The organism is Psychroserpens sp. XS_ASV72, assembly GCF_041224425.1.
GTDB lineage: Bacteria > Bacteroidota > Bacteroidia > Flavobacteriales > Flavobacteriaceae > Psychroserpens.
This window is the reverse complement of record NZ_JBGFGL010000085.1, coordinates 1-396,042: the sequence shown is the minus strand read 5'-3', so window position 1 is coordinate 396,042 and position 396,042 is coordinate 1. Positions and strand designations below refer to the sequence as shown.

Below are 396,042 nucleotides of genomic sequence, written 5' to 3'. Positions count from 1 at the left end.
CTTGCCAGCTTCTGTTGAGGTATATCTCGAGGACACTGTTGCAAATACTTTGACACTGTTGAACGATTCAGATTACGTGATCACGCCGAGCACAGACCTGTCCGGAACAGGGCGTTTCTACTTGAGATACTCTGACGATGCCCTCTCGACCATCGAGAACAGCATCGACAAGCTGGACATCTTTGCACTGAATAGCTCAGACCAGATCGTGGTCAGCGGACAGCTGTTCGAGAACACCAAACTGGAACTTTATGACATCCAGGGTAGAAAAGTGCTCAGCACTAGACTTGATGAGTCGTTGCTACAGAATCGTATCGATGTCTCTGGTATTAATGCTGGTGTCTACATTGTTACTGTTCAAAGTAATAATCAAGAAAAAACCAAGAAAGTGATCTTAGATTAATGAATTTGAACTAAAAAAATTCAATTATTCTATGTCATTAATTAAATTTTATTATTTTTGAACTTTATATGAATAGCAAAATGAAGAATACAAACAAGCAAGACCAAATTACCCGAAAGGAAGCCCTAAAGAAAATGGGGAAGTATGCTGCTTTAACAGCTATCGGGACGTTCATTGTATTGAACCCTAAGAAAGCTCAAGCAACGTCACCACCAGATCCAGGAGGAAATCCTTTCGATTAATTTCGATATATTATTTTGATGACGAAGGTTTCACCTAAGTTTATTCAGAATATAAATGATGATAACGTAATACTTTGGTTTAATGAATCAAATAAATACGTTGTAACATCAGATATAAATAGTAAATTAATTCAATTATATACGAATCCCGACTATGGTCGGGATTCGTTTGTTTCTTATTTAAAAGAACATTTTCAAATAGATAGTGAGAACGGTAATGCTATCTATGAAAATATTGCTGACTTTATTGAAGAAACTACCTATGCGAGCTCTGAGAGTCATACGACGACTACTTTTCCAAAAGTAGAAACTCCTTCGCATTACCCAATTTTAAACTATTATAGCTTTTATGATAAAAAAATCCGTATTCGCTACGAGTCTGATATCATAAAAAGTTTGTTCCATCCTCAAATTGCTCACCACTCTATTGATGGTGATCAAAAATTTGACACCTCATTTGATATTTTTAAAAAGTCTGATGATTTGTATCTTCTGAGAGATGGTGATTGTGTTGGGAAATTCAAAACAGAATCCTTTCATTTTCTACAAGGGAAATTTGCTTTAGAACTCACCAATAGTATTCATAACAAAAACATAGATCAGTGGATAGCTACATTTCATGCGTCTACCATTTCCAACGGAAAGGAATCTATTATGATCATTGGAGATTCAGGTAATGGAAAAAGCACTTTATCGGCTTTATTAATGGCTAAAGGTTATGACATTCTTTGTGATGATTTTACACCATTGTATGAAAATGACATGCTATTGTATCGTTATCCTGCCGCTACCTCAATTAAAAAGGGAGCCTTTGATATGCTCCAATCACATTTAGATATTGAAGATTTAATAACCCATACAAATGGGCCTAAAAAGGTAAATATTAAATATGTGCCTCCAGTCTTAAAATACAATAGCTTGAAATCGGCATTCCCTTGTCATCATATTGTATATGTAAAATATGATAAAGATAATGGCAATGCTTTAAATAAAATGCCAAAGGATAAAATTCTAGAAACTTTGATCCCAGATTCATGGATTTCTCCTAATGAGAGACACGCTTTGAAATTTATCAATTGGTTTAAAGAAACCAATTGTCACAAACTCACCTATTCAAACAATGATTTTGCCCTGTCTAAGTTCGAAGAGCTCTTTAATGGTTAAAAAGATTTACTTACTTTTAAATCTCTAAACTAATATCTTGGCATTACAATCCGCTACATATAAAAAAACCCATCATCTCATAGCTGATATTTTAAGCTTTGAAAATCCAATTGAAGATTTAAAAACTACTTTAAAATCAGATGCTATTGATTGGGATCAATTTGTGATTGTAGCAAGTGATTATCTTGTTTTGACTACATGTTATTGCAGACTCAAGCAAAAAGAATTGTTACAATATCTTCCAGAGGATCTTAAAGAATATCTTGAGAATATAACGGACATCAATAGAAATAGAAATCATAGCCTAACCCGAGAAATTACAGCTATTTCAAAGCTGTTAAATCAAAATAACATCAATTATATTTTCTTAAAAGGTAGCGCTATTTTGGTTCGAAACTATTTGGAAGATTTAGGTGAACGAATGATTGGAGATATAGACATCCTGGTTCAGGAAGACCAAGTTGAAAAGGCCTATGATTTGCTGATAGATTTTGGATATAAAGGGACACCTGCTGGAATTAGTTCGACATACTTTGACTATAAACATCTACCTCGATTACAATCTGAGAACCATTTAGCAGCTGTTGAAGTCCATAAAAAATTGACACAAAAAAGTTTTGATGACATACTAGATCCTAATGGATTATTAAGCAGACAAGAACAGATTAATGGTGTCAATGTGGTTTCTGATGAAGACTTAATACTACATATGGTTCTAAACTTCCAAGCTAATGATTCTGGCTATGCATTTAGTAGAATCAGTTTCAAATCCATTTATGATATTCTCATATTGAAAAGAATCATAGACTATGATTTTAAAAATGTAAAAGACCTGCCCTATTTCAAACACTATTTTTCAATAGCTAAATTGTTCTTTAGTGATTTTAAAAATTTCGACTCACATAAAGCCATCAACAGCTTATTCCTTTTGAAATTGAAAAATTCGTTTGCCAACAAGTCTATAAATTTTATCATTAGAAGATTTATTTTCCTGAAAGCAATTCTCACGACTAGAATTGGAATGTTTTTAAGAAATAAAGCCTATAGAAAAGCGGTAATCAAAGATTATAAAAGAATTATTGGCATACGACAACTAAATAAAGCCTAGAGAAAACTTTTAATGTTCGTTTTTTTTGTAAATCTGAGCTTATAGAGTATATTTGAACTAACTATTTTTTAATCCGCATGAAGAAGCTAGTTTTATTTTTAACATTGACAACACTATTTACTTTTGTTGGTCAATCGCAAATGACGTCAAATACCAACTATGACACCGTAGAGGAAGACACTTTTGGAGATGCTCCTTGGAAACTTAGTGTAGGTGTTAATGCTGTAGGTAGTTTGGGGACTAGGCAACCGTTTGCGCGTTTGGGTGATTATCAATTTAAATACCCTTTAGCTCTTGCAGTTGAGCATAAATGGTCTAGATTTTTCTCAATTGAGCAGGATTTTACACTTAATGCATATGATGTAAATAATGAAATTGATGGTGGTATCTTAAAAGAAGAATACACGTATATTTCTACAAACACGTATTTAAAATATTATTTTTCAGATTTACTTTTTAAATCTAAATGGGTTGATCTCTATGCTGGAGCTGGTTTCGGTATCTTTTCAGTGAATGAATTGAACAGTTCAGGAAATCTTGCATTAGGAGGAACAGTTTGGATTAGCGAAAAAATTGGCGTACGTCTTCAAGGTATTGGTAAGTTTGCTGTGAACGCAAAAGACAGACAATTCGACAACAATCACTTTCAGTACGTATTACAAGCCGTTTTCAAACTTTAATTTAGTATCCTGCAAAATTAAAGCTTAGCATCGTTTTTACTTTTCCGTATAGTTTAGGGAATTGCGCTTTAAACTCCTTTGGCGTTTCAATGAAGGTTTCTATGATTACCGCTAAAAATTCAAATTGATTAGTATAGGCATACTCTCTTAAATAACGAGACGCTACAAGTTTTTGTTTAAGCTGTTCATCATTATCAAGTTCTTGAGTCAATTCTTGGAAGGAATCGATAAAAATTGCTGAACTGGTACTCACTTTTCTTTTGCTCATATAATAAAAATGAATTGCATGAATAAATTCGTGTACTGCCAAATTTAAATTGTCATTGCTTATTTTATAGCCATGCAATACATGTTTCCAAGAAAACACCAAGGCACGATAACCTAAGTTAAATTCTCCTTTATGATAGGTTTTGTTGGTGGTGGAGTAAAACTCCTCAGGATAGAAAATAATGCGCTCAACAGTATCTATTTTATAGTCCCTGAAACCAAATGTAAGCTTCACCAGTGTTCCAGCAATTATGGTTTTCATCTTTTCAGTAACCACTATTTCCTTACCAATGAATTCTGTGCTCTTGATGATTTGAAATACGCGATGTTCAAATGCAGACTTATGTCTAAGTGACAAAGCATTATAAAAGTTGATATGTTGTTTTAAAATCAACTTTTGAGCATTACTTAATTGACGTTTCTTAATATACTTATGATTGAAAAAAAGTCTTTTATTAATATACTCAACATAGGCCATTTCAAAAAAATTGAAGACTTTATATACGACCAAAGCTACAAGACATAATATAAGAAAATACTTAATGATTGCCACGGCAATCACAAACGCTTGAGGCACTTCTTCTTGAAGATATAGTATAATGGTATTAAACAGCAATAATTACAGTTATTAAAAGCTTTATCCTCTCTTTATTGAAAACAAAACAGCTCTGTAAACTAATTTAATATACTTAATTATTACAGAGCTGAAAATATACTTAGTGACCACGGTAGGATTCAAACCTACGACCGCTGGAGCCGAAATCCAGTGCTCTATTCAGCTGAGCTACGTGGCCTTTATTTTATTGTAATTTGGCCTTTACAATGGTCGATATGGTTTTACCATCTGCTTGACCAGCTAGTTGCTTGCTTACTATTCCCATAACCTTTCCCATATCTTTCATGCCTTCAGCACCTGTTTCCTCAATGGTCATGACCACAACCTTTTCAATTTCTTCATCACTTAATGCTTCAGGTAAAAACTGACTGATAACTTCTGCTTGATCAATCTCTGGAAGTGCCAGATCCTTGCGATCTTGTTCTAAATAAATTGCGGCACTATCCTTACGTTGTTTAACCAACTTTTGAAGTATTTTAATCTCTTCCTCTTCCGTTAGTTCTTCATTGCCTGCTGAAGAAGTTTGCGCCAAAAGTATAGCCGATTTAACAGCTCTCAATGCTTCTAGAGCCACTTGGTCTTTTTCTTTCATTGCAGTTTTCATAGCTGCCATAACATCATTTTGTAAACTCATGTCTTCTAATTTATTTAAGAGCACTAAGATAAAAAAACTATAGGTTTTAACGGTTTCCATGACATAAAAAAACCCGAAAGGTATTCTCGACCTTTCGGGTTTAACAAAGTGTGTAACACTAAACTAAATTTGCTATTAATCTACGTTGTCGTGTAAAAATGAATTATTGCTTCTCAATTGAATATCATCGTTGTCATCAGTTCCAACAGAAGTTCTTGAAGCATTGGTTTCCGAAGAATGCTGAGATTCTTCCAAATTCACACCTTGTCTTTTATAAGCGGGTTCTTTTTCAATATCGTCAATTTTAGCCGTATTGAATTTATAATTGAAATCTTTCATCTTACGTCGTCTCTCATCAGCTCGTTCCTTTAACAATTCTGAAATTGGACTGTTCATAGGATCGATTTCCTCTTCGATAGTTTCCTCTTGAGCCTCAGATTCGACGGTTTTTCTTTCAAAAACAATCTCCTCTTCAACTTCAGGTTGCGTTTTAAGTTTTGTTTTTGACTCGTTCATTGAAGATTCATAAGACATGAAATCATCATCAAGTGCATAGCGCTTTTCACCATTTTCATTAGCTTCTGTCACAGGAACAATTTCCACGTGCTCATTAACTTCCAAATCCTTAACCTCATCATCTAATGAAAATATCGTTTTATCATCAAATTCAGAAACCGTTTCTTCAGTATCAGAAGTCAGAGGCAAATCAAACGTTAAGGTAATTTGCTCTTCTTCAACAATTTCCTCTTCCTTAATTTGTTGCATTGGTGTTATCACGAAATCCTCTTCTTGGATTTTATGATCTAGCACTTCTTCGTAAACCACACTGATGTTCTTGATAATATCGGTAGTTGCAATTAGGTTAGTTTCTGAATTAACCGACAACTCGCTTTCAGTTTCAAGCTCATGATCTGTTAAAGTATGCACGACAACATTTTCAGAATTGTCCTCATCTTCATTTTCCAAAACAATATCAGGTGTAATGATAGCAGGATCGTTTTCCTTTACATTAAGATCATCTTGTCTGTCATCTTCTAAAGCATGTACTACTTTCTTCTGTTCGGTATTGGAAATTTCATGCTGTTGATCGATATCAAAACCAGTAGCGATGATCGTTACTGAAATCGATTCTTCAAGTGATTCGTCTTCACCAACACCCATGATAATATTAGCACCATGACCTGCTTCATCTTGAATATGGTCATTGATTTCACCGATTTCATCAATAGTAATTTCCTGTGAACCAGAAACGATAAGCAACAAGACGTTTTTAGCTCCAGTAATCTTATTATCATTCAACAATGGTGAATCTAAGGCCTTCATGATGGCTTCTTGAGCTCTAGTTTTACCTGAAGCTGTAGCCGATCCCATAATCGCTGTTCCACTATTGCTCAAAACGGTTTTAGCATCACGTAAATCGATGTTTTGCGTATAGTGATGTGTAATCACTTCAGCAATTCCTTTTGAAGCGGTTGAAAGCACCTCATCAGCTTTAGAGAAACCAGCCTTAAATCCTAAATTACCATAAACCTCACGCAGTTTGTTATTATTGATAACAATGAGTGAATCTACATGACCTCTAAGGGTTTCAATTCCTTTTTGTGCTTGTTCAATTCTGGTTTTTCCTTCAAATTGAAATGGCATTGTAACAATTCCAACTGTTAGGATATCCATTTCCTTAGCCAATTTAGCAATGATTGGAGCTGCACCTGTTCCGGTTCCTCCTCCCATTCCTGCTGTGATAAAAACCATTTTAGTATTGGAATCAAGCATGCGTCTCAAGTCCTCATAACTTTCAACAGCTGCTTTCTCTCCTACTTCCGGATTGGCTCCAGCGCCTAATCCTTCGGTTAAGTTCACTCCTAATTGGATTTTGTTTGGGACACCACTATTTTGCAGTGCTTGTGCATCGGTATTGCAAATCACGAAATCAACGCCTTTAATCCCTTGTTGGAACATGTGATTAATGGCATTGCTTCCTCCACCACCAACTCCAATCACTTTGATCACATTAGATTGGTGCTTAGGTAAATCAAATGCAATATCGCCTAATTCAATGTCGTTGCTCATAAAATAGTATTTTTACTGGTTGTACTTTGTACTTGTTTTTTTATTCTTTGGATTAATATTTTTTTATTCAGCATTATCAAGAAAATCCTTAACACGTTCGGTGAGCTTGTCTAAAAAGGAACGTCGTTCTTTCTTAGGCTCATGAACCATCTCTTCTTGAGGTGCTTGTTCTTCTGTTTCAATTTCTAAGGCATTGCTTTCAATGGCTTCAACTTCTTTTTCTACACGTTTGCGCTCTTGACGCTTTAGTCCATCCATAACCAAGCCTACAGCTGTGGCAAATAAAGGACTTGCGACGTCGTCATCACTATCACCAGCCAAATGCTCATTTGGATACCCAATTCTGGTATCCATTCCTGTAATGTATTCAACCAACTGCTTTAAATGCTTCAATTGGCTTCCTCCTCCTGTTAGAACAATTCCAGCGATAAGCTTTTTCTTCTGCTCTTCGTGGCCATAGTTCTTTATTTCAACATACACTTGTTCAATGATCTCTACAACACGCGCATGAATGATTTTAGATAAATTCTTGAGTGTTATCTCCTTAGGCTCACGTCCGCGCAATCCTGGTATGGATACAATCTCGTTATCTTTATTTTCACCTGGCCAAGCCGAACCAAATTTGATTTTCAATAATTCAGCTTGTTTTTCGATGATGGAACAACCTTCCTTGATATCTTCAGTAACTACATTTCCTCCAAAAGGAATCACCGCTGTATGCCTGATAATACCATCTTTAAACACAGCCAAATCGGTGGTTCCACCTCCAATATCGATGAGTGCGACTCCTGCTTCTTTTTCCTCTTGGCTCAATACGGCATTTGCAGACGCCAGAGGTTCAAGAGTGATACCTTCAAGTTCCAATCCAGAGCTTTTAACACAACGTCCAATGTTTCGAATAGAAGACACCTGACCAACCACCACATGGAAATTAGCTTCCAAACGGCCTCCATACATTCCAATTGGTTCCTTGATTTCTGCCTGACCATCCACCTTATATTCCTGCGGTAACACATGAATAATCTCTTCACCTGGCAACATGACGAGTTTATGAACCTGATTGATCAAACGATCGATATCTTCTTCATCGATAACCAATTCAGAATTTGCACGCGTGATATAATCGCTATGTTGTAAACTTCTTATGTGCTGACCAGCGATTCCAACCGTTACTTCTTCTATTTTCAAACCTGCTTCAGCTTCAGCTTCTTGTACAGCCTGTTGGATAGATTGAATGGTTTGTGTGATATTATTTACCACACCTCTATGCACTCCTAAGCTCTTGGATCTTCCAATACCTAAAATCTCTACCTTGCCATACTCATTTTTACGACCAATCATCGCCACAATTTTTGTGGTTCCAATATCTAATCCTACTGAAATTTTTTGCTCTTCCATCACTTATTTTTTGGTGCAAATCACTTGCTTGTCAAACTTTAAATTAACCACACTATAACTGTCTAATGTTTTATCTTTCATAGCTTTCAGATAAAATGCTTTAAGGTTGTTGATTTTTTTATCCAGCATCTTTAACTGTCCTAAATGAATTTTAAAATCATACTCTCTAAGCCATAAATCGATGGACTCATCTTCATTTTGATGGATCTCAACAACATGCTTTCTTAAAAACTCGTCCGCTTTAACTTTTTGGGCCATTGCGAACACATTTGACAGATTGTTTTTCTCAATTGCTCCAGTCACCAAAGGTACTCTTGCAGAGTAATTTGTTGATAAAGGCATAAAGCCACCTTGTTCATCAATATAATAGGACGCATTTGTACTTACTCTAGCTATAGGTTTTTTCTGCTCAACTTTAGCAGTAATCAAACCGTCAACACTCATAAATACTTGGGCTTGCTTAATCATTGGATTTGTATTTAGGGCAGCCTCCAACGCGTTCAAATCTATAATATCTTTAGGCTTATTCGTAACACTATCTTGATTTTGTATTAACAATTTACTAACAGTCTCTTGGGTAATAAACAAGTTCTCATCTCCTACAAACTGAATCAATGGCGTGCTAACTTTTCTAGTTGCATTTCGATACGATGAAAACACAAAAAGAAATACTACCAACGCCAGTAGACACACAATCTTTATATAGTTGATATTAACTCGCAACACTTAATGCTTCTTTAATATATTTTACTTCCTCTCCAATATCACCAGCTCCAATAGTTAAAACAACTTGAGCTGAAGATGTTTTTATTTGTTTTACCAAATCCTTTTTTTGAACCAATTGCTTTTGGTTATTTGCAATCTTGCTCAACAACCATTCTGAAGTTATGCCAGGAATAGGTAATTCTCTTGCTGGATAAATTTCCATTAAAAAAACCTCATCAAATTGTGATAGACTTTGAGCAAATTCATCTGCAAAATCCTTAGTTCTGCTGTATAAATGAGGCTGAAAAATGGCCAAGGTCTTTTTATCAGGGTACATCTCACGAACCGCTTGATGAACCGCATTAATTTCTTCTGGATGATGTGCATAATCATCAATGAAGACTAAATCAGTTGTCTTAATTTGGTAGGTAAATCTGCGTTTGACACCCTTGTAAGATGCTAAAGCTTTGGCGAGCTGCGGTTTAGGGAGACCATGTTCTACAGTCATCGCCAAGGCTATTAATGCATTCGACAGATTATGTCTACCAGGTAGGTCAAATTTAAAATCTTTCAGTAGTGCATTTGGTGTTTTCACATCAAACACATAACTACCGTTAACTATCTTTATATTTTGAACGGAATAATCTGAATCGTCTTCTATTCCGTATGTAATTCCTTGAATTGGCAACCCATTTCTCACAAACAGTTTTCCGTTGGGTTTTACTTTCTTAGCAAACTCCTTAAACGTGTTCTGAAGCTCTGAAGCATTTCCATAGATGTCTAAATGATCGGCATCCATAGAAGTGATACACGCAAAATCTGGTGACAATGTTAAAAATGAACGATCAAATTCATCGGCTTCTACAACTGTAACCTCAGAACCTTCAAGAATAAGGTTTGAATTATAGTTTTCACTGATGCCTCCCAAAAATGCTGTCACTTTCACATCACAAGCTTTGAGTAAATGCGCCAAGATACTTGTTGTTGTAGTTTTGCCGTGGGTACCAGCAACTGCGAAACAAAAGCTATTGGCTGTGATTTCACCCAAAACAGCTGAGCGCTTCATGACTTTAAATCCGTTGGATTGAAAATAAGTCAATTCACTATGTGTTTTTGGAATGGCAGGTGTATAAACTATAAGAGTATCATGAGAATTTAGATACAAATCTTCTATAACATTAACATCGTCGTTAAAATGTACTGAAATGCCTAAATCTTCAAGCGCATTGGTAATTTCAGTTTTTGTTTTATCATATCCAGCGACCTCCTTACCCATAGCCTTAAAATAACGTGCTAAGGCACTCATCCCTATGCCTCCAATACCAATAAAATACACGTTATTTATCTGCTTAAAATTCATTAGTTTTTTAATAGTTTTTCAACTTCATCAGCAATATCACTTGTAGCATTAACCAATGCCAATTTTTTTATATTCTCTGAGAGTTGTTGTTGGTTTTCCTTAGAATTCAAAACATCTAAGAAATGCATATCAAAGTCAGCATCTAACTCATTTTCTTTTATTAAAATTGCTGCATTTTTATCTACAATAGCTTGCGCATTTTTTGTTTGATGATCTTCCGCCACATTAGGTGATGGAATGAAAATAACTGGCTTCCCAACCACACACAATTCAGAAACCGAGCTAGCTCCTGCTCTAGAAATGATAATATCTGCAGCTCCATAAGCCATATCCATTTCATTCAAAAAGGCATGAACCTGAACATTGTCCAGTTTGTTATACTGCTTGAATTGCTGATAATATAATTTTCCACACTGCCATATCAATTGCACATTATGCGACTCAAAAAAATCCAACTTATCTTCGATAAGTTCATTAATTCTTCTAGCTCCTAGACTTCCTCCCAATACCAACAAAGTATGTTTACTATGTATCAATCTGAAGGCGTCTTTACCTTTAATCTGTTTTTGTGACACATCTAAAAGTCCTTTACGAATCGGGTTTCCTGTAAGCACAATTTTTTCCTTAGGGAAAAAACGCTCTAAATTTTCATAAGCCACGCAAATGGTATTCACTTTTTTCGACAACCATTTATTGGTTATACCTGGATATGAGTTTTGTTCTTGTATTAAACTTGGAATTCCTTTAGATGTAGCCACCTTAAGCAATGGTCCACTAGCAAATCCTCCTGTACCTATGGCCACATCAGGCTGAAAGGTGTTGATGATCTTTTTTGAGCGTAATAAACTCGAAAGCAACTTCAATGGAAACATCAAATTCTTTAAGGTCAAACGTCTTTGAATACCAGAAATCCATAATCCTTCAATGTCATAACCAGCTTGTGGTACTTTTTCCATCTCCATACGATCTGAAGCACCAACAAACAAAAACTCTGCATCTGGAAATCTAGATTTCAATTCATCAGCAATGGCAATAGCAGGATAAATATGACCTCCTGTTCCACCTCCTGACACTATGATTTTATAGTTTTCCATTATATGGTTTCACTTAATATTTCTAGAGGATTTTCCTCTTGGTATTCCGATTCCTTTATTTCTTGTCGTTTAGCACTCACACTCAAAATGATTCCAATGGCCAAACAAGTCATCCAAATTGAGGTTCCTCCACTACTTATTAATGGCAAGGTTTGTCCTGTTACAGGAAATAATTCCACAGCAACAGCCATGTTAATCAATGCTTGAAAAACAATTGGCAAACCAACACCCAAAACCAAAAGTTTTCCAAAAACCGTATCTGCCTTTTGCGATACAATCACAATACGAAACAGCAGCCAAGAATACATGACCAACAAAAACAGACCGCCAACCAATCCGTATTCCTCAATAATGATAGCGAATATGAAATCTGATGAGGATTGCGGCAAAAGGTTTTTCTGCTTGCTTTTCCCAGGCCCAACTCCAAATATATTTCCTGAAGCAATCGCTATTTTTGCTTTTTCAATTTGATAATCTGAGTCTGAAGCCTCTTCATTTGTAAAGTTTTCTATTCTGCTCATCCAAGTGTCTACCCTATTTGGCATAGCACCAGGAAATGCTTTTGCAGTCAATATGAATAACGAAAGAACTACAACTCCAGACCCAATAATTATGGCAAGATATTTTATTGGATAGCCTCCTATAAAAGAAAGCATCATAACCATTAGAAAAATGATGGCTGTTGTTGAAAAATTCGCTGGTAATATAAGAATGAGCACAAAAAACACTGGTGTCCAAAGTGGCAATAAGGTTTCTTTAAAAGTGATGTTTTTGTCGTGAACTTTCGACAAATACCTTGCAACATAAACCATCAACACGACAGCTGCCAAAGTTGAGGTCTGGAAAGACATCCCTACAAATGGTATTTGAATCCAACGACTGGCATTAGCACCTTCAATTGTTGTGCCTTGCAGCATGGTTACAATCAACAACACCAATACAATTGGAATCATAATCATTGAAAGTCCCCTAAAAAAACGATAGGGTATTTTATGAACGCCATACATAATGGCAAAACCTAAAAACAAGTGCATAAAGTGCTTTACGAAATAACTAAAAGTATTTCCTGTACCACCAACGTAAGCTAGGTTACTTGCCGCACTGTATACTGGCAAAAAAGAAAAAATTGCCAATAGCGCTGCAATAGCCCAAATTAATTTATCACCTTTTATGTTGTTAAGTAGCTGCAAACTGTATTCTTATAAATTTCTAACGGCTTCTTTGAATTGACGTCCTCTATCTTCATAGTTTTCGAATAGATCAAAACTAGCACAGGCTGGCGACAGGAGCACATTATCTCCCGCTTCAGCTATTTTGTAGGCTATTTTAACCGCTTCACTCATAAATTGTGTTTCTACGATTACATCTACCATGCCTCCAAAGTTTTCCAGTAGCTTTTGATTATCTACTCCTAAGCAAATAATTGCCTTTACCTTTTCATTTACAAACTGGAAAAGCTCTTGGTAATCGTTACCCTTGTCTTGACCACCAACAATCCAAACGGTTGGCGCATCCATACTTTCCAACGCATAGTAAGTGGCATTTACGTTAGTAGCTTTTGAATCGTTGATATATTGCACTTTATTAATTTTTAGCACATGCTCCAAACGGTGTTCCACTCCTTGGAAATTCTCAAGGCTTTCCCTGATGGTTTGTTTTCTAATCTTTAGTAAATGTGCTACTGTTGAAGCAGCCATGGCATTTTTAATGTTGTGCTTTCCCTCTAATGCTAAGTTTCCTGTCGGCATAATAATTTGGTTGTTATCTATTGTTATTTTAATCTCTTGTTTGTCTAAATACGCTCCATTTTCAATCTTTTTTTTAAGTGAAAAAGGCAATAATGTGGATTGAATGGGATGCTTCTCCAACCAAGATGTGATCACTTGGTCATCAGCATCATAGATGAAATAATCATCTTTTGTTTGATTCTCTGCTATTCTGAATTTTGATGCGATATAGTTTTCAAAGACATAGTCATAGCGATCTAAATGATCTGGTGTGATATTTAGCAATACTGCTATCTTAGGCTTGAATTGAATAATATCATCCAATTGAAAGCTACTGATCTCTAGCACGTAGTTTTTATAGTCATGCTCAAGAATCTGTTTTGCAAAACTATCTCCTATATTTCCAGAAAGACCAACATCCAACTCTTGTTTAAGGAGATGATATATTAAACTCGATGTTGTCGTTTTTCCATTACTTCCAGTAATAGCGACCAAGGTTGCATTAGTAAAACCAGATGCAAATTCAATTTCTGAAACTATTGGAATACCCTTGGCTCTTATCTTTTTTATCAAAGACACTTTGTTAGGTATGCCAGGACTTTTCATCACTAAATCGGCATTCAGTATTTGGTTTTCAGAATGTGATCCATCCTCAAATTCAATCTCATTATGTGTAAGAACGTCTTTATATTTTTTCTTTATTTGTCCGCTATCGGAAACAAATACATTGTATCCTTTAGCTTTTCCTAGCAGCGCTGTTCCTAAACCGCTTTCTCCTCCACCAAGAATTACTAGCCGTTTCATCTATCGTATTTTCAGCGTCACGATGGACAGAATCGCTAATAAAATCCCAACAATCCAAAATCGGGTCACTATTTTACTTTCGTGATAACCTGATTTCTGATAGTGGTGATGTAAAGGCGACATTTTAAAAATGCGACGGCCTTCACCAAATTTCTTCTTCGTATACTTGAAATAGCTTACTTGCATCACCACAGAAAGATTTTCCGCTAAGAAAATCCCACACAGTAATGGAATTAGCCATTCCTTTCTAACTGCTATGGCAATCACTGCGATAATTCCTCCAATAGTTAAGCTACCTGTGTCTCCCATGAACACCTGTGCTGGATAGGCATTATACCACAAGAACCCAACCAAGGCTCCTACAAATGCAGCGATATAAATTGTAATCTCTTCTACCTTTGGGATATACATGATATTGAGATATTCAGAAAATATGATGTTACCAGATACCCAAGCAAATATGCCTAAGGTCAATGCGATAATTGCTGATGAGCCTGCTGCCAGTCCATCAATGCCATCTGTAAGATTTGCGCCATTTGACACAGCTGTGACAATGAAAATGGCAACTATTATAAAAATCAGCCACGCATATTTTTCAAGATTTGGATTAATCCAAGTAATCAAATCGGCATAATCAAATTCATTCCCCTTTACAAATGGAATGGTTGTTTTGGTTGATTTCTTTTCAGCTTCAAAAAGATTGGAGGCTGAGGTTTCTGGATTTTCTGCCAATAGTTCTTGTTGTTGGGCTACAGGTAACTTTTCCCTGATTGTCACATCTTTATGAAAGAACAAAGTCGCACCAATGATAATCCCAAGTCCTACTTGACCAAGAACCTTAAACCGACCCTTAAGGCCTTCTTTGTTATTTTTGAACTTTTTGATATAGTCATCTATAAATCCAATCGTTCCCATCCAAACAGTTGTTACGATCAATAAGACGATGTAAACATTTTCAAGTTTGGCTAACAAGAGAACTGGAATTAGCGTTGCTAGGATAATTATAATGCCTCCCATGGTTGGCGTTCCTGCTTTTTCAACCTGTCCTTCAAGACCTAAATCCCTTATGGTTTCACCAACTTGTTGTCTTTGTAAAAAACGGATGATACGTTTTCCAAAAATTGTTGATATCAGTAGCGAAAGAATTACAGCAACAGCAGCCCTAAAGGTGATAAACCCAAAGAGTGATGCTCCTGGAAATTGGAATTGTTGTTCTAAATAATCAAATAGGTAATACAACATCTTACTTTTGCAACTGTTTTAAAAATTCTCCAACGATTTTAAAATCATCAAAATCAAATCGTTCACCATTAACCTCTTGATAGGTTTCATGACCTTTTCCTGCAATCAGGATGATATCATCTGGTCCAGCCATTTGGCAAGCTGTTTTAATAGCTTGTTTTCTATCGGTGATTGAAAGTGTTTTTTTGAAATTTTGTGGCTCAACACCTTTTTCAATATCTTCAATGATAGTCTCAGGTGTTTCTGTTCTCGGATTATCACTCGTAAAAATGACTTTATCACTAAGAGCAGAAGCTATATGTCCCATTTTAGGTCGTTTAGTTTTATCGCGATCTCCACCGCATCCTACGACCGTAATAAGGGTTTCATTTTTGGTTCGGATACTATTAATAGTTTCCAATACATTTTTTAGGGCATCAGGTGTATGGGCATAATCAATAATCGCAGTGATTTTATCGTCAGAAATCATATATTGAAAGCGACCACTAACACTTTCCAACTCACTGATCAGTCTAAGAATCTCAACTTTTTCGAGTCCGAGAAGATCTGCAACTGCATATATGGCCAAAACATTATAGGCGTTAAAACTTCCTATGAGGCGCGTCCATAATTCACTCTCATTAAGTTTCAGAAGCAAACCACTAAACTCATTTTCGAGTATTTGGGCTTTATAATCAGCATACGTTTTTAAAGCGTAGGTATATTTTTTGGCAGCTGTATTTTGTAGCATTACCAAACCATTCTTATCATCTATATTAACCAATGCAAACGCTTGTTTTGGCAAGTCATCGAAATAGGATTTTTTAACATCCCTGTATTCAGCAAATGAATTATGATAATCTAAATGATCATGTGATAAATTCGTAAAGACACCACCTTCAAAATGAAGCCCTAAAGTGCGTTTTTGATGGATTCCATGAGAACTCACTTCCATAAAGCAAAACTCAACACCTTCATCGTTCATTAGCTTTAAGTACTTATTAATCGCTAGTGAATCTGGAGTTGTATGCGTTGCCTTATATTCGGTATTGTCTACCATAATTCTTACAGTTGACAATAGGCCTACTTTATAACCAGCCTTTTTAAATAACTGATAAAGCAATGTTGTTACAGTGGTTTTCCCATTTGTTCCTGTCACACCAACCAATCGTAAATTAGAAGATGGGTTGTCATAAAAATTACAAGCCATAAATGCTAAGGCTGTAGAAGTGTCTGCCACTTCAACGTATGTAATCTCAGCTCTTAAGTTACTTGGCAACACCTCACAAACGACAGCTGTAGCACCAGCATCAATAGCTTTATCAATAAAATCATGACCATCAATAGTTACCCCTTTTATAGCAACAAAAACAGTATTATCACTAACATTTCTAGAATCAAACTCAATAGAATCAACAGAAACACTAGTGCTACCAACAACAGCATTTATATTTACCTTATACAATATGTCTTTTAGCTGCGCCATTAAATTGTTAACTCCACTATTTGATTTGGTTTTACCTTTACGCCTTTATCTATAGATTGTGCTTTAACCACACCTGCACCATTGAGTTTGACCTTAAGTCCCATATTTTCAAGAAGCGCTAAGGCATCCATTGCAGGCAAACCTCTCACATCTGGCATGATCGTTTTATATGTATTGGCTATATCGTAATAGGATTCATAACCCTCATCTATTTTTTGGTTCACTATTTCTAGTGTTTCAACTTCATCAATTAAAGGTGTTTCAGTGTATATTTTCTGTGCGATACGTTTAAAAACAGGTCCAGATACATCAGCACCATAATAACCAACTTTAGTACTAGGCTTATGTATCACTACAATGCAAGAGTATTTTGGGTTTTCAGCAGGAAAGTAACCAGCGAATGATGAAATATAGCGACGGTCTTCAGACCAGTTATCCATCCAGTATTCTGTTCGAGCTGTACCAGTTTTTCCAGCCATTGAAAAATTTTCAGAATACATTCTACTCCCAGTTCCTCTCAGGACTACATTTTTCAATATTTCCCTAATTTCATTTAAGGTCTTGTCTGAACAAATTTTCTGGTGAATCACTTTCTTATCGAAAGTTTCGATTTCACGATCGAATTCTTTAACCGCTTTAATAAATCGCGGCTTGATCATTTCACCATTATTAGCGATAGCATTGTAAAATGTCAACACTTGCAACGGCGTCATTTTTAAATTATAACCATAAGCCATAGAGGGTAATGCATTTCTACTCCAAATCTTATCTCCTGGTTCTGGAATTACAGGCTTTCCTTCACCCTGTATTGAAATACCAATGGTTTTATTTAGGTGCCAATTTTTTAATCGGTTGATAAATTTCTTAGGCTGATCTGAGTAGTGCTCATCAATAATTGAAGCCAAACCAATATTAGAGGACACTTCCAAAGCTTTAGCTGCTGAAATTTTTCCATGTCCTTTTGAATCTCTAATAGTTCGGCCATAAAAACGCTTTGAGCCCAACTTAGTATCAACTATAGTCGACGTATCAATGACCTTGTCTTCCAAAGCCGCCATTAAAGCCATTACTTTAAATGTGGAACCTGGCTCATGGGATTCCCAAACGGCATAATTTCGTTTCTCATAATAGGTACCTTCTTTGGTTTTAGCCAGATTGGTAATGGCTTTTATTTCTCCTGTCTTGACATCCATAACGACTGCACAACCATGCTCTGCTTCATACTTTTCCAACTGCCCTAACAAGGAATGATGTGCGATATCTTGTATATTGACATCAATTGTGGTATATACATCATAACCATCTTTAGGCTCTACCTGATTGTAATCTACAATTGGTTTCCATTGGCCATTTCCAATCTTTTGCTTCAAACGTTTTCCACTTTCACCACGTAAATATTTTTCCCCAAAAGCACCATCAATACCAGCTCTACTTACGTTACCATCTTCATCAAAACGTTCATAACCTATTGATCTTTCCGCTATTCCACCCATAGGATGTTCACGTCTGGTTGTTTGTTCAACTATCAAACCTCCTTTAATAGCTCCTAACTCCAGTAAAGGAAAATTCCTCAATCTGATATAATCCGAATAACTAATGTTTCTGGCTAGAAGAAAGTAGCGGTTCTTATTGTTTCTCGCTTTTGTAATCGTATTTTGATGATAGCTTGAAGGTTTTCCAGTGTACTTAGCCAATGAATCTGACAAAGGTTTAATATATTCATTAAAAGTGGACTGCTTGGCTTGGATGGCATCTAGCCTGATATCATATTTTGGTACTGAAGTAGCCAACAAACTCCCATCTGCAGAATACAGATTTCCTCTATTGGCTGGAATCTCATGGTTTTTAATCAAGCTTTCTTCAGCTAAATCCCTATAATCTTCCCCTTGAATAAACTGTATCGTACACAACTTAAACACAACAGCAAGAGCGAAGACGAACATACATCCAGCCACGAAATACAATCTGTTCAATATGTTGGTCTCGGTTGTTGCCACGTATTTTTCAATATTGTGCTTTAACTTTTATCTTTTTTGGTGGAATCTCTGAAATCTTGATTCCTTTATCTGCTACTTTTTTTGTAATGGTCGATTCCATTTTGAGCCTCATCAGCTTTGATCTTCCATCAACGAATGCCGATCTTAGTTCTTTAACTTCATTTTTCAATCGTGCGATTTCATATACTTTTTGATCAGCACTATGGGAACTTGCAATCATAATAATGGCCAGTACTGAAATAAAAATGATGAGTCTCCAATTTTTGAAAGCATCATCACTAACAAGGAATGTTCCTCTTAATATGCTATACAAGCTTTTCTTCATAGTTTTTCAGCAATTCGAAGTTTTGCACTTCGTGCTCTATTATTAATCGCTATCTCTTCAGCAGTAGGCACAATTAGACTTCCTACTTTTCTGAATGGCACTTCAAAGTTTCCAAACATGTCGCGTTCAGGTTCCCCTTCAAACAATCCATTTCTTATAAAGCGCTTAACCAGTCTATCTTCTAAAGAGTGGTATGAAATCAAACTCAACCTTCCACCCTTGACCAAAACTTCTTCGGTTTGCAATAAAAACTCCTTTAAAGCCTCTATTTCCTGATTAACCTCAATCCGAATGGCTTGATAAATCTGAGCTAAGATTTTGTTTTCTTTCTTGTGATTTAAAAACTGTTTCAAAGCGGTTTTTAATTGCTCACTTGTTTTAATTTCTCCATTTTTTCTTTCAGACACAATTACTCTTGCCATAGCTGGAGCTTGCCTTAGTTCTCCATACTGAAACAAAACCTGTCGCAACTGCTCTTCCTCATATTGGTTAACTACATGAAATGCAGAGAGCTTATCATCTTGATTCATTCGCATATCCAAATCTGCTTCAAAACGTGTTGAAAAACCACGTTCGGCTACATCGAATTGATGCGATGACACTCCAAAATCCCCCAAAATACCATCAACTTCCTTGACACCATAAAACCTTAGAAATCGTTTCAAATACCTAAAATTTTGATGTATCAACTGAAATCGATCATCGTCAATAACATTTAAAAGAGCGTCTTTATCTTGATCAAATGCAAATAATCTTCCTTTTGGACCTAAACGTTTTAGTATCTCCTTGCTATGGCCACCACCACCAAAAGTGACATCAACATAGGTTCCATCAGGCTTGATATTTAACCCATCAACAGTTTCAATTAACAACACTGGATTATGATACATCATCGCTATCATCTTGTCCCATAACTTCTTCAGCTAAATCGGCAAAATCTCCAGTAGCATCATCAATAGCTTTTTCATATTTATCCTTATCCCAAATCTCAATAATATTGATTGCAGATGCCACAACAATCTCTTTTGTGATACCCGAAAACGCCATTAAATCTTTTGGAATCAGCAGCCTTCCAGCAGCATCAACTTCAACCACTTTTAGACCTGCCGTAAAGCGACGTATGAAATCATTATTCTTCTTTTTAAATCGATTGAGCTTATTTACTTTCTGCATCAGCACTTCCCATTCGCTCATTGGATACAGTTCCAAACACGGTTGAAAAACAGCTCGCTTTAAAACAAAGCCGTTTTGCAACATTGGATGCAATTGCTTTTTCATTGCAGAAGGAAGCATTAACCTTCCTTTGGCATCTACTTTGCATTCGTATGTTCCTATTAACGGATTCAAACTCACTGTTTTGCTACAACTAACGATTAAGATTCAAATATATTGAAAAAAATCCCACTTCTTACCACTTTAACCCACTTTTGTTGATAAATTTTCCGTTGAGGCCATTTTTATGAGATTCAAAGCACTAAAAAAAAAGTCGTAATAATTTAAAAATCAGATTAATAAACAAATCAGATTATTGTCCCAAAACCACTGTTAATATCTCATTTGCTACACATAAGTTTCGATGAATTATGTTGAGATTGTTTTAATTGAAATACCTATATTTGTTTTTGACCTAAATGACCTTAATTAATGACGCATCGCTTAAAGAAGGAAAAAGAATTCAGTTATATCGAAGTTGGAGAAGGCACACCTATCATCGTGCTTCATGGTCTCATGGGCGGACTTAGTAATTTTGATGCAGTTACCTCCTATTTCAGTCAGAAAGGCTACAAGGTTTTAATTCCCGAGTTGCCAATTTACACCATGTCCTTACTGAAAACCAACGTTAAGAGCTTTGCGAACTACCTCCATGATTTTATCAATTTTAAAGGTTTCGATGAAGTTATTTTATTAGGAAATTCACTCGGAGGACATATTGGACTGTATCACACAAAATTATTTCCATCAAAAGTAAAAGCGCTTATTATTACTGGTAGTTCGGGACTTTACGAAAGCGCTATGGGTGGCGGTTACACCAAGCGAGGTGATTATGAGGTTATCAAGAAAAAAGCTCAAGAGGTTTTTTACGATCCTGAAGTTGCTACAAAAGAGATAGTTGATGAAGTATACGAAACAGTTAATGATCGAAACAAACTCATAAAAACCTTAGCTATTGCTAAAAGTGCCATACGTCATAATATGTCTAAAGACTTACCAAAAATGAAGCTACCCGTTTGCATTATTTGGGGTAAAAATGACACGGTCACACCACCTGATGTTGCAGAGGAATTCCATTCTCTTTTACCTGATTCTGATTTATTCTGGATAGACAAATGTGGGCATGCTGCGATGATGGAACATCCTGATGAATTTAACGAAATTCTATATACTTGGCTTAAAACACGTCATCTCTAAGTAGTCCTTTTTAAGGAATAATCTTATGCTTATAAAAACAGCTGAATTTGTAATGAGTAATTCTGACGTTGAAAAATGTCCGAAAAACACCTTGCCTGAATATGCATTTATCGGCAGAAGTAATGTTGGCAAATCCTCTTTGATCAACATGCTAACCAATCACAAAAATTTAGCAAAGACCTCTGGAAAACCAGGAAAAACACAATTGATCAATCATTTTTTGATCAACAAGAATTGGTATTTGGTCGATTTACCTGGCTATGGTTACGCCAAAGTTTCAAAAAGCTCAAAAAAGCGCTTCCAAAAATTCATTACTAATTATTTTGAGAAAAGAGCTCAACTTGTTTCTGCTTTTGTTTTAGTAGACATTCGTCACGAGCCTCAAAAAATAGATTTAGAATTCATGGAATACCTAGGGATTTCAGAAATCCCATTTTCAATTATATTCACCAAAGCTGATAAACTCAAACCAAATGCCATTATACGGCATGTCGATTTATATTGCCAAGAGTTTTTGAAAAGTTGGGAGGCTCTTCCTCCTTATTTTGTGACCTCCTCTTCAAAAGATATTGGTAGAGAAGAGGTATTGGAATTTATTGACAGTACTAATTCTGAAATTAACGCCATGCGAAAATCCCTCGGAACGTGAAGGTAGACTTTTTACTTATTGGAGCCGCAAAATCTGCTACCACAAGTCTAAGTTCTTGTATTTCGCAACATCCTGATATTTGTTTCAGCAATCCTAAAGAACCTCAATTTTTTGACAAGACCGATTGGAGAAATCATTTGGACTCTTACCATTCCTTATTTAATGAAGAGTCAAAGCTTTATGGAGAAGGCTCTACAAATTATTCAAAATATCCACATTGCAATCTCAACATATACAGTGATATTTATGAATATAATCCTGAGATGAAAATCATATATATCATGCGCCATCCTATTGAACGCATCGTTTCCCAATACACACATGCTTACAATAGAGGCTATGATACCAATGATGACATCAATAAAGCCTTAATGACAGATGATCACTATATCAATACAGGAAAATATGCCATGCAAATTGAGCCTTATATTGAAACGTTTGGACTTTCTAATATTTTACTCTTGTTCTTTGGCGATTTCATTTCAAATCCCAACAAAGTGACCAATAAGGTTTTTCGCTTTTTAGAGCTTCAACCATTTGAAGTAGATTTGTCTGTATTGAATATCAATAAGAGTAACGATAAAAAACTGTTACATTACAAGTATGACAATCCGAAAACAGTTCTGGAAAGGTTAAAAAAAGCAGCCTTAATTCTCAAAAACTACATCAATCCAAATTTCATTCACAAAAAACCACAATTGTTGGAAAGCACTAGAGAATACATCCTAAATAATTGCAAAAACGATATTGAAAAAATCGAGAAATTAACTCAAAGGGACTTATCGCATTGGTTACGTTAAGCCTTTACATCTAAAGCATCTCTAAGAGCGTTACCAACCAGCATAAAAGCCATAACCAAAATCATAATACAAAGACCAGGAATTAAAGCCAAGTAAGGTTTCCCAAGTATGATATAATTGTAATGGTCTTTTATCATTGCTCCCCAACTTGCCATAGGAGGTTGAGCACCAATACCTAAAAAGCTCAATCCGCTTTCAATTAAGATTGCCGCTGCAAAGTTAGCCGCAGAAATAACGATGATTGGCGCCATTATATTTGGTAGAATATGCTTTGTGATAATTCTAAAATCATTGAATCCTAAAGCTCTAGCTGCCGTAACGTATTGCATTTGTTTTACACTTATTATTTGCCCTCTTACCACTCTAGCAACTTCAACCCACATGGTAAGTCCGACAGCAATAAACACTTGCCAAAATCCTTTTCCCAACGCCAAGGTAATGGCAATCACTAAAAGCAATGTAGGTATGGACCATGTTACATTTATGATCCACATGATAATAGCATCCACTTTGCCACCATAGTAACCTGCCAAGCTTCCCATAGCGATTCCAATGATTAATGAAATAAAAACCGCTACAAAACCAATGAAAAAAGAAATTCGAGATCCAACTAGAATTCTGCTCAATAAATCTCTTCCATATTTATCCGTTCCAAAAACAAATGTTTTTTCATATAGAAAAGGCTTCGGATCACTATTTGGAAAATGATTTAGTGGCAGTGATTTTGTTTCGCCAATTAAACCATCTGATGCATACTCTGTGTAGTAAATCTCACTTTCGCTAATTTCGTGATTACTAATAGGTATCTCAGATTCCAGATTTGAAGTCCCAAAAAACAGTTTTGACATCATACTTTGCTGCGAAACCTCTTCTGAAGGCACTCTTAACAACATGACTTTAAAACCAGGTGATTTGGAGTGTATAGACAAATGCATTTGGTTAGCATTTTTAGAGTTGTCTGGCGATAAGGTATAGGCAAAAATTGAAATTAATCCAATGAGAACTATAAGCCAAAAACTAAAAACGCCCCAAAAGTTTTTCTTAAACTTTTGGAGCGCCAATTGAGTTAATGAGTCACTTTGGTTACTCATATTAATTTTTTACAGAAGTAGCTACTTTATTCTTTATTCCGTAGGTCATCTTTAAATCGTTAAGCACATTCAATGCTTCTTCGATATATACATCTTTACTGAGGCTACTATGCCAACGTTCTCTTTTTTCTTTCAATACTGAATCCTCTTCCATAAGACCCAACTCATAAGGTAATGACTGGAACGTTAAACTAGTAGAGTAATCATCTAGTTGGTCAAAACGTTTCGCTTCATTTTCATTGGCATCCAACTGCGCTTTGTAGGCTTCATAATTTAATGAGAACATTTCTCTATCTCTCATTTTTTTAAGCCATTGCGCATTAGCATCAATTAGTTTTAACTGTTCGTTGTTAGCCATACGAGCCTTGCTTTTTGCAATTGTGGTTTCATAGTCAAAGTAGCTATCCCATTCTTGATAATCTGCCGATTCAATCTTACTCCATGGCAACGGATTATCTTCATTTTTTTCGCCTATATCAATGTAGCTATAACGGTTAGGAATGACCACATCACTTTTAACCCCTTCCAATTGATTCGAACCACCATTAATTCTATAAAACTTTTGAATGGTAAATTTGAGTGCTCCCATATCACCATTGGTATTGTTTCGAACCATTCTATTCAAATCGAATACCGTTTGAACCGTTCCTTTTCCAAAAGTTTGCTTACTTCCTATAATGATTCCTCTTTTGTAATCTTGCATAGCTGCAGCTAAAATCTCTGAAGCTGAAGCTGAAAATTCATTCACCAAAATTACAAGAGGACCATCCCAAACAATAGAACGATCTCTATCTTTCAGAACTTCTTTAGGCTCTCTCGATGTCTTTACTTGAACTACAGGACCTTCCTTGATAAAAAAGCCAGCTATATCAATAACGGTTTGCAAAGAACCTCCTCCATTATTTCTAAGATCGATAACCAACCCTTCCATTCCGTCGGCCTTCAAACGTTCTATTTCCTTTTTGACATCTGAAGCAGCGTTTCTATTGTTTACATCGTCAAAATCGACATAAAATCTAGGCAGATCAATAATACCGAATTTTTTTCCATCTTTAATGACAGTAGATGATTTAGCATACGTTTCTCCCATTTCAACAACATCTCTGGTGATGGTAATATCTTCAATCGTACCATCTACCTTTTTGACAGTCAATGTTACGTTAGTGCCTTTAGGCCCTTTAATGAATTTAACAGCATCACTGGTACGCATTCCAACAACATTAAGCGCTTCTTCTTCGTCTTCTTGTTTCACCTTTAAAATCTTATCGCCAACTTCTAATTTATTTTGTCGCCATGCTGGTCCGCCAGTAATGATTTCCATAATGGTAATCACATCCATTTTCTTTTGGAGTCGCGCTCCAATGCCTTCAAAATTTCCAGAAATATCTGTATCAAATCTTTCTTTATCCTCAGGTGCAAAATAAGACGTATGTGGATCGTACTCACCAACAATGGCGTTGACATAAACAGACAACATATCTTGTCTTTGTCTATCATCAATATACTCATAAAGCTCATTCAAGGATTTAAGTGTAGATTCACGAGCCTCTTTCTCAAGTTCGACAAGCGATTTCTTAACAGGAACTTCATTATTGCTTTGGATATCTCCATCTTTAGATGCTGCTAATTCCAAATCGCGTTCTTGTTCATTAATCAAGTCATCGTAATTGGCAATGGTAGAAAATTTCAATTGTTTTCTCCAGCGTTCCTTAAGCTCTTTCTTATTTTTAACATACTCTAATTGATCATACTGTGTGGAGTATTCTTCATCTATTGTAAAATCAAAAGGTTGTGACAACACCTCTTTGTAGATTACTTTAGATTCTTCAATTCTTTGAACCAATCGGTTATAGGTCAAATCAAAAAATGACACATCATAGTCTTTAATTTGATCATCTAAATCATTTTTATACTTTTCAAATTCTTTAATGTCGGAAGCATAAAAATAACGTTTGAATGGATCTAATTGCTCTAGATAATCATCAAAAACCTCTTTTGAAAAATCATCATTTAACTCTTGCGGATTAAAGTGTCCTTCTTCAAGCATGTAAGACACTAATTGTATTAATAATTTATCCTTACTTGGGTCATCGAACTTTTTTGAGGTAAAACTGCAAGAAGCAAAAGCCAAAAGCAGGACCAAAAGCAATAGTTTATAATTCCTTTGCATAATATTCTTCATAGTAATGGGTTTATGTAAACATTGACTTTTCATTAGTGTTAGCTAATAAAAGCCATTACATAGTTTTTTATTTCTACTAAAGTAACAGAAAAAACCATGCCATTAAAATTGAGCGCTACTAATTTTTTGTTAAACCTCTATTTATAGGAATTTCAAGCATGTTTCAGTACTTTTGTATGAGTCAAAAATTGGAATGAATGTCAAAAAAGCCACTGATTTTAGTTACAAACGATGATGGTATCACAGCACCTGGTATTAGGACCTTAATTGAGGTTATGAATACGATTGGTGATGTGGTAGTAGTAGCACCTGATAGTCCTCAAAGTGGTATGGGTCATGCCATAACCGTTAATTCAACTTTACATGTTGAAAAAGTCGTGATTGATAATGGCCCACAAGAGGAATACAGTTGCTCTGGAACACCAGCTGACTGTGTGAAATTGGCTGTTAGGCAAATTTTAGGGCGAGAACCAGATATTTGTGTCTCTGGTATAAATCACGGCTCTAATTCTTCAATCAATGTTATTTATTCTGGTACCATGAGCGCTGCCATTGAAGCTGGAGTTGAAGGTATTCCAGCTATTGGTTTTTCTCTATGTGATTATAATTGGAGCGCCAATTTTGAATCTTGTAAAACCTATATCAAGAGCGTTACTGAAAATGTACTTAAGCAAGGCCTTGACAGCGGTACTGTTCTCAATGTTAATTTTCCAAAGCTTGATAAAAAAGATATTAAAGGCATTAAAATCTGTAGACAAGCCAAAGCAAATTGGGTTGAAGAGTTCGATAAACGTACCAATCCACAAGGAAGGGAATATTATTGGCTCACCGGAAAATTTGTCAATTTAGATCATGGTGAGGATACCGATGAATGGGCTCTTGAAAATGGCTATGTTTCTGTAGTACCAATTCAATTCGATTTAACAGCGCATCACAGCATTCAATATTTAAATACTTGGGATTTTGAAGACTAACAAAGACTTATATATCGGACTTATTATTGGGTTTGTTGCCAGCATCATTGGGTTACTGCTTTCATTACTGATTTTTGGCACTGGAAGCTCCATTGGAGACTCCTTAAATATCGCTTTGGCTCAAGGGGTTTTTACCAAACTGGTAAGCATTGGTGCATTATTGAACTTAGCAGCATTTTTCTTTTTCATTAACACCAATAAAGAGCAACGTGCAAAAGGTGTATTGATAGCAACCATTATTGTAGCTATCATTACATTAATCATTAGATTTACATAAATGAAGTATTACATTATAGCTGGCGAGGCCTCTGGCGATCTACATGGTTCCAATTTGATGAAAGCATTACTGAAACAAGATGTAAATGCTGAATTCAGATTTTGGGGAGGTGACTTGATGCAAGCTGTAGGTGGTACTTTGGTCACCCATTACAAAGACCGTTCATTTATGGGTTTTGCCGAAGTGATTTTTAACCTAAAAAAAATTCTCGGACTTATTTCCTTTTGCAAAAAAGACATAGAAGAATACCAACCTGATGTTATCATTTTTATTGACAATTCCGGATTTAATCTGCGAATAGCCAAATGGGCTAAAGAGAAAAAGTTTAAAACACATTACTACATCTCTCCTCAAGTATGGGCTTCTAGAGCAAATCGTGTTAAAAAAATCAAACGTGATATTGATGCCATGTATGTCATCTTACCTTTTGAAAAATCATTCTACAAAGACTTGAATTACGATGTCCACTTTGTTGGTCACCCTTTAATTGATGCCATATCAGACAGAACTCAAGTAGATGAACATCAGTTTAGAAAAGCTCACGAGCTTGGACAAAAACCTATTATTGCACTTTTACCAGGAAGTAGAAAACAGGAAATCTCAAAAATGCTTGGTGTCATGTTGAGTGTTGTAAATGATTTTAAAGAGTATCAATTTGTGATTGCTGGTGCTCCAAATCAAGATTTTAGTTTTTACAAGTCGTTCATGAAGAATGAAAACGTTGCTTTTGTAAGCAACAAGACCTATGACCTCTTAAGTGTTTCTCATGCAGCATTAGTGACATCTGGCACAGCAACACTTGAAACTGCCTTATTCAAAGTACCACAAGTCGTCTGCTATAAAGCCAATGCCATTTCTTACCAAATAGCGAAACGTATCATAACCCTTAAATATATTTCATTGGTAAACCTTATCATGGATCGTGAAGTGGTAACAGAATTGATTCAAAGCGAACTCAATTACAAACGCCTCAAAAAAGAATTACAGCTTATTTTAAGTGATGACAAGCGCATCCAATTATTCATTGATTATTATGACCTGGAGAAAAAACTTGGAGGTAAAGGTGCAAGTGACAAGGCTGCAAAGCTAATATTTGAAAGTTGTAAATAATCTTGTTGAAAACCCAATGACACTTCCAATTATAAAAGTTTTCATTTTTATATTTTAGCAGATATTTGATGAAATGAAAAAAATAGTCCTACTTCTAATATTATCTATAAGCCTCGGTAGTTGTAATTCTTCCAAAGGCATCAAAACGAAAAAAGAAAGAACTTCTAAAGTAAGTAAATCAAAAACTGAGTCTCATCATCCGGTTACTTCGAAAACCATTCAGAATATTATTAAATATGCCCAAACTTTTGAAGGCACCAAATATAAATATGGTGGTACTACAAAACGAGGTATGGACTGCTCAGGATTAGTAGTTACTGCTTTTCAAAAAGAGAATATAAGCCTTCCCAGAACTACAGCTGATTTAAAAAGTACTGGAAAGTGGATTGATGTAAAACAGGTAAAAGAAGGCGATCTTTTGTTTTTTGCAACCCGTAAAAACAGTCGTAATGTCAACCATGTTGGGATCGTAACAAAAGCCAGACCTGGTTTTGTAGAATTCATCCACTCTACAACAAGTCGTGGTGTTATCACCTCCAATCTATCAGAGCGCTATTGGTACTTGGCCTATGTACAAGCACGACGTGTAATCTAGATTATTTTCTACATATAGAATATTTACTATATTTAAGGTGTGAGAACCTTAAATTTTTCAATTATCAAGCTTACCCTATGTATCATAATAGGCATAAGCGCTTCGCATTATATTTCCTTTACTCGAAAAGAGTTAACCATTGCCACCATAGGTTGTTTTACGGCATCTATAGTTTTGAACATTATTGCCAATCGGCAATTTAAACGCAGTCTTGGATTTGGTATTTCTGTATTAGCAACCAGCATATGCGTTGGTGCCTTAACCTACAACTTGCATGATCAAAAACAATTTTCAAATCATTATTCCAAGCACATTACGATCAATACTGAACCCAAACTATTTCATCTTAAGATTAGAGAACGCCTAAAACCTTCAATTTACAATGAAAAATATATAGCTGAACTGATTTCCATTAACCATAAAACCTGCAGCGGAAAAATCTTACTTCAAGTAAAAAAAGAAGACTTAAAAACTCCATTTTATGTTGATGATATCCTTTTACTACAAAGTAAACTTTCGATTATCAATAATCCATTAAATCCAAATCAGTTTAATTATAAAGCCTATTTGAAAAAACAATATATCTATCATCAACTTTATTCTGAGATCAAATTAATTAAACAAATCCCTTCCAAAAGGTATACGTTATTGGGTTATGCAGATATAATTCGCAGGACGATAAACAAAAGATTAAATGCTTTTGGGTTTCATCCCGATGAATTGGGCATCATCAATGCTCTTCTTTTGGGACAAAGACAAGATATGAATGCTAAAACTTATAATAGGTATGCTGAAGCTGGAGCAATTCATATTCTAGCTGTGTCAGGCCTGCATGTTGGCATTATCTTATTCATATTAAATCAAATTCTAAAACCTTTGGAGCGTTTAAGGAAAGGAAAAACCATTAAAATTTGTTCTATCTTAATACTCTTATGGAGTTTCGCTGTTATTGCAGGATTATCAGCTTCTGTCACGCGAGCTGTAACAATGTTTAGTTTGGTTGCTATTGCCATGAACTTAAAACGACCAACAAACATATACAACACTTTGTTCATTTCTTTATTTATTCTCCTTTTGGTAAAACCTATGTTTCTTTTTGATGTGGGTTTTCAAATGAGTTATGCTGCTGTATTCTCAATAGTAAGTATGCAACCTTTATTACAAAAAATTTGGTCACCAAAATTTAAAGTCGTTAATTATTTTTGGCAAATCTTAACGGTTACCATAGCTGCACAAGTTGGAGTAGCACCTATAAGCTTATACTATTTCCATCAATTTCCCGCACTGTTTTTCATATCTAATTTGGCAATTATTCCATTTTTGGGGTTGATTTTAGGGTTTGGACTATTAGTTATTGCCCTATCGTTATTAAACATCCTTCCGGAAATTATTGGAGCTATTTTTGGAAGTCTCATTCGATACATGAATGCTGTAGTTTCTTGGGTATCACAACAAGAACAATTCATTATTCGTGATATTTCATTTAATCTTATTCATCTTTGTTGTTTTTATCTCCTTTTGGCAAGTACCTATCACATGTTCAATACATTCCAAATAAAAACGATCAAAGCCTTTCTGATATGCGTGATTTTGGTTCAATCGGCTTATATATTCACTAAGCACCATAATAACTTTGAAGGGTATGTCATATTTCATAAAAGTAGGCATACCGTTCTTGGGCATAAAAAAGAAAGTCATTTAAGTCTCTCACACGATGAAGGTGAAATAGATGATATTTCTATAGTATATAAGCCATTTAACTTAAAACATTTTATAGATTCTGTATCTTTCAATAGTCTCAAAAATGTGTACAAAACACCAAAAGGAAATTTATTGATAATTGATAGTTTAGGTGTTTATAATTTAAATTCATTTGAACCCAAGTTTCTTCTTTTAAGACAATCACCAAAAATCAACCTCAAACGCATTATAGACTCACTCCGTCCACAATTAATTATCGCAGATGGCAGTAATTACAAATCTTATGTTGATCGCTGGAGACAGACCTGCTTAAAAGAAAAACTCCCTTTCCATTATACAGGTGAAAAGGGAGCCTTAATCTTAAAAGATTAGTAATTCTTATTGTCTAAACTGAGGTTTAAATGCATTGTAATAGGCATTAAAATCCTCTTGCGTGGTCATTGACTTGTAATCATCACCATTAAATAGTTTGAGATACAATTCTATTTGTTGTGGTTTTTGGTATCCACGAATAGGAGAAATGACCTTGGCATTTTCATCAAAAAACACAATTGTTGGATACGCACTTACTCTTAAATAACGCGTTAATTCATGTACACCATTTCTTCTATTAGCTAATTCTGGTTTATAGTTTGGATTGCTGAAGGATTTACCATCATAGCTAACAGTCGTATCACCTTCTGCATCAAACTTAACCGCATAGTAGTTTTTGTTAACATAGGCTACTACATCTTCATTTTTGAACGTATTCTTATCGAGCATTTTACAAGGCCCACACCATTTGGTATAGACGTCCATCATAATTTTCTTAGGATTCTTTTTTTGTAGTTCAATGGCTTCTTCTAAAGTCATCCAATTGATTTCCTGTAGTTGAGCAAAACTATTGACCGAAAGCAATAGTGCAAAAACGAGTAAATAAGTTATTTTTTTCATTTGTGATTTGTTGCAATTTCTGTTTCTAACTTACAAAAAATGAGCCAAAAGCATTAGTTTTTGGGATATTTTAACGATTTATTCGTTATTTGACACCATGCATCAGACGTTTCAATATTGGATTCAATAACATCGAAATTACACCTACTGCAGCTGGAACCAAAGTAAAAATCAGGAAAAATGTACTTAATGAATATTCTTCAGTAATCTTGTCAATCATACCTCCCATAGTTCCTGCAGCTTTTTGACCAATGGCAATAGCCAAATACCAGATTCCAAACATAAAGCCAATCATTCTACCAGGCACCAATTTACTTAAGTACGATAATCCAACAGGAGAAATACACAACTCACCCATGGTATGAAATAAATAGGCTAATATCAGAAATATCATGCTTACCGAAGCCGTTTTGGCTCCTTGTGGAATGTTCATAGTTCCAAATACTAAGATTCCAAAACCTAAGCCAAGTAAAATAAGTCCGATACCATACTTCATGGCGACACTCGGATTGTATTTACTTTCCCACCATTTAGAGAATAACGGTGCCAAGGTGATGATAAAGAAAGAGTTTAATATCCCAAACCAAGAAGCACCAACTTCAGTAGCATCTTTACTAAATTCATTAAACAGCTTATATCCTACTACAAACCATAAGAATACAAAAGTTAACGCCAAGACAATATTAGATGAAGGAATCTTTGAAAATGTCTTCTTAAACAACAAGTACAATACCCATGTAATAATGGCTAATGGAACAACCGTTAAAATAGCATCGATAACCTTGAAAATAGTGGCCGAAGAGCCTTCCAAAAGTCGATCTGTGTAATCTCTAGCAAACAAGGTCATTGATCCCAGAGACTGCTCGAATGCAGCAAAGAAAAACACTGTGAATATTCCAAAAATAGAGACGGCAATAATACGATCTCTAATGATTCTTGAATAACGCGAAATACGCGATATAATTAAAATTAAGAATAATGCTAAAGCAGTTAACACTACAACATTTGATCCATCAAGACCTCCTAAATTAAAAGGTAAAACATTCATATTTCCTATCTTGGATAGTGGATCATTAAACAAATACAACAAACCTCCAATTGACGATAATGCAATCAAGACCTTATCCAAAGTTGTAAACGGATTGGCTTTTTCATCAGAACCATCAACTATGTGCTCTTTTGGACTTTCCTCATTGATATTTTGAGGCAACTCAACTTCATGTACTTTTGAAGGTTTTTCACCTATCTGACCAAATAAATCCTTAGCCAACCAAAACTGAATCAATCCACCAAGCATAAAAATTCCTGCCAATCCAAATCCGTAACTCCACCCAATATTTTCAGCTAAATATCCACATAACATCATTCCAAAAAACGCACCAGCATTAACACCCATGTAATAAATTGTATAGGCACCATCCTTTTTAGACTCCTTTCCTTTATACATTTCAGAAATCATGGAAGTCATATTTGGCTTAAAGAAACCTGTTCCGATAACCAATAAGGCCAAACCTAAATATAAAGACCAAGTCGTTTCAAATACCATCGCAGCATGCCCTAGCATCATAATAAAACAACCTACGATAACTGCCCATTTGTAACCCATAAACTTATCGGCTAACCAACCACCTACAATAGGAGTTAGGTATAGTAGCGATGAATATGTTCCAATAAGAGCCAAGGCATTTTCACGAGACCATTCCCAACCAGGATTATCACTAAGAAAAGGTGCTGTTAAGAACAATACCAAGAGTATTTTCATTCCGTAAAAGGAAAAGCGTTCCCACATTTCAGTAAAGAAGATCACAAATAGACCTGCTGGATGCCCAATGACTTTATCTTTAAATAGATTTTCGATATCAGTATTCATAAAAGAGACGTTTAGTTAGAATAAAGTAAACCCTTGAAAAAATAATTTTAACAAGGGTTTTAATATATAATTTTAGTTATTTAAATCTGCATCAGCCAGTTCAAAACCTTCGGTTTCATTAATATGCATTTCACGTTCGTTATCTTCAGCACCATGCGTTAAACGTTTTAGTGGTTTTAACAACATGATAAACAAGGTACCAATTATGACTGTAAATATTAAAATTCCTAAGAAGATGGTATATTCTCCAAAGTCTGAAGCCGCTTCACCTACAATTCCTGCAACTTTACTTCCAAGACCTGTTGCAGCGAAATACACACCCATCATTAAAGAGGCATATTTAACAGGAGTTAATTTTGTTATAAAGGATAGTGCTACTGGAGATAAACACAGTTCACCAATGGTATGGAATAAATAGGCCAACACCAACCATATCATGCTTGACGTTCCAGATCTTTCAAATTCCATTGCTGCAAATACCATAAACAGGAATCCGAAGCCCATAATGATAATACCAACTGCCATTTTAAAAATGGAAGATCCTTCTTTTCCTTTAAGTTTACGCTTAGCCCATACAGAAGCTACAAGAGTTGCAAATATGATAATGAATCCAGCGTTTAAACTCTGGAACATCACTGTAGGTATTTCCCAACCAAAAAGGACTCTATCTACTTTTGATTCTGTGTACAAATTCATCAGTCCGCCAGCTTGTTCAAAAGCACCCCAAAATACAATTACCATTATAAATGAAAGAAGCAATACCATAAATCGATCTTTGTAAACTTGGGTATTCAATTCTTTATAAATCATCATCAATAATGCGATCACTGCTGTAAGGAACACAAATAAAAGTCCGTAACCCCAACCTAATTTGTACCATCCAAAGGCTGACACTAACAATAACAATCCTGTAATTACTAATTGTGTCGAGGAGGTAAATAGTTTACCATAAAGTTTTCCATATGAGATTTCGTTTACGTCATCTGCTTTAGGTGGTTCAAAGTTACCGACTTGAGTTAAATACTTTTGACCTGCTAAATAATTGACCAATCCAAGTAACATTACAACACCTGCTAATCCGAAACCAGCATGCCAACCCCATTCTGCAACAACCAATCCAACAATAATAGTAGCCAAGAGCGAACCAAGATTAATTCCAATATAAAAAATACTAAAGCCTTTATCCCGTCTGATATCACCTTCTCTATAAAGACCACCAACCATCGTTGAAATGTTCGGTTTTAATAGTCCGACACCTAAAATCACTAATCCCAAACCAGTATAAAATGCCCAAATATCAGTGAGCACTAAAACACCATGTCCCAGACATAAAACTATGGCACCTAATAACACTGCTTTCTTCTGACCAATAAGTTTATCGGCTATCATTCCTCCTGGAATGGACATGACATAAACCAACATGGTATACCAACCATAAAGCGCCAACGCTTCCTGATTAGTCCAACCCAAACCAGCACCTCTGTCATCGGTTCCCAATGTAGATGCTGTCATGTAAAGCACCAATAAAGCTCGCATTCCGTAGTAGGAAAAACGTTCCCACATTTCGGTTAAAAACAAAATATAAAGCCCTATTGGCTGTCCCCAAAGTTCTCTTTGGTGAGGTTTAAGAGTAGTTGACATAGAAATAAATATTAGTTAGTATTTTTTTATCCTCGAGAAAGCATTAGTTATGCTGTCTTTTTTTAAATAAAATATTGCCAAGTTTACTAAAAATTAACCAAAAAACCCTAACTATTAACAGTTAAATATGCAATAATAACAAGCCTATCGGATAATTACAGACAAGAATAGTATCTTTGTTACCTTAAATTCAAGTTGATGCATAATACTATTACTGGCTTTTCAAAATTGTCGAAATCTGAAAAAATCGATTGGATTGTCAACACTCATTTTTCTAATACTGAACATGCTAAAAACATTATAAAACAGTACTGGAATTCAGATTCAAAGCTTCAGCAATTACACGACGAATTTATAGAAAATACGATTACAAACTATTACCTTCCATTTGGTGTGGCACCAAACTTCCTAATCAACGGCAAAACCTTTACCATACCAATGGCAATTGAAGAAAGTTCTGTAGTTGCAGCAGCTAGTAAAGCCGCAAAATTCTGGTTTAATCGCGGCGGATTTAAAGCTGAAGTTGTCTCTACAAAAAAGGTCGGACAAGTTCACTTCAATTATTCTGGTAAGCCAGAAACCCTAAGACAGTTTTTTGAAACGGTTAAACCCAAACTCATTTCAGAAACCGAATCCATTACTAAAAGCATGGAAAAACGTGGTGGTGGCATATTAGATATTGAACTTAGGGATAAAACAAAAGACTTAGAGCGGTATTATCAATTACATGTGCATTTTGAAACCAAGGATGCCATGGGTGCTAATTTTATCAATAGCTGTCTCGAGCAGTTTGCAATAACTCTAAAGCGTGAAGCTGAAAATTCCTTAGAAGGTGATTTAAATATTATAATGAGCATTCTCTCCAATTATGTTCCAGAGTGTGTAGTTAGAGCTGAAGTGAGTTGTAGTGTTGAAAAATTAACTGGAAACAAAGGCATTTCACCCAAAGAATTTGCTGAAAAATTCATTCAAGCTGTTAGAATTGCAGAAGTTGAACCCTACAGAGCCGTAACGCATAATAAGGGCATCATGAATGGTATTGATGCTGTTGTTTTAGCTACCGGAAATGATTTTAGAGCCGTAGAAGCCGGTGTTCATGCTTACGCTTCAAGACAAGGTAGTTACAGTAGCCTCACGCACGCTGAAGTTGACAATGGCATCTTTAAATTTTGGATGGAAATCCCATTAGCACTTGGAACTGTAGGTGGATTGACAAGTTTACATCCATTGGTGAAATTAGCTTTACAACTTTTAGGAAATCCATCTGCTAAAGAGTTAATGGAAATTGTTGCGGTTGCTGGTCTGGCTCAAAATTTCGCCGCCTTGCGTTCTTTAACGACAACTGGTATTCAAGAAGGGCATATGAAAATGCACTTGATGAATATCCTTAATCAATTGGAAGCCACTCCTCATGAAAAGGAGGTTATAACTACACATTTTAAAACCCACACGGTTAGCCATAGTGCAGTTGTTGAAGCTATAAAAGAGCTAAGAGCCAAAGCTTAAACTTATAATGATCGAGCCAAAACACCATATATTCGAAAGTCGAGGAAAACTACTTCTTACAGGCGAATACGTGGTTTTAGATGGCGCTATGGCATTGGCTATACCTACAAAATTTGGTCAGAACTTAACTATAGAAACCATTGAAAACCCTAAAATCTATTGGACCAGTTTTGATGACCATAATGAATTATGGTTTGAGGCCGAGTTTCAAATTGGAACAGGAACCATTTCAACATTAACAACAAGCAATCTGAAATTCTCTGAAAGATTACAGCAAATATTTCAAGCTATACACGTTTTGAATCCTGACCTTTTCGGTCGAGAAAGAGGTTATAAAATATCTACACAATTAGATTTCCCCAGAAATTGGGGATTAGGTAGTTCCTCAACCTTAATTAACAATCTCGCCAATTGGGCAGACATTGACCCTTTTTTATTATTAGATAAAACATTTGGAGGCAGTGGTTATGATATTGCATGTGCGAGTGCTTCTAAACCAATATTGTATCAGATTACAAAAGATGATCAAAGGAAAGTACAAACGGCTGATTTCAATCCTACTTTTAAAGATTATCTTTATTTTGTTCATCTAAACAGGAAGCAAAACAGCAGAGAAGGCATAAATCACTATAGGCAAAACCGTTCAAATCTTTCAAAGGTCATTGTGGAAATCAACAAAATTTCAAAAGAAATCTTGACATGTGATACGCTTGTGGATTTTCAAAAATTGATAGAAGCTCATGAAAGTATTATTTCCAGAGTTATAGAGCTACCAACAGTAAAGGATAGTTTATTCAAAGATTTTGAAGGTAGTATCAAGAGTTTAGGTGCTTGGGGAGGCGACTTCATCTTAGTAGCAAGCAAACAAAATCCTATTGCTTATTTTAGTTCAAAAGGATATACAACAATTCTCGATTACCAAACTATGGTATACAACTAAAAAGCCTCACAATCTTGCGAGGCTTTTTCAAAATATCATTATACAATTCTAGAAAAATCTAGCTCTATTATCTTCAATATCAGCAGTCTCTTTCAATGCATTGTAAACTTTAGTTTGCGCAGCATTGGCACGAGCTGTACTCAATCTATTGGCAATTGCTTGGAAATTATCTAAAGGCGTTACTTCGTTTACTTTGGTAACTTCAACCAAATACACACCTTTATTACCAATGATAGGTTTAGACGTTTCGCCTTCTTGAAGTCCGAAAGCCACACCAACAACCTTAGGTTCAGCACCAGCACCTGACAGTGTTGGGTTTTTCATATTTACTGCAGAAGCTTTATTGGTCGCTTTATTTTGATTTTTAGCAACTTCAGCAACGGTAGTTCCTGTAATTTTATCTAAAATCATTTGCGCTTTCTTTTCTTTGCGGATTTCTGTAAGAACTGTTGCAGAAGCACTTTCAGCATCCATTAAGCCTTTTTTGGTAGACTTAACAACTTGAACTACAGCATATCCTCCACTTGGAATTGAAAAACGCTTGTAATCTCCTACTTTAGTATCTTTATCAAAAGCCCAACGCACAATAGGTCGTTGGCTTCCTAAACCAGGAATATTTTCATCTAAAACTTTAATACCATTAACAGGTTTAACTTCTAAATCTCTTGATTCTGCAGCCTCATTGAAGTCTTCTTTCTGTAAAGCCAATTCAAATTTAGAAGCCTCTGTAAAAGTGGCATCGATTGTTTCTTCAGAAGGCTCGATTTCTCTAGCAATAGTTGCAATTTTTATGGCTCTAGAGCGGTTCTTTTGATCTAGGATTTCTATGATATGATATCCAAAAACTGTTTGAACCACACCAATATCACCAATATCATTCTGGAATTCGAAATCACTAAAAGGCTTTACCATCTGTGTAATAGGGTGAAAATCATATTCACCACCATTATTAACACTTCCTTGGTCTGAAGAAAACTCAGTCACCAATTCAGGGAACTTAGATGGATTAGCTGTCACGACAGTTTTAATGCTATCTGCTAATTCCTTAGCCTCAACCATAGACCTCGTTACATCAGGCTGTGCACTTTGCGCTCCCATATGAGGAATCAAAATATGTCTTACTTTAACTGAGTCTGGTAATTGAGACTCCTCAACAACCTTAGTCAATTTATAAAAACCATTGTCTTTATATGGACCATAAATACCTCCAACAGGAGTGTTGTAAATCGTGTCTGCTACAGCAGTTGGTAATTGGGATTTTGTTAAAAATCTATCCGTGTAAGCAATGTCAGAATTAGAGTTAACAAACTCTTGAACATTTCTAGTCTGTCTAAAACCAAGTATTGTATCAGTATTTTTTGTTGTTTCATTGAAAACCAATTGATTATCAAGTAAGGACACTAAATCTGATTGTAAATTTTCTTCATCGGTTTTGCTGGCCACTTCCTTGAACTCAACATAGCTGATATCTCTCATGGCTTCAACTTCATACTTATCCTTGTGTTTGTTTATATAAGCATTGATATCACTTTTAGTCACCTCAACCAAACTATCGGCAATTGAAGTAAAAGGAACCTGCACAAAATTCAAATCTCTCGTAGCATTCTCTAAGTTATAATCTACTTCAGCTTCACCTAAAGTTGCATTAACTCCAGCTTTCACCATGTTGTAATACGTTCTTTCCTTGGCTCCTAAAGCGATGTTTTCCTCAGTACTCAACCATTGGCTATAATTGATTTGGAATGTTCCAAGTGGAGCACTTTGACCATTTAAGGATTTTAAGTTATTGACAAATTCTGTTAGTTTGTTTTCATCAAACACACCATCTTCATTTTGAAACTCAGGATACGTTGAAAAACTTTCCTTAAGCAAAGCCTTCATTTGATCTTGTTCTACTGTAATACCAAGATCATCAAATTGAGATTTCATTATTGCTCTTCTCAATTCTTGGTCATACACCCGATTCATTGCTTGAGTAGAGGTTGAATTTGGACCCAATTGGTTTTGCATCTGCTCAACACGATTCATGAATTGCTCTCTGTTGATATCTGTCCCATTTACAGTTGCCACTACATCTTGTGACCCACCAAAAAGGGCATCACTGTTTCTAAACAAATCTGTAAGCACGAAAGAGAACAATGCCAATGCAATGATTAGAATCAAAAACAATGATCGTTGTCTAATTTTATTTAATACTGCCATAGTATAAAGTTATTTATCGAATAATAAGTGGGCGAAAATACCATTTTCTATTAAATAATAAAAGTAGAATTATGATTTTATTACTGATTTTTATAGGTTTTATCGAATGTTTTTAATTAAAATCCTATTTCAAGAAAGCGAGGGTTAAGTGGGTAATAAAATGGAGAAAGAAAGTTAATCCTCTTGTAAAATCTGAAGTTCTACAACATCAATCTTTGTAGACGAAACTTCCAATATCTTAAACTTAAAAACGCCAATAGTAACCTCGTCGTCAATTTGTGGAATTTCTTCTGCTTCATCCACAATAAGACCTCCAAGAGTTTCATAATTTTCTCCTTCTGGAAGATCTAATTTATAGGCTTCATTAATGTAATCTACTTCCAAGCGAGCTGAAAAACGATAGGTAGCCTCATTTATTTGTTCTTCTATAAGTTCAACACTATCGTGTTCGTCTTCAATTTCCCCGAAAAGTTCTTCTACGATATCCTCAACAGTCATAATACCTGCCGTTCCTCCATACTCATCAATAACCACTGCAATACTCTTTCGCTTTTTGGTGAGAATGTTCAAAACATCCTTTACCAACATGGTTGCAGGCACAAAAACCACAGGCATGGTAATAGATTTGATTGATCTTGGTTTCTTGAACAAGTCAAAAGAGTGTACATAGCCAAGCGTATCATCAATAGAGTCTTTATATACCAATATTTTAGACAAGCCTGTTTCGATGAATTTATTTCTAATATTCTTCACTGAATCCTTCACATCCACTCCAATGATTTCGGTTCTGGGCACCATCACTTCTCGTGCTTTGACTTCCGAAAATTCCAAAGCATTTTGAAAGATTTGAATTTCGCTATCCAACTCATCATGCTCTTCAACAGATTCCATCTGTTCGCTGATATAATTACCCAATTCTACTTTGGTCATGGCCAATTGCACATTGTCGCCATCTGTTTTGAAGAATGTTTTTAAAACCTGATCTGAAATCCATATCACAAAAGCAGAGACAAACCAAAATAATAAGTAGAATAGATACGCCGGAAAAGCGAATATCTTTAAAAATGAATTAGCATAAATTTGAAAAAACACTTTAGGAAGAAATTCTGCCGTAATTAAAATAATTACCGTAGAAATTATCGTTTGTGACAATAAGTTCAAATCGGTTAGCAAGTAGTTTACAATAGCATAATTTGATGGTACTAATGACTGAAACCAAGCCATAAGCACATCTCCCATAACCATCCCATAAATAACCAAAGCAATGTTATTACCAATAAGCATTGTTGCAATAAACTTTGAGGGTTTAGCGGTTAATCTGGTTAGTATTTTAGCTAGAAAATCATCTTGTTTCTTCTCAAGTTCGATGTGAATCTTATTTGAAGACACATAAGCGATCTCCATTCCGGAGAAGAATGCTGACAATAACAGCATCACAATAATGATAAGGATGTTTAAATCCATACTTATTTGTTGTTTCTATCTTGCATTTTTTTTCTGAAACGCTTTCTGAAAAAAAACATAAAAATAGATAATGCCGCAAAAAAGAAAGAAATGTAAGATCTGTTGCTACCATCATTCCAACTTACAAAACCATCATAAATAAAAAGGATGGCAAAAAACAGATATACATACTGAAAAAACTGAAGTAACTTCATTATAAGTAATCACTAAGATGAAACAAAGATAGCGATGTTTTGCAAATTATTCCTCTTTAAGCAACATATCTCCACTACCATCTAAAATAGTATAATTTTTGAACTTCGAATCTGAATCAAAAATATTGCCTGTAGCAGTATTGGCAGAAAACGATTTGAACCTTACTTCTTGATTACTAAATAACCATTCACGTTTTTGGTCATAGTACATTTGATCGGCAAACAAGCTGTCTTTTTGAGGTGTGATGAGTATGACATTGCCCTGAAGATCAATGAGGTCTGTTTCATTATACACTTTGGCATAATCTGCTAAGACTGTATTCTTATTACCATCTTCGTCATAGAGATACAAGAGAATACCATCTGGAAACTCAGAAAACGAAAAAGACCTGTTAGAAAAATCAAGCATTTTAGGACTTTTAAGATTCGCAACGACTTTGGCAGTTTCATCTTCCGTTTCCGTATATTTTAAATCAATATTAACGGCTTCGCCAATAGGTTGATTCTGTAAAACACCAATTTGCTGAACATCCTTAAAGTTGTCTTTACATGAAAAAAACATAGTCACAGTAAAAACTGTGACTATGATAAATTTTATATGTAAATCCTGAAATTTCATTTACAGTTTTGGTACTTTAACGCTACCTCCAATCCAGCATCCGATGGTAATAGTGGTACCTTCGTTTCCAGCTTCAAAAATCTCAGCTCTAGTAGGCGCATTTGCGTTGTAAGAGTTAGCTGCTTGTTGTGCTGCTGACTTCATTGATGGATCAACTCTACCTGCTTTTAAAGCTTCCTCAGCAGCATACCAAAACACTGCTCTTTTGTTAAAGTTAGAATCACCACAACTATTGGCACTCTTAGCGTACATAGATGCAATCTGTAAGTGAGGTGTTCCATCTGAAGGGTTTAACTGTAGTGCTTCTCTATAATAACGTCTAGCAGCTCCATAGCTTCCGCGTTTTTTATAACCATTGGCAATTTTCTTAGCTAAACGTCCTTTCTTGAAAACATCTGTTTCCAATTCATAGGCTTGCTTGATGTAATCATCGCCTTCACCATCTTTACCTTGCTTATATAGTATTGTTGCCACAAAATACTTTGTATCAGCTGAAGGAGCAGTTGCATCGTAAGCTTTAACCAATTCAACATACAATGGATCATCTGTACACTCTTTATTGTACATTCTACTTACAGCTCTTTTTAACCATACAGCATCCGTTTTATTTTCTGGAAAGCCTTTTTTGTAAAGAGGAATTAGGTTTTCACAATTAGCCAATTGACCAAGGTATGTGTCTAAACTTCCTGAGATTTTATCATTAGCTTCAAGTGACTTTTGATAGAAGTCTTTATACTTTCCATCTTTTTTAGAAAGCGTTTGACCAGCCTCTTCTTTCTCTATAAGCTTGTTTAAGCTACCTGTGTATTTTTCATTAATGTTCTCTAACTGTTCGCTAACATCATCGTATTTATTAAATACATCTTGCAACTCAGCATTACCAGATTTATGCAAATCTACCACCTTAGTAAAATAAACATATAACCCCTTAGCGCTTGTAAAGTTTTTTATGTCTTGCTTATAAGCTTTGTCAAAGGCATTGTAAACATCTTGATCTGAAAGCCCAAGTTCTTTCTGGTAATCATACATCAACAGTCCTTTATCTGAAAGTACTTCTCCTAAATCGTACTTACTTGGAAAGTTTTCCATTCCATCGTCCCAAACAAGCATCAAATCTTTGATAAAATTTAATTGCTCTTGTCCTGATGCGTTTTTGATTTTATGCTTTAGAATTTTTTCACCATAAGCATAAATGGCATAACTAAACTTCTTTGGGCAGTCTTTTCTAAGTTTCACCCAAGGCTCATACGCTTCATCATATTTTTTTACTTTAACGTAATCACTCATTAGTGTTAAGTTAATCATGCAGTCTTGATCTTGTTGTGCAAAGCTGAAATTTGCTGTCAAGAACAGTGCTGCAAGTACTAAAATAATTCTCGTTTTCATTGTTTAAATTTTACGTTAGTTATATTTTCTTTTTTCAAACCACCTGTCGTTTAAAGACAAGCTGAGTTGGAAATTTACAAAATTCTCTTGTATCAAATTTTGGTTGGTTGTTCCTCTTTTACCTACTTCAAAACCTAGGTTTGCGTTAGAAAACCATTTCCCAACTGGCAATCCAACTCCAAAAGATATGCCAAACTCATTTATAGTTTCATTATTGATCTCTAAACCCGTATTTTCAAAGCGCATCCCAGCCCTGTATGTTAAACGTTTCCAATAACTTGAAAACGAATCGTAATTTGGAACAATAAATCCGCCTAGTGAAAAACTAGATGCATTAACAAAAGCAGTATTGTCTATAGTGATAATTGGATTTGAAAAAGCACTTGTATTTTCAAAAGTATATTCTGCTCCTAAAAACCACTTTCTTGGTTCTCCAATACCAGCTCCAAAAGAAAACCTAGAAGGTAAGGTCAAATCTGTTTTTTCAAGTCCGGCAGCAACCAAGTCAGCATCAATAGTATTAACGACTATTTCTTGTCCTGTTTGCTCATTAATAATAATTGAAGCAAATGTTCTACTATTGTTTGAGGCAACTTTGCTCTCTGGAGTAAAAGTTACTCCTGATTGCAATTCAAGTTTTTCATTGATCATTGTTCGATAAGTAAGCCCTAGATTAATATTCAATCCGCTTAAATCTGATCTATTTTCTTCTCTTGATTGGTATTGTACTAAATTTCCGTCTCCATCGTATAAGAATTTTATCGATGAGTTTTGAATATTTCCAAAATTATAATTGATATCGATACCAGCACTTAATTTATTCGTGATTTTGTAACCTAAACCTACAAATACCTTATTCAAGCCACCTTCACCTCTATACCGATTACTAATTTTGTTATTATCATTAACATTTTCTAGCTTATATCCAACAGAAGTATACGGCATAATCCCTAAGCCAAGTCCGAACTTACCTATAGGCATATTCAATGCTAAATAATCTACTGTAGTAGAACTTGTTTTATCACTTCCAGAATCAGCCTTTAGATTAATGCTTGTGTGACTACCAGCAACTGTAAATTTGACCAATCGACTTTCATTATTCAGAATTTTAAGATTTGGCCCAACATAGGAAGCTGGATTTCTTAAATTCATATGAATACTATCATTATAGATACTTATGCCTCCCATACTTCTATTTTCAACAGTTCCTTTAAATTTTAAAGAACCTATTCCATAGAAAGAATATGGTGAAGCTGTACCTTCCTGAGCATGTGTCAACAACGCAGTAAAAGCAATAAAAACTAAAACGAGCTTTTTAATCATTAGTGTGTATTAAAATCTAAGATGAAATTCAAACCCTCCAAAAGAAAATTTGAGTTGGCAAATATGCCATTTTTTAATTGTTTTGACAAAAAATTGGCATCTCCACCTGTTAAAATAACTGTTAAATCAGGATTTTTTTCTTTATAACTAGCAATTACGCCTTCTATTTCTTTCAAAATTCCAAAAACAACGCCAGAATGAATTGCCTCATTTGTTGTAGAACCAATAATAGATTTTGGAACTTCAGTGTCTAATAACGGAAGGTTAGCTGTTAAATTATGTAAACTTTGATACCGCAACCGGATTCCTGGAGAAATAGCACCTCCTAAGTAATGATTTTTATTATTAATAAAATCATAGGTTATACAAGTACCAGCATCAATAACCAGCACATTGTCATTAGGATAATGTTTTACAGAAGCACAAACAAGTGCCAAACGATCTACACCTAATGTTTCAGGAGTTTTATATAAATTTTCAAAAGGGAGTTTTGTTTTAGAACTTAATAGTAAAAGATCAACTTGTTTTTGAACAGTTGCCACATCTTCAGGATTCAGTTTACCAACCGAAGACATAATTCCTTCTGAAATTATGGGATACTTTTTTAGAACTTGTTTGGTTGTTTTCAAAAATAAATCGTGGTGAACACTTATTTTTTCAAAGACACTTCCATTATGAAACACAGCAATTTTGACAAATGTGTTCCCAACATCGATTACTAAATTCATCCTCTCATGTTAAAAAAAGTAAACTTACAAAATGCAAAAAACTCTTTATGAGTGTTTAACCAAAAAATAACATATAACTGATTTAGAGCTGAGAACACGATTATTTAATTTTTTAGATTTTCTTTTTGCGAATAATAAAATTGCATATATATTTGCACTCTCGTTAAAAGCGACTGGTGCCTTAGCTCAGTTGGTAGAGCAAAGGACTGAAAATCCTTGTGTCCCTGGTTCGATTCCTGGAGGCACCACCACTAAAAACCCGATTCAATTGAATCGGGTTTTTTGGTTCTAAATCTTAAATTAACTCCTGTAATCTATTAACCGCTTGTTCAGCTGTAATATCTCTTTGTGGCGAGCCGAACATTTCATAACCAACCATAAATTTTTTCACTGTTGCGCTTCGCAATAAAGGCGGATAAAAACTCATGTGCCAATGCCAGTGACCATTAGAATCTTCATTTGTTGGCGATTGGTGAATGCCACTTGAATATGGGAAGGAGCATTCAAACAACTTATCATAGGCTTTGGTAATCTTTGAAATAGCATCAGCAAAGGCCAAACTTTCATTTTGGTTCATTTCGCCTATATTCTTTTGATGCGTTTTGGGCACTATCATGGTTTCAAAAGGCCATATCGCCCAAAAAGGCGTCAGGACTACAAAATCATCATTTTGATATATGATGCGTTCGTCAAGCTCGAGCTCTTGCTTTAAATAGGTTTCTAGAAGACTTTTTTGATGCTCATCAAAATATTTTTTTTGTTGCTTATCTTTTTTTGAAACTTCATTTGGCAATGTAGATTGACTCCAAATTTGTCCGTGAGGATGCGGATTACTACAACCCATGACAGCACCTTTATTTTCAAAAATCTGAACATAGTTTATGTCTTTCATGGCACCTAATTCCACATATTCTCGTTTCCATAACTCAACAACCTTTGCTATATCCTCACTTTTCATATCGGCCAAACTCATAGAATGGTCTGGACTAAAACACACGACGCGACATATTCCTTTTTCACTTTCAGCAATTAACAATCCGTCATGAATTGAAAAGTCTGGTGAATCCTTCTGTAAAGCAGAAAAATCATTGGTAAACACATAAACATCTTCATACTTTGGATTTTGCTCTCCGTTGATTCTCTTGTTTCCAGAACACAAATAACAATCAGGATCATATGTAGGACGCAAATCACTAACTATCTTTTCATTTTGACCTTGCCATGGTCGCTTGGCTCTATGTGGTGATACCAAAACCCATTCACCTGTTAAAATGTTATAGCGCTTGTGTGAATAATCTTGAAGATTTGTTTCCATTACAATTGTATCAAAATGTGTTATTAATAAGTCGTGTTCCTTCTGAAAGCACAACACGATGAATTTTACAGTCTTTATGAAAAGCTTCTTTATACCGCTTTTTTACGTCTTCAATAAACTTATTGACATAGTCCTTCTTAACCAAATTAATGGTACATCCACCAAAGCCTCCTCCCATCATTCTAGATCCAATTACATTTGGGTTGTTTTTAGCAAAATCGACCAAAAAATCTATTTCATCACAACTCACTTTATACTGGTTACTAAGTCCATCATGAGCTTCAAACAGCAGTCTTCCTAGTTGATGAATGTCATTGTTTTGTAAAGCTTCTGAAAACTCTATTACACGTTGATTTTCTTGAATCACATATAAAGCTTTTTGGTAGTCCTCAAAGGAAGTTTCATGTTTGATTGTTTCCAAACGTTCAACTGAAACATCTCGAAGTGCCTTAACACCAAGTTGTTTTGATATAGTTTCACAAACTTGACGTCTATCGTTATAAGCACTTTCATTTAAGCTATGCTTTACTTGACTGTTGACCAAAACAATTTCATAGCCTTTTAAATTGACTTTAAATTTTTCTGAATTCAAGGTTCTGCAATCTAGTAAAAGTGCGTGATCTTTAACTCCAAACATACTTGCATATTGATCCATTATACCACATTTGACACCTACATAATTGTGTTCTGCCTTTTGTGAGATTAGGATCATTTCCGTTTTAGACAAACCTAAACCAAATAAGGCATTAAGCGCAAAAACCAAGCTGTTTTCCAATGCCGCTGAAGATGATAATCCTGCACCACTTGGAATGTTTCCTGAAAAGATGACATCAAAACCTTTAAGCTGATGTCCCGCCTTTAGTATTTCAGCAACAACGCCAATAATGTAGTTTTTCCAGCCTCCATTAATCAACGGACTTAAATTTTTGAGTTGAAACTCATAGTTTTCATCAATATCAAAAGCATGAGCTCGACAAAGATTAGCGTCATTATGTTTAATTGCCAAAGCAATACCTTTATCAATAGCTGCTGGAAATACAAATCCGTCATTATAATCGGTATGCTCTCCTATAAGATTAATTCGACCAGGTGAAAATACGAGTATCGGATCCTTATCATACAGAAGTTGAAAGTGGCTATAGACCTTATTAAGTAATGTTTCACTCATAAATTAGGCGAAGTAAACATAAACACCAATCACTACAAGACAAATAACAACACTAACTAAAGTAGTATGTTTCCATGGCATAATATCGACTTGTTTGGTATATTTTTGAACGAAAGGCTCTGTTCGTGGTTTCAGTTTCCCAATAATCAACATAATGACAACATTAAGCACAAACAAAATTGCCATCACATCTAAAAAATGCGGATAGGCTTCAGCTTTGACAAGAGCCAATGCATTTTCTTCAGTAATTCCAGAAGCTTTGGCATTAGACAAGGCCTTCTCTATAAAATAAGGTTGCAATACAAATTGACTTACAATATAAAGCAAACAACCTGATAGCAATCCAATTTTTGCTGCAATTGCTGGAACCCGTTTTGTGGTATAGCCAACAATTATGATGGTAAGAATTGGTATGCTGTAAATCCCATTGATTTCCTGTAAATAGGCAAACAGACTTCCGGCTTTGGCAATCATTGGTGCTATAAACATTGAAGCAATTGCCAATACGACTCCAAAAGTTTTTCCATACTTAACAACTGTTTTTTCATCGGCTTCCTTATTGATATGCTGCTTATAGATATCAACTCCAAACAAAGTCACTGAACTATTCAAAACACTATTAAATGAACTTAGTATTGCACCGAACAAAACTGCTGCGAAAAAACCAACCCAAGCAGTAGGCAGGACTTTTTTCACCAACATAGGATAGGCACTATCGGCTGTTTCTAGATTACCCTGAAATACATGAAATGCTATCAATCCTGGTAAAACCACTATTATTGGACCTAATATTTTTATAAAAGCAGCCAAAAGCAATCCCTTCTGACCTTCCTTTAGATTTTTTGCGCCTAAGGCTCTTTGAATGATCTGTTGGTTTGTTCCCCAATAAAATAACTGCACCAACATCATTCCTGTGAAAATGGTATAAAAAGGAACTGGATCTGTTGGTCCTCCCATAGACTTAAACTTTTCGGGATGCTCTGAGGTTAATTTGGACAATCCATCTAAAATGTTGCCATCATCACCTATTAACATCAATCCAAAAATCGGAATCAAGATTCCTCCAATCAATAAACCAATAGCATTAATAGTATCTGAAACAGCCACTGCTTTTAATCCGCCAAAAACAGCATAAATGGAGCCAATGATACCGATTCCCCAAACACAAATCCAAATCGATTGCGTATGCGATACTCCCAAAATTTCAGGAAGGTCAAACATACCACTTATCGCCAAAGAACCAGAATACAAAATAATCGGTAAGAGTACAACCACATAGCCTGTCAAGAACAAAGCGGATGTCAATGTTTTTGTGGTGACATCAAAACGTCTAGCCAAAAACCCAGGAACTGTAGTCAATCCGCCTTTAAGATATCTTGGCAGTAAAAACATTGCGGTCACTACCATCGCAATGGCAGCCAATGTTTCCCAAACCATAACCGATAATCCACTTTGGTAAGCAGAACCGTTCAATCCTACGATTTGCTCTGTAGATAAATTGGTTAACAATAAAGATCCAGCAATCACACCTGCTGTCAAACTTCTACCTCCTAAAAAATAGCCGTCAGAGGAGGATTCATTGGTGCGCCTGGTTTTGTAATAAGATATCACAGCTACTAAAGCTGTAAATCCGATAAAGGTTAAAAATTGCATGATGGTATTATTAGTTTGTTAGTGGGATTCAAATGTATTGATAATTATTTTTTGACACTACTTAAATGTAATTCAGCCGACTTTAAATTTTCTCCGGAAACCTTCAAAGTTATGTCGCCTTCATTTTTTGAAGATTGAACCAATACCACCAATTTACCACTAAATAATTTCATTGTTGGTTCATGAAATAATTCTAAGGATGTTGCGTCACCATTACAAGCTGCTCTATAAGTTCCTGCTCCTGAGACTTCAAATTGTAATTGATTATTGGCTGTCGGACAAGGAATTCCATTTTGATCTGTAACGGAAACTTCAACAAATGACATATCCTTACCGTCGGCTGAAAGATTTTTCCTGTCAGGTTTTAATTGAATTTGATAAGGTTGACCAGAGGTTTGGATTTCTTTCTCAGCAGCTTTTTTTCCATCAGCATCAAATGCCACAACCTTTAATTTTCCCGCCTCATACTTAATGTCCTTCCACATCAACCTGTATCGATGCTGTGGTGTAGAATCATTTTTTGTTCTTATGCCTTGACTCTTTCCATTCAGAAAAAGTTCAGCACTATTGTAATTGGTATATACAAAAACAGGAGTGGTTTCCCCTTCTCTACCTTCCCAATTCCAATGCGGTAATACGTGTAAGGTTTCATCTTTGGTATTCCATCGACTTCTATATAAGTAAAACCTATCTTTCGGCAATCCAGCCAAATCTGAAATCCCAAAATAAGAACTTCGGGATGGCCAAAAATTATCATAAGGTGTTGGTTCTCCCAAATAGTCAAAACCTGTCCAAACGAACTCACCAATAACCCAAGGCTTATCATCTTGAAGTACAAAATCTTCATCTGGCACATTAGACCAATAACAAGCTTCCAAATCATATGAAGAACACTGTAAGTCCTCATATTGCTTCATGTTTTCCTGAACCACTGGAAACTTATACACACCTCGAGAGCTCACTGTTGAAGCGGTTTCAGAACCTAAAATAAATCCTTGAGGGAACGTTTCGTAAGCCTCTTCATAAAGATGTACTCTGTAATTGAGACCTGGCACATCCAAAATTGCTCCGAATCCAGATTCCATAGTAGCTTTAACTTGGTCCATTCCAACCGTCACAGGTCGCGTTGGATCTTCCCTGTGAAATAGATCTTGTAACCATTGCGCTCTTTCCACACCTTTTTCTCCCCATTGATCTGGCACTTCATTTCCTGAGCTCCACATCACAATACAAGGATGGTTTCTAGTGGCTTGCACTAAATTAACAACATCTTTTTCTGCGTAATCATCAAAAAAACGATTGTATCCATTTTCAACTTTTGGTTTTGCCCATTCATCAAAACTTTCAGCTAAAAACATAAAACCCATTTCGTCGCATAGCTCCAATTGTTCAAAAGACGGCATATTATGGGCACTTCTAATGGCATCACAACCCATATCCTTTAATATCTCAAGTTGTCGTCGCAATGCTGCTTTGTTCACTGCAGTCCCTAAAGGACCTAAGTCATGATGCAGACAAACCCCTTTAAACTTCCTGTTCTTTCCATTTAAACTGAAACCCTTATGAGGTTCGTACTTGATGGTTCTAATGCCAAATTTTTGAATTAATGTATCTTTTAAAATATCGTTTTCATAGAGTTCCAATACAGCTTTATAAAGGTTAGGTGATTCAGGACTCCATAGTTTGGGATTTGGAACATCTAGATTAAAATCAAAGACTCCTGTGGAATCTGACACAGCTTTAGATGTAGCAACTTCAGCTTGATTCTGATCTAATATTTTGGTTTTCACAGATAAGTTCTTACCTGTTGCACTGGTTTTAATATTTACAGTAGATCTATTTTCTGAAACTTCAGGCGTTGTGATAAATGTCTGCCAATGATCAAAACGTGTATCGTTGGTTATTACCAAACTTACATTCCGGTATAATCCAGCACCTGGATACCAACGCGAGGCAAATTCCTTATTGGATAATTTAACAGATAATAGATTTTCTTTATCAATTAAAATTTTATCAGAAATATCAAAGTAAAAGTAGCTATAACCATAAGCCCATTCACCAACTTTTTGTCCGTTTAAATAAACTTGTGGCTCACTCATAGCACCTTCAAAAAGTAACAAGGCTTTTTTATTATTATCAAATTCAGGAACAGTAAATGAATTTCTATACCAACCTTCGCCTATATGAGGCAATGAACCGGTTCGTCCAGTTTTTTCAGTAGCTACTTCTTCTCCATTCTGAACAATAGCCACATTCTGTTTATCTATCTCTTTATCAAATGGCCCATAAATAGCCCAATCATGCGGAACAGAAACACTTTCCCAATTGGAATCATCAAAATCTATTTGAAAGGCCTCCTCATTGGCTTCTTTACTGAATTTCCAGTTATCTTCTAAGACTATGGTCTTTCTTAGGAATGTGTCATTTTCATTCGGATTGCAAGCAAACACTAATAGCATCAGTAAAAAGCTGAATGATAACTTTAATGTTTGAAAACTAATTTCATTGAAAAATTTCATAGGGATAGAATTAATGAAGTTTAAAGATAGGTATTCTTTAAACATTCAGAAATAAATCTAATTTAATATCACTGAAACCTTAAATCATTTGTATTTTTCCTAAAAAATAAAATATGTGCAAGGAACAATTTATGCAAGAAGCGGTAAAAGCTGCTATAGAAGGTATGAACAATAATGAAGGTGGACCTTTTGGCTGTGTTATTGTTAAAGACGGAAAAATTATTGGTCGTGGTAATAATCGCGTTACATCTACCAATGACCCAACAGCACACGCTGAAGTGAATGCCATAAGAGATGCCTGTAAAAATCTAGAATCTTTTCAATTGGAAGGTTGTGAAATTTATACTTCATGCGAACCTTGCCCTATGTGTTTAGGTGCCATTTATTGGGCTCGTCCTGATAAAGTATATTACGGAAGCAATCAGGTTGATGCAGCTAATATTGGTTTTGACGATCAATTTATTTACGATGAAATTCCTTTGCCTTACGCAGAACGCAAAATTCCATTTGAACAGTTGGGAAGACAAATCGCATTAGAGCCTTTCAAAGCTTGGCAAGAAAAGGAAGACAAAACCCATTACTAAAATTATTCGTATACATTTTGTAATCCTTTGTAAGACGTTTCGACGAAAGTTACTATAATTCATATCCTATAAAACTATTAATTCAACTTATGCAAAAAACATATTACAATCCATCAGACCTTAAAAAATTTGGAAAGATTACTGAATGGAGTGAAGAATTAGGAAATAAATTTTTTGAATACTACGGAAAAGTATTCGAGGAAGGCGCATTAACCGCTAGAGAAAAATCATTAATTGCTTTAGCCGTTGCTCATACAGAGCAATGTCCTTACTGTATTGATGCCTATTCACAAGATGGCCTGCAACGCGGTATTACTAAGGAAGAAATGATGGAAGCCATTCATGTTGGCGCAGCCATAAAAAGTGGCGCAACATTGGTACATGGCGTACAAATGATGAATAAGGTGAATAAGCTCGACGGTTAGATTAACTTATAAAACCAACAGCTACTAGTATTCGTAAATTTCAGTAAAAGACACTACAATTAATGGCTACCAAATCACTAAAAAAACAACAAAACGATTTAGCAAACAGCAAAAGGCAACTTGAAATTTTGTCGAATGGCATATTTCAAAGTGGAGAATTACCCAAATTCAAGGATAAAATTTCAGAGAGCAATCAGTTTCCATTAAAGGCCAAAACCCTTGAAATTTTGCAAATCAATGTTGGCTATATGTGCAACCAGGTTTGTGATCATTGCCATGTTGATGCTGGTCCAGATCGAACCGAAATCATGACGCGTGAGACCATGCAGCAATGCTTGGATGTTATCCAAACTTCAGGAGCACATACTTTGGATCTCACAGGTGGCGCACCGGAAATGAATCCGAATTTTAGATGGTTTGTTGAGGAAGCAGCAAAAGTAGGTATTGAAGATTTTATTGTACGTTCTAACCTGACCATCATTAGAGCTAACAAAAAATTTCATGACCTTCCCGAATTTTTCAAAAAACACAATGTTCATGTGGTGAGCTCTATGCCACATTGGACTAAAGGCAAAACTGACAAACAACGCGGTGATGGTGTTTTTGATAAGTCGATTAAAGCGCTTCAGGAACTCAATACTGTAGGTTATGGGATGCCAGATAGTGCACTTCGATTGGATTTGGTCTATAACCCTTCGGGAGCATTTTTACCTGGAGACCAATCTGCTATGGAAAAGGATTTTAAAAAGGCATTACTGGATGATTTTGGTATTCATTTTCACAATCTATTTGCCATAACCAACCTTCCTATTTCTCGTTTTTTGGATTATTTGATTGCTTCCGAAAATTACGAAGATTACATGTACGAATTGGTTGAAGCCTTTAATCCTTCCGCAGTAAAAAATGTGATGTGCACAAACACCTTATCGGTAAGTTGGGATGGCTATTTATACGACTGTGATTTTAATCAAATGCTTGAATTACCAGTGAACAGTAAGGTAAAGCATATTTCAGAATTTAATCAGGACCTTTTGGAAGGTCGCAATATTGTGATTTCGCAACACTGCTATGGTTGTACTGCTGGAGCTGGTAGTAGTTGTCAAGGATCTGTAGCTTAACATGAAATCCATCTTATTTTACATATCATTTTTTTTAGCTTTTACCGCCTATTCTCAAGACAGTCTGTCAGAATTGCTTCAAAGACACAATCAAAAACATGTGCCATATATTTCAGTTCAAGAATTGGCAATGCCTAAAACCAATCCCATCTTATTAGATGCTAGAGAATCTTCAGAATATGAGGTTAGCCATATCAAAGGTGCCATTTTTGTTGGTTATAATGATTTCAACATAGAGCTAGTAAAAAGTCAATTTCCTGACAAAACCCAAGCTATAGTGGTTTATTGTTCCTTAGGGATTCGCTCGGAAACTATTGCTAAAAAGCTTTCGGATGAAGGCTATACCAATGTGACCAATCTTTATGGTGGTATTTTCGAATGGAAAAACAAGGGTTTTTCAGTATATAATTCAGAAGACAAAGAAACAGATAGTATTCATGCCTTTTCAAAATATTGGAGCAAATGGCTGAATAGAGGCATTAAAGTTATACCCAAACCACAATGAACACAAATGCTTTAATGATCTTTACTAGAAATCCTGAGTTGGGACAATGCAAAACACGCTTGGCAAAAACCATAGGTGATCAGGCTGCATTAGATATTTACAAGCATCTTTTGAAACATACTGCTGAAGTTGCAAAACATGTAGATGCTGACAAACATATATTCTATTCTGAGATGATTATTGAAAATGACTTATGGACAAAACCTCACTTTTTCAAGCAATTACAAGAAGGTTCAGATTTAGGTCAACGTATGCAGAATGCTTTTGATAAACTTTTTGATTCTGGTTATAAAAACATCATTATCATTGGCAGTGATTTAATGGATCTCAAAGCAAATATTATTGCTTTGGCTTTTGAAAACTTACAAACCAATGATGTGGTGATCGGACCAGCTGAAGATGGAGGTTATTATCTTTTAGGCATGAAAAAGAGAATCCCTTCAATTTTCAAAAACAAACTATGGGGAACTGATAGCGTTCTAAAAGACACCCTAAAAGATTTACAAAACCTTAAGATTTTTCAATTGAAAGAATTAAACGATATTGATACATTTGAAGATTTGAAACCTTACCATCAACTAAAACCATTTTACAACAGTCATGATTAAATTTATAACTGAAACTGCGAACTACCTAAAGTCGAAAGGCTTCGAAAACTCAGAAATTGGTATTATTTTAGGCACAGGATTGGGACAACTCACCAATGAAATTGATATCATAAAGGAAGTGAGTTATAACCATATCCCAAACTTTCCAACAGCTACTGTTGAGTTCCACAAAGGGAAACTTATGTATGGCACTTTGGAAGGCAAAAAAGTGGTCGTTATGCAAGGTCGCTTTCATGTATATGAAGGCTACTCGCTTCAAGATGTGAGTTATCCTGTTCGTGTTATGGAAAAATTGGGCATAAAAACCTTATTGGTCTCCAATGCTGCTGGAGCGGTTAACCTGAATTTCAAAAAAGGCGAATTGATGCTTATTGATGATCACATTAATTTACAAGGTAGTTCTCCGCTAGCATTCAAAGGTGTTTCCGCTCTAGGAGAACGCTTTACGGATATGAGCCAGCCTTATGATGCGGAAATCAATTCTAAATTCAAAGCCTTAGCTAAGGATAAAGGCATCACTTTACATGAAGGTGTTTATGCGAGTGTTGTTGGTCCACAATTGGAAACCAGAGCCGAATACCGTATGCTGAAGATTATTGGCGCAGATGCTGTTGGCATGAGTACGGTTCCAGAAATTATTGTTGCAAACCATCTCAACATGAGAGCTGCTGCGATTTCTGTATTGACTGACGAATGTGATCCAGACAATCTAAAACCAGTTAATATTGATGAAATTATTGCGATGGCCTCAAAAGCCGAACCTGAAATGATCGCTTTGTTTAAAGCACTGATTAAAGAATTATAAATTATGGATAACTATTTAAATGCTACGAATACGCTTTATAAGGAAGCTGCTCTAACACCAGATGTTGGATTATGCTGTACGACCAATCCTATTTGGGAATTGCCTGGTCTTAAAATCCCAAAAATCATGCAAGAGATGAATTATGGTTGTGGAAGTACTGTACATGCAAGAGATTTGACCAACAACCCGAAAATGTTATATGTTGGTGTTGGTGGCGGGATGGAACTGCTTCAGTTTTCTTATTTCAATAGGCAAAAAGGTGGTGTTATTGGAGTTGATGTTGTAGATGAAATGTTGGAAGCATCACGTCGAAACTTTGAGGAAGCCGAAAAGATGAATGACTGGTTTAAATCAGATTTTGTAGAACTGAAAAAAGGAGACGCTTTAAATCTACCGGTTGAGGATAATAGTATTGATGTGGCAGCTCAAAATTGCTTGTTCAATATTTTTAAAACCGATGATCTTAAAAAGGCACTTGCTGAAATGTATCGCGTCCTAAAACCTCATGGTCGATTGGTAATGAGTGATCCTACTTGTGAGCAGCCTATGAATGATGCCTTAAGAAATGATGATCGTTTAAGAGCGTTGTGCTTGAGTGGTAGCTTACCTATTTCAGAGTATGTGAAAGCCTTAACAGATACAGGCTTTGGAACCATCGAAATTAGAGCGAGAAAACCGTATCGTATTCTTGATCCAAAACATTATCCAACCGATGAATTAATCTACATCGAATCTATTGAAGTAGCTGCTATTAAAGATCCAATGCCAGCTGACGGACCATGTATTTTTACAGGAAAGGCTGCCATTTATTATGGTGAAGCTGATTATTTTGATGATAAGGCAGGTCACGTACTACTCAAAAATCAACCATTGGCCATTTGTGATAAAACTGCAAATGCCTTGAAAAATTTAGGAAGAGATGATATCTTTATAAGTGAATCTACCTATCATTATGATGGTGGTGGTTGCTGTTAATTGATTTAAAATTTAGTTATGGAAAAGTACATTGACATCATTCAGGAATCTTATGTTGGGTATTGGAATTACCTCAAACGAGAACTCTTATTCCAAAATAATTGGGATAACTATTTTTATGGTTTGATTTTAATTTCGGTTATTGTTTGGATACTTGAAATTGCATTCCCTTGGCGTAAGGACCAACCCTTGTTTAGAAAAGACTTTTGGCTGGATACTTTTTACATGTTTTTCAATTTTTTCCTTCTGAATTTAATCGTTCTGATTGCCCTTTCCAATACTGTCGCTGAATTATTTAACGATGTTTTGGGTTTGATCGGACTGCAACTTTCGGATTTCCAATTATTTGATTCAACAGATTTACCAAAATGGTTGGGACTACTCATTTTCTTTTTGGTGAACGACTTTGTACAATGGAATACCCATCGCTTGTTACATCGCGTGCCATGGTTATGGAATTTTCACAAAGTGCATCACAGTGTGAAGCAAATGGGATTTGCAGCACATTTACGTTATCACTGGATGGAACCAGTTGTTTATAATTCCATTAGGTATATTCCCTTAGCTATTATAGCCAATTACAGCGCTCAAGATGTTGCTATTGTTTATTTCTTTGCCATTGCTATTGGTCATCTCAACCATGCAAATTTGGGTTGGGACTATGGCATTTTGAAGTATATTTTCAACAATCCTAAAATGCACATTTGGCATCACGCCAAAGAATTACCTCAACATGCAAGATATGGCGTGAATTTTGGACTAACCTTAAGTATTTGGGATTATCTTTTTAAAACCGATTACATTCCTCGTGATGGAAAAGATATTGAACTTGGTTTTGAAGGTGATGAGCAATTCCCAAAAGGATTTGTTGAACAGGAATTATATCCATTAAATCAAAAGTAATGCATCTAAAATCGTTTTTCTTACTGTTTTTCACTTTTGCACTTTTCAATTGTGGCACTTCAGCGCAAGTCAAAACAAACACTGAAAAAACATCCAACACCATTGATCATGAGATTTGGAATGACGTTCTTCAGAAATTTGTGTCAAATACTGGACAAGTGAATTATAAGGGTTTGAAATCTGATAGCTCTGGATTATATAATTATATCTTCCTTCTGAAAAACAATCCGCCACAAAACGATTGGAGTCGTCAAGAAAAATTAGCTTATTGGATCAACGCTTATAATGCACTAACCATAGATTTAATCCTGAGAAATCATCCCTTGAAAAGTATCAAGGACATCGATAACCCTTGGAATCAAGAGCTTTGGAAAATAGGAAACGATGTTTACAGTCTTAATGATATTGAACACCAAATCTTACGTAAAATGGACGAGCCTAGGATTCATTTTGCAATCGTTTGTGCTTCAATCTCTTGTCCGAAATTACAAAACACAGCTTTCACTGCTAGAGATTTGGAATCCCAACTGACCAATGCCACAAAGGAATTTCTTTTAGACCCTTCCAAAAACAAGATTACCAAAAGCCAATTAGAGATATCGAAAATTTTCAAGTGGTTTACAAAGGATTTTAAGTCTTCAGAATCCACTGTTATTGATTTCATTAATCGCTATACTGATGTCACTATTTCTGAAGATGCTGAAATTAGCTACATGGAATACAATTGGAATCTGAATGATTAAGATTTCCGTCATAATTCCAGTTCTTAACGAAGCTGAAACCATTGGCAAACTCATTTTATATCTTACTGAAAATGCTTTTAATCCGAATACGCTAGAATTTATCATTGTTGATGGTGGCAGTACAGATGACACTAGTAAAATTGTCAATGATTTTGACGCTGCACGATTATTACATTCAGAAAAAGGCAGAGCCAAACAGATGAATTTTGGAGCCCAAAAAGCTTCAGGAACCATACTTTACTTTTTACATGCCGACTCCTTTCCACCAAAATATTTTGATCGTTACATTTTAGAAGAAGTTGAAAAAGAAAATTTAGCAGGCTGTTTCCGAATGCAATTTGACAGTAACCATTGGTGGTTGCGATTGGCTAGTTGGTTTACACAATTCTCTTGGAAAGTCTGTAGAGGTGGTGATCAAAGCTTGTTTGTCTCCAAAAACTTATTTGAAGACATTGGTGGTTATGATGAAAATTATATTATTTATGAAGATAACGTCTTAATCGACGAGCTTTATAAACAGAGCAAATTTGTTGTTATAAACAAAAAGATTAAAAGCTCAGCAAGACGTTATGAAAAGCAAGGTATCTGGAAATTGCAGTTTCATTTTTGGGTCATCCATCTCAAAAAATCGCTTGGTGCTTCAGCAGATGATTTGTATGCTTACTATAAAAAGCACCTTCTAAACTAATCCTTATTTCGACCCATTTCATCAGGATATAAATTTTGTAATCGTCTACTCTGAAAAACTTCTTTGGTGTTAATATCTATAGCTGATAATTTTCCTGTAAATGCTGCACCAGTATCGACATTCCAAACATTGGCTACATGAATCGGCTTTTTCTTGTTATAATTAATTGTTGGTGTGTGTCCGATATAAATTTCAGAATAATGCTTTAGTCTTTTAGGGTAAAACTCAGATTTCGTTTTTAACTTTTTATCCATAGCCAAAGCCATTTCCCATAGGGTTCTATCATAATAAAAGTTCGTACTATCGGTTTCGTTATTAACTCCATGCATTGAGGTGAAACCAGCATGAATAAACAAACGTTGGTTTTCATCAATATGATATAAAGGCATACTACTGAAAAAATCCAGGTGCTGTTGCTTTTCAGCTTCGGAAAATTTAGCATAACTCTCCACAGTTTCTTGTCCGCCATGAGATAACCAAACTAACGGACTTCTATTATTGCGAAGCCATTCTTCACACCAGACATCATGATTGCCTTTAATGAAGATGCAATCATTGGTTTTTGACAATTCAATGAGATATTGTATCACTTGAGCCGATTCACTCCATCCATCCACATAATCGCCAAGAAAAATAAGATGATCTGTCGGCTTTACCTTAGCACGTTCCATCAATTGGATGAGTCCTTTTAATCCACCATGAATATCACCAATAACCAATGTTCTCATATCAGTCTTTTAAATAGTAAGATTTGATAACCATTTCAACAGGTTTGTTTTGGGGCGTAAATTGATTGTCTTCCTTTCCACCACTTTTTTCATGGTTATGAAACCATTTCCAAACAAATCCGCCAGCAAACCATTCTTCATTCCAAAAGGTTTCAAATAAGGCTTGTGTAGCATTGGCTTGACCTTCAAAATTTAGTGAGGTGATTTTATAGTCACTTTCCCATGGTTCCTTTCCGGTAAAATCCATACTTCGGTATCCATATTCAGTAAACAGAATTGGCTTGTTATACGTTTTTGACAGATTTTCAATTTCAGTTTTGTGGGATTTCCAACCTTTTATACAATCTTCAACCGTTGGAGTTTTTTGATCACTCACAGGAAAATAAGCATCAACACCTATATAATCTAAATCGTTCCAAAAAGGCGTGCGTTTAAATTCATCCCAATTTGAAGCATAGGTCAGCTTTCCTTTGTAAATACTTTTGATATCCTTAATCAATTGGTTCCAATAGTCTGGACGATACTTTACGAAAGCCTCTAATTCTGTACCAATACAAAACAACTCACTTTGGGTTTCTTCAGCAAGATGAGCATATTCCATAATGAAATCTTTATAGGATGTTTCAAAAGTTTTCCAAAGTTCTTCTGAATTCATCTCAATATGACCAGTATACAGACCTCGCCAAACCCAAATTTGTGGTTTTATCATGATCTTGACATCTTTCTTACGAAGCGTTTCAATATACTGTTTAGCCCCTTCTCGAATTTCACCAAACCATTGTCGTTCGGTATTATGTACAATTTCAGGATATTCTAAATCCCTAATAAACCCGAAAGGCATAATCGCTACAAAATTAGCTCCCACTTCGGCTACTGGATTGGCATGAGAGTCATCAATAGCCTCTCTTGAAGCCACAAAACTTAATCCGTTGATCTTTGGTTGTTGGACGGCACACGAATTAAAGACAAGTATTAAAAACAATAGTCTTATAAAAGTCATACTAAAATATTTTCAACTCTAAATTACAGCTTAACTTATATAATTCGCATTAAGAATGCGTTAAATCTCACTTATTTTCAATTGTCTTTTGAATACGTCCCAATATCATTTGTTAAGTTCTTATCTTTAAGACGACTTATCATCAGAACAAAATTCTATGGAACACCTCGTTATTATCGGAAATGGAATTTCAGGCATTACACTTGCTAGACATGTTAGAAAACGTTCCGATAAAAAGATAACCATTATTTCTGCTGAAACCGAGTATTTCTTTTCCCGAACAGCACTTATGTATGTGTATATGGGACACATGAAGTTTGAACACACACAACCCTACGAGAATTGGTTTTGGGAAAAGAACCATATCAATCTCGTTAAGGCTTATGTCGAGCATGTCGATACAGATCAAAAGCAACTCAAGCTTTCCGATGGAAATCGCATTAGCTATGACAAACTAGTTATCGCTACTGGAAGCAAACCCAATAAGTTTGGTTGGCCTGGACAAGATTTGGAAGGTGTTATGGGACTATATCATAAACAGGATTTAGAAAATCTTGAGACCTTTGCACCAAATAACAAAATTTGTAAACGTGCGGTTATTGTTGGTGGCGGATTAATAGGTATTGAATTGGCTGAAATGTTAAGTTCCAGAAGTATTCCCGTGACCTTTTTAGTTCGAGAATCGAGCTTTTGGAACAGTGTGTTACCTGAAGGTGAAAGTGAAATGATCAATCGGCATATCAAAAGCCATCATATCGATTTGAGATTATCTTCCAATCTTCAAGAAATAAAAGCCGATGAAAACGGCAAGGTAAAATCGGTCATCATCAAAGAAACTGGAGAGGAGATCACCTGCGATGTTGTTGGTCTAACAGCTGGTGTGTCTCCAAATATTGATTTTTTAAAACCATCAAACATTGAGATCGAAAAGGGGGTTTTAGTAAATCGTTATTTGGAAACCAACATACAAAATGTCTACGCCATTGGTGATTGTGCCGAACAACGTGAAGCCATAGGAAACCGAAGACCAATAGAAGCGGTTTGGTACACTGGACGCATGATGGGCGAAACATTAGCACAAACGCTTTGTGGAAATCGAATGCAGTACAATCCTGGTCATTGGTTCAATTCGGCTAAGTTTTTTGATATTGAATACCAAACCTATGGTTGGGTTTTTGGAAAAAAAGGGCGACCAGACTATGAAACACATTTTCATTGGAAACATCAAGACGATGCGAAATGCATAACTATAGCGTATCATAAAGACACCAAACAGTTTCTTGGCATCAATACCTTTGGCATTCGAATGCGTCATGACAAATTTGATCAATGGCTGAATGAAAAACGAGATGTTGACTTCGTCGTGGAGCATCTTTCAGAAGCGAACTTTGATCCAGAGTTTTATAAACGATACGAATCAGAAATCCTTTCTGCTTACAAAAACCAATTACAAACCCAAACAGTATGAGCAATAAACTAGATCATAGTATGTCGTTGGCAAAACCTGATGCCTTAGCTATTTCAAATTCGCAACGAATAGCTTTAGCATTAGGTGTTATGGGTTTGTTTATTATGGCATTAGCTGTATTCAATACCACTTTACCAAACAATGGCTTATGGCTCACTCTCGCTTTAGGCCTCATTGCAACTGGGACGATTTGGTTTTCTAGGGAAGCTTATATATCAAAATCTGAAGGCATTAAAAATGATGGTGTTTGGTTTAAATCGATTTCCTCGCGTGGTATTTGGGGTTGGTTGGTTGGCGTAATTCTAACCGTATTTTACATCGTACTTTATTTCTACCCAAAATATCTTGGATTGGGAACAGATGGCAATCCGAACTCAGGTTTAATTGCCATGTTCGATCCTTTGAGCAACTTATTGAGCGAAAGAAATGCAAGTCAGTGGTTTGTTTACGGGACCTTGTACACCTTGGCTATTTTGGCATTCGGATATAAATTCTTGTTGAAATACAGACATAATCGCTACCAACAATTGCGCACCTTTTCAGTCATGTTTTTTCAATTGGGATTCGCGTTCCTGATTCCAGAATTCATGTATGTCATGAACAATGACTTGCCTTATTACGATTTAAAAAACATCTGGCCTCTTAATTACTACTTGTTCGATGAGTGGTCTGTAAATGCATTTTTATCTAATGGAACAATCGGTTTAGCGCTTCTGCTTTTTGGTATAGTTTCCATTTTTGTCATCACACCAATTCTGACCTATAAATTTGGGAAACGTTGGTACTGCTCTTGGGTTTGTGGTTGTGGCGGATTAGCTGAAACGGCAGGAGATTCGTTCAGACAATTATCCTCAAAAAAATTATATGCTTGGAAGATTGAACGTTGGTTGGTTCATGTGGTTTTGGTGTTTTCTGTGGTGATGACTACAGCCATGGTGTACACCTATTTAGGCTATGATAAAAATGATTTTTGGCTGACAAGATCTGTGTTTATTTGTCTTGTCATCGGATTTTTATCATTGGTTTTTGGAAGTATCATGTTGTTTAAAAGAAAAGAACTAGAAAAAGATGCCAAGTATGGCGCTATCGGATTCTTTTCGGTAATCATCCTATTGATTTTTATGCATCTTACAGGAACTACTGAACACGTGTTTTTTATTGAAGGGTATCAGTTGCGTTCGGCTTACGGACTTTACATTGGCTCTATCTTTTCAGGAGTCATCGGCACAGGTTTTTATCCTATTTTAGGAAATCGGGTTTGGTGCCGTTTTGGTTGTCCGATGGCTGCTATTCTCGGATTTCAACAGCGTTTGTTTTCAAAATTTAGAATCACTACCAATGGCGGACAATGTATTTCCTGCGGAAATTGTTCAACCTACTGCGAGATGGGAATTGATGTGCGTGCATACGCACAGAAAGGTGAAAATATTGTGCGTTCCAGTTGTGTAGGTTGCGGCATTTGTGCTGCGGTTTGCCCGAGAGGTGTTCTGAAATTAGAAAATGATAGTATGAAAGGACGCATCAATTCAAACGACATACTTCTAGGAAATGATGTTGACCTGATGACATTGGTTAACGAGAAATAAGATGTGTACTTTTACTGTTTCAAATTAACCTAATGCCACTAATTAAAGTTATCATTCCTGCTTACAATGAAGCAGATTCCATCGGACTTGTCATTAAAGATATTCCAAATGTGGTTGATGAAATTATTGTCGTCAGCAATAACTCAACAGACCAAACAGAACAAAACGCTACTGAAGCTGGCGCAACAGTTCTTACAGAATCGAGAAAAGGATATGGCTATGCTTGTTTGAAAGGGATGGATTATCTCGCCAATCAAGAATTAGAACCTGATATCGTTGTATTTTTAGATGGTGATTATAGTGATTATCCTGAAGAACTCTCCAAGTTGATCGCTCCAATTCTTGATGATGATATTGATTTTGTGGTTGGTGCAAGAGCAAAACAGTTAAGGGAAAATGGCTCGATGACCATGCCTCAAATATTTGGAAATTGGTTAGCCACAACATTGATGCGCTGGATGTTCCGTTCAAGATTTACTGATTTAGGTCCGTTTAGAGCCATTAAATACAAAAAGCTACTCGCTTTAAAAATGGAAGACAAAACCTACGGATGGACCGTAGAAATGCAACTTAAGGTTTTAAAACAAAACATGACCTACACTGAAATTCCAGTAAATTATAGAAACAGAATAGGTGTTTCTAAAGTTTCAGGAACGGTAAAAGGTGCTATTTTTGCAGGTGTGAAAATCTTGGGTTGGATTTTCAAATACAGTTTTAAATCATGATTCTCGAATCTATTATAATTGTTATTTACACCATTGCCATCGTCCTTATTTTTTTGTACGCTTTGGCTCAACTGAATCTATTATACAATTATTTATCATCTAAAAAACACAATGAGAATTGTGAAACCTTTGATTTGTCAATTCCTGAAGAAGTTCCTTTTGTCACCATCCAATTGCCTGTGTACAACGAAATGTACGTTATGGAACGCTTGCTCGATAATATTGCCGAAATTGATTATCCAAAAGATAAACTCGAAATACAAGTTCTTGATGATTCAACTGATGATACTGTAAAATCGACCAAGCAACATATTGACAGATTAAAATCCACTGGCTTAGATATCCAACATATTACAAGGGCTGACAGAAAAGGTTTTAAAGCTGGTGCACTTAAGGAAGGTCTGAAAATAGCCAAAGGAGAATTTATTGCCATTTTTGATGCTGATTTTCTTCCAAAGCGCAATTGGTTAAAACGCACCATACCATACTTCAAAGATGGTAAGATTGGAGTGGTTCAAACCCGTTGGAGTCATATCAATCGAAACTACTCCTTATTAACCAAAATTCAAGCGTTTGCCTTGGATGCACATTTTACCTTGGAGCAAGTTGGCCGAAATAGCAAAGGGCATTTCATCAACTTCAATGGAACAGCTGGTGTTTGGAGAAAAGACTGCATTATTGATGCAGGCAACTGGGAAGGTGACACACTCACTGAAGATTTGGATTTAAGTTACAGGGCGCAACTCAAAAACTGGAAATTCAAATATTTGGAAGATGTAGAAACACCTGCAGAGCTACCAGTAGTCATCAGTGCAGCGCGTTCACAACAATTTAGGTGGAACAAAGGTGGCGCAGAAAATTTCCGAAAAATGCTTTGGCGGATTCTAAAATCAAAGAGCATCAGTCCAAAAACCAAAGTGCATGGTTTGCTTCATTTATTGAACAGCACTATGTTTTTAAACATTTTTATCGTTGCCGTTTTGAGCATCCCAATGTTGTACATTAAAAATGAATACGAGCATTTACGAATGTATTTTTATGTCTTAAGCTTCTTTGTGATAAGCACCATCATTTTCTTTATCTGTTATTGGTATATGTACAAGCAGATTTATGGTGGTGGCTTTAAACGGTTTTTCAAATACATTGGTATGTTCTTTACATTTTTTTCTATAGCTATGGGATTCTCGCTACATAATTCTATAGCCGTTTTGGAAGGTCATTTCGGGAAACGCAGTGAGTTTGTTCGAACGCCAAAATTCAACATCAGTTCTATTAAGGATTCTTGGAAAGGAAACATTTACTTAAGGAAAAAATTGTCGCCTCACATTATTATCGAAGGAATATTGATGCTTTATTTCGGGTTCGGGTTATACAGTGCATTTATTGTTGGAGATCAAGGTGGCGATTTCGGATTGTTCCCGTTTCATCTTATGCTTTGTATAGGTTTTGGCTATGTCTTTTTTAAATCTATTACTTCTAAAACCTGATGGTATCTTTGAAATTTCATAAGATTCCTTTGGTGTTGACTATTGTAAGTCTGCTCCTCTACTTTGTGTTTGCTTACGATTTAGTGAGAACCGAATACACTAAGCTACTTTTAATTTATGGGTTGCTTTGGGCTGTTTTTATCACCTTAATAAGAACGGTTGATAACCTAAAATACTTAAGTATTATAAGTTTTTTAAGTCGAGCGGTTTTTATCTTGGCAATCCCAAATCTATCTCAGGATTTTTACCGTTTCATTTGGGATGGACGATTGCTTCTTGAAGGTTTTAATCCGTATCTCTATACACCAGAATCATTTATACAATTTGGAAATTTTCCAATAGCACAAGCTAATGAATTATATGCTGGCATGGGCAATTTAAATGCCAGCCATTTTACCAATTATCCACCCATACATCAACTTGGCTTTGTCATTGCCGGACTGTTTTCTGGACACAGTATTTTAGGTTCAGTGATGGTTTTGAGAGTACTTATTATAGCTGCTGATTTTGGAATCTTAATCTTTGGAAAACGATTATTGAAACAATTCAACCTTTCTGAGAAACATATATTTTGGTATATCCTTAATCCGTTTATCATCATTGAACTCACCGGAAATTTACATTTTGAAGGTGTTATGGTGTTCTTTTTAATTTGGAGCTTGTATCTCTTACATCAAAACCGTTGGCAATGGGCTGCTATTGTTTTTGGTTTATCTATTTCAGTGAAATTAATGCCATTATTGTTCCTTCCTTTATTCTTGAAATACTTCAAAAAAGACTCCAATTCAAAAATTGATTTCAAGCGATTGGTGTCATTTTATCTTGTTGTTGGCTTGACCATCATCATTCTTTTTATTCCTTTTTTCAATTTTGAATTTATTCAGAATTATACCCAAACCGTAGCCCTTTGGTTCAATAATTTTGAGTTTAATGCGAGCATCTACTATGTAGTACGTGAAATAGGCTACTTATTTAGAGGCTACAACGAAATTGCAATCATTGGAAAAATTCTATCTGCAATAATCCTATTGATTGTCTTGGTTTTATCACTACGAAAGAACAATAGTGACATCAAGATCTTAATAAGAAACATGCTTATCGCCTTCACCATCTATTTGTTTTTGAGTACAACTGTTCATCCTTGGTATGTAACAACTTTATTGGCACTTAGTATTTTTACAAACTATAAATATCCTATTGTATGGTCCGCGGTCATCATTCTGAGTTACCTTGCCTACTTAGGAACCAATAAAGCGGATAAATCTGAAAACTTATGGCTTATTGCCATGGAATATGTAATCGTTTACGGCTTTTTTATTTGGGAACTATTTTTTAAAACACCTACTAGTACAAATAAAAAAAGCCAACTGTAATGGTTGGCTTCTTAGTATCGTAAAATCTGTTTAGATTAAATTTAAGACTTAAACATGTTTTTAGGGTTTTTAAAGCATTTAAATTCCAACATATAATCATTCGGATCTTTAACAAAAAAAGATTTGTGTTCACCAGATTTTTCTTTTAAGAAAATTGTTTTATCAACAAGACCTATCTTTTCTTTTTTTAAAGAATTGTACACGTCTTTCCATACCTCTTCATTAACAATGACTCCAAAATGGAAGGATGGTAGAATTTTTCCTTCAAAAACGTAATTAGGATTGATGAAATTGAATTTTTTAGCTCTTATAAACGTTATTTGATTTCCAAACAAATTTACATCAACCCAACCATCTGCCGCTCTACCTAAAGGCGCTCCAATAATTTCATGATAAAAATTCTTGGTTTCTTTTACACTTATGCAAGGTAACGATATGTGAAATGCTGCTTCCATAATTTTTAAGATTATTGAGTGTTGATATAATTAAATTTACAACAATTTTAAGATAAACATATCAACTACCTCAACTAAAATTAAGATAATGATAATCCATTCCAATTTACTGCTTTCCTTATGATCCATAATATCTTTAAAAAGCTCTAGATTCTCCTTAATAATATCAACACGATCATGAATTAAGCGGTAACGATCTTTTAAATCGAAAGTTTGCTTAAGTTCTGAATTGAGCTTGTTTAAAGTTTCATCTTCCCACACAATATCTGGTGAATCAAAAATGTATAGGTTTTCCGAAATTTTATTTTTAATGTTAAGGGTTTTGCCAATAAATCGCTTTAATTTTTGTCCGGAAATATCCAATCGACCCTTGTTTTCTAAGTATTTAGTGTGTTCATTGGTTTCAATAAGTAGCGCTTCGGTAATTTCAGAATATCTCGTTAAAGCAACCGATTGTGAAGCATTGAGCATCACCAATCGTATCATTTCTGCATTGATTTCTGGAAGAACCACCTTGTCGAACTCTACTTTAGCGTCTTTTTCAATACTGATGTCTACAACTTCAGAAATTTTTTCTGTTAGATTTTGCTTGCTGAACTTATATATTTCAGTAACAGCAGACTCGATTTCCTCAGCACTTAAGTTGAAGAAACTTATCATTCCATATTGAAAAATGTAAATGTATTTGTGAGATGAATATTCATAAAACAACTCGTCACTATCCTGAAACAGGAGTGACCAATTGAGTTCCTGCCTTGCTTCGTTAACCTGAATAGCATTGGCAACCTGATATGCCAAAACCTTGTACATCACTCGTCTTCAGAATCTTCCTCGTCAGTAAGTTCTGGTTCTTGAACTGCATCTGGATCGTCACTATCGAAGTCTTCATAATCATCTTCATCATAATTCTCCATGGTTACAGACAATTTGGTACTCACTTTTACGAGGTACTTGGTGTCTTCTGTGGTTACTTCAACAGCTTCAACGATTTCATTATTGGCATTCCGAAATGAAATGATGTGATCATCATCGTAACCATCAGGATACTTTTCGACCAATAAGGCCAAGATTTCTGGTGTTAGTTTTTTAAAGTCAACAATGACACGTTTAAGATTATCTCTTTTGTTCATAATTAATAGTCTAATAGGTAGGCAAAAATGAGAGGCGCAACAATTGTGGCATCACTTTCTATTATAAATTTTGGTGTATTAATATCTAATTTCCCCCAAGTAATTTTTTCGTTTGGAACAGCTCCAGAGTACGAACCATAACTTGTAGTTGAATCGCTTATCTGACAAAAATAACTCCAAAATGGCGTATCTGTTCGTTCCATATCTTGATATAACATAGGTACAACACAAATTGGGAAATCACCAGCAATTCCTCCTCCAATTTGAAAAAACCCAATGCCTTTTTGTGAATTATCAGTATACCAGTCAGCTAAAAAGGTCATATACTCAATTCCAGACTTCATAGTGCTTGCTTTCAACTCACCCTTAAGCACATAACTGGCAAAAATATTACCCATCGTACTGTCTTCCCAACCAGGACAAACAATAGGAAGGTTTTTTTCTGCTGCGGCATACATCCAGGAATCTTTCAAATCGATTTCATAGTATTCTTCCAAAACACCAGACAACAACAATTTATACATGTACTCATGAGGCAAATAACGCTCTCCCTTTGCTTCAGCATCTTTCCAAATTTTAACGATATGCTCTTGTATTCTTCGGAAGGCCTCTTCTTCTGGAATACAGGTATCGGTAACACGGTTGAGCCCTTTTTCCAATAAATCCCATTCCTCTTGAGGCGTCAAATCACGATAATTTGGTACACGCTTATAATGTGAATGCGCTACCAAATTCATAATATCTTCTTCAAGATTTGCACCTGTACAAGATACAATATGAACTTTATCTTTTCGAATCATCTCAGCGAAAATCTTTCCCAACTCTGCTGTACTCATAGCTCCTGCAAGAGAAACCAGCATCTTAGCTCCTGAATTCAACTGATCTTCATACGCTTTAGCTGCATCTACCAATGCAGCAGCATTGAAGTGTAGATAGTATTTTTCAATAAACTGTGATATGTGTCCTTTAGATGTCATCGTCTTCACTAAATTTAGAAAATTTATTGTTACTTGAAGTCATGTCTTCAAAATTGTTCACATAATCATCATCTGCCTCTTCATTTAAAAACTTATACGTCAGGAGTTTATAATATAATTTAGCCGCTAAAAAATCTGATGATTTTTCATTAGGATTCGGACATAGTTCTACGATATCAAATCCAACGACGTTTTTTTCCTCAAAAACCTGCTTCAAGAAATCCAAGGTTTCATACCAAAGTAGTCCTCCTGGCTCTGGAGTTCCTGTAGATGGTAGAATTGATGGATCAAAAACATCTAAATCAATAGTAATGAAAACATTATTGGTCATTTGATCTAGTGCAGAATCCATCCAGTTATCATCAACAGCCATTTCATGTGCAAAATAAGTCTTATCATTATCCATCACTGTTGTCTCTATAACATCCATACTGCGTATGCCAACTTGAATTAAATTGGTGTTCTGGCTTGCCTCATAAAGTGCACATGCGTGATTGCATTTGCTGCCTTCATAAGTTTGCCTCAAATCGGCATGTGCATCAAGTTGTAAAACCGTAAGGTTGTTGAAACTCTCATTAAACGCTCTAATCGTTCCGATGGAAATAGAATGCTCTCCTCCGAAAATAGTTACGAACTTATTTTTTTTGATGTATGACTTCACAACTTTATGAACCGCATCAACCATAGCTTCAGGAGAAGCATTTTCAGTAACAGGTTCAGAAAGGTAAACACCATGCTTATAAACTTCTGTTTCTGTTTCAATATCGTAAAGCTCCATATTCTCTGAAGCGTGCAAAAAGGCTTGCGGACCTTTATCTGCTCCTTTTTGCCATGTGCTGGTGCCATCATATGGTACAGGGATCAATACAATTTTTGAAGATTCCAATTTTGAATATTCATCTTCAATTCCAGCGTAATTTTTATGTTTCATTATTTTAATTCTTATTTTTTTTAATCAACTATTTATTTAGTTGTTTTTTAATTTGTGTTGTTATATCCTAAAATTTTAAGTAAGTCTTCACTCTTTTGTTGTTCGCTAAAAACTTCGGTGGTCAAATTCCCATCGTTATCTCTATTGATTAAAATATGTTTTGGTGATGGAATCAAGCAGTGTTGCAAACCTCCAAAGCCACCAATGGTTTCTTGATAGGCTCCAGTATTAAAGAAGCCAATGTACAATGGTTTTTCTTTGTTGTACTTCGGAAGATAAATCGCGTTCATGTGCTGCTCACTATTGTAATAATCATCACTATCACAAGTTAGTCCACCTAAAAGTACGCGCTCATAAGAATCGTACCATCTATTGATTGGCAGCATGATAAAGCGCTTATTGATGGCCCAAGTATCAGGCAAGGTTGTGATAAAAGATGAATTAATCATGTTCCATTTTTCACGATCGTTTTGTTGCTTTTGATACAATACCTCATAGATTGCACCTCCACTTTCCCCAACTGTAAAACTTCCAAATTCGGTAAAAATATGTGGTACGTCAACCTCTTCTTCCTTACAAACCAAGTTGATTTGATTCACAATTTCATCTACCATATATTCGTAGTCAAAATCAAAAGCCAATGAATTTTTAATAGGAAATCCACCACCAATATTCAAGCTATCCAAAGTAGGACATACCTTCTTCAAACTGGTATATACTTTAAGACACTTCGTTAATTCGTTCCAATAATAAGCATTGTCTCTAATCCCTGTATTGATAAAAAAGTGAAGCATTTTAAGGTTCACTTTGTCATTGCCTTGAATTTGATTTTTGTAGAATGGAACAATATTCTTATAACCTATTCCCAACCTGGAGGTGTAGAATTCAAATTTCGGTTCTTCTTCAGAAGCAATACGAATACCTACATTAAAATTGGTGTTGATTTCAGCCGACAACAAATCCAATTCCTCATAATTATCAATAATAGGAATGGCGTTTTTGTGCCCATTATTAATCAGTCTAGCGATATTGGTAACATATTGTGCACGCTTAAAGCCATTACTTATTACAAAGGTTTCATCTGTGATTTTTCCATCGGCTTTCAAACGCTCTACGATGTCAATATCAAAAGCCGAAGAGGTCTCAATATGAATATTGTTTTTTAAAGCTTCATCCAATACGTGCTTAAAATGTGAGCTTTTAGTACAATAGCAATAATGATATCGCCCTTTATAATCATACTTTTCAATAGCATTTGAAAACCATTGTTTGGCACGAATGATATTGTTGGAGATTTGTGGTAAATAGGTGAATTTCAATGGTGCTCCATATTCCTCAACCAATTGCATAAGGTCGACATCATGAAATTCTAAGGTTTTGTTTTCAAGTTTAAATTCTGATTGTGGAAAATCAAATGTTTGATTAACCAAATCGATGTATTTTGTCTTCATTAATGTTTTTTAAAAAGTTAAATATAGTTGGCTAAAATTAAATGGATGTTAAGCCAACATAATTAATATACTTGTTTCAGCATAATTAAAGTGAAAAGGTATAAATTACAAAAAACATGAGACATCAAATTTGCATTTGAGGTTCTGTGGTAGGAATGAAACCAAACAAATGTTGGCTCATCAGAAGAAAATAAGCGGAAGTTAGCTCTAAAATTCGGTTACTTACCTTGTAAGCTGCTTTTGAATTTGACTTCCTAACTTTCAAAAGCCCGAACATAAAAACACGTTTCAATTTGTTCAGCTAAATAAATTGCTCTTAAATATATGAAAAAGCGGCGCAAATGTAATTTATTTTTTGACACACAAAGCTTTTTTGTATTATTTTTAAAAAAAATTGATCTCATTTTCAATTCCATTAAAATAGATGACTCATTGAAAATGAGCTTTCACTAAACGTCCTATAAGATTAACTAAAGTTATATTTAAAGTTTTTAAACGGAATCGTAGTTTTGGTGAAAACAAAATCAAATCGTTATGAAAGCACAAACAACAATACTTCAGAAAAAATCAAGAATTTCAGGATTCACTGTTTTAATGTTTTTATTTGCACTTGTAATGGGGCTCAACCCCTTACAGGCTCAGAATACCTCATCAAGCAATACCATTACTGTTAAGGGAATGGTGAGTGATGAAGATGGTCCGTTAACTGGTGTCAACATTGCTTTGGAAGGCAGTAAGGCTGGTGCCATAACTGATATGGATGGGACTTTTATTTTTCCTACACCGCTAAAAGTAGGTGATGTATTGGTCTTCAGTTATCTAGGTTATAAAACGCAACGTATTGAAATCAACGAAAATAGCACATTTATAGATCTAAAGCTGACCTCTGAACACATCGATATCGTTGGTGCACCTTCAGTTGATACACCTTATAAATCAAAACGGTCTCGATAAATGAAATCGTTTAGGTGCTTAGTCATCCTACTATTGGTTGTTCATTTTGGATATAGCCAAGTATCCGACTTTGATCATATTGATTTTTCCAAAGCCGATAATATCGCTAAAATACATGAAGGTGAAAACTTAAAAAATCTTCCTGATTTAGTTCATAAACTAACCTCAAATCTAGATACAGATGTAGAGCGCTTTAGGGCTATTTATATATGGGTTTGCCAAAATGTTTCGAATGATTACAGACTCTATCTAAAAAACAAAAGGAAAAGAGAAAAATATAAAGACGACAGCCTTGAGCTGAAAGATTGGAATGATAAATTTAAAGGACGTCTTTTTAACAAGCTCAGAAAGCGTAAACGAACCATTTGCTCTGGATATTCTTATATCATCAGCGAACTTTCCAAACTTGCCAATATCGATTGTAGAATGATTAATGGCTTCGGAAGAACCAGTACAACAGCAATTGACGATTACTCATCAACCAACCATTCTTGGAATGCTGTGAAGCTAAACGGTAAGTGGTATTTGTGTGATGCCACTTGGGCAAGCGGCATTATCCATCCTAAAAATTACGGATTCAAATTTGATTACAATAATGGACTTTTCTTTACAGAACCAGAGTTTTTTGCTGTAACCCATTTCCCAGTTGATACGAAATGGATGCTTTTGGAAGCTGATAAAAAGCCTTCTTTTCCTGACTTTATCAATAATCCTATTTTGTATGGATCGGCTTTTAAAACACTTGAATCGCTCATTACTCCAAAACAAATGCATCACGAAATATCGAGGAATGGCATTCTTAACTTTAAATATAAATTAAAGCAAGCTATTGATCCTAAAACCTTACAACTGAAAATTTATAACGGATTCAACACAGAAACCGTTAAGCCATCTCAAGTTAACTTAGACAACAGCATTTTAAGTTTTCAATATAAATTTGAAAGTAAGGGGTTTTTTGATGTTCATGTAAGTATTAACGATAAGTTTATCGCTACCTATACAGTAAAAGTAAGCAAATAGCTTACAACATCTTCAAAGTATTGACCTCTTGTTGAGTAAGATGTTTCCAGTGTCCTCTTGGCAAATCTTTTTTGGTCAAATGTCCTATCGCAACACAATCAATACGAACGATATCGTAATTTAGATGCTCAAAGATAGTATGGATCAATGAATTTCCTGTGTTTTTAATTTTTAAACCAATAAGTGTTTTAGGTGCACCATCAACATAGCTAATAGCTTCGACAGCTACTAATTTACCATCAATTTTCAACCCTTTTTGAATCTTTTCAAAATCTTCAAACTTCAGATTCTTATCCAATTCAATTTCAAACAATCGTTCAACACCACGTTTAGAATTCGTGAACTTTTTGACTACATCTTCATCATTCGTAAAAAGCAACAAGCCTAGCGAATTTCTCCCCAATCGACCAATTGGCTTTACTCTAGCGTTAGTAGCATTTGCCACTAAATCCATAACAGTTCTGCCTTTACTATTGCTGGTTGTTGTAGCAAATCCTTTGGGTTTATTAAGGAGAATATAGGTTTTCTTTTCAGGAACAATACGAGCACCATCAAAACGCACTTCATCTTCAAGTTTCACCTTATAACCCATTTCAGTAACGACTTTACCATTTACGGTTACATTCCCTATAGAGATATGCATATCAGCATCACGACGTGAACAAATACCAGAATTGGCAATGTACTTGTTTAGTCGAATATCGTCTGAATTTTTTGGTTTTGAAACTTGAGGTGCTTTCTTCACAGGAGCATTTCCTCGAGCATAACTCTTAGATTTGCCCTGAGCACCACCACGTCCTGTTCCTTTATTGACAGATTTCCCATGTCCTCTACCCGAAGACCTTCCTTTTCCCTTTGCTCCTTGATGTCTGCTCATGATTTAATTTTTTGCAAATGTAGTACAATACAACTTACAAATCGTATTAATATACTGAGATTCTATTACTTGTTCGATACAATTTAATGTATTCTATTCAAAACCACATTGACATTCAGTAAAACAATACTAAATACACCAGCTAGAATGATAAATTTCAAAATATTATGAAGTATGAGGTAATGGGTTTTTGTCTTAGCTCTCCATAATATAATCAAGAAAAGCAATAACAATACAATAGATAAATAAAAGAATAGGTCCATATGCCCAATGTTAAAATGGAACAATAGCAAGTACATTGGCACAGCCGTTAAGGCTATTAAAACTGTTAACATAATTTTGGAAGTCTTATCGCCATAAACCACTGGTATTGTTTGGTAACCTAAAAGCAAGTCGCCTTTCATATTCTCTAAATCCTTTGTGAGCTCACGCATAGAAATCATTAAAAACAAGAAGATAGCATGAACAAAAATAACCGTTTCGAAATTCTTATAGTATAGAAATATGGCAAAGAATGGGGTGATGGTCAATATAGCTGACGTTAAATTTCCAATAAAGGGAAGTTTCTTGAGTTTGTGGGAATAAAACCATATTCCGAAGATATAAATGGAAAAAAACACCACAGCTTTAAACGACACATAACTTGCCATGATGACCGCTGAAAAATTCAAAACAAAGTAAAAGGACAGTTTCGTGTTTTGACTCACCAACCGATCTATTTTAGATTTATATGGACGATTGATCAAGTCTTTTTCAGAATCGTAAAAATTATTGATGATGTAACCTGCGGCTATGGTGGCTGCTGAAGCCAAAACCAACATGAACAAATTTAGATCGAACAAAACCGCTTTTAAGGCTTTGTCGTGAGCTAAAATATATACTGATGTTAAATATTGGGCAATGACAATGACCAATATGTTATAACCACGCACAACTGAAAACATACTGAAAAATTTCAGCATGATAAGTTTTTGTCTGCGAGAAAGCATAAACGAAATTTTAGAAGTTATAAACCACCTCTAATTTATAATCCTTCAAAGATTTTTGTGCAGTTTCAAAATCTTCGGTAAACCCTAGTATGTAACCTCCACCTCCAGAACCACATAGTTTCAGATAATACTGATTGGTTTCGATACCATTTTTCCACAATTCATGGAGTTGCTTCGGAATCATAGGCTTGAAATTATTCAACACCACTTTAGACAGTTGCTTGGTATTTTTAAAAAGCGACTTGATATCTCCTTTAAGGAAATCATCAACACAGGCATCGGTGTGTTTGATAAACTGATCCTTCAACATGTTTCTAAAGCCTTCCTGCTTCATGTTTTCCATGAAAATACGAACCATAGGAGCCGTTTCACCTATCATTCCAGAATCTAATAAAAACACAGCACCTTTTCCATCGGTTTGTTGGGCAGGAATACCTGTAGCTTCAATGTTGTCTTTTGAATTAATCAGGATTGGAATACTTAAATAGCTATTTAACGGATCTAATCCAGAAGATTTTCCGTGGAAAAAAGATTCCATTTCAGAAAAAATCATCTTAAGTTTCAACAGCTTTTCTCTTGTTAAGTTTTCAAGAACCGTAATTTTATCTTTGGCATATTTATCATAAATAGCTGCAACTAAGGCTCCACTACTTCCAACACCATAGCCTTGTGGGATGGAAGAATCGAAATACATTCCAGAGTCCACATCATTTGATAATGATTCAAAGTCAAATTCCACTAAAGAGGCATCTAGAGATTTTAAATGCTGTGCAAAACCTTTTAAGGCTTCGTTGGATTTTTTTGCTTTTTCCGATGGATTTTCATCCATTTTCAAAGCTCCATTATAAAAATTGTATGGAATTGATAACCCTTTTGAGTCTTTGATGATACCATACTCACCAAAGAGTAAGATTTTAGAGTAAAACAGAGGTCCTTTCATGAAATAATCGCCATTAGCTTTAACAAATATACGTATTATTCTAGTATTTGGTTTATTTTGAACTGCCAATAATTTTATAAAATATTGGCTAACAATCTATAAGGGTTGAGCACCAAAACCTATTTCGTCGCTAATATAATGTCCGTTTTGACAATACACAACTAAATTTTCTTTTATAAACCTCAATACATTTTCTTTTTCTTTTTCAGGATAAAGCACATGAACATTGGCGCCAGCATCAAGTGTAAAGCAAACTTTAGAGTTTGTGTTTTCCCTGAATTTCCAAATAGCATTGATAATTTCTAAGGTATTCGGTTTCATCAATATAAAATATGGCATACTGGTCATCATCATAGCATGCAGCGTGAGTGCTTCACTTTCAACAATACTTATAAAAGCATCAAAATCTCCCGATTCAAAAACCGCTTTGAGTTTGGACATGTTTTCATGAGCTTGTTCAAAACGACGTTCAGAAAAAGGATGACCATGCATTAAATTGTGGCCAACAGTACTGCTCACTTGCTTCTCTCCTTTATCGACCAACAAAATGGTATCTTGATAATTTTTAAAATTCCCATGCACAGGATATGGATACTTAACACCAAACAAATCAGAGCTGCCTTCAATATCCTGATGTTTTCCCCAAACAATCAAATCTCCTTCAATACTTCGACTGGCACTACCAGAGCCCAATCGCGCCAAAAAGGATGCTTTTTTAATCAAATAGTCTTCGTCTAAAGTTTTTCCATCTTTGCTAGAATGGACAATTATATCTCTTTCAAGACTCATTAGGCACATTGCCAAAGCACTCATTCCAGAAGCTGAAGAGGCTATTCCAGAACTGTGAGGAAATGTATTTGAGGTTTCTATTTTGAAATAGTACGCCTTTAAAAACGGAAGATACACTTCAATACGCTCAAAAAACGTTTCGATTTTTGGCTTGAAATCCTCTTTTTGTTCGCCATCCAAAAACACATCAAAAGAAAACCCTTCACTGCTTTTCTTTTTTGAATAGCTTATAGATGTGATGGTTTTACAATGCTTAAGTGTAAAACTAACAGATGGATTTTCAGGGATTTGATCCTTCTTTTTTCCCCAATATTTTACTAGAGCAATGTTACTAGGTGCAGCCCATTTATGCTGACCTGATTCTGGGAGGTTCAAATACGATTTTGGAATGAAATCTTGTGCTATCATAGAATCAATTCTAGGGCAAAAATAAGGAATATCTACGGTCTGTTCTCAAGTTCTTTTGATAAGCTTAATAATTTAACCATCGTTTTATAATTTCTAGTGGTTGCGCTCATATTTAATTTCTTCTCGAAAGTATTCATGTTAAATTTCGAGTTTCCATATCCAACCGAAGAATAAAAGTAGAGACAATCCTCAATAATTTGATAGGTTTCGTTTTCATAGCTAATGTCTTTAACTTTTTCCAAATTTTCACTTTTTGGGACATCACTTAACAAGACAAAATAACTATTTTCTTTTTGTTCTTGCTTAAACGGACAATTATTAAAATTATTCAAAAAATGATTTCTAGTTCTGACCAATACAGTCACTTCAAAGCCGAAATGCTCTAAAATAGACTTCTGAATTTTGTCTTCTATCATTTTTATATCTGACAGTGAGGAATTCAAAATCACGTTGCCACTTTGAATGTAAGTGCTTACATTTTCAAATCCTGAATTTGTCAATAATTTACGTAATTCAGCCATTGGCACTTTTTTGTGTCCGCCAACATTAATTCCTCTTAAAAGCGCAATGTATGTGTTCATGATTCTGAAATACTTTTAGCTGCAATATAAGCACCTGTCCATGCATTTTGAAAATTGAATCCACCAGTAATGGCATCAATATTTAAAATCTCACCTGCAAAATACAAGTTTTTATGGCGTTTACTTTCAAAGGTTTTAAAGTTTATTTCGGTTAAATCTACACCTCCAGCCGTAACAAATTCTTCTTTAAAGGTACTTTTCCCTGTGACCTTAAAGATGGCTTTTGTCAATTGTCCTGCCAATGTTTCCAATTGTGATTTATTGATATCAGCCCAACGTAAGTCTTTGGAGATATTAGAGGCCAAAACCAAGTTTTGCCATAAACGTTTTGGCAAGTCAAAATGAGTGAATTTAGACACGGTTTTCTTAGACCATTCTTGCTTTAATGCTTTCAATTGGTTTAAACAATCCTCAAAACTGTGTTTGACAAAATTGATTTCAATGTCAAATTGATAATTGCGTTTTGCCAATTCCAAAGCACCAAAAGCCGATAATTTCAATATAGCTGGCGCACTCATGCCAACATGCGTTATTAAAAGCGGACCTTCGCTAGACAAGTCTGAATTTAATACTTTGACATCTACATTTTTAACCACCACTCCAGGAATGGTTGCTATGCGATCATCTTTGATATCAAAAGTAAAAAGCGATGGTACTGGTTCTGAAATTGTATGTCCAAGTTGCTGTAACAGTTTCCATATTTTGGTATTGCTACCCGTTGTCAACATCATCTTATCACACAAAAAATCATCTTGATTGGTTTGAAGTATCCATTGTCCGTTTTCAGAAGCTATTTGCAACAAATTATGCTTATAAAAGACCTCTATTTGATGGTTTTTAACCTGTTCCAGAAAACAATCTATTATAGTTTGAGATGAATCAGATATAGGAAACATTCTACCATCTTCCTCTGTTTTCAATTCGACACCATGATCTTCAAACCATGCAATGGTATCGCCAGTCATGAATTGGTGGAATGGTCCCAAAAGTTCCTTTTCACCTCTTGGATAATTTTGAACCAATTCTGAAGGCATAAATTCAGCATGTGTAACATTACAGCGACCTCCTCCAGACACCTTTACTTTCTGAAGCCCTTCCTTTCCGCGTTCTATAATGGCAATACTTAAATTTTGATTTCGCTCAGCTATGTTTATGGCTGCAAAAAAACCTGCAGCACCACCACCAACAATTATGACATCGTAAGTTTTCAAATGAGATCTGGATTATCTGAAATGATGCCATCAACACCATATCGTTTCATTCGTTCAATAGCTTCTTTATCATTAACAGTCCAAACATTCACTTTAAAGCCTTTATCTTGAGCTGTTTTTACATTGTCTTTGGTTAAAAGTGCCAGGTTAGGATGAATGGCATAAGCATTTATTGTTTGTGCGAATTCAATAGCTTCTGAAACACTGGCTTTAGTTAAAACTGCTAATCGAAGTTTAGGGTTTTCATCATATACTGCCTCCAACTCATGATGCTGAAAACTCGAGATTAAGAAGTGTTCATTTGACCAATTGTGATTCGATATATACTCTTGAATCATTTGCATGGTTGTATTAGCCGTTCCCTTTCCTTTAAGTTCGATGTTAATCAGGCATCGTTTATCAATTTTGTTTAGAACCTCTTGCAATGTTGGGATGCTATACTTCCCATTTACTTTCAACTGTTTCAATTCTTGAAGTGTTAATTTTGAAACCTCTCCAGAACCATTGGTCATACGGTCAAGCGTAAAATCATGAAATACCACCAATTCACCAGAAGCACAACAATGCACGTCAATTTCAATACCGTCAACGTGCAATTCCAATGCCTTATTGATTGAAGCTATGGTATTTTCTGCAACATAAGCTTTGGCTCCTCTGTGACCTATTTTAAGCATATTGTTCTGTTTATTTGGGACGCATCAAACCTTCTTGCGCCACTGAGGCAATCAAGACACCATCTCTCGTGAATAAATTCCCTTTTGCAAAACCTCTAGCACCTACGGTATTTGGTGATTCTAAAGAATATAGCAACCAATCATCATAATCAAAATCTCTAAAAAACCACATAGAGTGGTCTAAACTCGCTGTTTGGGTGTTATTCCAATTGGCTTTACTCGCATGACGATTCATTGCTGCGGTTAAAATATTATAATCTGAAATATACGTCAGAATCTGCTGCTTTTCTGATCGATTTAATTGTGACACGTTGCCTTTCAACTTTACCCAAACATCTGTGTAAGGCGGTAAATCTTTGGTATTTAAAGGATTGACGATTTGCGTAGGTTTGAATTCAACAGGACGATCAATTTCTAAAAACCCTTTGGTTTTACTTGGCAAGTGATCACCAAAACGCCCTAACATTTCTGTCCAACTCATCAAATCCTCTGGCTGTTTTATATCACTTTTAATTTGAATTTGGTGCTCATGTCCTATTTCCTCTTTATGATATGATGCCGAAAGTATAAATATGATCTTTCCTTCCTGTTGTGCTGTAACTCGTCGTACCGAAAAACTACCACCATTTCTAACTACCTCAACATTGTAAACAATTGGAATGCTGAGATTCCCTGGCTCTAAAAAATAAGAATGTAAGGAATGTAAAACCCTATCGTTATGAACTGTTCTACTGGCAGCATTTACAGCTTGTGACAACACTTGACCACCAAACACGTTAGGACTTCCAACTGTTTTACTCATTCCTTGAAACCGATTTTCATCCTGTTGTTCTAAATGAATGAGTTGTAAAAGGTCTTGGGCTGAATTCATAGTCTATTTGTTTTTCCAAAGCTATAAATGATACATTTATAAACCAAAAAAGAAATTTTATAATTAGTTTAAGATTTAAAATTTGAGAACACACATTAGCTTTTTTACATTGTGCATTATGAGTTTTAATTTGAAATATTTTATTGTTTGTTTGTTATTGATGTCTTGTAATACAGGACATTTAAAAGTAGTTGCCAGTTTACCACTAAACCTTAAGGAAACCTCAGCGGTTGAAATCGTCAATGGTTCAGACTTATTTTGGGTTATTCAAGATGCTGGAAACGACAACTACATTTATGGGCTTAACTCCAAAGGCGACATCGTCAAAAGAATAGAGCTTAAAGGTGTGCCAAATGAAGATTATGAGGATTTAACTTCAGATTCTGAAGGGAATATTTATGTTGGTGACTTTGGAAACAACAATGAAAAGGAAAAAACGTTTCACATTTACAAAGTTCGAAATCCCGTATCTGCAAACAATTCTGTCACGCCTGTAAGTATTAGTTTTACTTTACCTGATGATATTGACTACGAAGATTTTGAATCGTTCTTTATATATAATAATGCGTTTTACATCTTCAGTAAAAGCCCGAAAAAAACCAAACTCATCAAAGTACCAAATCAGGAAGGGAAACATGAAGCTCAATTGATTTCAACTTATAAGCTAGATGGAAAAGACACTAAGGTAACCTCAGCAGATATTAGTGATGACGGCAAAATTGTAGTGCTATTAAATCACGATAAACTTTGGAAACTCGATGATTTCAAAAACGATGATTTTTTTAGCGGCAAAGTTGAAGCAATCGATTTTGAACATGATACGCAAAAAGAAGGAATCACATTTTTAAACGATACAACTGTCATGATCACCGACGAACAAAATGGTTCGTCAGGTGGTAATATTTACACCTTTGACTTTTCTAAAAATTAAGTCCGAAACCGAAAGAAAATCGCAACCCTTCAGGACTATTGAAAAGATTGAATGTTCCTGAAAGGCTTTCAGCAGCAGTGACCCAAAATCCGCCACCATAATCATTGTGCCATTGTTCAGAAAAATCACCTTTCAACCACACTCTTCCTACATCGAATCCGGTAAAAATTCCGATCTGAAGCGGTAGAATACTTGTTTTGAAAGAATCGAATGCATAGCGTAAATCAGCACTTCCAACAAAGGAATTTCTACCAGTGAAGCGTTCCGTTCTATAGCCACGCAATCCGTTTCTACCTCCAATATTAGAAGCTTGATAAAACTGGATACTGTTTAAGTTTCCGATTCTAAATTGACTTCTCACATCGGTTTTCAACACTAATTTTCTGTTTTTTGAAATAGCGTTGTAAAACCCTAAGTTAGAATTAATATAAGCGTGTGTCTGATTGGTATCATCCAGATTTGATTTACCACCAACATTAAGCAAAAATGTCATGCCTCTCGTAGGTGTTAAAACATCATCGAAACTTTGATATTTATATTCTGCTTCTACACCTCCAAACAATTGTCTGTCATAAAACTCATCAGACTCCAAAGGGATGATATCTTGAATAAACCGGTTGGGTGTGTAATCTATTTCAATAGCTTCAAAAACAGCTCTAAACCCATAATCACTTCCAAAGTTTCCTTTCTTGAGAATGCCAACTTTTGCTGCATAAATACTTGTTTTAACCCTGTTGTAATCAAAATCTAATTCATCATCAAAGTTTTCGGTTTCGTTTCCATAGCCGAAGAAATTGTACGTGAAATTTTCAGACGTAAAGCGACCTCCAACATGAAGATTCCAATCTTGAGAGAAATTAGCGAACTCGCCGTTATACTCAAGAGAAAAACCACTAGTAGCAAAAAAGTAACCACCTCTAAATCGGTGTTGTTGGGAAAAGGGATTTCGTTGGAAGCCATTTTTGGTTTTTGAGTAGGAAATTCCAAGAGAAATACCATCATCTGGATTAAAACCAATCGCAGGCGTAATCAAACTATTAACAGTTATCTTCTTTTGAAAATCAAAAAGGTTCAATTTATAGACATCAGTAAAACGTAGTGAGGCTCCTTTATTTTCTTCTACAGTATTCGGTTTACTTTTATGGTCGTAGACTTTAATGCGTCGTCCTGACGTAATCTTATAGGTGTCGTTTTCCTGACCACCAATAAGTCTTATAAAAATCAAGTTATTGGCTTTCCCTGTGACTTCAAAAACATCCTTGTCATCCAATCCGTAAACCCATATTTCCTTCGTAACATCTCTATCAAAAATGCGATCAACAAGGACTTCTCCCTTCTCACCATCGATAATTCTTGAAATGATAATTTGTGTCTTTTTATCTCCAATACGTTTTATTTCAATATAGTCGTCCTTATCGGTTCCACATAGGATGACTAATTCATTTAGGATGTTATAATAACGTTCCGCTATATCCAAAAGATTGGAACGACGTCCCTTAAGTTTTTCCTTTATGTCTTCAAGCGTTTCATCTTGGACCTCTTTTGGTACTTTTGAAAAAGCTACATCAATAACTTCATCAGTCACATGCTCTTGTAAGAATTTTGCTTGTTTCAACCATGTGTCCTTTTCCGATTCTTGAATCAATATACGGTCAAGCTTAATTCCAGCAGCATTCATCCACTCGAGATTCTTCAACTCTTCATCATAAACCTGCAGTTGATTTGCAGATCCTGACAATTGTCGCATCAACCCTAAAAGAGCACCATCAAAATTTGAAAAAACTTGATCACGATCTCTAGGGATAGGTTTGTAATAATTGTCGCCATTTTCATGATCAAACTGAGCCCAACGCCACTGATCTTGATGACGATCCCAATCACCCACAAGCATGTCAAACAATCGTGCTCTTACAAAAGCATTTTCATCAATTTTATGCTTTTCATCCTCTCGTATTTTTTCAATAATATCATGGGTGCTTTCTAAGTCATCGGCATAGCCAAAATTACGTTCATCAGTATAGTTTTCTTCTGGACGTTCTTCAATCATGTAAAGCTCATTACCATAGTTCTCATTATATTTACCAAGGTGTTTGTGCTTAGGTATGTAGAATATTTTAGGATTTGTATGGTATACTTGAGCAGCATTTGACAAATCAGGAATGGCCATAAAAGCATAAGGGTGCGCTGCTGTATAAAAATCGTAAATCAAGCTTTCAATAGCTGTTTTCTCAAACTCTTCTTGAACATAATCTTCTTTAAACAGTACAGTTTGGAGGTATTGCGTAGCACTTTTGCGAAGTGCTCTCATATTGAGTTCACGACCATCTTTTGTTTTTAACCTAATTGATCGTGTTTGATGTCCACCACCTGGTCTCACGACCTCCAATCCACCATAAAGTGTATCTAAAGTTGCAACCTTAGCAGTGATTTTTCTAGAATAGACATCGCGATACCGTTCTCCCCAAATGGTTTCAAAGAAACCTGTTCTATCGGTTTCTTCTTCATCATAAACAGACACTTCGACTTCATTTGGAAAGCTATCTGGAAGTGATGAAAGATCATATTCTTCAATTTTCTTGAGGACTTGATGTGTAAAAAGCGGAATTGGTTGTCCGTTTTCTTCACCATAAAATTGCACCCAAGTACTACCATCTTTGTAGATTTTCAATTCAGCAAAACCTTGCTTTCCATAAGAAAACAACCCATTATTTTTTAAAGCCGCATAAGATTCCTTGGCACCAGAACCGGAAACAATTTGTTTGGTATTTTCATTTTCAATGTACTGCAAAGTGTGCTCATGACCTGAAACGAAAACAATGCGATCGGTATCATATGTTAAAGTCTCGATACGTTTCATTAGTTCATTATAACGTTCATTATAACGATCTTGAATCGACACACCTCCTTGGGTTCTAATTTGAGTAATTAATGAGGCAAGTATTGGAACAGGAATATCTTCTTGTGTTGGAAAAATATGCTTTGACCAACTGTATTGTCCGCCATGAATCCCATTGGTGTACATTGGGTGATGCATAGCAAGTACAATCGTTCTGTTTTGTGCCTTTTTTATTTCTCCTTCAAGCTCTTGAAAGAAGCGTTCTCTGGTTTTTATCTCACACTCATCATTAATCGTAGGGTTCCTATCCCAATTCTCTAGATACCATTGTGTATCTATGACAATTAGTTTAATGTTATCTCCAATATCGATATCCTCTAGCGGACAACCATTTTCGGGCTGAAATGTATTTTTGCCTAAAGCATCTTCTATATATTTTTCTTGTCGCTTGAGTCCTTTAAGACCATCTGTATACCAATCATGATTTCCTGGAATAAACAAGACTTCCCCTTCAAACCCTTTAACAGATTTTATTTGTCCATCTAGTGCATTTTCCGCTTCTTTTCTGTGTTTATTATCTTTATCGGGCAGTCCAGCTGGATAAATATTATCTCCTAAAAAAATGACATAATCATCTTTAGTGTTTTTATCTTTTATATGGTTATTGAAAGCGGTTAGTGCTTTTGACATGCTTCCTTCAGGAGATTTTCCAGCATCACCAACAAGATAAAATACTTGATCTATTTCTTTATCAGGTAAAGGCTGGACCTTAAGATCTTCATTTTTGTATTGTGCTTTATGTGTAGCACAAGCATTGAGCAACACAAAAAAGCAACTGATAATAGTAAGCTTAATGATGTGCTTACTAAGATGTATGTTAAATTGATTTGTTTCTATTGGTTGGGTTTTGATTTTCATTAACACGTTTTAATTTTTTAAATATTTTTTTGGAATAGGTTTGCCATCCACCTCTGTGGTCCAGATCAAATTACTGATCCACCATCGCTGGTCCGAATAGATAAGCTGATAACTGTTTAAACCCATAATTTCAGTACCATCAGGTTCAATATGCTTCACAACTTCCCACACTTGGGAAATCCCATTATATTGATCAACTTTTCTATGAACGGATATTTCTTTATAACCGTTATCATAATAGTCATCTTTCATGAATTCAATCATTTCCTCTAAATTGGCCGATTCAAAAGATTTTTCTGAGCCATCGTGAACAACCGTAAAGCGAACTGAAGGTAAAAATAACTTTCTGAAAGCTGCCCAATTTCTTAACTTATTTGGTTCGCCATTAACAATTTTAAGCATTTGATCTATCGTTCCATTAATAGTACGAGTGGCAGTTGTATCTACTGTCATTACTTCTTGTGAAATGATAAGAATTGGACAAAAAAGCAGTACTAATAATATAAGCTTTTTCATTTGATTCATATTATGAGCTACAAGATAACATTGAACATCCTACTTTATGACGAGCCCAATCTGGCCGTTTAGCATACCATTTTTCATGGTTTTTTTGTTCTGCATAAGGCTTTTTAAGAATTTGATAGAGTTCATCGATTAACTTATAATTTCCTTTATCTGCCTCATCAATGGCCATTTGAGCCATATAATTTCTGAGTACATATTTTGGATTTACAGCATTCATACCAAGCCTACGTTCTTTGTCTGAAATCGTTTCCTTCTCTAATCTGAAATCATAGCGTTCAAACCAATCTCTCCATTGTTGTGCTATGCTGTCTGAAATTTCTTGTGGACTGTAAAATGCGTCTTTAACAAAATCCAATCCCTTGGAAGCACTACCCTTTTTAAAATTACCTAGTTGCCGAAAAAATATAGTCATGTCTGTTTCAGATAACAGCAAGCAATCTTCAAGGCTTTTTATAAGTAATTCATCTTTTGCATCATACATATTAAGGCCTATCTTTGATTTCATCATTTCAAGTGATCTCCTTTCAAAATCAGATTTAAAAGTTTCGAGACTATTTTCAAAAGGCTCTGCAGACTCAACTAAGGGATATAAAGCATTGGCTAATTGATACAAATTCCAAAGCACCATATTAGGCTGATTTCCAAATCGGTATCTTTTATTCTGAAGGTCTGTAGTATTAGGCGTCCAACCAAAATCAAAGCCTTCAAGCCATCCATAAGGGCCATAGTCAATTGTTAGGCCGAGAATAGACATATTATCTGTGTTCATCACACCATGAACAAATCCAACACGTTGCCAGTGAATAATCATTTCTAGAGTTCGCTGCACAACCTCTTCAAAAAACTGCGTATAGGTTGTTTTTGATGGTTTCCCTAAATGGGAATAATGATGCCTTATCGTATAGTCGACCAAGATTTTTAAAGTCTTGAAGTCTTGCCGTGCGGCAAAAATCTCATAGCTACCAAAACGCAAAAATGATGGAGCAACCCTTGTCACAATAGCCCCTTTTTCATAGGCAGCATTACCATCATATAACATATCTCTCAAAACCTCATCTCCTGTGAGTGCCAATGATAATGCTCGAGAGGTTGGCACACCTAAATGGTACATGGCTTCACTACACAAATATTCTCTTATGGAAGAACGCAAAACTGCTAGTCCGTCCCCTTGTCTCGAGTAAGGTGTTTCACCTGCGCCTTTAAGTTGCAGTGTCCATTGTTGGGTTTTATTTTCTATATCAAAAAGGTTAATTGCTCGTCCGTCACCTAGTTGACCTGCCCAATGCCCAAACTGGTGCCCACCATAACACATGGCATACGGTTTTGTGTTTGGAAATACTTTGTTTCCAGTAAAAACATCAAGAAACAACTGGCTTTTGATATCTGCTTCAGAAAACCCTAAAGCCGAAGCCATTTTATCAGAAACATGTATTAATTTAGGATCTTTTGTAGGTTTGGGTTGCACATACGAAAAACAAGCTTCCTTTACCTGGCGCCTTGTATTTTGCGTATTAGAGTCGGCTGGAAGTTCCTCAATAAATGTATGCTTTAGGTTTATTTTCATATAAACGTTTATAAAACCTCAAAAAATGAAGTCTATAAGTTACGTAAATCTTCAGCTTATTTAAGCTTATCAGCATGAAGTTTTCTCAAGGTCATCAATTTTGGTGTTATTACGTAATTACAATAGCCTTGATTTGGATTGTTTCTATAAAAATCTTGATGTGACTGATCGGCTTCATAAAAAGCTTTGAAGGCAGTAAGCTCAGTCACTATTGGATGTTCATAATAGGGCTTAAGATTAATAATGACGTTTTCTGCAATCTCTTTTTGAGAATCATCATGATAAAATATTACTGAACGGTAATGAGTCCCTCGATCTGCTCCTTGCTGATTTAAAGACGTAGGATCATGAGTGGTCATAAAAATGACCAATATATCTTCATAGGAAATCACATTTGCATCAAATGAAACTTGTACTACTTCAGCATGACCTGTAAGTCCGGAACATACCTCACGATAGGTTGGATGTCCTGGAACTGTTCCACCTGAAAAACCTGAAATTACGGTTTCAACACCTTTAACTTGCTGAAATACCGCTTCCGTACACCAAAAACAACCACCACCAAGCGTCGCGACTTCTAGTTTAGTGTCCATCAACAACCTCCTTTACCAACTTCATAGATTCTGAATTGATGCAATACCGCAAACCACTTGGCTCTGGACCATCTGGAAAGACATGACCTAAGTGGGCATCACATGTATTGCACATCACTTCAACGCGAACCATTCCGAAGGAATTATCTTTTTTGTATTGTATCGCATTTACAGTAATAGGTTGTGTAAAACTTGGCCAACCAGTACCAGAACTGAATTTAATGGTCGAATCAAACAAAGGCGCGTCGCAACAGATACAGTTATATTGGCCTTCATCATACGTTTTACAAAGAGCTCCACTATGAGGAGCTTCGGTTCCTTTTCGTCTAGTAATTCGATATTGCTCAGGTGTTAATTGTGCTTTCCATTCTGTTTCCGTTTTTTCAACACGTCTATTTGGTGCTAGATTTCCATTGACCGAAAAATTGATGACATCTTTCCAAGTAAGCATAAATTGATTTATTGTTTAAAATTTTATGTTATTTAGTCTGAATTAAACTCAAAAACTAACTTTTCCCTCAAGCTTAACATAAATTTACGATAAAATCAAAAGGCTTATTTTACATTAACTAAAGTTTAGTATTTTTACTTAAAATCACCCAGTAAATATGGACAAACTCATTTCTAAAGCGGAGACGTATGTGTTCGACTTGTTTAAGAACAAATTAGATCCAAAATATCTATATCATAATTACAAGCATACCGAACGCGTATTAAAAAGTTTAAGAGAAATTATTGAAAACTCTGAAATTTCAAAAAACGATGCTAAGATACTTGAGTTAGCTGTATTATTTCACGATACAGGATATATTGAAGGTGCTGACCATCATGAAGAGAAAAGTGTGGTTATTGCTACAAAATTTTTGGAAGAAAACAGTGTTGATAAATCTACCATTGAAGCTGTTGGCAAGTGTATTATGGAGACCAAGTTCAAAGACCAGCCTTCTACCGAATTGGGTAGAATCATTCGAGATGCCGACGCCTCTCATTTTGGCAAGAAATACTTTGAGGAAGCTAGTGAATTTTTAAGAAAAGAGCTTGAGCTTCGGGATGAAAAAGTATTCTCTCCTTCAGAATGGCGTGATGAAAATATCAATGTACTTTCAAAAAAACATCAGTTTTATACCGATTATGCCTTGCGTGAATGGCAGCCTAGAAAGGACAAAAATCTCTCGAAGCTTCTAAAAGCAAAGAAAAAACAAAAAAAACGATTAAAGCGCGAGCGATTAAAAGCTCAATATAAAGCCCAATACAAGAATGAAAGTCCGGAAAGAGGTATTCAAACCTTTTATCGGGTGGCATTGAGAAACCATATTAAGCTAAGTGATATTGCAGATACAAAAGCAAATATCTTACTTTCTGTGAATGCCATTATTATTTCTTTAGTTTTGGCAAACCTCATTTCAAAGTTAGACACCAATCCTTATTTGGTGTATCCAACAGCTATTTTTACCTTGTCTTGTGTGATATCAATGATTCTTTCAATTATTGCCACAAGACCGAATGTGACCAGTGGAGAGTTTACCAAGGAGGATGTAAGGGATAAAAAAGTGAATTTAACCTTTTTTGGTAATTTCCATAAAATGAAATTGGAAGAATACCAATGGGCTATTGATGAACTTCTAAAAGACAAAAAATATGTTTATAGTTCTTTAACTAAGGACTTGTATTTTTTGGGTAAAGTATTAGAGCGCAAATACAGAATCCTAAGAATTACCTACACCATTTTTATGATTGGCATGGTTATCTCTGTGATTTCCTTCGGAATAGCCTTAAAAACCAATGGTGCAGAAATTGAGGATGTACTACCTGATGATCCCGTACCTACAACTTTAAATTCAAGGTCTGATTTTGAGGATTTAGCAAGTGATCCTATACTTGGAATTTATGATTCGAGTTCTTTTATTAAATCTTCGTAAGTATAGAAATTTTTATCGTTGCTTTTCTTGTGATACAATACACTTACACGAATAGCTTTCAGTCCTGTAACTGCTTGTAAGTCTTCCAATTCTAAGATTTCAACATCATCATGAAGTTGTTTTTTTGCTTGAAGGAAGCTAACATACCTAAGGTATTCTGTTTCATCATTTTTATTTGAATACACAATGGTGATTTTCCCTTTTTGGGTAATGCGCTCGTTAGTTCCCTTAATGAACGCTTTATCTACTCGTTTCTTGACTATTTCATATCTGGCATTGTACGTTCCATCAACGTCAAATTGTTTTTCATCCATTCTAAAGCTAATCGACAACGGTTGATTAAAAACCAAAATCATTGATGCCACGTCTAGTTTCATTGGAAATTGGGACTGCATCAAGTAGAATGCATTTTCCATATCGCACATCACCTGTAATTGCCAAAGTCTAAGATTATAAAGATAAACCGGATTAAAACTTTCTTCCTTAGTAATGGATTCTCCAATGTACATATTGTGCTCAACACCATCAGTCTTAAAACGCTCAAAATAGTGAGGATACATCGCTTGCGCTTCAATTTGTTTTTTATCTAAAAGCGAAGCCATTTCCTTATTGATCAATGCAATTGTCTCATCATATTGCTTTCTATGATCATATAATAATTCTGATTTTTGATCAATCATATCAACATACGATTGCACTTGATCGGTGAGCTTGTTGGTCTTAGTCAAGTGATCAAGTAACGGATCAATCTCTTCTTTAATAAAAGAGGATATCACCTGCTCACTATCTACTTGGAAATTGGATTCCAAGTCTTTAATATAAGTATTTATTTGATAAAGATATTGTTCATAAACGGGCAAGTTTTCTATTTTCAAAGCCTCCTCAACAATAGATTTTATACTATTAAGCTGAATATTCAAATCTTTTTGAGTCGCTAAATTTCTAGCTTGGGAAGATTTTTTGATATCGATTTGTCCATACAACGGATACACATCTTCAAAAGCTATCTTGTTAAAGTTTGGCTCTTTACCATTAAGTTGATCTTTTATGAACTTTCTTGCTTCCTTTTCAAAGCGCCAATGAACGCTTGGATGTATAGAGGTACATTCCTGTTGTATGATCGCTTCAATACGATTTGCCTCATCATTTTTAGAGCGTTCCACCGCAGAGATTATAAATGGCATTACATCATTGAGCTTATTGGCAACAATACTATTTAATGCTTTTGGAATCTCAGAAACCAATTCTAGAACACCCATCAAACCATCTTCGTTGGCTATAGGTGCTAAAATGGCACTTTTAATATTTTGATCCTTGAATTTTTTTATTTGGGGCATCTCTCCTTTAGACTGCTCATAAAATTTGTCTACATCAGAAATAGAGTAAAACGTTTTTTCTTTCAATAGTCTTTTATAGGATGCTTTACAAAGTGCTGTACAGCAGTTTTCCGATTCCTCATGATCAAGAAGAAAGCTATTCATATCAACACCATAAACACGTTCAAAACGATCTTCACGAGCATTGTAAATTGAGAACCCTACCTTAACATCGTTTAAGCCTAATAATGAAGTGAAAATATCTTGAAAATCACTCATAAACCCTTTACTCTGCCTTTTATCTTCAGCAATTAAGGCCGCTTTAATGTTGGAAATCGCTTGGTCATCAGTGACATTAAAAATATTGGAAATCACAAAGCCTTTGAAGATGTAACTATTTCTTGGAAATTTTTCCTTCCACAACTCAATATTATCAAAATTATCCAGTAATAAATCTACATCGTCTTGGGTGATCTTAGGAGCATTTTCGGTTGGAATAATTTCAGTAAAATCAGCATTATACAAAATCTTATAGTATTGCATAATACCATTTTTATCAGGTATTTCGTAATAAAATGGTCGTCTGAAATTTAAGCTGAAGCCATAGCAGAATTTGAGAATAATAGTACAAGCTATAATATACCTATGTTCATCAGGCATGTTTTTGATTGTCAATTCAAAATCTTTACCAGCTTCGTTAATGATATTTTTGAAACGTTCTGAAGAGTTGAAAATAAGATTGTGAAACGGAACCGAAGCCGTTTTAATTTCATTATTAGTTAAGACAGGACTAAAGGAATCTTGGAGGATGATCTCAATTTCCTTCTCGCGTTCTTTCAATGTAGAGACGTTACTGAATCCTTCTCTTAAAACCGGGTAGGCCTCAGCTGTTTTAAGAATTCGTTTTGCTTTGGCAGCCAAAAACTCATTATCACTTTTAATAAGTTTTTCATAATGGTCCAGAAGCTTACTAAAGCTAACCAATAGCTTCAGTGGTGACTCTAAGTTGTCATTTAAGTCATTCATGCTTTCTCCTATGAACATATAAATTTACGAATTAAAAGTTAAGTCGGTAATACTTAGACTTACTTACGTAAAAAATGTTACAAAGGTTGAATAGGAATGAGTAAAATTGAAGACAACTAAAACCCTAAAATACCATAGGTCCAATTAGAGCCATCACTTATAAAAATAAGGGTTTTTGTTCGGTTTCCTCCACCAATGGCAGTATCCATATCAACGGGTCCAGCATAACCTGTGCTACTATCTCCAGCAAAAAATAAAACACCAGCGGCAAGTGCTGTGGGATCAATTGTTACATCGGCATTAATGGTATCTTGGACATTTCTAATAATATACACTCTACCAGGATAAGATCTCGGGTCAGGTAGTTGAAACTCTTGATCATTTGCAGTTGGAATCAACGAAATATATACACCATCATCAATAAGTGTTGGCGCTGCAGCACCAGTAAGTGCAACATGTTTAACCGATAAGTTTCCATTCAAGTCCAACGTACTCAAAGGTGTATTTGTGCCAATACCTACTTGAGCGTATAGCATTGTTGTACACATAAAAGCAACAACATAAAAAAACTGTTTCATAATCCTACATTTTAATTAAACTTATCGCAGCACCTCCTCCTTCGGCAAGTTCAAGTGTTAGTTTGGAGCTTTTATTAATTGTCATCTTTTCGATTTTAATATCCAACGGGTTTTTATCCCAATGAGCTTCATCACCATCTTTATAGATTGTAGCCTCATATTCTTGATTATCATCTAAAAAGTCAAAATCTATGGTAATGTTTCTCGCATTCTCATCGGTAATTGTTCCTAAAAACCAATTATCTGTTTGACGCTCTTTTCGTGCAATAGTCACATAATCACCAACTTCCCCATTTAGAACTTTAGTAGTTTGCCAATCTACACCTACTTCTTTTATGAATTGAAGTGGCTCTGGATTAGCCTCGTAATGTTCTACTAAATCTGCTGCCATTTGAATCGGACTATAAATTACGACGTAAAGTGCCAGTTGTTGTGCCAATGTCGTATTGACCTGATTATTCTTTTTGTACTCGTCAAATTTTATATTAAAAATTCCTGGTGTAAAGTCAATTGGTCCAGCCAGCATTCTTGTAAAAGCTACAATAGGAAGATGTTCAGGAGGATTTCCTCCATCACTTGCCCATGCATTAAATTCTTGTCCACGTAATCCCTCTCTTGAAATTGTATTTGGATAAGTTCGTCTTAATCCCGTAGCCTTGATTGGTTCATGAGCGTTTATGGCTACTTCATACGTTGCTGCCTTTTCAACAGTGCTATTGTAGTGGTTCACCATATACTGACCATGATGGAATTCGCCTTTAGGTAAGATTTTCCCAACATATCCTGTTTTGACTGAATGGATACCTAAACTCTTCATAAGAGCAAAGGCGGTATCTTGTTGCTTCGTATAGGTTTCAGTTGCTGCAGAAGTTTCATGATGCATAATAATTTGCACCCCTTTTTCCTTTCCATAGCGAACGACCTCATTTAAATCATAATCTGGATAAGGTGTCACAAAATCAAAAACACCTTCACGATCTTCAAAACCGATCCAATGTTCCCAACCTATATTCCAGCCTTCGACCAGTACACCTCCAATACTATTTTTTGAAGAAAAATCAATAAATCGTTTCACATTTTCAGTAGTGGCACCATGTTTACCATGTGCTCCTCCAGTATCGGTCCATGTATTCATGTTTTGTGTCATCCCATAATCCCATGAGGATTTTCCTAAATGCATTTCCCACCAAACACCTGTGTATTTCATAGGTGTAAACCATGATACGTCTCCCAATTTGTTTGGCTCATTAAGATTCACAATCAAATTAGATTCAATTAAATCAGGCGCATTATCCGTAATTTGAATGGTTCTCCAAGGCGTATGAAACGGCACTGTATTTTTGACTTTATAATCTGTATTTCTAGATCCAACCAAATTACTTTTTAAGTCTAGATTATCGGTATCAACCATTAAAGTCATTCCTGAATAATCTACCAAAGCTGCTTCATGAAAACTTAAGTGCAAACCATTACTGCCGACCATAGTCACAGGCGTATTGACAGCATTTTCAGGAATATCGGTTTGTGCTAAGTCTTTATGGTTTTCATATTTTTTAGCATCAATTTTAGATAGTTTCGTGGTGTTATAAAGGTGTTCATATATATCCCAATCGCCAGGAATCCAAAAAGTTTTGTAATCTTCATTAAGATTGAATTCTGTATGTTCATCATTGATAAAAACTTCTCCTTTAAAGTGGTCTTGTTCAGGGAATTCATATCTGAAACCTATTCCATCGTCATACACTTTAAAAACGAGATTCATTAAACGTGGAGAGTCTTTATTTTCCTCAAGTTCTATCTTTAGTTCATTATAATTATTGACAACATCCAGCTGTTCTCCCCAAGGCATTTGCCACGTTTCATTAAAACTTCTTGTAGAGGTGTTTTTTATGTTGAAGTTTTCACTAAAATCCTCAACATCCTTGAAATCAAATCCTAAATAGGAGGTATCAACTACTACTTTATTTTTGAAATTAACCGTATAAAATGGTTTCCCGCTTCTACTCACATTGAAGTTTATAACAACTTCAGAGTTTGGTGACGTCACCTGAAGAATTTGAGCTTCTTCTTTTGAGCAAGAACAGATTGCTATACTTAAGAGCAGTAATATGTATTTAAATTTCATACTTATCTTTTTTCTAATAATAACATATTAAACTCAGTATCAAATGACACCTTGCCATTCTCTACAACTGCTGATTTTCCAGAATAGGCATCATGCAATAGTGTTTCGTTTTTAAATACTTTTGACACATCAAGGGTTTTAGTTCCCTTGTTTACATCTAAACCAATAACGACTTGGTCTACAAAATCTCCTTTACTATAGGTTCTAGAAAAATAATATGGTTTTGCTGATAACAATGTGTGCACACCTGCACCTATCGCAGGATGCTGTTCTCTAAAGTTACCCAATTTTTGCCAATGCTCTAAAACAGACTTCGTCTTAGCATCATTTTTGATGGCGCTCCAATTCATAAACGAACGTAAGGTAGCATCTCCATTTGTGCCTTCAACAACCAAAGACCGAGCCGATTCATCCCCATAATACACTTGAGATGTTCCAGGAGACAATAGGAGTTTATTAGCGGATTCATAAGGTTTGACTCGTTTGGCGTCAAAAGGACTTCCATCATCATGGGAACTCAAATAGTTTAGCACTCCAAAATCTTTCAATTCATTGTTTAAAATTCCAGAATACCTACTAAATAAGTTTTGATAATTGTTGTCTTTCGCATTCCATTTAAATTCGAAGTTGATTTGTGCCGTAAACATGTTATCATAATAATTCACTTTTTTATCACCATAATCAAACATTTTTCCACCACTTATCCCGTAATTATAAACTTCACCAACAAGATAAAAATCGTTGTCGTCTAAAATTTTATCAGCATTGTCTTTTTTGTAAGATTCAAAAGCATAATTACATTCTTTCTTAAACTCCTCCCAAACGTAAGGTTCAGTATGTTTTACAGTATCACATCTGTAACCGTCAACTCCAAATTCAGTAATATAGTCGGTTAGCCATTTCATGATGTAAAAACGCGGTGCTCTTGGATGACCCGTACGTTCAAAAAATGCATCCAATTCTGCAACTTCTTGCTCATATCTACCTTCTGCTTTCCATTTTTCAACCAATTGTGGTGGCAAATCTACATCCTCATTGCTTTCAGTTCTAATATCTGGTAAATTAGCAACCAATGTACAACTTACTGTATTTTCATAATTGTCATAGCTACACTGTTTATCGGTTCGAACCCATTCTTCAGGCCACACAGGATCTTTATCGGTTACAGGTCCAGTATGATTAATAACTGCGTCCAAAAGAATACGAATACCTCTTTTATGAGCCTCTTGTACAAGTTCATGTAAATCCTCTTTTGTTCCATAGTTGGGATCAATACGTGTCCAATCTTTTGTCCAATAGCCATGAAATCCATAGGTAACACCTGTACCTTCATCTGTTCCACCATGAATTTGTTCTACAACTGGTGTCATCCAAATGGCATTGATTCCTAAATCGGTAAAATAACCTTCTTTGACCTTTTGAGTAACTCCTTTTAAATCACCACCTTCAAAGCCACGTAATTTTCCTGTTTCCTTAGTTCTATCAAAATTGACATCATTAGATGTATCTCCATTATTGAAACGGTCGGTCAACAGAAAATAAACGTTAGCACCTTCCCAAACAAAAGGAGTATCTTGTTTTGTATTTTGAGTATTGTCCTTTGATTTACAATTCAACATCATAGTTGCCAGTAAAATCACAAATAGGTGTCGATACATATTATTGCTGTATTAAAATTTTGTATTCCCAAGGCTCAATTTTGAAAGCATCTCCGTTGAGCTCTATTTTTTCTTCCGACATAAAATCTTTAAAGGTACCTTCAGGCATTGAAATATTATCGGCATCATCTGAAAAATTTCCAACGAAATAAACGGTATTTCCATTTTTACTTCGACTAAACATTAAAATGTGCTCTTTAGATTCTATGAGTTTAAATGATGCTGCATTTTTTCCACCATTTAAAGCATCATTTGTATTTTTAAGCTCGCCCAATCTCCTTAATAAATCAAAATAATTGCCTTTTGATTTTGGAATGGAGTCCTTTTCGAAAAACTTCAGCCTGTGGTCTAGATCATATTCTTGTCCGCTATAAATAAGAGGCATTCCAGGCATGGTATAATACAATGCTGTAAAGAGGTCTTTTTTATCAGACATTCGTTCCTTAATGGTTCCATTCCAGGAGTTTTCATCATGGTTGGTTATAAAGTTCATTAGGATGTCATCACTGGCATAATCTTTAGACACTTTTTGAATGTAGGTATCAAAATCCTTTATGTTCTTTTCGCCTTTTGCCATATCGTTCATTAGGTGGTGACCTTCCCAACCATAAGCCATATCGAATAAATTTTCTTTGAGAAGTTCTGGCTCCCATGCTTCTGCTAACATGAAGATATCTTTCTTATTTCTTAACGTTGGAATCGCCTTCTCCCAAAAATTCATAGGTACCGAACCTGCAACATCGCATCTAAAACCATCAACATCTTCTTGAGTAATCCAATACAGCATATCGTCAATCATTTCTTTCCTCATATGTTGATTGTCATAATTAAGATCGGCAACATCTGTCCAATCTGTTCCTTCAGGATGAATAATTTCACCAGCTTCATTTTGGGTGTAATACTCTGGATGGTTTTTAATCCATTCATGATCCCAACCTGTATGATTTGGCACCCAATCTAGAATAACATAGATACCATTATCATGAGCTGTTCGTACCAAAGCCCTAAAGTCTTCAATGGTTCCAAACTCTGGATTTATCTTTGTGAAATCGGACACGGCATAATAACTTCCTAAATATTTTGCTTGTTCTTCTTCGGGGAAATCAGAAGCAAACTTACTATCTGTTCCACCTGTTGCTTTTCGTTTTGTTTCTGAAATAGGAAAAACAGGCATCAACCAAATTATTTTAACACCCAATGTTTTTAATTGAGGTATGTCTTTAGTGAATTCCTGAAAAGTTCCTTCTGGTGAATATTGACGAATATTAGCTTCATAAATGATAGCGTTTTCCATATCACTAGTTGAAATAGGTGAAAAGACCATGGCTTCTTCAGGAATCTCTTTAATTTCATCTTTATTTTTATTGTCTTTACAACTAAAAAATGCCGTTATGATAAAAATGGTGAGGATACTTTTTTTCATGATTACTTTATTTTAAGTATGAATGATTCTAATGGTTTTATATCGATACGCATTTGAGCTTTTCCATCCGCAACTTTTAGTTTTGAGGAATAATTATGATACAATTGGTCTTCAACATCATAACTGCCATCTTTCAATTGTAGCTTAGAAACCACCTCTTCTGGCAACTGTAGTTCAAATCCGAAAGTGCCTTCAGTATCAAAATTTGAAACTATAATCAATTGCTCTTCTTCCGACCAACGCACAAAAGACAACACTTTGTCATTGTACCATTCTGTGTGTTGTTGATTAAAAAGGTGAATATCTTGGTACTCACCCATTAAAGCAGAACTGTTAATAGTAAAGTTCAACAAACGTTTGTAGAAATCGCGAAGTTCCAATTCTGCTTTAGTTGATTGTCCGCCATCAAACTTTTTGTCATTGACCCAGCGAACTAGACTCGGTACCGAACCATAATCAAAAATAGAGGTGCGTGTTGGATCACCATAGCCTAGATCTTCAGCTCCTGGCTCACCAAATTCCTGTCCGAAATATACCATCGTCGGACTCGTAGTAGCTGTTGCAGAAACCACCATGGCTGGTTTACCTTTAAGAGCATCACCAGCAAAATCTGGACTGGCAATACGTTGTTCGTCATGATTTTCCAAAAAGTGGAGCATGTGATGTTCAATATCTGAAAGCTCTTCAAAAATTGGAGGTAGATTATCGGTCTTTCCGTGACCTTGCATCACATGTTTTAGGGTATCATAGAGTTGTACTTTGTCATAGAGGTAATCCATTTTACCTTTCTTGATGTAATCGCGATATAAACTGGGATTGTAAACCTCAGCCAAGAGAAAAGCCTCAGGATTTTTCATTTTGATATGGGAATTCATATAACTCCAAAACTCGACAGGAACCATTTCAGCCATATCATAACGGAATCCATCCACACCCTTTTCAAGCCAATACAAAGCAATATCCTTAAACTTTATCCATGAGCTCGGAACGGTTTTATCTTTCCAAAACTCATAGTGGGAAGTGCAGGATTCATTTTCATATGTATCAGGTAATTTAGCAAAATCCTTTTTTCCGTCAGGAGAAATCCCATAATTGACTTTAACCGTTTCGTACCAATCGTTCATATCAGGCTGTGAAGCACGAGAACCGTTGCCTGTCCATTTCGCTGGATTTTCATCAAATTCACCATCAGCCATAGGATGGTTTTCTCCTCCTAAAGGCTGGTAACCATGTCGCCATTCTGGCACCTTAAATGCTTCTCCTGGATTGTAATAAAAGTTATTGTTGACAGCATAAGTAAGCGACGTGTCATCTTCAGCACCAAAATCGGTAGTTCCTTCAGGATTGGTTAAACTCTTGTAATTTCGGGCGACATGATTAGGCACAATATCGATTATGACTTTTAAACCTGCACTATGCGAACGTTCGATTAAAGCTTCAAATTCCTCCAATCGTTTATCGACATTCACTGCTAAATCTGGATTGACATTATAATAATCCTTGACCGCATAAGGTGAACCTGCTCGTCCTTTGACCACATCGGGATCATCATTTGAGATTCCATATTGCGTATAATCTGTAATGACATCGTGATGTGGAACACCAGTATACCAAATATGAGTCACACCTAAATTTTTGATTTCAGATAAGGCCTTATCGGTAAAATCATTAAACTTTCCTATACCATTTTCTTCAATAGTTCCCCAAGGTTTATTGGTTGTATTGGTGTTACCAAACAAACGTGTAAAGACTTGATATACTACTGCTTTTTTCTTCATTTCTGCATTTCGTTTAATAGGTTCTTGAACGTTTTGCACTTCATCTTTACATCCAAAGAAACAGATGAACATAAGTATTGATATGGCAATTCTAAGCTGTTTCATTTAGACTATTTATTGAGTTTTATTTTGATCTCTTTCTCTTCTGAAGTATCCCAAATAAAGTTCAAGCTCAAAGTTTTTTTGTTAGAATCGTAAGTTCCATTGATTTTGTCTTTTCCAACTTTGATTCGTTTAGGTTGGCTCTCAATGTTGTGTATGACCAGATCAACAGATTTAGATGATTTTGAATAGTCATATCCTATTTCTGCTTCCAGTTCAATTTCTAGATGACGTTTTTCAAGTTCGGCTTCAAACTCTAAGATTTCAAAACGACCTTTCTCATGAGCCTCAACCGTTAGGCCATCATCATTGTAAAATTTGCGTGAACTTTCAAGAACAGTGTCATCAAAATAATAATGAATCTCGAGGATATCTCCATCATAATCTTTCGTACTTTGCATTGGTTTTGCCATCGGAATAAAAGCACCAGCTCTTACATAGGTAGGAATAGAATTCTCATGAAGTTGAACGGTTTTAGTTTGTCCACCATCAACAGTTTCATCCGTATAAAAATCAAACCATTTCTGTCCTTTAGGAAAATACATCTTTTGGTTTGTTTTACCAGCTTCCAAAACAGGCGAGACCAAAATATCCTTTCCCCATAAATATGTTGTGGAATAACCTACTAAACTCTTGTTATCTGCTTCTTCGAAAAACAATGGTCGCATCAAAGGCATTCCTAACTGATTGTTCAGGAACATAAGATTGTAATTATATGGCAATAATCGATAACGTAACTCTATAGCTTGCTTCGCCAACATTTTGGCATAGTCACTTCTAAAAACAGGCTCACTCGCAACATCTTCTTGTGCATGCGGACGATAAATAGGTTGAAACACTCCATATTGAAGCCATCTAACATACAGTTCATCATCGAGATTTGCTCCAGCAAAACCTCCTAGGTCGCTATGCATATAAGACAAGCCTTGCATGCCCATTTGAAGGGCAATTTCTGGTTGCGACTGCAATCCGCCCCAAGTTCGATTGACATCACCAGACCAAGGCACCATTCCGTAACGTTGAGAACCTGAATAACCTGCACGCATCAAAATAAATGGTCGTTGGTTTGGCTTCGAATCCAAACTTGCTTCCTTAACTAATTTTGCCCAATCATGCCCATAGATGTTATGTACTTCAGGTGCAGATCCCGTTGCATGTTGTACCCAATTAGGATGTACTTCTGGTTCACCTAAATCACCCCAAAATCCTGTAACACCTAGTTGTGATAAATCTTTATAGATATTTTTAAACCAAGAATTTCCCTTATCACTATAAATATCTATGATTCCTGTATTACCGAAATAAAAATCATATCTCGCAGGATTTCCGATGGTGTCCTTAGCTAGGATATCTGCTTCAACGGCTTCATTCCATCTATTGGAAGTTGATAAAATAAATGGCTCTGTAATTAAAATGGTTTCCACATTCTGAGTGCGTAAATCCTTTACCATTTGTTTCGGATTAGGGAAAGAATCTTTTAAAAATTCCAAATTACCCATTGTCCCTTTTATATCGTTTCCGAACCAATACAAATCTAAGATAATTGCATCAACAGGAATTTCTTCTTCCTTAAATTTTTCAATGGTCTCAAGGGTTTCTTTTTGTGAATGATATCCAAATCGACTAGAGAAGTTCCCAAGTGCCCAACGAGGTAGCATAGGTTGTTTCCCCGTTAAATCTGTATAACTATCAACAATATCGTACCAAGATTCAGCAGCAATGATTTGGTAAGTAGATCTACCTGAAATCGTCTCATAAGTTAAGGTATTATCTTTTTTACTATCCAAATCTAAGTATCCAATTGGTGCATTATCAAAATGGATCAGATATTTATTAGAAGAAAGTACAATGGGTAGAGTGTAATTCATTAACTCACTATGTGTTTCATAGCCATAATGTGCTCTATTGAACAACGGTAAGCGATAGCCTCTACGATTCATTCCTAAAGCTCGAGCACCACCTCCATATAAAACTTCATTTTTTGTAAGATTGAACTCCATTTTCATGGTACTATCGGCTACAATGTTTCCTCTAACCATATCCATAGGTTGGTGCGCACTCTTGAAGTAGCCTCTTTTTTCTGATATCAATGGTTTTCCTCGATAGGAATAGCTAATCTGAAAAGGTTCTGTTTTAATTTGAACCGAAATCCCAGAAGAACCATAAGTAATAACATCTGCTTTATAAGAATAATCGGTTTTTACATTTTTTGGCTGAAGTACTACAGCATGAGATTGTTGTTGATCAGTTTCCCCATTAGGTATGAAAGAAGTTTCTAGAATTTCTGGTGAATAGAATTCAAATACGTATTTTCCATCATTTGTAATGACCTGAAATAGTCCGTTTTCCTCAATATGTGATTGATAAATACGCTTGGTGTTTTGTGCCACTATATTTTGAAGCAGCAAAAACCCAATTACTATGAATCCTATTTTTTTCATTGATTATTTATCTAGTAAGAATACAAGAGGTTTATTCAATCTTTGATTCCATGAGTTTTCAGAATGGTCTTTACCTTCAAAAAACAAGTTCACAGCATCGGCTTTTGTATACCCTTTTGCTTCAAGAATAGCATCGACTCTTGGTGCATATTGTGGATAATATTGATCTAAGGTTTGATTCCCATAATCGAAATACAGTTTGTGCTGACCAGCTTTAGGTAAATGATCTTCCATATATTTAAAAATAGCTTCTGGAAGTGGATTTATATCTCCAGGCTTAGCACCAACCCAGTGTGTTGAAATACAAGCAGCTCCACCAAAAACGTCTGGATATTCAGAAACAGCATACATCGACATCAGTCCGCCCATACTAGAACCCATTACAAATGTGTTAGATTTATCGGTAGACACAGAAAAGGTTTTATCTATTAGTGGTTTCAATTCCTTAACCAGGAAATTCAAATAGTTGTTTCCCTGTAATTCGTAATCGGACTTTCCGTTGTAATCTGCTAAACTTTCCTGTTCCTCTTTAGATAAATAATTAATTGCATTTTCTGGAAATAGATCAAACCATCTTATGTCAGAAATGTTATGAATCCCAACTACAATAAAATCCTTTACAAGATCTTCACCTACTAACTTAGTAGCCCATTCATCGACTTCCCACTCTTGCTTATTCCATGTTTGTGATGCATCAAACAACATTTGACCGTCATGCATATAAACGACTGCATAGTTATAATCTTCAGAATAATTTTTAGGCAACCAGACATCCACAGGTCTTGATTTTATAAATTTAGAAGGATAACTTTCGAGGCGATATAATGATCCGCCATATAATTGAATATCCTTAACCTCTTTAAACCCAGCAAGTGATTTTAAATCCTGTTTTGGTTCTTCAACACTCTTTTTTGCCTCTTCCTTACATGAAAAAAAAGTGCAAATCAGCAATACATAAATCCATTTGTTCATAGCTATAGTTTTGTAGTGAATAGGTAGCTTCCCTTTCCGTCAAGTTCCATTTGGTCAGTCCATGTCATGGTATCTTCTGAAAATACATTTTTAATTGTTTTTCCTTCCAACCCGAGTTCATTGAAGCGTTTTAAATCTAATATATATGGTGTGTCATTTTTATTTAATATATGAATAACGGTTTCTTCATCGTTCGCTCTAGCCAATAGATAGACACTATTTTGGGGTGCGAAATGAATGGTTTTACCGTTGTGAATCGCTTTACTTTTCTTTCTGAAGTTTATAAGTGACTTTACAAAATTCTGCATCTCCTTTTTTTCTTGAGCTAAATTGTCTCCAGAAAAAGCATTCACTTTATCTCCTTCCCAACCACCCGGAAAATCGGTTCTAATCAAACCATGGTCACCTCGCTTTTCAAAATCGTCCATAAGAATTTCCGTTCCGTAATACATTTGAAAAATTCTTGGCAAAACGGCATAATAACTCAATGCCATTTTTGTATTGGTAATGTCACCATCCATTTGTGTAAAAATGCGACTCATATCATGATTATCAGGAAACACCATAATATCTTCAGGGCGCGTATAATTGAAATCATTTGCCAAACCGACATAAAGTTCTTTCAATCCAGTTCCCCATGTTTCTTGGTTTTTGATTCCAGAAACCACTATCTCCTGCATGGCGAAGTCCATTGTAGATCTCAAATTGGAATCATAGCCATCAGCATTGTTATGACCATCTTGCCAATAAGCAATGAGTAACGGATTGCTAGACCACTCTTCTCCTACAATATTGAAATTTGGGTATTCGGTCATAATGGCTCCAGCCCAATCACTCATAAATTCCTTATCTGGATATGGATACGTATCTTGTCGAATACCTCCAAGCTGTAAGGTTTCAATCCACCAAATACTATTCTGAATGATGTAATGTGCCATAAACGGATTGCGTTGATTAAGGTCTGGCATCCCTTGAACAAACCAACCATCGTTCATTTCCTTTTGATCCAATTCAGAAGCATACATATCTTGATTCGCTGTTCTTCTGTGTGATGAGCGAATGACGACTTCGTTGTTCCAGTTGTCTTTATTAGCTTCATAATGGGCTTGATAATTCACCCAATCTTCAAACGGTAAATCCTTCATCCACCAATGCTCCAAACCACAGTGATTAGCAACTTGATCCATGATGAGTTTCATGCCTCTTTCATTAATATTTGAAGCTAGGTTTTTATAATCTTCCAAAGTTCCAAACCGAGGATCTACTTGATAGTAATCGGTTATAGCATAGCCATGATAAGACCCTTGATACATATCGTTGGTCAATACTGGACAAGGCCAAACAGAAGTAAAACCTAGGTTTTCGATATAATCCAAATGATTGATAATTCCTTGTAAATCGCCACCATGTCGTTTATAACCATGGGTTCTATCGATACCTTGTTCATTTAAACCTGCAACAGAATCATTTGAAGGATTGGCATTTGCAAAACGATCTGGTGTAATAAGGTAAATCGCATCCGAACTATTAAACCCAATATATTCTTCAGCTGGCTTTTGGCGTTCTTTCAATTCGTATACATCAATTAACTTGTCACCATTTTCATTTTCGAAAACAATATTGAATTTTCCAGCAGATGCATTTTCTGAAATGACCAAATCAATAAACACATAGTTTTGACTTTGTGTAGCTTTACTAACATTTTCAATAGACACACCTCTGTAATCAATTGAAGGCTTAAACGCAGCTATATTTGGATGATGCACCAACAATTGAAGGTTATCATTCTTAAAACCCGTCCACCAATTTGGTGGTTCTATACGATCGATGTCTGTTTGATCAATCAGTTCATTTGAACTATAATTTTCTGATGGCTTGTCTTGATTGGCTTGCTTGCAGGTAAACACAAGGCATAACAGCACCATAATTCCGAAACTATTGAATTTGGTATTACTCATGCTTAAATTATTTTTACAACCTGCAAACTAAAAGCCTACAAGTTCATTTATTAAACTGACACTAAACTGTTTGGGCTGATGGTTACGTGTTTACCATTAACCAAGATTTTTAAATCCTTATCACCTTCCAATTCAAAATGCGTATGTCCTTTACACGCATTCACCTTTAGAATTTGGTTTCTAAAGTTGATTTTAAATGAATAGCCCTCCCATTGTTCAGGAATCTTAGGTTCAAAAGAGAGCATATCATCTACGACGCGCATTCCTCCAAAGCCCTCAACAATACTCATCCAAGTTCCTGCCATTGAGGTAATATGAAGTCCTTCCTCAACCTCATGATTATAATCATCAAGATCTAATCTTGAAGTTCGCAAGTAAAAAGCGTAGGCTTGTTCCATTCGGTTTAACTTAGCTGCCTGAATACTATGTACACAAGGCGACAATGAACTTTCATGAACCGTAAATGGTTCGTAAAAATCAAAATGGCGCTCTAATTCTTCCGTAGAAAAATGGTCTTCAAAAAAGTAAAACCCTTGTAAGGTATCGGCTTGCTTAATGTATGGCGAACGTAAGATGCGATCCCATGACCAGTTCTGATTGATTGGACGTTCACTTTTTGGCAAATCAGAAACAGTAATAAGTTCCTTATCTAGGAAGCCATCTTGTTGCAAATACACTTGATGCTCTTCACTGTAAGGAAAAAACATTTGGTCTGCAACGGTTTTCCATTCTGCCATCTCTGCTTTAGAAAGCTTGACCTTATTCATGATTCTTGTATAATCTGAACTATAATCGCTTTCGATTTTTGAGATATTTTCTAAGGTATAGTCAATACACCATTTCGCGATGTAATTTGTATACCAGTTATTATTGACATTGTTTTCATATTCATTCGGACCAGTAACACCGAGAATGACATACTTATTAAGGTGAGAAGAAAAATTAGCGCGTTGGTGCCAGAATCTAGCGATGCCTATTAAAACTTCCAAGCCCTTTTGAGGAATGTAACTATAATCACCTGTGAAGCGATGGTAATTATAAATTGCAAAAGCTATGGCACCATTTCTATGGATTTCCTCAAAGGTAATTTCCCATTCGTTATGGCATTCCTCGCCATTCATAGTTACCATTGGATATAGAGCAGCACCATTTTTAAATCCGAGTTTTTCGGCATTTTCAATCGCCTTTTCCAAATGATTGTATCGGTATTCCAACAAACTCTTTGCAACATTTTGATCTTTAGTTGCCATGTAGAAAGGCAAGCAATAAGCTTCTGTATCCCAATAGGTACTTCCACCATACTTTTCACCAGTGAATCCTTTCGGACCGATATTTAAGCGTGCATCTTTACCAAGATAGGTTTGATTGAGCTGAAAAATATTGAAGCGTATTCCTTGTTGTGCAGCTACATCTCCATCGATGGTAATATCTGCCATGTCCCAAATTTTGGCCCAAGCTTGCTTTTGATTATTCAACAACACTTCAAATCCTAATTCGGAAACCTTTTCTAAAGTGTTTTTGGAAACTTCAACTAGTGTGTTCTTATCGTGGTTGCGATCGGACGTATAACCTCCAAATTTCGTTAATGTTAAAGTATTGCCTTTACCAACTTCTTTGTTGTAAACAAACTCTATTTTATCGGTTGTGGCATTAACTGTTTTGTCTAAATGCAGTGTTTGTCCGTTTAAAGACACTTGGGTCTGCATGGCTGTACACACATGAAAATGGGTTTTCATAGTTTTAGAGACGATGTAAGCTTGATCATGCTGATGATCAACACTTAAAATATCCCAAAACTTATCATCCCAATTGGAATCTTCGTTAGTGATACCATTATCTAGATATGGCGTAAAACGAATATTGACATCTTGGTTGATTGGAGTCACATTATATTGAATAGCTCCGACTTCATCTTCGTCCAAACTTAAAAAGCGTTTGGTTTCGACCTTCACTTCAATGAAATTTGGAAGCGTCGCAACAAAACGTCTTGATAGCCAACCTTCTTTCATATTTAGCTCTCTTCTAAATTCCTTGACCTCTCTACATTTAGCTAAATCTAATGGTTCGTCATTGATATAGACATCAATTCCAATCCAATTGGCAGCATTTAATACTTTGGCGAAATATTCTGGGTAACCATTTTTCCACCAACCTACTCTGGTTTTGTCTGGGTAATACACGCCAGCCACATAACTGCCCTGAAATGTTTCTCCCGAATATTGTTCTTCAAAATTAGCACGTTGTCCCATTGCACCATTCCCCAAGCTCATTAAACTTTCGGAAGACTTTACATGCTTTGGGTCAAATCCTTCTTCGATGATTGACCAATTATCTTTTATGATATAGTTCTTGTTCATTAGTTCTTTAAATCAATTTTGATTGATACAATAGGTTATTATTGTTTTTTTTGGATCGTTCCTGAAATAATTCCTTTTAAAAAGGTGTTATCCATTTCAGTAAAGTTTTTAAAATTATAATCTGCTTCATGCAGAATATCGTGATCACCAATACCAATGGAGATCATATTGGCAACATTAGCCGCTTGTATTCCAGCCACTGAATCTTCAAAAACGATACAGTCTTCTGGTTTCACATTTAAAAGTTTTGCTCCTATTAGAAAGACTTCTGGATCAGGTTTTGCCTTAGACACATCATTACCATCTACAATAGCATCAAAAGCAGATAATAAATCTACCTTTTCAAGTATTGGTTTTGCATTTTTACTCGCGGAGCCTAAAGCTATAGGTTGTTGTTGCTCGATTAAGTAATCCAATACCTTGGAGACATTTGGAAGAATTTCAGAAGCATCCATTTTATTGATATAACTTAGATAGTCTTCATTCTTTTTAGCCATGAGTTGAGAAAACTCCTCTTCTGTTAAGGTCTTGTTTCCCCAATCCAATATTTTCTCCAAGGAACGAACACGACTCACGCCTTTTAATTGTTCATTTTGAGTTTCGGTGAAGTCAACACCAATACTATTGGCAAGTTTTTTCCAAGCTAAAAAATGATATTTAGCAGTGTCAACGATTACACCATCAAGATCAAATATGAATCCTTTTTTACCCATTTTTTGTTGTTTCTTTATCACTGACTGTTAGTGCTATTAAACCTGCCAAAATCATGGAAGCACCTCCTATAAGAAGTGCATAGACAGGTTGATTTCCGAAAAATTTTGAAACTAAAAACCCTAAGATTGAAGCCGCAACAAGTTGTGGTATAACAATAAAGAAGTTAAAAACGCCCATGTAATATCCCATTTTATTGGCAGGCAAAGCTCCAGATAACATCGCATAAGGAATACTAAGAATACTCGCCCAAGCTATACCAACTCCAATCATAGGAAGCCATTCAATCATGAATGTACTAGGTTCGGAAATAAAATAAATTGAAATCAATCCAAATCCACCAGCTACAAGTGCAAGAAAGTGTGTGAATTTTCTACTGGTTTTCTTGGCTACCAATGGCAATAAAAAAGCAACAATAGCGGCAATCAAATTATAATTTGCGAACATGGCACCTACTTGATTCGCTCCAGTATTGTAAGCCTCTGTTGTGGTATCGGTTGTTCCATAAATATGTTCAGTGATTGCACCTGTGGTATAAATCCACATTGAAAACAAGGCAAACCATGAAAAAAACTGAACCCAAGCCAATTGCTTCATAACTTTAGGCATCGACTGAAAATCATTCATAATGGTTACAAAGCCATTATTGACGTTGTTTCTTTGTTGAAAAAGACCCGAAACGACCAATGCCAATCCACCGAGGGTCACAAGACCTAATGACAATACAAACAAATCTTTCTTTAGCTCAAAATAGTAGATGCAATATGTTGCTGCCAATCCTATTAAAGTTGTTATAGCTCCAATAGTTAAGTGCGATTTTCCATTATTCTTATACCATTCTAATGTTTTTTCTTCTTGCTGAAACTCTGTATCGCCAGATTCAGATTCAAAAGCTGCTATTTCTTCTGGAGAGTATTCCTTTGACTTGAAAACCGTCCACAACACCGCAATTAAAAACGCAACACCTCCAATGTAAAAGGAATACTTTACGGTATCTGGAATGACACCTTCAGGTGCAGTGTTTGAAATTCCAATAGCTGTCATAAACTCAGGCAATTTAGAAGCGACATAAGCACCAACTCCAATAAAAAAGCTCTGCATAGCAAACCCTTTTGTCAATTGTTCATTTGGCAGATTGTCTCCCACAAAGGCTCTAAAAGGCTCCATGGAAACATTAATAGATGCATCCATAATCCACAACATTCCTGCTGCAAACCAGAGCATTGGAGAATTCGGCATTATAAATAAGGCTAATGAAGCTAAAATCGCCCCAACCAAAAAATATGGTCTACGACGTCCTAACTTAGGATGCCATGTTTTGTCACTGAAATACCCAATGATTGGCTGAACAATAAGACCTGTTAAAGGTGCAGCAACCCAAAGTATAGGAATATCTTCAATATGAGCTCCTAAAGTTTGGAATATACGGCTAACATTAGCATTTTGAAGGGCAAATCCCATTTGAATCCCTAGAAACCCGAAACTCATATTCCAGATTTCCCAGAAACCAAGTGTGCGCTTTTTCATAATAGTATGTATTGATTAATACTATTGACAAGCGTTAAAACTTATCAAAACTTAAGGTAAGAAGTGAAAATATAAGTTTTGATTAAGGTGTAAAGATAGTAAAGTTTTTGATTATTGGATGTTAAATTTAGGATTTGGTGGATTCGCGCTCAATAAGTTCTGTTTCAATAATCACAGTTTCGTAGTGCTCCTCTTCATTGACATCGTCTTCGTCCATTTCCAACCGATCGATAAGCAAATGGGCCGCCTTTTCACCTATCTCCTGACCATGTTGACTTACTGTTGTCAAGCTTGGCGAAGAGTGTTTTGAAAGCACACCATCACTAAAACTGACAATTTGTAAATCTTCAGGAATACTAATCCCAAGCTTCCGAGCCACTTTCATAGCCGTTACGGCATACAATTCGTTAACAGCAAATATGCCATCTATCTTTTTATTTGACTTAAAGAGATTTAGGATTTCCTTTTCGAGAGCATCAAGGTGCTCATCTGACATTAGTTTATCCTCTACTTTTAGAATCAATGTAGCTTCAGGATTCATTTTATGATCTTCTAAAGCCAATAAGTAGCCTTGTGTTCGCAAACGACCAACGCTTACGTAGTCCATCGTTGTAATCAAGCCAATATGCTTACAGCCATTATCAATAAGCTTTTCAACTGCCTTTTGAGCACCCTTCATGTCATCAACAATGACCTTATCACAAGGAATATCTTGCACAACACGATCGAACATAACAATTGGCATTCCTTGATTAATCGTTTCTTGAAAATGATGGTAATCTTGTTGTTGTAGGGTTTCTTTAGATATGGACAATATGAATCCGTCAATACTGCCATTTGCCAGCATTTGCATATTGATCACTTCCTTATCAAATGATTCGTTAGAAAGCCCTACAATAACGTTATAACCTCGATTATTGGCAACGAGCTCAATACCAGTAATAACCTTGGAGAAGAAATGGTGAACAATTTCAGGAATTATAATTCCTATGGTTTTTGTCTTCCTGTTTTTCAGACTTAGAGCAATGTTGTTGGGTCTGTAGTTGTAAAGTTTTGCAAACGCCTGAACCTTTTGACGTGTATCTTCACTGATTTCGATACTGTTTCTAAGCGCCTTGGACACTGTCGAAATAGACACATCGAGCTCCTTTGCTATTTGTTTTAGCGTTACCTTCCGTTTCATTTGTATAATTATGTAAGAATGGGATTAAAACGAAATCAAATATTTCACAATGATTTTGTTTATTTTTTCGTATTTTGTAAAAAAGGTTGCTTTCTAAATTTCCTTATATGGCAATAAAGATATTACTTTATTATAAAATTGGTAAAGTGAGACTGTGTTTTATTGATTTCTGTTAAAATAGAAAAAGTTTTTAACACGAAAACGTTTTCGTCTTTCGAATAGAATCTACCTAATACAGATTTTACGCAAAATTTACATAATTTTAACCCAAGAAGTGAAAATATAACTAACATTTTAACTAGAAATTAACTTAATAATAGTGTATGAAAACATTTTTAAATAGTTTGATTTTTGTTATGATTTTGGTACCTGCTACTTTGCTTGCGCAAAGAACAGTTACTGGAACAGTAACAGATCAAGCTGACGCATCACCTTTACCAGGAGTAAACATTCTTGTAAAGGGTACTACTACAGGAGCATCGACCGATTTTGATGGAAATTATTCCATTACTGTTAACGAAGGAGATGTCCTTGTATTTTCTTATTTAGGCTACATAACACAAGAGATTACTTATAGCGATCAATCTACTATAGACGTAGCCCTTGTAGAAGACGCGGCACAATTGGATGAAATCGTAATTATTGGTTATGGTACAACAACCAAGAAAGATGCCACAGGCTCTGTTGAATCTGTAACAGCTGAAGATTTCACGAAAGGTAATATTGTAACTCCAGAGAACCTTTTACAAGGTAGAGTCGCTGGTATTTCTGTTAATACAAGTGGTGCTCCAGGTTCTGGTTCTGAAATTAGAATTAGAGGTGGATCATCAATTAATGCTTCTAACAACCCTTTGATCGTAATCGATGGATTACCTATCACTAATGACAACGTTGGTGGTTCAAGAAGTATTTTAGCAAACATAAACCCTAACGATATTGAATCCTTCACGGTTCTTAAAGATGCCTCCGCAACCGCTATTTACGGTTCACGTGCATCTAATGGTGTCATCATCATCGTGACTAAAAAAGGTAAATCTACATTTAGTGCAGACTATGATGTTCAGTTTACTTTTGGGGAGCTAAATGACAGAATTGACGTTTTTTCAGCAGATGAGTACAGAGATTTAATCAACTCAAGCGACTTGCCAAGTTCTTTTGTATCACAATTAGGCAATAGTGATACAAACTGGCAAGACGAAGTGTTTAGAAAAACAGTTTCGGCCATCCATAATGTGACCTTAAGAGGTTCTTTGTTTAAGGCTATTCCTGCACGTTTTTCGTTCGGTGTTACCGATCAAGAAGGAGCGCTTTTAACATCTCAATTTGACAGACGAAACCTTTCATTAGCATTAAACCCAACTTTTTTTGATGACCATTTAAAAGTTAACGTTAATGCTAATTTGGCTTTTGAGGACAATAGATTTGCTAGTGAAGGAGCCATAGCTTCTGCTTTACAATATGACCCTACGCAACCTGTTTACGATCCATCTTCTCCATTTGGTGGTTTTTACCAACATCTTGGTGATAGCGGTGAGCTTTTATTAGGGACTACTAACCCTGTAGCTCAATTATTACAAACAGATAATCGTGGTGATGCAGAACGCTTCTTTGGAAACATTAATTTAGATTACAAATTCCATTTTTTACCTGAATTGAGATTCGTTCTTAATCTTGGGTTCGATCAAACACAAGGTTATCAAGATAACAATGCAGTTTTTGCAACTAATGACCCTGTTGATTCCAATAAATATTTGGAATATCAAATCAGAAAAAACCAGTCTTTAGATGGGTATTTTAACTACAAAAAAGATTTTGGTGATATTGAAGCTGATGTAACAGCTGGTTATTCATATCAAAGGTTTACCTATAACGGATTTACTACTGGTAACCAAGCAGACCCATTGAGTGTTTATGATAGTTTTGCAGATCCTGATGTTGTAAATCTTGGATATATTGGAAGAGTCAACTTAACATTTTTAGATAAGTACTTACTTACTGCAACTTACAGAAGAGATGGTACCTCACGTTTTAGTGAAGAAAATCAATTCGGAAACTTTTTCTCAGGTGCACTTGCATGGCGAATTAGTGATGAGGATTTTCTTAAAAACTCTAAAACAATTTCAAATTTAAAACTTAGAGCAAGTTATGGTCTTACTGGTCAGCAAGACATAGCTGAAAGATCTATTTATTTAAGTCAATATCGTAGAGGTAATGAAAATTCGCGTTACTTCTTTGGAAACCAATTAATAGCTTCATTAATACCTTCACCTCAAAACCCAGATATTAAATGGGAAGAGACTAAAACTCTAGAGTTTGGTATTGATTATGGTTTATTTAATAATAGGGTATCCGGTAGTATCAACGTGTTCGAAAAGAATTCTGAAGACCTGCTACTTGTAGCTCCAGTTGGTGATGCAAGTAACTTTACCAACAGCATCATTCAAAACGTTGCTGAATTGAGAATTCAAGGTCTTGAATTTACAGTTGATTACAATGCAATAAACAACGACAATTTTAACTGGGACTTAAATTTTAACGCAACACTTTTAGATAGAGAGGTCACAGGTCTTGGTAGTGGAACAAACATCACCCAAGGTGGGATTAGCGGAGGAACTGGTAATTTCATTCAGTTACTTCAAGAAGGACAAGCTCCAAACTCTTTTTATGTATTTAAACAACTTTACGATCCTCAAGGAAATCCAATTGAAGGAGCTTATGCTGACTTAAACGGTGATAATATTATCAATGATGAGGATCGTTACTTAAAAGAGGATCCAAATGCAAACGTTATTTTAGGTTTCCAAAGTAATTTAAATTACAAGAATTTTGATTTCTCTTTCAATTTAAGAGCCAACATTGGAAACTATGTTTACAACAACGTGAATTCATCAAGAGCACAATATGATTTGCTTCAAGATAATTCAGTTTTAGGTAACATTCCAACATCTGTTTTAGAAACTAATTTCCAATCTACTTCAAATGTCATTACATCTGATATTTATTTAGAAAATGCTTCTTTTCTTAAAATGGATAACATAACATTGGGATATACATTTAAAGACATCTCTGACATCCTAAAATCTGTGAGGATTTGGGCAGGTATGCAAAATGTATTTGTGATAACAGAATATAGTGGTTTAGATCCTGAAGTATTTAACGGTATCGACAACGTTATTTACCCAAGATCTCGTAATATATTACTTGGTGCTAATATCAAATTTTAAAAGACTATGAAAAAAAGAATTAAACAAATTGGTATCATTTCATTTTTATTAGTATTTACAATTTTCTCTTGTGAAGAAGATTTAAATATTACTCCAAATGATGATGATTCCATATTAGGAGAAGAGCTTTATCAAAATGAAGCAGCTTACAGACAAGTTATTGCTGGTGTTTACGCAAACCTAGCATTAACAGGAACAGAAGGTGCCGGTTCATCTAATATTTCGGGTATTGATGCAGGTACAAGTCAATTCGGAAGGGTGTTGTTATATATGCAAACTCTTGCAGCAGATCAAATGATCTGGTCGTATGAAAATGACCCAGGAACTAGAGAAATCCAAAGAAATATTTGGACAGCTCAAAACCCTTTAATATTAGGAATGTATAGTAGAACTCACCTAACTATTGCTTTAGCAAATAATTTCTTGAGAGAAACTACTCCAGAAAAATTGGATAGTAGAGGTGTTTCTAGTGCTACTAGACAACAAATTGTAGCTTACAGAGCTGAAGCAAGATTATTGAGAGCTTTATCGTACTACTACATGATGGATTTATTTGGAAAAGCTAATTTTGCAACAGAAGCTGATCCACTAAATGCCGTTTTACCAGTATATAATAGAGCTCAATTATTTAATTTTGTTGAAAGTGAATTATTAGCGATTGAAGATGATTTACTTCCTGCTGGTCAAAATGAATATGGTAGAGCTGATCGAGGAGTTGCTTATATGATTTTAGCGAAGATTTATCTAAACGCTGAAGTTTACGTTGGTGAAAACAGATATACTGATTGTATGAACTATTGTCAGCAATTGTTGAACTCAGGATATCAATTGGCTACAAATTACAGTCATAACTTCATGGCAGACAACAATACCAACTCTGCTAAAAATGAAATTATATTCCCTATTATTTCTGATGGTTTTTCAACTCAAAATTATGGCCCAACTACTGTCATGATCAATGGATCTGTAGGTAGTCTTGAGGTTAACGGTGCTGAAGTTGGAGTTGCCGAAGGTGGCTGGGGAGGCGCTCTTCGCGTTCGTAGAGAATTTGCAGAATTATGGCAAGGTGGTGATTTTATCGATGATGATAGAAACACAATCATCTCAGATGACAGACCAATTGGAATAGTAGATATTTCTGATAGAGATACAGGATACATCATCCAAAAGTACTCTAATGTGACTTCAACAGGTCAAGCAGGAATTGATCAAACCTTTGTGGATACCGATTTTCCATTATTTAGATTAGCAGACGTTCACTTAATGTACGCTGAAGCTCATCTTAGAGGTGGTGGTGGAACTATTGATACTGCCGTAGACTTAATAAATGATCTTAGAATGCGTGCTAACAACCCTAATATGATTTCTAATTCTGAATTGACTTTAGGTTTTATTCTTGACGAACGTTCTAGAGAGTTACACTGGGAAGCACACAGAAGACAAGACTTAATTCGTTTTGGTCTGTACACAGGTGGTAATTACAATTGGGCTTGGAAAGGAAATGGTAGTAATGGTATTGCTATTCCAAATCATTTCGATCTTTATCCAATTCCAAACTTAAGTATGTCAACCAATCCAAACCTGACTCAAAATCCTGGATACTAATAAAATTGAACACAATGAAAAACATAAAATATATAACATTTTTTATTGCTGCAATGACGCTTGGGCTCTTCACTATTTCTTGTGAAGATGATTCAGATTTATTTACAGCAACTCCAACAACGCCTATTACGTTAGCAGAATTACCAGTCACGACGATTGTTTTAGATGCTACTAATCCAGGTAATCCAGCTGTTACTTTTAGCTGGAATGAAGCAAATTATGGACAACCTGCAGCTGAGAACTACTTAGTACAATTGTCTTCTGATCAGGCATTTACAAACCCTGTAGATGCAACTTCTGTTTCAGGAACAACAACAGCTACTTTGTCTGTAAATGAATTGAACTCATCAGCAGGTTCTGCTGGTTTACCTCCTTTTACACTCAGCACTTTATATGCAAGGGTAGTGTCTTCAATTGGAGCGCAAAACGGTCTACCTGTTAGCTCTAATGTCATTAGTTTCGAAGTACAACCTTACTTTAATTACGCTTTTGAAGACTACTATTTAGTAGGAAATGGAACGTCAGCAGATTGGAATAACAATAGTAACAATCCTCCTTTGTTTAGAGATGCAGAAAATGGCAATCTATACAATTACACTGGCTTTTTTACAAAAGGTGCAGGAGGAGAAGGTGATGGTCGATTCAAAATCTTAGAGATTAGAGGACAATGGCAACCACAATGGGGAACTGCTTACCCTGATGGAAGCGACCCTATTGAAACTTCTGGTGCAATTGCTGGAAATCCAGGAACACAAGATAGTGATCCAGGTCGTTTTGGTATAGAATCAGATGGTTATTACACATTTACCATTAATTTCTCATCAAACACTTATTCCATTGCACCTTATAGTGAATCTGGAGCTACTGTATACAGCAGCATGACTTTACAAGGTTCAGGTATTGGAAGTGATACACCAATGACTCAATTATCTTTTGATAGCCATTTATGGTATGTTAGCAGTGTGAATTTACAACCTGGTGATATTCAAATCATGACAAGTTCAGGATCCACTTGGGGAGGTTCGACAGAATTTTCTGGAATAGCAACCGATGGTGGTGGTAGTATTCCTGTTGTGGTCCAAGATGACTATGAGGTCTGGTTTAATGATCTTACAGGAGAATATATCATGATTCCATTAAACTTATAAAAAAATTAAACTATGAAAATTTATAAAATTAGCGCGTTAATACTAAGCCTGTTCTTTGTATTTGTAGCGTGCGAAACTGAAGAAAGTTTAGAGATAACGACTCCTAAAGCTACATTTAGGCTTTTGGATCCTGCAATCTCTAACATCAATTTAAATTACAACTTTCCAGACAATGAAGCATTTTCAATTGTTTGGAATGATCAATTGACTGATGGCTCAGGAGGCTACATGGTTGAATTATCTCCAGATCCATTATTTGAAAGTCCAATGGTTATAGGTACCTCAACTACAGATAGATTTTCTATGACTGTTGCTGAATTTAATAATACTGTACTAAATGCTGGAGCTGACGCTTTCGAACCATTTGCAGTATTCATGCGTGTAACTTCAGGTTCTGAGATTTCTAATAGTGTGAGCTTTAGCGTTTCTTCTTATTCTGAAGCTCCTCCAATGATTCTTACGCCTGACAGTACTTTTGAATTAATCCTTTTGGAAACAACACCTAATGATGAGGCTATCAATATTACTTGGGAAGATCCTGATTTTGGCGATAATAGTTCTGTCGATGTTGTTTATGAAGTTCAATTTGTTGAAAATGGTGGCGATTTTGCGTCGGCTGTTTCAGAAAGTGTAGAAGGAACTTCATATTCAAAAACCCATGAAGAATTCAATGAGGTTGTTCTAAATGCAGGACTTGCTGCTGAAGAAGCTGGAGCCTTAGACTTTAGAATTAAGGCAACAATTGAAATGGAAGGTGGTAATATGGAGCGTTTTTCTCAAGCGACAACGATTACAGTAACACCTTATAGTGTTGAATTAGCTCCTGTTTTATATGTTGTTGGTGCAGGCGCTGCAGATGCTGGATGGTCTTGGGATACTCCAATTGAATTACCATTACAAGGCACTAAGTATTCTGGTAACATCAATTTAGTAAATGATGCCTTTAGATTTTTTGAAATTAATGGTGATTGGGGTTCTGGTCTAAATTATCCTTACTACCAATCTGTTGGATATACTATTGATTCAAACTTAGTAAATGCTATGGATGGCGATAGTAACTTCCAGTTTGTTGGTACTCCAGGTGAATATTTCATTGAAGTTGATACAGATGCCAAAACAATCACATTAGGACCTCCAGTAGTTGGTCCAAACTGTAATTTTGATCAATTATGGTTAGTTGGAGCTGCTATTGTTGATGCTGGATGGTCTTGGGACACTCCTGTTGCCCTACCTTGTACTGGTAATGGAACTTACTCAGGTAATGTTGAGTTTACAAACGATGCCTTTAGATTTTTCTCTGTAAATAATGATTGGGGATCTGGAACAAATTATCCAACTTATGAAGGTAATGGTTATACAATTGATTCCAATTTTGTAAATGCCATGGATGGTGATAGCAATTTCCAATTTGTTGGAACACCAGGAACATACTTCTTAACGGTTGATGATATCGCTAAAACTATTACACTAGGTCCTGAGCAATTACAATGTGAATATGAGCAATTGTGGTTAGTTGGTGCGGGAGTTGTTGACGCTGGTTGGTCATGGGACACTCCTGTTGCATTACCATGTACTGGAGCTGGAGTTTACTCTGGTGATGTTGCCTTAACCAATGATGCGTTTAGATTCTTCACTATCAACAGTGACTGGGCATCTGGAATTAATTATCCAACTTATGAAGGCAATGGTTACACAATTGATTCTGACTTGACCAATGCCATGGATGGTGACAGTAATTTCTTCTTTAACGGTACACCTGGAACGTATACAGTTACGGTAGATACTGGAAACTTAACCATAACGGTAGAATAACTTAAATTTTTTAGAAAAAAAGGCTATGCGTTTTGTCATAGCCTTTTTTTTAAACTTTAATTAATTCCTATGAAAATGAAAAAAATACTACTACTCATATGTCTTATTGCTTCCTATGCTCAATCACAAGTCGTCACACTTAGTGTAGGCACTATTGAAGTTGACGAACCTGTAACCATTACCGTTGATACTAATAATACAACGGATACAAATTGTAATGGGTTAAACAATCCTACTAAGGTATACATGCATTCAGGAATTGGAGATAATTCAAATGCCTTTGGCTTTAGTGTCGTTGGAAATTGGGGACAAGATGATGGTGTAGGTGAAATGACAAACAATGGAGATGGTACATTCAGTATTACAATTACACCTGAAACTTATTATGGTTTATCAGCAGCTCAAGCTAGTGCTGCTACACAAATTGGTATTGTATTTAGAAATTTAGATGGTACTGAAGAATTAAAAGATAATGGTTGTGAAGATTTTATTTATCCGGTAGGTAGTGTTAGCATTAATCTTCTTCAACCTTCAAATCCTCCAGTAGTAATCAATTCTGGAGATAACTTATCGTTAACTGCTACTATTGCATTTCAAGGATCAACTACTGTCATGGGCTCTTTTGAAGTCTTTTATAACGATGTTTCCATGACCACAGGAACTTGTGGTTTTCCAAACTGTAATGCCACCCTTACAAATATTACCGAAAGCGGGACCGTAAAATTTGTCGGTTCTCCTACGAGCACTACTGATACCGGAGAAATCAGTTTTGACGTCTATGTAGTAACTGCTGTTACAGAAGAAGCTTTACCTGCTGGAGTTGAAGATGGTATCAATTATGGTGCTGATCCAACTAAAGCAACCTTGGTATTAAGTGCTCCTGGAAAAGAATTTATCCAAGTAGCTGGTAGTTTCAACAATTATAACCCTGGAAATTCAGATGTCATGAAACGTGACCCAAGTACTGGAAAGTATTGGTTAGAAATTTCAGGTCTGACTCCTGGTCAAATAGAAACTTATCAGTATTGGGTTTTTGACACTAATCCAATTTCAGGATCTCCTGGTTTAGTTAAGACTGCCGATCCATATTCAACTTTGGTTTTATCACCTTATGATGATCCATTTATACCTGCAAACAGCTATCCTAATATCCCTGCATATCCTGCAGGCCAGGAAAGAGAGGTCACTGTTTTGCAAACAGGTCAGACACCTTATGCATGGCAAGTCACTAATTTTCAAAAACCAAAAAAGGAAGATTTAGTTGTTTATGAGGTGTTGATTCGGGATTTTGATGCCAATAGAAATTATCAAGATCTAATCGATAGGATTGATTATTTTAAAGACCTAAACGTAAATGCCATCGAGTTAATGCCAATTATGGAATATGAAGGCAATGAAAGTTGGGGATACAACACAGCGTTCCATATGGCATTAGATAAGTATTATGGTACTTCTGATAAATTTAAAGAGTTTGTAGATTTATGTCATCAAAATGGTATTGCTGTCATACTTGATGTAGCTTTAAACCATGCTTTCGGAAGAAATCCAATGGTAAGAATGTGGATGGATGACCCAGATGGTGATGGTTGGGGTGGACCAGCATCAGACAGTCCGTACTTTAATCAGTTCCCAGGGCACTCATTTAGTGTAGGAAATGATTTTAACCATCAACAACCTTTAACTCAAGAATATTCTAGACGTGTTATCAAGCATTGGATTGAAGAATATCATATTGATGGATTCCGTTGGGATTTGACTAAAGGATTCACTCAAAATTGTGGTAACGGTACTTATGATGGTGATTTTGGTTGCACGAATGTTTATCAACAAGATCGTATTGATGTTTTGAGAAGCTATGCTGATTATTCGTGGTCTTTAGACGAAACCCATTATGTGATTTTTGAGCATCTTGGTAATGATGATGAGGAACGTCAATGGGCTAACTATAGATTGAATGAACCCGTAAGTAAGGGTATCATGATGTGGGGAATAATGAACCATCAATATAACCAACTTACCATGGGTTATAATAGTGATAACAATATCAATAGAATGGGTCATCAAAGTCGTGGATTTAATTCACCGCGATTAATGGGCTATGCCGAAAGTCATGACGAAGAACGATTGATGTATAGAAACATAACATTTGGTAACGAGAGTAATGGTGCTCATAATGTTAGAGATCTAAATACTGCTCTTTCTAGAATGTCTGCTCTGGGTGCTGTTACAATAACAATTCCAGGTCCGAAAATGATTTGGCACTTTGGAGCTTTGGGAATGGAGAATTCAATTTTCACATGTTTTAACGGAACAGTAAATGATCCCGATTGTAAGTTAGATACGAAACCACAACCTCAATGGACTGGAAACTGGTTGAGTGATTCTAACAGAAGACAAATCTATGATGATTGGGCTAAATTGATTCAACTTAAGATCAATGAACCTGTATTTGAAGGTGACTATGCCATTACCTCAGGTAGCTTGACACCAAGAATCGATATTTTTGACACAAGCATTCCTACTACTCAATTGCGAAATGTTATTGTATTGGCCAACTTTGATGTGGTGACGAGAAATGTAGATACAAACTTCCCAACAGGAGGTACATGGTATGATTTAATGGATGAAACAGGAAGCACTACTTACAGTGCATCTACTGTTAATATTCCTGCAGGTCAATTCAGGATTTTTGGTAATCAACCTAGTACTTTGAGCAATGAATCATTTGATTCAGAAAGTACTTTTAGCGTCTATCCAAACCCTGTCAACAATTCATTTATGACAAACAAGGCTTTACAAAGTCTTGATATATATGACATTACCGGAAAACTCGTAAAATCGTTTAAAGGTCAATTTACCAAAAATGATAGTTATGATATATCCGATTTGACTCCGAGTTTGTATCTCGTTAGAATTGAAAACAATAACGGACAAACACTAACGTCAAAGATTCTCAAACTTTAAATTGATTTATAACAATTTGAATTAGCCAGAAAAAGCCTTTCAACCTGTTGAAAGGCTTTTTTGTTTATAAAAAAACCACCACTTTAAAAAAGTGGTGGAACTCAAAATTAACTTACTCAAAAAAAAAAATTATTGGGCGGTCCATCCGCCATCTAACACAAATTCTGATCCTGTGATTGTTGACGAAGAGTCTTTTGCCAACAATAAAGCCATATCTGCCAATGCCTCGACAGGCACGAAAGATTTTACAGCTTGTTTTTTTAACATAACCTTAGTTACTACTTCCTCTTCAGACATGCTATGTGATTTAGCCTGATCTGGTATTTGTTTCTCAACAAGTGGTGTTCGTACATAACCAGGACAAATGGCATTACATGTTATATTGAAAGGTGCTCCTTCCAACCCAAGTACTTTAGTCATACCAATAACACCATGCTTTGCCGTTACATAGGCTGTTTTAAATTCTGAAGCTCTTAATCCATGTACTGAGGATATGTTTATGATTCTTCCAAAATGTTGTTTCTTCATATATTTCCATGCTGCTTTAGAGGCATAGAATGTTGCATTCATATTAATTGCTATGATGGTTTCATATTTTTCATTAGGAAACTCATCAATTGGAGCAACATACTGTATGCCAGCATTGTTAATCAACACATCTAATCTTCCAAAAGTTTCGATTGTGTCTTCAACTAATTGCTCAACAGCATCAGATGCTATCAAGTTAGCATTGGAAAATACCGTTTTCACATTGTTCTCTTTACCAATTTCTGAAGCTATCTCATCTCCATTAGATTCCAAACCGTGAAACATAATGTTATAACCATTCTTTGCAAATTGCTTTGCAATTCCCAATCCGATTCCACTAGTACTTCCTGTGATTAATGCAACTTTATTCATGGCTTAAGAATTCAAGAACTATTTTATTAAATGCTTCAGGTTGGTCTAAAACAACACCATGCCTCGAATTTTTAACAACTTCCAATTTAGCATTATGCATTTTTGTAACATAGTTTTCCTTAAAACTTACAGGCGTATAATCCATATCAGATGCAACCACCAATGTTTTTGTTTTAATGTCTTTGAGCTTATCTCCAAGACCCCATTTCATTAAGGTCACAAACGATTGATAATAAGCTTCAAAATTGTTTTCAGCACAACGTTTCTCAAATGAATTCCGAAGAGATTCTTGATTGGGCTCAGGGAACATATTGTAAGCTATATCTTTTGCTAGCGCTTTTAGACCTTTGGTTTTAAGAAACTCTGTTCTATTGGCCAACAACTCCTCTCCTATCTTCCCCATGGCATTAAAATCAGGTCCACTATTCACAATCACCAATTTATCTACTCGCTCTGGATATGAGTATGCGAGTTGAAATGCAATTGCGCCTCCCATCGAAAATCCGATAGGCACAACGCTATTGATGTTCAATTGATCAAGTAAGCTAATGACATCAGCTACCATAACATCGACACCGTAATCTATATTTTCTTTAAAAGATTTTCCATGACCTCTTAAATCTACAGATACAACATGATAATCTTTGGAAAAAGCTGGGATTTGAAACTCCCAATCCAACATAGTAGACCCTAATCCATGTAATAATAAAAGGGTTGTTCCTCTTTTATTTCCGACAACAGAGTAGTGCAAAGAAATGGGTTCTTTGTTCACGTCTTTTACCATTACGATTATTGCTTCTTCTTAAAGAAATTTACATTGTATTTTAACTCAAAAGAAATCAACCTTCCAATAGTTGGAGACGCTACAAACTCTCTGATATCTGAATCAAATAAGTTAGTAACATTAACACCAAGAGATACATTATCATTTAAGTTATACCCAAAATTGGCGTCGATTGTAAATCCTCCTAAAGGTCCATAATTCCATGTTCTACCTACTCTAGCATTTTCAACAATTTCATTAACATCATCGCCATCCATATCTTGGGTTTCAGCGGCAACATTAATCCCTGAGAAAAAGTCATAATCCTCTATCCATCGTGCAAAGAGAGCGCCATAAAACTTGTTTGTACTGTAATGTAGTCCTACATTTAACTTATTTGCAGGCGTATTAATTGGCAATTCACTTTCTAAGACCATACCATCGAGGTTTCCATCATTTGCTAGATCATCAGTATCTAGACTTCTTCCAAAATAAGAGTAGTTAAGAGACGCTCTAAGGGCATCAGAAAAATAGTAGTTTAACCCTAAATCAAATCCATAAGTATCAACACTACCAAAGTTACTATAAGTCAATAAAAATGGAGATGCACTAGCTCCTGCTGAAACCTCATCAACAGGTGTATCTCCAATATGAGTTACAAAATTACCGTTTTCGGCATCAACAATGTTTCGCAATGGACTTATGAAGTTTTCCGACATATTATAATATGCACTTGCATCAATGAAAAGCTTATCTGATATCTTTCCTTTAAATCCAAATTCGAATGAATTAATGGTCTCAACCTCCAATTTATCGATTTTTGTTCCATCAGTAAGCGTAAAGCCTTCACCATTACCTAATACCAAGCCTCCAAATAAATTTCCTTTTAAATTAAGAATAGAAGGGACAGCCATTCCTCTACCATAGGTTAGCCTAAAGGTTCCAGCTCCAATAGATTTTGTGATTGCTGCTTTTGGTAAAAGATTGGTTCCATATAAATCATGGTTATCTGCTCTTAATCCAGCAAGAAAATTCCATCCAGAACCCAATTTATATTCGAATTGCCCATAAACTCCTGTTTGAGCTATTTCTATAGGTCCATCTTGATCTAACAAGTAGGTTCCATCAGAATCTGCCATATCTAATTGGTATTGAGCACCAGCAGTTAAATAAAAGTCTCCCCAATTATTATTGTATTGGGCTTCTCCATTAAATCGCTCTGACATATCCTTGAATAAAGCTCCTCTAGGTATAGCAATACCAAAAGCAGGAACCCATTGCTCGTACAAAGCACGACTCCAAGCTTCCTCTTCTGAAAACCCGTTTTCAACAAAAGACACATAGTTTTGTGTTCGCTGATTAATAGCATAGGTTTCGTCGGTTCTACTCCATGTATAGTACGCATTAGCAAATAAGTTCTTAGATACAAATTTCAGTTGTGCTATATCTAATGTCCAGTCTTTAATTTGATTTCTACCTGCATTGGTAACAGCTAGATTCGTATTATTACTATGTCCGTAATATCCAATTAATTCTGATTGCTTTCCAGTTTTGTAATGAACTGCTCCACCATACTTGAGTGCATCAAAATCACGGTCAAGATTATGCTCATCATAAGCTGTTGTTCCCACGTATACAGAATCAACATATCTAAATTCTCTTCCTGCATTTCTTTCAAAATGAACTTTATAAGACAGTCGGTTGTTGATTATTTGAGCGTGTCTTAATCTACCTGTAATCACATTTTGACTTCCAACACCATATACTAAGGTTGTTCCTTCTGAAGTTCTAGGGTTTTTAGTAACCGTACTCACTAAACCATTATGAGCATTTGGTCCATAAAGCGTTCCATTTGGTCCCAATAATATTTCAACACGTTCTACATCATCTTTAATAACTGTTGAAAACGATCCATAAGGTAGCCCTGTCGCAATCAACATTGATACGCGATCATCAGTAATTTGTAAGTTTTTTGAATTAAATGCTGAATTAAATCCGCGAATATTAATCCCAGTTCCTAAAACACCACTTCTAACAAAATCAACACCTTTTTGCCTTGCAGCCAACTCACCAAGATTAAAACTTGGAAATTCTTCTATTTCCTTAGCCGTTATAACTTCTACTGTGGCAGGAACATCAGTTACTTTTTGAAGTTTTTTTCCTGCAGTAATAACAACCTCATCCAAAACATTCTCACCTTCTTCAAGTGTTTTATTTAACTCTGAGTTTTGACCAGCAACTACAGTCACGCTCGTCTCAAAGGTTTTATACCCAACAAAAGAAATGGTCACTGTATGATCACCTGCTGGTACATTCTCAAGCGTATAATTTCCATCAAAATTGGAGATAGCTCCTAAATTCAATTCAGCTATTTGAACCGTTGCTCCAGGTAACGGAACTCCATTTTCATCTTCAATAGTCCCACTTATTGTTCCTGTGCTTTGAGCATAGGCAATACCAGAAAAAATTAGGATAGCAAAAAGTAATATGTTTTTCATGATTTAGTTAGATTAATTATTTCCCTTGCAATCTATTATGAATACAAAAGGATTTAAAAACAAAAAACCAAGTTGTTCTGTGTGACTTATTAAAAGCAATAGACTTAAACACTTTCAAATCTATCAAAACAATGATTATTGTTGTATTTATCTACAAGTGTGACTTTAATTTCAAAAAAGCTTCAGGAAGATTATTTGATAAGGTATCTATAACTTGAATCAATAGAATTTTTTGACTTTTTGTTGGTTTTAAACCTAACAAAGGTGCTTTTATTTCTTCTAACAACTTTGATGAGCTGATTTGTCCTTCCATATATCTTGACAAAGAAATACTCCATGAAATATTTGGCACATAATTATGGCCTTCCTTGCGTTCATTTTCCTTATGTGATATATTAAATGATGAAGCAACTTTAAGCAGTTCTTTATATTTTTCGTTTGCGATCAACACATTGAAATAGGATGTAAAAAAGTGATGCCAACGATGTTTTAACACTTCATTCTTATACTGTTTCAAAAAATTTGCAGCGACTTCCTCAGCCAGTTTGTTTTGATTCAGTTGATTTAACACTCTAATACGATATGAACAAAAACCTATTTTTTGATGAAAATTATGCGACTCTTTATACAGTTGATGATAATTCTCTAACACCTTGTGTGCTTCTTTTGGCTTTTTGTTTTTTAATAAGATAGCAACCAAATTATTTACATACATCAAGGTGTCATTATTATTTTGCCTAATGGAAAGATAGGCATAGTATTCAGCTCGTTTCAATTCATTTTCCTTTGAGTGCATTAACACTCTACTTGCATAATAATTGGAAAGCAATCGCCTGGAATACATTTCACCACTACTGAAACACTTATCAATATCATCAAATAACAATTTCAGTTTTAAACTCTCATTGTAATTGGTGTATAAAAATGCTAGGGTAATAAATGCCATATACCTGTTTCTTCCATCAATACTTTCAGATTTAAAAATTTCTAAGAGCCATGGTTCCCAATACAATGTTTCACTGTCATTTTGTGTATATTGACTTGTAATTTCAGTCGTTGCATCATATAATTTTTGTTGGATCTCTTTTGCTATCTTATAATCATTGGCAAACTTTTCTAAAAACTTGGCAACGATTTCATGGTCTTTATACCGCAAACGAATCAACAGATAAGGCTTATACTCTTGAGCTAATTCATAAGCAATTTGAAAATTGTACCCAACACTATTATAATTAGAAAGGAAGTTCAAGTATTCTTTTTCTTCTGAGGACTCAATAGCATCCAATAAGATTTTTGTCTTTAAGTCTAAAATCCACTTAGCCGTTTCATCTACGTCTATATTAGACAGTTTTTTTAATGTCCATTTTTTGACATAAGAATATTTTCGTTTGTCTATCTGAGTATTAAAACGTGGTATCTCATTTTCAGACATGGCTCCATTAGTTAATTGAGTCATGATTTCGATTTTCTCATCGTCGGCAAACTGATGTTGAGATGCTAAATATTTTGCCTCGTTTGGAAGAATTGTTTTGCTAAACTCTATAAACTTTTTGAGTTTAATCTTCATGAATTAGTCTTTTTCTATAAACTCCTCTATACTGTCATTAACTTTTTCAAATTGCTCAAACTGTAAGAAGTGTCCACTTTCATCAACAAACAGCAGAGTCGCATTTTTGATATACTTTTGGGCCATTTCACCTACTTTAACAACATCTAATTCTGGATGAAAATAACGGTTAGGAATTAACATATCGTTTTTTCCAAAAAGTACAAGTGTTGGCTTCGATATTTGTTCTAAATCGTTTGACACAGGATCATCTATCATCCCAGCAATACTTTTTGAAATAGCATTGCAATGCGCTTCAAAATCAGATGCGTTTTTAATTGCAATTCTATCGGCAATCATTTTACTAACCTCTTCTGGTTGCTTGTAAAAATTAAGCGCATAATTGTTCTTGATCTGTTGATCTGTTGTATTGGCAACAAAAGATGGTGTAAACATTGACTTTATAATGTTTCCATGTGCTTCGGAAAACCTTTCTATGCCAGCAGGTGCTACCAGAACTAACTTTTCTATATTGTCAGGATTTGTACTTGTTAATTTAATAGCTGCTTGTCCACCCATGGAATGCCCAATGAGCACCACATTTTTTAAATGGAACTCATCAATAAAACGTTTGATAACTTCGGAAAAATAAGTTGGTGTATACTTTGCTTCAGGCTTATCAGATTTGCCAAATCCAGGTAAATCAAGTGCTATACAAGTATATTTCGATTTCAAGGATTCAATATTTTTTGACCAAGCATCTAGATTGCTGCTTAAGCCGTGAATAAATAAAAGTGTTTTATCTCCAGAACCTTCCTTTACATAACTAATATTTACACCATCGATTGCGACATAATGGGTTTCAAATTCGTATTCAGAAATTATATGTTTCATTGCATTATCACCTGTTTGTGAATATCCAAATAAAGGCAAAGTAATCAGCATTAAAATTAAGTGTTTCATTTTATATTTTTAAGATTGTAATTTCGCTTTATAGTCATTGTAATACTTTATTAATTTTTTTCTAGAAATCTTTCCAACACTAGTTAAAGGAATATCATCTAAAACGATGATATGTTTAGGGCGTTTAAAGGAAATCATGTTTTTATCAATAAAAGCTTTGACATCGTCAATTGTCTTCCCTTTTTTCAATACTACAAAAGCCGCGCCACATTGTCCCCAAACTTGGTCTTCTACACTTAGCACTGTTGCTTTTACAACACTGTTGCATGCTAATATTTTGTTTGTGATTTCTTGCGGATGAATATTTTCTCCTCCAGAAATATACATATCATCCTTTCTTCCTTTTAGGAACAAAAAACCGTCTTTGTCTTTCATGACTAAATCACCAGTATGTAGCCATCCATTTTTAATTTTATTGTTTGTTTCGGTAGAATTATTCCAATAGCCTGATGTCACGATATCTCCTTTGATACAAAACTCACCGACTTCATTAATTCTGGCCTTTCGTCCTTCTGATGTAACTATTTTGGTTTTTAGATAAAAATTGGGTTTTCCAATAGAATCCGGCTTTGACATGGCAATGTTATGATGCAACGATGTAATGCTAGGTCCTGCTTCGGTTAAACCATATCCTGGACGAATGGCAATATCTTTCTTTTCCTTCCAATATTTCAGAAGATTTGGCGATACTGTTTCGCCACCAGAAATAATAAAACGAAGATGATCTAAATTGACTCGACTGAAAACCTCAGTTTTTTGCATCATCGCCAACATTGTAGGCAATGCCATAAACAATGTTGTTCTATTCAATTCCAGAAGACACAGAACACGTTCGGCATCAAATTTTTCTACCATACCAATGTGTGCTCCCTTATGCAATAGAGGTGTTAAAAATATGTTCCATCCTGAAGTATGGTAAGGTGGTAACGTGTTTATTGTAGAATCACGAAACGTAATCCCTAATTGCATAGAAGTGTTAAGGCTGTTCCAAAACATCATTTTATTGGTATAAATAACGCCTTTTGGTTGTCCCGTGGTTCCTGAAGTATAAAAAATAAAAATGGGGTTTTTTTCTTTTATCTGAGATAGTCTTGGTTTCACCACAACCTCATTTTGATAATACAGCTTAATTCTATCTAAATGAATCGTCCTTGGCAAGGACACGGAAAGCTGTTCTAACTTATGTTTTTGGGTTTCACTATACAACAGTAATGCTGGATTACTATCTATAAAAAGAGCATTGAGGTCACTAATTGATAATCGATAATTTAGTGGAACGATAATAATTCCGCTACGCTGACAAGCAGATAGCAACACAATGTAATGCAAACTATGTTCTGCTAACACAGCAATTCTATCGCCTTCTTGAAGACCAAAACTCTCAAATTTTTCCACTAATCTATTGGCATAGATATCAAGTTGACTATACGTATATCTCTCTTCACTGTCATAAGAAGTCACAGCAATTTTATCAGGTGTATAGTCTGCCCATTTGGCAATCCAATCAAGCGTGTCGGTAGTCATCTTTTCTTTTGTTAAAATAATAAATCATAAAGCCTACAATTACCGAACTCAAAATAGCAATCGCTGCAGGAATTCCAGGATTATTTACTGGCTCTTGCATATAAGGTGTTAGTCTTCCATAATAAATTCCGAAATGAACAATCAAAGCCACTACACTTGCTGTAAACACAGCTTTAAGCGGTACGTTTTTCAAAAACATTCCAAATAGTACAGGTACAAAAGCAGCAGCGAAATAAGCATAAACGCCATTTTGCGCAAATATAGCAACGCTTACATTAGGGTTTACAATTTGATTCCAGCTCAACATAAAACTAACAATTCCCAAGACAACAATGACTCCTTTATTAGCCAAGATTGAGTTTTTCTCAATTCTATCCTTAAAAATTGGCTGTAAGATATCTTGTGTGATGGTAACAGACAAGGATTGAATTAAACTTTCCAAAGTTGATAATCCAGCGGAAATCAAACCTACAACTATAAACATGCCCAATCCTACTGAAAATTTAGTCACTACATAGGTTGGAATTATTTCGTCCATTTTTAAGGCTGTGCCATCAACTTTTAAATCTGGGAACAACAATCTAGCATACAGTCCAACCACTACAACCAAAAAGAAAACAACCATAAATGCAATACCGCTGAATAAGTATTTATTTATTTTTTTAGCGTCTTTAAGAAGCAGTGATTTAGTAATGATGTGAGGTTGGCAAACTACTGCAACTCCAATTATTATTTGTGCTACGATAATTTCAAAATAATCTCTAAAGAGAAAACTATTAGAATTGACCGTTTGGGTTAGGTTTTCATCAACTGCATTTAGCTTCGCAAAAAAACCTGTTATTCCATCTTCAAAAAACTCATAACCTGAACCAATTAAAATCAATGCCACAAAAAACATAATAATAGCTTGTATTGTATTGGTATAGACCATTGAATTTGCACCTCCAAACATCATGTATCCAAATACAAAAACACTTATTCCCAACAGTACATAGAAAGGATCTGCATTTAATGATTTTGATATAACTTGAGTCAATCCAACATTGATAAGCACTATAAATGTAATTAATAACAAAGCCATAATGGCCATAAAAAACGCATAGCCTTTACTATTGTATCTTTGACCAACCCATTGAGCCATTGTAGTCGCTTTAACGCTATGTCCATATTTAGCAAACCCTTTTGTGAGTATGATTAATGATACAAAAGCTGCAATAGGCAATACAACACCAAACGAAATGACTCCAGAAATTCCATATAGAGCAATAAAACCTGGATTTATAATAAATGTAGCAGCACTAGTCATTGACGCTGCCAATGATAATCCAACGACCCAAGACGGAAATCCTATATTGCCTATCGCAAAATCGGATATATTTTTGGCCTTTAATGCACCTCTAACTACAAAAAACAGAATGATTGCCGCATAAATCACTAATAAAATGATCATAAAAGTAACCCATTGTTCTGATGCCTTCATAGATAGTTGTTGTTATAATAACAAATAAACCTCAATAATAGCTAATTTATCAATGGCAACATAGATTAAGTTATGCGACTTTAATACGAATAAATACTATTTTATACATAAAAAACTGATATATAATTATTTAAATAAATGCGACTTTAAAAAAGATATAGTTTACATCACATGTTTAAAAATTTACTTCAAATAATAATTTTTGTGCATAAAAAAAACCGACTAAAAGTCGGCTTTTTATTTAGGTGCGGGCGGGGAGACTCGAACTCCCACACCTCGCGGCACTAGATCCTAAGTCTAGCGTGTCTACCAATTCCACCACGCCCGCAAAAAAAATTCACAAAAGAATATCAATATTCTTATTGAGGAGTGCAAATATAAACAATAGTTTCAATATTCAAATAACTTTGATTACGAAAAAATTCAATGTCATTTTTGTATTTTTGAAGGAACGAAAAAAATGACTCATGCAAAACATTCAATCCTACATAAACAATCACAAGGAACGCTTTTTAAATGAATTGATAGAACTCCTGAAAATACCTTCTGTAAGTGCTGATCCTGCTTTTAAAGACGATGTGTTTAAAACCGCTAAAGCTATTAAAGAAAGTCTTTTAAATGCTGGCTGTGACCATGTAGAGGTTTGTGAAACCGATGGTTTTCCAATCGTCTATGGTGAAAAAATCATCGACGCCAAACTACCAACAGTATTGGTTTATGGCCATTACGATGTACAACCCGCTGATCCATTAGAATTATGGGACTCACCACCTTACGAACCTGTAATCAAGAAAACGGAAACACATCCTGATGGCGCTATTTTCGCAAGAGGTGCTTGCGATGATAAAGGTCAAATGTACATGCATATTAAGGCTTTGGAATTTATGGTCAAAACAAACCAACTACCTTGCAATGTCAAGTTTATGATTGAAGGAGAAGAAGAAGTTGGTAGTGTCAACCTTTCCAAATTTGTTAAAAACAATAAAGAAAAACTCACCAATGATGTTATTTTAATTTCTGATACAGGAATGATCGCCAAAGACGTTCCTTCCATAACAACTGGACTTCGAGGTTTGAGTTATGTAGAAGTTGAAGTAACTGGTCCAAATCGCGACTTACACTCAGGATTATACGGTGGTGCTGTTGCCAACCCTATTAACATTTTAACAAAAATGATTGCTTCACTTCACGATGAAAACAATCACATCACAATTCCAGGATTTTATGATAAAGTAGAAGACCTTTCAGACGCAGAACGCCAAGAAATGGCCAAAGCGCCTTTCTCTTTAGATGCTTATAAAAGTGCTCTGGATATTGATGCTGTATATGGCGAAAAAGGATACACTACCAATGAACGCAACTCCATACGACCAACTTTAGATGTCAACGGTATTTGGGGAGGTTATACTGGCGAAGGCGCCAAAACCGTAATTGCAAGTAAGGCTTATGCTAAAATATCTATGCGTTTGGTTCCACATCAAGACTGGGAAGAAATCACACAACTCTTCAAAACACATTTTGAGAGTATTGCTCCAAAAGGTGTGAGGGTTGTTGTAAAACCGCATCATGGCGGACAAGGTTATGTGACACCAATTGATGGCATTGGATATCAAGCAGCTTCAAAAGCTTATGAAGATTCCTTTGGAAAAAAACCAATTCCTCAACGAAGTGGTGGAAGTATTCCTATTGTTGCGCTTTTTGAACAAGAACTTAAGAGCAAAACCATTTTGATGGGCTTCGGATTAAACAGTGATGCCATTCATTCGCCTAACGAACATTATGGTGTATGGAATTATTTTAAAGGCATTGAAACAATCCCTTTATTTTACAAATACTTTACGGAACTCAGCCAGGCTTAAGACTATTTCTTAACCACTTTATAAGTTCCTGTTTTTTGAGCGGAAGTCAGTTTTAAAAAATAAACACCTTCAGGCAGTTCTTTCATTGGCAATGATGTAATATGGTCGCTAGAAGTTTTCTGAAGTATCAGTTTTCCTGAAACATCAAACAGATCCAAAGCTATAGCACCATCAATTCCCGAGACATCGATATGCAATTGAGATTTCACAGGATTTGGAAATAGCTTTACTTCAGAAGCAACAAAACTGTCAAGTCCTAAAGTGTCAAATTCGAAGCATTCGCTTATTTCAGTGCAAGCTCCTGAAGTAACTTCAACAGCATAAGTTCCAGAAACAGTTGGCGTATAGGATTGATTTGTTGCTCCAGAAATCGGTAAGTCGGTATCACAATTGATCCATTGATAAGATGCTGAAGTTTGATTTGCAGTCAACATGGTTGGTGTTTGGCTCACAGTATTATCTACACTAACCAAGCCTCCCACAGTTGCCATATAAGCAGTTGTTAGTTTTACCATTTCATGTAAATAAGGTAAATCTAAGGTATTGAAACGATCTCCAGAAGTATGGTAAAAAGGGGTTTGGTCATTGGTTTCCCATGATTCACCTAAAAGGACAGCTGAATAGTTATTAGACCAAAAACTTGCGTGATCACTAAAGGAAGTTCCAGGATCAACAACAATCACATCAAGGTCAAATACGTAAGAATTCAATACATTCACTATCGCATCTTTCATAGCTATGGAACCTGCAATATTTCTGACGTCAATATCAAATTCATTATCACCAGGTTGACCTGGTGCATCACCATCATAACCAATCATGTCTAAGTTTAGAACTCCAAGAATATTATCTCCATTTGAAGCAGCTTCATTTGAATAAAACAAGGAACCTCTTAGACCGATTTCTTCTTCATCCCATAGTGCATACACAATGGTATTGTCTAAACACTGAGTAGAAAGGATTCTTGCTGCCTCAAGCACAGCGGCAACTCCAGAAGCATTATCATCAGCACAGTAATCGGCTACAGTATCATAATGTGCACAAATAACATAGATGTCGTTCGGATTGGTTTGCCCTAGTTGTGTTGCAATGATATTTCGGCCACTCGTATTGAAAGCCTGATCTGTAATAGTAAGATTATCGAGTTGCTCAAATTTTTCTACTAAGTAATCTGCAGCAACATCGTTGTTATTGTATTCTCGATTTAAAATCGTTACCGAGTTACCATCAACGATTGTACTTTCCTCTCCAGAAAATTCACTAATAACTTGAGTTATTATATCAATATCGACACTATTAATAATATCTTGAACAGATTGAGCAGAAGTACTCAAAACAGATATAAAAAAACATAAAAAAGTAGTTTTCAGCAGTTTCATTTTTTGGGCAATTTTTCCTTACATCTTGTCAAAGATAGTGGAAATTGATAAAACGGCTAAAAATACTACTTTTTTAATGCTGCTCTATGGTAATTGTGAATACCCATTTCGTGTTTTCCAAAGGAAATATTTTTCAAAAATCACCTTGAATACATCATAGAATATGTTTGGAATCATGATGGCAAAATTTCTAGGCTTAAATAGCTTATCAGATAATATAATTACCTCTTTTTTACCAGCATCCATAATACACACACCAGGTATTTTCCCCCAAGCTTTTTTCTTTAACTCGGTCTTTCCTTTAGTGACTCTAATAATGTTTTCTGCAACAATTTTACCAGTTTCATCTGAAGGGTATCCCGTTTTAGGACCAGAAAATGGCACCTTTCCAGGTTTAAATGGCAGCTTCACATCAACAGCAATACCTGCGGCCCAAACATTTGGGATATCTGGATGTCTGTAATCTTCTCCTACTGGCAGATAACCAGCAGCTGTTGCATTTAATTCTGGAGAGTTTTTCACAAAGTCCACACCAATAAATGGCGGCATCAACATTGTAAACTTACTAGGTAATTCTTCTCCAGAGGTCAAAACCACTTTATCTTTCATCACTTCAGTGACACCAACTTCAGTTCTGTAATGGATGTTGAACATCTTCATAAATGATTTGAGCATGGTTTCTCCTCCAGTCATACCATCAATACCAAAATGACCTAAAAAGGTTTCTGGAGTGATCCAATACAAATCTACTTTCTTTCTAATGTTTTGTTCTCTCAGCCATTTTTCAATATTGAATAAAAACTCATAAGCGGCTCCCATACAACCAGCATTTTGAGTGGCTCCTATGACAATTGGCCCAGGATTCTTTTTGAAATCTTCTAAAGCTTTTCTGATTTTAAGAGCACCATTAGGAGTTCCTACATAATGTGCATATTCTTTAACACCAGGTGCCACGTCGTAATTAACTTTTGGTCCTGTTGCAATCACCAAATGATCATAGTGAACTTCTTTCTTATCTGTAAATACAATTTGTCTTTTGGTATCAACTTTAAGTGCTTCAGCAATTAAGAAGTCTACGCCCTTTTTTTTGAGAATTTCATCTTTTCTAAAAGAGATGTCTTTCATGTCACGTCTACCGAAAGGCACCCAAATCAGTGATGGAATAAATAAGAACAAAGGAGATTTATCTATCAAAATGACATTATGTTGCTCTTTACCTTTTCGCTTTATCTCGAGGGCTGCAGTCATGCCTGCAAAATTCCCTCCTATCACTACTGTTGTTGTCATGATTTTTTATGTTTTGGTTATTACTTAAAATTACCTATAAAATAAATTTTGCACAGCTACTTTTGTTACATAAGCCTATAGCGACTTCAATATTAAATGCCTAAATATGTAACATTTAGAGTTTTTTTACGTTCTAATAGACAATCAATCAAAATCACAACAATCATGCTTAAGAAGTTCTTTATTATCTGCTCAGGATCAGATACCGATATTTTAGACAACTGTTCTATTGGCGAACAAAATAAATTTGCTGGTATTGGCGCTACTGTTTTCTTCACCGCTGTCATGGCCTTTATTGCCTGTAGTTATGCCCTCTATACCGTTTTTGATAATTTATTTGCAGCTGTAGCTTTTGGTTTTGTTTGGGGCTTACTGATTTTTAATTTGGATCGGTTTATTGTTTCTACCATCAAAAAAAGAGACAATATTATTGACGAAATCATTCAGGCTTCACCTCGAATTATATTAGCCGTTATCATTGCCGTTGTGATTTCAAAACCTTTAGAATTAAAAATCTTTGAAAAGGAAATCAATCAAGTGCTTTTAGAACAAAAAAATGAACTGACGCTTGCCAATCAAAATCAAATCGCTGAACAGTACACACCAAACATTCAAAATCTGCAAAGTGACATACAATCTTTACAATCTGAAATCGACACCAAAGAAGCTGAAGTTAACGCACTTTACGACACTTATATTTCAGAAGCTGAAGGTACTGCTGGCACAAAATTGTTAGGCAAAGGTCCTGTATACAAAGAAAAAAGAGAAAAACATGATGCCGCCTTAGCAGAATTGCAGCAGCTTAAATCCGAAAACAAAGCTAAAATAACTTCTAAGGAACAACAGATTGTTCAGCTTCAATCTGATTATGATAATCAAGTTGATTCGTCACAACCAATTATTGATGGATTTGATGGTTTGATGGCTAGAGTAAATGCCCTAGGAGAACTTCCTTGGTTACCGTCTTTGTTTATTTTTCTTTTATTTCTTGCCATAGAAACCTCACCTATTTTTGCCAAATTATTGTCGCCAAAAGGAGAATATGACTATAAATTAGAAGATGCAGAAACAGCCGTTAAAACATGGGTTGAGCAAAAAGTAAGTGAACGAAAAGTGCTCTTACAAACCGATCAGAGTCTAAATAACCGAATTTACAATGATATTGCCGAAGAGGATGAACTCTATACCTACAAACGTAAAAAAGCAAGGGAATTGATGCAACTGCAAGCAGATGCGTTTTTCAATCACCAAAAAAATGCGCTCTAATTAAGCTGCTACCTCTTTTTCCTTAGATTTGAAATGGGTGTAAAGTTCTTGGCAGCCCAATCCGATTATTGATAAGCGCTTTTGTTTAACGATAGATTCATTATGTAATTGCGCAATAGCACTCACACCATGTCTATCAATGCTTTTCAAGTCTTCAATACTAATAGTGATTGCGTTGACTTTTTCAAAAATGTTTCTAAAGGTTCTTTTGAACACATGAACATTGTCTCTTTGCAACGACCCTTTTACTTTAAAAAAGTTATTGGAATGTGTAATTTCTAGGTTCATAATAGCATAATTTTAGGTTGACTTCAATGTAAATGTTGGTGCTAAAAATCAAATCTGATCGTTATAAATATCCAAATTTACAGTGAGCTTATGCTATATTTTCGATTAAATGTATAATTGGTTGGATTTCGATTACAAGTGGTAATTTTTAACCGACAAACTACACAGCTACAACAATTTAAAAGCTATTTTTATTTCTGACTTATGATATAATCGTCTATTCTATCCTCCAAAATGGATAGGGTTACAGTACCTTGATTTAAAATCACGTCGTGGAATTCCCGAATATCAAATTTTGAACCTAGAACCTTTTCAGCTTTTGTCCGAAGTTCTCTAATTTTTAGCTCTCCAATCTTATAGGATAAGGCTTGTCCTGGCCAAGAAATATAGCGATCGGTTTCCGTATTGATTTCATGAAGTGATAATGCCGTATTTGAGGCCATGTAATCCACAACCTGATTCCGTGTCCATCCTTTGGCATGTATTCCAGTATCAACGACCAATCGACACGCTCGCCACATTTCATATGTAAGCTTCCCAAACCTTTCATAAGGTGTAGTATACATTCCCATTTCTTCAGCAAGAAACTCACAATACAATCCCCAACCTTCACCATAAGCCGACAAATATAAATCCTTTCTAAACTGTGGGATGTCATCACCTAATTCATTATTCAAACTACCTTGTAAATGGTGTCCGGGAACTGCTTCATGAACCGTTAAGGCTGGCAAGGTATACAACGTTCTGCTTGGAAGATCATAAGTGTTCACCCAATAATAACCAGGATCAGTGCTTTCCTTTGTTGTTCCGATGTAACGCCCAGCCGTATATTTAGGTGCTATGGCATCTGGAACAGGTGCAACTCCATAAGGCTTTCGCGGTAAGGTTTTGAAAAAGCGTGGCAATTGAGCATCAGCACGTTTCGCCATATCTCGAGCGATCATCAATAACTCTTTTGGTGTTTCGGCATAGAATTGCTTATCAGTTCTTAAAAAGCGAAAGAAATCCTCAAAACTACCTTCAAAATTCAATTCACTGATAATAGTCTCCATTTCAGATTTGATTCTGGCAACTTCCTGAAGACCAATATTGTGGATATCATCAGCTGTATATTGTGTGCTTGTGGTATAATAATTAATTCTGTTTTGGTAATAGGCATCACCATTGGGTGTTTCTGAAACCCCTAAAGTCGTTCTGGTCTTTGGAAAATATTCTGTTTCAAAAAAGGTTTTGATGCGTTTGAATTGCGGTGTGACGTGTTCATTTATTATAGATTTTGCAACTGTATTTACAGAATCTATTTGATCTGACGTTAAATCGTCTGGCAAACTATTGAATGGGGAAAAATAGTAGCTATCCTCAGCGTTTTCTACAATATGTGTGTCGTAAGTGGATTCATAACCTTTAAAAATCACTATGGGTTGAGATACGCCTTTTTCCAGACCTTTTCTAAGGTTGACCAGATGTTGATCGACAAAAGTTGGAATAGATTTCAGTTTATTCAGATAAGATTTAACCTGACTATAATTTGTCAGCGGACGGACTTCGTAAGTTAAATTGGTATGAAATCCTGTATCTGATAACAACGGATTCAAATAAGCTTCATATTCATAATAGTCTATTTGATCTTGAAGAACAAACTTCAGAAGTTCTAACGAGATGCTTTCAGTATCAGATAAGTCTTCAGCATCAACAGTCTTTAGTTCTTCAAGTTTTGCTTGGGCATACTCAGCTTCAGCTTTATAATAGTCTTCAGTAAAAAGCCCTAAGGGATAGGTTTCGCTATCATAACCTTCGTAGCTTTCAACTTCAGAAATTATAGCTTGTAGAATATCAGACGAAGATTTCTCTTTTTCTTTGTTTTGGCATGTTAGAAAACATAAACACAAGGCAATTACGATAAATCTATAACAAAGCATCATTTTATTTTTTAAGTTGTTTAAGATGAGATTCTAGGTCTACAGGTTTGTGAACTATTTTGGTTGAAGCAGGATATTTTTTCAACAGGTTTTTCGGACGAATAGGTCGCTTTTCAAATCCACCACTACAATTCGGACATACGTGCTGTAGTAGCTCGACACAATCTACACAAAAGGTACACTCAAATGTACATATCATGGCTTCAGTGGAGTCGAATGGTAAATCCTTATTACAGTTTTCACAGGTTGGTCTTATCTCAAGCATCAATTAATTATTTTTGTGACATGAAGTTATCAAACCAAGTCATCATTTATCTCATCTTGGCTGCCATCACAATGTACGGAATTATCTCTGGAAAATTCTTGTTCTTGGTCTTGCTAATTCCTTTAGGATTTGGATGGTTTAAAAACGATAAGGACTAAAGCTTCTTGACATACTTAGTGACAATCACAATGTTTTGTGCACCAACCTTACCTTCAATATATTCAGCATTATCACGATCTAGACGAATATTTCTAACTGCAGTGCCTTGCTTAGCAACCATACTTGATCCTTTCACTTTCAAATCCTTGACCAAAACTACAGAATCGCCAGTTTGCAATTCGACACCATTAACATCGCGGTGAATGATTTTATCTTTATCATCCAAATGGTCTCCAGAGGCTTTTGCCAATGCCATGGCTTCTTCATCCAAATACATCATGTCCAATAAATCACTCGGCCAACCTTCAGATTTTATGCGATGCAATAAACGCCACGCCATAATTTGAACAGGAACGTGCTCACTCCACATACTGTCGTTTAAGCATCGCCAATGATTGGGATCCATTGCTTCATTGCCTTCAATTTGGTCTCGACAGGTTTTACAAACCAAGATATCATTGGCAACGTTTTCATTTAAGGATGGCGGAATTGTATATTGCGACAAGTCATTTGTTGCGGCACATAATTCGCAACGGTTTTGGCTTCGCTCTTGAAGGGTTTGAAGTACGCTCATGGTGTTTGATTATGAACACAAATATAGGAATAGTACAACGCTTTAACCTTTTATTTTCAGGATACTTTTTTTAAACTTTGAGAGGATTGGGCATCGATATACACTTCGAGAAGCCTTGCTTGATTTCCTTTGAAGCTGATAGTTTCTACTGTTGCTGGCACCAATACAGTTTCTCCCATTTTAACACATTCTGAATAACCATCAATACACATCTCCAAAGCACCTTCAACACACATATAAATCATAAATGAATCTAATGATTCATAAGTCTTTGTAAGTTTGTTCTTAACCTCAATGATATTGGTAGTAAAAAAAGGGGTCTCAACTAAATTGGTACTAGTGTTTGATTGTAAACTGTAATCTGTAATACAATGGTTAGGCGTCACCTTAGTTGCTTGAACAGCCAAATCGGTATGTAGTTCCCTAGCATTACCATTAGCATCCAAACGATCCCAATCATATACGCGATAGGTTATATCGGAAGTTTGTTGGATTTCAGCGGCCAACACTCCTGCTCCAATAGCATGGATTTTTCCAGCAGGAACAAAATAACTATCTCCTTTTTTCACTTGATTTCTATTGAAATACTGATTTACATTGTCCTTATGAAGCGATTTCAACACAGAAGGATTGATCGTTTCATTTTTCAAACCCAAAACAATCTCAGCATCTGGATCGCTATCCATAATATACCACATTTCCGTTTTACCAAATGAATTGTGGTACTGTCGTGCCATCTTATCATCTGGATGCACCTGTACGGATAAATTGGTTTTGGCATCCAAGTATTTAATCAATAAAGGAAACTCATCGCCAAACGTTTCATAATTATGAAACCCGAGAAGATTTGATTTGTAACACTGCAATAACTCTGTTAGTGTTTTTCCTTTGTAAATGCCGTTAGAAACGATAGACACGTTTCCTTCAACTCCTGATATTTCCCAACTCTCTCCTGTGGTCTTTGAAGTAACGGGTTTGTTCAGTTGAGATTTTAACTTATGTCCTCCCCAAATCTTTTCTTTGAGAATAGGATCGAATTTTATTGGATATACATTCATTTGTTTATTGTAATATGTTTTCTTTTTGAAAAGATGCTTTTAATTTTTGCACCTCATCAACCACTGAAAAAAGTGGTTGTGTGGTTTTTTGTTTTGAAGGTTTCTGATTTGAAATACCCATTGAAATAATATCGTTATGGTACGCAGCAAAAACTTCTAAAAAGGGGACAAACCCCAAATTTGAACTAATCAAATTTGTATTGATATAACCCAAATGTTTCAGTTGATACTGACTTAGCAAAAATCTTGCTCCAGCACGAACGGCAGACATATCAGATTTGAATTTCTTTATATTAACCACCGAAACATTCTGACACAGATCTCTTACGTCTTTCAAAATATCATAAGTTTCGTCTTTACTATCGTTATTCACCAAGCATAAAGGCACATGAACAATCTTTTGAATTTGATTTACCAAAACTTTGGGATGCAATTCATTCTCGTAATTATGAAATACGATTATAATACCTGTTTTCATATGCTTTTAATTCGTAATCTCAACAAGATTTAAGTTGGTGTCCTCAACGGTGATTTCAGTCGTTTTTTTAGATCTGTAAACCCAAGCTATTTGCGCCAATTGCATCACAATTTTTATAGAGTCTTTCATAGACAATTTAGAACCATCAGCATGAATCCATCGTTTTAATGGTTGCTCACAAAGCATTTGTTTAGCTTGTTTTAATCCATATTGGTGTGTGATCCTTTTAAAAATCTCGACATCAAATATCCATTGTGTTACAAACTTGTCATTAAAGGCTACTGGAATTACATCTTTATGGAAAATCTTTGCACCACATTGGGTGTCTTTGAAATCCATAGATAAAATCTTTCTGATAATGAAATTGATGGTAAGGCTAATGGTCTTTCGAGCGGATTCTTTGGTGATATTGGCTCCCATTCTCGATATTCTAGAGCCACTAACGATTTTAAATTCGGATGTTTCAATAGTTTTGACCAAGTCGTCAAAATCGGATAAATCTGTGGAAAGATCAGCATCTAAAAAGCCAATATAATCCAAATCTGATTTTTGAGCCATGTGGAGCATTCCCAATCTAACCGCTTCAGCTTTTCCTCCATTTTGCACACAATTGTATACGCTAATAAAATCTTCTCTTCCTTTCTGAAGCGATTTTAAAACCTCTAAGGTATTGTCCTTACTGCCATCATTAACAAAACACAAGTGATACCCTGAGTGTTTTTCAACAAATTCGAGAAATTCTGTACTTAATAAGCGTTCTTCTTCATTATAACATGGTATCACCACACCAACACATCGCTGTTGAATCAAAACCTCTGAAGTGGAAACATCACTTATAACATCAGGTGCTCCTATTAGCTTTTTCACTCTAGCACAAACCTCGTTTAAACTCAGCGGTTTTTTTACATAATCGTCTACACCTAAATCGAAGCCTTTTGAAATAATAGTGTCTTGGGTATTTCCTGATAACACCATAATTGGCACTTCTGAAGATTTCGTTTCACGTATATGAGATACAATATCCAAACCTGAAATATTAGGCATATTAATATCTACAATAACCAAATCGGGTTGAAAGGCATCAAATAATGTGATCCCATGATTTGCATTGGTTTCAATCTTAACATTGTAGCCAAGGGCTGTTAATCGTTTTTGTAAAGGCAGTAATACCAGTTGCTGATCGTCGATTGCTAATATTTTCATGTCTTGTGTTTTTTTATTTTGACAGTTCAAAAGTACTGGCATTGACGTCCTAAAAAATGGATTTTAGTTCACATCGCAATTAGTGTAGTTGAATGGTAGATTCGTGTAGACGAGTGATAATTGACTGACTTCCTATATTATATATCTTTACATTATCGAAATCAGAAGCATTTCAAATGAAAGAAACCACAAATAAATACCTCATAGCAGCGCTACTTTTAGGCTTGGTTTTTCATGGGAGTTCCATATTTTTCACTTTGGAAACCACTTATGATGCTTTAATACATCTATTTTTTGCAGAACACTATTCCAACAGTTGGTTCGAACCTTGGAACTACAAATGGTATACTGGTTTTACTGTAATGAGCTATCCTCCATTAGTGCACCAGTCTATAGCATTACTTTCTATGATTGGAGGTCTTAAATTCGGATTGTTTGCTGTGGCACTTATTGCGGTCTTATTATTTATTACTGGAGTATATAGATTTGCCTTGCTCATAACAGGTAATAGACATGTTGCTGGTTACGCTGCACTGTTGTCTGTGTTTTCATCCTCATTTGTCGAAACTTTACATGTTTTTGGTCAGCTTCCGAGTATTGTTGGTATTTCGGTTTTAATGCATGCGTTACCTGAAATCTACCTTTGGCTCAAAACTGGAAAACTGTGGTACCTGTTTACCTCATTATCACTTATTGCAGTAACCGTTACGTCACATCATGTAACTCCTATTTTTGGCATGGTGTTCTTTATTTTTCCTTTGATTGGAATGGTTATCATGGATGCTGCCAAAGATAAAGTTGAATCATATAAGGCGGTCACCTTTAAGGTTTTTTTGGAAAGCTTCAAACGTTTGTTTAAACGTATTATTTCATTTGGAATACTGTCTTTGGTCATAATTGTCTCCTGTATTTTGCCCTATTGGATCAATTCAAAAAACAATCCCATAACACAAGTGCCCATACCTCATGGTTCTCGTGATAACTTTTTAGAGATCACCTCATCTGGTCTGGTCTTTTTTCTTATTCCTTGGGGCATTTTACTATTACTTCTACCTTATATATTTTACAGATATTACAGCAAGCGGTATTTGTTTTTCGGATTGTCGATAACAGCTCTAACCATTCTTGGAACTGGTGGCACAACAGCAATCCCTAAATTGGTTTTGGGTGAAACGGCTTTCAATATTTTAACCTTAGATAGATTTACACTTTGGGCTTCTATCATGTCGCTACCAATCTTTGGGGAGTTTGTTTACCGCTTTGTTGAAACTGATTTGAAGTCAAAAATCCAAAATAATTTTGGCGCTATCTATCATCGTCTACTTGGTGGAATCTTAGCTGGCCTATTCATCTTCATGACCATTTTCACTATGAGTCTTGGATATTTCAGACCATCTCAGCCAGATCAAATCAAGATGCTTCCGATTGTGAATTTTCTTAACCAAGACGATCATGACAAATGGCGTTTTCTCACTTTGGGATTTGGTGATCAAATGGCCTGGCTCAGTGCACAGACCAATGCCATGTCTGTAGATGGTAATTACCATTCAGCCAGACGTCTTCCTGAACTTACCACCAGGCCTATTGAACGTTTGGAAAATTCTAAGTTCAAAGGTGTTGCTGGTATTGGTTCCCTCCAACAATTTTTAACAACTCCCGAAAAATACCATCTGAAATATATTTTTTCAAACGATAAATTTTACGATCCCATTTTGTATTTCTGCGGATGGCAACGCTTACAACAACTAGAAAACGGTATTATGGTTTGGGAACGCCTTAATATTCCTCCTGTACCATCAATTCTACCCAAAGATGATGTAGACACCTGGCAGAAAATACTTTGGGGAACTGTCCCACTTTTGACTGTGTTGATTGCCTTTGTTTTTAATGTTCAAATGCTATGGATTCATGCACTCAAAACCAAGCAAAAACCTATTAAAGACTTTTTTAAATACGGTCTGGCATATCAAGAATTTTCAACGAAACTTATAAGCATTTCACATGTATGGAGTTTGCTCGTATTCGCCATTTTTGCTTTCGGATTTTATGACCTATATATCAAAAACAACTCTCAGAAACAACCTGAAAATGCAGTCTTGGCTTATTACGATGCTTTGGATTTCAAGGCATTTGAGAGCGCTTTCAAACTCATCAATCCAGAATCGCAGATGTCTTTAGAGCAATATATGTTGGAGGTTTCGGTTACAGATGGCTTGTTGAGCAGCTATGCAAAACTTGATGCCATTCATACCGAAGTGATAAGCAAATCTGAAAACAAAGCAAAATTAAAAGTCGATACAAAGTGGATTACGCCTTTAGAGAAAATTGAACGCTCTGATGTGAAATCACTTCAAAAAATCAACGGACAATGGTTTATAAACCCTGAATCTAAGCAAACCGATTTACCTCCTGACCAACTTTATACTAAAGCCACTACTGGGTTTTTTAACCAAGGCCGACGACGCATTACAACAGAGCAAACCTATCATGAAGATATTTTGAAGCAACCAGTTTTGGAAATACTCAATGCCAAACTGGTCAAGCACAATAATCAATATGCTATTGTTGGAGAAGTTCAAAATATTGATAATGTTCCTGCAGATGTGGTACTCAAAGGATCCCTTTATAATGATGAGAACAAATTACTGGCGACCTATAACGCCAAATATCATATGAAGCATAAGCTCATGCCTAAAGAGACAACGGTTTTTAGAATTGATTTTGAAGGTATTGCTTGGTCTCGAATTCAAGACTCTATTCCAAAGAGTTTCAATCCAGATGAATTTACACCAATTGACTTAAAGGAGCAACCTACAAAATTTAATCTTCAAGCTGCTGGAAATGTATCTGGTATCGGCTTATATAAGGATCTATCGATTAGCCACCTCAAAATTAAATCGGATACAATCACTGGAGAATTATTCAATTCTGGTATTGAAGAAGTGACGATACCTCAAGTCTTAGTATCTTACTATGACCATTCGAAAACCCTTATTTGGGTTGATCATATATTTGTGAAGGAAGGTATTCGACAACAACGCAAGCAACAATTCTTATATCCATTGCTACCTTCTAATACTGTTGAAATCATTAGTGACAATATGGAACATGTCTTTGTAAATGGCCTGCCCAACCAACCCATTTCAGACAAAATTGTACCAAACCGAATCGATAAGCATTCACAATCTGAACTTCAGAAACTTACGAATTCGACATTTGACTTTATTAAAATAGAGACAAATGCCTATATTGGAAATCCGAACTAATGGCTTTAAAACTTAACCACATAGCACTATTGATTCTGTTTCTCACTGTTTTTCAAAAAGATAGTGAAACACCTATGGTCAATGACCATTTCAAATTGATTGACGCACCAGAAGTGTGGAGTGCTGGACAAGATCTTCAGCTTAAATTTAAGAGTGCAACTGAGAGTAAACCACTACTCTACTGTTCTAACAGTTATGGCTCCACGATTATTGAGCCTCATCTGGAAAATACAATTTTGAGCTACAGCATCCCACAAGCATTCACAAAAAAATCAGGTGTTTTGCGATGGACTATACTATCTGGAGCTTCAGAATTCAATGGGCAAATCACAATCCGTCCGTTACAGGAGACTGCAAAAATTGAAAGTTATTTGGGCCCTCCAAGTATCGAGGCTGGCGGAAGTGATTATACCATGTTGGTGGTTATTCCAACAGATCGTTATGACAACACCTTGACAAATCAAACTAAAGTCACAACCCATCGTCAATTTTTAGAACAACAGACATCTGATAGTTTGTTTACATTTAATGGATTTGCCTATCAAAATTTTTATTCCCCTAGACAAAGTGGACGTATGCTGTTGTCATCATCTTGCATAGAACTGAATTCAAAAGAATACACTGTTGTTGTGAATCCTGCAATTCCGACAACGTTTACGATTTCCGAGAATCGACCTCATCAATTTGCTGATGGTAATCAAATCACAACCTTTGAAACCTCTATAATTACAGATCGTAACAAGAATGTTGTTAGCGATGGCACTTACGTGGAATTTTACATCACCACAGATGAAAATACGATTTTAAAAACCTCTGGACTCACCATAAATGGCATAGCGAAAGCACAAATGATACATCCTGATACCGAATCCTATTGGACTGTCAAAGCCTATGTGGAAGGCATTTCAGAAAGCAACGAAATAACCTTGCATTACAGTCAGGTTGTTGAAGACTTTAAGGTTGTCTTTTCAGAAAATTCAAGAACAATAAGCGTCGGACCTATTCAAAGTTTTATGGGTCAAATGATTCCTGATGGTTTGAATGTTCATGCACGATGGTTTAAGAATACTACTGAAATTACTTCAGCTACACAAACTACAGTTGACGGATTCGTAATCTTTGAATTTGAAGATCATGTGCTTCCGAAAGATAATTATACAATTGAGATTGAAACTGCAGGACAAACCAAACAATTTAATGCAATTGCAGTATGGTAAACCTCAACAAACATATTTTACGAACGCTATTAATAATATCCTACATTATGATTATTGGTTTTATTATTTATGGTATTAGTGCCATTTTTGGTTATTTAAATACAGGAGCAGATCGTAGCAGTATGCTTCACACTGAAATTCAAAAAATTGAGCAATATACCCCGAAAATCAGTTGGTCTAAACTACCAAATGAAGGTCGACCAATAGATGATGAAAATCGTAAAGCTATTGAAAATGACTATTTAGATGCGTGGTATGTGATGCACCTGTCCAATAAAACCCACTCGACTGCAGGAATAGAGGATTATTTTACAGACAGTGCCAGGCAAAACCTTTATGACATTATTGAGTTAAACGCAACAAAAAATATTGTCATTGAGTCTACCACACTCGAACATCATCCGAAACTAGAGTTTTTTAGTGAAGATGGTCAGCTAGCAGTTATAACGGACCATGACGTTATAGAGTATAAACGCTTGTTCAAACAAGATGAGTTTTTGCAAGAGTTCAAAGAACAATCTACTTACAAAGTGATTTTGTTGCTTGAAGATGGTTTTTGGCGTATTAGGCATTTTACAAAAATCCAAAGCAAACCTTTTAAACCTGCTGAAAACCAAGTAGAACTAGTACATAAAAACATTAAAGGCATTAATTATTACCCGAAAGACACACCTTGGGATATGTTTGGGGAGTCATTCTCTGAAGACATCCTAAGATCAGATTTTAATTTACTCAAAGACGCAGGACTCAATACCATACGCGTTTTTATTCAATATGATGACTTCGGAAATGCGAAGGTTAATAATAAAAAACTCGACAAACTCAAAACCACTTTAGACCTCGCTTCGGAAGCTGACCTAAAAGTTATGATAACCCTTTTTGATTTTTATGGCAATTATGAGGTACTGGATTGGACATTGAACATGAAGCATGCTGAAACCCTAGTTAACGCCGTAAAAAATCATGAAGCACTTTGGGGTTGGGATATAAAAAATGAACCGAATCTAGATTTTGAATCTAGAGGACAATCTAATGTGCTTTCGTGGTTGGAAAATATGATCAATCACGTGAAATACTTAGATCCCAATCATCCTGTAACGATTGGTTGGTCTAATATTGAAAGTGCATCTTTACTGAGTGACAATGTAGATGTTATTACCTTCCATTTTTATGAGGACTTGTCGACTTTAGAAGATCAATTGAAGACGTTAGTATCACAGACTGAGGACAAGCCACTTCTTCTAGGCGAGTTTGGCATGTCGTCGTACAATGGCTTTTGGAAACCTTTTGGCACATCAGATGAAGATCAAGCTGAATACCACAAAACAGCTCAACAACTCATTTCTAAGCTCAATCTCAATGCCATGTCATGGACGCTTTACGATTTTGATCAAATACCAAAGGAAGTCGTTGGTCGACTTCCTTGGCGTAAACATCTTCAAAAGCACTTTGGATTCCTTGACAAAGAAGGACAACCAAAAGCCGCTTTTCAATATATTTCTAGTGAATTGGATTAAAAACCAGATTGGTTTTATGCGTTTTGGACTTGCCGATAGCATTAAAAGTATCTAAATATAATGCTGTGATTTTCGACATCGGAAAGGCATTTGCAGCCCTAAAATTCGCTTGTCCCAATTGGATCCTGTAAGTATCATTCGTTACTATCGCTTCAATTGCATCGGCAAGACTTTCTACAGCTGTGGGCTCAAAAAACCCACCTCTATAACCTTCATCTTTAACCAACAAGGCCAAATCACCTAAATCTGGCATAACAACTGCTTTACCATAGCTTCCTGCTTGATGCAACACACCGGAACTTCCTGTAGTTGAAGTGTAAGGAAAAACTACCACTGCACTATTTTGGAACAAACTCGGTACTTCAGATTCTTCAACATAACCTGTAAAGCGTAATTGCGGTACATTGTTATAGGTCGCTTTCACGCCTTCTAAATAGCCAGGAACATTTGGGTTATCGGTTCCTGCAATAACAACTTCCAAATCTAAACCTGTACGCTCACGTACCAATTGAACCGCTTCAATCATACCTTCTACCTTTTTATAGGTTCCAAATTTTCCAAAAGTCATAACTTGCAATGGTCCTTCTGGCAAATCATAATGAGGTTCTTCAGTAGTAATCTCAAATGTTCCATGAGGAATCAATCGTACATTCTTTGCTTTGTATTTAGCCTCCAAAATATCTACATATTTCTGCATTGTTACAGCCACAGTATCGGCTTGAAGTATCAATTTGGTTAACGTACTTCCAATAAAACCATATAACTTTTGCAGGAACTTATTCGATGTAAATCCAGCAGAACCTAAATCGACTTCCTCTAAAATATTATGAAGCAGCACCACGTTTGAAAGTCCTTTTAGTTTACACACCAATGGCAGTAACAACCCAAGTGCAGCAGCTATTTTTTTATCACCAAATTTCATAAACTGCAAGTTGAACAACACGGCATCAGGTTTTGTCTTGTTTAAGGCTTTGGTTACGGAAACTATATTTGCATAGCTGTTAAACGACCAACATTCCTTTACGGTAATTCTGCAACCCTTTTCTTCAAAGGATAAGTCTTTTTGACCTTCTGTTCTATCGGTAAGCAGTACTATCTCAGACAGCTCCTCCATTTGTCGGAAATGTTTTACCAAATGGTAAGCATATTCGTTTAAGGTAACTTTACTTGGTGGATAAGCGGTAACAATTGCGAGTTTCATGTGTTTAAGATTTCTATTGATTATAGTACAAATTTGAGGTTTAAAACCGTGAAAAAAAGACCATTGTAGTTAGGCGGCTATTTCGTATCGACGAATGGAAATTTAGTATCGATGGACTCGTTTTTTTGAGTTGAGGCATCCGTCATAAAAGAAAAATGCCATTTGAATCAGTAATAAGATAAACATGGCAACAATTTGCATGTGCACCACCTCTTCCAAGCTCTGGTGGAAAATCACAATAAGAGCCACTTGAAACATTCCAAATAGAGCTGAGATAAGTACTGGTACATAGCGATCTAATGACAAATAGTAGTAAGCAAAAAGATTCGATATTGCAAAAATACCTGTAGCCAAAGCGTACTTCCATAAGAGTGGTGCCATAGCCAAATATTGATTCCCAAATAATACTGAAATGGCGAATTCTGGCACTAAAGCACAACCCAAAATAATTGTGATGGCAATTCCTGAAATATAACTGATATACTTCAACAACACACCTGAAGTCGGTTTTCCTTCTTTTCTAAGTTGGATTACTGTTGGTAATAATATCATGACGAACATCCAAGCAATGAAATATACAATTCTACCTATCAATGCCAATGAAGCGTAAAGTCCGGCCTCATAAGACTCAAAATAATGCTTTACCAAAAGGATATCACTGTTATTGATTACAATTTGTGTCAATTCATAAAATGCTGTGATGATGAAAAACTTCCGTATGGTTTTAAGCGTTGGTTTTTCGATGGATAATTTCGAGGCAAAAGCCTTCAGATTTACCTTTATTGGAAAGAGTCCAAAACCAAAGGAAAATAAAATTCCAAGCGCAATAAGAACAGACGACTCTATATTGAACATAAAGATGAATGCTAAGGTAAGAAGCAATCTGCTCAGCATTTCAAACTGATAAGTTAAGGACAACCTTTTGAACGCTTTTGTGCCTTGAAATACTCCACGATTGACACTCATAATAAAATATAAGGGTACACCAATTCCAAACACCACGAACATCGTGGCACTTTTAGTATGAAAAATTTCTTGTAAACCGTTGGCATTCAAAATAATCAAACATCCTATACCCAAACCTACCCAAACCGCTTGTTTGTACATTCTAATTTTAAAACTTTCAAAAACTGCAGAATCAAATTCTACCGAAAATTTGGCGGTAACCAATTGATAGGTCATGGCAACAAAAGACAAGACTAACAAAAAAGTAATCAGAATTGCGGCATCAGCAAATTGTTCAGGACCAAGAAGGCGACCAAGAATTAAATTGTAAAGGTAATTGCCTCCATTTACCAATAGAATACTAAGCATAAACCATTGTTCTGCCGAAATGGAAAGTTGCTTGACGCGAGTTAAGGTTTGCATTATAAAAAGTTCTTAAGCTGCTAAAGCCGATTTAAATTCGTCGTAGATATCCTTACAGCCATAGCCAATGATTGAAAACTTTAAATGTTGGCGAAACGCTTCCGTAAGCAAATGCTTTAATGCACCAACTCCAGATTCATCTATAAAAGAAAGATGATCAATACTTAAGGTCATTTCCTTGGTATGAGCCATTAACAATTTAACATGGTTTAAAAAGGATTTTGATGTTGCCGTATTCAGGGTTCCGTGTAACTCAAAAGTGTTGTTGTTTTCTATAATTTGTAAAGCCATAATTGTAAATTTTTATGTGGTTTTGTGTTTAAATCTGACGCTAATATCACAACAAACTCCATGTAATTCGGATTGATTTCGACGGATGGCAGGTTACTGTAGATGAATGAAGTGGTATTCGTCCGTAACTTGCAATCAAGTAAATCAAACACTTATGAAGACCTTAAAATCTTTACTTTTTATCATCGTATTTAGCATTTCTATGACTAGTGTTGCCCAGAACATGCAAGTTGGTTTCAATTATTTGGAAACAGGTCAGTATGCTAAAGCCGAAACGTTTTTTAATGAAATTCTTGCTGAATATCCCAATCAAAAAACAGCGACCTTATGCTATGGTCGTGCCGTAGGTTTAAATGGTAATCCTGAAAAAGCTTTAGGAATTTTTACCGATTTACTTAAATCCTATCCAAGTGATTTTGAAGTCAAGTTGAATTATGGTGAAGCCTTGCTTTGGAACAAGAACTTTGAAGCTGCCCAAACCTATTACAACGCTCTAGTGACTGAAGAACCAAAAAGCTTTCCTGCTCTTTTAGGATATGCTAATACGCTTTCCAATCTGAAACAATATGAACTGGCTTTAACCTATGTCAATAAGGCTCTAGAGGTGTCACCAGGAAATGCAAACGCACTCACCTCAAAAAAGTATATCTATTTAGGATATGCGTATCAAAAGCAGCAACAACAAAACTACGATCAGGCTGAATCATTATTACAGACCATGCTGGACCATTTCCCGAACGATAAAGATGGTTTAATGAATCTTGCTAATCTTTATATCATAATGGATAACATCGGGAATGCCAAGCATGTTTATGAAACCTTACAGACAGCCACCGAGTTTGAAACCGAAGCATTAGTTGGATTGGCATTGGTGGCACACCTTAACAGCAAAGAACAACGTGCTTTAACCTTTAGTAAATTGGCTTTGGATAAAAGCACAGAGAAGAACAGACAGATTGCTACAGAACGTTATATACAAGCACTGATTTGGAATCAAAAGTATAAAGCAGCCACAAAGCTTATCGACGAATTAGCAACCTTGTTTCCTAATGAAAATTGGGTATTGTCTTTACGCGCAACTTTAAGTATTTACAAAAGTGATTTTAAGGATGGACTTGAAAATTATGATGCCATTTTAAAAAATGACAGCACCTCTTTTGATGGTAACCTAGGAAAAGCCAACAGCTTAAAAGCCATAGGTCGTTACAACGAGGCCTATCAAGCTGCTGAGAAAACGCTAACCATTTATAACAACCAAAAAGATGCCTTACAGTTCATTGCAAACTTAGATACACAATTTACCCCAAGTATGGAAACCAAAAGTGCTTATTCATTTGACAATGGCGATAACGAAGCTTTTACCGTTGGAACCACGTTGAATGTACCATTATCAACTCAGCTTGAATTATTGGGCAGCTATAGCTTCAGACGTACATCTAATAAAAGCACGAACAATACGGCACGTTCAAACGATTTTAATTTAGGGCTGAAATATCAATTGCTACCAGCTATTGCCGTAAAAGGTGTTTTCGGAATAACGTCTGCTCAGGCTGAAGAAAATGATTTCACTCAACTCCTTTCCGATGTATCGTTTCATATCAAACCACTAAAACTTCAAACTTTGGATATAGGTTACAAACGACAAATTGAAAGTTTTAATGCTGCACTATTAGATGAGGAATTGGTACAAAACAATTACTATGTAAACTATAACATTGCTTCAAACATTAAATTAGGTTGGTTTACGCAGTATATGTTTACTTCACAAAACGATGGTAATCAAAGACAATTATTGTTTACCTCTTTATACTACAACCTCCTTAAAAAACCGAATTTAAAAGTAGGTGTGAATTATCAGCACATTAGTTTTAAGGAACAAGTTCCAACCATTTATTTTAGTCCGAAACAATTCAACGCTGGAGAACTCTTCTTTAACCTTATAAAAGATGAAACGACTGCTAAACCAAAATCATGGTTTTATGAATTGACTGCAGCAACAGGATTGCAGGTCATTGAAAAAGGCGATCAACAATCTACTTATCGTTTTCAAGGTGCATTAGGCTACAAATTTTCTAAGCGTAGCGCCTTAAACCTATATGGAACACATAGTAATATTGCTTCAGCAACAGCAGCTGGTTTCAAATACACTGAAATCGGATTGCGTTTTCATTGGCAGCTCTTCAATTCGCCAATTTTCAGACGATAGATAATTACATCTTTTATCGATTGCGTTCTCGATCTAAGTTTTGGCTTTTCATCAGCACACATAACAGCTAAATCAACATTATAGCTAGATTATCAGAACTTCAACACTGATTTGAAGCACTTGTCTAGAGAATTCAATTTGATAAGGTACATTCTCAAATAATATTTAAACTCCATTATAGCACAGAGGACAATAATCATACAGTTCAACGTAATTTAAGATGATGTGTAATCACAATGTTTTTAAATGATCCAAGTGGCTTGTATTCGCTAACATTATTGTTTTCTTATAACGCGTTTTGACACTAAGTCTTTACTAGTTATTTGCTTCAAAAACCAAAAGGGAGTTTAGACAATGAGACATTTTGAAGTCTATTTAAACTAGTTATAATATAACGACTACTTAGAATAGACAATCCATAGCAAAATCGTTTCAACATCTAAGATGTTTTTGTTTATAAAAACAAAAAGGCAAAAGCGGATGCTTTTGCCTTTTGCTTAACCACTTTAATTATGAGCAATTAAAGCCGATTAAGAGCTAATTTAGGGTTATCTAGCTATTAATCTTAAGGGATTATAAACAACTGTATTGCTTTGTAGTTTTACGATATATAGGCCTGAACTCATTTGATGCTTTGAAAACGGGATCTTATTTTGTCCCACTACAGCTTCATAAGAAGATTGGTATACGATTTTACCTAATTGGTCATAAACAAAAAGCTGTATGGTTTCTTTATTCGGGCTATAAAACTGAATATTGGTCTGTGCTGTCATAGGATTAGGAACAGCCTTCACTGTGTTGGAAGAGTCAGCAAATGACGTTTCACTTAGTGTATCTTCATTGGAAAAACGCAGATCATTTATGGTCAACTCTTTACTTTCGGTAGTTCCTGTTTCTGATGCCATTGTGAAGACTATGGTTACGACGTCGTTAGCTTGCAAACCAGTACCTGAAGCAGATTCAAATTGAGACATTGGCAAGGAAAATGTCTGACTTGTTTCATTTAAGCTAATTGTCGTTTTGTATTGATTGTCCCAATTAGAAATACTTTCTTTTACTAAAGTAACCTCAACAGTACCATTTCCTTCAGCTTCAAACTTCAAGCTATTGAATGCAGTTAAATCGACAGGTTTGAATCGAGGTGTTAGAGCACGATAAGCTGCAACATAGGTATTGGTATTTGCCGTAAGATTGATATTTCTTTCCACAGGAAAATCCTCGGATGCAAAAGTGTTTGTGTTTGCCAATACTTCAAACTCTTGAATTGTAGTCCCTATTCGGGAATCGTCAATTCCCCACGGTCCATCAGACATAAACAAATCATCAGGTGTGGCAATATTATCACCAATCCTAAACCCGATATCGAACAAACTACCTGTATCAACCTGTACATTTGTAATGTAGTTTCCATCAAGGTTGATGGTGTTACTTAAGCTATTGAAGGAGCTCGTTTCGGTAGTTCTATATCCTGCATCAAAAGTGACCGTTGAAGTAGCATTAGTATTAACGACTTCTAGGTTTAAAGCGCCATTGGCATAATGTCCTTTCCTTACAAAAACAGTTGGTGGTGTTGAATTATCGTAATCTGAAATAGGTTTTTCAACAGCCAACAAATTCAAAACCTCTTGTCCTAAACGGTATAAATCATCGATAGTATTGGTCCAAATCTGGAAGTTATAAAAGGGCACCTCTGTTTCATAACGATCCAGGTTCCAGTGGCTTTCAATAGCGAAGTTTTCATCGTTGTTTTCAACCTTAGCAGAAAAGCTTAGTACATATTCAAACGTACCATCTATATTCTTGATAATCGATTTGATAAATGCTTGGTCATTGATTTCGATGGTAGACACTGAAATCAATTCTGCTCCCAATAAACGATCACAAATATATTTGGTGTGTTCATACACGCCATTTTCGGTTTTTAAAGCCAATATTGAGGCTATCGGACTTCCATTTTTAAGATAATCTACCGCATAGATATCTGAAGCATTTGTAATGTTCAACAAGTCTGAAGGTGTAGACTCAATAACCTCATCTTCATCAATTGTATCAAACGGAATAAAATCTTGTAAGGTAAATATTGAGCTAGCATTACGTTGAAGATAAAACTCATTTTTTGATAATCGTTTTGCCTCATTAAAATTGAATTTATAACCACGCTTTACACGATTGAAATTTCGTTTATTGATTTGTTCAGAGAGACGACTGTTACTTTCTAATCCGCCATCATTGGCAGAACTTGGTGCTTCAATCACAGCACAATTACCAAAACCAGAACAAGACGGATCTTCACAATCAATCAAACCATCACCATCATCATCTATCCCGTTATCACAAATTTCCTGTGGCACTGGAGCAGTAGGACAACGAGCACCATCATTACTGGAACTCGAAGGTCCGAAAGCAAATAAATTGGAATCCATAGTACTTGACGGACTTAAACCTTGTACGTTTTGAATGACATAAATCGTTCCTGTTTGATTTGCAGACACATAAAAACGACCAGAAGCATCAAAATAAACGGCTCCATATGTGTAGTTCAATCCTGATAAAATAGGCACTTGACCCAAGGCCAAAACATTTCCATCATTCGGGTTGATACGATACAAAATATTTGATCCTTTTTCGACCGTGTATAAGTTTCCATCAACAGCGTTAAAAGCCCAGTCATGTACATTAATACTTTGAGATAAGGTTTCTGTGGCCTCATGTTGAACGTAATTTCCTAAGTCTGGATTTAGATTTATCTTGTAATAGGTTGTTCCTCCTCCTTTGAGATAATACATTCCGTTAGCACTAATACCTCCAACATATCGATTGCTTGTTGGCAATTCATCGACATAATATATAGTTGTGGTAAAGTTTTTTCCTATACGTACAATAGATTTTGCAGGAGAAGTTAGAGAGCCCCAAATATAACCATCTGCAGGGTTATAAGCTGCAGCATTAATATTGCCTTCTGTCACATCTGAAGCTACTTCGTAGGCATTTCCAGATGCTAAATCAACTGCATAAATATCATTGTACTGGAACAAATAAGCATTGTAATCACAATTAAAAGGAATGTCCTGAGCATAGGCCAATAGCACTGTAAAAAATGCAGAAACGATGAGCAGTATTAATCTAAAGTAGTTTTGTTTTCTCATTATCATGGATTTAGATTCTGAGCAAAACTAGCTTATGTATCAGCTTAAAACAGGTATTTTCGATTGACTCAAGAGGTCAAGCGTTGAATGGTAAATTAGTGTCGACGAATGATTTTTAGAGTAGATTTAATCGCTTCATTAGTTCGGGACGATTCGACCGACTCACAGGAATAACATCTCGTTTGATAAGTACACTATTATCTTCAATATCAATGATTTTATCAACGTTGATGATATACGAACGATGTACTTTCAAGAATAAATCCTTTGGTAATTTCTCTTCAATTTTTTTGAGGGTAGAATGTACGGTATAGTTTTGTCCTTCGGTTTTGACATGGATATAATCTCCTTTGGCTTCTACCAAATAAATACTAGGAATATCAATCTTGATCAAACGTCGGTCAATATTGACATATAAATCGTTACCTGTACTGGATTCTACCTTTTCAGATTTAGATACTGAGCTAGTAGGTGATTTTGATTGTGCCTTCTGAATCGCTTTTTGAAAACGTTCTGGCGTAATAGGCTTTACCAAATAATCTACGATACAGTCGTACTCAAAAGCCTGAATGGCAAAATTTGCATCAGAAGTTGTCAAGATGATTCGAGGTGGATTCTTGATGGTTTCTATAAAATCGAATCCTGTAAAATCTGGCATATGAATATCTAAAAATATGAGATCTACTTCATTTTGATTCAGATACTTTATGGCTTGGATAGCATTAGGAAATTCTTCTAGAACATTTAAATCATTAATTTCGGTGCATAACTGCCCAATTATAGCTCTTGCAGTAGCTTCGTCATCAATAATAATACAATTCATATTTGGCTTATAACTGTTGTAAATAATCAGTTATGATATCAAGCACAGCTTCAAATTCAATTTGACCTTTGGTATTGTTTTCAATTAAATTCGCTTCAAAAGCCACTGCCACCTCATAACTTCTCTCGAGGCCTAAAATACTAATTTTATGCTTAAGTTTATGAACGTTCTCTGCAGCTTGTTTTAAATGTCCTGAATTAATATTATCAAAATAGACCTGTTTTTCTTGCGGAAACTCACTTTTGATGATACCGATAAGTTTGGCTTCAAAAGCCTTATCACCTCCTGACATACTTTGAATATAAGATAGATTAGGTTGTTCCATTAGGCTGTTTTTTTAAAGTGAAGAAAAAGGAAGTCCCTTTACCGATTTCAGAAGTAAGCCATATATCTCCACCATACAGATCAACAATTTTTTTAACAATGGCAAGTCCGATACCTGTTGATTTGGTATCATTTTCCAACGTTTCGAAGGTCTTAAAAATTTTATCATAATATTCGGCAGCTATACCTTTACCATTATCACTAATATAAAACTCCCAGAAATCCATTTTGTCTTTCACACCTATCTCAATAACACCTTTAGACTTATCATTGTAAGTTATGGCATTTGTGATTAAGTTTTGAAACAATTGCTGCAACCTGTATCTATCACCTCGCACAATGGGCAAGTCCATTGTTGAAACCGTGATGTGATTTGGAATTTGCAAACTGCTCAGAATATCCTTAATAAGCTGATCAATATTGACGTCATAAATGTCCATTTGATTTTTTCCTATGGTTGAATATTCCAAAATCCCATTAATCAAGGTGTCCATTTTCTCGACATTTTCCCTGATTAAGTTCAAACTTTTTACACCATCTTCATCGAGCTTTTCTTGGTAATCATCTTTAAACCATGATGTTAAGGTATCTATACTTCTTAATGGCGATTTCAAATCATGGGAAACCATATGTGCATAATCACTAAGTTCTTGATTTTGATGCGCCAACTCACTTAGCAACTTTTCTCGTTGCTTGTTCATTTCCACAATTTCCTTGGTTTGGCTATCAATAAAATCAACCAATTTCAATCCGTCAAGTTCAATAGAAGCTTCCTTTTGGTCAGGTAGGTTGTAAAACTTTAAGGTATCAATAACCCGTTTTAAACTATTGATAACGCTTTGTTGGGCTTCAGCTTCTTCTCTTAATTGTTGATTGGCTTCATATAATTCTTCAGAACTGATTGCCATAGCACGTTGTTGCATTTGCATCTGTTCATCAAAATTATGGTAGGATCGTTCAATAGCTTCCAAGAAAGGCTTGAGATCTTCACGATGAGCAAGATCTTTCGGTAAATATTTCCTTAATTGTCGCTTTAGTAACGATTTCATTATTCGCTAATTAGTGTGATGGTCATGGTCTGATTGTGTAATTGGCAATTATTTTCACCATTAAAAGGGGCAATTTCGCCATAGGAATAAAAGCCAGAAATGGTAGCATTTTCACCTACAACATCTATCACCTCTTCTATTTCTTCCTCGACGCGTTGATCTAATACCAACTTTCGTCCGATGCAACTCACCAACAAGGCCAATTCCGTGTTTTGCTTCCTGTTTTGCATGGCTTGTCTGGCTGCAAGTTCTGATGCATTTGCTATATTATCAACATTGGTCATCATCAATTGCACTTTAGACCCTTCAGGAATATCGCCAGCCAAAATCATGGTGTTTTTATCTTTATCTATATTCAAAATCGATCTAACGATAGAATGTTTTTCATTTTGCGACTTTACATTCAATGGATACAATAAGGCAGCACCTGGCAAGTCGTTAGCCTTGTCGCCTAAATATTTCTTATAGAGGTCTAAAGCAGGTTTATGGTCTAATTCAAAAAGTTCGTTAGCTTTTGATTTGGTAACCAAACGTTCTGGTCCAAAAGGAGTCCATCCACCATGAATGGAAAAAGACACTTCAATATCGTCTCCATAAAACCCAATGGCTACAATTTCACCTTCTTTAGGATTTTCGTTGTAGGATGCCAAGGTTTTTTCAAAACGCTCACCATCACCACAAAGTCCACCTGTAATCAAAATCTCATGGTTAAACGCAGCATTCATTCCTTTGGTCAATTCACTTCCATTAACTTGACTTCCTTCAGAAATTACAAAGACATATTTAAGTCCGTCAGGATCCAATTGCGACATCAATTTTTTTCCAGTGTCGAAACTATCAAATTCTGAATTCTTGAGATTATCGCTTTTAATATCAAAGCGAGTACGTTCAAATTCAATGGCAGTGACGGTTATGCCTTGATCATCCACAAATCCTGATGCAATATCACCACAGGTAGAACCAAAAACCAAATGGCCTGAAGGAAACAGTTGTCTAATTTCATTGTAAATAGTATCGCGCTCGAGAATGTAGCGGTTGCCTAGAACCAAAACCAAAGGGTTTTGCAGTTCTATTTGAGGCGATAGGTTTTCCCAAGTGTCATCTGAAAGTCGTTTTAACTGTACTGTTTTCATAGGTCCTTTTTTAAGGTAAAATAAAATGTTGTGCCCACATTTGGTTCACTTTCAAGCCATATCTCACCTTGATGGAGATTGACAATTTTTTTTACAATAGACAATCCAATTCCGGTAGAGTCTTTGCTTTTATTGAGTGCGTGAAAGATTTTAAAAATCTTATCGTGAAATTTCTTTTCAATACCTATGCCATTATCCTTAATTGAAAATTCATAGCAGTCATGTTTTTCCAAGACGTCAATATCAATGGTTCCTTGAGGTTTATCAATAAATTTAATAGCATTGCTAATTAAATTCTGAAACAATTGCTGAAGCTTGGTAGCATCACCTTTAATCTTGGGCATGGTATTATGCACTGACAAATGAATATGCTCTGGTACAAACATCATGTGTATCAAATCTGATAAAAGTACCTCAAGATCAACGTCTACATTTTCTGTAGTTTCGGTGCCAACACTGGAGTAATTGAGAATATCTGATATTAAACGCTCCATTTTTTCGAGAGTAGACTGAATCAAGTCGATATTTTTTAAGCTATTTTTATCTAGAATCTCCCTGTTATCTTCTTTAATCCAGGTAATTAAAGCATCGATACTTCTCAAGGGAGATTTTAAATCGTGTGATACGATATGGGCATATTCTTGAAGTTCGATATTACTTTTTTCCAATTGCTCTAAAAGGATTTCTTTCTGTAGCTCTAACTCTTTTAACTCTGTGATATCAAGATGCACACCAATAGAGCCAATTACTTCACCTTGAAGATTATAGTTTGGGGCACCACTAATGAGCCAATAGCGTTTTTCTCCTAACTTGTTTAAGACTTCAACTTCATAGGAATTAGACTCGCCTTCTAATCGCTTTTTGTTTTCACCAATTATAACATCTGGATTTATCGGAAAGATATCACTCCCTATCTTCCCAACAAGTTCAGCTTCTGAATACCCAGACATCTCTGAGAAGCTTTGATTAACCATTAAGATGGTATCCTCATTATCAACTTCTACCAAACCGAGATTCATATTGGCAATAATGCTACTGTATTTTTGTTTTTGAGCTTCTAAACTTTTCCTATACGACCGTTTTAAGGTCACGTCTCTATAGGTCCATAAATGACCTCTATAAACTCCTTCTTTCATAATTGGCACGAAATCACGCTCAAGAATTTTACCGTTTTTCATGAGTAACTCGTCTGCCAATACTGTTTTTTTGTCTTTAAGTATCGTATTGATTCGAGTGACAAAACTGGCTTCGTCTTCAAAGAGCACCTTGCTTTCCTCTGCGGCATTTGAGCAATCTTGTCCTTTTAGAAGTTCTGGTTCTACAGGTATTTGTAGCAATTCGCAAAATTTATGATTGGTAAGAACAATCTTTCGATCTTCGTCTTCCAGTAGTACGCCACTATCTAAATTTAAAATTAAGGAGGCAAGTCGGCTTTCAGATTTTATCAGTTGTTCTTCTGAAGCTTTTTGTTCGGTTATATCTCTAACGATACCCTGTGCTGCAATCACCTTTTTATCTTTATTGAAAACCAGGCTCGCATTAATGTGTACCCATTTAATGTCCTTTGATTTGGTAATAACTCTAGCTTCATAATCTTTAAAGAAGCCTTTTTCCAAAAGTTCAGCATAGGATGCCATGGCATAATCCAAATCATCTAAGTAAATAAGCTTTGTGACATTTAAAGGCTCTCTTGTAATGTCATAACCAAACAACTTTGTTGCAGCCTCATTGAATTTTAGAACATTGCCTTCTACGTCCATAACCACATAGGCATCGACGATATTTTCGAATACACCTTGAAGTTCGGAAGATTTCTCATCTAAAAGCTGCTCTAATTTTTGGGAGGTTAAGTAAAGTTCCCTCGATTTTTCTTCTAATATTTTTTCGGCAGCTTTTCTAGATTGCCGTTCTCTTTCAAGTGTACGCTTTAATATCTCAATGTGTTCTTGACTCATTAATTTTGATGTATAATAAAACGTACTTCCGTACCATCTTCTTTAATTTTTTCAAGCGCTATGGTTGCAGAACCATTGAAATGCTCAAAGGTCTTATTCATCAAACCCAATCCAAAATGATGCATGGCACGACTGGATTTATAATCCATAATCAAATGTTTATCCGATTTTTCAACAACTTCAAACGTAGGTAATTCAGCATCTGGATAAATTTTTCTAACTTCGACATGAATGTGATTTTCTATAGACGACAACATATCAATTGGATCTTTGTAAGTGGCTAACAACCCTGGATAACTATCTTCAAGCACACTAAAAAAATGCTCGGCATATGTTAGCAAAAGATCATCTATTGATATTCCTGTGTTTTCGCTAAGGTGTTTTAGCAATTGTAACATTTCAGAAAACCTATAGGTCCCGACTGCTGTATAAATACCATTTGATTCTAAAGTAGAACTTGAAATGATTTTATCGACCATTTCCATTCCAAACTTATCTTCAACCAGGTCTAAAAATTCTGTAAAAATTATACCTTTCATTATGCTTTAATTAATTCATTAATACTCCAATAAGCCATCAGTTTTTCGATTTTTGATACGTAGTCTTCATATTTTAAGGGCTTGAGCACATAACCTGCTACACCAATTTTATAACATTCCAACAAATCTCTCTGATTACTTGACGTAGTCAATACTATCGTTGGAATATAACGCAACGTATCGTTGGCTTTTAAAAGTCCTAAAAATTCAATGCCATTAATCTTTGGCATGTTAAGATCTAATAGGATAATATCTGGTAAATTATCTTTCTTTTCTAAGAGCTTCAAAGCGTCCTCGCCGTTATGAGCTTCAATGATTTGATGGTCCAATTCTAAAGATGAAACGGCTCTATTGAGCTTCATGATTTCAATCATGTCATCTTCTATCAAAAGGATTTTAAGTTTCGTTTTCATATAAATATAGCTAATCTCAAAATATGAAATTAGCATTATAGATTGAATTGCTTGATTTACTTCGATTAACCAAAATTAACTGTAGACGAATGACGTTTAAGTGTCGACGAATGGTTTTACAGTTCTTTAAGTTGCGATTGCATTTTTTTAGACATTCCTTTAACCACCATATCATAGGAGTGGTCAATCAATTCTTTAACAAGTGAAGTCGGCAGTTCTCCTGTTTGGATATACACACTGTTCCATTGTTGTTTATGCATGTGATATCCTGGTTTGACACTGTCATATTGTTCGCGAAGTTCTTGTGCATATTCTGAATCGCACTTTAAATTAATAAAACCCTCTCCTTTCTCCCATCGGCTTAAGGAGGCTAAGGCAAACATTTTTCCTAAAACCTTAAATACAAGCGTATCCTTATCAAATGGAAAATGCTCGGTTACGGCCTTTTTCCCCATGCAATACTGATGAAAATCTTCTATGTTCATGGTATGAGCTTAGTTGGTTTGTCTTCAATTTTTAAAGCAGAATAATCTAAAGACCAACCTATGGTTTGCACAATGTTTTCAATTAGGAGGATAGATTCCAAAGCTTCTTTTTTGGCGATTTCATAAAGTCCGCTTTCTGGCACCTTATTCATGATATGAAGCTTCGCCTCGTTATGCAACTCGGTAAGATCGGAAGCTTCAAATTTATTAAACATGCCGTCTTTTTTATCATAATAGTTCAAATCGGTTTCAATAGACAATACTTCAGGTTGCGGAAAATGAAACAATCGAACCGTTTTGGTTTTGGTATCCGATTCCATTTGGATTTTCGATAAATCGAACCCAACATGTGCTTTGGCATTGACAACAACCAAGGCCTTTTTTTTGCTCGTTACTAATTTCAGAAATCGTTCTTTTACATCTTCATAATGGTAAATCTCGGCAAAATCACCTTCCACAGTAATAAACTTACAGACTTTCTTTATTCGGTCCAATAAGATTACCGATTGTGATTTGGTTCGTTTCTGTATTTTGAATTGTCGTATTAAGGTTACAATACCCAAAGTAACCAGAATACTAATAATGATGATAAAAAATGTTTCCATATCGACTATTAATCTTGAACCTTATATAAAATGGGCTTACTTGGCGAGGCATCATTTTCAAATGGCGCAATCTGAAGATTTAACAGATACTCACCATCCTCAACATGGTTGGGCACATAAATCATTTCGGTTATGGTGCAATCGGTTCTGTATTTCCCTTTAAAATTCCAAAAGGCTTTGTGTGCTTTTAGTTCACCTCCATCTTTTTCCTTATCCACACTAGGTAAGTCAATTAACAAGTGCTTAATGTCTTTACTCACGAGGTATTCTACAGCCTCCTCTTCCAAATATGTCCAATTGGTATTACTGTATTGCTTTGACAGCTTATCTTTCATATTAGGTAAAGTCCTTAAAATAATAGCCTCTCTTTTCTTGTTTCCAAGAGCAAATTGCAATTGCTTTTTTGAAATTACAGTGTCTTCACCGTTTTGTTCTGGTGCTACCGAAATGACCTCAGCCAAGAAAAAGAATTGTGTCAAGTTTTTGTTTACTGAATAGAATCCTTTGGTTATATGACCTACACATTCGGTATGTGTACCATGGGCATGCGGATTGAACTGTATGTTATTGAAATTGACGCTGGCACCTTCAGAAACACTACCAATCCAATCCTCTATTTGCACAGGTTCGATTTTTGGTTCCTCTTCCAGCCATGCATTGACATTTAATTTGGAAGATCGCAATGGTATGGAGATATCTAAAGGTTGAGATAAATCGATTTGAAGTTTTCTCGAATTGTATTGTATGGTTGTTTGCATTTAAATGAAAGATATTAGTACCTTTTGGAATAAAATTACGGTTTACATTGATAACTTAAAAAAAAATGTCGAAAGACCTAATTCTAATCGTATTAACTTTAGGAGTTACCTGTTTTTCCATATGGCTTCTTTTTGGATATGGTCCTTGGGATTTTTATGTCTTTATATTTATGAGCTTACCTATCAACCTAATCCTCCTATTTATCGTTTTTTATCGACTTTACAAGCACAAATCAAATCATAAATAATTCTGAAGCAATGCCATCGGTTAAAAACTTTCCTTTTTTGCTCACCAACAGTGTTTCATTATCCAGATATAGTAAATGTTCATGAATATGAGATTTTGCCTGATTTAAAATATAGCTTTTAAAACGGGTACCAAACTCCGTTTCGATATGAAACAATGACACACCCCAAACAGTTCTCAATCCAGTCATTACATATTCATTGTAACGGTCTTTCTGGCTCAGCGTTTCAACCTCTCGTGGAAGTATTCCTGTTTGAATTGCTTTGATGTATTTGGAATTATTTCGAACGTTCCAACTGCGATGGATGCCATCATAGGAATGTGCTGAAGGTCCAATACCAATATACGACTTGCCTTGCCAATACGCTGAGTTATTTTTGCTGAAAAATCCTTCCTTTCCGAAGTTTGATAATTCATAATGTACAAAATCATGAGTGCTTAACAAATCAACCAAAAGATGAAACTGCTCATGGGCTTGCTCATCATCGACAGGGTCTACCACACCTTTTTTGATAAAACTTTCCAAAGCGGTTTTAGGCTCAACAGTTAAGGCATAACTTGAAATGTGTGGAATATTAAACTCTAATGCCGTTTGAATGTTTTCTAACCAAGCATCATTGGTCAAACCTGGAATTCCATAAATCAAATCGATGGAAATATTATCAAAATACTTTGTGGCTTCTTCCAAACACATTTTTGCTTGTTGAGTATTATGAGCGCGATTCATCAGTTTTAAATCCGATTCAAAAAACGATTGGATGCCAATAGAAAGTCGATTGATTGGTGATTCAGCCATTCTAGAGATTACCTCTTTGGTCAAATCATCTGGATTCGCCTCGAGTGTGATTTCTGGTGTTTCAGTTACTTTGTAATTTTCATAAACCGTTTCAATCAAAATTTGGATATCTTCCATAGCTAAAACACTTGGTGTACCTCCTCCAAAATAAATAGTCTCAACAATAGTATTGGAAAATTCATCTTTTCTCAACTCTAGCTCATTTGCCAAAGCTTTAAGCATCTCCTCTTTCTTCTTAAGTGAGGTCGAAAAGTGAAAATCACAATAATGGCAGGCTTGTTTGCAAAAGGGAATATGAATATAAATGCCACTCATGTATGACTCTCGGCTTTGAATTATTTCTCTATTCGGTCTTCATTCTGCTTCACAAAAGCCGACCAACCTGAATAGCTTTTGCCTACCGAAACGCGACCTTGATTGTAAAAATGACACACTGCAGCCGCCAATCCATCAGTAGCATCCAAATTTTGAGGCAAGGTTTTTAGGTTCAGAAGACTTTGAAGCATTTTAGCCACTTGTTCCTTACTGGCATTACCATTACCTGTAATGGCCATTTTTATCTTTTTAGGAGAATATTCAGTTATGGGAACTTCACGAGATAGACCTGCAGCCATAGCCACACCTTGAGCGCGTCCAAGCTTCAACATACTTTGCACATTTTTTCCGAAGAAAGGTGCTTCAATAGCAATTTCATCTGGATGGTGCGTGTCTATCAATTCTACTGTTCGTTCAAAGATGAGCTTCAATTTCAAATAATGGTCTTTGTATTTTTTTAAATCTAATTCATTGAGTTGAAGAAAGGTCATAGATTTACCTACCACCTTTATCAAACCAAAGCCCATAATGGTAGTTCCTGGATCAATTCCCAATATGATTTTTTCTTGACTCATATATTAACAATAATGACAACCACTTAAAGAAAAGGTAATTCCGAAAGTGATGGTAAGAAGATTACCATTAAATGAACCAAAGCCATCAATTACAGGATCAAAGTCTTTCCCAAAACCTAAAATATAGGAAACATCAGTATATAATGACATGTGCTGACTTATGGCATAATGTATTTCAATGCCTCCCATGACATTTAAAAATGAAAGGTTGTTATCGGCATAATCTCCCAAAGGTTTCACAAATGAAAACCCAGGACCAGCATGTGCCACCAACCCTATGCGTTCTGGTAAAATTCCTAGAGCTTCCGTTGGGTCATAAACAAATTGGGCATTGATTCTGGTATAATTGATTTTAAATTCTGGTGAATTGTCCTCGTTTGAAAACCGATTGAAACCAAAATCCAATTTGGCACCCATTTGAGGTTTGAACATATGTTGAATACCAGCATTCACTGTTGGAAAATTGATTGATTTTGATTCAAAATCTTCAACAAAACCAGAAGTCGACGGACTATTAACACCTAAGGCAATTTGCGCCTTCCATTTATTGGTTGCTTTTTGTCCATAAGTTAATCCGGTAATAAATAACATCAAAAAGATAATTTTGAGCTTTTGTGAGTTTAAATTCTGAGTCATATCAATTTTATGATTTATTTTGTGCCATGCTTTTGGGTAGACTTCCTTACAAAACTAAGCAATTCTTTCTTGTGCTTATCAAATTAAGCATTGTTGTTGGTGCATTTTATTTTATCTATAAAAAACTCACTGAAAATGAAGAACTCGATTTTCCTCTTTTTCTTCAATTTTTAAGAGAAAACGGTACTTTTTCGCCAAAAACAATCCTTTTTTTAATGTTTTTAAGTGGTTTTAACTGGTTTTTGGAAATTTTAAAATGGAGAACTTTGGTGAATTCCTTTCAAAAAATAAGCTTCAAAAATGCGTTGGAACAGAGCTTGGGATCATTAACAGCTTCTCTTTTTACACCTAATCGCATTGGAGAATATGGTGCCAAAGCTATCTATTATAAATCCAGACAAAGAAAAAAAATCGTCGTGCTAAATCTATTAGGAAACATGATGCAAATGGGAACGACAATAGTATTTGGAATTATAGGTCTCATTTATTTTAATACCAAGTTCGAATTGCCTATAGATTATTACAATATCTTGCGGTTTTTAGTAATCATAATCTCGATTGTTGTGTTAGCCACATTCGGGCTTAGATCTAAAACATTCACCGTCAAAGGTGTTTCATTACCGCGTTTAAAGTCATTTATCAAGACGATTTCTAAATCAACTTTAGTCTATGGTGTCCTTTTATCTGTAGCAAGGTATTTAATATTCTCCTTTCAATTTTACTGCCTGTTACAAGTTTTCGGTGTAAATGCAAGTTACCTCAACGCTATGATGGTGATTACTTCGATGTATCTTTTAGCTTCTATAATTCCGAGTATTTTCATTTTTGATGTGGTCATAAAAGGGAGTATTGCTGTGTACCTCTTTTCAATTGTTGGTGTGAATGATTTCACAACCTTAAGCATCGTTACCTTAATGTGGTTACTTAACTTTGTTTTACCTAGTTTGTTTGGAAGTTACTATGTGTTAAATTTCAATTTACCTAAAACAGAACAAGACGAATGCTAATAATCATTTTTATCATACTTCTGCTATATTTAGTTCTAATTGGTGCACTGACTTTTGGATTTGATAAGGTAGATGATTTTGAGCTGAAAGATTTAGAGGCAAAAACAAAATTCAGTATTGTGATACCCTTTCGAAATGAAGCGAAACAACTTCCTGCATTGCTGCGCTCACTTAGCAACCTTAACTATCCACAATCCTTTTTTGAGATTATCTTGATTGATGATGATTCAGAAGACGATTCGGTTCAAATAATTGAAAGTGAACTTAACACAACTACTCTTGATGTTACAATTCTGAAAAACAATCCAGACAAACAATCACCAAAAAAAGAAGCTATTACAAAAGCCATTCAAAAAGCCAAATACCAGTGGATTCTCACCACAGATGCCGATTGTATTTTACCTAAATATTGGTTGGACAGTTTTGATTGTTTTATACAGAAAAACAACGGTTCGCTTATTGTCGGACCTGTTGCTTATACCAAAAGTGATACCTTTTTAAAACGTTTTCAGCTTTTGGAATTCTTAAGTTTACAGGCGACGACCATAGGAGGTTTCGGATTAGGAATTCCTTTTTTATGCAATGGTGCGAATCTTTGCTACCATAAAAACTTATTTTATGAACTCAAAGGTTTTGAAGGCAATACACACATTTCAAGTGGTGATGATATTTTCTTATTACAAAAAGCAGTACAAAACAACAAAAACGAGGTTCAATTTTTAAAGAATGAACACGCTGTTGTATACACGATACCGCTATCGAATTTCAAGGATTTGGTTTCACAACGCATTCGCTGGGCAGCAAAAACGTCGAATTACAATAGCGTTTTTGGAAAGATGACTGGAATAATCGTTTTTTCAATGAACGGATTATTAATCTGTCTGCCTTTGTTTTACATAGCACAGTTGATTTCGGCTAAAGCTCTGACGTTAATTTTATTGATAAAATTCAGTATTGATTTCTTACTACTATTCAAATCTGCTCGGTTTTTTAATCAAGAAGAATATCTAAAATCGTACATACAATCAAGTTTTCTTTATCCATTCTTTTCTGTCTATGTTGCTATAAGCTCTGTTTTTAAAGGTTATAAGTGGAAAGATAGAGCATATAAGAAATAGATGTTTCTCATTTATTTTTGTTAGATTTACCTAAACAACAATTAATGTCCTGATGAAAAAAATAATTTGCATTTTTAGTTTCCTACTTTGCTTTTCTGTGTTCCACGCACAAGAACTTTATACCGTGAATGGAGAATCTTTAGAACTTAAAACTGAAGTTGAGGGAAAGCTGGATCTTTTATGGAATATCATAGACGGAAAGTACCGCTATTTTGTTAGGACCGAAGACAATACCATTCTCGAACTTAAAAACACCAAGGCAGACAGGAAATATCAAGAAGAATACAAATCTGTTCTCTCTGAACTCACGAATAATTCCGTATCAACCAAACGTCTTAACTTAACTCTTTTTAGTTTAAAGGAATTTATTGACTCCTATAATGCTTCAGTCGATTCAAGTTATCAATCCCAAAGTAAAAGAAGCAAGTTTCAGTTTAGATTAGGCGTTTTTGGTGGGATTACAAACAGCCCTTTTATTGACAATCCAAACAATGAAAAAACACCGCTTTTTGGAGCTGAATTAGAAGTTCTTGAAGCTGAGCGCATCTCAAGGCATGCTGTTTTTCTACAAGCAAAGCATGTTTTGGAACAAGAAGATTTGATGTACTCTACTACAGAACTTGCGCTTGGCTACCGTTTCAGGTTCATTAATAAGGAAAGCTTTAGTCTTTATGGGAATTGTAAATTTGCTACTGTTAACTTTTCTAAGGCAACGGTGGCTTCTGAAAACAATGGCATGATTGTTACAGAAGACATAAGCGATACAGCCTTTGATGTACCACTCATTTTTGGTGTTGGTGCCGATATCAATCTTTCAAAAAATACATTTATAACCTTGGCTTATAATGAGCTTTTTGCGGTTTTGATTGACAATCAAGGTAATTTTTCAACAGATTTCACCCTTGGTTTCAAGTTTAATTTATAATGCGTCTAACCAACTATAAAACCAACAACCCTGTTTTTTCTGGCTTTTTTTGGGATGACAACAATAAATCTCAAAGCAAAATGAGTGTTCGTGGTATTTTCTTTAAATCACTGCTATGCATTATAGTCATTGCAGGCATCACGGCATATATATGGAAAATAAACGAGGAAGGAACACCTGTTAAATGGTTTACTCTTGGTGGTATGTTGGCGGCCATCATTATCAGTGTGATTATTTCTGTACGACATCATTGGGCTTATTTTTTAGTACCACTATATACTATTGCTAAAGGATGTTTCCTTGGAGGTTTTTCAGCTTTTGCACATAAAAATTACCCTGAACTACCATATCAGGCTATTGGTGTTACGATTGTCACATTTTTTGTAATGTTAGTACTATATCAAACACAAATTATTGTGGTAACAAAAAAACTGAAAAGTGTGATCATAACAGCTGCAGCAAGCATATTTGTGGTGTATTTGATTTCTTGGATTTTAAGTTTCTTTGGAATCAAAAGCTATATTTGGGGAACGTCATGGTTTGCCATAGTGTTTAACTGTATTGCTGCAATTGTAGCATCTTTTGCACTGCTATTGGATTTTGATTATATCGAGCGTTATAAAAATAAAGCACCTAAGTCTAAAGAATGGTTAGCTACTTGGGGACTTTTAGCCACGTTAATATGGCTTTACGTCGAAATCTTAAGGTTTATGCAAAAACTAGCTATTCGATTTTAATAACTACAGGCAAATTAAATTGCGTTGTGACCTGTTGACTTCTTTTTATAGCTGGATAAATTTTAGGTAAGGAATCTAAACTTTTACGCAACAAACTATCTAATTGAGGGATTTGGCTTTTGGTTATAGCATTACTTTCAATTTTATCAACAATTAGTTCGCCATCTTTATCTATAACGATTTTTAAGATTACTGTATCGCTTACAGCTTCAGATACCACAATCTTATATTTAGATAAATTGGTGTTTAATATAGAATGTAAAGTCTGCTCAAAACACTGTTTTTTATTAGCTTTTCCTTCAGTGGAATCACAAGAGGTAAAAGTTGGATAATCATCAACCTCATTCCAATTAAAGGTTTTTAATTCTTCTTCCAGTAAATCTTCAGAATAGACCTTTTTCTTGTTGAAATACTCACAAGAAGACAAACCAATTAAAAACACAAAAAGTAACATTCGCTTCATATAGCAACTTGCAATAGCGAAAAGTACAATTTTTTTAGGGATTAAACATTTACTCCTTATTCTTGAGAAATTTTTCTTCCTTTAACTCTGAAAGACGCTGTTTAGCAAAACTCAAAAATGGCGATTCGGAATAACTAGTAATAAAGTTCTTATAAGCTGAAATTTTAGCGTCCAAATCTTTGTAGTAGTGGTCTTTAGTAGTTAAAATAAAAAAAGCTGAGCCAGTGTTATCTGGATTTTCTTTTAAAGACCTTTGGAAAGCCATTATGGCTTCTTGATAGCGTTTTTGCCTATTGAGAATCATTCCTAATTTTTGATATTCATAATCTAAAGGAACATCCTTGATTTTTAGTGCCTTTGAAATGTATTTCTCTGCATTTATAAAATCATTCAATCGCTCATAATAGGTTCCTAAGACAAATAATGCCGAGGCGTCTTTAGGATTGTACTTTAGTGCTAATTTCCTTTGGGTAATAGCGGCTTCATATTCTGATAGCTCAGCATGGCAAATACTTAATTTTTCATGTATGAATTCAGAAGATTCTCCAAAATCCAGCAGCCTCTTAAACCAAATTTTGGCCTTTTCGTAATGCTGTTGATGATAATAGTTTTGTGCTTTTAGACTTATCAATTCCGTATTACCTTGATACGTTTCCAAACCTTTGTCAATAAACCCATGGGAACGTTCGTGTTTCCTTTTGATAAGATAATGCTTCGCTATTTTATAGATAGCTTTTTGATGGGTTTTATCTAATTCATAAGTAGTCATAAAACGATTCATAGCAGTGGAATCATTTATTTTTTCTAAAGCCAAACCCATTTCATAATGGTAATTAGGATTGCTATTATCTATTTCCATTAGGGTATTAAACACCTCAATGGATGATTCGTATTGTTTAACTCTTGAAAGCAACTTAGCATACTCATATTTTGCCAAGATATCACTTGGGTTTGCCTCTACATGTAAATTGTAATACTGTAGTGCTTCTTGATAATTACCAATTGCAACAAAAGACTTGGCGATTTTTGAGAGCACCTCATCTTGATGTTCATAGGACTTATATGTTTGAATCGCTTTGCTGAAGTTTCCATTAAGATATAAACTATCTGCCATAGTTAAAACCGAAGATTGTGCATCGGTTTTGAAAACTACTATGGTAAAAAACACAGTAAATATTATTTTCATGAATGGTTTTTTATGCCTTACTAATCAGCTATTTTAAATCGTATTGGCAAACTATAAGCAACTATGGTTGGTTTACCATTCTGTTCTCCAGGAATAAATTTTGGCAATAAGTTTAGCACTCTTTTTGTTTCTTCTTCAAGTTTTGGATGAGGTGCTCTAACTTTGATGTCTTTCACACTACCATCTTTATAAATTTTAAATGCTGCAAAGATTTGTTGACTACCTGTTAAACCAAGTTTTTTTGGCAAATCTAGATTAAAGTTCTTGTTGACCAAGATAGCAACTTCTTTATCGGTGCATGATCTTCTTTCCTGTTCTGATACTAAATCTTTACAGGTAAAAAAGACAGGAGCCTTATCGACTACAGCAAATGGTACTTCTGTCAATTCAGAATTCTTGTCCTGCACAGTTTCTGAAATAGTTTTATTTGTAGCTTTTACAGAAGTTTCAGGTTCTGAATCTTGTTCTACTTGAAACAAAATTGGCAAACTGTAAGGCACTACAACACGTTTGCCTTTTTGGGTTCCCGGTTTGAATTGTGGCAACAATTCTATGACACGAATGGCTTCTTCTTCAAGATCAGGATGAGGAGCTCTAGCTTTTACTTGAGTAACATTTCCTTTTTTATCGATTTTGAACAGTACAGATATACGTTGCTTACCTTGTAACCCTAAAACCTTAGCTATATCAGTATTAAAATTATCTGCAACGTGTTTAGAAATACTTTCAATAAAGCATTGTTTGCGTGCTTCATTAGTGCTCAAATCTTGACAACCCTCATAAATAGGAGCTTGTTCAATAATAGCAAATGGAACTTCCACCTCTGTATCAACTTCGGCAGTCTTTTGTGATTCTGAAACTACATTTGATTTTGGACTGTGCATAACCATTTTAGTGCTTCCATCCATAGATACAACCAGAAGTCCTTTAAAATAGGCATCACGCTCTACCATATCTAACTTATGACGCATTTTTTGTTTCTCCTCTTCGGTCATATTTGCAGCATCTTCAACTATAAGCCTCAAGATACCATCCTTAATATTGTTTTCCCAGGTTTCTTTAGCTTCGTCTGTTTGCTTCCAAACTAAATAATCTTCATAAGATCTGTAGTCCTTAAATAATTGCTTGTTTTTTGGTAGAATTTTAGTAGAAATCGTATCACCGTTTTTCAAGACTCTGTCTCGTTTTGAATTCATCATATACTGGAGAAACACTTCTAATCTTAAATACTCATCTCTTGATAGAATGTATTTCTGATCGTCATTTCTTAGGAAACGACTTAACTCAGCAAATGAAGCGCCACTGTTTTCCTTCTCAATAAGTTCATTCAAATACTTTTGTCTCAATATGTTTTCATTTGTTTCATTATTTATAACTTCAGAAGGCACATCCTTTTTGATAGAACTTGGATCTTGTGCATACGAGGCGGTATAAATTAGCATTATTGATATAATGGGAAGCAACAATACATATTTTAAAATGTGTATTTGTTTTGATTTTGATTTACTTAACATGAGAATTCGTTTTTTGATTAATGACTGTTTAAAAAATGGGTTGACAAAAGAAACTTGTTTGGTATCAAAGACCTGTAATAGCAACTGATTGTAAAATTCAGTTTTGTCTTGGTATTTAACCACTTTAGAGTCTGCTATAAACTCATGAAGCTCTGAAATTCGGTTTTGGTAGATATACACTAAAGGATTGAACCAAAATACAATCCGCAACAGCTCAAACAGCATAAGGTCGATACTATGCTTTTGCTTTACATGAACCATTTCATGTTGTAGAATGGACTTGCGGTTTTCAGAACTTAATTTGTCACCTAAAAACACATAGTGAAAAAATGAAAATGCCGAGGAACTGTTTAGCAATTTTATGATTAAAATATCTGAACTCCATTGCCTTGGATTTTTATAAACCAACTTTATTAGCTTGAATATTTTGAAAACAAAAAATAGCGTTGCCACAATGATTCCTGATATCAAAATTACATTCCAAATAGGAACCATTGGTTCTTCAACAGGAATTCCAGCTAATTCAATTATATCAGAAGAAAGTGATTTTGATTGTGAAACGTCACCAATGATCACTTGTGGCAGTTGGATCACAAAATCATCGGGTACTATTGACTTAATCTGTTCCAACTTTACAAAAGGAATAAAAACCGATAAATGTGCAGTGATGATTAAATAAGCTCTATTCAAATTAAAAAATGTTTCTTTCCTCAAGAAGCCGTCATAGAATAGCATAAAAACCAATTGAAAAGCAACAACCTGTAATATATAATGTAGCATACTAAGCGTCTTTTTTATTGATTTCTTTTAGAATAGCTTCCATATCCTTAAGATCCACATCATTTTTTTTAACAAAAAAAGATACCATACTTTTAAATGAACCTTGAAAATAATTATCAACTAAAGCATTTATAGACTGGTTGGAATAGTCTTGTTTTTTTACCAACGGAAAATAAATATGACCTTTCCCTTGCTTTTCGTAGTCAACAAATCCCTTGCTTTCTAATATCCTTACAATAGTAGACACTGTATTGTATGCAGGTTTAGGATCTGGCAGCACTTGGATAATATCCTTAACATTTCCCTTTTCTAGAGTCCAAAGAACCTGCATTATTTCTTCCTCCGCTTTGGTGAGTTGTTTCATATCTAAATTTGTTTAACTATTCAAATATAACTAAATTTTTAGTTTAAACTAAAAATTTAGTTTAAAAATGTAACAAACGGATGTTTAATACGTCTAAGTAATTGAATTTTAAACTTATTAAATGGATATATTTTTAATTATTATAGCGGCCTTATTTATGGTCTTAGGCATAATTGGAAGCTTTTTGCCCGTATTACCTGGACCATTGACTAGTTGGGTTGGGTTGCTTATATTTCACCTCACAGATGTGGTTCCCATGAATTGGACCTTCTTGATCATCACTTTTGTAATTGCCCTTGGAATATGGATATTAGATTATATCATTCCCGCTATTGGGACCAAGCGGTTTGGTGGTAGTAGAGCTGGTATGATAGGAACATCTATTGGTTTAATCGTCGGATTGTTAAGTCCGATTCCAGGAGGTATTATTATCGGACCGTTTGTTGGTGCGCTCATTGGAGAGCTCATGAATAAAAGTGAATTTGATAAAGCTATGAAGGCTGCTTTTGGATCTTTTTTAGGCTTTCTCGCCTCTACACTTATAAAATTTATGATAGCATTAATATTCTTTGGACTCTTTATAGTGAAGTTTGTGGAATATCAGGAAGTGATTTTCAAATAACAAAACGCTCTATTTAAAAAGACAAAACCTAACAACAAATGTTGTTAGGTTTTTTTCTTTGCTATTAATTCAACAAATTACTTAGAGGGATTAATTAATTTTGTTGACATTCAAATATAGAATATGTGTTTCACTTTTTGTTGCGGAAAAACCGTAAACATGATGCGGAAAAACCGTACTTTTCAGAATTAACAAGGGTTTTGAGCCATTAAAAACACGTAGAAAACCGTAAAATAAATCAAGATTTCTTATAAAAAGCCCTTTTTTCTAGCCTCCATAATCAAAGATTCGTCTTTTCCATCTGATATAGAGAACAGTAATTTCAGCTGTTTTTTACGTTTTTCTATAGCGCTCATTGACAGGTTTATATGCTCTGGAAGACTTCTGGTTTTCATTCCTTGAGCAAGCAGATAGAGAATTTTTCGGTTGATTTCATCAACATATATTTCATTCACTACAGATTTCTTGAGATAATTAGAAACCGTACTGCTATAGTAAGGCGGATCTTCCAAGATATGATGAAAAGCTTCTGCCAATTCACTAGAAGTCAAATCGCTTTTAATCAAAAAGCCATCTGGATTGATCTCCTTTACTATGCTATGTATTCGATACGATTCATTGAACATAGTAAGAATAATGATCTTTGCGTTAGGCAAGATAGTTCTTGCGATTTTTGCCAAATCTTCTCCTGAAGTAATTTTTCCATCGGAAGAAGGTGGCAGACTTATATCAAAAAAACAAACATCATAAGGTCGCTCTTTAGACGATTTCTGTAAAAGTAAATTAGCCGAATCACAAGTATTAGCAGTATCTATTACCAATGTTTGATTCTCCTTTTTTGTAGCCATTAATGTATTTTGATATCCTTCAATAATAATAGGATGATCATCAACCATCAAAATATGAATGTGTTGCATTATGGGTTGGTTTTATAAGGAACTTTAATTGTTATTACTGTTCCTTTATTTATTTCAGAATCAAAATCAACGGTTCCGTCTAATTCATTTACTCTTGAATTAATGTTTTTTATGCCGATGCCTTTTTTACTTTTATTGACATCAAATCCTTTTCCATCGTCTTCAATAGATACTAAAATTACATTATTTTTTGAAGCAATACTAATTTTGATTTTACTGGCTTCTGCATGCTTATATATATTTTGCATGGCTTCTTGAATAATTCTGTAAATATTGATTTTATCCTTATTGGATACCAATTCCCAACTAATATCGTCGTCGTAATCAAAAGCATATTCAAGCTGGTAGGCTTTAGTTTGTTTATCGATAAGCTCGGAAACAATATCTGTAAATCCAGAACCCGAAACAAAATCGGTATTTAAGTCATGGGAAATTTTACGAATATCCTCTTCAATGGTTTTTAGTTCCTTGATATAATTGGATCGGTTTTGGATAGCTTCCTTTCCTTCAGAAAAATTTAAACTGTCTAAACTTAGTCGCGTTCCAAAAAGACGTCCAAGAATTCCATCATGAATTTCCTGAGAAATACGTTTCTTCTCATTAGCTCTTGCTTCATCAACTTTATCCTGTTGCGATAACATGAGGTTATAGATTTCCTCATTGGCTTTCTGCTGGTCCTTTTCAAACTGCAATTCCTTATTTTTACTACGCTGTGTGACGATGATATAAAGCAAAAATAAAGTTACCAAAAGCACCGCAGAAGCAATCATAAGCCACATACGCTGTTGGGAGATGCGTTCTTTTTCAGCAGTAATCTTGTCGGTTTCAAATTCAATTCGTGCAAATTTGTTTTTGTGGTTTCGCTCTATGTTCAGTAAACTATCACTTAGTCTGATGTGTTCATAGAGATAAGCTTTTCCTTCTTCGCCTGTTTTTGTTTTTGAAAGAACCATTAGTGCATCCAACACATATTCATTGGATGATAACGACTTACTTATTTTATACGTTTCTTGGGCATATTTATAAGCTGAATCCAACTGCTCTTTTTGCAAGTATAATTTAGATAAATCGGTAGTAACAGCCATTTTAGTTACCTCATCATCATATTTTTCTGAAATATCATAAGCTGTATAGAAATCCTCAAGCAACTTATCATACTCCACATCTCCGGAAAGAAGTTTTGTATAAGCAATATTATTAATAATCAGAGCATAAAAAGTGGGATCATCATCTTGATATTGACTACGCTGTGGGAGCAAACTTTCGTATAATTCAAGTGCCTTGTCATAATTACCCAATTGCCTGTATACAAACGCTAAATTATTGGTTGTGTAAACACCATCTAAAAAGCCATCGTTCATCTTTTTAGTTATCTCGAGCGCTTTTTCATGGTATTCAATAGATTTTTGGTATTGTTCCAGCTCAGAAGATATATCTGCTATTCTGTTATAAAGGATCCAAAAGTTATCTAAATTGTTTTCGGTTTTTGGAAGTTTCTCCAATATACGTAAGGCTTCAATGGCATTGGCTTCACTAGATGTATAGTCCTTTTCGTTGTATTGCAAGTCGGCAATACTCATCAAAATATATGATTTCTGCTCTAAATTTTTCAGAGAACTATAATACTTTAAAGCTTTAGATAAATAAAAATAGGCGCTATCGTTTTGTCTGTCGTATTTGTAGTAACTTCCTAGATTAAATGAGGCTACAGCTAATGCAGATGTATCCTTTAACTTGGTAGCAAGGTTTTTATTTTTTTGGTTAATGGACACATATTTATCAAAGTCCTCAGTGTAATAATACATTAAGGATAAATTCCTATTAGCCAAAAGAATGAGGGAATCCTTACCTGTTTTTTTGGCCACTTGAACTGACTGATTAGCAAACTCAAGACGTTCTTCAACAGAAATAGAAGCATCTTTAGATTTAGAAATCAACTCATCAATAGATTGGCTAGTTGCATTTTGTGCATCGGTATGTATTATGAAAAAACCGAAGATGAGTGCTATAAGAAAAGTCTTGACCAATGGATAAATAATATTATTTAACCAAAGTTATAAAATAAGTTAAGCAAAAAAAGCCCTATTGAAAAATAGGGCTAAATTATTGTATGTTTTGGATTCTTATCCTTGAGTTTCTAATTTTGCTTTCTCTCTCTTGTGAGCAAACAAATTATTGTTATCGTATTGCTTATACGTAGGTTCATCGTTAGTTACAGTAGTATCACTGCTTTGTCCAGAAACTGTTAATAGTAATACTGCCAACAATAAAAAAGTAATTTTTAGGGTCTTCATAGTTTTATCATTTAGGGTTATTTAATTCAAATTTTTGTTAATATTCAAATAGCATCAAGTGCCAATCGAGGGAAGAATGGATTATTAACATTATGGCTTAAGCCAAAAAATGAGGGAAAATAGGAGCACTAAAAAGCACTGCTAAATGATAAATGGATTAATAAAATTTCCTTGATAAGTGATTTAGGGGCTTATGAAGGACTGTAAACATACTACTATTTTAGGTTCTGACAATAAAAAACACGATAAAATGTCTATTTTTATCGATAAAATGCATTGTTTTAATAAAAGGTCTTGTAAAAATGGTTTCAATCTACCTTAATCACAACGACACTTTTCTAATCTTTAACCTTAAAAACCTTAGTTAGGATATCATCCATCAAACACCACTTGGTCAAAGAGGACTGTAATAAGTTGGCACCAACAAATGCTGTGAACCACAACCAGTTTATGTTGACATAAACTGCCAACAGTAAGCTTATTAGAATAAATGTACCAGCAATACCTCGAACAATTCTATTTTTCATAATTACTTAAATTTAAATATACTTTTCAATAGGAACTACTACCGCTCGTATAGGGTTATTTGTTTCAATAGTTTTATTAAATTCCTTTATCAAATCAAACATAAGTTCGATTTTATCATCTTCAGTGAAGGAAAAGAACACACTAGATTCAATTCCTGCCGCTTTACTAGAGAACCAGTCATTGGTCATCAATAACGCTTCAGCATTTTTATAGCCCTCAATTTCAGAGCCACTAAAACTTTCAATCTTGGCTTTCTTAAGTAACCTTAAAGCTTTGTCATGAAATTCTTTCACAGATGTTACAATCAATAACTTCATCTTATTTATAATTTTTTCGTTCAATTAAATAATATACCAATGGCACAACCAATAATGTAAGCACGGTTGATGCAATGGTTCCTCCCATAAGGGATATGGCCAATCCTTGAAAAATTGGGTCAAATAAAATTACAAAGGCTCCTATGACAACCGTTCCAGCTGTTAGTAAAATAGGTGTTGTTCTAACAGCACCTGCTTCAATAACTGCTTGTTTTAGAGGCACATCTTCTTTCAATCGTAAATTGACAAAGTCGATAAGCAATACTGAGTTTCTTACCATAATACCTGCCAAGGCAATCATCCCAATAAATGATGTTGCTGTAAAAAAGGCGCCCATTATCCAATGTCCTAAAACGATACCAACCATTGATAAAGGTATGGCTACCATCATAACTATGGGTGCTTTAAAATTTTGGAACCAACCTACAATTAACATGTAAATAATAATAATTACCCCTAAAAATGCCAATCCGAGATCTCTAAATACTTCTAAAGTAATTTGCCATTCACCATCCCATTTTACAGTATAGTCATCTTCATACTCTGGCTGACCTAAATATTTTTCCTGCATACTGTATCCTTCTTCTAAAGGAATGGCTTTTAACTTATCCTCCATTCCTAAAATAGCATAGACTGGACTTTCCAATTCTCCAGCCATATCTGCCATAACATATACAACACGCTTTTGATTTTTACGATAAATACTTTTGGCCTTTGTTCGCTCTACAATCGATACTAAATCACCTACAGCAATCATTTGACCATGCTTAGAATTAATTCTTAATTGCGAAATATCACCAAGCGTAGATTTTTCCTTTTCATCAAGAGCCAGAACAATGCCAATTTGTTCTGAAGCTGTTTCGTTATATAATGTAGTTGTTTTACGATTTGACAGTGCCATATTCATGGTATAGACAATCTTCTGTGGTGCCACACCATACAACATGGCTTTTTCCTTATCGATGACGAAATCGTATTCTACTTGATTGTCTTCAACCATCCAATCAATATCAACCACATCCTCTGTGTTTTTTAGAATATCTTGAACCGCTTTGGCCACTTCAATTTGCTCATCATAATCAGGCCCGTAAACCTCAGCAACAATAGTTGATAATACTGGAGGTCCAGGTGGCACTTCTACCAACTTCACATTGGCATTGAATTTTTTAGCAATGGCTTGAATAGGTCCTCGCATCAATTTTGCAATATCATGACTTTGTGCATCACGATCATGCTTATCGATTAAATTCACTTGAATATCTGCCATATTACTTCCTCCACGTAAGTCATAGTGCCTAACCAACCCGTTGAAGGTAATTGGTGCCGACGTGCCAACATAACTCTGGTAGTTTACAACCTCAGGCCTTGTGGCTAGATATTGTCCTATTTCCTTAGCAACAACAGCGGTACGCTCCAAGGTCGTACCTTCAGGCATATCGATTACTACCTGAAATTCATTCTTGTTATCAAAAGGCAGCATTTTAACGGCAACCGATTTGGTAAAGAACATGGCTAACGATGCAAACAGCAACACAATTGTAACACCTAAAAACAACCAACGTTTGGTTTTATTTTCAATAAGTGGTCGCTCGAACTTTTCGTATAATCGGTACACCAATGTGGATTCCATCTGCTTTACTTCATCATCTTCATGGGCAACTTTTCCTTTTTTCTCTTTTTCACGAAGGAACAAATACCCTAAATACGGCGTGATGGTCAAGGCTACAAATAAGGACAAGAGCATCGCTATGGATGCGCCAATTGGCATCGGACTCATATAAGGACCCATTAAACCAGACACAAAAGCCATTGGCAATACAGAGGCAATCACGGTAAACGTCGCTAAAATAGTTGGGTTTCCAACTTCATTGATGGCATAAATTGCAGCTTGTTTAAATGGTAGTCGCTTCATCTTAAAATGGCGATGCATATTTTCAGCAATAATGATGGAATCGTCAACTACAATACCTGTCACAAACACCAAGGCAAATAATGTAATTCGATTTAAGGTATAGTCTAGCATATAATAACTCAACAAAGTCAAAGCAAAAGTGATTGGCACTGAAAGAAATACCACCAAACCACCTCGCCAACCCATCGCGAGCATAACCACTAGTGTTACCGCTATGATAGCTCCAATCAAGTGCATTAAAAGTTCTGATACTTTTTGAGATGCTGTTTCTCCATAATTCCTTGTGATTTCAACATGAACATCATCTGGAATCAATGTTTTTCTTAGTTGTGCTACCTTATCAATAATCACGTCAGAAATCTTCATCGCATCAGCACCTTTTCTTTTGGCTACTGAAATAGTAACTGCTGGATATTCTGAAGGAAATTCAGATGCTTTTTCACTTGCATTTCCGAAGCCTAAAGACACATAGTTCTTAGGAAGTTCTGGACCATCAACCACTTTAGCAATTTGTTTGAGGTAAATCGGTTGGTTTTGCTGAACACCAACAACCAAGTTTTCAACATCTGCTACTGTTTTTAGAAATTCACCTGTATTGACAATAAATTCACTATCTCCTTTATCAAATTGACCAGCACTGAATTGTTGATTGTTTGCTTTTATCATGTCGGCAATAGATAAAAAATCCAGTCCGCTAGCAGCCATCTTTTCTTTATCTATAACGACTCGTACCTCACGACTTCTTCCTCCGATTTTCTTGGTTATTGCCACATCGTTGATTTTCTCAATCTCATTGGTCAACTCCTGTGAAATTTGTTTTAGTTGATAGTCGTCATAGGTTTCGCTCCAAAGTGTGAGTCCGAGCATAGGCACATCATCAATCGCTCTTGTCTTAACCAAAGGCATCGTAACGCCTTCAGGCATAATATCCATGTGCTTATTGATTTCGTTGTAGAGTTTGACAAAGGAACGTTCAATATCTTCACCAACATAAAACTGAACGATCACCATTCCTTGCTCTTTCATTGATGTTGAATACACATATTCAACGCCTTTGATGTTGGAAATAAGCTTCTCTAAAGGTTTGACTACACGAGATTCCACTTCTGTCGGACTCGCTCCTGGATATCCAACAAAAATATCAGCCATAGGCACATCAATTTGTGGCTCTTCCTCTCTTGGAATCAAGAACGAACTGTAAACACCTATGACCATAAAAACGACCATAAGAAGCACTGTAAGCTTTGATCCAATAAAACCTTTAGCGATCTTTCCTGCTAAGCCATCTTTCATAGTACTCTTATTTTATTGTATGTTTATTTTTACTCCATTGTACAGCTTGGCATCTGAAGACACTATATAAGACTCCTCTTGATTTAATCCGGATAAAACTTCAACTTGTTCACCAAATTCCCGCCCTAATCGCAACCATCTTAAGACAGCTGTATTGCTTTGACTTACTGTATATACGCCAGACAATTGTCCTTTTGTGACTATGGCCTCTTTTTGTATTAAAATGCTTTCATTTGATGTAGATGTTTTTTCCACTGGAAATTGGACAGTCGCATACATTCCAGAAAGCACTTCCTCTGGCGCGTCTATCAAATCAACCTTTACTAAATATTGACCACCCGTATTTTTTGCTGAAGTGCTTACTTCGGTAACTTTTCCTTTTAGGGTCGCATTAATTGATTTTACTAGGACTTTAACTTCGGTATGTGCTTTTATTTCTGAAATCTCACTTTCTGGAATCATGGCAGTAACTTCATAATTACCAGGTGTTTCTATAGCAATTAGAGGCATTCCAGGATTGGCCATATCTCCAACTTCTATAAACTTATTCGTAACAACTCCTGAAAATGGTGCACGAATATTTGTATAATTAAATTGGGCAGTGACTTCATTTTTCATCTGTTTTGCAGCTTCCAACTGTGCTTTAGCCATCTCAAAACGTGCTGTGATATCATCTAATTCTTTCTGTGAAGCACTGTTTTCAGAAAATAAATTCTGAAAGCGATTAAAATCCTTTTCGGCATTTCTATAGGCAACTGTAGCTTCAGTGATGCGCGCATTGACTTGTGCAGCCTTAGCTTGTAAATCGGTATTATTGATAGACACCAACAGTTGATCTTTATTTACTTTATCGCCAACTTTTACATGAACATTATTGACAAATCCCATAAGTCTTGTACTGAGATTCGCACTATTGCTCGCTTCAATTTTTCCACTGGCAGTCAAAAAAGGATTACTATCTGAAGCACTAACTGGTTGAACTGTTACATTAACTGTTGGCCCATCTGCTTTAACAGGTGTCTTCTCTTTTGAATTGCAAGACTGTAAGAACAATACAGTGATAAGCGTTATTATTATGTTTGAATATTTCATTTGTTGAGATTTATTTATTGGGTTAAGAATTGGATATAAGCTAAAGCATAATTGTATTCAAACACTGTTTGATAATACTCAAGTTGCTTTTCTGCATATTGGGTTTCAGCCATTAATAAGTCGGCTGTTTTTTCAAGGCCTTCTTTATATCGATTGGTTCGGATTCTTAAGGATTCCTCAGATTGGTTTAATGCCAACTGAGTTAATGCTAATTTATTCTTGGCATCCTCAAGCATTCTGCTGGCTTGATTCAATTCCAATTGACTTTTAGACTTGTATTGTTCATATTCTAATTGGGATCTTTCGTATTCTGCTTTGCTTTTTTGGGACTTCGCAAAATGTTTGGAACCCTCAAAAATATTCCAGCTTAATTGTGCACCAATCGTATAACCATTTGCGCCAGCCTGAAAAACCTCATCATCGTATAACTCGTAAGACCCAAAAGCATTTAAACGTGGTAAAAAAGCCATCTTATCTGCCTTACTCATAGCCTTATAAGCTTCTGAAGCCATCATCATTGCCTTAACGTCAGCACGTTCTTGAGATACTGATAAACTAAGATCTTTATCGATATTACTAACAAATAGACTATCTACTGGTCTATATATAGTGTAACTTTCATCATCCATTAAGAAAGACAAATAATTAGAAGCATTGGCTAGATTGCTCTTAGCGGATTGGAGTTGATTTTTTACTTCTGTCACTCGTACGTCTACAGCCAAGACATCTGCTCTCTGCAAATAGCCTTGCTGGTAACTGTTGTTAGCTAATTTTAAGTTTTCCTCTGAAGCGATCAAGGCTTTTTCCATCACTTCAACAGCTTTATAAGCGAGTTGTAATTGCATGTAAGATTTCTCAACCTCAAGCTCTAAATATTGTTTTGTACGTTGGATTTGCAAGTCTTGGGCTTGCATTTTGTTTTTAGCAGCCTTACGCTGATAAATACCATCCAAATTCACAATTGGTTGTTGTATTTCAATTTTGGTTGCAAAATTCTGAATTTGCGAAGGATCACTTAACAAAGTGGGATTGAAATCGTTTACTGTTAAAATTTCCTGATTTAATTTAGAGCCGAAAGCCATTAGCGGATTTGTTGTTGCAATAGCGGTGTGTGATGCTGTAATATTTGGCAGAAATATGGCATTTGTTTGCCTATAATCTGCTTGTGCTTCTTGATAACTTTTTTCTGAAATTTTTAAAAGCTTACTATTTTGTAAAACCTTTTCTGTTAAATCATCTTTAGAAAGCAATGTGACATCTTGAGCCTGAATACTAATAAACCCTAGAATTGTGATACTTATAAATAGAATATGCCTTTTCATTATCTTAAATTATTGAGGCAAATTTAGAGGTAGGTTAGGACCTGTGCAGTAACATTAGTTACCAAAGAAGTTTGCTAAGTTATAGAGCAACAAAAAAGCGAACCCTAGAGGCTCGCTTTTTAATACCATTGTAATTCAAGTATTAATTGATATTCGGATTGAATGGTGCTGGATCTTGGTGGTCTGGTGTGCCATCCAAATCGGAATCTCTTACCTCATCAGAAATCACCAATAGCTGCCAATGTATCGGCAAATAGGTTTGCCTGACCAAATTATTGTATTCAGCTGTTGGTCCTGAAGCTAAAGACACCGAAACAAAGGTATTCCCTAAACTTTGCATAAAATGGGTTTGGACTGTTAGTAAGGCCGTAAAGTTTCCAAAACGAATGAGCCGAGCACCAAAAGTAGTTAAGAACCCAAATTCTGTTGACTGTTGGGTTGTGGTACATAAAACTTCAGGTGTACCATTAAAACCATGAAATTGCATAATTTGATTTAACTCAAAAGCTACAACATCATTAATTTGAACCTGACCAACGAATGAACTTGTTGGCAAATATCGCCACACCACATTATTATCATTTCTAAAAACATTAACACCCAGTGTTCCGGTTTGTGCATCGGTAACTTCTTGAGCAGAATACCCTTGTGGCATGGTAAAGCCTAAGGCTGGATATTGGCTATGAATAAACTGTTGTCCAGGATTGGCCAATGTTGGAATTTGGGCTAAGGGCACAGCCAAGCCATGGGAATTATCCCAATAGGCTGCCGTTGGACCTGTAATGCCATTACATATTGATGAAGAAAAATTCTGTAAATTATTCTGTTGGTTGTTATCATTATCATCTTTACTACAGGCAAAACAAAAGGAGATGATAGCTATTAGAAGAATATATTTAAATGCTTTCATGGTGTGATGTTTTGTATTACCATCGAAAGCACTGTAAAATGTCATCAAAAAAATTAAAAATAGCTAAAAACAAAAAAGCATCCCGATTTTTACAAAGTAAAAAAAGGAAAGCTTCTCATTGGATTACCCATGTTATTGGGTTTTCACTACGCCATGTCTTTCGACATGAACAACACAACTTTTTTATTGCGGTCTGGACGGGACTCGAACCCGCTATATCTAATCAACTATAATGGCTTAAAAATAAATAGGTTAAGCTTTCATATACACCTTCATTCAAAATTCTGCACCTTTAACACTCCTGAAAGAACAAGTAAACTCCTCCATAATACTAAAGCAATCATACTTACACCAATAATGTTATAATAAAACAAAACCCTGGTGTGAGCGGGACTAACGCATATTTTAGAAATATATCCAACGATTGCAATTAAAATTAATACTTTAACACCGTTTTTCAAGTGTTTTATTGTCTCTTTATACAAGGGTGAATTTAAAAAAAGATTAAAAAGAGAAATCCCGCTATAAGTTTCTTCAAGTGTAGATTTATTTTTTATTGGTTCCGTAGTGCTTTTAAAACTGACTAGCAGAGTTAAAAACGTCAGAACAAATCCAGCTGAAGTAAAACCTATATTAGCAATATCAGAAACCGTAGATATTAAAATATCTGTCTCTGGTATTATAATAATCTTATATCTCAGCAAAAAATGACAAATCACACATAAAGTAAATGAAACGATAATATCAATTATTATTGCATAATTAAAATACTTGTTTACCATATTATAATGAACCTACAAATTTTCCTAGTCCAGGTGAAATTAATTTATACATCTCTTTGTTTTTAATATCCTTTTTGGACTCGACTTCTATAGTAATTGAGGCTCTATTTTTAAGTAAATTAAATGTTTGCTCCAAGCCTGATGAATCCTCGTACTTTACTTCGAAATTTTCAAATAACTTTTGGTTTCTCTTCCTTTGTTTAAATATCCTAAGCATATCTCTAAACCAATTATTTGCTTCATTGTTAATATCTACAGGGGCATTTGATCCAGGGATTTGAAAATAAGTTTCAACTCTAAAAAACTTTGGTTTAAACATTTTTCCAATATTTTCCATGCTTGAGTAATAGTTCTTTCTCACATCCGCATCCATTTGGGCAAGACTTGATGGCCTAAATTTCACATCCATATGAAGCACATTTTTCAAATTTGCAAGTGTCTCTTCTAATGTATTATTAAAAAACTTAGTATTTTCTGTTGAACGGGCAAGTTTTAAAGTAGATGAACCAGCAACATTTCTTAAATAATAAATTAAATCGGATGTTCTTGGACCTTTGTCATTAAATTCTGAGCATATAATACACTTCTCAGTACTAAAATCTATAAAAAAGTGTGTCTCTTCAACGATATCTCCACCTAAATCTGTTATAGGTAAAAGCTTAAACTTATCAGTAGGTTTTAATTTAGGTTGTTTCCCTTTTCTTAACAGTGCCATTGAGCACCGAAATCTATCTTCTCTTGGTACTTTTCTATGACTAACCATGAAAAGTTCTCTAGATTCTGCTTTATCTCTTTTTTCATGCCTATCAATCAAATGACCTTGTCCATTATTTCTTTTTTCCCTTAAATATTCAAATACTTCCTTGAGGATTGATCTTGTATTGTGTTTTCCTCTTAAATCAGCATACGGTTCAAACTTTAAAGATGAAAAATAAAGGTTGACCTCTCTTACTTGCTTCTTTTTGGACATAAAATAAAATTATTGATTTATAAACTTAAATAAAATGATTAATCCTAAAAAAGGAATCCTAGAATAAGGAAAAATAAAACTTATGATTTAAAGAAATTTAAATAATCTCTTTCCAACACAGCGAATCTCCAAAGAACCAAATCAACAACAGAAAGTTTTTCGTCTGTAATCCCAGAAATATCATAACAGAGTTTTTGAGGACATTGATATCCTAAAACATCTGCAATTCTAATCAAGTGCCTATCTGGTTTAGCAACATCTAGCCCAATATTTTTCGCAAAATGAAATGCGGTTGCTGGACCCATAAATGGAAATTTCTTTATGTAATCAACTTCTTCTTCTTTTATTGAATTAATTATTGATTCAAATCCTAATCGATTTATTTGTTCAGCTATTTCAATAATTGCATTAAGTTTTTTTTCATTATTAAAATTTTTTTTTGCTGATTCTAAACAATGATTTTTTTGTGAAATTATTTTTTTGGTATTTTTCCAATTAAAAAAAGATGCTGAAATCGAAGGAAATATTTTTTGAATTACAGATTCCTTCATTCCACTTGATAAAATTACCCAAGCAGCTTCTCTCAAAAATGTACTTTCACATATAAAATCGATATCCAAATTATCTTGCCAATCGATTTCACGAGAATATCCCCGATTTAAAATTAGAATTTTAGCATTTAAATATTTTAAAACAATATCGTTAATACAGCTTTTTTCCATTTATTAACTTTTAGAACCTAGAATTTTTTTCCAATATTCGATGTTTTGTGACCCATCAGCATTATTCATTCTTCTATATATTCTATCAAAAGAGTTTGAAATAATTTTTCTTTCTAAGCTATTAGAAGAGCCTAGATAGTTGTCAACACTTATTGAATTACCTTTGCTATCTTTAATTGGATCTAAAACTTTATTGCTTGCCATACTAAAAAAATGTTTAATCATCGCTTTAACATTTTTATTCCCATTATAGTCCTTAAAAATATCAATTGCTAATGACTCGGTATGAAACCCATTTATTTTACTGCTTTCATTCTGACCAATAATTGACTTTGCAAGTTTAATTGTTGGAACCAACTTCCCTGCCATTTCACTATTGACTTTAGTGAGCTTATTGGCAAATTCTTTTGGCTTTATATGCGACCAATTATTTCCTGATTCGTCTGATATTCTATAACCGTTGTAATACTTCGTGGCTGGTAATACCTGTATTTTTTGATCATTGAAAAGAATAGTTATTGCTTGACTTCCTACTTTAACTTGTGTTTTTGGAAGCCTTTCTTTTATTAAATCACCAATCTCTTCCCTCACCTCTTTTGGTGATTTACCTTCAAAGCTTTTCTTATCAATGACGATTAACGCGTCTACATCACTAAAACCATCCACATAAGTGTGTTTAGCAACTGAACCATTAAAAATTAGGTTAACAGAACTATCTAGCTCTTTGTCAAGTTTAGTTTTTATTAAGTCTAAGTGCTTCGATGTAGCTTCAACATCCCTTCTGTTATACCTCTCTAACAAATCATTTATAACCTTACCAACAGACGCTTCGAACTCTTTATCTAAGCTACGTTGTTCACTTTCTCTTAACTTTTTTCCATATTCAAATGGATCTTTTTCACCACTTCGAAAAAAACCTCCGCTACTTCCTCCCATATTAATTGATTTTAGATATTAGTGTCTTAAAAGATTTTTTGAAAAACTCACTGTGGTATTTAAAAACAGTGAAATCATTTGTTTTAGCGAATTCCTCCATCTCTTCCTGTAACCTTTTTAAATAGTATAAATTATCCCATAATGTCTTAACTTTTATGTTGTCATCACTTTCTTGAATCCCAATTTCATGAGTCCCATAATTTGCTTTATAAATTGCGAAACCGTTCAAATATGACATTCTTGACCAGGTTAAACCATCAAATATTTCTGCACCTGCAAAGAAATATAAACAAGTAGTGATTGGGTCTAAACTACCAAAAACATGAATTGGTGCATTAATCCCCGCTTTATCCAAATACTTTCTAATTGCAGCTATATTTTCCATCCTTTTTATAGTTGAGTGTCCTAGTTCTTTTTCTGTAACACCAATTATATCAAAATGTTTTAGTTCTTCGATATTTAATAATATATCCTTTAAAGGAATCATTTTGTTGTTCGGCTTTTCAGGCTTAATTAAAAAAGTAGATAATTGATTTGGAAACTTTGAACATAATTTAAGGGCTTCTTCCAATTGTACTTTAAAATCATCATTCGTATCGTAAGAAACAAACACTGATGGCATTTGCTCAGGCCATTTTTTTAAAACTTCAAAATGTTTTTCTCTTGACCATTCATGCTTGTAAGGTGGCCCTTCAAACAATTCACTTAAATCATAATAATTTGATGTTTCATATCCTCCGCTATCTACAAACATTAATTCAATATTACCAATTGGCAAATTAGATGCTGAAGGTATAAATCCCTGAGAAATATCAAAAGCACTAACTAAAGCAGTATCAGTAATTATTTCACTAGTACTAGCAATAATTTCACTAGCCACTGAGACTTTATCTTTGTTATCTGCACTAAAGCCTAATCGTTCATTAGATTGAATAAATTGTAATCCTTTACTAGAAAATGAAGGCACCAGAAGAGGTGTGTTTAAAGAATTCCCAAGCTTATGCGGAAGTTTAGTAGTTCTTGCTAAATTCATATAGTGACTTTTTATCCTTACACGATAAACAAACCCCACATCCATGAATTACACCCTTTTCACAGCTATAAGTCATTTCTATTGGAACTTTATTATCTAAGCAATATTTCCAAATTTCTCCTTTATTTAGATTTACAAATGGAACATCAATTTGAGTCTGACCGTTTGTATACATATCAAAACTTTCTTGTACATTTTTTACAAAATCTTGGGTACAATCAATATAATCAGTCCCACTGTGAATTCCCAAAGCAATTATACCAAATGCTTTGGCATAGTATGTGAAAGCTAAACTTAATAATAGCAAATTTCTTCCAACAATTTCTCCAGATTGGAAGTAATTTTTAAAACCAGTGTTTAAAAATTGGGCTTCAATGTTGTAAAAGCTTGAGATTTCTTTAACTGCTTTCAATTCATATTCGTAAGCTATTTGACCATAATTAATAAATAATGCAAAAACAGAAAAGTTTCTTCTTATATAATAGTCAATTAATGCTGTAGAGTCTAATCCACCACTAAGCAGTATCAAGACTTTGGATTTTTCTTTCAATTTAGTTATTTCTTGGCCTGTTTACTTTACTAACTATAACATTTCCACTAAATTAGCATTTGAAATTGAATTTAACATATAAATGACTCGTTTTTTTGTATACTTAATAATATTCCTCATATCTGGCACATTAATTTTTTTCGTAACCAACGATAATTTTTTGTCCTTCATAATTGGAGTTTTTTCTACTGCACTTTTTGTAATAATTGACCATTTAACTATAATATATAATAGAATTTGGCTGGCTATTCTTTGCAATACTAAGTATAGAAAATCCTTTATTAGATTTTCAATATCATATTTGTATAAAATTAAAGTTGATGACAAATATTTATTGGTGAAAGGGCATAGAGTCAAAGATCAATTCCAGCCTGTAGGTGGCGTATTTAAACGGTTCAAAAGCTCTAATGCTATTTTTAAAAAACTAAAAATTTTGGATGATGAGTATATGCCCATAGATAGTATTAGTGTTGATGATCTGAGAGTTTTAGTTCCTGCTCCGAATGTATTAAAGTTTTTGAAATGGTATAATTCAAAATCTGACCGCGAAGTCAATCCTGAAAGAGAATTTAAAGAAGAACTTCTAGAAACAGGAATATTACCAAAAAAGAATTTTAAAAATCTTAAATATACACTCGTAAATGAAATTGAAAGCAAAATAAAATTTAGTGATCATTTTCAATGTCATGAAATCTTAAAGGCTGAGATTTACGAAATAGACTTAAGTAAAAAACAAATTTCAGAATTAAGAAAAATAATGAGTCAAGAATCATCAAGCTATATTTGGTTAGATGCTCAACAAATAAGAAAAAAAGGTTATTCCAAGGATTCAAATATTAGGATTTCAGACACCTCTACGTGGATATTATAATTTAAACATTTTTTACGGTCTTAACTAGACCGCAATAGTCAATGTGTAAATCAGCAATCACGCTATTTTATGATTTTCAACATCATTTGGGACACCTTTTTTTAGCCTTTTATAACAACTTTTCATCGGCAAAACTCAAATATCCATTTTTTGATATAATCATATTATCTAAAACAGAAACATCTAAATACTCAGCCGCTACTTTAATTTTATTGTATAAGTCGTTATCAGCTTTACTTGGTTTTAAATTTCCACTTGGATGATTGTGAACAAGAATTACTGACGAAGATGCTGATTTGAGTATTACAGCAAATAATAGTTTTATATCAACCACAGTTCCTGCAATTCCACCTCTTGACAATGTATATATTCCCAAAACTTCATTAGCTCTATTTAGTAATAGCACTTTGAATTCTTCAAAAAGCTCTATCGTGTCATTTTCCCAATTATTCAATAAAAAATCGAATGCTATTTGACTATTTGTTATTTTTTTGTTGCCTGAATAGATTTTCCCTGGGCAATACTTAAGTTCTATTTCTGATATAATATTTTTCATTTTTGAAATTTTTGAAATAAAAAAGGGCAACCAATTATATGATTACCCTTTTTTAGATTATTTACTAGATTTAGTTGAACTGCCATATATAGCCTCCAGCAGTATTTCTCTCTCCTCTACAAACTTTAGCGATACTAGACTTGTTTACCCCAGTTTCCTTGGAAGCAATACAAACGGACCTAAATACTCTTATTAAAGTTCCGCCTAAGTCGTATTGACTAACTTCTTTTAAACGTTTATCTTTTTTTGGAGTGAAGGTATCTTGAAGTTTGTAACTCCAATAATATCCTCCAAAGGAATTATTTACACTTAAGCAAGCTCTCGAAATCTGTTTCTTACTTGCACTAACTGCACTACCTGCACTTTCTAAATTATCATAGTCAGCAATCAACTTTCCATCTTCTAAACTGTATTGATATACTGTTTTTTTAAATCCGCCTCCAGAATCAGAATTATAGCCTTCTATCATGCTGTTGTACCTGAAAATATATTGTTTCTCCTTTCTAGCAAGTTCATCAATTGAATTTGCCGTATCAATAATTTCCCACACAAATAACTCTAACCCATAAGTACTTATAGCATTATGAAACTTATTTTTAGTAGTACAATCTGATTTTTGTAAATGGTCTTTAATTCTTTCTTCCACACTTCTACTCGTAGTTCCAATATAGGTATCTCCATTTTGTGAATTAACCGCTTTATACACAAGAAAATTCAATTCTTTATTAACACTAATATCCATATTATTTGTTTTCATAATAGATTGAAGAATAATAGCCATGTTTAGTAGACTTGATTTTCTCAGTTTCAGTTAATTCTGTTAAATACGTTTTTATCTGTCTAACGGAAATAGATAAATCGGTTTTAAAATGGTCAATTAACTCTGAGGTCTTAAAACTGACGGAGGAATTGGAGTTAAAAAAATTAACTATTTCATATCTTTTATCATCTTGTCTTCTTCTATCACTTCTATTAATAATCTCTTCTTCATTAGCATTACCTTGATATTGCAACCAAATGTTATCATCGATGTAAAATTCCTTAACAAAGTCATCATTATCAGAAGCATATCTAAAAATCACATTCTTTTGATATCGGTGGTTTTTGGATGTTCTATTAATTCCAATAGCAAAATCAACTTCCTGTTGGAAAACAGCACTACCTTTTATTTTATCAACAGTAATAGCACTTCCATTCATTTTTGGTGTATGGTGAATACATATCAATGTTATGCCTAATGATTGACAGATATCTCTCAATTTTTTTACCACTGTATGTGCAGTATCACTTTGTTCCATTTTACCTGGACACATCCTAGTTATACTATCAATAAAAACAACATTGGCTTTAGAACGGATAACTATCTTTTCTAAATTAGACCAATTCTTATCAGTAACAATCATATTTTCGAAATCTATTGGCTGAAAAAATAAGTTCTGATCTGCTAATTTCTTCTGATCCTCATTTAAAGCATCGTACTGCTTAATATTTCTTTCGGTACTATCTTCCCAAAATTCTTCCATGCCAATTATGAGTACTTTTCTTGGAACACCAGACAAGGGGTATCCAAAATACTCAGGAGCACCTATAGCAATTTTCATAGCCATATTCTCACAAAAAATAGTTTTCCCACTTTTCGCAGGACCAAACACTAAACCAAAAGTTTTTTCTCTAATTCCGCTCCATAAGAACGACTTTTTTGGTCTTTTTGCAAACGCTTCTCTGCGTTGCTTAAAATTTAATACGTCTTGATTCAAAATCTTAAATAAATTTATATCACCTTGTGTTCTAAGTGATTATTATACGTATGGTTCGCAATAGAACACAAAAGGCTATAAACAATGTTATAGCCTTTTTAAGTTTATATTTTTATTTTTAGTTTCTTTTTTGTCTTCGGTTATCTATTTTTTTCTTGTTAACAACTCAAACTTGCTAGCCATTTTACTAAACGAAAATTTTAACTTTCGCAAATAGAATAATTATGTAAATAATTCTAACGCGAAGGTACAAAAAAAAATTGAATTTTCCAAATTTTTTAACCCTTATTTTATAATAAAGATTATTATAAGAACTAAATATAAGATCTTCTCTGTGCACATAGTGCATATAGTGCATGTTTCTAATAGACTATAATTTACTCATTCAGAATTTCAAAATGAAAATAATAGTATGCTTTTGATGAAATAATAAAAACTGTTTTCAATTCAATTGTTACTTTTACTTCATCTACCCAAACAACTTGGTCCTTTTTAAGATCCCCTACATCTTGCTTTACTAGCACTTTAAAAGGACATAACAGTAGTTTGAGTAATCTGTTCCATGTAATTATATATAGCTCTTTAGGATTGCTGTATTTAAGTAATTCAGCCAACTCTTTTTTATTCATTTTACAATTGAGTTTTTAGTAATTACAATCTTGATTTTCGAAGTAAAATCACTTTTTAGCTATATAATAATTATGGCAAGTACCAATTTGGCGTACTATTTTGTAACGAAATACCCAATTCTTGTACTAGTTCGTATGCATTGACATTACGCTCTAAATTAGAATCTATATAACTGCTCTTATTTGCTTCGGTGAAAAGGTTGTATAAATTCCATAGATTAATTGTACCTCCTTTTTGTCTACCAAAATTTGAACAACCATAATAGTCTTTTACCACGTTACTTATCTGACTATCATTTAGTGTAATAGGAAACAAAGTTTTTTGTTCCAGCCTATCTAAATGTTGGAACATTCTTACCTTACCAATGAAGTGAGCAAACTGCTTTTCCGTCAATTGGTATTTAGACATATTTTCCATAGTTCCTAGATGTTTGTCTCTATCATAATTTGCAAAAAGTTCTCTAATCTTATTATGTAGTTCTGAAATACTTGCTATCCTAATTTCATTGGAAAACCCATCTGTACTAATACATAAATTAGTACATACTCTATTTTTGAAACCAATAAAAATTTTGAACTTTTCCAATGATTTTTTACTGTATAGGTTCTCTTGGTTATAAGCTCTTACACCTCCTATACTTAAATTAAGTTCATTGTTATTAACAACTTGTTTAGCTTCTGGAATATCAATTAAAAAAGCACATCTTTCATAATAAATGGTCTTTTCATGTTCTTTTAACTCTTTAGCTGGTTTCCCAATGGCTGAAGGCACTCTTCCTTTGACTATATGACTCACTCTGATATTTGGCTGATTAATTGTAAGTTCTGGAAATAATTCTTTAGCAATCTGTCTTGTTTCATTAATGAACTGAAAGTGACTAATTGTAGATTCATTATCCTTTGAGAATACTGGTATTATGCAGTCTTTCTTTAAATGCTCAAGACTCACTACTTGTGTATTTGCTTCAATAAAATTACTTGAAGAATTATGCGTTATTGTAAATACATCTTGTATCATTTGTTCCGGTTTAGGATTAGCTATTAGTTCCATTATTATCTTTTTGTTTAAGTTCTACAATTCGTTCTTTATCAATGACTTGATTATTAAGTGCATCAAGTTGTTTTTTCTGTTTTAATACTAGAGGGTGAATTTCTACTTGAAGACTTTTATATTTTGCATATATATGCTTTAAACCCTCTACAGTAGTACAGGCTTGTATCTCTGCTTGGACTTTATCCAATGAAACACCGAGATTACACCACTCTATAAGCTTTTTACCTGTTGAAGCATTGATAACAAATTCAGGCTTGTCCATAAAAAGCCCTGTTCTATCTTTACTAGCTTTTGCTAGGTGCTTATCATTAATGAGTTCAAAATTGGTGGTTAATTCATACTCAAAACCCTCTCTGGTAATTTCTTTTGTACCATGTTTGATAACTTTTGCACGTCCGTTTGAAGTAGTATCTAATGAATAGTCAATTTTACTTCTTACCGTAGTGATGATATGAGATTTAGATTGTAAAATAGCATCTATAAAAGCTTGATGTCTTGGAGTTACTTTTGCCCAATCTTGGAATCTACCACCGAGACTATTGTGTATAGCCAGACAGCCTCCTTTACCCTGCCATTCATGTGTAATACTGTCTAGAATGATTACCTCTATAGAAGCATTTTCACAAATCTTAATAGCTTCAATATATCGTTCTGGACTATATGGCTCATTCAATAATAAAACATTGAACTCTCCCAAGTGTGCATATAAATCTGCGCTTCCATTTTCGGTATCAATAATGGCTATTTTACTCCAATCATTTGTTATACCAGAGGCCAACAAAAGTGCTGAATAAGTTTTACCAAATCCTGATGCTCCAGAAAGCCCAAGTCTTAACTTTACCTGGCTTCTTTTGGCTCGTTTTAATTTCATATTATTAATGTTATTAGTTATAATTTAAATAGTTATATATTGTAATTAGCGAGTAAAAAAAAGAGCCCCAATAATAGGGCTCTACTTTCTTGATTTTGTAAAGACTAAGCTTCAACAAGCTCTTTTGAAATTACATTATCACTTACAATTGATTCCTCCTCACTAAAATATTCATAGCGATGATTAAGAGTTATCATTTCACCTGTCTCTGGCACAACATAATCATATGTTTCCACTTCTACTTTTTTGATACTTCCAGGCATTTGAGTTCCTTTTAAGGATTCGCAGGTTGACTCATCAAAAGTACAGGGCACATTTGCTTTTCTAGCAGTTAAGTAAGTGCGACCTGTTTCCTTACTTTTTACAGCTTCTATCCCACCTTGAACAATCAAGGCATGGAATTCTGACCCATCTTCTTTTTGATAGGTTTTGTAATCTACGATTTGAACCATAGTTTTAAAATTTTAAAGATTAATATAAAGCACGGGGGTATCCCGCAATCTTAAAAAAGAGTGGGGGGTTGATTGTTAGGTTATTTCGTGTTCACTACAATTAAAATGACCAAAAAAAATTTTCCAAAAAAATTTTTTTACTCCATTGCAAATCAATGAGTTTAAACTCTAGTATAATTTATTCTCTGCTTATGCTTTTGCAATTTTTTATTGGTCATAAATAAATGTTGCTATTATCCATTCTAAAACTATTCGAAATATTATTAGAATCTAATGTATCATTCCCTTAATTCATCGAGAATGGAAGCTATGAAAAATTGCTCAGTTACTAGATGATAATTACTCCTGTAATCCTCCTCAATAAATTCATTATAGGTTTTCTGAACCATTTTATACAAAACATTAAAATTAATAACCGAGAACGGAATTTTATCATTATTAATATCAATTAAATAGAGCATTGAAATAAACAATGGGATATCACCATTAAAATTCTCTAAGATCAAATTAAACTTTCCTTCATCCACCTCTATCCTCTTTGGGAGGTGTAAATTAAATATTGATACTACCTCTTCTAAGTTCAAAATAAAAATGTCAATATTTTCATCTTCTAGAGGCAATTCTTGACCATTTTGAATCACAACATTAATTAATCTATTCGTAAAGCTTATAGGGTCATTATTAAAGTTTCTGAATTCGATTTCAATTAAATAATCATTCATTCTATAAAGTTTAGATGTGAGTTGATCTTTTGATAATAAATATACATGAAATTGTTATGATATATCATAACCTCAACGATTGTTATTATATAGAAATTGTCGAAAATGACAGTTTCAGAAAAAAAATATCTTCAAAAGCTAGGGAAGAGAATTGCTTATTTAAGAAGAAAGCAAGGCTTTAGCCAACTTGATGTTTGCGCTGAAATTAAAATGGAGAAGTCCAACTTATCTGCTATTGAAAATGGAAGGCAAAATGCGACTACTCTAACATTAAAAAAGATAGCTGACGCTGTAGGTGTAGAAGTACAAGAGTTTTTTGCTATTAATATCTCAAAAACCAAATAACAATGAATATAGTTAATAATTCAAATGTTAGTGTTTAACATAGACCTAGAATAAAGTATCCTTTTGCACTTCTTCAATAATATAAGGCTTATTTGTATCTACTCCCCTTTTGTAAAGATCCCTGCTTACAGGATGTGCTTTAAATTCCAAATTACTAAAGCCTGTAGCCATTAACTCGTTAATTGCTTGGTCACTTAATCCTTCATCAAACCAATCCTCATAAACGTTTTCATCCAAGACCAAAGGCATACGCTTTTTCTTATTGTGAACTTCTGCAAAAAAATCATTGGCTTCAGTAGTTAATATGGTAGCTGTATACAAGCCATCATCTATCTCGGTATATAAACCTGCAAAAAGAAATAATTCTCCTTTAGGTTCATCCTTTGTAGGTTGATAACAAAAATATGGTATGGATATTCCATTTTCATGGTGTGGCTCATAAAACCCATCAGCCAAGATGAGACATCTTTTGTCATTGGCGCTATCTCTGAATGAAGCTTTTTCAAAAATAGACTCTGACCTAGCATTTAATGTATTACTTTTTTTTCTAAACCCAGAAGGATCATTCATTGCCCAATGTGGTATTAATCCCCAACTAGCAGGAACAATAGTGGAAGAATTTTCCATTCGGATAATTTGCAGGTTACCATAAGAAAATCCATTTAAATGAAAATATGGTTTGTATTCATCTGAAACCTCAAACTCTGCCTTAAATGGTTCATAAAGTTTCTCCTCAATTTTCTTGATTGGTTTTCTTAAAGATGTTGAATAACACATACCTCTAATTTAGAAAAAATATTAGATTCTTGGATCAGAAACCAAACTAACTTTTCTACTTTTCAGCACATTCATACTATAAAAATCAAATCTATCAGTAATTTTTCCATAACAAGCATAAATTCCTAGACCATGAATTGGATACTTATCTACTATATCTGGAAAATGTACCGCATCAAAATAGTCGCCTTCAATATCAATAAAAGTGCTTAACCTCATTAGTTTACCTTGATAGGTTTTATTATATCTAGTAGTGACAAGACTACCATATATAATTACATTTTTGTCAACGTACTTTCCCATATCTTTTGCAAGAATTCCACCTTTCAAATCTTCAGATACCATTTCGAAATATCCACTCATTGGAAATCCAAGCAACTCCAATTCATCATAGGCATTTTCAATTTCTGAAGAATTCATCTTTGGCAATTTGTAATCTTTATGGCTGACTTTAAATAATTTCGATTGATTTGATTTAATGCCATTAGCATTCAACTTAAAAATAGCCTTCCACAACAACTCTGTTTTACTGATTTTGGTAAATCTAAATGCATCTATTCTGATTAAAATAGTTAGTTGTTCAATACTGATGAAAACCCTATCTATAAAATCATCCAATGAATTAAAATCTCCATTCAGTTGCCTTTCACTTAAGAGTCTTTGTATTGTATAAGCTTCCAAATTCCTTAAATTACCAAGTCCTAAATAAATACACTTTCCAATTATTATGTTAGGATGATCACTTGTGTTAATGCATGGCAAACATATCTTAGCCCCTTGCTTTTTAGCTTCATGTAAATAATGTTCAGCACTATAGAAACCACCCCCATTATTTAAAACAGCAGTCATAAATTCCAGAGGATAATAACATTTAAGAAATAAACTTTGGTAACTCTCAACAGCATATGATGCAGAATGTCCTTTGGCGAAAGCATAACCTGCAAAACTCTTTATTTGATCCCAGACCTCAAAAATCAATTTGTCATCAAAGCCTTTCTTTTTGCAATTATCAATAAACTTTTTTTCTACAGCTTTAAATTCACTTCTAGAACGGAATTTACCGCTCATTCCCCTTCGTAATACATCAGCTTCACCTAAACTCAAATCAGCAAATTGATTTGCAACTTTAAGTACGTCTTCTTGATATACCATAACACCATAAGTTTCTGGCATTATCCTCATTAATTCAGGATGTGCATCCTTTCTATGCTCTGGACTTCTATGCCTCTTAATAAACTCATCCTTCATCCCTGAACCTGATACTCCAGGTCTAATAATGGAACTAGCGGCTACAAGACCTAAATAATCCTGAGTCTGTAGCTGAATCATTAATCCTCTCATTGCAGGTGATTCTACATAATAGGCACCTACTGCCCCACCCTTCCTTAATAAGTTATTGATATTAGGGTCAGTCTTGAAGCTTTCAACATCATTTATATCTATTTTAGGTGCATTAGGTTGATTGTTCCTTATTATCTCTATCGAGTCTTTTATTTTTGCTAAACCACGTTGACCAAGTATATCAAACTTAAAAACACCTACATCTTCAGCTATGATCATATCAAATTGAACAGTTGGAAATCCTTTAGGTGGCAAATCAGTAGCGGAAAAATAATGAACTGGTTTTTCTAAGATTAGAATTCCTGCTGAGTGAACACTTAAATGATTTGGAAATCCCTCAATAAGCTTTCCGTATTTAAGAACCAATCTTGAAATTTCATCTAAGCTATTAAAATTATAGTTACCTGAACTTAACTTATCTATGTCCTCTTTAGGCAATCCAAACACCTTACCCAATTCTCTGACAACCGCTCTATATTTAAATGTATTGTAAGTAGCCAATAAGGCTGTGTTCTTGAATCTTCTAAAAATATATGCGGTAACATCATCTCTATCTCTCCATGAAAAATCTATGTCAAAATCTGGAGGGGAAGCTCTAAATGGATTAATGAATCTTTCAAAATATAAATCCAATTCAATAGGATCAACATCTGTAATACCAATAATATATGCAACAATACTATTTGCTCCACTACCTCTGCCTACATGAAAAAATCCTTTACTCTTGGCATAGGTAACTATATCATGATTAATCAAAAAAAATGATACAAAATTCAGTTCTCTTATGGTATTCAACTCCTTTTCTAATCTATTAAGCACATTTTGAGATGGCTGATTATATCTTCGTTTAATATTTGAATAACACAGTTGTTTTAAAAGCTGATAATCTTCATCCTCGGAACTTGTATAGATTTTTAAATTTTGGGATATCCTGTCATTGCCAAAATCAAATTTAATATCCGATGTGTTTAAAATATTTTCTGTGTTCTCAATAATATTTGGGAAGTCCTTAAAGTGCTCTAACAACTCACTCTTTGAATACATTATTTCAGTTTCTTTGCACTCTTGTTCCTTATCGAGCTTACTTAGCAAAGTATTATTATCTATAGCTCTAAGTAGCCTATGCGCATTGAAGTCTTTCTTATTTCTTATGGTAACTGTCTGTAGAATTACCAATTTATCTTTTAGAGATTTCAATCTTGAAAACCTAAGTTTTCTAATTTCTTCAACAGATATACCTATGTATTCTTTTGTCTTAAAATTTGATATTTCTAGTTCCAATACTTTCTCAAAAGGATATATAACAAAACAATCCATAAACTCTGGAGCTAAATCAGGTATCATTAAGTTGTTTTCAGAATGATATGAAAGAAACTGATTCAATTCTAAAAATCCATTATTGTTCTTGGCAAGTCCAACAAAATTTTGTTTTCCATGATTTCTAAAATCAATGCCTATTAAGGGCCTGATATTAAAATCCTTTGATTTTCTAATAAAGTTTAAACACGCTGAAGTATTGTTTATATCCGTTAGGAATAAAGAATCTATATTTTTCTTCTTAGCTAATTCCAATAAATCAATTTCAGAAAAAGTACCATATCTTAAAGAATAATATGTATGACAATTCAAATACATTATTGCTTTCTATGTGCTAATAGTATTGGTGGCTCTCCATTGAAAGGGTTGCTAAAACGACCAATTGTTTTTGCCCCCATAGAAGAAGCTCTCATAATGCTCAACTCTCCATATCTCCCTCTTATTTTGTCCATAGCATCATAGAGGTTTAACATCTCTTCTGTATCATCAAATAGATTGATTTGGTAGTGGCCACATACGATGTCATTAATTTTAACTCCTACTAGCCTAACCAACAATCTTCTATTGTGTAACTTTTCAAATAATTCTAAAGCCTTAGGTATTATAATATGATCAGCACTTGTATATGGAATTTTAACCTGCTTGCTGTATGTGTTAAAATCAGAATACCTAATCTTGACACTTATTGTGCTAGCCAATTTATTTCCATTCCTTAATTGAAATGCTAGGTTTTCAGCCATAGCAAAAATCGTCGTCCTCAATTTTTTCATGTCTATAGTGTCCTTTTCAAATGTCCGCTCGGTTGAAATAGATTTTCTTTCATGAAATGGTATCAATGGAGGGTTATCTATACCATTTGCTCGTTTCCAAATAGTCCTTCCATTAGCCCCTAGGACACTAACCATCATCTCCAATGGCATTTTCTGAACAACACTTACCTTATCTACCCCCAAGTTTCTTAAGGTTTGATAGGTCTTTTCACCTACAGAAGGAATCTTTCTAATTGATAAGGGAGCCAAAAATGGTTTTTCAAAACCATAATCTATCTTAAGTTGATTATTAGGTTTTGCCTCTCCAGTTGCTATTTTAGAAACCACTTTATTAACTGAAAGTCCAAAAGATATAGGCAACCCTGTATTTTTTATAATTTTTTGTCTAAGTTCAGATGCATACTTATAGCAACCATAAAATTTATCCATACCGCTCAAATCAGCATAGAATTCATCTACACTTGATTTTTCAAAAATAGGAACGCTTTCTTTTATTATATCAGTAACCAAATGGGAGTATTTAGAGTAAATACCTGAATTACCCCTAATGACAATTGCTTCAGGACATAATCTACGAGCCACTTTCATTGACATCCCAGAGTGTACACCAAACCTTCTTGTTTCATAGCTACAGGCAGCAACAACACCCCTATCGCCTGTTCCACCAACCAATAGTGGTCTGTTTTTTAAACGACTATCAATCAATCTTTCACATGACACGAAAAAAGTGTCCAAATCAAGATGTAATATTTGATTTTCCATACTACAAATTTAGCTACTTATTATAGCAATTATTGCTTATATTTGTAGCATTATGAATAGAATCTCAAATAATATCAAACATCTCCGAAAGTTAAAGGGACTATCTCAAGAAGTTCTGGCTGATGAATTAGGTGTTCCTCGATCTAGGATAAGTTCATATGAAGAAAACAGATCATCTCCACCAGGTGAAATGCTGATAAAGTTATCAGATTACTTCAAAATACCAATTGATATTTTACTGAAAAATGACCTAACTAAAGGCAATGACGCTTCATTTATAGAATTGGGAAATCAAAGGGTATTGTTTCCCATATTAGTAGACAATGATAATGATGATTTGATTGAAATCGTTCCATCAACTGCTAAAGCAGGATATACAACTGGTTATGATGATCCTGAATATATTGAACAATTACAAAAAATAAAATTACCCTTCTTACCAACAGGAAAACACAGAGCTTTTCCAATTGAAGGTGACTCAATGCTTCCTGTTAAAGACGGGTCATTTATTGTTGGACGTTTTTTAGAGGATATTAATGAAATTAAATCAGGTAAGACCTATGTCATTATTACTTTAAATGATGGTATAGTATATAAGAGGGTAGTTAATAACATTAAAGTAGATAACTCTCTATTACTACAATCTGACAATAAGTTTTACCAAGATTATAGCGTACAAATAGAAGAGATACTAGAGATCTGGGAATTTACTTGCAACATTAATACCCAAGAGTATACTGAAGACGAATTGAAAATAAGTAGTATTGCAAATATGTTTAATCAATTAGGTGTTGAACTAGAAGAATTCAAAAACAAAGCTAAAATAAATTGAGTTATTAATTTAACTTCTTATTAAGTCTAAACATTTCATCACTTATCCTCTTCTCTACTATCTTACCATAACTATCCTGAGTAGTTTGTATTTTTGAATGACCCAGTAATTTACTAACAATTTCTATTGGTACATTATTGTACAACAATACAGTACTGGCAAAAGTTCTTCTAGCAACATGATGTGTTAATTTGATTTCAATTCCAGCCAAATCTGCAATCTCCTTTAAATATGCATTAAAGTTCGCATTTGATATCCTTGGAAATACAAAGTCACTGTCAATCTCATCATATTTAGCCATTATTTCTTTTGCCTTTGGGAGTAATGGAACTTTGTAAGACCTACTAGTTTTTTTTCTATGAATATTTAACCAGAGATTAGAATCAAATTCCTTTCTTATATCTGATTTTCTTAAGTTATACATCTCCTTAAATCCCAATCCCGTATAACAGCAAAAAACAAACATATCTTTAATTCGCTGTACTCTCTTCACATCAAAATCAGTATTTTCTAATTTCTCCAATTGTTCAAATGTTAGGAAAACTATATCTTTCTTTACCCTTTTGGCTTTATAAAGTAAAAAAGGGTCTTTATCAAGATAATCTTCTGAAACAGCGTATTTAATTGTCCTTCTAAACCTCTGAATTGCCTTATTTAATGTACTTTGCTGCAACTTCTTTTCTGTCTTAAGGAAATACTCATAATGCTCTAAGAAACTGCTCTTAAGAGCCTTTATTTTGATGTCATTAGATCTAAATTTATATATGATAAATGACTTTAAGTGTCTCCCAGATTCAATATATTTTGAATATGTAACCTCTTGAATATCTATTCCAATTAATTTCTTTAACCTTTCACTATGAAGGTTATAGACCTCCAATACACCAAAGTCTTTTTTGTTGGTTTCTCCTTTAAAATGACTGTAGATTTCATCAATGGTAAAATCTGTTCCCTTAACCTGTAAAAACAAAAAAGCCTGACTAAGTTTTGTCTTAATCAGGCTTAATTGGTTTTCCTTTAATTCAGCATCAGGTTCATCAGGTTTTATCCGCTGTTGCTTACTTAACCAATTCTCAGGATATATAAATTGTCCCGTTGAGAATTCTTTACGTTTTCTTTTGTATGTAATCCTACATCTAATCGGACAATTGCCTTTAGAATTAGTTTTAGATTTATACAACAGGAACAGTATATTTATTTTCATAATAAAATGATTTTAATAGTTGTCTTAAACAATATCTTTCTAGCATAAATTTTTTTCTTTCAAATATTTTTAGATTACACATCTAAAAAACAAAAAACCTCTTCTTTCAATTAAGAAAAAGAGGTTTTTATTATTTTAAATATAACTTATTCTAAATATAGACTTATAAATAATTTAATATACTTCATAATTACCCATAGTAAATGCATTAGGTATATTAGAATAATTTGAATCTGTGTTTCTCTTGTAATATAGCCCTTCATAAAGATTAGAAAAAGTCGGCTCTTCCTCAGGTAATATAACAATCTCAACTATGTCAGAATCCTTATTTATTTCTTTAAGCTTATTTTTAAACATACGTAGAACTTTACCAGAAGATTTCTTTTGTTCTTCATTTCTAAAAATAAGATCACCTTCTTTAATATCTAGATTTACCCTAGATAATTCAAAAGTACTAATATCGAGATTTGATATAGAATTAGAGTTTTTAATCATAAAGTTAAAAACGAATACTTCTTTGTTATCAAGTTTAGTTTCAATAAATTTACTTGTAAATTGTTGAAACAACAGATTGATTTCCTTGTTATTAGAAAATTTATGATTTAATACTTGCTCCATAACTGTAAGATGCACAAATATAATAAATTGTTACAATATTTAACTATTAATTAAGAGACAATCATAATTAATATTAAGTTCCTTATGTTTATAAAATTTTTGAAATTTATTAAAAAAGCTGTGTTTAAAGGCAATAAAACGTATAAACTGTATATTATAATAATCTTCATATTCATAGGAATACTCTACTTTTATTAAATCATAAAATGTTAGGTTTATGACATTGCTCTTGTTTAAATAATTATCCAATTCATTAAAAAAAGGGATTTCAAGTAGTTTATCTATATTATCCTCTTTACCCATTGAACTGTAATATTTAGTTAACCCGTTTATTACAATAAGAGATTCTTCTTGGTTAATTAAGCATTCAATTAATACTTCTTGCTCAACTCCCTTCATACTATTATCAAAACTCAAATCATTCTTTCTCTTAATGTTTACAATATCCTTTAGTTCATCAAGGTTTGACGGCAAAACTTTATTTGCATTTTTAAATCCACCACGAACAAATAAATATGGGTGTTCTTCCTCAGAGAAATGATCATTCCTCATTTCTCTATAATTAAATTCGATTAAATCTTTTGATTTATTCCATTTAAAATAATCAGTGCCTGTAAAATCATTACCTTCAACAGTAAGTTGATAATTTAACAACTTACAGTTATAAGTTCCCATTGTTAAAACACTAAACCAATTATTTGGGAATTTTGATGATTTGGTGTCATTTTCATCATTGTCAATATAATGATAATCCAAGAAGCTACCCATTTGTATATTGTAGCAGTTGTTGTGTAGTTTTACTGGTTGACTATTCATCGGAACATGTTCATGACCAGTAATAAGTATATTAGACAACTTAAACAATTCGTCTAGCCTAATAGTACCATTTTTTATATCAGAAGGTTTAAACTGTTCATCCCAGTTTAGCCATGAAGGTGGGTGATGAGCTATAGAAATTACCCTGGTAGCAGGATTTTTATTTAATATATCTTGTATTTCTTTCCAAAAAGGGAAGGACTTTGTTTCTAAAAAATAAGATTGCTTCCCCATTTGGCTTAATTTATCGCCAAGTAATAAATCTTTTAAATTTTCCTTAATTATATCAGCATTGTCACCTAATTTTTTAACAAACAAATCATAATATTTACTAATTATGCCTGGTCCAAAAGAATACCACGAACTATTAATCAGTATTACAAGTACTTGTTTTTTTTCAAAATAACAATAGCCCATAAATCTCTCATCATTATATTTAAACTCAAATTCCTCTGTGCTCTTCAATTTATTTATGAATTTATCTCTGAAGTTCATAAAAACATTATCAAACCGACCGCTATTAAATTCACTTTTTTGAACTTTGAATAAACTTTCTAATTCCATTGAATCTCCTAAAGCACTTTTTAAAGAATCCCAGTAAACATCATGATTACCAACAACACTTAAAATAGGAATACTACTTGGCACTATATCGTTTAGCTCTTCAGACAGTCCCGTATATTCTTCTGAATTACCTTGAAATGCCAAGTCACCAGAAATAATAACACAATCAAATTTGTATTGATCATTTAATTCAAGAAATCTTTTTTTAAATGATTTAAAAACATCCTTGACAGGATGGTGATCTTCACCATAATTTTTTTTAAAATGAATATCACTTAAAATACATACATTAAATTCACTCACAGCTATTGTTATTTAGATTAGTTGGTCTTTTTTAAAATTCACACCAAGACCCCAGATAATTGACAGAATACAGTTATTAAATTGGTTATAATCTTCCCTTTCATGTGGTGAGTTTACAAAAAAACCTCCCATTGGATCGATAAACCATTTTCCTCTATCCAAGAAATGGTTTACGGGTTTTCCATTTGTATAATCCCTTCTTAAAAGTTTAATATGCTTCTCAAATTTAAGATATATATAAGTTAAGGAATAGTACGAAACCACAGATATATTGCTTATTTTATCCAAGTTATTGCTTTGGCCTCTTTGATCAGCTCTAAGTTTTTCAAACTGAGAAATAAATTCTTCAAGACTTAATTCTTTGAGTTCAATAATACCATATTCATTTTTTTTGTGAAAATAATTATCAATTATCCCATAAATTGAATTATAATTCTTTTCCAGATTTAATTTTCTAACCTCTTTTCTCCTTGCCTTTAATGGTTTAGCAATATCAATTTCATATAAAGAATGATATGTTTGTTTTGTTAAATTATTCTTCCAATCGTTAAACTCGTTAAGTGAGGTGATTTTTTTTACGATTATTAAAAGTTTATTGAAATGCCTATCCCAATAAGTTTTTAGTTCTGGCAATGGACATTCCATAATTTGAGCTTCATCTTCTGATCCAAATTTTAAAGAAACTGCCATTAACAAATACCTAAACAATTCTCTAATAAAATTATATTCATCAAAATTCCCAAATGAACTATATGAGCTAGTATTTTGTAATGCATATGTCCAGTGCCAAAAAGTAAATAATTCTTCATTTTGAAAAAATGTTAAATAAAACTTTTTAATATCTATCTCGTAATATTCTAAATTCTGAATTCCTGTAAGCCTGATTGCTTCAGCATTTAAAAAGTCACTTGCTATATCATTATATTTGTTTTTTAGTCTATCAAAAATCTCCCTATTTTCTTTGACATCGTTCATTTTCTGTGTATTTAAAACTTCCTTTATCAAAGTTGAAAAAACTAATGGGGGACAATTAATATGATCAATGTTATAATTAACCGAAATACTATTAGAAATAGTTTCAACATCATTAATTCTTGTCACCAAACTATTACTATAAAAATCTCGAAAACACTTACCACAAACTTTGACTATTGAGTCATAAGAACTTAAGAGCGAGGTACTAGAACTATTGATATCAAGGCTAAACTCATTCAAGTCTTCAAAATTATAACTGTTTAATACTCGGTCTTGAAGCGCTTCTTCAAATACAATTACATATTTATTAATTAAATCTTCTAAAAACTTGGTCTTTAATTGGTATGGCCAATAAACCATAGAATCTTCCTCTACAATCTTATGTATATCAATCTCGCCGTTATCTAAAGACTCATATAGAATTTTATACCTGTTCTCAATAATTTTGACAAATTTTGCTAACAAAGATCTAATGTCTAAATAATAAATGAATAAAACTGGGTCTTGAATTCCTTGATTAAAATTGTAAATTAACTTTCTTACTTTCTTTCTTATATTTCTAGATATATTTAATCCTCTTAAATACCTTGCTGTATTGCCATCTTTATCTATCACATAAGCTGATAAGTTTTTTTCTGAAGAACATGGTCCTATAAACTCATTTTCACCTTCCGCTGTATATAACTCAATAACTGATTTATCTAAGTCAACGAAGATGTTCGTTCTTATTTTTCTTATGTGCATTCTTAATTTTGAATTATCTCTAATTTCAGAAAAAGCCAATTGGTTTGTCTGAAACTTATCAGGAGTCAATTCATTTAAAACAAAATCTGTTTTTCCGTAAATAAATTTAATTTCATCAAGTTCCTTATGTAGAAAACTATTCGTATGTTTTAAAAAATATGGTAAGTGACCTGGTTTAATTTGCCAATCTATCCGTGTGTTAAATTCAAGGTTATTGTCTATTTTATTATTTTTTATTGAATTGTAATCTACGCCTAGATAAGAATTTGTGTCATTAAAAATATGAGCTTTTTCAATATTTTCTTCTTTCCAACTTTTATATAAGGATTCATCTAATATGGTCTCATAATTTTCTATAGACTCTAATTTTAACAACCTTAGCTCTAACAAAACTTTAGTAATTATTTTAGGGGTTTTGTCAACAATAATCAATACAATTTCTGACCAATTAAAAGAATCAACAATAAAATAATCTTTGACTCCATGTTTGTCCAGCAAGGACTTTATAAAATTAATTACTGATTTAAGAACTAAATCACCAGCTCCTATTATTAGTCCATTAGAGAGTTTTAATTGAATAATATTTATAAAGGATTCCTTTTTGTTAAGGATTCTATTAACCTGGTTCTTACTCTTCCCAGAAATTAAAGAGCCACTAATGATTTGATAACTGACGTTTTTATGAACCTTATTTTTTTGATCAATTGTTTTAGGTTCAAATACTCTTTGAGTGAACTTATAAGAGTCTATTAAACTTATAAACGCCACATCAAATTGAGAAAATAAATGAAATGCCTTGGGGTTGTATAGAGAGTTCAAATACGTACTTGAGGAATCAAAATCTTCGTTACAACTTAAATATTGTTTAATATCATTTTTATAACTGGAATAAAGATGTCCAATATTCCTAATGTAGTTATCAACTTCACCTAAAGGATACTTAGCCAATGCTATATGTACTCCATACTTGTCATGTATCATAAAAATAAAATCATCAATTGATTAACAATAACCACTCTTACTATACTCCAAAATAGAAGCTAGTTTTGGGTTAAAAACTTATATAAGAATAATTCTAGATCAAAGTTTGATCTTCAAAATTCTCTAGGGATAGAATAAGGATAATCAAAAATATAATTAATCCTTTAATTTCCAAATATTTTGGAATTCATTGTGTTATATCAATAGGTACACCTTTGAAGATTTTGGTACACCTAATTGGACACCTTTTCTGAATGTGTAATAATTTGAAAAGGCACTAAAACAAAAAAGCATCCCGATTTTTACTAGGTAAAAAAAGGAAAGCTTCTCATTGGTGTCAACTGATTACTCAGTTTTACAACCACTTTGATAGATGTTACTCTACCAAACAACACAACTTTTTTATTGCGGTCTGGACGGGACTCGAACCCGCGACCCCCTGCGTGACAGGCAGATATTCTAACCAACTGAACTACCAGACCGTTGCTTTATTGCGAGGGCAAATATACATTCGATTTTTAATATCACAAATCTTTTGCGAATATTTTTTTGACAATTTTTATTTAAACTTTTGACGTTCTACCATATATGTGGTCAAAATTTTATCGAACGGTTTATTGATATCTGCTTCGACATATTTGATTTGATATTGTCCACATTTCAATCGTATCGTCTTAAAGTAATCTTCAACTGCTTCCTCATAATTCTCCTTTATGGTATCTGGATACAAATTAATATACTCATTGGTCTCCACATCAATAAAACGTTTAGGAGAATTGTCAAAATCAAGCTTTAACTCCTTTTCCTTATTTATCACATGAAATAGAATCACTTCATGTTTGTTGTACTTCAAATGCCTTAAAGCTTCAAAAAGTTTCACATCATCAGTTGCCGTTTGAAACATATCTGTAAACACAAAGATCAAGGAACGTCTATGGATTTTTTCAGCAATTTGATGTAAATAGGTATAGGTTTCCGTAACCTTATTTATTGGTTTATCACTCACCATAGAACTCAGCTGGCTCAGTAACATTTGATGATGCCTTTCACTTCCTTTTTCTGGCGCATAGTAGTCATAGGCATCACTGTAGATACTCAATCCAACCGCATCACGTTGCTTTTTTAAAATATGCATCAAAGATGCTGAAGCCAATGCTGAAAATGCAATTTTATTCAAATTTGAAATACTGAAATTACTCATTTCAGGATAATGCATTGAACTACTATTGTCAATAATCAAATGACAACGCAAATTAGTCTCATCGTCATAACGTTTGGTATACAGCTTATCTGTTTTGGCATAAAGTTTCCAATCAATATGCCTTGTACTTTCACCATTGTTATAAATCTTGTGTTCAGCGAACTCAGCAGAAAAGCCGTGAAACGGACTCTTATGCATGCCAGCAATAAAGCCTTCAACGACTTGCTTAGCTAGCAATTCAAGGTTTTTAAAACCGCCTGCTTTATTGAGTTCCGCTTGTAAATTCATATTAAATAATCTTGTCCACAATTCCGTAAGCCACAGATTCCTCTGCTCCCATCCAATGGTCTCTATTGAAGTCTTTCATGACTTTTTCTATATCCTGGCCACAATTTTCCGCCAAGATTTTAGCACTCAACTCTTTGGTTTTCAAGATTTCTTGAGCGGTAATTTCAATATCGCTTGCTTGTCCTCTAGCACCACCACTTGGTTGATGGATCATCACTCTAGCATTAGGCTGAATAAAGCGCTTACCTTTTGTTCCCACAGACAATAATATAGATCCCATAGATGCTGCTAACCCAGTACAAATAGTAGAAACATCACTTTTAAGCGACTTGATACAATCATACATAGCAAAACCAGAGGTCACATAACCCCCAGGACTATTAATGTATAAATGAATATCCTTGGTTTCTAAAGCATCGAGGTACATCAAACGGTCAATGACATGCTTTGCTGAATCATCATCAACCATACCCCAAAGAAATACCTTTCGGTCTTCTAATAATTTATGGTCGATTATATCTTGCGCTTTTGGTTTTTTATCCATGAGTTTCGTGTCTTAATTGTTAAACCTTAAAAATAAAAAAAGGTTTACCATAGGGCAAACCTTTTATCATTTCTTTTAGATTAGATACTACAAAAGAGAATCTATAGCGTCAGTGTAAGCATTTTTAGGAGCCACACCTACTTGACGTCCTACTACTTCACCATTTTGGAATACCAATACCGTTGGGATGTTTCTCACACCATACTTTGCAGCAAACTCTTGGTTAGCATCCACATCAACTTTACCTACAACGGCTTTTCCTTCGTACTCATTGCTAATTTCATCAATGATTGGTCCAACCATACGGCAAGGTCCACACCAAGCTGCCCAAAAATCTACCATGACTGGTTTATCACTTTTTAATACGGTTTCTTCAAATGTTGCATCTGTTATTTCTAATGCCATAATTATATTGTCTAAATACGTTTAACTTCAGTTTAAATATGTTCACAAAATTAGTCAAAAATTTTGCCAAACCTTACAACGCTAGTATTTGTTTTCATTATCAGGTCATTGATACGTTATATACCTATTTGGTCGCCACACTTTTTGCTAAAGCAATAAAGTGTCAGGCTTTCGCTAGTCGCTTCTTACTTATACAAATAAGCAAGAGAGCTCCAACAATAGCTCAATCCTTGGCGCAAGGTTAATTTGATCCCTTTTCTGCTTTGTCTATTTCGAAATAGCCATAAATCAAACTGGCTCCACAAACAAATCCAATCAAATGGTTTGCGAATGATTGGTCTTTCACCCAACCAAAAACTGAGGCCGCAATTCCAACAATACCAATAAAAAGCAAAATGTATTTTGTACGTTTCATAACTACATGATTTATAAATATGTAGTCATGACGAAAAAAAAGTTACACTAGTTCAACTTATAGAATACATTGCAATCATCAAGCTCATGCAACAGTTCTTGCGAAATCTTGACTTTTTGGTTTCTGCTTGGCAAGTTCAATTTAATTTCTTCCTCATTATCATAAATCACAAAATTAAGCGCATGATTCCCTTGGTGCAAATTGAACAAATCCTTGAGTTTGGTAATCTGTGATGCTTGAAGATTCTTAATATCCAATTGAACCGATAACTTCTTGGCATAAGAATCCATGACATCATTAAGCAATTGAAAACTACTGAATTTAATTCGTGGCTCTCCCATTTTACCTGTTTCACGATTCATCCAACCTTCTCTTATAAAAATCTTTACATGCAAGAAGCGGTTGACAATCAGAAAGTGCCTAAACTTTAAACACTCTTCACCAAAAATCCTAAACTCATAACTGTCTGTATAATCTTCTAAAGTGAACAAAGCCCAATCTTTTCCTTGCTTGCTCACACGATGTTGTACGTCGGTAACAATACCACCAAAACTCAATTCCTTATTAACATAGGGCGTTAAGTCATTAAGCATTCCTAAATTGGAATTACAGAAGGTATTCATCTCAATTTTAAAATCATCTAAAGGATGACCAGAAATGTAAATTCCAACGACTTCTTTCTCGCGCTTTAACTTTTCGAGTGTTCCCCATTCCTCACATGGTGGAATTTGAGGTTCAGCAATTTGTACATCACTTGAATCACCAAATAAACTCACTTGAGCAGAGTTTTCGTTTTCTTGGTGCTTGGCGCCATATTTTATGGCTTTTTCCAAAAAGGTAATGCCATCACCATCATCGTGAAAATATTGTGCACGATGTGCGTTTCCAAAACCATCAAATCCTCCAGCCAAGGCTAAATTTTCAAAGGCTTTTTTATTGGCTGCACGTAAGTCGATACGTTTCGCAAAATCAAAAATAGAACTGTAGTGTCCATCTTTTTTACGGTGTTCAACTATGGTTTTAACAGCACCATGACCAACCCCTTTAATCGCTCCCATTCCAAAACGGATAGCACCTTCTTGGTTTACCGAAAACTTGTAATAGGATTCATTGACATCTGGTCCTAAAACCTCCAGACGCATACGCTTGCATTCTTCCATAAAGAAAGTGACTTGCTTGATGTCATTCATATTATTGGAAAGAACCGCAGCCATATATTCTGCTGGATAATGAGCTTTTAGGTAAGCGGTCTGATAGGCAATCCATGCGTAGCAAGTAGAATGCGATTTGTTGAATGCGTAACTCGCAAACGCTTCCCAGTCTTTCCATACTTTTTCCAAAACCTCAGCATCATGGCCATTGGCAGCAGCTTGCTTGATAAACTTTGGCTTCATTTTGTCAAGTACGGCAATCTGCTTTTTACCCATCGCCTTTCGTAAGACATCTGCTTCACCCTTGGTAAAATCAGCTAATTTTTGAGAGAGCAACATCACCTGCTCCTGATAGACTGTAATACCATAGGTTTCCTTAAGGTATTCTTCCATGGCAGGAAGATCATAATCAATCTCTTCTTCACCATGCTTTCGACGCACAAAACTTGGAATATATTCCATCGGTCCAGGCCTGTAGAGTGCGTTCATGGCTATGAGGTCTTCAAACACCGTTGGTTTTAAATCCCTTAAGTGTTTTTGCATTCCAGGCGATTCATACTGGAACACTCCTACGGTTTCACCTCTTTGGAACAATTCATAGGTCTTTTCATCATCTAAAGGAAAACTTTCAGGATCGAGTTGAATCCCATGTTTTGCCTTAACGATTTTAACGGTATCCTTAATCAAGGTCAGTGTTTTCAATCCGAGAAAATCCATTTTGAGAAGCCCTGCATCCTCAACAACCGAGTTGTCAAATTGCGTGACATAAAGATCGGAATCCTTTGCTGTTGCTACAGGTACGAATTTGGTAATATCATCTGGAGTGATAATCACACCACAGGCGTGGATTCCTGTGTTTCGAACCGAACCTTCAAGGGTTCTCGCAAGATTCACCGTTTCAGACTCGAGGCCTTCACCTTCAGAAATATTCAAAAGTTCATTTACTTTATCAAGATCTTCAGCTCTGAATTTTTTTGACAATTCCTTTTCATCCATCCCAAAAATCTTATTGAGCTTAGACATCGTTGGAATTAATTTAGCGATACGATCTGCATCAAACAATGGCAAATCCAAAACCCTTGCTGTATCACGAATAGAGGATTTTGCAGCCATGGTCCCGTAGGTAATGATTTGAGCTACCTGATTAGCACCATACTTTTGAATCACATAATCCATGACACGACTTCTGCCTTCATCATCAAAATCAATATCAATATCTGGCATGCTGATACGATCTGGATTCAAGAAACGCTCAAAAAGCAGGTCGTACTTTAATGGATCAATATTTGTAATCCATAAGCAATAGGCCACTACCGAACCTGCAGCAGATCCACGTCCAGGACCAACCGACACATTCATATTTCTAGCTTCTCGAATAAAATCCTCAACAATCAAAAAATAGCCAGGATAACCTGTATTTTCAATAACGCTTAGCTCGAAATCCAAGCGCTCAATAATCTCATCAGACAGTTCTTCACCATAACGTTTCTTAGCACCTTCATAAGTTAGGTGCTTCAAATAAGCATTTTCACCTCGCTTTCCTCCATCAACTAAATCAGCCGCATCCTTAAACTCCTCTGGAATATCAAAGGCTGGCAACAGGACATCTCGAGCCAAATCGAAAGCTTCTACTTTATCAATAACTTCTTGAATATTGGTAATAGCCTCAGGAATGTCACGAAACAAGGCCTTCATTTCTTCAGAGGACTTGAAATAATATTCTTGGTTTGGCAAACCATAGCGATACCCTCGACCTCGACCTATAGGTGTGGCCTGTTTTTCGCCGTCTTTAACACACAAGAGAATATCATGTGCATTGGCATCATCTTGGTTTTTATAATAAGTATTATTAGTCGCTACAATTTTAACATCGTGCTTTTGGGCTAGTTTAATCAGGACTTGGTTCACGCGATTTTCATCTTCCTGATTATGGCGCATGATTTCAACATACAAATCCTCTCCAAATGCTTCTTTCCACCACATCAAAGCCTCTTCAGCTTGATTTTCTCCAACATTTAACACCTTACTTGGCACTTCACCATAGAGGTTTCCGGTAAGGCAAATAACATCTTCCTTATATTGCTGAATCAACTTCTTATCAATTCTCGGTAAATAGTAGAACCCGTCAACAAAGGCATGCGATGATAGCTTTGCCAAATTATGATAGCCATTTTTGTTTTTGGCTAGCAGAACAATTTGATAACCATTATCTTTACGTGTTTTGTCTGTATGATCTTCACAAACAAAGAACTCACAACCAATAATAGGTTTGATTTCCTTAAGGTTTAGGGATTCTCCTTTTTTTTCAGCAGCTGATAATTTAGCTTTTACCGAATTATTATGGTTTTTTATGGCGCGTACAAAATGAAATGCTCCCATCATGTTAGCATGATCGGTTAAAGCAACAGCAGGCATTTGTTGTTCAGCCGCAGCTGCAACCAAATCTGAAACACTTATTGTAGATTGCAATACAGAAAACTGGGAATGGTTATGAAGATGCACAAAGTCAACCTCAGCGAGATCCGAAATATTCTCCTTGATTTCCGCTTCCGAAATACCATCTGTTTGAAGTTTCTGAAGTCGCTCATTAATCTTTGCGCTTTCAGCTTTCAGATTGATATGCTTTAAACCAATTAGCTGAATTGGTTTGGGATTTGCCTCATTATAGCGTTTGAAATAGTCAGGTTGGACGTCCAACTCTTCCTTGGTATATTCACCTAAACGAATCAACTCCAAAAAGCAACGTGTCGTTGCTTCAACATCGGCTGTTGCATTATGCGCTTCAGCAAAAGGGACATCAAACAAGAATTCATGTAATTCCGTTAGAGTCGGCAGTTTAAACTTTCCTCCTCTTCCTCCAGGAATTTTACAGAGTTCTGCAGTATGTTCGGTACAAGTATCTAAAACAGGTAGTTCTTGCAGTTGATTTGCAATGTCTGCCCTATGAAATTCGGCACCCATGATATTTAAATCAAAACCTACGTTTTGACCGACTACAAATTTGGTTTGAGAAAGTGCCTGATTGAATTTTTCCAAAACCTCAAGCATTGGAATTCCTTGTTCTTCTGCAAGTTCTGTAGAAATACCGTGGATTTTCTCAGCATCGTATGGAATATTGAATCCGTCAGGTTGAATCAAATAATCTTCATGGACCATACAGTTTCCCATTTCATCATGCAGCTGCCAAGCAATTTGAACACATCTTGGCCAATTGTCAACATCTGAAATGGGCGCATCCCAACGCTTCGGAAGTCCGGTAGTTTCGGTATCAAAAATTAAATACATGTACTATTATTATTGGTTTTGCTCTGTTGCTAGAAATTCAAAGCAAGTCCATAAAATTACAAAGAAACTCCACTTTTCAAATCGAAAGTTATAAAGAGTTTTAAACAAAAAAAGCCAGCCTTTTCAAGCTGACTCTTCTTTTGGAGCTTTTAAGAATTAGGACACTAATTCTTCCTTAACTTTTTCACTATTGATTGCAGATTGGATAGCATTTTTCTGCTTCAAAATCAGTGCATCAATACTTGGTGGTAAATCACGTTCTTTTATAATTTCATTGTATTCTTCCAAACTAGCTTCTTCACCTCGAATGGCTTCTTCAAGTATGGCCTCTTCGTTGTTGGAACTAAAGAGCGATTTCAAGCTCATCCAATTTCTATGGACAGTCCCTTTAAAACTTCCAGAATCTTCTGGAACCTCTCCGTATTGTAAAATTTCTGTTCGGAGTTCTTTGGCAAATTCACTTCGCTCAGAAGCTCTACGCTTAAAAAAGATTTTTAATCGATCATTGTCTACATTCTCGACAGCATTTAAATAACCTTTCTCTGCGTCATAATTTTTAACTAGTAACTTATTAAGTTTTTTTGAAATTTCTTCTGAATACTTCATATTATCTCTTGCTTTTTAAAATTTCAACATTTTCTTTTAAGATGCATATTGTTTAACATCTATAATTAATATAGTGGATAGCTTTTAAAAAAGCCAAGAATTTAACAGGTTTAACATCTATTAATAAGGCTTTAACAAATAAAAAAGCAGCTAATATTAGCTGCTTTCAAAATGTTGTATAATAAAAATTTCTTTATGGTGTGGTATCATCAAGGTAATCTGGAATACCATCCATGTCAGAGTCAAGGGCATCAGCTGGATCACCATCGTTATTTGGATCTGCATCTTCATCAATAGTTAGAAATCCATCTCCATCATCATCGTTATCCAAGTAATCATCTACTCCATCAGAATCGGTATCACCTTCGGCAGTTTCAAATTGGGTTAAGACTCCATCACCATCATCATCATTATCTAAGTAATCAAAATCCAAATCACCATCAGTATCGATTGGGTTCCCATCTTCATCTTTTGCTTCATCAATCGTTAAAACGCCATCGCCATCATCATCATCGTCTAAATAATTTGCAATACCATCGTTATCAGTATCATCATCATCTAAATCTCCGTCACCATCAAAATCCTCAAACGCATTTGGAATCCCATCGTTATCATCATCACCACAATCCAATCCATCAAGAACGGCTTGTATGGTTCCGTTAGGATCTCCACAGAACTCTATTTGCTCTTGTAGGAAAAATTGATAATTCTCACAGGCCACAATGTAATTGCTAATGGTAGCATTTTCAAACTCGTTTTGAGCTGTATTTCTGTTGTTGTTTGCCAACTGACAAGGAAACACACAACCATTTAAGTTGTCTTTTCTGTTCTCTAAAGCGCCATCGAGATCACCACAATAGGTTCTCTGTGTTTCTAAAGCCAAGAAAAGTGTACTACAAGCAGATAGGTAATCGTCACTATTGACATACGTCAAGTTATTTGCCGTTGTAGCATTAAATGCCGCCTGCGCCAAATCGGTTTGTTCTTCAGCATCAGCACAAGTAAACACCATAGCTGGAATACTACCTGAAGTTAATGGAATACGGTAAAATAAACCACCTGTTACGGGATCTTCCTCAGTTGTACCGCTAAAGTTTACAACTCCTAATCCGTCCTCAGTAAACGCATTGAATCTGAACGTCCCTGTAAAGGTGTTATTAATGATCTCATCAAGCTTAATTTCTCCATACTCAGGATATATAGTGATGCTTGGATCGGGTCTGTTATTAGTTGAATATACGGTTCCATTAGCCGCAATGAAACGCGCTTCCATGGAATCTACATCACCGAGTGTATAGCTTCCTACAGCAACTGAAGGGATTTTCAATATCAAAGTCTCTACATTATTCCCTCCTGTTATGGTTAAAAATCCATTAACATCTATCGCAGCATTAAAGTACTCTGCTCTCCATAGCACGTAGTCCTTATTCCCTTGCATAGCTGGAGAATTAAACTCTACTTCATCACCACAACTTGATAGGGTTAAGACAGCTATAAAAAGTATCGCTAATCGTTTCATTGGTTTTATTTTTCATTGCCCTATATTTATGAATGAGGGCTATTTTTGGGTAAATATAACGTTTTAAGAATTCCAAAAGTATAATAAAAATTCAATATTACTTATATTTAAAATAAAATGCTCTAAATTAAATATTTGTATTATCTTTGCGCTCTCATTAATAACAGAGGTCGGGAACCTCATTAATTAATTACATATGTCAGTTAAAATTAGATTACAAAGACACGGTAAAAAAGGGAAACCTTATTATTGGATTGTTGCAGCAGATGCAAGAGCTAAAAGAGATGGTAAATTCTTGGAAAAAATTGGTTCTTACAATCCTAACACAAACCCAGCTACGATTGATTTAAATGTTGATGGTGCTGTAAAATGGTTACAGAATGGTGCACAACCAACTGATACCGCTAGAGCGCTTTTATCTTACAAAGGTGCTTTACTAAAAAATCATCTTGCAGGTGGTATTAAAAAAGGTGCTTTGACTGAAGAGCAGGCTGAAGAGAAATTCAATGCTTGGTTAGAAGAAAAAGCAGCTAAAATACAATCTAAAACAGATGGTTTATCAGAAGCGAAAGCAAAAGCGAAAGCTGAAGCTCTTGCTGCTGAAAAAGCTGTAAATGAAGCAAGAATCGCTGCTGCTGCTCCTGTAGAAGAAGCACCAGTTGAGGAAGCTGAAGCTCAAACTGAAGGTGAAGAAGTTACAGCTTCAAACGAAGAAGAATAAAAATTTATTTTTATTATTTTAAACTCCGATACCATGTGTCGGAGTTTTTTGTTTTCATACTTTCAATAATAATATGGCTGTTTTAGAGCCTAAATAATCTAAAATCAATTTCATGACAAAAGAAGATTGTTTCTTTTTAGGTAAGATCGTAAAGAAATTTAGTTTTAAGGGAGAAGTTTTGGTTAAGCTTGACACAGACGAGCCTGAACTTTATGAGAATATGGACTCTGTTTTTGTTGAAGTTAGAAACAATCTCATTCCTTTTTTTATTGAATCATCCCAACTTCACAAATCTGATCTTTTGCGCATAAAATTTGAAGATGTTGATTCCGAAAGTGATGCCGATGCTTTAATTAAGAGTGACTTATACTTACCTCTTGAATTTCTTCCAAAACTTGAAGATGACCAGTTTTATTTTCATGAAATTATCGGATTTAAAGTGGAAGATCAATCCTTCGGGCACGTAGGTATAGTCAAGTCTGTTAATGACATGACCGCTCAACCACTTTTCGAAATTGATAGAGATGGTGTTGAAATTTTGATTCCTATGAATGATGATTTTATAATTAAGGTTGATAAACCAAACAAAACCATCATCGTTAATACACCCGAAGGCCTCATCGATTTATACTTAAATGAATAAACCTTTCAAGTTCAAGCAATTTACGGTTCAACAAGATCAGTGTGCCATGAAAATCGGAACCGATGGTGTTCTTCTAGGCGCTTGGACTTCCATTGAGCAGCAACCATTTAATGTCTTGGATATTGGTTCTGGAACTGGAATTTTATCTTTAATGTTAGCGCAACGTAGCAATGCACAACACATTGAAGCCATTGAAATTGATGATAATGCTTATGAACAATGCGCCTCAAATTTCGAAAATTCACCTTGGAATGATCGCCTGTTTTGTTACCATGCGTCTTTGTTGGAATTTGTTGAAGAAGTTGATGATAGCTTCGATTTAATTATCTGTAATCCGCCTTTTTATTCTGAAGATTACAAAACCGAAAACAAATCAAGAGACCTTGCACGCTTTAATGATGCGATGCCTTTCAAACATGTCATTTATGCGGTAGCGAATTTACTTGCTGAAAACGGTTTGTTTTCAATTATCATCCCAAAAAAAGAAGAGGCTAACTTTATTGAACTAGCCTCAACCATTAATCTACGTCCAAAACGAATCCTTCATGTAAAAGGACACCCAGATTCTGAAATAAAACGCAGTCTTATTGAATTTTCTTATCAAGACACAGATACATCGATTTCAGAATTGATTATTGAAACCGCAAGACACAACTACACGCAAGACTATATAAATTTAACCAAAGATTTTTATCTGAAAATGTAGTGCTTCTGTTGGGCAATGAAAACGTTTTCGTTACTTTTGTTATCCATAAAAACTGAAAATAGCAATCAATAATGAAACCGGATTTATTCGAAGCTCCTGATTATTATCAATTAGACGATTTACTTTCTGAAGAACATAAATTAGTACGTGATGCCGCAAGAGAATGGGTAAAGCGTGATGTCTCTCCAATTATTGAGGAATACGCCCAAAAAGCAGAATTCCCAAATCAAATCATTAATGGTTTGGCTGAAATTGGTGCTTTCGGACCTTATATTCCCGAAGAATATGGTGGTGCTGGTTTAGATCAAATTTCCTATGGTTTAATCATGCAGGAAATTGAACGTGGTGATTCTGGTGTGAGAAGCACCGCTTCTGTACAATCATCTTTGGTAATGTATCCTATTTGGAAATATGGCAACGAAGAACAACGTCAAAAATATTTACCAAAATTGGCTTCAGGTGAATGGATGGGATCATTTGGTTTAACCGAACCTGATCATGGTAGTAATCCTGGTGGTATGACGACAAATTTTAAGGATATGGGAGACCACTATCTCTTAAATGGTGCCAAAATGTGGATTTCCAATGCGCCTTTTTGTCAAGTTGCTGTCGTATGGGCAAAGAATGAAGAAGGCAGAATTCACGGACTTATCGTTGAACGTGGTATGGAAGGATTTTCAACGCCTGAAACCCACAACAAATGGTCATTGAGAGCTTCTGCAACTGGTGAACTTATTTTTGACAATGTAAAAGTTCCAAAGGAAAACCTATTACCTAACAAATCTGGTTTGGGTGCGCCACTTGGTTGCTTAGATTCTGCTCGTTATGGTATTGCTTGGGGAGCTATTGGAGCTGCTATGGACTGCTACGATACTGCATTGAGATATAGTAAGGAACGTATTCAATTTGGAAAACCAATCGGACAATTCCAGTTGCAACAAAAGAAATTAGCTGAAATGATTACTGAAATTACTAAAGCCCAAATGCTCACTTGGCGATTAGGAGTTTTGCGTAATGAAGGTAGAGCAACTTCAGCTCAAATCTCCATGGCTAAACGCAACAATGTAGAAATGGCTATCAATATCGCTCGTGAAGCTAGACAAATGCTTGGAGGCATGGGAATTACTGGAGAATATAGCATAATGCGTCATTCTATGAACCTTGAGAGTGTCATCACTTATGAAGGCACACATGATATCCATTTATTGATTACAGGATTGGATGTTACTGGTTTGAATGCCTTTAAATAATCATCTTAGTTCCTGAAAGTACTGTTTTCTAGCTATTGTTGGTTTTAAAGTCAAGATTCCTTCTAGTGGTAAACTAATGTGTGTCATTTTTCGTATATTTTGTTATGATGAAGACATTAAATCTCCTTTTGGTATTGGTTATTGTAGCTTTCTATTCTTGTAATGCTACTGATGATTCTTATAATGGAAATCCTTTTGACCTTGTAGATACTTCAAATAATACTACAGCTAATACTGTCGGGAATACCAACGAAAACACGAATGAAAATACAAATGAGAATTCGTCTGATAATTCGAGACGCATATTATCTTTAGGAGATAGTTATACGATTGGTCAGAGCGTATGTGCAACATGTCGTTTCCCTGTTCAACTAAAAGACAGTATTCAGAATAACAGCTCTTATGATGTTGAAGTTGATATCATAGCGCAAACAGGATGGACCACTTTTGATTTAATAGACGCAATTGATGAGGAAAATATAGATTCAAATTACGATTTGGTTACCTTATTGATTGGTGTCAACAATCAATATCAAAACATTCCTTTTTCTGTTTACCAAAGTGAATTTCCAGAGCTTGTACAAACAGCCATTTCTGCAGCTAATGGAATGAAGAATAATGTAATCGTTGTTTCAATTCCCGATTATGCCTATACCGTTTTTGGTCAAAACAATGGGAATCCAGAAGTCACCACACAAGAAATAGACCTATATAATGATTATGCAGAAGCCTATTGTAATGCACAAGAAATTACTTATGTCTATATAACCGATATTACGCGACTCGGACTGGATCAACCTGAGTTGGTCGCTTCTGATGGCTTACATCCTTCAACACTAGCATACTCCAAATTTGTAGAACGCCTGCTTCCTTTCGCTTTGGAAAAATTAGAATAGCTGTTCTTTTTTTAGTTACATTTACTTTATGTTTTCAGCTAAAAAAAGATTAGATAGAGCTTATAAGAACGCTAAGGTTATTCCATTTGACAGTACCAGCAAATTTATTTTATTTAGTGATTGTCATCGTGGTGATAATAGCTTTGCTGATGATTTTGCCAACAATCGAAACATCTATTTTCATGCTTTAAAACACTATTATGCTGAAGGATTCGATTACTGTGAACTTGGCGATGGTGACGAACTTTGGGAAAATCTTTCGTTTGATTCCATCCTTAATGCGCACAAGAATGTATATATGCTTATGAAATTATTTCATGAGAAAAACCGCCTTCATATGATTTGGGGAAATCATGATATGGTCTATCGTGACCCAAAATACGTAGAGAAAAATCTATCTACTTATTTTGACCCAAAAGTTGGTGAGGATGTTGAATTGTTCTGTGATATTAAATACCACGAAGCTTTAATATTGAAACATTCAGAAAGCGGACAGGAAGTGTTTTTGCTTCACGGACATCAAGCCGACTGGTGGAATTATCTTTTTTGGAAATGGAGTCGATTCATGGTTCGTATTCTTTGGAAACCTTTAAACGTTATGGGTATTGCCGATCCTACTAGTCCAGCAAAAAATTATAAGGAGCTTATCAAAATTGAGCGACGTACCAAAAAATGGATTGCATCAAATAACAACCTCATCACTATTGCTGGACACACACACAGACCAAGATTTCCTGAACCTGGAGATATTGCTTTCTTTAACGATGGAAGTTGTGTGCATCCAAGAAGTATCACTGGACTCGAAATTGAAAATGGAGAGATTTCACTTATCAAATGGCAAATTGCCACAACAGATGATGGTACTTTAAAGATTGTGAGGGTGCTTCTTGAAGGTCCAAGACCATTAATGAATTACAAAACCGATTAACTTTCTGGAGCTAACTCGACTTCAAGACCTTCTAATTCTGGAGTCATTTGAATTTGACAGCCCAATCTTGAATTATCCTTTACATAAAAGGCTTCACTAAGCATGGCTTCCTCATCATCTTGCATTTCAGGGAGCTCATGATCTGATTTTACATAGCATTGGCAAGAGGCACACATGGCCATACCACCACAAATACCAATCGTACCCTCTGGAGCCAATTCATATGATCGCACCACTTCCATCAGGTTCATAGCCATATCTGTAGGTGCAACAACCTCATGGGTGACGCCATCTCTATCGGTAATTTTTATATTGATATCCTGCTCCACTATTCGATAGCTTTAACGACTGCTTTAGGTGCTTCTTTACGAGTGCCGTCAAATCCGTCAACACCACTAACCGTTGTGTATTTCAAAACATAACGTTTTCCAGGATTGATAATTTGATAAGCCGCTTGGCACATTAAAGTGGCTTCATGGAAACCACAAAGTATCAATTTTAATTTTCCTGGATAGGTGTTTACATCTCCAATGGCAAAAATTCCTGGAATATTGGTTTGATAATCTAACGCGTTATTAACTTTGATAGCATTCTTTTCAATTTCCAATCCCCAATTTGCAATTGGTCCGAGTTTAGGTGACAGTCCAAACAAAGGCACAAAATGATCACAAGATTTTTTAAAAGTATTAGCGTCTTGCTTAATCGTTACCGCTTCAACTTTACCTTCGCCTTCAATGCCAATCACTTCAGCAGGTGTAATCAATTCTACTTTACCTTGATTTTTCAGCTCCTGTACTTTTTCAACGGAATCCAAATGTCCTCGGAATTCATTTCGTCTATGAATTAAGGTGACTTCCTTAGCAACATCACTTAAATAAATCGTCCAGTCTAATGCTGAATCACCTCCACCAGCAATAACCACACGTTTATCTTTATAAAACTCAGGATTCTTAATGATATACTCTACACCTTTATCTTCATAATCGGCAATATTATCAATGAGTGGTTTTCTAGGCTCAAAGCTTCCTAAACCACCAGCAATCGCAACCACAGGTGCTTGATGTTTTGTTCCTTTATTAGTCGTGACAATGAACGTTCCATCGTCTTGCTTATCGATCGTTTCAGCACGTTCACCAAGTGTAAAACCAGGTTCGAATTGTTTGCATTGTTCGAGTAATTTATCGGTAAGATCACCTGCGAGAATTTCAGGATAGGCAGGAATATCGTAAATCGGTTTCTTTGGATAAATCTCAGAACATTGTCCGCCAGGTTGTGGCAAAGCATCAATCAAGTGGCATTTCAGTTTCAAAAGACCCGCTTCAAACACCGTAAACAGTCCTGTTGGGCCAGCACCAATAATAAGTATATCTGTTTTAATCATGGAATTAAATTTCAGAAGGTAAAATTAAGGGATAACAAAGAGTATTTTTGTGACAAAAGTCACCTTTTAAGAATCTATGTTAATGACTTGCTCTATTTGAGGCGCATACTTTTTTATAGTCATCTCAACGCCAGATTTCAATGTCATTTGATTTACACTACAACCAACACAAGCACCTTGTAATTGTACCTTTACCAATTTATCATCCTCAATGGATAACAATGAAATGTCGCCACCGTCGCTTTGTAAAAACGGACGAATTTCATCCAAGGCCTTTTCAACATTAAGTCTTAATTCTTCTGTACTCATTTATTTCTTATTTACTGCTGAGCAACCAGCCATCGTGGTTATTTTAATTGCTTCCGTTGGAGGAAGGTTTTCATTTCGTCTCACAACTTCCTGAACCACATTTTGAGTTAATTTTTCAAATGCTTGTTCTATAGGTGTTGCGGTTTGCAAAGCTGCTGGACGACCAACGTCACCAGCTTCCCTGATACTTTGTACCAATGGCAACTCACCCAAGAATGGCACGTTTAAATCTTCTGAAAGATGCTTCGCACCTTGCTTCCCAAAAATATAGTATTTGTTATCAGGAAGTTCTTCAGGTGTAAAGTAAGCCATATTTTCGATAATACCTAATACTGGTACATTGATGCTCTCTTGCTGGAACATCGCTACGCCTTTTTTGGCATCGGCAAGCGCGACGTTCTGAGGTGTACTCACCACGACCGCACCAGTAATCGGCAAGGACTGCATGATACTCAAGTGAATATCTCCTGTACCTGGAGGTAAATCCAATAACAAGAAATCTAATTCTCCCCAAGCCGCATCAAAAATCATTTGATTTAAGGCTTTTGCTGCCATTGGACCACGCCAAACTACAGCTTGATCAGGTTTTGTAAAAAACCCAATAGATAAAATCTTGACACCGTAATTTTCAACGGGACGCATTTTCGATTTTCCATCGACATTGACTGCAATAGGTCGCTCTAACTCTACGTCATACATAATTGGCATCGATGGCCCATAAATATCAGCATCGAGAATACCAACATTAAAGCCCATTTTAGCTAAAGTCACACCAATGTTAGCCGTTACTGTAGATTTTCCAACACCTCCTTTTCCTGAAGCTACAGCAATGATATTTTGAATGCCAGGAATTGGTTTCCCTTTTATTTCATTCTTTGTTGATTTAGCAGGAGCTTCTACTTTAATGTTGACTTTTATTTTAGCTTTTTCATAGACCTTGTCATGAATGGTTTTTAAAATCTCAACTTCTGTTTTTTTCTTGGCTTGCAAACTTGGGTTCTTTATCGTAACATCTACAACCACTTCATCTGCAAAGGTCATAACATTAGTTACAGCACCACTTTCAACCATATTTTGCCCTTCACCAGGAACTGTGATGGTTTCAAGAGCCTTAAGTATATCTTGTTTATTTAATTTCATATAAATCTGTTCATCATTTTATGATTCTAGTTAAGAATCATTCTAAATGCAAAGATACTCAATAAACACATAAGATTAAAGGGAAAGAATTACTATTCACAATGATTATATTACAGTAGTTTATAGATAGTTAGATAATTTATTTCTATCTTGTTGAAACAACCAACGATCATGAAACAACTTTACATTTTAATTCTACTGTTTGTCCCTTTCTTCGCTCTTAACGCACAAATTATTGATATTCCAGATCCTAACTTTAAGAATGCTTTGGTAAATACGAATTGTGTTGATGCTGATGGAAACGGCTCTTTTGAATCGGATGCAGACACCAACGATGATGGTGAAATCACCTTGACCGAAGCACTAGCTATTTCACATTTAAGAATAAGGCAGAATTCCATAGTTTCATTAAATGGTATTGAGAACTTTACAAATTTAGTCCACTTGGATTGTAGCTGGAATGAGTTGACAACCTTAGATATAAGTGCTTTAGCAACCAACCTTGAAGAATTTTATTGTAGTGGTAATCTACTAACACCATTTAATTTTAATGCCTTGATAAATCTAACTAGATTAGAGTGCAGCACTATGCAATTAACTGAGCTAGATGTAAGTGCCTTAACAAATCTCAAATCTCTGCATTGTGGTGGTAATCTACTGACTGAACTAGATGTAAGTGCTTTAGGTAATCTCGAACATCTGTCTTGTAGCGGTAATCAACTCACAGAATTAAACATTAGTAACTTAACAAGTTTAATATCTCTGGGTTGTTCTAATAATCAATTAAGTATTCTTGACATTAGCGCTACTGAAAATCTTTGGTACTTGGATTGTTTTTCCAATCAACTTAGCAGTATAAATTTTGGAAACAATACAAACTTAGACACTGTTTATTGCTTTGATAATCAATTGACATCCCTTGACGTAAGTACATCAGCATATATTTCTGAATTAGATTGCAGTAACAATCCAAATTTAACATCAATAGCATTAGGGACTTCAATTGGATATCTTACCCTTAATTATACAGGATTAATTGAAGTTGATTTCATTAACACACATATAGACTATCTTAACCTTAGAAACAATGCCAATCTAACCTATGTTCAGTTAGGGTATTTAGATTATTATAATTATCACTCTTATGCTGTTACTGATAATCCTGTACTAGAAACGATTTCTTTTAAAAATGGCGTTACTCAGTTAACTGGTATTGATTATGATTCTGGCAGTTATAACATATGTAATAACCCTAATCTAAGGTATGTTTGTGCAGATGAATCTGAAATACATGGTTATACCTACATTAATGCCGCTATGGAAGAGATTGATGTTGAAGGCATTCAAGATTTGGTCAACAATTGTGGTTATACAAATGTAGTGGTTAACGCTTACTGCTCATTCACTCCAGGAGGTGACTATTACACAATTGAAGGTAATACGATTCTAGACATAGACAATAATGGCTGTGATGTAAACGATGTGATTTTTCCTTATTTAAATCTAACAATTACTGGCGGTTCTGACTCTGGAAGTTTTATTTCTAATGCGTCAGGATATTACTATATTCCTGTTTCTGCTGTTTATGGTTCACACACCTTAACTCCAACACTTGAAAATCCAGATTATTTTACAGTGTCTCCCTCTAGTATTTCAGTAGATTTCCCGACAGATACAAGTCCGTATCTTCAAGATTTTTGCATCACTCCTAATGGCGCTTTTAATGATTTAGAAATCACTCTGATTCCTATCAACGAAGCACGTCCTGGTTTTGATGCTAATTATAAGATCGTATACAAGAATAAAGGCACAACTACCTTATCTGGAGACATCGATTTTGGTTTTCAAGACGACGTCATGGATTATGTATCGGCAGCACCTCCCAACGAATCTGGACTTACTGATTTACTGAGCTGGAGTTTTACTGACTTAGCGCCACTTGAAAGTCGCGAAATTCTGTTAACCATGAATCTGAACTCACCAATGGAAAACCCTCCATTAAATGGTGATGAACAGTTGTCCTTTATTGCGTCACTCAGTATTTCTGAAACCGATGAAACACCTGATGACAATACGTTTGAACTACAGCAAACCGTTGTCAATTCTTTTGACCCTAACGATAAAACCTGTCTCGAGGGAAGCACCATAACTCCAGAACAGGTTGGTGAGTTTGTACACTATAGAATTCGATTTGAAAATACTGGTACAGCTGATGCTGTCAATATCGTTGTCAAGGATCATATCGACAGAACAAAGTATGACCTGTCCAGCCTTGTCCCTGTGGATTCTAGCCATGACTTTGTGGCTAGGATTACTGATAGTGGTGCCGACTACTATGTAGAGTTCATTTTTGAGAATATCAATTTGCCGTTCGATGACGCCAACAACGATGGCTATGTGGTATTCAAAATAAGGACTTTGGATTCCTTGGTTTTGGGAGATACATTTGAGAACGAGGCTGAGATCTATTTCGATTTCAACTTTCCTATTATTACCAATGAAGCTCAGACCACAGTAGCTACTTTAAGTACTGAAGCGTTTGCATATGAAAACGAAATGTTGTTATATCCAAATCCGACTTCTGGAATATTGAATATAGAAACCAATGACATTATTAAACATGTCTGCATCTATGATCTATCAGGAAGAATTGTTCAGGAAATTTCCGTACTTGGGTCTAAATCGAATCTCGAAATAACTACAGAACCATTTTCTTCAGGAACCTATTTCATTAAGGTCAGAACCATAAAAGGTGAAACTGTAAGAAAGTTTATTAAGGATTAGTCCAAAAAATTTTTATTATCAATTTTTAATTTGTTCTTGCCCCTTTACTTTTAAATATGCAATGAGATTCTGAACAAGTTCAGAATGACGTCATTTTCATAACTCTTTAGCTGGATCCCAAAATAGTGCATCGAAATCTTGGACTTGGTTTTCAACCACCTTTACGCCTTCATTTTCCAAAAGTTGCTGCATCAAATTTGTACCATCAAAGTGATGCTTTCCTGTTAACAATCCGTTGCGGTTAACCACGCGATGGGCTGGCACTTCCTTCCCTTCAGAAGCATTCATGGCATAACCAACCATTCTGGCGCTACGTTTGGCACCTAAATAATTGGCAATAGCTCCATAACTAGTCACTCTTCCGTAGGGAATCAATCGAGCAATATCATAAACTTTGTCGAAAAAATTAAGAGTTTCTGGTTTCATACTACAACTCCATTAAAATGTTAATCAACGTCACAGTAGCCACGATTCCTGTAATGGTTCCAATGGTATAATTCATGCTTTTTTGGGATGTAAACTTCTTGTCTTTGATCTTATCGAAAAAGAAAATATAGACATAGAGCATCACAAAGGTTCCCATTACTGCTCCAGTTACATAAGTTATGATGCTAATCTTATCAAAAGCGAACCAACCGAAAGAGGCAATAGTAATGGTCATATAAGCCTGATACGGAATGGGAAACACATTGATAGCCGACAAAAACATGCCTTGAAAAAAGCGACTATACTTGCTTTTTGCTTCTGTATCTATTTCAGGTTTTGTAGTGTTTTTTGCAAGTAGCAGAAAATAAATCGTAATGAGTACAAAAATCACAAAGGCGACACGTTGTAAAATCTCTACGACATCTTGATGGTTGCTTAAGTAACGTGCAAACATGGTTGCTATATAGGTTTGCAAAAAGACAATCACGCAAACACCTATAGAAAATACAATACCACGACTATAGCCGTCCTTTAAACTTATTTTCGCCGCTGTCATATTAAGCAGACCTGGAGGAATGACTCCAATAAGCGCAATGATCAATCCTAAAAAGAAGATGACAGTAATGTTCAAAATCTACTTAATTTTAAACCTAATATACGTAATTGCTTTGTTTTGTTCTAAATATTGTGACTCATAAAAGGTTTGAATACTGGTTACTTCTTCTGGACTTCCCTCTAATTTATACACATCGTGATTGGCGTATAGAACTTCGTGCCCTTCACCATGCAAGAGCCCAAGCGTATAACCATGCATGAATTCACTATCGGTTTTAAGGTTTACAGTTCCTTCTGGTTTCAAAATAGTTTTATAGCGTTTTAAAAACTCGGTATTGGTCATTCTATGTTTAGTACGCTTGTATTTTATTTGTGGATCTGGAAAGGTAATCCAAATTTCATCCACCTCATTTTCTGCAAAAGCCTGCTCAACCAATTCAATTTGGATTCTTAAAAACGCTACATTGGTCATATCATTTTCAACAGCTGTTTTGGCACCTCTCCAAAAGCGAGCACCTTTAATATCAATGCCGATAAAATTCTTCTCGGGATATTTTTCAGCCATAGCCACTGTATATTCACCTTTTCCACAACCTAATTCGAGTACGATTGGATTTTCATTTTTAAAAAAAGCAGATTTCCAACGGCCTCTAAATTCAAAGGTATGATCTAACAACGTTTCTCTTGAAGGTTGAATCACATTTGAAAAGGTCTCGTTTTCCCTAAAACGCTTTAACTTGTTTTTACTTCCCACGACTTAATTTAATGTTTTGGCAAAATTAAGTAAACATATTAGTTTTATCTTTGTCGTTTATGGTTTTTCGAAAGCGAATATTAGTTGCTCCTTTAAATTGGGGATTGGGTCATGCTACGAGATGCATTCCACTTATCAAGGCCTTACAAGACTTAGGTCATGAACCTGTTATTGCCAGTGACGGTGTTGCCTTAGCTTTGTTGGAAAAGGAATTCCCTGAATTGGAAACCATTGCCTTACCATCATATGATATAAAGTATGCTAAAAACGGACAGTTTTTTAAGTTCAAAATGCTTCAAAACTCTCCAAAATTGGTCAATGCAATAAAGTCTGAACGAAAAACGGTTAACAACATCGTAAAAGACAAACAGATTGATGGTATCATTTCAGATAATAGATTGGGCGTTTATAATAAAAATGTGCCTTCTGTATTCATTACACATCAGCTCAAGGTACTTAGCGGGAATACAACTTGGTTAAGCACTAAAATGCATCAAAAAATCATTAAGCGCTTCAATGAATGTTGGGTGCCAGATAATATTGGTGAAGACAATTTAAGCGGTAAACTTGGTCACACAGAAGTTCAAGGTATTCCTGTTAAATATATAGGTCCGTTAAGCCGTTTCAATAAAACTGAGCGTCCATTAAAATATGATTTAATGGTATTGCTTTCAGGTCCTGAACCTCAACGAACCATGCTGGAGCATGTCTTATTGGACAAGCTAAAATCTTTTGATGGCAACATTGTTTTTGTTAAAGGAAAAGTGGATGGATCATCTGAGAAACAGACTGAAGGGCAAATGGATATTTATAATTACATGACCAGTCACACTTTGGAAAATGCACTCAACGAAAGTAAGTTTATTTTGTCTCGCTCTGGTTATACAACTGTTATGGATTTAGCCAAATTGCAAAAAAAGGCATTTTTTATTCCGACACCTGGACAATTTGAACAAGAGTATTTAGCAAAACGTTTATCAAAGTTAGGACATGTGTTGAGTTGTAAGCAAAATGATTTTTCAGTTGACAAACTTGCCAATATTGAAGACACTAAAGGACTTAGTTCAATGAATTATACTACTAATTACAAAAAATTATTCAGCCTTTTCCAAAGTGAATGAAAACTCACTTCCCACGCCTAATTCACTTTCGACATAGATTTTTTCGTCATGCGCTTCAATGATATGCTTAACAATTGAAAGTCCGAGCCCAGAACCACCTTCTTTTCTTGATCCACTTTTATCAACCCTAAAGAAACGTTCAAATAAACGTGTAAGGTTTTCTTCTGAAATGCCTTCACCATTATCTGTAACCCTTACAATGACTTTATTTTTGATAAGATTTTCAATGCTAATTTCAGTGGTGCCTTTTTTTCGTCCGTATTTAATAGAGTTAACCACTAAATTGGTTAAGACTTGTTGAATACGTTCCTTATCAGCAGACACCAAAATAGGCTCGTTGTAATCCATATCGAAGGTTAGTGTGATTTTTTTCTTGGCTGCTTTCATTTCCAACAGATCAAAAACACTTTCAACCAATTCGACAATATTGAAAGTTTCAACATTCAGCCTTAAATCACCAACCTCTAATTTGGTAATCATATCTAAATCTTTAACGATATAAATTAGACGCTCTAACCCTTTGTTGGCTCTTTTCAAGTATTTCTCACTGACTCTTTCGTCATGCATCGCTCCATCAAGTAAAGTCAACAAATAACCATGCACAGTAAATAAAGGTGTTTTCAGTTCATGTGAGACATTTCCTAAAAATTCTTTTCGATATTCTTCCCTTACCTTAAGCGTTTCAATTTCAAGTTTCTTATCCTTGGCATATTTATCAATTTCTTGAGTCAAAGTTGCCATATCGGTTGTAATAGGCTGTTTTCTGAGTGACGTAGATTCCAACAGAGTTAAATCGTCATAGATTTTCTTAACACGTCTGTAGATAAAGCGTTCAACCCTGTACTGAATGACAATAAACGATAGTATGTATGTGAACACCGCAAATGAAACAATATACAAGACATTAATGGAATGCAGTAAATACAAAAAAACACTCGATAAGAGCGTTAAAAAAATGGTGATGTACAAAGAAGTTCTAAATGCGAACTTGTACGTTTTTTTTAATTTATTTTGCATCAATCGACAAACTTATACCCAACCCCTTTAACGGTTTTAAAGCTTTTGTCTCCGATTTTTTCTCTTAGTTTCCGAATGTGAACATCGATGGTTCGCCCACCAACAACGACTTCATTTCCCCAAACCTTGTCGAGAATTTCCTCGCGTTTAAAAACTTTACCAGGTTTTGTTGCCAACAAAGATAACAATTCGAATTCTTTTCGAGGAAGAATGATTTCCTCTCCTTTGTAAGCTATTTTATATTCTTCGCGGTTAATGACCAAATTTCCTATTTTAAGGATATTCTCTGAAGCATCTTCTTCTTTTAGACGTCTTAGAAGAGCCTTGACTTTACTCACCAATACTTTAGGTTTGATCGGTTTGGTGATATAATCGTCTGCACCTGCATCAAAACCTGCCATTTGGGAATAGTCTTCACCACGAGCTGTTAAAAAGGTAATGATGGTATTGGATAAATCTGGAACTTTTCTAATCTGCTCACATGCCTCGATACCATCCATTTCAGGCATCATGACATCCAATATTATAAGGTGTGGTTTTTCTTTCTTTGCTTTTTTAACAGCTTCAATACCATTTTCAGCGGTAATAATTTGATATCCTTCGGTTGATAAATTATATCCAACAATCTCTAAAATATCTGGTTCATCATCAACTAAAAGGATTTTAATATCTCTTTTTTTCATAATAACATATGGACTCCGTTTAGTCAGAGTTTTCAAAATATAATGTAAAGATAGGATTAATAACAAAAAATCATGATTTGTAGAAATATAAATAACATTAAGTTAACCTTAATTTTGATGTTAGTAAACACATGTCATCTAAAATACACGACATGAAAAAAATTGGTATAACTTTTGAGGATTTATTGAAGATATAATATCTAAATGTATTGGTCATGAGAAATACAATTATCTTTTTAATGCTTTCCTTATCATTGGTGGTTTCTACTTATGGCGCTTCTTTTGTAGAAGAAAATAAGCCTTTGTTGCTTGAGTCTGAGAACAAGCTTAGCATTTATCCAAATCCTGTTTATGATGGAAAAGTTTATATCGTTTCAGATCAACCTTCACAAAAAAACATTGAAATTTTTGATGTTTTAGGAAAACCTGTCTTAAGTGCTGTCCTATTGGGCAAAGAGCTTGACGTTAGAAAATTGCCTCCAGGTGTATACATACTTAAAATTGAGGAAGGTAAAATTTCAACTACCAGAAAACTGATAATTAAGTAGTTATATTTTAATATTATCATATTGTAAAATAAGAGTTTATCATAACTTTAATTAGTGAATGCTCTTAAATCTTGCTATATTTGTGTGCAATATTTATTTCAATCTAATTATTTTAATTATGAAAAAACTTTACTTTTTAATAGCAACTTTATTTGTTGCTTCTATGTCTTTTGCTCAAGACTTAGTTATAACAGGGATTATTGATGGTCCTCTTCCTGGAGGGTTTCCAAAAGGCCTTGAATTGTATGTTGTAAACGACATCCCAGACTTAAGTGTTTATGGTATCGAGAGAGCAGGTAATGGAAATGCTTCTACAGGTGTTGAAACTTACACGTTTCCTGCAGACGCTTATACTGCTGGTGATTTTATTTATATTTCTCCTGAAACACCTGGATTTGCCCAATACCTCGGAATCAATCCAACGTATGAAGTGACTGGCGGAGAATTAAACAATAATGGTGATGATGTTGTTATTTTATATGCCAACGGATCAGTTAGTGATGTCATAGGTGTGCCTGGTGTAGATGGAACTGGTGAGACTTGGGAATATCTTGATGGTTGGGCTTATAGAGTTGATGGTTTTGGTCCTAATGCTACTTTTACAGATTCTGAGTGGACGTTTAGTGGTATCAATGCCTTAGATGGTTGTGACCTTGCAGATGATACTGGAACTAATGCTGGTTGTCCTTCGATGTTCCCAATAGGCACTTATTCACCTTCAGTTAATACTGATCCTACAATTACTATTACAACTCCATTTGACACAGAAGCTTTCCCTTCAGGAACAAGTTCCGTAGACGTTGAGTGGACCGTTGCAAATGCTCCTGGAGCAACTGTAAATATAACGGTTACACTTAATGGTGGTGCTCCAAATACGTCTAATGGTGTTTCAAGCCCATTTCCAGTCGGACCATTATCTGACGGAGATTCTGTAGCGGTTAGTATTGAATTAGTTGATGGAAGTGTTTTAGATACTGACATGGTTAGCTTTAGTGTTGAATATCCTTGTGACATTCAAGTTGGTACTATTACAGCAACTTGTGATGCTATTACTCCAAGCTCAATGGATCCTTATTCAGTAACTATTGAATATACTGGTGGTGGCACTACTATGTATACTATTGATACTGGAGGTGTTGGCACTGTTGGTGGCGATGACCCTTCAAGTGTAGCAGATGGTACTATTACCATTACTGGCATTACTGAAGGTACTGACTTTGTTGTTACTTTTACTGGAAACCCAATGGACAGTAGCTGCGATTTTACAAGAAACATCAGCAGTCCTGATTGTGATCCTCAGTTGGCATTGCCTCTATACGAAGGTTTCAATTATACTGAAACCACACAACTTATCGATGCTGCAAATTGGACTAACATCTCAGATAGCTTTGATGAAGTTTTGATTGGTGGTCCTGGTGGATTAACATATCCTAACCTAGCGGATTCTAATCAAACTGGAAACCACGTGACTTTTGATGGTGGAGGAAGTGATCCAGCAATCGAATTTACAGAAGTTACAAGTGGTACATTATATGCTTCTTTCTTAATTAATGTTACTGCAAACGATTTACAAACAACACCTGGTTACTTTGCTGTATTAGGTAATTTTGATGCTAGACTTTGGACAGTTCCTGTGTTACCTCCTTCTGCTCAAGGTGGTGCAGGTCAATATCAAATAGGTATTTCCAATGTAAATACTGCTCCAAGTGGTGCTGAATTAGACCCAACAATTTTAACAACAGGTGCAACTGTATTTGTTGTTATGAGTTATAGTTTAGATGATGGCACTATCAATACTTGGGTCAACCCAAGTGATGCTAGTTTTGGTGCTGGATCTGCTCCTGCAGCTACGGCAACTTCTGCTGAAGTTGGTGATATTGTTACTGGAATGAACCAATTTGTAATTAGACAAGATTCAACTGGTGAAACGCCATTTGTTTTATTTGATGAATTAAGATTAGGTACGTCATGGGCTCAAGTAACTCCAACTACGCTTTCTACGGAAGAGTTTACTGCGAATAGCTTTAAGATTTATCCTAATCCAACTTCTCTAGGCTATGTAAATATCAAAAGCGCAAATGGAGCAACGACTTCAGTAGCTGTTTACGACATCTTAGGCAAAGAAATGATTAATACTGAAGTAACCAATGAACAATTGAATGTTTCAGAATTAAACTCAGGGGTTTATATCATGAAAATAACCCAAAACAATGCTTCCGTAACTAAGAAGCTAATTATTAAGTAAACATTTTTCGTTTCAGATATTAAAAGCGCTGCCTTATAGGCAGCGCTTTTTGTTTTTCCTACTTTTGTAACCATGATAAACCATCAGGATATTTTTTCTATTTCTTCTGAAAATGAATTTCATGACATGGCCATGAAGGTATTTCAATTTCAATTTGAAAATAATCCTGTGTATCGCTCATTCTGTGATTTACTATATAAGCATCCAAGCGATATAACTAAGCTTGAGGACATTCCGTTTTTACCAATTCAATTTTTCAAAAGTCATCAAGTAGTAAGCTCAAAAGACCCTATCCAAGACATTTTTTCAAGTAGCGGAACCACAGGAAGTACTACAAGTAAACATTATGTAACCGATTTAGAGCTCTACAAAACAAGTTTCAGAAACGCCTTCAAGAACTTTTATGGCGCCATTGAAGATTATGTAGTATTAGCTTTGCTTCCTAATTATTTGGAACGCGAAGGCTCTTCTCTAATTTTTATGGTGAATGATTTGATTCAACAATCTAAACATCCTGAAAGCGGATTTTATCTCGACAACATTTCAGAATTAAAAGACCATCTTAGCCTATTGGATTCACAAAACAAAAAAACACTACTTATTGGAGTGTCCTTTGCCCTTTTAGATTTAGTGGAATTAAATAGGTTCAATCTAAAAAACACCATCGTTATGGAAACCGGTGGAATGAAAGGCAGAAGAAAAGAAATGGTTCGTGAAGAATTACACCAAGTTCTAAAAAAAGGATTTGGTGTGAATGCTATCCATAGCGAATATGGCATGACCGAATTACTCAGTCAAGCCTATTCTAAAGGAAACGGTCTCTTTGAATGCCCAAATTGGATGCGTATCATTACGCGCGAACCAGAAGATGCTTTTTCTTTACAAAAACCACTGAAAACAGGAGGCGTAAATGTCATTGATTTGGCAAACATAAATTCCTGTTCATTCATTGCAACACAAGATTTAGGTCGTGTAAATATAGATGGCTCATTTGAAATCATAGGTCGTTTTGATTCCAGTGATATTAGAGGTTGTAATTTAATGGTACTTTAACATTTTGTCGTGAAAGTTTGCCAATTAGTTTACGACAAAATTTAAGAAGCTAAGATTTTTGGAAGTTTGAAATATTCTATGAAAAAGAAAGATTAGCTTCGAGAATAGTTGGTTGGTTAATGTTAAACGCCTCATCAAATGATGAGGCGTTTATATTTATATAACTTTAATAATGTAAGTGTTTTTCTTCCCTTTATTTATAATGAGATACTTATCATTGATCAAATCGTCTTCCGATAGATTATAATCTTCCTGCACCTTTTCCTTGTTAACAGAAATGGCATTCTCCTTTAATGCACGACGAGCCTCACCATTGGAACTTAAAAAGTTAGTCTTAGCAGACAAGGCACCAATCATGTCTAAATTTTCAAATTCTGATTTATTTAATTCCGCTAATGGAACACCTTCAAACACGTCTAAGAAAGTCTTTTCATCCAAGGTTTTGATATCCGATTTGAAGCTTTTACTAAAAAGAATGTTCGAAGCTCTTTCAGCATTTTCGAAATCTGATTTTGAATGTACCATCGTTGTCATCTCTTGAGCCAATCGTTTCTGTAAACCGCGTAAGTGAGGTTCTACTTGATGTGATTTTACAATATCTTCTATTTCCTCTTTCGTCAAAAAGGTGAAGATCTTGATATATTTTTCAGCATCTTCATCACTAGAATTCAACCAATATTGATAAAATTTATAAGGTGACGTTCTTTCGGCATCCAACCACACATTGCCGCCTTCTGACTTTCCAAACTTAGAGCCATCACTTTTTGTAATCAACGGACACGTTATGGCATAACCCTTTCCTTGTGAAATTCGTCTGATCAACTCGGTTCCTGTTGTAATATTTCCCCATTGATCACTTCCTCCCATTTGAAGTGTAGAATTATGAGACTTGTATAGATGTAAAAAATCGTAACCCTGTACAAGTTGGTATGTGAATTCTGTAAACGACATACCATCTGTAGATTCTGAAGAAATCCTATTTTTTACAGAATCCTTGGCCATCATGTAGTTTACGGTTATATGTTTACCAACATCACGAATAAAATCCAAGAATGAAAACGCTTTCATCCAATCGTAGTTATTCACCAATATTGCCGCATTGGAAGCATTACTCTCAAAATCGAGAAAATGTCCCAATTGTTTTTTGATAGCTTCTTGGTTATGACGTAAGGTCTGTTCATCAAGCAAATTTCTTTCGCTTGATTTACCAGAAGGATCACCAATCATTCCCGTAGCACCACCAACCAAAGCAATAGGTTTATGTCCACATCTCTGATAGTGAGCCAATAACATTATAGGAACCAAATTACCTATATGAAGTGAATCTGCAGTAGGATCAAATCCTACATAAGCAGTACGCATTTCTTCCATTAAATGCTCTTCAACTCCTGGCATCGTTTGATGAACCATACCTCGCCATTCCAATTCCTCGACAAAATTCTTTATCATAACCTAAAATTCAAATATTGGCAAAGATATATGTATGCGTCAAAAGAAAAAAGCCTAATTTTATAAAATGATTCTAGTAACTGGTGGTACAGGTTTGGTAGGCTCACATTTGCTTTACAAGCTTATTAGTGATGGCGAAAAAGTAAGGGCAATTTATAGAAGATCTCATACGCTTGAACGCGTACAACATGTCTTTTCATATTATACTGATAATCACGAATCACTTTTCAATAAAATAGAATGGGTCGAAGCTGATCTCAACAATGTACCTGCATTACAAGAGGCATTTATCGGCATAGATTATGTATACCACTGTGCGGCATTTGTAAGTTTTGAACCTAATAAATATCATAGATTAAGAAAAGTAAATATTGAGGGAACCGCCAACATTGTGAATCTTTGTATTTCAAATCATGTTAAAAAATTATGTTATGTAAGTTCCATAGCTGCCATTGGTCATCCTATGAATCCTGAACAAAAAATCACTGAAGATACCGAATGGAATCCTGAAGAAGACAATAGTGTGTATGCCATAACCAAATATGGAGCAGAAATTGAAGCATGGAGAGGCACACAGGAAGGTGTTCCAACCGTAATTGTTAATCCTGGAATTGTCCTAGGTCCTGGTTATTGGAAAGGTGGTAGTAGTGGCAATTTATTTCGGCTCATACATAATGGCTTAAATTATTATACCACAGGAACAACAGGTTACGTTGATGTATGGAATGTGACTGATATCATGGTCAATCTTATGAACAGCACTATCATAAATGAGCGATTTATATTAGTTTCAGAAAACCTTTCCTTTAAAACCTTTCAAGAGAAAGTAGCAGACACATTAAACGTTTCTCCTGCTCAAAAAAAGGCCAGTAAACTTTTGTTAGAACTTGGTTGGCGTATGGATTGGTTGAACCACAAGTTATTTGGAAAACGAAGAAAACTCTCTAAACAATTGGTTAAGTCAATGAGAACAAAAACCATTTATGACAACACTAAGCTCGTATCGGCTTTGCAATTTACCTATACGTCAATCGACACATCCATTGAAAAAGTGTGCAGGTATTTTAATATGGATTTTCCTCGTTCCTAGTTTTCAATTCCTTTTTATAAGGCTTATTCTTAATGATGGTGTCTCCAAGCTTTCTTATGGAATCTAGTCGGTTTTTACGACGGTCTTCTTCTTTTTCAATAGCTTTTTCAAGGGCTTGTTTCTTGTTTTGAATCTTCGCTTCGACCTGATTTATAATATCTTCATAAACTTTGATATCATAAGCGTAATATTCATTGCTTTTCACGAATTGCATGCTGTCAATTTGATGCTTTTCGTAAATGTATCGATCTGGTGTCACCTTATTCTTTTCTAATAGTCGCCTATCCGTTGCTTTGGCTGCATTTAGAACAAACATATCATAAAGAATATCAACCATCTTTCCTTTTGATATGAGATTATCTGGCTTTTTTGGTCTTTCAACTTGATCACATGAAACCAAAATACTAATACAACAAACTATTATTACGAGACGAATCATGATCTGTTAAACGTTAATCGTTGGCCTGCTTTAACATTTAAAATCTTAAAATTATTATACACCAAAACACCGTTGACAAATGTATGGGTGACTCTAGACTTAAATGTTGTTCCTTCAAACGGAGACCATCCACATTTATATAAAATATTTTCTTTTTTAACGGTCCAAGGGTTGTTGATATCCAAAACAACCAAATCGGCAAAATAGCCAGGTTTGATATAGCCTCTTTTTTCCACATCAAACAAAATGGAAGGATTATGGCACATCTTCTCAACAATTTTTTCCAAAGAAATCTTTCCTCTATGATAAGCTTCAACCATTGCGACCATAGCATGCTGTACCAAAGGTCCTCCAGAAGGTGCTTTAGTATATACATTATTCTTTTCTTCCAAAGTATGTGGGGCGTGATCTGTTGCAATTACATCTATTCTATCATCTAACAATGCTTTCCAAAGCTGGTCTCTGTCTTTTGTAGTCTTTACTGCTGGATTCCATTTAATTAAAGAACCTTTAGCATCATAATCTTCATCACTAAACCATAAATGGTGAATGCAAACCTCACTAGTAATTTTCTTATCCTTTAACGGGATTTTATTTGAAAACAATTTTGTTTCCTTTCCTGTAGATAAATGAAACACATGTAAACGAGCTCCTGTCTTTTTTGCTAGCTCAATGGCTTTGGAAGACGATATATAACAAGCCTCTTCACTTCTAATTATTGGATGTTTGCTTATTGGAATGTCATCTCCGTAAACTTTGATGTGCTCCTGAAGATTCTTTTGTATTGTGGCTTCATCCTCACAGTGTACAGAAATCACCATTTTGGTGCTACAAAAAATCTTTTCCAACACCTTTGGATTATCAACCAACATATTTCCCGTTGAAGATCCTAGAAACAACTTTAAACCAGCCACCGACTTAGAATCAACTTTTAAAATTTCTTCTAAATTGTCGTTGGTACCTCCAAACATAAAGGAGTAGTTGGCATAAGAGGTTTTAGAAGCTATATCAAATTTATGTTCCAATTCCTCAATAGTTGTAGTTTGTGGATTGGTATTGGGCATTTCTATAAAAGAAGTAATGCCTCCTGCGATTGCAGCTCTTGACTCCGTTTCAATGGTTGCCTTATGTGTTAGTCCTGGCTCTCTAAAATGAACCTGATCGTCAATAGCGCCTGGAAACACATAATTACCCTCTACATCAATAATCGTAACATCTGCAGATTTTGCGCTTATTGAATCAGCGACTTCCTTTATGATATCATCTTCAATTAATATGTCCCCTTCAAGGATTTTTCCTTCATTTACAATTCTAGCATTTTTTATTAAGGTCGTTTTTCTCATGGGTTAAAGACTAATGACTATGTTTTATTAAAAATACTTTTCAACTTCATATTGATGACTCCAAAGATAGCTTCAGAAATAATACTTCCGCTCATTTTTGATTTTCCTTTTGTTCTATCAGTAAAAACAACGGGAACCTCAACTATTTTAAACTTTTTTAAGTAGGCCTTAAATTTCATTTCAATCTGAAAGGCATACCCAACAAATTTAATATTATCTAAGTCAATGGCTTCTAATACTTTTCTTTTATAGCACACAAAACCTGCTGTGGTATCGTGAATTTTCATGCGCGTTATGAGTCTCACATATTTTGATGCGAAATACGATAATAACACGCGACTCATGGGCCAGTTTACTACATTTACACCTACTACGTATCTAGATCCGATGGACATATCTGCACCTTTAACAGCACATGCATTATAAAGATAAACCAAATCGTTTGGGTCATGCGAAAAATCGGCATCCATTTCAAATATAAAATTGTAATGTTTTTTCAAACACCACTTAAAACCATCAATGTATGCTGAACCTAAACCTGTCTTATGCTTTCGTTGCAACAAAAACAGTCTTCCATTGAATTCATCTTGTAACTCCTTAACTTTTAAAGCTGTTAAATCAGGTGAATTATCATCGACTATTAAGATATCAAATTCCTTTTTCTGACCAAAAACAGCCCTAACAATGGCTTCTATGTTTTCAATCTCATTATAGGTTGGTATAATGATTATAGCGTCACGCATTTATTTCTATAAGCTTAAGTTAGGTACAGCAAATGTAAGTTTTTAAACGATTAATCTAATATCAAAAATCATAAACAATGTTAATCTTGTTTACAATAATATTTTATTCATACTTCTTACAACGTGAAAATTTCTTCATAATTTTACGGTATGCTTAGAGAGGTGATATCTAATGATTGGTTTACATCATTTTTAATCTTCGGACTAACTTTGGTTACTGTCTGCAAGTATTTATTTTCAAAGCGTTTTAACGATTTCATTGCCGTTATTGGGAACTCAAAATACTTAAAGATTTATGCTAGAGATCAAAAATTCATTGACGGCTTTGATGCTTTATTGTTTTTGAATCTAATAATCTCTGTTTCTGTTTTTTCATATTTAATTTATGCAAAGTCAGTCCATCCCACAGATTTTGATTTAGGGCAATTCTTTAAACTGGTCTTTGGTGTCGGTGTCCTTTTTTTAATTAAAGTACTTTTAGAACGCTTAATTGGTAGTCTTTTTGAAATTGACAACATCATTGATTCTTACCTGTTTCAAAAAACTACTTACAAGAATTACTCTGGACTTATTCTCTTAATTGCCAATTGTATTTTGATTTATTCGATTGCTCCAACAAAAGCTTTGATTTACGTATCTATCGGACTCATTGTTTTAATTAATATTGTTGGATTTATTAGCTCGTTTAAAAATTATCAAAAGTTATTATTAAGCAACTTATTCTATTTTATTTTGTATCTTTGCGCTCTTGAAATTGGACCCTATCTAATTTTATATAAGATAATTAAAGATTTTAACGCCTAAAATACGTTAGTGGATATGACGAAAGTGAAAACGATTTTAGTATCTCAACCTGAACCTAAGATTGAGAATTCTCCTTATTTTGACCTACAAGAAAAACAAAAAGTAAAAATTGATTTCAGACCTTTTATACATGTTGAAGGTGTCGAGGCTAAGGATATTAGACAACAAAAAGTCGATCTTTCAAAATATACTGCTATTATCTTAACTAGTAGAAACTCTGTAGATCATTTCTTTAGAGTAGCAGAGGAAATGCGATTTAAGGTTCCAGATACAATGAAGTACTTTTGTCAGTCTGAAGCTGTTGCTTTCTATCTCCAAAAATACGTGGTGTACAGAAAACGAAAAATCTATGTTGGTAAACGTACTTTTGCCGATTTGTCTCCACTAATTAAAAAATATAAGGACGAAAACTTCTTGCTACCTACTACTGACAAGTTAAAACCTGAGGTTCCTGAAATCTTAGATAACCTTGGTGTAAAATGGAAACAAGCTATTTTTTATAAGACCGTAATCAGTGATTTATCCGATTTGGCTAATGTTTATTATGACATTTTAGTGTTCTTTAGTCCATCTGGTATAGAGTCTTTGTTCCATAATTTTCCAGATTTCAAACAAAACAATACACGTATCGCTGTTTTTGGCAATACAACCATCAAAGCAGTAGAGTCTCACGGATTGAGAGTTGATATTTCAGCTCCAACCCCTGAAACCCCTTCTATGACTATGGCTTTGGAAAAGTACATTGAAAAAGTTAATAAAGGAAAATAGTAATTCTTAACACATAAAAAAAAGCGATTTCAGTTTGAAATCGCTTTTTTTATTCTACTATTAAAAGTTGTACCGTTGTGGCCCTCCTCTTCTAATTTCCTCATTCGCAAATTCTTCAAATTTTTTGAAGTTATCTCTAAAGGCATTTGCTAATTTAAATGCTGTAGTATAATATGCCTTATCATCGTTCCATGTGGTTCTGGGACTTAAAACTTCTTTAGGAACTCCTGGGCAAGATCTTGGTTGCGCCACTCCAAACACAGAATGGATATGATAATCATCGTAATTATACAATCCTAAATCACCATTCAGAACTGCATTAATCATAGCACGTGTGTATTTCAATTTCATACGAGAACCTACTCCGTAAGAACCTCCTGTCCATCCAGTATTAACCAACCAAACATTGACACCTGCATCTTTCATTTTTTTGCTCAGCATTTCAGCATAAACCGTTGGATGCAATGGCATGAACGGTTCTCCAAAACAGGCTGAGAACGATGGCACAGGTTCTGTGATTCCTGCTTCGGTTCCTGCTACTTTTGCGGTATAGCCTGAAATGAAATGATAGGCTGCTTGACTAGGTGTCAACTTTGAAATTGGAGGCAGCACACCAAAGGCGTCACAGGTAAGGAAGAAAATGTTCTTCGGATTGCTGGCATAAGATGGTTGTTGGATATTGTCAATATGGTAAATCGGATAGCTCACACGTGTGTTCTGGGTAATACTGCTATCCATATAATCAACCTCGCCATTGTCTTTGAAAATGACATTCTCCAAGATAGCACCTGGCTTGATGGCTCTATAGATGTCTGGTTCTTTTTCTTCAGTAAGGTCGATTACCTTGGCATAGCAACCACCCTCGAAGTTGAAGATACTATTCTCTGCTGTCCAACCATGTTCATCGTCACCGATCAGTTTTCGGTTAGGATCTGCTGACAAAGTTGTTTTTCCAGTTCCGGAAAGGCCAAAGAAAATAGCTGTGTCGCCATCCTCTCCAACATTGGCAGAACAGTGCATTGGCAATACGCTTTTCTCCACTGGAAGGATCATGTTAAGCGCAGAGAAAATACCTTTCTTCATCTCTCCTGTATAAGCTGAACCACCAACGAGCGCAATTTTCTTGGTGAAGTTTAAGATGGAAAAATTACCTTGTCTTAGTCCATAGTTATCTGGTTCAGGACAAACATAACCTGGAGCACATAAAACGAGCCACTCTTCCTTAAAATTTTCAAGTTCCTTATCATCAGGTCTTAAAAACATATTATAAACAAACATGTTGGACCATGGATATTCAGAAATCGTCCTTACATTCATTTTATATTTTGGGTCTGCACAAACATAGCCATCTCTCACATAGATTTCCTTTTCGCTGAGATAGTTTTCAACCTCAGACTGTAAGGCATCAAAATGTTCTGGTGAGATAGGTTTGTTAGTTTTTCCCCACCAAACACGATCAGACGTATAATCGTCTTTCACCAAGAATCGGTCTTGAGGAGATCGTCCAGTGAACTTCCCTGTATTGATGGCAAGTGTCCCGTTGGCAGTTTCTTTTCCCATGCCTTTTTCCAAGGTGATTTCCTGAAGCCTTTTTGGAGATAATTGGTAGTGTGCTGTGGCATTTTTAATACCATAATTGTCTAACGCAATCGTTTTCGTAGTTTGTGTATGGTTTACCATAATTTGTGTTTCTAGATTTATCTGCAAAATTACACAATATTTTAAAGTAGCCTCTTTATTTTAGAATTTATCAGCCTTCAGTTTTAAAAAGTTTATCAACAATAATCCCCATGCTAGAATCAATAACAATCCACCTATTGGAGTAATAAAACCAATGGTCTTAAAATCAAATCCGGACAACTCATTCGTAGATAAACCATAAATTGAACCAGAGAAAAAAACAAGTCCGACAACTACTAAATAAAAAATAATTCGCTTGGTTTTTACTGAAAGGACATTGACGCTCCCTAAGAAAAAAAGAAAGAAAGCATGATACATTTGGAACCTTACTCCTGTTTCAAATGTTTGCATAGCATTTTCAGAAATTAATGGTTTTAAGCCATGAGCAGCGAAAGCTCCTAACACAATGGCGAGTAACCCTATCAATGTTCCAGTGGCAAAAATAGCTTTGTTCATATTAATGTAGTTTTGGTTTTAATAACCCTTAGTATTTAGTAAATTCGTCGCTACAAAACTACTCAACAAAACCCATTATGCGAAAGATTTTAGTTATTGGTGCAGGAAAATCGGCATCATTCCTTATAAAATACCTACTCGAAAAATCCAACAAAGAAGACTTACATATTATTGTTGGTGATATCAATATCCAAAATGCAAGAAAGCTAGTAAGTGACCATGAAAACGGACAAGCTATTACCTTAGATATTTTCAGTAATCAATCCAGAAAAGATGCTATTGAAAATGCTGATATTGTAGTGTCTATGTTACCTGCTCGATATCACATTGAAGTTGCTAAAGATTGTATTACCTACGGAAAACATATGGTGACCGCTTCGTATGTAAGCAATGAAATGGAAGATCTTGATAAGGCAGCCAAAAATAAAGGCTTGGTGTTTATGAATGAAATTGGCGTTGATCCAGGTATTGACCACATGAGTGCCATGAAAGTCATTGATGAGATTCGATCCAAAGGAGGTAAAATGAAACTTTTTGAATCCTTTACTGGTGGATTGGTAGCTCCAGAAAGCGACAATAACCTATGGAATTATAAATTCACTTGGAATCCTAGAAATGTGGTACTGGCAGGACAAGGTAGTGCTGCAAAATTCCTTCAGGAAGGTACTTATAAATACATTCCTTATCATCGTTTGTTTAGACGAACCGAATTCTTGGAAATTGAAGGGTATGGACGCTTTGAGGCTTATGCCAATAGAGATTCCTTAAAATACCAAAGTGCATACGGCATGGAAAACATCAAAACCTTATATCGTGGCACTATGCGTCGTGTTGGTTTTAGTCGCGCTTGGAATGTTTTTGTTCAATTGGGAATGACCGATGACAGTTATCATCTTGAAGATAGTGAAAACATGAGCTATCGTGATTTTGTGAATGCCTTCTTGCCTTATAGTCATACAGATTCAGTAGAATTGAAGTTTAGACACCAACTTAAGATTGATCAAGATGATATTGTTTGGGACAAACTTGAAGAGCTAGACATATTTAGTGATACCAAAAAGGTGGAGCTCAAAAATGCTACTCCAGCACAGATTCTTCAGAAGATTCTAATGGATAGCTGGATGTTGGAAGATGATGACAAGGATATGATAGTGATGTACCACAAATTTGGCTATGAACTCACTGGCAAAATGCATCAGATAGATTCTACTATGGTGGTTAAAGGTGAAGACCAAACCTATACTGCCATGGCTAAAACCGTTGGTTTACCAGTTGCTATGGCAACACTGGCCATCTTAAATGAAAAGATTACAACTCCTGGTGTACAAATTCCAATTTATAAAGAAGTTTATGAACCTATTTTAGAGGAGTTGAAAAACTATGGAATAGAATTTACCGAAAAGGATGTGCCTTATTTAGGCTATAACCCATTAAATGTGTAATAATATTTCTTAGGTTTGTAAATCCCTTGTTATGAAAACAGTAAATCAAAATATTCAGATAGACGGTATTGATAAAAAAATACTTCGTGCCTTAATGTCTGATGCCAGAACACCTATTTTAGAAATTGCACGACAAGTTGGTATTTCTGGAGCTGCTATTCATCAACGCTTACGTAAACTGGAAAAATCAAAACTGATTTCGGGTTCTAAATTTGTGATCAACCCTAAGGTTTTGGGTTACACAACGATGGCTTTTATAGGCATTTACCTCGATAAGGCTATTAGCAATCCGGAAGCTGTGAAACAGTTGAAGAAAATTCCTGAAGTATTGGAATGTCACTACACTACAGGAAACTGGAGTATTTTTATAAAAATCCTTTGTAAGGATAATGAACATTTAATGCAGGTGCTCAATCGCGATATCCAATCTATTACAGGTGTTTCAAGAACTGAAACTTTTATTTCCTTAGACCAACAAATAGAGCGACAAATTAAGATCTAAAAAAAAAGCATCCCATGAGGATGCTTTTCAATTATTGTCATTTTTTGACTTAATCTCTTCCTCCAAATACTTGAAGTGCCCAATATAGCAACGAAGCCAATGCTCCAATTGCAGCAACCAAATAGGTTCGTGCTGCCCATTTTAAAGCGTCTTCAGAACCTTTATATTCTTCAGGCGTCACCATGTTTTTAGCTTTCAGCCAAGCTAAAGCTCGGTTACTGGCATCGTATTCTACTGGCAAAGTAATAAAGCTAAACAATGTTGCAAAACCCATAAATACCAATCCAGCCAATGCTACCCAGAAGCCTAATCCAACACCTGCGGCTGCACCTAAAACCAGACCTCCTATTACTAACCATTGCGACATTCCAGAAGTAACACTAACAATAGGTACTAAAGCTGAACGCATACCAAGAGCACTATACGCTTTAGCATGTTGAACTGCATGGCCAACTTCATGGGCTGCAACAGCCGCTGCAGCTGCGTTTCTTTGATTGTAAACAGCTTCGCTTAGATTAACCGTTTTATTTTTAGGATTGTAATGATCTGTTAGTTGACCACTTACAGAAATGACTTCCACATCATAGATTCCATTATCTGACAACATCTTTTCAGCGATTTCCTTTCCACTCATCCCATTTTGCAAGCGTACTTTAGAGTACTTTGCAAATTTTCGCTTTAATTGATTACTTACTAACCAGCTAACTAAAGCAATGGCTCCAATAAGCACATAATAACCCAACATTCCGTTCATAGTTAAAAATTAAATTGTTTGAGTTATAAAGTTAGCAAAAAGTAAGCCAATTTTACTACAGGAAATATTGTCAGTTAAAATTTGGTTAAAACTGTTTTATTAGACGTTATACTTAAACAAAAGCTTCAGAAATTTCTTCATAAACGACTTCTCCCTTGACCACATTTAATCCCTTAGCTAAGTTATGGTCCTGCTCACAGGCTTTTTCCCATCCTAAATCCGCTAGTTTCAACACGTAAGGCAAGGTTACATTCGTTAATGCCAATGTAGATGTGTATGGGACAGCTCCTGGCATATTAGCTACACAATAATGTACGACATCATCTACTATATAAGTCGGATTTTCATGAGTTGTAGCTTTTGTAGTTTCAATACAACCACCTTGATCAACTGCCACATCAACTATAACGGTTCCTGGACGCATATCCTTAAGCATGTCACGAGTGATCAATTTTGGTGCTTTAGCGCCTTTTATCAAAACACCTCCAACAATTAAATCGTGATCTTTGATGCGTTTTCTGATATTATATTCACTGGAAAACTCCGTGACCACATGATTTGGCATAATATTGTTGACATGTCGTAAACGTTTCATATCGATATCCATAATAGTGACATGAGCCCCAAGTCCTGCAGCCATTTTAGCGGCTTGAATTCCAACCACTCCAGCACCCAAAACCAAAACTCGACCTGGAGGTACACCTGGAACACCACCTAATAACACACCTCTTCCTTTGATAGGTTTTTCCAAATATTTTGCCCCTTGTTGAATGGCCATTCGCCCAGCCACTTCTGACATTGGAGTTAATAGCGGTAAACTTCCATCGTCATCCTCAACCGTTTCATAAGCGATACAAACCGCATTGCTTTCGATCATTTTTCGTGTTAAGATTTCACTGGATGCAAAGTGAAAATACGTGAAAATCGTATGCTTTGAATTAATTAATGGATATTCGACTTCAATAGGTTCTTTCACTTTAACAATCATGTCGCTTGCTTCATAAACCTCTTGGATCGAGTCTAAAATCACAGCACCAACATCTTTGTAGTCCTGATCAAAAAAACCGCTTCCAAATCCGGCATTGGTTTGTACAAAGACTTTGTGACTACGTTTTGTGAGTTCGAAAACTCCAGCAGGAGTCATACCTACACGACTTTCATTGTTTTTAATTTCTTTTGGAACACCGATGCGCATAACAGTTGTTTTTTTAGGTTAGCGAAAGAAAAATACAATGAAAAATCATTCCAAAACCTATGATTTTTAAGGACTTGAAAATTTTTATGGAATTCTCAAATTTCGAAATTCAAATTGCGAATTACACAAAACCAAGCTGAAGACATGCTTCTATAAAAGATGGTTATTTTTAGGATTAAACCGAAAAACCTATTTTTTTATTAATAAAAAAGCTGCCAAATAATGACAGCTTTATTCCGTATGTTTTATAATATATTATAAACTATTAGAGCCTATATCACCTTGAGCAACTAAAGTTGCTAAATCTGCCATACTTAAGTGGACATTGACATAACCATCAACAGCCAACACATCATCGTAACCGAACATAGTTCCGTCATTTAATATGGATAGGTTGGAGCGACTCATGCCAGTAGTACCATTAACTGCGTTAAATGTGTAAAGAATACCTCCTCCTTCAGCAGCAGAATTCATGTGTATGTGTGCTGGATGCATCCCTCCATCTGGTGTTCCAACAAGCATAATTGTTGCTTGTGCTTCACCATTAACGCGTTCCTCGAATATTACAGATCCACTTATGCCAGGCACATCAATTTCACCCAAATCATAAGATCTTGATGCTCCCGTAAGTTCATTTTGACCGATGTCACCTTGAGCCACAATAGTTCCTAATTCGTTCATACTTAAATGGACATTGACGTAACCATCAACTGCCAACACATCGTCATAGCCAAATGCAGAATTATCATCTAGCATAGCTATGTTTGAACGGCTCATACCTGTAGTACCATCAACAGCATTGAATGTGTATAAAATTCCACCGCCTTCAGCTGCTGTATTCATGTGTATGTGTGCTGGATGCATCCCTCCATCTGGTGTTCCATCTAGCATGATAGTGGCCTGAGCTTCACCATTAACGCGTTCCTCAAACAGAACAGAACCGCTGATTCCAGCTACATCCCTTTCACCTAAACTATACACTTTTGACATTCCTGTGAGTTCATTTTGACCAATATCACCTTGAGCCACAACAGTTGCTAAATCTTGAGCACTTAAATGGACATTAATGTAGCCATCAAAATCTAATAAGGCTTCATACGTTAAAGGTGTTCCATCATCTGTTTGGTTGACTACGGTTTTACTCATCCCTGTGGCACCATCGACATCGTTTAAGGTTACAGCAATAGCACCACCCTCTGCAGCGGTATTAAAATGGATATGAGATGGATGCATTCCGTTTTGTGGTGTTCCTGTAAGGTTTAGCGTGACTAATACATTTCCATTGCTACGTCTGGCTATAGTTGCTGATCCAGAAACACCAGAGTTGGAACGCTGTGACAATTCATAGGTCTTTGATTCCAATGTTGAAATCATTATGGTCCCATCATCATCAGTGCTACAATTCATTAAGAACAGAGACGATAAAAACATCATTAGAATAGTTTGTTGTTTTAAATACTTCATTGTTGTAAATTTTTTATGGTTTATACTACCTACGAAGTATTTGTAGTGAGGGTTTTATAAAATTCTGGTTTTTAAGAAAATTTTAAGGTTATACATCCAATAATGCCAATACATTAAGGATAGATATTACTCATAAGCTAGCGAAACCTTACCAACCTTATGATTAAAAAAAACAACAACAAGAAACTCTTTCCTTGATGAAAAAAAACTTGGTGGGTCGCCAAGATCATACGAAAATACATCTTCTTTAGTCTGTGCTTTGGAGTTTGGTTCTCCTAAAATTGAAATAACTTCAGATTTAGATTTACCCTTAAGTAATTGGGATTCAATCAAATCATCTACCATTTCATAACGTTGCAAAGGCTCGTTTGCCCAATCGGTTTGGTCAAAGCGTTTTTCAAAAAGCTCGAGCAAAATCGCACTTACCACTAGGGTTATTACAATAAATAATCCTAGTTTATATGGACGCTTTAACTGAGACCATTTCATGATCAACCTACAATATTGACAATTTTACCTGGCACGACAATGACACGTTTTGGTGTTCTGCCCTCCAATTGCGCAATGGTTTTTTCATGAGCCATGACTGCCTTTTCAATATCTTCTTTACTCATATCCAATGGTAGTTCTAAAGTAAATCGCATTTTTCCATTAAAGGAAATCGGATAGTTCTTACTGCTCTCAACTAAATGTTTTGCCTCAAAAACTGGAAACGCAGCTGTTGAAATTGATGCTGAATGCCCTAAACGTTCCCACAATTCCTCAGCAATATGAGGTGCATAGGGAGAAATCAGAATCAATAGTGGTTCAAGAATAGCCTTGCTGGTACACTTCTGATCGGTCAATTCGTTAACGGCAATCATAAAAGTCGATACAGAGGTATTGAAAGAGAAATTCTCGATGTCTTCCTCTACTTTTTTGATGGTTTTATGAAGCGTTTTTAAGTTATCTTTTGTTGCCTCAGCATCATTGACTTTTAAACCATTATCGTCCACATACAACTTCCAAAGTTTTTTCAAGAACCCATGAACACCCGTAATTCCAGCAGTATTCCAAGGTTTGGCTTGTTCTAACGGACCAAGAAACATTTCGTATAGTCGTAGACTATCGGCTCCATACTGCTCGCAAATTTGATCTGGATTGACGACGTTGTATTTGGACTTGGACATTTTTTCGACTTCGCGACCGACTTTGTAAACTCCTTCTTCTAACACAAATTCAGCATCTTTGAATTCTGGTCGCCAGTTTTTAAAGGCTTCGATATCCAATTCATCTGATGCATTGACAAAAGAAACGTCTGTATGTATTGGGTTTAAGGAAACTTTATCCCAATTTACCTCGACTTCAAACCCTTTTCTTTCAAATTCTTTTTTTATTATGTCCAATCCTAATTTCAAAGATGTATCAAATTCGCCTTTATTAAAACTATCATAACTTGCTTTAGGAATAAAAACATTTGGAAATTTTAATTCATCTATTCCATAATTACTGGAAATTGTTTTAACTGTAAAAGAGTGCATTAAACTATACACAAAAGCACTCGTTCCCAAAATCATCCCTTGGTTGATGAGTTTTTTAAACGGTTCCTCAACAGTAACAAACCCGCGATCTTTTAAAAACTTCACCCAAAAACGTGCATAGAGCAAATGGCCTGTGGCATGTTCGCTTCCACCTATATATAAGTCCACATTTTGCCAATACTTCAACGCGTCTTCCGTGGCAAAAGCCTCTCCTCTTTGAGCAGCTTCTTCCATATATCTTAAAAAGTACCAAGAGCTTCCAGCCCAACCAGGCATGGTGTTAAGTTCTAAAGGATATACACTATTGTCTTTGTGAGATTCCGCATCAAGTGCGGAATGACGTTCGCTTTCGTCATGCTGAACTTGTTTCAGCATCGCATTCGAAACAACTTTATTCTGTTTCGCGTCCCATGCCCAAACATCGGCACGACCTAAAGGTGGCTCGCCTTCTTCAGTAGGCAGATATTTTTCGACTTCAGGTAGTGTCAGTGGTAAATGCTTTACATCGATCATTTGTGGCATACCATTAACATAATACACAGGAAATGGCTCGCCCCAATACCGTTGGCGAGAAAATACAGCATCACGCAATCTGTAATTGGTTTTGCCTTGACCTTGGCCAATTTGTTCCAATTCGTAAATGGCACGTTTAGTAGCTTTCTTATAGTTCATTCCGTTAAGGAAATCACTATTGGCAATAATCGTATTGTCTTTATCGGCAAAAGCTTCTTCGGAAATATCGACACCTTCAAAAATATTTGGAATCGGAATATTGAAATGCTTGGCAAAATCGTAATCGCGTTGGTCACCACAAGGCACAGACATCACAGCACCTGTTCCGTAGCCGGCCAACACATAATCGCCAATCCAAATCGGAATCGGTTCTTTTGTAAAAGGATGTTCGGCATAAGCTCCTGTAAAAGCACCCGAAATGGTTTTGACATCTGCCATACGATCACGTTCACTGCGCTTCGCAGTCGCTTCAATATAAGCTTCTACCTCAGCTTTTTGTTCTGCTGTTGTGATTTCTAACACCAAGTCGTGTTCTGGCGCTAAAGTCATAAAGGACACACCAAAAATGGTATCAGGACGCGTTGTAAAGACTTCAATCGTATGATGAGATTCCGAATCAATTTCGGAATGACGTTCACTTTCGTCATGCTGAACTTGTTTCAGCATCTCACTAGACATCACATTAAAAGTCACGGAAGCACCAACCGATTTACCAATCCAATTGCGTTGACTTTCCTTCAGGGAATCGGTCCAATCAATAGTTTCCAAACCTTGTAACAAACGTTCTGCATAGGCCGAAATACGCATACTCCATTGGGTCATTTTCTTTCGAACCACTGGATGTCCACCACGTTCAGACACACCATTGACGATCTCGTCGTTGGCCAAAACGGTTCCAAGGGCAGGACACCAATTTACTTCTGTTTCAGCCAAATAGGTCAGTCTATATTTAAGTAAGGTTTCTTGTTGTTGTTCAGAGGACATCGCTTTCCAATCTTCCGCAGAAAATGGTGCAACATCATCATCACAAGCCGCATTGATTCTGGAATTCCCTTCCGCTTCAAACACAGAAATCAATTCTGAAATCGGTCGCGCCTGATTGGAATCCTTGCAATAATAAGATTCAAACAACTGAATGAAAATCCATTGCGTCCATTTGTAATATTCCGGATTACTGGTTCGCACTTCCCGACTCCAATCGAAAGAAAATCCGATTTGATCCAACTGGCGACGATAGGTTTTGATATTGGTTTCCGTAGTAATTGCAGGATGCTGACCTGTTTGAATGGCATATTGTTCTGCAGGCAATCCAAAACTATCATAGCCTTGAGGATGCAACACATTAAAGCCTTTGTGTCGTTTGTAACGTGCATAAATATCGCTAGCGATATAGCCTAGTGGATGCCCAACATGCAAACCTGCTCCACTTGGATATGGGAACATGTCTAAAACATAGTACTTTGGTTTATCAGAATTATTTTCCGCTTTGAAGGTTTGATGCTTAGACCAATAGTTTTGCCACTTTTTCTCTATATCGTTGAAGTTGTATTTCATGCCTATATCTAAAAAACTAAAACCAATGTCATTTCGAACGCAGTCGAGAAATCTTTAAAATCTAACTTTAAATTCCATCTCGACTGCGCTCGATGTGACAGAAGTATACTTTGATTTCTGCGCAAATTTAACGGTATTACAACACAATTAAAAGTTTAAGCGTTGTAAACATTATACAAACAGAATTCTTTTATATTTTTACACCAATCAATGCTATTATATGAGTTCCTCTTTTGACAGATATCAAAAACGAAAATTAATCACCTCTTACTTTTCAGTCGTTATCAGTATTGCCTTAGTTCTATTCTTGTTAGGTTGTTTAGGATTATTGGTTTTGAACGCCAAAAAAGTTGCTGATCACTTTAGGGAACAGGTAGTCGTAACCATTTATTTGAGTGATTCAGCAAAACAAGTTGAAGTCGACCAGTTACAAAATACCTTGGCTATGGCAGACTATACCAAAAGCACAGAATATGTCTCAAAGGAACAAGCTGCCGAACAGATGAAAGCTGAAACTGGAGAGGATTTTATGGATTTTGTAGGTTATAATCCGTTACAAAATTCCATTGACGTTTATCTGAAAGCCGATTACGTAACCAACGAAACCTTAGATGGCATTAGTGAAGAACTCGCCAATAAAAAATTCATTGAAGACATCACTTATGATAATGACTTGGTAGAATTAATGAATAACAACGTTAAGAAAATCACCTTTTGGGTACTGCTTTTAAGCGCTATATTCACCTTAATTGCTGTACTATTGATTAACAGTTCCATCAGACTAGCAGTCTATTCGAAGCGTTTTATCATCAAAACCATGCAAATGGTTGGGGCTACCAAAACCTTTATCAGGCGTCCTTTCGTGTTCAAAAGTGTTCAGTTAGGAATTATTGGTGCTATTGTGGCTTTAATTGGTGTTGCAGTTGTTCTTTACTATATGAATAACATGTTTCCTGAATTGGAGCTTCTACAAAAACCTGTGCTCATCGTCGCTTTATTTGTTGGGATCTTCTTACTTGGCGTCATCATCACGTGGATAAGCACATTTATTGCAACACAACGATTCTTGAATCTGAAAACGGATCAGCTATACTATTAGCTGCAATAATGACTTACTTTTTTCGTTACAAACCTTATAACCAATCTCTTAAATCATAATGAAGAAGTTCTTTTATCTTGTCCTATTTTGTTTATTTCTAAGTTTAATTTCTTGCGTGATCAACAATCCGAAGCCCGAAGAGTGTGAAATTATTGATGTCAAAATCACAAGAATTTCTGAAGGGTCGTCATACGATATTGTCTTTCATGACAATGGAAGTGATTACTATTATATCAATCGCGGATTGGAACAAGGTTTAAATTTAGATTCCCTTAACGCAAAAGTTTTAAATAAAACTGTTACTTTGCATCTACCGAAATTATTGTTTGGCACATCAGAACACATCGCTCAAATGGTAATTGATGAAGAGATTATTTACACTGAATTTTAATCCGTTATGGGAGAACAAAAACGAAAGGAAGCTACAAAAGACGAATTTATCTTCGGAAAAAAGAACTATAAGTTTATGCTTATTGGACTCATTTGCATTGCACTTGGTTTTATCTTAATGTCTGGAGGTGGAAGCGACGATCCTAATGTTTTTGATCCTTCTATTTTTAGTTGGAGACGTATCCGATTAGCGCCAACTTTGGTCTTGATTGGCTTTGGCATTCAGGTGTATGCCATCTTATTGAATCCTAATAAGGAAAAATAATTCCCTTATAATTTTCTATTCCATATTTGGAATTTGATTCCTGTTACTTGATATTTGTCCGCATGGATATCATAGATTCAATTATTCTAGGAATTATTCAGGGACTCACAGAGTTTTTACCTGTTTCTTCAAGTGGTCATCTCGAATTGGGCAAAGCCATCCTTGGTGACGAATCTATTCCTGAGGAAAGCTTGCTCTTTACTGTTGTACTTCATTTTGCAACGGCATTAAGCACTATTGTGGTGTTTAGAAAAGATGTTTGGGCTATCATTAAAGGTGTTTTTCAATTTAAATGGAATGAGGACCTTCAATTTGTATCAAAAATTGTGGTTTCCATGTTACCAGCAGCTATCATTGGCTATACCTATGAAAGTGAATTATCGGAATTGTTTGGTGGCAATATCAAGTTCGTAGGTTTTATGCTTATTATTACAGCTTTGCTCCTATATCTAGCCGATAAGGCTAAAGACACCTCAAAAAATATCTCTTTCAAAAATGCACTTGTGATTGGCTTTTCACAAGCTATTGCGATGCTTCCTGGAATTTCAAGATCTGGTGCGACGATTTCAACCTCTGTTTTACTCGGAAATGATAAAACCAAAGCCGCTCGATTTTCATTTTTAATGGTGGTTCCTCTAATCTTCGGAAAAATTGCCAAAGACATTCTTGGTGGTGAACTGACTTATGACAGCTCTAATTTTACAAGCTTAAGCATCGGATTTGTAGCTGCCTTTGTGTCTGGTTTATTGGCTTGCACATGGATGATTAAATTGGTGAAGAATAGTAAACTGATTTACTTTTCAATCTATTGCTTGATTGTCGGATTAATAGCCATTGCCATAGCGTCTACACAATAATATGAGAACTGCAGAAGACTTTAAATCTGGACAGGTTTTACTTATCGATAAGCCTTTGCATTGGACGTCCTTTCAAGTCGTCAACAAATTGCGTTGGAAAATTCGAAAGACCTTCAATATTAAAAAAATAAAAGTCGGTCATGCTGGAACTTTAGATCCTTTAGCTTCAGGCTTGTTGGTGATTTGCACAGGAAAAATGACCAAGCAAATCAATACCTATCAAGGCCAAGACAAAGAATATACTGGAACGATTACTTTAGGCAGCACAACACCTTCTTTTGATTTGGAAACCGAGATTGATCAAACCTTTCCAACAGATCATATTACTGAATCCTTGATTCATGACACCACCAAATTATTTATTGGTGATATTGAACAACGTCCACCTGTGTTTTCAGCCATTAAGAAAGATGGGAAGCGACTCTATGAATTTGCTAGAGCTGGCGAAGACGTTGAAGTCAAGACCAGAACGGTTTGTGTTTCAGAATTTGAAATCACTAAAATTGATGATACCAATCTCGATTTTAGAGTGGTTTGCAGCAAAGGTACTTACATCAGATCCTTAGCACACGATTTTGGAAAAGCCTTAAATTCTGGAGCGCATCTTTCCGCATTACGCAGAACTAAAATCGGTGATTTTCAAGTAGACAATGCACAATCTATTGAAGATTTCATAAGCGAGTTGTCTTAACTTGTACTATGCCATTTTATTGGCTTTTGATCTAAATTCCCTATATTCAACGTATATAATGTACCAAACACAATTAAATTAACCTATTTGAACTTTCTTGATAAACATAAGGCGTTACTCATCACCTTCCTGATTTCGGGAACGGTTGTTTTGGCTATGTTTAGTTTTCATATCACGAAACAAACAGAGTTTGTATTCGAAAGCTATTACGAAGTTGAGCCTCAAACTGCTGAAGAATTAAAAGCACTAGAGGAAGAGCTTGAAGCTATAAAAGGTCAAGGTCCGGAAACCAATGAAGCTTTTAACGAAGACGAAGAGTTTAAGGAAATGATGAAGAATTTTAAGTCTATGGCTTCCAATGATTTTGAGGAAACCACAGAAAGGGAAGACACACCTCAAGAGGAATCATCTGAGACGTCTGAAAATAATGTTTTAACCTCAAATTCATCTTACAATAGCTCTAGCAATTATGCTGTAAAAGAACAAGAGCGTCAATCGTTCAACAAGGCCAATGATATTTTAGCGATGCATTCGCCAAAAAAGAATGAAAACACGAATTCAAACAGAAATAGCAGCGTCTCATTTTCATTAAAAGATAGAAAAAAAGTTAAGCTTCCGCCACCTGTATATTTATGTGAAGTCACTGGGAAAATCGTAGTTAACATTACTGTTGATGCCAACGGATTGGTGACAGACACTTATATCAATTCCACCTCATCATCAGATAACCAATGTTTGATTGATCACGCCTTGGAATATGCCCAAAATGCCATTTTCAGTTCTGATGCCAATAAAAAAAGTCAGATAGGCTCCATCACCTATTATTTCAAAGGGAAAAATTAAACAGCTAATAATTCCAAAACATCAGAAATGATATTTTGACCTTTGTTTTTGTTATACCAACGTTGTAAATCTTCTTTAAATTCAGGTGTTAGTTTTCCATGTTCTGATTTGTAGTCGTTAACCATTTTAGTGGCTTCACTTGGTCTAGGGCCATAAGTATCAATAACATTTCCAGAATCGTTATCAATCATTATCAACTTAGCGATAGCTCTATTGCCATTAGTCAGGAACTGATCCATAAGCTCAGGATTTTCATCTCTAAACACGAGCTTTAAGTTTATACCTTCGGAAAGTTCAGCAATTTTATTCAAAACAGGAGTGACATGAGCAGCATCACCACACCAGCTTTCAGTAATGACCAACCAGGTGATATTTTGAGAATAACTTTTGATACGCTTTTGATCTTGTTCAGAAATTTTAACAGTTTTATCCCAACGTTTCATACGTCGATTGTTGAGCATGGTATAATTTATTAAGGCTTCCGTTTGTTCAGGTCCAGAAGTTTTACCTTCTTCTGCTAACTTTGAAACAAGTTCTCTATAATCTTGATATGAAATAGATCTTGTTAAACTTTGCTTTATGGTGTCTTTAACTGATAGGTCTTCCAATGTGTTCATTTTTTGTTGCAATTTACTACAATTCGCAACTGTGACATATGACTTAAGTCAGAAATCACAATGCTCATTAATTCGTTTGAAATAAGACGAAAGGTTAATTAAAAACTTACTATTTTTAATCACAATACTTTAGTTATGCAAAAACATAGATGTGGCTGGTGTCTTGGTGACCCATTATATGAAGCCTATCACGATGAAGAATGGGGTGTTCCCGTAAAGGATGATGATACCCTTTTTGAGTTTTTGATTTTGGAAACCTTTCAAGCTGGATTAAGTTGGATTACCGTTTTGAGAAAGCGTGAAAATTTCAGAAAAGCCTTTGATAATTTCAATTATAAAAAAGTAGCCAAATACAATCAAACCAAAATTGACAAACTACTTCAAGATGAAGGCATCATCAGAAACAAACTGAAAGTAAAGGCGACCGTTACCAATGCCCAAGCATTTATGGAAGTTCAAAAAGAATTTGGTTCCTTTTCCAACTATATTTGGGGATTTGTCAACCACACACCCATCAAAAACAAACTTAAAAATTATAAGAGCGCTCCTGCCAATACAGCCTTAAGTGACACGATCAGTAAGGATTTAAAAAAACGAGGCTTCAAATTTGTAGGCTCTACTGTCGTTTATGCACACATGCAAGCTACTGGAATGGTGAACGATCATGAAGTGAACTGTTTTAGATATGATGAAGTATAAAATATTTGGCATCTTATTATTCTGTTTGACTCTAAACCTGCATTCGCAAACCAAAAATGAGAAAGAATCTCGAATTGCTCTTGATGCGTTTCCTGAACAATCACAAAACGTCATCACTTCTATTACCAAGGATGTTAGACGAATTCGTCATTACAAAGAAACCGATGGTGAAAATTTAAGTTTTGAAACTAAATTCAAGTATGATAAGCATTGGTTTAGTGTTGAATTTAATGCTTCAGGTATACTTGAGGATATTGAAGTTGAAATCAAAGAACGTCAGATTGCAGATGACATCAGAAGCAAAATCAATTCCTATCTAAAAACCCATTATTCCAAATTTGACTTTTTAAAGATTCAAGAACAGTATCCATTTAACGATTCAAAATCACCACAGCAATTTTTAAAATCCGTTTTATCTCAAAGAAAAAACACACTCTCTAACTATGAAATCGTTGTGGCTTTAAAATATGATAAGGATTGGCAAATTAAGGAAATGACCTTTGATGAAAATGGAATATTTTTAAGAGAAAGAACCTTACAACAGGATAGTTATGAATACATTATGTACTAAAAGACTGTTTGTAATATTCTTTCTTGTTCTTGTAAATCTTAGCTATTCTCAAGAAGATACAGACATCTTTAATGAAAATGCTTTTTCAATTCGACATTCCTTTGATAAACTTTACAGTGTTAATTTTGAGTTGAGTAATAGAGCGTTTCTATATACCGACAACGAAGCTGGGTATCGAATGCGACAACTTCAAATGAGCCACTTTTCCAACTTTAAAATAGACTTGAGACAAAGTGTTGCTTTCGGAATTATGTACAGAAATCGTAATGCTTTTGAAGACTCGAGTAATGAGCTAAGATTGACACAGCAATACAATAGAAAATCTATACTTAAAACCTTACGCTTTGGACATCGTTTCAGAAGTGAACAACGTTTTTATGACCATTTTACAGCCTTCCGATTTCGATATCGATTGGCTTTGGATTTACCCTTACAAGGATTAAAACTTGATGTTGGTGAAACTTACTTGGTTCTTTCTAATGAAGCCTTATGGACGAGTACAAAAATCAGCAAACCAGAATTGGATTATCGTTTGTCGCCTGCATTAGGACTGTTGTTGTCGGAAGACCTTAACCTGGAATTTGGAGTGGAATTGCGACTGGATAAAATCAATATCAAAACTGAAGAGGTTCTTTTTTTCAATACGTCAGTTGATTTGAATATTTAACCCAAAAACCTCAAGAATTCCTCACGAGAAATCTCCTCGGCACCCAAACTGTCGAGATGATTGGTGTAAACCTGGCAATCAATGAGTTTGTAATTTGATTTTTGAATAAAACTGATAAAGCCAAACTTGCTCGCATTACTTACCTTACTGAACATACTTTCACCACAGAATACACCATTGTTTAGATCTACACCATAAAGTCCGCCAACCAATTGTTTGTTTTGCCAAACCTCAACCGATTTAGCAACTCCCAAATGATATAAATTGATATAAGCATCCTTCAATTCATTGGTAATCCATGTGCCTTGCTGACTATCACGCTTAATCTTTGAACAATTGGAAATGACTTCTTCAAAAGCCAAATTTATGGTCATTCTGAAATTTCCATTGCGAAGCACTTGTTTCATGCTTTTGGAAACCTTCAACTTTTCTGGGAATAGCACAAAACGCGGATCTGGCGACCACCATAAAATAGGACTGTTTTCATCATACCAAGGAAAGATTCCGTTTTGATATGCCAAAATAAGTCGATCAGGAGACAAATCGCCACCAAAAGCCAATAAGCCATCCTTTGATGCTTTAGAAACCTCAGGAAAAGCAAGTTCTTTACCTAAAAACTCCATAGAATCTGAAATGCGATTTTTATTTTAAAATACAAAAAAAGACCTCAATACAAAATTGAAGTCTTTAACTTTTGAAAATAATCTTTGTTCAGAACAACTTAGAAAGGCAGATCATCATGATCTTCTTCATTTAAGTTTGTAGCTGGCTCAAACGCCTCATCTGGAGCAACTGGAGGCATATTATCTGAAGCTTGTTGTAAGCTTTCGATACGCCATCCTTGGATAGAGTTGAAATATTTAGTTTCTCCTTGTGGATTTACCCACTCACGACCTCTTAAGTTGATATTGATTTTAACATTTTGTCCCACTTCATAGTTATTAAGCAAGTCTGTTTTATCTTGAACAAACTCAACCAAAATATGCTGTGGATATTGCTCTTCAGTAGTTACAACTATCTCTCTTTTTCTAAACCCATTGCTACCAAAGGTTTGTGTTTCACCTATCATTTTAATTCTTCCTTGTACTTCCATTCTTCTAAATAATATTTATAATTTATATGTTAATTTCTTTTTTAAGATAATAGCAGTTTCCATGCGCTATTCACATCACCATAACTCAAGTAGTTTCTAGCGATTTTATGTTTTTGTCTGTGTGACATTTCCCTAATGTCTGGGTAGCGTTCACTAACATCATTGATAAAAGCTTCGATTTCCTCTTTAGTTGGCAATTCTTCAACATTGCCTAACATACCTAAATCGTTACCTGTTAAAATCATGCTGTTTTTAACCACATTAGGCATAGCATCAACACCAATACCAAGCGTTGATAAAGGTTTAGGCACTTCAAAAAAACCGTTTTTAGCTCGGCTGTAATAATTTCCTCCAGCTCTTGCCACCAAATCCAATTTGATTTGATTAATGGTTTGGTCTTCATTTAAAACAGCATCGTCAATATGAAATTTCAAAACTTCACAAATGATTAAGTTGCCTGCACCACCTTCAGAACCTAACTTGATAATATCATTAATCTTACACTCAAATTGTACTGGCGATTCGGCCACTCTAAAAGGCTTAACGGTTTCAGATTCCAACATCGTCAAACCAGATTTACTAAACTCGTTGACACCTTTAGCATATTCGGTACTACTTAGCGACATCTGCTGCACGATATCGTAACTCACCACATTGATAACAACTTCCTTAGTAGCTTCTGCATTTTCCAAGGTGTGCTTAGTTGTGTTATTTCTCACGCGTCGCGCTGGCGAAAACACTAAAATTGGAGGATTGGCACTAAAGACATTAAAAAAACTAAATGGGGACAAATTAGGGTTTCCATCAGCATCAAGTGTGCTTGCAAAAGCAATAGGTCTTGGTGCCACCGAACTCAATAAATAACCATGTAATCTTCCAGTGGAAATATCTTTAGGATCGAAGCTTGCCATGCCTTAATTCAGTTTTGTTTATCAAGTGACAAATGTAACCAATATGATAAAGTTATAAAAGTGATTTCCAACCTTGTTGGAACAATATTATTAACAGATTTACATTATATTTAAGAATTCAAAAAAACTGTTCATGGCATTTACCATAAACCGAAATATGTCGCGATGGATTATCATTGTGGCCTCATTTATTATCATCTCATTAATTCTCTGGAACACGTATGTATTCTTTCAAAACTTTAAGGCTGAAGAGCGCACCAAAATGGAACTTTGGTCGTTTGCGCAAGAGACCTTGATAGAATCTGAAAGTGACGATGAAATTGAAATGACGTCTAGAATTATTGAAAGCAACACCACAACTCCAATGATACTGATTGTTCCTGGAGGAACTATAGGAAGCATAAGAAATATAGACACAACTCGTGTGTCAAACCCAAATCAGTATCTTGAAAAGTTAAAAACAAGATTTCAAAATGAGAATACACCAATTCAAGTCGTTGCAGACGACAAGCTTTATGGCACCATGTATTATGGAAATTCTCCACTACTCAACAAGTTAAAATACTATCCTCTAGCCTTACTAGTGATCATTTTTTTATTCGCTGCTGTAGTATACTTTTTTTACAAGAGTTCAAAAACTGCCGATCAAAACAAGCTATGGACTGGTATGGCAAAAGAAACTGCGCACCAAATTGGAACTCCGCTTTCTTCTTTGGTTGGTTGGACTGAAATTTTAAGGTCAGAACAGGTAAATCCTGAATATTTATCTGAAATCGAAAAAGATATTTCTAGACTACAGACCATAACGGAAAGGTTCAGCAAAATTGGTTCTGTTCCAACATTGAAAGCAATCGATATTGTAAAGGAAACATTAGATTCTTACGATTATTTAAAAGCGCGATCTTCCAATCTGATCGACTTTGAGATTTCGGTGCCTGAACAAGCTATTATGGTTGAGCTTAACCAACAACTCTACAGCTGGACCATTGAAAATCTAGTTAAGAATGCTATAGATGCTATGAAGGGCAAAGGCCATATTAAAATTAGCATTGAAAATGATGGTAAATTTGTCAAGGTTCAAGTGACTGATACTGGTAAAGGTATTGCCAAACAACATTTCAATACTATTTTTCAACCAGGTTATACCAGTAAGAAAAGAGGTTGGGGATTGGGCTTATCTCTTGCTAAACGAATTATTGAAGATTACCATAAAGGAAAAATTAAAGTCTTGCGTTCAGACATCGGAAAAGGAACAACCATGCAAATCTCCTTAAGATTAATTTCTTAACTTTAAATCTTGAACGCCTAAAGCAAAGCTTTTCAATAGATTACGGTTGTTATTATGAAGACTAGCCAATATTTTACATTAAAGGAAGTTAAACTCAACAATAATTGCCCAGAGTGTTACTCTAATGAAGGCTTAGAGCTAACGTTCAAACAAAAACTTGTCGAAAATCTTTTTTATAAGGCCATTACTAAAGACACCATCAACGAAATGCATTGCAACGTATGTAATACAGATATATTTCCTGTAAGTTGGACAGACAACATTGAGCAAGTCGTTGCATATCACAAAAGAGCTGTTTCTCCTAGACCAAAATCCTTTAAGCTGAAAAAGGCAGGTTGGATTTTTATTATTCTTGATTTGATTTTATTCTTGACAGTTCTTTTGTTTATTATGGGCGTGTTTCCAAGCGCATCATAAATAAGAAGAAATTCTTTTTGCAATAGCCTCAAAATCGTCACTTTTTAAAGAAGCTTTACTCGTAAAGCGTGCATCTTCCATAGTATTTAACGGAATTAAGTGCACATGAACATGAGGTACTTCCAGACCAATAACGGTCATCCCAACACGTTTACAAGGAACTGCTTTTTCAATAGCAATGGCAACTTTACGTGAAAATTTCATGAGTTCAGTATAAGTAGCCTCATCAAGATCGAATATTTTATCGACTTCCTTTTTGGGAATACATAAGGTATGTCCTTTGGCATTTGGATTAATATCTAGAAAGGCAAGAAAGTCATCGGTTTCTGCTACTTTATAAGATGGAATTTCACCAGCAATAATCTTTGAGAAGATAGAAGCCATCGGTTAATTGATTAATTTATAGTACTTGTAAATATAAAAAGATTCCTAAGCAATAGGAATCTTTTAAAGTTTTTTTGAAGTTGAAATACTATCTGCTATTCTCTTAACGGCTAATTTCCAAAACGTCAAATTTCATGGTTCCATTAGGAACTTGTACTTCGGCAACTTCTCCTACAGATTTACCTAAAAGTCCCTTACCAATTGGAGAGTTCACAGAAATTTTACCAGATGCTAAGTCAGCTTCTCCATCTGCCACTAATGTGTAAGTCATCTCCATTCCATTGGTTTGGTTTTTTATTTTCACTTTAGACAACACCAAAACCTTAGATGTATCCATTTGTGATTCGTCAATAACACGTGCATTAGACAAAGTCTCTTCAAGCTTGGAAATCTTCATTTCCAAAAGACCTTGAGCCTCTTTAGCAGCGTCGTATTCGGCATTTTCACTTAAATCGCCTTTATCTCTTGCGTCAGCTATGGCTTGTGAAGCTTTTGGACGCTCTATATCTTTAAGTTGTTGTAGCTCATCTCTAAGCTTTTTTAATCCTTCTGCAGTATAATAAGATACTTTACTCATAATTCATACGTTTACGTAATATCATCAATCTCTATATTCAAAATATCCCGAACGAGTTCGGGACTAATGAAAAAATCTCGTTGACACGAGATTTAGACTACAAAGATACAAAATATTTAATTGACCTATAAAATTGTTGTAATTTAGACGCGAAAAATATGGCTATGAGACCTTTGATTTTAGTATTTGTTTGTTTGGTTATTGTCGGATGTAAAAAAGATGACGACACTAATGATAATTGTAATTTTCTATCCGACTTTGGCATTAACAGAACCATAAGTTTAAGTTTACCTCAATACAGCCAATTGGCATTTTCTACCAATTCGGTTTATATAGCCAATGAGGGCAATGCTGGTATTTATGTCACTAATGTAGGAGGAAATTTCAGAGCCTACGATGCTGCTGATCCTAATCACGTTCCAGATGTCTGTTCAATCATGACTCTTGAAGGCACTATTGTTACTTGTGGCTGTCAAGATGCCAATAAATATAACTTACTTACAGGTTTTGCTGATGGTGCCCAATTACCTTGTGCCTTGAAGGAATACCGAGTTAGCGTAAATGGTTCTGATTTAACCATTACGAACTAAATAAAAACCCTTAGTTTTTTTACTAAGGGTTCTTTTAAAATACGTTTCTCCTAATTAGAATTTTAAGGTTGCACCAAGTAAAAAATTGGTGGTAGCCTGTGGGTAAAATCCAACTCCTTCAATTGTGGAAATCGTTCCAGGATTTGAATAATCATCATCAAATGTGTAATAATATCCGTTGGAAACATATGTTTCATTAAACAGATTATTGACCAACCCTGTCAAAGTAATCTCCTTAAAAATTGACTTTGGTTTAATGGTATAGGATATGTTGAAATCATTCACAAAAAAACTATCCAACTTAGACAATTCCGCTTCAGTATTGCTCATAAACTGTTCTCCAACAAACTTACTGAGCAATGACATTTGCAAATTCTCTATAGGTTGATATACAATTGCATTGGCTGCAATGAATTCAGGAGAGAATGCAATATCGGTCTTCCCTAGATTAACCAAATTTCCGTCAAAAGAAATAATGGTTTCTTTATTTTTATTGGAGCTTATCGTGGCATTTGGTTGTAATGTTAGTTTTGGACTAACAGGAATTACTGCTTCCAACTCCAATCCCAATCGGTAACTTTCTCCACTATTGGTCCTAATTGGGTTACCAACACCATCTATATCTCCAGTGAGTACCAATTGCTCATTATACAACATGAAGTATGCATTGGCATTAAAACTAAAGTTGTTTTTTCGGTGTCTCCATCCCAATTCAAAATCATTTAGCTGTTCAGGCTCGATATCGGGATTATTCTCAAAATCATCTCTACTAGGTTCTCTATTGGCTCTTGCATAAGAAAAGTAAAGATCATTTTTATCATTCACTTCAAAAGTCACTCCTGCTTTTGGATTAAAAAAAGTGTAATTTTTATCTACCCTAAACTCTGTTAAGTTTGAATTGATGCCAGATGTTTCATAATTTACATTTCGAATTTGCAAGTCGCCATATAGCTTGATTTTTTCATTGAGTCTATAATTTGCTTTAGAGAATACAGAAACATCATTCTTCTTTCCATTACCTTCATAGTAACGGTCACGAATGTCACTTTGACTAGCAAATTCAGCCCAAATTACTTCTCCAAAATGATCTCCATCATAATGACTGAATGAGGTCCCGAAAATCATATCCAAATTATTGTTTTTATAATTGATACTTGCATTAATGACATAAAAGTCATTATCGAGCCAACGTCGTCTAATCAAATCGGTAGTCGTTTGTGGTTGTCCGTTAACTGTTATAGGTTCAAAGCCATAGGTTTCAAAGTCATCATCTTCCCTAAACTGCTCAAAAAAGCCTCTTCCGTGGGTGTAATTCAATCCAAGATTCATTGACCATTGATTATTGAAATGCTGGTTCCAGTGCAGCTGATAATGATCTTGTTTGTAATCATCTACTTCTCTGTCGTAAAACTGAGTATTTCCATCGTCATCGGTATACTGACCAGCCGGATTGAAGGTACGATCGTTCTTAAGCGTCTCTTCATCGATACCGAACCATGATTGGTATGTTAGTTCTTGTCCGCCAAAGGTAATGGCTTTAATCAACGTATTGCCATTGATATAAGACCCTTGTAAAAAATAAGATTTTAAATCGGTCGATGCTCTGTCAATATAACCATCAGAGGAAATATTAGATAGTCGTCCAGCGATTTCAAAGTGGTCATTTAATAATCCTGTACTAAACTTAACAGTATGTTTTCGCGTGTTAAAGCTTCCTAATGAATTAGATATTTCACCATTAGCCTTATTGGAAACTGCATCTGTTAACACATTGACACTAGCACCAAAAGCACCTGAACCATTCGTTGAAGTACCAACACCACGTTGCAATTGCAAACTCTCTACAGAAGATGCAAAATCGCCAAGATTGACCCAAAATGTTCCTAGAGATTCAGCATCGTTATATGGAATTCCGTTGATGGTGATGTTAGTCGATTGCGCACTGACACCACGAACACGTATTCCTGTGTATCCAATACCAGCTCCAGCATCTGAAGTAGTAACTACTGATGGTAAAAAATTTAAAAGGATTGGAATATCCTGTCCCAAATTTCTTTTTTTGATCTCAGCCTTAGTCACATTACTGTGAGTGATTGGTGATTTGGCATCCACTCGAACAGCTTTTACCAAAACTTCATCAAGTGTTTCTATTTTAGTGGAATCCTGTTCTTTTTCTTGGTCTTGGTCTTGGGCAAAGCCAAGTGCATTGATAAACACAAAAACAAACAGTGGCAATAGTTTGATACGACTATTTGTTTGCTCGTAAAACAATTTTGTTTTGAATAGATTTTTCATACGATTAATACAATTTTAATCGAATAAAAAGAGGCAATTATTCAAGGTTAATAAATGATTTTTGAACGTTAAACTATTGCAATATCAAAATGCTATTTTCATTTTGAATCCTTTCATGTGTATTTTAAAAATAAACATTCAAATTCAGAAGTAAAAACAAACATTGATGACCTTATTGCACTTGCTAAAAATGTCTACCAGACACTTTCTTTACGCTCGCTTCCTAAACAGCATTACCTGTTCTAGGTTCTATGGGTATGATCTCAGCTTGCGCTAAATCTTTTGAATTTAGGTTGAAGCACCCCTTTTGAGAACGTCGCAAAGATATAACAGATTTATGGATTGGAACAATGAAATCAGACTTTATTAATGAAATTTAGAAGTCCTTATTATGAATCCATTTGAGGTGGTTGACGATTGGCTTTTTTTTGAGATACCCTTTTTTTATTTTCCAAACGTTTCTTGACTGCCTTTTTAGGTGTTTTTGTTGGAATCCGTTCCTTGTCTTCGATAAGATTATCTTTAAGTAGCTCAAGACATCTCTTGATGACGATTTCTTTATTTTTATGCTGACTTCGACTTGTTCCGCATTGAAGTATCAATACCGAAGCTTTTGTGAGTCGATGTTTTAAGTGCAACTGAAGAATGTCTTTTTGATCTTGTGATAAGACTTCAGATTGATCAATATTGAACAACAATTCAACTTTTGAAGCTGTCTTATTCACATGCTGACCACCAGCACCCGAACTTCGTATGGCTTTAAATGAAAATTCCTTGACTATAGCCTCTTCATCAAACATATTTATTTGATTTGGTGTGGTGCTTTTAAAAGATCGTTAACCGTTTTTACAGGATTGAAGGTAATCAATGGCACCTCAACAAAAATCGTATTCCAATTGGCCATACTTCCATTCCAAAGTCCAGGTAACTCAAGAGCTTTCAAGTCTTTACCCATTTTGGTTTTCATAGTAATAAAAGCCGCTTTAGGATCTACATATGCTTTAAGATCAAACTTTTCTCCTTTGTAGTTTTTAACGCTACAAACTAAATCAACTGGGTTGAAATGCGTTGATGATTTTAGAATTCTCTTTTGGTGTTTATTCTTTTTATTGATTTGAGCCGATTCAACAATTTGCAGTGATTCATTGCCACTTTCGTCCTTGACCCAAAATGGTCCACCTCCTGGCTCTCCTTCATTTTTGACCATTCCACACACACGTATCGGACGATTAAGTTTTTCTATTAAGTATTCCATTTGATATTTTGCAGAATACTTTTCGAATTCACTATTAATTCTAACATTTAATTTATTGATTAAAAATTCTCCTATCTCTACTCGCATATCTTCTGAAGGTGATCCTTCATCCAGAATTTTAAGATAATGGAATACTTTCCCTTGTAACTCTATCAAAATACCAGCCAACATCTTTTTGTATTTGGCAACGATTTCCTTGTACTTGAAATTGACAACGTTATCTATATTTTTGATAAAAATGATGTCAGCCTCCAAATCATTTAGGTTTTCCAACAACGCGCCATGCCCAGAAGGCCTAAAGCACAGCGATCCATCAACTTCCCTAAATGGTTCGTCCTTTGGTGTTACAGCAATTGTATCTGTAGACTCTTTTTGATGTGAAAATGAAATGTCAAATTTCGATTGGGTTTTGGTTTCCACTTTTTTCTTGATACGCTCAAATTCTTTGTCAAACTTATGGTTATACTGTTCTGAAATGGTATAATGAAGGCAAACATCCTTTCCATCAGGAGAATATAGTGCCGATTCAAATAAATGCTCTTCAAAAGCTGTAGAAATGATTTGATTCTTATACTCATGAAACGGCAATAATCCTTTGGGATAATTTCCATAGTTCAATTTGTTCGCATCTAACATCATCTTAACAAAAAGCAAGCGCTGTTTATCGGTTGATAGCTCATAAAAATCTGGATATGATTTTAGAAGCTTTTCGATTACAATGTGATAAAAAGGAAATTTTTCCAATCCGATGAAGAATATGGATAAATCCTTATTGTTGTGGGTATTGATATATGAATTTATACTTTCCTTATCGATATCGTATTCATTCAAGAACTTAAATAAAAACTTGAACATGCGTGTGGCTGCTCCTGAGGCCGGAACAAATTTTAAAATAGAAAGCGCTTGTAATTGCGATTCATATTTTAAAACATAATCGTCAATTTCTTGCTCTGTTAAACTTAAGATCCCATTACCTATTGTGGCAGCAGAAACCAAATTTGAAAACGGCAATCCATCTTCAAAAATTTCTATCTGTTGCTCAACTTGTTTAACGGTTAATCCCTTTTTCTCTATTTGGGCTATATCTTGTTTTGAAAAATTCAATGTGTGTCGTTTAATAGTTCATTAATTTGGTTTATGCAAAAGCTTAAGCGTTCTTCAAACGCACCTTTAACAACAACATAAGGCTTTTTGAAGTGATTTAAAGCGGCTTCAAATGTTTTGAATTGTTGTAGCCTATCATGTGGTTGGTCACGGATACCATCAGCTTCCCAAGGCATATCAATATAAGTTAAAAAATATAAATCGTAAGTGTTTTCTTCAGCATATTTTTTTACTGGTTCAGGACAGAATCCATTATAATACATTTTAGAGTAAACCAATGTTTCCAATAAGTCTGTATCACAAATCAATATTTTGTTAGCCTTCTTTAATCGCTCATTTTCCAACTGCATTTGACCAACCGCAATTGGTAAAACATCTGCTTTGGTCAAAACTTCACCATCCTCTTTTTTTTGTTCAGCATAGCTTCGGGAAAACTCTTCTACAAAAACCGTATTGAAATGTTTTGATAAGGCTTCAGCTAAAGTTGATTTTCCGGTAGATTCTGGACCAAAAAGTACAACCTTTAAACAGTTTGGGTTAGTGTGAGTGATTTGTTTAAGTGTTTCTTCCATGCGATGTATCCAAAAATAGCAATAATAGTAAATCCGAGATACTGAAAACTTGTAAAAGTAAAACCTTTATAAAAATATAATGGTACAGAAATGATATCGCCAATGATCCATAAGATCCAATTTTCAATCTTACGCCTCGCCATGAGCCACATACCAACAAAAAACAAAGCTGTGGTTAACGTATCTACGTAAGCTACCCAAGAAGTCCATTTATCAAATGATTTATAAACCACATAAACAAACCCGAGTGTTAGCAAAAAAATGACAACACTCATCATTTTTTCGTTTACTGTTGTTTTGGAAATTGGTGTCACATGCGTTGCATCAACCTTTCGGGTCCAAACATACCATCCATAAACACTCATGATAAAATAGTAGGCATTGATCATCATATCGCCTAACAATTCCCATTTAACTAAAAGATAGACAAAAATGGCTGTGCTGATCATCCCTGTTGGAAAGACCCAAATCTTGTTTTGTTTCGAAAACCAAACCGATAAGAACCCAAAAACAACCGCAATCAATTCTAATGCAATGTCAATGGAAGCGTAGTCTTTGTATTGACCGAACAGAAATTCAAAAATGGGGTTCATAATCGTAGCGATCAGATTTAACAATTTTCATGTGAAGCAACCCACGTTCGATCAACAGAAAAGCATCTTTGATTTCTTTATTCAACACAGTCATGACCTCATCATAATCGCCATACACTTGTGTGCTCAACGGATTTTCCAAAACTTTCAAGCCTGAGGCTCGAAGTTGTTTTATAAAATGAATGATGGCTGGTTCATAATCATCGTGTAATGGCGTTAAGGTTAGCTCTACTGAAATGTTCATGGTTATGGTTTTAATTCTTCAAAAAAGGCTTCATTCGTTTCAAAGGCTGTTCCAATAACAACAATATCTGCTCCAGCCTCAAAAGCATTGTTAAGTTGCTGCTTACTTCGTATACCTCCTCCAACAATAAGAGGTATGTTTAAATTTTGTTTTACAAGACGAATGGTTTCCAAAGGAACAGGATGCAAAGCACCACTTCCCGCTTCAAGATAAATTAATTGCATTCCGAGTAACTCAGCTGCTTTAGAAGTGTGCATTATGAGCTCTTTGTTTTCCCTTGGAATTGGCTTAGTTTCAGTAACCTTTTCAACCGTTGTTTGTTTGCCGTTTTCAATTAAAATATAGCCTGTTGGAATGGTCTCCAAATCACTATGCATCAACTTGGGAACGGCTTTTATATGTTTGCCTATTAAATATTCTGGATTATCACCTGATATCAAAGATAAAAACAAGAGAGCATCAGCTGCTTCTGAAATCTGTGTCACATCACCAGGAAAGAGCACAACGGGCAAACTAGTGTGTTTTTTTATTTCGGAAACCAATATATGTGTAGCTTCAGTTTCTACAGTACTGCCACCAACGAAGATAAAAGTGATTATTGAATTGTTGACATTTTCAATGAAACCAGGAACATTTTGAACTGTCATTTTATCAGGGTCAATCAAAACCGCCAAACTCTTTTTGCCCTCTGAAACACTTTGTGTTATGTGATAATAAATTCCTTTCATTTAAGCGGTAACAAAGGCACAAGTAAATCCTTCAAATTCCAGAAATTGGGTTTGGTATCGGTATTTTTTGTCCTGATAATCTATCCAAGCCACAGTAGCCTGATCTTCCAGCATAAATGGAATGACCAAAAAATGTTCTCTAAATAGCATACCAGGTGTGGCAAACAACTTATAAAGCGATTCCTTAATGCCCCAAATGACGGTTAGTTTTTTAACATAATCTGCATCTGTCTTGCTAAGATATTTAAATTCATAATCGACAAACTTTTTAGCGATAATTGCAATTTTATCACGCTGCATTTCAATGTCTATGCCAACTTCAGAATCACTGATAATAATTCCAGAAAAGGTAAACGAATGCGTAATAGAAATATGCTTTCCATCTTTTAAATGAGGCTTCCCATTTGTATCATAGTATAAGTCTTGATCTGTATAACCAGAATCTCTCAACAAATGACGAACACTAAGAAATCCACGTTGATGCAATTCACTTTTCATGCCTAAAACACGTTCCAAACTATTAGATTTAAGATCTAGTGGTGCCATCAATTCCTCATAAGATTCGGTAATCTTCCAAATTTTAACAATAGTTTGCGAATTGACCTGAATAGTTTTGTAAAGTGGCATTTAAATATCTGAAAGTTAATGATTACCTTTGCACCTGCAAACGCAAATATAGATAGAAAGAAATAATTATGAATACAAAAACATCTACTTACGTGCCTTACAAAGTAAAAGACATGTCTCTTGCAGAATGGGGAAGAAAGGAAATAGAATTGGCTGAAGCTGAAATGCCAGGATTAATGAGTCTTCGTGAAGAATACAAAGAATCTCAACCTTTAAAAGGTGCTCGCATTGCAGGATGTCTTCATATGACCATCCAAACAGCCGTTTTAATCGAAACTTTGGTGGCTCTTGGTGCAGAAGTCACTTGGAGTTCTTGCAACATCTTTTCAACACAAGATCAAGCTGCTGCTGCTATTGCTGCTGCTGGCATCCCTGTGTATGCATGGAAAGGGATGAATGAAGAGGAATTTGATTGGTGTATTGAACAAACCTTATTCTTTGGAGAAGATCGCAAACCTTTGAACATGATTTTGGATGATGGTGGTGATTTAACCAATATGGTATTCGATAAATATCCAGAGTTGACAAAAGGTATCAACGGATTGTCTGAAGAAACGACTACTGGTGTTCACCGTTTGTACGAACGTATGAAAAACGGAACTTTGGCTATGCCAGCAATTAACGTTAACGATTCTGTTACAAAATCAAAGTTTGATAATAAATATGGATGTCGCGAAAGTGCTGTTGACGCAATTCGTCGTGCTACAGATGTGATGCTTGCTGGTAAACGTGTTGTGGTTTGTGGTTATGGTGATGTAGGTAAAGGAACTGCCGCATCTTTTAAAGGTGCTGGAAGTATTGTTACTGTAACTGAAATCGACCCAATTTGTGCATTGCAAGCTGCTATGGACGGATTTGAAGTAAAGAAACTGGAAAGTGTCGTAGGAAATGCTGATATTGTAATTACAACTACTGGAAACAAAGACATTGTAAGAGGTGAGCATTTTGAAGCTATGAAAGACAAAACCATCGTATGTAATATTGGGCATTTTGACAATGAAATTGACATGGCTTGGTTGAAGAAAAATCATGGCAGTACTCACGTGGAAATCAAACCTCAAGTAGATAAGTACACTGTAAATGGAAAGGATATCATCATTCTAGCTGAAGGTCGTTTGGTCAACCTTGGTTGTGCAACGGGTCATCCAAGCTTTGTCATGAGTAACTCATTTACAAACCAAACTTTAGCTCAGATTGAGCTGTGGAACAACAGAGATGCTTATGAAAACAAAGTGTATATGTTACCAAAACATCTAGATGAAAAAGTAGCCAAGTTACACTTGGAAAAAATTGGTGTAGAGTTGACAGAGCTTCGTAAAGATCAAGCCGATTATATTGGTGTAGAGGTTGAAGGACCATTCAAACCTGAATACTACAGATACTAAACATACGTCATACTGAACTAGTTTCAGTATCTCATCATACTTATAACCCTTACAGCAATGTAAGGGTTTTCTTTTTGGGTAAGAACCCTTGAAATTCCATTTAAATCCGTTATTTTAGAACTGATGCCATATTCAGAAGCCAAAATAAAAGTCCCTCGCTTTGAGGAATCTGCTGGGTTTTACACCACAAAAAAGCGCTCAAAAATCATGAGCAAGATTCGTAGCAAAAACACCAAACCCGAAATGCGTTTCAGAAAAGCACTATGGAATGAAGGCGTGCGCTATCGTGTAAACAACAAACAACTTCCTGGTAGGCCAGATGTTTCGATTAAAAAATATAAAATAGCCGTATTCATTGATGGCGATTTTTGGCATGGCTACAATTGGATCGAACGCAAAGCAACACTTAAAAGCAATCGTAAGTTCTGGATTCCAAAAATAGAACGGAACATGCAACGTGATCGCGAAGTCAACCAACAATTGGAAAATCTTGGCTTTACGGTATTCCGGTTTTGGGAATCTGAAGTGAAAACCAACTTAAAAACCTGTATTAATGATGTCATGGTTTTTTTGCAAACTGGTGGCTATAATTAATCGATTCAAATCCGTATTTTTAAACATGCAATTCAAATCCAAACTTCCACACGTAGAAACCTCTATCTTTTCGGTTATGAGTGCGTTGGCCAATGAGCACAATGCCATTAATCTATCGCAAGGATTTCCGAACTTCAAAAGTGATCAAAAACTTATTGATGGTGTCTCAAGTGCCATGAACTCGGGTTACAATCAATATGCACCAATGGCAGGACGACTAGATTTAAGGGAAGCTATTTCTAAAAAATTTGAATTGCTATATAACACTACCTATCATCCCGAATCTGAAATTACGGTCACAGCTGGAGCAACTCAAGCTATTTTCACCATTATTTCTGCTTTCATTAAACCAAATGATGAAGTCATCATCTTCAAACCTGCTTACGATTGCTATCAACCAGCTATTGAAGTCAATGGTGGTAAAACAATTGCTATAGCTCTAGAAACTCCTGAGTATACCATTCCGTGGGAAACTGTAAAAACTGCTGTGACTCCAAAAACCAAAATGATTATTATCAACACACCTCATAACCCAAGTGGAACAGTCTTAAGTGCTTCTGATATGTTACAGCTTGAGGACATTACGAAGAATACAGACATAATTGTCCTGAGTGATGAAGTCTATGAGCATATCATTTTTGACAACCAGCAACACCAGAGCGTGTGTCGTTTTAAGAATCTAAAACAACGTAGTTTTATTACGGCTTCATTCGGGAAAACATTTCATAATACAGGCTGGAAAGTTGGTTATTGTTGTGCCCCTAAAATTCTTATGGAAGCCTTTCGCAACGTTCATCAATTCAATGTGTTTTCAGTACATCATCCGACTCAAAAAGCATTAGCAGAACATTTACAAAACCCTGATAATTTTATCGAATTACCTGAGTTTTATCAAGAAAAACGTGATACCTTTTTAAATCTTATCAAAGATTCACGATTTAAGTTCAAACCTTCAAATGGCACCTATTTTCAGGTCTTGGATTATTCAGAGATCAGCACTGAAAATGATGTGAGATTTGCAGAACAACTCACTATTGAAAAAGGTATTGCCTCCATTCCTCTATCTGTTTTTTACGATGATTTTCAAGACCATAAAGTACTGCGATTTTGTTTTGCCAAAACAAATGAGACCTTAAAGCAAGCTTCTGAAATTCTAAATAAAATTTAACATAATTTCATGTGACATCCTTTATTTTTGCAGGTCTAAAATTATAGATACAAAAACACATTACCATGAAATATATTATTTGTCTATGTATTCTTCTCTTTAGCATTTCTATAAATGCACAGAATGTAGAAAGAAACGGAAAAACATATGAAGTTAAAAATGAACGTATTTTTCTTGAGGGGAGAGATGTTACCGATACCTTAAAAGCGGAAGAAAAGAAAGCTATTTTCGAATTATCTCAAAAGTCGAAAATGGAAGCTAAAGCGTTAAAAGAGGACGCTAAAGCTGAAAAAGAAGCCAAAAAACTGGAGAAAGCCAAAGAAAAAGCTGAAAAAGCACAAAAAAAGGCCGAAAAAGCGCAAAAAAAGGCTGAAAAAGAACTAAAACAACAAGAAAAGGCTCAAAAACGCTTTGATAAAGCCACGAAAAATTTGAGTAAGGCACAAAAAAAATATGACAAACTAAAGCGCAAAGGGAAATTATCTCCAAAGGATGAAGCCGATTGGCTTAAAAAATTGGAAAAACTTAAATCTGATCTAGATAAGGCCAAGCGAAAGCTATAATATATAAATGATCCCTAATCACAAATCCACTTTGATTTTCATTATCATAGTGGATTTTTTTATGTCTGGCCACCAACTTCATTTCATTTTGAAATTTGTAATTTTAAGTCATGGAAAATGCGTTGAAAATTGCTTTAATACAAACCGACCTTGCTTGGGAAAACCCTGAACAAAACAGAATCAATCTTAGTCAAAAAATCGATTCTATAAATGAGTCTGTAGATTTGGTTATACTTCCCGAAATGTTCACTTCAGGCTTCACCATGAATGCAGAAGCAGTTGCTGAACAAATGTCTGGTAATACCGTTGAATGGATGAGGCAACTTTCAAGTAAGAATCAATGTGCTATTACAGGAAGCCTGGTCATTAAAGACAAAAACCATTACTTTAATCGGATGTTGTTTGTTCATCCCAACGGACAAGTCGATAGCTACGACAAACGCCATACATTTACTCTTGCTGGTGAACATAAGGTTTATGAAGCTGGAACTTCAAACACAATTGTGGATTATAAAAACTGGAAAATAAAGCTTCAGGTTTGTTATGATTTGCGTTTCCCTGTATGGTCAAGAAATGTTGAAAACTATGACCTTCTTTTATACGTGGCTAATTGGCCTAAAGTTAGAATAGATGCTTGGGACACACTTCTAAAAGCTAGAGCCATAGAAAATATGAGCTATTGTGTTGGTGTCAATCGTGTAGGATATGATGGCAATAAACATGAATATTCTGGACATTCTGCTGTTTATGATGTTTTGGGAAATCGACTGGATCATATTTCAGAAAATCAAGATACTATTGAAATAGTAACGCTGAATAAATCCATTATTGAAACTTACAGAACCAAGTTAGGTTTTTTAAAGGACAGGGATACTTTTAGTCTAGAGTAAACACCTCTTCAGGGTAATCCCAACCAGCTCGACCGTCAATAAGTCCTTTAGCATAACTAATACGTTCAGGTTGTCGTTGTAAAAGATAATTTCCTGAGTCCCACTTTTGATTTCCATTCGTATCAAAAACCACTCTAATATAATATTCGTTGGGCTCTAGGTTTTTAAAATCGAAAGCTTTAGGTTCGGTTGCAAACTGCTCGTATTTTACTTCTCCTTTTTTATCGGTTAGCTGAACAATAACTGGATATTGCGCATTTTCTAAACGCACTCTAATATTGGTATAATCAGCAAAGGTTTTGGTTCTTACATTGTAGTCTAATGTGTCATTTACGTTTCCGAAAAAATCTTCCAAACTATTAGGAAGCAATTGAATCCTGTAAGATTGTGCTTCCGTTTTATCAAACTTCACAGAATACTTGTTTTCTAAGCGATTAAATTCCGTCGTAAAAGGCACTTCAATCGAATCCTTATCTAAAATAGTGATCAACTCCTCATTGATTTTTTCAAAAGGAATATTAGCTCCAATTTCAAGGTTTTCATTGAAGTTCAAGGTTCCAGACTTAATAGCACTAACTACAAGTGAATCTCTTTCTACATCACGAAACTTATGCGTAAGCGTATCTGAAAAGGTTTTATTGGTAACTAAAAATAAAACTGAATCCAATTCTATCTTTGGTTTATACCAATAATATAAGGTATCTGTAGTTTTGTCTTTAGTGATACGTTTTTCAAAATCGTCAGGCTTATTTCCCAACATTTCAATTTTCATGTCGGCAAAATCCCCTTCATACCCAAACGCAATTTTCTGTCCGGCAACTTGACGTGGTCTTTTCGCATCAAAATCGAGTTCTTCCTTAAACAGTTTGATGGTGTAAGCAGTATCGGTTGGAACAGTAACCACGCCTTCATAAAACCCTATTTTATCACTTTTTTGCTGGTAGGTAAAGTTTCCGTTTTCATCCTTAAGCGCAATTAACTTGTATTGACCTTCCTTAATGTTTTCAATACTAAAGGTGGTTAAACTGTCTAAAGTATTTGTTATATACTTTGGTTTTTGTTTATACACTGTTGAATCGGTATATGTGGAATCCAATTCATAAAGCATTACAGAAACGAAGTTATCAGGCTTTAATTTTTCGGCATCGAGAATCGTTCCTTTTACTGAAAGTGAATCTATATGATCTCCAGTAGAAAAAACATATCTGTAATAATCATAAGGGTTCTCTTCGTTATTATCGACGATACTTTGACCAAAGTTAAAGGCATAGGTTGTGTTTGCCTTAAGCGTATCATTAATAACAATCTTAATGTATTTACTTGCTGAACCCAAAGGTGTAATAATTGGCTGGGTTTCCATTGGAGGTGAAATAATGAGCTGCTTTTGAAGGTTTTTTATTTTAATAAACTCATCAAAATAAATACGAATTTCATTCCCTTTAAAGTTTGTAGTATAGTTTTCGGGTACCACTCGCGTGATCACTGGAGGTTCTTTGTCTTTTTCTCCACCTGAAGGACGTCCTCTATTGGCACAACTAAAAATCGTTGTTAGAGCAACAAATACCACCAAAAACTTAATCCAATAAGTACGCATTCATTTATAAATTTTGAACAAATTAACAACTATTTCATCCACTCTCAAAACAATTAACTCGCTTTTGACAATCCTAAAAATATCAATCTGTAATGGCCATAGTTGCTATACTCAATTTTACATCCTTGGCTTTAAGTAGTGCCTGAGAACAGGCCTCTAAAGTAGATCCCGTTGTTATGATATCATCTACCAATAAAATATGCTTTCCTTTAATAATTTCAGGTTTAAAAAGTGAAAATCCTTCTTCCACTGTTGCACTGCGCGTTAATCTGTCTTTAAAAACCTGTGTCGCCGTTGACTTCGATTTTAGCAATACTGAATCTACATATTCCGCATTCAATGCTTGAGCTAGAGCTTTTCCAAATTTCGCTACTTGGTTATACCCTCGTTTTCTTAATTTAGAAGGATGTATTGGAACAGGAACAACAACGTCAACCGACTTGTACTGTTCCGATGCTTGCAACTCCTCTCCCAACCATTCGCCCAAAACTTGACCGACAACTTCTTGTCCTTTATACTTCAAATTATGCATAAGACGTTGGACCCTTCCCTTTTTTGAAAAATGCAACAATGCTGTTGCCTGCTCTAACTTAACGCGTCCATACATCATTTTATGGACAGCGTTTTCGTTATCGAAATGAAAATTTGTCAATGGCAATTGATGACGGCAAGATGTACAAATATGTACTTCATTGTCTGTCAAATAGTTTTGGCAAGACAAGCAAACCTTAGGAAAAAACAAGTTTAACAAATTTATTATCATTTCATCGATTAAAATAAAATATCGCTAACATATTATCTAGTTTCGCAAGGTAAAATAACAAAAATTAATAATGATAGTTAACCCTCAATTATTTAACTACAGATTAATTATTGGTTCATTAATAGTTGCGGTCACAGTTTTAAGCGTTTTTAGTTATACTAATTATCAATCCATAAAGGCACATCAACAATTTTTAGAACAGGAAAAGAAGCTGGTTGAAAGTGAATTATCTCAAATGATTTCGAGATATGACGAAGTTTCTGTCACAAATAAATTGATCTCCACTCAGTTGGAAGCTGCTAAAAAAGACACAAGATCAGCTTTAGACTCTATACGAATGCTACGTAGTAATCTTTCTGTTGTCTCTAGGTTTAAAAATCAATTGTATTCCATAAAGCAAAAGAATAAAAGCCTGTTTGGCACTATTGATTCTCTTCAGTTAATAAATGAGAATCTCCAGAAGGAAAAACTAGTAACTTACAGTGAACTTCAAAATCAACGCAAGACCAACAGTACACTTATAGAAGAAAACAAGTATCTAACCGAAAGTCTTGAGAAAGGTGCTTTACTAACAGCCAATTCCTTCGAAGCTAATTCCTATGCTTCTTTACTTGGCAATAAACTCCCAACCAATAAAGCAAAAAAAGTACAGCAAATTGAGGTGTGTTTCACCTTAGCTGAAAACGCTCTTACTGAAAAAGGTGAGAAAGAAATTTACATTCAGATTGTAAATCCGCAAAACAATGTCATGGCTGATAAAGGCGCTATTAATTTTGGAAACTCTTCATTAATCTATAGCTTAAAGAAAATTGTCCAATATGATAATGAAGTAGTAGATATCTGTGTTGATGTTGAAGCTGAAAATGATGAACGACCACTTACCAAAGGGACCTATTTCATCAATGTGTTCAACAAAGACCGTAAACTAGGCAATACTGAAGTTCAGTTATATTAAAAAAATACATATAATTTATCTTGAACCGTTCTATTAATTGGAGCGGTTTTTTATTTTTGTGGCATGGCAAACGACGATCAATTCAAAAAAGTAATCTCTCACGCAAAAGAGTATGGTTACGTGTTCCAGAGTAGTGAAATCTACGACGGACTTAGTGCAGTGTATGATTATGCACAAAATGGAGCAGAACTGAAGAAAAACATTCGAGACTATTGGTGGAAAGCCATGGTACAAATGCATGATAATATTGTTGGTATTGATGCTGCAATATTTATGCACCCAACTACCTGGAAAGCCTCAGGTCACGTTGATGCCTTTAACGATCCTTTGATTGACAACAAAGACTCTAAAAAACGCTATCGTGCCGATGTTCTGGTTGAAGACTACGTAGCAAAATTAGATGCCAAAATAGAAAAAGAAGTCAAGAAAGCTGAAAAACGCTTTGGTGAGGCTTTTGATAAAGAGCAGTTTTTGGCTACGAACCCTAGAGTTCTTAAATACCAAGAACAAGGTGATGCCATTTTAAAGCGCTTGGGTAAATCTTTGGAAAATGAAGACCTAGCTGATGTTAAAGCGCTTATCGAGGAATTGGATATTGCCGATCCTTTAACGGGTTCAAAAAATTGGACTGATGTGAAGCAATTCAACTTGATGTTCGGAACCAAACTCGGTGCCAGTGCTGAGCATGCAATGGACTTATATTTACGTCCGGAAACTGCTCAAGGTATTTTTGTAAACTTTCTAAACGTTCAAAAAACCGGTCGTATGAAAATTCCTTTCGGAATTGCACAAACCGGAAAAGCCTTCAGAAATGAAATCGTTGCACGACAGTTCATTTTCAGAATGCGCGAGTTCGAACAAATGGAAATGCAATTCTTTATCAAACCAGGTACTCAAAAGGAATGGTTTGACTATTGGAAAGAAACTCGATTAAAATGGCATAAATCACTTGGAATGGGTGATGACAATTACCGTTTCCATGACCACGAAAAATTAGCGCATTATGCTGATGCTGCAACAGATATTGAGTTTAGATTTCCATTCGGATTCAAGGAATTGGAAGGTATCCACTCCAGAACGGATTTCGATTTGAAACAACACGAAGAATACTCTGGAAAAAAATTACAGTATTTCGACCATGAGGAAAATGCCAGCTACACACCTTATGTCTTGGAAACTTCTATCGGTTTAGACCGTATGTTCTTAGCAGTGTTTTCAAATAGTTTACAAGATGAAGCTTTGGAAGATGGCAGTGTAAGAACCGTTCTAAAATTGCCTGCAGTATTAGCACCAACCAAAGCTGCTATTTTGCCTTTGGTAAGAAAAGATGAAGCATTAACCAAAATGGCTAAAGACATCGTTGATAATTTGAAATGGGATTTCTATGTAGATTATGATGAGAAAGATGCCGTAGGAAGACGTTACCGCAGACAAGATGCCGCTGGAACACCATTTTGTATTACCGTTGATGGTGAAAGTATAGAAGACAATACAGTGACTATTCGTCATAGAGATACTATGGAACAAAAGCGCGTAAAAATTGAGGAACTTCGAGACATCATCAAAAAAGAGGTAGATGTTAAAGAATGGTTGATGAAGATGTAACAAAAAAACCCAGTAGACATTAAGTTCTACCTAACCAAAACCCAAGCCATTGCTTGGGTTTTTTTATTGCCATTAAACCATTCAGTCTAGATATTTAACATGTAAAAAATTACATTTTAACATATTATTTACGACATTAGCACAATATTAACATTTATGATTGTTGTGTAGTATGTTTAAACCATCGATATTTTACATAATGATTGCCATTACCTACGCATCATTTTCGCAAATAAATTTTCAAAATAACGCTACTCTGCTAGGTGTGAATTATACCAGCGGAAATCCTTATTTAGGAAGTGGTGTTTCATTTGTGGATTTTGATAATGATGGATGGGATGACTTATCGTTTGCTTCTGGTGATGGTCAAAACCTTAGATTCTATAAAAACAATAACGGAACATTTACTCCAATCACCTTATTAGGACCTATTAATTATGAAACAAAACAAATTAATTGGGTTGATATCGACAATGATGGTGATAAAGATTTATTTATTGGAAGTGCAACCAATGGCAACAAACTGTTTGAGAACTTAGGCAATCTTAATTTTCAAGACATTACTTTTTCTTCAGGGTTGCCAACCATAAACATTTACACTAATGGTGCTAGTTGGGGAGATTATGATAATGATGGATTTTTAGATGTGTTTTTAAGCAACAAAGGTGCCACCTCAGATATCATGGTTCCTAATTATCTCTATAAGAACAATGGCAATGGAACATTTACTAATGTCTCTGCTGCAGCTGGAATAGACGCTGATAGCCATCAAACATTCTGTGCCGTTTTCATTGATATTAATAATGATGGATGGCAAGATATCTACACATCTACCGATAAGGCCTATAACTTGAATCAGTTGTACAGAAACAATGGTGATGGTACATTTACTGAAATCGGTTTTGAATCAGGAACAGACTTAGCCTTTAATGCCATGACTACTACAGTAGGCGATTACAATAATGACGGGTGGATAGATATTTATGTTACCAATGTAGGAAACACTGCTTTACTTGTAAATAATGGTGATGAAACGTTTACTGATATGGCGGTCGCGACAGGTTGTGAGCATGGAGGTTTTACTTGGGGAGCCGTCTTTATGGATGCTGATCTAGATACAGATCTCGATCTTTATGTGAGTAGCTCTTCATTTAATATGCCTTCGGCAAACACCTCTGTTTTTTATGAAAAACTAAGTAATGGCACTTTTCAAATTCCAAGTAATATTGGATTTGCCAATGATGAAAAACCAAGTTTTTGCAATGCCATTGGAGATATAAATAATGATGGTTACCCAGACTTAGTCGTTACCAATAGTTATAATCAAACAATAGATATTTGGGAAAATCTCAGCAGCACAACTAACCATTGGCTGAAAGTCAATCTTGAAGGTAGCATCAGTAATCGTGATGGTATTGGAGCATCCATAGAAATTTCAGTAAATGGTGAAAAGCAATACAGACAAGTGCAGTGTGGCGAAGGATATTTGACGCAAAATTCCAGTTCAGAGTTTTTTGGAACAGGCCAATTCACGACAATCGATTATGTTAAAGTAAGATGGCCAAGTGGGATTGAGGACATTATCACTAATTTAAATGCTGATCAAGCACTTAACATTGTTGAAAATTCGAGTAATTTATCAATTTATGAAGTAGATAACACTTCCATAGAGATTTATCCTAATCCAGTAAATAACATTTTAAATGTAAATTCTGAAATTCCTATTTCTGAATTGAAATTATATAATATTCTGCAAGAAGAAATTCTCAAAATGACTCCAAAGTCACTGCAATATAAAATAGATTTATCTTCATTAAATTCAGGTGTGTACTTCCTACATGTCTCAAGCGGAAATCAAAAGAGTCTTACGAGAAAAATTATTAAAAACTAAAAAATGCCAACACAAAAATTCATCAAAAATAGGCTTTCAGCTGAACTGTTCCAGTATGAATGGTTTTACTGGTTTCGGTTTTCCTTCCGAAATAATTCAAGTTTAAATCCAAAAACTTGGTCAGCTTCTTCTGTGCGAGTAGACTCCAAGTAAAATTGTTTCCCGGTTGAAGACCTTCCAAAATCTGATAAGCAACCGGAGAGTTTGGGTTGCCTTCATAGTCGTTTTTAAAATAATTGACCTCTCCAGTCAAAGCAATTTTTTGGGCATTGTTATAGGTAAATGACAATCCGAAATTATTCTGTAATAAATTCTCCTTATCACCTATTGTATTGTCTTTTGTAGTGTATTGATAGAAGATGTCAAACTGCGCATTTTCATTAAAGATATACGACAACTTTGGTTCAAATCGTATTTCCTCCAACTCAAAATTTCTTGACACGAAGTTCTCGTTTTCACTCTCGTTGGTCTCAAAACTTGACTCTAAATTTGCCAACCAGCTTTTTGCAAATTTATGATTGAATTGCAACTGATGACTTTCCAATCGGTTTTCCTGAAACCCAACAGACAGCACAGATCGCAAACTATTATTTAAATAGGTATAAGATGTGGTGTAACGCTGTTTTCCTCTGTTAAAAAACAGTACATTTCTAATACTTTGATTCAATGCCAACTGATTCTCATCATCTGATGAAAACGGGTTCAGATTAAAGGTATTGCCTTCCCGTTCATCCTTACGATCGATCAAAAAAGCCGTTTGATTGTAGAAATGTGACCAAAACTTTCTAGACTTGCTTTCTGCATTTGCCCATTGCTGAAAATTGATTGTCAAAGTTTGACTCAAACGGTTTTGATGGGTTTTCACAAATACCTGATTTGGTAATAAAATCCGAACAAAACTACCTTCATCTGCAAATTGTGCCAATTCAAATTCATCGAGTTCCTGAATCCCATTTTCGTTGTAATCAATCCAAGTATAGGCACCTTGACCAGGATCTACCTCAACATAAGTAAAATCTTGTCTTGGAAGCCTTCCAGAATTGGTTTCAAAAATGGTATTCCAAAGGACGATGTTGTTAAATAGCTTCTGATTATAATTCAATCGACTGTTCAGCGAACGCTCATCTTCCACATCAGGATCTTCTTGTGTCAACTTTCTGAAATTGGCAAAAATGGCTAAATCGGTAACTTTATTTTTTATGATTCTAGATTTTAAATAGTAGGTGTTTGAGGTGTTCACTTTTTGAATGCGATTCAATCGCAAACTGTCATTTACACGATTGATGTATCCAATCTCAACAAACACCTTGGTACTATCACCAATTCCTGTAAATACTTCATAAGATGTAAATCGCTGACTTAAATTAGTCAGTGAGTCGTTAGATTTTAAACGTTGTTCGTTGTCTTCCATAGCAAACTTAGCTCCAGCCCATTGCTTGTCATTAATTTGGTACACCACGCGATTAAAAGATCTTAAAAAAGTTGATTTTGAAAGACTGCTATTATTACTTAAAAAACTAGAATTTGATACAACTTGCCATTTATTCAAGTTTAAATTGGCAAAAATATTATGGCGATTTCCATTAAAATTTTCAGAGTAATTCAAATGTTCAAAGGTATAATTCGCCAAACCTTTTTTTGGATGTACCAATTCTATTCCAGAAGCCAACAACGCTTGATTTCCTAACGGATTTTCAAGATTCCAATCTCTATTAAATTCAGGTCTGTACAAACGCTGAATGGTTTTAAAGTTTTTCTGAATGAGATCTGCATCAGCATAGGCATTCAAATTCCATAAACTGTCGGTTTTAATGAGTTGCTGTTTTACCGTTAGCTTTCCAGCAAAGCCATCATTGTCTCCATCGTCCAAACTTGAAAACAAGTTCAAATCATTTCTACTTCCAGCCAACTCAAAATGAATATCGGTTTTCTCACTAGGCTTATAGGTTCCGTTAATTACTGCCACTTGTAATTTCACTGGTGCTATAAGTTGAACAACTGGTTCATAACTTCCTTGTGGTAATCCTCCAATTGGTGGAACATATTCATATACATTACTCAAGGGATTGAATATCTCTCCATCAAATTCAGTTTTTATTTTATAATTCCCTTGGCCAATTCCTACTTGCGTAAATCGAACACTAAACAATTCATCTTCTGGGTTGTTTGAAAACACAAAAATCTCCTCTCCATTTACAATCTCCTTTCTATATAAAATACGGTTCTCATTAAATGCCTCTTGAACATCTGAAGGTGCTACCATCAAGGATTGATCATCTCCAGCCTGCGATAATATATCAACCTGCTCAGATGATAGGTTTTGCTGTAACGGTTGGTTTTTGGCATCACTTTCGGAATATACCGAAACACCCAGTTTCAGTTTTTCGGTTTCGTAATTTCCACCACCATACAAGGTAAACCTAGAAAAGTTTCGTTCACTATATTGATAATCTACTGTGATTCGCATTTCAGATGTAATGGGAAATGTAGAATTGAAAATAATCTCTCCAGCATTGTAATCAATGATATAATCTTTGGTCTCACCACGTTCAATAGGAATACCATTAACATACACCGTTTCAGAACCTGACACAATAAGCACAAACAGCTCACTATTCGGACCTCGTAATTTATAAGGTCCTTGATTGCCTTCCTCAGCTGTAAACTGACTTGTGGTAAACTGACCTCTTACCAAAGCTCCTGAAGCAAACACATTGGAATTAGAAGCTTCACCTTCAAAATTAGCATTGACAAATAAGCCTTGAACCCGTTTTGTAAATGCAGCGAAATAGCTTTCAGCATTCACTAAATCAATATCGCCTGCTCGTATATTCCAAGAGTCACTAAATAACTCTATAAAAACTTGATCAAACTCGTCAAGACGTTGGGAATAACCACTTTCTTGAAGCGGAATATTAGCATCCTGAATGGATGCCCTAAGCGATACCTTATCACTTAATTTTCCTGTAATCTGAAGATCCAATTCACTATTCAAAACCGAGTTTTGATTGTTGCCTATCGTCACGCCTCGAGCAATACTTCCTGAGGTATTCAAGCCATCAAAGGGTAAAAACGACCGATTGACATTAGATTGATTGAGCTTGTACAAACGTTGAAGGTTATCTGTATTTTCAACAATCACGCGATCATCCAATTGGAAATATTGTCGTGTGATAAAATCGGGATATCTCAGATAATCAATTATCAGTGAGTCGGTTGCAACTGGTTTTTTCAGTTTCAGCAAAGACTTGGAAAAATCGATACTGTAATAGGTTGAATCCAATACAGTTCCATCTTTAAGTTTTAAAACAAAACTACTTGTGTTGATACTAACCGTGTCAATTTGAATGCTATCACGAACAGCTACTTTTTTGGTTCTGTAATTAGAAGTGGAATCTTGCGCAAATCCAGCGCAAGCCATAAGAAAACAAAGAAGTGTGACAGCAATTTTCATTCAGTATAATAACTTCTTAAGGCGGAAATTATTTTATGGTTAAAAGCCCCTTAAAATAATGGTGTAAAAGTACAGTATTATTTATTTTAGCTGAAATCTTAATTTTATAGTATGAAAATCATCTCCTATAACGTCAATGGCGTTAGAGCTGCAATGAATAAAGGTCTTGTAGACTGGTTGAGCAATACCAATGCCGATGTGGTTTGCCTTCAGGAAATCAAGGCTATGGAAGAGCAAGTGGATATTGAAGCCTTTGAAAAAATTGGTTACAACCATCACTATTGGTTCAGCGCACAAAAAAAGGGTTACAGTGGTGTTGCCATTTTAAGCAAAACCAAACCTGATCATGTTGAATTTGGCACAGGAATAGACTCTATGGATTATGAAGGCCGAAATCTGAGAGCCGACTTCGACGGACTTTCAGTGATGAGTATGTACTTGCCTTCGGGAACAAATGATGCACGATTGGCGCATAAGTTTGAATACATGAATATGATTCATGAATACCTCAATAATTTGAGAACGGAAATTCCAAATATGGTCGTATTGGGAGATTACAATATTTGTCATGAGGAAATTGACATCCACAATCCGAAAATGAAAGGTGTTTCAGGATTTTTGCCTGAAGAGCGCGAGTGGCTTGGCAATTTCATTAATAGCGGATTTATAGATTCTTACAGACATTTACATCCTGAGCGCCAGGAATATACTTGGTGGAGCTATCGTGCCAATGCCAGAGCCAATAACAAAGGTTGGCGATTGGATTACGGCATGGTAACTGAACCCTTACAAGAAAACATCAAACGAAGCGTTATCCTATCGGAAGCCGTACACAGCGACCATTGTCCGATTTTAGTAGAAATAGACCATTAAAACCAAAAACTAAATTTTATGATCAAAAAATTGTCATTAATAGCATTAAGTCTTGTACTTACTACCTCTTGTGTTTCTAAAAAAATCTATGAGGATTTAGAATCCAAATATGCCAACCTGAAAAAAGAAAACCGAAGATTGTCAGACACGAATCAAGACTTGGAATCCGCCTTAAACAAAACTGAAAATGAGTTGGCTAAACTTCAAAAAGATTATGAAGCCACTTTAGCGCAACGCAACAAGCTACAAAGTGATTACGATGCCACAAAAGCAAACCTTGATAATCTGAAAGCTTCTTATGATGCCTTGGAAAAAAACAGCAGTGCTGCCATTGCTGAAAACTCTAAAAAGAACCGAGAGCTCTTGGCACAATTAGAAGCTAAAGAACAAGCCCTTGCAGCTGAGAACGCGAGACTGGAAAAACTGAAACAAGAACTGGAAGCGCGTTCGCAACGTGTGGCAGAATTGGAGAATGTTATTGCTTCAAAAGATGCTGCCATGAGCCGATTGAAAGATGCCATTTCAAAAGCATTGACCAATTTTGAAGGCAAAGGCTTAACGGTTGAGCAACGCAACGGCAAAGTCTATGTGTCTATGGAGAACAAACTCTTGTTCGAATCGGGAAGCTGGGCCGTTGGAAGTCAAGGTCGCCAAGCCGTAAAGCAATTAGGAGAAGTTTTGGCAGACAATCCAGATATCGCCATTTTGATTGAAGGTCATACGGACAATGTACCTTATACGGGGAATGCACAATTGAGTGGCAACTGGGATTTATCGACCAAGCGTGCCACAGCCATTGTGAATATTCTAAGGGAAAATTCAGCAATCAATCCAGAAAATCTTACTGCTGCTGGTCGTGGTGAATATGCGCCAATTGCGAGTAATGAAACTGCTGAAGGCAAAGCCAAAAACCGTCGAATAGAAGTCATTCTCACACCAAAATTGGATGAGATTTCGAAACTTCTGAATGAAATGTAATGAACCGTCATTCTGAACTTGATTCAGAATCTTATAAAATTTAAAACCATTATAGGCCATTCCGCTTTTAATAAGTTGAATGGTCTTCTTATCTTTACACGTCTTAAAACCAAAACCGCAATATGAAATACACAACGCTTCCAAAAACCGATATCAAAATCAGTAAACTATGCCTTGGCACCATGACTTGGGGAAACCAAAACACCCAAGATGAAGGGTTTGCTCAAATGGATCTAGCATTGGATAAAGGCATTAACTTTTTTGATACGGCCGAACTGTATCCTGTTCCTGCGACAGCCGAACGTTATGCCGATACGGAACGCATCATAGGAAATTGGTTTGAGAAAACGGGTAACAGAGATAAAGTGGTGTTGGCTTCTAAAATTGCTGGTCCAGGCGATTACACAGCACATATCAGAACCAATGGTTTCAGTAAAGAGGCACTTAACGAAGCCGTTAACAACAGTTTGAAGCGTTTAAAGACCGATTATATTGATCTCTATCAGTTGCATTGGCCAGAGCGACAAACCAATACATTCGGTATACGAGATTACAAACACAATCCCAACGATGCTTGGGAAGATAATTTTAATGAGGTGCTCCACACCTTTGACGAGATTATCAAGTCTGGAAAAATACGTCATGTCGGACTTTCCAACGAAAAAGCTTGGGGAACGATGCGTTATTTGGAAGAATCGAAAACCCATAATTTGCCTCGCATGATTACCATTCAAAATGCGTATTCCTTAATTAATCGTGTGTTTGAAGGTGATATGGCTGAAATTGCCATGCGTGAGGATATCGGACTTCTAGCATACTCACCAATGGCTTTTGGTGTACTCTCTGGAAAATACATTAAAGGAACTGCTGCAGATAATGCGCGATTAAAGTTGTTTCCTCGCTTTGCGCGTTACAGCAGCGAAAAAGCTACGGAAGCGACCAAACGTTACCTGAAACTCGCTGAAGAACACAATATAAGTTTGGCCCAAATGGCATTGGCCTTTGTAACCGATAGACCGTTTGTAACCAGTAATATCATTGGCGCTACTTCTTTAGAACAATTGGAAGAAAACATTGACAGTATCAACATTAGCTTAAGCGATGAGATGCTTAAAGCCATTGATGCCATTCATGCAGAATTGCCTAATCCTGCGCCATAAAATAGCCCTTCAATAGTTTCAGTTGAAATCGTTGACGCATTCAAACGAAACGTTTACTCATTACCTTTTTTGAATGTTAAGGGTAACGTTTATCTTTAAAATATGAATCGTGGTATTATCGTTTTATATTTCTTTTTAGCAATCTACTCTTGTAAGTCGCAAATCATCCCATTAACAGAATATTATGGAGAAGATGACAATGGTGCATATTATAAAGATGTTGATAATGATTTAGATAAATTTGTCGGAACATGGAAATGGGAAGATGGAAACAATAGTCTAACAGTCACTTTTATCAAAGAAGAAAATATGCAAAGTACCATTGGAAATAGTTCATATGATATATTAGCTGGAGAATATCGTTATGAAGAAAACGGACAAATTTTAGCAAATTATCTCATAAGACTGAATGACTCTTCTATAACAGATCCCGATTCACATTACATTTCAGGTAATACTATTTTATTCAACAACCACAAACCTCCATGCGACACTTGTGAACAAGGTGAAAGAAGGTTGTATTTGAATTTTAATGATCCCACCCTACCATACCTGCCTTTAGCATGTGTTTTAAGACACAAGACCATAAATGCTATTGAGCAAATAGAAATGGATTTGTTTTTATCGGGATCTTATATACAACCAACTGGTCTTCCCGATGATTCAACCGTGCCTATGGGTAGGTATACTTTATTAAAGAAATAAAAAAGTGATGAAAAACTTTTTTTTAAGTCTGTTCATAACATCTTCTTGTGTCTTTGCGCAGAAGGCAGCTATTCTAGAAATAGAATTAACTAATGAATCCTTGATTTCAGGTATTGAACATTTTATTAATGACACCAAAGGTTCAAATCCAAAGTTTACTCAGATGGGTTATGTTGATGTAAGAATATTGTATTACGATAGACTTGCTAAAGAAAGTGATATCAAACATAGCTATAGAATCAAAGACCAATATGTTTCATTAGATGACCAAAGATATCCACCATATTATACTTGTGTAAATGGCAAGTTAGTATTGCTATTCATAGAGCTTGACATGTTTGATGACGCTCATCTATTTACTGAAAAAAGTAAAGCGGCTTTAGATAACAAACTCAAGCCTTTTCTTAATAAAATAGAACGTATTATAGCTAAGGATAAGGATGGCAATGTGGTTATTGATGATCCAAACTTTAGGGATGAAACTTACAATTTACATGGTGGTATTTTATTAAACATCTTTGGAGATGGCAGCTATGAAATTAAAGCAAATAAATAATGAAATACATATTTAGAATATCCATATTAGTTTTTACCATATACTCTTGTAAAGCGCAAACTCCTGTATTATCCTTAAAAAATCCTGGGATTTATCAAGATGGTGCCTACTATAAAGACCTAGATAATGAATTGGATAAATATGTTGGGACTTGGGTACATCAAAATGGAAATACTGAATTGGTATTGAGCTTTATCAAAAAGGAGCAAACATTCAATGGTTCTTGGTATAAAGACTCATTATTAGGTGAGTATAAATATATTGAAAACGGTACAGAAATCATGAATTTCCTACCTAGGCTAACTGATCCCAATGTTAATGATGGTCAACATTATGTCAGGTTTTCATCTTTTTACAAAAAAATGGAACACCCAAGCTGTGAGGATTGTTCTGTAACTGAAAGAAGATTACAAATGCATTTCAGAGATCCTGCACCTGATAGAAAACACTTTTCCAATTACATCATTCTTAGGCATATTGTCGAAAATGGCGTCGAGAAAATCGTTGCCTACTTAACAGGACCTCAAGGTTCCTATAGTATAGCCGACGGTCAACCTTTTGATATTAGAGTCCCTTCGGGATACTATACTTTAATGAGGCAGTAATATTTAAACTGTAGCTATAATGAAAAACACATTTTTAATATTAATATCAATTTTAACTATATCAAGTAAAGCACAAAATCCTGTACTTCCTCTCAAAGGTTCAGGTGCATTTCAAGAGAATGCCTATTACAAAGATTTAGATAATGAATTTGATAAATATGTAGGGACATGGGTATTTCAAAATGGAGACACCCAATTGGTATTGAAATTTATACAAAAAGAACAAATATTCAATGGAGAATGGTATCAAGATGAGCTAATTGGAGAATATAAATATGTAGAAAACGGTGTAGAAATCATGGATTTTCTCCCAAGACTTACTAACCCAAATATTAATGACGCTCAGCACTACATTTCATTTTCATCATTCTATAAAAAATTGGCATACCCAAGCTGTGAGGACTGTCCAACCTCAGAAAGACGTGTTCAAATGTTTTTTAATGATCCTGCACCCGATAGAAAACACTTTTCCAATTATATCATTCTTAGGCATATTGTTGAAAATGGCGTTGAGAAAATCGTTGCCTATTTAACAGAACCTCAAGGATCTTACAGTATAGCCGATGGTCAACCTTTTGATATTAGAGTTCCTTCGGGATACTATACCTTAACGAGACAGTGATATTTAGATCTGCAGCTATAATGAAAAACACATTTTTAATATTATTATCAATTTTAACTTTATCATGTAAAGCGCAAATTGCGTCTTTATATGAATACGATCTTGACCTTCCTGAAGGTAATTACTATAAAGATTTAAGTAACGACCTAAACAAATTTGAAGGCACTTGGCATTATCAAAATAATGATACTTTGATAGTTATGACTCTACAAAAGAAAGCGCAAGTATATGACAGTACTAATAATACTTATGAAGATTTGATTATAGGGGAATATAAAATGGAAGTAAATAATCAAATCATTTTAAACTACTTGAATAGATTAGATGACCCAAACATAACTGGTTATGAACATTATATCGCTGGAATGAATCTTTTAAATAAAAATGACATACCTAAATGCTTGGAGTGTGGCGATTTTGAGCGTCGTCTACAAGTTTATTTTACAGACCCAGAACGTGCTTACATTCCAGGAGGCATCATCTTTAGACACCATATAAATAACTCAAACGAAGAACAGCTGATAGCTACGTTTATCCAAGTTGGTGCTTATGCCGTAGATGATGATAGCTATCCAAGTGACACAAGAATACCTTTGAGTACTTATACTTTAACAAAACTATAAATGAAAAAAATCTTAGTAATAATCTCGATAACATTATTTTTGGCCATAAAGGTAAATGCTCAAAAAAATGATACGATTTATATCGAATACAATAAATTTATGTCGATTATTGATTCAGAAAATGAAGTATTAATCAGTTTTACTATAAAAAGTCCAAATGACACTAAAGTCAATACTTACAATTTCAAAACAGACAATTTTACTGACGACTTTAAATTACTCCGCTTTGAGGAAATAAAAGACTCTATTTCTAAAAGCCAGTTCAAACAACTCAATATTTCAACTACTGAACAGTTATCGAAGATGGATCCTTGTGAGTTGCATTATTTATTAAGTGACATGGAACATTTATTTTTGATCCAAAAAAAAGCTAAAAAGTACTTTATATATAGGCTGATTTATTTGAGCACACAAAGAGGCTGGTCAATCGTCAACACTCATTAAAACAAAAACCCCTTTCCGTAAAACGAAAAGGGGTTTTGATATTATTTGATTTCCTTACCATCTTTGTCAAAAAAATGATATTCAAGATATGTGTAAGCATCTCTGGGTATAATCTTTACCCATTTTTTGTGTTCTATAAACCACTTAGAACGTACCGATGGAAACCCTTTGGTTAAAAAGGCGGCTATAAACGGATGTGCGTTGAGCGTCATCTTTTTATGGCCTTTCTTGAAAAGCCGTTCCAGCTCTTGGGTGATTTTTTGAATGACCTTGATTGGTGCTTCAATTTCTCCTCCAGCTGCATTCGGATTTTCTTCTTTGGTTTTAATGTTGTGCTCTTGGCGAACACGTTGTCTGGTAATTTGTACCAGACCAAACTTACTAGGCGGCAAAATCTTGTGTTTTGCCTTATCATCTTTCATTTCATCACGAAGATGATTGTACAATTTTTTTCGATTCTCTGCTTTTCCCATGTCGATGAAATCGACAACGATAATGCCTCCCATATCACGTAATCGCAATTGTCTGGCAATTTCAGAAGCCGAAATCAAATTGACTTCCAAAGCAGTGTCCTCTTGATTTTTTTCTTTGTTAGATCGATTTCCGCTATTGACATCTATCACATGCATGGCTTCGGTATGTTCAATCACCAAATAAGCGCCTTTTGCCATAGAGACTGTTCGACCAAAAGAGGTTTTGATTTGTCGCTCAATGCCATGTTTTTCAAAAACAGGCACGCCATTTTTATAAAATTTTACAATAGATTCCTTAGCAGGTGCAATTTGATGCACATAATCTTTAATTTGTCCGTAAAGCGTTTCATCATCCACAACGATACTCGAAAATGAATCGTCAAAAATATCTCTCAAAATTGAAGAGGCTTTGTTCATTTCGCTAAGTACCTTACTTGGAAATTGTGCTTTTCTTAGTTTTTTACACATTGCTGTCCATCGATTCAGCAAATTCTGTAAATCTTGGTCGAGTTCGGCAACTTTCTTGCCTTCTGCGACTGTACGAATAATAACACCAAAACCTTTAGGCGTGATACTGCGTACCAAACGCTTTAAGCGTTCTTTTTCTTCCTTCGATTCAATTTTTTGTGAAATTGAAATACGATCGGAAAAGGGTACCAAGACAATATAACGACCAGCAATGGAAATCTCGCTACTAATACGAGGTCCTTTGGTTGAAATTGGCTCTTTTACTATTTGTACTAAAAGAGATTGATTCGATTTTAAAACGTTGGCAATGCTTCCGTTTTTGTCGATATCTTTCTCAAACTGAAAATTTCTCAGTAAAAAATCGGTATGTCTACCTGTGCTTACACGCTTAACGAATTTTAAAAGGGAAGGCAACTGTGGTCCTAGATCGTGGTAATGCAAAAACGCATCTTTTTCATACCCTACATTGACAAATGCAGCGTTAAGACCTGGAACCGCTTTTCTGACCTTGGCAATAAACACATCGCCAACCGAAAAGTTGTTGTCATCTTCATCTTTGTGTAATTCGATAAGTTTTCCATCTTTTAATAAGGCAAAATCAACAATATCAGAACTCGATCTTATAATCAATTCTTTTTCCATGTTGTTAATTTTAGTCCATTTTGAATCGTTTCAAAACAGATGGATATTATTTTATTTTGACACAGGATTGTTAAATCCAGCAAACTCATGTTTTACGAAGGTATGCGCAAAATAGATCATGAATTTTATATCAAAGAACGTTGTTTTAAAAATTGAAAAAGTAGTTAAAAAACTACTTTTTCAATTTATTTTTTCTTGTGACGATTCGCGCGTCTTCTTTTTTTACGCTTATGCGTCGCTACCTTGTGCCTTTTTCTTTTTTTACCACTTGGCATAAATAAGTCTTTTTAAATTAATAGTTTGTTTTAATGTCTTATTCGACCTCTACTTTGGTCTTAACACCTTCTACAAATACTTTTGCAGGTTTAAATGCAGGTATATTGTGAGCAGGTATCTTAATTGTTGTGTTTTTAGAAATATTACGACCTGTTTTCTCAGCTCTTGTCTTTACGATAAAACTTCCGAAACCTCTTAAGTATACATTATCTCCACTTTCTAAAGAAGATTTTACCTCTTCCATGAATGTTTCAACTGTTGCTTGGACGTCTCCTTTCTCCATTCCTAATCTATCAGAAATTCTAGCTACGATATCAGCTTTTGTCATTGTTATTTTTTTTAGGGTTATCTAATTAATTATAAGGGTTGCAAATATAGGCAATTTAATTTCAATATTTCAAACGTAATTAATTAAAATTTAACCTTATAAAGGGTTATTTTTGTGCCAATTACAATAATTTAATGGAATTTAGCAAAGTTTTAACTCATTGGTATTCAATAAATAAGCGAGAACTGCCATGGCGAAAGACAAAAAACCCTTACTACATATGGTTATCTGAAATCATTCTTCAGCAAACCCAAATCAAACAAGGCTTACCTTATTATGAAGCTTTTGTTAAGAGATTCCCAACTGTTTTTGACCTGGCAGATGCCTCAGAACAAGAGGTATTAAAACTTTGGCAAGGACTAGGCTACTATTCCAGAGCACGAAATTTACACGCCTCAGCAAAACACATAGCCAAGGAGCTCAATGGTGTGTTTCCAACAACTTACAAAGAACTCATCAAGCTCAAAGGTGTAGGTGACTATACCGCTAGTGCCATTGCTTCCATTTGCTTTCATGAACCTGAAGCCGTAGTTGATGGCAATGTGTATCGTGTATTGTCTCGCTATTTTGGAATTACTATACCAATTAATTCCACTGAAGGTATCAAGCATTACAAAGCTTTGGCATCAGAATTAATTGATGTCAATAAGCCTGGAGACCACAACCAAGCCCTTATGGAATTTGGAGCCACACAATGCAAACCAAGTGCTCCAAACTGTCATGAATGCCCTTTGAGTCAAAGTTGTTTGGCATTAAAAAAAGGATTGGTTAGCACATTACCAATCAAACTGAAAAAAACCAAAGTCACAAAAAAACACTTCAACTTTCTGGTTGTGTATTCACCAACCAAGGAAGTCATTTTTGAGCAAAGGCAAAAAAAAGGCATTTGGCAAAACCTATATCAATTTCCTCTAATTGAAACTGAAAAAAAACTGTCAGTAAAAGCATTTAGAAACTACCCTCAAATCAAGGATTATTTCAAAAATAGTATTTACGATTTCAGTTTATACAATACCGAACCAATCGTCCATAAGTTGTCACATCAACATCTAAATATTAGATTTTGGATTGTAGAAGTAGACCATCTTCCAAAAGAAGGCGTTCCAATTTCAGACTTAAAAGAATATCCTACACCGATTGTCTTAGGAAATTTCATTGAGCAATTCCAATTTCCAGTTTAAAGAACTCACAATTTTTTCATACATTTAATCATACCGTTACAAATTGTTTAATTTTGTAGCCTTAAACCTAAAATATATGTCTGGAACACTGAATAAAGTTATGCTAATTGGACACTTGGGAGATGAAGTGAAAATGCACTATTTTGATGACAGAAATTGTGTAGGACGATTTCCTCTCGCTACCAATGAAACTTATGTCAACAAGCAAACCAATGAACGTGTGACCAACACAGAATGGCACAATATCGTAGTAAGAAACAAAGCAGCTGAGATTTGTGAAAAATACTTATCAAAAGGAGATAAAGTTTATATTGAAGGACGTCTAAAAACCAGAAAATGGCAAGATGATAAGGGGAATGATCGTTACAGCACCGAGATTCAATGTACTGATTTTACGTTTTTATCAAATAAAAATGAAACTCCAGAAGACCACTCTACACCTCATTCTGGACCAGGTCAAGTTGCTCCTTCTGGGCCTTCAGATGAAGTTCATGACGATTTACCATTTTAATTTTAAATTCTTTTTGCTTTGGATCCTGAACCCTCGAGTTTGATAATAGCGTTAATTTCTGAAAACACGGCTTTAATTCCTGGCCTTATTCTTTTGTTACTCTTATTGTTCTGTTCGGCTTTGGTATCTGGAGCTGAAGTAGCCTTTTTTTCTCTTACAAAATCAGATATTGATACGGGTTTGGAAGAGCAGCCAAAGGCTTTTTCGTTAATATCTAAACTTCTTGAGCGTCCCAAAAAACTATTGGCCACCATTTTGGTTGCTAATAATTTTATCAATATTGGTATCGTTATTTTATTTGCATTTATTGGAGAACTGATATTTCACAGTATTGAATTAACATGGTTGCGTTTCGTGTTGGAAGTTGTTGTGATTACCTTCTTGATTTTACTTTTTGGTGAAATTGTGCCTAAGATCTATGCGAGCAGAAACCATATCAAGTTTGCTGTTTTTATGTCAAGACCCTTAAAAGTACTTGATGTTATCTTTTCGCCAATCAGTTTACCTATGCGATATTTTTCGTTGACAATTCAAAACCGATTGGGAAAACAAAAATCCAATTTGAGTGTCGACCAGTTATCTCAAGCCTTAGAACTTACAACGGAAGGTGACACCACTTTTGAAGAGCATCAGATTTTAAAGGGTATCGTTTCTTTTGGAAATACAGACACCAAACAAGTAATGCGGCCTCGAATGGATATTTTTGCGCTTAATGAAACCCAAAAGTTTGGAGAAATCATTCCTGAAATCATACAAAATGGCTATTCTAGAATTCCTGTTTACAAAGAGAGTATTGATAATGTTACCGGAGTTCTTTATGTAAAAGACCTCTTACCTCATATTGATAAAAAGCAATACGATTGGAACAGCTTAATTCGTGATCCTTTCTTTGTTCCTGAGAACAAAAAATTAGACGATTTGATGGTTGAGTTTCAAGAAAAGAAAGTGCATTTGGCAGTTGTAGTAGATGAATATGGTGGCACTTCTGGAGTGGTGTCTCTTGAAGATATCATTGAAGAAATTGTTGGTGATATCAGTGATGAGTTTGATGATGACAATGTGATATACACCAAAATCGATGATAAGAATTTCGTATTTGAAGGCAAAACAACGTTAAAGGATTTTTACCGAATATTGGACTTGCAGGACATTTCAGTTTTTGAAGACCACAAAGGTGAAGCAGAAACCATTGCAGGGTTTGTTCTGGAAGTCTCTGGAATTTTTCCAAGGTTAAAAAGTAAAATAAATTTTAAAAATTACGTTTTTACTGTTGAGGCTATAGAAAGAAAACGCTTGAAAGACATCAAATTTACGATTCTGGATTAACTACATATGAAAAACCTTTTTGCTTTAGTATTGCTTACGTTTTGTTTTGCCTGTGGAAACGATCCTGTTCCGAAACCAAAGGCCATGTTGCGTTTGGAATATCCTGATCCTACATACAAAAAAGTTGATATTCCTTTACCTTTTGTTTTTGAAAAGAATGCATTTGCCGATCCTATCTCTAAAATCAAATTGGACGGTGTCAATAATATTTATGGTGTGGATATCAACTATCCAGAACTTAAAGGAACCATTTATCTTACCTATAAAAAAGTTGAAAAAGACAATTTGACCAAACTGCTTCGTGACGCCCAAAATCTTACACAAAAGCATACCATAAAAGCGGATGAAATTGATAGTCGTGTTTATGAAAATCCAAAACAAAAAGTCTATGGGATGTTTTATGAAGTTGGTGGCAATGCCGCATCACAGTCCCAATTTTATGTAACCGATAGCATCCATCATTTTTTAAGTGGCTCCTTATACTTTTATACCAAACCGAATTACGATTCTATTTATCCTGCAGCTGTCTATCTCAAAAACGACATCAAGCATATTATGGAAACCATTGAATGGAAGGAATAAAAAAAGCCTTCCACAGTTGGGAAGGCTTTTCCGAATCAACTTAAAACTAACTCAAATTATACTTAAAAGTTATATCTTAGACTTACATTCCAAGTTCTTCCATAGCCAAAACGACCATTATTACTAGTATTTACTCCTTTATAGTTTTCTTCAGGATTTGCAGATCTTGGTGTATTACCAGAAACTGATTCTAAATACACTTCATCAAAAACGTTATTGATATTAACTCTGAATTGTAAAGAGTCGCTCCTATCTTTTCCTAATAACATTTTATAGCTAAGTCCTGCATCTACAGTATCGTAAGAAGGTAATGCAATTGGATCTTCAGCAAGGGAGCCAATAGAATAGAAATCATTATACCAGTTCCATGTTCCATCTACACTGAATCTCGGTAAAAACTCATAGATAAAATTTGCTCCAGCAGTCACTTGAGCAGCACCACCAACTTTAAAACCATCAATATCAATCTCAGTAGCGGTTCCTATTTCGTTACCATCACCATCAAAAGTTCGTTGTGTTGCCTTATCTGCAAACTCCCACTGACCTAAAGAGAGGAAACCATTTACTTTTAAATTGTCAAAAGGTCTAGTGAACACTTCCAATTCGACACCTTGGTGTACTTGCTTAACGCCTTGTGTTTGATATCCTTCGTAAGTTGGAGATTCTTGATCTTCACCATTGTCACTCAACAATGTTCTTTTGTCCCAAATAGTATGGTATAAATTTAAGTTTGCCGATATTTTGTTGCCTCCAAATTGATATCCCGTTTCAAAACCTGTAATTGTTTGGTTTTCTACTTCAGGTTTAATTAAATCGTTAGAATTTCTTGTGTTTACAAACAAATCATCATGAAATGGTTGACGAGAATAGAAGCCTGCATTAACAAACACCTTATGCTGATCCTGAATTGTATAAGACGCTCCGGCTTTTAAATTGTAACCAATATTTGATACCTTTTCAGACTTTTCAGACACACCTTCTTCTTGAGTAAAGAAGAACTCTTCTCTTTGATGATCTTGATTAGACAATGCACCTTGGAAAAATGCAGATACTTTATCTTTAGAATATTCTAGTTGACCAAATATACCATAATAGGTAATGACCTCTTCATAATCTCTATCCATACGTTGATCATGGTCTGTATTAGGATTGAAAACCATATTCCATGGATTAATGCCTCCAAAGGTTTCAGTAATTTGATATGTGCCTGAATAACCACTTGTAACTTCGACAGAAGTTGTAGATCCAACAAATTCATTAACACCTCTAAAATGTATTCCGTTATAAGTACGAATATCTGCTCCAACATTTAAGTTTAAAGTTTCCGAGAGCTCATTATTATAATTAGAAACCAAACCAAACCAATTGTGGTTATTAAATGAGCCTCTTACATACCCATTTCCATCACTTCCAATACTTTCAGAAGCAAAAGCACCGCGTCCGATAGATCCGTATAACACAGAAGACAAAGAAGACTTCTCATTGATGTTCCAATCCCACGATAAGTTGGCAACAGGTTTATGATATATATTTCGTCCGCCTGGATAACGTTTACCTCTTGGTCCATCAAGTGTATTAGGACTATTAACATCGCCTTGGTTCCAGCTATTATATTTTCTGCCGTTATCTAAAAAGTCTTGAATTGTTCCACTTCCAGCAGCAGCATGCCACTGAGGTGCACCCGTTAATAAAAAGTTGAATGCATGTGAATCATTTGGTTGGTATCCAACTGATAAAAAATAAGTTTGTCCTTGGCCATGTGTATAATTAACATAACCATCTCCTTGCCAGTGCCCCAACATAGCAGCAAATGACCATCCTTTACTATTTACTCCTGTTGAGTAGTAAGCTGTTGTTTTTATATAATCATCATTAGCAACCATCTGTTGGAAAAAACCTCCTTTTTTACTATCGATTGTTTTGGTTACTATGTTAACGGTTCCACCAACAGAAGAAATGGCCAATTTAGAAGATCCTAAACCACGCTGAACTTGGATTGCATTAGCGACATCTAAAACTCCAGACCAGTTTGACCAGTACATTCTACCGTCTTCCATACCATTAATTGGTTGTCCGTTTAATAAAAATGCTGTATTGGTTTGGTCAAAACCTCTTAAAAACATTTGTCCGTCACCAAATCCTCCAGCCTTAATATTCTGAACCGATGGTGTTGATTTCAATACCTCTGGTAAATCCCAGTTACCAGCTCTTTCTTGAATCTCTCCTCTTCTAATGGTTGATACTGCAACTGGAGTCTTTCTATCTTCAGCTAAATCAATAACACCAGACCCAACAATTACTATTTCCTCTAAAGTATTATCGGCTACTAATGTAAGTGTTCCAAAATCTTTAGATCCGCTAAAGGTTAATGAAAGACTTGTATAACCAACATAAGAAATAACAATCGTACCGTTTTCTTTTATTGTTTCTAAAGTGAAATTCCCGTCAATATCTGTACTAACACCATTTGACGTGCCTTTTTCAATAATGTTTGCTCCAGGAAGGGGAAATCCATCAGCTACTACAACACCTTTAAGAGTAGTTTGTGCCATTACTGTTGTAGTAATGCATAATGCCACAAAACATAAAATTTGAGTAATTTTTTTCATCATAATAGAATTTAATTTGTGCAAATTAACTTCGATATGACGATAAAAACTTTATGTTAATGTTAATGAATTGGAAAATATGGGTAAAGTTTTTTACTAAACTTTTACTGCTTATTTAACCTTTTTATAATACTCCAATAATTGTTGTGTTGAAGCATCGTGCGCATTAGACTCAGAATCAGAATTTAACTCTTTCAAAATGGTATTTGCCAGTTGTTTTCCGAGTTCAACTCCAAATTGGTCATAACTAAAAATATTCCAAACAATCCCTTGAACAAAGATTTTATGTTCGTACATAGCAATCAACTTCCCAAGGCTTTCTGGTGTCAATTTTTTTATGAGGATAGTTGTGGTTGGCTTATTGCCTTCAAAAACCTTGAAAGGTGTCAATTTTTTTATGGCTTCTTCTGAAAGACCTTGAGCTTTTAGTTCGGAAATGACTACTGCTTCAGGTTTGCCATTCATTAAGGCTTCTGTCTGAGCTAAAAAATTAGACATTAACTTATCTTGATGGTCTTGATTACCGTGTAATGCCTTAGCAAATCCGATAAACTCCGCAGGAATTAATTTCGTACCTTGATGAATCAACTGGAAAAAGGCATGTTGTGAATTTGTTCCAGGTTCACCCCAAATAATGGTGCCTGTTTGGTAATTGATTGGATCTCCATTTCTATCGATACTTTTACCATTGCTTTCCATGATGCCTTGCTGCAAATAGGTCGCAAATTGATTTAAGTATTGCGAATACGCAATGACCGCTTCACTTTCAGCATTGAAAAAATTATTGTACCAAACGCTTAGTAAAGCAGTAATGACGGGAATATTTCTTTCGAACGGCTCGTTTTTGAAATGCTCGTCCATTTTATGAGCGCCCAACAATAAACTTTCAAAATTTTCAAAACCAACTGCTAAGCTTATAGAAAGTCCAACAGCGCTCCAAAGCGAAAATCGGCCTCCAACCCAATTCCACATTGGAAAAATATTGGCTTCATCAATCCCAAAGTCTTTAACTTTCTCAATGTTCGTTGATACCGCAACAAAATGTTTGGACACGGCTTCCGATGGCGCATGTTTTAAAAACCATTCTCTAATGGTTGTTGCATTAGACAACGTTTCCTGTGTTGTAAATGTTTTGGAAACGATGACAAATAATGTCGTTTCTGGATTTAGTTTTTTAATGACTTCATTGACATGGTCACCATCCACATTGCTTACAAAGTGGGTTTTAAGATGATTAGAATAATAAGCCAAAGCATCCACCACCATAGCTGGCCCCAAATCGGAACCACCAATTCCAATATTTACAATATCTGTAAAAGCTTGACCAGAATAGGTATTGAATTCACCATTAATGACACGGTCTGAAAAGCTCTTTATTTTTGTCTTTACACCATCAACTTCAGGCATGACGTCTTGCCCATCAACCATGACTTGGGCATCTTTTGAATTTCTCAAAGCGGTATGCAATACAGCTCGTCCTTCAGTCTGATTGATTTCATCACCTTCAAAATACTTTGTCATAGCATCTTTTAAATCGACTTCATTCGCCAACTGAAAAAGAAGCTTCAAAGTTTCCTTAGTGATGCGATGTTTTGAATAATCAACAAAAAAATCTTCCCATTGAACAGAAAGTTCCTTAGCACGATCTTTATCGTCTTCAAAGAGATTTTTAAGATGTATGTTTTTTACTGTTGAAAAATGTTGCTGAAGTTTTTGCCATGCTTCAGTAGTAGTTGGGTTGATGGTTTTTAATGCCATTATTGGATTTCTGAGGTTAACACATTGTCTTCCGTTGGAAGTTCTATTTTAGTATCTTCAAATTGAATATTATCCAACTGATTTTTCAAAGGTTTGATAAATTCAAGATATTTTGACTTGAGTGAATCTGGAATCGATTCAGCAGCTGGGAGTTTTTGTTTGAACGGATCGACTTGTTTGCCATTTTTCCAAAAGCGATAACAGACATGTGGACCACCTGTATTACCAGTCATTCCAACCCATCCAATCACATCTCCTTGTTTTACATAATCCCCTTTTCTTACATTTTGCGCTTTCATGTGAAGGTATTGCGTACTATATGTAGCATTATGTTTAATCTTTACATATTTTCCGTTACCTCCTCGTCGTGTCGATTCTGTAACCGTTCCATTGGCTGTGGCAAGAATTTCAGTTCCAATAGGAGCCGCAAAATCAGTTCCTTTATGAGGTCTCAGTTTATAACCGTAATAGGCGATTCTTCGGTTGAGGTTATAGCGTGATGAAATTCTACTAAACTTCACAGGTGCCTTTAAAAATGTACGCCTTAAGCTTTTGGTGTTTTCATCAAAATAATCGGCAATGTTTTTAGTGCTATCGACCATAAAATTGAAGGCATAAAATGATTCATCACGATGTTGGAAATAGGCCGCATCAATACTTTCTATGCCAGCGTAAATCGAATCCTCAATAAAGCGTTGTTTGTATACAATCTTGAATCGATCGCCTTTTTGAAGTCTAAAGAAATCAATCGTCCAGGCATAAATATCAGACATGTCATTGATAAGCGAATACGGCAAGCCTTGGGATTCCATGGTTTCCGATAAGTTGTTCATAACGATTCCTGACGCCTCTTTTTGCACAATGGAAATTGGTTTTTTCCCTTTGTAAGCTTCAATAGAATCGGCAAATTTTATAACGACATAGTCAATGCTATTAGGTTGGTAAATAAAGCAGGTTGGCGTTTGCAAGGAATCGTTATTGCACAATAAGGTGTAAGGCTTACCAACTTGCAGTTTTCTGATGTCAAAGGAATCTTTGGCCTTTTCGGCAATGTTGAAAATTCTAGGATAACCTATATGATTGCGCTCAAGGATTTCACCAAAACTATCTCCTTTTTTAATGGTATCTTTTTTAACGATATAATCTTCAAGCACAAACCCAAATTCCTTGACAGGTTCTAGCTCAACAACTGTTTGTAAGTCTTTAATTTCAACTTTTTCTTTCTCTTTACAAGACCATATACCCAGACAAACAAAAACTGCTATTAATAATTTTTTTGGTTGCATTAATCAATTTAGATATTATAAGTTCTCTCCCCAATTTTTTAGTTCCTCTTCGCTCCAAAGCTCTGGAAAAAATATCCGTTTTTGATACTTTGGATGCATGTATTTTTTCCAATCACTTCCTCCAGTAGCCTCACCATCTCCCAAACCGCTTTCAATATAATGCCTCGCAGCATTATAATGTGCCATTACCCAAGTTATGTTTACTGTGTAATCGTAATGCCTCATGGCTTTGACCAAATCTTCGTCCTTTTGATCTTTTTCTGGTAACTCCTTAAACCTCGACCACAAATTCTTGGTATTATAGGTTTGCATGAATCGGATAAAATCGCCTTTATAACGTTTTTCAAAATTAGTTAAAAGTGTTGATTTTTTACCTGTTTTATAATCTTTACCAGCAGCTTGCCAATACAAGTGCTCAAAGGCGTGTTCAAAAGGTGTATTTCGGTCGATGGTTGCCCTAAATCTGAAATCAATCAAGTTGATCAATTCGGTTGATGCGAACTCAATCATGCGATATTGTGCACTTTGGAATCCACTTGCAGGTGTTAAGGTATATCGAAATTTCATGTATTGCTCAACTTCCATACCTTCTCTCATGATATTGAATGACGTTGTGAGCATATCAAAATAGCGACTGACACGCATGATTTTACTTTCAAAAAAGCTCACATTCAACTCTTCTTTTTCTGCCACTTGTTGAATCTCCCAAAGAATCATCTTAAAAATAAGTTCATTGATTTGATGATAGGCAATAAACACCATCTCATCAGGCAATGTTGTTCTTTGAACCTGAAGGCTTAATAAAGCATCGGTTTGAATATAGTCCCAATATGTAATAGGCTTACTGTAAAGTAAGCCATATAAGTGATCATCGGTATCTTGATCTATTGCAATATATTTTTGTTGTAATTGTTTGACGATATCGTCAAATTTATGCAAATCGTCCATATTTATAAGCTAGTCAAATTGTACTTGGAATGAATGTTTCAACCCTTTGAAAGCCTCCAAGTTGGCTTGAAGAGAACCAACGGCCAAATCTGCCTTGATCTTTAAGGGAATTTTATTGTCATCTGCACTTACCCAAAGCGTCAAACTTTCTTGCTCTTTAAACACACGACCAGCCATAACGTATGGTCTAAATTTAAGGGTTTTAACTTTTCCAAATTCTGTATCAATGGTTTCCCTTCCTAAAAACTTCAATCTGAAGTTATAGTTTTCTTCATCAAAAAACATGTTTAGCGTCACCACTTCTCCTTCTCTAATGTTATCTGTATCGTAGTTATTTCTTAAATAATAAAATGCTGAGACCATATCTTGAACATCCTTTTCGGTAGCAATGGTTTTTTGGGTTTTGTGCTTTTTATCATCAACGAAAGCTTGGCGCTTTTCATGATCAAAATCAATTTCGATATCCTTGGTATGTCCACCTTCATTAATTTTTCTAATGAACTTGTATGGCATCCCTGTTTCTTTATCGATGTAGCTTTCATAGCGATCTCTTACTTTAAAAAACCACTTGATCGCACCTGTTGTCCAACCTTTACCTACAACGTGGTAAACCGGTTTTCCATCAAGTACAGATTCCTTGACCTCCAAAGTAGCATTTCCAGCTTTCAGGAAATTACTATAGCTCATTTCAAATCGAAACCATTCTCCCTCTTGGTATGCTGTTTGTTCTTGTCCTTGCGGAAAACTCATACCAACAATTAATCCTATAATGAGTATTAAATTTTTCATATTCATTCAGTATTGTAATGTAACTATAAGGGTCACTTTTTATTATTTAAAAGGAAGAATTACAATTACTATTCCAAAAATAAAAAAAAAGTCGAAACATCGATTAATACTACTGTTATAGTTATGTTAGCGTTTTACAAAAAAAGACCTGCACATTTGCGCAGGTCTTTGATTTGTTTTAAACATTTTATAAGGTGCCTCGTTTGGCCTGTTCTCGCTCAATAGACTCAAAAAGTGCCTTAAAATTACCAGCTCCAAAACCTTTTGCTCCCATTCGTTGTATAATTTCAAAGAATAAGGTTGGTCGATCTTCTACTGGTTTTGTGAAGATTTGCAATAAATAACCTTCTTCATCTGCATCTACCAAAATAGACAGCTCTTGAAGTTTATTGATATCTTCTTTCATCATGTCTTGATGTTCTCCTAAGCGTTCAGGTATCATATCGTAATACGCTTGAGGAGGAGGCGGTAAAAATTCGACACCTCTTGCCTTCAACTGAGATACTGTTTCAATAATATCATCAGTGGCTACAGCAATGTGCTGTACTCCTTCGCCTTCGTAAAAATCGAGATATTCTTCAATTTGAGATTTCTTTGCTGCTTTTGCTGGCTCATTAATTGGGAACTTGATCCGACCATTACCATTACTCATCACCTTACTCATAAGTGCTGAATATTCGGTATGGATTTGCTTATCATCAAATGAAAGGAAGTTAACGAATCCCATAACATCTTCATACCACTTTACCCATTTGTTCATTTGTCCCCAACCAACATTTCCTACCATGTGGTCAATATATTTTAGACCAACAGGTTTTGGGTTGTAGTCTGATTCCCAAGGTATAAATCCAGGTAAAAACTTGCCATTGTAGTTTTTGCGTTCTACAAACATATGAACCGTTTCACCATAGGTGTAAATTCCTGCTCTAACAACTTCACCATATTCGTCCTTTTCAACTGTTGGCTCCATGTAAACCTTAGCACCACGTTTAGTAGTTTCCTCGAAGGATTTACGAGCATCATCTACCCAAAGCGCCACCACCTTGACACCATCACCATGTTTGACTATATGATCATTTATAGACGATTTACTATTTAACGGTGTGGTAAGTACCAATCTTATTTTATCTTGCTTAAGAACATAGCTCACCTCGTTTTTAGATCCTGTTTCCAATCCTTTGTAAGCATAGGATTGAAATCCGAATGCTGTTTTATAAAAATGTGCAGACTGTTTTGCGTTTCCAACGTAAAACTCTACATAATCTGTACCTAAAAGCGGAAGAAAATCTTCGGCGCCTTCAAATATTTTTTCTAATCCGTAATCGACACTTTTAACTTCTTTTGCCATAATATCTTTGTTTTATTGTTATCGTTACTATGCTTATTAATAACGATTGTGTTGTGTTTTATTCTAGCCCTGATTGCAGCGGCATCCTTTTTGTGTAGCAAAAAGATACAGCGGAAAGCAGGAATAGCTCCTAATGATTAATTTATTCCAACCAAGATTTATAATAATCTTCATCGGCTATTTTTAATGCCTCTTCAGTGATTTGTAAAGGTTTAAAGGTATCTACCATAACCGCCAACTCTTCTGTGTCAACTTTACCGATACTACGTTCGGTTGCTCCAGGATGCGGCCCATGAGGAATCCCAGCTGGATGCAATGAAATGTGCCCAGCCTCAATATCATTCCGACTCATAAAATCTCCATCGACATAGTACAACACCTCATCACTATCAATATTACTATGGTTATATGGTGCTGGAATACCCTCTGGATGGTAATCGTATAGTCGAGGCACGAAACTACACACTACAAATGCATCGGTTTCAAAGGTTTGATGTACTGGAGGTGGTTGATGAATGCGTCCAGTTATTGGCTCAAAATCATGGATTGAAAACGCATAGGGATAATTGTAGCCATCATAGCCTACTACATCAAAAGGATGCGAGGCATAGACCATATCAAAGATTTCATCCTTGCGTTTGACTTTCATTAAAAATTCACCTGATTCATTATAGGTCTCCAGTTCATGAGGCTGACGTATATCCCTTTCGCAGAAAGGCGAGTGTTCCAATAATTGTCCGAACCAATTTCTGTAGCGCTTTGGCGTGTAAATTGGTCGTCGCGATTCGACTATGAACAATCGATTGTCTTCCGTATCAAAATCTATTTTATAGATAATGCCACGAGGGATGAGTAGGTAATCACCATATTTAAAATCTAAGTTTCCTAAATGGGTTCTGAGTTTACCTGTTCCTTTATGAACAAAAATCAGTTCATCTGCATCGGCATTTTTATAGAAATACTCTGATGTAGATTGTTTAGGTGCTGCTAAAATAATGGTGCAGTCACTATTGGTTAAGACTGCTTTTCTACTGTCTAAGTAATCATTTTCGGGTTTGACTTGAAACCCTTTGAAACGATAGGACTGAAGACTATTTGCCTTCGCTATTTTTGGTGCCACACTGTATTGTCGCTTAATGGCTTTTACTTGTGTTGGACGTTGTTCGTGATAGGAATTGGTTGACATTCCATCAAAACCTATGGTTCCAAACAACTGTTCGTAATACAAATTGCCATCATCTTTTCTAAATTGAATATGTCGCTTATGAGGAATTTTCCCAAGCTTATGATAAAAAGGCATGCTTTTATATTTTAATATTAAAAAATTGAATGTCTTAAATGAAGTGTTTTAAAAATTCTTCATTTGTTATAAAGATACAACAATGTGCGCTTATTCCGGATTTCTCTTGATAAGAGATTTTAATAGTAGTAAAATATTTTGCCAGAATACATTCATGCTTACAAATATCGTGGATTTCATCAAGACTTAAAACACAATAACAAAAAATTATATAGAATATTTTCTATATTTAAATTTTTTTTTCTATGTTTGTTCAACTAGGCATTCAATAAAAGGTATCAAAGAAGTCGCCTTGAGTTAATGCATAGCATGTTGCAACAGAAACGAGCACTTGTTTTTTTTGACTTCCTTAAACAGACTTCTTGACGATTAAAGAACTTCTTACAGTATTAATCAACCTGAAAACTATTTTCAGTTAAATTCAAGAATTATGAAAAACATTATTACAGTACTTATTTTATTAATAGGTGTTCATTTAAATGCTCAAGGAGTTAGTATTTGCAATGTTAGAATCTTAAGTATTTCAGCTAGTGGATCAATAGGTTATAGCCAAGAAGGAGAAGAACAAGGTTTTGACTTTTCAAAAATCTGCGTTACAGTTGTAGGAACCGCAAACCTTTGTGACGAGAACGGACAAGTCATAGGAGGACAACTAACATTAACCTTACAGTCTCAAGGTTGTAACAGTGAACGTCTTGCCGATGAAGGCATGTCTATGGACAACCTATTTATGCCACTAGAGTTATTGGGTGATGCTCCTACATTTGAAGGTCAAGACATAGCATTGGTGTTTCCAAACCCAAGCAAAGGATTATTCACACTTAAAACAAAAAAGGATAATCTAGAGAGAAAAATCTCCTTGATTTCTTTAGTTGACGGAAGACCTCTTAAAAATGCCGTCATTCAAAAGTCTGATAAAGGGTATGTCATTGATCTTTCGGCTTATCCTGATGGAATGTATTTGGTAACCTATGAAGAGGATAACCAGAAATTCTCACAAAAAATAATCAAAAATTAAATCACTAACCAGCTTATAGGCTAGGCTTATAAGTTCAAAATTTAGAAATCATGAAAATTTATATTGCTTTTTTATGTGTGGCTTTTCTTTCTTTATCCTGTTCAAAGGACAATAATGAGGAAATCATACCTGTCAACGAAAATTCAAGTCAAACCAGTGCGAGACTACCTGAGTGTCCGCCTAATAGTCATGCGGTACTACATTACCAATTCAGTTCATTTCGATTTAAGAGACCAAAATATGATTGTGAAAGAGGATTTTGGTTTTGCTTTACTGATCCAGAATGGCAAGTGCATTGTGTAGACAACTATAACGGAGCTGTGGTTAAAACTATAAGTCTCTCGAATGTAGACCAAATTGAAGAAAGAACCACCGTTGCAGGTCTTATAAACAAAGGAGATAAAATCGTGGACTTTTATTTTCCAATTGAGTTAGTAGGTCTCGATGGCAATACCTTAGAAGATTTTGCTATCTTTAATGTGGATGACGACGAAAACATCTATATCACCAATGGAGTAACTTTGATTCCAGGGGATTATCCTTCAAGAGTTGAAGGAAGCGAAATTATCGTATCTGTTAATTTTCAATAAATAAGTGTTATGACAAACCGTTTGCTACTTGTAAGCCTTAGTATATTACTCTCTTTAATTTTTGTAGGCTGCCAACCCACTTTAAAGTTTATTTATGGTGTTGATAAAGACAAATATTTTGACAGTCTTGAGGACTACAAAAGCTTTGTCGAAAGAAAAACCAAATTAGACACCGATAAATTTTATTTAGTGGAGAATGATAATTTATTTAATTTAATGGAGGAATTTTCAGGTAAATCTTTTGGTTATTACTATGGAACTATCAATAAAGGCAAACTTGTAGCAGACGGTTTAAATTCAGGAATTGACACCAGTTGCTATGGTTCGGTCTTGAATGCCTTGAAATCTAATGACATGCATACCGAAAGCCCTAAGGATTGTAGAATTGTAAACTACGCTTATATAACTTTCAGTAAACAAGGCGTTAATTTAGATTTTGAAGAAGACACTGCTGTTTTTCTTTTTACTTATAAACGTGGTAGGTTCAACAATGACATTCTAAAATTAATTGAAGAGGTTCGTTCACAAAACAAAGATTATATCATACTTAGTGTGGACAATCATTACATCAAAGATCAAAACCAAAATCCGATGTTAAAAAACCAAATGCTTTTACCTGCCTCAGGCGAGTAAGACACTTTAGCTTGTATTGGACCCAAAAAAGTTTCAACTCCATATCCTAGTGCATAGCCTCTGTAATCAGGAAGAGTAAACCATTCACCTGATTCAAAAATTCCATTGTCAACATTGGCCCAATTACCTTCCAAGGTGATATGATGCTTTTTGAAGACTTCATAATCAGCTCCTATATAGGTTTTAACATAACTATTCCCTATGAGTGAAATGAAATCGTATCCATAGAAAGGAATAAAATTATTTATAAAATCATTCCCATAGCCTCCAAGTGCAAAGTCTAAAGTATTGGTATTATTCTCACCAATCTTAAAACCGCCTTCGGTAGTTAAATTAAAGGATAATTTATCGGAAACACTGAATGCATATCCCATTTTAGCCTTAGCGATAGAGAATGGTTCAAAGTCTTGATTGAAATCTGAAGCCATTAAATACCAATGAAAGTCACCATCAAATAACAACCCTCTTTTTGGAAAATACTTATTGTCATAAGTGTCAAGCATTAAGGTTCCAAAAACACTACCATAATCTGTACTTTCAAAAACAAATTGATCGGTTTGAGAATTAATAGTTATTGTTTCAGATTGTATTTTTAATCGCTTGTGTTCAGCTCCAATACTTAAGGCAAAATCTTTTCTAAACAAGGTTTGAAGATAAAATTGATTGGTTTGATCTTGAAGTTCAACATCAATTTTATTCAATCCAGAACCAATTAATTGAAAGTCCTCAATTAGAAGATCGGGTCTGATACTTCTTTCAAACTGGTTATACCTCGAACGCATTCCAATACTCCAATAAAATCCTTTATCGATAAAGTATTCAAAATTAAATCTCACATTATCTCCTAAAATAACATCCAATGATGCAACATCATTATCAAATAGCAACCTTTTTTTGGTGAGATTCACTAGAGCTGCACTTTTATAAAGATCGTCGTAATGAAGTCCGAGCTTAATAAAAGTTGTGATTTCATTTTCTTTAATATCTGCATAAAGATCATAACCGTCTTTATTTTTAGACTTTTTAAACCGATACTTAAAGGTTTGGAAATTATTTGTTGCCATTAGGTTATTCACCCCTTTATTAAAATCCTTATAGCTAACTTTTGAATTGTCTTTAAACTTTAGTTTCCCAAGAATATAGGAACGCGTATATCTTTTTTTTCCTTCAACTGAAATTAAGTTGATTTGAATACTGTCTTTTGAAAAACCAAGATTTTCATAAACATACTCACGTTCATGTTTAGGCAATTGAGATAATGCTGGTACCTTTTCTAAGGTCGCCACTTTTCCGTTTTCAATTATTTTTTCCCCTTCACTGAAAGAAACAACTGTAAAGTCCTTTATATCTGGATGAATATAAATATCCGTTTTTTTGGATTTTATTTTCATGTCATTTATAGTTCTGAAATTATTGATCTGCAATAAGACATCAGGCGCAGAAGTGAGTTCTGTCCTATCTCTTAGTCCATCCTGAACATCAACACCTACAATGACATCCATGCCCTTGGCCCTAAGTTCATCAACAGGATAGTTGTTAACAACACCTCCATCGATTAATAATTGTCCATCAATCATAACTGGCTGAAATAATGATGGAAATGCGCCACTAGCTGTGACAGACTCAGCTAAATTTCCAGAATCTAAAATAACCGCTTCTCCCGTTTCAACATTTGTTGCCACACAAAAAAACGGAATTGGCAATTGGTCAAAATCATTAATCTCACTAACATGTAGTGTGAGTTTGGTAAGTAAATTGAATACATTCTGTCCTCTTGATAGTGCAGAGGGCAACTTAATCTTGAATTTATCAAATGGTAGACTTAGTGCGTACTTTTCCTCATTATCGCGCTCGTAAAATGTTTTTGCATCTCGTGGTAAGTTATCATTAATAACCGCATCAAAATCTAGACTTTTAAAAATAGAGTCTAATTGTTTTCCTGAGTAACCTGAAGCATATAATGACCCTACAATAGCACCCATACTAGTACCAGCAACATAATCTATTTTAATACCAAGACTATCAATAACCTTGAGTGCACCAATATGCGCAAAACCTTTTGCTCCACCTCCACTGAGCACGAGTCCAACCTTAGGTTTTTTAATCGAAGTTGAATCTTGTCCTTTAACCAACAAAGGAAACACAAAGAGCAATAAGACAATTAGGAGCTTTTTCATTGATTATTGTTATAGTAGGCTTTTATTTTTTTTGCTTTTGAAGATCCAACCACATTAGCCAAGTCTTGCTCTGAAGCATTTGAAATACGTTTAACAGATTTAAAAGCCTTCATAAGCGAAACAATAGTTTGCTCGCCAATTCCAGGAATGGTTTCCAATTCTGTAGTTAGTGCACTCTTACTTCTTCTGTTGCGATGGTGTTCAATTCCAAAGCGATGGGCTTCGTTTCTAAGATGCTGAATGACTTTCAAGGTTTCACTTTTCTTGTCTAAATATAAAGGAATTGGATCATCTGGATAAAATAATTCTTCCAAACGTTTCGCAATCCCGATGATTGCAATTTTATCTCTCAAATTTAAGGCCTCCAGACTTTTTAACGCCGAAGACAACTGTCCCTTTCCGCCGTCAATAATAATTAATTGTGGTAAAGGCTGTTGTTCATCCAAAAGACGCTTATACCTTCGATATACCACTTCTTCCATAGAAGCAAAATCATCTGGTCCTTCGACAGTTTTGATATTAAAATGCCTATAATCCTTTTTACTGGGTTTCCCATCTTTAAATACCACACATGCAGCTACAGGGTTAGTGCCTTGAATATTGGAATTGTCAAAACATTCAATATGTCGCGGTTCTTCAGACAATCTTAAATCGGCTTTCATTTGAGCCATAATTCGATTAGCGTGGCGATCTGGATCGACAATCTTTACCTGTTTAAAGCGCTCCATACGATAGTACTTAGCATTTCTCAAGGATAAATCTACAATCTTTTTTTTGTCCCCAACTTTAGGGACAGTAACTTTTACATCTTGTCCCAAGTCGACTTTAAAAGGCACGTAAATTTCTTTTGAATTGGAATTAAAGCGCTGTCTAATTTCAGTTATTGCCAATTCCAATAAGGCTTTGTCAGATTCGTCCAATTTTTTCTTTATTTCCAAAGTATGCGACCTAATGATGCTTCCGTAGGATAACTGTAAAAAATTGACATATCCATAAGATTCATCGCTCATGATAGAGAAGACATCCACATTACTGATTTTAGGATTTACTATGGTTGACTTTGCTTGGTAATTCTCTAAAACCTCAATCTTTTCCTTAATACGCTGTGCTTCCTCAAACTGCATTTCACTTGCCAAATCTTTCATTTGCGTTTTAAACTGAGACAAAGAATCCTTAAAATTTCCTTTAATGATTTCTCTAATAACTGTAATATGCCTATTGTATTCGTCTTCGCTTTGTAAGCCTTCACAAGGACCTTTACAATTTCCCAAATGATATTCTAAACACACCTTATATTTACCTGATTCAACTTTTTCTTTTGATAGGTTATAATTACAAGTTCTTAAGCTATACAATCCTTTTATAAGGTCTAATAATGTATGAACTGTTTTCATACTTGTATATGGACCAAAATATTCGGAACCATCCTTGATAACACGACGTGTTGGAAACACTCTTGGAAATCGCTCTTTTTTAATACAAATCCATGGATAGGATTTGTCATCTTTAAGCATCACATTATAACGCGGCTTGTATTTTTTAATCAGATTATTCTCTAATAATAAAGCATCCTTCTCTGTTTCAACAACGATATGCTTTATCGAGGCAATTTTCTTTACCATAACACGTGTTCGACCATTATCGTGAGTTTTGGTAAAATAGGAACTCACTCTCTTTTTGAGGTTTTTGGCCTTCCCAACGTAAATAAGCTTACCGTCAGCATCATAATATTGATACACTCCAGGTTCTTGAGGCACTGTTTTTAATTGGATATCGAGAGCGGGTTTTTCCATAATATCAAAGTTAGTGTTTACGAATGAAACCCATAATTTCAAGTCTGTAAAATTTAATATTATTTTAATTTTCAATCGCATTCATTTAACTACTTTGCGCCACTTTTTTTAAACCATTACAACGATGAAAAAAATCTTGGGAAGAGTTGATATTATTGACTTCCCTAAACTAAATCTCAAACAAGTTCCTGTAAAGATTGATACAGGAGCTTATACCTCAGCCATACATTGCTCGAATATTGAAGAAGTGGACAATAAGCTCATTTGCACCTTTGAAAGTTTTGGCCATTCCAACTTTAAAAGTGAACCTATAGTGTTCGAGGAGTTTTCTTTAACAGATGTAAAAAGCAGCAATGGTTTTAGGGAAAACCGTTACAAAATCAAATCTGAAGTCATATTCTTTGGTAAAACATATAAGATTAACTTAACTTTAAGCACTAGAGATGATATGAAATTTCCCGTACTGATTGGAAGGCAATTTCTCAGTAAGAAGTTTTTGGTAGATGTCAATCTGGAAAACGTATCATTTAAAAACACAATGCATGAACATAGTTATTCTATCTAGAAACGCCAGTTTATATTCTACCCAACGTTTGATCCAAGAAGGTGAAGACAGAGGTCATCACATGGAAGTTATTGATCCTCTAAAATGTGATATCATTATTGAAAAGGAAAAACCAACGATCTACTATAAAGATCGCTATCTAGACTATGTTGATGCAATTATCCCTAGAATAGGTGCTTCAATTACTTTTTTTGGTTGCGCTGTTGTGAGACAATTTGAGATGATGGGCGTTTTTACCATTGTCACATCTGATGCCATTCAAAGATCTAGAGATAAGCTTAGAAGCTTGCAACGCTTAACGAAAGCAGGAATAGGAATGCCAAAAACGGTATTCACAAACTATTCCCGAGATGTTGTAGAGGTTATTGAACACGTTGGAGGAACACCTGTTATTATCAAACTTTTGGAAGGCACCCAAGGTCTTGGTGTGGTCTTGGCTGAAACAAAAAATGCTGCTGAATCCGTACTTGAAGCTTTCAATGGTTTACAAGCAAGGGTTATCGTTCAAGAGTTCATAAAGGAAGCCAAAGGTGCCGATATCAGAGCGTTGGTTGTTGATGGGCAAGTAGTAGGCGCCATGAAACGTCAAAGTAAAGAAGGTGAATTTCGCTCTAATCTCCATCGTGGTGGAAAAGCCGAAATCATAAAATTAAATGCCGCTGAATTAGGTCTTGCCATGAAAGCTTCAAAAGTTTTAAAACTTCCTGTTTGTGGTGTTGATATGCTCCAATCAAGTAGAGGGCCTTTACTCTTGGAAGTAAACTCCACTCCTGGACTTGAAGGTATTGAAGGATCTACAGGAAAAAATATCGCTAGGGCCATTATTACATTTATTGAACGCAATAGAAAGTAAATGAGTGAAAAGGACGTTTTAGAAATCTTAGGAAAAAAAGTAGCTCTTGGCGAAAGTGCGAATGTCAGTTTTAATGTAGCAAAACTACATACGCAAAACAGAATTGATGTTCCTGTCATTATTGAGCGCTCTAAAAAACCTGGACCTACGGTTTTGATTACCGCTGGAATTCATGGTGATGAAGTTAATGGCGTTGAGATTGTAAGACAAATTATTTCCAAAGGAATAAACAAACCCAAAAAAGGGACCATCATTTGTGTTCCAGTAATTAATGTTTTCGGATTTATACACATGGATCGTGAATTTCCTGACGGTCGAGACCTCAACCGTGTATTTCCTGGTATTCAGGGTGGTTCTTTAGCTAGTCGAGTTGCTTTTAAATTAGTCACTGAAATTTTACCACATGCTAATTTGGTTATGGATTTCCATACTGGTGGTGCTGACCGATTCAATGCAGCTCAAATCAGAATCATGAAAGGCGAAAAAAACCTTGATGAACTCGCTAAAATTTTTGGTGCTCCTTTTGTACTATATTCAAAAAACATCAATAAATCCTTTAGAAAAACTTGCTATAATCTAGGTATTCCTGCACTTCTTTTCGAAGGCGGAAAGTCCTTCCATATAAACTCAACAATAACCAATACTGGTGTCAATGGTGCAAAACGCGTGCTTCACCACTTAGGTATGCTAAGAAGTAAGTTTAAAGTTTCTAAGCCTAAGAAAAATTGTGTTTATGTTCTGAATAGTAAGTGGATTAGAGCCCGATACTCTGGAATGTTTAAATCTACTGTGTCAATAAACAGCGTGGTAAAGAAAGGAGACGTTTTAGGTCATATTACGGATCCTTATGGGAGTTTCAATCATGCTGTTAAAGCACCTAACAATGGTTATATATTCAATATAAACGAATCTCCAATCATATATCAAGGTGATGCTATTTTTCATATTTCAACACGATTAAAATATGACGAAGTCTGAATTAAGAAAGGCCTATAAACTACTTCGTAAGAATTTAACCCAATCGCAAATTGAGGATTTTAGTTTGCAAATTGCCAATCAGTTACTGCGATTGCCTATTTGGGACTTCGAATTTTATCATGTGTTTTTATCCATTAAAGAACTAAATGAGGTCAATACAGATTATATACTGAATATTTTATCTGGTAAGGATAAACATATCGTGCTATCGAAAAGCGATTTTTCAACATTGGAAATGACCCATTACCTTCTAACCGATAGCACCAAAATAAAACCTAACAAATGGCACATTCCCGAACCAGTATCAGGAATTACAATTGACACCAACCGGATTGATGTCGTTTTCATTCCATTGTTAGCCTTTGATGACTCAGGACATCGTGTTGGCTATGGTAAAGGATTTTATGATAAATTTTTAGCAGGCTGTAGACCAAATACCATTAAAATTGGTTTGTCATTTTTTAAGGGAACCGATAAAATCATTGATGTCTTTGAAGAAGATATTTCTATGGATTACTGTGTGACTCCAGAGAAGATATATCGGTTTTAATAGTTTCTTTTTGTTCGTTTTCTGCTTTTCGGAAAGCACGTTTATTAAAGAAGAACAATATGCCTATTCCTGTACTGATAGCCACATCTGCAACATTAAAAACAGGTTCAAAAAAAGTAAAATATTGTCCGCCATAAAACGGAATCCAATCTGGCAATACACCACTCCACATTGGGAAATGCAACATATCAACAACATGACCATGAAAAAGAGCATCATAGCCTCCTTCATCAGGTAAAAATGAAGCCACCTGTCCTGAACTTGAATCGAAAAGAACTCCATAAAATACGGAGTCAATAATATTTCCTAAAGCACCTGCTAAAATTAAAGCCAAGGCAAAAACCAAGGTTTTTGAACTTTTGGATTTTATAGAAAGGTTAAGCCAATATCCTATTCCGATAACGGCTAGAATCCTAAAAACCGTTAAACACACCTTTGCTGTACGATCTGAAATAAAAGTTACAAAGTCGCTGATTTTTGTTCCCCAAGCCATGCCCTCATTTTCAACAAAAAGAATTTGAAACCATGTGAACACCTCAACACGTTCGGTTAAAACAAAATGCGTTTTGATGTACAGTTTTGAAACTTGATCAACAAGTAGGATCAATACTATTAAAAGCGACGCTTTTTTTAATGACATAGATGTAAAAATAAGGCTTTGATTAGGAAGTAAAAAAGAAAACGCCTTATTCCACATAAGACGTTTACTCCTTGATTTCAATTATCGTTTAAGACTGCATGTTTTTAGCCTCAATACTTAACGTTGCATGTGGCACCAACTTCAATCGTTCTTTATTAATAAGTTTACCTGTGACACGGCAAATACCGTAGGTTTTGTTCTCTATTCTAATGATGGCATTTTTAAGATCGCGAATAAACTTTTCTTGTCGAATAGCCAATTGTGAATTTGCTTCCTTGCTCATGGTTTCACTGCCTTCCTCAAAAGCCTTGAACGTTGGCGATGTATCATCGGTACCATTATTATGATCGTTCATGTAAGCACTTTTGATCAATTCCAAATCGTGCTCAGCTTTTTCAATCTTCTCTAATAACAAAGCTTTAAACTCTGCTAATTCCTTGTCTGAATATCTTACTTTACTATCTGTTGACATAATTTAAATTTTTTGGATAAATAGTTTGGTATTTACGTCATCAAAAGCAATATCTATACCACTATTTAAGTTGTCTAAAATTTCTAATTCCTCTGTAAGAGTCTCACGTTTAATGTACTCTAAATTTGTTTCTATAGCGTTAATAATATGTTTGTCTTTCTGAAATTGTACTGCTATGCGATCTGTTAGCTCAAAACCGGAATCCTTACGTAGATTTTGTATACGGTTCACCAATTCTCGAGCAATACCTTCTTTCTGTAAATCCTCAGTTATAGTAACATCTAAAGCGACGGTTAAACTTCCAGAGCTTGCCACTAACCAGCCTTCTATATCTTTTGAAGTAATCTCAACGTCAGATTGTTCTAAAGTAATGTTTTTTCCATTAATTTCAACGTCTAAACTACCATTTTGCTCGATATTTTTAATGTCTTCTGCGGAAAAGTTATTAACGGCCTGAGCAACGGCTTTCATGTCCTTACCAAAACGTGGTCCTAAAACCTTAAAATTGGGTTTTATTTGTTTGACCAAAATATCAGAAGCATCTTCCAACACCTCGACTGTCTTAACATTTACCTCAGACCTAATCAAATCGGCTACAGCTAAGATTTCTTCTTTTTGCTGCTTTGAATCAATCGGGACCATAATCTTTTGAAGTGGTTGCCTTACCTTAATTTTTTCTTTAGCTCTCAAGGATAACACCAAAGAAGATATGGTTTGAGCACTTTCCATCTTACGTTCCAAAGCTTTATCTACAAAGGAAGCATCATATTTTGGAAATTCAGACAGATGCACACTTTCAAAGACCTCTTTATTCGTCACCGCATTTAAGTCCATGTACAATTGATCCATATAAAAAGGTGCTATTGGTGCGCCTAATTTAGCAATGGTAATCATACAGGTGTACAACGTTTGGTAAGCTGAAATCTTATCTGTTTGGTAATCGCCTTTCCAGAAACGTCTCCTGCTCAAACGTACAAACCAGTTACTTAAATAATCTTGGGTAAAGTCTGATATCGCTCTTGCCGCTTTTGTTGGTTCGTAATCATCATAGAAAGCATCCACTTTTTGGATCAAAGTGTGAAGTTCAGACAAAATCCAACGATCAATTTCTGGTCGTTCAGCTAGAGGGATATCTGCTTCTTCATAAGAGAATTTATCCAAATTAGCATATAATGTAAAAAAGGAATACGTATTGTATAAGGTGCCAAAGAACTTACGTTTCACCTCTTCAATCCCTTCTGAATCAAATTTTAAATTGTCCCACGGATTAGCATTCATGATCATGTACCAACGCGTGGCATCAGCACCATAATTAGATAAGGTTTCGAATGGGTCAACAGCATTTCCTAAACGCTTTGACATTTTTTGTCCGTTCTTATCCAAAACCAACCCATTTGACACTACATTCTTGTAGGCAACCGAATCAAAAACCATAGTTGCTATGGCATGAAGTGTATAAAACCAACCACGTGTTTGATCAACTCCTTCTGCAATAAAATCGGCTGGAAACGATTTATGTTCGTCAATAAAATCTTTATTTTCAAACGGATAATGCCATTGCGCATAAGGCATTGAACCTGAATCGAACCATACATCAATCAAATCACTTTCGCGCTTCATTGGTTGTCCGCTTTCAGAAACCAAAATAATGTCATCCACAATATTTTTGTGTAGATCTATTTTTGCGTAATTGTCTTCGGAATAATTTCCAACTTCAAAGTTTTCAAAAATATCGGCAGCCATAAAACCAGCTTGTACCGCTTTTTGCATTTCCATTTTCAGTTCCTCAACCGAACCAATACAGAGCTGCTCCTTACCATCTTCCGTTCGCCAAATCGGCAACGGAATTCCCCAATATCTAGAGCGAGACAAGTTCCAATCGTTCGCATTCGCCAACCAATTTCCAAAACGTCCCGTACCAGTAGATTCTGGTTTCCAGTTAATGGTGTTATTGAGAGCCACCATACGTTCCTTCACCTCTGTTACCTTAATAAACCATGAGTCTAACGGATAGTATAAAATTGGCTTATCGGTTCGCCAACAATTAGGATAACTGTGTTTGTATTTTTCGACTTTAAAAGCCTTATTTTCCTCTTTAAGTTTGATGGCAAGCTCAACATCTACCGAACGTTCTGGAGCCTCATCTTCATTATAATATTCGTTCTTGACATATTTTCCTGCAAACTCACCAAGTTCAGGTCTAAAACGCCCTTGCAAATCGACTAAAGGCACCAAGTTACCATTGTCATCTTTCACCAACATAGGTGGCACTTCTGGTTGTGCTTGTTTGGCAACCAATGCATCATCTGCTCCAAAGGTTGGTGCTGTATGAACAATTCCAGTACCATCTTCAGTTGTAACAAAATCACCTGAAATCACTCTAAAAGCATGTTCAGGATTATCGTGAGGCAAAGCATAAGGTAATAATTGCTCATAGGTTATTCCGACTAAATCAGAACCCTTGAATTCCTTTACAACATAATATGGAATCTTTTTGTCTCCAGATGTATATGCTAATAATTCTGATTTTTCTTCAACACGTTCAAACTTTCCAGAAAACTGGTAATTCACCAAGGGCTTTGCTAAAATCACATTTATTGGCTCAAACGTATATTGGTTATAAGTTTCCACCAATACATAATCAATCTTTGGTCCAACAGTTAATGCTGTATTACTTGGCAAGGTCCAAGGCGTCGTTGTCCAAGCCAAAAAGTGAATATCGCCTTCGTCTTGTAAAAACTGTGGTAAGGATTCAGGTTTTGCCTTAAATTGGGCAACAACCGTTGTATCTGTGACATCTTGGTAGGTACCTGGTTGGTTCAATTCATGAGAACTCAATCCTGTTCCTGCTTTAGGCGAATATGGTTGAATGGTATAACCTTTATACAATAAATCTTTATCATAGATTTGTTTCAACAACCACCAAACACTTTCCATGTATTTTGGATCGTAGGTAATGTATGGATCATCCATGTTGACCCAATAACCCATTTTTTGAGTAAGATCATTCCAAACATCGGTATAACGCATCACGGCTTTACGACAAGCAGCATTGTATTCTTCAACTGAAATACTTTTTCCAATATCTTCCTTCGTAATACCTAGTTCCTTTTCAACACCAAGCTCAATTGGGAGTCCATGTGTGTCCCAACCTGCTTTACGTTTCACCTGAAACCCTTTCATGGTTTTGTAACGTGGAAAAATATCTTTTATGGCACGTGCCAACACATGGTGCACACCAGGCAAACCGTTTGCTGATGGTGGTCCTTCAAAAAAAACGAAAGGTGTATTTCCTTCTCGCGATGTGATACTTTTTTCAAAGATGTCATTATCTTCCCAATAGCTCAGGATGTCTTCTGCAACTTTAGGTAAATCAAGTCCTTTATATTCAGGAAATTTCATCTGATAATCTTTATTTTTTTGTCCGACAGTTAAAACCTCATTAAGAACCACAAGTCTCAAAAAACCAAAGTTTTAACGTCCAAATCTACATTATTCTAATTGCGTCGCGAAATTAAGGAATTTTAAGAAGATTATTAATGTGTTACTTAAAAAAGATGCCGTCTAGCTGACGATTCAAAAGGTTTGATTTGAAAATCAATCTTTTTAAGTTATGTGAACATGATAGCACTAATGGCAACCAATGCTACAAGGCATATTATACGCTTTGTGTTTTTCAAGAACTGAATATTAATTCGTCAACTAAAACATAAACACTAAAAGCAACTAGAAAAAAGATGATGAATAAAATTAATAAAGCTGCTATTTTCTTTGGTGTATTTATAGGTGACATGAGTCAATTGTTTAATAAATAGACACTTAAATCAAGAAAAAGTCACAACTCCATATTGCTGAGTTATTATTGACGATGCGTAAATAACAAAAAGCAAGTACTTAATCGCACTTGCTTTCTATAGGGTTTGTAATAATCTAGGGATTATCGGTTAGTAGTCTATTACAAATATAATAGGTTCTAAACGCCTAGAAAATAACATATGATAATTAACCTGAATACTTCACAAACAGAGCCTATCAATTTAGACTATGTAACTAACCAAATCTTCGATTTTAGAAATCATTTGAATTTTAATAGCTGTGTTCTTTAATGCAATCTTGTTGAACTTAGACACAAAAATAGTTGAAAAACCTAATTTTTCAGCTTCAAGGATGCGTTGTTCAACACGTTGCACTGGACGTATTTCACCTGATAGGCCAACTTCTGCAGCGAAGCAATAGTCACTTGGTATGGACTCATCTTCATTAGAAGATAGAATCGCGGCAACAACAGCCAAATCAATCGCAGGATCGTCAACAGAAATACCTCCAGTAATATTCAAAAATACATCTTTGGCACCCAATCGAAAACCAGCTCGTTTTTCAAGTACAGCCAATAACATATTCATTCGTTTGGCATTGAAACCTGTTGCGCTTCGTTGTGGTGTTCCATAAACTGCGGTACTCACTAAGGCTTGAACTTCTATCAACAAAGGTCGCATGCCTTCCAAAGTTGCAGCCACAGCATGACCCGACAACTCCTCTTCCTTTTGCGAAATCAATACTTCAGAAGGGTTATCAACCTCTCTTAAACCAGATCCTTGCATTTCATAAATCCCTAATTCGTTGGTAGAACCAAATCGATTTTTGTTGGCTCTTAGAATTCTAAACACATGGTTGCGATCACCTTCAAACTGCAATACTGTATCGACCATATGCTCCAAAATTTTTGGTCCAGCAATATGTCCATCCTTAGTGATGTGACCGATTAAAATAACTGGAGTTGCTGTTTCCTTAGCAAACTTTATAAGTTCAGTTGTACATTCTTTGATTTGGGAAATACTTCCTGCTGAAGATTCAATATAATCACTATGCAAGGTTTGAATGGAATCAATCACCACGATGTCTGGTTGAAGATCTTCAATTTGCTTAAAAATATTTTGGGTCTTGGTTTCCGTCAGCACATAGCAATTGTTACTATTGGGATTAATACGTTCGGCACGCATTTTAATTTGTTTCTGACTTTCCTCTCCAGAAACATATAAGGTCTTGAATGGTAATTTTAAAGAAATTTGAAGCAACAATGTACTTTTACCAATTCCTGGTTCGCCACCTAAAAGCGTTAACGATCCTTGAACCAAACCACCTCCAAGCACACGATTGAACTCTTGATCTAAAGTATCAAATCGCGCTTCTTTTGAGGTATCAATATCATTGATTCGAAGAGGTTTAGAAGTAGAACTGGTTTTACTTGAGGGTGATTTCCAGTCACTTTTTTCAGGCTTTTGAATGAGCTCTTCGGTTATGGTATTCCATTCTTTACAAGACGTACACTGACCTTGCCATTTAGAAAATTGGGCACCACAATTTTGACAAAAAAAGGTTGTTTTTAATTTAGCCATGAAGACATTTTAGTCTGCTAAATTAATACATTTTTAGCTGATGTCTTTAAACCAATGTATAAATGCCAATAGTTTTATGGCACTTAATTTCAATGCAGGCTTACCATTTAAAATGGTCTTTATTTTAATGAATAACCACTCAAAAAAATAATCGGTAGAATAAATGCTGAATTTAGTTTTCTTCATCTTCATCGTCTTTTTCATTATCATCAACAGCCAAGGCTTGTAGGTTTTCAAGCTTAGATTGAATATAGGCTTTATCAATAGTGGTTGTTTCCTTTAATGTTAAGGCAGATTCATAAAACTTAGTCGCCTTTTTATTTTTTCCTGATTTCTCAGCATGTAACGCTAAATAATAGGTTCCCAATGATGAATTTGGATCTTGTTTATTGGCTAATTTCCCAATATTCTTGAGTGACTCCAGGTCTTCCCTATCTTCAGCTATGGCCACAATTTTAGCAAACTCTTCCTCAGTAATAGGCTTGCTTATGCCGAAGTATTCCTCAATACGTTCATATCGATCCACGATATATTCATCTAGCGTACCTTCAAAAGGAATAACTTTTTCATTGATCTCTTTGTCATCCAAAGGCTTGAAAATCTCAAAAATCTTGTCTAATGCTTTGGACAGAGCTCCAGTTACCAAAGTGTAATGAGAATCTCCTTTCAATTCATCATAATAAAAGGTAAACTTTTGGGTATCCAATGTTTTGAAAGTACTGTTTATTTGTCTGATTTGGTCTCTTAATTGAGGTACATCTTTATCGCTGGTTGCTAAATAGTAAAACACATCATTTTGAAGGTGGCTAAGACGCGTGGTTAAATTATTAGCCATCGTTCCTTTAAAGTCAGGACTAATATTGATGTATGCCTTAAAGATTGGTTCGTCTGAAAACAAATAGGAATTCATGAAGTTAGCCATAGTATTATGACCTACAGCAACACGAAAAGGACTGGTATTGTACTTGCTATCAATATATGGAAGCAACTCATTTTGTACAAAATCGTAAAAACGTTTCCCGGATTCAAAAGGCATTCCTGTTAGTTCGTCAAAATACCCATCATAAAAACGTTCCTTTCCTTGAACTATTCCCACGATAATAGATTCTGGCATTTCCTTAAAATAGGTTTGAAAATGGACTTGCCCAGAAACTGGTTCAAACAAATAATCACCATCAAAAACCAAAATTACAGGATACTTCACAGTAGATTCTGCATCGTAATTTTTTGGCAATTTAATTTTGATATCCCTTGTGGTATTGAGATATCTTGAAGGTAGTTCCTTATTGATTATTTGTGAGGTAAGCGTAGAGCAATACAATGCTACGCATAAAAAAAGTAGGTGTTTTTTCATCGTTAAAGGGATTTGGTGAAGTAAATATAACAATACTCACGACAAAACACTTATTTATTCGATGAAATGCATAAAATTTTAAGCTTACTCTTGAAGCTCATAAATTTTATCGAGCAACATATCCTTATTGATAAAATCTGACTCTTCAAGCAAAAGCCCTGACTTATAACTATTTAAGGCTTTCCTAATATTTCCTTCTTCTTCGTAATACATTCCTTGGTAGTACGCACCAATCATTGAGTCTGGATATTCCTTACGAGCCAGTTTGGAAAGTTCCTTTAAGGACTCGAGATCGTTTTTCTTCTTTGAAGCAGCAGCTATCGCTCTTAAATCATTCTCAACCACTTTCTTTTTGAAACCATAGAATAATTCGATGTCTTCATACTTCCGCATTAAATAAGCGAAAGGACCTTCTTCATATACTAAAACCTGTTCCTGATATTCTTTTTTGGTTATCGGTTTATAAAACGAAAAGATTTGGTTTAAAGCTTTAGGTATTCCTAATCCGACCAATGAATAGTGATTAGCATCCTCAAAATTATCCATCTTGTAATGGAAGAATTGATTCTCTACAGTTTTGAGCGCGTTATCAAGAGATAAGATCTCTGTTTTCAATTGGGTTACATCGTCTTTTGCTGTGGCCAAATAATAAAATGTATTCGTGTTTATAGTTGGCACTCGTTCAGAAATATAATTTATGATTCCTGGAGCAAATTCTGGACTTAAAAGTACGTAAGCTCTAAACAAAGGAACATCCTTGAAAATATAGTAATTCAAAAAATTGGCACTTCTGTCATGACCTACACCAATTCTAAAGTCTGATACCATATAATTATCTTGGATGTATGGAATCAATTCCATGCCAACAAACTCAAAGAAATTAGCACCATCAGCAATAGGGAAATTAGTATCTTCAGCATAAGCGAAATCATCCTCTCTCGTGTCATTTTGATTGATTCCTACAACCAAACAATTTGGTATATCTTCCCAATACGATTGGTAATCTGTGTTTCCAACAACAGGTTCAAAGAGGTAATCACCATCAAAGACAATTACCAAAGGATACAATACATCGTCTTCTGGATCGTAATTTCTGGGCAACTGAATTTTTATTTCTCTTGTGGCTTCCAATTTAGAAGACTCAAAAGTTTCATAAATCACTTGAGACCAAGCAATATATTGAAACAATAGACATACAATAACCGAAGTGATGCGTATTTTCATAGTTGTTAGGTTAAAAAATGCAAGGTAAAAAATTATTTCTTTCGATTGTAAATAGGAAGATAAATAAGGGATAAGCCTCCAAGCACAATGATCATAAGGGTTTGAGAAGACCACATGATCCATCCAAATGCAATACTAGGTTCTTTGGCAATGCCAAAAATCGAAAAAGCCGCATACACTGCCACAGGATATGACCCGATACCTCCATTGGTTGCTGCAATACTAAAACTAGCAGAAATAAATCCAATTAAAATAGCCGCTAAGGGTAAGTTTGCTGTTTCAGGTATTGAAAATGTGGTTACATAAAACATAAGGACATACATGGCCCAAATAAACAGAGTGTGAAAAATAAAAGCCCACTTGTATTTCATTTTGAAAATACTCATCACTCCTTCAATCAGACCACTTACAAAAGATTTGATCTTTATAGCAAGTTTTGAATTGCTACGCTTGATAAAAACAAGAAATAAGATTGAGAACAATACTAGTGCTAAAATTCCAAAAACAATACTTTTAGGTTCAAACCGTTCCGCAAAAAATTGGTAGATATAATCAAACTCCAAAAATAAGGTGACACCTATAATCCCTAACATTACTAGCATATCTGCAATGCGTTCGGCAACTATAGTTCCAAATCCTTTTTCGAAGGGAACACCTTCGTAATTGGTTATTATTGTCGCTCGGGAAATCTCACCTGCTCTAGGAATGGTATAATTAACTAAATAAGCTGCAAAAACAGCCATAATACTATTTGGAAAGCGCAGTTTATAGCCCATAGGTTCAATCATGAATTTCCATCTGTAAGCTCTGGAAAGATGGCTCAATAATCCGAAAAGAAGACCAAAGCCAATGTAAAAATAGTTGGCATTCTTGAAGTAACCTACTAATTCGTCTATGGATATTTTTGACAGACTATACCAAACCAAAACCACTCCTAATAATAAAGGAAGGCTTATTTTTAGGAATTTGGCTGTTTTTTTATCCAATAGGTTATTTTAATAGGTTTGTAGCTTCATCGGGAAATACTAAAGAGGGCTTGAACGTTTTAGCCTCTTCGATATCCATAAAAGCGTATGTAATCAAAATGAGTGTGTCGCCAACAGCAACTTTACGAGCTGCAGCGCCATTTAAGGTAATTTCTCCACTGTTTCTAGGACCAGGAATACAATAGGTTTCCAAACGTTCACCGTTATCATTGTTAACAATCTGGACTTTTTCCCCTTGAATGATATTGGCCGCCTCCATCAAATCTTCATCAATAGTGATACTTCCAATATAATTTAAGTCTGCTCCTGTAACTTTTACTCTGTGAATTTTAGATTTTACTACTTGAATTTGCATAGGGCAAAGATAATTAATTCAGTGCGATATTGTCTATAAGTCTAATATCATCTGCATATACAGCTATGAAAGCTCTATATATTTTTTTGTTGTGTTTTCGTTTTACGGTTTTTAGGGTTTGAGCATCTGCGATGATAAAATATTCTAATTCTAGCAATTCTTGATCAGCAAATTGGCTTTCAACCCATTCCGTCACTTTATTAGCACTTTTTGTGCCAAACTTTTCCTTGGCAGCTTTTAAGGTTTTGTATATAAAAGGTGCTGCTGTTCTATATTCTGGTTTCAATCTCACATTTCGAGAACTCATAGCCAAACCATCTTTGGCACGATGGATTTTACAACCAATGATCTCAACTGGTATGTTTTGTTTTTCGACGAGCTTCTTAACAATCATTAATTGCTGGTAATCCTTTTCGCCAAAATAAGCACGATCTGGTGAAATGATTTCAAACAATCGCTTTAGAATCGTTCCAACTCCATCAAAATGACCTTCCCTAAAACGACCTTCCATTTCATGTTCCAATCCGTCAAATTTAAATGTCATTGAAACTACATCTTTCCCATAGACATCTTCAACTGTAGGTGCATAAACAAGAATCCTATCTTTGGAAATCGTCTTCAAAAGCGCAACATCGCTATCTAAAGTTCGAGGATATTTTACCAGGTCTTCTTGATTATCGAATTGAGTCGGATTAACGAAAATACTAACCACAACTATAGCATCATTTGCAAGGCCTTGTTCAATCAATGATGCGTGACCTTGATGCAAAGCTCCCATTGTTGGTACAAATCCAATTGATTTTTGATTTTTCTTGAGAGCCTGAATACTTTTTTTGAGCTCCGTTTTGTTATGGAATATTTTCACTTGGTAACAAAAGTTTAACAGCGTGCAAACTTAATATTTTACTGGCAATCTGCATAAATTTTTGTAATTTTGCATGTTTTTTGTTTTTAAATGTAAAATGAATTGATTTATGAAAGATAAACGAATATTGTATGTGTCGTCTGAAGTTGTACCCTATTTACCAGAAACCGAGATTTCTTCAATGTCTTTTGAAGCTCCAAAAATGGTAAATAAGCAAGGCGGTCAAATACGAATATTTATGCCTCGCTACGGAAACATAAACGAAAGAAGACACCAATTGCATGAAGTGATTCGATTATCTGGAATAAATTTAGTTATCAATGATTTAGATATGCCTTTAATCATTAAGGTAGCATCCATTCCGAAAGAAAGAATTCAAGTCTATTTTATTGATAATGAAGAATACTTCAAAAGAAAGGCAACGCTTACAGATGAAGAAGGAAATCTTTTTCCAGACAACGACGAACGTGCCATATTCTTTGCCAAAGGTGTTATTGAAACGGTTAAAAAACTAAATTGGGCTCCAGACATCATCCATGTTAATGGCTGGTTGGCATCATTGTTGCCATTATATCTGAAAGATTATTACAAAGATGAGCCACTTTTTACCGAAAGCAAAATTGTTACCTCAATATACAATCAAAGCTTTGATGGAACGTTAAATAAGGACATGGCTAAAAAAGTGGAGTTTGACAACATCGATGGAAGTCAGGTGAAATTATTGGAAACACCTAATTACAATAATTTAATGAAAATTGCTATTGACCATTCAGATGCTTTGATTAAAGGGTCTTCAGATTTACCAAAAGAAATCGAAACTCATTTAGATGCGTGTGGAAAACCTGTTTTAGACTACTTCCCTGTTGAAGAATTCGCTGAGCCATATACAGAATTCTACAATACTAAAGTACTTAATTAAAAAATATTCATGAAACACAATAAAATTGCCCTAAGGAACTTTGTAGTAATCCTTGTTTTAACAAGTTTATTCATAGCTTGCGACAAAGATTTCGCGACCATTGAATCTGCTATTATCAATGATGATAATGCTTCAAATTTCGGAACAGACTCAAGAGATTTTGAAGTCATCGCATTTTCAAAGGCGTTGCCTCCTGTACAAACCAATAATCTTCCAGTAAATCTTTTAGGTGTTTACGACGACCCTATCTACGGAAGGACCACTGCAAGTTTTGTGACCCAAGTAACCACGTCTTTTGTCAATTTCGATTTTGGTGAAAACCCTGTTCTGGATTCTGTGGTAGTAACCATTCCATATTTCAGCACACCAATTGAGCTTACTTCAGATGGTGAAACCATTTATGAATTAGATTCTGTATTTGGGAACTCTCCTTATGATTTAAAAATTTACGAAAGCAATTATTTTTTAAGGAATTTTGATCCAAATTCTGAAATCAATGATCCTCAAATATACTACTCAAATAAAAGTACTGGTTCCAGCCCGATTGATGAAGCGCTTTTAGAAGGAACACTATTAAAAAGCTTTGATGATTTTGTACCAGATCCAAGTCAGATTGAACTTTGGGATGAAGATGGAGACGTCACGAATCGTTTAGCGCCTTCATTACGTTTTTCTTACAAAGAACCTGCTGAGCTTGCGTATTGGGTAGAAAAATTTATCAATAAATCTGGAGAACCAGAGTTAAGCAACCAAAACAACCTTAGTGATTATTTCAGAGGGTTGTACTTTAAGGTTGAATCAAACACTATGGACGGCAATATGGCAATTCTGAATCTAAATACCACAAGTGCAAATATAACCTTGTATTACAAAAGAGATTCATCAGTTGAGAATGACGATCCAATTGCTTCAACTTATGTTTTAAACTTTAATGGAAATCGTGTCAACTTTTTGTCTAACGACTTTACATTTACAAATGGTGATGAGGTTCAAGGTGATGAAAAGCTCTACTTAAAAGGAGGTGAAGGCTCAATGGCTGTTGTGAAATTATTTGATGGCGAGAACATTGACGATGACGACTTGACTTTTAATAGTTTTGAAGAATTCAAAAATGAGTTTGTTGAAGTTGATGCAGATGGTAATTTCGTGAAAAGTAAAAAAATCATTAATGAAGCTAACCTTGTTTTTTATGTTGATCAATCAAGTGTTGCCAATGTTGAAGAGCCTGAGCGTATTCTTATCTTCGATATGAAAAACAACATTCCTTTAATCGATTATTTTTATGACTCTGCAAACACTTTAAACCCTGTAAACTCAAGAACAAGTCACTTAGGGAAATTACAAAAAGAAGGTAATTCAGCCGATGGAAATGGTGTTAAATACAAAATTCGTCTTACTGAACATATCAATAATATCTTGATAAGGGATTCAACTAATGTCGATCTCGGACTTGTTGTTTCGGGTAACGTCAATCTGGAAAGCAACCTTGCCGCTTTTGATATTTTGAGTACTAATGATTCCGATGAAAAAATTCCTGCAAGTTCTATTGTCACACAAAGAGGAACAGTTCTTTATGGAAATAATGTTGCAGACGAACAAAAAAAATTATATTTGGAAATCTTTTATACCGAACCAAATAATTAAGATCCTATGTGCGGAATTGTTGGATATATTGGCCACCGAGAAGCTTACCCAATCATACTAAAAGGCTTAAAACGTCTAGAATATAGAGGTTATGACAGCGCAGGTATTGCCTTGTTTGATGGAACAGATATAAAATTATCTAAAACCAAGGGAAAAGTTGACGATCTTCAGAACCGTCTTGAAAAAGAGATTTCTACGACAGGAAATTTAGGGATTGGCCATACACGTTGGGCTACACATGGTGTTCCTAACGATATCAATTCGCATCCACATTATTCTAACTCAGGAGATTTAGTAATCATTCATAATGGTATTATCGAAAATTACGAATCTCTTAAAAAGGAACTTATTAAGAGAGGCTATAACTTTAAGTCAGATACTGACACAGAAGTTTTAGTCAATCTTATCGAAGATGTTAAAAAAAACGAAAACATAAAGCTTGGTAAAGCTGTACAAATTGCATTGAATCAAGTTGTTGGCGCTTACGCCATTGCTGTTTTTGATAAAAATAAACCTAATGAAATTGTTGTTGCCAGATTAGGAAGTCCGCTTGCTATTGGTATTGGTGACGATGAATTTTTTATTGCCAGTGATGCTTCACCGTTCATTGAATATACTAAAAACGCCATCTATCTTGAGGATGAGGAAATGGCTGTTGTAAGACGAGATAAAGAGGTGAAAGTTAGAAAGATTAAAGATGACTCTTTGGTTGATCCTTATGTTCAAGAATTGAAACTCAACCTAGAACAAATTGAAAAAGGTGGTTATGACCATTTTATGCTGAAGGAAATCTACGAACAACCAAGCGCTATATTAGATACCTTTAGAGGTCGAATGCTTCCAAATGAAGGCATTATAAAAATGGCTGGTGTTGAAGATAATATGAAAACTTTCTTGAACGCCAACAGAATAATTGTTGTGGCTTGTGGTACATCATGGCACGCAGGATTGGTTTCTGAATATATTTTTGAAGATTTAGCCAGAATTCCAGTTGAAGTAGAATATGCTTCTGAATTTAGATACCGTAACCCTGTCATAACAGATAAGGATGTGGTTATTGCCATTTCACAATCTGGAGAGACTGCAGATACATTAGCTGCTATAAAGTTAGCAAAATCCAAAGGCGCATTTGTCTTTGGTGTTTGCAATGTGGTTGGCTCTTCCATTGCCAGAGAAACGGATGCAGGTGCTTATACACATGCAGGTCCAGAAATTGGAGTGGCGTCCACAAAGGCCTTTACAACTCAAATTACTGTTTTAACCTTAATAGCGCTGCGTTTAGCGAGAGCTAAAGGAACTATTACAAGTTCAGAATTCAGACATCATATGATTGAATTGGAGTTGATTCCTGAAAAGGTTAAGAAGTCGCTTGAATCTGATGATTACGTAAAATCTGTAGCAGCTATTTATAAAGATGCTCGAAACTTTCTTTACCTTGGAAGAGGCTACAATTTCCCTGTGGCTCTTGAAGGTGCTTTAAAACTAAAGGAGATCTCATATATTCATGCAGAAGGTTATCCAGCAGCTGAAATGAAACATGGACCTATCGCCTTGATAGATGAAAATATGCCTATCGTAGTTATTGCAACCAAGAAAGGTCATTACGAAAAAGTAGTAAGCAACATTCAGGAAATCAAATCTAGAAAGGGTAAAATCATTGGAATAGTCACTGAAGGTGACAAGCAAGTTAAGGAATTGGCAGACCATGTGATTGAAGTCCCTGAAACTCTTGAGTCATTATCACCATTATTAACTACAATTCCTCTTCAACTATTATCATACCATATCGCTTTAATGCTTGGTAAAAATGTTGATCAGCCTAGGAATCTTGCAAAGGCCGTTACCGTAGAATAGTCTTTTTCAAGAGGTTAAAATCAAACCATTTTAGGGATTACTCAAAAAAGCATATTGATTTTTATCAAAAACTACTATGCATGCATACTTTTTTGAAAATTATGCATTAGGTTTTCGTATATTTATTTATATTGCTGATATTAAATTTAACTAATTCCCTAAAATGAAGACAATTCTAAATTTTTTATTGCTGTTTTGCTGTGCGTTTTCTTTTGCACAAACTACAACAGTTAAAGGTAAAATCACTGATAATAATGGACAGCCACTTCCTGGTGTGAACATTATTGTCGTTGGAACAACTTCTGGAACCATTTCAGATTTTGATGGTAATTACACCTTAACTGTTGATCAAAATCCACCTTTTACTATTCAAATTAGTAGTATCGGTTTTGAAACTGTTACTAAAGATGTTACTTCAAATTCTGAAACTATTGACATCCAGTTAACCGAAGGTACCGAATTGGATGAGGTGGTAATTTCAGCGTCTAGAACTCCTGAACGTATATTTGAATCTCCAGTAACTGTAGAACGATTCGGATTAAAAGAAATCAAGAATACCGCTTCTGCTGATTTTTATGGCGGACTTGAAAATCTAAAAGGAGTTGACATCAACACCAACAGTTTAACATTTAAGTCTATAAACACTAGAGGTTTTGCAACATTTGCAAATACCAGGTTTGTACAGCTGGTTGATGGTATGGACAACTCAGCTCCTCTGTTAAACTTTCCATTAGGTAACCTTTTAGGTATGACCGAAACAGATGTACTGAGTGTTGAATTACTACCAGGTGCTTCTTCTGCTCTTTATGGTGCCAATGCTTTTAATGGTATTCTTTTCATGAGAAGTAAAAATCCTTTTGACCATCAAGGTATCAGTGGATATGTTAAGCGAGGTATTACATCTCAAGAAGCTGCAGGCAACAATGATTATACCGACGTAGGTATTAGAATGGCTCACAAATTCAGCGAGAAATTTGCAGCTAAGATTAATTTTGGATACTTAACCGGAACCGATTGGTTTGCTACAAACTATGATGACAAAAACATGCCAGGTGGAACCCGTGATTCAAACATCAACTATGATGGTGTTAATGTTTATGGAGACAATGTAACTACAAATATTAGAGATGTTGCCCTAACATTGGAAAGCTTAGGTTTGGCTCCAGCAGGTGCATCAGCATTGGTGCCTTCTGTTAATGTTAGTAGAACAGGATATAGAGAGGTAGATTTAACAGACTACAATGCTGAAAGTGTAAAAGCAGATTGGGGCTTATATTTTAGACCATGGGCTAACGATTTTGAAATTCAATATGTTGGTAAGGTTGGTACTGGTTCAACCATCTATCAAGGTGCTCAACGTTACAGAATTGACAATTTCTTCTTACAGCAACATAAAATTGAAGTTAGAAATGACAACTTCTTCGTAAGAGGTTACTTAACTGCTGACAAAGCTGGAGATACTTACGTTATGGATGTAGCAGGACCAAATCTTTTACAAGCATGGAAAGCTCACGATGTTTGGTTTGGTGAATATGTAGGAGAATATATTGCGCAAACACTAGGTGGTGCTACAAATGACCAAGCCCATGCTGCAGCGAGAGCGGTTGCTGAAACTGGAAGGCTTGAACCAGGAACTCCTGAATTCCAACAAGCTTTCGATAAAGTAACTAGTGAAACAAACTTTTTAACAGGTTCTGCATTAAGAGATAATTCGCAAATCTATCACGTGGATGCCAATTACAACTTTGGTGATCTGGTTGATTTTGCTGAAATCCAAGTTGGTGGTTCACACAGAACTTATCGATTAAATTCATTCGGTACAATCTATGCTGACACGAATGGTCCGATCACTTATTCTGAATTAGGATTGTATACACAGCTACAGCGCTCTATGGAATTAAATGAAAGTTTAGAATTAAAACTTACTGGATCTATTCGTTATGACAAATCAGAATTGTTTGATGCATTTTTATCCCCTAGACTTTCTGCTGGTTTAACAATCAATGACAATCATAACATTAGAGCCTCTTTCCAAACTGGATTTAGAAATCCAGACACCCAATCTTTATATATTGGTTTAGAAACTGCCTTAGGAACATTGGTTGGTGGTGCTAGCGATATTGGAGATCGTTATGTTAGAGATTATAGCGTGAGTCAGTTCGCTCAGAACAACTTGGGGCAACCTGGTTCAATTACTCAAACTGCCGCAGCTGCCTATACCAATTCATTATTTGTATCTGTTGCTGGTGAATTATCAAACACCAATAGAGATGTAAACTCCAACGGAAGTGAATTTATTGGTAATTCAAATTTTGTGAAGCCAGAACAAGTAAGTTCTTTTGAACTAGGATATAGAGGAAAAATAAAAAATTTCATTATAGATGCATCAGCATACTTTAACTCTTATAAAGACTTCTTGTCTAATGAATCAGTTATTGCGCCTCTTTACGGAAACGTCTCTAATTTCAATTTAACTGGATATGATCCTGCTAACCCAGCGTCTGTTGGTGGTTTAAATGCGGATACACAACAAATTCTAGCAGCATTGAATAATGGCGATGTGAATGTTTATCAAACTTATACAAATTCTGAAGAAACCGTTAATTCTTATGGTGCTGCAATTCAAATTTCAACTAAAGTCTTTAATGGTTTTGATTTGAGTGCTAACTATACGTATGCTAAATTGGATTTTGATGTTAATGAGAATCCTGACTTCAGAACGAATTTCAACACTCCTGACCATAAAACAAAAGTTGCTTTTGGAAATACTGAATTATTTGACAATTTTGGATTTAATGTTGCTTGGAGATGGAGTGACAACTACTTCTGGGAAGCTTCTTTTGGTGATGGAGAGATTCCTGCTTTCCATGTTCTTGATGCACAACTTAACTATAGAATACCAAGTTTAAAATCATCCATAAAAGTTGGTGCAACTAACCTTCTTCAGGATGAATACTTTACAGCTTTCGGAACAGGATTCATTGGTTCGCAATATTATGTTTCGTTGACAATCAATAACTTATAATAAAGAAAAGAAATGAATAAGATGAAAAATTTAAAATATATATTCCTATCCATACTTTCAATTAGTATGATCGCCTGCGAGAATGACCTCGTGGAAGATATAAGAGAAAGAAACAACAATAGCGAAATAGAAACTACTCCTGAATTAATGGTTAATGATGTGGATTTCTCTAATTATGTTGCTATTGGAGCATCCTTTACTGCTGGTTTTTCTGATGGTGGTTTGTTTAGAGCTAGTCAAGAGCGCTCTTTTCCTCAACTTCTATCAGAACAGTTTGCCTTTGGTGGAGGTGGTACTTTTTCACAACCCTTAATGGATGACAACACAGGTGGTATTTTAGTTGGTGGCAATGTTGCTGCTGGTTACAGACTTGTTTTTGGTGGTGCAGGACCTGTTCCGTTAGATGCGTTTTTAGCTAGCCAAGGTGCGCCTGTTCCTCCAATTACTACAGAAGCTGGAAATAATATTGGTAGTAATTTCAATAATTTTGGGATTCCTGGAGCTAAGAGTTTCCATTTCATCACTCCTGGTTATGCTGCTTTTAATCCGTTTTATACAAGGATTGCTTCTGGAGCGACCTCTACAGTTCTAGGTGATGCCCTTGCTCAAAATCCAACATTTTTCACTTTGAGTGAAGTTGGTGGAAATGATGTGCTAGGTTATGCTACATCAGGAGGTACTGGTGTTGACCAAACTGGCAATATTGATCCTTCTACTTATGGAGGAAATGATATTACCGATCCAAATGTGTTTGCTCAAGCATTTTCTCAAATGGTTGGTGCCTTAACTCAAAATGGAGCTAAAGGTGTTGTTACAACGGTTCCTGATATTACGAGTTTATCTCACTTTACAACCGTTCCACATAACCCATTAGACCCAACAAATCCTTCGTTTGGTCCTCAAATACCAACATTAAATGGTATATTTTCTCAGTTGAATCAAGTATTTGCGTTTCTAAGCGTGCCTGAACGTAGTATTGTATTTTCTGAAACTTCTGCAAGTGCAGTTGTAATTCGCGATGATAGTCTTACAGACTTATCAGCTCAAATTACACAAGTGCTTCTAGCAAGTCCAACTTTTCCAGCATTTGTACAATCTTTTGGATTGCCTGCTGCAGCTGCACCTCAAGTAGCAGGTTTGTTAGGGCTAGTGTATGGTCAAGCAAGACAAGCTACTGCAAATGACTTATTGGTACTACCAAGCGCCTCAGTTATTGGAACAGTTAATGAAGATTTTGCAGCCTTTTTAGGATCGCAAGGACTTCCTCCTACTTTAGCTGGTCAATTTTCTGTTGAAGGTGTTTCATTACCATTGGAAGACAAGTGGGTTTTATCACCACAAGAGCAAAACAATATCGCAATGGCAACAGCAGCTTATAATGCAACCATATTTTCTGTTGCTGATTCTAATCCTAACGTTGCGGTTGCTGATTTAAGAGCTGTTTTAGAGCAAGCCTCAACATCTGGATATCCTTACGATGACTATGTCATGACAACCGATTTGGTCTTTGGAGGTCTTGTTAGTTTAGATGGAGTACACCTAACGTCTAGAGGATATGGTTTGATGGCAAGAGAGTTCTTGGTTGCAATTGACACAACTTTTGGAACTAACTTTATTGCGTCTGGAACTACTCCTGTAGCTGCAGATTTACCTACTAACTATTCTCCTACATTACAATAATATAGGTTCTTAAAATATATTATCAACACCTCTTTTTTAGAGGTGTTTTTTTGTGTCGAAAAAAGAAAAAAAATGACTTTAATTTTAAATTAAATACTATATCTTTGCAGCGCGAAAAAGTAGGTGTTTCGAAATTAAAATCCACGACCTCTTTTTTTAGTATTTAAATATCTAAAACATTAAACACAAAAGTAATGTCAAAAGTTACAGGTAAAGTTGCACAGATAGTTGGTCCAGTTATCGATGTTGAATTTGGTGCTGGTGCAGAACTTCCAAAAATTTATGATTCGTTAGAAATTAATAGACCTGATGGTTCAACCTTAGTTCTTGAAGTTCAATCCCATATTGGAGAGGATTCCGTGAGAACTATTGCGATGGACTCCACCGATGGTCTTAGTAGAGGAACTGAAGTTACAGCAACTGGTGCTCCTATTCAAATGCCAATTGGTGAAGACGTTTACGGACGTTTATTCAACGTTATTGGTGATGCAATTGATGGAATTGGAAATTTACCTAAAGCTGGTGATGCTGGCTTACCTATACATAGACAAGCTCCTAAGTTTGAAGATTTATCAACTTCAACTGAAGTTCTTTTTACAGGTATCAAAGTAATCGATTTGATTGAGCCTTATGCTAAAGGTGGTAAAATTGGATTATTTGGTGGTGCTGGTGTTGGTAAAACCGTATTGATTCAAGAGTTGATTAACAACATCGCTAAAGGTCATGGTGGTCTTTCAGTGTTTGCTGGTGTTGGTGAGCGTACGCGTGAAGGAAATGACTTGCTTCGTGAAATGTTGGAATCAGGAATTATCAAATATGGTGATGATTTCATGCATTCTATGGAAGAAGGTGGATGGGATTTGACTAAGGTTGATAAAACAGCTATGAAAGATTCTAAAGCAACTTTCGTGTTTGGTCAGATGAACGAACCTCCTGGAGCTCGTGCTCGTGTGGCACTTTCAGGATTGACAATAGCAGAATATTTCCGTGATGGTGCTGGTGATGGACAAGGAAAAGATGTATTATTCTTCGTCGATAACATCTTCCGTTTTACCCAAGCTGGTTCTGAGGTATCTGCACTCTTAGGTCGTATGCCTTCTGCGGTAGGTTACCAACCTACTCTGGCAACTGAAATGGGTGCCATGCAAGAGCGTATTACTTCAACTAAAAAAGGATCTATTACATCTGTACAAGCGGTTTACGTACCTGCGGATGACTTAACCGATCCTGCTCCTGCAACAACGTTTGCCCACTTAGATGCAACAACCGTATTATCTCGTAAAATTGCTGAGCTTGGTATTTATCCTGCAGTGGATCCATTAGATTCAACATCTCGTATTTTAACGGCTGATATTTTAGGTGCAGACCATTACAACTGTGCGCAACGTGTAAAAGAGTTACTACAGCGTTATAAAGAATTACAGGATATTATTGCCATCTTAGGTATGGAAGAATTATCTGAAGAAGATAAAATGGCCGTTGGTCGTGCAAGACGTGTACAACGTTTCTTATCGCAACCATTCCACGTAGCTGAACAGTTTACAGGTATTCCTGGAGTATTGGTTGATATCAAGGAAACCATCAAAGGTTTTAATATGATTATGGATGGTGAATTAGATCACTTACCTGAAGCAGCATTCAACCTTAAAGGTACAATTGAAGAAGCTATAGAAGCTGGAGAAAAAATGCTTGCTGAGGCTTAATTTAAAACAAACTAAATTATGTATTTGGAAATTGTATCACCAGAAGCTACTTTATTTAGTGGAGAAGTAACAAGTATTGCTGTTCCTGGAGTGATGGGAGAGTTTGAAATGCTAAATAACCACGCACCAATCGTTTCAATCCTTAGAGAGGGTAATGTTAAGATTAATGGTAGCATTACTTTAGATGAAGAGGTTGAAGATAAGTTTAAGAAAACTGACAAAGGTTATTGGCTTCCAATCAACTCTGGTACGATTGAAATGAAAGACAATAAAGTTATCGTTCTAGCCGATTAACTAGAACCTTAAATAATAATAAAAAGCCGAACATTTTGTTCGGCTTTTTTATTTTAGTATTAGTTTTTAAGATTAACAGACTCTAGGTTAAGGTTCCACATATTCAAGGATATCAGCTGGTTGACAATCCAATGCTTCACAAATAGCCTCCAAGGTAGAGAAGCGAATGGCCTTAGCTTTACCGGTTTTAAGAATTGAAAGGTTTGCTGTAGTAATGCCAATGATTTCAGCCAATTCATTGCTTTTCATCTGTCGCTTTTCCAACATGATATCTAGATTAACTACTATAGGCATAATTATATGGTTAAATCATTTTCATTCTTTAATCGCTTTGCTTGGTTAAAAGCCTCACTAAGGAACATCATAAACAATCCCATAATCAAAAGAATAAAAAAAGCAGTGTTTATTCCGAATGAGAAAGTACTTGAAACTATAAGCCTAAAAGCAAATCTAATCAATGAAAATCCGATAGCGCAAATAATGAATAGCTTCCCTATTCTAGAAAAATTGGCAATTACATAGTCTGAAAAATAATTACCTTTTGACATGACATCTACCGTCTTCTTAATTAAACGTATGGTATAAAAATAAACCCCAAATATTACAAGCATTAATACTATGAGGACTAATGTTTTTAAAGTTCCTAGATGTCCAATGTCTACAGTTTGCGAGTCAAAAAGATTAACCTCATACGATCCTGTGGTAAACAATAGTATCGGTAAAGTTAATAACCCAAGAACCATGGCAATCATGACAAAATAGTAATAAATGTCAATGCAGGTTTTTAATAATTTTACTGTTTTCATAATTAAATAGTTAATTCATTTTCTGTTTGTATTTCAACGGCACGTTTGAATAAAAAGGCAACTATAAATATCACTCCAGCCATAAATAGAAACCCTGAAGCATTCCAACTAGACACAAAAAACACTTGCTTTGAAAGCCATGTTGTATATCCTAAAGCTACCATTGCTATTAAACCAATAGCCAATGACACATAACTTATTTTAGTTATCATATTGGCAATTGTTAAACTAAATGGATTATTAAAGTCTATTTTTTGAAACACCTTGATCAATAAGTAAAACAGATAAGCTTTCAAGACCGCTGTGAGAATATAAAGCAAAACCACACCTGAGTAGTGAAATAAACTTAGATTGTAAATATTCATCAAATCCAATCCCAAATAAAGATGACTTGAAGCCGATTCATTAACAAAAACACTTACGAGATAAGAAATTAATAAGGCTCCAGCCTTTATACTAAATCCTATGAAAATAATCCAAGATATAACATGTATTATTTTAAAAATTCCTGATGATTTCATTCTTAAATTATTGTTTAACGATAACAAATATATAAAATATTATCGAAAAACAATAATTTTAATTAAAAATATCATTGTATGCTTTTTTTAACTTTTTAACCACAATAGCCATATCCTCTTCATTTAAATGTCCAAATCCGAATCTTATAGCACAAAGATTCTTACTTTGATATAAGATGGTTTTCGGTAAAAGCAAATCGTGTTTTTTAGCTTTTTCAGCAAGTTTAACAAGCGGGATATCAGGTTGAAACTGCAACCAAACTGCTAATCCGCCAGAAGGTATTAGCCACCTAGCACAACTCGAAAAATAAGTTTCTAAAGAAGTACATAAAAGGTCACGTCGTTTTTTATAAATGGCAATATTTTTTTTTATCAATCGATGTATCTCTCCTTCTGAAATAAGCTCGGCAAGCATTTGCTTTTGAATTAAATCACCTTGCTTATCCACTATTTGCAAATAGTTCTTGGCTTCATTGATGATATTTTCAGGAGCCACCACAAAACCAATTTGAAACCCAGGGAAAAACGATTGTCCCAATCTGCCGAGATACACCACAACACCTTGCCCATCTGCACTTGCCATTGGTAACTTAGCGGATCCATCAAACTGGAAATCGTAATCAAAATCATCTTCAATGATGGCAAATCCATAAGCTTTTGCCAGTTGTAATAGCTTTAGGCGTCTTTCTGCTGAAAGAGAAACCGTAGTAGGATACTGTCTGTGTGTACAAACATAAACACAACGAATGCTGTTCTTAGTGAAATGCTGTTCTATGTAATCCACATCCATTCCATGAGCATCCACTGGTACAGTTTTAATGATAGCGCCTGCTTGCTGAAAAATCATATTCGACTTATAGTGACTCAAATCTCCAACAAGAACGACATCATTGGTTTGTACCAATAACCTAGAGACGATATATAAACTCATTTCTGTACTTCGCGTGCTTAAGATATTATGTGGTTTTATATGAAAGCCTCGAGTAGCGTTTAAGTAATTACATAACTGTTTACTAAAATAATTATACGAATGTTCCTGTATTTGATCCCATTTCGAAATCAGCGAACCACGTTTCATTGTTGCACTATACCAACGTGAAAATTGGTATGTTGGATGCAAGCGTAAATCAGGTTGTCCATCATTGATGACATAATTACAGGCTGAAAATTCTTCTGTAGACGCCAGATTAAAAGACGATTGAAAACGAAACCCTGCAATTTTAGGATAGGTATTCAAATGCTCCAAACTTTGTGTGGTTCCTCGTATTGCCACCGTTTTTTTTTCAGGTATCAGAACAAATGTGCCCTTATTGGGAACAATCGCCACCCAACCTTGTGATGCCAATTCATCATAAACGGCTACAGCAGTATTTCGATTTATGGAAAGAAGTTCCCCAAACTTACGCGTTCCGGGAAGTACCGAACCTTCCTGCAGATACCCACGCTGAATGGCATTGATAAGTTGTTGGGTGATTTGAATATAAATTGGTGTCTTTGATGACTTTTCAATATGTATCAAGGATTTAACAATATCATAAACCGGACTATTCATAGTTTTTAAACTGGACTATCTTAATGATCCGGAAAGTTACGATTTTTGCAGCATTAAAATGGTTTAATCAATTTACGTTATGAAGTCTATTTCTGTATTCTTACTACTTATCATGTTGTCATTTGCGCTTAAAGCCCAAGAAATCGAACAACAAGTTTTAGATTCCGTTCTTATTAGCTCAACCCGAATTGACATTCCCTTCAAGGAAAATTCTAGAACGATAACTGTAATAAGTGCTGAGGAGATTAAAAACAGTGCAGCCATTAATGTTGCAGATTTGTTACAACAATTTGCTGGTATCGATATTAGACGTCGTGGTACAGGTGGTAGTCAAGCAGACCTACATATTAGAGGTGGTGGTTTTGACCAGACTTTACTTTTAATTGATGGTATTAAAATGGACGATGCACAAACGGGTCATCACACCATGAATGCGGCACTTCCAATTGAAGTTATCAAACGTATTGAAATCATAAAAGGTCCTGCAGCAAGAATTTTTGGTCAGAACGCTTTTACAGGAGCCATCAATATAGTTACAAAAGACAATCTTGACACTTCTGTTTCTACCAACCTTGAAACTGGCTCTTTTGAACAACTAAATGGCTCTATCACGTTAGGCAGCTCTTTAGAAAATTCTACACATTTGGTACATGCTGGAAAAATGACTTCTGGTGGCTATCGCGCAAATACCGATTACGACAACACAAATTTGTTTGTAAAAAGTGTCTTCAACAAGCGTAAGCAACCCATAGAAATGCTAGCGACTTTTTTTGATCGCAAGTTTGGAGCCCAAAATTTTTATACGACCAACCCAAGCTTCTTTGAATATGAAGAAACCCAAAATAGTTTATTGGCATTTACCACTAAGTTTAAATCGGAACGTTTCAAGGTGCAACCAAGATTGTATTGGAAACGAAATCAAGATATGTTTTTATTAAGACGCGAAGACCCAAGTTTCTATAGAAATTTTCATATTACCAACAAAATAGGCGCTGAGGCAAATGCTTCATATACTTCAAAACTTGGAGTTACTGGTTTTGGTGTTGACCTCTCAAAAACCTATATCAGTAGCAATAATCTTGGGCATCGCAATCGCTTTATGGCTAATATGTTTATAGAACATCAATTCAAATTCATTAATGACAAGCTCGATGTTACACCTGGAGTGGCTCTCACCTATTTTTCAGATTTTAAGTTCCATGCATTTCCTGGATTAGACATTGGATATAGAATTTCAGATAATTTAAAGGCGTATGGAAACATTGGATATACTTACCGAATTCCAACATATACCGATTTGTTTTACAGCGATCCAGCCACACAAGGGAATCCAGATTTGGAGCCTGAAGAGGCTTTCGGACAAGAAATTGGATTGAAATGGAACACCTCTAGATTTTCAGCTACGATTGCTGCTTTTAACAGAGATGCGACAAACCTTATAGATTACATTAGGCCTAATTCCAACAACGCTATTTTCACTGCAACCAATATCACCGAAGTGAACACCAAAGGATTGGAGTTTGATGCCTCTTATAATTTTAAGATTAAAGATATGACCCAAACCTTAAATTTTGGATACGCTTATTTAGATGATACTATTCTAGATCAAAATGAAGCCTTATCACGCTATTCCTTAAACACGCTTAGACATCAATACATTACTAGGTTCAGTTCGCAACTCATTAAAAACGTAAGGCAAAACATTGTTTACAAATATGCCGAACGCACCACAGGTCAAACCTATAATGTTTGGGATGCCTCCCTTTTAATAAAAATAGAATCTGCCGAACTAAGCATCACTGCGAGTAATATTTTTGATGCAGATTATATTGAAACGGGATTTGTACCAATGCCTCCAAGCAATATCTTATTTGGATTGCGATACAATTTCAAATAAACCAAGAACATAAAAGCTAAAAAAATATTTCAACAGACAATGTAATTCGTTTCGTAACGTTTTCTTAACTTTGGGAATTATTGTTTGCACATGTCAACTCTTAATCTACAAGACATTCCTCGAGTAAAAAACATTACAAAAGAGGAGTTTATAAGCCAGTATTTCAAACCTCAAAAACCTGTCGTTATTGAGCGTTTTATCGAAGATTGGCCTGCTTATAAAAAGTGGAGCCTTGACTACATGAAATCTATTGCTGGTGACAAAATTGTGCCTTTATACGATGACAGACCTGTAGATTATAAAGATGGTTTTAACGAGCCTCATGCCAAGATGAAAATGGCAGAGTATATTGATCTCCTCAAAAAAGAGCCTACAAAATATCGTATTTTTCTTTGGAACATTTTAAAGGAAGTCCCACAACTGCAAAACGATTTTTCATATCCTGATGTCGGACTCAAACTCATGAAAGGCTTACCAATGCTATTTTTTGGTGGTACAGATTCCTATACCTTCATGCATTACGATATCGATTTGGCAAATATTTTCCACTTCCATTTTGAAGGAAAAAAACGTTGCATTCTATTCGATCAAAAACAAAACAAGCATCTTTATAAAGTTCCGCATTCCTTAATCACACGAGAGGACATTGACTTTGCCAATCCCGATTTAGATCAGTGGCCAGCACTCAAAAATGCCAAAGGCTGGCACTGCGAGTTAAATCATGGAGAAATGCTATACATGCCAGAAGGTTACTGGCATTACATGCAATACATTACACCTGGATTTTCAATGAGTCTTAGAGCTATTGCTCGAAATCCCAAAAACTTAGGCAAAGCACTATATAATGTGTTGATCATGCGTCACTTTGATAACTTGATGCGTCGCATGAAAGGACAAAAGTGGATCGATTGGAAAAACAATCGTGCCATTGAGAAAACCCATCAAGGTTTTTAGACAGATTGTTTTTAGAAACCAAATCCTTGTATATATTTGCAAGCTCAAATTTTTAGATAAGAATTATGAAAAACGTATTAAGTATTATCGCCTTACTTACTGTTGCTTTTGTAAATGCACAAGCATTTTCAGGGAAAGGTGATCAGAAATTTCAAGTTGGTGCCAATTTTCAAGATGAAGCTACAGGTATTCATGTAACCTACGATTATGGTTTAGGGGAAAACATCTCTGTAGGTGTGTCTTCATCTTACGCCTTAGGAATTGATAGCAGATTGGATGCTGACTTTGGAGATCGTTTCGATCTTGAAGCGCGTTTCAATGCCAACTTAGGCAAGGTCATTAATGTTGATGACAATTTTGATGTGTATCCTGGTTTGAACTTAAGCTTAAAGAATTTTGGAGGTCATATCGGAACGAGATATTTTTTCTCAGAAGGATTTGGATTGTATGCAGAAGGTAATTTCCCATTGGCAAAATACAGTAAAGACAAAACAGAAATCAGTTATTACATCCACAACCAATTTACTTTTAATATTGGTGCTGTCTTTAATTTATAAGACATTGACAAAACATATTAAAGCACCTTTTTAGGTGCTTTTTTTTATGGAATCAATTCCCGAACTTTGTCATATACCATTGAACTTTCCCAACCTCTGTACAATAAATAATCGGCTAGTTTTTTTCGCTTTTTTTGAAGATTCGATTCTCTAAGAGTTGATACTTTTTTCCTTGCCAAGGCATCAAAGGTCTCCAGGTAGTCATTATGGTCAATTTCCTTTAAAGCGGAAGCAATAATGGTTTTTCCGATGTCTCTTCGCTTCAATTCCAATGTCAAACGCTGTTTGCCCCATTTCTTAATTCTGAACTTTCCTCTTACATACGCTTTAGCGAAGCGTTCTTCATTTAAAAAGTCATGGTGCAACAAATGCACGATGATTTTATCTTTCGCCTCAGGAATCATTCGCATCTCGTTCAATTTTTTTTGAACATCTAAATGGCATCGTTCTTGATATGCACAATAACGCTCAAGCCTTCGTTGCGCTTCGTCGACAGTATATGTTTTTTGTGGATTCACGACACAAAATTATAACATTTTGTTAATAAAACAGACGTTCTAAACCTCTGATTTATACCTATTTTTGCATAAATTTGTACGCTTGCCTTATGGCAACTTATTTGGTTTTATATGAAAAAGAATTACGCCCTATTTATTATCGCTTTGTTGTGTGGTTTAACAACGACCTATGCACAAATGTCAGACCTCATCATTTCAGAATACTGTGAAGGGTCTTCAAATAATAAGTATATCGAAATTTATAATGGTACTGGAGTCGCTGTTGATCTGTCTGATTATGAAGTTTGGCGTGTTGCTAACGGTGGAACTTGGGCAGAGAACACATTAGCTCTTTCTGGGACCTTAGCCGACGGCGACACCTATGTGATTGCTAACCCAAGTGCCAATGCCACAATTTTAGCAGCCGCAGATTTAACTGATGGCATTATGGCCCATAATGGTGACGATCCTGTGGGCCTTGCGTATCTTGGTACGCTTATCGATGCTGTTGGTACAGATGGTCCAGATCCTGGAACAGGTTGGGATGTTGCTGGAGTAACCAATGGAACTCTAAACCGTACTTTAGTTCGTAAAGACAATATCTGTTCGCCTAACACCAACTGGACGACCTCAGCAGGCACCAATGCAACTGATAGTGAATGGATAGTGAGTGCAGCTATTGATGACTTTTCGGATATGGGTTCACATACCGAGTTTTGTTCTTCAACAGACACCTTTGTAGAGTTTGTAAGCACCACGTCTACCGTTGTTGAGGGTGGTGTGTCTATAGATGTTTGTTTAAGTATTACAAATTTTTCGGCGACTAATGCAACAACCGTTGATATCACTTTAGATGGTGCTTCAACAGCAACCAATGGTGATGATTATGATGATGGCTCAAGTGCCGCTATTTCGTTTCCTCAAACCGTTATTTTTCCTGCTAATAGCAGCACCAACGAATGCTATACTATCTACCTTTCTAACGATGATTTGATTTATGAAGGTGATGAAACTGTGGTGTTAAATTTAAGCAACCCTACAGGAGGTACCAACGCTAGTTTAGGAGGCAATACCCAGCACACTCTCACCATTACAGATAACGAAACACCTGTAATTCCTGATGTTGTTATTACTGAAATCATGTACAACACACCTGGAAATGACGATGAATGGATTGAAATCTGTAACACCTCTGGTTTACCACAGGTATTAAATGATTGTACAGTTGAGGTTGATGGCACTGTTTGGTATACCTTCCCTTCCTCTGGAGCTATTATTCCTGATGGGGAATGTAGAACAATCTCAATTGGAGATTATACAGCCGATGGTGTTTACAATACTGATTGTCCGTTTACAGCCGATTATGGATCGCCAACTGGTATTAATAGAATGCCTAACTTCCCTTCTGCTGCTGGCATAGACATTGAAATTATTGCTAGTGATGGTTCAACGACTATCGATATTGCGAATTATGATGATGCCGATGGTGGTAATGGCAATGGTGCCTCACTTCATGTTATAGATGATTCTTTAGACAATTCAGATACTGGCACCAATTGGCAAGAAGTGATTGATGGTGGAAGTCCTGGTTTCAACTCACTGATTTCACAATGCTCTTCTTTACAGCCTGAAATCAATGTTGAAGGTGACATTAATACCTATCCAAACATCACAAATGGTGATACGACACCAAGCTTTTTTGACAATACCATGTTTTCAAATATCAATATTGGTGGTTCCGAAACAAAGTCTTTTAGAATCCAAAATATTGGAACAGCAGATTTAACAGTATCTAACATCGAGATTATTGGTGTAAATGCTGGAGATTTTTCTTTGACTTTACCATCTGCATTACCTATTGTTGTTAGTGATATTAGTACAATGACGAATGTTGAGGTCTTTGATGTAACATTTATGCCTTCTGCTGTTGGAAATAGAGATGCAACTGTTAGAATCACAAATGATGACCCAACCGACGGAGAAAATATTTTTGAATTTGCTATACGAGGTGTTGGAATTTGTACTACAGGATCAAATACATTAACGCCGTTAACTGGTCCAGACAATACTGTTGTGACTATTATTGGAACTGATTTAGACGGGTCAACTACAGTTGAGTTTGCTGGTTCTGTGATAGCACATACCTCAATTTCAACTACTGAAATTGAAATCACTATACCGATAGGAGCTTCTACTGGAAGCATTGTTGTGACCAACAATATTGGTTGTCAAACTTCTGATTTGTTTACTGTCATTGATACAGCAATCAGTTCTTGTGAAGGAAGTTCTGGTTTAAGTCCAACAGATTTATTTATTTCAGAAGTCACTGATGCTCCAACGGGTAGCCATACATACATTGAAATTTTTAATGGAACTGGTGCCGCAATCAATCTAGCCGATTATGAAATTCGTATTCACAATAATGGTGCTAATAATGCAGGAGGTGATATTTGTGATTTAACTGGAGTCATTGCTGATGGTTCAACCTATGTTATAGGCATTGGTGGTAGTGATGCTACTGATCCAGAAGGTGGTTTTACTGCTGATGACTTCTTTTCTGTAAGCGGTATCAATGATAATGATAACATCAGACTTTACTTTGACGATGGAGTAACTGAAACATGGTTAGATGTTTGGGGAGATACAGCTGGAAGTTCATTTACAATTGCTTCTGCTGGCTATACTTACAGAAGAAGAAATACTGGAATCACTGTTCCTAGAGTTGCATCTTGGGGCGCTCCAGACAATATGCAAAATGATTGGATAGCCGTAAGTCCTGTAGATTATTCCAATATTGGAATTTTTGATTTCTCTACTGGTTTACCACCAACTATAACAATGGAGCCTAGTGACGTAAGCTCTACATGTGATCTAACTGCCAGCTTAATGGTTACTGCTACTGAAGGATTTAGTGGTAGCTTACCATTGGCATACCAATGGTATGTTTCTGCTCCTGGTGATTCAGGCTGGACACAACTTAGTAATGATGCGACTTATAGCGGAGTTACTAATACAACTCTAAATATTTCCAACACCATCGGACTTGATGGTTATCAGTATTACTGTCAGGTTAGAGAAAATTCAGCGACATGCTATTCGGCCAGTGATGCTGTGCGTTTAAATGTGCAAAGTACCGTTTGGGAAGCCACAAACACCTGGTCAAGAGGAGCGCCAGACCTAAGTACAATTGCTGTAATTGATGCAAATTATGACACTGCTACCTATGGAAGCTTTGACGCTTGTAAATTATATGTGAACACGGGATCAACACTCACCATAAACGACAACACCTATGTGAGAGTCGATACTGATTTAACCGTGGATGGAAATATATTGGTATCATCGTATGGTTCTTTTGTCCAAATTGATGATGCTGGGATTGTAGCTGGTGATGTTCTGACAACCAGAAATAAGATAACTGTTGAAAAAACCACTGGCATACTTAACTCCTGGTTGGAATATACGTATTGGAGTTCTCCTGTAAGCGGTGAAACAGTTGGCAATGGCCTAAACGAATCTTTTGCTTACAGACGTTTTCTTTTCAATGCTCAAAACTATAGAGATTCTTTTGCAGAAGTCATGAATGACAATGCCACCAATGTTGGACAGGATGATGTTGATGATGATGGTAACGATTGGCAACTCTTAAATTCCACAGATGTCATGACTCCTGGTATTGGCTATGCCGCTACGCATTCCAATGCTGGATTTATTGGTCCTGGAAATCAGTATACATATACTTTTGAAGGACCATTTAACAATGGTATTTACAGTGTTCCTGTTTATCGTAACGATGCTGAAACCAATGATAACAACTGGAACTTTATAGGAAATCCATATCCTTCAGCAATCAGTGCAGACACGTTCTTTTCTAACAATGTTTACAACATGACTACCAATCCGACAGGTGTTTTAGAAGGCGCCATCTACTTATGGTCGCATAACACGTCTGCTCAAGGAAATGTTAATGGTAATGAAGCTTATAATTTTTCACAAAGTGATTACGCTATCATCAATGGTACTGGAGAAATCCCTGCTTCTGATGGCATTCCTCCTGGTCGTTATGTATCATCAGGTCAAGGCTTTTTTGTTGCCATGTCTGATGATTTCGCAGGAGTAACATCTGTATCAACAGATGTTAATTCTGGAAATGTGGTATTTAACAACAACATGAGAGATCTTGGAAACAACTCGCAGTTTTTCAGAAACTCAAGTGCACCTCAAATAAATAGACTAAAAATCAATTTGACTTCAGATAACGGTATCTTCAATCAAATTTTGGTTGGTTATATTACTGGTGCTACTAACTCTTATGACGGTATGTATTATGATGCTCCTAGAAACCTATCAACTGGAGCCAATTCTGTGATCTATTCAATAATTGATGGAAGTGATAAAAGACTTGCTATTCAAGGTAAATCACCATCGAGCCTTTCCTTAGATGAAGTGATTCCTTTAGGATTCTATACATCGATTACAGAAGCCACTATTTACAAATTATCAATAGCAGAGCTTGAAGGTGATTTCCTTACAAACAATACTGTATATGTAAGAGATCTATTTGAAAATACAATTCACAACCTTTCACAAAGTGATTACGCTTTTGCTTCCGAAACTGGTGAATTTACAGATCGCTTTGAAATTGTGTTTCAACCAGATACCTTGTCTACTATAGAAAATGAGCTTGGCAGCAACGGTTTAAGCATTGTTGAATTACAAAACGGAAACGTTAAATTTTCAGTAAGCAATGGTCAATTGACCATCAAAACCGTCGAGATTTTTGACATGCTAGGAAGATCACTTTACCAATTGAAAGGCGATAGTTCGCAAGAAGTATATGAACTCGATTTGCTTAGCCAGTCAGCATATATTGCTAAAGTAACCTTATCTAATGGACAAAGCATTACGAAGCGCGCCATTAAAAGACACTAAACCATCCTTATAAATCTGGAAAAAGCTTTAACCTTGGTTGTTAGGGCTTTTTTTTATAAACTATATTTTAGGGAAAGAATTAGGTTTCTACCTGGTGCAGCAATTCCTGAAGAATAGGTTTGGTAGCGTTGGTCGGTAATATTCTCTAGAGCGGCAATGAAAGTTGCATGGTCTGAAAACTCATATTGTGTTCTTAAATTAAGCGTATACCATGAAGGTGAATACGGATTGCCATTGCCATCTAAAGCATAGATATGATCCTTTGATTGTTCGGAAGGTGCAAATTGGTCAAAAGATAATTCGTTATTGTATTCAGCAAAAGCGTCGATTTTCAACTTCTCATTGTGCCATACCAAATGGGTATTACCAAAGTTCGGACTAACATGTCTTACAGGAAATCTTTGGTTATCAATATCTTGATAACCTCCAATGATATTATATTGGGACGTCAATTTAAAACGGTTGGAAAAATTTAGCTGAATTCCTGTTTCAAATCCGTGAATACGTTCCTCAGCTGCATTTTGAATGGCTTGAACATTACTTAATTCACCATCATAAACAATTTCCGAAGAACCATTCAAGGTGAAATCATCTCGAGATAAAGCATTATCTAGAAATGTATAATAAGTTGCCATATCGACAATAAACACATCTTCAAAATTAAGTTTGAGTCCTAATTCTGCGCCATAGGCATATTCTGATCTCAAACCAGTGTTAGGCACTACAACAGAGCCAGGCTCGGAATCAAAAACCTTACCTATATCATCAATATTAGGAGCTCTGAACGCAGTTGAAACATTTAGTTTCCATTGAATGATTTCGCTGGGAATCCAACTTACACCTGCTGTTCCGGTTAAGGCTCCAGTATCGATTTTTGAAGTATCAAATGGTAAGTTTAAAAATTGATTGTTTTCTTTAAAATTGGCATGAGCTACGATGTGGTTATATCGTATTCCCGATTGAAGTACCAGTCTTGAAGAAGGTTTGTATTTAAAACTCAAATAAGCAGCCATAGATTGCCAATCTGAACCATTTGGATACCTTGACACTGCGGTAGTAGAAACACCAGTTGTAATATCTTCACTATCTCCTGTTGAGGTTACTTTATTATAGATATATTCCAAACCGTAAGAAAGGAAACTCTTTTTACTTAAAACTTTTTCTAAGTCTAAGTTAAACGAATAGGCATCGACACTTTCTTCCCTAATATTTCTGATATCAGATTGAAAGTCTCTATCAAATCTACCCTCTTGAAAATTTTGATACGCTAAGGTGGTTTGCAATTTGTCATAAAGATTAGAGCTACTACTCAGTTTCGTCAATTGAAAATTTCCCATAAACCATCGTTGTGGACCGTAATCCCATTCGGCAGAGCGTAAATTTGAACCTCGATATCTTATCAATCTATCATATCTCGAATAACTTGACGTAGTTGTATAATGAAGTCCGACATCAAAACTTAAATTTTCTTTAGGTTCATACCGTATTTTTTGCATGATGTTGACTTGATCATAACCTGTAGGTTTTTGTACTCTAGGATTATCATTTTCAACAATGGCATCCACACCATTATCGGTAACAACATGCTCAGGTCGTAGATATGCATCAGGACCATGCATCCCCATTCTTAAATCATCAAAATCCGTGTAGCTTACACTAGTTAAAAAAGCCCATTTTTTGAATCCAAGATTAAAATCCAAATGGCCTGTCTTTTCTGTATTAGCAGAGGCATATCTTGCAACGGCATTGGCATTAAAATATACGTTGTCGCTATAAGACAACTGTGGTGTCTTGGTATAAAAGCTCATGACACCTCCAATAGCATCACTACCATAAACTACGGAACCTGCACCTAAAGTAATCTCAGTGTTTTTAACTGAAAAGGGGTCAATTGAAATAACATTTTGTAAGTTTCCACTCCTAAAAATAGCATTGTTCATTCTTACGCCATCGACAGTTATCAAAAGGCGATTAGTTGAAAATCCTCTAATCATAGGACTTCCTCCTCCTAATTGGCTTTTTTGTATAAATATATTACCTGTACTTTCCAATAAATCTGCACTGGTTTGAGGATTCTCAAGTTGAATATCTACGGCCGTAACATTAACAATAGATTGTGGAATATCTCGTTTATTTTGTTCGAATTTAGACGCTGAGACCACTACTTCATCAAGACCCTCAACATTAGGCACAAGTTGTACTAAAAAATTTCTTGAAGAAATTTCAGATTTAGTGGTTGAGAATTTAAGATATAATATGTTTTGAAAATACAATACCTCGTCTGAGTCAAATTGATCTAATGAAGCTTCTCCATCAAAATTGGTTATGACGGATTTGTCCTTTTTACTGTTGTAAATTGCAACTCCAGCAATTGGAACTTGAGTGTCTTGATCAATCACCTTTACTGTTTGTGCTTGCAAATTGACACTAATAAACATGCTTAGAATCAAGATTACATATAACTTCATTAAAATGGTTGGTTCTTTTTAATTAAATACTTGGTTAAAAATCTCAAGGGATTTAGGTTTCTTGAACCCCCCCAAATGCAATTCATAATACAACAGCAGCATATTTAAAAATGACTGACGCTGTTTTGAGTTGATTTTTATATCATGAATGGCATCAAAATTCATGCCTAACAGCTGTTTTAGTAGCGTTAAATTTTCACCTGAAACAGCGTATAAATTTGACTTTTGGGTTTCAAATAAACCATTGGTTAAATTAAAGTATGGAGCATCTATATGAGTATGATCTGGATAGAAACCAAGATATTGAGTTAAATTCAGTAGAAATAACAAATGAAAATTAGCAAACTCATCATTGATGTCAAGCCATTTTAAGGTTACTTCTAGATATTCATACAACTGAAGGTTTTGCTCTTCTTCCTTAAGAGCATTTGTTAAAACCTCAGCAAGGAACATCGCAATAGAACTCTTACATACATTGCTGTGCAAGCTACTGTATAAATAGCTCATTTTTACTTCTTTGATATATTGCAATGTTTGTTTCGGATTATACCGTTCTTCAATATCAAGTTGGCTCAGTAATTGAAAATAAACAGCTTTTGATTTCCCTCGAGTGTTCTTTAAAGCTCCAGGTAACACGTAAGACACCAAGCCTTTTTCCTTAGTAAAACATTTCGCAATAAGGTCGTGATCTCGATATCGAATTTTGGAGATAACAATCGCTTTGTTTTTATTTAGCATTTGAAAACAAATAAATCACCTCACAATAAGAAGTTTTAATACTTTCGTTTCTAGTGAGTCTAAATCTGAAATAAAAATAAGGTATACACCTGTAGATACAATATTGTTTGCTAGGTTTTTACCATTCCAGATGGCAGTTCCTCCATCAATTGCAAAATTATAATTAGCTCTTGAATTTCTTTGATTCACTCGAGACTGGGCTTCCGTTACAAGGTTTCCTTCAATATCGGTAATTTTAATGTTGACGTTTTCGGTAAGTCCGGATATTTTGATACCATTGTTTATGTCATTTAAATCGTTGGATCCCAAAATATTATATTCTGGACGTACCGGATTTGGGTAGACATAAGCTTCATCAAGTGTTTCTTCTGGTTTGGTTCCTCCAGATGAAAAGGAAAGTAATCCTCTAGAGGTAGCGATATAAACTTCACCTGAATCTTGATCGATAGCAATATCGTTGATGTTGTTGGTAGGCAAAGGAGAATTAGATGTTGTAAAGTGAAAAATGGTTTCTTGTCCGTCAGGCGAAAAGTAAAACAATCCAGAATCTGCCGTTCCAACCCATTTATTATTTGAACCATCAACAGCAATAGCCGTTACTAGTTGATTTGAAAGAAGTTCTTTAGGAATCCCATCTTCTAAAATCACAATATTATTGACCGTTCCATTATTGAAGAAATTGGCTGGACTAAATAAAATTCTCAAACCTTTTTCAGTACCAATCCAAAGCTGGCCATTATTATCTAATGCCAAAGATTTTACATAAGTAGAAGGGAAATTTTCTTCTTCAGTATTAGCAAAATCAAGTTCTACATTAGCCGAATTATTGTTAAATCCTACAAGTCCGAAGGAAAAACTACCCGTGAAAATGGATTGCTGGTTGTCAATAACCAATGAAGAAAAACCAATGTTTGTACTTGGTGGCGGAATAGGAATAATAGATGTAAAATCAAAGGATTCCCACTGACCGTTTTCAAACTTATTTAGAGGTCTTTGCGTACGACAATTCATTGCCCATAGTACTCCGTTTCGATCAAATTTATTTACTGTTACAAAGGCGACATTACCATTAAATCTTGTAAGCGTACTATTCTCTTCATTGTAAAGGATAGTAGGTTCCTCATTATTGAATTCAATGATTCCCGACCAATGTGATGTGATAAAGACCTGTTCAGAATCAAAAGGATTTATGGCTATATCAGATAAATAGAAAGGGTTGTTTATAACATTTTCAATGCTTTCATATTTAATATTTCGCCACTCACCATCAATAAACCGACTAACACCTGTCTTTCTAATACCTCCTGCAGGATTGAACGTTCTTGAATAACCACCGAACACAGCCCATAAATCACTAGGATTTGTTTCAATTGCAAATACATTGTTGTTTAGTGGTCCTTCAGGATGGATTTCAGTAAAATTAAAGATATCGTTATTGGTTATTTTCATGACACCAAGTCCTGCAGTACCATCATTAACGATTCCTTTTGTACCGATGTAAATCTCATTCTGACCATAGGTCATCCCACAGGTAAACGTTACACCAGAATCTGGCGTATTATCTAAGCTATTGGTTAAATTAAATTGACTATCGAAAATGTACAGCTTCTCGGCTGTAGTAATAACTAAGTCTGAACCAACAGTTCTCATATCTTGTGTCGCCATAGGAAACTGGAAAATTTGAACTCCAGGATTCGCTAGAATATCAAAAACCCCTCGGTTTGCTGCTATTCCATATATCTTATCCTCAATATTCTCAATATCAAAAAAATTACCACCTCTAACCGACTCCCATTGATTAAAGTCTATCAAATTTGGATTGGATAAATCTGCTTTTTTTATGCCATTACTATCCCTACAAGCTGCATAAATAAATCCGTCATAGACCGTAGTTTGACTGATGATAATTTGTGAACCTCCATTACCTATAAAATAAGTGTCGCCAAATTCCAAACGGTCTAAATCGTATACGGAAATACCAAAATCGGTAGAAATGTAAAGTAGCTCCTCATGCTGATAAAAGTTATTGATTCTTTTATTGTTTGGTGGAATAGTTACCTTGTTTAAAATATCGATGACCGTTAATACCTCATCATCGCTTAACACAATATCTATCAATCCATTTGTGTATCCAACAACCAGCACGTCGTTAGTATTACTGTAGAAAATTGTAGAAATATCTTCTCCAGACAATCCGTTTATCGTACTAATTTTATTGATTTCGTTAGTGGTATAGTTAAAGGTAAACACTGCATTTTCAGAAGCCGCATACAAAACCTCATCACTAGTTGAAAAATCAATGATGTTTAAATAAGAGAAATGTTCTTTCCACAAATTTGAGAAATCCTGTGCAAACGAAACTAAAGAGAAAAATAATAGAACTATTATTGATAGAGGCTTCTTCATAACATTAAAAACCAAATATATTTATTAGTAACGACATTATTTCAATATTTATATATAAACTCATAAAAAAAGCCCTCAGAGTTTGAGGGCTTTTTTCTATTTACATTCTTGTTTATACAACTCCTTGAGCTAACATGGCATCTGCAACCTTAACAAATCCAGCAATATTGGCTCCTTTAACATAATCAACATAACCATCCTCTTGTTTTCCGTATGTAACACAAGATTCATGAATATCATCCATGATGCCATGAAGTTTTTGGTCTACTTCTTCACGGGTCCAATTCAAACGAAGAGAATTCTGGCTCATCTCCAAACCTGAGGTGGCCACACCTCCTGCATTAGAAGCTTTTCCTGGGGAAAACAATACTTTTGCATCTTGAAATGCAGCAATAGCTTCAGGTGTCGTCGGCATATTTGCGCCTTCTGCAACGGCAATGACGTTATTTGAAATCAATGCCTTGGCCTCTTCTTCATTCAATTCGTTTTGAGTGGCACAAGGTAAAGCGATATCACAGTTTTCAGACCAAGGTCTTTTGCCTTCATGATACGTAGCCGATGGATAAGTATCAACATATTCTTTTATTCTACCGCGTTTCACATTTTTAAGATCCATGATAAATGCTAATTTATCGGCATCAATACCATCGGTATCGTGGATATAGCCTCCTGAATCAGACATGGTAACGACTTTTCCTCCTAGTTGAGTCGCTTTTTCACATGCAAACTGTGCTACATTTCCAGAACCCGATATAACAACGGTTTTATCTTTCATAGAATCGCCTTTTGTTTTGAGCATATTCTGTGCAAAGTACACACAACCATAACCCGTTGCTTCAGGTCTAATTAAAGATCCTCCGTAAGAGATTCCTTTTCCGGTAAGAACTCCAGTAAATTCATTTTGAAGTCTTTTGTATTGTCCAAACATGTAACCTATTTCACGACCTCCTACACCAATATCTCCTGCTGGTACGTCTGTATTCGGACCAATATGCCTAAATAATTCAGACATAAATGACTGGCAAAAACGCATGACTTCATTGTCACTTTTCCCTTTTGGATTAAAGTCTGAACCTCCTTTACCTCCACCCATTGGCAAGGTTGTTAAAGAGTTTTTGAAAACCTGTTCAAACCCTAAAAACTTTAATATACTCAGGTTAACCGACGGATGGAAACGCAGTCCTCCTTTATAAGGTCCGATTGCAGAATTAAATTCAATTCGATAACCTCTATTGACCTGTGTATTGCCTTCATCGTCAATCCAAGGCACTCTAAAAATAATCGTGCGTTCTGGCTCAACCATACGCTCCAATAACATTTTCCCTTGATACTTTGGATTCTCTTCAATAAAGGGAATTACTGTTTCAGCAACTTCGTGAACAGCTTGTAAAAACTCGGTTTCATGACCGTTTTTTTCTTTCACAAGATTTAAAAAAGCTTCTATTTTTTCTTTCATCAATTATATAATTAATAAACAATATTAAATTTTGTTGTGCAAAGATACATTATCTATAATTTTAATGGTGATTTTTTTTGATATTCTCAATAGATTAATTCTGAAAATATGATTTGAATATAAAAAAACGATTTGCTCATTTACTTTTATTTGGTAGTTAGACCAGTTTTCATATATTTGTTTTCAAATGCTCCCTTTGTAAATTGGAACCTATGACGCTTAATTTTAAACGATTATCATTCATTTTCATGTTTTTTTTGGGTATGAATGGAATGTTTGCGCAACTCGGATTTTCTCATGAAATTGGCGTTATTGCAGGCCCAGTTGCATTTCAATCAGATTTTGGTGTTCGAAATGATTTCGAAACAAATGCCGGAAACACTGGTATTGGTATTGGTATTGTTCACTACATAAACTTCTCATATAGAGCAGATTGTAACTGTTATTCTACAGACACCTATTTTAACGATCATTTTAAGTTGAGAAATGAAATCTCTTGGAATAGAACTAAATTGAATCATTTTGGAGAATGGGTGGACCGCGCTTCTTCTAATATAGAATACGAGAAATTGCGCCAACATTCTGGTATCGCCAGTAATTTTGATATTGGAACTCAAATTGAATTCTTCCCTAAAAGTATTCGATCTTTTCAAGCTTTTAGTTATTCATTTGCGCCTTTTATTAGTCTTGGTGTTCATTTCACATCTTATAATCCTACCGTTGAAACCACTTTTGGAGATGGTAATATCAATAATATGAACAATTTTTTTCAGCCATGGGTTACTGCGGCTGTTCCCAATACTAATGAAGATCCATTTCTTTTCAATGGAAGTGGCACTGCCTGGTCAATTGTTGGAAGTATTGGTACACGTTACAAGTTAACTGTTATTTCAGACCTAATGATAGACCTTAGATGGCAACATTTCTTTAATAACGATGTAGATGGCTTAGACCATAATCTAGATTCCAACAAAGCAAACGATTGGCTGGTATGGTTGAACTTTGGATACATCTACTATCTAGACTAAAAAAAATTTATATAAACAAAAAAGACCAAGTTTCACACTTGGTCTTTTTTGTTTTAATAACACAGATAAAATTATCCTATGGCTTGCTTCAGATCTGCTATAAGATCGTCCATATCTTCAATACCTACACTTAATCGAATCAAGGAATCAACAACACCTGTTTTCTCTCGTTCTTCCTTAGGAATACTAGCATGTGTCATACTTGCAGGATGACCAGCTAAGGATTCGACACCTCCAAGAGATTCAGCTAAAGTGAAAATTTTTAGTTTTTCAACAATTTTAATGGCTTCATTGTAATTATTGCCTTTGGTAGTGAAAGACACCATTCCGCCAAAATCATTCATTTGATCTTTAGCTATATCATGATTTGGATGACTTTCCAATCCTGGCCAATACACCTTTTCTATTTTTGGATGGTTCGCTAAATATTCGGCAACCGCTTTTCCATTTTCACAATGGCGTTGCATTCTAACATGCAAGGTCTTGATACCTCGTAAGGCCAAGAAACTATCCTGTGGTCCACATACTGCACCACTAGCATTTTGAATAAAATATAAACGATCTGCTAAAGCTTTGTCTTTCACTACAAGAGCTCCCATAACCAAGTCGCTATGGCCACCAATATATTTAGTTGCAGAATGCATCACGATATCAGCACCTAAATTGAGAGGTTGTTGCAAATAAGGCGTTGCAAACGTATTGTCGACTGCTAAAAGTAAATTGTGTTTTTTAGCAATAGCTGACGTTGATTTGATATCAATGATATTCATCATTGGATTTGTTGGTGTTTCCACCCAAATCAATTTTGTATTGGAGTTTATATAGTTTTCAATATTAGAAGCATTCTCCATACCCACAAAATGAAACTTGATTCCAAAGCCTTCAAAAACTGAAGTGAATAATCGATAGGTACCACCATATAAATCGTTGGTAGAGATTACCTCATCTCCAGGCTTTAATAATTTCATAATAGCATCAATAGCAGCTAAACCTGAACCAAAAGCCAATCCGAAATTTCCATTTTCAATGCTAGCAAAAGCATTCTCCAAAGCGTTTCGAGTCGGATTATGAGTTCTTGAGTACTCATATCCTTTGTGACCACCTGGAGTGGATTGTGCATAGGTTGATGTTTGATAAATTGGAGGCATCACCGAACCGTAAGCCGGATCATGTTCTTGACCTCCATGTATGGTTTTTGTGTTGAATTTCATAAAAATGATTTTTTCAAGGAGCTTCTCTGTTTTTTTTGGAAAAAGACTCCTTTTATAATTTAAACATGAACAACAAATTTAAGGTTAAATTCGTTGGATTCAAATGTAAGCATTACCTTTAATGTATGTTTAACAAAAGCTGTTTACTTTGAAAAAACTACTTCTTTTATTAGCATTGTTGTCATTTGTGTATTCATGTGAAGAAGATGTCAAACTTGTGTTTTCTGAAGACCTCATTGAGACTTCAGAAGCTGCAGATATTTCTATTAACATCCCAAAAGCAGAAGGTTCAAGTGAGGTGGCAAACCGTATCAACCTGAAGCTTTACGAACATATTGTCAATCAAAGCCATCTAAGTGAAGATACATCAGAACAATCTTCATTGGATGTTGCTATCAAACAATTCAATGCTGAGTATTCAAAGTTTAAAAAAGATTTTCCGGATTCATCCCAACAATGGGAATATTTTGTAGATGGAGAAGTTACTTACCGTTCCGAAGTACTTGTATGTATTGCCATAAACTCTTACCTAGACACTGGTGGTGCACATGGCAATACCAATGTAACCTTTTTCAATTTTAATCCTGAAACAGGTGAACTATACAATATGGATGACATTATTAATGATCGTAAAGCACTTTCAGAAGTTGTTGAACAAAAGCTCAACGAAAATTTAAAGTCGAAAGCTGAAAGCGATTCCATGGAAGATTATTTCTTCGGAAAGGATTTTCAGCTGCCTGAGACTATTGGCTTTAGTGATGAAGGTCTGATTATTTTGTATAATACTTATGAAATAGCCTCTTATGCTCAAGGTATTGTTGAGTTTACCATTCCGTTTTCTGAAGTTGAAACGTTTTTGAATTATAACTAATCTTGACGATTTGTAATGCGTTTTATTATTGGCTCAACAGTAAGTCCTTGACCAATGATTGAAATTACCACAATGATATAAGTCATTACCAAAAATAATTCCCTTTGCATATCTTGAGTAAGCGTTAAAGCTAAGGCAATGGAAATACCTCCTCGTAATCCTCCCCAAGTCATGATAAGGTTGGTCTTCGGAATAAATTGCAATTTTTTGGCATAAAACTTTATTGGTAACCATAGTGAAACATATCTACTCAATAACACTAATGGTACAGCAATCAATCCTGCAATGATATAGTTAAGCTCAAAAGTCAAGACCAGCATTTCCATACCAATCATGATAAATAGCATCGCATTTAGGAGGACATCAACCAACTCCCAAAATTTATCGACATATGCTTCAGTAACCTCAGACATGGCAGAACTTCTAACGGTATCATGACCCACAATCAATCCTGCAGTAACCATCGCCAAAGGAGCAGACATGTGTAATTTATGTGCCAGAAGACTTCCACCCATAACAGTGGCCAATGTGATGATAACTTCAACTTCATAATTATCAATAGATCGCATCAGTTTATAAGTGATATAACCCAAAAGCAATCCCAAACCGATACCTCCTAAAACCTCAACCCCAAATAATTTCAAGATTTCAGAAACCTCCACGTCTACATTTGGCGCTTTGGCAATTGAAAAAACGGTCAAGAACACAACCACTCCAACACCATCATTAAACAACGACTCACCGACAATCTTGGCTTCTAAATTTTTAGGTGCACCAACCTTTTTAAGTATTCCCAAAACCGCAATAGGATCTGTTGGAGATATTAAAGCGCCAAAAAGCAAACAATAAATGAAATCGACTTTATAATCAAAAGCAATAAATAGGTAATACGTTAAAACACCAACTAAAAAGGTACTGGTTATAACCCCTAATGTCGCAAAGGCAAGTACTGGTCCGCGTTGTATTTTTAATTGGTTAAAATTAGTGTGTAAGGCTCCAGCAAAAAGCAGAAAACTCAACATAATATCTAGCAATACCGTTTTAAAATCGATTTGCGAAATAAGTTCCTTTTCGCTTTGCAGCAAGGTGTCATCAAACTGACCAATAGCGACAACTACTACTGTAAAAACAATGGTTATCAACATCAATCCAATGGTAATTGGAAGTTTCAAAAACTTCACATTGATGTAGCTGAAAAGTGCTGATAAAACAATTAAAATAGATGCTATTGCAAAATAATCCATAACCTAATTTTTGCCTAAAAATAACCATTTTTCTTTTGAAATGCATTTACTTTGCAACTCTAACCAGAAGCTTATGAAGGCATTTTTTTATCTCAAAACCTGTTCAACTTGTAAACGCATCTTAGACACCTTAGATCTTCCAAAGACAATAGAATTAAGGGAAATTAAATCGAAGCCAATAACTGAATCTGAATTAGAACAACTTCAATCGCTTACAGGTTCTTATGAGGCATTATTTAGCAAACGTGCACAATTATACAAGTCTGAAGGCTTGAAGGATAAAAATCTAACTGAAGCCGATTTCAAACACTATATTTTACAACATTACACCTTCTTAAAGCGTCCCGTTCTTGTGCATAATGGCCATATTTTTATTGGTAACAGTGTCAAAACAGTAGATGCTGCCAAGGAATATATCTCAACTATATGAGTACCCGACAATATGCTATTATAGCATTGTTTATAGTTCAGCTATTGTATGGCATGAACTATACGTTTGCCAAATCTGTCATTAATGAAGGTTTTGTTACCTCTTTTAGTTTGGTTTTTCTACGTGTTGTTGGAGCTACAATTTTATTTTGGATTTTTGGACTCTTTCAAAAACAAGAAAAAATAGCATTAAAGGATTATTTCACATTTTTCTTAGCTGCTATTTTTGGTGTTGTTGTGAATATGCTTTTATTTCTTAAAGGTTTGGAACTAACCACTCCAATTCATGCGGCAGTTATCGTTACCATTACACCAATTATCATTTTAATTCTATCATCGGTTTTACTATCGGAAAAAATTACCAAGATGAAAGCCTTTGGTGTTTTTCTAGGATTTTGTGGTGGTGTTTTACTCACTGTTTTAGGAAAATCAACTAGAGTTGGTGATAATGTAGCCTTAGGAAACCTGTTCATTTTCATCAATGCAATTTCCTATAGTATTTACATTATTATCATCAAAAAATTAACGGCAAAATACCATCCTTTTACCTTTATCAAATGGTTATTCTTGTTTGGTTCGATTTTGATATTACCATTTTGCTACACAGATACTACACAAATAGAATGGCATGATTTTACTTCCTATGCATGGTTTTCAGTTTTGTTCGTGGTGATTGGTGCCACCTTCGGAACCTATTTATTGAATCCTTTGGCATTAAAATCACTAAGAGCATCAACCGTTGGTGTGTTTATTTATTTACAACCTGTTATTGCTGGACTTTTTGCAATTGCAATGGGTGTTGATGCTGTAAGTCCGGTAAAGCTGATTGCTATGGTCATGATTTTTTCTGGTGTGTATTTAGTGACCAAAAAACCAAAAGTATCAGCTTAAATCTTTTGGATATTTTCCTGAAGCACGCATATCCTCTTTAGTCAACATCTTGAAATCATCCGTTTTAGGAAGTGTATCAATAACCTTTAATAGTTTTTCTGGTAAAGCAGTCAGACGTCTTGTCTTTAAATCCATCCAAGCACCAGACATATCACAGGTAAGTAAATGCTGCCCTTTTTGGTTATAGAAATTATGTTCAAATCTGAAAAACATACCATCTTCACTCCAGCCAGAAACGGCAAGTGATACGGTTACCTTTTGACCTAAGAATGACTCCTTAAAATAAAAAATCTGTTCAGAAAACACAACTGGACCAATTCCAAAACCTATCAATTCCTTTAGTGAAAATCCATTTTCATCCAAAAACCCAACTCGCGTATGGCTCATAAAGTTAACGTAAGCTGAATTCGCCAAATGTCCATTGGCATCAACATCACTCCAACGGATTTCAAAATCTTTTTTGTACATGCCATTAAATTTAAGGTGTAAAGTTATGATTTTCCTTACCTTTGTTCAACTTTTTAAAATTCGTTCATGATACAGTCAATGACAGGATACGGAAAGTCTGTAATTCAGCTTCCTACCAAAAAAATATCAATCGAAATCAAGTCGCTCAATAGCAAAAATTTAGATATCAATGCAAGAATGCCGTCATTGTATCGCGAGAAGGAGCTCAATATTAGAAAACTTATTGCCTCTAAATTAATAAGGGGAAAGGTTGATTTTTCATTGTATATGGAAATTACAGGTGAGGAAACCTCAACAGAAATCAATAAAACTGTTGTGAGGCAATACATAAAACAACTTAAGGAAGTTGTTGATGGAGACGATACCGAAATGTTGAAAATGGCCATTCGATTGCCAGATGCAGTAACAACAGAGCGTGATGATATTGACGAAGATGAATGGAAGCAAATTTCCGAAGCCATTGATGATACTCTGGAAAAAATCCATGAATACAGACTTGATGAAGGGAAAACCTTAGAAAACGATTTTGTTGAAAGAGTAAAAAACATCACTTCACTATTAGACCAAGTGATTGCTATGGATCCGGAACGTATAGAAGGTGTTCGTGAACGTTTGAATAAAGGCATTGCTGACATCAAGGAAAAGGTAGATGAAAATCGCTTTGAGCAAGAACTGGTTTACTACATTGAAAAGTTTGACATTACGGAAGAAAAAGTACGTTTGAATAATCACTTGGATTATTTCCTTAAAGCCTTGAAATCAAACGATTCCAACGGAAAGAAATTAGGATTTATCGCCCAGGAAATGGGTCGTGAAATCAATACCATTGGTTCAAAATCTAATTATGCACCAATGCAAAAGCTTGTCGTACAGATGAAAGATGAGTTGGAAAAAATTAAGGAACAGTTATTGAATGTACTTTAAAAATTAAATCTCTTGAAAGACGACAACACACAAAAAAAAGGGAAGCTCATCGTATTTTCAGCACCATCAGGTTCTGGAAAAACAACCATTGTAAGGCACCTTTTAAAGCAGAAAGAACTCAATTTAGAATTTTCCATTTCGGCAACTTCTAGGGAAAAACGCGGACAAGAAGTGCATGGAAAGGACTACTATTTTTTAGATCTAAAGGAATTCAAAAATAAGATTAAGAATAATGAGTTTCTAGAGTGGGAAGAAGTCTATCGGGATAATTTTTATGGTACTCTTAAAACTGAAGTTGAGCGTATTTGGGCTAAGGGTAAACATGTTATTTTCGATATAGACGTGTCTGGTGGCTTGCGAATCAAGAAAAAATTTCCAGAGGAGACCTTAGCCATTTTTGTAAAACCTCCAGATTTAAACGAATTGATCATTCGACTTAAGGAACGAGGTGAGGAAAGTCCAGAAAAAATCAGCATGCGCGTAGCCAAAGCTCCTGCAGAATTAGCTACTGCACCTTTATTTGACGAAATCGTATTGAATAAGGATTTGGATAAGGCCTTGAAAGATGCCTATAATTTGGTTTCAAATTTCATTAATTCCTAGACTATGAAAATTGGTTTGTACTTTGGAACTTTCAATCCTATTCATATAGGACATTTGACCATTGCAAATCATTTGGCAGAATATAGTGATTTGGATAAAGTATGGTTTGTTGTGACACCTCATAATCCGTTCAAAAAAAAGAAAACACTTTTAGATGATCGCCAACGTTATGAAATGGTGTATCGTGCTACTGAGGACTATAGCAAATTAGAACCTAGCGATATTGAATTCCATTTGCCACAGCCTAATTACACCATCAATACTTTGGTTCATTTACAGGAAAAATATCCGCAACATGAGTTTGCATTGATCATGGGTGAAGACAACCTAAAAAGTTTTCATAAGTGGAAAAACTACCAGCTAATTTTAGATGACTATGACCTCTATGTTTATCCTCGGATTTCAGAAGGAGAAATAGATTCCCAATTCAACACGCATCCTAAGATTCATCGGGTTGACGCTCCTATAATGGAATTGTCTTCCACCTTTATCAGACAATCTATAAAAGATGGTAAAAACGTACGACCAATGCTCCCAGAACACGTGTGGGAATATTTGGATGAAATGAATTTTTATAGATAATGGTTAGTAAGGTCCATTCCCTCCATTGTTCTCTTGACAATCTGACAAATAAGATTCAACATACATTGCCCATCCGTTTCCATCAAACTGAGAACCATCAGCCCAAGCTGTTTCTCCTCCAGAAGGCCCTACAACCTCAGCATGTGCTGCAAAGCAATAGTGATCGTCTAAACCTTCAAGGCTCACCATATAAACAACTTCGTAAGGTCCATAAGAGTACGGCTCTGTATATTCAAAATGACCAACTTTAGGATTTCCTGAACCTGTTAAAGGTGCCCAATTCTCATCACAATTTCCAATGCTTAAATGCGTTGTGCCTATTTCCCAATCGCCATTACTTGAATAAGTTATGATTAAGTAATCACCTTCAATATCGACGGTTACCAAACCTGCTTCATGATGTTGACCAGCCACTAGTGTGGTTTCAAAACAATGAACATCATCATTTGATGTAAATGTGGTTTCTGATTGTGCAGCAAGCTTGACGTCATTTCTACGTCGTTCCAAATTAGCTTGATCTTCATTTAAGGGTTCGTTTGAACATCCGAAAAGGAAACTGATTGCCATAACACTAAGTAGTAGGTTAAAATGTCTCATAATTATTTGTTTGGGTTATTACCTGAAAACTACAAAAAACCGATTATAAGGTTAAATTTATTAGACCAAATACATATAATTTTCACATTTATATGAATTTTCTTACTTTGAATGGGTTTTCATCTAGAAGTGGTAAAAGGCGTTTTGTAAATGTTCAATTTCGATTGTCTTATCTGAATTGATAATTGCGATGATATCAAAGCGAACTTCAGCATCTATATGTTCACAAACAACATAATTATCCATGGCTTTAACGATTCGCTGAATTTGCTTTGGCTTTAAAAAATCTTGAGGATCACCAAACGCTTTGGTCGATCGTGTTTTCACTTCAACCGCGACAATCACATCATCCTTTTGTGCAATGATATCAACTTCTGCCTTTTGGAATATATAATTGCGTTCTAGAATCGTGTAACCATTTTCAAGTAAAAAGGTTGCAGCTAAGTCTTCTCCTTTATTTCCAAAGTCTTTGGTTGTTTTCATTTAGCCTATTTACTCATAGACAATTGTAGATTTGTCTTTTGTAACCTTTAATTGAATTCTTTTTCCCAGTATCATAGCACGATTATCGTCTTCGTGACCTGCAGGCATATTAAAGGCTATGGGAAAATCATAATCGGCCAACGCATCTAAAATCAATTGCTCCACAGAAGTTCCCCAAAGTGTGGTATTCTTTCTCAACTTTGTCATATCTCCAACAATTACCCCTTTGCACTGATCAAAATAACCTGCTCGCTTTAAACTTTGCAACATACGGTCGATATGATATTTGTATTCTCCTATTTCTTCAATAAACAAGATTTTTCCAGAAACATCAATACTGGTTTTAGAACCCAGCATGGTATGGAGCATGGTAAGATTTCCTCCAACTAATTGCCCACTGGCTTCCCCTACTCTATTATATTTAGAACCTTTTAAGGTATAATTCACAGGTGTTCCGAAAATAACAGACTTAAACGTTTCAACAGATTCTTCAATCTCACTTAAATCTTCAGTTAAGCTCACACACATCAAGGCATGAATGGATTGCACGCCTTGATTATGGATTTCATTCAGCAAAGCAGTAATATCACTATAACCAATAACCCATTTAGGATTCTTTTTAAACGTTGTGAAATCTAATTTATCTAGAATACGAACCGTTCCATAACCTCCTCTGGCACACCAAATGGCTTTAACCTTTGGATCATCTAAGGCTTTTTGAAAATCTTCACAACGCTCATCATCAGTACCAGCAAAATGATCTGCTTGACTAAACACATGCTTGCCAACCTGAGCATGCAAACCCCAACTTTTTAATAAATCGACCGCTTGTTGAACTTCATCATTACGGTTTTTTAATATTCCTGAAGGTGCTACAATAGCAACCGTATCTCCTGCTTGTAAGTAAGGTGGTTGTTTCAAATCAGATAGTATTTTTGTATGTATCGTGTCTTGTGCATTGACTTTTATTAAGCAAAAACAGATGAAAATCAATACGAAAGCATAGGTGTTTTTGGACATATTGTAAAAGTACATTTTTTTCACAAGTTTGAATTCTCTGAATTACTGAAAGATATTAAATTAAAACAAGATGACTATCCGTTTCAAAATCGCTTTCAAAATCCGTATTTTTGTAGCTTGTTAATTACGACTAAATGGCAAAACGATATACAATTACTGCGGCTTTACCATACACCAATGGTCCCATTCATATTGGTCACTTGGCTGGCGTTTATGTGCCTGCTGATATTTACGCACGATTTAAACGATTAACCGGAAATGATGTGGCTTTTATCTGCGGAAGTGATGAACACGGTGTTCCGATTACAATCAAAGCTAAAAAGGAAGGTGTCACACCTCAGGATATCGTTAATAAATATCATGCCATTATCAAACAATCTTTTGAAGATTTCGGAATTTCATTCGATAACTATTCACGTACCTCAGCAAAAATTCATCATGATACAGCATCTGAGTTTTTCAAAACGCTTTACGATAAGCATGAGTTTGTTGAGGAAACCACTGAACAACTTTACGATGAAGAAGCTAATCAGTTTTTAGCCGATCGCTTTGTAACTGGAACCTGCCCAAAATGCGGAAACGAAGAAGCTTATGGTGATCAGTGTGAAAGCTGTGGCTCGAGTTTGAATGCCACCGAATTGATCAATCCAAAATCGGCCATTACTGGAAATGTGCCGACACTCAAAGAAACCAAACACTGGTTCTTACCGCTGAACAAGCATGAGAGTTTTTTAAGGGAATGGATTCTAAAAGGGCATAAAAAAGATTGGAAGCCTAATGTTTACGGACAAGTAAAATCGTGGTTGGATGATGGTTTACGTCCGCGCGCTGTGACTCGTGATTTAGATTGGGGAATTCCGGTTCCAGTTCCTGGTGGTGAAGGCAAAGTGTTGTATGTGTGGTTTGATGCTCCTATTGGTTACATTTCAGCAACCAAGGAATGGGCAGAACAAACAGGAAAGGATTGGGAACCCTATTGGAAAGACAAAGACACCAAATTATTGCATTTTATTGGGAAGGATAATATTGTATTTCATTGTATTATTTTTCCATCAATGTTAAAAGCTGAAGGCTCTTATATTTTGCCAGATAATGTACCTGCCAACGAATTTTTGAACTTGGAAGGTAACAAATTGTCTACCTCTAAAAATTGGGCTGTTTGGTTGCCTGATTATCTGAACGATTTTCCAAATCAGCAAGACGTGTTACGATATGCTTTAACTGCTAATGCTCCTGAAACAAAGGACAATGATTTTACTTGGAAGGATTTTCAAGCACGCAACAACAATGAATTGGTGGCTATCTTCGGAAACTTTATCAATCGTGTGGTTGTACTCACGAATAAATATTATGATGGAATCGTTCCTGAAGCTTCCGATTACACGGAAACAGATTCGGAAACCTTAGCGGCTGTAAAAGCCTATCCATCGGTTATTGAAAGTTCCATTGAACGCTATCGCTTCAGAGAGGCAAGTCAGGAATTGATGAACTTAGCGCGATTAGGTAATAAGTATTTAGCAGATGAAGAACCTTGGAAATTGGTTAAAACCGATGAATCCAGAACAAAAACCATCATGTTTGTAGCGCTTCAAATTGCAAGTGCATTGGCAACATTAAGCGAACCGTTCTTGCCATTCACTTCAGAAAAACTCAAACGAATTTTAAATTCCAACACCAATTCTTGGAGTGATATTTCTTCAAAAGACGTTCTAATTCCATCAGGACATCAAATTGGTAAGAGTGAATTGCTGTTTTCCAAAATAGAAGATCAAACCATTCAAGAACAATTAGATAAATTGGAAGCCAATAAAAAAGCTAATGAAGCTGCCAATAAAACGGTCGAGCCTCAAAAAGATATCATAACTTTTGATGATTTTACAAAACTAGATCTCCGTGTAGGAACTATTCTAGAAGCTGAAAAGATGCCAAAAGCTAAAAAGCTTTTGGTATTAAAAGTCGATACTGGAATTGATATCCGAACGATTGTATCTGGTATTGCAGAAAGCTTTACTCCAGAGGAAATCATTGGCAAACAAGTCACCGTTTTGGTCAATTTAGCGCCTAGAGCACTTCGCGGTGTGGAGAGCGAAGGTATGGTTTTAATGACTGAAACCGCAGACGGCAAATTAGTATTTGTCAATCCTGATACTGTAGTTAAAAACGGATTACAGATTAGTTAAATGCTAAAAATAGCATACCATCCCATTTACAAACATCCATTACCTGAAGGGCATCGGTTTCCTATGTTGAAGTATGAACTGTTGCCAAAACAACTTTTACATGAAGGCACATGTGTTGAAGATAATTTTTTTGAACCTTCTATTCCTAATGACCAACATATTCTTAGAGTTCACACAAAGGATTATTATCAAGAATTAAAAACACTGACCTTAGATAAACGTGCTGCTCGAAAAATTGGTTTCCCTCTTAGTAATGTTCTAGTAGAACGTGAAATCATCATTGCTGATGGCACTATTAAAGCCAGTGAGTTTGCGCTACGACATGGTATAGCCATGAACATTGCTGGAGGCACACATCATGCTTACACCAATCGTGGTGAAGCGTTTTGTTTGTTAAATGATCAAGCCATTGGAGCGAGATATCTTCAGCATAAAAAACTGGCTGATAAAATTCTCATAGTAGATTTAGATGTTCATCAAGGTAATGGTACTGCCGAAATATTTCAAAACGACCCTTCTGTTTTTACATTTTCCATGCACGGAAAGGCTAATTATCCCTTTAAAAAAGAGACAAGTGATTTAGATATTGCTTTGGAAACCAATACGGAAGATGAGGAGTATCTTGACATCCTTCAGAAAACCTTACCAAGATTAATCAAAGAAACACAACCCGACTTTGTATATTATCTATGCGGTGTCGATATCATTGCTTCAGATAAATTAGGAAAATTAGCACTGACTATTGACGGTTGTAAAGCTCGAGACGAATTTGTTTTAAACACATGCAAATCCAAAAACATACCTATCATGTGCAGTATGGGAGGTGGTTACAGTCCAGAGATCAAAACCATTGTAGAAGCTCATGCCAATACGTTTCGTTTGGCACAAAACCTATTTTTCTAAAGACTGATTACAAATTAGCCGCTTTATTTTATTTGTGTATTTATCTCATTATCTTTGTTTAAAACGCGATATCATGTTATCTAAAACTATTGAAACTGCTTTAAATAAGCAGATTAGAATCGAAGCCGAATCGTCTCAAGTGTATTTGGCAATGGCTGTTTGGGCTGAAGTGAAAGGTCTTGAAGGTATTTCTAACTTTATGTATGACCAGTCTGATGAAGAACGTGAACATATGCTGAAACTCATCAAGTTTGTGAATGAACGTGGTGGACATGCACATATTTCAGAATTAAAAGCTCCTAATGTAACCTTCAAATCTTTTAAGGAAATGTTCAAAAAGCTTTTAGAGCATGAAATCTATGTTTCTGAAAGCATCAATGAATTGGTGCATATTTCTTTAGAAAATAAAGATTATGCCACACATAACTTTTTACAATGGTATGTCTCAGAACAAATTGAAGAGGAAGCAATGGCAAGAACCATTTTAGATAAAATCAACATGATTGGTGATGATAAAGGTGGCTTGTATCTATTCGATAGAGATATCCAACAAATAAGCGTGGTAAGTTCTGCAGCAAACGACCCATCTGCATAAGTGTTAAAATTTATTTAGATTAAGTTTAAATAACTATTTTTGTTCCGTTGTTTTATCACAATGGGCAAAAAGAAGAAGAATAAAAAACTAAAAAAGGAACGCGTTAAGATGCTTGAGTCTTATGGTGTTGAGGGTTTGGGCAAAGTCAAATCCAAATGCTGTAAGAAATACAAGAAATCTGAGCAAAAGCGCTGTAAAAAATGTCCTTGTTTTGATTTGCTGCAAAAAGTGGCGTAGTTTTTACTCTAATTAAGCTGAATTTCTACTGGCATTGATATTTCCGAAGAGAGATCGCGTTACGATTTTTTCATACACCGCAATATCTTCTTCATTTCTAACCTCAGCTTTTTCCAACTCCTGAATTTTCTTCAAAGCATATTGCTGAATCGTCAATAAGGGTAACACTATAGATTCCCTTACGTCAATTGATGCTTTTCCAACAGGTTCATTTTCCATCAATTCATTAAATCCTGCCAGTTTCAACAATAATCGCTTAGAAATTTCATATTCTTTAAAGATAAGTTTCCAAAAATCACCATATTCTTGATCGTCTGCCATGTATTTGGTCAAATCAAAAAATGATTTTGACAAAGACATCATGCTGTTTTCTACTAAGGTCTTAAAGAAACTTGAGTTGTTGTAAAGTGCTTTGACCTTTTCAAATTGCCCTTTGTCCTCGTAATATTTTAAAGCCGTTCCAACACCAAAAAAACCAGGCACATTTTGTTTCAGTTGGCTCCAACTTCCAACAAAAGGGATAGCTCTTAAATCTTCAAAGACCAATTTACTGGATTTGCCACGTTTTGAAGGACGACTTCCAATATTTGTTTTAGCGTAATACTTTAAAGTACTCATGTGCTCTAAGTAAGGCAAAAATTTAGGATGCTTTTTAAAATTCACATAAGCCTCATAACTCAATTGCGCTAAATCATCCATCACAGCTTTGTCTTCTTCAGACATGGCACGATTGTAGTCGCTAAGTCTGTTTTGGATACCAGAAGTTATCAATTGCTCCATGTTATATTGCGAAGAATCCAGAGTTCCAAAATTGGAGCTGATGGTCTGACCTTGAATGGTGAGTTGAATTTCCTTGTCTTCAATCGTTGGTCCGAGAGATGCATAAAAGCGATGGGTTTTCCCACCTCCTCTAGCTGGTGGACCACCGCGTCCATCAAAGAAAATGACATCAATTCCATATTGTCTTGACAATTCCGTAAGGGCTTCCTTGGCTTTAAAAATAGCCCAGTTTGCCATGAGATATCCTCCGTCTTTAGTACCATCGCTAAAGCCAAGCATAATGGTCTGTTTATTGCCTCGTTGCTCGAGATGTTTTCTATATTTTGGATTGGTGTAGAGCTCTTCCATTACTTTAGGAGAAGCCTCCAAATCGGTAACGGTTTCAAACAACGGAACCACATCTGCAGTCAACTGCTCATGAAAAGCCACAATTTTTAACATCGCAAACAACTGCAACACATTTAGTGTTGTTTGGTTGTTACTAATAATATAACGGTTACAGGCTACTTCTCCATTGAGTTCTTGTATGGACTTCATGGCCTTGATTGTTTCTACAATATTAATTGCCATGTCATCTTTAAAATTGACCCCTTCAATTGAACCTTTAACTGCGGAAAGATGTTTCAATTGATTATCTAAAGACATTTCAAAATAATTCTTTGGAAACAGAGTGTTTCCGTTGGCAATAAGTTCTTTAACCAAAGCTGTGAACATTTGATCGTGAACTCTACTGTCTTGTCTGATATCCAAACTCGCAAAATGATATCCAAAAAGTGTTGTTCTATTAATAAGTGTAGTCACCTTGTCAACATAAAGTGATTGATGATTGTCGACCAATAACTGTCTAATGGTTAGCAACTCTTTCCGAAAAGCCTCAAGTGAAACCTGTTCTTCTTTGTTAATATCCAACAACGTGTTATGAAGTTGATGGTTTAAATCGATAATGCGTTCTCTTATGCCTCTAAAGGTTAATCGACGTCTCAGGTATTTAACATCTTTAATGTAATTCTTAATGATAGATTCTTTCAGCTTTTTGGCAACATTTTTAGTGATCTCAGGTGTGACAAATGGATTGCCATCGCGATCACCTCCAGGCCAAAAGCCAATATTTATAATGGAGTTATTGATGTCTTCGTCATCAAAAATATTCTGATGAACATAATCATAAATGGAACCGAAAGAATTATAAAATACATTTTTCAAGTACCAAATAAGATTCACAGCTTCATCATATGGCGTTGGTTTTTTTTCTTTAAAAAACGGTGTTTTCCCTAATTGTGCCAACAGACTATTGATTTCTGTTAGATTATCTGTTTTAATCGCTTCAGCTAAATCTGTTATAATACCTAAAACCGTTCCTGGATAAAACTGGGTTGGATGGGCAGTAAGTACGATACGAACACGAAACGCCTCAAGATATTCTTTCAACAATTCCTTTTTGTTTTCAGACTCGACCTTTTCCTTTAAACTTCTCAAAGAACCGATTCCATCCATATTATGGACGACTGAAAATGATGCATCTTCAATGGCATCAAACAACACCACTTGGCGTTCAATATATTGAATGAAGCGAAACAGTAAATTGATTTGACTCTGCTTATTTCTTCTCGCTTGATACTTTTTAAAAAATGTCTCGACAATAGTTGTCGGATCATCTCCAACATTAAAACCATTTTTACAGGTTTCATGAAATAATGGCAATAAGGCAACTGTTTTAGAAATGGTGTCAAAAGGCAAGGTCATAAAAATCCCATTATACACTTGGTATTTTGCTAACACATTTTGCTTGAATCTTGTAAGTTTTGGTGCTGTTGACATTGATAAACTCTTTATATAAAGATAGTAAAGGATCAACACATAGCTAAACCAAATTCTATTTTTAGCAAATTCTTAATACTATGTCATTCTACTGATAATATGTTAACAGTCTTTTTGTTCTTTTCTATTTTGAGTATTTTTACTCAAATTGTATTGTATTTCAAACCCCATTTTCTATGATGAAATTTTTATCAAACAATCTTTATTTAAGCTTCACTGTAATATGTGCCTTTATTGGATTTAACGGGTTTTCGCAAGAGAAAACATTTGAAAGTGAGGTTATTTCACCCTTCAATGAGTATACTAAAATACCTCGTGAAGTAGCTTATGCGCATATCAACAAATCTATTTTCATCAAGGGCGAGACCTTAGGTTTTTCTGTATATGTTTTAGACAAAGGCAATAAAACGCCATCAACCATTACCAGAAATATCTATTGTACTGTTAACGATAAAAATGATCGTTCAATAAAACAAGCTTTATTCAAGGTTGAAAATGGTGTCGCTAAAGGCCAATTTTTTATCGACAGTCTTTTCACATCAGGTAAATATACCTTTAAAGCCTACACGAATTGGATGCGAAATTTCAATGAACAAAACCATTATGTGCAAACTATTGAAGTTATTGATATAGAATCGAATGACTCTGACCCTGAAAATGCAGATTCGATAAAAATTGATGCCCAATTTCTTCCTGAAGGAGGTCATCTAATCTCTAATACTGAAAATTCTATTGGTGTTATTATTAAAAACAGTAGTGGACTAGGAGTTCCTGAAGTTGAGGGGAATGTGGTGAACTCGAACGGAGTTACTTTAACAAGTTTTAAAACAAATGCATTTGGACTTGCTAAGTTCAGTTTAAATCCATCGTCTGGAGAACGTTATTTTGTAAAACACCTGATCAAGAGTGACACATTGGTCAAACCTCTTGGTGTAATCCAATCAAAAGGTATCGCTTTAAAGCTAACAGATCTCAACAGCAAAATTGCTTTGGCATTCAATACCAACAAAGAAACGTTACCTGAATTAAAAGGGAGACCATTTACCATCGCTATTCATAATGGTAAAGCTATTAAAGCCGTAGATTTAGTATTTGATGATAAGACCCAAGTCATTAAACTTATAGATACTGCAGATCTTTTTACAGGTATGAATGTCATTACATTGTTTAATGAGTCGCACCAACCAGTTCTTGAGCGCTTGTTTTTTAATTATGATGGTTTAAATCTTCTAAAATCAAGCAATGCTAATGTTCAAACTGATATGGATTCATTAAAAATTTCATTGCCTATTCAACAAGTTGACACTACAAGATTTAATAGCTTTAGTATATCTATATTGCCTTCAGGCTCTAAATCTTATAATCCGCAACACAACATTATTTCATCTACGTTTTTAAAACCGTATGTGAAGGGTATTGTTGAAAATCCTTCCTATTATTTTACCAATCTGAGTCGAAAGACAAAATATGAGCTTGATATGGTTTTGTTAACTCAAGGGTGGAGCAGTTACGATTGGAATTACGTTAGAAACAATGTTCCTAAGCGACTTTTTGATTTTGAAACAGGCATAACCATTGATGCGACAGTCAACAAAAAAGAAACAGGTCAATACCTCATATATCCAACTAGGGAAAGCAAATCCAATTTATTGGCATTGGAGGACGATAAAACAACATTTACCAGAACTGAGTTTTTTCCTTACGGAACAGATAAACTCAAAATAGGTGAAATCTTAAAGAATGGAAAAGTTGGTAAGCCAGGATTGTATCTAAGCTTTAATCCTTCAAGAATACCAAATTATAATACGTCGGATCAACTTTGGGGTTTTTCGAACAAAAAACTGCTAAATTTTGAAAACGCGGAAACCATGCTGCCAGCTTGGGATAAAATTGAAAAACTAGATGAAGTGGTTATCTCAACCAACAAAGTGTCCACTCGAATGGAAAAAATAAAGAGCAATACAAATGGGAATGTTGACATTTTTGATGATACTAAACGGCAACAGTATTTTGATATTGCATCCTATCTGTCTTCAAGAGGCTTTAGGGTTAACAATACTGGTGGTTCATTAAGCATTATAAATACAAGTTCACCAACACCAAACAACAGAATTCCGCTCGTCTATTTAGATGATATGTTGTTATTTGACTTTAGCATTCTATTCAATTTTCAAATGCACAATGTCGATTATATTGTCATTGACAGAAATGGATTTGGAGAAGGTGTGAGAGGTAGTGCAGGTGTCATAAAAATTTATACAGACCCAAGTTTGTCACTTTATAAACAATATGGAACAAACTATCAAGAATTCGAAATTCCATTGTCGTTCTCACCTAAGAAGCGATTTTACACGCCTATTTACAGTTCGTATTCAAGTGCGTTTTTTCAAGAATATGGAGTTGTTGGTTGGGTTTCAGATGTTTCAGCGGATGCAAATGGACACTTGAATTTTCATATTCAAAATCTTCCTTTGGAATTTGTAAACCTGTATATTGAAGGGTTTACTGAAACTGGTCAATTCATTTCCGAAGTTAAAACCATTAAGTTGAATTAGTGAATAGCTTCATAAAACAGTCAAGCCTTGACCGTAAAACTTCAAGGATTAAATCATACATTTGTATTACTAACATTGAAAAATATTGATTATGTACAGCACGTTACAAATGATTCATTCTTATTGGGCCTATTTAGTTTTGGCAATGCTTATTATTGCAAGTTTCAATGCCTTGATTAAATTCTTTGGCGGAAAAGAATTTCAAGCTATTGATTTTAGAATTTCACTTTTTACCTTAATTGTTTCTCACATTCAACTTTTACTAGGCTTGATACTCTATTTTGTGTCACCCTTCGGATTTAAAAACTTATCGAATAGTGGAATGGGCGGATTAGATTCATTTGGAAGATTACTTGCCGTAGAACATCCTTTTGTTGGCATCCTTGCAGTAGCACTCATTACCATTGGATACTCAAAACATAAAAAGAAATTAACATCAATACCTAAATTTAAGGTCCTAGCCATTTTTTATACTTTAGGTTTGATATTGGTGTTATCTAGAATTCCTTGGTCAAATTGGTTTTAAAATTCGATCTAAAACATAAAAAAAGCGCAAATAATATTTGCGCTTTTTTATGTATGTATGAGTCTGCTATTGATCTTCAACCTCTCGAATTAGATATACATAAACCGGGAAGTGATCACTAAAACCATTTGTAAATCCACCATCTGCAAAACTTCTTAATGGATAGCCTCTCCAACGTCCTCTTGGATTTGTTAAGTATACCTTATTATAGATTCCTGCTTTGTAAAATCTAAATGAAGAGTAATCTTCTTTCTCGATGAGCGGTTTGGTAAACATGATCTGATCAAATAAACTCCATGCATCACGATATGCTGTAGTACCAAAACCATTTTTCTTGAACATGTCTTCGTAAGGATTATAAATCCCTTTTAGTTCAACATCTTCCCTATCGCTTTTTGCACCGATAACTTTTTTAACGCTATCATTGGTTGGGTCATCATTTAAATCGCCCATGATAAAAATCTTAGCATAAGGGTCAATAGCTTGTAACGAATCTGATAAACGCTTGCTTACTTTTGCGGCAGCCACACGTTTAGGCCTGCTTCTCGCTTCACCACCACTACGTGATGGCCAGTGATTGACAATCACATGAATAAGTTCACCATCTAATTCTCCTGATACCAATAGTTGGTCTCTAGTTTGCTGGCGTTTTCTCGTTCTATCATCAAAAATCTTTACTTCATGAGAACTGTGACTAATTGGTCTGAACAATTTTTTTTGATACAACAAGGCTACATCAATCCCTCTCGCGTCTGGAGATTCATAGTGAATGATTCCGTAATCTCTTCCTAAAAGTAACGGGTCATTGACCACGTCTACTAAAACTTCTCTATTTTCAACTTCACAAACACCAATTACTGCAGGCGAATTTCCTGTAACATCTGAACCAATATCAGCTATAACTCGAGCCATATTGTGAACTTTTTTGGCATAAACCTCTTCTCTATTGGCTTTCATTTCCATAATTGGACTACGTTCATCCAACTTTGTAGTGTCATTAACTGGATCGAATAAATTTTCAAGATTGTAGAATGCTACGGTGTGAATTTTAAAGCGTTTTTCCTTTTTGTCTTCTTGCGAGTAGCCACTGTAAGCAAGCAAAAAACAAAAAATAGCTAAGGTAAACTGTTGTAACTTCATTGTGTTAATATTATATTTTTGTTATATCTAATCAAATCTTGCGCCAAAAGTATATATTTATTATAAATAATGTAAATTTGCACGCCTTAAATAACTATTATTTAATGCACAACAATTATTAACTAAAGATTAGGCATGAAAAAAAGTTTATTGATTTTTTTATTTGGAATTTTTTCTGCGTTTACTGTTTTTGCTCAGGAGACTATCGTTAAAGGTAGCGTTCTTGATGGTACTACAGGAGAACCAATTCCAAATGTAACGATCACCATTGAAGGTACTACAATTTCTACTACTACTGATGCTAATGGTGAATTTCAATTTGAAACCATCGTTCCTCTTGGAGAACAAGTTTTAAAAATTGAAAAAACAGACTATGTTACAAAACGTTATCCTATTGTCGTAAATGAAGGGCAGACTGTTGATATCAGCGGAATGACTCTAGATTATGATTCTAGTGATAAAAAAGATTTGTTTATCATCTCCATTTCAGATGACAACCTTAACAGTGAAGACGATGGTTTAACCGACAACGTTTCAGGTTTATTACAATCGTCTAGAGATGTGTTTTTAAGTGCTGCAGCTTACGATTTCAGTGCTACGTTCTTTAGACCGAGAGGTTTAGATAACGCAAACGGTAAAGTTCTTATCAATGGCGTTGAAATGAACAAACAATTTAATGGAAGACCTCAATGGGCAAATTGGGGTGGATTAAATGATGTGCAGCGTAACCAAGTGTTTGCTATGGGCATGTCTCCTAACGATTATACTTTTGGTGACCTCGCAGGAACAAACAACATCATTATGCGCGCCTCTAAGTACAGAAAAGGTGGACGTGTATCGTATGCAAGCGCCAACAGAAGTTACACAGGTCGTATTATGGGAAGTTATAGCTCTGGATTACTTGAAGACGGATGGTCTTTTTCAGTATTGGCTTCTCGTCGTTATGGTGACGAAGGGTTTGTTGACGGAACCTTATACGATTCCAATTCGTTTTTTGCGGCAGTTGAAAAACAGATCAACGACAAGCACAGCATCAACTTTACATCTATCTACGCTCAAAACAGAAGAGGTCGTTCTACTGCAATTACTGAAGAAGTATACCGACTTAAGGGGAATCAATACAACCCTTTCTGGGGAGAACAAGATGGTGAGATCAGAAACTCAAGAACAAGAGATATTGTCGAGCCAATCTTAATGTTAAATCATTATTGGGACATTTCTTCTAAGACCAGTTTGAATACTAACGTTGCGTATCAATTTGGTAAAATCGGTAACACAAGAATCGATAATGGAGGAACTAGACAAGTTACTATCGACGGACAAACTGCTTATTTAGGTGGTGCGAGAAATCCTGATCCAGCATACTATCAAAATTTACCTAGCTATCACTTAAGATTTGACAACCCAACGGCTTATAATTACGAACAAGCTTATTTAGCTGAACAAGCTTTCAGAAATGATGGGCAGTTAGATTGGGATGCCCTTTATTTAGGGAATGCCATTGTTAGAGCTCAAGGCGGAAATTCGATTTATGCCATTCAGGAAGACCGAATTGATGACAAACAATTAACGGTAAATACTATCTTAGATACTGAAATTTCTGATCGTATTCGTTTAAATGCTTCATTAAACTATAGAAGCTTAAAAAGTGAAAATTTTGCCGAATTAAAGGATTTATTAGGTGGAACAGGTTTCTTGGATGTTGATTTCTTCGCTGAAGAAACTGATCCAGATTCAACGATAGGACTTGAGGCTATTGCTCAAAGTGATAGAAACAATCCTAATAGAATTGTTCAAGAAGGCGATCGTTACAAATACAACTATGAAATTGATGCTGATGTTATCTCTGGATTCGCACAAGCTCAATTTAAATATAATAAAGTAGATTTTTATTTAGGAGCTAACCTTTCTCAAACAACGTATCAAAGAAATGGTCTTTATGAAAATGGAAACTTCCCAGGAGCTCAATCTTTTGGTAAAAGTGAAAAACTTGACTTCTCTAACTACGGCGTTAAGGCTGGAGCGACTTTAAAAATTACTGGTCGTCACTTAGTTGACGTTAATGCTAGTTACTTTACTAAAGCGCCTTCAATCAGAAACTCATTTAGCAACGCCAGACAAAACAATAACATTGTCACTGGTTTAGAAAGTGAAGAAATACAATCTGTGGATGTAAGTTATATCTTTAGATCTCCAATTGTTAAGGCGAGAGTGACTGGATTCTACTCAGGATTCCAAAACGGTTCTGATATCGGTTTCTATTTTACGGAAGATCTTGCGGGATTAGGTTTAGATACTGGTGATGCTTTTGTTCAGGAGATTATGACGAACATCGAAAGACGTCACATTGGTGCAGAATTAGGTATTGAAGCTCAAGTAACTCCAACAATTAAATTAAAAGGAGCAGCGTCTTTTGGACAATATACTTATGCTAACAATCCTAACTTATATTTAACAAGTGATGATTTTCAAGGCGAACTTAGGTTTGGTGATGGCACAACCAATTTAAAAGACTTACACATCGCTGGAGGTCCAGAACGTGCTTTCCAACTTGGTTTTGAGTATCGTGATCCAGACTATTGGTTCGTAGGTGCAACATCAAACTTTTTCTCTAACGCTTACGTAGATGCAAGTGGATTAAGACGTTCGGCAAACTTTACAACAAGTTTTGATGGTCAACCTATTACAGACTTCGATCCAGATGTTGCACGAGAGTTGTTGAAACAAGAACAATTCGATGATTATATGTTAGTTAACCTTATAGGTGGAAAGTCTTGGAAGATCAACGATTACTTCGTTGGGTTCTTTGCAACCATCAACAATGTTTTCAATGAAGATTATAGAACAGGTGGTTTTGAACAATCGCGTTTAGCAACCTATGATAGAGTTCTTGAAGACAAATCTAGAGATAACGGAGAGGTTTTTGGATCAAGGTATTTCTTTGGATATGGAACAACTTACTATTTAAATGTGTATCTTAGATTCTAAAAAATAGCTAAAACAATTTTAAAATTAGGTCTTTATCTTAAAAGACCACAAAAAAAGAAAAAATGAAAACAATTAAATTTAACAAATTTTTACTTCTTGCACTTAGCTTAGTAGTATTAAATGCTTGTGTTCAAGATGATGATTTCGACACTCCTGATTTAATCAACGCAAATGTTGTTGATTTTCCAGATGAGCAAATTATGTCAATCAGCTCTATATTAGGAAGTTATTACCAAGAAGGTACTCCTGTAACTTTTGAGTTCAACACACCTAGATATATGGAAGGTTATGTGGTTTCTAGTGATGAAGGTGGAAACTTCTACAAACAAATCGTACTTCAAGATGCTCCTGAAAACCCAACAGCTGCAATCGTTGTTCAAATTGATATCAATCCTGTGTTTACAAGATTTGAGTTTGGGCGCAAAATCTTTATAAAAGTAAATAACCTTACAGTTGCTGAAGATAATGGTGTGGTTCAATTAGGGCGTTTAGATGGTGAAGATTTAAACAGAATCCCAAGCTCTTTAGTTAATGATCACGTATTTAGATCTGAAGAGATTGCTACTATTGTTCCTAAGGAAGTAAGTATAGGACAATTTTCTGAAGCATTGGAAAGTCAATACATCAGACTTACTAACGTGCAGTTTAGAGATGATCAAATCGGGATGACATTTGCTTCTGAAAGTGGTGATGATTTTGATGGTGAGCGTGTTTTGGAAAGCTGTGTTGGTTCTAGCGTGATTTTGAGTACAAGTACATTCTCAGATTTTAAAGCGCTTCCTTTACCAGACAACAGAGGTTATGTTGATGGTATCTTAACTCGTGATTTCTTCGATGATTTTTATACAATTTATTTAAATTCACCTGAAGACATCAATTTTGACAATCCAGACCCATGTCCAGAGCCACTTCTAGCTTCTAATTTTAACGATGCCACCGACAATACAACCTTTAATTTCGAAGGCTGGTTGAATATCGCTCAAGAAGGTTCAGAATTATGGACAGAGCAAGTTTACCAAGGAAATGGCTATGCTGAATTTACTGCATTCGGAACTAACGAATCTAGCAACATTGGATGGTTGATTTCGCCTCCTATGGATTTAGACGCAGAAGACGGTGAAGTATTAACGTTCCAAACAGAGCATGCTTATCCAGATTCTGGTCACGATGCTTTGAAAGTATACATCTCTACTGATTTTGATGGTACTGCTGCAAACGTTTTAAATGCAACTTGGGAAGAGCTTGATTTCACTTCAAGTTTGGAAGTTGATTTTGAAGAATGGTTTACTTGGGCTGATTCAGGTGCTATTGACCTTTCGTCTTACTCAGGTACAGGCTACATTGCTTTTGTTTACACTGGAAGTGATAACAGTAACTTAAATACAACTATTCACGTAGATAACGTATTTGTTGTTGTTCAATAAGAGACAACTTAAAATATCTTAATTAAAGCCACATCACTTGATGTGGCTTTTTTATCCTTTAAGCCAAGTAAAGATGACTACATTCGATTTGTTTTATTTAAGTATTTTTAATCACTATAAGACGCATTTTAAACGAAATGCCAATAGTATAGCTGTCATCTACATTTCGTTGTTGCAAATCGCGCTTGTTTTGCTTTTAGGAGCTTTTTTTGCTGTCTTTTTTGAACAAATGCATGTAAACACGCCTTCATCTTCTAAAGTATGGACTTTATTTATCATATTTAGTGTTACTGTTTACTTTAGAAATTGGTTAACGTATACAGGAAAAAAGAGAAGTGTTTTAAACGCAAAAATTTCCAAAAACAAAAAAGTAGCGTATAATATCTGGCTTTTATGGCTCCTTCTTCTAGGATGTATCGCCTTAGCTATTATAATTATTCTTAAAGCATAAAAAAAGCCACTTGAATCAAGTGGCTTTTTTCTTTATTAATCAAGAAGCATTTTAATTCTCTCTTTGTATATATACCCAAGCACTTCTTCGCTTACCATTTTGATACTCCATAGTATAGAAGTAAGTCCCTACAGGTAATTCTGCTCCATCTTGTGTTTGTCCATGCCATTCATTAGTATAATTCTCTTTTGAATATACAAGGACACCATTTCTGTTGAAGATTTCTAACTTACTTACATCATAACTGCTTAAATCGAATGTATCATTACTACCATCTCCATTAGGTGAAATTCCTTGAGGAATGACACATGTATCTAATTCTATTACGGTTATGAAAGCACTATTAGAGCATCCTGTATCATTGAAAATGACCTCTATTTCATAATCTCCTGCTACCAATACTGGTAAAGTTAGTCCGTTTTCACCGCTAATCAAACCGTTATCCAAATACCAGTTAATAGTAACGTCAGCTTCAGTATAATTTTCGGGTGTTGCCTCAATTGTTATTGGAACTGTAGCATTAGGACAAACTTCATAGTCGAAATTATCTGTAAAAGATGTCACAGGTTCTGTCCCAATAATTAAATCAAAACTATTTACAACATAGCAATCTGCAAATCCTACGGTCTCAACTCTTACATAAATGGTTTCTCCTGAACTGCTATACGGACTTGTTAAGGCATTAACGCCTGCCATAGCATTTGTTTCCGAAGCATGGTATGTAACAACAAACTGAGTTGCATCTTGTCCGTTCAACACATTGACATCATGAGCATCCAAATCAAAATCAGCAAATCCATCATCTTCATTATCACAACCTATAATATCGACACTTTCAGCTATATGATCAGGGCTTGAAGTAGAAATACTAAAGCTTGTCGTTTCAAAACATCCAGTGGTATTATCCTCAATTCTGATATAAATTATTTGTGGATTCGTAACATTGGTGTAAGGAGAAGTCAAACTATTAGTTCCTAAGTCTGCATCAGACTGAGATTCATGATAAGTTAAAGTAAAATCCGAAGGGCTTTGGCTACCAAGAACAACACTAGTATTCAATGTTAAATCAAAGTTTGCTTGGGCTGTAGTTGAACACGCCGTTAAATCGTTAGGCGTATTGGCAACTATTGGATTAGGTAAAAACTCAATCAAAATCTCATCATCAATTATACATGTTGGTGAGAAAATAATTTGTACCGTATATAATCCTTCTTCGGTTACCTCTAATGTTGAGGCTGTTTCACCATCAATAACGAACCCATCCTTATACCAAGTATGTACGACATTTGGTGCAGACGTATCTAAAATAATTGGTTGGTCCTCACAAACTGCATTTCCAGCAGCAATGGTAATATCACCACCTAAATCAACTTCCCCAATATCAAAACTTCCCGCTTTCAAGAAAACACCAGAATCATAGATATTATCTCTAGCATCAGCAATCACTAATTTAATATGATAGGTTTCACCAATATTAACAGTTGAATATGCAGTGAAAACAGCCGTACGGCCGTCAAATGAAATTGGCGGTAAGTTGTCAGGAATGTATTCACCAAAATACTGTTCATTAACTGCTGGACAGTTTCCATTATCTGGATGAATATTGGTAACCAAAATAGGATCATTAGTTCCTGGAACTACTGCCAAGTTGGTCGTAGTACCACTCATATCGGTTAACAAGAATGCAAATGCATCTGAAAACGTACATTCAAAATTGCCATCATATTCTTCAGAGGCCATAAGAAAATCAAAACTTAATTCATCATTTAGTGGTACGAAGTCAAATTCAACGATTGTTGCATTATTTGAAGTTTCACCTGTTATCCCAGCTAAAAAAGGATCCCCTGGCCATGCACCTGTACCACTGGACACGAAATTAGTATTTGGTCCTGCGGCTTGACTAGCGTCACCACTTGTAAGTAAAAGTCCATCTGTAAAAGGAAAACCACCATCAGGATTAGAGAAGTAAGCAATCCCATTATCCTCTCCAAAATTGGTGCCTGTAGAGAACGTAATGTTTGAAATTTGAGCACAAGGGCTATCAATTAAGACGTCAATTACCAATTCTTCTACTGTATAGGTTGTTTGATCAACTAACACATTTCCAGATCCAGGTCTAATACACAAATCAAAAGTATAATCTACTGGATCTCCTCCTGCAGAAAAAATTCTGACAAAATAAGTGTTGCCGACTGTCAATGTTGGAGTAACACTGGCTTCTGCGTCAGAACAATAAATTTCAACAGGTGCATCACATGTGCCCTCATAAACAGCATGATCAATATCTTGGAAAAAACCACCTCCATTAATATTCAAAATGGATATAATTTGAAAATCACTTTGAGCTGTGAATTGGAACCAGACATCATCATCTGGATCGCCTCCACATGTTCCATCTGGAACTCCTGAAGGGGTTGCTTCTAACAATGTTCCTGGAGTAACCAATGCGCAACTATTATCTGTATTGACCGCTGCGACAGTCGCGTTGCATGGGTTGTCATTGGCTGGAGGACATGCCAACAACTGTATCGGACCGCTGTTGATGACACAGTTCGGGTCTTGATCATTTAAGATAGTAACAACTACATCTACACCAAAAGGAAATGGCCCTACCTGGTAAACACCAGTTGCATTGACCGGTACTAGGGTCGCATCCTGGTTGTTGGATATGGTCAGGGACGTAGCGTCCCCCAAACTGGTGACATTGACATCGATCAGGAACTGGTCACCGTTTGCACAGTCATCTATCACTTGATAGGTAGCTACAGGATTGATACAGGTAGCACAGGACACAGTGTAATCAATACCATCTGGAAATGAACCTGAACTACAACTAACAGAGGTATCAGAAGTAATCTGAAAATATATCGTATCACCTGTAGATTGGAAGGTCAACCCGGAAATATCCCCATCGTTACCTTCACCATTATAAAGCTCCGTTACACCATCCGAATCAGTCACCACTAAAAAGTCAAATGGATCTCCCTCAATAATTCCTTGATTTATAACAAGGTTCAATGGCGAACCATCTGAACTCGTATAACTAAATTGATTAGTATCACTGTTCTCATAACAATAAAAAGCATTCACAGGACCTGCAGAACAATCAACAATTGTATCAATACAAAATTCCTGAGTCAATGGCGAGCTCGATATCTCGCAGTTCGCATCATCGTCATTAGCCACCGTGATCACCACTGGCGTGTTGTTGGCATAAGGACCGAACTGAAGCACACCGACCGCCGTAACAGTCTGTGGAGCGCTCCCCTG

350 protein-coding genes and 4 tRNA genes are annotated in these 396,042 nt (G+C 35.3%); 137 read left to right on the top strand and 217 right to left on the bottom strand.

Features of this window, described 5'->3' with window-relative positions; all coding sequences use genetic code 11:
* From AB9K26_RS15355 to AB9K26_RS15335, 5 genes are all read left to right on the top strand, one after another.
* The coding region (locus AB9K26_RS15355; protein WP_369973455.1) for a T9SS type A sorting domain-containing protein at positions 1–403 on the top strand (403 nt) is incomplete at its 5' end.
* 80 nt (positions 404–483) lie between these two features.
* Positions 484–645, top strand: a complete 162-nt coding sequence (locus AB9K26_RS15350) for a hypothetical protein (RefSeq protein WP_369973454.1) — start codon at positions 484–486, stop codon at positions 643–645.
* An 18-nt stretch (positions 646–663) separates the two neighbouring features.
* A complete protein-coding gene (locus tag AB9K26_RS15345; RefSeq protein ID WP_369973453.1) occupies positions 664–1,809 on the top strand; it encodes a hypothetical protein in 1,146 nt (381 codons plus the stop codon).
* Between the two features lie 37 nt (positions 1,810–1,846).
* Positions 1,847–2,917, top strand: coding sequence for a nucleotidyltransferase family protein (locus AB9K26_RS15340; protein ID WP_369973452.1), 1,071 nt, complete (start codon positions 1,847–1,849; stop codon positions 2,915–2,917).
* A 77-nt stretch (positions 2,918–2,994) separates the two neighbouring features.
* A complete protein-coding gene (locus AB9K26_RS15335; RefSeq protein WP_369973451.1) occupies positions 2,995–3,597 on the top strand; it encodes a hypothetical protein in 603 nt (200 codons plus the stop codon).
* 1 nt (position 3,598) lies between these two features.
* Here the strand turns inward: AB9K26_RS15335 and AB9K26_RS15330 are convergent, their stop codons facing one another.
* From AB9K26_RS15330 to mraZ, 16 genes are all read right to left on the bottom strand, one after another.
* Positions 3,599–4,480 (bottom strand): zinc-dependent peptidase, encoded by an 882-nt coding sequence (locus AB9K26_RS15330; RefSeq protein WP_369973450.1) that lies wholly within the window; start codon positions 4,478–4,480, stop codon positions 3,599–3,601.
* Between the two features lie 104 nt (positions 4,481–4,584).
* Positions 4,585–4,658: transfer RNA gene (locus AB9K26_RS15325), tRNA-Arg, on the bottom strand.
* 6 nt (positions 4,659–4,664) lie between these two features.
* Positions 4,665–5,114 carry a GatB/YqeY domain-containing protein gene (locus tag AB9K26_RS15320; RefSeq protein WP_369973449.1) on the bottom strand — a complete coding sequence of 150 codons (450 nt, stop codon included), beginning with the start codon at positions 5,112–5,114 and terminating at the stop codon, positions 4,665–4,667.
* A 135-nt stretch (positions 5,115–5,249) separates the two neighbouring features.
* Positions 5,250–7,184 (bottom strand): cell division protein FtsZ, encoded by a 1,935-nt coding sequence (gene ftsZ / locus AB9K26_RS15315; protein WP_369973448.1) that lies wholly within the window; start codon positions 7,182–7,184, stop codon positions 5,250–5,252.
* Positions 7,185–7,247: 63 nt separating this feature from the next.
* Positions 7,248–8,582, bottom strand: a complete 1,335-nt coding sequence (gene ftsA / locus AB9K26_RS15310) for a cell division protein FtsA (RefSeq protein ID WP_369973447.1) — start codon at positions 8,580–8,582, stop codon at positions 7,248–7,250.
* Between the two features lie 3 nt (positions 8,583–8,585).
* Positions 8,586–9,275: a cell division protein FtsQ/DivIB gene (locus AB9K26_RS15305; RefSeq protein ID WP_369973446.1), complete on the bottom strand. Its 690-nt coding sequence runs from the start codon at positions 9,273–9,275 to the stop codon at positions 8,586–8,588.
* 19 nt (positions 9,276–9,294) lie between these two features.
* Entirely contained in the window at positions 9,295–10,647 is a 1,353-nt protein-coding gene (murC, locus tag AB9K26_RS15300) for a UDP-N-acetylmuramate--L-alanine ligase (protein ID WP_369973445.1), read from the bottom strand.
* Positions 10,647–11,741 (bottom strand): undecaprenyldiphospho-muramoylpentapeptide beta-N-acetylglucosaminyltransferase, encoded by a 1,095-nt coding sequence (gene murG, locus AB9K26_RS15295; protein ID WP_369973444.1) that lies wholly within the window; start codon positions 11,739–11,741, stop codon positions 10,647–10,649. Before murG ends, murC begins: the two co-directional genes overlap by 1 nt.
* The gene (locus tag AB9K26_RS15290) at positions 11,741–12,931 is read right to left on the bottom strand and encodes an FtsW/RodA/SpoVE family cell cycle protein (RefSeq protein ID WP_369973443.1); all 1,191 of its coding nucleotides are present in this window, start codon (positions 12,929–12,931) and stop codon (positions 11,741–11,743) included. Before AB9K26_RS15290 ends, murG begins: the two co-directional genes overlap by 1 nt.
* Before the next feature lie 9 nt (positions 12,932–12,940).
* Complete coding sequence (gene murD, locus AB9K26_RS15285; RefSeq protein WP_369973442.1) at positions 12,941–14,272, bottom strand: UDP-N-acetylmuramoyl-L-alanine--D-glutamate ligase; 1,332 nt, start codon at positions 14,270–14,272, stop codon at positions 12,941–12,943.
* Positions 14,273–15,514, bottom strand: a complete 1,242-nt coding sequence (gene mraY / locus AB9K26_RS15280) for a phospho-N-acetylmuramoyl-pentapeptide-transferase (protein WP_369973441.1) — start codon at positions 15,512–15,514, stop codon at positions 14,273–14,275.
* Between the two features lies 1 nt (position 15,515).
* Positions 15,516–16,979, bottom strand: a complete 1,464-nt coding sequence (locus AB9K26_RS15275) for a UDP-N-acetylmuramoyl-L-alanyl-D-glutamate--2,6-diaminopimelate ligase (protein WP_369973440.1) — start codon at positions 16,977–16,979, stop codon at positions 15,516–15,518.
* A complete protein-coding gene (locus AB9K26_RS15270; RefSeq protein ID WP_369973458.1) occupies positions 16,979–18,922 on the bottom strand; it encodes a penicillin-binding protein in 1,944 nt (647 codons plus the stop codon). The genes AB9K26_RS15275 and AB9K26_RS15270 overlap by 1 nt, the downstream gene beginning before the upstream one ends.
* 61 nt (positions 18,923–18,983) lie before the next feature.
* Positions 18,984–19,301, bottom strand: a complete 318-nt coding sequence (locus AB9K26_RS15265; protein ID WP_369973439.1) for an FtsL-like putative cell division protein — start codon at positions 19,299–19,301, stop codon at positions 18,984–18,986.
* Complete coding sequence (gene rsmH, locus AB9K26_RS15260) at positions 19,298–20,194, bottom strand: 16S rRNA (cytosine(1402)-N(4))-methyltransferase RsmH (protein WP_369973438.1); 897 nt, start codon at positions 20,192–20,194, stop codon at positions 19,298–19,300. Before rsmH ends, AB9K26_RS15265 begins: the two co-directional genes overlap by 4 nt.
* Positions 20,181–20,648 carry a division/cell wall cluster transcriptional repressor MraZ gene (mraZ, locus tag AB9K26_RS15255; RefSeq protein WP_369973437.1) on the bottom strand — a complete coding sequence of 156 codons (468 nt, stop codon included), beginning with the start codon at positions 20,646–20,648 and terminating at the stop codon, positions 20,181–20,183. Before mraZ ends, rsmH begins: the two co-directional genes overlap by 14 nt.
* Before the next feature lie 297 nt (positions 20,649–20,945).
* On the opposite strand from mraZ, the gene AB9K26_RS15250 reads away from it, so the two are divergent.
* Genes AB9K26_RS15250 through AB9K26_RS15240 form a run of 3 tightly spaced genes read left to right on the top strand, consistent with a single transcriptional unit; the run spans position 20,946 to position 23,159 of the window.
* Entirely contained in the window at positions 20,946–21,710 is a 765-nt protein-coding gene (locus AB9K26_RS15250) for an alpha/beta fold hydrolase (protein WP_369973436.1), read from the top strand.
* Positions 21,711–21,735: 25 nt separating this feature from the next.
* Positions 21,736–22,359 carry a ribosome biogenesis GTP-binding protein YihA/YsxC gene (yihA, locus tag AB9K26_RS15245; protein WP_369973435.1) on the top strand — a complete coding sequence of 208 codons (624 nt, stop codon included), beginning with the start codon at positions 21,736–21,738 and terminating at the stop codon, positions 22,357–22,359.
* Positions 22,356–23,159, top strand: coding sequence for a sulfotransferase (locus AB9K26_RS15240; RefSeq protein WP_369973434.1), 804 nt, complete (start codon positions 22,356–22,358; stop codon positions 23,157–23,159). Before yihA ends, AB9K26_RS15240 begins: the two co-directional genes overlap by 4 nt.
* Here the strand turns inward: AB9K26_RS15240 and AB9K26_RS15235 are convergent.
* Entirely contained in the window at positions 23,156–24,250 is a 1,095-nt protein-coding gene (locus AB9K26_RS15235) for an ABC transporter permease (protein ID WP_369973433.1), read from the bottom strand. The two genes, AB9K26_RS15240 and AB9K26_RS15235, sit on opposite strands and share 4 nt — an antisense overlap.
* Position 24,251: 1 nt before the next feature.
* Complete coding sequence (locus tag AB9K26_RS15230; protein ID WP_369973457.1) at positions 24,252–26,420, bottom strand: carboxy terminal-processing peptidase; 2,169 nt, start codon at positions 26,418–26,420, stop codon at positions 24,252–24,254.
* Between the two features lie 209 nt (positions 26,421–26,629).
* Between AB9K26_RS15230 and surE the strand changes: the two genes are divergently transcribed.
* The 5 genes from surE to AB9K26_RS15205 all read left to right on the top strand — a co-directional run bounded on the left by surE (position 26,630) and on the right by AB9K26_RS15205 (position 31,461).
* The gene (gene surE, locus AB9K26_RS15225) at positions 26,630–27,406 is read left to right on the top strand and encodes a 5'/3'-nucleotidase SurE (protein ID WP_369973432.1); all 777 of its coding nucleotides are present in this window, start codon (positions 26,630–26,632) and stop codon (positions 27,404–27,406) included.
* A complete protein-coding gene (locus AB9K26_RS15220; RefSeq protein WP_369973431.1) occupies positions 27,396–27,683 on the top strand; it encodes a hypothetical protein in 288 nt (95 codons plus the stop codon). The genes surE and AB9K26_RS15220 overlap by 11 nt, the downstream gene beginning before the upstream one ends.
* Positions 27,684–28,793, top strand: a complete 1,110-nt coding sequence (gene lpxB / locus AB9K26_RS15215) for a lipid-A-disaccharide synthase (RefSeq protein WP_369973430.1) — start codon at positions 27,684–27,686, stop codon at positions 28,791–28,793.
* Between the two features lie 73 nt (positions 28,794–28,866).
* Positions 28,867–29,388 carry a C40 family peptidase gene (locus tag AB9K26_RS15210; protein ID WP_369973429.1) on the top strand — a complete coding sequence of 174 codons (522 nt, stop codon included), beginning with the start codon at positions 28,867–28,869 and terminating at the stop codon, positions 29,386–29,388.
* 39 nt (positions 29,389–29,427) lie between these two features.
* Positions 29,428–31,461: a ComEC/Rec2 family competence protein gene (locus AB9K26_RS15205; protein WP_369973428.1), complete on the top strand. Its 2,034-nt coding sequence runs from the start codon at positions 29,428–29,430 to the stop codon at positions 31,459–31,461.
* 6 nt (positions 31,462–31,467) lie between these two features.
* Here the strand turns inward: AB9K26_RS15205 and AB9K26_RS15200 are convergent, their stop codons facing one another.
* From AB9K26_RS15200 to AB9K26_RS15190, 3 genes are all read right to left on the bottom strand, one after another.
* A complete protein-coding gene (locus tag AB9K26_RS15200; RefSeq protein ID WP_369973427.1) occupies positions 31,468–32,022 on the bottom strand; it encodes a thioredoxin family protein in 555 nt (184 codons plus the stop codon).
* A gap of 85 nt (positions 32,023–32,107) precedes the next feature.
* Positions 32,108–33,892 (bottom strand): peptide MFS transporter, encoded by a 1,785-nt coding sequence (locus tag AB9K26_RS15195; protein ID WP_369973426.1) that lies wholly within the window; start codon positions 33,890–33,892, stop codon positions 32,108–32,110.
* Between the two features lie 72 nt (positions 33,893–33,964).
* Positions 33,965–35,533 carry a peptide MFS transporter gene (locus AB9K26_RS15190; protein WP_369973425.1) on the bottom strand — a complete coding sequence of 523 codons (1,569 nt, stop codon included), beginning with the start codon at positions 35,531–35,533 and terminating at the stop codon, positions 33,965–33,967.
* Between the two features lie 198 nt (positions 35,534–35,731).
* Between AB9K26_RS15190 and AB9K26_RS15185 the strand changes: the two genes are divergently transcribed.
* Positions 35,732–37,039, top strand: coding sequence for a hydroxymethylglutaryl-CoA reductase, degradative (locus tag AB9K26_RS15185; protein WP_369973424.1), 1,308 nt, complete (start codon positions 35,732–35,734; stop codon positions 37,037–37,039).
* Between the two features lie 7 nt (positions 37,040–37,046).
* A complete protein-coding gene (locus tag AB9K26_RS15180; RefSeq protein ID WP_369973423.1) occupies positions 37,047–37,979 on the top strand; it encodes a GYDIA family GHMP kinase in 933 nt (310 codons plus the stop codon).
* Between the two features lie 48 nt (positions 37,980–38,027).
* Here AB9K26_RS15180 and AB9K26_RS15175 read toward each other — a convergent pair whose 3' ends face one another.
* The 6 genes from AB9K26_RS15175 to AB9K26_RS15150 all read right to left on the bottom strand — a co-directional run bounded on the left by AB9K26_RS15175 (position 38,028) and on the right by AB9K26_RS15150 (position 45,895).
* Positions 38,028–40,181 (bottom strand): SurA N-terminal domain-containing protein, encoded by a 2,154-nt coding sequence (locus AB9K26_RS15175; protein WP_369973422.1) that lies wholly within the window; start codon positions 40,179–40,181, stop codon positions 38,028–38,030.
* Positions 40,182–40,355: 174 nt separating this feature from the next.
* The gene (locus AB9K26_RS15170; RefSeq protein ID WP_369973421.1) at positions 40,356–41,645 is read right to left on the bottom strand and encodes a hemolysin family protein; all 1,290 of its coding nucleotides are present in this window, start codon (positions 41,643–41,645) and stop codon (positions 40,356–40,358) included.
* Between the two features lie 240 nt (positions 41,646–41,885).
* Positions 41,886–42,458: an LPS export ABC transporter periplasmic protein LptC gene (lptC, locus tag AB9K26_RS15165; RefSeq protein ID WP_369973420.1), complete on the bottom strand. Its 573-nt coding sequence runs from the start codon at positions 42,456–42,458 to the stop codon at positions 41,886–41,888.
* Positions 42,459–43,844, bottom strand: a complete 1,386-nt coding sequence (locus tag AB9K26_RS15160) for a hypothetical protein (RefSeq protein ID WP_369973419.1) — start codon at positions 43,842–43,844, stop codon at positions 42,459–42,461. It lies immediately after the preceding gene.
* 15 nt (positions 43,845–43,859) lie between these two features.
* On the bottom strand, positions 43,860–45,167 hold the full coding sequence (locus AB9K26_RS15155; protein ID WP_369973418.1) for a hypothetical protein: 1,308 nt from the start codon (positions 45,165–45,167) through the stop codon (positions 43,860–43,862).
* On the bottom strand, positions 45,167–45,895 hold the full coding sequence (locus tag AB9K26_RS15150; RefSeq protein ID WP_369973417.1) for a type III pantothenate kinase: 729 nt from the start codon (positions 45,893–45,895) through the stop codon (positions 45,167–45,169). Before AB9K26_RS15150 ends, AB9K26_RS15155 begins: the two co-directional genes overlap by 1 nt.
* Before the next feature lie 175 nt (positions 45,896–46,070).
* Here AB9K26_RS15150 and AB9K26_RS15145 point away from each other — a divergent pair.
* Positions 46,071–46,146, top strand: a tRNA-Phe gene (locus tag AB9K26_RS15145).
* 44 nt (positions 46,147–46,190) lie between these two features.
* On the opposite strand, the gene AB9K26_RS15140 is transcribed toward AB9K26_RS15145, so the two are convergent.
* The 4 genes from AB9K26_RS15140 to AB9K26_RS15125 are packed head-to-tail and all read right to left on the bottom strand — an operon-like array spanning position 46,191 to position 52,550.
* Positions 46,191–47,210, bottom strand: a complete 1,020-nt coding sequence (locus AB9K26_RS15140) for a UDP-glucose--hexose-1-phosphate uridylyltransferase (protein WP_369973416.1) — start codon at positions 47,208–47,210, stop codon at positions 46,191–46,193.
* Positions 47,211–47,220: 10 nt separating this feature from the next.
* Positions 47,221–48,378, bottom strand: coding sequence for a galactokinase (gene galK, locus AB9K26_RS15135; protein ID WP_369973415.1), 1,158 nt, complete (start codon positions 48,376–48,378; stop codon positions 47,221–47,223).
* A gap of 3 nt (positions 48,379–48,381) precedes the next feature.
* Positions 48,382–50,031, bottom strand: a complete 1,650-nt coding sequence (locus tag AB9K26_RS15130; protein WP_369973414.1) for a solute:sodium symporter family transporter — start codon at positions 50,029–50,031, stop codon at positions 48,382–48,384.
* Between the two features lie 44 nt (positions 50,032–50,075).
* Positions 50,076–52,550 (bottom strand): DUF4982 domain-containing protein, encoded by a 2,475-nt coding sequence (locus tag AB9K26_RS15125; protein WP_369973413.1) that lies wholly within the window; start codon positions 52,548–52,550, stop codon positions 50,076–50,078.
* 113 nt (positions 52,551–52,663) lie between these two features.
* On the opposite strand from AB9K26_RS15125, the gene AB9K26_RS15120 reads away from it, so the two are divergent.
* The 10 genes from AB9K26_RS15120 to AB9K26_RS15075 all read left to right on the top strand — a co-directional run bounded on the left by AB9K26_RS15120 (position 52,664) and on the right by AB9K26_RS15075 (position 59,904).
* Positions 52,664–53,134 carry a nucleoside deaminase gene (locus tag AB9K26_RS15120; protein WP_369973412.1) on the top strand — a complete coding sequence of 157 codons (471 nt, stop codon included), beginning with the start codon at positions 52,664–52,666 and terminating at the stop codon, positions 53,132–53,134.
* 89 nt (positions 53,135–53,223) lie between these two features.
* Positions 53,224–53,559, top strand: a complete 336-nt coding sequence (locus tag AB9K26_RS15115) for an arsenosugar biosynthesis-associated peroxidase-like protein (RefSeq protein ID WP_369973411.1) — start codon at positions 53,224–53,226, stop codon at positions 53,557–53,559.
* A 62-nt stretch (positions 53,560–53,621) separates the two neighbouring features.
* A complete protein-coding gene (arsS, locus tag AB9K26_RS15110) occupies positions 53,622–54,677 on the top strand; it encodes an arsenosugar biosynthesis radical SAM (seleno)protein ArsS (RefSeq protein ID WP_369973410.1) in 1,056 nt (351 codons plus the stop codon).
* Between the two features lies 1 nt (position 54,678).
* Entirely contained in the window at positions 54,679–55,182 is a 504-nt protein-coding gene (locus tag AB9K26_RS15105; protein WP_369973409.1) for a rhodanese-like domain-containing protein, read from the top strand.
* Positions 55,179–55,790, top strand: a complete 612-nt coding sequence (locus tag AB9K26_RS15100) for a TIGR04282 family arsenosugar biosynthesis glycosyltransferase (RefSeq protein ID WP_369973408.1) — start codon at positions 55,179–55,181, stop codon at positions 55,788–55,790. The genes AB9K26_RS15105 and AB9K26_RS15100 overlap by 4 nt, the downstream gene beginning before the upstream one ends.
* A complete protein-coding gene (locus AB9K26_RS15095; protein ID WP_369973407.1) occupies positions 55,783–56,595 on the top strand; it encodes a purine-nucleoside phosphorylase in 813 nt (270 codons plus the stop codon). Before AB9K26_RS15100 ends, AB9K26_RS15095 begins: the two co-directional genes overlap by 8 nt.
* Before the next feature lie 3 nt (positions 56,596–56,598).
* A complete protein-coding gene (gene arsM / locus AB9K26_RS15090; protein WP_369973406.1) occupies positions 56,599–57,570 on the top strand; it encodes an arsenosugar biosynthesis arsenite methyltransferase ArsM in 972 nt (323 codons plus the stop codon).
* 18 nt (positions 57,571–57,588) lie between these two features.
* The gene (locus AB9K26_RS15085) at positions 57,589–58,473 is read left to right on the top strand and encodes a sterol desaturase family protein (RefSeq protein ID WP_369973405.1); all 885 of its coding nucleotides are present in this window, start codon (positions 57,589–57,591) and stop codon (positions 58,471–58,473) included.
* On the top strand, positions 58,473–59,216 hold the full coding sequence (locus AB9K26_RS15080) for a DUF547 domain-containing protein (RefSeq protein ID WP_369973404.1): 744 nt from the start codon (positions 58,473–58,475) through the stop codon (positions 59,214–59,216). The genes AB9K26_RS15085 and AB9K26_RS15080 overlap by 1 nt, the downstream gene beginning before the upstream one ends.
* On the top strand, positions 59,209–59,904 hold the full coding sequence (locus AB9K26_RS15075; protein WP_369973403.1) for a TIGR04283 family arsenosugar biosynthesis glycosyltransferase: 696 nt from the start codon (positions 59,209–59,211) through the stop codon (positions 59,902–59,904). The genes AB9K26_RS15080 and AB9K26_RS15075 overlap by 8 nt, the downstream gene beginning before the upstream one ends.
* Here AB9K26_RS15075 and AB9K26_RS15070 read toward each other — a convergent pair.
* Both AB9K26_RS15070 and AB9K26_RS15065 read right to left on the bottom strand, forming a co-directional pair.
* The gene (locus AB9K26_RS15070) at positions 59,901–60,632 is read right to left on the bottom strand and encodes a metallophosphoesterase family protein (RefSeq protein WP_369973402.1); all 732 of its coding nucleotides are present in this window, start codon (positions 60,630–60,632) and stop codon (positions 59,901–59,903) included. The genes AB9K26_RS15075 and AB9K26_RS15070 overlap by 4 nt on opposite strands.
* 1 nt (position 60,633) lies before the next feature.
* A complete protein-coding gene (locus AB9K26_RS15065) occupies positions 60,634–61,632 on the bottom strand; it encodes a glycoside hydrolase TIM-barrel-like domain-containing protein (protein WP_369973401.1) in 999 nt (332 codons plus the stop codon).
* Between the two features lie 157 nt (positions 61,633–61,789).
* Here AB9K26_RS15065 and AB9K26_RS15060 point away from each other — a divergent pair, with 157 nt between their 5' ends.
* The 5 genes from AB9K26_RS15060 to AB9K26_RS15040 are packed head-to-tail and all read left to right on the top strand — an operon-like array spanning position 61,790 to position 68,271.
* On the top strand, positions 61,790–63,100 hold the full coding sequence (locus AB9K26_RS15060) for an NAD(P)/FAD-dependent oxidoreductase (protein ID WP_369973400.1): 1,311 nt from the start codon (positions 61,790–61,792) through the stop codon (positions 63,098–63,100).
* Positions 63,097–64,686 carry a 4Fe-4S binding protein gene (locus AB9K26_RS15055; RefSeq protein ID WP_369973399.1) on the top strand — a complete coding sequence of 530 codons (1,590 nt, stop codon included), beginning with the start codon at positions 63,097–63,099 and terminating at the stop codon, positions 64,684–64,686. The genes AB9K26_RS15060 and AB9K26_RS15055 overlap by 4 nt, the downstream gene beginning before the upstream one ends.
* 32 nt (positions 64,687–64,718) lie before the next feature.
* Entirely contained in the window at positions 64,719–65,411 is a 693-nt protein-coding gene (locus AB9K26_RS15050; RefSeq protein ID WP_369973398.1) for a glycosyltransferase family 2 protein, read from the top strand.
* Positions 65,408–66,898 carry a cellulose synthase family protein gene (locus tag AB9K26_RS15045; RefSeq protein ID WP_369973397.1) on the top strand — a complete coding sequence of 497 codons (1,491 nt, stop codon included), beginning with the start codon at positions 65,408–65,410 and terminating at the stop codon, positions 66,896–66,898. The genes AB9K26_RS15050 and AB9K26_RS15045 overlap by 4 nt, the downstream gene beginning before the upstream one ends.
* Positions 66,898–68,271, top strand: coding sequence for a glycosyltransferase 87 family protein (locus AB9K26_RS15040; protein WP_369973396.1), 1,374 nt, complete (start codon positions 66,898–66,900; stop codon positions 68,269–68,271). The genes AB9K26_RS15045 and AB9K26_RS15040 overlap by 1 nt, the downstream gene beginning before the upstream one ends.
* A 41-nt stretch (positions 68,272–68,312) precedes the next feature.
* On the opposite strand, the gene AB9K26_RS15035 is transcribed toward AB9K26_RS15040, so the two are convergent.
* From AB9K26_RS15035 to AB9K26_RS15010, 6 genes are read right to left on the bottom strand one after another with little or no spacing between them, the layout of a single operon-like run.
* The gene (locus AB9K26_RS15035; protein WP_369973395.1) at positions 68,313–68,726 is read right to left on the bottom strand and encodes a VOC family protein; all 414 of its coding nucleotides are present in this window, start codon (positions 68,724–68,726) and stop codon (positions 68,313–68,315) included.
* Positions 68,727–68,762: 36 nt separating this feature from the next.
* Positions 68,763–69,536, bottom strand: a complete 774-nt coding sequence (locus AB9K26_RS15030; protein ID WP_369973394.1) for an RMD1 family protein — start codon at positions 69,534–69,536, stop codon at positions 68,763–68,765.
* Positions 69,536–69,856 carry a hypothetical protein gene (locus tag AB9K26_RS15025; RefSeq protein ID WP_369973393.1) on the bottom strand — a complete coding sequence of 107 codons (321 nt, stop codon included), beginning with the start codon at positions 69,854–69,856 and terminating at the stop codon, positions 69,536–69,538. Before AB9K26_RS15025 ends, AB9K26_RS15030 begins: the two co-directional genes overlap by 1 nt.
* A gap of 2 nt (positions 69,857–69,858) precedes the next feature.
* Complete coding sequence (locus tag AB9K26_RS15020) at positions 69,859–70,833, bottom strand: deoxyhypusine synthase family protein (protein ID WP_369973392.1); 975 nt, start codon at positions 70,831–70,833, stop codon at positions 69,859–69,861.
* A complete protein-coding gene (speB, locus tag AB9K26_RS15015; protein WP_369973391.1) occupies positions 70,823–71,764 on the bottom strand; it encodes an agmatinase in 942 nt (313 codons plus the stop codon). The genes AB9K26_RS15020 and speB overlap by 11 nt, the downstream gene beginning before the upstream one ends.
* A 47-nt stretch (positions 71,765–71,811) precedes the next feature.
* Positions 71,812–73,215, bottom strand: a complete 1,404-nt coding sequence (locus AB9K26_RS15010) for an arginine decarboxylase (protein ID WP_369973390.1) — start codon at positions 73,213–73,215, stop codon at positions 71,812–71,814.
* 534 nt (positions 73,216–73,749) lie between these two features.
* Here AB9K26_RS15010 and AB9K26_RS15005 point away from each other — a divergent pair.
* Both AB9K26_RS15005 and AB9K26_RS15000 read left to right on the top strand, forming a co-directional pair.
* Positions 73,750–74,169 (top strand): carboxypeptidase-like regulatory domain-containing protein, encoded by a 420-nt coding sequence (locus AB9K26_RS15005; protein ID WP_369973389.1) that lies wholly within the window; start codon positions 73,750–73,752, stop codon positions 74,167–74,169.
* On the top strand, positions 74,170–75,189 hold the full coding sequence (locus AB9K26_RS15000; protein WP_369973388.1) for a transglutaminase domain-containing protein: 1,020 nt from the start codon (positions 74,170–74,172) through the stop codon (positions 75,187–75,189).
* A 1-nt stretch (position 75,190) separates the two neighbouring features.
* Here the strand turns inward: AB9K26_RS15000 and AB9K26_RS14995 are convergent, their stop codons facing one another.
* From AB9K26_RS14995 to AB9K26_RS14960, 8 genes are all read right to left on the bottom strand, one after another.
* Positions 75,191–76,066 carry a pseudouridine synthase gene (locus tag AB9K26_RS14995; protein WP_369973387.1) on the bottom strand — a complete coding sequence of 292 codons (876 nt, stop codon included), beginning with the start codon at positions 76,064–76,066 and terminating at the stop codon, positions 75,191–75,193.
* An 83-nt stretch (positions 76,067–76,149) separates the two neighbouring features.
* On the bottom strand, positions 76,150–77,055 hold the full coding sequence (locus AB9K26_RS14990) for a geranylgeranylglycerol-phosphate geranylgeranyltransferase (RefSeq protein WP_369973386.1): 906 nt from the start codon (positions 77,053–77,055) through the stop codon (positions 76,150–76,152).
* 10 nt (positions 77,056–77,065) lie between these two features.
* Positions 77,066–77,995 carry a mevalonate kinase gene (locus AB9K26_RS14985; RefSeq protein WP_369973385.1) on the bottom strand — a complete coding sequence of 310 codons (930 nt, stop codon included), beginning with the start codon at positions 77,993–77,995 and terminating at the stop codon, positions 77,066–77,068.
* 96 nt (positions 77,996–78,091) lie between these two features.
* The gene (locus AB9K26_RS14980) at positions 78,092–79,192 is read right to left on the bottom strand and encodes a diphosphomevalonate/mevalonate 3,5-bisphosphate decarboxylase family protein (RefSeq protein WP_369973384.1); all 1,101 of its coding nucleotides are present in this window, start codon (positions 79,190–79,192) and stop codon (positions 78,092–78,094) included.
* Between the two features lie 32 nt (positions 79,193–79,224).
* Positions 79,225–79,773 carry a DUF1697 domain-containing protein gene (locus AB9K26_RS14975; RefSeq protein WP_369973383.1) on the bottom strand — a complete coding sequence of 183 codons (549 nt, stop codon included), beginning with the start codon at positions 79,771–79,773 and terminating at the stop codon, positions 79,225–79,227.
* Complete coding sequence (locus tag AB9K26_RS14970; RefSeq protein WP_369973382.1) at positions 79,770–80,984, bottom strand: NAD(P)/FAD-dependent oxidoreductase; 1,215 nt, start codon at positions 80,982–80,984, stop codon at positions 79,770–79,772. The genes AB9K26_RS14975 and AB9K26_RS14970 overlap by 4 nt, the downstream gene beginning before the upstream one ends.
* Entirely contained in the window at positions 80,981–81,658 is a 678-nt protein-coding gene (locus AB9K26_RS14965) for a glycerophosphodiester phosphodiesterase (RefSeq protein ID WP_369973381.1), read from the bottom strand. Before AB9K26_RS14965 ends, AB9K26_RS14970 begins: the two co-directional genes overlap by 4 nt.
* Positions 81,659–81,668: 10 nt before the next feature.
* Positions 81,669–82,529 carry an acyl-CoA thioesterase gene (locus AB9K26_RS14960; RefSeq protein ID WP_369973380.1) on the bottom strand — a complete coding sequence of 287 codons (861 nt, stop codon included), beginning with the start codon at positions 82,527–82,529 and terminating at the stop codon, positions 81,669–81,671.
* A gap of 118 nt (positions 82,530–82,647) precedes the next feature.
* Between AB9K26_RS14960 and AB9K26_RS14955 the strand changes: the two genes are divergently transcribed.
* Positions 82,648–83,460, top strand: a complete 813-nt coding sequence (locus tag AB9K26_RS14955) for a hypothetical protein (protein ID WP_369973379.1) — start codon at positions 82,648–82,650, stop codon at positions 83,458–83,460.
* Here AB9K26_RS14955 and AB9K26_RS14950 read toward each other — a convergent pair.
* The 5 genes from AB9K26_RS14950 to msrB are packed head-to-tail and all read right to left on the bottom strand — an operon-like array spanning position 83,450 to position 90,347.
* The gene (locus AB9K26_RS14950) at positions 83,450–87,214 is read right to left on the bottom strand and encodes a metallophosphoesterase (RefSeq protein ID WP_369973378.1); all 3,765 of its coding nucleotides are present in this window, start codon (positions 87,212–87,214) and stop codon (positions 83,450–83,452) included. The genes AB9K26_RS14955 and AB9K26_RS14950 overlap by 11 nt on opposite strands.
* Positions 87,215–87,223: 9 nt before the next feature.
* Positions 87,224–87,730, bottom strand: a complete 507-nt coding sequence (locus AB9K26_RS14945; protein ID WP_369973377.1) for a hypothetical protein — start codon at positions 87,728–87,730, stop codon at positions 87,224–87,226.
* A 10-nt stretch (positions 87,731–87,740) separates the two neighbouring features.
* Positions 87,741–89,303, bottom strand: a complete 1,563-nt coding sequence (locus tag AB9K26_RS14940; protein WP_369973376.1) for a YdiU family protein — start codon at positions 89,301–89,303, stop codon at positions 87,741–87,743.
* A 56-nt stretch (positions 89,304–89,359) separates the two neighbouring features.
* A complete protein-coding gene (msrA, locus tag AB9K26_RS14935) occupies positions 89,360–89,896 on the bottom strand; it encodes a peptide-methionine (S)-S-oxide reductase MsrA (RefSeq protein ID WP_369973375.1) in 537 nt (178 codons plus the stop codon).
* Positions 89,886–90,347: a peptide-methionine (R)-S-oxide reductase MsrB gene (gene msrB, locus AB9K26_RS14930; RefSeq protein WP_369973374.1), complete on the bottom strand. Its 462-nt coding sequence runs from the start codon at positions 90,345–90,347 to the stop codon at positions 89,886–89,888. The genes msrA and msrB overlap by 11 nt, the downstream gene beginning before the upstream one ends.
* Before the next feature lie 157 nt (positions 90,348–90,504).
* On the opposite strand from msrB, the gene AB9K26_RS14925 reads away from it, so the two are divergent.
* On the top strand, positions 90,505–91,815 hold the full coding sequence (locus AB9K26_RS14925; RefSeq protein WP_369973373.1) for a Pycsar system effector family protein: 1,311 nt from the start codon (positions 90,505–90,507) through the stop codon (positions 91,813–91,815).
* Here AB9K26_RS14925 and AB9K26_RS14920 read toward each other — a convergent pair.
* The 13 genes from AB9K26_RS14920 to AB9K26_RS14860 form a co-directional block, all read right to left on the bottom strand.
* Positions 91,782–94,175 carry a GAF domain-containing protein gene (locus tag AB9K26_RS14920; protein ID WP_369973372.1) on the bottom strand — a complete coding sequence of 798 codons (2,394 nt, stop codon included), beginning with the start codon at positions 94,173–94,175 and terminating at the stop codon, positions 91,782–91,784. The genes AB9K26_RS14925 and AB9K26_RS14920 overlap by 34 nt on opposite strands.
* Positions 94,176–94,273: 98 nt before the next feature.
* On the bottom strand, positions 94,274–94,735 hold the full coding sequence (locus AB9K26_RS14915; RefSeq protein ID WP_369973371.1) for a hypothetical protein: 462 nt from the start codon (positions 94,733–94,735) through the stop codon (positions 94,274–94,276).
* Positions 94,736–94,739: 4 nt separating this feature from the next.
* Positions 94,740–96,860, bottom strand: coding sequence for a glycoside hydrolase family 97 protein (locus AB9K26_RS14910; RefSeq protein ID WP_369973370.1), 2,121 nt, complete (start codon positions 96,858–96,860; stop codon positions 94,740–94,742).
* Positions 96,861–96,862: 2 nt separating this feature from the next.
* Positions 96,863–98,518, bottom strand: coding sequence for an alpha-amylase family glycosyl hydrolase (locus AB9K26_RS14905; protein WP_369973369.1), 1,656 nt, complete (start codon positions 98,516–98,518; stop codon positions 96,863–96,865).
* 1 nt (position 98,519) lies between these two features.
* A complete protein-coding gene (locus tag AB9K26_RS14900; RefSeq protein ID WP_369973368.1) occupies positions 98,520–99,941 on the bottom strand; it encodes an alpha-amylase family glycosyl hydrolase in 1,422 nt (473 codons plus the stop codon).
* Positions 99,942–99,943: 2 nt separating this feature from the next.
* Positions 99,944–101,824 (bottom strand): alpha-amylase family glycosyl hydrolase, encoded by a 1,881-nt coding sequence (locus AB9K26_RS14895; protein WP_369973367.1) that lies wholly within the window; start codon positions 101,822–101,824, stop codon positions 99,944–99,946.
* A gap of 5 nt (positions 101,825–101,829) precedes the next feature.
* Positions 101,830–104,262 (bottom strand): TIM-barrel domain-containing protein, encoded by a 2,433-nt coding sequence (locus tag AB9K26_RS14890; RefSeq protein ID WP_369973366.1) that lies wholly within the window; start codon positions 104,260–104,262, stop codon positions 101,830–101,832.
* Positions 104,263–104,265: 3 nt separating this feature from the next.
* On the bottom strand, positions 104,266–105,234 hold the full coding sequence (locus AB9K26_RS14885) for an alpha/beta hydrolase (protein WP_369973365.1): 969 nt from the start codon (positions 105,232–105,234) through the stop codon (positions 104,266–104,268).
* A 2-nt stretch (positions 105,235–105,236) separates the two neighbouring features.
* A complete protein-coding gene (locus AB9K26_RS14880; RefSeq protein ID WP_369973364.1) occupies positions 105,237–107,192 on the bottom strand; it encodes a glycoside hydrolase family 13 protein in 1,956 nt (651 codons plus the stop codon).
* A gap of 50 nt (positions 107,193–107,242) precedes the next feature.
* Positions 107,243–109,549, bottom strand: a complete 2,307-nt coding sequence (locus AB9K26_RS14875) for a glycoside hydrolase family 65 protein (protein ID WP_369973363.1) — start codon at positions 109,547–109,549, stop codon at positions 107,243–107,245.
* Between the two features lie 38 nt (positions 109,550–109,587).
* Positions 109,588–110,262: a beta-phosphoglucomutase gene (gene pgmB / locus AB9K26_RS14870; protein ID WP_369973362.1), complete on the bottom strand. Its 675-nt coding sequence runs from the start codon at positions 110,260–110,262 to the stop codon at positions 109,588–109,590.
* The gene (locus tag AB9K26_RS14865) at positions 110,255–111,787 is read right to left on the bottom strand and encodes an MFS transporter (protein WP_369973361.1); all 1,533 of its coding nucleotides are present in this window, start codon (positions 111,785–111,787) and stop codon (positions 110,255–110,257) included. Before AB9K26_RS14865 ends, pgmB begins: the two co-directional genes overlap by 8 nt.
* 127 nt (positions 111,788–111,914) lie before the next feature.
* On the bottom strand, positions 111,915–112,970 hold the full coding sequence (locus AB9K26_RS14860; RefSeq protein ID WP_369973360.1) for a LacI family DNA-binding transcriptional regulator: 1,056 nt from the start codon (positions 112,968–112,970) through the stop codon (positions 111,915–111,917).
* A 323-nt stretch (positions 112,971–113,293) separates the two neighbouring features.
* Between AB9K26_RS14860 and AB9K26_RS14855 the strand changes: the two genes are divergently transcribed.
* The 5 genes from AB9K26_RS14855 (at position 113,294) to AB9K26_RS14835 (ending at position 123,723) form a co-directional block, all read left to right on the top strand.
* Positions 113,294–116,194, top strand: coding sequence for a SusC/RagA family TonB-linked outer membrane protein (locus AB9K26_RS14855; RefSeq protein ID WP_369973359.1), 2,901 nt, complete (start codon positions 113,294–113,296; stop codon positions 116,192–116,194).
* A 6-nt stretch (positions 116,195–116,200) separates the two neighbouring features.
* A complete protein-coding gene (locus AB9K26_RS14850; RefSeq protein ID WP_369973358.1) occupies positions 116,201–117,799 on the top strand; it encodes a RagB/SusD family nutrient uptake outer membrane protein in 1,599 nt (532 codons plus the stop codon).
* A 14-nt stretch (positions 117,800–117,813) separates the two neighbouring features.
* Entirely contained in the window at positions 117,814–118,947 is a 1,134-nt protein-coding gene (locus tag AB9K26_RS14845) for a SusE domain-containing protein (protein ID WP_369973357.1), read from the top strand.
* A 12-nt stretch (positions 118,948–118,959) separates the two neighbouring features.
* Positions 118,960–120,759: a SusE domain-containing protein gene (locus AB9K26_RS14840; protein WP_369973356.1), complete on the top strand. Its 1,800-nt coding sequence runs from the start codon at positions 118,960–118,962 to the stop codon at positions 120,757–120,759.
* A gap of 75 nt (positions 120,760–120,834) precedes the next feature.
* A complete protein-coding gene (locus AB9K26_RS14835) occupies positions 120,835–123,723 on the top strand; it encodes an alpha-amylase family glycosyl hydrolase (RefSeq protein ID WP_369973355.1) in 2,889 nt (962 codons plus the stop codon).
* 129 nt (positions 123,724–123,852) lie between these two features.
* On the opposite strand, the gene AB9K26_RS14830 is transcribed toward AB9K26_RS14835, so the two are convergent.
* The 8 genes from AB9K26_RS14830 to AB9K26_RS14795 form a co-directional block, all read right to left on the bottom strand.
* Positions 123,853–124,623, bottom strand: coding sequence for a 3-hydroxybutyrate dehydrogenase (locus tag AB9K26_RS14830; RefSeq protein ID WP_369973354.1), 771 nt, complete (start codon positions 124,621–124,623; stop codon positions 123,853–123,855).
* Positions 124,616–125,407, bottom strand: a complete 792-nt coding sequence (locus tag AB9K26_RS14825) for an alpha/beta fold hydrolase (RefSeq protein ID WP_369973353.1) — start codon at positions 125,405–125,407, stop codon at positions 124,616–124,618. Before AB9K26_RS14825 ends, AB9K26_RS14830 begins: the two co-directional genes overlap by 8 nt.
* Positions 125,408–125,412: 5 nt before the next feature.
* Positions 125,413–127,884 carry a TonB-dependent receptor domain-containing protein gene (locus tag AB9K26_RS14820; protein ID WP_369973352.1) on the bottom strand — a complete coding sequence of 824 codons (2,472 nt, stop codon included), beginning with the start codon at positions 127,882–127,884 and terminating at the stop codon, positions 125,413–125,415.
* A gap of 151 nt (positions 127,885–128,035) precedes the next feature.
* Complete coding sequence (locus AB9K26_RS14815) at positions 128,036–129,451, bottom strand: hypothetical protein (protein ID WP_369973351.1); 1,416 nt, start codon at positions 129,449–129,451, stop codon at positions 128,036–128,038.
* 3 nt (positions 129,452–129,454) lie between these two features.
* Positions 129,455–130,393: an alpha/beta fold hydrolase gene (locus tag AB9K26_RS14810; protein WP_369973350.1), complete on the bottom strand. Its 939-nt coding sequence runs from the start codon at positions 130,391–130,393 to the stop codon at positions 129,455–129,457.
* Positions 130,394–130,402: 9 nt separating this feature from the next.
* Entirely contained in the window at positions 130,403–131,917 is a 1,515-nt protein-coding gene (locus AB9K26_RS14805) for a class I adenylate-forming enzyme family protein (protein WP_369973349.1), read from the bottom strand.
* Positions 131,898–133,397, bottom strand: coding sequence for a sodium/pantothenate symporter (locus AB9K26_RS14800; protein WP_369973348.1), 1,500 nt, complete (start codon positions 133,395–133,397; stop codon positions 131,898–131,900). The genes AB9K26_RS14805 and AB9K26_RS14800 overlap by 20 nt, the downstream gene beginning before the upstream one ends.
* A gap of 246 nt (positions 133,398–133,643) precedes the next feature.
* Positions 133,644–133,725 (bottom strand) — tRNA-Leu (locus AB9K26_RS14795).
* 139 nt (positions 133,726–133,864) lie between these two features.
* Here AB9K26_RS14795 and AB9K26_RS14790 point away from each other — a divergent pair.
* Positions 133,865–135,256 carry a dipeptidase gene (locus AB9K26_RS14790; RefSeq protein ID WP_369973347.1) on the top strand — a complete coding sequence of 464 codons (1,392 nt, stop codon included), beginning with the start codon at positions 133,865–133,867 and terminating at the stop codon, positions 135,254–135,256.
* Positions 135,257–135,258: 2 nt separating this feature from the next.
* Here AB9K26_RS14790 and AB9K26_RS14785 read toward each other — a convergent pair whose 3' ends face one another.
* Both AB9K26_RS14785 and AB9K26_RS14780 read right to left on the bottom strand, forming a co-directional pair.
* On the bottom strand, positions 135,259–136,635 hold the full coding sequence (locus tag AB9K26_RS14785) for a M28 family peptidase (protein ID WP_369973346.1): 1,377 nt from the start codon (positions 136,633–136,635) through the stop codon (positions 135,259–135,261).
* 84 nt (positions 136,636–136,719) lie between these two features.
* Complete coding sequence (locus tag AB9K26_RS14780) at positions 136,720–137,922, bottom strand: NAD(P)/FAD-dependent oxidoreductase (protein WP_369973345.1); 1,203 nt, start codon at positions 137,920–137,922, stop codon at positions 136,720–136,722.
* Between the two features lie 165 nt (positions 137,923–138,087).
* On the opposite strand from AB9K26_RS14780, the gene AB9K26_RS14775 reads away from it, so the two are divergent.
* A complete protein-coding gene (locus AB9K26_RS14775; protein ID WP_369973344.1) occupies positions 138,088–139,188 on the top strand; it encodes a DUF4407 domain-containing protein in 1,101 nt (366 codons plus the stop codon).
* On the opposite strand, the gene AB9K26_RS14770 is transcribed toward AB9K26_RS14775, so the two are convergent.
* The 3 genes from AB9K26_RS14770 to AB9K26_RS14760 form a co-directional block, all read right to left on the bottom strand.
* Positions 139,189–139,476, bottom strand: coding sequence for a hypothetical protein (locus AB9K26_RS14770; RefSeq protein ID WP_369973343.1), 288 nt, complete (start codon positions 139,474–139,476; stop codon positions 139,189–139,191).
* 191 nt (positions 139,477–139,667) lie between these two features.
* Positions 139,668–141,395 carry a DUF885 family protein gene (locus tag AB9K26_RS14765; RefSeq protein WP_369973342.1) on the bottom strand — a complete coding sequence of 576 codons (1,728 nt, stop codon included), beginning with the start codon at positions 141,393–141,395 and terminating at the stop codon, positions 139,668–139,670.
* Positions 141,396–141,399: 4 nt separating this feature from the next.
* Entirely contained in the window at positions 141,400–141,660 is a 261-nt protein-coding gene (locus AB9K26_RS14760; protein WP_369973341.1) for a DUF1272 domain-containing protein, read from the bottom strand.
* A 20-nt stretch (positions 141,661–141,680) separates the two neighbouring features.
* On the opposite strand from AB9K26_RS14760, the gene AB9K26_RS14755 reads away from it, so the two are divergent.
* Entirely contained in the window at positions 141,681–141,818 is a 138-nt protein-coding gene (locus AB9K26_RS14755; protein ID WP_369973340.1) for a hypothetical protein, read from the top strand.
* Here the strand turns inward: AB9K26_RS14755 and AB9K26_RS14750 are convergent.
* From AB9K26_RS14750 to AB9K26_RS14735, 4 genes are read right to left on the bottom strand one after another with little or no spacing between them, the layout of a single operon-like run.
* Complete coding sequence (locus AB9K26_RS14750; protein ID WP_369973339.1) at positions 141,815–142,393, bottom strand: PhnA domain-containing protein; 579 nt, start codon at positions 142,391–142,393, stop codon at positions 141,815–141,817. The two genes, AB9K26_RS14755 and AB9K26_RS14750, sit on opposite strands and share 4 nt — an antisense overlap.
* 56 nt (positions 142,394–142,449) lie before the next feature.
* Entirely contained in the window at positions 142,450–143,451 is a 1,002-nt protein-coding gene (locus tag AB9K26_RS14745) for a type I phosphomannose isomerase catalytic subunit (protein ID WP_369973338.1), read from the bottom strand.
* A 4-nt stretch (positions 143,452–143,455) separates the two neighbouring features.
* A complete protein-coding gene (locus AB9K26_RS14740) occupies positions 143,456–143,929 on the bottom strand; it encodes a family 2 glycosyl transferase (RefSeq protein ID WP_369973337.1) in 474 nt (157 codons plus the stop codon).
* Between the two features lie 6 nt (positions 143,930–143,935).
* The gene (locus AB9K26_RS14735) at positions 143,936–145,132 is read right to left on the bottom strand and encodes a response regulator (protein ID WP_369973336.1); all 1,197 of its coding nucleotides are present in this window, start codon (positions 145,130–145,132) and stop codon (positions 143,936–143,938) included.
* Between the two features lie 176 nt (positions 145,133–145,308).
* On the opposite strand from AB9K26_RS14735, the gene AB9K26_RS14730 reads away from it, so the two are divergent.
* The 3 genes from AB9K26_RS14730 to AB9K26_RS14720 are packed head-to-tail and all read left to right on the top strand — an operon-like array spanning position 145,309 to position 151,132.
* A complete protein-coding gene (locus tag AB9K26_RS14730; RefSeq protein ID WP_369973335.1) occupies positions 145,309–148,398 on the top strand; it encodes a hypothetical protein in 3,090 nt (1,029 codons plus the stop codon).
* The gene (locus tag AB9K26_RS14725; protein ID WP_369973334.1) at positions 148,398–149,615 is read left to right on the top strand and encodes a hypothetical protein; all 1,218 of its coding nucleotides are present in this window, start codon (positions 148,398–148,400) and stop codon (positions 149,613–149,615) included. Before AB9K26_RS14730 ends, AB9K26_RS14725 begins: the two co-directional genes overlap by 1 nt.
* Positions 149,616–149,662: 47 nt before the next feature.
* Entirely contained in the window at positions 149,663–151,132 is a 1,470-nt protein-coding gene (locus AB9K26_RS14720; RefSeq protein ID WP_369973333.1) for a cellulase family glycosylhydrolase, read from the top strand.
* On the opposite strand, the gene AB9K26_RS14715 is transcribed toward AB9K26_RS14720, so the two are convergent.
* From AB9K26_RS14715 to AB9K26_RS14705, 3 genes are all read right to left on the bottom strand, one after another.
* The gene (locus tag AB9K26_RS14715; protein ID WP_369973332.1) at positions 151,116–152,333 is read right to left on the bottom strand and encodes a glycosyltransferase; all 1,218 of its coding nucleotides are present in this window, start codon (positions 152,331–152,333) and stop codon (positions 151,116–151,118) included. The genes AB9K26_RS14720 and AB9K26_RS14715 overlap by 17 nt on opposite strands.
* Before the next feature lie 102 nt (positions 152,334–152,435).
* Complete coding sequence (locus tag AB9K26_RS14710) at positions 152,436–153,701, bottom strand: oligosaccharide flippase family protein (protein ID WP_369973331.1); 1,266 nt, start codon at positions 153,699–153,701, stop codon at positions 152,436–152,438.
* A 12-nt stretch (positions 153,702–153,713) separates the two neighbouring features.
* Positions 153,714–153,992: an STAS domain-containing protein gene (locus tag AB9K26_RS14705; protein ID WP_369973330.1), complete on the bottom strand. Its 279-nt coding sequence runs from the start codon at positions 153,990–153,992 to the stop codon at positions 153,714–153,716.
* 154 nt (positions 153,993–154,146) lie between these two features.
* Here AB9K26_RS14705 and AB9K26_RS14700 point away from each other — a divergent pair, with 154 nt between their 5' ends.
* Positions 154,147–156,198 carry a tetratricopeptide repeat protein gene (locus tag AB9K26_RS14700; protein WP_369973329.1) on the top strand — a complete coding sequence of 684 codons (2,052 nt, stop codon included), beginning with the start codon at positions 154,147–154,149 and terminating at the stop codon, positions 156,196–156,198.
* A gap of 548 nt (positions 156,199–156,746) precedes the next feature.
* Here the strand turns inward: AB9K26_RS14700 and AB9K26_RS14695 are convergent.
* The 14 genes from AB9K26_RS14695 to AB9K26_RS14630 all read right to left on the bottom strand — a co-directional run bounded on the left by AB9K26_RS14695 (position 156,747) and on the right by AB9K26_RS14630 (position 169,952).
* Positions 156,747–159,344, bottom strand: coding sequence for a T9SS type A sorting domain-containing protein (locus tag AB9K26_RS14695; RefSeq protein WP_369973328.1), 2,598 nt, complete (start codon positions 159,342–159,344; stop codon positions 156,747–156,749).
* Between the two features lie 115 nt (positions 159,345–159,459).
* The gene (locus AB9K26_RS14690; RefSeq protein ID WP_369973327.1) at positions 159,460–160,167 is read right to left on the bottom strand and encodes a LytR/AlgR family response regulator transcription factor; all 708 of its coding nucleotides are present in this window, start codon (positions 160,165–160,167) and stop codon (positions 159,460–159,462) included.
* A gap of 7 nt (positions 160,168–160,174) precedes the next feature.
* Positions 160,175–160,492, bottom strand: coding sequence for an Hpt domain-containing protein (locus tag AB9K26_RS14685; RefSeq protein WP_369973326.1), 318 nt, complete (start codon positions 160,490–160,492; stop codon positions 160,175–160,177).
* Positions 160,479–161,540, bottom strand: coding sequence for an ATP-binding protein (locus AB9K26_RS14680; RefSeq protein WP_369973325.1), 1,062 nt, complete (start codon positions 161,538–161,540; stop codon positions 160,479–160,481). Before AB9K26_RS14680 ends, AB9K26_RS14685 begins: the two co-directional genes overlap by 14 nt.
* Entirely contained in the window at positions 161,540–162,673 is a 1,134-nt protein-coding gene (locus AB9K26_RS14675) for an FIST signal transduction protein (protein ID WP_369973324.1), read from the bottom strand. The genes AB9K26_RS14680 and AB9K26_RS14675 overlap by 1 nt, the downstream gene beginning before the upstream one ends.
* On the bottom strand, positions 162,670–164,628 hold the full coding sequence (locus tag AB9K26_RS14670; protein ID WP_369973323.1) for a PAS domain S-box protein: 1,959 nt from the start codon (positions 164,626–164,628) through the stop codon (positions 162,670–162,672). The genes AB9K26_RS14675 and AB9K26_RS14670 overlap by 4 nt, the downstream gene beginning before the upstream one ends.
* Complete coding sequence (locus tag AB9K26_RS14665) at positions 164,628–165,167, bottom strand: heme NO-binding domain-containing protein (protein ID WP_369973322.1); 540 nt, start codon at positions 165,165–165,167, stop codon at positions 164,628–164,630. The genes AB9K26_RS14670 and AB9K26_RS14665 overlap by 1 nt, the downstream gene beginning before the upstream one ends.
* The gene (locus tag AB9K26_RS14660; protein ID WP_369973321.1) at positions 165,167–165,580 is read right to left on the bottom strand and encodes a response regulator; all 414 of its coding nucleotides are present in this window, start codon (positions 165,578–165,580) and stop codon (positions 165,167–165,169) included. Before AB9K26_RS14660 ends, AB9K26_RS14665 begins: the two co-directional genes overlap by 1 nt.
* A gap of 116 nt (positions 165,581–165,696) precedes the next feature.
* Entirely contained in the window at positions 165,697–166,065 is a 369-nt protein-coding gene (locus tag AB9K26_RS14655) for an MmcQ/YjbR family DNA-binding protein (protein WP_369973320.1), read from the bottom strand.
* A complete protein-coding gene (locus AB9K26_RS14650) occupies positions 166,062–166,670 on the bottom strand; it encodes a DUF4230 domain-containing protein (RefSeq protein ID WP_369973319.1) in 609 nt (202 codons plus the stop codon). The genes AB9K26_RS14655 and AB9K26_RS14650 overlap by 4 nt, the downstream gene beginning before the upstream one ends.
* A gap of 8 nt (positions 166,671–166,678) precedes the next feature.
* Positions 166,679–167,428: a cyclase family protein gene (locus AB9K26_RS14645; protein ID WP_369973318.1), complete on the bottom strand. Its 750-nt coding sequence runs from the start codon at positions 167,426–167,428 to the stop codon at positions 166,679–166,681.
* A gap of 233 nt (positions 167,429–167,661) precedes the next feature.
* Positions 167,662–168,786 (bottom strand): radical SAM family heme chaperone HemW, encoded by a 1,125-nt coding sequence (gene hemW, locus AB9K26_RS14640; RefSeq protein ID WP_369973317.1) that lies wholly within the window; start codon positions 168,784–168,786, stop codon positions 167,662–167,664.
* 20 nt (positions 168,787–168,806) lie between these two features.
* Complete coding sequence (gene ruvC, locus AB9K26_RS14635; RefSeq protein WP_369973316.1) at positions 168,807–169,361, bottom strand: crossover junction endodeoxyribonuclease RuvC; 555 nt, start codon at positions 169,359–169,361, stop codon at positions 168,807–168,809.
* A 3-nt stretch (positions 169,362–169,364) separates the two neighbouring features.
* The gene (locus tag AB9K26_RS14630) at positions 169,365–169,952 is read right to left on the bottom strand and encodes a cell envelope biogenesis protein OmpA (RefSeq protein WP_369973315.1); all 588 of its coding nucleotides are present in this window, start codon (positions 169,950–169,952) and stop codon (positions 169,365–169,367) included.
* A 116-nt stretch (positions 169,953–170,068) separates the two neighbouring features.
* Between AB9K26_RS14630 and AB9K26_RS14625 the strand changes: the two genes are divergently transcribed.
* The 4 genes from AB9K26_RS14625 to AB9K26_RS14610 are packed head-to-tail and all read left to right on the top strand — an operon-like array spanning position 170,069 to position 173,784.
* The gene (locus AB9K26_RS14625) at positions 170,069–171,004 is read left to right on the top strand and encodes a lysylphosphatidylglycerol synthase domain-containing protein (RefSeq protein ID WP_369973314.1); all 936 of its coding nucleotides are present in this window, start codon (positions 170,069–170,071) and stop codon (positions 171,002–171,004) included.
* The gene (locus tag AB9K26_RS14620) at positions 170,998–172,122 is read left to right on the top strand and encodes a glycosyltransferase (protein ID WP_369973313.1); all 1,125 of its coding nucleotides are present in this window, start codon (positions 170,998–171,000) and stop codon (positions 172,120–172,122) included. Before AB9K26_RS14625 ends, AB9K26_RS14620 begins: the two co-directional genes overlap by 7 nt.
* A 52-nt stretch (positions 172,123–172,174) precedes the next feature.
* The gene (locus AB9K26_RS14615; protein WP_369973312.1) at positions 172,175–173,047 is read left to right on the top strand and encodes an outer membrane beta-barrel protein; all 873 of its coding nucleotides are present in this window, start codon (positions 172,175–172,177) and stop codon (positions 173,045–173,047) included.
* Entirely contained in the window at positions 173,047–173,784 is a 738-nt protein-coding gene (locus tag AB9K26_RS14610) for a Bax inhibitor-1/YccA family protein (protein ID WP_369973311.1), read from the top strand. The genes AB9K26_RS14615 and AB9K26_RS14610 overlap by 1 nt, the downstream gene beginning before the upstream one ends.
* Here the strand turns inward: AB9K26_RS14610 and AB9K26_RS14605 are convergent.
* From AB9K26_RS14605 to AB9K26_RS14590, 4 genes are read right to left on the bottom strand one after another with little or no spacing between them, the layout of a single operon-like run.
* Positions 173,771–174,247 carry a hypothetical protein gene (locus tag AB9K26_RS14605; RefSeq protein WP_369973310.1) on the bottom strand — a complete coding sequence of 159 codons (477 nt, stop codon included), beginning with the start codon at positions 174,245–174,247 and terminating at the stop codon, positions 173,771–173,773. The two genes, AB9K26_RS14610 and AB9K26_RS14605, sit on opposite strands and share 14 nt — an antisense overlap.
* 49 nt (positions 174,248–174,296) lie before the next feature.
* Positions 174,297–175,433 (bottom strand): tetratricopeptide repeat protein, encoded by a 1,137-nt coding sequence (locus AB9K26_RS14600; protein WP_369973309.1) that lies wholly within the window; start codon positions 175,431–175,433, stop codon positions 174,297–174,299.
* A 20-nt stretch (positions 175,434–175,453) separates the two neighbouring features.
* Positions 175,454–177,727 (bottom strand): energy transducer TonB, encoded by a 2,274-nt coding sequence (locus AB9K26_RS14595; protein ID WP_369973308.1) that lies wholly within the window; start codon positions 177,725–177,727, stop codon positions 175,454–175,456.
* 1 nt (position 177,728) lies between these two features.
* Positions 177,729–178,091 carry a BlaI/MecI/CopY family transcriptional regulator gene (locus AB9K26_RS14590; RefSeq protein ID WP_369973307.1) on the bottom strand — a complete coding sequence of 121 codons (363 nt, stop codon included), beginning with the start codon at positions 178,089–178,091 and terminating at the stop codon, positions 177,729–177,731.
* Between the two features lie 121 nt (positions 178,092–178,212).
* Between AB9K26_RS14590 and AB9K26_RS14585 the strand changes: the two genes are divergently transcribed.
* The gene (locus AB9K26_RS14585) at positions 178,213–178,713 is read left to right on the top strand and encodes a DUF456 domain-containing protein (protein ID WP_369973306.1); all 501 of its coding nucleotides are present in this window, start codon (positions 178,213–178,215) and stop codon (positions 178,711–178,713) included.
* Between the two features lie 248 nt (positions 178,714–178,961).
* Here AB9K26_RS14585 and AB9K26_RS14580 read toward each other — a convergent pair whose 3' ends face one another.
* From AB9K26_RS14580 to AB9K26_RS14510, 15 genes are all read right to left on the bottom strand, one after another.
* Complete coding sequence (locus AB9K26_RS14580) at positions 178,962–179,630, bottom strand: response regulator (protein WP_369973305.1); 669 nt, start codon at positions 179,628–179,630, stop codon at positions 178,962–178,964.
* A complete protein-coding gene (locus tag AB9K26_RS14575; protein WP_369973304.1) occupies positions 179,630–181,657 on the bottom strand; it encodes a tetratricopeptide repeat protein in 2,028 nt (675 codons plus the stop codon). The genes AB9K26_RS14580 and AB9K26_RS14575 overlap by 1 nt, the downstream gene beginning before the upstream one ends.
* 96 nt (positions 181,658–181,753) lie before the next feature.
* The gene (locus AB9K26_RS14570; RefSeq protein ID WP_369973303.1) at positions 181,754–181,924 is read right to left on the bottom strand and encodes a hypothetical protein; all 171 of its coding nucleotides are present in this window, start codon (positions 181,922–181,924) and stop codon (positions 181,754–181,756) included.
* 338 nt (positions 181,925–182,262) lie between these two features.
* Complete coding sequence (locus tag AB9K26_RS14565; RefSeq protein ID WP_369973302.1) at positions 182,263–182,451, bottom strand: DUF2892 domain-containing protein; 189 nt, start codon at positions 182,449–182,451, stop codon at positions 182,263–182,265.
* 12 nt (positions 182,452–182,463) lie between these two features.
* Positions 182,464–182,769 carry a hypothetical protein gene (locus tag AB9K26_RS14560; protein ID WP_369973301.1) on the bottom strand — a complete coding sequence of 102 codons (306 nt, stop codon included), beginning with the start codon at positions 182,767–182,769 and terminating at the stop codon, positions 182,464–182,466.
* 1 nt (position 182,770) lies between these two features.
* On the bottom strand, positions 182,771–185,974 hold the full coding sequence (locus tag AB9K26_RS14555) for an efflux RND transporter permease subunit (protein ID WP_369973300.1): 3,204 nt from the start codon (positions 185,972–185,974) through the stop codon (positions 182,771–182,773).
* A 12-nt stretch (positions 185,975–185,986) separates the two neighbouring features.
* Complete coding sequence (locus tag AB9K26_RS14550) at positions 185,987–187,066, bottom strand: efflux RND transporter periplasmic adaptor subunit (protein ID WP_369973299.1); 1,080 nt, start codon at positions 187,064–187,066, stop codon at positions 185,987–185,989.
* Positions 187,067–187,080: 14 nt separating this feature from the next.
* A complete protein-coding gene (locus AB9K26_RS14545) occupies positions 187,081–188,388 on the bottom strand; it encodes a TolC family protein (RefSeq protein WP_369973298.1) in 1,308 nt (435 codons plus the stop codon).
* 142 nt (positions 188,389–188,530) lie between these two features.
* The gene (locus AB9K26_RS14540) at positions 188,531–189,298 is read right to left on the bottom strand and encodes a hypothetical protein (RefSeq protein WP_369973297.1); all 768 of its coding nucleotides are present in this window, start codon (positions 189,296–189,298) and stop codon (positions 188,531–188,533) included.
* Positions 189,299–189,570: 272 nt separating this feature from the next.
* Positions 189,571–190,080: a hypothetical protein gene (locus tag AB9K26_RS14535; protein ID WP_369973296.1), complete on the bottom strand. Its 510-nt coding sequence runs from the start codon at positions 190,078–190,080 to the stop codon at positions 189,571–189,573.
* 1 nt (position 190,081) lies between these two features.
* On the bottom strand, positions 190,082–191,050 hold the full coding sequence (locus AB9K26_RS14530) for a hypothetical protein (protein ID WP_369973295.1): 969 nt from the start codon (positions 191,048–191,050) through the stop codon (positions 190,082–190,084).
* An 80-nt stretch (positions 191,051–191,130) separates the two neighbouring features.
* Positions 191,131–191,772 carry a hypothetical protein gene (locus tag AB9K26_RS14525; protein WP_369973294.1) on the bottom strand — a complete coding sequence of 214 codons (642 nt, stop codon included), beginning with the start codon at positions 191,770–191,772 and terminating at the stop codon, positions 191,131–191,133.
* Between the two features lie 3 nt (positions 191,773–191,775).
* On the bottom strand, positions 191,776–192,708 hold the full coding sequence (locus tag AB9K26_RS14520; RefSeq protein ID WP_369973293.1) for a CBASS oligonucleotide cyclase: 933 nt from the start codon (positions 192,706–192,708) through the stop codon (positions 191,776–191,778).
* A gap of 1 nt (position 192,709) precedes the next feature.
* A complete protein-coding gene (locus AB9K26_RS14515) occupies positions 192,710–193,741 on the bottom strand; it encodes a hypothetical protein (RefSeq protein ID WP_369973292.1) in 1,032 nt (343 codons plus the stop codon).
* The gene (locus AB9K26_RS14510; RefSeq protein ID WP_369973291.1) at positions 193,719–194,291 is read right to left on the bottom strand and encodes a 7-cyano-7-deazaguanine synthase; all 573 of its coding nucleotides are present in this window, start codon (positions 194,289–194,291) and stop codon (positions 193,719–193,721) included. The genes AB9K26_RS14515 and AB9K26_RS14510 overlap by 23 nt, the downstream gene beginning before the upstream one ends.
* A 160-nt stretch (positions 194,292–194,451) precedes the next feature.
* On the opposite strand from AB9K26_RS14510, the gene AB9K26_RS14505 reads away from it, so the two are divergent.
* Complete coding sequence (locus AB9K26_RS14505; RefSeq protein ID WP_369973290.1) at positions 194,452–195,162, top strand: hypothetical protein; 711 nt, start codon at positions 194,452–194,454, stop codon at positions 195,160–195,162.
* A 109-nt stretch (positions 195,163–195,271) separates the two neighbouring features.
* On the opposite strand, the gene AB9K26_RS14500 is transcribed toward AB9K26_RS14505, so the two are convergent.
* The 8 genes from AB9K26_RS14500 to AB9K26_RS14465 form a co-directional block, all read right to left on the bottom strand.
* Positions 195,272–195,718 (bottom strand): JAB domain-containing protein, encoded by a 447-nt coding sequence (locus AB9K26_RS14500; protein WP_369973289.1) that lies wholly within the window; start codon positions 195,716–195,718, stop codon positions 195,272–195,274.
* A gap of 70 nt (positions 195,719–195,788) precedes the next feature.
* Positions 195,789–196,460 (bottom strand): GIY-YIG nuclease family protein, encoded by a 672-nt coding sequence (locus AB9K26_RS14495; RefSeq protein WP_369973288.1) that lies wholly within the window; start codon positions 196,458–196,460, stop codon positions 195,789–195,791.
* Between the two features lies 1 nt (position 196,461).
* On the bottom strand, positions 196,462–197,475 hold the full coding sequence (locus AB9K26_RS14490; protein WP_369973287.1) for an AAA family ATPase: 1,014 nt from the start codon (positions 197,473–197,475) through the stop codon (positions 196,462–196,464).
* 377 nt (positions 197,476–197,852) lie between these two features.
* Positions 197,853–198,104, bottom strand: coding sequence for a hypothetical protein (locus tag AB9K26_RS14485; RefSeq protein WP_369973286.1), 252 nt, complete (start codon positions 198,102–198,104; stop codon positions 197,853–197,855).
* 70 nt (positions 198,105–198,174) lie between these two features.
* Entirely contained in the window at positions 198,175–199,155 is a 981-nt protein-coding gene (locus tag AB9K26_RS14480) for a DUF3871 family protein (RefSeq protein WP_369973285.1), read from the bottom strand.
* Entirely contained in the window at positions 199,139–200,029 is an 891-nt protein-coding gene (locus AB9K26_RS14475) for an AAA family ATPase (RefSeq protein ID WP_369973284.1), read from the bottom strand. Before AB9K26_RS14475 ends, AB9K26_RS14480 begins: the two co-directional genes overlap by 17 nt.
* 104 nt (positions 200,030–200,133) lie before the next feature.
* Complete coding sequence (locus AB9K26_RS14470) at positions 200,134–200,481, bottom strand: hypothetical protein (protein WP_369973283.1); 348 nt, start codon at positions 200,479–200,481, stop codon at positions 200,134–200,136.
* A 278-nt stretch (positions 200,482–200,759) separates the two neighbouring features.
* On the bottom strand, positions 200,760–201,203 hold the full coding sequence (locus tag AB9K26_RS14465) for a hypothetical protein (RefSeq protein WP_369973282.1): 444 nt from the start codon (positions 201,201–201,203) through the stop codon (positions 200,760–200,762).
* A 105-nt stretch (positions 201,204–201,308) separates the two neighbouring features.
* Here AB9K26_RS14465 and AB9K26_RS14460 point away from each other — a divergent pair, with 105 nt between their 5' ends.
* A complete protein-coding gene (locus AB9K26_RS14460) occupies positions 201,309–201,548 on the top strand; it encodes a helix-turn-helix domain-containing protein (RefSeq protein ID WP_369973281.1) in 240 nt (79 codons plus the stop codon).
* 45 nt (positions 201,549–201,593) lie between these two features.
* On the opposite strand, the gene AB9K26_RS14455 is transcribed toward AB9K26_RS14460, so the two are convergent.
* From AB9K26_RS14455 to dinB, 3 genes are read right to left on the bottom strand one after another with little or no spacing between them, the layout of a single operon-like run.
* The gene (locus AB9K26_RS14455; protein ID WP_369973280.1) at positions 201,594–202,325 is read right to left on the bottom strand and encodes an SOS response-associated peptidase; all 732 of its coding nucleotides are present in this window, start codon (positions 202,323–202,325) and stop codon (positions 201,594–201,596) included.
* A 21-nt stretch (positions 202,326–202,346) separates the two neighbouring features.
* Positions 202,347–205,301, bottom strand: coding sequence for a DNA polymerase III subunit alpha (locus AB9K26_RS14450; RefSeq protein ID WP_369973279.1), 2,955 nt, complete (start codon positions 205,299–205,301; stop codon positions 202,347–202,349).
* Positions 205,301–206,515, bottom strand: coding sequence for a DNA polymerase IV (dinB, locus tag AB9K26_RS14445; protein ID WP_369973278.1), 1,215 nt, complete (start codon positions 206,513–206,515; stop codon positions 205,301–205,303). The genes AB9K26_RS14450 and dinB overlap by 1 nt, the downstream gene beginning before the upstream one ends.
* Before the next feature lie 52 nt (positions 206,516–206,567).
* Here dinB and AB9K26_RS14440 point away from each other — a divergent pair, with 52 nt between their 5' ends.
* Positions 206,568–207,347, top strand: a complete 780-nt coding sequence (locus AB9K26_RS14440) for an XRE family transcriptional regulator (protein WP_369973277.1) — start codon at positions 206,568–206,570, stop codon at positions 207,345–207,347.
* 4 nt (positions 207,348–207,351) lie between these two features.
* Here AB9K26_RS14440 and AB9K26_RS14435 read toward each other — a convergent pair whose 3' ends face one another.
* The 12 genes from AB9K26_RS14435 to AB9K26_RS14380 form a co-directional block, all read right to left on the bottom strand.
* A complete protein-coding gene (locus AB9K26_RS14435; protein WP_369973276.1) occupies positions 207,352–208,551 on the bottom strand; it encodes a tyrosine-type recombinase/integrase in 1,200 nt (399 codons plus the stop codon).
* Positions 208,552–208,725: 174 nt separating this feature from the next.
* A complete protein-coding gene (locus tag AB9K26_RS14430) occupies positions 208,726–209,169 on the bottom strand; it encodes a hypothetical protein (protein ID WP_369973275.1) in 444 nt (147 codons plus the stop codon).
* A 39-nt stretch (positions 209,170–209,208) separates the two neighbouring features.
* Complete coding sequence (locus AB9K26_RS14425; protein WP_369973274.1) at positions 209,209–210,852, bottom strand: metallophosphoesterase; 1,644 nt, start codon at positions 210,850–210,852, stop codon at positions 209,209–209,211.
* Positions 210,853–210,864: 12 nt separating this feature from the next.
* Positions 210,865–213,552 (bottom strand): hypothetical protein, encoded by a 2,688-nt coding sequence (locus AB9K26_RS14420; protein ID WP_369973273.1) that lies wholly within the window; start codon positions 213,550–213,552, stop codon positions 210,865–210,867.
* Positions 213,553–213,960: 408 nt separating this feature from the next.
* Positions 213,961–214,034, bottom strand: a tRNA-Asp gene (locus AB9K26_RS14415).
* 77 nt (positions 214,035–214,111) lie between these two features.
* On the bottom strand, positions 214,112–215,041 hold the full coding sequence (locus tag AB9K26_RS14410; RefSeq protein ID WP_369973272.1) for a DUF58 domain-containing protein: 930 nt from the start codon (positions 215,039–215,041) through the stop codon (positions 214,112–214,114).
* 1 nt (position 215,042) lies between these two features.
* Positions 215,043–215,585: a ClpP family protease gene (locus tag AB9K26_RS14405; protein ID WP_369973271.1), complete on the bottom strand. Its 543-nt coding sequence runs from the start codon at positions 215,583–215,585 to the stop codon at positions 215,043–215,045.
* An 87-nt stretch (positions 215,586–215,672) separates the two neighbouring features.
* Entirely contained in the window at positions 215,673–215,990 is a 318-nt protein-coding gene (trxA, locus tag AB9K26_RS14400; RefSeq protein ID WP_369973270.1) for a thioredoxin, read from the bottom strand.
* A 241-nt stretch (positions 215,991–216,231) separates the two neighbouring features.
* Entirely contained in the window at positions 216,232–216,405 is a 174-nt protein-coding gene (locus tag AB9K26_RS14395; protein ID WP_369973269.1) for a hypothetical protein, read from the bottom strand.
* Between the two features lie 47 nt (positions 216,406–216,452).
* Positions 216,453–220,841, bottom strand: coding sequence for a DNA polymerase III subunit alpha (gene dnaE / locus AB9K26_RS14390; protein ID WP_369973268.1), 4,389 nt, complete (start codon positions 220,839–220,841; stop codon positions 216,453–216,455).
* A 156-nt stretch (positions 220,842–220,997) separates the two neighbouring features.
* Complete coding sequence (locus AB9K26_RS14385; protein ID WP_369973267.1) at positions 220,998–221,447, bottom strand: PA2169 family four-helix-bundle protein; 450 nt, start codon at positions 221,445–221,447, stop codon at positions 220,998–221,000.
* A 193-nt stretch (positions 221,448–221,640) separates the two neighbouring features.
* Positions 221,641–222,966: a DUF6252 family protein gene (locus tag AB9K26_RS14380; protein ID WP_369973266.1), complete on the bottom strand. Its 1,326-nt coding sequence runs from the start codon at positions 222,964–222,966 to the stop codon at positions 221,641–221,643.
* A 196-nt stretch (positions 222,967–223,162) separates the two neighbouring features.
* On the opposite strand from AB9K26_RS14380, the gene AB9K26_RS14375 reads away from it, so the two are divergent.
* From AB9K26_RS14375 to AB9K26_RS14350, 6 genes are all read left to right on the top strand, one after another.
* Positions 223,163–223,687: a 30S ribosomal protein S16 gene (locus AB9K26_RS14375; protein WP_369973265.1), complete on the top strand. Its 525-nt coding sequence runs from the start codon at positions 223,163–223,165 to the stop codon at positions 223,685–223,687.
* A gap of 112 nt (positions 223,688–223,799) precedes the next feature.
* Positions 223,800–224,330 (top strand): ribosome maturation factor RimM, encoded by a 531-nt coding sequence (gene rimM, locus AB9K26_RS14370; protein WP_369973264.1) that lies wholly within the window; start codon positions 223,800–223,802, stop codon positions 224,328–224,330.
* Positions 224,323–225,036 carry a tRNA1(Val) (adenine(37)-N6)-methyltransferase gene (locus AB9K26_RS14365; protein WP_369973263.1) on the top strand — a complete coding sequence of 238 codons (714 nt, stop codon included), beginning with the start codon at positions 224,323–224,325 and terminating at the stop codon, positions 225,034–225,036. The genes rimM and AB9K26_RS14365 overlap by 8 nt, the downstream gene beginning before the upstream one ends.
* 71 nt (positions 225,037–225,107) lie before the next feature.
* Entirely contained in the window at positions 225,108–226,286 is a 1,179-nt protein-coding gene (locus AB9K26_RS14360) for an acyl-CoA dehydrogenase family protein (protein WP_369973262.1), read from the top strand.
* A gap of 107 nt (positions 226,287–226,393) precedes the next feature.
* Positions 226,394–227,182 carry an SGNH/GDSL hydrolase family protein gene (locus AB9K26_RS14355; RefSeq protein ID WP_369973261.1) on the top strand — a complete coding sequence of 263 codons (789 nt, stop codon included), beginning with the start codon at positions 226,394–226,396 and terminating at the stop codon, positions 227,180–227,182.
* A 28-nt stretch (positions 227,183–227,210) separates the two neighbouring features.
* Positions 227,211–228,110 (top strand): serine/threonine protein phosphatase, encoded by a 900-nt coding sequence (locus AB9K26_RS14350; protein ID WP_369973260.1) that lies wholly within the window; start codon positions 227,211–227,213, stop codon positions 228,108–228,110.
* Here AB9K26_RS14350 and AB9K26_RS14345 read toward each other — a convergent pair.
* The 4 genes from AB9K26_RS14345 to AB9K26_RS14330 all read right to left on the bottom strand — a co-directional run bounded on the left by AB9K26_RS14345 (position 228,107) and on the right by AB9K26_RS14330 (position 230,940).
* The gene (locus AB9K26_RS14345) at positions 228,107–228,439 is read right to left on the bottom strand and encodes a ferredoxin (RefSeq protein ID WP_369973259.1); all 333 of its coding nucleotides are present in this window, start codon (positions 228,437–228,439) and stop codon (positions 228,107–228,109) included. The two genes, AB9K26_RS14350 and AB9K26_RS14345, sit on opposite strands and share 4 nt — an antisense overlap.
* Positions 228,439–229,491: an NAD(P)/FAD-dependent oxidoreductase gene (locus AB9K26_RS14340; protein ID WP_369973258.1), complete on the bottom strand. Its 1,053-nt coding sequence runs from the start codon at positions 229,489–229,491 to the stop codon at positions 228,439–228,441. The genes AB9K26_RS14345 and AB9K26_RS14340 overlap by 1 nt, the downstream gene beginning before the upstream one ends.
* Before the next feature lie 66 nt (positions 229,492–229,557).
* Positions 229,558–229,800 (bottom strand): NifU family protein, encoded by a 243-nt coding sequence (locus AB9K26_RS14335; RefSeq protein WP_369973257.1) that lies wholly within the window; start codon positions 229,798–229,800, stop codon positions 229,558–229,560.
* A complete protein-coding gene (locus tag AB9K26_RS14330) occupies positions 229,801–230,940 on the bottom strand; it encodes a P-loop NTPase (protein WP_369973256.1) in 1,140 nt (379 codons plus the stop codon).
* Positions 230,941–231,111: 171 nt separating this feature from the next.
* Here AB9K26_RS14330 and AB9K26_RS14325 point away from each other — a divergent pair, with 171 nt between their 5' ends.
* Positions 231,112–233,724: a T9SS type A sorting domain-containing protein gene (locus tag AB9K26_RS14325; protein ID WP_369973255.1), complete on the top strand. Its 2,613-nt coding sequence runs from the start codon at positions 231,112–231,114 to the stop codon at positions 233,722–233,724.
* A 96-nt stretch (positions 233,725–233,820) separates the two neighbouring features.
* Here AB9K26_RS14325 and AB9K26_RS14320 read toward each other — a convergent pair whose 3' ends face one another.
* Genes AB9K26_RS14320 through trmB form a run of 3 tightly spaced genes read right to left on the bottom strand, consistent with a single transcriptional unit; the run spans position 233,821 to position 235,459 of the window.
* On the bottom strand, positions 233,821–234,150 hold the full coding sequence (locus AB9K26_RS14320) for an MGMT family protein (protein WP_369973254.1): 330 nt from the start codon (positions 234,148–234,150) through the stop codon (positions 233,821–233,823).
* A gap of 1 nt (position 234,151) precedes the next feature.
* Positions 234,152–234,781, bottom strand: a complete 630-nt coding sequence (locus AB9K26_RS14315) for a LysE family transporter (RefSeq protein WP_369973253.1) — start codon at positions 234,779–234,781, stop codon at positions 234,152–234,154.
* Positions 234,782–234,784: 3 nt separating this feature from the next.
* Complete coding sequence (trmB, locus tag AB9K26_RS14310; protein WP_369973252.1) at positions 234,785–235,459, bottom strand: tRNA (guanosine(46)-N7)-methyltransferase TrmB; 675 nt, start codon at positions 235,457–235,459, stop codon at positions 234,785–234,787.
* A gap of 59 nt (positions 235,460–235,518) precedes the next feature.
* On the opposite strand from trmB, the gene AB9K26_RS14305 reads away from it, so the two are divergent.
* Positions 235,519–236,580, top strand: coding sequence for a glycosyltransferase (locus AB9K26_RS14305; RefSeq protein ID WP_369973251.1), 1,062 nt, complete (start codon positions 235,519–235,521; stop codon positions 236,578–236,580).
* Here the strand turns inward: AB9K26_RS14305 and AB9K26_RS14300 are convergent.
* Together AB9K26_RS14300 and AB9K26_RS14295 are read right to left on the bottom strand one after the other, a co-directional pair.
* Positions 236,554–237,597, bottom strand: coding sequence for a sensor histidine kinase (locus AB9K26_RS14300; protein ID WP_369973250.1), 1,044 nt, complete (start codon positions 237,595–237,597; stop codon positions 236,554–236,556). The genes AB9K26_RS14305 and AB9K26_RS14300 overlap by 27 nt on opposite strands.
* Entirely contained in the window at positions 237,597–238,280 is a 684-nt protein-coding gene (locus AB9K26_RS14295) for a response regulator transcription factor (RefSeq protein ID WP_369973249.1), read from the bottom strand. The genes AB9K26_RS14300 and AB9K26_RS14295 overlap by 1 nt, the downstream gene beginning before the upstream one ends.
* A gap of 215 nt (positions 238,281–238,495) precedes the next feature.
* Here AB9K26_RS14295 and AB9K26_RS14290 point away from each other — a divergent pair, with 215 nt between their 5' ends.
* From AB9K26_RS14290 to AB9K26_RS14280, 3 genes are all read left to right on the top strand, one after another.
* A complete protein-coding gene (locus AB9K26_RS14290) occupies positions 238,496–238,828 on the top strand; it encodes a T9SS type A sorting domain-containing protein (RefSeq protein ID WP_369973248.1) in 333 nt (110 codons plus the stop codon).
* A 118-nt stretch (positions 238,829–238,946) separates the two neighbouring features.
* Positions 238,947–241,073 (top strand): T9SS type A sorting domain-containing protein, encoded by a 2,127-nt coding sequence (locus tag AB9K26_RS14285; protein ID WP_369973247.1) that lies wholly within the window; start codon positions 238,947–238,949, stop codon positions 241,071–241,073.
* 72 nt (positions 241,074–241,145) lie between these two features.
* Positions 241,146–242,126, top strand: a complete 981-nt coding sequence (locus AB9K26_RS14280; RefSeq protein WP_369973246.1) for an acyl transferase — start codon at positions 241,146–241,148, stop codon at positions 242,124–242,126.
* 156 nt (positions 242,127–242,282) lie between these two features.
* Here the strand turns inward: AB9K26_RS14280 and tyrS are convergent, their stop codons facing one another.
* The gene (tyrS, locus tag AB9K26_RS14275) at positions 242,283–243,575 is read right to left on the bottom strand and encodes a tyrosine--tRNA ligase (protein WP_369973245.1); all 1,293 of its coding nucleotides are present in this window, start codon (positions 243,573–243,575) and stop codon (positions 242,283–242,285) included.
* 67 nt (positions 243,576–243,642) lie between these two features.
* On the opposite strand from tyrS, the gene AB9K26_RS14270 reads away from it, so the two are divergent.
* Complete coding sequence (locus tag AB9K26_RS14270; protein ID WP_369973244.1) at positions 243,643–244,665, top strand: NAD-dependent epimerase/dehydratase family protein; 1,023 nt, start codon at positions 243,643–243,645, stop codon at positions 244,663–244,665.
* Here the strand turns inward: AB9K26_RS14270 and AB9K26_RS14265 are convergent.
* Genes AB9K26_RS14265 through AB9K26_RS14255 form a run of 3 tightly spaced genes read right to left on the bottom strand, consistent with a single transcriptional unit; the run spans position 244,640 to position 247,190 of the window.
* A complete protein-coding gene (locus tag AB9K26_RS14265) occupies positions 244,640–245,104 on the bottom strand; it encodes a DUF4296 domain-containing protein (RefSeq protein WP_369973243.1) in 465 nt (154 codons plus the stop codon). The two genes, AB9K26_RS14270 and AB9K26_RS14265, sit on opposite strands and share 26 nt — an antisense overlap.
* On the bottom strand, positions 245,101–246,447 hold the full coding sequence (locus AB9K26_RS14260; RefSeq protein WP_369973242.1) for a dihydroorotase: 1,347 nt from the start codon (positions 246,445–246,447) through the stop codon (positions 245,101–245,103). The genes AB9K26_RS14265 and AB9K26_RS14260 overlap by 4 nt, the downstream gene beginning before the upstream one ends.
* Positions 246,448–246,464: 17 nt before the next feature.
* The gene (locus AB9K26_RS14255) at positions 246,465–247,190 is read right to left on the bottom strand and encodes a polyprenol monophosphomannose synthase (RefSeq protein WP_369973241.1); all 726 of its coding nucleotides are present in this window, start codon (positions 247,188–247,190) and stop codon (positions 246,465–246,467) included.
* Positions 247,191–247,340: 150 nt separating this feature from the next.
* On the opposite strand from AB9K26_RS14255, the gene AB9K26_RS14250 reads away from it, so the two are divergent.
* Together AB9K26_RS14250 and AB9K26_RS14245 are read left to right on the top strand one after the other, a co-directional pair.
* Entirely contained in the window at positions 247,341–247,994 is a 654-nt protein-coding gene (locus AB9K26_RS14250) for a DUF4271 domain-containing protein (RefSeq protein WP_369973240.1), read from the top strand.
* Between the two features lie 15 nt (positions 247,995–248,009).
* Positions 248,010–248,762 (top strand): uroporphyrinogen-III synthase, encoded by a 753-nt coding sequence (locus tag AB9K26_RS14245; protein WP_369973239.1) that lies wholly within the window; start codon positions 248,010–248,012, stop codon positions 248,760–248,762.
* Positions 248,763–248,822: 60 nt separating this feature from the next.
* Here the strand turns inward: AB9K26_RS14245 and pckA are convergent, their stop codons facing one another.
* Both pckA and AB9K26_RS14235 read right to left on the bottom strand, forming a co-directional pair.
* On the bottom strand, positions 248,823–250,442 hold the full coding sequence (gene pckA, locus AB9K26_RS14240) for a phosphoenolpyruvate carboxykinase (ATP) (protein WP_369973238.1): 1,620 nt from the start codon (positions 250,440–250,442) through the stop codon (positions 248,823–248,825).
* Between the two features lie 60 nt (positions 250,443–250,502).
* A complete protein-coding gene (locus AB9K26_RS14235) occupies positions 250,503–250,898 on the bottom strand; it encodes a DUF423 domain-containing protein (protein ID WP_369973237.1) in 396 nt (131 codons plus the stop codon).
* Positions 250,899–250,975: 77 nt separating this feature from the next.
* On the opposite strand from AB9K26_RS14235, the gene AB9K26_RS14230 reads away from it, so the two are divergent.
* Together AB9K26_RS14230 and AB9K26_RS14225 are read left to right on the top strand one after the other, a co-directional pair.
* Positions 250,976–252,340: a saccharopine dehydrogenase family protein gene (locus AB9K26_RS14230; RefSeq protein WP_369973236.1), complete on the top strand. Its 1,365-nt coding sequence runs from the start codon at positions 250,976–250,978 to the stop codon at positions 252,338–252,340.
* Between the two features lie 31 nt (positions 252,341–252,371).
* Positions 252,372–252,842 carry an Lrp/AsnC ligand binding domain-containing protein gene (locus AB9K26_RS14225; RefSeq protein WP_369973235.1) on the top strand — a complete coding sequence of 157 codons (471 nt, stop codon included), beginning with the start codon at positions 252,372–252,374 and terminating at the stop codon, positions 252,840–252,842.
* A gap of 49 nt (positions 252,843–252,891) precedes the next feature.
* Here AB9K26_RS14225 and AB9K26_RS14220 read toward each other — a convergent pair whose 3' ends face one another.
* From AB9K26_RS14220 to AB9K26_RS14200, 5 genes are all read right to left on the bottom strand, one after another.
* Positions 252,892–253,587: a zinc metallopeptidase gene (locus AB9K26_RS14220; protein ID WP_369973456.1), complete on the bottom strand. Its 696-nt coding sequence runs from the start codon at positions 253,585–253,587 to the stop codon at positions 252,892–252,894.
* 121 nt (positions 253,588–253,708) lie between these two features.
* Positions 253,709–254,791 (bottom strand): alanine dehydrogenase, encoded by a 1,083-nt coding sequence (gene ald, locus AB9K26_RS14215; protein ID WP_369973234.1) that lies wholly within the window; start codon positions 254,789–254,791, stop codon positions 253,709–253,711.
* 255 nt (positions 254,792–255,046) lie between these two features.
* A complete protein-coding gene (locus tag AB9K26_RS14210) occupies positions 255,047–256,255 on the bottom strand; it encodes a CHRD domain-containing protein (protein ID WP_369973233.1) in 1,209 nt (402 codons plus the stop codon).
* Positions 256,256–256,381: 126 nt separating this feature from the next.
* Positions 256,382–256,744 carry a hypothetical protein gene (locus AB9K26_RS14205; RefSeq protein WP_369973232.1) on the bottom strand — a complete coding sequence of 121 codons (363 nt, stop codon included), beginning with the start codon at positions 256,742–256,744 and terminating at the stop codon, positions 256,382–256,384.
* A 2-nt stretch (positions 256,745–256,746) separates the two neighbouring features.
* Positions 256,747–259,842 carry a leucine--tRNA ligase gene (locus AB9K26_RS14200; protein ID WP_369973231.1) on the bottom strand — a complete coding sequence of 1,032 codons (3,096 nt, stop codon included), beginning with the start codon at positions 259,840–259,842 and terminating at the stop codon, positions 256,747–256,749.
* A gap of 220 nt (positions 259,843–260,062) precedes the next feature.
* Between AB9K26_RS14200 and AB9K26_RS14195 the strand changes: the two genes are divergently transcribed.
* The 6 genes from AB9K26_RS14195 (at position 260,063) to AB9K26_RS14170 (ending at position 263,987) form a co-directional block, all read left to right on the top strand.
* A complete protein-coding gene (locus AB9K26_RS14195) occupies positions 260,063–260,941 on the top strand; it encodes a cell division protein FtsX (protein ID WP_369973230.1) in 879 nt (292 codons plus the stop codon).
* A gap of 58 nt (positions 260,942–260,999) precedes the next feature.
* Positions 261,000–261,332 (top strand): hypothetical protein, encoded by a 333-nt coding sequence (locus tag AB9K26_RS14190; RefSeq protein ID WP_369973229.1) that lies wholly within the window; start codon positions 261,000–261,002, stop codon positions 261,330–261,332.
* Between the two features lie 6 nt (positions 261,333–261,338).
* Positions 261,339–261,596 (top strand): DUF3098 domain-containing protein, encoded by a 258-nt coding sequence (locus AB9K26_RS14185; protein WP_369973228.1) that lies wholly within the window; start codon positions 261,339–261,341, stop codon positions 261,594–261,596.
* 62 nt (positions 261,597–261,658) lie between these two features.
* Positions 261,659–262,453 (top strand): undecaprenyl-diphosphate phosphatase, encoded by a 795-nt coding sequence (locus tag AB9K26_RS14180; RefSeq protein WP_369973227.1) that lies wholly within the window; start codon positions 261,659–261,661, stop codon positions 262,451–262,453.
* 1 nt (position 262,454) lies between these two features.
* Positions 262,455–263,144, top strand: coding sequence for a tRNA pseudouridine(55) synthase TruB (gene truB, locus AB9K26_RS14175; RefSeq protein ID WP_369973226.1), 690 nt, complete (start codon positions 262,455–262,457; stop codon positions 263,142–263,144).
* 87 nt (positions 263,145–263,231) lie between these two features.
* Positions 263,232–263,987 carry a hypothetical protein gene (locus tag AB9K26_RS14170; protein ID WP_369973225.1) on the top strand — a complete coding sequence of 252 codons (756 nt, stop codon included), beginning with the start codon at positions 263,232–263,234 and terminating at the stop codon, positions 263,985–263,987.
* On the opposite strand, the gene AB9K26_RS14165 is transcribed toward AB9K26_RS14170, so the two are convergent.
* The gene (locus tag AB9K26_RS14165; protein ID WP_369973224.1) at positions 263,984–264,604 is read right to left on the bottom strand and encodes a thioredoxin family protein; all 621 of its coding nucleotides are present in this window, start codon (positions 264,602–264,604) and stop codon (positions 263,984–263,986) included. The two genes, AB9K26_RS14170 and AB9K26_RS14165, sit on opposite strands and share 4 nt — an antisense overlap.
* A gap of 135 nt (positions 264,605–264,739) precedes the next feature.
* Between AB9K26_RS14165 and AB9K26_RS14160 the strand changes: the two genes are divergently transcribed.
* Genes AB9K26_RS14160 through AB9K26_RS14150 form a run of 3 tightly spaced genes read left to right on the top strand, consistent with a single transcriptional unit; the run spans position 264,740 to position 266,541 of the window.
* A complete protein-coding gene (locus AB9K26_RS14160) occupies positions 264,740–265,303 on the top strand; it encodes a DNA-3-methyladenine glycosylase I (protein WP_369973223.1) in 564 nt (187 codons plus the stop codon).
* Positions 265,290–265,874 (top strand): hypothetical protein, encoded by a 585-nt coding sequence (locus AB9K26_RS14155; RefSeq protein WP_369973222.1) that lies wholly within the window; start codon positions 265,290–265,292, stop codon positions 265,872–265,874. The genes AB9K26_RS14160 and AB9K26_RS14155 overlap by 14 nt, the downstream gene beginning before the upstream one ends.
* Positions 265,855–266,541 (top strand): DUF2490 domain-containing protein, encoded by a 687-nt coding sequence (locus AB9K26_RS14150; RefSeq protein ID WP_369973221.1) that lies wholly within the window; start codon positions 265,855–265,857, stop codon positions 266,539–266,541. Before AB9K26_RS14155 ends, AB9K26_RS14150 begins: the two co-directional genes overlap by 20 nt.
* Here the strand turns inward: AB9K26_RS14150 and aat are convergent.
* The 3 genes from aat to AB9K26_RS14135 all read right to left on the bottom strand — a co-directional run bounded on the left by aat (position 266,538) and on the right by AB9K26_RS14135 (position 268,545).
* Complete coding sequence (gene aat / locus AB9K26_RS14145; protein WP_369973220.1) at positions 266,538–267,164, bottom strand: leucyl/phenylalanyl-tRNA--protein transferase; 627 nt, start codon at positions 267,162–267,164, stop codon at positions 266,538–266,540. The genes AB9K26_RS14150 and aat overlap by 4 nt on opposite strands.
* A gap of 98 nt (positions 267,165–267,262) precedes the next feature.
* Positions 267,263–267,634 carry a DUF3127 domain-containing protein gene (locus AB9K26_RS14140; protein WP_369973219.1) on the bottom strand — a complete coding sequence of 124 codons (372 nt, stop codon included), beginning with the start codon at positions 267,632–267,634 and terminating at the stop codon, positions 267,263–267,265.
* Positions 267,635–267,675: 41 nt separating this feature from the next.
* A complete protein-coding gene (locus tag AB9K26_RS14135; protein ID WP_369973218.1) occupies positions 267,676–268,545 on the bottom strand; it encodes a flavin reductase family protein in 870 nt (289 codons plus the stop codon).
* 133 nt (positions 268,546–268,678) lie between these two features.
* On the opposite strand from AB9K26_RS14135, the gene AB9K26_RS14130 reads away from it, so the two are divergent.
* Together AB9K26_RS14130 and AB9K26_RS14125 are read left to right on the top strand one after the other, a co-directional pair.
* Positions 268,679–269,833 (top strand): sensor histidine kinase, encoded by a 1,155-nt coding sequence (locus tag AB9K26_RS14130; RefSeq protein ID WP_369973217.1) that lies wholly within the window; start codon positions 268,679–268,681, stop codon positions 269,831–269,833.
* Between the two features lie 54 nt (positions 269,834–269,887).
* Complete coding sequence (locus AB9K26_RS14125; RefSeq protein WP_369973216.1) at positions 269,888–270,250, top strand: hypothetical protein; 363 nt, start codon at positions 269,888–269,890, stop codon at positions 270,248–270,250.
* On the opposite strand, the gene AB9K26_RS14120 is transcribed toward AB9K26_RS14125, so the two are convergent.
* Positions 270,245–270,634 (bottom strand): HIT family protein, encoded by a 390-nt coding sequence (locus AB9K26_RS14120; RefSeq protein WP_369973215.1) that lies wholly within the window; start codon positions 270,632–270,634, stop codon positions 270,245–270,247. The two genes, AB9K26_RS14125 and AB9K26_RS14120, sit on opposite strands and share 6 nt — an antisense overlap.
* A 103-nt stretch (positions 270,635–270,737) precedes the next feature.
* Complete coding sequence (greA, locus tag AB9K26_RS14115; protein ID WP_369973214.1) at positions 270,738–271,211, bottom strand: transcription elongation factor GreA; 474 nt, start codon at positions 271,209–271,211, stop codon at positions 270,738–270,740.
* A gap of 164 nt (positions 271,212–271,375) precedes the next feature.
* Here greA and AB9K26_RS14110 point away from each other — a divergent pair, with 164 nt between their 5' ends.
* On the top strand, positions 271,376–271,801 hold the full coding sequence (locus tag AB9K26_RS14110) for a Rieske (2Fe-2S) protein (RefSeq protein ID WP_369973213.1): 426 nt from the start codon (positions 271,376–271,378) through the stop codon (positions 271,799–271,801).
* Between the two features lie 54 nt (positions 271,802–271,855).
* On the opposite strand, the gene AB9K26_RS14105 is transcribed toward AB9K26_RS14110, so the two are convergent.
* The 8 genes from AB9K26_RS14105 to AB9K26_RS14070 all read right to left on the bottom strand — a co-directional run bounded on the left by AB9K26_RS14105 (position 271,856) and on the right by AB9K26_RS14070 (position 279,219).
* Complete coding sequence (locus AB9K26_RS14105; protein WP_369973212.1) at positions 271,856–274,096, bottom strand: TonB-dependent receptor; 2,241 nt, start codon at positions 274,094–274,096, stop codon at positions 271,856–271,858.
* Between the two features lie 389 nt (positions 274,097–274,485).
* A complete protein-coding gene (gene arfB / locus AB9K26_RS14100; RefSeq protein WP_369973211.1) occupies positions 274,486–274,896 on the bottom strand; it encodes an alternative ribosome rescue aminoacyl-tRNA hydrolase ArfB in 411 nt (136 codons plus the stop codon).
* Between the two features lie 2 nt (positions 274,897–274,898).
* Positions 274,899–276,455 carry a DUF4301 family protein gene (locus AB9K26_RS14095; protein WP_369973210.1) on the bottom strand — a complete coding sequence of 519 codons (1,557 nt, stop codon included), beginning with the start codon at positions 276,453–276,455 and terminating at the stop codon, positions 274,899–274,901.
* On the bottom strand, positions 276,452–277,027 hold the full coding sequence (locus AB9K26_RS14090; protein WP_369973209.1) for an AAA family ATPase: 576 nt from the start codon (positions 277,025–277,027) through the stop codon (positions 276,452–276,454). The genes AB9K26_RS14095 and AB9K26_RS14090 overlap by 4 nt, the downstream gene beginning before the upstream one ends.
* Positions 276,979–277,620 (bottom strand): nicotinamide riboside transporter PnuC, encoded by a 642-nt coding sequence (gene pnuC, locus AB9K26_RS14085; protein WP_369973208.1) that lies wholly within the window; start codon positions 277,618–277,620, stop codon positions 276,979–276,981. The genes AB9K26_RS14090 and pnuC overlap by 49 nt, the downstream gene beginning before the upstream one ends.
* A complete protein-coding gene (locus AB9K26_RS14080; protein WP_369973207.1) occupies positions 277,604–277,864 on the bottom strand; it encodes a thiamine-binding protein in 261 nt (86 codons plus the stop codon). Before AB9K26_RS14080 ends, pnuC begins: the two co-directional genes overlap by 17 nt.
* A gap of 2 nt (positions 277,865–277,866) precedes the next feature.
* Positions 277,867–278,592 (bottom strand): geranylgeranylglyceryl/heptaprenylglyceryl phosphate synthase, encoded by a 726-nt coding sequence (locus AB9K26_RS14075; RefSeq protein ID WP_369973206.1) that lies wholly within the window; start codon positions 278,590–278,592, stop codon positions 277,867–277,869.
* Positions 278,593–279,219 carry a 4'-phosphopantetheinyl transferase superfamily protein gene (locus AB9K26_RS14070; RefSeq protein ID WP_369973205.1) on the bottom strand — a complete coding sequence of 209 codons (627 nt, stop codon included), beginning with the start codon at positions 279,217–279,219 and terminating at the stop codon, positions 278,593–278,595. It lies immediately after the preceding gene.
* A gap of 68 nt (positions 279,220–279,287) precedes the next feature.
* Here AB9K26_RS14070 and ahcY point away from each other — a divergent pair, with 68 nt between their 5' ends.
* The 5 genes from ahcY (at position 279,288) to AB9K26_RS14045 (ending at position 283,819) form a co-directional block, all read left to right on the top strand.
* A complete protein-coding gene (gene ahcY, locus AB9K26_RS14065) occupies positions 279,288–280,604 on the top strand; it encodes an adenosylhomocysteinase (RefSeq protein WP_369973204.1) in 1,317 nt (438 codons plus the stop codon).
* Positions 280,605–280,727: 123 nt separating this feature from the next.
* Positions 280,728–281,198, top strand: a complete 471-nt coding sequence (locus tag AB9K26_RS14060) for a very short patch repair endonuclease (RefSeq protein WP_369973203.1) — start codon at positions 280,728–280,730, stop codon at positions 281,196–281,198.
* Between the two features lie 25 nt (positions 281,199–281,223).
* The gene (locus AB9K26_RS14055; RefSeq protein WP_369973202.1) at positions 281,224–282,366 is read left to right on the top strand and encodes a methionine aminotransferase; all 1,143 of its coding nucleotides are present in this window, start codon (positions 281,224–281,226) and stop codon (positions 282,364–282,366) included.
* Positions 282,367–282,431: 65 nt separating this feature from the next.
* Positions 282,432–282,929 carry a hypothetical protein gene (locus tag AB9K26_RS14050; RefSeq protein WP_369973201.1) on the top strand — a complete coding sequence of 166 codons (498 nt, stop codon included), beginning with the start codon at positions 282,432–282,434 and terminating at the stop codon, positions 282,927–282,929.
* Between the two features lie 110 nt (positions 282,930–283,039).
* Positions 283,040–283,819 carry an amidohydrolase gene (locus AB9K26_RS14045; RefSeq protein ID WP_369973200.1) on the top strand — a complete coding sequence of 260 codons (780 nt, stop codon included), beginning with the start codon at positions 283,040–283,042 and terminating at the stop codon, positions 283,817–283,819.
* Here the strand turns inward: AB9K26_RS14045 and AB9K26_RS14040 are convergent.
* Both AB9K26_RS14040 and AB9K26_RS14035 read right to left on the bottom strand, forming a co-directional pair.
* The gene (locus AB9K26_RS14040) at positions 283,806–285,413 is read right to left on the bottom strand and encodes an Ig-like domain-containing protein (protein ID WP_369973199.1); all 1,608 of its coding nucleotides are present in this window, start codon (positions 285,411–285,413) and stop codon (positions 283,806–283,808) included. The two genes, AB9K26_RS14045 and AB9K26_RS14040, sit on opposite strands and share 14 nt — an antisense overlap.
* A gap of 82 nt (positions 285,414–285,495) precedes the next feature.
* A complete protein-coding gene (locus AB9K26_RS14035) occupies positions 285,496–286,176 on the bottom strand; it encodes a ComF family protein (RefSeq protein ID WP_369973198.1) in 681 nt (226 codons plus the stop codon).
* 70 nt (positions 286,177–286,246) lie between these two features.
* On the opposite strand from AB9K26_RS14035, the gene AB9K26_RS14030 reads away from it, so the two are divergent.
* From AB9K26_RS14030 to AB9K26_RS14020, 3 genes are all read left to right on the top strand, one after another.
* On the top strand, positions 286,247–287,131 hold the full coding sequence (locus AB9K26_RS14030; RefSeq protein WP_369973197.1) for a hypothetical protein: 885 nt from the start codon (positions 286,247–286,249) through the stop codon (positions 287,129–287,131).
* A 63-nt stretch (positions 287,132–287,194) separates the two neighbouring features.
* Complete coding sequence (locus AB9K26_RS14025) at positions 287,195–288,736, top strand: glycine--tRNA ligase (RefSeq protein WP_369973196.1); 1,542 nt, start codon at positions 287,195–287,197, stop codon at positions 288,734–288,736.
* A gap of 199 nt (positions 288,737–288,935) precedes the next feature.
* The gene (locus AB9K26_RS14020) at positions 288,936–290,627 is read left to right on the top strand and encodes an FG-GAP-like repeat-containing protein (protein ID WP_369973195.1); all 1,692 of its coding nucleotides are present in this window, start codon (positions 288,936–288,938) and stop codon (positions 290,625–290,627) included.
* Between the two features lie 22 nt (positions 290,628–290,649).
* On the opposite strand, the gene AB9K26_RS14015 is transcribed toward AB9K26_RS14020, so the two are convergent.
* Entirely contained in the window at positions 290,650–294,081 is a 3,432-nt protein-coding gene (locus AB9K26_RS14015) for a hypothetical protein (protein WP_369973194.1), read from the bottom strand.
* Between the two features lie 111 nt (positions 294,082–294,192).
* On the opposite strand from AB9K26_RS14015, the gene AB9K26_RS14010 reads away from it, so the two are divergent.
* From AB9K26_RS14010 to AB9K26_RS13970, 9 genes are all read left to right on the top strand, one after another.
* A complete protein-coding gene (locus AB9K26_RS14010) occupies positions 294,193–294,954 on the top strand; it encodes an exodeoxyribonuclease III (protein ID WP_369973193.1) in 762 nt (253 codons plus the stop codon).
* Between the two features lie 18 nt (positions 294,955–294,972).
* Positions 294,973–295,932, top strand: a complete 960-nt coding sequence (locus tag AB9K26_RS14005; protein ID WP_369973192.1) for an OmpA family protein — start codon at positions 294,973–294,975, stop codon at positions 295,930–295,932.
* Positions 295,933–296,054: 122 nt separating this feature from the next.
* Positions 296,055–297,092 (top strand): aldo/keto reductase, encoded by a 1,038-nt coding sequence (locus tag AB9K26_RS14000; RefSeq protein WP_369973191.1) that lies wholly within the window; start codon positions 296,055–296,057, stop codon positions 297,090–297,092.
* Positions 297,093–297,194: 102 nt separating this feature from the next.
* Entirely contained in the window at positions 297,195–297,797 is a 603-nt protein-coding gene (locus tag AB9K26_RS13995) for a DUF6705 family protein (RefSeq protein WP_369973190.1), read from the top strand.
* A gap of 7 nt (positions 297,798–297,804) precedes the next feature.
* The gene (locus AB9K26_RS13990; protein ID WP_369973189.1) at positions 297,805–298,353 is read left to right on the top strand and encodes a hypothetical protein; all 549 of its coding nucleotides are present in this window, start codon (positions 297,805–297,807) and stop codon (positions 298,351–298,353) included.
* Positions 298,353–298,958 carry a DUF6705 family protein gene (locus AB9K26_RS13985; protein ID WP_369973188.1) on the top strand — a complete coding sequence of 202 codons (606 nt, stop codon included), beginning with the start codon at positions 298,353–298,355 and terminating at the stop codon, positions 298,956–298,958. Before AB9K26_RS13990 ends, AB9K26_RS13985 begins: the two co-directional genes overlap by 1 nt.
* Positions 298,959–298,977: 19 nt before the next feature.
* Positions 298,978–299,580, top strand: a complete 603-nt coding sequence (locus AB9K26_RS13980) for a DUF6705 family protein (RefSeq protein ID WP_369973187.1) — start codon at positions 298,978–298,980, stop codon at positions 299,578–299,580.
* Between the two features lie 20 nt (positions 299,581–299,600).
* Complete coding sequence (locus AB9K26_RS13975) at positions 299,601–300,203, top strand: DUF6705 family protein (protein ID WP_369973186.1); 603 nt, start codon at positions 299,601–299,603, stop codon at positions 300,201–300,203.
* Positions 300,204–300,647 (top strand): hypothetical protein, encoded by a 444-nt coding sequence (locus tag AB9K26_RS13970; RefSeq protein WP_369973185.1) that lies wholly within the window; start codon positions 300,204–300,206, stop codon positions 300,645–300,647.
* A 41-nt stretch (positions 300,648–300,688) separates the two neighbouring features.
* On the opposite strand, the gene AB9K26_RS13965 is transcribed toward AB9K26_RS13970, so the two are convergent.
* Both AB9K26_RS13965 and AB9K26_RS13960 read right to left on the bottom strand, forming a co-directional pair.
* Positions 300,689–302,230, bottom strand: a complete 1,542-nt coding sequence (locus AB9K26_RS13965; protein WP_369973184.1) for an Rne/Rng family ribonuclease — start codon at positions 302,228–302,230, stop codon at positions 300,689–300,691.
* Between the two features lie 313 nt (positions 302,231–302,543).
* Entirely contained in the window at positions 302,544–302,834 is a 291-nt protein-coding gene (locus AB9K26_RS13960) for an HU family DNA-binding protein (RefSeq protein WP_369973183.1), read from the bottom strand.
* Between the two features lie 134 nt (positions 302,835–302,968).
* Here AB9K26_RS13960 and mutY point away from each other — a divergent pair, with 134 nt between their 5' ends.
* The 4 genes from mutY to gldD all read left to right on the top strand — a co-directional run bounded on the left by mutY (position 302,969) and on the right by gldD (position 306,434).
* The gene (gene mutY / locus AB9K26_RS13955; protein WP_369973182.1) at positions 302,969–304,015 is read left to right on the top strand and encodes an A/G-specific adenine glycosylase; all 1,047 of its coding nucleotides are present in this window, start codon (positions 302,969–302,971) and stop codon (positions 304,013–304,015) included.
* Positions 304,016–304,091: 76 nt separating this feature from the next.
* Complete coding sequence (locus AB9K26_RS13950; protein ID WP_369973181.1) at positions 304,092–304,526, top strand: single-stranded DNA-binding protein; 435 nt, start codon at positions 304,092–304,094, stop codon at positions 304,524–304,526.
* An 18-nt stretch (positions 304,527–304,544) separates the two neighbouring features.
* A complete protein-coding gene (locus AB9K26_RS13945; RefSeq protein WP_369973180.1) occupies positions 304,545–305,852 on the top strand; it encodes a gliding motility-associated protein GldE in 1,308 nt (435 codons plus the stop codon).
* A gap of 6 nt (positions 305,853–305,858) precedes the next feature.
* Positions 305,859–306,434: a gliding motility lipoprotein GldD gene (gldD, locus tag AB9K26_RS13940; protein WP_369973179.1), complete on the top strand. Its 576-nt coding sequence runs from the start codon at positions 305,859–305,861 to the stop codon at positions 306,432–306,434.
* Positions 306,435–306,496: 62 nt separating this feature from the next.
* Here the strand turns inward: gldD and AB9K26_RS13935 are convergent, their stop codons facing one another.
* From AB9K26_RS13935 to AB9K26_RS13905, 7 genes are all read right to left on the bottom strand, one after another.
* Entirely contained in the window at positions 306,497–309,043 is a 2,547-nt protein-coding gene (locus tag AB9K26_RS13935) for a TonB-dependent receptor domain-containing protein (protein ID WP_369973178.1), read from the bottom strand.
* A gap of 111 nt (positions 309,044–309,154) precedes the next feature.
* Positions 309,155–310,801 carry a glucose-6-phosphate isomerase gene (pgi, locus tag AB9K26_RS13930; protein ID WP_369973177.1) on the bottom strand — a complete coding sequence of 549 codons (1,647 nt, stop codon included), beginning with the start codon at positions 310,799–310,801 and terminating at the stop codon, positions 309,155–309,157.
* Entirely contained in the window at positions 310,801–312,087 is a 1,287-nt protein-coding gene (locus AB9K26_RS13925; protein WP_369973176.1) for a peptidoglycan DD-metalloendopeptidase family protein, read from the bottom strand. Before AB9K26_RS13925 ends, pgi begins: the two co-directional genes overlap by 1 nt.
* A 15-nt stretch (positions 312,088–312,102) precedes the next feature.
* Positions 312,103–313,035: a tryptophan 2,3-dioxygenase family protein gene (locus AB9K26_RS13920; protein ID WP_369973175.1), complete on the bottom strand. Its 933-nt coding sequence runs from the start codon at positions 313,033–313,035 to the stop codon at positions 312,103–312,105.
* A 9-nt stretch (positions 313,036–313,044) separates the two neighbouring features.
* Complete coding sequence (locus tag AB9K26_RS13915; protein WP_369973174.1) at positions 313,045–313,824, bottom strand: DUF3108 domain-containing protein; 780 nt, start codon at positions 313,822–313,824, stop codon at positions 313,045–313,047.
* 187 nt (positions 313,825–314,011) lie between these two features.
* Entirely contained in the window at positions 314,012–315,172 is a 1,161-nt protein-coding gene (hppD, locus tag AB9K26_RS13910; protein ID WP_369973173.1) for a 4-hydroxyphenylpyruvate dioxygenase, read from the bottom strand.
* Positions 315,173–315,314: 142 nt separating this feature from the next.
* Positions 315,315–316,472 (bottom strand): homogentisate 1,2-dioxygenase, encoded by a 1,158-nt coding sequence (locus tag AB9K26_RS13905; RefSeq protein ID WP_369973172.1) that lies wholly within the window; start codon positions 316,470–316,472, stop codon positions 315,315–315,317.
* 430 nt (positions 316,473–316,902) lie between these two features.
* On the opposite strand from AB9K26_RS13905, the gene AB9K26_RS13900 reads away from it, so the two are divergent.
* The 3 genes from AB9K26_RS13900 to AB9K26_RS13890 are packed head-to-tail and all read left to right on the top strand — an operon-like array spanning position 316,903 to position 318,713.
* Positions 316,903–317,490 (top strand): T9SS type A sorting domain-containing protein, encoded by a 588-nt coding sequence (locus tag AB9K26_RS13900; protein WP_369973171.1) that lies wholly within the window; start codon positions 316,903–316,905, stop codon positions 317,488–317,490.
* Positions 317,491–317,540: 50 nt separating this feature from the next.
* A complete protein-coding gene (locus tag AB9K26_RS13895; RefSeq protein WP_369973170.1) occupies positions 317,541–318,080 on the top strand; it encodes a hypothetical protein in 540 nt (179 codons plus the stop codon).
* Positions 318,081–318,089: 9 nt separating this feature from the next.
* Positions 318,090–318,713 (top strand): hypothetical protein, encoded by a 624-nt coding sequence (locus tag AB9K26_RS13890; protein ID WP_369973169.1) that lies wholly within the window; start codon positions 318,090–318,092, stop codon positions 318,711–318,713.
* Here AB9K26_RS13890 and AB9K26_RS13885 read toward each other — a convergent pair.
* Complete coding sequence (locus tag AB9K26_RS13885) at positions 318,656–320,890, bottom strand: patatin-like phospholipase family protein (RefSeq protein WP_369973168.1); 2,235 nt, start codon at positions 320,888–320,890, stop codon at positions 318,656–318,658. The genes AB9K26_RS13890 and AB9K26_RS13885 overlap by 58 nt on opposite strands.
* Positions 320,887–322,683 (bottom strand): excinuclease ABC subunit UvrC, encoded by a 1,797-nt coding sequence (uvrC, locus tag AB9K26_RS13880; RefSeq protein ID WP_369973167.1) that lies wholly within the window; start codon positions 322,681–322,683, stop codon positions 320,887–320,889. Before uvrC ends, AB9K26_RS13885 begins: the two co-directional genes overlap by 4 nt.
* A gap of 124 nt (positions 322,684–322,807) precedes the next feature.
* Between uvrC and AB9K26_RS13875 the strand changes: the two genes are divergently transcribed.
* From AB9K26_RS13875 to AB9K26_RS13860, 4 genes are read left to right on the top strand one after another with little or no spacing between them, the layout of a single operon-like run.
* The gene (locus AB9K26_RS13875) at positions 322,808–323,248 is read left to right on the top strand and encodes an ATP-dependent zinc protease (RefSeq protein ID WP_369973166.1); all 441 of its coding nucleotides are present in this window, start codon (positions 322,808–322,810) and stop codon (positions 323,246–323,248) included.
* Positions 323,226–324,101, top strand: a complete 876-nt coding sequence (gene rimK / locus AB9K26_RS13870) for a 30S ribosomal protein S6--L-glutamate ligase (protein WP_369973165.1) — start codon at positions 323,226–323,228, stop codon at positions 324,099–324,101. Before AB9K26_RS13875 ends, rimK begins: the two co-directional genes overlap by 23 nt.
* Positions 324,102–325,079, top strand: coding sequence for a succinylglutamate desuccinylase/aspartoacylase family protein (locus AB9K26_RS13865; RefSeq protein ID WP_369973164.1), 978 nt, complete (start codon positions 324,102–324,104; stop codon positions 325,077–325,079). It begins immediately after the preceding gene.
* Positions 325,066–325,629 (top strand): 5-formyltetrahydrofolate cyclo-ligase, encoded by a 564-nt coding sequence (locus AB9K26_RS13860; RefSeq protein ID WP_369973163.1) that lies wholly within the window; start codon positions 325,066–325,068, stop codon positions 325,627–325,629. The genes AB9K26_RS13865 and AB9K26_RS13860 overlap by 14 nt, the downstream gene beginning before the upstream one ends.
* Here the strand turns inward: AB9K26_RS13860 and AB9K26_RS13855 are convergent.
* From AB9K26_RS13855 to panC, 10 genes are all read right to left on the bottom strand, one after another.
* Positions 325,586–326,269 carry a lipoprotein signal peptidase gene (locus AB9K26_RS13855; protein ID WP_369973162.1) on the bottom strand — a complete coding sequence of 228 codons (684 nt, stop codon included), beginning with the start codon at positions 326,267–326,269 and terminating at the stop codon, positions 325,586–325,588. The genes AB9K26_RS13860 and AB9K26_RS13855 overlap by 44 nt on opposite strands.
* 88 nt (positions 326,270–326,357) lie before the next feature.
* On the bottom strand, positions 326,358–326,741 hold the full coding sequence (locus AB9K26_RS13850) for a TraR/DksA family transcriptional regulator (protein WP_369973161.1): 384 nt from the start codon (positions 326,739–326,741) through the stop codon (positions 326,358–326,360).
* Positions 326,742–326,744: 3 nt separating this feature from the next.
* Entirely contained in the window at positions 326,745–330,143 is a 3,399-nt protein-coding gene (ileS, locus tag AB9K26_RS13845; protein ID WP_369973160.1) for an isoleucine--tRNA ligase, read from the bottom strand.
* A gap of 635 nt (positions 330,144–330,778) precedes the next feature.
* Positions 330,779–332,137: a DNA repair protein RadA gene (radA, locus tag AB9K26_RS13840; RefSeq protein WP_369973159.1), complete on the bottom strand. Its 1,359-nt coding sequence runs from the start codon at positions 332,135–332,137 to the stop codon at positions 330,779–330,781.
* A gap of 33 nt (positions 332,138–332,170) precedes the next feature.
* A complete protein-coding gene (locus AB9K26_RS13835) occupies positions 332,171–332,323 on the bottom strand; it encodes a hypothetical protein (protein WP_369973158.1) in 153 nt (50 codons plus the stop codon).
* Positions 332,310–333,491, bottom strand: a complete 1,182-nt coding sequence (locus tag AB9K26_RS13830) for an alpha/beta hydrolase (RefSeq protein ID WP_369973157.1) — start codon at positions 333,489–333,491, stop codon at positions 332,310–332,312. Before AB9K26_RS13830 ends, AB9K26_RS13835 begins: the two co-directional genes overlap by 14 nt.
* A gap of 84 nt (positions 333,492–333,575) precedes the next feature.
* Positions 333,576–334,715, bottom strand: a complete 1,140-nt coding sequence (locus AB9K26_RS13825) for an alpha/beta hydrolase (RefSeq protein ID WP_369973156.1) — start codon at positions 334,713–334,715, stop codon at positions 333,576–333,578.
* A 32-nt stretch (positions 334,716–334,747) separates the two neighbouring features.
* A complete protein-coding gene (locus tag AB9K26_RS13820) occupies positions 334,748–335,701 on the bottom strand; it encodes a YbhN family protein (RefSeq protein WP_369973155.1) in 954 nt (317 codons plus the stop codon).
* A gap of 4 nt (positions 335,702–335,705) precedes the next feature.
* Positions 335,706–336,056, bottom strand: a complete 351-nt coding sequence (gene panD / locus AB9K26_RS13815; RefSeq protein ID WP_369973154.1) for an aspartate 1-decarboxylase — start codon at positions 336,054–336,056, stop codon at positions 335,706–335,708.
* Between the two features lie 13 nt (positions 336,057–336,069).
* Positions 336,070–336,921: a pantoate--beta-alanine ligase gene (gene panC / locus AB9K26_RS13810; protein ID WP_369973153.1), complete on the bottom strand. Its 852-nt coding sequence runs from the start codon at positions 336,919–336,921 to the stop codon at positions 336,070–336,072.
* A gap of 109 nt (positions 336,922–337,030) precedes the next feature.
* Here panC and AB9K26_RS13805 point away from each other — a divergent pair, with 109 nt between their 5' ends.
* The 7 genes from AB9K26_RS13805 (at position 337,031) to AB9K26_RS13775 (ending at position 348,040) form a co-directional block, all read left to right on the top strand.
* On the top strand, positions 337,031–337,840 hold the full coding sequence (locus AB9K26_RS13805) for a glycogen/starch synthase (protein WP_369973152.1): 810 nt from the start codon (positions 337,031–337,033) through the stop codon (positions 337,838–337,840).
* Between the two features lie 9 nt (positions 337,841–337,849).
* Positions 337,850–339,484: a DUF4270 domain-containing protein gene (locus tag AB9K26_RS13800; RefSeq protein WP_369973151.1), complete on the top strand. Its 1,635-nt coding sequence runs from the start codon at positions 337,850–337,852 to the stop codon at positions 339,482–339,484.
* A 6-nt stretch (positions 339,485–339,490) separates the two neighbouring features.
* Entirely contained in the window at positions 339,491–341,338 is a 1,848-nt protein-coding gene (gene glmS / locus AB9K26_RS13795; protein WP_369973150.1) for a glutamine--fructose-6-phosphate transaminase (isomerizing), read from the top strand.
* Positions 341,339–341,501: 163 nt separating this feature from the next.
* Positions 341,502–344,363 (top strand): TonB-dependent receptor domain-containing protein, encoded by a 2,862-nt coding sequence (locus AB9K26_RS13790; protein WP_369973149.1) that lies wholly within the window; start codon positions 341,502–341,504, stop codon positions 344,361–344,363.
* A 21-nt stretch (positions 344,364–344,384) separates the two neighbouring features.
* Entirely contained in the window at positions 344,385–346,043 is a 1,659-nt protein-coding gene (locus AB9K26_RS13785; RefSeq protein WP_369973148.1) for a G-D-S-L family lipolytic protein, read from the top strand.
* 194 nt (positions 346,044–346,237) lie between these two features.
* Complete coding sequence (atpD, locus tag AB9K26_RS13780) at positions 346,238–347,746, top strand: F0F1 ATP synthase subunit beta (RefSeq protein WP_369973147.1); 1,509 nt, start codon at positions 346,238–346,240, stop codon at positions 347,744–347,746.
* Positions 347,747–347,764: 18 nt separating this feature from the next.
* Positions 347,765–348,040: a F0F1 ATP synthase subunit epsilon gene (locus AB9K26_RS13775; RefSeq protein ID WP_369973146.1), complete on the top strand. Its 276-nt coding sequence runs from the start codon at positions 347,765–347,767 to the stop codon at positions 348,038–348,040.
* Positions 348,041–348,127: 87 nt separating this feature from the next.
* Here AB9K26_RS13775 and AB9K26_RS13770 read toward each other — a convergent pair whose 3' ends face one another.
* Genes AB9K26_RS13770 through AB9K26_RS13755 form a run of 4 tightly spaced genes read right to left on the bottom strand, consistent with a single transcriptional unit; the run spans position 348,128 to position 350,919 of the window.
* Positions 348,128–348,334 carry a helix-turn-helix domain-containing protein gene (locus AB9K26_RS13770; protein ID WP_369973145.1) on the bottom strand — a complete coding sequence of 69 codons (207 nt, stop codon included), beginning with the start codon at positions 348,332–348,334 and terminating at the stop codon, positions 348,128–348,130.
* A 2-nt stretch (positions 348,335–348,336) separates the two neighbouring features.
* Positions 348,337–348,846, bottom strand: a complete 510-nt coding sequence (locus AB9K26_RS13765; RefSeq protein WP_369973144.1) for a DUF2975 domain-containing protein — start codon at positions 348,844–348,846, stop codon at positions 348,337–348,339.
* Between the two features lie 2 nt (positions 348,847–348,848).
* Positions 348,849–349,367 carry a DUF2975 domain-containing protein gene (locus tag AB9K26_RS13760; protein ID WP_369973143.1) on the bottom strand — a complete coding sequence of 173 codons (519 nt, stop codon included), beginning with the start codon at positions 349,365–349,367 and terminating at the stop codon, positions 348,849–348,851.
* 58 nt (positions 349,368–349,425) lie between these two features.
* Positions 349,426–350,919, bottom strand: coding sequence for a PLP-dependent aminotransferase family protein (locus AB9K26_RS13755; protein ID WP_369973142.1), 1,494 nt, complete (start codon positions 350,917–350,919; stop codon positions 349,426–349,428).
* A gap of 79 nt (positions 350,920–350,998) precedes the next feature.
* Here AB9K26_RS13755 and AB9K26_RS13750 point away from each other — a divergent pair, with 79 nt between their 5' ends.
* From AB9K26_RS13750 to AB9K26_RS13740, 3 genes are all read left to right on the top strand, one after another.
* On the top strand, positions 350,999–352,816 hold the full coding sequence (locus AB9K26_RS13750; RefSeq protein ID WP_369973141.1) for a TonB-dependent receptor plug domain-containing protein: 1,818 nt from the start codon (positions 350,999–351,001) through the stop codon (positions 352,814–352,816).
* Between the two features lie 90 nt (positions 352,817–352,906).
* Positions 352,907–353,770, top strand: a complete 864-nt coding sequence (locus AB9K26_RS13745; RefSeq protein WP_369973140.1) for a cupin-like domain-containing protein — start codon at positions 352,907–352,909, stop codon at positions 353,768–353,770.
* A 65-nt stretch (positions 353,771–353,835) separates the two neighbouring features.
* Positions 353,836–354,327, top strand: coding sequence for a DUF6646 family protein (locus AB9K26_RS13740; protein WP_369973139.1), 492 nt, complete (start codon positions 353,836–353,838; stop codon positions 354,325–354,327).
* Positions 354,328–354,371: 44 nt separating this feature from the next.
* Here AB9K26_RS13740 and AB9K26_RS13735 read toward each other — a convergent pair whose 3' ends face one another.
* Entirely contained in the window at positions 354,372–354,845 is a 474-nt protein-coding gene (locus AB9K26_RS13735) for a regulatory protein RecX (RefSeq protein ID WP_369973138.1), read from the bottom strand.
* Between the two features lie 111 nt (positions 354,846–354,956).
* Here AB9K26_RS13735 and AB9K26_RS13730 point away from each other — a divergent pair, with 111 nt between their 5' ends.
* A complete protein-coding gene (locus AB9K26_RS13730; RefSeq protein WP_369973137.1) occupies positions 354,957–359,756 on the top strand; it encodes a lamin tail domain-containing protein in 4,800 nt (1,599 codons plus the stop codon).
* Positions 359,757–359,809: 53 nt separating this feature from the next.
* Here the strand turns inward: AB9K26_RS13730 and AB9K26_RS13725 are convergent, their stop codons facing one another.
* The 4 genes from AB9K26_RS13725 to gdhA all read right to left on the bottom strand — a co-directional run bounded on the left by AB9K26_RS13725 (position 359,810) and on the right by gdhA (position 366,824).
* Positions 359,810–362,224 carry a TonB-dependent receptor domain-containing protein gene (locus tag AB9K26_RS13725; protein ID WP_369973136.1) on the bottom strand — a complete coding sequence of 805 codons (2,415 nt, stop codon included), beginning with the start codon at positions 362,222–362,224 and terminating at the stop codon, positions 359,810–359,812.
* Positions 362,225–362,242: 18 nt separating this feature from the next.
* A complete protein-coding gene (gene recO / locus AB9K26_RS13720; protein WP_369973135.1) occupies positions 362,243–362,962 on the bottom strand; it encodes a DNA repair protein RecO in 720 nt (239 codons plus the stop codon).
* 15 nt (positions 362,963–362,977) lie between these two features.
* Complete coding sequence (locus AB9K26_RS13715) at positions 362,978–365,368, bottom strand: two-component regulator propeller domain-containing protein (protein ID WP_369973134.1); 2,391 nt, start codon at positions 365,366–365,368, stop codon at positions 362,978–362,980.
* Positions 365,369–365,480: 112 nt separating this feature from the next.
* Positions 365,481–366,824: an NADP-specific glutamate dehydrogenase gene (gene gdhA / locus AB9K26_RS13710; protein ID WP_369973133.1), complete on the bottom strand. Its 1,344-nt coding sequence runs from the start codon at positions 366,822–366,824 to the stop codon at positions 365,481–365,483.
* Positions 366,825–367,036: 212 nt separating this feature from the next.
* Between gdhA and AB9K26_RS13705 the strand changes: the two genes are divergently transcribed.
* Positions 367,037–367,852: a glutamate dehydrogenase gene (locus AB9K26_RS13705; RefSeq protein ID WP_369973132.1), complete on the top strand. Its 816-nt coding sequence runs from the start codon at positions 367,037–367,039 to the stop codon at positions 367,850–367,852.
* A 71-nt stretch (positions 367,853–367,923) separates the two neighbouring features.
* Here AB9K26_RS13705 and AB9K26_RS13700 read toward each other — a convergent pair whose 3' ends face one another.
* Positions 367,924–369,063: a cystathionine gamma-synthase gene (locus AB9K26_RS13700; RefSeq protein WP_369973131.1), complete on the bottom strand. Its 1,140-nt coding sequence runs from the start codon at positions 369,061–369,063 to the stop codon at positions 367,924–367,926.
* A gap of 148 nt (positions 369,064–369,211) precedes the next feature.
* Here AB9K26_RS13700 and AB9K26_RS13695 point away from each other — a divergent pair, with 148 nt between their 5' ends.
* Positions 369,212–369,934, top strand: a complete 723-nt coding sequence (locus AB9K26_RS13695) for a DUF3298 domain-containing protein (protein ID WP_369973130.1) — start codon at positions 369,212–369,214, stop codon at positions 369,932–369,934.
* Here AB9K26_RS13695 and AB9K26_RS13690 read toward each other — a convergent pair.
* A complete protein-coding gene (locus AB9K26_RS13690; protein ID WP_369973129.1) occupies positions 369,931–371,178 on the bottom strand; it encodes a cation:proton antiporter in 1,248 nt (415 codons plus the stop codon). The genes AB9K26_RS13695 and AB9K26_RS13690 overlap by 4 nt on opposite strands.
* 73 nt (positions 371,179–371,251) lie before the next feature.
* On the opposite strand from AB9K26_RS13690, the gene AB9K26_RS13685 reads away from it, so the two are divergent.
* Positions 371,252–371,608, top strand: a complete 357-nt coding sequence (locus AB9K26_RS13685; RefSeq protein ID WP_369973128.1) for an arsenate reductase family protein — start codon at positions 371,252–371,254, stop codon at positions 371,606–371,608.
* Positions 371,605–372,498 (top strand): DMT family transporter, encoded by an 894-nt coding sequence (locus tag AB9K26_RS13680; protein ID WP_369973127.1) that lies wholly within the window; start codon positions 371,605–371,607, stop codon positions 372,496–372,498. The genes AB9K26_RS13685 and AB9K26_RS13680 overlap by 4 nt, the downstream gene beginning before the upstream one ends.
* On the opposite strand, the gene AB9K26_RS13675 is transcribed toward AB9K26_RS13680, so the two are convergent.
* Positions 372,490–372,966 carry an acyl-CoA thioesterase gene (locus AB9K26_RS13675; protein ID WP_369973126.1) on the bottom strand — a complete coding sequence of 159 codons (477 nt, stop codon included), beginning with the start codon at positions 372,964–372,966 and terminating at the stop codon, positions 372,490–372,492. The genes AB9K26_RS13680 and AB9K26_RS13675 overlap by 9 nt on opposite strands.
* 66 nt (positions 372,967–373,032) lie before the next feature.
* Between AB9K26_RS13675 and AB9K26_RS13670 the strand changes: the two genes are divergently transcribed.
* The 3 genes from AB9K26_RS13670 to nadD are packed head-to-tail and all read left to right on the top strand — an operon-like array spanning position 373,033 to position 375,075.
* On the top strand, positions 373,033–373,890 hold the full coding sequence (locus AB9K26_RS13670; RefSeq protein WP_369973125.1) for a YicC/YloC family endoribonuclease: 858 nt from the start codon (positions 373,033–373,035) through the stop codon (positions 373,888–373,890).
* 12 nt (positions 373,891–373,902) lie between these two features.
* Positions 373,903–374,493, top strand: a complete 591-nt coding sequence (gene gmk / locus AB9K26_RS13665; protein WP_369973124.1) for a guanylate kinase — start codon at positions 373,903–373,905, stop codon at positions 374,491–374,493.
* Positions 374,494–374,496: 3 nt separating this feature from the next.
* A complete protein-coding gene (gene nadD / locus AB9K26_RS13660) occupies positions 374,497–375,075 on the top strand; it encodes a nicotinate (nicotinamide) nucleotide adenylyltransferase (protein WP_369973123.1) in 579 nt (192 codons plus the stop codon).
* Positions 375,076–375,078: 3 nt separating this feature from the next.
* Here the strand turns inward: nadD and AB9K26_RS13655 are convergent, their stop codons facing one another.
* From AB9K26_RS13655 to AB9K26_RS13645, 3 genes are all read right to left on the bottom strand, one after another.
* Complete coding sequence (locus AB9K26_RS13655) at positions 375,079–375,672, bottom strand: hypothetical protein (protein ID WP_369973122.1); 594 nt, start codon at positions 375,670–375,672, stop codon at positions 375,079–375,081.
* Positions 375,673–375,795: 123 nt separating this feature from the next.
* Positions 375,796–376,155 (bottom strand): YraN family protein, encoded by a 360-nt coding sequence (locus AB9K26_RS13650; RefSeq protein WP_369973121.1) that lies wholly within the window; start codon positions 376,153–376,155, stop codon positions 375,796–375,798.
* Between the two features lie 9 nt (positions 376,156–376,164).
* Positions 376,165–377,175: an LD-carboxypeptidase gene (locus AB9K26_RS13645; protein ID WP_369973120.1), complete on the bottom strand. Its 1,011-nt coding sequence runs from the start codon at positions 377,173–377,175 to the stop codon at positions 376,165–376,167.
* A 134-nt stretch (positions 377,176–377,309) separates the two neighbouring features.
* Between AB9K26_RS13645 and metG the strand changes: the two genes are divergently transcribed.
* The 3 genes from metG (at position 377,310) to AB9K26_RS13630 (ending at position 380,853) form a co-directional block, all read left to right on the top strand.
* A complete protein-coding gene (metG, locus tag AB9K26_RS13640; protein WP_369973119.1) occupies positions 377,310–379,355 on the top strand; it encodes a methionine--tRNA ligase in 2,046 nt (681 codons plus the stop codon).
* Positions 379,356–380,258 (top strand): histone deacetylase, encoded by a 903-nt coding sequence (locus tag AB9K26_RS13635; protein ID WP_369973118.1) that lies wholly within the window; start codon positions 379,356–379,358, stop codon positions 380,256–380,258.
* Between the two features lie 73 nt (positions 380,259–380,331).
* Positions 380,332–380,853 (top strand): ferritin, encoded by a 522-nt coding sequence (locus AB9K26_RS13630; protein WP_369973117.1) that lies wholly within the window; start codon positions 380,332–380,334, stop codon positions 380,851–380,853.
* Positions 380,854–381,102: 249 nt separating this feature from the next.
* On the opposite strand, the gene AB9K26_RS13625 is transcribed toward AB9K26_RS13630, so the two are convergent.
* Positions 381,103–383,688, bottom strand: a complete 2,586-nt coding sequence (locus AB9K26_RS13625) for a phosphoenolpyruvate carboxylase (protein WP_369973116.1) — start codon at positions 383,686–383,688, stop codon at positions 381,103–381,105.
* Positions 383,689–383,864: 176 nt separating this feature from the next.
* On the opposite strand from AB9K26_RS13625, the gene AB9K26_RS13620 reads away from it, so the two are divergent.
* Together AB9K26_RS13620 and AB9K26_RS13615 are read left to right on the top strand one after the other, a co-directional pair.
* Complete coding sequence (locus tag AB9K26_RS13620; RefSeq protein ID WP_369973115.1) at positions 383,865–386,243, top strand: hypothetical protein; 2,379 nt, start codon at positions 383,865–383,867, stop codon at positions 386,241–386,243.
* A gap of 91 nt (positions 386,244–386,334) precedes the next feature.
* Positions 386,335–386,769 carry a hypothetical protein gene (locus AB9K26_RS13615; protein ID WP_369973114.1) on the top strand — a complete coding sequence of 145 codons (435 nt, stop codon included), beginning with the start codon at positions 386,335–386,337 and terminating at the stop codon, positions 386,767–386,769.
* A 66-nt stretch (positions 386,770–386,835) separates the two neighbouring features.
* Here the strand turns inward: AB9K26_RS13615 and AB9K26_RS13610 are convergent, their stop codons facing one another.
* On the bottom strand, positions 386,836–387,909 hold the full coding sequence (locus AB9K26_RS13610) for an endonuclease/exonuclease/phosphatase family protein (protein ID WP_369973113.1): 1,074 nt from the start codon (positions 387,907–387,909) through the stop codon (positions 386,836–386,838).
* A 135-nt stretch (positions 387,910–388,044) separates the two neighbouring features.
* Here AB9K26_RS13610 and AB9K26_RS13605 point away from each other — a divergent pair, with 135 nt between their 5' ends.
* The 3 genes from AB9K26_RS13605 (at position 388,045) to AB9K26_RS13595 (ending at position 392,772) form a co-directional block, all read left to right on the top strand.
* Positions 388,045–390,897 carry a carboxypeptidase regulatory-like domain-containing protein gene (locus AB9K26_RS13605; RefSeq protein WP_369973112.1) on the top strand — a complete coding sequence of 951 codons (2,853 nt, stop codon included), beginning with the start codon at positions 388,045–388,047 and terminating at the stop codon, positions 390,895–390,897.
* A gap of 62 nt (positions 390,898–390,959) precedes the next feature.
* Positions 390,960–392,321 carry a DUF5689 domain-containing protein gene (locus AB9K26_RS13600; RefSeq protein WP_369973111.1) on the top strand — a complete coding sequence of 454 codons (1,362 nt, stop codon included), beginning with the start codon at positions 390,960–390,962 and terminating at the stop codon, positions 392,319–392,321.
* 73 nt (positions 392,322–392,394) lie between these two features.
* Positions 392,395–392,772, top strand: a complete 378-nt coding sequence (locus AB9K26_RS13595) for a hypothetical protein (protein ID WP_369973110.1) — start codon at positions 392,395–392,397, stop codon at positions 392,770–392,772.
* Positions 392,773–392,823: 51 nt separating this feature from the next.
* Here the strand turns inward: AB9K26_RS13595 and AB9K26_RS13590 are convergent.
* The coding region (locus AB9K26_RS13590; RefSeq protein WP_369973109.1) for a choice-of-anchor L domain-containing protein at positions 392,824–396,042 on the bottom strand (3,219 nt) is incomplete at its 5' end.

Bases quoted from the DNA above. Each gene is read 5' to 3' on its own strand.
- AB9K26_RS15350 (WP_369973454.1), top strand. From the start codon at position 484: ATGAAGAATACAAACAAGCAAGACCAAATTACCCGAAAGGAAGCCCTA.
- AB9K26_RS15345 (WP_369973453.1), top strand. From the start codon at position 664: ATGACGAAGGTTTCACCTAAGTTTATTCAGAATATAAATGATGATAAC.
- AB9K26_RS15335 (WP_369973451.1), top strand. From the start codon at position 2,995: ATGAAGAAGCTAGTTTTATTTTTAACATTGACAACACTATTTACTTTT.
- AB9K26_RS15320 (WP_369973449.1), bottom strand. From the start codon at position 5,114: ATGAGTTTACAAAATGATGTTATGGCAGCTATGAAAACTGCAATGAAA.
- ftsZ (WP_369973448.1), bottom strand. From the start codon at position 7,184: ATGAGCAACGACATTGAATTAGGCGATATTGCATTTGATTTACCTAAG.
- ftsA (WP_369973447.1), bottom strand. From the start codon at position 8,582: ATGGAAGAGCAAAAAATTTCAGTAGGATTAGATATTGGAACCACAAAA.
- murC (WP_369973445.1), bottom strand. From the start codon at position 10,647: ATGAATTTTAAGCAGATAAATAACGTGTATTTTATTGGTATTGGAGGC.
- murG (WP_369973444.1), bottom strand. From the start codon at position 11,741: ATGGAAAACTATAAAATCATAGTGTCAGGAGGTGGAACAGGAGGTCAT.
- murD (WP_369973442.1), bottom strand. From the start codon at position 14,272: ATGAAACGGCTAGTAATTCTTGGTGGAGGAGAAAGCGGTTTAGGAACA.
- mraY (WP_369973441.1), bottom strand. From the start codon at position 15,514: ATGTTGTATTACCTATTTGATTATTTAGAACAACAATTCCAATTTCCA.
- AB9K26_RS15275 (WP_369973440.1), bottom strand. From the start codon at position 16,979: ATGGCGCAGCTAAAAGACATATTGTATAAGGTAAATATAAATGCTGTT.
- AB9K26_RS15270 (WP_369973458.1), bottom strand. From the start codon at position 18,922: ATGTTCGTCTTCGCTCTTGCTGTTGTGTTTAAGTTGTGTACGATACAG.
- AB9K26_RS15265 (WP_369973439.1), bottom strand. From the start codon at position 19,301: ATGAAGAAAAGCTTGTATAGCATATTAAGAGGAACATTCCTTGTTAGT.
- rsmH (WP_369973438.1), bottom strand. From the start codon at position 20,194: ATGATGTATCATAATCCAGTGTTGTTAATTGAAACTGTTGATGGGTTA.
- AB9K26_RS15250 (WP_369973436.1), top strand. From the start codon at position 20,946: ATGACGCATCGCTTAAAGAAGGAAAAAGAATTCAGTTATATCGAAGTT.
- yihA (WP_369973435.1), top strand. From the start codon at position 21,736: ATGCTTATAAAAACAGCTGAATTTGTAATGAGTAATTCTGACGTTGAA.
- AB9K26_RS15235 (WP_369973433.1), bottom strand. From the start codon at position 24,250: ATGAGTAACCAAAGTGACTCATTAACTCAATTGGCGCTCCAAAAGTTT.
- AB9K26_RS15230 (WP_369973457.1), bottom strand. From the start codon at position 26,420: ATGCAAAGGAATTATAAACTATTGCTTTTGGTCCTGCTTTTGGCTTTT.
- surE (WP_369973432.1), top strand. From the start codon at position 26,630: ATGTCAAAAAAGCCACTGATTTTAGTTACAAACGATGATGGTATCACA.
- lpxB (WP_369973430.1), top strand. From the start codon at position 27,684: ATGAAGTATTACATTATAGCTGGCGAGGCCTCTGGCGATCTACATGGT.
- AB9K26_RS15210 (WP_369973429.1), top strand. From the start codon at position 28,867: ATGAAAAAAATAGTCCTACTTCTAATATTATCTATAAGCCTCGGTAGT.
- AB9K26_RS15200 (WP_369973427.1), bottom strand. From the start codon at position 32,022: ATGAAAAAAATAACTTATTTACTCGTTTTTGCACTATTGCTTTCGGTC.
- AB9K26_RS15195 (WP_369973426.1), bottom strand. From the start codon at position 33,892: ATGAATACTGATATCGAAAATCTATTTAAAGATAAAGTCATTGGGCAT.
- AB9K26_RS15190 (WP_369973425.1), bottom strand. From the start codon at position 35,533: ATGTCAACTACTCTTAAACCTCACCAAAGAGAACTTTGGGGACAGCCA.
- AB9K26_RS15185 (WP_369973424.1), top strand. From the start codon at position 35,732: ATGCATAATACTATTACTGGCTTTTCAAAATTGTCGAAATCTGAAAAA.
- AB9K26_RS15180 (WP_369973423.1), top strand. From the start codon at position 37,047: ATGATCGAGCCAAAACACCATATATTCGAAAGTCGAGGAAAACTACTT.
- AB9K26_RS15175 (WP_369973422.1), bottom strand. From the start codon at position 40,181: ATGGCAGTATTAAATAAAATTAGACAACGATCATTGTTTTTGATTCTA.
- AB9K26_RS15170 (WP_369973421.1), bottom strand. From the start codon at position 41,645: ATGGATTTAAACATCCTTATCATTATTGTGATGCTGTTATTGTCAGCA.
- lptC (WP_369973420.1), bottom strand. From the start codon at position 42,458: ATGAAATTTCAGGATTTACATATAAAATTTATCATAGTCACAGTTTTT.
- AB9K26_RS15160 (WP_369973419.1), bottom strand. From the start codon at position 43,844: ATGAAAACGAGAATTATTTTAGTACTTGCAGCACTGTTCTTGACAGCA.
- AB9K26_RS15155 (WP_369973418.1), bottom strand. From the start codon at position 45,167: ATGATTAAAAAGCTCGTTTTAGTTTTTATTGCTTTTACTGCGTTGTTG.
- AB9K26_RS15150 (WP_369973417.1), bottom strand. From the start codon at position 45,895: ATGAATTTAGTAATCGATGTTGGGAACACATTTGTCAAAATTGCTGTG.
- AB9K26_RS15140 (WP_369973416.1), bottom strand. From the start codon at position 47,210: ATGGAAACAAATCTTCAAGATTATTCACACAAGCGCTATAACATTTTA.
- galK (WP_369973415.1), bottom strand. From the start codon at position 48,378: ATGAGTGAAACATTACTTAATAAGGTCTATAGCCACTTTCAACTTCTG.
- AB9K26_RS15130 (WP_369973414.1), bottom strand. From the start codon at position 50,031: ATGCAATTTTTAACCTTTATCGGATTTACAGCTTTAGTAGCTGTGATA.
- AB9K26_RS15125 (WP_369973413.1), bottom strand. From the start codon at position 52,550: ATGAAATTTTTCAATGAAATTAGTTTTCAAACATTAAAGTTATCATTC.
- AB9K26_RS15120 (WP_369973412.1), top strand. From the start codon at position 52,664: ATGTGCAAGGAACAATTTATGCAAGAAGCGGTAAAAGCTGCTATAGAA.
- AB9K26_RS15115 (WP_369973411.1), top strand. From the start codon at position 53,224: ATGCAAAAAACATATTACAATCCATCAGACCTTAAAAAATTTGGAAAG.
- arsS (WP_369973410.1), top strand. From the start codon at position 53,622: ATGGCTACCAAATCACTAAAAAAACAACAAAACGATTTAGCAAACAGC.
- AB9K26_RS15105 (WP_369973409.1), top strand. From the start codon at position 54,679: ATGAAATCCATCTTATTTTACATATCATTTTTTTTAGCTTTTACCGCC.
- AB9K26_RS15100 (WP_369973408.1), top strand. From the start codon at position 55,179: ATGAACACAAATGCTTTAATGATCTTTACTAGAAATCCTGAGTTGGGA.
- AB9K26_RS15095 (WP_369973407.1), top strand. From the start codon at position 55,783: ATGATTAAATTTATAACTGAAACTGCGAACTACCTAAAGTCGAAAGGC.
- arsM (WP_369973406.1), top strand. From the start codon at position 56,599: ATGGATAACTATTTAAATGCTACGAATACGCTTTATAAGGAAGCTGCT.
- AB9K26_RS15085 (WP_369973405.1), top strand. From the start codon at position 57,589: ATGGAAAAGTACATTGACATCATTCAGGAATCTTATGTTGGGTATTGG.
- AB9K26_RS15080 (WP_369973404.1), top strand. From the start codon at position 58,473: ATGCATCTAAAATCGTTTTTCTTACTGTTTTTCACTTTTGCACTTTTC.
- AB9K26_RS15075 (WP_369973403.1), top strand. From the start codon at position 59,209: ATGATTAAGATTTCCGTCATAATTCCAGTTCTTAACGAAGCTGAAACC.
- AB9K26_RS15070 (WP_369973402.1), bottom strand. From the start codon at position 60,632: ATGAGAACATTGGTTATTGGTGATATTCATGGTGGATTAAAAGGACTC.
- AB9K26_RS15065 (WP_369973401.1), bottom strand. From the start codon at position 61,632: ATGACTTTTATAAGACTATTGTTTTTAATACTTGTCTTTAATTCGTGT.
- AB9K26_RS15060 (WP_369973400.1), top strand. From the start codon at position 61,790: ATGGAACACCTCGTTATTATCGGAAATGGAATTTCAGGCATTACACTT.
- AB9K26_RS15055 (WP_369973399.1), top strand. From the start codon at position 63,097: ATGAGCAATAAACTAGATCATAGTATGTCGTTGGCAAAACCTGATGCC.
- AB9K26_RS15050 (WP_369973398.1), top strand. From the start codon at position 64,719: ATGCCACTAATTAAAGTTATCATTCCTGCTTACAATGAAGCAGATTCC.
- AB9K26_RS15045 (WP_369973397.1), top strand. From the start codon at position 65,408: ATGATTCTCGAATCTATTATAATTGTTATTTACACCATTGCCATCGTC.
- AB9K26_RS15040 (WP_369973396.1), top strand. From the start codon at position 66,898: ATGGTATCTTTGAAATTTCATAAGATTCCTTTGGTGTTGACTATTGTA.
- AB9K26_RS15035 (WP_369973395.1), bottom strand. From the start codon at position 68,726: ATGGAAGCAGCATTTCACATATCGTTACCTTGCATAAGTGTAAAAGAA.
- AB9K26_RS15030 (WP_369973394.1), bottom strand. From the start codon at position 69,536: ATGTACAAGGTTTTGGCATATCAGGTTGCCAATGCTATTCAGGTTAAC.
- AB9K26_RS15025 (WP_369973393.1), bottom strand. From the start codon at position 69,856: ATGAACAAAAGAGATAATCTTAAACGTGTCATTGTTGACTTTAAAAAA.
- AB9K26_RS15020 (WP_369973392.1), bottom strand. From the start codon at position 70,833: ATGACATCTAAAGGACACATATCACAGTTTATTGAAAAATACTATCTA.
- speB (WP_369973391.1), bottom strand. From the start codon at position 71,764: ATGAAACATAAAAATTACGCTGGAATTGAAGATGAATATTCAAAATTG.
- AB9K26_RS15010 (WP_369973390.1), bottom strand. From the start codon at position 73,215: ATGAAGACAAAATACATCGATTTGGTTAATCAAACATTTGATTTTCCA.
- AB9K26_RS15005 (WP_369973389.1), top strand. From the start codon at position 73,750: ATGAAAGCACAAACAACAATACTTCAGAAAAAATCAAGAATTTCAGGA.
- AB9K26_RS15000 (WP_369973388.1), top strand. From the start codon at position 74,170: ATGAAATCGTTTAGGTGCTTAGTCATCCTACTATTGGTTGTTCATTTT.
- AB9K26_RS14995 (WP_369973387.1), bottom strand. From the start codon at position 76,066: ATGAGCAGACATCAAGGAGCAAAGGGAAAAGGAAGGTCTTCGGGTAGA.
- AB9K26_RS14990 (WP_369973386.1), bottom strand. From the start codon at position 77,055: ATGCTTTCTCGCAGACAAAAACTTATCATGCTGAAATTTTTCAGTATG.
- AB9K26_RS14985 (WP_369973385.1), bottom strand. From the start codon at position 77,995: ATGAAAGGACCTCTGTTTTACTCTAAAATCTTACTCTTTGGTGAGTAT.
- AB9K26_RS14980 (WP_369973384.1), bottom strand. From the start codon at position 79,192: ATGATAGCACAAGATTTCATTCCAAAATCGTATTTGAACCTCCCAGAA.
- AB9K26_RS14975 (WP_369973383.1), bottom strand. From the start codon at position 79,773: ATGAACACATACATTGCGCTTTTAAGAGGAATTAATGTTGGCGGACAC.
- AB9K26_RS14965 (WP_369973381.1), bottom strand. From the start codon at position 81,658: ATGCTTAAAATAGGTCACAGAGGAGCCAAAGCTTATGTTGCAGAAAAT.
- AB9K26_RS14960 (WP_369973380.1), bottom strand. From the start codon at position 82,529: ATGAATTCAGCCCAAGACCTTTTACAACTCATTCATTTAGAACAACAG.
- AB9K26_RS14955 (WP_369973379.1), top strand. From the start codon at position 82,648: ATGAGTTTTAATTTGAAATATTTTATTGTTTGTTTGTTATTGATGTCT.
- AB9K26_RS14950 (WP_369973378.1), bottom strand. From the start codon at position 87,214: ATGAAAATCAAAACCCAACCAATAGAAACAAATCAATTTAACATACAT.
- AB9K26_RS14945 (WP_369973377.1), bottom strand. From the start codon at position 87,730: ATGAAAAAGCTTATATTATTAGTACTGCTTTTTTGTCCAATTCTTATC.
- AB9K26_RS14940 (WP_369973376.1), bottom strand. From the start codon at position 89,303: ATGAAAATAAACCTAAAGCATACATTTATTGAGGAACTTCCAGCCGAC.
- msrA (WP_369973375.1), bottom strand. From the start codon at position 89,896: ATGGACACTAAACTAGAAGTCGCGACGCTTGGTGGTGGTTGTTTTTGG.
- msrB (WP_369973374.1), bottom strand. From the start codon at position 90,347: ATGCTTACTTGGAAAGATGTCATCAATTTTTCGGTCAATGGAAATCTA.
- AB9K26_RS14925 (WP_369973373.1), top strand. From the start codon at position 90,505: ATGGACAAACTCATTTCTAAAGCGGAGACGTATGTGTTCGACTTGTTT.
- AB9K26_RS14920 (WP_369973372.1), bottom strand. From the start codon at position 94,175: ATGTTCATAGGAGAAAGCATGAATGACTTAAATGACAACTTAGAGTCA.
- AB9K26_RS14915 (WP_369973371.1), bottom strand. From the start codon at position 94,735: ATGAAACAGTTTTTTTATGTTGTTGCTTTTATGTGTACAACAATGCTA.
- AB9K26_RS14910 (WP_369973370.1), bottom strand. From the start codon at position 96,860: ATGAAATTTAAATACATATTACTGCTCTTAAGTATAGCAATCTGTTCT.
- AB9K26_RS14905 (WP_369973369.1), bottom strand. From the start codon at position 98,518: ATGTATCGACACCTATTTGTGATTTTACTGGCAACTATGATGTTGAAT.
- AB9K26_RS14900 (WP_369973368.1), bottom strand. From the start codon at position 99,941: ATGAAAAAAAGTATCCTCACCATTTTTATCATAACGGCATTTTTTAGT.
- AB9K26_RS14895 (WP_369973367.1), bottom strand. From the start codon at position 101,824: ATGAAACAGCTTAGAATTGCCATATCAATACTTATGTTCATCTGTTTC.
- AB9K26_RS14890 (WP_369973366.1), bottom strand. From the start codon at position 104,262: ATGAAAAAAATAGGATTCATAGTAATTGGGTTTTTGCTGCTTCAAAAT.
- AB9K26_RS14885 (WP_369973365.1), bottom strand. From the start codon at position 105,234: ATGAACAAATGGATTTATGTATTGCTGATTTGCACTTTTTTTTCATGT.
- AB9K26_RS14880 (WP_369973364.1), bottom strand. From the start codon at position 107,192: ATGAGTAATACCAAATTCAATAGTTTCGGAATTATGGTGCTGTTATGC.
- AB9K26_RS14875 (WP_369973363.1), bottom strand. From the start codon at position 109,549: ATGAACAAGAACTATATCATAAAAGATAATTGGTCAATCATCGAAGAA.
- pgmB (WP_369973362.1), bottom strand. From the start codon at position 110,262: ATGGGTAAAAAAGGATTCATATTTGATCTTGATGGTGTAATCGTTGAC.
- AB9K26_RS14865 (WP_369973361.1), bottom strand. From the start codon at position 111,787: ATGAAAAAGCGCACACTTGGTTTCTGGGAAATCTGGAATATGAGTTTC.
- AB9K26_RS14860 (WP_369973360.1), bottom strand. From the start codon at position 112,970: ATGAAACGGAAGGTAACGCTAAAACAAATAGCAAAGGAGCTCGATGTG.
- AB9K26_RS14855 (WP_369973359.1), top strand. From the start codon at position 113,294: ATGAAAACATTTTTAAATAGTTTGATTTTTGTTATGATTTTGGTACCT.
- AB9K26_RS14850 (WP_369973358.1), top strand. From the start codon at position 116,201: ATGAAAAAAAGAATTAAACAAATTGGTATCATTTCATTTTTATTAGTA.
- AB9K26_RS14845 (WP_369973357.1), top strand. From the start codon at position 117,814: ATGAAAAACATAAAATATATAACATTTTTTATTGCTGCAATGACGCTT.
- AB9K26_RS14840 (WP_369973356.1), top strand. From the start codon at position 118,960: ATGAAAATTTATAAAATTAGCGCGTTAATACTAAGCCTGTTCTTTGTA.
- AB9K26_RS14835 (WP_369973355.1), top strand. From the start codon at position 120,835: ATGAAAAAAATACTACTACTCATATGTCTTATTGCTTCCTATGCTCAA.
- AB9K26_RS14830 (WP_369973354.1), bottom strand. From the start codon at position 124,623: ATGAATAAAGTTGCATTAATCACAGGAAGTACTAGTGGAATCGGATTG.
- AB9K26_RS14825 (WP_369973353.1), bottom strand. From the start codon at position 125,407: ATGGTAAAAGACGTGAACAAAGAACCCATTTCTTTGCACTACTCTGTT.
- AB9K26_RS14820 (WP_369973352.1), bottom strand. From the start codon at position 127,884: ATGAAAAACATATTACTTTTTGCTATCCTAATTTTTTCTGGTATTGCC.
- AB9K26_RS14815 (WP_369973351.1), bottom strand. From the start codon at position 129,451: ATGAAGATTAAACTCAAAAAGTTTATAGAGTTTAGCAAAACAATTCTT.
- AB9K26_RS14810 (WP_369973350.1), bottom strand. From the start codon at position 130,393: ATGAAACACTTAATTTTAATGCTGATTACTTTGCCTTTATTTGGATAT.
- AB9K26_RS14805 (WP_369973349.1), bottom strand. From the start codon at position 131,917: ATGACTACCGACACGCTTGATTGGATTGCCAAATGGGCAGACTATACA.
- AB9K26_RS14800 (WP_369973348.1), bottom strand. From the start codon at position 133,397: ATGAAGGCATCAGAACAATGGGTTACTTTTATGATCATTTTATTAGTG.
- AB9K26_RS14790 (WP_369973347.1), top strand. From the start codon at position 133,865: ATGCAAAACATTCAATCCTACATAAACAATCACAAGGAACGCTTTTTA.
- AB9K26_RS14785 (WP_369973346.1), bottom strand. From the start codon at position 136,635: ATGAAACTGCTGAAAACTACTTTTTTATGTTTTTTTATATCTGTTTTG.
- AB9K26_RS14780 (WP_369973345.1), bottom strand. From the start codon at position 137,922: ATGACAACAACAGTAGTGATAGGAGGGAATTTTGCAGGCATGACTGCA.
- AB9K26_RS14775 (WP_369973344.1), top strand. From the start codon at position 138,088: ATGCTTAAGAAGTTCTTTATTATCTGCTCAGGATCAGATACCGATATT.
- AB9K26_RS14770 (WP_369973343.1), bottom strand. From the start codon at position 139,476: ATGAACCTAGAAATTACACATTCCAATAACTTTTTTAAAGTAAAAGGG.
- AB9K26_RS14765 (WP_369973342.1), bottom strand. From the start codon at position 141,395: ATGCTTTGTTATAGATTTATCGTAATTGCCTTGTGTTTATGTTTTCTA.
- AB9K26_RS14760 (WP_369973341.1), bottom strand. From the start codon at position 141,660: ATGCTTGAGATAAGACCAACCTGTGAAAACTGTAATAAGGATTTACCA.
- AB9K26_RS14755 (WP_369973340.1), top strand. From the start codon at position 141,681: ATGAAGTTATCAAACCAAGTCATCATTTATCTCATCTTGGCTGCCATC.
- AB9K26_RS14750 (WP_369973339.1), bottom strand. From the start codon at position 142,393: ATGAGCGTACTTCAAACCCTTCAAGAGCGAAGCCAAAACCGTTGCGAA.
- AB9K26_RS14745 (WP_369973338.1), bottom strand. From the start codon at position 143,451: ATGAATGTATATCCAATAAAATTCGATCCTATTCTCAAAGAAAAGATT.
- AB9K26_RS14740 (WP_369973337.1), bottom strand. From the start codon at position 143,929: ATGAAAACAGGTATTATAATCGTATTTCATAATTACGAGAATGAATTG.
- AB9K26_RS14735 (WP_369973336.1), bottom strand. From the start codon at position 145,132: ATGAAAATATTAGCAATCGACGATCAGCAACTGGTATTACTGCCTTTA.
- AB9K26_RS14730 (WP_369973335.1), top strand. From the start codon at position 145,309: ATGAAAGAAACCACAAATAAATACCTCATAGCAGCGCTACTTTTAGGC.
- AB9K26_RS14725 (WP_369973334.1), top strand. From the start codon at position 148,398: ATGGCTTTAAAACTTAACCACATAGCACTATTGATTCTGTTTCTCACT.
- AB9K26_RS14720 (WP_369973333.1), top strand. From the start codon at position 149,663: ATGATTATTGGTTTTATTATTTATGGTATTAGTGCCATTTTTGGTTAT.
- AB9K26_RS14715 (WP_369973332.1), bottom strand. From the start codon at position 152,333: ATGAAACTCGCAATTGTTACCGCTTATCCACCAAGTAAAGTTACCTTA.
- AB9K26_RS14710 (WP_369973331.1), bottom strand. From the start codon at position 153,701: ATGCAAACCTTAACTCGCGTCAAGCAACTTTCCATTTCGGCAGAACAA.
- AB9K26_RS14705 (WP_369973330.1), bottom strand. From the start codon at position 153,992: ATGGCTTTACAAATTATAGAAAACAACAACACTTTTGAGTTACACGGA.
- AB9K26_RS14700 (WP_369973329.1), top strand. From the start codon at position 154,147: ATGAAGACCTTAAAATCTTTACTTTTTATCATCGTATTTAGCATTTCT.
- AB9K26_RS14695 (WP_369973328.1), bottom strand. From the start codon at position 159,344: ATGAGAAAACAAAACTACTTTAGATTAATACTGCTCATCGTTTCTGCA.
- AB9K26_RS14690 (WP_369973327.1), bottom strand. From the start codon at position 160,167: ATGAATTGTATTATTATTGATGACGAAGCTACTGCAAGAGCTATAATT.
- AB9K26_RS14685 (WP_369973326.1), bottom strand. From the start codon at position 160,492: ATGGAACAACCTAATCTATCTTATATTCAAAGTATGTCAGGAGGTGAT.
- AB9K26_RS14680 (WP_369973325.1), bottom strand. From the start codon at position 161,540: ATGAAATCGTTACTAAAGCGACAATTAAGGAAATATTTACCGAAAGAT.
- AB9K26_RS14675 (WP_369973324.1), bottom strand. From the start codon at position 162,673: ATGAAAACAGTACAGTTAAAACGACTTTCAGATGACACTTGGGAAAAC.
- AB9K26_RS14670 (WP_369973323.1), bottom strand. From the start codon at position 164,628: ATGAGTCAAGAACACATTGAGATATTAAAGCGTACACTTGAAAGAGAA.
- AB9K26_RS14665 (WP_369973322.1), bottom strand. From the start codon at position 165,167: ATGAAAGGTATAATTTTTACAGAATTTTTAGACCTGGTTGAAGATAAG.
- AB9K26_RS14660 (WP_369973321.1), bottom strand. From the start codon at position 165,580: ATGAAAACGAAACTTAAAATCCTTTTGATAGAAGATGACATGATTGAA.
- AB9K26_RS14655 (WP_369973320.1), bottom strand. From the start codon at position 166,065: ATGAACATAGAAGATTTTCATCAGTATTGCATGGGGAAAAAGGCCGTA.
- AB9K26_RS14650 (WP_369973319.1), bottom strand. From the start codon at position 166,670: ATGGAAACATTTTTTATCATCATTATTAGTATTCTGGTTACTTTGGGT.
- AB9K26_RS14645 (WP_369973318.1), bottom strand. From the start codon at position 167,428: ATGCAAACAACCATACAATACAATTCGAGAAAACTTCAAATCGATTTA.
- hemW (WP_369973317.1), bottom strand. From the start codon at position 168,786: ATGAGTGGCATTTATATTCATATTCCCTTTTGCAAACAAGCCTGCCAT.
- ruvC (WP_369973316.1), bottom strand. From the start codon at position 169,361: ATGAGTCAAGAAAAAATCATATTGGGAATTGATCCAGGAACTACCATT.
- AB9K26_RS14630 (WP_369973315.1), bottom strand. From the start codon at position 169,952: ATGTTATTTATTACCGGATTAACTTATGGACAAAAAGCAACCAATAAA.
- AB9K26_RS14620 (WP_369973313.1), top strand. From the start codon at position 170,998: ATGCTAATAATCATTTTTATCATACTTCTGCTATATTTAGTTCTAATT.
- AB9K26_RS14615 (WP_369973312.1), top strand. From the start codon at position 172,175: ATGAAAAAAATAATTTGCATTTTTAGTTTCCTACTTTGCTTTTCTGTG.
- AB9K26_RS14610 (WP_369973311.1), top strand. From the start codon at position 173,047: ATGCGTCTAACCAACTATAAAACCAACAACCCTGTTTTTTCTGGCTTT.
- AB9K26_RS14605 (WP_369973310.1), bottom strand. From the start codon at position 174,247: ATGAAGCGAATGTTACTTTTTGTGTTTTTAATTGGTTTGTCTTCTTGT.
- AB9K26_RS14600 (WP_369973309.1), bottom strand. From the start codon at position 175,433: ATGAAAATAATATTTACTGTGTTTTTTACCATAGTAGTTTTCAAAACC.
- AB9K26_RS14595 (WP_369973308.1), bottom strand. From the start codon at position 177,727: ATGCTACATTATATATTACAGGTTGTTGCTTTTCAATTGGTTTTTATG.
- AB9K26_RS14590 (WP_369973307.1), bottom strand. From the start codon at position 178,091: ATGAAACAACTCACCAAAGCGGAGGAAGAAATAATGCAGGTTCTTTGG.
- AB9K26_RS14585 (WP_369973306.1), top strand. From the start codon at position 178,213: ATGGATATATTTTTAATTATTATAGCGGCCTTATTTATGGTCTTAGGC.
- AB9K26_RS14580 (WP_369973305.1), bottom strand. From the start codon at position 179,630: ATGCAACACATTCATATTTTGATGGTTGATGATCATCCTATTATTATT.
- AB9K26_RS14570 (WP_369973303.1), bottom strand. From the start codon at position 181,924: ATGAAGACCCTAAAAATTACTTTTTTATTGTTGGCAGTATTACTATTA.
- AB9K26_RS14565 (WP_369973302.1), bottom strand. From the start codon at position 182,451: ATGAAAAATAGAATTGTTCGAGGTATTGCTGGTACATTTATTCTAATA.
- AB9K26_RS14560 (WP_369973301.1), bottom strand. From the start codon at position 182,769: ATGAAGTTATTGATTGTAACATCTGTGAAAGAATTTCATGACAAAGCT.
- AB9K26_RS14555 (WP_369973300.1), bottom strand. From the start codon at position 185,974: ATGAAAGATGGCTTAGCAGGAAAGATCGCTAAAGGTTTTATTGGATCA.
- AB9K26_RS14550 (WP_369973299.1), bottom strand. From the start codon at position 187,066: ATGAAATATTCAAACATAATAATAACGCTTATCACTGTATTGTTCTTA.
- AB9K26_RS14545 (WP_369973298.1), bottom strand. From the start codon at position 188,388: ATGAAAAGGCATATTCTATTTATAAGTATCACAATTCTAGGGTTTATT.
- AB9K26_RS14540 (WP_369973297.1), bottom strand. From the start codon at position 189,298: ATGAAAGCATTTAAATATATTCTTCTAATAGCTATCATCTCCTTTTGT.
- AB9K26_RS14535 (WP_369973296.1), bottom strand. From the start codon at position 190,080: ATGGTAAACAAGTATTTTAATTATGCAATAATAATTGATATTATCGTT.
- AB9K26_RS14530 (WP_369973295.1), bottom strand. From the start codon at position 191,050: ATGTCCAAAAAGAAGCAAGTAAGAGAGGTCAACCTTTATTTTTCATCT.
- AB9K26_RS14525 (WP_369973294.1), bottom strand. From the start codon at position 191,772: ATGGAAAAAAGCTGTATTAACGATATTGTTTTAAAATATTTAAATGCT.
- AB9K26_RS14520 (WP_369973293.1), bottom strand. From the start codon at position 192,708: ATGGGAGGAAGTAGCGGAGGTTTTTTTCGAAGTGGTGAAAAAGATCCA.
- AB9K26_RS14515 (WP_369973292.1), bottom strand. From the start codon at position 193,741: ATGAATTTAGCAAGAACTACTAAACTTCCGCATAAGCTTGGGAATTCT.
- AB9K26_RS14500 (WP_369973289.1), bottom strand. From the start codon at position 195,718: ATGAAAAATATTATATCAGAAATAGAACTTAAGTATTGCCCAGGGAAA.
- AB9K26_RS14495 (WP_369973288.1), bottom strand. From the start codon at position 196,460: ATGGATATTAGTGTTAATAAAGAATTGAATTTTCTTGTGTATAAAGCG.
- AB9K26_RS14485 (WP_369973286.1), bottom strand. From the start codon at position 198,104: ATGAATAAAAAAGAGTTGGCTGAATTACTTAAATACAGCAATCCTAAA.
- AB9K26_RS14480 (WP_369973285.1), bottom strand. From the start codon at position 199,155: ATGGAACTAATAGCTAATCCTAAACCGGAACAAATGATACAAGATGTA.
- AB9K26_RS14475 (WP_369973284.1), bottom strand. From the start codon at position 200,029: ATGAAATTAAAACGAGCCAAAAGAAGCCAGGTAAAGTTAAGACTTGGG.
- AB9K26_RS14470 (WP_369973283.1), bottom strand. From the start codon at position 200,481: ATGGTTCAAATCGTAGATTACAAAACCTATCAAAAAGAAGATGGGTCA.
- AB9K26_RS14465 (WP_369973282.1), bottom strand. From the start codon at position 201,203: ATGAATGATTATTTAATTGAAATCGAATTCAGAAACTTTAATAATGAC.
- AB9K26_RS14460 (WP_369973281.1), top strand. From the start codon at position 201,309: ATGACAGTTTCAGAAAAAAAATATCTTCAAAAGCTAGGGAAGAGAATT.
- AB9K26_RS14455 (WP_369973280.1), bottom strand. From the start codon at position 202,325: ATGTGTTATTCAACATCTTTAAGAAAACCAATCAAGAAAATTGAGGAG.
- AB9K26_RS14450 (WP_369973279.1), bottom strand. From the start codon at position 205,301: ATGTATTTGAATTGTCATACATATTATTCTTTAAGATATGGTACTTTT.
- dinB (WP_369973278.1), bottom strand. From the start codon at position 206,515: ATGGAAAATCAAATATTACATCTTGATTTGGACACTTTTTTCGTGTCA.
- AB9K26_RS14440 (WP_369973277.1), top strand. From the start codon at position 206,568: ATGAATAGAATCTCAAATAATATCAAACATCTCCGAAAGTTAAAGGGA.
- AB9K26_RS14435 (WP_369973276.1), bottom strand. From the start codon at position 208,551: ATGAAAATAAATATACTGTTCCTGTTGTATAAATCTAAAACTAATTCT.
- AB9K26_RS14430 (WP_369973275.1), bottom strand. From the start codon at position 209,169: ATGGAGCAAGTATTAAATCATAAATTTTCTAATAACAAGGAAATCAAT.
- AB9K26_RS14420 (WP_369973273.1), bottom strand. From the start codon at position 213,552: ATGATACATGACAAGTATGGAGTACATATAGCATTGGCTAAGTATCCT.
- AB9K26_RS14410 (WP_369973272.1), bottom strand. From the start codon at position 215,041: ATGAATTTACAAGCGGAACTCAATAAAGCAGGCGGTTTTAAAAACCTT.
- AB9K26_RS14405 (WP_369973271.1), bottom strand. From the start codon at position 215,585: ATGGATAAAAAACCAAAAGCGCAAGATATAATCGACCATAAATTATTA.
- trxA (WP_369973270.1), bottom strand. From the start codon at position 215,990: ATGGCATTAGAAATAACAGATGCAACATTTGAAGAAACCGTATTAAAA.
- AB9K26_RS14395 (WP_369973269.1), bottom strand. From the start codon at position 216,405: ATGAAACGTACAAAATACATTTTGCTTTTTATTGGTATTGTTGGAATT.
- dnaE (WP_369973268.1), bottom strand. From the start codon at position 220,841: ATGTATTTAATTTTTGATACCGAAACTACCGGACTTCCGAAGCGTTGG.
- AB9K26_RS14385 (WP_369973267.1), bottom strand. From the start codon at position 221,447: ATGAAGTATTCAGAAGAAATTTCAAAAAAACTTAATAAGTTACTAGTT.
- AB9K26_RS14380 (WP_369973266.1), bottom strand. From the start codon at position 222,966: ATGAAACGATTAGCGATACTTTTTATAGCTGTCTTAACCCTATCAAGT.
- AB9K26_RS14375 (WP_369973265.1), top strand. From the start codon at position 223,163: ATGTCAGTTAAAATTAGATTACAAAGACACGGTAAAAAAGGGAAACCT.
- rimM (WP_369973264.1), top strand. From the start codon at position 223,800: ATGACAAAAGAAGATTGTTTCTTTTTAGGTAAGATCGTAAAGAAATTT.
- AB9K26_RS14365 (WP_369973263.1), top strand. From the start codon at position 224,323: ATGAATAAACCTTTCAAGTTCAAGCAATTTACGGTTCAACAAGATCAG.
- AB9K26_RS14360 (WP_369973262.1), top strand. From the start codon at position 225,108: ATGAAACCGGATTTATTCGAAGCTCCTGATTATTATCAATTAGACGAT.
- AB9K26_RS14355 (WP_369973261.1), top strand. From the start codon at position 226,394: ATGAAGACATTAAATCTCCTTTTGGTATTGGTTATTGTAGCTTTCTAT.
- AB9K26_RS14350 (WP_369973260.1), top strand. From the start codon at position 227,211: ATGTTTTCAGCTAAAAAAAGATTAGATAGAGCTTATAAGAACGCTAAG.
- AB9K26_RS14340 (WP_369973258.1), bottom strand. From the start codon at position 229,491: ATGATTAAAACAGATATACTTATTATTGGTGCTGGCCCAACAGGACTG.
- AB9K26_RS14335 (WP_369973257.1), bottom strand. From the start codon at position 229,800: ATGAGTACAGAAGAATTAAGACTTAATGTTGAAAAGGCCTTGGATGAA.
- AB9K26_RS14330 (WP_369973256.1), bottom strand. From the start codon at position 230,940: ATGAAATTAAATAAACAAGATATACTTAAGGCTCTTGAAACCATCACA.
- AB9K26_RS14325 (WP_369973255.1), top strand. From the start codon at position 231,112: ATGAAACAACTTTACATTTTAATTCTACTGTTTGTCCCTTTCTTCGCT.
- AB9K26_RS14320 (WP_369973254.1), bottom strand. From the start codon at position 234,150: ATGAAACCAGAAACTCTTAATTTTTTCGACAAAGTTTATGATATTGCT.
- AB9K26_RS14305 (WP_369973251.1), top strand. From the start codon at position 235,519: ATGGTTTTTCGAAAGCGAATATTAGTTGCTCCTTTAAATTGGGGATTG.
- AB9K26_RS14300 (WP_369973250.1), bottom strand. From the start codon at position 237,597: ATGCAAAATAAATTAAAAAAAACGTACAAGTTCGCATTTAGAACTTCT.
- AB9K26_RS14295 (WP_369973249.1), bottom strand. From the start codon at position 238,280: ATGAAAAAAAGAGATATTAAAATCCTTTTAGTTGATGATGAACCAGAT.
- AB9K26_RS14290 (WP_369973248.1), top strand. From the start codon at position 238,496: ATGAGAAATACAATTATCTTTTTAATGCTTTCCTTATCATTGGTGGTT.
- AB9K26_RS14285 (WP_369973247.1), top strand. From the start codon at position 238,947: ATGAAAAAACTTTACTTTTTAATAGCAACTTTATTTGTTGCTTCTATG.
- AB9K26_RS14280 (WP_369973246.1), top strand. From the start codon at position 241,146: ATGATAAACCATCAGGATATTTTTTCTATTTCTTCTGAAAATGAATTT.
- tyrS (WP_369973245.1), bottom strand. From the start codon at position 243,575: ATGATAAAGAATTTTGTCGAGGAATTGGAATGGCGAGGTATGGTTCAT.
- AB9K26_RS14270 (WP_369973244.1), top strand. From the start codon at position 243,643: ATGATTCTAGTAACTGGTGGTACAGGTTTGGTAGGCTCACATTTGCTT.
- AB9K26_RS14265 (WP_369973243.1), bottom strand. From the start codon at position 245,104: ATGATTCGTCTCGTAATAATAGTTTGTTGTATTAGTATTTTGGTTTCA.
- AB9K26_RS14260 (WP_369973242.1), bottom strand. From the start codon at position 246,447: ATGAGAAAAACGACCTTAATAAAAAATGCTAGAATTGTAAATGAAGGA.
- AB9K26_RS14255 (WP_369973241.1), bottom strand. From the start codon at position 247,190: ATGCGTGACGCTATAATCATTATACCAACCTATAATGAGATTGAAAAC.
- AB9K26_RS14250 (WP_369973240.1), top strand. From the start codon at position 247,341: ATGCTTAGAGAGGTGATATCTAATGATTGGTTTACATCATTTTTAATC.
- AB9K26_RS14245 (WP_369973239.1), top strand. From the start codon at position 248,010: ATGACGAAAGTGAAAACGATTTTAGTATCTCAACCTGAACCTAAGATT.
- pckA (WP_369973238.1), bottom strand. From the start codon at position 250,442: ATGGTAAACCATACACAAACTACGAAAACGATTGCGTTAGACAATTAT.
- AB9K26_RS14235 (WP_369973237.1), bottom strand. From the start codon at position 250,898: ATGAACAAAGCTATTTTTGCCACTGGAACATTGATAGGGTTACTCGCC.
- AB9K26_RS14230 (WP_369973236.1), top strand. From the start codon at position 250,976: ATGCGAAAGATTTTAGTTATTGGTGCAGGAAAATCGGCATCATTCCTT.
- AB9K26_RS14225 (WP_369973235.1), top strand. From the start codon at position 252,372: ATGAAAACAGTAAATCAAAATATTCAGATAGACGGTATTGATAAAAAA.
- AB9K26_RS14220 (WP_369973456.1), bottom strand. From the start codon at position 253,587: ATGTTGGGTTATTATGTGCTTATTGGAGCCATTGCTTTAGTTAGCTGG.
- ald (WP_369973234.1), bottom strand. From the start codon at position 254,791: ATGCGCATCGGTGTTCCAAAAGAAATTAAAAACAATGAAAGTCGTGTA.
- AB9K26_RS14210 (WP_369973233.1), bottom strand. From the start codon at position 256,255: ATGAAGTATTTAAAACAACAAACTATTCTAATGATGTTTTTATCGTCT.
- AB9K26_RS14205 (WP_369973232.1), bottom strand. From the start codon at position 256,744: ATGAAATGGTCTCAGTTAAAGCGTCCATATAAACTAGGATTATTTATT.
- AB9K26_RS14200 (WP_369973231.1), bottom strand. From the start codon at position 259,842: ATGAAATACAACTTCAACGATATAGAGAAAAAGTGGCAAAACTATTGG.
- AB9K26_RS14195 (WP_369973230.1), top strand. From the start codon at position 260,063: ATGAGTTCCTCTTTTGACAGATATCAAAAACGAAAATTAATCACCTCT.
- AB9K26_RS14190 (WP_369973229.1), top strand. From the start codon at position 261,000: ATGAAGAAGTTCTTTTATCTTGTCCTATTTTGTTTATTTCTAAGTTTA.
- AB9K26_RS14185 (WP_369973228.1), top strand. From the start codon at position 261,339: ATGGGAGAACAAAAACGAAAGGAAGCTACAAAAGACGAATTTATCTTC.
- AB9K26_RS14180 (WP_369973227.1), top strand. From the start codon at position 261,659: ATGGATATCATAGATTCAATTATTCTAGGAATTATTCAGGGACTCACA.
- truB (WP_369973226.1), top strand. From the start codon at position 262,455: ATGAGAACTGCAGAAGACTTTAAATCTGGACAGGTTTTACTTATCGAT.
- AB9K26_RS14165 (WP_369973224.1), bottom strand. From the start codon at position 264,604: ATGAACACATTGGAAGACCTATCAGTTAAAGACACCATAAAGCAAAGT.
- AB9K26_RS14160 (WP_369973223.1), top strand. From the start codon at position 264,740: ATGCAAAAACATAGATGTGGCTGGTGTCTTGGTGACCCATTATATGAA.
- AB9K26_RS14155 (WP_369973222.1), top strand. From the start codon at position 265,290: ATGATGAAGTATAAAATATTTGGCATCTTATTATTCTGTTTGACTCTA.
- AB9K26_RS14150 (WP_369973221.1), top strand. From the start codon at position 265,855: ATGAATACATTATGTACTAAAAGACTGTTTGTAATATTCTTTCTTGTT.
- aat (WP_369973220.1), bottom strand. From the start codon at position 267,164: ATGGAGTTTTTAGGTAAAGAACTTGCTTTTCCTGAGGTTTCTAAAGCA.
- AB9K26_RS14140 (WP_369973219.1), bottom strand. From the start codon at position 267,634: ATGGAAGTACAAGGAAGAATTAAAATGATAGGTGAAACACAAACCTTT.
- AB9K26_RS14135 (WP_369973218.1), bottom strand. From the start codon at position 268,545: ATGGCAAGCTTCGATCCTAAAGATATTTCCACTGGAAGATTACATGGT.
- AB9K26_RS14130 (WP_369973217.1), top strand. From the start codon at position 268,679: ATGGCATTTACCATAAACCGAAATATGTCGCGATGGATTATCATTGTG.
- AB9K26_RS14125 (WP_369973216.1), top strand. From the start codon at position 269,888: ATGAAGACTAGCCAATATTTTACATTAAAGGAAGTTAAACTCAACAAT.
- AB9K26_RS14120 (WP_369973215.1), bottom strand. From the start codon at position 270,634: ATGGCTTCTATCTTCTCAAAGATTATTGCTGGTGAAATTCCATCTTAT.
- greA (WP_369973214.1), bottom strand. From the start codon at position 271,211: ATGAGTAAAGTATCTTATTATACTGCAGAAGGATTAAAAAAGCTTAGA.
- AB9K26_RS14110 (WP_369973213.1), top strand. From the start codon at position 271,376: ATGAGACCTTTGATTTTAGTATTTGTTTGTTTGGTTATTGTCGGATGT.
- AB9K26_RS14105 (WP_369973212.1), bottom strand. From the start codon at position 274,096: ATGAAAAATCTATTCAAAACAAAATTGTTTTACGAGCAAACAAATAGT.
- arfB (WP_369973211.1), bottom strand. From the start codon at position 274,896: ATGTTTGATGAAGAGGCTATAGTCAAGGAATTTTCATTTAAAGCCATA.
- AB9K26_RS14090 (WP_369973209.1), bottom strand. From the start codon at position 277,027: ATGGAAGAAACACTTAAACAAATCACTCACACTAACCCAAACTGTTTA.
- pnuC (WP_369973208.1), bottom strand. From the start codon at position 277,620: ATGAACCCCATTTTTGAATTTCTGTTCGGTCAATACAAAGACTACGCT.
- AB9K26_RS14080 (WP_369973207.1), bottom strand. From the start codon at position 277,864: ATGAACATTTCAGTAGAGCTAACCTTAACGCCATTACACGATGATTAT.
- AB9K26_RS14075 (WP_369973206.1), bottom strand. From the start codon at position 278,592: ATGAAAGGAATTTATTATCACATAACACAAAGTGTTTCAGAGGGCAAA.
- AB9K26_RS14070 (WP_369973205.1), bottom strand. From the start codon at position 279,219: ATGCCACTTTACAAAACTATTCAGGTCAATTCGCAAACTATTGTTAAA.
- ahcY (WP_369973204.1), top strand. From the start codon at position 279,288: ATGAATACAAAAACATCTACTTACGTGCCTTACAAAGTAAAAGACATG.
- AB9K26_RS14060 (WP_369973203.1), top strand. From the start codon at position 280,728: ATGCCATATTCAGAAGCCAAAATAAAAGTCCCTCGCTTTGAGGAATCT.
- AB9K26_RS14055 (WP_369973202.1), top strand. From the start codon at position 281,224: ATGCAATTCAAATCCAAACTTCCACACGTAGAAACCTCTATCTTTTCG.
- AB9K26_RS14050 (WP_369973201.1), top strand. From the start codon at position 282,432: ATGAAATATATTATTTGTCTATGTATTCTTCTCTTTAGCATTTCTATA.
- AB9K26_RS14045 (WP_369973200.1), top strand. From the start codon at position 283,040: ATGGAAAATGCGTTGAAAATTGCTTTAATACAAACCGACCTTGCTTGG.
- AB9K26_RS14040 (WP_369973199.1), bottom strand. From the start codon at position 285,413: ATGCGTACTTATTGGATTAAGTTTTTGGTGGTATTTGTTGCTCTAACA.
- AB9K26_RS14035 (WP_369973198.1), bottom strand. From the start codon at position 286,176: ATGATAATAAATTTGTTAAACTTGTTTTTTCCTAAGGTTTGCTTGTCT.
- AB9K26_RS14030 (WP_369973197.1), top strand. From the start codon at position 286,247: ATGATAGTTAACCCTCAATTATTTAACTACAGATTAATTATTGGTTCA.
- AB9K26_RS14025 (WP_369973196.1), top strand. From the start codon at position 287,195: ATGGCAAACGACGATCAATTCAAAAAAGTAATCTCTCACGCAAAAGAG.
- AB9K26_RS14020 (WP_369973195.1), top strand. From the start codon at position 288,936: ATGATTGCCATTACCTACGCATCATTTTCGCAAATAAATTTTCAAAAT.
- AB9K26_RS14015 (WP_369973194.1), bottom strand. From the start codon at position 294,081: ATGAAAATTGCTGTCACACTTCTTTGTTTTCTTATGGCTTGCGCTGGA.
- AB9K26_RS14010 (WP_369973193.1), top strand. From the start codon at position 294,193: ATGAAAATCATCTCCTATAACGTCAATGGCGTTAGAGCTGCAATGAAT.
- AB9K26_RS14005 (WP_369973192.1), top strand. From the start codon at position 294,973: ATGATCAAAAAATTGTCATTAATAGCATTAAGTCTTGTACTTACTACC.
- AB9K26_RS14000 (WP_369973191.1), top strand. From the start codon at position 296,055: ATGAAATACACAACGCTTCCAAAAACCGATATCAAAATCAGTAAACTA.
- AB9K26_RS13995 (WP_369973190.1), top strand. From the start codon at position 297,195: ATGAATCGTGGTATTATCGTTTTATATTTCTTTTTAGCAATCTACTCT.
- AB9K26_RS13990 (WP_369973189.1), top strand. From the start codon at position 297,805: ATGAAAAACTTTTTTTTAAGTCTGTTCATAACATCTTCTTGTGTCTTT.
- AB9K26_RS13985 (WP_369973188.1), top strand. From the start codon at position 298,353: ATGAAATACATATTTAGAATATCCATATTAGTTTTTACCATATACTCT.
- AB9K26_RS13980 (WP_369973187.1), top strand. From the start codon at position 298,978: ATGAAAAACACATTTTTAATATTAATATCAATTTTAACTATATCAAGT.
- AB9K26_RS13975 (WP_369973186.1), top strand. From the start codon at position 299,601: ATGAAAAACACATTTTTAATATTATTATCAATTTTAACTTTATCATGT.
- AB9K26_RS13970 (WP_369973185.1), top strand. From the start codon at position 300,204: ATGAAAAAAATCTTAGTAATAATCTCGATAACATTATTTTTGGCCATA.
- AB9K26_RS13965 (WP_369973184.1), bottom strand. From the start codon at position 302,230: ATGGAAAAAGAATTGATTATAAGATCGAGTTCTGATATTGTTGATTTT.
- AB9K26_RS13960 (WP_369973183.1), bottom strand. From the start codon at position 302,834: ATGACAAAAGCTGATATCGTAGCTAGAATTTCTGATAGATTAGGAATG.
- mutY (WP_369973182.1), top strand. From the start codon at position 302,969: ATGGAATTTAGCAAAGTTTTAACTCATTGGTATTCAATAAATAAGCGA.
- AB9K26_RS13950 (WP_369973181.1), top strand. From the start codon at position 304,092: ATGTCTGGAACACTGAATAAAGTTATGCTAATTGGACACTTGGGAGAT.
- gldD (WP_369973179.1), top strand. From the start codon at position 305,859: ATGAAAAACCTTTTTGCTTTAGTATTGCTTACGTTTTGTTTTGCCTGT.
- AB9K26_RS13935 (WP_369973178.1), bottom strand. From the start codon at position 309,043: ATGAAAAAAATTACTCAAATTTTATGTTTTGTGGCATTATGCATTACT.
- pgi (WP_369973177.1), bottom strand. From the start codon at position 310,801: ATGGCATTAAAAACCATCAACCCAACTACTACTGAAGCATGGCAAAAA.
- AB9K26_RS13925 (WP_369973176.1), bottom strand. From the start codon at position 312,087: ATGCAACCAAAAAAATTATTAATAGCAGTTTTTGTTTGTCTGGGTATA.
- AB9K26_RS13920 (WP_369973175.1), bottom strand. From the start codon at position 313,035: ATGGACGATTTGCATAAATTTGACGATATCGTCAAACAATTACAACAA.
- AB9K26_RS13915 (WP_369973174.1), bottom strand. From the start codon at position 313,824: ATGAAAAATTTAATACTCATTATAGGATTAATTGTTGGTATGAGTTTT.
- hppD (WP_369973173.1), bottom strand. From the start codon at position 315,172: ATGGCAAAAGAAGTTAAAAGTGTCGATTACGGATTAGAAAAAATATTT.
- AB9K26_RS13905 (WP_369973172.1), bottom strand. From the start codon at position 316,472: ATGCCTTTTTATCATAAGCTTGGGAAAATTCCTCATAAGCGACATATT.
- AB9K26_RS13900 (WP_369973171.1), top strand. From the start codon at position 316,903: ATGAAAAACATTATTACAGTACTTATTTTATTAATAGGTGTTCATTTA.
- AB9K26_RS13895 (WP_369973170.1), top strand. From the start codon at position 317,541: ATGAAAATTTATATTGCTTTTTTATGTGTGGCTTTTCTTTCTTTATCC.
- AB9K26_RS13890 (WP_369973169.1), top strand. From the start codon at position 318,090: ATGACAAACCGTTTGCTACTTGTAAGCCTTAGTATATTACTCTCTTTA.
- AB9K26_RS13885 (WP_369973168.1), bottom strand. From the start codon at position 320,890: ATGAAAAAGCTCCTAATTGTCTTATTGCTCTTTGTGTTTCCTTTGTTG.
- uvrC (WP_369973167.1), bottom strand. From the start codon at position 322,683: ATGGAAAAACCCGCTCTCGATATCCAATTAAAAACAGTGCCTCAAGAA.
- AB9K26_RS13875 (WP_369973166.1), top strand. From the start codon at position 322,808: ATGAAAAAAATCTTGGGAAGAGTTGATATTATTGACTTCCCTAAACTA.
- rimK (WP_369973165.1), top strand. From the start codon at position 323,226: ATGAACATAGTTATTCTATCTAGAAACGCCAGTTTATATTCTACCCAA.
- AB9K26_RS13865 (WP_369973164.1), top strand. From the start codon at position 324,102: ATGAGTGAAAAGGACGTTTTAGAAATCTTAGGAAAAAAAGTAGCTCTT.
- AB9K26_RS13860 (WP_369973163.1), top strand. From the start codon at position 325,066: ATGACGAAGTCTGAATTAAGAAAGGCCTATAAACTACTTCGTAAGAAT.
- AB9K26_RS13855 (WP_369973162.1), bottom strand. From the start codon at position 326,269: ATGTCATTAAAAAAAGCGTCGCTTTTAATAGTATTGATCCTACTTGTT.
- AB9K26_RS13850 (WP_369973161.1), bottom strand. From the start codon at position 326,741: ATGTCAACAGATAGTAAAGTAAGATATTCAGACAAGGAATTAGCAGAG.
- ileS (WP_369973160.1), bottom strand. From the start codon at position 330,143: ATGAAATTTCCTGAATATAAAGGACTTGATTTACCTAAAGTTGCAGAA.
- radA (WP_369973159.1), bottom strand. From the start codon at position 332,137: ATGGCTAAATTAAAAACAACCTTTTTTTGTCAAAATTGTGGTGCCCAA.
- AB9K26_RS13835 (WP_369973158.1), bottom strand. From the start codon at position 332,323: ATGAAGAAAACTAAATTCAGCATTTATTCTACCGATTATTTTTTTGAG.
- AB9K26_RS13830 (WP_369973157.1), bottom strand. From the start codon at position 333,491: ATGAAAAAACACCTACTTTTTTTATGCGTAGCATTGTATTGCTCTACG.
- AB9K26_RS13825 (WP_369973156.1), bottom strand. From the start codon at position 334,715: ATGAAAATACGCATCACTTCGGTTATTGTATGTCTATTGTTTCAATAT.
- panD (WP_369973154.1), bottom strand. From the start codon at position 336,056: ATGCAAATTCAAGTAGTAAAATCTAAAATTCACAGAGTAAAAGTTACA.
- AB9K26_RS13805 (WP_369973152.1), top strand. From the start codon at position 337,031: ATGAAAGATAAACGAATATTGTATGTGTCGTCTGAAGTTGTACCCTAT.
- AB9K26_RS13800 (WP_369973151.1), top strand. From the start codon at position 337,850: ATGAAACACAATAAAATTGCCCTAAGGAACTTTGTAGTAATCCTTGTT.
- glmS (WP_369973150.1), top strand. From the start codon at position 339,491: ATGTGCGGAATTGTTGGATATATTGGCCACCGAGAAGCTTACCCAATC.
- AB9K26_RS13790 (WP_369973149.1), top strand. From the start codon at position 341,502: ATGAAGACAATTCTAAATTTTTTATTGCTGTTTTGCTGTGCGTTTTCT.
- AB9K26_RS13785 (WP_369973148.1), top strand. From the start codon at position 344,385: ATGAAAAATTTAAAATATATATTCCTATCCATACTTTCAATTAGTATG.
- atpD (WP_369973147.1), top strand. From the start codon at position 346,238: ATGTCAAAAGTTACAGGTAAAGTTGCACAGATAGTTGGTCCAGTTATC.
- AB9K26_RS13775 (WP_369973146.1), top strand. From the start codon at position 347,765: ATGTATTTGGAAATTGTATCACCAGAAGCTACTTTATTTAGTGGAGAA.
- AB9K26_RS13770 (WP_369973145.1), bottom strand. From the start codon at position 348,334: ATGCCTATAGTAGTTAATCTAGATATCATGTTGGAAAAGCGACAGATG.
- AB9K26_RS13765 (WP_369973144.1), bottom strand. From the start codon at position 348,846: ATGAAAACAGTAAAATTATTAAAAACCTGCATTGACATTTATTACTAT.
- AB9K26_RS13760 (WP_369973143.1), bottom strand. From the start codon at position 349,367: ATGAAATCATCAGGAATTTTTAAAATAATACATGTTATATCTTGGATT.
- AB9K26_RS13755 (WP_369973142.1), bottom strand. From the start codon at position 350,919: ATGAATAGTCCGGTTTATGATATTGTTAAATCCTTGATACATATTGAA.
- AB9K26_RS13750 (WP_369973141.1), top strand. From the start codon at position 350,999: ATGAAGTCTATTTCTGTATTCTTACTACTTATCATGTTGTCATTTGCG.
- AB9K26_RS13745 (WP_369973140.1), top strand. From the start codon at position 352,907: ATGTCAACTCTTAATCTACAAGACATTCCTCGAGTAAAAAACATTACA.
- AB9K26_RS13740 (WP_369973139.1), top strand. From the start codon at position 353,836: ATGAAAAACGTATTAAGTATTATCGCCTTACTTACTGTTGCTTTTGTA.
- AB9K26_RS13730 (WP_369973137.1), top strand. From the start codon at position 354,957: ATGAAAAAGAATTACGCCCTATTTATTATCGCTTTGTTGTGTGGTTTA.
- AB9K26_RS13725 (WP_369973136.1), bottom strand. From the start codon at position 362,224: ATGAAGTTATATGTAATCTTGATTCTAAGCATGTTTATTAGTGTCAAT.
- recO (WP_369973135.1), bottom strand. From the start codon at position 362,962: ATGCTAAATAAAAACAAAGCGATTGTTATCTCCAAAATTCGATATCGA.
- AB9K26_RS13715 (WP_369973134.1), bottom strand. From the start codon at position 365,368: ATGAAGAAGCCTCTATCAATAATAGTTCTATTATTTTTCTCTTTAGTT.
- gdhA (WP_369973133.1), bottom strand. From the start codon at position 366,824: ATGAAAGAAAAAATAGAAGCTTTTTTAAATCTTGTGAAAGAAAAAAAC.
- AB9K26_RS13705 (WP_369973132.1), top strand. From the start codon at position 367,037: ATGACGCTTAATTTTAAACGATTATCATTCATTTTCATGTTTTTTTTG.
- AB9K26_RS13700 (WP_369973131.1), bottom strand. From the start codon at position 369,063: ATGAAATTCAACACAAAAACCATACATGGAGGTCAAGAACATGATCCG.
- AB9K26_RS13690 (WP_369973129.1), bottom strand. From the start codon at position 371,178: ATGGATTATTTTGCAATAGCATCTATTTTAATTGTTTTATCAGCACTT.
- AB9K26_RS13685 (WP_369973128.1), top strand. From the start codon at position 371,252: ATGAAGGCATTTTTTTATCTCAAAACCTGTTCAACTTGTAAACGCATC.
- AB9K26_RS13680 (WP_369973127.1), top strand. From the start codon at position 371,605: ATGAGTACCCGACAATATGCTATTATAGCATTGTTTATAGTTCAGCTA.
- AB9K26_RS13675 (WP_369973126.1), bottom strand. From the start codon at position 372,966: ATGTACAAAAAAGATTTTGAAATCCGTTGGAGTGATGTTGATGCCAAT.
- AB9K26_RS13670 (WP_369973125.1), top strand. From the start codon at position 373,033: ATGATACAGTCAATGACAGGATACGGAAAGTCTGTAATTCAGCTTCCT.
- nadD (WP_369973123.1), top strand. From the start codon at position 374,497: ATGAAAATTGGTTTGTACTTTGGAACTTTCAATCCTATTCATATAGGA.
- AB9K26_RS13655 (WP_369973122.1), bottom strand. From the start codon at position 375,672: ATGAGACATTTTAACCTACTACTTAGTGTTATGGCAATCAGTTTCCTT.
- AB9K26_RS13650 (WP_369973121.1), bottom strand. From the start codon at position 376,155: ATGAAAACAACCAAAGACTTTGGAAATAAAGGAGAAGACTTAGCTGCA.
- AB9K26_RS13645 (WP_369973120.1), bottom strand. From the start codon at position 377,175: ATGTCCAAAAACACCTATGCTTTCGTATTGATTTTCATCTGTTTTTGC.
- metG (WP_369973119.1), top strand. From the start codon at position 377,310: ATGGCAAAACGATATACAATTACTGCGGCTTTACCATACACCAATGGT.
- AB9K26_RS13635 (WP_369973118.1), top strand. From the start codon at position 379,356: ATGCTAAAAATAGCATACCATCCCATTTACAAACATCCATTACCTGAA.
- AB9K26_RS13630 (WP_369973117.1), top strand. From the start codon at position 380,332: ATGTTATCTAAAACTATTGAAACTGCTTTAAATAAGCAGATTAGAATC.
- AB9K26_RS13625 (WP_369973116.1), bottom strand. From the start codon at position 383,688: ATGTCAACAGCACCAAAACTTACAAGATTCAAGCAAAATGTGTTAGCA.
- AB9K26_RS13620 (WP_369973115.1), top strand. From the start codon at position 383,865: ATGATGAAATTTTTATCAAACAATCTTTATTTAAGCTTCACTGTAATA.
- AB9K26_RS13615 (WP_369973114.1), top strand. From the start codon at position 386,335: ATGTACAGCACGTTACAAATGATTCATTCTTATTGGGCCTATTTAGTT.
- AB9K26_RS13610 (WP_369973113.1), bottom strand. From the start codon at position 387,909: ATGAAGTTACAACAGTTTACCTTAGCTATTTTTTGTTTTTTGCTTGCT.
- AB9K26_RS13605 (WP_369973112.1), top strand. From the start codon at position 388,045: ATGAAAAAAAGTTTATTGATTTTTTTATTTGGAATTTTTTCTGCGTTT.
- AB9K26_RS13600 (WP_369973111.1), top strand. From the start codon at position 390,960: ATGAAAACAATTAAATTTAACAAATTTTTACTTCTTGCACTTAGCTTA.
- AB9K26_RS13595 (WP_369973110.1), top strand. From the start codon at position 392,395: ATGACTACATTCGATTTGTTTTATTTAAGTATTTTTAATCACTATAAG.